General features: G+C 46.0%; 439 protein-coding genes, 7 tRNA genes, 1 other RNA gene and 11 pseudogenes (1 of these 458 only partly in view). 263 read left to right on the top strand and 195 right to left on the bottom strand.

Features of this window, described 5'->3' with window-relative positions; translation table 11 throughout:
• The 12 genes from L0665_RS02650 to L0665_RS02595 form a co-directional block, all read right to left on the bottom strand.
• A protein-coding gene (locus L0665_RS02650; protein WP_274924165.1) for a pyruvate/oxaloacetate carboxyltransferase crosses the window boundary here: on the bottom strand, positions 1-905 show its 5' portion. It extends 835 nt beyond the left edge of the window; only the first 905 of its 1,740 coding nucleotides appear in the window; the start codon lies at positions 903-905; its stop codon lies beyond the left edge, outside the window.
• A 61-nt stretch (positions 906-966) separates the two neighbouring features.
• On the bottom strand, positions 967-1,608 hold the full coding sequence (locus tag L0665_RS02645) for a hypothetical protein (RefSeq protein WP_274924164.1): 642 nt from the start codon (positions 1,606-1,608) through the stop codon (positions 967-969).
• A complete protein-coding gene (locus L0665_RS02640; protein ID WP_274924163.1) occupies positions 1,590-2,288 on the bottom strand; it encodes an ATP-binding cassette domain-containing protein in 699 nt (232 codons plus the stop codon). The genes L0665_RS02645 and L0665_RS02640 overlap by 19 nt, the downstream gene beginning before the upstream one ends.
• On the bottom strand, positions 2,279-2,956 hold the full coding sequence (locus tag L0665_RS02635) for an ATP-binding cassette domain-containing protein (RefSeq protein ID WP_274924162.1): 678 nt from the start codon (positions 2,954-2,956) through the stop codon (positions 2,279-2,281). Before L0665_RS02635 ends, L0665_RS02640 begins: the two co-directional genes overlap by 10 nt.
• Complete coding sequence (locus L0665_RS02630) at positions 2,956-3,462, bottom strand: biotin transporter BioY (protein ID WP_274924161.1); 507 nt, start codon at positions 3,460-3,462, stop codon at positions 2,956-2,958. Before L0665_RS02630 ends, L0665_RS02635 begins: the two co-directional genes overlap by 1 nt.
• A gap of 40 nt (positions 3,463-3,502) precedes the next feature.
• Entirely contained in the window at positions 3,503-4,483 is a 981-nt protein-coding gene (locus tag L0665_RS02625) for a biotin--[acetyl-CoA-carboxylase] ligase (protein ID WP_274924160.1), read from the bottom strand.
• A 7-nt stretch (positions 4,484-4,490) separates the two neighbouring features.
• Positions 4,491-4,913 carry a DUF2111 domain-containing protein gene (locus L0665_RS02620; protein ID WP_274924159.1) on the bottom strand — a complete coding sequence of 141 codons (423 nt, stop codon included), beginning with the start codon at positions 4,911-4,913 and terminating at the stop codon, positions 4,491-4,493.
• Between the two features lie 47 nt (positions 4,914-4,960).
• A complete protein-coding gene (locus L0665_RS02615; protein WP_274924158.1) occupies positions 4,961-5,539 on the bottom strand; it encodes a hypothetical protein in 579 nt (192 codons plus the stop codon).
• A complete protein-coding gene (locus L0665_RS02610) occupies positions 5,536-6,969 on the bottom strand; it encodes an RtcB family protein (RefSeq protein ID WP_274924157.1) in 1,434 nt (477 codons plus the stop codon). The genes L0665_RS02615 and L0665_RS02610 overlap by 4 nt, the downstream gene beginning before the upstream one ends.
• A gap of 18 nt (positions 6,970-6,987) precedes the next feature.
• Complete coding sequence (locus L0665_RS02605; protein ID WP_274924156.1) at positions 6,988-7,395, bottom strand: archease; 408 nt, start codon at positions 7,393-7,395, stop codon at positions 6,988-6,990.
• A gap of 21 nt (positions 7,396-7,416) precedes the next feature.
• On the bottom strand, positions 7,417-7,686 hold the full coding sequence (locus tag L0665_RS02600) for a hypothetical protein (protein WP_274924155.1): 270 nt from the start codon (positions 7,684-7,686) through the stop codon (positions 7,417-7,419).
• A gap of 55 nt (positions 7,687-7,741) precedes the next feature.
• Complete coding sequence (locus L0665_RS02595) at positions 7,742-8,056, bottom strand: DUF2551 domain-containing protein (RefSeq protein WP_274924154.1); 315 nt, start codon at positions 8,054-8,056, stop codon at positions 7,742-7,744.
• Between the two features lie 210 nt (positions 8,057-8,266).
• On the opposite strand from L0665_RS02595, the gene L0665_RS02590 reads away from it, so the two are divergent.
• The 5 genes from L0665_RS02590 to L0665_RS02570 all read left to right on the top strand — a co-directional run bounded on the left by L0665_RS02590 (position 8,267) and on the right by L0665_RS02570 (position 12,081).
• Complete coding sequence (locus L0665_RS02590; protein WP_274924153.1) at positions 8,267-9,121, top strand: protein translocase subunit SecF; 855 nt, start codon at positions 8,267-8,269, stop codon at positions 9,119-9,121.
• Entirely contained in the window at positions 9,118-10,602 is a 1,485-nt protein-coding gene (locus tag L0665_RS02585; RefSeq protein ID WP_274924152.1) for a preprotein translocase subunit SecD, read from the top strand. The genes L0665_RS02590 and L0665_RS02585 overlap by 4 nt, the downstream gene beginning before the upstream one ends.
• A 67-nt stretch (positions 10,603-10,669) precedes the next feature.
• Positions 10,670-10,942 (top strand): thioredoxin family protein, encoded by a 273-nt coding sequence (locus tag L0665_RS02580; protein WP_274924151.1) that lies wholly within the window; start codon positions 10,670-10,672, stop codon positions 10,940-10,942.
• A gap of 6 nt (positions 10,943-10,948) precedes the next feature.
• Positions 10,949-11,572 (top strand): endonuclease III domain-containing protein, encoded by a 624-nt coding sequence (locus tag L0665_RS02575; RefSeq protein WP_274924150.1) that lies wholly within the window; start codon positions 10,949-10,951, stop codon positions 11,570-11,572.
• Positions 11,551-12,081, top strand: coding sequence for a class II aldolase/adducin family protein (locus tag L0665_RS02570; RefSeq protein WP_274924149.1), 531 nt, complete (start codon positions 11,551-11,553; stop codon positions 12,079-12,081). Before L0665_RS02575 ends, L0665_RS02570 begins: the two co-directional genes overlap by 22 nt.
• Here the strand turns inward: L0665_RS02570 and aglJ are convergent.
• The 10 genes from aglJ to L0665_RS02520 all read right to left on the bottom strand — a co-directional run bounded on the left by aglJ (position 12,063) and on the right by L0665_RS02520 (position 20,477).
• Entirely contained in the window at positions 12,063-12,986 is a 924-nt protein-coding gene (gene aglJ / locus L0665_RS02565; protein WP_274924148.1) for an S-layer glycoprotein N-glycosyltransferase AglJ, read from the bottom strand. The genes L0665_RS02570 and aglJ overlap by 19 nt on opposite strands.
• A 66-nt stretch (positions 12,987-13,052) precedes the next feature.
• Positions 13,053-13,421 carry a hypothetical protein gene (locus tag L0665_RS02560; protein WP_274924147.1) on the bottom strand — a complete coding sequence of 123 codons (369 nt, stop codon included), beginning with the start codon at positions 13,419-13,421 and terminating at the stop codon, positions 13,053-13,055.
• 50 nt (positions 13,422-13,471) lie between these two features.
• A complete protein-coding gene (locus L0665_RS02555) occupies positions 13,472-13,969 on the bottom strand; it encodes a hypothetical protein (RefSeq protein ID WP_274924146.1) in 498 nt (165 codons plus the stop codon).
• Positions 13,970-14,004: 35 nt separating this feature from the next.
• Positions 14,005-14,349, bottom strand: coding sequence for a helix-turn-helix domain-containing protein (locus L0665_RS02550; protein ID WP_274924145.1), 345 nt, complete (start codon positions 14,347-14,349; stop codon positions 14,005-14,007).
• 12 nt (positions 14,350-14,361) lie between these two features.
• The gene (locus L0665_RS02545) at positions 14,362-14,598 is read right to left on the bottom strand and encodes an LSM domain-containing protein (protein WP_274924144.1); all 237 of its coding nucleotides are present in this window, start codon (positions 14,596-14,598) and stop codon (positions 14,362-14,364) included.
• Positions 14,599-14,731: 133 nt separating this feature from the next.
• Positions 14,732-15,631, bottom strand: coding sequence for a class 1 fructose-bisphosphatase (locus tag L0665_RS02540; RefSeq protein WP_274924143.1), 900 nt, complete (start codon positions 15,629-15,631; stop codon positions 14,732-14,734).
• Between the two features lie 51 nt (positions 15,632-15,682).
• Positions 15,683-16,150, bottom strand: coding sequence for an Hsp20/alpha crystallin family protein (locus L0665_RS02535; RefSeq protein ID WP_274924142.1), 468 nt, complete (start codon positions 16,148-16,150; stop codon positions 15,683-15,685).
• Between the two features lie 27 nt (positions 16,151-16,177).
• Entirely contained in the window at positions 16,178-18,649 is a 2,472-nt protein-coding gene (locus L0665_RS02530; protein WP_274924141.1) for a CDC48 family AAA ATPase, read from the bottom strand.
• Between the two features lie 523 nt (positions 18,650-19,172).
• Entirely contained in the window at positions 19,173-19,778 is a 606-nt protein-coding gene (locus L0665_RS02525; protein ID WP_274924140.1) for a 5-formyltetrahydrofolate cyclo-ligase, read from the bottom strand.
• A gap of 81 nt (positions 19,779-19,859) precedes the next feature.
• A complete protein-coding gene (locus tag L0665_RS02520) occupies positions 19,860-20,477 on the bottom strand; it encodes a type I 3-dehydroquinate dehydratase (protein WP_274924139.1) in 618 nt (205 codons plus the stop codon).
• Positions 20,478-20,616: 139 nt separating this feature from the next.
• Between L0665_RS02520 and L0665_RS02515 the strand changes: the two genes are divergently transcribed.
• From L0665_RS02515 to L0665_RS02470, 10 genes are all read left to right on the top strand, one after another.
• Entirely contained in the window at positions 20,617-21,378 is a 762-nt protein-coding gene (locus tag L0665_RS02515) for an anaerobic ribonucleoside-triphosphate reductase activating protein (protein ID WP_274924138.1), read from the top strand.
• 18 nt (positions 21,379-21,396) lie between these two features.
• Positions 21,397-21,948 carry an AAA family ATPase gene (locus L0665_RS02510; protein WP_274924137.1) on the top strand — a complete coding sequence of 184 codons (552 nt, stop codon included), beginning with the start codon at positions 21,397-21,399 and terminating at the stop codon, positions 21,946-21,948.
• Positions 21,945-22,718, top strand: a complete 774-nt coding sequence (locus L0665_RS02505; protein ID WP_274924136.1) for a sugar phosphate isomerase/epimerase family protein — start codon at positions 21,945-21,947, stop codon at positions 22,716-22,718. The genes L0665_RS02510 and L0665_RS02505 overlap by 4 nt, the downstream gene beginning before the upstream one ends.
• Entirely contained in the window at positions 22,715-23,653 is a 939-nt protein-coding gene (locus L0665_RS02500) for a ribonuclease Z (protein ID WP_420847040.1), read from the top strand. The genes L0665_RS02505 and L0665_RS02500 overlap by 4 nt, the downstream gene beginning before the upstream one ends.
• Positions 23,654-23,675: 22 nt before the next feature.
• Positions 23,676-24,878: a magnesium transporter gene (locus L0665_RS02495; protein WP_274924134.1), complete on the top strand. Its 1,203-nt coding sequence runs from the start codon at positions 23,676-23,678 to the stop codon at positions 24,876-24,878.
• A gap of 55 nt (positions 24,879-24,933) precedes the next feature.
• Positions 24,934-26,118: a potassium channel family protein gene (locus tag L0665_RS02490; protein WP_274924133.1), complete on the top strand. Its 1,185-nt coding sequence runs from the start codon at positions 24,934-24,936 to the stop codon at positions 26,116-26,118.
• Between the two features lie 43 nt (positions 26,119-26,161).
• A complete protein-coding gene (locus L0665_RS02485; RefSeq protein WP_274924132.1) occupies positions 26,162-27,997 on the top strand; it encodes a DHH family phosphoesterase in 1,836 nt (611 codons plus the stop codon).
• 204 nt (positions 27,998-28,201) lie between these two features.
• Entirely contained in the window at positions 28,202-28,453 is a 252-nt protein-coding gene (locus L0665_RS02480; protein WP_274925710.1) for a DUF7123 family protein, read from the top strand.
• Between the two features lie 120 nt (positions 28,454-28,573).
• The gene (locus tag L0665_RS02475) at positions 28,574-28,786 is read left to right on the top strand and encodes a hypothetical protein (RefSeq protein ID WP_274924131.1); all 213 of its coding nucleotides are present in this window, start codon (positions 28,574-28,576) and stop codon (positions 28,784-28,786) included.
• A gap of 83 nt (positions 28,787-28,869) precedes the next feature.
• Positions 28,870-29,472, top strand: coding sequence for a hypothetical protein (locus L0665_RS02470; RefSeq protein WP_274924130.1), 603 nt, complete (start codon positions 28,870-28,872; stop codon positions 29,470-29,472).
• A gap of 14 nt (positions 29,473-29,486) precedes the next feature.
• Here L0665_RS02470 and L0665_RS02465 read toward each other — a convergent pair whose 3' ends face one another.
• Positions 29,487-30,167: a hypothetical protein gene (locus tag L0665_RS02465; RefSeq protein WP_274924129.1), complete on the bottom strand. Its 681-nt coding sequence runs from the start codon at positions 30,165-30,167 to the stop codon at positions 29,487-29,489.
• Positions 30,168-30,380: 213 nt separating this feature from the next.
• Here L0665_RS02465 and L0665_RS02460 point away from each other — a divergent pair, with 213 nt between their 5' ends.
• Positions 30,381-30,578 carry a hypothetical protein gene (locus L0665_RS02460; protein ID WP_274924128.1) on the top strand — a complete coding sequence of 66 codons (198 nt, stop codon included), beginning with the start codon at positions 30,381-30,383 and terminating at the stop codon, positions 30,576-30,578.
• Here the strand turns inward: L0665_RS02460 and L0665_RS02455 are convergent, their stop codons facing one another.
• The 3 genes from L0665_RS02455 to L0665_RS02445 are packed head-to-tail and all read right to left on the bottom strand — an operon-like array spanning position 30,579 to position 35,532.
• A complete protein-coding gene (locus L0665_RS02455) occupies positions 30,579-31,382 on the bottom strand; it encodes a CheR family methyltransferase (protein WP_274924127.1) in 804 nt (267 codons plus the stop codon). It abuts the gene before it with no gap.
• 13 nt (positions 31,383-31,395) lie between these two features.
• A complete protein-coding gene (locus L0665_RS02450) occupies positions 31,396-34,662 on the bottom strand; it encodes a methyl-accepting chemotaxis protein (protein ID WP_274924126.1) in 3,267 nt (1,088 codons plus the stop codon).
• A gap of 24 nt (positions 34,663-34,686) precedes the next feature.
• Complete coding sequence (locus tag L0665_RS02445; RefSeq protein ID WP_274924125.1) at positions 34,687-35,532, bottom strand: ParA family protein; 846 nt, start codon at positions 35,530-35,532, stop codon at positions 34,687-34,689.
• A gap of 135 nt (positions 35,533-35,667) precedes the next feature.
• On the opposite strand from L0665_RS02445, the gene L0665_RS02440 reads away from it, so the two are divergent.
• The 3 genes from L0665_RS02440 to ade all read left to right on the top strand — a co-directional run bounded on the left by L0665_RS02440 (position 35,668) and on the right by ade (position 38,242).
• Entirely contained in the window at positions 35,668-36,150 is a 483-nt protein-coding gene (locus tag L0665_RS02440; protein ID WP_274924124.1) for a GTP-binding protein, read from the top strand.
• Between the two features lie 66 nt (positions 36,151-36,216).
• Entirely contained in the window at positions 36,217-36,570 is a 354-nt protein-coding gene (locus L0665_RS02435) for a hypothetical protein (RefSeq protein ID WP_274924123.1), read from the top strand.
• Between the two features lie 4 nt (positions 36,571-36,574).
• Positions 36,575-38,242 (top strand): adenine deaminase, encoded by a 1,668-nt coding sequence (ade, locus tag L0665_RS02430; protein WP_274924122.1) that lies wholly within the window; start codon positions 36,575-36,577, stop codon positions 38,240-38,242.
• A gap of 274 nt (positions 38,243-38,516) precedes the next feature.
• Here the strand turns inward: ade and L0665_RS02425 are convergent, their stop codons facing one another.
• A complete protein-coding gene (locus L0665_RS02425; protein ID WP_274924121.1) occupies positions 38,517-39,299 on the bottom strand; it encodes an acetyltransferase domain-containing protein in 783 nt (260 codons plus the stop codon).
• 42 nt (positions 39,300-39,341) lie between these two features.
• Here L0665_RS02425 and L0665_RS02420 point away from each other — a divergent pair, with 42 nt between their 5' ends.
• On the top strand, positions 39,342-40,199 hold the full coding sequence (locus L0665_RS02420; RefSeq protein WP_274924120.1) for a methanogenesis marker 8 protein: 858 nt from the start codon (positions 39,342-39,344) through the stop codon (positions 40,197-40,199).
• A gap of 7 nt (positions 40,200-40,206) precedes the next feature.
• Here L0665_RS02420 and L0665_RS02415 read toward each other — a convergent pair whose 3' ends face one another.
• The gene (locus tag L0665_RS02415) at positions 40,207-40,887 is read right to left on the bottom strand and encodes an HAD family hydrolase (RefSeq protein WP_274924119.1); all 681 of its coding nucleotides are present in this window, start codon (positions 40,885-40,887) and stop codon (positions 40,207-40,209) included.
• Positions 40,888-41,000: 113 nt separating this feature from the next.
• Between L0665_RS02415 and L0665_RS02410 the strand changes: the two genes are divergently transcribed.
• The 6 genes from L0665_RS02410 (at position 41,001) to L0665_RS02380 (ending at position 48,085) form a co-directional block, all read left to right on the top strand.
• Positions 41,001-41,507, top strand: coding sequence for a TspO/MBR family protein (locus tag L0665_RS02410; protein WP_274924118.1), 507 nt, complete (start codon positions 41,001-41,003; stop codon positions 41,505-41,507).
• An 86-nt stretch (positions 41,508-41,593) separates the two neighbouring features.
• Positions 41,594-43,615 carry a GAF domain-containing sensor histidine kinase gene (locus L0665_RS02405; RefSeq protein ID WP_274924117.1) on the top strand — a complete coding sequence of 674 codons (2,022 nt, stop codon included), beginning with the start codon at positions 41,594-41,596 and terminating at the stop codon, positions 43,613-43,615.
• 9 nt (positions 43,616-43,624) lie between these two features.
• A complete protein-coding gene (locus L0665_RS02400; RefSeq protein WP_274924116.1) occupies positions 43,625-44,272 on the top strand; it encodes a hypothetical protein in 648 nt (215 codons plus the stop codon).
• Between the two features lie 767 nt (positions 44,273-45,039).
• On the top strand, positions 45,040-45,690 hold the full coding sequence (locus L0665_RS02390; protein WP_274924114.1) for a 4Fe-4S binding protein: 651 nt from the start codon (positions 45,040-45,042) through the stop codon (positions 45,688-45,690).
• Between the two features lie 537 nt (positions 45,691-46,227).
• The gene (locus L0665_RS02385; protein WP_274924113.1) at positions 46,228-46,674 is read left to right on the top strand and encodes a hypothetical protein; all 447 of its coding nucleotides are present in this window, start codon (positions 46,228-46,230) and stop codon (positions 46,672-46,674) included.
• 781 nt (positions 46,675-47,455) lie between these two features.
• The gene (locus L0665_RS02380; protein WP_274924112.1) at positions 47,456-48,085 is read left to right on the top strand and encodes a hypothetical protein; all 630 of its coding nucleotides are present in this window, start codon (positions 47,456-47,458) and stop codon (positions 48,083-48,085) included.
• A gap of 100 nt (positions 48,086-48,185) precedes the next feature.
• Here L0665_RS02380 and L0665_RS02375 read toward each other — a convergent pair whose 3' ends face one another.
• Positions 48,186-48,425, bottom strand: coding sequence for a hypothetical protein (locus L0665_RS02375; RefSeq protein WP_274924111.1), 240 nt, complete (start codon positions 48,423-48,425; stop codon positions 48,186-48,188).
• 371 nt (positions 48,426-48,796) lie between these two features.
• On the opposite strand from L0665_RS02375, the gene L0665_RS02370 reads away from it, so the two are divergent.
• The 3 genes from L0665_RS02370 to L0665_RS02360 all read left to right on the top strand — a co-directional run bounded on the left by L0665_RS02370 (position 48,797) and on the right by L0665_RS02360 (position 58,298).
• Positions 48,797-56,557 (top strand): PEGA domain-containing protein, encoded by a 7,761-nt coding sequence (locus L0665_RS02370; RefSeq protein WP_274924110.1) that lies wholly within the window; start codon positions 48,797-48,799, stop codon positions 56,555-56,557.
• A 155-nt stretch (positions 56,558-56,712) separates the two neighbouring features.
• Positions 56,713-58,125, top strand: a complete 1,413-nt coding sequence (locus L0665_RS02365; protein WP_274924109.1) for a PKD domain-containing protein — start codon at positions 56,713-56,715, stop codon at positions 58,123-58,125.
• 53 nt (positions 58,126-58,178) lie between these two features.
• Complete coding sequence (locus L0665_RS02360; protein WP_274924108.1) at positions 58,179-58,298, top strand: type II toxin-antitoxin system HicB family antitoxin; 120 nt, start codon at positions 58,179-58,181, stop codon at positions 58,296-58,298.
• A 300-nt stretch (positions 58,299-58,598) separates the two neighbouring features.
• Here the strand turns inward: L0665_RS02360 and L0665_RS02355 are convergent, their stop codons facing one another.
• Both L0665_RS02355 and L0665_RS02350 read right to left on the bottom strand, forming a co-directional pair.
• On the bottom strand, positions 58,599-60,293 hold the full coding sequence (locus L0665_RS02355; protein WP_274924107.1) for a hypothetical protein: 1,695 nt from the start codon (positions 60,291-60,293) through the stop codon (positions 58,599-58,601).
• Between the two features lie 288 nt (positions 60,294-60,581).
• Positions 60,582-61,742 carry a TIGR04083 family peptide-modifying radical SAM enzyme gene (locus L0665_RS02350; protein ID WP_274924106.1) on the bottom strand — a complete coding sequence of 387 codons (1,161 nt, stop codon included), beginning with the start codon at positions 61,740-61,742 and terminating at the stop codon, positions 60,582-60,584.
• 191 nt (positions 61,743-61,933) lie between these two features.
• Here L0665_RS02350 and L0665_RS02345 point away from each other — a divergent pair, with 191 nt between their 5' ends.
• Positions 61,934-63,802, top strand: coding sequence for a sensor histidine kinase (locus L0665_RS02345; protein WP_274924105.1), 1,869 nt, complete (start codon positions 61,934-61,936; stop codon positions 63,800-63,802).
• A 781-nt stretch (positions 63,803-64,583) separates the two neighbouring features.
• Here L0665_RS02345 and L0665_RS02340 read toward each other — a convergent pair.
• A tRNA-Leu gene (locus L0665_RS02340) sits at positions 64,584-64,668 on the bottom strand.
• A gap of 231 nt (positions 64,669-64,899) precedes the next feature.
• Here L0665_RS02340 and L0665_RS02335 point away from each other — a divergent pair.
• Complete coding sequence (locus L0665_RS02335; protein WP_274924104.1) at positions 64,900-65,403, top strand: TrpY family transcription regulator; 504 nt, start codon at positions 64,900-64,902, stop codon at positions 65,401-65,403.
• 286 nt (positions 65,404-65,689) lie between these two features.
• Here L0665_RS02335 and L0665_RS02330 read toward each other — a convergent pair whose 3' ends face one another.
• From L0665_RS02330 to L0665_RS02300, 7 genes are all read right to left on the bottom strand, one after another.
• Complete coding sequence (locus L0665_RS02330; protein ID WP_274924103.1) at positions 65,690-66,700, bottom strand: ATP-grasp domain-containing protein; 1,011 nt, start codon at positions 66,698-66,700, stop codon at positions 65,690-65,692.
• Positions 66,701-66,709: 9 nt separating this feature from the next.
• The gene (locus tag L0665_RS02325) at positions 66,710-67,660 is read right to left on the bottom strand and encodes a Rossmann-fold NAD(P)-binding domain-containing protein (RefSeq protein ID WP_274924102.1); all 951 of its coding nucleotides are present in this window, start codon (positions 67,658-67,660) and stop codon (positions 66,710-66,712) included.
• A 405-nt stretch (positions 67,661-68,065) separates the two neighbouring features.
• Entirely contained in the window at positions 68,066-68,497 is a 432-nt protein-coding gene (locus L0665_RS02320) for an HDIG domain-containing metalloprotein (protein ID WP_274924101.1), read from the bottom strand.
• A 56-nt stretch (positions 68,498-68,553) separates the two neighbouring features.
• The gene (locus L0665_RS02315; protein ID WP_274924100.1) at positions 68,554-69,072 is read right to left on the bottom strand and encodes a transcription factor; all 519 of its coding nucleotides are present in this window, start codon (positions 69,070-69,072) and stop codon (positions 68,554-68,556) included.
• Positions 69,066-70,151 carry an ATP-grasp domain-containing protein gene (locus L0665_RS02310; protein WP_274924099.1) on the bottom strand — a complete coding sequence of 362 codons (1,086 nt, stop codon included), beginning with the start codon at positions 70,149-70,151 and terminating at the stop codon, positions 69,066-69,068. The genes L0665_RS02315 and L0665_RS02310 overlap by 7 nt, the downstream gene beginning before the upstream one ends.
• Positions 70,148-70,672, bottom strand: a complete 525-nt coding sequence (locus L0665_RS02305; RefSeq protein WP_274924098.1) for a tRNA (cytidine(56)-2'-O)-methyltransferase — start codon at positions 70,670-70,672, stop codon at positions 70,148-70,150. Before L0665_RS02305 ends, L0665_RS02310 begins: the two co-directional genes overlap by 4 nt.
• A gap of 1 nt (position 70,673) precedes the next feature.
• On the bottom strand, positions 70,674-70,961 hold the full coding sequence (locus L0665_RS02300; protein ID WP_274924097.1) for a hypothetical protein: 288 nt from the start codon (positions 70,959-70,961) through the stop codon (positions 70,674-70,676).
• A 98-nt stretch (positions 70,962-71,059) separates the two neighbouring features.
• Between L0665_RS02300 and L0665_RS02295 the strand changes: the two genes are divergently transcribed.
• Positions 71,060-71,449: a hypothetical protein gene (locus L0665_RS02295; RefSeq protein ID WP_274924096.1), complete on the top strand. Its 390-nt coding sequence runs from the start codon at positions 71,060-71,062 to the stop codon at positions 71,447-71,449.
• 40 nt (positions 71,450-71,489) lie between these two features.
• Here L0665_RS02295 and L0665_RS02290 read toward each other — a convergent pair whose 3' ends face one another.
• Genes L0665_RS02290 through L0665_RS02280 form a run of 3 tightly spaced genes read right to left on the bottom strand, consistent with a single transcriptional unit; the run spans position 71,490 to position 74,085 of the window.
• A complete protein-coding gene (locus L0665_RS02290) occupies positions 71,490-72,197 on the bottom strand; it encodes a UPF0280 family protein (RefSeq protein ID WP_274924095.1) in 708 nt (235 codons plus the stop codon).
• Positions 72,194-72,580 carry a 4Fe-4S binding protein gene (locus tag L0665_RS02285; protein ID WP_274924094.1) on the bottom strand — a complete coding sequence of 129 codons (387 nt, stop codon included), beginning with the start codon at positions 72,578-72,580 and terminating at the stop codon, positions 72,194-72,196. Before L0665_RS02285 ends, L0665_RS02290 begins: the two co-directional genes overlap by 4 nt.
• On the bottom strand, positions 72,577-74,085 hold the full coding sequence (locus L0665_RS02280) for a homocysteine biosynthesis protein (RefSeq protein ID WP_274924093.1): 1,509 nt from the start codon (positions 74,083-74,085) through the stop codon (positions 72,577-72,579). Before L0665_RS02280 ends, L0665_RS02285 begins: the two co-directional genes overlap by 4 nt.
• Positions 74,086-74,229: 144 nt before the next feature.
• Here L0665_RS02280 and L0665_RS02275 point away from each other — a divergent pair, with 144 nt between their 5' ends.
• From L0665_RS02275 to L0665_RS02260, 4 genes are all read left to right on the top strand, one after another.
• Positions 74,230-74,934 carry a Nif3-like dinuclear metal center hexameric protein gene (locus L0665_RS02275; RefSeq protein ID WP_274924092.1) on the top strand — a complete coding sequence of 235 codons (705 nt, stop codon included), beginning with the start codon at positions 74,230-74,232 and terminating at the stop codon, positions 74,932-74,934.
• Positions 74,934-75,218 carry an SWIM zinc finger family protein gene (locus L0665_RS02270; RefSeq protein ID WP_274924091.1) on the top strand — a complete coding sequence of 95 codons (285 nt, stop codon included), beginning with the start codon at positions 74,934-74,936 and terminating at the stop codon, positions 75,216-75,218. The genes L0665_RS02275 and L0665_RS02270 overlap by 1 nt, the downstream gene beginning before the upstream one ends.
• Positions 75,219-75,287: 69 nt before the next feature.
• Complete coding sequence (alaS, locus tag L0665_RS02265) at positions 75,288-78,029, top strand: alanine--tRNA ligase (RefSeq protein WP_274924090.1); 2,742 nt, start codon at positions 75,288-75,290, stop codon at positions 78,027-78,029.
• Complete coding sequence (locus L0665_RS02260) at positions 78,026-78,724, top strand: ArsR/SmtB family transcription factor (RefSeq protein ID WP_274924089.1); 699 nt, start codon at positions 78,026-78,028, stop codon at positions 78,722-78,724. Before alaS ends, L0665_RS02260 begins: the two co-directional genes overlap by 4 nt.
• 467 nt (positions 78,725-79,191) lie before the next feature.
• On the opposite strand, the gene hisH is transcribed toward L0665_RS02260, so the two are convergent.
• Together hisH and L0665_RS02250 are read right to left on the bottom strand one after the other, a co-directional pair.
• Complete coding sequence (hisH, locus tag L0665_RS02255; RefSeq protein ID WP_274924088.1) at positions 79,192-79,797, bottom strand: imidazole glycerol phosphate synthase subunit HisH; 606 nt, start codon at positions 79,795-79,797, stop codon at positions 79,192-79,194.
• Positions 79,772-81,184, bottom strand: a complete 1,413-nt coding sequence (locus L0665_RS02250) for a phosphoadenosine phosphosulfate reductase domain-containing protein (RefSeq protein WP_274924087.1) — start codon at positions 81,182-81,184, stop codon at positions 79,772-79,774. The genes hisH and L0665_RS02250 overlap by 26 nt, the downstream gene beginning before the upstream one ends.
• Before the next feature lie 218 nt (positions 81,185-81,402).
• On the opposite strand from L0665_RS02250, the gene L0665_RS02245 reads away from it, so the two are divergent.
• The 15 genes from L0665_RS02245 to L0665_RS02175 all read left to right on the top strand — a co-directional run bounded on the left by L0665_RS02245 (position 81,403) and on the right by L0665_RS02175 (position 90,478).
• Positions 81,403-81,930 carry a Na+/H+ antiporter subunit E gene (locus tag L0665_RS02245; protein WP_274924086.1) on the top strand — a complete coding sequence of 176 codons (528 nt, stop codon included), beginning with the start codon at positions 81,403-81,405 and terminating at the stop codon, positions 81,928-81,930.
• Positions 81,927-82,184 carry a cation:proton antiporter gene (locus L0665_RS02240; protein WP_274924085.1) on the top strand — a complete coding sequence of 86 codons (258 nt, stop codon included), beginning with the start codon at positions 81,927-81,929 and terminating at the stop codon, positions 82,182-82,184. The genes L0665_RS02245 and L0665_RS02240 overlap by 4 nt, the downstream gene beginning before the upstream one ends.
• Position 82,185: 1 nt before the next feature.
• Positions 82,186-82,548 (top strand): monovalent cation/H(+) antiporter subunit G, encoded by a 363-nt coding sequence (mnhG, locus tag L0665_RS02235; protein ID WP_274924084.1) that lies wholly within the window; start codon positions 82,186-82,188, stop codon positions 82,546-82,548.
• Positions 82,541-82,795 carry a hydrogenase subunit MbhD domain-containing protein gene (locus L0665_RS02230; RefSeq protein WP_274924083.1) on the top strand — a complete coding sequence of 85 codons (255 nt, stop codon included), beginning with the start codon at positions 82,541-82,543 and terminating at the stop codon, positions 82,793-82,795. Before mnhG ends, L0665_RS02230 begins: the two co-directional genes overlap by 8 nt.
• Positions 82,792-83,079: a hydrogen gas-evolving membrane-bound hydrogenase subunit E gene (mbhE, locus tag L0665_RS02225; RefSeq protein WP_274924082.1), complete on the top strand. Its 288-nt coding sequence runs from the start codon at positions 82,792-82,794 to the stop codon at positions 83,077-83,079. Before L0665_RS02230 ends, mbhE begins: the two co-directional genes overlap by 4 nt.
• Complete coding sequence (locus tag L0665_RS02220) at positions 83,072-83,533, top strand: MnhB domain-containing protein (RefSeq protein ID WP_274924081.1); 462 nt, start codon at positions 83,072-83,074, stop codon at positions 83,531-83,533. Before mbhE ends, L0665_RS02220 begins: the two co-directional genes overlap by 8 nt.
• Positions 83,530-83,874, top strand: a complete 345-nt coding sequence (locus L0665_RS02215) for a sodium:proton antiporter (protein ID WP_274924080.1) — start codon at positions 83,530-83,532, stop codon at positions 83,872-83,874. Before L0665_RS02220 ends, L0665_RS02215 begins: the two co-directional genes overlap by 4 nt.
• Positions 83,871-85,442 (top strand): proton-conducting transporter transmembrane domain-containing protein, encoded by a 1,572-nt coding sequence (locus L0665_RS02210; RefSeq protein ID WP_338036410.1) that lies wholly within the window; start codon positions 83,871-83,873, stop codon positions 85,440-85,442. Before L0665_RS02215 ends, L0665_RS02210 begins: the two co-directional genes overlap by 4 nt.
• A complete protein-coding gene (gene mbhI / locus L0665_RS02205) occupies positions 85,439-85,783 on the top strand; it encodes a membrane-bound hydrogenase complex subunit MbhI (RefSeq protein WP_274924079.1) in 345 nt (114 codons plus the stop codon). The genes L0665_RS02210 and mbhI overlap by 4 nt, the downstream gene beginning before the upstream one ends.
• A 1-nt stretch (position 85,784) precedes the next feature.
• Positions 85,785-86,216, top strand: coding sequence for an NADH-quinone oxidoreductase subunit B family protein (locus tag L0665_RS02200; RefSeq protein WP_274924078.1), 432 nt, complete (start codon positions 85,785-85,787; stop codon positions 86,214-86,216).
• Positions 86,213-86,947 carry an NADH-quinone oxidoreductase subunit C gene (locus L0665_RS02195; RefSeq protein WP_274924077.1) on the top strand — a complete coding sequence of 245 codons (735 nt, stop codon included), beginning with the start codon at positions 86,213-86,215 and terminating at the stop codon, positions 86,945-86,947. Before L0665_RS02200 ends, L0665_RS02195 begins: the two co-directional genes overlap by 4 nt.
• A complete protein-coding gene (locus L0665_RS02190; protein WP_274924076.1) occupies positions 86,937-88,157 on the top strand; it encodes a hydrogenase large subunit in 1,221 nt (406 codons plus the stop codon). Before L0665_RS02195 ends, L0665_RS02190 begins: the two co-directional genes overlap by 11 nt.
• Positions 88,154-89,164, top strand: a complete 1,011-nt coding sequence (locus L0665_RS02185; protein ID WP_274924075.1) for a respiratory chain complex I subunit 1 family protein — start codon at positions 88,154-88,156, stop codon at positions 89,162-89,164. Before L0665_RS02190 ends, L0665_RS02185 begins: the two co-directional genes overlap by 4 nt.
• Positions 89,161-89,565: a 4Fe-4S dicluster domain-containing protein gene (locus tag L0665_RS02180; RefSeq protein WP_274924074.1), complete on the top strand. Its 405-nt coding sequence runs from the start codon at positions 89,161-89,163 to the stop codon at positions 89,563-89,565. The genes L0665_RS02185 and L0665_RS02180 overlap by 4 nt, the downstream gene beginning before the upstream one ends.
• A gap of 100 nt (positions 89,566-89,665) precedes the next feature.
• A complete protein-coding gene (locus tag L0665_RS02175) occupies positions 89,666-90,478 on the top strand; it encodes a sulfite exporter TauE/SafE family protein (protein WP_274924073.1) in 813 nt (270 codons plus the stop codon).
• A gap of 8 nt (positions 90,479-90,486) precedes the next feature.
• Here L0665_RS02175 and L0665_RS02170 read toward each other — a convergent pair whose 3' ends face one another.
• Both L0665_RS02170 and L0665_RS02165 read right to left on the bottom strand, forming a co-directional pair.
• Entirely contained in the window at positions 90,487-90,753 is a 267-nt protein-coding gene (locus L0665_RS02170; protein WP_274924072.1) for a hypothetical protein, read from the bottom strand.
• A gap of 35 nt (positions 90,754-90,788) precedes the next feature.
• The gene (locus L0665_RS02165) at positions 90,789-91,283 is read right to left on the bottom strand and encodes a hydrogenase 3 maturation endopeptidase HyCI (protein ID WP_274924071.1); all 495 of its coding nucleotides are present in this window, start codon (positions 91,281-91,283) and stop codon (positions 90,789-90,791) included.
• 77 nt (positions 91,284-91,360) lie between these two features.
• Between L0665_RS02165 and L0665_RS02160 the strand changes: the two genes are divergently transcribed.
• Complete coding sequence (locus L0665_RS02160) at positions 91,361-92,014, top strand: tetratricopeptide repeat protein (RefSeq protein ID WP_274924070.1); 654 nt, start codon at positions 91,361-91,363, stop codon at positions 92,012-92,014.
• Between the two features lie 214 nt (positions 92,015-92,228).
• Here L0665_RS02160 and L0665_RS02155 read toward each other — a convergent pair.
• A tRNA-Gly gene (locus L0665_RS02155) sits at positions 92,229-92,300 on the bottom strand.
• A gap of 277 nt (positions 92,301-92,577) precedes the next feature.
• Between L0665_RS02155 and L0665_RS02150 the strand changes: the two genes are divergently transcribed.
• From L0665_RS02150 to cobA, 6 genes are read left to right on the top strand one after another with little or no spacing between them, the layout of a single operon-like run.
• Positions 92,578-93,198: a precorrin-2 dehydrogenase/sirohydrochlorin ferrochelatase family protein gene (locus L0665_RS02150; protein ID WP_274924069.1), complete on the top strand. Its 621-nt coding sequence runs from the start codon at positions 92,578-92,580 to the stop codon at positions 93,196-93,198.
• Positions 93,195-94,478 carry a glutamyl-tRNA reductase gene (gene hemA / locus L0665_RS02145; RefSeq protein ID WP_274924068.1) on the top strand — a complete coding sequence of 428 codons (1,284 nt, stop codon included), beginning with the start codon at positions 93,195-93,197 and terminating at the stop codon, positions 94,476-94,478. Before L0665_RS02150 ends, hemA begins: the two co-directional genes overlap by 4 nt.
• Positions 94,448-95,422 (top strand): porphobilinogen synthase, encoded by a 975-nt coding sequence (hemB, locus tag L0665_RS02140; protein WP_274924067.1) that lies wholly within the window; start codon positions 94,448-94,450, stop codon positions 95,420-95,422. Before hemA ends, hemB begins: the two co-directional genes overlap by 31 nt.
• A complete protein-coding gene (hemL, locus tag L0665_RS02135) occupies positions 95,419-96,663 on the top strand; it encodes a glutamate-1-semialdehyde 2,1-aminomutase (RefSeq protein ID WP_274924066.1) in 1,245 nt (414 codons plus the stop codon). The genes hemB and hemL overlap by 4 nt, the downstream gene beginning before the upstream one ends.
• On the top strand, positions 96,651-97,541 hold the full coding sequence (hemC, locus tag L0665_RS02130) for a hydroxymethylbilane synthase (RefSeq protein ID WP_274924065.1): 891 nt from the start codon (positions 96,651-96,653) through the stop codon (positions 97,539-97,541). Before hemL ends, hemC begins: the two co-directional genes overlap by 13 nt.
• Positions 97,542-97,587: 46 nt before the next feature.
• Complete coding sequence (gene cobA, locus L0665_RS02125; RefSeq protein ID WP_274925708.1) at positions 97,588-98,349, top strand: uroporphyrinogen-III C-methyltransferase; 762 nt, start codon at positions 97,588-97,590, stop codon at positions 98,347-98,349.
• A gap of 231 nt (positions 98,350-98,580) precedes the next feature.
• On the opposite strand, the gene L0665_RS02120 is transcribed toward cobA, so the two are convergent.
• On the bottom strand, positions 98,581-99,651 hold the full coding sequence (locus L0665_RS02120) for an NAD(P)-dependent alcohol dehydrogenase (protein WP_274924064.1): 1,071 nt from the start codon (positions 99,649-99,651) through the stop codon (positions 98,581-98,583).
• A gap of 485 nt (positions 99,652-100,136) precedes the next feature.
• Positions 100,137-100,424: a putative quinol monooxygenase gene (locus L0665_RS02115; protein WP_274924063.1), complete on the bottom strand. Its 288-nt coding sequence runs from the start codon at positions 100,422-100,424 to the stop codon at positions 100,137-100,139.
• Positions 100,425-100,560: 136 nt separating this feature from the next.
• Between L0665_RS02115 and L0665_RS02110 the strand changes: the two genes are divergently transcribed.
• Positions 100,561-101,340 (top strand): TrmB family transcriptional regulator, encoded by a 780-nt coding sequence (locus L0665_RS02110; protein ID WP_274924062.1) that lies wholly within the window; start codon positions 100,561-100,563, stop codon positions 101,338-101,340.
• A 77-nt stretch (positions 101,341-101,417) separates the two neighbouring features.
• Here L0665_RS02110 and L0665_RS02105 read toward each other — a convergent pair whose 3' ends face one another.
• Positions 101,418-101,591, bottom strand: coding sequence for a hypothetical protein (locus L0665_RS02105; RefSeq protein WP_274924061.1), 174 nt, complete (start codon positions 101,589-101,591; stop codon positions 101,418-101,420).
• Between the two features lie 78 nt (positions 101,592-101,669).
• Here L0665_RS02105 and L0665_RS02100 point away from each other — a divergent pair, with 78 nt between their 5' ends.
• Complete coding sequence (locus L0665_RS02100; RefSeq protein WP_274925707.1) at positions 101,670-102,224, top strand: nucleotidyltransferase domain-containing protein; 555 nt, start codon at positions 101,670-101,672, stop codon at positions 102,222-102,224.
• A gap of 455 nt (positions 102,225-102,679) precedes the next feature.
• On the opposite strand, the gene L0665_RS02095 is transcribed toward L0665_RS02100, so the two are convergent.
• The 4 genes from L0665_RS02095 to L0665_RS02080 form a co-directional block, all read right to left on the bottom strand.
• Positions 102,680-104,740: a S9 family peptidase gene (locus L0665_RS02095; protein ID WP_274924060.1), complete on the bottom strand. Its 2,061-nt coding sequence runs from the start codon at positions 104,738-104,740 to the stop codon at positions 102,680-102,682.
• 87 nt (positions 104,741-104,827) lie between these two features.
• Complete coding sequence (locus L0665_RS02090) at positions 104,828-105,472, bottom strand: HD domain-containing protein (protein WP_274924059.1); 645 nt, start codon at positions 105,470-105,472, stop codon at positions 104,828-104,830.
• A gap of 319 nt (positions 105,473-105,791) precedes the next feature.
• Positions 105,792-107,057: a Kelch repeat-containing protein gene (locus L0665_RS02085; RefSeq protein WP_274924058.1), complete on the bottom strand. Its 1,266-nt coding sequence runs from the start codon at positions 107,055-107,057 to the stop codon at positions 105,792-105,794.
• 414 nt (positions 107,058-107,471) lie between these two features.
• Positions 107,472-108,014 carry a cache domain-containing protein gene (locus L0665_RS02080; RefSeq protein ID WP_274924057.1) on the bottom strand — a complete coding sequence of 181 codons (543 nt, stop codon included), beginning with the start codon at positions 108,012-108,014 and terminating at the stop codon, positions 107,472-107,474.
• Positions 108,015-108,054: 40 nt separating this feature from the next.
• Here L0665_RS02080 and L0665_RS02075 point away from each other — a divergent pair, with 40 nt between their 5' ends.
• Both L0665_RS02075 and L0665_RS02070 read left to right on the top strand, forming a co-directional pair.
• Positions 108,055-108,216: a hypothetical protein gene (locus L0665_RS02075; protein WP_274924056.1), complete on the top strand. Its 162-nt coding sequence runs from the start codon at positions 108,055-108,057 to the stop codon at positions 108,214-108,216.
• Positions 108,217-108,509: 293 nt separating this feature from the next.
• Positions 108,510-109,733, top strand: a complete 1,224-nt coding sequence (locus tag L0665_RS02070; protein WP_274924055.1) for a hypothetical protein — start codon at positions 108,510-108,512, stop codon at positions 109,731-109,733.
• A 179-nt stretch (positions 109,734-109,912) separates the two neighbouring features.
• Here the strand turns inward: L0665_RS02070 and L0665_RS02065 are convergent, their stop codons facing one another.
• Positions 109,913-110,596, bottom strand: coding sequence for a flavodoxin family protein (locus L0665_RS02065; RefSeq protein WP_274924054.1), 684 nt, complete (start codon positions 110,594-110,596; stop codon positions 109,913-109,915).
• Between the two features lie 82 nt (positions 110,597-110,678).
• A complete protein-coding gene (locus tag L0665_RS02060) occupies positions 110,679-110,918 on the bottom strand; it encodes an MTH865 family protein (RefSeq protein WP_274924053.1) in 240 nt (79 codons plus the stop codon).
• A gap of 194 nt (positions 110,919-111,112) precedes the next feature.
• Between L0665_RS02060 and L0665_RS02055 the strand changes: the two genes are divergently transcribed.
• Entirely contained in the window at positions 111,113-111,865 is a 753-nt protein-coding gene (locus L0665_RS02055; protein WP_274924052.1) for a winged helix-turn-helix domain-containing protein, read from the top strand.
• A gap of 456 nt (positions 111,866-112,321) precedes the next feature.
• Entirely contained in the window at positions 112,322-112,924 is a 603-nt protein-coding gene (locus tag L0665_RS02050) for a phosphoribosylanthranilate isomerase (protein WP_274924051.1), read from the top strand.
• Between the two features lie 15 nt (positions 112,925-112,939).
• On the opposite strand, the gene glmM is transcribed toward L0665_RS02050, so the two are convergent.
• The 3 genes from glmM to L0665_RS02035 are packed head-to-tail and all read right to left on the bottom strand — an operon-like array spanning position 112,940 to position 115,978.
• Positions 112,940-114,289 (bottom strand): phosphoglucosamine mutase, encoded by a 1,350-nt coding sequence (gene glmM, locus L0665_RS02045; protein WP_274924050.1) that lies wholly within the window; start codon positions 114,287-114,289, stop codon positions 112,940-112,942.
• Positions 114,276-115,067, bottom strand: a complete 792-nt coding sequence (mobB, locus tag L0665_RS02040; RefSeq protein ID WP_274924049.1) for a molybdopterin-guanine dinucleotide biosynthesis protein B — start codon at positions 115,065-115,067, stop codon at positions 114,276-114,278. The genes glmM and mobB overlap by 14 nt, the downstream gene beginning before the upstream one ends.
• On the bottom strand, positions 115,064-115,978 hold the full coding sequence (locus L0665_RS02035; protein WP_274924048.1) for a DUF5806 family protein: 915 nt from the start codon (positions 115,976-115,978) through the stop codon (positions 115,064-115,066). Before L0665_RS02035 ends, mobB begins: the two co-directional genes overlap by 4 nt.
• A 3,455-nt stretch (positions 115,979-119,433) precedes the next feature.
• Between L0665_RS02035 and xerA the strand changes: the two genes are divergently transcribed.
• Complete coding sequence (gene xerA / locus L0665_RS02030; protein WP_274924047.1) at positions 119,434-120,351, top strand: site-specific tyrosine recombinase/integron integrase; 918 nt, start codon at positions 119,434-119,436, stop codon at positions 120,349-120,351.
• Positions 120,352-121,589: 1,238 nt separating this feature from the next.
• Here xerA and L0665_RS02025 read toward each other — a convergent pair.
• Complete coding sequence (locus L0665_RS02025) at positions 121,590-122,606, bottom strand: ROK family protein (protein ID WP_274924046.1); 1,017 nt, start codon at positions 122,604-122,606, stop codon at positions 121,590-121,592.
• 96 nt (positions 122,607-122,702) lie between these two features.
• Here L0665_RS02025 and ilvD point away from each other — a divergent pair, with 96 nt between their 5' ends.
• Complete coding sequence (gene ilvD / locus L0665_RS02020) at positions 122,703-124,352, top strand: dihydroxy-acid dehydratase (RefSeq protein ID WP_274924045.1); 1,650 nt, start codon at positions 122,703-122,705, stop codon at positions 124,350-124,352.
• Positions 124,353-124,422: 70 nt separating this feature from the next.
• Here ilvD and L0665_RS02015 read toward each other — a convergent pair whose 3' ends face one another.
• Both L0665_RS02015 and L0665_RS02010 read right to left on the bottom strand, forming a co-directional pair.
• Positions 124,423-124,743, bottom strand: a complete 321-nt coding sequence (locus tag L0665_RS02015; protein ID WP_274924044.1) for a hypothetical protein — start codon at positions 124,741-124,743, stop codon at positions 124,423-124,425.
• A gap of 277 nt (positions 124,744-125,020) precedes the next feature.
• Positions 125,021-125,365, bottom strand: coding sequence for a hypothetical protein (locus L0665_RS02010; protein WP_338036409.1), 345 nt, complete (start codon positions 125,363-125,365; stop codon positions 125,021-125,023).
• A 177-nt stretch (positions 125,366-125,542) separates the two neighbouring features.
• On the opposite strand from L0665_RS02010, the gene carA reads away from it, so the two are divergent.
• From carA to L0665_RS01990, 4 genes are all read left to right on the top strand, one after another.
• Complete coding sequence (gene carA, locus L0665_RS02005; RefSeq protein ID WP_274924043.1) at positions 125,543-126,598, top strand: glutamine-hydrolyzing carbamoyl-phosphate synthase small subunit; 1,056 nt, start codon at positions 125,543-125,545, stop codon at positions 126,596-126,598.
• Positions 126,598-129,762 carry a carbamoyl-phosphate synthase large subunit gene (carB, locus tag L0665_RS02000; RefSeq protein WP_274924042.1) on the top strand — a complete coding sequence of 1,055 codons (3,165 nt, stop codon included), beginning with the start codon at positions 126,598-126,600 and terminating at the stop codon, positions 129,760-129,762. Before carA ends, carB begins: the two co-directional genes overlap by 1 nt.
• Positions 129,755-130,651, top strand: a complete 897-nt coding sequence (locus L0665_RS01995) for an HhH-GPD family protein (protein WP_274924041.1) — start codon at positions 129,755-129,757, stop codon at positions 130,649-130,651. Before carB ends, L0665_RS01995 begins: the two co-directional genes overlap by 8 nt.
• Before the next feature lie 142 nt (positions 130,652-130,793).
• Positions 130,794-132,134: a PEGA domain-containing protein gene (locus tag L0665_RS01990; RefSeq protein ID WP_274924040.1), complete on the top strand. Its 1,341-nt coding sequence runs from the start codon at positions 130,794-130,796 to the stop codon at positions 132,132-132,134.
• Between the two features lie 281 nt (positions 132,135-132,415).
• Here the strand turns inward: L0665_RS01990 and L0665_RS01985 are convergent, their stop codons facing one another.
• The gene (locus tag L0665_RS01985) at positions 132,416-134,032 is read right to left on the bottom strand and encodes a putative manganese-dependent inorganic diphosphatase (protein ID WP_274924039.1); all 1,617 of its coding nucleotides are present in this window, start codon (positions 134,030-134,032) and stop codon (positions 132,416-132,418) included.
• A 165-nt stretch (positions 134,033-134,197) separates the two neighbouring features.
• Between L0665_RS01985 and L0665_RS01980 the strand changes: the two genes are divergently transcribed.
• From L0665_RS01980 to L0665_RS01950, 7 genes are all read left to right on the top strand, one after another.
• The gene (locus L0665_RS01980; protein WP_274925705.1) at positions 134,198-134,674 is read left to right on the top strand and encodes a pyridoxamine 5'-phosphate oxidase family protein; all 477 of its coding nucleotides are present in this window, start codon (positions 134,198-134,200) and stop codon (positions 134,672-134,674) included.
• Between the two features lie 77 nt (positions 134,675-134,751).
• Entirely contained in the window at positions 134,752-135,753 is a 1,002-nt protein-coding gene (locus L0665_RS01975; RefSeq protein ID WP_274924038.1) for an ABC transporter substrate-binding protein, read from the top strand.
• Between the two features lie 106 nt (positions 135,754-135,859).
• Positions 135,860-136,504, top strand: a complete 645-nt coding sequence (locus tag L0665_RS01970; protein WP_338036408.1) for an ABC transporter permease — start codon at positions 135,860-135,862, stop codon at positions 136,502-136,504.
• A 7-nt stretch (positions 136,505-136,511) separates the two neighbouring features.
• Positions 136,512-137,597, top strand: a complete 1,086-nt coding sequence (locus L0665_RS01965; protein WP_274924037.1) for an ABC transporter ATP-binding protein — start codon at positions 136,512-136,514, stop codon at positions 137,595-137,597.
• Between the two features lie 124 nt (positions 137,598-137,721).
• The gene (locus tag L0665_RS01960; RefSeq protein WP_274924036.1) at positions 137,722-139,446 is read left to right on the top strand and encodes an ABC-ATPase domain-containing protein; all 1,725 of its coding nucleotides are present in this window, start codon (positions 137,722-137,724) and stop codon (positions 139,444-139,446) included.
• A gap of 1 nt (position 139,447) precedes the next feature.
• Entirely contained in the window at positions 139,448-139,828 is a 381-nt protein-coding gene (locus L0665_RS01955; protein ID WP_274924035.1) for a YigZ family protein, read from the top strand.
• Between the two features lie 171 nt (positions 139,829-139,999).
• A complete protein-coding gene (locus tag L0665_RS01950) occupies positions 140,000-140,149 on the top strand; it encodes a hypothetical protein (RefSeq protein WP_274924034.1) in 150 nt (49 codons plus the stop codon).
• A gap of 194 nt (positions 140,150-140,343) precedes the next feature.
• Here L0665_RS01950 and L0665_RS01945 read toward each other — a convergent pair whose 3' ends face one another.
• On the bottom strand, positions 140,344-141,147 hold the full coding sequence (locus L0665_RS01945) for a hypothetical protein (RefSeq protein ID WP_274924033.1): 804 nt from the start codon (positions 141,145-141,147) through the stop codon (positions 140,344-140,346).
• A 344-nt stretch (positions 141,148-141,491) separates the two neighbouring features.
• On the opposite strand from L0665_RS01945, the gene L0665_RS01940 reads away from it, so the two are divergent.
• Positions 141,492-141,779, top strand: a complete 288-nt coding sequence (locus tag L0665_RS01940; RefSeq protein ID WP_274924032.1) for a hypothetical protein — start codon at positions 141,492-141,494, stop codon at positions 141,777-141,779.
• A gap of 200 nt (positions 141,780-141,979) precedes the next feature.
• Here L0665_RS01940 and L0665_RS01935 read toward each other — a convergent pair whose 3' ends face one another.
• From L0665_RS01935 to L0665_RS01925, 3 genes are all read right to left on the bottom strand, one after another.
• Positions 141,980-144,037 carry an acetate--CoA ligase family protein gene (locus L0665_RS01935; RefSeq protein WP_274924031.1) on the bottom strand — a complete coding sequence of 686 codons (2,058 nt, stop codon included), beginning with the start codon at positions 144,035-144,037 and terminating at the stop codon, positions 141,980-141,982.
• A 51-nt stretch (positions 144,038-144,088) separates the two neighbouring features.
• Positions 144,089-145,339, bottom strand: coding sequence for a metallophosphoesterase family protein (locus tag L0665_RS01930; RefSeq protein WP_274924030.1), 1,251 nt, complete (start codon positions 145,337-145,339; stop codon positions 144,089-144,091).
• A gap of 161 nt (positions 145,340-145,500) precedes the next feature.
• A complete protein-coding gene (locus L0665_RS01925; protein WP_274924029.1) occupies positions 145,501-145,683 on the bottom strand; it encodes a hypothetical protein in 183 nt (60 codons plus the stop codon).
• Between the two features lie 104 nt (positions 145,684-145,787).
• On the opposite strand from L0665_RS01925, the gene L0665_RS01920 reads away from it, so the two are divergent.
• From L0665_RS01920 to L0665_RS01900, 5 genes are all read left to right on the top strand, one after another.
• A complete protein-coding gene (locus tag L0665_RS01920) occupies positions 145,788-146,735 on the top strand; it encodes an SDR family oxidoreductase (protein ID WP_274924028.1) in 948 nt (315 codons plus the stop codon).
• Positions 146,736-146,987: 252 nt separating this feature from the next.
• The gene (locus L0665_RS01915) at positions 146,988-147,581 is read left to right on the top strand and encodes a DapH/DapD/GlmU-related protein (RefSeq protein ID WP_274925703.1); all 594 of its coding nucleotides are present in this window, start codon (positions 146,988-146,990) and stop codon (positions 147,579-147,581) included.
• Complete coding sequence (locus L0665_RS01910; RefSeq protein ID WP_274924027.1) at positions 147,578-148,666, top strand: DegT/DnrJ/EryC1/StrS family aminotransferase; 1,089 nt, start codon at positions 147,578-147,580, stop codon at positions 148,664-148,666. Before L0665_RS01915 ends, L0665_RS01910 begins: the two co-directional genes overlap by 4 nt.
• A gap of 3 nt (positions 148,667-148,669) precedes the next feature.
• On the top strand, positions 148,670-149,581 hold the full coding sequence (locus L0665_RS01905) for a Gfo/Idh/MocA family protein (RefSeq protein WP_274924026.1): 912 nt from the start codon (positions 148,670-148,672) through the stop codon (positions 149,579-149,581).
• Positions 149,578-151,026 (top strand): nucleotide sugar dehydrogenase, encoded by a 1,449-nt coding sequence (locus tag L0665_RS01900; protein WP_274924025.1) that lies wholly within the window; start codon positions 149,578-149,580, stop codon positions 151,024-151,026. The genes L0665_RS01905 and L0665_RS01900 overlap by 4 nt, the downstream gene beginning before the upstream one ends.
• Before the next feature lie 773 nt (positions 151,027-151,799).
• Here the strand turns inward: L0665_RS01900 and L0665_RS01895 are convergent.
• Positions 151,800-153,275, bottom strand: coding sequence for a flippase (locus L0665_RS01895; protein ID WP_274924024.1), 1,476 nt, complete (start codon positions 153,273-153,275; stop codon positions 151,800-151,802).
• A gap of 381 nt (positions 153,276-153,656) precedes the next feature.
• Here L0665_RS01895 and L0665_RS01890 point away from each other — a divergent pair, with 381 nt between their 5' ends.
• From L0665_RS01890 to L0665_RS01835, 12 genes are all read left to right on the top strand, one after another.
• Positions 153,657-154,898 (top strand): glycosyltransferase family 4 protein, encoded by a 1,242-nt coding sequence (locus L0665_RS01890; RefSeq protein ID WP_274924023.1) that lies wholly within the window; start codon positions 153,657-153,659, stop codon positions 154,896-154,898.
• Between the two features lie 136 nt (positions 154,899-155,034).
• Positions 155,035-155,100, top strand: coding sequence for a hypothetical protein (locus L0665_RS10830; protein WP_274925702.1), 66 nt, complete (start codon positions 155,035-155,037; stop codon positions 155,098-155,100).
• A 10-nt stretch (positions 155,101-155,110) separates the two neighbouring features.
• The gene (locus L0665_RS01880) at positions 155,111-155,602 is read left to right on the top strand and encodes an NAD-dependent epimerase/dehydratase family protein (RefSeq protein ID WP_274924022.1); all 492 of its coding nucleotides are present in this window, start codon (positions 155,111-155,113) and stop codon (positions 155,600-155,602) included.
• Positions 155,575-155,784, top strand: coding sequence for a Rossmann-fold NAD(P)-binding domain-containing protein (locus L0665_RS01875; RefSeq protein WP_274924021.1), 210 nt, complete (start codon positions 155,575-155,577; stop codon positions 155,782-155,784). The genes L0665_RS01880 and L0665_RS01875 overlap by 28 nt, the downstream gene beginning before the upstream one ends.
• Positions 155,785-155,855: 71 nt before the next feature.
• Positions 155,856-157,688 (top strand): ABC transporter ATP-binding protein, encoded by a 1,833-nt coding sequence (locus L0665_RS01870; RefSeq protein WP_274924020.1) that lies wholly within the window; start codon positions 155,856-155,858, stop codon positions 157,686-157,688.
• 116 nt (positions 157,689-157,804) lie between these two features.
• Positions 157,805-158,689, top strand: a complete 885-nt coding sequence (gene rfbA / locus L0665_RS01865; protein WP_274924019.1) for a glucose-1-phosphate thymidylyltransferase RfbA — start codon at positions 157,805-157,807, stop codon at positions 158,687-158,689.
• Entirely contained in the window at positions 158,686-159,765 is a 1,080-nt protein-coding gene (rfbB, locus tag L0665_RS01860; RefSeq protein ID WP_274924018.1) for a dTDP-glucose 4,6-dehydratase, read from the top strand. The genes rfbA and rfbB overlap by 4 nt, the downstream gene beginning before the upstream one ends.
• 1 nt (position 159,766) lies before the next feature.
• A complete protein-coding gene (locus L0665_RS01855; protein ID WP_274924017.1) occupies positions 159,767-160,921 on the top strand; it encodes a DegT/DnrJ/EryC1/StrS family aminotransferase in 1,155 nt (384 codons plus the stop codon).
• A gap of 40 nt (positions 160,922-160,961) precedes the next feature.
• Positions 160,962-162,053, top strand: coding sequence for a DegT/DnrJ/EryC1/StrS family aminotransferase (locus L0665_RS01850; RefSeq protein ID WP_274924016.1), 1,092 nt, complete (start codon positions 160,962-160,964; stop codon positions 162,051-162,053).
• Positions 162,050-162,613 carry an acyltransferase gene (locus L0665_RS01845; RefSeq protein ID WP_274924015.1) on the top strand — a complete coding sequence of 188 codons (564 nt, stop codon included), beginning with the start codon at positions 162,050-162,052 and terminating at the stop codon, positions 162,611-162,613. Before L0665_RS01850 ends, L0665_RS01845 begins: the two co-directional genes overlap by 4 nt.
• Positions 162,614-162,943: 330 nt before the next feature.
• On the top strand, positions 162,944-163,945 hold the full coding sequence (locus L0665_RS01840) for a glycosyltransferase family 2 protein (protein ID WP_274924014.1): 1,002 nt from the start codon (positions 162,944-162,946) through the stop codon (positions 163,943-163,945).
• A 204-nt stretch (positions 163,946-164,149) separates the two neighbouring features.
• Positions 164,150-165,019 (top strand): polysaccharide pyruvyl transferase family protein, encoded by an 870-nt coding sequence (locus tag L0665_RS01835; protein ID WP_274924013.1) that lies wholly within the window; start codon positions 164,150-164,152, stop codon positions 165,017-165,019.
• An 86-nt stretch (positions 165,020-165,105) separates the two neighbouring features.
• Here L0665_RS01835 and L0665_RS01830 read toward each other — a convergent pair whose 3' ends face one another.
• Positions 165,106-165,660 (bottom strand): class I SAM-dependent methyltransferase, encoded by a 555-nt coding sequence (locus tag L0665_RS01830; RefSeq protein WP_274924012.1) that lies wholly within the window; start codon positions 165,658-165,660, stop codon positions 165,106-165,108.
• A 381-nt stretch (positions 165,661-166,041) separates the two neighbouring features.
• Positions 166,042-166,275: pseudogene (locus L0665_RS01825) on the bottom strand (IS5/IS1182 family transposase); the annotation flags it as partial.
• Between the two features lie 124 nt (positions 166,276-166,399).
• Here L0665_RS01825 and L0665_RS01820 point away from each other — a divergent pair.
• The 11 genes and pseudogenes from L0665_RS01820 (at position 166,400) to L0665_RS01770 (ending at position 178,061) form a co-directional block, all read left to right on the top strand.
• The gene (locus tag L0665_RS01820; RefSeq protein WP_274924011.1) at positions 166,400-167,554 is read left to right on the top strand and encodes an ISH3 family transposase; all 1,155 of its coding nucleotides are present in this window, start codon (positions 166,400-166,402) and stop codon (positions 167,552-167,554) included.
• A 432-nt stretch (positions 167,555-167,986) separates the two neighbouring features.
• Positions 167,987-168,508, top strand: a complete 522-nt coding sequence (locus L0665_RS01815) for a transposase (RefSeq protein WP_274924010.1) — start codon at positions 167,987-167,989, stop codon at positions 168,506-168,508.
• 111 nt (positions 168,509-168,619) lie between these two features.
• Positions 168,620-169,672 (top strand): glycosyltransferase family 4 protein, encoded by a 1,053-nt coding sequence (locus L0665_RS01810; RefSeq protein ID WP_274924009.1) that lies wholly within the window; start codon positions 168,620-168,622, stop codon positions 169,670-169,672.
• 240 nt (positions 169,673-169,912) lie between these two features.
• Positions 169,913-170,806: a dTDP-4-dehydrorhamnose reductase family protein gene (locus L0665_RS01805; RefSeq protein WP_274924008.1), complete on the top strand. Its 894-nt coding sequence runs from the start codon at positions 169,913-169,915 to the stop codon at positions 170,804-170,806.
• Positions 170,793-171,851 (top strand): polysaccharide biosynthesis protein, encoded by a 1,059-nt coding sequence (locus L0665_RS01800; RefSeq protein ID WP_274924007.1) that lies wholly within the window; start codon positions 170,793-170,795, stop codon positions 171,849-171,851. Before L0665_RS01805 ends, L0665_RS01800 begins: the two co-directional genes overlap by 14 nt.
• Positions 171,848-172,951, top strand: coding sequence for a non-hydrolyzing UDP-N-acetylglucosamine 2-epimerase (wecB, locus tag L0665_RS01795; protein ID WP_274924006.1), 1,104 nt, complete (start codon positions 171,848-171,850; stop codon positions 172,949-172,951). The genes L0665_RS01800 and wecB overlap by 4 nt, the downstream gene beginning before the upstream one ends.
• Entirely contained in the window at positions 172,948-174,135 is a 1,188-nt protein-coding gene (locus L0665_RS01790) for a glycosyltransferase family 4 protein (protein WP_274924005.1), read from the top strand. Before wecB ends, L0665_RS01790 begins: the two co-directional genes overlap by 4 nt.
• A gap of 184 nt (positions 174,136-174,319) precedes the next feature.
• Positions 174,320-175,260 (top strand): annotated as a pseudogene (locus L0665_RS01785) (IS5 family transposase).
• Positions 175,261-176,015: 755 nt separating this feature from the next.
• Positions 176,016-177,368: a mannose-1-phosphate guanylyltransferase/mannose-6-phosphate isomerase gene (locus tag L0665_RS01780; RefSeq protein WP_274924004.1), complete on the top strand. Its 1,353-nt coding sequence runs from the start codon at positions 176,016-176,018 to the stop codon at positions 177,366-177,368.
• 182 nt (positions 177,369-177,550) lie between these two features.
• Positions 177,551-177,787, top strand: a complete 237-nt coding sequence (locus L0665_RS01775; protein WP_274924003.1) for a DUF7557 family protein — start codon at positions 177,551-177,553, stop codon at positions 177,785-177,787.
• A 1-nt stretch (position 177,788) separates the two neighbouring features.
• A complete protein-coding gene (locus L0665_RS01770) occupies positions 177,789-178,061 on the top strand; it encodes a type II toxin-antitoxin system RelE family toxin (RefSeq protein WP_274924002.1) in 273 nt (90 codons plus the stop codon).
• A 255-nt stretch (positions 178,062-178,316) separates the two neighbouring features.
• Here L0665_RS01770 and ruvB read toward each other — a convergent pair whose 3' ends face one another.
• The 6 genes from ruvB to L0665_RS01745 all read right to left on the bottom strand — a co-directional run bounded on the left by ruvB (position 178,317) and on the right by L0665_RS01745 (position 183,140).
• Positions 178,317-179,318, bottom strand: coding sequence for a Holliday junction branch migration DNA helicase RuvB (gene ruvB, locus L0665_RS01765; protein ID WP_274925701.1), 1,002 nt, complete (start codon positions 179,316-179,318; stop codon positions 178,317-178,319).
• Positions 179,319-179,338: 20 nt separating this feature from the next.
• Positions 179,339-179,923 (bottom strand): Holliday junction branch migration protein RuvA, encoded by a 585-nt coding sequence (gene ruvA / locus L0665_RS01760; protein ID WP_274924001.1) that lies wholly within the window; start codon positions 179,921-179,923, stop codon positions 179,339-179,341.
• Position 179,924: 1 nt separating this feature from the next.
• Positions 179,925-180,395 carry a crossover junction endodeoxyribonuclease RuvC gene (gene ruvC / locus L0665_RS01755; RefSeq protein ID WP_274924000.1) on the bottom strand — a complete coding sequence of 157 codons (471 nt, stop codon included), beginning with the start codon at positions 180,393-180,395 and terminating at the stop codon, positions 179,925-179,927.
• A gap of 184 nt (positions 180,396-180,579) precedes the next feature.
• A complete protein-coding gene (locus L0665_RS10825) occupies positions 180,580-180,711 on the bottom strand; it encodes a type II toxin-antitoxin system RelE family toxin (RefSeq protein ID WP_420847039.1) in 132 nt (43 codons plus the stop codon).
• A 131-nt stretch (positions 180,712-180,842) separates the two neighbouring features.
• A complete protein-coding gene (locus L0665_RS01750) occupies positions 180,843-181,028 on the bottom strand; it encodes a type II toxin-antitoxin system Phd/YefM family antitoxin (protein ID WP_274923999.1) in 186 nt (61 codons plus the stop codon).
• A gap of 441 nt (positions 181,029-181,469) precedes the next feature.
• A complete protein-coding gene (locus L0665_RS01745; protein WP_274923998.1) occupies positions 181,470-183,140 on the bottom strand; it encodes a DUF6398 domain-containing protein in 1,671 nt (556 codons plus the stop codon).
• Between the two features lie 828 nt (positions 183,141-183,968).
• Here L0665_RS01745 and L0665_RS01740 point away from each other — a divergent pair.
• Entirely contained in the window at positions 183,969-185,384 is a 1,416-nt protein-coding gene (locus tag L0665_RS01740) for a CDP-glycerol glycerophosphotransferase family protein (RefSeq protein ID WP_274923997.1), read from the top strand.
• Between the two features lie 20 nt (positions 185,385-185,404).
• On the opposite strand, the gene L0665_RS01735 is transcribed toward L0665_RS01740, so the two are convergent.
• The gene (locus L0665_RS01735; RefSeq protein WP_274923996.1) at positions 185,405-186,892 is read right to left on the bottom strand and encodes a lipopolysaccharide biosynthesis protein; all 1,488 of its coding nucleotides are present in this window, start codon (positions 186,890-186,892) and stop codon (positions 185,405-185,407) included.
• A 535-nt stretch (positions 186,893-187,427) separates the two neighbouring features.
• Here L0665_RS01735 and L0665_RS01730 point away from each other — a divergent pair.
• From L0665_RS01730 to L0665_RS01660, 15 genes are all read left to right on the top strand, one after another.
• Positions 187,428-188,165, top strand: a complete 738-nt coding sequence (locus L0665_RS01730; protein WP_274923995.1) for a glucose-6-phosphate isomerase family protein — start codon at positions 187,428-187,430, stop codon at positions 188,163-188,165.
• Positions 188,166-188,215: 50 nt separating this feature from the next.
• Positions 188,216-189,379, top strand: coding sequence for a dTDP-4-amino-4,6-dideoxygalactose transaminase (gene rffA, locus L0665_RS01725; protein WP_274923994.1), 1,164 nt, complete (start codon positions 188,216-188,218; stop codon positions 189,377-189,379).
• 24 nt (positions 189,380-189,403) lie between these two features.
• Positions 189,404-189,781 (top strand): holo-ACP synthase, encoded by a 378-nt coding sequence (gene acpS / locus L0665_RS01720; protein WP_274923993.1) that lies wholly within the window; start codon positions 189,404-189,406, stop codon positions 189,779-189,781.
• The gene (locus L0665_RS01715) at positions 189,771-190,013 is read left to right on the top strand and encodes an acyl carrier protein (protein WP_274923992.1); all 243 of its coding nucleotides are present in this window, start codon (positions 189,771-189,773) and stop codon (positions 190,011-190,013) included. Before acpS ends, L0665_RS01715 begins: the two co-directional genes overlap by 11 nt.
• Position 190,014: 1 nt before the next feature.
• On the top strand, positions 190,015-191,484 hold the full coding sequence (locus L0665_RS01710; protein WP_274923991.1) for an AMP-binding protein: 1,470 nt from the start codon (positions 190,015-190,017) through the stop codon (positions 191,482-191,484).
• Positions 191,477-192,592, top strand: a complete 1,116-nt coding sequence (locus L0665_RS01705; protein ID WP_274923990.1) for a LuxE/PaaK family acyltransferase — start codon at positions 191,477-191,479, stop codon at positions 192,590-192,592. The genes L0665_RS01710 and L0665_RS01705 overlap by 8 nt, the downstream gene beginning before the upstream one ends.
• Positions 192,589-193,887, top strand: a complete 1,299-nt coding sequence (locus L0665_RS01700; protein ID WP_338036407.1) for an acyl-CoA reductase — start codon at positions 192,589-192,591, stop codon at positions 193,885-193,887. The genes L0665_RS01705 and L0665_RS01700 overlap by 4 nt, the downstream gene beginning before the upstream one ends.
• Before the next feature lie 692 nt (positions 193,888-194,579).
• Positions 194,580-195,299 carry a transketolase gene (locus L0665_RS01695; RefSeq protein WP_274923988.1) on the top strand — a complete coding sequence of 240 codons (720 nt, stop codon included), beginning with the start codon at positions 194,580-194,582 and terminating at the stop codon, positions 195,297-195,299.
• A gap of 2 nt (positions 195,300-195,301) precedes the next feature.
• Positions 195,302-196,303 (top strand): transketolase family protein, encoded by a 1,002-nt coding sequence (locus L0665_RS01690; RefSeq protein WP_274923987.1) that lies wholly within the window; start codon positions 195,302-195,304, stop codon positions 196,301-196,303.
• Positions 196,304-196,427: 124 nt separating this feature from the next.
• Complete coding sequence (locus L0665_RS01685) at positions 196,428-198,113, top strand: cytidylyltransferase domain-containing protein (protein ID WP_274923986.1); 1,686 nt, start codon at positions 196,428-196,430, stop codon at positions 198,111-198,113.
• Positions 198,100-199,179: an N-acetylneuraminate synthase family protein gene (locus tag L0665_RS01680; protein ID WP_274923985.1), complete on the top strand. Its 1,080-nt coding sequence runs from the start codon at positions 198,100-198,102 to the stop codon at positions 199,177-199,179. The genes L0665_RS01685 and L0665_RS01680 overlap by 14 nt, the downstream gene beginning before the upstream one ends.
• Positions 199,180-199,648: 469 nt before the next feature.
• Positions 199,649-200,395 carry a GNAT family N-acetyltransferase gene (locus L0665_RS01675; protein WP_274923984.1) on the top strand — a complete coding sequence of 249 codons (747 nt, stop codon included), beginning with the start codon at positions 199,649-199,651 and terminating at the stop codon, positions 200,393-200,395.
• A gap of 380 nt (positions 200,396-200,775) precedes the next feature.
• Positions 200,776-201,711, top strand: coding sequence for a glycosyltransferase family 2 protein (locus tag L0665_RS01670; RefSeq protein ID WP_274923983.1), 936 nt, complete (start codon positions 200,776-200,778; stop codon positions 201,709-201,711).
• Between the two features lies 1 nt (position 201,712).
• The gene (locus L0665_RS01665; RefSeq protein ID WP_274923982.1) at positions 201,713-202,120 is read left to right on the top strand and encodes a DMT family transporter; all 408 of its coding nucleotides are present in this window, start codon (positions 201,713-201,715) and stop codon (positions 202,118-202,120) included.
• Between the two features lie 35 nt (positions 202,121-202,155).
• On the top strand, positions 202,156-202,473 hold the full coding sequence (locus L0665_RS01660; protein WP_274923981.1) for a DMT family transporter: 318 nt from the start codon (positions 202,156-202,158) through the stop codon (positions 202,471-202,473).
• A 127-nt stretch (positions 202,474-202,600) separates the two neighbouring features.
• On the opposite strand, the gene L0665_RS01655 is transcribed toward L0665_RS01660, so the two are convergent.
• On the bottom strand, positions 202,601-204,418 hold the full coding sequence (locus L0665_RS01655; protein WP_274923980.1) for a DUF6044 family protein: 1,818 nt from the start codon (positions 204,416-204,418) through the stop codon (positions 202,601-202,603).
• Positions 204,419-204,836: 418 nt separating this feature from the next.
• On the opposite strand from L0665_RS01655, the gene L0665_RS01650 reads away from it, so the two are divergent.
• The 12 genes and pseudogenes from L0665_RS01650 to L0665_RS01600 form a co-directional block, all read left to right on the top strand.
• Positions 204,837-205,604, top strand: a complete 768-nt coding sequence (locus tag L0665_RS01650; protein WP_274923979.1) for a sulfide-dependent adenosine diphosphate thiazole synthase — start codon at positions 204,837-204,839, stop codon at positions 205,602-205,604.
• Complete coding sequence (thiE, locus tag L0665_RS01645) at positions 205,601-206,254, top strand: thiamine phosphate synthase (protein ID WP_274923978.1); 654 nt, start codon at positions 205,601-205,603, stop codon at positions 206,252-206,254. The genes L0665_RS01650 and thiE overlap by 4 nt, the downstream gene beginning before the upstream one ends.
• Before the next feature lie 538 nt (positions 206,255-206,792).
• Positions 206,793-206,978, top strand: coding sequence for a hypothetical protein (locus tag L0665_RS01640; RefSeq protein WP_274923977.1), 186 nt, complete (start codon positions 206,793-206,795; stop codon positions 206,976-206,978).
• A gap of 71 nt (positions 206,979-207,049) precedes the next feature.
• Positions 207,050-207,262, top strand: a pseudogene (locus L0665_RS10820) (type II toxin-antitoxin system RelE family toxin); the annotation flags it as partial.
• Positions 207,263-207,358: 96 nt separating this feature from the next.
• Entirely contained in the window at positions 207,359-208,129 is a 771-nt protein-coding gene (locus L0665_RS01635) for a glucose-6-phosphate isomerase family protein (RefSeq protein WP_274923976.1), read from the top strand.
• Positions 208,130-208,668: 539 nt separating this feature from the next.
• Positions 208,669-208,854: a hypothetical protein gene (locus L0665_RS01630; protein ID WP_274923975.1), complete on the top strand. Its 186-nt coding sequence runs from the start codon at positions 208,669-208,671 to the stop codon at positions 208,852-208,854.
• Between the two features lie 458 nt (positions 208,855-209,312).
• Positions 209,313-209,546, top strand: coding sequence for a nucleotidyltransferase family protein (locus L0665_RS01625; RefSeq protein WP_338036406.1), 234 nt, complete (start codon positions 209,313-209,315; stop codon positions 209,544-209,546).
• Positions 209,547-209,607: 61 nt separating this feature from the next.
• Positions 209,608-209,853: pseudogene (locus tag L0665_RS01620) on the top strand (cupin domain-containing protein); the annotation flags it as partial.
• Positions 209,854-209,872: 19 nt separating this feature from the next.
• On the top strand, positions 209,873-210,832 hold the full coding sequence (gmd, locus tag L0665_RS01615) for a GDP-mannose 4,6-dehydratase (protein ID WP_274923974.1): 960 nt from the start codon (positions 209,873-209,875) through the stop codon (positions 210,830-210,832).
• A gap of 126 nt (positions 210,833-210,958) precedes the next feature.
• Positions 210,959-211,954, top strand: coding sequence for a GDP-mannose 4,6-dehydratase (gene gmd / locus L0665_RS01610; RefSeq protein WP_274923973.1), 996 nt, complete (start codon positions 210,959-210,961; stop codon positions 211,952-211,954).
• A pseudogene (locus tag L0665_RS01605) lies at positions 211,951-212,582 on the top strand (oligosaccharide flippase family protein). Before gmd (L0665_RS01610) ends, L0665_RS01605 begins: the two are co-directional and overlap by 4 nt.
• Positions 212,583-213,188: 606 nt before the next feature.
• Positions 213,189-213,911 (top strand): annotated as a pseudogene (locus tag L0665_RS01600) (transposase); the annotation flags it as partial.
• A 361-nt stretch (positions 213,912-214,272) separates the two neighbouring features.
• Here L0665_RS01600 and L0665_RS01595 read toward each other — a convergent pair.
• Positions 214,273-214,539 carry a hypothetical protein gene (locus L0665_RS01595; protein ID WP_274923970.1) on the bottom strand — a complete coding sequence of 89 codons (267 nt, stop codon included), beginning with the start codon at positions 214,537-214,539 and terminating at the stop codon, positions 214,273-214,275.
• Positions 214,540-214,877: 338 nt separating this feature from the next.
• Here L0665_RS01595 and L0665_RS01590 point away from each other — a divergent pair, with 338 nt between their 5' ends.
• The 8 genes from L0665_RS01590 to L0665_RS01555 all read left to right on the top strand — a co-directional run bounded on the left by L0665_RS01590 (position 214,878) and on the right by L0665_RS01555 (position 225,335).
• The gene (locus tag L0665_RS01590; protein WP_274923969.1) at positions 214,878-215,327 is read left to right on the top strand and encodes a hypothetical protein; all 450 of its coding nucleotides are present in this window, start codon (positions 214,878-214,880) and stop codon (positions 215,325-215,327) included.
• 955 nt (positions 215,328-216,282) lie between these two features.
• Complete coding sequence (locus L0665_RS01585) at positions 216,283-216,873, top strand: N-acetyltransferase (protein ID WP_274925699.1); 591 nt, start codon at positions 216,283-216,285, stop codon at positions 216,871-216,873.
• Positions 216,870-217,955, top strand: a complete 1,086-nt coding sequence (locus L0665_RS01580) for a DegT/DnrJ/EryC1/StrS family aminotransferase (RefSeq protein ID WP_274923968.1) — start codon at positions 216,870-216,872, stop codon at positions 217,953-217,955. Before L0665_RS01585 ends, L0665_RS01580 begins: the two co-directional genes overlap by 4 nt.
• Entirely contained in the window at positions 217,956-218,864 is a 909-nt protein-coding gene (locus L0665_RS01575; protein WP_274923967.1) for a Gfo/Idh/MocA family protein, read from the top strand.
• A gap of 137 nt (positions 218,865-219,001) precedes the next feature.
• Positions 219,002-220,486 (top strand): nucleotide sugar dehydrogenase, encoded by a 1,485-nt coding sequence (locus L0665_RS01570; RefSeq protein ID WP_274923966.1) that lies wholly within the window; start codon positions 219,002-219,004, stop codon positions 220,484-220,486.
• A gap of 572 nt (positions 220,487-221,058) precedes the next feature.
• Positions 221,059-221,472, top strand: a complete 414-nt coding sequence (locus L0665_RS01565) for a hypothetical protein (protein ID WP_274923965.1) — start codon at positions 221,059-221,061, stop codon at positions 221,470-221,472.
• Positions 221,473-221,850 (top strand): hypothetical protein, encoded by a 378-nt coding sequence (locus L0665_RS01560; RefSeq protein ID WP_274923964.1) that lies wholly within the window; start codon positions 221,473-221,475, stop codon positions 221,848-221,850.
• A complete protein-coding gene (locus L0665_RS01555) occupies positions 221,850-225,335 on the top strand; it encodes a hypothetical protein (RefSeq protein ID WP_274923963.1) in 3,486 nt (1,161 codons plus the stop codon). The genes L0665_RS01560 and L0665_RS01555 overlap by 1 nt, the downstream gene beginning before the upstream one ends.
• A 417-nt stretch (positions 225,336-225,752) precedes the next feature.
• Here the strand turns inward: L0665_RS01555 and L0665_RS01550 are convergent, their stop codons facing one another.
• Positions 225,753-226,871, bottom strand: coding sequence for an ORC1-type DNA replication protein (locus tag L0665_RS01550; RefSeq protein ID WP_274923962.1), 1,119 nt, complete (start codon positions 226,869-226,871; stop codon positions 225,753-225,755).
• Positions 226,872-227,474: 603 nt separating this feature from the next.
• Positions 227,475-227,702: a hypothetical protein gene (locus L0665_RS01545; RefSeq protein WP_274923961.1), complete on the bottom strand. Its 228-nt coding sequence runs from the start codon at positions 227,700-227,702 to the stop codon at positions 227,475-227,477.
• 49 nt (positions 227,703-227,751) lie between these two features.
• On the opposite strand from L0665_RS01545, the gene L0665_RS01540 reads away from it, so the two are divergent.
• Positions 227,752-227,925 carry a hypothetical protein gene (locus tag L0665_RS01540; RefSeq protein ID WP_274923960.1) on the top strand — a complete coding sequence of 58 codons (174 nt, stop codon included), beginning with the start codon at positions 227,752-227,754 and terminating at the stop codon, positions 227,923-227,925.
• 308 nt (positions 227,926-228,233) lie between these two features.
• On the opposite strand, the gene L0665_RS01535 is transcribed toward L0665_RS01540, so the two are convergent.
• On the bottom strand, positions 228,234-228,500 hold the full coding sequence (locus L0665_RS01535; protein ID WP_274923959.1) for a hypothetical protein: 267 nt from the start codon (positions 228,498-228,500) through the stop codon (positions 228,234-228,236).
• Between the two features lie 414 nt (positions 228,501-228,914).
• Here L0665_RS01535 and L0665_RS01530 point away from each other — a divergent pair, with 414 nt between their 5' ends.
• From L0665_RS01530 to L0665_RS01520, 3 genes and pseudogenes are all read left to right on the top strand, one after another.
• Positions 228,915-229,418, top strand: coding sequence for a hypothetical protein (locus tag L0665_RS01530; RefSeq protein WP_274923958.1), 504 nt, complete (start codon positions 228,915-228,917; stop codon positions 229,416-229,418).
• Between the two features lie 838 nt (positions 229,419-230,256).
• Positions 230,257-231,609 (top strand): mannose-1-phosphate guanylyltransferase/mannose-6-phosphate isomerase, encoded by a 1,353-nt coding sequence (locus tag L0665_RS01525; RefSeq protein WP_274923957.1) that lies wholly within the window; start codon positions 230,257-230,259, stop codon positions 231,607-231,609.
• Positions 231,610-231,965: 356 nt separating this feature from the next.
• Positions 231,966-232,283, top strand: a pseudogene (locus L0665_RS01520) (UDP binding domain-containing protein); the annotation flags it as partial.
• 225 nt (positions 232,284-232,508) lie between these two features.
• Here L0665_RS01520 and L0665_RS01515 read toward each other — a convergent pair.
• The 8 genes from L0665_RS01515 to L0665_RS01480 are packed head-to-tail and all read right to left on the bottom strand — an operon-like array spanning position 232,509 to position 239,818.
• Positions 232,509-233,540, bottom strand: a complete 1,032-nt coding sequence (locus L0665_RS01515) for a UDP-N-acetylglucosamine 4,6-dehydratase family protein (protein ID WP_274923956.1) — start codon at positions 233,538-233,540, stop codon at positions 232,509-232,511.
• Positions 233,540-234,667, bottom strand: coding sequence for a DegT/DnrJ/EryC1/StrS family aminotransferase (locus L0665_RS01510; protein ID WP_274923955.1), 1,128 nt, complete (start codon positions 234,665-234,667; stop codon positions 233,540-233,542). Before L0665_RS01510 ends, L0665_RS01515 begins: the two co-directional genes overlap by 1 nt.
• A 15-nt stretch (positions 234,668-234,682) precedes the next feature.
• Positions 234,683-235,099, bottom strand: a complete 417-nt coding sequence (locus tag L0665_RS01505; protein WP_274923954.1) for an acyltransferase — start codon at positions 235,097-235,099, stop codon at positions 234,683-234,685.
• Between the two features lie 3 nt (positions 235,100-235,102).
• Complete coding sequence (gene neuC, locus L0665_RS01500; RefSeq protein ID WP_274923953.1) at positions 235,103-236,242, bottom strand: UDP-N-acetylglucosamine 2-epimerase; 1,140 nt, start codon at positions 236,240-236,242, stop codon at positions 235,103-235,105.
• A complete protein-coding gene (gene neuB / locus L0665_RS01495) occupies positions 236,239-237,300 on the bottom strand; it encodes an N-acetylneuraminate synthase (protein WP_274923952.1) in 1,062 nt (353 codons plus the stop codon). Before neuB ends, neuC begins: the two co-directional genes overlap by 4 nt.
• Positions 237,301-237,303: 3 nt before the next feature.
• On the bottom strand, positions 237,304-238,107 hold the full coding sequence (locus L0665_RS01490) for an SDR family oxidoreductase (protein WP_274923951.1): 804 nt from the start codon (positions 238,105-238,107) through the stop codon (positions 237,304-237,306).
• Positions 238,107-238,838 carry an acylneuraminate cytidylyltransferase family protein gene (locus tag L0665_RS01485; RefSeq protein WP_274923950.1) on the bottom strand — a complete coding sequence of 244 codons (732 nt, stop codon included), beginning with the start codon at positions 238,836-238,838 and terminating at the stop codon, positions 238,107-238,109. The genes L0665_RS01490 and L0665_RS01485 overlap by 1 nt, the downstream gene beginning before the upstream one ends.
• On the bottom strand, positions 238,835-239,818 hold the full coding sequence (locus L0665_RS01480; protein ID WP_274923949.1) for a Gfo/Idh/MocA family protein: 984 nt from the start codon (positions 239,816-239,818) through the stop codon (positions 238,835-238,837). Before L0665_RS01480 ends, L0665_RS01485 begins: the two co-directional genes overlap by 4 nt.
• A 370-nt stretch (positions 239,819-240,188) precedes the next feature.
• Between L0665_RS01480 and L0665_RS01475 the strand changes: the two are divergent.
• From L0665_RS01475 to L0665_RS01460, 4 genes and pseudogenes are all read left to right on the top strand, one after another.
• Positions 240,189-241,128, top strand: a pseudogene (locus tag L0665_RS01475) (IS5 family transposase).
• Positions 241,129-241,469: 341 nt separating this feature from the next.
• Positions 241,470-242,561, top strand: coding sequence for a transposase (locus L0665_RS01470; protein ID WP_274923948.1), 1,092 nt, complete (start codon positions 241,470-241,472; stop codon positions 242,559-242,561).
• Between the two features lie 110 nt (positions 242,562-242,671).
• A complete protein-coding gene (locus tag L0665_RS01465) occupies positions 242,672-243,811 on the top strand; it encodes a GNAT family N-acetyltransferase (RefSeq protein ID WP_274923947.1) in 1,140 nt (379 codons plus the stop codon).
• A complete protein-coding gene (locus L0665_RS01460; RefSeq protein WP_274923946.1) occupies positions 243,812-244,786 on the top strand; it encodes a polysaccharide deacetylase family protein in 975 nt (324 codons plus the stop codon).
• Positions 244,787-244,824: 38 nt separating this feature from the next.
• Here the strand turns inward: L0665_RS01460 and L0665_RS10815 are convergent.
• A pseudogene (locus L0665_RS10815) lies at positions 244,825-246,436 on the bottom strand (IS1634 family transposase).
• 291 nt (positions 246,437-246,727) lie between these two features.
• On the opposite strand from L0665_RS10815, the gene L0665_RS01440 reads away from it, so the two are divergent.
• Positions 246,728-247,753 carry an acyltransferase family protein gene (locus L0665_RS01440; RefSeq protein WP_274923944.1) on the top strand — a complete coding sequence of 342 codons (1,026 nt, stop codon included), beginning with the start codon at positions 246,728-246,730 and terminating at the stop codon, positions 247,751-247,753.
• Between the two features lie 157 nt (positions 247,754-247,910).
• Here L0665_RS01440 and L0665_RS01435 read toward each other — a convergent pair whose 3' ends face one another.
• Complete coding sequence (locus L0665_RS01435; RefSeq protein ID WP_274923943.1) at positions 247,911-248,993, bottom strand: ISH3 family transposase; 1,083 nt, start codon at positions 248,991-248,993, stop codon at positions 247,911-247,913.
• Positions 248,994-249,427: 434 nt separating this feature from the next.
• On the opposite strand from L0665_RS01435, the pseudogene L0665_RS01430 reads away from it, so the two are divergent.
• Positions 249,428-250,168: pseudogene (locus tag L0665_RS01430) on the top strand (ATP-binding protein).
• Positions 250,169-250,691: 523 nt separating this feature from the next.
• On the opposite strand, the gene L0665_RS01425 reads toward L0665_RS01430, so the two are convergent.
• The 13 genes from L0665_RS01425 to L0665_RS01365 all read right to left on the bottom strand — a co-directional run bounded on the left by L0665_RS01425 (position 250,692) and on the right by L0665_RS01365 (position 265,889).
• Entirely contained in the window at positions 250,692-252,149 is a 1,458-nt protein-coding gene (locus tag L0665_RS01425) for an oligosaccharide flippase family protein (protein ID WP_274923942.1), read from the bottom strand.
• Between the two features lie 27 nt (positions 252,150-252,176).
• Positions 252,177-253,691, bottom strand: a complete 1,515-nt coding sequence (locus L0665_RS01420) for a CDP-glycerol glycerophosphotransferase family protein (RefSeq protein WP_274923941.1) — start codon at positions 253,689-253,691, stop codon at positions 252,177-252,179.
• A 214-nt stretch (positions 253,692-253,905) separates the two neighbouring features.
• The gene (locus tag L0665_RS01415; RefSeq protein ID WP_274923940.1) at positions 253,906-255,762 is read right to left on the bottom strand and encodes a hypothetical protein; all 1,857 of its coding nucleotides are present in this window, start codon (positions 255,760-255,762) and stop codon (positions 253,906-253,908) included.
• Positions 255,763-256,042: 280 nt separating this feature from the next.
• A complete protein-coding gene (locus L0665_RS01410; protein ID WP_274923939.1) occupies positions 256,043-256,843 on the bottom strand; it encodes a glycosyltransferase in 801 nt (266 codons plus the stop codon).
• A complete protein-coding gene (locus tag L0665_RS01405) occupies positions 256,833-257,804 on the bottom strand; it encodes a glycosyltransferase (RefSeq protein ID WP_274923938.1) in 972 nt (323 codons plus the stop codon). The genes L0665_RS01410 and L0665_RS01405 overlap by 11 nt, the downstream gene beginning before the upstream one ends.
• Positions 257,801-259,129 (bottom strand): nucleotide sugar dehydrogenase, encoded by a 1,329-nt coding sequence (locus L0665_RS01400; protein ID WP_274923937.1) that lies wholly within the window; start codon positions 259,127-259,129, stop codon positions 257,801-257,803. Before L0665_RS01400 ends, L0665_RS01405 begins: the two co-directional genes overlap by 4 nt.
• A gap of 273 nt (positions 259,130-259,402) precedes the next feature.
• Positions 259,403-260,332 (bottom strand): UTP--glucose-1-phosphate uridylyltransferase GalU, encoded by a 930-nt coding sequence (gene galU / locus L0665_RS01395; protein ID WP_274923936.1) that lies wholly within the window; start codon positions 260,330-260,332, stop codon positions 259,403-259,405.
• Entirely contained in the window at positions 260,329-261,603 is a 1,275-nt protein-coding gene (locus tag L0665_RS01390) for a UDP-glucose dehydrogenase family protein (RefSeq protein WP_274923935.1), read from the bottom strand. The genes galU and L0665_RS01390 overlap by 4 nt, the downstream gene beginning before the upstream one ends.
• Positions 261,600-262,538 (bottom strand): DUF354 domain-containing protein, encoded by a 939-nt coding sequence (locus tag L0665_RS01385; RefSeq protein ID WP_274925697.1) that lies wholly within the window; start codon positions 262,536-262,538, stop codon positions 261,600-261,602. The genes L0665_RS01390 and L0665_RS01385 overlap by 4 nt, the downstream gene beginning before the upstream one ends.
• Before the next feature lie 26 nt (positions 262,539-262,564).
• Positions 262,565-262,663, bottom strand: a complete 99-nt coding sequence (locus L0665_RS01380; protein ID WP_274925696.1) for a hypothetical protein — start codon at positions 262,661-262,663, stop codon at positions 262,565-262,567.
• A 48-nt stretch (positions 262,664-262,711) separates the two neighbouring features.
• Complete coding sequence (locus L0665_RS01375; protein WP_274923934.1) at positions 262,712-263,668, bottom strand: glycosyltransferase family 2 protein; 957 nt, start codon at positions 263,666-263,668, stop codon at positions 262,712-262,714.
• 808 nt (positions 263,669-264,476) lie between these two features.
• Positions 264,477-264,548: transfer RNA gene (locus tag L0665_RS01370), tRNA-Arg, on the bottom strand.
• A gap of 693 nt (positions 264,549-265,241) precedes the next feature.
• Positions 265,242-265,889 (bottom strand): hypothetical protein, encoded by a 648-nt coding sequence (locus tag L0665_RS01365; protein WP_274923933.1) that lies wholly within the window; start codon positions 265,887-265,889, stop codon positions 265,242-265,244.
• Between the two features lie 611 nt (positions 265,890-266,500).
• Between L0665_RS01365 and L0665_RS01360 the strand changes: the two genes are divergently transcribed.
• The 3 genes from L0665_RS01360 to L0665_RS01350 all read left to right on the top strand — a co-directional run bounded on the left by L0665_RS01360 (position 266,501) and on the right by L0665_RS01350 (position 267,250).
• Positions 266,501-266,674: a type II toxin-antitoxin system HicA family toxin gene (locus L0665_RS01360; RefSeq protein ID WP_274923932.1), complete on the top strand. Its 174-nt coding sequence runs from the start codon at positions 266,501-266,503 to the stop codon at positions 266,672-266,674.
• A complete protein-coding gene (locus L0665_RS01355) occupies positions 266,674-266,886 on the top strand; it encodes a type II toxin-antitoxin system HicB family antitoxin (protein WP_274923931.1) in 213 nt (70 codons plus the stop codon). The genes L0665_RS01360 and L0665_RS01355 overlap by 1 nt, the downstream gene beginning before the upstream one ends.
• A 178-nt stretch (positions 266,887-267,064) precedes the next feature.
• Entirely contained in the window at positions 267,065-267,250 is a 186-nt protein-coding gene (locus tag L0665_RS01350; protein WP_274923930.1) for a DUF7557 family protein, read from the top strand.
• A 275-nt stretch (positions 267,251-267,525) separates the two neighbouring features.
• Here L0665_RS01350 and L0665_RS01345 read toward each other — a convergent pair whose 3' ends face one another.
• From L0665_RS01345 to L0665_RS01315, 7 genes are all read right to left on the bottom strand, one after another.
• Positions 267,526-267,822, bottom strand: coding sequence for a type II toxin-antitoxin system RelE/ParE family toxin (locus L0665_RS01345; protein ID WP_274923929.1), 297 nt, complete (start codon positions 267,820-267,822; stop codon positions 267,526-267,528).
• A 301-nt stretch (positions 267,823-268,123) separates the two neighbouring features.
• On the bottom strand, positions 268,124-269,380 hold the full coding sequence (locus L0665_RS01340; RefSeq protein WP_274923928.1) for a M20 family metallopeptidase: 1,257 nt from the start codon (positions 269,378-269,380) through the stop codon (positions 268,124-268,126).
• A 552-nt stretch (positions 269,381-269,932) separates the two neighbouring features.
• Positions 269,933-270,154 (bottom strand): type II toxin-antitoxin system HicA family toxin, encoded by a 222-nt coding sequence (locus L0665_RS01335; protein WP_274923927.1) that lies wholly within the window; start codon positions 270,152-270,154, stop codon positions 269,933-269,935.
• On the bottom strand, positions 270,151-270,372 hold the full coding sequence (locus tag L0665_RS01330) for a type II toxin-antitoxin system HicB family antitoxin (RefSeq protein WP_274923926.1): 222 nt from the start codon (positions 270,370-270,372) through the stop codon (positions 270,151-270,153). Before L0665_RS01330 ends, L0665_RS01335 begins: the two co-directional genes overlap by 4 nt.
• A gap of 203 nt (positions 270,373-270,575) precedes the next feature.
• On the bottom strand, positions 270,576-271,076 hold the full coding sequence (locus tag L0665_RS01325) for a hypothetical protein (protein ID WP_274923925.1): 501 nt from the start codon (positions 271,074-271,076) through the stop codon (positions 270,576-270,578).
• 217 nt (positions 271,077-271,293) lie between these two features.
• A complete protein-coding gene (gene moaA / locus L0665_RS01320) occupies positions 271,294-272,175 on the bottom strand; it encodes a GTP 3',8-cyclase MoaA (protein ID WP_274923924.1) in 882 nt (293 codons plus the stop codon).
• A complete protein-coding gene (locus tag L0665_RS01315) occupies positions 272,159-272,848 on the bottom strand; it encodes an RlmE family RNA methyltransferase (RefSeq protein ID WP_274923923.1) in 690 nt (229 codons plus the stop codon). Before L0665_RS01315 ends, moaA begins: the two co-directional genes overlap by 17 nt.
• Before the next feature lie 101 nt (positions 272,849-272,949).
• Here L0665_RS01315 and L0665_RS01310 point away from each other — a divergent pair, with 101 nt between their 5' ends.
• On the top strand, positions 272,950-273,693 hold the full coding sequence (locus tag L0665_RS01310; protein ID WP_274923922.1) for a DNA polymerase sliding clamp: 744 nt from the start codon (positions 272,950-272,952) through the stop codon (positions 273,691-273,693).
• Positions 273,693-274,697 (top strand): DNA primase large subunit PriL, encoded by a 1,005-nt coding sequence (locus tag L0665_RS01305; protein WP_274923921.1) that lies wholly within the window; start codon positions 273,693-273,695, stop codon positions 274,695-274,697. The genes L0665_RS01310 and L0665_RS01305 overlap by 1 nt, the downstream gene beginning before the upstream one ends.
• Here the strand turns inward: L0665_RS01305 and L0665_RS01300 are convergent.
• Positions 274,694-274,870 (bottom strand): hypothetical protein, encoded by a 177-nt coding sequence (locus L0665_RS01300; RefSeq protein WP_274923920.1) that lies wholly within the window; start codon positions 274,868-274,870, stop codon positions 274,694-274,696. The genes L0665_RS01305 and L0665_RS01300 overlap by 4 nt on opposite strands.
• Before the next feature lie 265 nt (positions 274,871-275,135).
• Between L0665_RS01300 and L0665_RS01295 the strand changes: the two genes are divergently transcribed.
• The 9 genes from L0665_RS01295 (at position 275,136) to L0665_RS01255 (ending at position 280,124) form a co-directional block, all read left to right on the top strand.
• Complete coding sequence (locus L0665_RS01295) at positions 275,136-275,648, top strand: thiamine-phosphate synthase family protein (protein WP_274923919.1); 513 nt, start codon at positions 275,136-275,138, stop codon at positions 275,646-275,648.
• 12 nt (positions 275,649-275,660) lie between these two features.
• Positions 275,661-275,852, top strand: coding sequence for a 30S ribosomal protein S17e (locus L0665_RS01290; RefSeq protein WP_274923918.1), 192 nt, complete (start codon positions 275,661-275,663; stop codon positions 275,850-275,852).
• Between the two features lie 7 nt (positions 275,853-275,859).
• A complete protein-coding gene (gene dapA, locus L0665_RS01285) occupies positions 275,860-276,735 on the top strand; it encodes a 4-hydroxy-tetrahydrodipicolinate synthase (protein ID WP_274923917.1) in 876 nt (291 codons plus the stop codon).
• A complete protein-coding gene (gene dapB / locus L0665_RS01280; RefSeq protein WP_274923916.1) occupies positions 276,728-277,486 on the top strand; it encodes a 4-hydroxy-tetrahydrodipicolinate reductase in 759 nt (252 codons plus the stop codon). The genes dapA and dapB overlap by 8 nt, the downstream gene beginning before the upstream one ends.
• 65 nt (positions 277,487-277,551) lie before the next feature.
• Positions 277,552-277,725, top strand: coding sequence for an indolepyruvate ferredoxin oxidoreductase subunit alpha (locus L0665_RS01275; protein ID WP_274923915.1), 174 nt, complete (start codon positions 277,552-277,554; stop codon positions 277,723-277,725).
• A gap of 43 nt (positions 277,726-277,768) precedes the next feature.
• Entirely contained in the window at positions 277,769-278,785 is a 1,017-nt protein-coding gene (asd, locus tag L0665_RS01270) for an aspartate-semialdehyde dehydrogenase (RefSeq protein ID WP_274923914.1), read from the top strand.
• A 12-nt stretch (positions 278,786-278,797) separates the two neighbouring features.
• Positions 278,798-279,070: a DNA-binding protein Alba gene (gene albA / locus L0665_RS01265; protein WP_274923913.1), complete on the top strand. Its 273-nt coding sequence runs from the start codon at positions 278,798-278,800 to the stop codon at positions 279,068-279,070.
• Positions 279,071-279,134: 64 nt separating this feature from the next.
• Positions 279,135-279,590, top strand: a complete 456-nt coding sequence (locus L0665_RS01260) for a hypothetical protein (protein ID WP_274923912.1) — start codon at positions 279,135-279,137, stop codon at positions 279,588-279,590.
• A 330-nt stretch (positions 279,591-279,920) separates the two neighbouring features.
• The gene (locus L0665_RS01255) at positions 279,921-280,124 is read left to right on the top strand and encodes a hypothetical protein (protein WP_274923911.1); all 204 of its coding nucleotides are present in this window, start codon (positions 279,921-279,923) and stop codon (positions 280,122-280,124) included.
• A 145-nt stretch (positions 280,125-280,269) separates the two neighbouring features.
• On the opposite strand, the gene L0665_RS01250 is transcribed toward L0665_RS01255, so the two are convergent.
• The 5 genes from L0665_RS01250 to L0665_RS01230 form a co-directional block, all read right to left on the bottom strand.
• Positions 280,270-281,412, bottom strand: coding sequence for a DUF373 family protein (locus L0665_RS01250; RefSeq protein ID WP_274923910.1), 1,143 nt, complete (start codon positions 281,410-281,412; stop codon positions 280,270-280,272).
• A 60-nt stretch (positions 281,413-281,472) separates the two neighbouring features.
• The gene (locus L0665_RS01245) at positions 281,473-282,336 is read right to left on the bottom strand and encodes a coiled-coil protein (protein ID WP_274923909.1); all 864 of its coding nucleotides are present in this window, start codon (positions 282,334-282,336) and stop codon (positions 281,473-281,475) included.
• 410 nt (positions 282,337-282,746) lie between these two features.
• Positions 282,747-283,910, bottom strand: coding sequence for a cell division protein FtsZ (ftsZ, locus tag L0665_RS01240; RefSeq protein WP_274923908.1), 1,164 nt, complete (start codon positions 283,908-283,910; stop codon positions 282,747-282,749).
• Complete coding sequence (locus tag L0665_RS01235; RefSeq protein WP_274923907.1) at positions 283,894-284,070, bottom strand: hypothetical protein; 177 nt, start codon at positions 284,068-284,070, stop codon at positions 283,894-283,896. Before L0665_RS01235 ends, ftsZ begins: the two co-directional genes overlap by 17 nt.
• Before the next feature lie 17 nt (positions 284,071-284,087).
• Positions 284,088-284,267: a ribbon-helix-helix domain-containing protein gene (locus tag L0665_RS01230; RefSeq protein ID WP_268186088.1), complete on the bottom strand. Its 180-nt coding sequence runs from the start codon at positions 284,265-284,267 to the stop codon at positions 284,088-284,090.
• A gap of 198 nt (positions 284,268-284,465) precedes the next feature.
• On the opposite strand from L0665_RS01230, the gene L0665_RS01225 reads away from it, so the two are divergent.
• The 3 genes from L0665_RS01225 (at position 284,466) to L0665_RS01215 (ending at position 287,349) form a co-directional block, all read left to right on the top strand.
• Complete coding sequence (locus tag L0665_RS01225; protein ID WP_274923906.1) at positions 284,466-285,467, top strand: pyridoxal phosphate-dependent aminotransferase; 1,002 nt, start codon at positions 284,466-284,468, stop codon at positions 285,465-285,467.
• Entirely contained in the window at positions 285,452-286,045 is a 594-nt protein-coding gene (locus L0665_RS01220) for an NTP transferase domain-containing protein (protein ID WP_274923905.1), read from the top strand. Before L0665_RS01225 ends, L0665_RS01220 begins: the two co-directional genes overlap by 16 nt.
• 86 nt (positions 286,046-286,131) lie before the next feature.
• On the top strand, positions 286,132-287,349 hold the full coding sequence (locus tag L0665_RS01215) for an ornithine cyclodeaminase, nickel-pincer nucleotide-dependent (RefSeq protein WP_274923904.1): 1,218 nt from the start codon (positions 286,132-286,134) through the stop codon (positions 287,347-287,349).
• Positions 287,350-287,544: 195 nt separating this feature from the next.
• On the opposite strand, the gene L0665_RS01210 is transcribed toward L0665_RS01215, so the two are convergent.
• Positions 287,545-288,528, bottom strand: coding sequence for an archaeosine biosynthesis radical SAM protein RaSEA (locus L0665_RS01210; RefSeq protein WP_274923903.1), 984 nt, complete (start codon positions 288,526-288,528; stop codon positions 287,545-287,547).
• Between the two features lie 27 nt (positions 288,529-288,555).
• Here L0665_RS01210 and L0665_RS01205 point away from each other — a divergent pair, with 27 nt between their 5' ends.
• The 11 genes from L0665_RS01205 (at position 288,556) to L0665_RS01155 (ending at position 296,882) form a co-directional block, all read left to right on the top strand.
• Positions 288,556-289,671, top strand: coding sequence for a hypothetical protein (locus L0665_RS01205; protein ID WP_274923902.1), 1,116 nt, complete (start codon positions 288,556-288,558; stop codon positions 289,669-289,671).
• A 38-nt stretch (positions 289,672-289,709) separates the two neighbouring features.
• Positions 289,710-289,793, top strand: a tRNA-Ser gene (locus L0665_RS01200).
• A gap of 53 nt (positions 289,794-289,846) precedes the next feature.
• Positions 289,847-290,071, top strand: coding sequence for a HypC/HybG/HupF family hydrogenase formation chaperone (locus L0665_RS01195; RefSeq protein ID WP_274923901.1), 225 nt, complete (start codon positions 289,847-289,849; stop codon positions 290,069-290,071).
• Positions 290,071-290,412, top strand: a complete 342-nt coding sequence (locus L0665_RS01190) for a hydrogenase maturation nickel metallochaperone HypA/HybF (RefSeq protein WP_274923900.1) — start codon at positions 290,071-290,073, stop codon at positions 290,410-290,412. Before L0665_RS01195 ends, L0665_RS01190 begins: the two co-directional genes overlap by 1 nt.
• Complete coding sequence (gene hypE, locus L0665_RS01185) at positions 290,409-291,407, top strand: hydrogenase expression/formation protein HypE (RefSeq protein WP_274923899.1); 999 nt, start codon at positions 290,409-290,411, stop codon at positions 291,405-291,407. Before L0665_RS01190 ends, hypE begins: the two co-directional genes overlap by 4 nt.
• Positions 291,408-291,472: 65 nt before the next feature.
• Complete coding sequence (locus L0665_RS01180; protein ID WP_274923898.1) at positions 291,473-291,916, top strand: GNAT family N-acetyltransferase; 444 nt, start codon at positions 291,473-291,475, stop codon at positions 291,914-291,916.
• Positions 291,903-292,853 carry a DUF2156 domain-containing protein gene (locus tag L0665_RS01175; RefSeq protein ID WP_274923897.1) on the top strand — a complete coding sequence of 317 codons (951 nt, stop codon included), beginning with the start codon at positions 291,903-291,905 and terminating at the stop codon, positions 292,851-292,853. Before L0665_RS01180 ends, L0665_RS01175 begins: the two co-directional genes overlap by 14 nt.
• A 2-nt stretch (positions 292,854-292,855) precedes the next feature.
• The gene (locus L0665_RS01170) at positions 292,856-294,145 is read left to right on the top strand and encodes an amidohydrolase family protein (RefSeq protein ID WP_274923896.1); all 1,290 of its coding nucleotides are present in this window, start codon (positions 292,856-292,858) and stop codon (positions 294,143-294,145) included.
• Between the two features lie 193 nt (positions 294,146-294,338).
• Complete coding sequence (locus L0665_RS01165) at positions 294,339-294,653, top strand: DUF167 domain-containing protein (protein WP_274923895.1); 315 nt, start codon at positions 294,339-294,341, stop codon at positions 294,651-294,653.
• 552 nt (positions 294,654-295,205) lie between these two features.
• The gene (dnaG, locus tag L0665_RS01160) at positions 295,206-296,411 is read left to right on the top strand and encodes a DNA primase DnaG (protein ID WP_274923894.1); all 1,206 of its coding nucleotides are present in this window, start codon (positions 295,206-295,208) and stop codon (positions 296,409-296,411) included.
• Between the two features lie 186 nt (positions 296,412-296,597).
• Complete coding sequence (locus tag L0665_RS01155; RefSeq protein ID WP_274923893.1) at positions 296,598-296,882, top strand: UPF0058 family protein; 285 nt, start codon at positions 296,598-296,600, stop codon at positions 296,880-296,882.
• On the opposite strand, the gene L0665_RS01150 is transcribed toward L0665_RS01155, so the two are convergent.
• Together L0665_RS01150 and tes are read right to left on the bottom strand one after the other, a co-directional pair.
• The gene (locus tag L0665_RS01150; protein WP_274923892.1) at positions 296,879-297,676 is read right to left on the bottom strand and encodes an ATP-grasp domain-containing protein; all 798 of its coding nucleotides are present in this window, start codon (positions 297,674-297,676) and stop codon (positions 296,879-296,881) included. The genes L0665_RS01155 and L0665_RS01150 overlap by 4 nt on opposite strands.
• A gap of 73 nt (positions 297,677-297,749) precedes the next feature.
• Positions 297,750-299,252: a tetraether lipid synthase Tes gene (gene tes, locus L0665_RS01145; protein WP_420847013.1), complete on the bottom strand. Its 1,503-nt coding sequence runs from the start codon at positions 299,250-299,252 to the stop codon at positions 297,750-297,752.
• Between the two features lie 296 nt (positions 299,253-299,548).
• Between tes and L0665_RS01140 the strand changes: the two genes are divergently transcribed.
• The 4 genes from L0665_RS01140 to argF are packed head-to-tail and all read left to right on the top strand — an operon-like array spanning position 299,549 to position 302,820.
• On the top strand, positions 299,549-300,040 hold the full coding sequence (locus L0665_RS01140) for a CDP-2,3-bis-(O-geranylgeranyl)-sn-glycerol synthase (RefSeq protein ID WP_274923891.1): 492 nt from the start codon (positions 299,549-299,551) through the stop codon (positions 300,038-300,040).
• A gap of 32 nt (positions 300,041-300,072) precedes the next feature.
• Positions 300,073-300,588, top strand: a complete 516-nt coding sequence (gene pyrE / locus L0665_RS01135) for an orotate phosphoribosyltransferase (RefSeq protein ID WP_274925694.1) — start codon at positions 300,073-300,075, stop codon at positions 300,586-300,588.
• A gap of 28 nt (positions 300,589-300,616) precedes the next feature.
• Positions 300,617-301,909: a phosphoribosylamine--glycine ligase gene (gene purD / locus L0665_RS01130; RefSeq protein WP_274925693.1), complete on the top strand. Its 1,293-nt coding sequence runs from the start codon at positions 300,617-300,619 to the stop codon at positions 301,907-301,909.
• Positions 301,906-302,820, top strand: coding sequence for an ornithine carbamoyltransferase (gene argF, locus L0665_RS01125; protein WP_274923890.1), 915 nt, complete (start codon positions 301,906-301,908; stop codon positions 302,818-302,820). The genes purD and argF overlap by 4 nt, the downstream gene beginning before the upstream one ends.
• Positions 302,821-302,830: 10 nt before the next feature.
• Here the strand turns inward: argF and L0665_RS01120 are convergent, their stop codons facing one another.
• The 5 genes from L0665_RS01120 to L0665_RS01100 all read right to left on the bottom strand — a co-directional run bounded on the left by L0665_RS01120 (position 302,831) and on the right by L0665_RS01100 (position 307,172).
• Positions 302,831-303,109, bottom strand: a complete 279-nt coding sequence (locus L0665_RS01120) for a hypothetical protein (protein WP_274923889.1) — start codon at positions 303,107-303,109, stop codon at positions 302,831-302,833.
• Positions 303,110-303,189: 80 nt separating this feature from the next.
• Positions 303,190-303,429 (bottom strand): hypothetical protein, encoded by a 240-nt coding sequence (locus L0665_RS01115; RefSeq protein ID WP_274923888.1) that lies wholly within the window; start codon positions 303,427-303,429, stop codon positions 303,190-303,192.
• A gap of 14 nt (positions 303,430-303,443) precedes the next feature.
• Positions 303,444-304,937 (bottom strand): methanogenesis marker 14 protein, encoded by a 1,494-nt coding sequence (locus tag L0665_RS01110; protein ID WP_274923887.1) that lies wholly within the window; start codon positions 304,935-304,937, stop codon positions 303,444-303,446.
• An 87-nt stretch (positions 304,938-305,024) separates the two neighbouring features.
• Positions 305,025-306,209, bottom strand: coding sequence for an argininosuccinate synthase (locus tag L0665_RS01105; RefSeq protein WP_274923886.1), 1,185 nt, complete (start codon positions 306,207-306,209; stop codon positions 305,025-305,027).
• A 375-nt stretch (positions 306,210-306,584) separates the two neighbouring features.
• The gene (locus L0665_RS01100; RefSeq protein WP_274923885.1) at positions 306,585-307,172 is read right to left on the bottom strand and encodes a flavin reductase family protein; all 588 of its coding nucleotides are present in this window, start codon (positions 307,170-307,172) and stop codon (positions 306,585-306,587) included.
• A 580-nt stretch (positions 307,173-307,752) separates the two neighbouring features.
• Between L0665_RS01100 and L0665_RS01095 the strand changes: the two genes are divergently transcribed.
• A complete protein-coding gene (locus tag L0665_RS01095; RefSeq protein WP_062398771.1) occupies positions 307,753-307,938 on the top strand; it encodes a YegP family protein in 186 nt (61 codons plus the stop codon).
• 162 nt (positions 307,939-308,100) lie between these two features.
• The gene (locus L0665_RS01090; protein ID WP_274923884.1) at positions 308,101-310,083 is read left to right on the top strand and encodes a beta-propeller domain-containing protein; all 1,983 of its coding nucleotides are present in this window, start codon (positions 308,101-308,103) and stop codon (positions 310,081-310,083) included.
• 782 nt (positions 310,084-310,865) lie between these two features.
• Here L0665_RS01090 and L0665_RS01085 read toward each other — a convergent pair.
• From L0665_RS01085 to hxlB, 8 genes are all read right to left on the bottom strand, one after another.
• Positions 310,866-311,048, bottom strand: coding sequence for a hypothetical protein (locus L0665_RS01085; RefSeq protein ID WP_274923883.1), 183 nt, complete (start codon positions 311,046-311,048; stop codon positions 310,866-310,868).
• A 97-nt stretch (positions 311,049-311,145) separates the two neighbouring features.
• Positions 311,146-312,732: a restriction endonuclease subunit S gene (locus L0665_RS01080; RefSeq protein WP_274923882.1), complete on the bottom strand. Its 1,587-nt coding sequence runs from the start codon at positions 312,730-312,732 to the stop codon at positions 311,146-311,148.
• Between the two features lie 153 nt (positions 312,733-312,885).
• A complete protein-coding gene (locus L0665_RS01075; RefSeq protein ID WP_274923881.1) occupies positions 312,886-313,113 on the bottom strand; it encodes a hypothetical protein in 228 nt (75 codons plus the stop codon).
• Complete coding sequence (locus tag L0665_RS01070) at positions 313,110-314,555, bottom strand: N-6 DNA methylase (RefSeq protein WP_274923880.1); 1,446 nt, start codon at positions 314,553-314,555, stop codon at positions 313,110-313,112. Before L0665_RS01070 ends, L0665_RS01075 begins: the two co-directional genes overlap by 4 nt.
• Before the next feature lie 67 nt (positions 314,556-314,622).
• Entirely contained in the window at positions 314,623-316,926 is a 2,304-nt protein-coding gene (gene hsdR / locus L0665_RS01065; RefSeq protein ID WP_274923879.1) for an EcoAI/FtnUII family type I restriction enzme subunit R, read from the bottom strand.
• 214 nt (positions 316,927-317,140) lie between these two features.
• A complete protein-coding gene (locus L0665_RS01060; protein ID WP_274923878.1) occupies positions 317,141-318,181 on the bottom strand; it encodes a M42 family metallopeptidase in 1,041 nt (346 codons plus the stop codon).
• 7 nt (positions 318,182-318,188) lie between these two features.
• A complete protein-coding gene (locus L0665_RS01055; protein WP_274923877.1) occupies positions 318,189-319,301 on the bottom strand; it encodes a pyridoxal phosphate-dependent aminotransferase in 1,113 nt (370 codons plus the stop codon).
• A gap of 14 nt (positions 319,302-319,315) precedes the next feature.
• Entirely contained in the window at positions 319,316-319,924 is a 609-nt protein-coding gene (gene hxlB, locus L0665_RS01050; RefSeq protein WP_274923876.1) for a 6-phospho-3-hexuloisomerase, read from the bottom strand.
• Positions 319,925-320,072: 148 nt separating this feature from the next.
• Between hxlB and L0665_RS01045 the strand changes: the two genes are divergently transcribed.
• Positions 320,073-320,903 carry a DNA-methyltransferase gene (locus L0665_RS01045; RefSeq protein WP_274923875.1) on the top strand — a complete coding sequence of 277 codons (831 nt, stop codon included), beginning with the start codon at positions 320,073-320,075 and terminating at the stop codon, positions 320,901-320,903.
• A gap of 41 nt (positions 320,904-320,944) precedes the next feature.
• Here L0665_RS01045 and L0665_RS01040 read toward each other — a convergent pair whose 3' ends face one another.
• On the bottom strand, positions 320,945-321,247 hold the full coding sequence (locus L0665_RS01040) for a ferritin family protein (protein WP_274923874.1): 303 nt from the start codon (positions 321,245-321,247) through the stop codon (positions 320,945-320,947).
• Between the two features lie 129 nt (positions 321,248-321,376).
• On the opposite strand from L0665_RS01040, the gene L0665_RS01035 reads away from it, so the two are divergent.
• The 3 genes from L0665_RS01035 (at position 321,377) to L0665_RS01025 (ending at position 324,232) form a co-directional block, all read left to right on the top strand.
• Positions 321,377-321,814 (top strand): hypothetical protein, encoded by a 438-nt coding sequence (locus L0665_RS01035; protein ID WP_274923873.1) that lies wholly within the window; start codon positions 321,377-321,379, stop codon positions 321,812-321,814.
• Positions 321,815-321,914: 100 nt separating this feature from the next.
• The gene (locus L0665_RS01030; protein ID WP_274925692.1) at positions 321,915-323,339 is read left to right on the top strand and encodes an aldehyde dehydrogenase family protein; all 1,425 of its coding nucleotides are present in this window, start codon (positions 321,915-321,917) and stop codon (positions 323,337-323,339) included.
• 128 nt (positions 323,340-323,467) lie between these two features.
• Positions 323,468-324,232 (top strand): exodeoxyribonuclease III, encoded by a 765-nt coding sequence (locus tag L0665_RS01025; RefSeq protein ID WP_274923872.1) that lies wholly within the window; start codon positions 323,468-323,470, stop codon positions 324,230-324,232.
• A gap of 158 nt (positions 324,233-324,390) precedes the next feature.
• Here L0665_RS01025 and L0665_RS01020 read toward each other — a convergent pair whose 3' ends face one another.
• Entirely contained in the window at positions 324,391-325,314 is a 924-nt protein-coding gene (locus L0665_RS01020) for a beta/alpha barrel domain-containing protein (RefSeq protein ID WP_274923871.1), read from the bottom strand.
• A 91-nt stretch (positions 325,315-325,405) separates the two neighbouring features.
• Complete coding sequence (locus tag L0665_RS01015) at positions 325,406-328,243, bottom strand: M1 family metallopeptidase (RefSeq protein WP_274923870.1); 2,838 nt, start codon at positions 328,241-328,243, stop codon at positions 325,406-325,408.
• 51 nt (positions 328,244-328,294) lie between these two features.
• On the opposite strand from L0665_RS01015, the gene L0665_RS01010 reads away from it, so the two are divergent.
• Positions 328,295-328,975 carry a hypothetical protein gene (locus L0665_RS01010; protein WP_274923869.1) on the top strand — a complete coding sequence of 227 codons (681 nt, stop codon included), beginning with the start codon at positions 328,295-328,297 and terminating at the stop codon, positions 328,973-328,975.
• A gap of 341 nt (positions 328,976-329,316) precedes the next feature.
• On the opposite strand, the gene ftsA is transcribed toward L0665_RS01010, so the two are convergent.
• The gene (gene ftsA, locus L0665_RS01005) at positions 329,317-330,663 is read right to left on the bottom strand and encodes a coenzyme F390 synthetase (protein WP_274923868.1); all 1,347 of its coding nucleotides are present in this window, start codon (positions 330,661-330,663) and stop codon (positions 329,317-329,319) included.
• 117 nt (positions 330,664-330,780) lie between these two features.
• Between ftsA and L0665_RS01000 the strand changes: the two genes are divergently transcribed.
• From L0665_RS01000 to L0665_RS00975, 6 genes are all read left to right on the top strand, one after another.
• Positions 330,781-331,107: a HEAT repeat domain-containing protein gene (locus tag L0665_RS01000; RefSeq protein ID WP_274923867.1), complete on the top strand. Its 327-nt coding sequence runs from the start codon at positions 330,781-330,783 to the stop codon at positions 331,105-331,107.
• Positions 331,108-331,172: 65 nt separating this feature from the next.
• Positions 331,173-331,730 (top strand): LemA family protein, encoded by a 558-nt coding sequence (locus tag L0665_RS00995; protein ID WP_274923866.1) that lies wholly within the window; start codon positions 331,173-331,175, stop codon positions 331,728-331,730.
• A gap of 27 nt (positions 331,731-331,757) precedes the next feature.
• Complete coding sequence (locus tag L0665_RS00990; protein ID WP_274923865.1) at positions 331,758-333,545, top strand: DUF2207 family protein; 1,788 nt, start codon at positions 331,758-331,760, stop codon at positions 333,543-333,545.
• A gap of 82 nt (positions 333,546-333,627) precedes the next feature.
• Positions 333,628-333,918, top strand: coding sequence for a glutaredoxin family protein (locus tag L0665_RS00985; protein ID WP_274923864.1), 291 nt, complete (start codon positions 333,628-333,630; stop codon positions 333,916-333,918).
• On the top strand, positions 333,915-334,445 hold the full coding sequence (locus tag L0665_RS00980; protein WP_274923863.1) for a ferredoxin-thioredoxin reductase catalytic domain-containing protein: 531 nt from the start codon (positions 333,915-333,917) through the stop codon (positions 334,443-334,445). Before L0665_RS00985 ends, L0665_RS00980 begins: the two co-directional genes overlap by 4 nt.
• Before the next feature lie 20 nt (positions 334,446-334,465).
• The gene (locus L0665_RS00975) at positions 334,466-335,119 is read left to right on the top strand and encodes a hypothetical protein (protein ID WP_274923862.1); all 654 of its coding nucleotides are present in this window, start codon (positions 334,466-334,468) and stop codon (positions 335,117-335,119) included.
• On the opposite strand, the gene L0665_RS00970 is transcribed toward L0665_RS00975, so the two are convergent.
• Positions 335,078-337,153, bottom strand: coding sequence for a thioredoxin domain-containing protein (locus L0665_RS00970; protein WP_274923861.1), 2,076 nt, complete (start codon positions 337,151-337,153; stop codon positions 335,078-335,080). The two genes, L0665_RS00975 and L0665_RS00970, sit on opposite strands and share 42 nt — an antisense overlap.
• Before the next feature lie 464 nt (positions 337,154-337,617).
• Between L0665_RS00970 and L0665_RS00965 the strand changes: the two genes are divergently transcribed.
• Both L0665_RS00965 and L0665_RS00960 read left to right on the top strand, forming a co-directional pair.
• Positions 337,618-337,749 (top strand): hypothetical protein, encoded by a 132-nt coding sequence (locus L0665_RS00965; RefSeq protein ID WP_274923860.1) that lies wholly within the window; start codon positions 337,618-337,620, stop codon positions 337,747-337,749.
• Between the two features lie 67 nt (positions 337,750-337,816).
• On the top strand, positions 337,817-338,152 hold the full coding sequence (locus tag L0665_RS00960) for a carboxymuconolactone decarboxylase family protein (protein WP_274923859.1): 336 nt from the start codon (positions 337,817-337,819) through the stop codon (positions 338,150-338,152).
• 203 nt (positions 338,153-338,355) lie between these two features.
• Here L0665_RS00960 and L0665_RS00955 read toward each other — a convergent pair.
• A tRNA-Arg gene (locus L0665_RS00955) sits at positions 338,356-338,427 on the bottom strand.
• Positions 338,428-338,525: 98 nt separating this feature from the next.
• Positions 338,526-339,557 (bottom strand): hydrogenase formation protein HypD, encoded by a 1,032-nt coding sequence (hypD, locus tag L0665_RS00950; RefSeq protein WP_274923858.1) that lies wholly within the window; start codon positions 339,555-339,557, stop codon positions 338,526-338,528.
• Between the two features lie 45 nt (positions 339,558-339,602).
• Here hypD and L0665_RS00945 point away from each other — a divergent pair, with 45 nt between their 5' ends.
• Complete coding sequence (locus tag L0665_RS00945; protein ID WP_274923857.1) at positions 339,603-340,628, top strand: mechanosensitive ion channel family protein; 1,026 nt, start codon at positions 339,603-339,605, stop codon at positions 340,626-340,628.
• Positions 340,629-340,648: 20 nt separating this feature from the next.
• Here the strand turns inward: L0665_RS00945 and L0665_RS00940 are convergent, their stop codons facing one another.
• Both L0665_RS00940 and L0665_RS00935 read right to left on the bottom strand, forming a co-directional pair.
• Positions 340,649-341,191 (bottom strand): DUF7504 family protein, encoded by a 543-nt coding sequence (locus tag L0665_RS00940; protein WP_274923856.1) that lies wholly within the window; start codon positions 341,189-341,191, stop codon positions 340,649-340,651.
• A gap of 16 nt (positions 341,192-341,207) precedes the next feature.
• Positions 341,208-342,173 (bottom strand): PAS domain-containing protein, encoded by a 966-nt coding sequence (locus tag L0665_RS00935; protein ID WP_274923855.1) that lies wholly within the window; start codon positions 342,171-342,173, stop codon positions 341,208-341,210.
• A gap of 258 nt (positions 342,174-342,431) precedes the next feature.
• Here L0665_RS00935 and L0665_RS00930 point away from each other — a divergent pair, with 258 nt between their 5' ends.
• The 4 genes from L0665_RS00930 (at position 342,432) to L0665_RS00915 (ending at position 345,589) form a co-directional block, all read left to right on the top strand.
• The gene (locus L0665_RS00930; RefSeq protein ID WP_274923854.1) at positions 342,432-343,151 is read left to right on the top strand and encodes a sugar phosphate isomerase/epimerase family protein; all 720 of its coding nucleotides are present in this window, start codon (positions 342,432-342,434) and stop codon (positions 343,149-343,151) included.
• 145 nt (positions 343,152-343,296) lie between these two features.
• Positions 343,297-343,368: transfer RNA gene (locus L0665_RS00925), tRNA-Thr, on the top strand.
• Positions 343,369-343,781: 413 nt separating this feature from the next.
• Positions 343,782-344,990: an AAA family ATPase gene (locus L0665_RS00920; protein WP_274923853.1), complete on the top strand. Its 1,209-nt coding sequence runs from the start codon at positions 343,782-343,784 to the stop codon at positions 344,988-344,990.
• A 275-nt stretch (positions 344,991-345,265) separates the two neighbouring features.
• Positions 345,266-345,589: a hypothetical protein gene (locus L0665_RS00915; RefSeq protein WP_274923852.1), complete on the top strand. Its 324-nt coding sequence runs from the start codon at positions 345,266-345,268 to the stop codon at positions 345,587-345,589.
• 34 nt (positions 345,590-345,623) lie between these two features.
• Here the strand turns inward: L0665_RS00915 and L0665_RS00910 are convergent, their stop codons facing one another.
• The 5 genes from L0665_RS00910 to L0665_RS00890 form a co-directional block, all read right to left on the bottom strand.
• Positions 345,624-346,646 carry a virulence RhuM family protein gene (locus L0665_RS00910; RefSeq protein WP_274923851.1) on the bottom strand — a complete coding sequence of 341 codons (1,023 nt, stop codon included), beginning with the start codon at positions 346,644-346,646 and terminating at the stop codon, positions 345,624-345,626.
• A gap of 350 nt (positions 346,647-346,996) precedes the next feature.
• On the bottom strand, positions 346,997-347,380 hold the full coding sequence (locus L0665_RS00905) for a DUF3467 domain-containing protein (protein WP_274923850.1): 384 nt from the start codon (positions 347,378-347,380) through the stop codon (positions 346,997-346,999).
• 2 nt (positions 347,381-347,382) lie between these two features.
• Complete coding sequence (locus tag L0665_RS00900; RefSeq protein WP_274923849.1) at positions 347,383-347,871, bottom strand: hypothetical protein; 489 nt, start codon at positions 347,869-347,871, stop codon at positions 347,383-347,385.
• Between the two features lie 68 nt (positions 347,872-347,939).
• Positions 347,940-348,242 carry a hypothetical protein gene (locus L0665_RS00895; RefSeq protein WP_274923848.1) on the bottom strand — a complete coding sequence of 101 codons (303 nt, stop codon included), beginning with the start codon at positions 348,240-348,242 and terminating at the stop codon, positions 347,940-347,942.
• Between the two features lie 35 nt (positions 348,243-348,277).
• On the bottom strand, positions 348,278-349,003 hold the full coding sequence (locus L0665_RS00890) for a hypothetical protein (RefSeq protein ID WP_274923847.1): 726 nt from the start codon (positions 349,001-349,003) through the stop codon (positions 348,278-348,280).
• Between the two features lie 101 nt (positions 349,004-349,104).
• Here L0665_RS00890 and L0665_RS00885 point away from each other — a divergent pair, with 101 nt between their 5' ends.
• Complete coding sequence (locus L0665_RS00885; RefSeq protein ID WP_274923846.1) at positions 349,105-349,233, top strand: hypothetical protein; 129 nt, start codon at positions 349,105-349,107, stop codon at positions 349,231-349,233.
• A gap of 161 nt (positions 349,234-349,394) precedes the next feature.
• On the opposite strand, the gene L0665_RS00880 is transcribed toward L0665_RS00885, so the two are convergent.
• From L0665_RS00880 to L0665_RS00870, 3 genes are read right to left on the bottom strand one after another with little or no spacing between them, the layout of a single operon-like run.
• Entirely contained in the window at positions 349,395-349,784 is a 390-nt protein-coding gene (locus L0665_RS00880) for a hypothetical protein (protein ID WP_274923845.1), read from the bottom strand.
• Positions 349,785-349,810: 26 nt separating this feature from the next.
• Positions 349,811-353,275, bottom strand: coding sequence for an Eco57I restriction-modification methylase domain-containing protein (locus tag L0665_RS00875; RefSeq protein ID WP_274923844.1), 3,465 nt, complete (start codon positions 353,273-353,275; stop codon positions 349,811-349,813).
• Complete coding sequence (locus L0665_RS00870; protein ID WP_274923843.1) at positions 353,268-356,444, bottom strand: helicase-related protein; 3,177 nt, start codon at positions 356,442-356,444, stop codon at positions 353,268-353,270. The genes L0665_RS00875 and L0665_RS00870 overlap by 8 nt, the downstream gene beginning before the upstream one ends.
• 140 nt (positions 356,445-356,584) lie before the next feature.
• Here L0665_RS00870 and L0665_RS00865 point away from each other — a divergent pair, with 140 nt between their 5' ends.
• From L0665_RS00865 to L0665_RS00845, 5 genes are all read left to right on the top strand, one after another.
• Positions 356,585-356,767, top strand: coding sequence for a hypothetical protein (locus tag L0665_RS00865; RefSeq protein ID WP_274923842.1), 183 nt, complete (start codon positions 356,585-356,587; stop codon positions 356,765-356,767).
• 306 nt (positions 356,768-357,073) lie between these two features.
• Positions 357,074-357,529 carry an EVE domain-containing protein gene (locus L0665_RS00860; RefSeq protein ID WP_274923841.1) on the top strand — a complete coding sequence of 152 codons (456 nt, stop codon included), beginning with the start codon at positions 357,074-357,076 and terminating at the stop codon, positions 357,527-357,529.
• Positions 357,530-357,544: 15 nt separating this feature from the next.
• Entirely contained in the window at positions 357,545-358,582 is a 1,038-nt protein-coding gene (locus tag L0665_RS00855) for an endonuclease NucS domain-containing protein (RefSeq protein WP_274923840.1), read from the top strand.
• A gap of 1,070 nt (positions 358,583-359,652) precedes the next feature.
• Entirely contained in the window at positions 359,653-360,579 is a 927-nt protein-coding gene (locus tag L0665_RS00850; RefSeq protein WP_274923839.1) for a CPBP family intramembrane glutamic endopeptidase, read from the top strand.
• A 719-nt stretch (positions 360,580-361,298) separates the two neighbouring features.
• The gene (locus L0665_RS00845; RefSeq protein ID WP_274923838.1) at positions 361,299-361,490 is read left to right on the top strand and encodes a hypothetical protein; all 192 of its coding nucleotides are present in this window, start codon (positions 361,299-361,301) and stop codon (positions 361,488-361,490) included.
• 94 nt (positions 361,491-361,584) lie between these two features.
• Here L0665_RS00845 and L0665_RS00840 read toward each other — a convergent pair whose 3' ends face one another.
• From L0665_RS00840 to L0665_RS00825, 5 genes are all read right to left on the bottom strand, one after another.
• Entirely contained in the window at positions 361,585-362,910 is a 1,326-nt protein-coding gene (locus L0665_RS00840) for an ATP-binding protein (protein ID WP_274923837.1), read from the bottom strand.
• A gap of 275 nt (positions 362,911-363,185) precedes the next feature.
• The gene (locus L0665_RS00835; RefSeq protein WP_274923836.1) at positions 363,186-363,446 is read right to left on the bottom strand and encodes a hypothetical protein; all 261 of its coding nucleotides are present in this window, start codon (positions 363,444-363,446) and stop codon (positions 363,186-363,188) included.
• A 485-nt stretch (positions 363,447-363,931) separates the two neighbouring features.
• Positions 363,932-364,039: a type II toxin-antitoxin system HicA family toxin gene (locus tag L0665_RS10875; protein ID WP_476738646.1), complete on the bottom strand. Its 108-nt coding sequence runs from the start codon at positions 364,037-364,039 to the stop codon at positions 363,932-363,934.
• A 107-nt stretch (positions 364,040-364,146) separates the two neighbouring features.
• On the bottom strand, positions 364,147-364,368 hold the full coding sequence (locus tag L0665_RS00830) for a type II toxin-antitoxin system HicB family antitoxin (RefSeq protein WP_274923835.1): 222 nt from the start codon (positions 364,366-364,368) through the stop codon (positions 364,147-364,149).
• A gap of 284 nt (positions 364,369-364,652) precedes the next feature.
• Positions 364,653-365,474, bottom strand: a complete 822-nt coding sequence (locus L0665_RS00825) for a glycine betaine ABC transporter substrate-binding protein (RefSeq protein ID WP_274923834.1) — start codon at positions 365,472-365,474, stop codon at positions 364,653-364,655.
• Between the two features lie 288 nt (positions 365,475-365,762).
• Here L0665_RS00825 and L0665_RS00820 point away from each other — a divergent pair, with 288 nt between their 5' ends.
• The 9 genes from L0665_RS00820 (at position 365,763) to L0665_RS00780 (ending at position 373,772) form a co-directional block, all read left to right on the top strand.
• Entirely contained in the window at positions 365,763-366,563 is an 801-nt protein-coding gene (locus L0665_RS00820; RefSeq protein WP_274923833.1) for an McrC family protein, read from the top strand.
• An 86-nt stretch (positions 366,564-366,649) separates the two neighbouring features.
• Positions 366,650-367,030, top strand: coding sequence for a DUF1016 N-terminal domain-containing protein (locus L0665_RS00815; protein ID WP_274923832.1), 381 nt, complete (start codon positions 366,650-366,652; stop codon positions 367,028-367,030).
• A 503-nt stretch (positions 367,031-367,533) separates the two neighbouring features.
• A tRNA-Leu gene (locus tag L0665_RS00810) sits at positions 367,534-367,618 on the top strand.
• A 286-nt stretch (positions 367,619-367,904) separates the two neighbouring features.
• Positions 367,905-368,171: a hypothetical protein gene (locus tag L0665_RS00805; RefSeq protein ID WP_274923831.1), complete on the top strand. Its 267-nt coding sequence runs from the start codon at positions 367,905-367,907 to the stop codon at positions 368,169-368,171.
• A gap of 293 nt (positions 368,172-368,464) precedes the next feature.
• A complete protein-coding gene (locus L0665_RS00800; RefSeq protein ID WP_274923830.1) occupies positions 368,465-369,361 on the top strand; it encodes a GIY-YIG nuclease family protein in 897 nt (298 codons plus the stop codon).
• A 282-nt stretch (positions 369,362-369,643) separates the two neighbouring features.
• Complete coding sequence (locus L0665_RS00795) at positions 369,644-371,815, top strand: DEAD/DEAH box helicase (RefSeq protein WP_274923829.1); 2,172 nt, start codon at positions 369,644-369,646, stop codon at positions 371,813-371,815.
• Positions 371,812-372,543: a DUF2290 domain-containing protein gene (locus tag L0665_RS00790; RefSeq protein WP_274923828.1), complete on the top strand. Its 732-nt coding sequence runs from the start codon at positions 371,812-371,814 to the stop codon at positions 372,541-372,543. Before L0665_RS00795 ends, L0665_RS00790 begins: the two co-directional genes overlap by 4 nt.
• A gap of 364 nt (positions 372,544-372,907) precedes the next feature.
• Positions 372,908-373,501 (top strand): hypothetical protein, encoded by a 594-nt coding sequence (locus L0665_RS00785; protein ID WP_274923827.1) that lies wholly within the window; start codon positions 372,908-372,910, stop codon positions 373,499-373,501.
• On the top strand, positions 373,473-373,772 hold the full coding sequence (locus tag L0665_RS00780) for a hypothetical protein (protein ID WP_274923826.1): 300 nt from the start codon (positions 373,473-373,475) through the stop codon (positions 373,770-373,772). The genes L0665_RS00785 and L0665_RS00780 overlap by 29 nt, the downstream gene beginning before the upstream one ends.
• 105 nt (positions 373,773-373,877) lie before the next feature.
• Here L0665_RS00780 and L0665_RS00775 read toward each other — a convergent pair whose 3' ends face one another.
• Positions 373,878-374,183: a hypothetical protein gene (locus tag L0665_RS00775; RefSeq protein ID WP_274923825.1), complete on the bottom strand. Its 306-nt coding sequence runs from the start codon at positions 374,181-374,183 to the stop codon at positions 373,878-373,880.
• A 496-nt stretch (positions 374,184-374,679) separates the two neighbouring features.
• Here L0665_RS00775 and fdhD point away from each other — a divergent pair, with 496 nt between their 5' ends.
• The 5 genes from fdhD (at position 374,680) to L0665_RS00750 (ending at position 379,933) form a co-directional block, all read left to right on the top strand.
• The gene (fdhD, locus tag L0665_RS00770; RefSeq protein WP_274923824.1) at positions 374,680-375,438 is read left to right on the top strand and encodes a formate dehydrogenase accessory sulfurtransferase FdhD; all 759 of its coding nucleotides are present in this window, start codon (positions 374,680-374,682) and stop codon (positions 375,436-375,438) included.
• A gap of 193 nt (positions 375,439-375,631) precedes the next feature.
• Positions 375,632-378,271: an aminotransferase class V-fold PLP-dependent enzyme gene (locus L0665_RS00765; protein WP_274923823.1), complete on the top strand. Its 2,640-nt coding sequence runs from the start codon at positions 375,632-375,634 to the stop codon at positions 378,269-378,271.
• Between the two features lie 215 nt (positions 378,272-378,486).
• Positions 378,487-379,035: a YIP1 family protein gene (locus L0665_RS00760; protein ID WP_274923822.1), complete on the top strand. Its 549-nt coding sequence runs from the start codon at positions 378,487-378,489 to the stop codon at positions 379,033-379,035.
• A gap of 393 nt (positions 379,036-379,428) precedes the next feature.
• Positions 379,429-379,701, top strand: coding sequence for a hypothetical protein (locus L0665_RS00755; protein ID WP_274923821.1), 273 nt, complete (start codon positions 379,429-379,431; stop codon positions 379,699-379,701).
• 46 nt (positions 379,702-379,747) lie between these two features.
• Entirely contained in the window at positions 379,748-379,933 is a 186-nt protein-coding gene (locus tag L0665_RS00750; protein ID WP_274923820.1) for a hypothetical protein, read from the top strand.
• Between the two features lie 245 nt (positions 379,934-380,178).
• Here L0665_RS00750 and L0665_RS00745 read toward each other — a convergent pair whose 3' ends face one another.
• Complete coding sequence (locus L0665_RS00745) at positions 380,179-381,036, bottom strand: PAS domain-containing protein (protein ID WP_274923819.1); 858 nt, start codon at positions 381,034-381,036, stop codon at positions 380,179-380,181.
• Between the two features lie 592 nt (positions 381,037-381,628).
• Between L0665_RS00745 and L0665_RS00740 the strand changes: the two genes are divergently transcribed.
• The 3 genes from L0665_RS00740 (at position 381,629) to L0665_RS00730 (ending at position 383,341) form a co-directional block, all read left to right on the top strand.
• A complete protein-coding gene (locus L0665_RS00740; RefSeq protein ID WP_274923818.1) occupies positions 381,629-382,318 on the top strand; it encodes a diphthine--ammonia ligase in 690 nt (229 codons plus the stop codon).
• Positions 382,306-382,875: a type 1 glutamine amidotransferase gene (locus L0665_RS00735; RefSeq protein WP_274925691.1), complete on the top strand. Its 570-nt coding sequence runs from the start codon at positions 382,306-382,308 to the stop codon at positions 382,873-382,875. Before L0665_RS00740 ends, L0665_RS00735 begins: the two co-directional genes overlap by 13 nt.
• Before the next feature lie 61 nt (positions 382,876-382,936).
• Entirely contained in the window at positions 382,937-383,341 is a 405-nt protein-coding gene (locus L0665_RS00730; RefSeq protein ID WP_274923817.1) for a DUF134 domain-containing protein, read from the top strand.
• 30 nt (positions 383,342-383,371) lie between these two features.
• Here the strand turns inward: L0665_RS00730 and L0665_RS00725 are convergent, their stop codons facing one another.
• From L0665_RS00725 to L0665_RS00700, 6 genes are all read right to left on the bottom strand, one after another.
• Positions 383,372-384,517: a hypothetical protein gene (locus tag L0665_RS00725; protein WP_274923816.1), complete on the bottom strand. Its 1,146-nt coding sequence runs from the start codon at positions 384,515-384,517 to the stop codon at positions 383,372-383,374.
• A gap of 222 nt (positions 384,518-384,739) precedes the next feature.
• Positions 384,740-385,693 (bottom strand): methyltransferase domain-containing protein, encoded by a 954-nt coding sequence (locus L0665_RS00720; protein WP_274923815.1) that lies wholly within the window; start codon positions 385,691-385,693, stop codon positions 384,740-384,742.
• A 128-nt stretch (positions 385,694-385,821) separates the two neighbouring features.
• A complete protein-coding gene (gene dnaJ, locus L0665_RS00715; protein WP_274923814.1) occupies positions 385,822-386,949 on the bottom strand; it encodes a molecular chaperone DnaJ in 1,128 nt (375 codons plus the stop codon).
• A gap of 5 nt (positions 386,950-386,954) precedes the next feature.
• Positions 386,955-388,802 (bottom strand): molecular chaperone DnaK, encoded by a 1,848-nt coding sequence (gene dnaK / locus L0665_RS00710; RefSeq protein ID WP_274923813.1) that lies wholly within the window; start codon positions 388,800-388,802, stop codon positions 386,955-386,957.
• 4 nt (positions 388,803-388,806) lie between these two features.
• Positions 388,807-389,358: a nucleotide exchange factor GrpE gene (locus L0665_RS00705; RefSeq protein WP_274923812.1), complete on the bottom strand. Its 552-nt coding sequence runs from the start codon at positions 389,356-389,358 to the stop codon at positions 388,807-388,809.
• Positions 389,359-389,489: 131 nt separating this feature from the next.
• Entirely contained in the window at positions 389,490-390,920 is a 1,431-nt protein-coding gene (locus L0665_RS00700; RefSeq protein ID WP_274923811.1) for a phosphoadenosine phosphosulfate reductase domain-containing protein, read from the bottom strand.
• Between the two features lie 98 nt (positions 390,921-391,018).
• Between L0665_RS00700 and purH the strand changes: the two genes are divergently transcribed.
• The 10 genes from purH (at position 391,019) to L0665_RS00650 (ending at position 402,627) form a co-directional block, all read left to right on the top strand.
• A complete protein-coding gene (gene purH, locus L0665_RS00695; RefSeq protein WP_274923810.1) occupies positions 391,019-392,506 on the top strand; it encodes a bifunctional phosphoribosylaminoimidazolecarboxamide formyltransferase/IMP cyclohydrolase in 1,488 nt (495 codons plus the stop codon).
• Positions 392,507-392,578: 72 nt separating this feature from the next.
• On the top strand, positions 392,579-394,069 hold the full coding sequence (locus L0665_RS00690; RefSeq protein WP_274923809.1) for a 2-isopropylmalate synthase: 1,491 nt from the start codon (positions 392,579-392,581) through the stop codon (positions 394,067-394,069).
• On the top strand, positions 394,066-395,745 hold the full coding sequence (gene ilvB / locus L0665_RS00685) for a biosynthetic-type acetolactate synthase large subunit (protein WP_274923808.1): 1,680 nt from the start codon (positions 394,066-394,068) through the stop codon (positions 395,743-395,745). The genes L0665_RS00690 and ilvB overlap by 4 nt, the downstream gene beginning before the upstream one ends.
• The gene (gene ilvN, locus L0665_RS00680) at positions 395,742-396,245 is read left to right on the top strand and encodes an acetolactate synthase small subunit (protein WP_274923807.1); all 504 of its coding nucleotides are present in this window, start codon (positions 395,742-395,744) and stop codon (positions 396,243-396,245) included. The genes ilvB and ilvN overlap by 4 nt, the downstream gene beginning before the upstream one ends.
• Positions 396,246-396,443: 198 nt before the next feature.
• Complete coding sequence (locus L0665_RS00675; RefSeq protein ID WP_274923806.1) at positions 396,444-397,961, top strand: sodium:solute symporter family protein; 1,518 nt, start codon at positions 396,444-396,446, stop codon at positions 397,959-397,961.
• Positions 397,962-398,006: 45 nt separating this feature from the next.
• Positions 398,007-399,326: a protoporphyrinogen/coproporphyrinogen oxidase gene (locus L0665_RS00670; RefSeq protein WP_274923805.1), complete on the top strand. Its 1,320-nt coding sequence runs from the start codon at positions 398,007-398,009 to the stop codon at positions 399,324-399,326.
• Positions 399,327-399,499: 173 nt separating this feature from the next.
• Positions 399,500-400,423 carry an ABC transporter ATP-binding protein gene (locus tag L0665_RS00665; RefSeq protein WP_274923804.1) on the top strand — a complete coding sequence of 308 codons (924 nt, stop codon included), beginning with the start codon at positions 399,500-399,502 and terminating at the stop codon, positions 400,421-400,423.
• 2 nt (positions 400,424-400,425) lie between these two features.
• The gene (locus L0665_RS00660) at positions 400,426-401,145 is read left to right on the top strand and encodes an ABC transporter permease (protein WP_274923803.1); all 720 of its coding nucleotides are present in this window, start codon (positions 400,426-400,428) and stop codon (positions 401,143-401,145) included.
• Positions 401,146-401,251: 106 nt separating this feature from the next.
• Complete coding sequence (locus tag L0665_RS00655) at positions 401,252-402,124, top strand: alpha/beta fold hydrolase (protein ID WP_274923802.1); 873 nt, start codon at positions 401,252-401,254, stop codon at positions 402,122-402,124.
• Between the two features lie 233 nt (positions 402,125-402,357).
• Positions 402,358-402,627, top strand: coding sequence for a hypothetical protein (locus L0665_RS00650; protein WP_274923801.1), 270 nt, complete (start codon positions 402,358-402,360; stop codon positions 402,625-402,627).
• 377 nt (positions 402,628-403,004) lie between these two features.
• Here the strand turns inward: L0665_RS00650 and L0665_RS00645 are convergent, their stop codons facing one another.
• Positions 403,005-406,208 carry a DEAD/DEAH box helicase family protein gene (locus L0665_RS00645; protein ID WP_274923800.1) on the bottom strand — a complete coding sequence of 1,068 codons (3,204 nt, stop codon included), beginning with the start codon at positions 406,206-406,208 and terminating at the stop codon, positions 403,005-403,007.
• Between the two features lie 302 nt (positions 406,209-406,510).
• Between L0665_RS00645 and L0665_RS00640 the strand changes: the two genes are divergently transcribed.
• Entirely contained in the window at positions 406,511-408,505 is a 1,995-nt protein-coding gene (locus L0665_RS00640; protein ID WP_274923799.1) for a hypothetical protein, read from the top strand.
• A 15-nt stretch (positions 408,506-408,520) separates the two neighbouring features.
• Here the strand turns inward: L0665_RS00640 and L0665_RS00635 are convergent, their stop codons facing one another.
• A complete protein-coding gene (locus L0665_RS00635; RefSeq protein WP_274923798.1) occupies positions 408,521-409,711 on the bottom strand; it encodes a restriction endonuclease subunit S in 1,191 nt (396 codons plus the stop codon).
• A complete protein-coding gene (locus tag L0665_RS00630) occupies positions 409,708-411,207 on the bottom strand; it encodes a class I SAM-dependent DNA methyltransferase (RefSeq protein ID WP_274923797.1) in 1,500 nt (499 codons plus the stop codon). Before L0665_RS00630 ends, L0665_RS00635 begins: the two co-directional genes overlap by 4 nt.
• Positions 411,208-411,460: 253 nt before the next feature.
• On the opposite strand from L0665_RS00630, the gene L0665_RS00625 reads away from it, so the two are divergent.
• The 3 genes from L0665_RS00625 to L0665_RS00620 all read left to right on the top strand — a co-directional run bounded on the left by L0665_RS00625 (position 411,461) and on the right by L0665_RS00620 (position 413,541).
• Entirely contained in the window at positions 411,461-411,646 is a 186-nt protein-coding gene (locus tag L0665_RS00625) for a DUF7557 family protein (RefSeq protein WP_274923796.1), read from the top strand.
• 6 nt (positions 411,647-411,652) lie between these two features.
• On the top strand, positions 411,653-411,919 hold the full coding sequence (locus L0665_RS10810; protein ID WP_420847038.1) for a type II toxin-antitoxin system RelE family toxin: 267 nt from the start codon (positions 411,653-411,655) through the stop codon (positions 411,917-411,919).
• A 281-nt stretch (positions 411,920-412,200) separates the two neighbouring features.
• Entirely contained in the window at positions 412,201-413,541 is a 1,341-nt protein-coding gene (locus L0665_RS00620; protein WP_274923795.1) for a Fic family protein, read from the top strand.
• Positions 413,542-413,592: 51 nt separating this feature from the next.
• Here the strand turns inward: L0665_RS00620 and L0665_RS00615 are convergent, their stop codons facing one another.
• From L0665_RS00615 to L0665_RS00605, 3 genes are all read right to left on the bottom strand, one after another.
• Positions 413,593-414,384: an ABC transporter permease gene (locus tag L0665_RS00615; RefSeq protein ID WP_274923794.1), complete on the bottom strand. Its 792-nt coding sequence runs from the start codon at positions 414,382-414,384 to the stop codon at positions 413,593-413,595.
• 3 nt (positions 414,385-414,387) lie between these two features.
• Positions 414,388-415,020 (bottom strand): ABC transporter ATP-binding protein, encoded by a 633-nt coding sequence (locus tag L0665_RS00610; RefSeq protein ID WP_274923793.1) that lies wholly within the window; start codon positions 415,018-415,020, stop codon positions 414,388-414,390.
• 138 nt (positions 415,021-415,158) lie between these two features.
• Positions 415,159-415,680, bottom strand: a complete 522-nt coding sequence (locus L0665_RS00605) for a DUF6653 family protein (protein WP_274923792.1) — start codon at positions 415,678-415,680, stop codon at positions 415,159-415,161.
• A 185-nt stretch (positions 415,681-415,865) separates the two neighbouring features.
• On the opposite strand from L0665_RS00605, the gene L0665_RS00600 reads away from it, so the two are divergent.
• The 3 genes from L0665_RS00600 to L0665_RS00590 all read left to right on the top strand — a co-directional run bounded on the left by L0665_RS00600 (position 415,866) and on the right by L0665_RS00590 (position 417,496).
• Positions 415,866-416,033: a hypothetical protein gene (locus tag L0665_RS00600; protein WP_274923791.1), complete on the top strand. Its 168-nt coding sequence runs from the start codon at positions 415,866-415,868 to the stop codon at positions 416,031-416,033.
• A gap of 254 nt (positions 416,034-416,287) precedes the next feature.
• On the top strand, positions 416,288-417,235 hold the full coding sequence (locus L0665_RS00595; RefSeq protein ID WP_274923790.1) for an AEC family transporter: 948 nt from the start codon (positions 416,288-416,290) through the stop codon (positions 417,233-417,235).
• Between the two features lie 99 nt (positions 417,236-417,334).
• The gene (locus L0665_RS00590; protein WP_274923789.1) at positions 417,335-417,496 is read left to right on the top strand and encodes a hypothetical protein; all 162 of its coding nucleotides are present in this window, start codon (positions 417,335-417,337) and stop codon (positions 417,494-417,496) included.
• A 189-nt stretch (positions 417,497-417,685) separates the two neighbouring features.
• Here the strand turns inward: L0665_RS00590 and L0665_RS00585 are convergent, their stop codons facing one another.
• On the bottom strand, positions 417,686-419,614 hold the full coding sequence (locus L0665_RS00585) for a PAS domain-containing sensor histidine kinase (protein ID WP_274923788.1): 1,929 nt from the start codon (positions 419,612-419,614) through the stop codon (positions 417,686-417,688).
• Positions 419,615-420,254: 640 nt separating this feature from the next.
• Entirely contained in the window at positions 420,255-421,022 is a 768-nt protein-coding gene (locus tag L0665_RS00580) for a winged helix-turn-helix transcriptional regulator (protein ID WP_274923787.1), read from the bottom strand.
• 295 nt (positions 421,023-421,317) lie between these two features.
• On the opposite strand from L0665_RS00580, the gene L0665_RS00575 reads away from it, so the two are divergent.
• On the top strand, positions 421,318-422,430 hold the full coding sequence (locus tag L0665_RS00575; protein WP_274923786.1) for a hypothetical protein: 1,113 nt from the start codon (positions 421,318-421,320) through the stop codon (positions 422,428-422,430).
• Between the two features lie 53 nt (positions 422,431-422,483).
• Positions 422,484-423,263 carry a hypothetical protein gene (locus tag L0665_RS00570; protein WP_274923785.1) on the top strand — a complete coding sequence of 260 codons (780 nt, stop codon included), beginning with the start codon at positions 422,484-422,486 and terminating at the stop codon, positions 423,261-423,263.
• A gap of 340 nt (positions 423,264-423,603) precedes the next feature.
• On the opposite strand, the gene L0665_RS00565 is transcribed toward L0665_RS00570, so the two are convergent.
• Positions 423,604-423,789 carry a hypothetical protein gene (locus L0665_RS00565; protein WP_274923784.1) on the bottom strand — a complete coding sequence of 62 codons (186 nt, stop codon included), beginning with the start codon at positions 423,787-423,789 and terminating at the stop codon, positions 423,604-423,606.
• A 191-nt stretch (positions 423,790-423,980) separates the two neighbouring features.
• On the opposite strand from L0665_RS00565, the gene L0665_RS00560 reads away from it, so the two are divergent.
• The 5 genes from L0665_RS00560 to L0665_RS00540 all read left to right on the top strand — a co-directional run bounded on the left by L0665_RS00560 (position 423,981) and on the right by L0665_RS00540 (position 427,920).
• Positions 423,981-424,562, top strand: coding sequence for a hypothetical protein (locus L0665_RS00560; RefSeq protein ID WP_274923783.1), 582 nt, complete (start codon positions 423,981-423,983; stop codon positions 424,560-424,562).
• A 124-nt stretch (positions 424,563-424,686) separates the two neighbouring features.
• Entirely contained in the window at positions 424,687-425,391 is a 705-nt protein-coding gene (locus L0665_RS00555; RefSeq protein ID WP_274923782.1) for a glycosyltransferase family 2 protein, read from the top strand.
• 245 nt (positions 425,392-425,636) lie between these two features.
• The gene (locus tag L0665_RS00550; RefSeq protein ID WP_274923781.1) at positions 425,637-426,185 is read left to right on the top strand and encodes a ferredoxin domain-containing protein; all 549 of its coding nucleotides are present in this window, start codon (positions 425,637-425,639) and stop codon (positions 426,183-426,185) included.
• Between the two features lie 6 nt (positions 426,186-426,191).
• The gene (locus L0665_RS00545) at positions 426,192-427,259 is read left to right on the top strand and encodes a GHMP family kinase ATP-binding protein (protein WP_274923780.1); all 1,068 of its coding nucleotides are present in this window, start codon (positions 426,192-426,194) and stop codon (positions 427,257-427,259) included.
• A gap of 133 nt (positions 427,260-427,392) precedes the next feature.
• Positions 427,393-427,920 (top strand): dihydrofolate reductase family protein, encoded by a 528-nt coding sequence (locus tag L0665_RS00540; protein ID WP_274923779.1) that lies wholly within the window; start codon positions 427,393-427,395, stop codon positions 427,918-427,920.
• Between the two features lie 107 nt (positions 427,921-428,027).
• Here L0665_RS00540 and gltA read toward each other — a convergent pair whose 3' ends face one another.
• Genes gltA through L0665_RS00515 form a run of 5 tightly spaced genes read right to left on the bottom strand, consistent with a single transcriptional unit; the run spans position 428,028 to position 433,892 of the window.
• Positions 428,028-429,377 (bottom strand): NADPH-dependent glutamate synthase, encoded by a 1,350-nt coding sequence (gene gltA / locus L0665_RS00535; protein ID WP_274923778.1) that lies wholly within the window; start codon positions 429,375-429,377, stop codon positions 428,028-428,030.
• Complete coding sequence (locus tag L0665_RS00530; RefSeq protein WP_274923777.1) at positions 429,374-430,213, bottom strand: sulfide/dihydroorotate dehydrogenase-like FAD/NAD-binding protein; 840 nt, start codon at positions 430,211-430,213, stop codon at positions 429,374-429,376. Before L0665_RS00530 ends, gltA begins: the two co-directional genes overlap by 4 nt.
• A 43-nt stretch (positions 430,214-430,256) precedes the next feature.
• Positions 430,257-431,891 (bottom strand): archaeosine synthase subunit alpha, encoded by a 1,635-nt coding sequence (gene arcS / locus L0665_RS00525; RefSeq protein WP_274923776.1) that lies wholly within the window; start codon positions 431,889-431,891, stop codon positions 430,257-430,259.
• Positions 431,878-433,326: a tRNA guanosine(15) transglycosylase TgtA gene (gene tgtA, locus L0665_RS00520; protein WP_274923775.1), complete on the bottom strand. Its 1,449-nt coding sequence runs from the start codon at positions 433,324-433,326 to the stop codon at positions 431,878-431,880. Before tgtA ends, arcS begins: the two co-directional genes overlap by 14 nt.
• A complete protein-coding gene (locus tag L0665_RS00515; RefSeq protein ID WP_274923774.1) occupies positions 433,323-433,892 on the bottom strand; it encodes a TIGR00296 family protein in 570 nt (189 codons plus the stop codon). Before L0665_RS00515 ends, tgtA begins: the two co-directional genes overlap by 4 nt.
• Positions 433,893-433,925: 33 nt before the next feature.
• On the opposite strand from L0665_RS00515, the gene rnpB reads away from it, so the two are divergent.
• From rnpB to L0665_RS00500, 3 genes are all read left to right on the top strand, one after another.
• An RNA gene (gene rnpB / locus L0665_RS00510) (RNase P RNA component) lies at positions 433,926-434,278 on the top strand.
• A gap of 65 nt (positions 434,279-434,343) precedes the next feature.
• Positions 434,344-434,883 carry a hypothetical protein gene (locus tag L0665_RS00505; protein WP_274923773.1) on the top strand — a complete coding sequence of 180 codons (540 nt, stop codon included), beginning with the start codon at positions 434,344-434,346 and terminating at the stop codon, positions 434,881-434,883.
• A gap of 72 nt (positions 434,884-434,955) precedes the next feature.
• The gene (locus L0665_RS00500) at positions 434,956-435,510 is read left to right on the top strand and encodes a CBS domain-containing protein (protein WP_274923772.1); all 555 of its coding nucleotides are present in this window, start codon (positions 434,956-434,958) and stop codon (positions 435,508-435,510) included.
• On the opposite strand, the gene tpiA is transcribed toward L0665_RS00500, so the two are convergent.
• Both tpiA and L0665_RS00490 read right to left on the bottom strand, forming a co-directional pair.
• Positions 435,507-436,175, bottom strand: coding sequence for a triose-phosphate isomerase (gene tpiA / locus L0665_RS00495; protein ID WP_274923771.1), 669 nt, complete (start codon positions 436,173-436,175; stop codon positions 435,507-435,509). The genes L0665_RS00500 and tpiA overlap by 4 nt on opposite strands.
• 18 nt (positions 436,176-436,193) lie before the next feature.
• Positions 436,194-436,685, bottom strand: a complete 492-nt coding sequence (locus L0665_RS00490; RefSeq protein WP_274923770.1) for a multiprotein bridging factor aMBF1 — start codon at positions 436,683-436,685, stop codon at positions 436,194-436,196.
• 58 nt (positions 436,686-436,743) lie between these two features.
• On the opposite strand from L0665_RS00490, the gene L0665_RS00485 reads away from it, so the two are divergent.
• Entirely contained in the window at positions 436,744-437,982 is a 1,239-nt protein-coding gene (locus L0665_RS00485) for a proteasome-activating nucleotidase (protein ID WP_274923769.1), read from the top strand.
• A gap of 24 nt (positions 437,983-438,006) precedes the next feature.
• Here L0665_RS00485 and L0665_RS00480 read toward each other — a convergent pair whose 3' ends face one another.
• Entirely contained in the window at positions 438,007-438,450 is a 444-nt protein-coding gene (locus tag L0665_RS00480) for a DUF5804 family protein (protein ID WP_274923768.1), read from the bottom strand.
• Between the two features lie 3 nt (positions 438,451-438,453).
• A complete protein-coding gene (locus L0665_RS00475) occupies positions 438,454-439,632 on the bottom strand; it encodes a proteasome-activating nucleotidase (RefSeq protein ID WP_274925690.1) in 1,179 nt (392 codons plus the stop codon).
• Positions 439,633-439,669: 37 nt separating this feature from the next.
• On the opposite strand from L0665_RS00475, the gene L0665_RS00470 reads away from it, so the two are divergent.
• From L0665_RS00470 to L0665_RS00455, 4 genes are read left to right on the top strand one after another with little or no spacing between them, the layout of a single operon-like run.
• Entirely contained in the window at positions 439,670-440,077 is a 408-nt protein-coding gene (locus tag L0665_RS00470) for a DUF126 domain-containing protein (protein WP_274923767.1), read from the top strand.
• On the top strand, positions 440,074-441,213 hold the full coding sequence (locus L0665_RS00465; protein WP_338036405.1) for a TIGR04084 family radical SAM/SPASM domain-containing protein: 1,140 nt from the start codon (positions 440,074-440,076) through the stop codon (positions 441,211-441,213). Before L0665_RS00470 ends, L0665_RS00465 begins: the two co-directional genes overlap by 4 nt.
• A 13-nt stretch (positions 441,214-441,226) precedes the next feature.
• Entirely contained in the window at positions 441,227-442,348 is a 1,122-nt protein-coding gene (locus L0665_RS00460) for a TIGR04013 family B12-binding domain/radical SAM domain-containing protein (RefSeq protein WP_274923765.1), read from the top strand.
• On the top strand, positions 442,345-442,986 hold the full coding sequence (locus L0665_RS00455) for a metallophosphoesterase family protein (RefSeq protein ID WP_274923764.1): 642 nt from the start codon (positions 442,345-442,347) through the stop codon (positions 442,984-442,986). Before L0665_RS00460 ends, L0665_RS00455 begins: the two co-directional genes overlap by 4 nt.
• Here L0665_RS00455 and cyaB read toward each other — a convergent pair.
• Entirely contained in the window at positions 442,976-443,524 is a 549-nt protein-coding gene (cyaB, locus tag L0665_RS00450) for a class IV adenylate cyclase (RefSeq protein ID WP_274923763.1), read from the bottom strand. The two genes, L0665_RS00455 and cyaB, sit on opposite strands and share 11 nt — an antisense overlap.
• Before the next feature lie 44 nt (positions 443,525-443,568).
• On the opposite strand from cyaB, the gene L0665_RS00445 reads away from it, so the two are divergent.
• Positions 443,569-444,318, top strand: a complete 750-nt coding sequence (locus L0665_RS00445; RefSeq protein WP_274923762.1) for an FKBP-type peptidyl-prolyl cis-trans isomerase — start codon at positions 443,569-443,571, stop codon at positions 444,316-444,318.
• 6 nt (positions 444,319-444,324) lie between these two features.
• On the opposite strand, the gene L0665_RS00440 is transcribed toward L0665_RS00445, so the two are convergent.
• Both L0665_RS00440 and rqcH read right to left on the bottom strand, forming a co-directional pair.
• Complete coding sequence (locus L0665_RS00440) at positions 444,325-445,350, bottom strand: mRNA surveillance protein pelota (RefSeq protein WP_274923761.1); 1,026 nt, start codon at positions 445,348-445,350, stop codon at positions 444,325-444,327.
• Entirely contained in the window at positions 445,347-447,230 is a 1,884-nt protein-coding gene (gene rqcH / locus L0665_RS00435) for a ribosome rescue protein RqcH (protein WP_274923760.1), read from the bottom strand. Before rqcH ends, L0665_RS00440 begins: the two co-directional genes overlap by 4 nt.
• A gap of 54 nt (positions 447,231-447,284) precedes the next feature.
• Here rqcH and L0665_RS00430 point away from each other — a divergent pair, with 54 nt between their 5' ends.
• The 3 genes from L0665_RS00430 to L0665_RS00420 are packed head-to-tail and all read left to right on the top strand — an operon-like array spanning position 447,285 to position 450,646.
• Positions 447,285-447,620 (top strand): EMC6-like membrane protein, encoded by a 336-nt coding sequence (locus L0665_RS00430; protein ID WP_274923759.1) that lies wholly within the window; start codon positions 447,285-447,287, stop codon positions 447,618-447,620.
• Between the two features lie 14 nt (positions 447,621-447,634).
• Complete coding sequence (locus L0665_RS00425; RefSeq protein WP_274923758.1) at positions 447,635-449,410, top strand: ribosome biogenesis/translation initiation ATPase RLI; 1,776 nt, start codon at positions 447,635-447,637, stop codon at positions 449,408-449,410.
• 45 nt (positions 449,411-449,455) lie between these two features.
• The gene (locus L0665_RS00420; protein WP_274923757.1) at positions 449,456-450,646 is read left to right on the top strand and encodes a hypothetical protein; all 1,191 of its coding nucleotides are present in this window, start codon (positions 449,456-449,458) and stop codon (positions 450,644-450,646) included.
• 450 nt (positions 450,647-451,096) lie between these two features.
• Here the strand turns inward: L0665_RS00420 and L0665_RS00415 are convergent, their stop codons facing one another.
• The 10 genes and pseudogenes from L0665_RS00415 to L0665_RS00370 all read right to left on the bottom strand — a co-directional run.
• Positions 451,097-452,068, bottom strand: a complete 972-nt coding sequence (locus L0665_RS00415; RefSeq protein ID WP_274923756.1) for a ligand-binding sensor domain-containing protein — start codon at positions 452,066-452,068, stop codon at positions 451,097-451,099.
• A gap of 95 nt (positions 452,069-452,163) precedes the next feature.
• Positions 452,164-452,655 carry a chemotaxis protein CheD gene (locus L0665_RS00410; RefSeq protein WP_274923755.1) on the bottom strand — a complete coding sequence of 164 codons (492 nt, stop codon included), beginning with the start codon at positions 452,653-452,655 and terminating at the stop codon, positions 452,164-452,166.
• A 15-nt stretch (positions 452,656-452,670) separates the two neighbouring features.
• The gene (locus L0665_RS00405; protein ID WP_274923754.1) at positions 452,671-453,288 is read right to left on the bottom strand and encodes a chemotaxis protein CheC; all 618 of its coding nucleotides are present in this window, start codon (positions 453,286-453,288) and stop codon (positions 452,671-452,673) included.
• 11 nt (positions 453,289-453,299) lie between these two features.
• The gene (locus L0665_RS00400; protein WP_274923753.1) at positions 453,300-455,561 is read right to left on the bottom strand and encodes a chemotaxis protein CheA; all 2,262 of its coding nucleotides are present in this window, start codon (positions 455,559-455,561) and stop codon (positions 453,300-453,302) included.
• Between the two features lie 3 nt (positions 455,562-455,564).
• Positions 455,565-456,587: a chemotaxis-specific protein-glutamate methyltransferase CheB gene (cheB, locus tag L0665_RS00395; RefSeq protein ID WP_274923752.1), complete on the bottom strand. Its 1,023-nt coding sequence runs from the start codon at positions 456,585-456,587 to the stop codon at positions 455,565-455,567.
• A 10-nt stretch (positions 456,588-456,597) separates the two neighbouring features.
• A complete protein-coding gene (locus tag L0665_RS00390; protein WP_274923751.1) occupies positions 456,598-456,960 on the bottom strand; it encodes a response regulator in 363 nt (120 codons plus the stop codon).
• Positions 456,961-457,076: 116 nt separating this feature from the next.
• Positions 457,077-457,874: a CheF family chemotaxis protein gene (locus tag L0665_RS00385; RefSeq protein WP_274923750.1), complete on the bottom strand. Its 798-nt coding sequence runs from the start codon at positions 457,872-457,874 to the stop codon at positions 457,077-457,079.
• Entirely contained in the window at positions 457,874-459,388 is a 1,515-nt protein-coding gene (locus tag L0665_RS00380; RefSeq protein WP_274923749.1) for a hypothetical protein, read from the bottom strand. The genes L0665_RS00385 and L0665_RS00380 overlap by 1 nt, the downstream gene beginning before the upstream one ends.
• Positions 459,385-460,986: an archaellar assembly protein FlaJ gene (flaJ, locus tag L0665_RS00375; protein ID WP_274923748.1), complete on the bottom strand. Its 1,602-nt coding sequence runs from the start codon at positions 460,984-460,986 to the stop codon at positions 459,385-459,387. The genes L0665_RS00380 and flaJ overlap by 4 nt, the downstream gene beginning before the upstream one ends.
• 4 nt (positions 460,987-460,990) lie before the next feature.
• Positions 460,991-461,373: pseudogene (locus tag L0665_RS00370) on the bottom strand (type II/IV secretion system ATPase subunit); the annotation flags it as partial.

Genomic DNA, 461,373 nt, shown 5'->3' with positions numbered 1-461,373 from the left:
CCCGGCAGCTGATAGATAAGAACATCGCTGTCAACCCGTTCTGAAATTGGGTTTACCAGAGTTCCATACTTCTCCCGGATAGTAAGACAGATGTCCCGCACAGGCCGGAGCTTCATCAGGTCAATTCCGGTGTCACGCGGTGTCCCCATGAGACTTGCTACAATACTCTCGGTCGGGGGTTGCGATGTTCCCATCGAAAACGGGGACATCGCCGTATCCAGGATGTCAACCCCTGCCTCTATTGCCGCCTGGTAACTCATCGGTGAAATGCCGCTTGTTGAATGGCAGTGGAGATCTATCGGGATGTCAATCTCCCGTTTCATTCCGGTAATGAGTTGGCGTGTTTCCTCCGGCATGATGAGACCTGCCATGTCTTTGATACATATGGAGTCACATTCCTGTGCGTAGAGGTCCCGTGCCAGTTCAATGAAACCCTCGGTGGAGTGCACCGGGCTGGTGGTATATGATATTGTGCCCTGGAGGTGTGCACCGATATTTTTCACCGATTCCATTGATTTTTCCATATTGCGGACATCATTCAGGGCGTCAAATATACGGAAGATATCAACGCCGTTTTTGCTTGCAGCCTCAATGAATTTCTCCACCACATCGTCTGGGTAGTGACGGTATCCGACAAGATTCTGCCCGCGAAGGAGCATCTGTATCGGTGTGTTCGGGAGCGCTTCCTTTAAGGTGCGCAGGCGCTGCCACGGGTCATCATTGAGGAACCGTATCGCGCTATCGAATGTTGCACCCCCCCATGCTTCTACCGAGAAGAATCCGACAGAATCGATGGCATGCGCCAGTTCCGTCATGTCCTCCGTTTTGAGACGGGTTGCAATCAAAGACTGATGTGCATCCCTGAGGGTCGTGTCAGTAATTTTTACAGGATTGGCAGTACTCATTAAACACCTCTATAAGGCCTGATATTGATATTGTCGAGCCTTTACTAACTTACTTCTGACTCTATAAATACCCAGCGAAAGATACGAAAACAGCCATAATTATGAGAATAGAACTAAAAAAGGCGACATTGTCTGTTTTTGAACGGAGGAATGAAGGGGTGAAAGTTCCCCCTCCCCTGTATCCCCGTGTCGCAAGGGTGATGCCCTGTTCCCGTGCCCGGTAAATCTGCATAATGGTGAGGGTGAGGCCAAGAGGTATCAGGTCATGGACAGAACCCCTGCTCCCTTTCAGTTTCAGGGCATTTTTAATGTCGCGGATGTCTTTTTCCGTACGCCTGAGGGAAGAAACAGCCATCTCTGCGGTCAGTCCAAGGTCAAATCCGATGCGGTCACCAAAGGCCCAAACGGCGGTGTTCATCAGATCTCCTTCCCGTCCGCGTCCGAATGCCCAGAACGCAATGAGCGTGACAACGGTCATTCGGAATCCGTATGATATGCCGTCACCACCAAACATTTCTGTAAACCCTGCGACAAGAATGATGGCCCCGAAAATGACCGCAGTCGCATGTCTCCCCGGAAGGTTTCGTTCACCGCGGGCAACGATTCCCCACCAGAGTGCCACCAGAACAGCACCGAAGACGGAAGAAAAGGCGGCACATGAAAGAAGCAGCGTTGCCCCGATTCTCAGTCGTGCATCCTGCATAAGGCCTCCGTTGCATCCTGCAACCTGATATTCTCCGGGTGTGCACCCTCTTCCATGGCCCGGGTAAGATATCGTGGCGCTCCTTTCCATGCAGGAATCGCATCGGGGACACTCCCCCGGCAGACAAGCGCATTCCCCTCTATCTCCCAGATGAAATCTGCTACCGGAAGGACTGCCTGTTCGTGGGTGAAAATAATGATGAGCGGGTGGTTTCCTTCTTCAATTGCAGTGCATATTCGTTTCTTCTCCCTGCAGTCCAGCCCCGCAAAGGGTTCGTCAAGGATGACTGCATCCCAGGAGTTCCCGAGAAGGCAGGTCAGGTGCAGACGTTTGAGTTGTCCCCGTGAAAGCGTGAGTGTCTTTTCATTCTCTCTCCCTTCCAGTCCTGATTTTTTGAGTGTCTTTCCAACCGGGAGGTGCCATGACCGAATTTCGTCTTTGACCAAAAATCCAGTCACATGATACTCAGGAAACTGCATTGAGAGGGTGAAGCGCAAAACCCCTTCGCGGGAAATTTGTCCGGATGTCGGTTCAAATATTCCGGCAAGAGCGGATGCAAGCGTTGTCTTCCCGCTTCCGACAGCTCCCGTTACAAGATGCACCCCCTCTCCAAAGACGCCGTCGGCACACAGTGCCCACTCCCCGTGTGAAAGGGTGAGCCCATCTGCATTCAGATGCATTCAGCAATCCTCCATAACGGTGGGTACATCTCCGTTTCAGACAGATGAAAAAAGACCTCGTCAGGGGTGCCCGCATACCGGGGGTGACCACCATCAAAATAGATCACCTGGTCGGAACAGGCTGCGGTATCCATATCATGGGTACACTGCAGGATACAGGGTGCCGGCCGCCTGTGTATCATAGTCTCCAGAATATCTGCTGCCTTCCGGTCTAGATGGGTATCCGTCTCATCCAGAATGAGTAATTCCGGTGAGAGGGCAAGGGCTGCGGCACAGGCAACCAGTGCTTTCTCCCCCCCGGAGAGTGTATGGCTGGCGCGGGAGGAGAGGTGTAGGATTCCCATGTCAGAGAGCACATCCAAAACGGCCGGTTCAATATCATCCACGGGAGTTCTCCGGAACCGGAGACCGGAGGCCACTTCGTCATATACGGTCCGAAATACGAGATTATTGTCCGGAACTTCGCCGACCCATCCGATATCAACAGCACGTGGCTCTTTTCCGGAGATGGTGAGCGTCCCGTGCTGTGGGAGTTCAATACCGGCACAGAGCTTCAGAAATGTGGTCTTTCCACTTCCGTTATGGCCAATGATTGTGGTATGCCCTCCCCCAATATGAAGAGATTCAATATCCAGCAGCCGGTGGCGCAGATTCTGTGCATAAATCATCAGATACGTTCCCCGATAATATACACAGCAATCCCTTTAAGGACATCTCCTGCAATGAATGGTACCAGACCAAGCAGAACGGCCTGTGCCAGTGCCATCCCTGTTGAGTATGCCATCCATGAAATGCCAAAGAGGTAGATGATGAGAGTGGCCGCAGCAATTCCCGCCGCATGAACGATTCTGTTATCCTGCTCGTAGGCAAGTCCTGCCAGAAGAACTGCCGGGATAAATCCAATCAGGTACCCCCCTGTCGGGCCCATAAGAACGCCGATTCCGGCAAGACCGTTGTGAAATACCGGCATATTCAGGATTCCCAAAAGGAGGTATACCGCGACCGGCAGGACGGCATAGCGCCCCATCACAACGGCCGCTAAGAGAACAAAAAACGTCTGCAGGGTAACAGGTACCGGAGGAATGGGCAGGGACACCCACCCGCCCACGGCAATCAGGGCTACAAATGCTGCCGTCAGAGATATCCGATAACTGAGTTTTTCGTCGCCGTACATGTCAACCTCATATTACTTTGTGGTTGACATAAAAATAGATTCAGACCGGGGTGCAGTCCCCAGAGAATATACGCTCAACCTTGCCATTATCGCGCCGTACAATCAGGGCGCCATATTCATCAATGTCAATTGCAACGCCTTCAAATGATTTGCGGGGAGTTTTAATCTTTACCCGCTTGTCAAGGGTCAGAGAGAGACTCTTCCATTCGCGCACAATGGAATCATACTCTCCTGCCTCAATTAGCCGGAGCCGCCGTTCAAACTCACGCAGCAGGTATGCAAGGAATGCTGCCCGGTCAATGGGCTCGCCGTGTTCAGCCTGAAGCGATGTGATAGGTGTCTCCACATTCCCCGGAAGGGATTGTGGCGGAACATTTGCGTCAATGCCTATCCCCAGAATACAGTGTTTGACATCCTCTGCTTCTGCCGATATCTCAAGCAGTATCCCTGCTACTTTCCGATCCCCGATGTAGATGTCATTGGGCCATTTGATGAGAGCGCCTATCTGGTAGAGTTTCCGGATAGTCCGGACAAGCGCGATGGAACCGGCCATCGTCACCATAAAGACATGGTCAATGGGAATCTCCGGTTTCAGGATAATGGTTGTCCAGATACCACCAGGAGGAGAAACCCAGCGACGTCCGAGACGCCCGGTGCCGCCCGTCTGCTCCTCTGCGACGATCACAGTCCCGTTCAGTTCTCCAATGGGATATTTTGCACAGAGGTCCTTTGCAATCAGGCCGGTGGAAGGAACAGAGGCGTAATATTCAATTCTCTTTCCTATGAAATCTGTCTTCAGGTGCCGTTTTATTTCGTATGGGACAAGTTTGTCTGTGCGTTTGAGTAAGTGATACCCTGCGGGCCGGGATGCTTCTATCTCATACCCCCGTTCACGCAGATCTTTTATATTTTTCCAGACTGCGGATCGTGTCACACCGGTCTTTTTACTGATCTCTTCGCCGGAGACGGGATTGCCGGCTTCTTCAAGAATACTGAGTATCTGGTTTGCGGTCGTATTCATATTTTCATCACTTCTTTGAGGCCACGGCTTCACTAGGAAGAGGGCAGGGATCCTTGCCGCAGACCTGTTTTAAAATCGCCGACTGGTGTTCCATAAGGGTTGCAAGGTCAAAGATGCCGGTGATGTCCACCAGCCCGATGGCAGCTATTACTTCTCCCTTGCTGTTATGAACCGGGGCAACCGAAACCGGCACGTTTGCATACGCCCCGGTCTTTGGAATGGTTTTGATCAGGTGATTCTTCCTCATTGCCAGTTCAAGAATCGGTCCTGTATATGCATCATCAACGACCACACCCTCCTCAATCCTCACTCCGGGATTGTTCAGAGACCGTGCTGTCACAGGTAGGCGGTTAATAATTTCATGGATTGCAAAGGCGACCCCGGTGAGGTCACCTGAATCTGAATCTGTGGAGATGATATTGTCACTCATGGAAAACACCTGAAGGTTATGTACTAAAAAGATAGAATGAGAGAATGTTAAAATAAGGTTTCGCTTTCACAGGTGCAAAAATGGCGTAAAAACCCACGTGAAGGGTATTCATGTATGGTTGTCACGATGACCGTCCCCTCCCCTACAGGGTAGGAAACCATGATGGCCTTCCCGTCATCGGTCTGTGCCAGAACGTCGCCCTCCGGATCTTTGATATACCCGTCACAGTCGACTTCACTCGTATCAAAATCATCAAGAATGGTTGCAAGAGGGCTTGCCTCGTCAACGGTTACCGGACAGCTGAAGTATTCACTCACATAGGTGACTGGAACCGGAAGCCAGTCGTAGCGATCCGTTTCCGGCGACATTGCCCCGAAGACAATGACACGCCCGCCCTTCTTCAGGAATGTGTTGATTCTCGTGGATGAAGCCCTGAGTGCCGGGAGAAGCCCCGAATATGCCGGATTTCCAAATCCTGTTGGGATGATGAGGGATACCAGTTTTCCCCGGAAATACGGTGCCCCCATCATCTGTGGTGTTATTAATTCACATGCGATACCGGTGTCTTCGATATACCTGATAAACGGTACAGAACATTCCCATGCCAGTCCTGTTTTCTGTATCATCCTTTGATTACTCCAATGGGATTCAGGCGCGCTACCCGTGCTGATATGCCCGCTTCATGGACCACTTTTACCACTTCGCCTGATGGTTTGTAGGCATTAGGTGCTTCTTCTGCAATAGATCCGCCGGACGGTGCGAGAACCGTGATGCCGTTTCTTGCCAGCGTTTCCTGAATGCTCTCACCCGTGGCCATTTTCTTTGCCTGTGATCGTGAAAGAACCCGGCCCGCGCCATGGCAGGTGCTGCCGAATGTCTTCTCCATAGCACCCTGCGTCCCTTTCAGGAGATACGATGAACTCCCCATGCTTCCGGGGATAATCACTGGCTGGCCAATCGTATCACAGCCCGGCGGCAGGTCATGGGTGCCCGGCCCAAATGCCCGGGTCGCGCCCTTCCGGTGCACACACAGCATTGTGCGCTTCCCGTCAACCATGTGTTCCTCAATCTTTGCGACGTTGTGGGTTACGTCATAGACAAGTGGCATCTCCTCAGCACAAAGAGAGAATGCCCGGGAGAATACCTCCCGTGTCAGATGCGTGATCATCTGGCGGTTGGCCCACGCATAGTTTGCAGCGCACGCCATCGCAGAGAGATATGCCTCCCCTTCAGGGCTTTTCAGAGGCGCACATGCGAGCTGTTTATCTGCAAGAGGGATGTGGTATTTCTTTGACGCATCCTCAAGAATTTTCAGGTGGTCGGTGCATACCTGATGCCCCAGTCCCCGTGATCCACAGTGGATCATGATGCATATCTGTCCTTCCTCAATACCAAATGCCTGCGCTGCCTCCGGGTCAAAGATCTCCTCCACACACTGAATCTCAAGGAAGTGGTTGCCTGAACCGAGGGTGCCGCACTGCGGCCTGCCGCGTTTGCGCGCTTTTTGGCTGACATGGGATATGTCAGCCCCTTCCATGCAGCCCTGTTCTTCGCACCAGAGGAGGTCGCGTTCGGTGCCATAGCCTTCGTCAACCGTCCACCGGGCACCTTCGGTCATAATTCTGTTAAGGTCACGGTCAGATGCGGTGATGCAGCTTTTTGTTCCGACACCCGTTGGTACGATATCATAGAGCTGCTGCAGCACTGTTTTTACTTCTTTTAAGTCACTCCTGTGCAGCGGGGTTGCCACAAGACGCACGCCGCAGTTAATATCGAATCCGACCCCTCCGGGTGATATGACACCCTCATCCATGGTGAAGGCCCCCACACCCCCGATGGGAAACCCGTAGCCCCAGTGGATGTCCGGCATTGCAAGAGAATTTTTACATATTCCGGGCAGTGTTGCGATATTTGCAAGCTGTGTTACTGCTCCTTCCTCTAAGGTTCCCATCAGCTCTTGTGAGAGATAAAACCGGCCCGGTACCCGCATATTTGGAACAGTGCCAATGGGGAGCTCCCATTCGTATTCTCCCCTCTGAATTATTTTTTCCATCATTATCTCTTCCATCTCCTTTTACACATCAAAGAGAACCAACGTACACCACCCTTCGTCAGTCCTCGTAATCTCCATTCCTGAAAGTGATATTCCTTTCACCTCGGTTCCCCCTGCATGTTTTTCCCTGAGGAAAGGCTCCCCGAAGAGTTCTGCTGAAAGGCCAGACGCTGTGAACGTAACTTCCGCCCGCGAGAGTGCCACACATTCAACCTCAGCATAAAAAAGGATTTCTGAGAGAAATTCCTGAAGAAGCCGTTCCCCGTCCTCTTCATCAAGAGTAAAATGAATCGTGGCTTTTTCCTTTACAGAAGAAGGAAACATCACCGAAAAAAGAGCCCGTGCCGCTTCTTCATAGAGTTCTTTTTTTGTCGCACCGCAGACATGCATCAGGACGTCTGCGGTGTGTTCGCGTTCAGAAAAAGGCATTGTCGTTTCCTGTATAAAGTCTTAGAAACAATCACAGTATGAAGGGATCATATCCATATCGATTTTGTCAAGATACCTTGCCTGATATATGGAGACATAAAGTACGTTGTCTCCGATATATATCTCATAATCTGATCCTTTCGGGGGTTTCACAGTGGTGGACAGGAGAATAGGCCCTCCGCATGATGTACATACCCTGAAATCAATATTTCTCTGAAGAATATAGGATTTTACGTCATCAGAGACAACAATGTCATGCCCGGCGACACGATTGTCATCACAATTTTCCATATCTTTAACTGGTTGAATACCGGGGTAAAAATAGGTTTTGATGGAGCAGTCGGTTTCACACTGCCAGTATCAGTGTACGAACCATGTCAGTATACTTGTCCTTGAGCACATAGACACTGGTGGAATTGGCATTTTTCTTCTGGACTCTGAGTATGCCGATTCGTGACGCAACAGTTCCAATCATTGACGCAACGGACTGGAGGGTGATGGTATATTTCGTTTTTAGCTGATCAAATACTTCCGGGATGGTCACAGATTTGGTTTTTATAAATATACTCAGGAGTTCATGGCGAATGCCTGACGTGTCCCGTTTAAGGTATCCTTTTAAACGGCGCTCAATCTCATGCTTCAGATCAGCCGCGGATCGCATACACGCTCATTTGAATGAATGATATTTAATTTTATCGTATTGTGAGTTGTCAATCGTGACAAATATCCTGCGCCGGATTGTACCAAAAAAAAGGTGTCGGTGAAATCTGCGTCATCCTTCTTATCCTCCTGACAATAAGTGATGAATTTGCCTGACTTCATCTAATTAATACATCATATTTAATCTCTTTATTTCCCAATATTCCTCTGTATGAAATTTCCTACCTATGATATCAGTAAGTATACGGTACGGCAGCTGGTTGCTCTGCCGATCGCATTACTGATAGTCTCATTTCTTTTCCTGGGGTTCAATACCCTCACAACAGGTATGCCTGTTGACCCGGGTATTGATTTTGCAGGGGGTGTTGCTGTGACAATTCCGCCGACAGCAGATTCTCAGGCAGTCGTTGAGGGGTACTTCTCTGGTTATCCCCTGAAAAGTGTTGGAGAAGGGGTAAACGGAGGATACTATGTTGTCTTTGAGTATATGCCGGATGATGAGTTTCTGAAATTGTCTGAAGTGATTAATGAACATTACCCTGATGCAAAGGTTGACCAGATTGGAGAGACATTCGGAAAGACTCTGCAGGCACAGGCACTCTGGGCACTTCTCTTCTCGTTTATCGGGATGGCAATTGTTGTATTCATTGTCTTCAGAAACTTTGTTCCATCCATTGCTGTTGTGCTCTCCGCATTCTCTGACATTGTTATCACCGCAGCACTCATGGATGTAGTGGGGATTACCCTTACTCTTGGAACGACAGCTGCGCTTTTGATGCTTATCGGGTATTCGGTAGACAGTGATATTCTCTTAACAACCCGTGTTCTGAAACGGAAAGGAAAGTTTTCCGAGAAGATGCAGGGTGCATTCCGTACCGGATTTACCATGACATCCACAACCATCAGTGCCGTTGCACTCATGTTTATTGTCTCATGGATTGGGCAGATAGATGTTATCCGTGATATTTCTGCCGTTCTTTTACTTGGTTTGTTCGTTGATCTGATGAATACCTGGATGCTGAATGCAGGAATACTGACCGGGTATGCGGGAGGTGACAAAAGATGAGTGACGATACTGACAGTGGCTTAATTAATACACTGAAAGACTGGCGTGTTGCTTTGATGATCATTCTGGTGGTCTTCTCGCTGGTGAGTATCTATGTTATTCCACCGGGTATTTCTAACGGAATGACTGGTAATCTTCAGCTCGGACTTGATCTTGAGGGTGGTTCATGGATTCAGCTTTCCTTCCAGTCAGAAGTTATCCGGTTTGAAACAGATGAAGACCCGGAGGTCTTTGCTGCACGCATTGGAGATGCACTGGATGCTGAGGTCTTCCTCTTTGAAGAAGACCGTATTGAAATACGGGCGCCGTTTACCCGTGAAGAACTGGAATTGGTTTTCGAAGAGAACGGTGGGTCCCTTGTCACCTATGAAAAGGGTGTCTCAAAGGATACTGCTGACCAGATTAAGTTGATTTTAGAGAATAAGGTCAATAATCTTGGAACAAAAGATGCACGTATCAATACCATCACCGGCCTCAATGGTGTGACCCAGTACATCAGGCTTGAACTTGCTGGTGTTGATATTACCACCGCACAGGAGATCGTTGGTGCACAGGGTAAGTTTGAGATACGGATTCAGACGATTGGAAATGAGTCTGAACATGTACTCTACGGTGACTCAATCAAGAGTGTTTCAACACCGACACAGAGTCCGCCGGGCAGTGATGTCTGGGGAGTTGGTTTTACTCTCAGTGAGAGTGGCGCTGATGCGTTCCAGAATGCTGCAAATACCTATGGGGCAACGAGTAATCCGGATGCACATGAGATTATGATGCTTCTGGACGATGAGACGGTCTACAGTGCAAGCCTGAATCCACAACTGGCAGCAGAACTGAAAACCACCCCCGTCCGTGAACTTCGTGCAACAACAGGAGCTGGTGAGGAAGGGCTTGAAGATGCAAAGAAGCTTGAAATACACCTGCGTGCCGGTGCACTTCCGGTTGATGTAGAGATTGCCGGATCAGGCACCGTCTCTGCTACTCTTGGTGAACACTTCAAGGTAATGTCTGTAATCGCAGGTATTCTTGCCCTCATGGCTGTTGCTTTCACGGTATACTACTGGTATCGTGAACCGGCAATTGTGATTCCGATGATCGGAACAACCGTTGTAGAGGTTATTATTCTGCTGGGCATAGCGGTTTATATCCAGCAGCTGGATCTTGCAAGTATTGCAGGTCTTATTGCTGTGCTTGGTACCGGTATTGACCAGCTGGTGGTGATTACTGATGAAGTCATATTCGAAGGTCGTGTACCGTCACAGAACCTGTACCTGAAACGGTTTAACCGTGCATTGGGTATTATCATGGTGGCGGCATGTACGACGATCATCGCAATGTTGCCACTTGCAGTGATGGATCTTGCGAATCTTCGAGGATTTGCCATTATCACTATCCTGGGTGTGCTGATTGGTGTAATTATCACCCGGCCTGCCTATGGAAAGATCATTATGGCAATTCTTTCAAAAAAACCGGGTGACCACTGAAAAAACAGTGGCCCCCCATCACAATACTTATATTTCTCTTATCCTCACACATGCATGAGGAATTATTATGGCAAAACCAGTATTGATGGATTTTTTCGCTGTTTGGTGCGGACCCTGTAAACTTCAGACCCCGGAACTCGAAAAACTGAAAGAGATGATGGGAGATTCAGTTGAGATAAAGAAGATTGATGTAGATGACAATCTTGATCTTGCACAGAAGTACGGGATTATGGTTGTGCCTACACTGATTATCGAGAAGGACGGGGTGGTAAAGGAGCGCCTGGAAGGTGTGACTCCGGCAGATGCACTTATGCGCATGCTCGAACCCCTGACTGAATAGACAGGTATGATTCCGGAAGAACAGAAGGCAGAACAGATTATAACCCTTTTTCAGGGGTTATATGGTGCCGTCGAGTGGTGGCCGGGCGACCCTGAAGAGGTAATTATTGGTGCTGTTTTGACCCAGCAGACCCGCTGGGAGAATGTTGAGACTGCACTGATTCGTCTGCGGGAAGCAGGCATGTGTTCTCTCGCAGGAATTGTCGGCGCCTCTGACCAGGCCCTTGAGGACGCAATATACTGTACTGGTTTTTACCGGATAAAACGTGTTCGGGTAAAATGCCTGGCGTCCACTATTCTGTCCTGTGGCGGGATACCTTGTCTGAGGGAATATTCAACGCCCCGTCTGCGCGCCTTTTTTCTTGCGATAAAGGGGGTCGGACCAGAGACTGCGGATAGTATTCTTTGTTACGGATTTAACCGTCCGGTCTTTGTTATTGATGCATATACCCATCGGATTTGTGGATGTGCTAAAATTTCCCGGACCGGTTCCGATCTGCAGGCACTCTTTCAGGGTCTCCTACCTGATGAATTCCAGGCCCATCGGCAGTGCCATGCCTGGTTTGTTGAATATGCAAAAAATTACTGTGTAAAAAAGAGGTGTGAAGAATGCATGATACTGAATTTTTGAATGTTGGAACGCGGCTTCATCAGGAAGGACTGGTGGCGTCGGTATTTGGGAATCTTTCCCGGCGTGTGGCAGGCGGATTTGAAATTACCCCGACAGGTTCGTTTCTGGATGTCCCTGCAAAACCGGTCTTTGTCTCAGACGAGGGAGTTCCGGGAGCTGGTGCATCCAGTGAATATCGTGTCCACCTGCAGGCCTATGGGAGAACAGATGCAGGAGCAATTGTCCATGCGCATCCGCCATATTCGGTGGCGCTGTCACTCTCCTGTGATACCATAATTCCTGCTGATAGTGAAGGACAGATGCTTTTACCAAAGATTCCTGTTGTTGAGGGTGTTCCGGGTACGGATGAGCTTGCAGAAAATATTGCCGCCGCTCTGGTCACGTCCCCTCTCGTCATTGCGCGGGGCCATGGCACTTTTGCACGGGCAGAATCGCTTGTGGATGCATATATTCTGACAGCTGTTGCCGAACATGCCGCACGGATACTGGTTTATTCCGGCGGCCTCTGATTTTTGAGGCTTTGAATCTCCCGCCTGAGTTCCTGCTGGTTTGCAAGCATAATGTCGCTCAGGATGCCGAACATAAATACCTGCAATCCTCCCATGATGAGAAGTGTCGTGAGGATGGTTAACGGGATATGCTCAATGCCTCTCAGCCATTCATAGAGGACGTAGATGGCGGTTACTGCACCCAGAATGGAGATGACCCCACCAATCATTCCAAAATAAAACATAGGGTTGCTGCGTCGTGCGAGGCGGTAAAGGGTTGAGATTATTTTTGCCCCGTCATGGAGGGGCCGGAGTTTTGTGGCTGTTCCCGGTCGCTTCACATAATGAATCGGGACAACTTTTATTTTTTGCTGGTTGCGGACAGACTCGGATGCCATCTCTGTCTCTATTTCAAATCCGCTTTCACAGAGGTTCATGCGTCGGATGCTTTCAAGGGTGAATGCACGGTATCCGGAGAGGATGTCGGCCAGATAACGGCCATGAGCCATCCGGAACAGATCATTGATTATTTTATTGCCAAAGAGATTGAGCAGGGATAGTGCGCCTTTCTCCGGGAACTCCAGTCTGTTTCCGATGACGTGGTCGCATCCGGTAAAAAGGGGTTCCAGCATCAGTTCCGCATCTTCCGGGAGATAGGTCATATCCCCGTCCAGCATCAGGATATACGGGGCCCGGAAGTGCTCAATGCTCTCGATGATTGCATTTCCCTTTCCGCGTGAGTGCTGAAGCACCACCTCAGCACCTGCTTTTTCTGCTATTTCTGCAGTCCTGTCACTACTGTTACCGTCCATTACGAAAATGTGGGAATATCCCTTGTCCCGAAACAGGGATATGAGTTCTCCAATTGTCGGCTCTTCGTTTAGGGTCGGAATAAAGATACAGACCTGACTGCGGTCGATAACCATGGTATATAGATTGTACCTCCACTCTGTTATAGCCTTGAAGGTTTTGGTGATGCCCTGTACGAAAAATCAGTGGTTATGTCCCTGGCGTTTTAGTTCATCTGATTTCTTTATTGAACATTCTTCACACCTGAATTCCGGTTCCGGATCATCTGAGCGGTCATAGGACTCTGCCCTGACCAGTCGGTATCCCCGTGTTACTTTTCCGCAGTCAACACAGCAGATATTCTCTTTTACTTCCCACTGCGCGTCCAGTGTTTCTGATGTGAAGATAAAACGATCAACCCAGAAGAACATGAGGCCGCCAATCAGGTTCGCCACAATCGCTGCCACAAGGGCACCCGTTGAAGCCAGTATGATGCCTACTCCTGCAAGAATTGGCGTGGATAGCTGCCATCTGATAAGATACAGCCCATACCGTTTGAAATTTACCTTCATTGCGGAAATTTTGGTATTGAATGTATATGAATCTCTTTTTAGAGGAAAGATTATGCCTGCATGGAATCTCGTGATATCACGGAATTGGTCGATGTTTTGATAATGTCCACTCTGATGCTGTCCCCTGGGTGAATAAAGCCATCTGAAAGGTCTATTCGCAACAGCTGGTTATAATTCCATGTTTCACTACATCCTCCGGCTCCTTTGAGGTTTTTTACCCCGTAATGTGCAGTGGGGATGAATTCATGGGTATTGAGTGTCTGAATGGTGCAGGGGAGTAGTATATCATTGCAGTAAATCTTTGCGGCGAGTTCCTGATTTTTGTAATTCTTCTTCACTACATTTCTCAGGAACACCTGACTTTCATATGTCGGAGGTGAACTCGTGATGGAGGTGATGCTGAAGATAACCGGTGGTTCGGTATATTCCCAGTCAAAATCAGGTATATGCAAAGATAACAGGAGAAGAATTGATAAGATGACCGTAATTGCGACAATAAGGAGGGTTCCTGTTACCTGCGATGTTGCGCACTCGCGCTCATCTTTCATACGGTAGTTAAAGAAAAAAGAGGCGAAAAATGTTTCTATTTTTCTTCAAACTCCTCGATGGCAAGCTGGTACATCCAGTCGAGGAGCATAGGGCAGACAAGCACTTCGCACTCTTCTTCGCAACATATGCAGGGAATAAGTTCTCCCCCTGCAATTAGAAGCGCCGGGTCTACTGCCGGTTTTTTTGCTTTCAGGAGATAGGTCCTCTGGCCCTCTCTCCTGTATTCAATCCGTTCGATTTTACCATCGTCAAGAAGTGCTTTTACGACACGCGAGCATTTTCTGCTGTCGATTTCAAGCGTTTTCCAAAGTCCACTCTGGAGTACCCCCTCCGGATGTGACTGAATTTCTCTGAGAGCTATTTGTGCAAGATCTGTCATTGTGCCAGCCTTTCAGAGGACGGGTGCTATTGTCAGAATGTTGCTTCCCCTGATAACAACAGTCCCCAGTGTCCTTCCTCTCTGGCCGTTTGTATATTCGCCTGTCTGGTCCATCTGAATATTGAGGTGCTCGTCCACTGCGACAAGCCGCCCCTGAAGTATCCGCTGATCGTCTTTAATTTCAACAGTAATCTGAGAATCCACGAGAGCGAATACTTTCTTGATAGGGAGGACTATACTGTTTACCATCTTCATTTAAGTGGTGTTATAATATAGTTAAACTTTTCTTTGATCCATGTATGGCAGGATGAGAGAATCCTTTCTCTTTTGCCTGCCATGTGGGAACCTTCCCATTCACGATTTGATCATATCCGGATGGTATTTACTGCTTTTTCATGCATGATTCTACTGATTCAATGACATTTTTGCTGCCCACGTAAATTGGCGTGCGGTGATCCGGTTTTGTTGGTATAACAGTGAGGAGATCCTGTGTGCCGTCGCTGATTGCCCCGCCTGCCTGTTTTGCAATGAACCCGATGGGGTTTCCTTCAAAGACCAGTCTGAGTTTTCCTTCCGGTTTTCCCTGAGCTGCCGGGTAACAATAGACACCGCCATATGTCAGAATCTGGTGAAAATCAGCGACAAATGAACCGGAATATCTCAATTTTCCTCCATTTTGTTCGCAGAGTGAGATGAAATCATGGTGGCCTGAAAGCCATTCATTCCGAATGCCACCGCTTCCGAAGAGCTTTCCCTCGGGTATCTGAATATTTTCTTTCAGGAGCACAAATGTCTCTTCTGAATTTAAGGCAAAGGTGAATACACCGTTTCCTACCGTTATGGTAAGAACGGTCATTGGCCCGTAGAGCATATACATAGCAACCGCGAGATCTTCTCCCTTCTGGAGGGCATTTCCTCCCCGGTATATGCCGACAATCGTACCGACGGCGAGATTAACCTGAATCAGTGACGATCCGTCAAGTGGGTCCATTACCACTGCGTAATCACCCTCTGCATCGGGGAAACGGACGATATCTGGCTGTTCCTCTGAAGCGATCTCTTTTACAAAACCGGATTTTCCCAGGACAGAGATGATGTGGGTGTCTGCCCATTTGTCAAGGGCTGCCTGTTCTTCCCCATAGGTATTCTCTGTTCCTGCATACGACTGGTTGTCAATAAATGCATCCCGGATGGGAATGGACTGATACGCGATGAGCTCAATGAGGTCTTTAAGCTGTTTTTCACATGCAGTCCCATCGAGGTATTGCCGCAGGGTCTTCATGCATCGTGATATATCTGCAGTGGTAATTATCCGTTCCCCTATTGCCGGAGATTAAATGTCATTGCTGCTACCGCTTCCTGGGTGCACGTTTCCGATATTTTGGCCTTGTTTTTTGTAGGTGAACTCAATTACGCCGTTTTTATATGTCTGGGTGAGGGTATTTTCTGCTGCATCTTCAACCGGGTATGCCGCGCGGTAGATGATGCCATCTGCACGTGCAGCAAGGTAGATTATCCCCCTCTGAAGAGTGTACCGGATATCATCCGGGGTTGTGCCCGGAAGATCTGCGGTGATGGTCACACTGTCCTGGTGTTCCTGGCGTTCAAAGACCGGTTCGCGTACAACCGGTTTTTTCATCTCCCCCTGTTCTGCCAGATCCATGCCTTTCGGCAGACTTGCTGCAGCGATGATGATATTGATTTCTCCGGGCTGCATCTCACCTGCCTTCATCGCCTCTTCAAAGAGTCTGCGTATCAGTTCTGTGTACTGATTAATCCGCTCGTCCGGTTCTTCTGCCATACTATATTTCTCCGTCTCAGGTTTTGTTCAGGATTCCAGAAGGCCTTCAAGGGCCTCTGTCTGTTTTTTTATTGCCGGGATGTCTTTTTTTGTCTTCCCGAATGTGGCACTTCTGAGTGTTTTTCTGGCTTCCTGGACTGCTGCATTGTCCTGGTGCCCGAATCCTGCACGGGTGAGGGCAGACCCTGCCTTTTCCAGGACTGAGCGGTCTTCTTCATTGTAGATGAAGCTCCATGCAAGCCGTTCATTCTTCTCAATGGCTTCCTGGTCAAGAGTTGCCTTCACTTTCTTCATTGCATCTTCGAAGTGCTTTTTTGTTACCCGCACGTTTGCGAGAGCATCGCTGCGTTCATTGTCGTTCCTTTTTGCCATTGCCATGATGAACTCCCGCATTGCGCCGAGTTTCGCTTCCCTGATGAGTGCCTCGATATCTGCACCAACGTATCCTTCTGTTGCGTCAACCAGTGCCTCTGTGTCGACATCACCTGCAAGGACGGATTCATCCCCATCCATGTACACGGCAAAAATTTTCCTGCGTGAGTCTTTGTCGGGTGAAGGCACATAAATGATCCGGTCAAACCGGCCGGGGCGCATCATCGCATCGTCAAGCATATCCGGCCGGTTTGTCGCACCAAGGATGGTGACATTGTTCAGCTCTTCGAGCCCGTCAAGTTCGGTCAGAATCTGGCTGACCACGCCCTCGGTGACGTGGGACGAACCCTCGTAACTGCCCCGTCGCGGTAACAGTGAGTCAATCTCATCAAAAAAGATGATTGACGGTGCTGCCTGGCGTGCCTTCCGGAAGATGTCACGGATGCCCTTCTCTGATTCACCTACCCACTTTGAGAGGAGTTCCGGCCCTTTTATGGAGATGAAGTTGCATTCACTCTCATGTGCGACTGCTTTTGCAAGCAGGGTCTTACCTGTTCCCGGTGGGCCGAATAAGAGGATGCCGGACGGTGGCCGTGTGCCGAGCCGTTCGAATACCTCCGGATACTTCAGTGGCCATTCAACCGCTTCGGTGAGTTCGGCTTTGATGTCCTCAAGGCCGCCCACATCATTCCAGGTAACTTCCGGAATCTCAACGAGTACCTCACGCATGGCAGATGGCTCAACATTTTTACGGGCTTCATCAAAGTCTTCCTTTGTAACCCGGAGGGTATCGAGAATTTCAAGCGGAATCTCCTCGTCCATCTGGATGCCGACCATGCTCTTGCGCAGGGCATGCATCGCAGCCTCCTTCACGAGAAGTGCGATGTCTGCACCGACAAATCCGTGGGTAGCTGCTGCATAGGGTTTCAGGAACTTCTTTCGCTTTCGTTCCTCATCGGTGCTTCCTTCCCCCTCTGCCACATGATCTTCTTCGGTGAGGGTGACAGATTCAAGGTCAAGGGGGACACCACGGCTGTGGACCTGGAATATTTCCAGTCGTCCCTTCTTGTCCGGGATGCCAATTTCAATCTCCCGGTCAAACCGGCCTCCGCGCCTGAGTGCGGGGTCAATATTATCCGGCAGGTTTGTTGCGGCAATGACAATGACCTGGCCTCTACCCTTCAGCCCGTCCATGAGGGAAAGAAGCTGCGCTACCACCCGCTGTTCAACCTCCCCTTTTGTCTCTGCACGTTTGGGGGCGATTGAATCGATTTCATCGATGAAGATGATCGTTGGTGCATTCTCCTGTGCCTCCTCAAAGACTTCCCTGAGTTTCCCCTCGGATTCACCGTAGTACTTGCTCATTATTTCAGGGCCTGAGAGGGTGATGAAGTGCGCATCCACCTCGTTTGCAACCGCTTTTGCAATTAAAGTCTTACCTGTTCCCGGTGGGCCGTAGAGGAGCACACCCTTGGGCGGTTCAATCCCAAGGCGCTCAAATATCTCCGGGTGGCGTAACGGAAGTTCGATCATCTCACGCACCTGGTCAAGTTCACGCCCGAGTCCGCCAATGTCCTCATAGTGGATGTCAGGAATATCTGATGTCTTCTTCCCTTCCTTTGGGCTGTATGGTTCTTCTTTCAGTTCCACTTCAGTGTTCTGCGTCACAATGCCCACGCCCTTTGGAGAGAGTTTTGAGATAACAAAGGTGAGCGTAGTGCCAAGGAGGGCGACGCGGAACTGTTGGCCTTCGACGACCGGCCGTCCGGCAATTATCCGTGCAAACGACTGTTCAAATCCGCTGAGACGAACCGGGTGTGTGGGTTGGATGACCACTTTCTTCGCCTCGTGCACCTCAGCCTTCCGAATCTTTACTTTCTCGTCAATACCCACGTGAGCATTGCCCCGGACATTCCCGTCAATGCGGATGATGGCCCTTCCGCGGTCTTCCGGAAATCCCGGCCAGATGATGGCTGCGGCCTTCTCGCGGCCGCATATCTCAATCACGTCACCGCTCCGCAGTCCGAGATTGTTCATTACGTCTGTGCTGATGCGTGCAATGCCGCGTCCGGCGTCTTCATGTGCTGCTTCTTTAACGGTAACTTCTACGGGTGATGTTTGTGTCATAATGAGGTGTCTCCGGTTATATTTACCAATAGTAAAGGTTCGATAATATAAAAACTTTTGTGCTTAACGTACGAATTGACATGCTGTGGACATGTCTGTCTGGGATACAAAAAGGTATTGTGGACGGAGTAATTCCTGGCATATTTTCGTGTTTTATGCATTTTTACGGAGTAATGGGGGATATTTGTGAAAATGAACTGAGATTCAGAGAAAGGGAGAAGGTAAGGGCAAGAGTAAGGACGAAGAGTAAGGGAGGGAGGAGCCCCCATCCCTGCAGACTTTTCCCCAAGTGTGATTGGCCATATCGGGGAGTGATGGTGGGTATTGTGCCTGTTTTTATAATATTTTAATTTGTTGAGATTTCTGAGATTTTTGTGTGTTCTGCACCTTTTTCCTGCAGAGTAATATTTAGAGGGGAAGGGTTTGATAAATGGAATAAAAATGGAATAAATGGATGGGCATACCCGTCCAGTCTGGTGAAGACCTGAGGGTATTATTGGGCTGTATTTAGGAGATTATTGGGTTATTTATTGGGTAAATACTTCAAATCCAGTCGTTCTGAGAATATGAAATATTCTGCTTCAGTCACGACTGCATCAAGCGTCCGGTCAGTTGGTTCATGGGGTATCGTATCACATTCCTGCACGGCGAACGCGATACCCACGGTAGGGAAATGGGTGTGCTGTGCAAGAAACCGGTCATAATATCCCGCACCATATCCGATACGGTTGCCCCCGGTATCAAACCCGAGAAGCGGAATCAGTGCTACCTCAATCTCAGCAGGGTCCGCCGGGATTTCATTTCCGAGAGGTTCGGGCACATCAAAGGTGCTTGGTACCAGTACATCCGGAGTTCTGATATACGAAAGCCGGAGACTGCAGTCCTCACGCTGGATGATAGGGACGATGACGTTTTTTCCTTCCTCAAGCAGTGCGGAGATGAGTGGCCGGGTATCGACTTCCGGTGGTTTCGATGAATAGACAAGGATTGTCTGATAGGGGCGTAAAATATTCAGGAGACGTCTGGTTATCTCAACGCTATCTGCAGCATACTGTTCCGGTGGTATTTCTTCTCTCCGCAGATGCAGAGTCTGGCGAAGTTGCTCTTTGGTGGATACGATTGGGTTCATGGTGTGTTTGTGTCCTGTGCTGTTTTTTTTGGGAGTATTCCTGAATGATTCTGGTGAAATGGTTTTTCCCTTTATTGTCTTTTATTCAAGCAGGCGAATTATCTCCCGCATTTCTTCGATGTGATACTGACCTTCTGCTGTAGGTGTGCCGAAGTGGCAGTATACCATCTCTGATCCAAAAAGACCGGTAAGAACCCTGCCAAACCTCAGTTCCGTTCCCATCGTTCCGGTGGATACCGGGCCTTCGGTTGCGGCAGTGATGGCGAGCAGGCGCAGCAGATCTTCTTTTGAATGGGGTGTCGTGATTATTTTTGGAATGTCGCCATACGCTCTGAGGCTCTTTTCACAGGCATACAGCGTATCGGTATCGGGTGTGTCGGGCAGGTGAAGGGATGCGATGACACCAACCCCGCGCGTTTGGACCTCATGAGCATATGCAGAAAACCGCTGTTCGATGTCAATATATGCCGCATACAGACACCATGGTTCAACAATCTTCCACCACTCTGCCGGACTGCCGGTAAATTTTCCTCCTTCAGCACTGCTCCTGAGTGTTATGATAAAAGGAACGTCATCCCTTTGGCAGACCTCTTTTGGTTCTGCGTTAAAGAGATCGATGCGCAGTTCAATATAATCCGCCCCGGAATCAGCAGCTGCATCAATATCTGCTGGGCGTGTCAGGGCAACAACCGTCTTCATAATTGTCTTCCGCCTGTACCGTTTTGTGCCTGGGCAGTATTAGTATGTCTGGCGTGCATCCGGCAGGGGATGCCGGGATTGAGAGAATTGAAACCTTCAAATGAGTTTGGCCCGAACATATATACTAACTGGTGATTTTTTGAACGTAAATTATGGTGGATTTGTTCCAATTAGTACTGTTGACTGGAGAGGGCGGTCGGTCTGTACGGTATTTCTGCGTGGATGTCCGGTTCACTGCCATTACTGCCATAATCCGAATATACAGACAGGATCAGACCTCCGTCCTGTGGATGAGATTCTTGATCTGATTCGTTCATCCCGGATGCTCATCTCAGGGGTGATTTTTTCCGGCGGCGAACCAACGATGCAGAAAGATGCGCTGATTGCGCTCGCTGAAGGGTGCCGTGCAATGGGTTTAAAGGTCGGTGTCCAGACAAATGGGGTGTTTCCCGATACTCTGGAGGCACTTATTGAACGGTCACTTATTGACCTTGTTCATCTGGATATCAAAACACGATGGGAACATTATCCCAAACTTCTGAAAGTAAAACCCGAGGTAACAATAAAAGTGCAGCGTTCACTTGCCCTTTGCCGGGAGGCATATCTCGCAGGAACGCTCTCAGAGTTTCAGGCAGTGGTCACCCTCTTCCCGGGCCGTGAAGATGATGTGGCATATATCTCCCGTGAAGTGCCTGATGTTGACTTTGTATTAAATCAGGGCGTTTCCGGGGATATCACTCCCCTGTCGTTTAATGAACTGAAAGGTCTTGCAGATAAAATACAGCGTCCTGTACGCATACGCACGCGGGATGATGGTGAAGTTACCTATAAAAACGGTCAGATAATCATCGCTGATTCTTTTGTCTTGACAGATATTCTGCAGGCCCGCCGTAAATACTGAATTGAGGATATAAAATATATGAGAGTAATTGGAATTGTCGGCCTTCCCGGAAGTGGCAAAGGCGAATTTTCGCGTATTGCGGAAGATCTAGATATCCCTGTTGTGGTGATGGGGGATTCAATCCGTGAATATGTCCGTACATCGGGGCAAACCCTGTCTGATCTATCGATGGGAGAAGCTTCAGCACAGCTGCGTGCAAAGATGGGGCGTGATGCAATAGCACAACTTACCATTCCTCGTGTGGAGGCGTGCGGGACAGAGGTCGTCATTATTGACGGCATACGCAGTGAAGCTGAAGTCGTGCTCTTCAGAAGACACTTCCCTGATTTTTATCTGGTAGGGGTTGCCTGTCCCGATGCGGTGAGGCTGGAACGAATATTCTCCCGTGGCAGGGAGGACGATGTTGTCTCGGCTGCTGAACTCATTGCACGTGACAAGCGGGAACGCGGCTGGGGACTGGATGCAGCGCTTGGTATGGCAGATGTGACCGTCATGAATGATGGGACAATAGAGGAGTATGGGACTGCAGTGCGGGCACTGCTTCGTCAGTGTCTGGAGGAACGTGCATGACACTTCCGCTCTATTTCGCCTCCTCCTCCAAGGTGTGGTCATCACCGGAGTGGGTCTATGGTATTGAAGAGTGTGGGTATGATGGCTGGGAAATTTCTGCTGATGGCAATTATCGGCTGGACAACCCAAAGGCGTTTGCCAAAATTGTGGAGATTATTGAGACAACAAATCTTGCCATCAGCGTCCATGCGCCTTTTACCGATCTCAATATCGGGTCTCTGAACGATCCCATCTACTGCGAATCTATCCGGCAGATGCAGATATGTGTCACTAAGGCAGCAGAGATAACAGACGTTGTAACGATTCATCCGGGCTATGTCTCGCCTCATGGGCGTCTGGTGCCGGATAAGGTCTGGAACCTCCACAAGGAGGCACTCCGACAGATTGGAGCAACAGGTATTGATACCGGGGTCCGCGTCTGTCTCGAGAATATGCCAAAAATTCCGGATTTCCTCTGTATGGAAGCAGATGAACATTATGGGATGATTGAGGGTGTGGACGGTATCTATGCAACAGTTGACCTTGGGCATGCAAACACCACTGGTCAGGTGGAAACCTACCTGAACCGTATTAATACCGTGACACATATGCATATCCACGACAACCACGGACGTTCGGATGAACATCTTGCCTTGGGACAAGGCACCATTGACTGGGATGATGCAGGCGCCCGTATCAGTGCTGCATACCACGGTATCTGTGTCGTGGAAGGTCGCAATCTGGACGAAGCAGTTGTAAGCAGAGACGTTTTCAGGAGGTGTTTTCAATAGCAGGTGAAACGTTGCAGGTCTATTTCCTTGGAACGGCGGGGGCCCTCCCTACGCCGAACCGGAATCCGGCATGTATTATGATTCGGCGTGGGGCAGATTCCCTGCTCTTTGACTGCGGTGAGGGGGCGCAGCAGCAGATGATGCGGGCGCGGACTGGTTTTACGGTTGATGCCATCTTCATCTCGCACTGGCATGCAGACCATTATCTGGGAGTTCCCGGGCTGATTCATACGCTCTCATTTATGGGCCGGACAGAACCGCTCACCATATACGGCCCCCGCTGGGTGGACGAGTTTGTTGACGGCATCCTGAAACTTGCTAAGAAACCTCCTGGTTTCAGGCTGGAAGCCCATGCCCTGAATCATGGGGATGTGGTACCATTCAAAGGTTACAAGATCCGTGCATTCTCTGCTCAGCACGGAATTCCGGGGCTGGGGTATATCCTTGAAGAGGATGCACGCCCGGGCAGATTTAACCGTGAAGAGGCAATCCGGCTTGGTGTGCCGGAGGGGCGTCTCTTTGGGAAACTTCAGCGCGGAGAGGATATCACCATAGAAACGGATGGGGTGGAGACCGTTGTGGCCGCAGACCAGGTGGTTGGCCCCTCGCGTCCCGGACGGAAAATAATCTACACCGGTGACACGCGTCCAAATGTGCGCTCCTGGCTGGGATGGGGCATGGATGCTGATCTCCTTATTCATGATGCCACCTTTGACGAGAGTGAGAGAGACCGTGCACCCGAGGTGTTTCATTCCACTGCAGCAGATGCTGGGATGGTTGCAGCCCAGATTGACGCTGCCCGTCTCGCCCTTGTTCATACCAGTTCTCGTTATACCAATACGATAACGCATATACAGGATGCAGGGGAACACTATTCAGGGCAGGTGTTTGCGCCTGTTGATCTCGAAATAATTGAAATACCATACCGGAGCTGATAAAAAATGACAGGGGAAGGTGATGAAACTGGAGCTACAGATATCCACCCGAACCCGTCTGTTTTTAACCGGGTTCATTGCTCTGTTAATATGTGCGTTTGCCGCAAGCGCCGCCGGTATCTATCTCGGTTCAGCACGTGACGTCATCTATCTTCTTCCGGGACTGATGGTCATGGTACCCCCGTCCATAAATATGCGGGGGAGTATATCCGGCGTGCTTGCATCCCGCCTCTCCTCATCGATGCACCTGGGGGCATTTGAAGTAGAGTTTTCCCGTGATTCTGTGCTGGGATCAAATCTTCGGGCATCTTTTTTATCAACGGTAATAATTGGATTCTGGCTGGGCCTCATCGTCTCCGGCATAAGCGTTGTATTTGGCATTGAGGGTCTGAGCGCTATTGATTATGTGGTCATCTCGGTTGTGTCCGGCATTATTTCAGGGCTCATTGTAATGGGTATCACGCTCCTCGTGGTGCTTGTCAGTTACCGCTTTGGTCTTGATCTCGATATGATCGCGGCACCTACTGTGACAACAGCAGGAGATATTGTCACTCTGCCTGTTCTTGTCATAACAACCCTGTTCTTTGTTACTCTGGCACCTTTTTTGCTCAATGTCCTCTTTGTTGCTGTGCTTCTCGTGAGTGTTGCCTGTGTTGTCTATTCCGTGTACCTTGATGAACCGGTATTTGAGATAAACCGTGAAATTCTGCCGCTTCTCCTGATTCTGTCCTTTGTCGGAACACTTGCAGGGCTGACATATACGCTTGATCTGGAACAGCTCATCGAATTTGCCGTGTTTTTGATCATCATTCCGCCGTTTACCGGGCTTTGTGGTTCGATTGGAGGGATTCTCTGTTCCCGGCTCGCAACAGGTATGCATATGGGTGAAATTGATGTGAAGGTGTATCCTGAACGGACGGTGCTGGAACAGTTTGGCGGATCATATATCTATGCACTGTTTGTCTTCCCCCTGATTGGCCTGATTGCCCAGGAGGCATCTCTTATTATGGGCATATCATCCCCCGGCCTTTTTGTGCTCATGAGTATCTGTACCATATCCGGTTTTGTTGTCATAACGATGGTAAATCTGATTGCCTATGCAACTGCAGGATTGTCCTTCCGGTACGGACTTGACCCGGATAATTTCGGCATTCCGGTGATAACAAGTACAATAGATCTGGTTGGTGCGGGTATCCTTGTCGCCGTTATTAATATACTCATATAAGGATATACGATAATATCAGATACGACAAAGAGTATCATACAAGGACTATACACCCATGAGTGATTTAGAGTACCAGCCGGTCAGTTTTAAAGATGTACTTATTGAAATGAAGGATATTTCTGAACTGATGGTTGATCTTGCTTATTCTGCGATTCTTTTTGAAAGCCGGGAGATTGCCCAGGAAGTTATCACCCTTGAAGAACGGATGAACCAACTGGTCTACCAGGCACGGATACAGAGTATTCTCGGGGCCCGGAGGGTCGAGGAAGCTGAGTCGATGAGCGGGATGCTGCAGGTCAGTGAAGCGGCAGAAAAAATTTCAAATTCTGCCTCTGAGATTGCAACCATCATCCTGAAAGATGTGAAGTTTCCTGCAAAACTCCGGCTTGCGATGCCGGATGCCGAAGAGGTTACCGAACGTGTGGTTGTTGCAAAAGAGAGCATCATTGATGGTGTCACTCTGGGCCAGCAGAAACTCCAGAGTATGACCGGAATGCGTGTCATTGCAATCAGGCGAGGAGTCTCGTGGATTTATGACCCCGAGCGCGACACCCGTATTCTTGACGGTGATATCATCATTGCAAAAGGCCCTGAGAGCGGTATTATCCCGTTGTATGATCTCTGCGGGGCAGAGATCCCGGCAATCGATGAGTCTCCTGAAGGAAGTGTTGTGACAGACCTTGACCGGGCTGTCCGTCTGATTGTCAAGATGAAGGATGTTTCAGAGTTTGCAGTCGGCCTTGCATATACATCGCTGCTGTTTAACAACAGGGAGGTGGCCGATGAAGTAGTCTCCCTTGGGACCCGTATGGATGACATGCGGTATAATCTGGATCTCTGGATTCTTGAAGCCGCCAAACGCATCTCAAATGTAGAGTACCTGCGTGGTTTACTCTATATGTCATCATTTGCAGATAATATTACAAACGCCGCAGGTTCTATTATTGATGTCATATTGCGTGACATCGAGATTCCGCCCGTTTTTAAGAAGATTGTACGTGAGTCAGATGAAATCATTTCACGGATTGAAGTGCACGAAGGTTCTGAACTTGCTGGAAAAAGCCTGAAAGAAGCTTCACTGACAACGGTGGCCGGTATGGTTGTCCTTGCTGTCAGGCATCAGAATAAATGGAAATACCGTCCGAGAAAGGATGAAAAATTACGTTCCGGTGATCTTATCATAGCCAAAGGGCGACGGGATGGAGAATGCCGTCTGTATGATCTCTCCCGCGGAACGTGAATATACCGAATGTAGAAAATAATTAGCCGAGTGTGAAAATAAAATGACGAATGGAGAAATGACTGTTTACCGCCTCTCACCAGCATGTGATCTGGGTGATGTGGAAGAAGGCAAAGTATATGCCGTGCGTGTGCAGGGATTTGCTGATTTTGGCACGTTTGTGTATCTTAATGACCGAATAAAGGGTCTGATACACAAATCGAATGTGAAGACCGATCATCGTGAAGGGGAGACATTATTCGTACGTGTACGGGAAGTGCGCAAAAATGGCAACATCGATCTTGAGGAGATTGTCCCTGCCGGTTACCAGATGGAGACTGTTGCAAAGAAACTCTCAAGCATAAGGCTGGGTGACCTTTCGGAAAAAGTTGGCAGACATGTCACCGTTGAAGCAGAAGTTGCACAAATAAAGCAGACCTCAGGACCCACCATATTCACCATAGTCGATGAAACAAGTGCAGAGGATGCTGCAGCCTTCATTGAGGCAGGGGTACGTGCCTACCCGGAGGTTGAACTGGAAGATATGATCTCAGTCTCGGGTGAGGTAATGCTCAGGAACAACCGCCTTCAGATTGAAGTCTCAAACATCCGGGTTCTCTCCGGTGAAGAACGGGAAGATGTGAAACTGCGTATTGCAGAAGCCCTTGAATTGCGTGCCGAACCGGAAGACATCCCGTTCATGATCGAAAGTGAGGTATTAGAAAGCCTCAAGCCGGAGATGCAGAAGGTAGCAAAGATAATCCGGAAGGCCATATTCACTGCCCAGCCGATTGTGCTGCGCCACCATGCCGATGCAGATGGCATTACTGCTGCAGTGGCTGTTGAACGTGCCGTCACCTACCTTATCCGCGAGAACGGCGGTGACCTTGACTCAGAGGGCCATATGTTCAAGCGGGCTCCGTCAAAAGCACCATTCTATGAAATTGAGGATATAACCCGTGACCTTGACTTTGCTCTGAAAGACTTTGTCAGGTTTGGCCAGAAGCTGCCGCTCATTCTCATGATGGACAATGGCTCAACAGAAGAGGATGAAGCATCGTATCGGATGGCAAAAGTATACGACATCTCAATTGTGGTTGTTGACCATCACCACCCCGATGAAAGCACAGATGCATATCTCGATGCACATGTGAATCCATACCACGTCGGTGGAGACTTTGGTGTAACGGCAGGTATGCTCGGTGCTGAACTTGCCCGCATGATCTTCCCCGGTGTAGAGAGTGAAATCCGCCACTTCCCGGCAGTTGCGGCCGTTGGTGACCGGAGTGAAGCACCGGAACGCCAGCAGTATCTGGACCTTATCAGCAATGACTGGAGCGAGGACCAATGCAAGGATATTGCTCTTGCCCTTGATTATGAACAGTTCTGGCTCAGGTTTAATGACGGGCGGGAAATCGTAAAAGACATTCTTGATGTCAATGGAGAACACGACCGCCATGAACGTCTCATTGCCCTTCTTGTAGAAGAAGCAAATCTTGCAATCAAAGAACAGCTGAGTGCGTCAATGCCGCATGTCGTCGAAAAAGAACTTGGAAACACTGCAAAACTCTTCACGCTGGATGTAGAAATGTACGCCCACCGGTTTACCTTCCCCCCGCCCGGAAAGACCTCCGGCGAGGTGCACGATATCCTCTGCAGGCGTAATGAGGGTGCACCAGTGGTGACACTGGGTCTCGGGCCTGACTTTGTGGTCATCCGGTCACGTGGTGTTCTGATGAACATCCCGAAGATGGTACGGGAACTCAGAGAAGAGGTTATCGGCGGCGGAGTGAACGGCGGAGGCCATCTTGTCGTTGGAAGTATAAAATTCGTCGAAGGAATGCGGGAATCGGTAATTAAAAGCCTCATTGCAAAGATAGAGGAATTCCCCGTAGTATAATTTTTTTAGGGTTATTTAAAGAAATTACCCTTTGATTTCTAAAACATTTCTATAGCGGATATGATACTCAATTTTGGTCAATCTGCAAAGGTTAAACCAATAATTATCAGAAATTGTCTCTGAATTGAAAAAAAGAGAGTTCTGTCTTTAGAAAGGTATATATTATAGTAATTTCAAAATGGAAATTGTTCCCGGAGTGTTATGATGAATCGTAGTAACCGTATTTCTGACCAGTATACAGCAACACAGGGTAAAATTCTGTCATACCTGGTACAGGGTCTCAAAGCGGGAAAACATTACTTTAAGTCCAAGTACATTGCTAAAGACCTCGGTCTTTCGCCGAAAGAAGTTGGAACAAACCTGGCGATTCTCTCTGGTATCTGTGATGAGCTTGATATCTCCCGCTGGAGTTACTCGAACAGCACTACATGGCGTGTTCTCCCGAAAGCTGCGTAAATTTTAAGTACTGCTTTTCAGGCCTCATGCCTGAATCAATTGTTCATTTTATTCCTGATTTACTGCTGGTGCTGCTTACATAAACAAAAGCATTAACTTCTGAACAGGAAATTCATTTGTATGACTGATAAAATCGTTGAATTTGTATCTGATATTGAATTTATTGCAAATATTGATGAAAATAAAGACTGTCTCATGAATCAGGGCACCCAGTCTGACGAAGCCTCAGTAACACAAGGCAATCCACTTGGTCTTTGGTATAACATTGATGTGCCCAAAGGACACGGACTGAATGCCGGTGACAAAATCCGGATCATTATCGAAAAAATCTAGTCTGGTGAGAGTAAAAACAAAATGGAGTCTTCTTTCTCCGTTTGTGCCTGGAATAAATGATTACATACGATGGTATATAACTGATGAATTTATCTTGGTTTGCATATGCTGCACTGGTATTTCTCTTTGCAGGTATCTGTATCAGTGGATGTGTTACCGATGAGGATGCATATTCATCGGCCTCATCTCTGTATGATAATGCTGATACGAAAATCTGTGAAATTAACTGGGATACCAATCCACCTGAACTTACTGATGCGAAACTTCAGGGAGCAGAGGCGGAGCTGAACGAGGCATTTTTAATTGTGGATGCCATACAGCCGGAACCTGAATTCACTGAACCCAGTGCCCCGTATGCATTGCGTGAAATGATTTTTGGAAAAATGGCGTATGTCTCTGCTGCCCGGGAAGTGTCAGCCGCCCAGATTCATATCCTGAATGCAGGTGACGCAGCAGAAATCTACCAGTATGATGACTGGTATCTTGAGATGCATGCCGCTCAGGGCAATCTTGCCCTTGCCCGTACAGAACTCTCTGTCTCTGATACCCGCATGGATGGAATTAATATGACTCTGGTCCCAGCAGATATGCGTTTGGATATTACTGAGGCAAAAGCCCTGAATGTCAATTTTGCCGAGCTCATTACCTCTCTTGAACGGTCAATTGAACTCGCCCTTAATGGGTGAGATGACTGATTTTTTTATGCTGCGTTCAGGAATGCAGTGAGTCTCCGGACTGCCGGCTGTATCAGGTTGTCACCATACAGTGCTTTTGTTGTTTCCAGAGTGAATTCATACTGATTTATGTCCTGTGTACTCACGATGAAGTAAAATGCATCACCTGATGCCTGAACCGTCTTTGTCACATGCTCTCCATACCGCATCTGGTTGCCGGTGACAATGGCACCGTCCTCAGCGTCCACAAGTATCCAGGTCAGCTGAGAACTTTCCGGTTTATTGACTGCAGTCATGCTGGCATTTATCCGCCAGAATCCAAACGGAACATGAAATTTCTCTGAAAATCCATTGCCCGGGCCGGTGTATGTTGCAAACCGGACTATCTCTCCTGGCATCCATATTTCAGGATACTCAGGGTCTGATGCTCCAAAATGCGTCATGTCATCTGGAAAATCCGTGACCGGATATCCTCCGTCCCCACTTACAAAGACGGTATTAAGGTCAGTATTTTTTGGAATATTCCATACCTGTGGTTTTGCCTGTGGGGTGTGGGGGGAATATTCGCCTGTAGGATTTTCATATGGTGATTCTGGCGAAATAAATCCATTTAAACCCGGGATGCTGTCAATCCCCTGTGTGGCCACTGCGATGATGGCCACAATGATGATTGCACCAGCAAAGGTGATGATATCTGCCCGTTTCACATCATAACCTTGCACAGCTTTTCTGATAATTGTTTTTCTCTATTTTTTTGTATCAGGGGTGCAAGGATGGTATTTTCATAAAATCGGGTAAACATACACATAGATTAAATAGCATCGGGCTGCAAATTTCAATAATCTATGGATCTGCAGGAATCACGAACATGGATTATATTTTATCTGATCTCATTTGTGTTACTGCTGGTTTCTGTGTTTTTGACGTCAAAAGGAGTCCTGATGGGAGTTGGCCTTACGATGGTCATTGTGGTGATTGGTATCAATCTCATGTTTATGCTCACTCAGATAAAAGCATCCTCGAAAAAGAAAGAAATAATGGATAGGGTTTCCCATATTGAAAGAAATGCACAGGGTGATGTGGTAAGCCCTGATGATCTCCCGATAAAGAGTCGGTAATTACGCGCTTTTTTTCCGGTATATTTTCTGAATTGAATTAAATGGGTCGTACAGGTGCTCGACATCCCTTCCCATATACTCTGTCTTTCCCATAACATAGTATCCGCCTTCTGAAAGCGCTGGCGCAAACAGCCGTGCAAGTTCATCCTTCTGCTTTTCTGTGAAGTAGATGGTTACATTCCTGCAGAGGATAACGTCCAGATACTGGGTCACCGTCCGTCCGCTCATCAGGTCATGCCGGGAAAACTTCACAAGATCTTTGAGGTGTTGTTTTACCTGGTATGACCCGTCATCCTGTTCTTCAAAATGCCTGCGTATCTGGGGTTCTGAGAGGTTTTCCAGAGCTTTTTTCTGGTATATGCCCATTTCTGCCTTTTTCAAAGCTTCTCTGTCAATGTCTGAGGCAAAGATGGTAATCTGCACATCCGGGTACAGCACTTTGGCTTCATGGCACATCAGCGCAAGGGTGTATGGTTCTTCTCCGGTGGCACATCCGGCACTCCAGATTCTGATTCTCTGTTTCCTGCGTTTGATCTCCGGAATAACTTCACGTTTTATAAGATCGAATACTTCCCTGTCCCGCCAGAATTTGGTCACATTAATGGTGAGAGCATTTCGGAGTGCTTCCTGTTCATTCGTGTCTGAGATGAGTTTGGAATTGTATTCAGGATATGAATCCATTTTGTTCATACGCATTCTGGACTGTATTCTTCGCTGGAGATAGTCTGGTTTGTAGTTTGCACACTGTATCCCAATTTTTGATTCTATCGTACGCAGAACTGACTGAAATTCTCTGTTTTCCATTGATCTCTATCTCTCAAATCTCTTTTTCAAAGCTGAATCGGTCTATCTGGGAATGCAGGCGTTCTGCCATAGTATCGAGTTCATGGACAACACTTCCCACCTCTTCGGCTGAGGCACTCAGCTCTTGTGCAAGTGCTGCCATATCCTCATTGCTATGCATGGTTTCTCGTGCCATCTGTGATACACGTTCTACTTTTTCCATCAGGCGGTTGGTGGCATTTGCCTGATCTTCAGTGGCACGGGTAATCTCTTCAACTCCCTGTGCTGACAGATTAACTACATCGACTATGGTGTTAATGGCTTCAATGGATGCATTCACACTGATCATCCCGTTGTGGATCTCAGCATCTGCCGTACGCATTGAATCAGCAGTTCTTTCACTTTCATTTTTAATCATCCCAATCATTTCTTCAATGCTTGCTGACGCTTCCTTTGACTCCACTGCAAGGTTGCGGATCTCACCTGCCACAACGGAAAATCCCCTGCCGTGTTCGCCTGCCCGTGCCGCCTCGATTGCAGCATTGATGGCGAGAAGATTTGTCTGGTCTGCAATGCCTGCGATGATTCGGACAATCTTTCCAATTTTTTGCATCTGGTCATTCAGAGAGGTGATGCCCTGTAGGCTTTGCTGGGATATTTCGCCCACCAGTGCTATTTTTATTGAGGCGTCCTTACCGATTTCAGCACCTTTTGCCCCTTCTTCTGAAGAGAGTTCTGACTGCCTCATCACTTCCTGTGAAGTACTGGCGATCTCCTCTATTGAAGCTGAGAGATTTGCCACTTCATAGCTTACTGCCTCTATTTCTCCCTGCAGGGTGCCCATATTTTCGGTAATGGTCTGTGTGTCTGTTGCCATCTTTACATTGGCACTGCTTATTTCATCGCTGCTTGCGGTAAGTTCTTTTGCGGTATGGCGAATGGTTTCAATTGTTTCTGCAACATTTACTGTGATTGACCGGACTGTGCTGATTGAGATGTTGTAATGCTCTTTCAGGATTTTGAGAGGATCGGTATCTGAAACAGCAGTTTCTGCCATGAGGTTTCCTGATGCCAGTTTCTCCATCTGAGTGGTCAGTTTGTTTGCACTTTCCGTGAGGGTTTCTGTCTCTTCCCGGACGTGTGCCATGAGACCGGTTATTTCTGCTTCCTTTTCCCTGACATCGGAGATGTCATTGTACACAATGAAAATATTTTTTAATTCACCATCAGGGTTAATGACCGGGATCCCATATTGTTCCAGAATATGTGTACCTGTCGGCAGATCAACAGTGAAAATCCCGTAGGACTGTTTCTTTTGTTGGATGACATGGCCAAGCCCGTCGCCTTCATGGTTTTTGATCCTGAAATCCCGGGCATTCATCCCGATGAGTTTTTTGCGTGGAATTCCGCTCATCCTGACATATGCTTCATTCGCGAGCTGGATGGTGAAGGTACTATCTGTGTAGAGGATGGGCATTGGGTTCTCTTCGATCATCAGATCAGAGCGTTTCCGGAGAATTTCATTTTCTGCCATCCGCTTCCGGATTTCATCTGCTTCCCGGCGTTCGCGTGTCACATCATTGTAGAAGATATAAACCGATGCAATGGCACCCTCTTCTCCCAGGACGGGTATGCCATACTGTTCAAGAACATAGGTTCCTGAAGGCAGATTGATCTCAATCTCTGATGAACTCCGTGTTTTCGCTTTCACCGTTTTTCCGATGCCTTCCCCTTTCTGACTAATGAGGGTGAAGTCCCTGAGGTTCATATTTTTGAGTTTTGAGATGCGGATCCCGGATAACTGTTCATATGCATGATTTGCACCGATTATTGCAAATGAACGGTCTGTGATGAGAATCGGGATGGGATTGTTCATAACCAGAGCATTTGTCTCACGATTTTTCTGCATGAGGTCACGAACGGTTTTCTCGTCCTTCTGAATGGTTGCCTCTGTGGCCCTCTGCGCTTCCAGTTTCTCACGGAGTTTATGGTTTTCGGTCTCCAGAACTGATAATTTCATATTAAAGGAAGAAATTTCAGATTTTGTCTTTTTCTCCGCCTTTTCTGCTGAAAGAAGCTTTCCTCTGAGTCCGGTAATCTCAGACCCTGATTTCCGGTTCTGTACAGTCAGATCTGCATGGCGTTTTGTGAGATCTTCGAGCCGCTGCCGGATGTCTGCATCGCTCTCTTCTTTTGGTGTATTTGCAATCGTGTTCCTGAGTTGTGCTGTCTCCGCTCTGAGGTTGGAAATATTCTCTTTGAGCCGGATTATCTCATCATCTTTATTTTTGATTTCTGCATTCAGGCGTTCTATTTCTGTCCCGGATTCTGCAGTCAGATCTGCATGGAGGGCGGTAAAATTCTCGAACTGGTGTTGCAGTTCTGCATATGCTTCCGGTCTGATTGCCTCTGCTCCCTCTTTCCTGAGTTCTGCTACCTCCTCTCTGAAATGGGTTATAGCATCGTCTTTTTTTCTGATGTCTGCTGCAAGTTGTTCCTTTTCTGCCTCATACCGTGAGATGTGGTTTGCATTACGGGTGGAAAGTTCTTCGAACTGGTGCTGCAGTTCTGCATATGCCTCCGGCTTGACTGCCTCTTCTTTGAAATGGATAATGGCTTCGTCTTTCTTCCTGATGTCTGTTGCAAGTCGTTCCTTTTCTGCTTCATATTGTGTGGTGAGGTCTGCATGGCGTTTTGTGAGTTCATCGAATTGGTGCTGCAGCTCCGCATATGCCTCCGGTTTAACTGCCCCGGATGCCTCTTTAGCCTCTCTTCGAAGTGATGTTGCCTCCTCAGTGAGCACAACAATTTCTTTTCCGAGTCGGATTATTTCATCGTCCTTTCCTCTGATATCTGCTGCAAGCTGTGTATTATCCGATTCGTGCGTCTTTTTTTCAGCAGAGACAACCTCCCTGAGTTCTTCTGTCAGGGACTGGACAATTTTTTCCTGACTTTCAAGGTCTGCTTTCAGGGATGAAATCGTCTTTTCCCCTTCTGCTGATTGTGCAGCTAATACATCCGCTTTTTTCTGTGCTGCATGCAGTTCTTCATCTGCGGCACGACGCACAGCGCTGAGGGCTGCATTGATGGATATGACTATACTATCATGTGAGGAATCAAGAGATTCCAGAGAGATATTTCCGGTGTTTGGGTATTTAATTATATTATCAAGTGCTGCAGAAATTGTTCCCTCAATCTCTTCTGCTGTGTCAGACTCTTCTGTTTTTTCTGTATGGGTATTTTGATTCTGTACTCCGGTGAAGAGTGCTTTTCGACCCGGTCTCTTCTGTTTATCTGCCATATGAATTCAGCTCCTTATTTCCCACTAATTCCATTTTTTAATAACAGCGGCTAATTCCTCATAAACAACAGCCGCCTTACTATCTGGTGCGTATTGTGAGAGAGGCAACCCCTCTCTTTGTGCGTCGTGAACCTTGTTGTCATACGGAACGGTAAATACATGCGGAAAGGATTTTTCACAAAATTCCAGAATCTCATCAAACTGTTTCCGTGAGGACGTTTCGTCTTTTTTCAGTCCAAAAATGCGCCTGAAACCATCCGAAATTTGTTTTCCAGGTGTCATTTCTTCCTGTAACATCCTTCCACGGGTGATTACCGCAACATCTGCTGATACGGGTTTTCCCGTAATCTCAGCAATATCAGAGAAGATGGTCTGAAGTGCATCAAGTCCTGTACGTGCAAACATTCCGTTATCAAGAGTGACAATAATGTGGTCTGCTGCAACAATCCCGTTAATCACAAACTGTCCCATGCTGGGTGGGGTATCAATCAGAATGTAACTATACCGTCTGAGAATTGGCTTTATCGCTTCTTTCAGAACAAAGAGTCTGTCTTCCCGTTCATACAGGTATGGTTCAGCCCCTGCAAGGTCAAGTGATGAGGGGCAGAGATCAATGCCTGATTCAGTTGAAACGATGATGTCTTTGAGTTTTACCGGGTCAAATCCTTCCGTCCCTGACATAAAGACGTCATACATATTTGTCTGTTCTTCCTGTAGGTCATGTCCAAGCCCGGTGGTTGCATTTGCCTGAGGGTCGCAATCAATAATCAGGACTCTATTTCCCTTAGTATTGAGAGAACCTCCACTATTCAGGCATGATGTGGTTTTTCCGGTACCTCCTTTATGGTGTGTAAATGTTATTACCGGCATCAGGTTTCTCCCATCTGCAATCGTTAATTGGAATTTTGTGGTATCAGGGGAAAAACACTTTGTTTGTTCCCGGCACGAAAATGTCTATTTTTGACTAAAATCTTATATGAAGCATAAAACAAACAGATACATTGAATGGATCATTCCAGACTGAAGATTGTGATTTTTGGTGCATATAATGCCGGAAAATCATCATTTATACGAGCAATTGATCCCAAATCCCGGCATATTGAAGCGAATAAATGTGAGGTTTCAACAACAGTCGGGCTTGATTTCGGCAGAACGCTGGTAAACGGCCGAAAAATCTATCTATTTGGTACACCTGGGCAGGAACGGTTTGAATTTGTGCGTGATATTCTCTCCCGTGGAATGGATGGGGCAATCGTCGTAGCTGATACCACGCATGATCTGGATGGATTGACTGAGGGGTTATGTGCCTCACTCAGCGCTTCCGGGTGTCCGTATGCTGTTTTTCTGAACAAATGTGACCATCCTGATTCTCAACCCGGCAGGTATCATGCTATTACATGTTCTGTTTTTTCCCCCGAGATTTCAGCGGTGAATGGATGCAATACTTCAGAAGCACTGCGTGAATTTCTGGATATCCATTTCCAATAAAAATAGAGTGCGCGTCCGGTACAAAGCAAATAGTATAATTTGTTCCGGGTTTTACTTACATCAATTATGTCCAGGATTGGTGTTGTAACTGGTCTTATCCTTCTTCTGGCTGTGGTTGCCGTCTCTGCAGGGTGCCTGTCATATTCCATCGGGAGTGTTTCGTACAATGGTGATGGTGTGCACGTCTCTGTGGATAACAAAGCGGAAGCCAGAGATGTGTCAATGCAGATCACGGTCTTTGATCTCTCTGATTTCAAACAGGTAGAAGTGGATAAAATTGTCCGTTCCGTGCATCTTAATGCAGGAATAAATGATGTCACATTTGATGCAGACCTGCAGCCGGGCCCTTATCGTCTTTATGTCTATATGATGGAAGATGGTGAGCGGGTTGGTTGTGTGATTGAGGATCTTGAGGTCTGAGAAAGTGGCTTCATTTATTCAGGCTGCCGCAGGGAAAGAACCCTGCGACACGGTTTTTATCAATGCCAGAGTTTTCTGTCCGTTTACGGGGGAATGGGAGGATAATGCCTCTTTTGGTGTGAAAGATGGACGGATTGCAGGGTTTGGAAACTATTCTGCAGGAGATATCATCAATCTGCGGGGAAAACGTGTCATCCCTGGTCTGATTGATGCCCACGTGCATATTGAAAGTTCTCTTCTGACTCCCGCAGAGTATGCCCGGGCCGTGATTCCGCATGGGACAACCACCGTTTTTGCTGACCCGCATGAGATTGCGAATGTTGCGGGTACTGCAGGGTTGCGGTATATGCTGCGTCAGCGTTCAGAAGTCCCTCTGGATATCAGGCTGATGCTTCCCTCCTGTGTGCCGGCGACACCGCTTGACAGGGGAGGAGCTGTTCTCTCCTGCCACTCACTCGCAGCCTTTGTTGGTGAAGAGGGAATTGCCGGTATTGGAGAAGTTATGAATGTGCCGGGTGTGCTTGCAGAAGACGCTGATCTCTTCTGCAAAATTGGTTTGTCTCCTGTTGTGGACGGCCATGCACCGCTCCTTTCCGGGGAAGCACTCTGTGCCTATATTGCAGCAGGCATCCAGAGCGAGCATGAATGCACGGGTGCCAAAGAGGCTGCAGAAAAACTCAGGCGAGGGATGTATCTTATGCTCCGTGAGGGGTCAACAGAGAAGAACCTCGCTGCGCTGGCTGCGGTTGTGACTCCTGTGACTGCCCCCCGGTGTTCCTTTGCAACCGATGACAGACATGCAGATATGCTTGCAGAAGACGGGCATATCGATGACTGTATCCGCAGGGCCGTTGCCGCAGGTATTGAACCGGAGACGGCATTCCGGATGGCTACCCTCTCTGCTGCAGAACGTTTTGGCCTGAATGATCGTGGTGCTCTCTCACCTGGCCGGCGGGCTGACTTCTGTGTACTGGACGATGCCGGGCCGTGCACGGTAACAGACACTTACATTCTGGGTGTCAGGTGGACGGATCCCGGATACCGACTCCCTGATGTCCTGCATGTGCCCTTCTCATGTGCTCCTTTGACTGAGGAGTCCATCGCCATTCACGGGTCCGGGATGGCCCGTGTGGTGGGTCTGGTGCTGGGCCAGATTCTCACCCGCGACCTTTCTGAAGAGGTTGATGGGGCAGCCCTTCCCGACCCGTTGCGTGATCTCCTGAAGATAGTCGTCTGTGACCGCTACCGCAGTGCCGGTTGTGGTGTCGGGATTGTGAAAGGGTTTGGCATCCGGGACGGAGCTATAGCAGCGAGTGTGGCCCACGACTCCCATAATCTCATCGCCGTTGGAAGTGATGACGCCTCCATCATTCGTGCCGCAGAGATGGTCATTGCAGCCGACGGCGGCATGGCAGCAGTCTCAGGGGATACGTCTGCATTTCTGCCGCTGGAATGCGGTGGCCTGATGTCATCTCTTCCGTATGACGAAGTGGCAGAAGCCCTCCGGTCACTTGAGGCATGCATCCGGACAACCGGGTGTATCGAAAATCCGTTTATGTATCTCTCCTTTTGTGCACTCACGGTCATTCCTGAAATCCGGGTGACCGAACGCGGGGTCTTTGATGTGAATGCCTTTGCCGATGTGCCGCTCTTCTCTTCCCGTGAAAAATAATATTTTTTGGTATTCGCTGAATTATCTCAGATTCCATTCAGAGTAAGAAGGATGATCCAGAGTAAGAAGGATCATTCAAAGCAAGGAAGGGGGTGCCCCCTTCTCTGCAGCCCACCCCCATATGTGATGAATCATATTGGGGATGAGTGAGTGAGTGAGTGAGTGGTGATTTTTATCATGGTAATTTCTCCGGTTTTTTGTGTCCGGGGTTGTTTGTCGTGAGTATTCTGCAAAAAAACGGTGAAAAGAGATGTTCTGAATAATGAGGACTGTCTTAAAAAATACCAAAGGTTTCGGGAGGAATTATTCCTGCCACTACCATGAGCAGTATCAGAACTGGCTGGTGGATGATGTATATCAGAAGTGAGTGCCTGCCGGCCGTTGCGAGAAGGTTCGTAACCGGAGGGCAGGGCTGCCTGATTTGCCGCAGGGGACGCCCCTTCGGGTAGAGGTATGCACCCGCTCCCAGTCCCAAAAGGACCAGGCCGAACCAGGGAATGAGCGGTTCATAGTCAACTGAATAGAATCCTGCGGGATGAATACCCAGCCATGCAAGCCAGAGTGGCCCCACTGTCCCTGTCACCACAAGACCGAGTGCAAGAACAATCACACCTGCGATGAGGTTCTTTTTTTGCAGGGGAAAAAAGAGCGGTGCAAGGCAGATAGAGAGGCCGATGAGGTGCAGGATGCCAAAGAGAATGTATCCTCCTCCAATCACATACCAGGTTACAAGGGTGATGCCGCACCCGAGTGCGAGAATGAACGCACCCCTCATGAGGAACTTCTGCACAAGGGCTGACCCCTTCACTCCTTTTTGTATGGCACGTTCCCTGCTGATATGGAGGGACAACCCGACAAGAAAAACAAAGGTGCAGGCGCAGGTCAACGCAAATGCCCGCCAGAATCCACTTGTAATAGCAATGTCTGCCACACCGAAGTAGACCAGATCAAAGAGGAGGTGGTAGGTAACCATCATTATGATGGCAATGCCACGGGCTGCATCAATCTCCCAGAATCTCGATTTTGGTCTGGTCTGTATATTTTCTGCCTGCTCCATTCGTTCTCATTATAATATGGGGGGGTAATACGCATTAGTGTGATGACTCAGGGCGATGAGCATATTATTGAGGCAGCCGGCTGTGCCCGTGTTGTTGTACGGGACGGGCATGTGGTCTCGGTTGGGCCGGCACGTATTACCTCCTGTCCACTTGCGGCACGGTTCTGTGAGCCGGTGCGAAATTTTACCGAAGAGGAGATTCGCCGCAATATCGAAGGGCGCATTGCTGCATTTGGGATGTGCACTCCTGAACGTGTTGTGGTTTCTGATGATGATTTCGTGCTCTTTGGGGCATCTGAACTGCTCTCCTCTGCTCTCAGGTGCGGCATCATTGATGCAGCAGTGATTGCCTGTGACGGGGCAGGGACGGTAATTGCAACCTCACCCCGCCTTATCCAGGGTATAGGAGGGAAGATGTCCGGGCTGGTATCAACAACACCAATCCCTGCGGTGATTGATCGTATCCATGAAAACGGCGGTATTGTGGTGTCTCCCCGTGATGCAGCACTCAATGCAGAAAATGGGGTGCGAATGGCTCTGGAAAATGGCTATCATGCACCTGCTGTTACCACTGCCTCTGCAGATGAAGCTCTCACCCTGAGGAGGGTATGCCCTGATGCCTTTATTGTGGCAGTGCATACCACCGGCACGAATGATGAAGATGCAGTAAAATTTGCCGCATCCTGTGACCTTATATTCCCGTGTGCGTCCCGTGCACTGTATGAAATTGCCGGAAAACGGGCTCTTTTGCAGGGTGGCAAAGGTGTCCCGATATTTGCCATGACCAAGGCTGGAAAAGAAGTGATACTTGCCAAGATTGCGTCTGTACAGACACCGGTAGTGATTACCGGGCATACACTGCCCTATTCAGAAGGGAAGGGTCCCTCCCCTCTCGTATAATTATTTTTTACAGGTGCATGATTTCCTGTAAGTCACTGAAGGACTGCAGGGTGTAGTTTGGTTTTATCCGTGGGTAGGGAATGCCAATCCAGTCACCATATTTTGCATAGACAGTTGTCATTCCCAGAAGATTTCCGGGTTCAATCTCCCGTTTCGGGCTATCGCCGACGATCCATGCATCCTGTACGTCGCACTTCAGAATGGCTGCTGCCGCATGAAACATTTCAGGCTTTGGTTTTCTTACTCCTGACCGGTCGGGCGTCATTACGCCATCAAAGTAATCCCTGACGCCGGTTGCTGCCAGACGTTTTTCTGCCTGACTGCTCTCAGCATCAGTGATAATTGCCATGGATACTCCGGCATCTGCAAGAAGCAGGAGAGTTTCTTCCACTCCCGGATAGAGGGTGAGTGACCCAATCTTCACCTCTTCGTAAACCGCGCATGCTTCTTCATACAGGCGTGGTTCAAAGATACCGCGGTCTTCCAGAAAATCATGGATATTGTTGTGGTGTTCAAACCCATGTGTTCCACTCATAAAATACCGGAAAAGTTCCATACCCTCTCCGCTTCCTGCGAGATTTGTGACTGCCTCACATGACTGTGTTTTGGCAAAATGGAAGTCATAGAGGGTATTATCCATATCGAAGAGAACATATTCCGGGATTTTATCACGTGTTATTTCAGCCATCTATAATACCTGTTGTCAGTGTCTAGTGGTTTGCACCGTGTAGATAATTGGTTTGGGATTGTGGTAATGAGTTCAAAAAGGTTTATTACCATTTTGATCATATTTCATATCTTATGAATCAGGTGGTGGGTCAGGGGGGTTTTAATATCCGCAATCCGGTGCTTCTCATTGGATGTGTGATACTGACAAATCTCGCAGGATTTGTCGGATCGTTTTTTACGGCTACAGGAGCGGGATCATGGTATGCGGATGAATTGATAAAACCATGGTTTATTCCACCGAATGTGGCATTTCCGATTGCATGGACAACCATTTTTATCCTGATGGGTATCGCCCTGTATCTCATTCTGGCAGAAGGCACCGGGAGGGCTGACGTTCGAATTGCAACGGCGCTGTTCTCTTGTCAGCTGGTTCTCAATATTCTCTGGTCATATGCGTTTTTCACCCTTCAAAGTCCCCTTTATGGGCTTATTGAGATCATTATCCTCTGGATCTTCATTCTTGCCGTAACAATCAGTTTCTTTCGCATCAATAAACGGGCAGGATATCTCTTCATCCCGTATCTTGCATGGGTATCCTTTGCCACGGTATTGAATGGCTCTATATATTTGCTGAACTAAGTTCAGGAATAACTATAAATCCATACTTTCAATTGTTCTGACAGGTACATCTTATCTGTTACACCTGATCCCGGGTGCTGCCATCTATGCCGAATAATTCAGCAGAGAATGAACTCCCCCCACCATTCCAAACGGAACGTATTGAATCGGGTATTCATGAGTACTATGAATATATCCGTCATTCTGAAATCCCGATCATTTTTTTCGGGGAAAAGTGGAGTGTAACCTTTGCAAACAAGGCATTTCAAAATAGATATCAATATCCGGAAGATTTTCTGGCTGCCTCGCCTGATGTCAGGGACATTATCTGTCCCTGTGATTCACAGGGGGAAAAAAAAGATACAGCTGGGGATATTTGTGACCTTTTCAGGCCCGGAACTTTCGTCCGTGCACATGTGATTGATTCTGAGGGGGTTGGTGTCTTGTCACTGATATCGGTTTCTGAGATACCCGGTTCCTGTCTTGTTGCTGCAACAATTTATCCCGTTCCTCCTGCCTCTCCTTCATTAGGGATTCGGGATGATGGAGAGAATGTTCGCTCTGAAGAGGATTACGGAAAAATCCCGGTTGAAATATTTGAGTCATATCCTCATGCAGTCATTGTTCTTTATGATACGGCATGTCGGTATTATAACGCGGAGGCACACAAACTGCTGGGGAAAAATGCGTTTCTGAAGGACGGTATTCCGAAAATCCGTCTGGTACACAACGATTTTTCAGAAATCTTAGATACCATGAAATCTCATGCCGGTTCATCACCCTCTGACCCCCGGGTGATTGAAGATCAGCTTCGCACCAGCAGAACACGCAGTATCAATGTGGAGATTCTCCTTGTTCCCTTACGGGATAACTCCCGTAATCTTCTGGTAGTATTTCGTGATATTACCCAGCGGAAGAATGCTGAGTCAGAACTTCTGAAACGCAACAACCAGCTTTTAATGATGAATGAAGTCATGAAGGTGGCAAACTCGGTTGATACTTTAGACGATATGCTTCAGGAGATTCTTCAGACAGTTACCCGTGAGATGAATTTTGATCTTGGCTGGATATACCTGCGGGATACGGATGCAAAATGGGCAACGATTGTTGCATCATCCGGCGTTCCCGAACAATTTATTGAGACACGAATGCGGCAGAATGTTCTGGATTATCCGTTTAATCTGGTATTTTTTGCAATGCAACAACATTATGTGGATAACTTGCCGAATCATCCTCCCGGACCAATTGATTCAAAGGTGCTGGAAGAAATAGATGCAATCTCATATGCAGGTATTCCGTTGATATCTGACTCTGTTGTTGTTGGTGCACTCTATGTCGGGAGGCGGTCACGCTACTCCTTCTCCACATTTGAGAAGAAGACGCTTGAGATGATAGGTAAAGAGATTGGGAGTACGATTCTTCGTGGTATTTTGCAGGACAGACTGGAAGATGCCTATAGCGACGCAAGTCTCTACCTTGATATTATGCTCCATGACATCAAAAATGCAAATGCTGCCATTTTGGGGTATTCCCAGCGTCTGATGGATCATACAATGGAAGAGGGGAGCAGGTATGCCACAAAAGTTCAGTGGCATACCCATCATATCACGGATATTCTCAACAATGTGACCACAATCCGAAGAATCACTGATGAGTCAACGGAGATGACTCCTATCAATCTTGATGCACTTATCAGCGCTGAGATATTACAGTACCCGGATAGAGAAATTTCCTTTATGCGAACCGGATGTACGGTCTGGGCAGATGGTCTTCTCTCAGTGGTATTCATGAATTTAATCCGAAACAGCATCAAATACGGCGGGCCGGGGGTGCGCATCTGGATCAGTAGTGAAGAAACAGACCGTGAAGTGACCGTCTCTGTTGAGGATGACGGGCCGGGTCTCTCTGACGATAAGAAGATGCAGCTTTTTTCGCTCTTTCAGGAATCTACAACTGAACGGGGGGGACGCGGGCTTGGACTGCACATCACCCGCCTTTTGATTCGGAGATATGGAGGGAAAATTCGCCCGGGCGACAGGATACCAGGTTGTCATGACAAAGGACTTTCCATCCGGTTCACGCTCCGTCTGGCAGAAGAGACGGAGGATGATGGTGATATTTTATTTTAGTTTTTTCGGATGAAATTTGAGAAAACAAGCAGTGTCAATTATCTCTTCTTTTCAAAAAAGCTTCAAAAAGAGCAACTGGAATCAAGGGCCCGAAAAGTGGTGAGACAGATAAAAGAGGCAAAAGAAATTCAGGAAAGCATTGACAAGAATAAAGCCCTTCCAAAGCGTTTCCGGATAAACAACCTGTTTATTGATGTGGACCACTCTATCAAGACGAAACGTGTTGAACTCACGGAAGATGATGCGGTAAAGCTCCTCGAAGATACGTTTATCAACGGCAGAGAGGGATTTTTCTGCTTAAAATCAAGTAAGAATTTGACACTTACCGAAGTTCTTCTGACAGACCGAAAAAAGGATCCGATTGAGATAATTTTCCACTCCCTGAAGAATGAAATTGAAATTAAACCACTGAGATTATGGACAGATAACAGCATTTACGGAGCAATACTCATTAGATTTATTGTGCAACTATTCGTCTCACTGATCTGGTTTGAAATTCCTGAACTGAAGCACACATCGACAAAATTCATCAAAAAATCGTTATATGATTTGACAGTTACCGTTGATTCGTGGAAACGAAAGACGAAAACATACATCTACTCGAATTATGATGCTATAAACACGATGATTTTAAGCCATAATTGGGGGAATTTATGATTTTATTGAGTGAAATTTACGAACTGTCAAATAGATTATCCGGACAAAAAATGAAAATTTTTGATCGCTGTAGCGGATAGTTTGCTCAGGTGAATGAACTCAAACTGGCAAACTTAGGTATCAATGCACTTCAACGAGATGGCTGGGTCATCGTTCGTCAGTGGGGTAGTCATATCCGCATGCAAAAAAACATGGAGACAGAAACCCTGAAACTGTTACCATCCCTGCATATAAACTGATGAAACGTTCCACCATGTCTCATATATTAAAACAGGCTCACATGAACGGTTGAAGAATTGAACCGACTCTTGTGACCGGGGTTTTGATGCATTCCATCCGTTATGGTTCGTGTTTCCGGGGTCCGGTATTCAGACATGGTAATGTGGCTGCTGTCTTTCCATCTATCCTTTTTTTGCATACACCTTTTTGATTAGAGGACGGGGCGCTGAATACACAGATCTCCATCTATAACATGGCTGAAGGTAGGTGTGTGACACCCGCATCCTGCACCTCCGGCTGTGGCTACCGGGTCTCTGTAAAAACAGGCTGTAATATCTCTTTTACAGAGGTATGAGACTGGGGGTGGTTTCCGGGTTTCGGGGGTTTGATACGGCCTGTCCCTCCCACTTCAGTTATTTTTATTCCCTCATTTCTCGTCGTATTTCCCGTCGTAATGGTTCCCTGTCCCAGCATGGTTTGACGCCTGAATAACTGTCCGGGCATACTTTTAATACAGAATATCACTGTTTTCCGTATGAGGGAGTGAATTGTCTGAAGATGAGACTGGAATTGCGGGTTTAAAACCGGATGCCACGAATGACGAAATAAAAGAGAGGGCGTTTGAACTCATGCATGAGATACGTGATCTCTGTTTTGCGACATGTGACAACAATAAACCTGAAGTCAGGATTATTGACCTGATGGATATCAGGGGGGACGCGATTTATTTCCTGACCGCACGAGGGAAGCATTTCTATAAACAGCTCATGAAAAATCCTGAAATTGCAATTTCGGGCATGAATAAGGATTACATTTCCGTACGGGCAAAGGGCTGTGCAAAAAAGGCAGAAACGGAGGTAAGGATGTCCGTACTGGACAAAAATCCCCATATCAAAGAGATGTATGGCGATGCTGTCTCCATTCTTGAGGTATTTTATATTGATGCGGGCGCAGGAGAGATATTTGACCTCTCGACACCCAAACCAAAACGACTCAGATTTGGGTTTGGTGGGAAAGAACCGGAAAAATCTGCATATTACATATCTGACGCATGTATCGAGTGCGGACAGTGTCAGGAAATCTGCCCGGAAGATGCAATCGAGGAGGGCACTCCTTACAGAATCAATGAGTGTGTCTGTCTTGAATGCGGTATGTGCAGTGAAATCTGTCCGGAGGAAGCGGTCAAATACCGGCGATGACCTGAATTTTTAATAATTCCTCGTAAAAAACAGGAAAGGGCATGGTCTCAAATAAATATGACCCTCCTGTTCAGTTCTTATCCTCATCCTCAAACTTCTTGGAATAGTGGCTCCCGTCATGTGCAGAACGGTTTGTTCTTCAATTGGTTATACAGCGGCAGAGTATCATGGTTGATGTGGTTTTGCTATTGGCACCCCTTCGAGTTTCAGAGGCGTTTTATGTTGTGTGCAATGGAGGGACCGTTTTCCGATACCTCAATGGAGGAAACAATTTCATCCGGATTTTCATGCAGTGTGTCTCTCATTGTACCCCACTACTGACGCAACCGGTAAAAAAATGGGTATTGTCGGATGATTTTCGTCCTGGCGTCAGTGCCTGTGCCGGATAACACCGTCTGATATACCATGCAACCCTGTGGTTTATTCGTAGAATCTCCGCTATTCTTCGCATTTATCCCTCTCCCGGTGAACCGTATGAACAGAGGCCGGGACGATACATCCCCGCCTGAAATGGATATAATATAAGGAGTCCCTGTTATGGAAAAAAGCACACAAATAATGATTGCAATCGCCGGCCTTGCTGTGGTCTGCGTATGTGCAGCAGTTGTTCTTCCCTTTGTGATGGGCAACGACAATGAAATCGGGTCCGTCAGTACCGTTTCCTATGAGACGGTGCCTGCTGATGAACCCGAAGTCGTCAGTACCGTCTCCTATGAGACAGTGGCTGCTGATGAAAGCGTGAATACTATCGGGGCAGATAGTTCCGCCCCGGAGGGCATGGCGCCTGAAGGTATGCCTGAAATGGATGCTGAACAGATTCAGGAGATGCTTGATATGATGCAGGCGGATGGCATTGATACCACTGACGCCGAAGCGGCTCTTGAAGACGGCGATATGGATGCTTTCATGGCCTTCATTCAGGAGAACCAGCCCGCAAACGGTGGGGCTGGAGAACGGCAGGACGGCCTGCCTCCCCAGCAATAAATGCCATAGAAACAGGTTTGCGAATACCACATTTGATGAACACTCCCGCCATATAGTAATTGAGACGGGTGTGTTCCACCTCTCCCTTTCTATTACAATTATTAGCCACTGGATGAGGAAGACACCGGCCCTGTTCACACAACCGGGGCTGGTGCAGATATTCATCCCGTCTTCTTTTTTAGATGTGCCGAATTCTGAAAGGATGAGCTGTTTTAAGAAAAAAATTCGTCAGCACTATTGAGATAAACGGGTGATGGGTCTGCCTTTTTTGTATCGTCTTTTTCTTCTTCATGAAAGGGAATTGTGAGAATCTTTGGAATAACGTGTCATCACCTGCATGAGAGACAGAGATAAGATGCAGATTCTGAACTATTCGGGTGGTGCAGGTGATATCAGTCTTCCCGGCAGGATGGGGTATGAATGAGATTTTGGCATACCATTTTTACATTGCCATATTCTCTGTATTTGAAAACAAAGCCGCAGTGAATGTGTTGGTTCACTTTGTGATGAGTGACACTGAGAGCAAAAAAAGATGGAAAAAGATGGTTTGTCTCTCAATCTCAAGGTATCCTGTGTGAAAAAATAGTGTGTATCCGGACAGACGGTGAATGAATTTGTCTGGCTGTTAGTTATAATCAGAAAGTGCCAACGTTGAACCATTTGGTTCCATCGTTCTCACTCTTCCATTTTATGCATTTATACCCCTCTGCGTGAACCGTATGAACAGAGGCCGGGAAGGAGTTCCACCCCCTTGCCCTGACCCGAAAAACAGGTGAAAAAAATGAAGAAAAGCAGTAAATTTGTATTTGCACTGACTGGCCTTGCTGTGCTCTGTGTCTGCGCTGCGATGGCTGCACCAATGGGTGCAGGCGACGGAGCGGGACGCGGCGGCATGCAGGACGGCGAGCACATGCAGCAGATGATTGAGAAGATGCAGGCAAATGGCGTTGACACAACTGATCTTGAGACCGCAATTGAGAACGGTGACGAGGTGTCCGCCCGTGCCTTCCTGCAGGAGAACAAACCTGCAGATGCACCGGCAAAGAATGAAGACCGATCTTCAATGAACGAAGAACGCATGCAGGAAATGATCGCGAAGATGCAGGCAAACGGCGTTGACACGACCGACCTTGAAACTGCAATTGAAGATGGTGACCAGGGATCTGCCCATGCCTTCCTTCAGGAAAACAAACCTGCCGATGCACCGGCAATGAACGAAGACCGGCCTGCAATGAATGAAGAACATATGCAGGAAATGATCGTGAAGATGCAGGCAAACGGCGTTGACACGACCGCACTTGAAACTGCAATTGAAGATGGTGACCGCGAGGCTGTCCACACCTTCATGCAGGAGAACCGTCCCGCAGATGCCGGGAACGGTTCACACCGTGGCGAGCTTTCAACTGAGTAAAAACTATCCCACCATTTCGTGAAAGGCAGGATGCCATGCCCTCCCTCCTTCTGTGCCAGCACACAAAAGGATACATGGCCCCCTTTCCATACCAATCCCATCAATAATAATACTTTTTAGAATACTTTTTTGGAAGACACACGGTCCCCTTCTGACCACATACCACAGGACCGGTGTCTTTTGGATATGATTTTAAAATATGATTTTTACCGTGGCAGGGTGGGAACAATTTCCCTCTGAAAAGACCTGTTCCTGCCTTCTCCTCCCTCCTAACATGGATAGTTATGTCACTCTGTTTCTTATGGTAGGGAATATTCCGCCTTGGGTCTATTTTTGACATGCGGCTCTGGTGTGCGCTGGATTGCCATGCCGGAATGCTTTGATTGTCAATAGGTATTCATCCGGATTTCAGGAAACACAATCCATGTTTTCCCCGTATGTGCTTCGGGATTTTTTTGTCCGGGATTCGTGCAGGATGCCGTTCTTTGGTCCCATAATTATCATAATACTCTCTCCGGATGGAATGCATGATGTCTGGATCGGCAACTAAGCAAAAATATATATGTTTATACACATTTGTGAGAATATTTTTGTATGAGTACCCCCTCCACATCATCTTACTATATAGTATTGCGATCATCTGTCCTTCAGAGAAAATCGCTCGTTTGTTTTCTATTCATTGCACTGATTTTCTTTAGTAGTGCGGTTGTGATGCCGGTATCGGCAGTGCCAGGAGATGAATCTGCCCCTCTGCCCCCCATCCCAATCGTCCACCCTGTGGTCTGGAATGTTTCGCATATTGACGGGGGAGGTGGGAACTACTCCAATGTATCAGCCATTCCCGAGATTGGCACCGGTGACACCATCCAAATCTGGGGGACAGAGGGGCACACCTATGAAGGCGGGTTCACGATTGACACGGCAAATGTCACGATACAGCAGTGGGACGGATCCCCGTCCCGGCCACTTCTGACAAACACCTCACATACGGACTCTGCGATCACCATCAATGCAGATAATGTCACCCTTCAGGGCCTCAATATCTCTGAAAATACCTATGCGGGCAATGGTGCCGGTGTTTATGCCTGGAGCGCTGACAGTAATGCACATCTTCAGGGCCTGAATATCACCAATTGTGTCTTTTCCGGGAATGTTGTATCCACTTCCGACAGCGATGATAGCGGCGGTGCGGTGAGTATCAAATATGTCGATGACCTCGAGGTGAAAGACACAACCTTTGTGAACAATAGTGCGGGGGAACATGGCGGCGCGATGTTTGTCTCCTATTCCGCAAGTCCTGACCTGACAGACGTGGTCTTTACGAATAACTCAGCTTTGTACCGGGGTGGGGGAGTATATATTCGGGATTCTGTGACTTCTGTCCTGACCCGTACGACCTTTCTGAATAACTGTGCAACAAATTCCAGTACATATGCAAAAGGCGGCGCTGTGTCATACTATAATGCCGACAATGCTGTTGTGACAGATGCGACCTTCACGAACAATTCCGCGAATTATGGAGGTGGGTGTTACTTTGCAAAATCTGTCAATCCATCTATTACTGATACATCGTACACCGATAACACTGCCTCAGTCTGGGGAGGTGGGTGTTATTTTGAGGAATCAGGTAATGGTGCAATCATTGGTTCATCCTACACTGAGAACACTGCCCAGTACGGCGGTGGATGTTATTTCTCATCTTCACCATCTGCAGCGATTAGCAAGACCACATACACCGATAACACTGCTGACCAGAGGGGTGGTGGATGTTATTTAAGCGGGTCAACGAATGCAGAAGTCACCGATTCATCCTACACTGAGAACACTGCCCAGTACGGCGGTGGATGTTATTTCTCATCTTCACCATCTGCAGCGATTAGCAAGACTACATACACCGATAACACTGCTGACCAGAACGGTGGCGGATGTTACTGGTACAATTCCGCTTACGCCCGTATCACTGATTCCACCTACACCGGGAATGCCGCAACGAAAGTGGGAGGCGGCACCTACTTCTACAGTTCCGGGGACGCCGAAATCTCCAATGTCACCTATACAGACAATACCGCTGATGCTTATGCCGGCGGGTGTTATCTTACCTCCTCCGATGATGTGGCATTTCTGGATATCAGTGCGAATACCAGTGCCGGGGACGACTTCTTCGTGAGTGGTGAGTGCTCCGGCGTCAGCTTCACGAATCTCACGTTCAGGGATGTGGTGAATACATCTGTTTCATTCACCTTCGGTGGCGGGATGAAGATCTCCGGTGCCACCGGCACTCAGACGGCAGACCCAGCGGGATACAGAAACATCAGCCACTTTGTGAATGTCACTGCACCGGACTGGATGCTTTTGAATGTCAACTATATCGATGCCGATGTTGCCGGGCTCAATGAATCGTCGTTTACCATGTGGAACACCACTGATGATACGTGGGGAGAAGTTTCCGGCACAAACGGCGTGAACACGGTGGAGAAGTACGTCTATGCACGGCTTGAGGAGCTCTCGGACTGGCACACCATTGCCCCGTTTGCGGATGTGATGGGAGAAATCCGGATCAATTCCACCCCATACGGCGGATGGATCTGGATCGACGGGGTGAACTGTTCGGTGCAGACGAATGCGACGGTGGTAGATATTCTCCCCGATATCGATCACAATGTGACGGTGATGTTGGACGACTACTACACGGCGACCAATGAATATGTGAACGTATCGCAGTGCGGGACAACGGATGTGTTCTTTGACCTTGTTCATGAGATGGGAGGTTTGCAGATCAACTCGACGCCTGATGGTGCGAGCATCTCCCTGAACGGGACTGTGCGGGGTTTCACGAACACAACCCTGAACGATCTTGATACCGGGACCTACAATGTTACCGTTGTCCTGGATGACTACGAAACTGTGGTAAATGAGACTGTCATCGTCACAAACAATGTGACGACTCCAGTCTCCTTCGGACTCGTTCACCAGACTGGTGGTCTTCAGATTAACTCTACTCCTGAAGGTGCCGAGATCTACCTGAACGGCACTTCGAGTGGTTTCACGAATACAACCCTGAATAATCTTGATACCGGAACCTACAATGTTACCGTTGTCCTGGATGACTACGAAACTGTGGTAAATGAGACTGTCATCGTCACAAACAATGTGACGACTCCTGTCTCCTTCGGCCTCGTTCACCAGACTGGTGGTCTTCAGATTAACTCTACTCCTGAAGGTGCCGAGCTCTACCTGAACGGCACTTCGAGTGGTTTCACGAATACAACCCTGAATAATCTTGATACCGGAACCTACAATGTTACCGTTGTCCTGGATGACTACGTGACTGCAATAAATGAGACTGTCATCGTCACAAACAATGCGACGACTCCTGTCTCCTTCGGCCTCGTTCACCAGACTGGAGACCTTCAGATCAACTCTACCCCTGAAGGTGCCGAGATCTTCCTTAACGGCACTTCGAGTGGTTCCACGAATACAACCCTGAACGATCTTGCCACTGGGACTTACAATGTTACGGTGGTGTTGGATGATTACGAAACCGCGATGAATGAGACTGTCATCGTCACAAACAATGCGACGACTCCTGTCTCCTTCGGCCTCGTTCACCAGACTGGAGATCTTCAGATCAACTCTACCCCTGGAGGTGCCGAGATCTTCCTGAATAGCACTTCGAGTGGTTTCACGAATACAACTCTGAACGATCTTGATACCGGAACCTACAATGTTACCGTTGTCCTGGATGACTACGAAACTGTGGTAAATGAGACTGTCATCGTCACAAACAATGTGACGACTCCTGTCTCCTTCGGCCTCGTTCACCAGACTGGAGACCTTCAGATCAACTCTACCCCTGAAGGTGCCGAGATCTTCCTTAACAGCACTTCGAGTGGTTCCACGAACACAACACTGAATAATCTTGATACCGGGACCTACAATGTTACCGTTGTCCTGGATGATTACGAAACCGCGATGAATGAGACTGTCATTGTCACAAACAATGCGCCGACTCCTGTCTCCTTCGACCTCGTTCACCAGACTGGAGACCTTCAGATCAACTCTACCCCTGAAGTTGCCGACATCTATCTGGATGGTATTCTGAATGCTTCAGTCACGAATACAATGCTGAACGGTCTTGATACCGGTACTTACAATGTGACGGTTGTGCTCGATGACTACGAGACTGGAATAAATGATACCATAACAGTTACAGATGACGCAACGACTCCGGTCTTCTTCGATCTTGTTCATCAGACAGGAGGCTTGCAGATCAACTCAACTCCTTCCGGTGCTCAGATCTACCTTGACGGTATTTTGAATGGTTCAGTTACGAATATGACGCTGAGCGGTCTTGATACCGGCACCTATAATGTGACGGTGGTGCTCGAGGATTATGAGACTGCAATAAATGATATGGTAACAGTCACAGATGACGCAACGAATCCGGTCTTCTTTGACCTGGTTCATCAGATGGGAGGTTTGCAGATAAACTCGACTCCTTCCGGTGCCATGGTGTATCTGAACGGCACTGATACCAGTAAACTCACGAATGTCACCCTCACGGGCAAACCTGTTGGAACCTACAACGTCACCGTTGCACTGGCTGGCTATGACACTTCAAGCCGGACAGTTACCTTGTCCAAAGACGAAACCAAATATGTGAGTTTCACTCTGGTTCAGCAGCTTGGAACACTCAATGTGAATTCAGTTCCAGCAGGAGCAAGTGTCTACCTGAACGGCACCGATACCGATGAACTCACGAATGTCACCCTCACGGGCAAACCTGTTGGAACCTACAACGTTACCGTTGCACTGGCTGGCTACGACACTTCAAGCCGGACAGTGACACTTTCCAAAGACGAAACCAAATATGTGAGTTTCACTCTGGTTCAGCAGCTTGGAACACTCAATGTGAATTCAGTTCCGGCAGGAGCAAGTGTCTACCTGAATGGCACTGATACCGATGAACTCACGAATGTCACATTCGATGGCAAACCTGTTGGAACCTACAACGTTACCGTTGCACTGGCTGGCTACGACACTTCAAGCCGGACAGTGACACTTTCCAAAGATGAAACAGAAGATGTGAGTTTCACTCTGGCACAGCAGCTTGGAACACTCAATGTGAATTCAGTTCCGGCAGGAGCAAGTGTCTACCTGAATGGCACTGACACCAGTAAACTCACGAATATCACCCTCACGGGCAAACCTGTTGGAACCTACAATGTCACCGTTGCACTGGCTGGCTACGACACTTCAAGCCGGACAGTGACACTTTCCAAAGATGAAACAAAAGATGTGAGTTTCACTCTGGCACAGCAGCTTGGAACACTCAATGTGAATTCAGTTCCAGCAGGAGCAAGTGTCTACCTGAATGGCACTGACACCAGTAAACTCACGAATGTCACATTCGATGGCAAACCTGTTGGAACCTACAATGTGACAGTTGCACTGGACGGGTATGATTCTGCCAGCCGGACAGTTACCTTGTCCAAAGACGAAACCGAAGATGTGAGTTTCCTCCTTGAACACCAGGTCGGAACGCTCAATGTGAATTCTGTTCCTGAAGGAGCAAGCGTTTACCTGAACGGCACTGATACCGATGAAATCACGAATGTCACATTCGATGGCAAACCTGTTGGAACCTACAATGTGACAGTTGCACTGGCTGGTTACGATTCTGCCAGCCGGACAGTTACCTTGTCCAAAGACGAAACCGAAGATGTGAGTTTCCTCCTTGAACACCAGGTCGGGACTTTACAGGTTAATTCCATTCCATCTGGTGCAAGTGTCTACCTGAACGGCACTGATACTGTTTTCCTCACGAACGTCACCCTCGATGACAAACCGATTGGCACCTACAATGTCACAGTTGCACTGGCTGGTTATGATTCTGCCAGCCGGACTGTCACCTTGTCCAAAGACGAAACCGAAGATGTGAGTTTCACTCTTGCCCAGCAGCTTGGAACACTCAATGTGAATTCAGTTCCTGAAGGAGCAAGCGTTTACCTGAACGGAACCGCTACCGGTTCCCTCACGAATGTCATCCTCGATGGCAAACCTGTTGGAACCTACAATGTGACAGTTGCACTGGCTGGTTACGATTCTGCCAGCCGGACAGTTACCTTGTCCAAAGACGAAACCGAAGATGTGAGTTTCCTCCTTGAACACCAGGTCGGGACTTTACAGGTCAATTCCATTCCATCTGGTGCAAGTGTCTACCTGAACGGCACTGATACTGTTTTCCTCACGAACGTCACCCTCGATGACAAACCGATTGGCACCTACAATGTCACAGTTGCACTGGCTGGTTATGATTCTGCCAGCCGGACTGTCACCTTGTCCAAAGACGAAACCGAAGATGTGAGTTTCACTCTTGCCCAGCAGCTTGGAACACTCAATGTGAATTCAGTTCCTGAAGGAGCAAGCGTTTACCTGAACGGAACCGCTACCGGTTCCCTCACGAATGTCATCCTCGATGACAAACCGATTGGCACCTACAACGTCACTGTTGCACTGGCTGGTTACGATTCTGCCAGCCGGACTGTCACCCTCGCCAAAGATGAAACCGAAGATGTGAGTTTCCTCCTTCTCCAGCAGGTCGGAACGCTCCGTGTCAGTTCAACACCGGCAAACGCCACAATCCTCCTTGATGGCGAAGATACCAGTGAAGTCACCAATACTACTCTCACAGATGTATCCACCGGGCAGTACACAATCACGGTGGAAAAATCCGGGTACATCATACCTACCGTCAGAAGTGTGAACGTGGAAAAAGACGACGTCACCGATGTCTTCTTCGAACTGACCCATGACACCGGAAATATTTTTGTCACCTCAACACCCGATGAAGCCTGGATCTGGCTGGATGGCTGCAACACCACTGTTCTTACCAACACCACCCTCCCCGACATCCCGGTCGGCACCCATGACATCCGGCTGGTAAAACCGCTGTACTATAATACTACCATTCAGAGTGCCATTGTGTCAGAAAACCAGACCGAAAATGTCTTCTTCACTCTCACTCCGACCGGTTCAAAACCCGTCCCCTCCTTCACCGCCACTCCGGTGTCTGGTGACGCACCACTTCCGGTCACCTTCACTGACACCTCCACTGGTGATCCCGGACTCTGGAACTGGTCGTTTGGCGATGGAAATCACTCTGCAAATCAGAACCCGGTGCACATCTACACCCGCGAAGGTGCATATGATGTCAGCCTGACTGTTGCGAACTCATATGGCGATGCCACAGTTACCATAACAGATTGCGTCGTTGTCAGTGGCACACCAGCGGTAGAGCTCATCGCCCCGACGGGCAGAATCCCCGCCAATGAAACTGCCGAATTCTCTGTTACTGCAGATAACCTCGATACTATTACCGAACTCAGCTTTGCCACCACCTATGATCCGGCACTGGTTACGGTAGAGGATATTGCCCCGGCATCCCTTGTTCAGGAGGCAGATTTTGAGATAACAATTGACAACATACAGGGTCTTGTTACGGTTGAATTATCTGATGGAGAAGGCATCACCTCAGACACAGCTGCTCCGGTGGCTGACATCACCTTCCGGGCAACAGAAACGATTGCCGGACTCAGAGAGACTGCGGCACTGACCATCACGGATGCAAAATCCCAAAAATCCGGACAGGACTTCCCCGTCGTCCGGGAAGACGGTGCAATAAACGTTGAAGCCCGGACCACTATTGGAGCACCCAACGGCACCCTGCCTGTTGAATCCTCAAAATACCTGACTGTCAGTGCATCCGCCCTCAATGACGTGAAAAACCTCTCCTTCATCATGGAGTTCAACCGGACCGTTATGTCAGTGACTGATGTCCGGGCAAATGGCACCATCTCCGGATTATTGGTTGACTCCGTTATCAAAAATGAAAATGGCTGGCTCAAAGTCAGTGCAACATCTCCGGACACGATCACCGGAATTGAATCCATCCCGCTCATTGACATCAGTGTGCACTCAAACGGACTGCCCGGTGAATATGAGATCCGGCTGATAAACCCCTGCTGGACACGGGACAACGCCACCTATCGTTTCGATGATCTGAAACCCGGTTATATTTCCATCACGCCGGTTCATGCTTCACTCATGGATGATCAGCCGGTCACCGTTGCGAACATGACATTCGACGATGACACGCAGGAAGTGTCCATCAATCTTGCAGAAAATCAGAATGCGATCAGTCACAGACTGACAACACAACCATTCTCGTACGTAACCCCGGCATTGATATCACCATCCGGACAGACGGACTGGAGAATGTCTCCTCTGAATGGACCGGATGAATGCACCGGGGGCAGAGATTGGAAACATATCCGGTCGCTGCTGACCTCGGTGGTGATGTGGGCAATGTTTACCACCGGTATCAGTGCTGATATATCCGGTTCCCTCTCTGCTCTGACAAGACCCGGACACCGGGCTCAATGTCACCATCACCCGTGGTGCGGTGAATGAAACAATGGGCCGGCTCTTCCAGCTTGGCTGTTCTGGATCAGAAGGTGAGCAGAACTCGAAGAGGTGGCCTACACATGGATATCAGATAAATCCGCTTTAGGCGAATTACGGTCACCGATGCGTACATTGTGATGAGTGCTTCCAGGAACGTGTATGTGAATGCCTGGGGAGGTGCGGACAATTTCACCATTCTCAGTATGACGGATGATGGCACCATCTCCTTCCTTGAAACGACCTACACCTACGCAGACGGCATCTACACCTTCACCGGCCTTTCACCGGACGGATTCTCATTCAAGTCGCTCGTGTCATTCACCCTGAATGACGATCCCTGGGCTGTATTCTCTGCCATTCCGACAGAGGGCACTGCCCCGCTCCCGGTGCAGTTCTATGATTATTCAGGTGGTCATCCTGCATCATGGTTCTGGGATTTCGGTGACGGAAATACATATGTGGAGCAGAATCCGGTGCACACCTACACCGCCGTTGGGGAGTATGACGTCTCTCTCACCATCACGAATGTCGTGGATGAGGATACCACAGAAGAGGTGGGATACATCACCGTCACCAACCCGATGACCGTCGATTTCACGGCAACACCGGTCACCGGATACGCTCCGCTCACGGTCACGTTCACTGACGAGACCACCGAGAGTCCGTCCGCATGGCTCTGGGAATTCGGTGACGGAGATACCTCTGTCGAGCAGAACCCGGTGCACACCTACGAGTGTGCGGGTGTATACTCAGTATCGCTGACCGCCACGAATGTCTATGGCAGCAAAACTGCGGAGAAAGAGCGCTTTGTCACTGTTTCTTATCCGAATGATGGCGGAAACAGTGATGATTCGACACCGTTTGTGAAACAAACGCCAACACCAACGCCAACACCAACACCGGTTCTGACGACGGCCATACCTACCCCGGAGTCGACGGTGACAACACCATCCACACCGGCAGTGGCAAACCCCAATGAGTTTACCGGGACAGCCAGGCTTCCGGTGGGTCCAGACGGTGCAACACAAAGGCCAGTGACAATCTGGGCGGATGACACCTCCGGATACCTTACCATCGATGCCGGTGTCACCGCACGGGATGCCTCAGGCATTCTGCAGGAAAACATCAGCATCGTTGCAGTGCCGGTCACAACCATTCCATCGCCCGGAACCATCGGACTAATTGAACACTCACGGGCATTGTATGCTTACGCCTGCACGCCTGAGGGAGTGTCCTTCACCCCGGCAATTACCCTGACATTCAGCCTTTCCGAGGAGGAATGGGATGCCTATGGAGACGAAGCACAGGCTGCATGGTTCAACAGCACGTCCGGTGAATGGGAGGTTCTTGCAGGAGTGGCTGATGCCGGCAACCGAACAATTACGATTCAGATTGATCATTTCAGCACCTATGCACTCTTTGCAGAAGTGGTGCCGGAAGTGGCTCTGCCGACGGATACCGCCGGAATACCTGCCGGGTCATCAGGCAGTTCCTCCCTCTGGCTCTGGGGTCTCCTTATTGTCGCACTTGTTGCGGTGGGCGGTCTCCTCATCAGCAGGAGACAGAACAAATAGGGATGAATAAACTCCCGATGTGATCCCATCGGGTTCATTCCCTCTTTTTTTTAATGTGTGCTTTTTTTGAAGGGGGGTATACCGTTGTTGTACCAGCACTTCCTGGCTGCATCAGTGAGGGGGATACGCGTGAAGAGGCTTTAGAGAATATCAGGGAAGCTATTGCTCTCTAACTGGAACCAGATTGTTGATGATGGGTTTTCAGTGACTCAGCCGAGCAGGTTGAGAAATTGTGGTATGACAAAAATTCCCTGCATCAATTATGATGCGGTTATCATTGCAGCAATAAGTATCAAAAAATTCGCACTTGATAAACAAAATATAATTGGCATTTAATAGAATATTCACACCTTCGGAACGAGGGGTTGGGCCTGTGGAGTCACGAACAATGGTTTGGAGAAGCCGGAGATGGTCTGAATTGTCTTTGTCAATTGTCTTTGTATATGATTTAAAAAAAGGGGGGTTCTGGTATTTTACTCTCTTTTGTGCCTGATGAATTCCGCGAGGGATGCCCCTGCCAGTGCAGCAAATAATGGGAAGGGTGTGGGGATTGCACTGGATTCTGTATTGCCTGATGAACTGTCTCCGTAGTCAAGGGTGATTGTCGTTATGCCATTGATTTCTTTCTCTGCCGGGACCGACTCCCCCCGTAGTGCCAGAGGCCAGATGTCGCCTTCCGTACTGAAAGTGTGACCGTCTGCCTGATTTACGACGATGTAGTCCATGCTCTTCATTATTTCACGTGAGGTGAAGGATACCGTCTTTCCGTCACTGTTCCCGAGAATAACGGTATAGGCATTATTTTCAGCAAGGGTCATGTTGTATGCCTTGTTGTTAACAAGGTTCTCATCATGCTGGCATGCATCATCCACCCATCCAACAAGCCGGTAGAGTGGCATACCACTCCAGACATGCCCGTCATTGTCGGTGTATGTTGCAAGATGCCCCTGTGCACGAGTGCCGCAGGCAAGTCCCTGTTCGAATCCCTTCTTTGAGATGGGTGAGGTAAGATATCCACTGAGGTTCAGCTCCCAGTCTGCTTCAGGGCGGGGGTATATCTCCATTTTCTCAACATTGCGAACAGCAAGTCCTGCTGCAGATGGGTATTCAGTCCCTGAACACCAGTAGAACCGCCAGTATCCGGGGTCTGTGCATTCTTTCATGTCCTGGTTGCCGAATACATGGTCATCTGCGAGGAAAAAGAGAGCAGGGCCGCCGGTATATTCCGGAACAAATCCCTCTTTTTTGGTATGCCATGCCAAAATTGCGGTGCCCTGCTTTTCGTTTGGTATGTAGATGTTTTCATACATCAGTTCAACGACATACCCGTCTGTGGCAGTCATTCGGAGTTCGTCCCCTTCCTGCATGCCGCCTACCAGATTACAGAGGTCACTGATGGCAGTGCCCATTGGCTCATCTTTCACCTTTTCAAGGTTTTTATCTTCAGTAGGATTCCAGAGATCGGCGGTATCAAAGGTAGGTCCCTGGTAGCGGTAGGTGGTTGTTCCATCTCCATAAACCGGGAGATTTTCTTCCATCCATCGGCAGTCTTTGGTGGTGGCGTTGAGGATGGTCCCGCCTTCTTTGTCATACCGGAGAATGGTTATTGTCACTGTCTCTTCTTTTTCACCGGAAATTGAAGCACCGGCGAGGGTAATGTCCATGATATTTCCAATACTCATACCCTGCAAAACGTCTTTTCCTACAAGAATGAGCGGTGCAATCTTAATGTCCCCGTCCTGCTCCGGCAGCGGTCCGTCGTTCACCGTATCTGCCACACAGAAGCCTGTCTCTGTCAGGTCTTCTGCTGCAAATATCCGGTCATGCCAGTCAGATGCCCGGATGATGATACTGTAGCCGGCTCCTGCGCGAGTTGTGTTGAAGGTCTCCGTTTCAGCGTCGTCCACGATACCGATGAGAGTTGTGAGAGGTACACCGGAGTACACATTCCCATCCGTGTCGGTGAATGTGGTACCGCAGTCAGCCTTCATCGCTGAAAATTCATCTGCGGTGATGGTCTGTGTCCCGTACCCGGTGAGGGTAAGCGTCCATGGTTCTGTCGTGGTCTGAGCAGCAGCGATGCCAGTCGCGCAGCAAAGGAGGAATAATATCGTCAATAGTGTGATGAATGATACCCTCCGGGTTATTGGCCGGTTCCCTGTTGTCATGGTGTTTCAACCATACAATCAGATTTTCCATGTTAAAGGTTCATCGAAACTTCTGTGATATGTTAATTGATTATAGTGAACTATTGCTGGTTTTTGAAGGGTTTGGTAGTGAATTTCCATGTTCTGTACGAATCAGATATGCCTGACATTTCAGGGGCTTTTGGTTTTCCCTGTATCTCACTTAAAAACAGGTGCTGTTCAGGTTATGAAGGGAAATTCCCCATCACAGGAAGCGTAGCTCATACGAATGATCATTCCATTGAAGAGCTAAAAAAAAGGAAAAACGGGTTATTCTGAGACAATTTTCTGCATTAAATCCATGATGCCTGCTTTTTTATTCTGCTGTCGGCGTCGTGATCCGCCCATTCCCATCTCCATTGCTCCTGACCCGAAGAGTTCTTTGTTTAACCGCTCATTGAGTTCATCAAAGATCATTTTGTATGCAGGACAGTGGGGATCGACTGCCTCTACCCGTCCTCCGGTTGGGGTGATGGCATTGTAGGGACATCCGCCACGGCAATATTTGATATGTGGGCATTCTTTGCAGTTTTCATCTACAAAGTCTTTGAATGCATGCATCACTTTCCATGCACGGGACTCTGCAAGATCTGCTTTTGTCGGGTGGTCAGAGACATTGCCCATCACCCATTCTGGCATACCCACAAACCGGTAACAGGGGTAGATGTTGCCCTCGGGGCCGACAGCAAAGGTGTTTCCCATGCAGTCATTGAAGGTGCAGACGGTTCCTACACGTGTGAAGACACACTTGAAAAGATCGTTTATGTTCATTATTTCTGCAGTGTTCAGATTTTCCAGATATTTGTCGAGGAGGAAAATAAGGAGGTCCCCGTATTTCTCAGGTGCCAGTGCCCATTTTTCCGGTTCATCGCCTCTGAGTGACGGGAGTGCCGGATGTAGTTTAAGGACTAAACCGTTTTCCATGAAGAAATTGAAGATCTCTTCGCGGTGTTCAACAGATTGTGAGGTGAAGGTGCAGATGAACCGAACATTAAGGCCGTTTTCCCGTGCAACCCGGTAACCGTGCATGGTTTTGTCAAAATATCCGTCTCCTCTCTGCACATCGTTGACCTCTTTTGGCCCGTCAATGGAGGAGCCGATTGGGACGTGGTATGTGGCAAATATCTGTGCCAGTTCAGGTGTCATCCGCCAGAGGTTGGTCTGAATTGCAAACGCCGGTTTCAGATGTGATAGTTCTTCTGAGAGGAGGGGGAATGCTTCACGATAGAAGTCTGCCCCTGCAAGCAGGGGTTCTCCTCCATGGAATGTAATTGTCACCTGGCGGTCATCAAAATTTTTGAGCCAGATGGCTACATCCCGCATGGTATCCCTGCTCATCACTGGCGAGTCCTCTTCGGAACTCCAGCAGTAATGGCAGTTTGAGGGACAGCCAAGGGTTGGTATCAGCATCACATGGAAGGGACTTTTCATACTCTGATTTTTTGCCCTTCTTAACAATGAATGTTCGGATTGTTATGCCGCAGGCAAAGAATGTGGAACTGTGAAAACCGTATTTTGGGATATTTTTTGGTGATAAACGGAATGATTTGCGTTTTCTTCTTCTGAGATGCGCTAATCTGTGAAAACAAATATTAAAGATATACTATCACCCAAAAATGGTAATGAAAAAAGATGAGAGAAAGCAACTGTCCCTCCAGTCAAGCTTTGCTTTTGCCATCTTTCTTGTATTTATCGTCCTGACAGTCTCTGTTTCAATAATCCTCTATACCTCGGTTGAAGAGAGTATCACCAGCCAGTTTGAGGAAAAGATGGATCAGACTGCAATATCAGTTACTCATTCTGCTATTCTTGCTGACAAGGGGCTATCTCTCTATGAAAAAGCATATGACCAGCAGCTGGAGGATGCATTCGCCCCGTTTCTGGAGGCATATAATGAGGCAGGTGGAGATCCGTCCTTAATAGATCTTGATGCCCTGAAAAAAAGGATGCAGCAATATTCTGACTGGGATGTAGAACTCTATGTCATCAATGAAAAAGGTGTGATTGAATATACCACATTTGAGCTTGAAAAAGGATTTGATTTCAGCACAATTCCTGAGTTTTATGCATCAATCACAGCTATCAGAGAGGGAAATGAGTTTTCTGCAGACCGTGTCTGCTCTAGTTATTCTGGTCCCGGGGAGAAAAAATATGCATATTTTCCCACACCGGATCACCGGTATCTCTTAGAACTGAGCTTTTGGTCTGACTCTTTCATGGAGGGACGCAAGAACTTCCCATACACTGCCATTTCAGATATGCTGATGGGAGATGACTCTTCTCTTCTTGAGGTTTCCATATTTGATATCACCTATCGCAGGGTGGCAGGCCATGGTGTATCTGCAGAAGGGGAGACTCTCGCACATGTGAAACAGGTGTCTGCTGACCGGTCGGGTTTTGATGTCATCGATAAAACGAATGAAACAATCACCCGGTATATCTTTATTGACCTTAAAAACGAGCAATACCCATCGTCTTCTGAGATGGATCTTATTGGTGAAATTGTCTTTTCAACACAACCCCTTCATGATTCTCTTAATATGTTGCTGTTCAATGTGGTTTCCCTTAGTCTGTTGGGGATTGGTATCGGGGTATTTTTTGCATATTATATCGCTTATTTCCTGACACGGCCATTAAAAGCGATTATATCAGATATCGACTATATCGCAGAAGGGCATCTGGATCACCCGATACAGGAGGCGGGGTCAGTGGAGACCGAAAAACTCCGGCGGAGTGTGAATCTGCTTGTGGAGCGCCTGAAGTCTGAAATTTGTATGCTGAAAAAGACATCCGGTGACCTTGATTCTGAACTGAAACGGACACAGGAAGCAGAAAAATCACTGATGAGTGCAAACACGAAACTGGGGCTGCTCTCGAGTATTACCCGCCATGATCTTCTCAACCAGATTCGGGCCCTTTCGATGATTTCTGCTCTCCTCAAAGAAAATCTAAAAGAGGATGGGGAAGCAGAGCAGCCTCTGAGAATCATGGACAACGTGGTTGCGACGATGGAGGATCAGATCACCTTCACCCGAGAGTATGAACTCTTAGGATCAAAGACCGCAGAGTGGCTGAATTTTGGGTCATTGGTAACGGAAGTTTCAGAAGGCACTGCATTCCGTCAGATTACAACAGAGATTTCCACCAGTAACCTTGAGGTGTATGCGGACCCGCTTTTGAAGCGTGTCATCTTCAATCTGTTTGACAACGCGGTGCGCCACGGGGAAACAGTGACCCGGATAACGGTATCATTCCGTGAGGAGAATGGGGCGGGTCTGCTTAGTATTGAAGATGACGGATGCGGTGTCCCGGAGAATATGAAGGAGAAAATATTCTGGAAAAAGATTGGCAAAAACACCGGATACGGGCTCTTTTTGGCTCAGGAAATCCTTTCAATCACCGGCATGACTATTCGTGAGACGGGAACCAAAGGGATGGGTGCCCGCTTTGAGATACGGATTCCTGAAGAATGTTATCGGTTTAAGGAATAGATAGGGGGGATTATCTGGCTTTTCATACGAGCCATTGCCCTTTCAGTGACTTTTTTATTCGTAGATTCTGTTTTTGATGAAGGGCAGAGGAGGGATGCTCACCTCCCTGTTTTTGTTTTTTTGTGTATCGTCTTTCTGAGGAAGAGCAAGGGAGGGGGTGCCATCTCCCTGCCGACCCACCCCACAAATGTGATGAGACATACAGGAGGGATGGGGGGCATACCTTCTGTTCCACTTATTTTTGTGAGTGTGTGTCTGTCATGGCATTGTATATCCCCCTCAGAGAAATGGAGTGATCCTGAAATTTCTCCTCATGCAATTTGGAAGAGAAACCCCGAATTTGCCAATTATCACAGATGTGCGTCAAAAGGGATCTCATTCTGCCTGATGGGGAGTGCATTGTGTAGATTCCAGACATTGTTGGAAAAAGCGGAACGTTTTCACTTTTTCACCAAACGAAAGCGGATGGCCGGAATCATATGAAATTGAAAAATATCTCTCTCAAATGAAATGCGATTCTGAATTTCAGTCAAAATAGAATGACATTCAATTTGACCCGGAATTTTATCTGAATTCAGGAGATGAAGAACGTGATATCGAAAGAGTTGAGTCTCACCTGGTCTGTGAAAAAATCTCCACCAAATTTAATTTGAATTATCGGGCATCCATCCAGAGTGATACCGAAGATACTCACAATGATAATTGGTTATCATACTGTTTACAAAATACAAAACATTCCAAATGAAAGCTGCTTTCAGCTCTTTGGTATAAAATGGTAAAATGCGGGAGGAGCGATTCGAACGCTCGGACTCCTACGAGACTAGGCCCTCAACCTAGCGCCTTTGACCTGGCTCGGCAACCCCCGCACAGGAATGTGAGAAATAGCCAGGACCGGTTCCATGGTATCGACACCGACTGAAACAACCGAAATTCGGGAGTTCAGGCGACTGCGCCATGTTACTCTATACAGAATGACGTACTGGGAAATATATGTTTTGATTTGATTTTTTGCCCACTTTCAGGCTTTATATCCATAATCTGATTCCTGCCGGTGAAGATAAGTGGTGTTTTTAAGAATCAGGTTAAACTCTACCATAATGTGGGCAAAGATACTGAATGCATTCAGTGATTCACCTTCTCAGGCGCAGGTTGTACGTTTTCTTCTTGAAAATGGTCTTGGAATCAATGAAAAGGGTCGTGTCACAGTTAATGGCATAGAAATTCCTGCAACCCATCTCTCAAAGGAGATAGGGACTGACCGCCGGGTCGTTGATGCCACGGTGAAGCGGATATTATCCCTTCCTGACATAACAGACATCTTCCTCAAGCTTCGGGCCACGCCGGACGTCAGCCGTATTGCAGAGTCACTTGGTCTTACGGTGATCACTGTGATGCCGGATGATGCAGCAGAGAAGGGTGTGGTGGGTGAGGCCGTGAAGGTCATTGCTGACAATGGCATTGCTATCCGTCAGATCTTTGTCACGGACTCTCATCTCTCAGAAGACCCGAAGCTGGTCATTGTGGTAGATGAAGCACTTCCGTCGTCCGTCTATGAGGCCCTGCGTGCTCTCCCGCAGGTTAGAAAACTCATTATTGAATAAAATATTCACGACTAAAGTCGTGGGTTTTCTGTTTTTTTTCGTAAGTGGTCGTCGTATGAATCATCTCAGTTCATCCAGAGGGAGTTCCCCGTATATTTCGGAAACTCTCTCTACACATCGTAGCAGTCTTCAGTGTGTGGGTCTGTCAGCAAGGATAATCAAAAAAAATGCATCAATAAATATATCATTTAGGATCGATGTCAACCAGCCTGTTGTACTCCGCTCCTCCGGCAAAATGGAGGAAAAACGGAAGGATAGTCTGAATCTCTCTTTCTCAGGTCAGTGACTATAGGTTCGCTTCCTCTGCCAGGGGCCCCTCAAGCTGCTCTATAAAATCCAGAACTCTCAGATTACAACAAGCATTCCTGCAAAAGTATCCTTCTTCAAAAACCCAGTTACCGTTTTTCGACAGATATCTTCCCGGTTTTCCATCTATGTACATCTGTGAATCGTTATAAGCACCAAAAAAGGGCTGCAACTCATTGACATAATAATCTCCATGGAAATCCTCAAAAATATCAATATTCATGGAACTGAAATTACCCTGACTGCATATGTGCTGAGTCATCTGCAGAAGCTGTTCCGGAGGTGCAACCCATCCTACCTTACCACTTCCACTGTGAAATTTACCTTTTTTCATCTTCTGGTGTCCAAAGTAGGACTTTCCGATCTTAATCATCCTCCATTCATGTTTTACATCAATCATTTCCTGAAAAGTAATATAATTGAACTGTCTGTCATCCATTAATGGAACAGAAAGTCCGAATTTTGTCTTCTGCCATTTTGCATAACCACTGTTATAAAAACCATACTTTGTAAAAACGTTATTAATCAGTCTTTTTGCCTGATGCTTTCTGCTGATGTATTTGACCCCCATCGAGTAACTTCCGATGTTCGGTTTAAATACCAGTGGGAAACAAGCCTTGTTTTCTATAAAATCCAGTGCTTCCTCTTTATTATAAAAAACCCATGTTTTTGGATGAGGCAGGTCGTGCACCTGTAGCCAGTATGCCATGTTTTTTTTGCTTTCATGTAAAAAAATATCGTTGTACACGGGATAAACCGGCTTATCGGATATATATTTAATATAATACATTCTTTCGTCATACATCCGTTTCCATGCATCTTTTTTATATGACGGTCTGACCAGATATCCATCACAATCGGATGACTTTATATTTTCAATCCAGTTACATGAGATGATATCAATCACTTCATACTCAATGTCCAGTTCTTTACATGCATCGATATAATTTTTTTCCAGTCCCATAAACTCATTAAAAATGCCTAGTTTCATAAACAACCCCTATTTTATTTTTTTATATTCTTCAATCAGATCAAAGTAAACCTGCACATCCCTGTGATAAATATGCCTGCTAAAAGAGCTGCTTATTATCCTGCTGGAATCCCTGTAGAAGATAGACGGAGCATTATTTACCACATAATAATGGACGTTATCTTTTGTGTATATCGGATTATCTATAGATGTGTAGTGACTGCCTTCTATAGCCTTCCCTGCATCAGCTGCGGCATCTATGACAAGACAATTTTTCTTCAGCCTTTTCTGATCCTCAAGCGTTAAAATATGCAGGCCCGGCTTGTCAACTTCAATTCCACTGATAATGATGTCAAAACTCTCCAGGTCTGCTTTAAACTCATCCATTGTCTTTCTGTAAAACAACCTGATATCAGCTCCCCATTTTGATATTGCTGAAAATGCTCCCTGGGAAACATTGCCCGGGGCAAGTATTGCAACCCTCGTGGATGAGGTAGGAATCATTCCGAATGATAAAATAGCATGATATGTGGAGGATAATCCCGCAATAAAACTGTTCCGGTAAATAAAATTCGGTTTTAGCCAGTCTATGGGCATCACATGATCGTTATAATAAATACAGGGCTGAATATTATCCAGATCTACAATTATAAGTCCTTTCGGTTTTGCCTGAGACTGCATAAATTCTTTGCCGGAACCAGACGGATGGGTCCACCCTATGATAATCTGACCTTTTTTAATATACGGGTAATCCGAAGGCTGTAGCAATTTTAGTGAAAACACGGCTTCACATGTTGAAAAAATGGTTTCCCTGTCAGAAATAACACATCCGGCCTTTAGATATTCTTTATCATCGATCCCCAGATTCCGGCCAAATCCATTTTCTACTACGATTTCATTATTGAAGTTTCCAATATGTTCGGGCAGCAGAGCAACCCTTTTTTCATACGGAAATTCTGGTATTATAAATCCAAGTTTCAAAATTAATTATCCTCAGGTTCTTGAGTAAATATAGACATCACTGTCCGGATTTATCGACGAAAATTATCATTAAGGCATAAACATAAAATTGTTCATTTTTATGCATGGCCAAGTTAACACTATTGTAACATAGACCTGTCAGACAGATCTGATCGTTTAGAGGATTATATTGATTTTAATCCCTGCGGACATATGTTTTTATCCACTTAAGTAACTGAAAATTTTAATAAATATACATGTATACTTTGTTTGACAATCGAGATATATTTTTCCTGATATTTTTCATGCAAAGAGCGGATAATATCAGCAATATCTGGCTGGAGGCCAGAGCATTTCTCTTTTTTTGCTCAACGGTCTCCATTAATTGCCTTTTTTGGAAAAGAGAGGCAGCACGGGACTTTTTTTTCAGAGACTTTCCACATCTGCTGCGAGGGCAGCGATGCGCCGTACAATAATGTCCGGGAGTGTGGCGGTGGCCGTCTCCAGACGTTCTTCGATGGAAATAATAGTGGTCCCTCTCACCAGATTGTCCACATGTGCCACAATCTTTTCTTCCGGTGTATGGGGGACACAGTCAATCGGCTTCAGGCCCTCTGCCCTGCACTCCTCTGCGGTCAGACCAGCGCCGATGTGGCACTCAACAATGCGTGCGACCTCTTCGGGGAGACCATATTCACGGCAGATGTCTGCGCCTATCTGGGCATGGGCAAGTGAATGTGTCTGTGATCTGCCGATGTCATGAAGGGCTGCACCCCAGGAAACGAGTTCCCTGTCCACCGGTCGCAACGCTGCGTACTGGCAGGCAAGGTCATGCACCACATGTGAGTGTGCAATCACATTGTCCGGGCACCCCGCCCGGTGAAGAAATAAAAATGGGTCTTCTGATGGGAGCATCAGACTTTGCCGAGTGTTGTTCTCATTGCGGCAACGCGCGCTTTGAGTGCATTGAGAAGAAGTTCGTTATCAAAATGTTCCATGTGGGTTCCACAATTACAGGTGAATTCGACTGCAAGAGCATCAGTGAACGTATAAACGATACCGCAGGTATTGCAGATGAAGAAGTCATTTTCATCTTCATACTTTTCCCGTTCATCCAGTTTATCAAATGCATTCTCCATGTCCTCGGTGAGGGCATCGTTCAGGTTATCCAGCCTGAGTCTCCATTTGTAGGTGAGCCACCCGGTCTCCTGATTTTTTTCCCGTCGATATTGGGCAAGACGCTTCCCATAGAGTGTGTACAGTGTATTTCTGACTGAATTGAGGTTTATTTCAGTTTCTTCTGCCAGTTCCTCATCGGTCTTCTCAATTGTACGGTCAAAATTTTCCAGAAGGGTTAGTCCTTCTTCTCCTACCATCCGAATCAAATATGCCCGGACTGCAGGATTATCCAGCACGTCTATCTCCTCTACCATCTGCTCATATATCTGTGTACTCTGGTAATAGTCTTATCCAAGATCGCGAGTGCTTCGTCCTCATTTTGCCCACGGCCATAGACGCTGAGGACTGCACCTCCCTCTTCAATCTCTGTTCCTGGCCATGGGATGTCTGCAATGTCGGGATGAAGTGATTTCAGGTCATCTTTTACCACACAGTCATGATCTGCAAAGATGATGGAGCGGACGGCGGTCTTTTTTGGGGTTGGCCGGGATGCGGGAAGAATGCCTTTGGTCGCATTGCGGTGCATCTCAAAGATATTTACCCCTGTACTCATCTCTACGATGTCAAGCGTTGCCTGGAACCGTGGATTGATTTCAATGGTGCGGATGCCGTCATCGGTCAGCATGAAGTCAATACCCAGTGAGCCAACGCACCCGCTTTTCGCTGCAATATCCTCTGCAAGTGTGAGGATACTCTCACGTTCTTTCGGCTGGAAAGGGGTAATTGCCCCGGCAAATCCAAATCTGCGTTCTCCTTCCCCGCCACGGTTGAGCTGGCAGTTCAGGCTGAGGGCCCGCGCAGATGTGCCGTCCGCGATACAGGAGACACTGCAGGGAATGCCTTCCACTGGCGTCTGCCGGACGTAGGGGGTGTCCGGCCAGCAGTCAGTCCATGTCGCCTCGTCGTCCGGTGTGGCGGCAAGGGTATTGCGCCAACCGCCCGCGCCGGTGTCAGGCTTAATAAACGCGGGATATTCTCCCTCGGCAAGAAGGGGCGGCACCGGAAATTCATGCTCCTCAAAGAACTGCTGAATGCTCTTCTTTGTGCAGAATCGGGCGGCCACATCCCGTGGTGTCCCGCAGATGTCTCGCCCGAGGTCCATGTCCTCTGCACCGGAGGAGGTGACAATGGCATCAAACGTATGTCGTGAGCAGATATCTGCAACGATGTCCGGTAATTCGGTCAGTTCCTCAAAAGTCTGGTGTTCTTTTGTGCACCAGGCGAGGTCCTGATCACAGAAATGGTCAATGGCACAGACCTCAAAGCCGGCATTATACGCAGACCTGACCACATGGCGGGTTGCAAACCCTGCAACAAGGACCCGGCCCTTCAATCCTCAAACCTCTTGCCATGTTCGGTTGGGATTATTTTCATCTCTGCATCCGGGTATTCGCGGTTCAGTTCACCTCCGTCAAAGAGCCTGTCGAGGATGAGGGCCAGGCTTGAGATCTCTGAGTGGGGCTGTGTGGTGACTGAAATATTGTAATCTGCAAGGTCGTAGATGTCTGACGGCACTTTCTCAGCGCCAACAACCACAAGCACTTTTTCGTGTTCTTTAATTTCACCGATGGCGTCTGTCATTCGTAGGCCGTACATCGTCAGGTGGACAACGACGCCCCCTGCATCTTTCCATTCGCGGATGACCTTCTTCCATGACACATTATTCTCAACAAAGAAGGTGCCGCCCCAGCGATTGGCGACATCAGTTGCTGACTGGCGCACGCCCTTGTCATCTGCTGCAAGGTACATACCTTTTGCCCCCAGCGCCCGGGCAGTGAGTGCCACATGAGTTGTCACGCGCTGGTCACGTTCCGGTCGGTGGCCCAGCCGCAGGACCCGTACATCTGATACCATTTTATTCGTCCCCCCCTTCCTTTCTGACTTTAATGACACCGTCTTCCATGTAGATGGGTGAGTCTTTCATTGCCTGCTTCATTTCTGCAGTGATAAGAATCTCCTGAATGGATTTTGATGAGCAGGTCTCTCCTTTTCGTGAAATAAGGTGGTATTTCTCCAGCCGGTCCAGTGATTCTTTAGCAATGTGTTCTTCTCTGCCGCTCATTTTGCAGATTTCATCCACGTTTATTTCGGATTTATCTGCGATAATATGGTATATCTGCCAATCTCTGTCTTCTGCTCGCACATTGAAAGGTTACCCGGATGCGGGCATATAGTTTTTTACCGTTTCATGGTGCAACAACAACAGAAGAGAGATTTTTATGTGCAAAAGGCAGGTGAGATATGACCGATTATTTTGAACTGGCAGAACTTGCCGACAAGATACTTGAAATCAGTGACGAGGATATGACAAAACTGGTATCTGTCCTTGATGATCTGGATGAAGGTGTGAAAAACGAACTATTAGTCTCTGATTTTCTGAATGCTTATCAGGTGTTCTGGTATTTCTTCCGCTATGAACCTGAAATTCTTCCTGGAGAACGTCTCATGCTCTTGTCGGCATCCTCACTTACGGAAGGTGTGCTGATTGAGGAGCGTGATATATATGAAATTCGGTTCCGTGTCGTGGATGCTCTTCCCGAGATACTTGTCACCGACGGGGAAGCGGTGCTCGAAACGTTTAGCGGGAAAGGCGCATACCGGGACGCAGCAGAATGGGTGGACAACAACTGATTTTTTGGTTCTGACAGCAGCCCTTCTGCTGATCTCGATGTTATCTTCCTGCGGTTATAAGGGCGGGATCAACAGATGCTTTTACGATCTCCGGAAGGGTGCCCCACCGGCAGAGGGTGTCCCCTGCGATGGCACAGATGCCGCAGACTCCCCTGAGGTCTCTTGACTGAAAAAATTCATCCGAACATTCGGTAAAGTCATTGCACAGTGATGTCGCCCAGGCGTCTGCAAGGGACACATTCCGGGAGAATACTGTCACTGCATCGGCTGTTCCAAATGAGACTGACGGTCCGACTGTGGCAGAAGAGGTGCATATGCCGAGGATCGTCTCCTGAGGTGGGATCCGAAATGCCAGTTTCCCGGAAAATGAGGAGGTTCCTGCATGAATCCCGATGGTGACTTCATGGTCTGCAATGAGGGCAATATCACCGCCATTATCGATCACCGCGAAGGTAGCTCCTGCATCCTGCATTGCTTCAACACCATACCATGCAATTGTCCCTGCGACAGCGGCCATCGGGCCGACTCCTGCTGGTTTTGATGCCGCAGACATCCGCTGTGCCACTGCTGAGGATACCTCTGTTGTGTATGGGTCATAGGTTGATCCAAAAAAAGGGTCCCGGAGAATTTCGTGTTCCAGTTCACTCCGGGCGTCCACCATTGCTATTTTGGCTGCGTTGATATATTTCTCCTCTTCAGCGAGGATGGTGGTGATGGTTGTCCGGTACTGGAAATGTTCCCGGATCATGGGAGCAGTGAAAGCGCCTGGTGGGGGCAGGCATCCACACATTTGCCGCAGAGGACACACTTCGAACCGTCTACACAGAGGGTCCATGTCTCATCAAAGGAGAGCACGTCCTGTGGGCAGACACTGATGCATGCACCGCAGTTTACGCACTCAGACTCATCTCTGATGACGGAGTCTTCCATCTGTTTCACGCGTGCGCCTGCCTTCTCCATTGCATCACAGATGACCTTCGTATCTTTGTCAGGGATGTCGATTAAGACCTCACCTTCGTTTGAATCAATAAATGCCCGCTCTACATTGATTAGAACGCCAGTATCTTTCACAGTCTGCGCAATGAGGGGCTGTTTGCCGCCTTTTTTGGAAAATGTGACTAAGAGTTTCATTGCTTCCACCCCCGTTCAAAGAGTTTGCTCAGATCAATTGCTGACAGTATTCCTACCAGTTTGCCGCTTTCGTCTACAACCGGAAGGGCACTGATATTGTTTCTCTCCAGTTTATGGGTGGCCACATCCACTGCCTCAGCAGGTGACGTATATACCACCCGTTTTGTCATGATGTCTTTCACCGTCTCTCCCTTCCCGTTGGATGCCACAGCCTTAGAGATGTCAAAGGTGGTGACAATACCAACCAACCGGTTTGCGCCGTCAAGCACCGGGAGATGATTGGTTCCCCCTCTGAGCAGTCGTTTTGCTGCCGTCCGGATGTCCTCATCTTCGCTGATGGTAACAAGGCTCGTGTTCATGATGTCACGGACCTGGGGTGCACGTGCCCGGTCGCGCATCGGGCGTGACGTTTTTTCCGTGTTTATTCTGCGTGTGGGGAGGGCGAGCTCCATTTTTCCACTCTCGACCCATGATTTCAGTTCATCTGCGACTTCAAGCGCTTTCTTGTAGGACGAAAGAGACGATGTCTTCACTTCCTCGCCGTCCATCTCTACATGACCGCACTTGAGTTCGGCATAGGTGACTTCACGCAGGGTGGGACGGTCGCGGCTGGGGACGCCGTAATCTGCAATTGTGGTCTTCAGGTCTTCGTCACGGACAGCAGTCCGGCGCACCACATCTTCATCGAGAACGGGAATGGGGACTCCGAGGCCGACATAGAGCGTGCTGTTATACCCCTTGAAAGTGGCAGCCCGGAGGAAATCGGTGGACATATCGTTCATATTTCCGGTCGTCATCAGGGTGGCAAAACCGTTGCCGGGCGATGCCTGGGTACCTTCCCCGATGATCATACCCTCTGCGCCGCAGAGGAATATCGGGACGCCGCTGCCGATGATGCGCAGGCCGGGGTCATTGGGAATGGGAGAAAGACATCCTGCACCAGAGTATGACACATTTCCTGCGTTCGGGAGCAATGTGCCCATATAGGTATAGAGTGTCCGGTCAGTGGTGTTGGCTGCTGCCACATATGACTGATAGGAGTTGCGCGGATTGACCATGGTGGCCTGGTTCATATCTTCAAGGGTCAGATCAATCTCCAGCGTTTTCCGTGGGTAGCAGTCTGTCCCTTTTGACTGTGCACGCAGTCGGACAGAATTTCCTGCAACAAGGTCCTCGAGCACATGGGCGCCACCATAAGAGATGCCCTGTGTCTCTGATTTTTGGGTGGCACCAAGGTAGGCGTCTACTGCTGCAATGCCGGCATATGCCTCAACGTCGTTCATCCATACCTTCTCCATTCGTATGGGGGGGTCAGAATGGCCGAAGTTGAAGAATGCACCGGAGGAGCACATGGCACCGAATGTGCCGGTCGTTACCACGTCGACTTCTCTGAGTGCGCCTGCCACGCCCAGTTCATCAACAATGTCCGGCATCTGATCTGCCCTGACGGCCCGTGCATTTCCATCACGAATGCGGGTGTTGATGAGTTCAATGGTCTTTTCCATAATCAATGATATGCTATAGTGCATAATTAATGCTTGCTTTAATTACTGGGGGTGATATTGTAGTTATTTTGGCGACTTTATCTCCCTGTTCCCTCCCTTCCTAATCCATACCTTTATTCCCGGTTGTTTCTCTACGTATTCGCTATGCAGATCGCTGATTTTATTGCAATGCTTGAAGAGATTGCGCCGCCGGAGCTTGCAGAAGAGTTTGATTGTGGCAGAATCGGCCTTATTATTGAAGGGAATGAAGAGGTGAATTTGGTGTGCTGCGCTCTTGATGCGACACTTTCTGTGGTCCGTGCAGCGGTTGCAAAGGGAGCTGATATGCTTGTTGTGCATCACACACCCCTGTGGGATCCACTCACCAGAATTGGGGGAGAATCCGGGCGGGTTATTGGTACAGCACTTGCCGCAGGGCTGAACATCTACGTGATGCACACCAATTTTGACCATGCAGAGGGTGGCATCAATGATGCGCTGGCAGAGACACTCCATCTCACCGATATAATCCCCCTTTCCCTGGGTGTCATTGGCACACTCACCCTTTCCCTGGATAAAGTGGCAGACCTTTTGGGTGCGCCCCTCCGTGTGTACGGGGATGTGCGTGTGCCCTGCCGCCTTGCCGTTGCCGGAGGTTCATGCTTTTCCTATGGCCATATATGTGAGGCTGAGGCGCAGGGTGCAGAGGCATTTCTCTCGGCTGAACTGAAACATAGTGTCATCCGTTCTTCAGGAATTCCTCTCATTGAATCCACCCATTATGCAACTGAAGCGCCGGGAATGCGGATGCTTGCCATGCGAATGGGGTGGACTTTTTTTGAAGACATCCCTGCAATGGTGCAGCACTGATGGGCGGTAGTGACGCAGATGAGGTGACATCAGAGGTATGTCGCCTCTATGGCGCCAAAGGAGAGAAGGCTGTTTTTGCTGCAGAAAACGGGCAGGTTATTCAGTACCGTGACTTTTGTGTTGTCATTGGTACCACTGATACATATGTTGTGGATGAGGAATTCTGCACCTGTGGTGACTTCACGTACCGGGGGCTGCAGTGCTGGCATATTCTTGCGTACAGGACGGCAAAAGCGCTTGGAACGATTGTACCGCGTGATGAGTGGTACCATGATCTGATCTGAAAAACGTGAGAAACAAACACTATATGAAATCCCGTGGCGACTATTATAATCAGGATATTGTGATTACCCATGCTCGAGGAAGAATACCAGCTTGAATATTTCAAAGAGAACGGTCTGGTCAGGAAGATATGTAAGGCCTGTGGTTCAGCGTTCTGGACACGGGACCCTGAGCGTGAATACTGTGGCGATGCACCGTGTGAACCTTATTCATTCATCGGCAACCCCATTTTCTCTCCTCATACCATTGATGAGATGCGTGAAGCATTTCTCCGGTTTTTTGAACAGAATGGCCATACACGAATCGGGCGCTATCCGGTTGCTGCCCGCTGGCGTGATGATATTTATCTTACAATCGCGTCCATTGCTGATTTCCAGCCGTATGTGACCAATGGTGAGGTGCCACCACCCGCAAATCCACTGACCATATCCCAGCCCTGTATCCGGTTAAATGATCTCGATTCGGTGGGGCGCTCAGGCCGTCATCTGACCACGTTTGAGATGATGGCGCATCATGCGTTCAACACGGATGAGAATAATATATACTGGAAGGATGATACTGTCCGCCTCTGTGACGGGTTTCTCGCGTCTGTCGGGGCTGACCTGAACCGGGTGACATACAAAGAACATCCATGGATTGGCGGCGGCAATGCCGGTCCCAGTGTGGAGGTGCTCATTGGTGGGCTCGAAGTGGCAACCCTTGTCTTTATGAGCATGACAAAACGTGACAACGGCAGGAAACCGGTTGATATGGATGGTGTGCCCTATTACCCGATGGATCTGCGGATTGTTGATACCGGATATGGTCTGGAACGTATGGTGTGGGCGTCGCAGGGCAGTCCTACGGTCTATGATGCAGTTTTCCCTGAACTCATTAGCCGTCTGATTGAGTCTGCAAACCTCACTACTCTCCTCAATAACGCCGAATTTACCCGTATTCTCGCGCTGAATGCAAAGTATGCAGGGCTCATGGATATCACCGGTTCCAATCTCTATGAGATGCGAAAGACGGTGGCAGAGAATATCGGTGTGCCGTATCAGAAACTGCAGGACATGATTGCTCCTATTGAGCGTATCTATGCGATTGCTGACCATACCCGGTGCCTTGCTTTCATGCTCGGGGACTGTATTGTGCCGTCCAATGCACAGGAAGGGTATCTGGCCCGTCTGGTGCTCAGGCGGACGCTGCGGATGATGAATGAGATCGATATGGACGAAAATCTTGCTGACCTCATTGAATTCCAGATGCAGAAAATTGGTATGTCCTCTTTTGAACAGGAAATAAATGTTGTTCGGGAAATAATCAAAAATGAGGAGGAGAAGTATGCTCTTACGATGGAACGTGGGGGCAGAATTGTTCAGAAGGCTGCGCGGGCCTATAAACAGAAGAATCTGCCCATCCCTCTTGATGAACTGATTAAGCTGTATGATTCCCACGGCATTCCGCCTGAGATCGTGCGTGACATCGCTGAAAAAGAGGGTGCAGGCGTGGAACTGCCGGATAATTTCTATTCCCTAATTGCAGATGTGCATTCAGAATCTGAGGAATCCGGGGATGCAGAGGACCCGTACGCTGCAATCCGTGAGAGGATTGAGGCTCTGCCTGCCACAAAGATGCTGTATTACGACCTCCCGCAGGCGACCGATTTTGATGCCATGGTGCTCGACCAGTTTGATGAATATCTGGTGCTTGATCAGACGCTCTTTTACCCGGAGGGCGGTGGACAACCGGCAGATGTTGGTAAAATTGTCTCTGAAGAGGGGATCAACAAGGTTGACCATGTTGTGAAGATTGGTAATGTGATTGTGCATCATATCACCGGTGAATCACTCAAACGTGGCGAAAATATCAAAGGAATGGTTGATGAAGATCGCCGGAAAACGATGATGCGTCATCACACCGGAACTCATGTCCTGCTGCATGCAGCAAAAGAGGTGCTTGGCCCGCATATCCATCAGGCAGGCGCCCAGAAAGGAGTTGATAGTTCACGCCTTGATATTCGGCATTTCCGTCACATATCAGAGAACGAACTGAAGCTGATTGAGAATGCTGCAAACCGAATGGTGCTAAACGACATCCCGGTGCGTATCAATTGGGAAAACCGAACCACAGCAGAGCAAAAATATGGATTTGACCTGTATCAGGGTGGTGTACCCCCGGGTTCCCGCATTCGTATCGTCCGGGTGGCAGGCGATGTGCAGGCCTGTGCAGGTACACACTGCAGCAGTACCGGCCAGATTGGTTCGGTGCGGATTATGCGGCTGGAGCATGTGCAGGATGGTATTGAACGCCTTGAATTCTCTGCTGGTATGGCAGCTGTTGCATACAACCAGTGGCTGGAAGGGCTGGTTGATGCATCGGTTGCGACTCTGAGTGTTCAGCGTGATAATCTCCCAACATCCGTTGACCGGTTCTTCACTGAGTGGAAGGAGCAGAGAAAGGATATCGAGCGCCTGCAGAAGAAGATCGCCGAACTGGAGATCGCGAGCATTCCGGTAGAAGATATTGCAGGTGTGAGTGTTACGGTACATGCCGTAACCGCCTCTCCCAAAGAGGTAGTTTCGATGGCAACCGCATATGCAAACGAAGGTGGCGTTGCCCTTCTCGCAGGCATTGGAGATCGCGTACACGTTGTGGTTGCATCCGGTGTGGAGCAGGTAAACGCTGGTGAGATTGTGCGCCGGGTATGTGGTATACTTGGTGGAAAAGGGGGCGGAAAACCCTCTCTTGCACAGGGCAGCGGTGCCTCGGCAGATTCTCTTGATGAGGCACTTGCCGTCGGCCGCCAGATGATTATTGAGCAACTGAAATGACCGAAGAGGGAGTGCTTGTCCTTGAGCCCGGTGACGAACGGGCAAAGAAGATTGGAAAGGCGATGGCCAGCAATACAGCGAGTGATGTCCTTTCCACTCTTTCTGAGGATGAACTTACCCTCTCCGAGTTATCTGAACGTCTCGGCCAGCCGATTACGACCCTGAAATATCAGATTGAAAATCTGCTGGATGCAGGGCTGGTTGATATTGTGCGCACCCGCTATAGTGAAAAAGGCCGGGTGGTCAAGGTCTACGGTGTGCGCCAGCAGGTTGTCATCATGTCTCCCGGAAAGGGAAACCTCCGGGATCTGCTCCTGAAATATACGTCCCTGTTTGCGCTGATAATATGTGCAACGCTGGTGCTTCTTGCAATGGCGCCAATGTTCTCGTTTGCGTCTGATGGAGGGCCGGCATATGAAATGGCCACAGGCTCTGATGATGCACGGGCGCAGATGACGGCATTCTCTGCTGAAGAAGCAGAAGATGGGACAAATGCCGAAAAAGGAGGCATGGTATCTGTGCCTGCCCCGGTTCCTGCGGCAACACCGCATGATGCACCGCCTGCAGTGGAGTCTGCACCTGAACCCCCGGAGATTGGCCCGAACATCCTTGCGGTAACGTTCTTCAGCGGCGGGTTTGTGGTCATCTTCCTCATGCTTCTCATAGAACTGTTTGCGATGTATCGCAGACAGTAACAATTATGTTTATTCTCATTTTTTTCTGAATTTTATAATCGTCCATAATGGACTGGTCTCTGCTGGTCATTGGTGATGTTTTCTCTCAAACGTTGTGCAGAGGAGGGTGGTTTACTGTTTTGAGGATGGACTGTACGGATTCCCCACCGTCAGGGGGTTCCCCTGACAGCCCCCCATAGAAATGCGCCTTGTACCGGAGGGGGCGGTGAATTGTTTAGATGGCTATAATCCGAATCGGCGTTGGGCCCGTTCTGTTCTCAAATGGTAGTCCTGGTGTCATTCTTACACTGCTCCATATTCATGACTCCTCCGGAAGGCGGAAGAGGAGTGCGGTTGTGGTCGTGCTGGGGAGAGAGGTTTACTGTCTATGGTATGTGTCGCAGGGAAATCGTTTTGAATGTGCCACCATACGATGCAATGCAGGAAAGGCTAAAATCCGAAACAAATCGAAAAAAGATGCCCTGCGTTTAAAGCAGGGAAATAAAGTTCTTCAGTATTGCAAGGCCGGTGTCGCCACTTTTCTCCGGGTGAAACTGGACGCCGTATACATTCCCGTTCCCTATTGAGGATGCAAATCTGCAGATATAGTCTGTGGAGGTAAGGGTGTGCTCAGGGCTGGTCTTTGCATAGAACGAATGGACAAAGTAGACATAGCTCTCCTGGGGGATGCCTTCAAAGAGAGGGGAGGGCTGTTCGGTGTGGATGGTATTCCATCCCATGTGAGGGATTTTCATTCCCGGTGTCTTTTCAAAGGGGAGAACTTCTCCGGGGACAAGTCCCAGCCCTTTGTGCAGACCGAATTCTGTACTTCTTTCAAGAAGCATCTGCATCCCAAGGCAGATACCTAAGACGGGCCGGTCTTCTGCGTACTCGCAGAGTGCCTCGCGGAGAATACCCAGCTTATCCATCCCTTCTGAAAAAGCGCCGACACCCGGGAGCACAACCCCGTCGCACTCCATCATAATCGCAGTGTCCTTTGTTATTACCGGTGTGACGCCTGCTTTCTCCATCCCACGGCTTACACTCCGGAGATTTCCGATTCCGTAATCAAGTATAGCTACTTTCGTCGTCATAGTCTTTGTCTCCCCGTTTGCGCCAGAGCGCTTTCTCCACCCAGATATCCGGGAGGTCATGCGCTTCTTTGTATTGATTCAGTGCATCTTCCCACCGTTTCCACTCATCCGGGTAGTCCTTCATGATCATCCGAAACGTTGCCCAGTCTGACGATGGGCACATGAAACACCCTATTCGGTCAATCCGGCGTGAATATAAGACATTATACGGCGCATTCTCGCGGAAGATATAGAGCCAGACATGCAGTGCTGTCCAGTGCTGAATGGGTGCTGCCGAAAGCTGGCAGGGTATGAAATTGCTCCTCCAGACACGGGGGCTCTTCATCCGTTTAAATGATTCATACTTTCGCTGGCCGATAAATGAGAGGCACTCTCCCCATGTATCTTCAATCAGTTTTTTAATTGGCTGGAGTTTGCATACCTTGCAGCACCAGCGTGCATCGACTGCGGGCGGGCCCTGCCGCTCCATCTCGTCCCAGAACTCCGATGTCATATCCGTCCGGAGCACCTCGAGGCCGTAGTGGTCTGCTACATCCTGGACATTCTTGTAGGTTTCTTTGAACTCAAGGCCGGTATCGGCAAAGAGGAGGGGGAGTTTCCCTGCCGCCTTCATGACCACCAGAAGAGTTGCAAGGCTGTCTTTTCCGCCGGAGAAGGATACATTTGCCGGCAGTGGGTTTGACTCCATCGTGCGCTGGACAAAGAGGACTGCCTCGTCCTCGATTCTGGTGAGAATCTCTTCATTCGCCGTGAGCACATCTTCCCATGTTCTCTCTCTCGGGACACAGATGACGGGTTTACCCTTCCGTGTCCGTGCGATGGTGCCGCGTTCCATCGTCTCTGCCTCGGCAGCAGATACCTTTGCCCTGCCGACACCGATACAGCGCCCATCCGGCAACATGATGAATACTTCATCACCCGTTTCGATATGTTCTTCAATTGAAATAAGGCCGGGTGCAAGAACGGATGCCCCCTTGGTTTTGATGGAGGTTTCTGCACCCGGATCCACCACCATATACCGTTTCGACGGAGTCATATAGAGGGCAGCAGCAGGCCGTGGCATGGCTTCCCATCGTTCTTCATCCGGGTAGAACCGGATGGCACCAACAACAGCGCCGCCCATGACGATCTCTTCCATCCGGTCATTATCCGGGACTTTGTTGAGGATGGCAACATGCCCTTCAGGAATAAGGTCTGCACCGAAATGATCGTGGTATACCTGATTGATGTGTTTGATGTCGTCATCAAATGCCGGCCTGATGTCGCCGGGAGGGGTGATAGCAACCTCCCGCGTTTGTGTGCCGCAACTGCATTTTTTCCCCAGTACTGGTGTTCCACAGGTGTCACACCAGTGCAGGTGATTTTTTCCGAGATATGAAAGGCGCATTCATCAAATATTTCATCTGTATGATAAAGAAATGAGAGGTTTTTGCAACGCGCGCCACATATGTTTCAAAAGTCTTATTCTTACCGGATAGCAGAAAGTACTGCGAATCCGTGTGGTTATGTGGAAAATTTTAATGAATAATTATTTTTCCGGGAATTTGGTGGCGATAAATTCCCCATTTAATACTGGGTAATGATACCCGGGAGTATTGGTTCTGAATGATTCGGTATATTCTGACGTTTATCTGTGCATTTTGCACGTATCTTGTGCTGACAGCCGGGTCTGGTGATATCTGGCTCTGGTCAGCATTTGAGATAGTCACCGGCTTAATTATTGCATTTGTCGTCTCTCTGGCATCTGCGAAATGGTTCTGTCGGGGTGCTGACTATCGTATGGCGAATCCACTCCGGTGGGCGCTCTTAGGTCTGTATATCTGTATTCCCTTCTTCCTGGAACTCATCCGGGCAAACATCGATGTGGCAATACGGATCATCACCGGGAATATTAATCCCGGCATTGTAAAGGTCAATCCCGGTCTTACGACCGGTTTCGGTCAGCTTCTTTTTGCAAACTCCATTACCCTGACACCGGGTACCCTGACACTGGAAGCGGACGAGAAAACCGGTGACTTCTACATTCACATGCTCTCTGTCCCCAGAGAAATGGTGAAGCAGAAGACTGCTGATGCGGCTGATCTCTTCTCGTTCTTTAAGATTCATGAATGGGTCCGGAGGATTGCAGAATGACTGAAATCTGGGTTGTGGCACTGGGCCTCCTCCTTCTCTTCGTCATTCTCGCTATGGTGCGTCTCTGGCTGGGGCCGACCGCACCGGACCGTGTGGTCGCACTGGATGCGGTGAACACCATCACGGTCTGTGGTATCATCGTCTTCGGTGTTGCGTTCAACGAGACGGTCTATGTGGATGTGGCCATTGTGTATGCCCTTCTTTCTTTTGTAGGGACACTCTGGCTTGCGAAGTACATCGGAGGTGACCTCTGAGATGGTTGCTGAATTTATTGTGACCATCTTCCTTGGTCTGGGGCTTCTCGCTGTTGGTCTTGGAGTTGTGGGTATTCTGCGGTTCCCTGACGTGTATACCCGCCTGCATGCAGAGACAAAGATGACGACCTGTGGTGCGATATTCATCTGTATTGCTGTCGTTATCACTGAAATTGGTGCATATCTCGCGTCCGGTGAGATGCAGTATGCGGTGCTTGGACTGCACACGGTGCTCGCCCTTGCAGCGCTGGTCTTTACCAATGCAATCGGTGCCCATGCCATCGGGCGTGCGGCATACCGGGCTGGTGTCCGTCCTGACCCTGCGGTCGTGGACCGTATGAAAGGGGTGAACACCGATGATTGAACTCCTCGTGCACATCCTGCTTCTGGCAGGACTTGTTATTTCGGCATTCATGGTCTGGCACATGGACGATTTGATCTCTGCTGCTATCGCGTTTGGTGCCTTTAGTTTCCTGCTCTCGCTCGAGTTTCTGATGTTGCAGGCGCCGGATGTGGCAATAGCTGAGGCCGGCATCGGTGCCGGGCTTACCACCGCAATCTTTGTGATTGCCATTCGTGGCACTGAAAAAGACGGGGGTGCGTCTGAATGAAGAGCGCTCTCCGGATTGGTATTCTCGTTGTCTGTGCAGCAGCATTTCTCATGGCGGGCCTTGATCTTTCCTTCGGGACACCTGCCTACACCGACATGGATGACTACATGCTTGCCCACGGGCAGGAAGAGACCGGCAGCAACAATATTGTAACCGGGGTTGTCTTCGACTACCGTGGGTTTGATACCCTTGGTGAAGCGACGGTGCTTTTCACCGTTGTCTTAGGCGCGGGACTTGTCTTCCGCCGCCTTGGCAAAAAGGAGGATGAATATGAATATGAGTAATCTCGTCCGGTCAGGGGCGAATATCATGATGCCGTTTATTCTTGTATATGGCTTCTATATCGTCGTTCACGGGCACCTGACCCCCGGCGGCGGATTTCAGGGCGGTGCGGTCATCGCAACCGCAGTGGTTCTTCTGATGGTTGCCTACTCACGTGCTGACGTGTTTGCCTCCATACCAAAGAATGTCCTGAAGAACAGCGAGACGGCGGGGCTGCTCCTCTTTATTGGAACTGCCCTTCTGGCACTCACCGCAGGAATTGCCTTCTTTGGGAACTGGCTCCTTGGTGCAGGTTCCCTTTTCGGGACGCCTGTCGCATTTGGCATCAATCCCGGTGACATCAACACAGGCGGAATCATTCCGATCCTGAATATTGCTGTGGGAATTGAAGTCCTCGGTGCGATGGGTATTCTCCTCCTTGTGATGCTTGGTGGCATGAAAGGTGATGCAGAATGATTGAGAATGTTCCGTACTTCTGTGCCGGAATTCTGGTGATAATCGGCCTCGTGGTCATTGTCACCAAAAAAGACATGATCAAGATGGTGATGGGTCTTGCCCTTGTTGAGGCGGGAGTAAACCTGCTCCTCGTCGCAACCGGATTCATCTCCGGCGGTGTGGCACCGATATTTACAAACGCACCATCGACTGCAATGGTGATGCCGACCGTTCAGGCAATGACTCTGACGAATATCGTCATCGGCATTGCAACGACTGCACTCCTGCTCTCGTTTGTGATGGTCATCTCCAAAAAATACGGCACGCGTGATGTGACTGAAATGCGGAGGCTCAAAGAATGATGGACTTCATCATGGCGAATGCCCCGGCACTCCTGATCGCTGTTCCGATGCTCGGTGCCTTTGCTCTGCCGCTTGTGGGGAGACTGGGAGATACTCCCCGCAATGGCTGGATACTTGCGGTAACACTCATCACCGCAATCATCGCTGCCCTCCTTGCATGGACCGTTCTCACGGGCGGGCCGGTGCTCTACACCTTTGGTGCTGCGTCTTCTTCGGATGCAATACCGGCCGATTCTGGTGGCATACCCATCCGCATCATCTTCACGGTTGATGCGATGAGTGCATTTATGGCACTCTTTGCTGCCTTTGTGGGCTTTATCACCTGCCTGTATTCGGTTGCAAGCGAGCGTCTCTCATCCGGAAAAGACGGATATTATGCACTGATGCTCCTCCTCCTGGTCGGAATCCTTGGCATGGTCACCACCGGAGATCTCTTCAACTTCTTTGTATTTTTGGAAATAAACTCCCTTGCGGGTGCGGCGCTTGTCGCATACCGCATTGACAAAGGTGTCTCTGTTGAGGCAGCTCTGAAATACGGCTTCCTTTCAACCCTTGCGGGCCTGATGGTCCTCTATGCGATTGGTCTTCTCTACGGGCAGTATGACTCTCTGAATATGGCGGTCATCGCCTCCCGGATGAGTTACACCATGCTTGACAAGGTGGCCCTTGCTCTTCTTATTGCAGGTCTTGCACTGAAGGCGGGCGCAGTGCCTTTGCACTTCTGGACGCCGGATGCTTACTCAATGGCCCCCGCTGCCGTGACCGCATTTTTAGTGGTTGCAAGTCAGGCAGGTCTCTACGGTCTCTTCCGTGTCCTCTTCAGCGTCTATGGACTCACGCTTAATTATGTCACCGTGGGATGGGCGGTTATCATCCTCGGAGTGCTCTCTATGGTTGTCGGTGTTACGATGGCCATCCCGCAGAAAGATGTGAAACGGCTGATGGCGTATCACGCGGTATCACAGTCCGGCTACATGCTCCTTGGTGTGGGCGTGGGTCTCGTCGTCCTCGGGGATGCGGCTGCAATGGATGCATTCGGCCGGACAGCAATGGAAGGCGGTATCTTCCACATCGTCAACCATGCGATGTATAAGGGCCTCCTCTTCCTCACGGCAGGGGCGATATTCCTGCAGACAGGCACCCGCAATCTCAATAAAATGGGTGGGCTCGGGCATTCTATGAAGTGGACGATGCTCTTTTTCATCATCGGTGCTCTCGCCATCGCAGGCATTCCGCCGTTCAACGGATTCGCCTCCAAACTAATGATCTATGAGTCCGTTTTTGCGTTCAGCCCGGTGATTGCAGTCATCGCGATGGTTGTCTCCATCCTGACGCTTGCCTCGTTTGTGAAGGTCTTCCATGCAATATTCATGGGGCCACAGCAGCCGAAGTATGCAGATGTCATAGAGGTGCCCCGTCCGATGCTCGTTGCAATGGGTGCGCTTGCACTCCTCACGATTCTCATGGGTATCTTCCCGGAACAGATTGTGTCGACGGTGATTGCGCCAGCCGCAAACGCACTCATTGATCAAAGTGCGTATGTGGCCACTGTATTCGGAGGTGTATGATGATAGCAGAAACATTATACACCGGATTTGGTGCCTGGAACCCGATTGTCTGGCTCGTTGCGTTTGCGGTTGCCATACTCCTTGCCTGGTTTATACAGCGGCTCGGTGAACCGGACATTCCCGGCGATGGTGAGTCCGGCAAGTCGTATATCTCCGGAAACGACGAACCGTCACCGGAAGATGGCCATATTGGTGGTTCAAACCTCTACTGGGGTTTCACTGATGCCATGAAAGGCTATTATGCACGAGTTGTTCCCCTGCATACCGGATGCCTCACGGACTATGTGCTCTGGTTTTTGGGCACATTTGCTCTCCTTTTCATCTTTATCGGGGTGCTTTAAGATGCGTCTGTCACCATCATTCAACCGGTCGCTCTGGGTATTCCATTTCAACTCAGGGTCATGTAACGGATGTGATATCGAGATTGTGGCGGCGTTAACGCCACGGTATGATCCCGAACGATTCGGGATAAAACTCGTCGGTTCGCCCCGGCATGCAGATGTACTGCTTGTGACTGGCCCTGTCGTCCATGATATGGCAGACCGCCTGCGCAGAGTCTACGCCCAGATGCCGAATCCGAAAGTCGTGATGTGCATTGGTTCCTGTGGTCAGTCCGGTGGGGTCTTTTATGACTCCTATAATCTGGACGGCCCGGTGGGCGATGTCATCCCGGTGGATATCTATGTGCCGGGCTGTGCCCCACGCCCGGAGGCAATCATCGACGGTGTTGTGAAGGCGATTGTATTACTTGAAAGCCTGGAGGAAAAACAATGACACGACAGGCACTTACAGCGCAACAGATAGCTGTTATTCTACAGAAAAAAGGTCCAAAGAGTATTCATGACGTCCGGACGGAAGGTTGGACTGAGGGCCTGAAGAAGACCACGGCATACAGTGTATGGCTGCGGACGACACCTGCGGACCTCATCAAAACACTGGAAGCGATCATCGCGATCGACTATCCCCACCTTGCGGTGGTCTCAGGAGTCGATGTCGGTGACGCCGTTGAACTGCTTTACCACATGCAGGTTTTCCATGGCATTCCGAAGGGAGAGGTCAATATCACGATCACCGTTCCTGTCCCGAAGAAGAACCTCGTGATACCAACCATATCTCACCTGATTCCGGGTGCGGTATACACCGAGCGTGAGAAACAGGAGATGCTCGGCGTGACGGTTGCAGGAATTCCTGACCCCCGTGGTCTCTTCCTGCCGGCTGATTTCCCTAAGGGTGTCTACCCGTGGAGAAAGGATGAGACGGGTATCACCGAAGATATGGTGAACTCTCTCTGGGCCTCGGGGAGACCTGCAGACCGTCCCGCACCTCCGGTGAAACCGAAGGAAAAGAAGGTGCGCAAACCAAAGACCCCTGATACAGAAAATACCGCACCGAAGGCAGATACTTCTGCGGATTCAAAGCTATCCGAATCTGCACCGGCACCTGCTGAGGGTGATACGGATACTGCTGATGCCCCCAAACCGGAGGTGAACACGAATGGCGAGTAAACCGACATACAATATCCCCATCGGGCCAATCCACCCCGCCCTTAAAGAGCCGATTCTCTTCACCTTTGATATTCAGGGTGAAGTCATAAAAGGCGTTGACTTTGCCCCCGGAAAGACCCACCGTGGGATTGAGTGGATGGGTATGCGCAGAAACCCTGTGCAGATTGCGCATCTCTGTGACCGCATCTGCGGTATCTGTGGTGTTTCCCATACGCTTGCCTTTTCGCGTGCGATAGAGCAGATTGCTGAAATTGAAGTGCCCGAACGGGCGCATTACGTACGAAGCATCATCGCTGAATTCGAGCGTATCCAGTCTCACCTGCTCTGGGCGGGTGTCGCTGCCCACGAACTGGGATTTGACACCCTCTTCCATCTCGCATGGCGGGTGAGAGAAGAGGCAATGGATGTCATCGAGTACCTCACCGGAAACCGGGTGAATTACGGCATCGTTCAGGTGGGCGGTGTCCGGCGTGACTTTACGGACGATCAGTTCCCCCGCATCTATCAGGCTCTGGAAACCTATGAAGGGCTTGTCGGGAAACTCGTGACCCTCTTTTTAGAGGACACCACAATCAAACTGCGGTGCATGAACTGCGGTGTTCTTTCCGAACGCGATGCCCTTGAACTCTGCACCGTGGGCCCGACTGCCCGTGCATCCGGTCTCGCAATTGATGTGCGTGCTGACGCCCCCTATGCGGCATACGGCGACATCGATGTGAAACCCATTCTTCCGGACGTCTACGCGGATGCCATCAAAGGCGATGTGTATGACCGGATTGTGGTCCGTCTCTTTGAGGTGGTGGACTCGGTCCGCATCATCCGGGACCTCATGGACCAGATGCCCACAGGGCCGGTTCTCTGGGAAACGAAATACGCGAAAATTCTCGCCACCTGCAAAAAGGCAGAGGGTGAGGCCATCGGACGGGTGGAGGCACCCCGTGGTGAGTGCTTCCATTATGTCAGAATGAACCGTTCCGAGACGCCGGAAGCATGGAAAGTGAAGGCGTCCACGTATTCGAATCAGATGTCGTGGCTGAAGATTCTTATGGGCGAACAGATAGCAGACATTCCTATCATTGTGGCATCCATTGACCCGTGCATGTCGTGCACCGACCGTGTATCGGTCATTCGTGACGGCCGGCAGGGTGTCATGACAGGAGATGACCTGCACCACCTCTCGGTGGAGAAGACGCGGAGGATGCAGGAATGATTGGCATGATCACTGCAGCTGTTGTCGGGTGTATCGGTATCACCGTCTACGGTCTCCTTTTCGGTCTCGTCCTGCAGGGTGTTGACCGGAAGTGTGCGGCACGGATGCAGGCACGCTACGGTCCGCCCCTTCACCAGCCGTTCATTGATATTGCAAAACTCCTCTGCAAGGACAATATCATCCCAAAAAATGCGGTGACGTCGGTCTTCAACGCGGCTCCCGTCATTGCGCTTGCGGCATCAATTACGATTCTCCTCTACCTTCCCATCGGCAGTATTGCGCCGGTTCTCGGTGGGTGGGGAGACATCATCCTTGTGCTCTATCTCCTGACCGTGCCTGGTCTTGCGATGGTCGCAGGTGGTCTTGCATCCGGGTCTCCGTATGCAACCGTCGGCTCCCAGCGTGAGATGGTGACGATGATCGCATACGAACTGCCGCTTGCAATTGCCATCATCGCGATTGCATGGCGCCTCAATGCAGCGGGCGTGGTAGATCCATTCTCCCTTGCAACCATTGCACAGACACCGGTCTGGAGTGTCGTGGGCATCCCCGGTATAATTGGCATGCTCCTTCTGATGGTTGCCATGGCATGGGTCACCCCTGCTGAACTTTCACGGGTTCCCTGTGATACCCCGGAGGCTGAAACAGAACTTTGTGGCGGTATCCTTGTGGAGTACTCCGGGAAAAATCTCGCTCTCTTCACGCTCTCCGGAGCTGTCAAGACGGTTGCGATGGCAACGCTTGCTGTCGTGCTCTTTCTGCCGTGGAATCTCACCTGGTTTGTCCCCCTCACGGGTGCCGCAGGAATTATCGCGGATCTGGTATTCTTTGTGGTGAAGGTGCTTTTAGTGGTCTTCTTCTCAGTGAGTCTGATACGGGTGGGCATGGCCCGATTCCGTATCAACCATCTGGTGACTTTCTACTGGGGGTATATCACCCTCATTGGGTTTGCCGGCCTGCTTCTCCTGGTTCTTGATGCTGTCTTAGGCATGGGGGTCGTTGCATGAGCCGCCTCCCTATGTTCCCTGAAGCGCTGCGCCAGTTCCTGAAGAAACCGGCAACCAATCTCTTCCCGGCCCGGTATCTCCCAAAGAGCATCACCGGTTTTCTGGGGAAAGTCGCTGCGGGTGAGGCTACGATTAATCCGCCGGTTGCCGTTCCAAAGAACTTCCGGGGGAAGATCGCCTATGACCGCGACGCCTGTATTGGGTGCAAACTCTGCATCCGGGTATGCCCGGCACACGCGATTGAATTCATCCCGGAGACAAAGACGGTGCGCATCTTTGTCACCCAGTGCATCTTCTGTTCCCAGTGCAATGATGCATGCCCGGTATCGTGCCTGCACATGAGCGACGAGTTCATGGTGGCAGACGCGGACCGTTACTCGGAAAATCTGATTGTAGAGTAACTCTGTGGTTACTTTCATCGGTTATTTTTTATGCGTTCAACTCATTTCTGGAGAGTAATCATCGTACCGGTGACTCATACCGGTGGCATCGGGAGAGATTATGGATATTTTTCTTCAGACAGTGCTGATTCTCGGGCTGACAGGAACCCTTGCCGGGCTTGGGGCAGGTATCCTTGGCGTCGGCGGGGGCTTTGTGATGGTCCCGGTGCAGTACTGGGTTTTAGTCGATCTCCTCGGGACTGACTCCACGCTTGCAACCAGGGTGGCCTTTGCAACGAGTCTTGCGGTTGTCCTTCCGACAGCGATTGCCACCTCATCCGGGCATTCAAAAAAGGGGGCGGTGGCGTGGGATGCGGTGAAACAGATGTGTGTTCCCGGCTTTTTTGCGGCTATCGCAGGGGCATATGTGGCTACATCGGTGCACGGCGACTGGCTGCGGTATATTTTTGCTGCCCTTCTCCTCGGAGCGGCAGTCAAGATGGCACTGAAACCAACCTATACAGCAGATGATGAGCGTGACACTGCTGTCTGGCTGTTTATCTTTGCAGGGGCCCTCTTCGGGTTTCTTTCCGGTCTCCTCGGTATTGGCGGTGGCTACCTGATCGTGCTCTTTTTAACTCTTGTCTCAGGCTATGAAATTCACCGTGCGGTCGGGACTTCAACAGCGTTTCTCATTTTCGCCTCCGCAGGAGGGGTGCTCGCCTATATTATATTTGGATGGGGGGTAACAGGCATTCCCTCTCCCTCTCTGGGGTATGTCGACCTCCACCAGTGGGTGATACTTGTCGTGACCTCCATTCCTGCGTCCTTTGTCGGCGTCAGCCTCTCGCACAGCATCTCCGCACGCCATCTTGAGTGGCTTTTTGTCGGTCTGTTGCTTTTAAGTGCGGCGAAGATGTTTGGTGTCTTTTAGTCCCGGCGTCAGCGGAACCGGATGTAATAAATAATGGCAAAAATGATGAGGGCGATGAGAATCCATACGAGGGGTTGGCGTCTCTTTTCATACTCACGCATTTCCTCATGATACTCCGCCTGCAGTTCATGCTCCTCTTCGGGTGCTATATCATCGTCATATTCTACGACAAGCGCTCCCGAATAGCCGCACTTCTTGCAGCGGTAGTAGTTGCCGCCATATCCGCCGGCAACAGAGTAAATTTCTTTGCTGTTGCATCGTGGGCATCGTATCATCTGATTCTTCACCTGTCTCCTTTTTATTTGGTATTTTATTTGGTGTTGGCGGGGATATATTCAGGAATCTGCTCCTCTTCACCGTTGCAGAGCATCTTTGCCATCTCTTCTCCTCCGTGGATGACGGGTGCGGATATTCCTTCGTGGAATTCAACAGGTCCTGGCTGGATACCGATGAGAATAATCCGGGGCATTTCAGGCATACTTTCCCTCAGGTATCCGATGATGTGGGTGAGGGGGAGGGAGTGGGTATCAAACCCTGCCTGGCCTACAGCTTCGGCGGGAATTCTTCGGAACTCTCCGGGAGTAAGGCTCATATCTGCGGCATCGACGATGACGAGGAGGTGGGGCTGCATCTTACGGACGACGCCGGTAAAGTTTTCCGGCGCTGTCCCGCAGTCCTCCGCGTGCCAGTCGGGGCAGTCTTTCATACGCTCTGCCACCCACGGGCCGATGCCGTCATCACCCAGCATGGTATTTCCGACTCCAAAGAGCATTTTCACAGCAGTATGTGGGAGGCGAAACGGCATAATGGGATCAATTCAACGGGGAGTCAGATAGGGTTGACCGCAACTGATTATAGACTCTGAAAGAAACCTCTGAGGCGATGACAGGAAGAAGCACTATAGGTATCCTTATAGCAGTAGCACTTCTCATCACAGCAGGTATCCCGGCTGTGTCTGCAGAAGATGTCGCACTGGATACGGTTGCTGTTGAGAAGATTGATCTCTACAACCTGGCTGTGGACGAAGCAGGTGCCGGAAATTATACGGCAGCAATGACTTATATCGATGAGGCACTCGCAATTGATGGCAACTTCACCCTTGCCTGGATAACAAAGGCAGGTATCAGTTCAGCACAGCGTGACTATGCAGGAGCACTCGTGGCAGGTGAAGCAGCAATTGCACTGAACGAGAACCAGACTGAAGCATGGGTCGTCAGTGCTGACGCCCTCGTGAACCTCGGGCGCTATGAAGAGGCGGTTGCCGCAGCAGAGAAGGCGATTGCACTTGACCCGGAGATGATTGAATCCTACATCATTCAGGGGACTGCCTACGGACAGATGGGTGAGTATGAAAAGGAGATTGCTGTTTCAGAAAGAGCGCTTGAAATAAATCCCTCGGATATCCGGGCACAGGGGAACCTTCACTTTGCACAGGCAAATGCGGGAACCGGTTCAGAACCGACCCAGACACCGTTTCCGGTGGCAGGCGCCGTTCTTGGTGCGGGTGTGCTTTTCCTGATGTCCCGGTGTGGATGAGCGGGCCGTTGGAAACTGGCCAAATATTTTTTGGCAATCAAAGCTTTATGAGGCTGGAAAAGTATACTGAATCAATTTTGATATTATTTTGTCCGGAATAACCAGACAGAGAATTTGTTCTCACGGATGTGAAGGGGAGATGCCTCTCTCCTGTGTGAAACAACTTCTGAAAAACAAACGCTTCACTCTGATGAATGAATGCTGTAAAAACGAGTGCGCCGACCGGGACTCGAACCCGGGTTTAGGCGTTGGCAACGCCTAGTGATAACCACTACACTATCGGCACAATTTACCCTGTGATGCTAGCGCGTCTCAGTGCTCTACAATATACTCTTCCGGAGAATATAATGGTATCGATTTGCGTTTTTTGCACTCTCTGTTTACCAATTCCTGCCTGTTTTCGAGGAATTTTATAGCATTTTCTATTTGGTTTCAATTATTTCCATGTATTTTCCTGTGAAATAGTATGTGGAGCTAAATCCCGGTGATTTCTCCGGTTTACTCCATGCTAAAAAATGAAAGGTGATACCGTTAAATGCGTGCAGCATCAATCTTTATCCGGCATGATTCCACTGATGATGGACCTCAGGGGTGCGAAGGTTGTGATTGCGGGTGGCGGTGCAGTCGGCGCCCGCAAAGCACGTTTTTTTGCTCATGAGGCGCACGTAGTGGTCCTCAGTCGATCATTTCATCCGGATTTTGCAGAGATACCTGCTGAGACGGTGGAGTGTGATCTGGCTGAGATGCATGACGATGAAATAATTTCCCTCCTTTCTGGCAGTTTTCTGGTGATAACTGCCCTTGAACGCGCAGACATAAACCAGCGAATCGGTTTGCTGGCCCGCCGGTGCGGTGCGCATCTGAATGATGCCAGAGGAGAGGAGGGTGATGTCATCATCCCGTCTGTGGTGCGGGGAGATACCTACTGTATCGGGATATCCACCTTTGGGCGCAGTCCTGCCATGGCACGCCATCTCCGCCTCTGCATTGAAGAGCACGGTGGAGACATCGACGGCATGGTCCGTCTGCAGGAAGCGCTGCGGGAAGACCTGAAACAGTTGGTTAATGATCAGCCGTCACGGTCGCGGATTCTCAATGCCGTACTGGATAACCCCGCAATGTGGGATGCCCTCCCGGACGGTACAGAGCAGGCAAAAGAAGAGGCTCTCAGGAAATATTTATGAAAAACGGACTTATCCCATCAGTTGCCATTGCAGGCATCAGCCATCACGGGAGCGATATTGCAGAAATGGAGTCATTTCGATTTCCCGATGAGGCGGCACTTCTAACAGAAGCACAAGGATGGTTTAAAGGGGCACTTTTGCTCCAGACATGCAACAGGATTGAGTTTCTGGTGGAAGGGGATGCCGCGATGGCGGAAGCATTTCTACATGAACAGGGGCGGGATGGATTCCGGACGCTCGAAGGAGAGGATGCACTGCGCCATCTCCTTCGTCTCTCTGCAGGGATGGACTCCATGGTTGTCGGGGAAGATCAGATATTAGGACAGCTGAAAACAGCCCTTGCTCTTTCCCGCGAGAATGATGCATGTAGTCCGCTTATTGAGCGTTGTATCACCAAGGCAGCACACGTTGGCGTAGAGGTACGCCAGCGCACGAACATTAACAAGGGGGCAGTTTCCATCGGTTCTGCAGCCGTTGAACTGGCAGAGGACCTTCTGGGGAGTCTTAACGGACGTCATATCCTTGTGGTGGGCGGCGGTGAGATGGGAACACTTGTCACTCAGGCGCTCGCGGAAAAAGATCTGACCGCCATCTATGTGACCAACCGGACGTTTGCCCGTGCAGAAGAACTGGCGAATCTCGTTGGAGGGAAGGCAGTGCGTCTGGATGAACTCTTCCGGTATGCGTCTCTTGCCGATGTCATCATATCCTGTACGGCAGCACCGCATCCCATCATCCGGTATGATGCGGTGTGTGATGCCATGCGGGACCGTGTCTGGCCGCTTGATGAAGAAAAATCCCCGCTGGTAATAATTGACATAGCCCAACCGCGGGATGTGGAGGAATCAGTCGGTGACATCGATGGTGTCTATCTCTTCACTATTGATGATCTCCGAACGGTGAGTGAGAAGAATATGAATAACCGGAAAGAGGAGGCAAAAGAGGCGCATGCGTTTCTGGATGCTGAACTGACACAGTTTGTGACCCTCCTCAACCGGGCCGGCGCGAGTGATCTCCTTGCCCACCTTCACTCATGGGCAGAGATGATCCGGTGCCGTGAACGCGATAAAGCAGCTGTACGCCTCCGGTCATCGGGTGCATCTGCTGAAGAGATACTTGATGATCTGTCACGGGTGCTTGTGAAGAAACTCCTGAATGATGTAACCTTCTCCGTGAGAAGGTGCGCAGAGAGTGGTGAGATTGAAACGGCACAGGCACTGGTGCATGCAGTAACTGCAGGAGATAACGAATGTTTCCGGAAAGACGATTGCGAAGACTGAGAAAACGGACGATGCAGCCCCTGTTTCAGGAGACTGTGTTGAGTACAGATGATCTGGTGGCCCCGCTTTTTGTTGACGAGGCTGCGTTAACACCGACTGAGATTTCCTCAATGCCGGGGCAGTATCGCTATCCTCTTCCGATGATAGCAGAGGTGGCAAGAGGAATTGCTGCAGCGGGTATCCGTGCGGTCATACTCTTCGGTATCCCTGCACGAAAGGATGCCGGAGGAACAGAGGCATACAACCCTGAGGGTGTCATTCAGGAGGCGGTTCGGGCAATAAAATCGACAGTGCCTGATCTGGTTGTCATCACCGATGTCTGTGCCTGTGAATATACGGATCACGGGCACTGTGGTATCGTCGGGGAAACCCCATGCGGGCCTGACCTCCTGAATGATCCGTCCCTTGAACTGATGGCGCAGATTGCGGTATCCCACGCAAAAGCCGGTGCTGATATTGTTGCCCCGTCCTGTATGCTTGATGGGATGGTAATGGCAATCCGTGAAGAGCTTGACTGTGAGGGATATGAGGATACGGCAATCATGTCGTATTCCACGAAATTTTCGAGTGCCCTCTACGGACCGTTCCGTGATGCGGCAGACTCCGGATTCTCCTTTGGCGATCGGACGACCTACCAGATGAGCCCGGCAAACCCACGTGAAGCATTTCTCGAGTCAGAGATGGACCTGAAAGAGGGTGCTGATATCCTGATGGTTAAACCGGCGTCATTCTATCTTGATATCCTCCAGTCGGTTGCCTCCCTTGGTCTGCCGGTTGCCGCCTATCAGGTGAGCGGTGAGTACTCGATGATCAAGGCGGCAGCAGAAAATGGCTGGATTGATGAGAAAGCGGTTGCACTGGAGAGCCTTCTTGCGATAAAACGTGCCGGTGCTGATCTCATCATCACCTACTATGCGATGGATGCAGCGAGGTGGCTCAAATGAGAAGTGAAGAGCTTTTTGCTGAGGCCCAGACCCTGATGCCCGGCGGTGTTTCAAGTCCGGTGCGTGCGATAAAGCCGTATCCGTTCTATACCCGCAGTGCCTCCGGTTCGCACCTCTTAACTGAAGATGGAGAGAATTTAGTCGACTGCTGTCTTGGCTATGGGCCCCTGATTCTTGGGCATGCCCACCCGGCGGTGCGTGAAGCCATCTGCTCCTGCACCGAAGGCGGCTGGCTCTATGGCACTCCTGCAGAAAAGGAACTGATTCTTGCACGGATGATTGTTGCCGATCACCCGTCGGTTGATATGGTGCGTTTTGTTTCCAGTGGTTCGGAGGCAACGATGGCAGCGATTCGTCTTGCACGCGGGTTTACCAATCGTGAGGATATCATCAAAATAGAGGGCGGGTTCCACGGCGCCCATGATGGTGTGCTCATCAAGGCAGGATCCGGTGCGACCACAATGGGCGTGCCTGATTCTGCAGGAGTCATCCCGGATGTGGTGCGCCACACGTTGCAGGTGCCCTACAATGACACCGAAGCGCTCTCTTCCCTTCTGGAAAATAACGACAATGTGGCGGCATTCATCCTCGAACCGGTGCTCGGCAACGTTGGGCCGGTACTCCCGGATGAAAACTACCTTTCAGAGGTGCGCAAAATAACCGAGGAACATGATGTCCTCTTAATCCTCGATGAGGTCATCACCGGCTACCGGCTGGGCATTGGTGGTGCACAGGTAAAGTACGGCATTACTCCTGACCTGACAACCTTCGGCAAAATCATCGGCGGGGGTCTTCCCATCGGCTGTTTCTCCGGCCGGCGTGATATCATGGCGATGACGGCACCGGCAGGCCCGGTCTATCAGGCAGGGACATTTTCCGGCAATCCGCTCTCGCTTTCGGCAGGTATTGCCTGCCTGCAGCAGCTGCGTGATAACCCCGGCGTGTATTCCACGCTCGCAGAGAACGCACGGGCTATTGGTGAGTCCATTCCATCCGCAAAGTCTGACGGGTTTGTGAATCTGGGTTCGATGTTTAAACTCTTCTTCCGTAAGACGCCGCCCCGTGATTACCGCGAGGCAAAGGAGAGCGACACGGAGGCATTCTCAGTCTTCTGGAATAAGATGATAAAGAAGGGCATCTTCCTGCCTCCGTCACAGTTTGAGACCAATTTCCTCTCGATTGCGCACACGGAGGAAGATGTGGCAACAATTGCCGGGGCGTATTCTGAATGTCTCTCATAGTAGGGACACGTGGTTCCCGCCTTGCGATGGCACAGACGGATCGTGTCTGCGGGATGCTTGCAGAACGGGGCATTGAGACTACGGTCACCGAGATAAAGACGGTCGGCGACGCCCGCACCCAGGTGCCGATGCATCAGGTGGGGGGACAGGGCATCTTTGTCCGGGCCCTGGACGATGCCATCCTTGCAGGCGAGATTGACTTTGCGGTTCACAGTATGAAGGATATACCGGCATACCGGCCGGAAGGGCTCTGTACTGCGGCAATTCTTAAACGTGACTCCCCGGCAGACTTCCTCGTTCATGAGTGTGACATCGAAGACATCCGTGTGGTGGGAACATCATCCACCCGCAGGCGTGCACAGATCATGAGGAGTAGTCTGGATGTCGAAGTCCGTGAACTCCGCGGCAATGTTGATACCCGCCTGCGGAAATTGCATGAGGGCCAGTATGACGCGATTGTCCTTGCGGAAGCAGGGATGCAACGCCTCGATATGGATCTTCCTGGCACACGGCTTCTGCCGCAGTGGTTTGTGCCGTCACCCAATCAGGGGACGATTGCGGTGGTATGCCGGGATGACCCGGCGCTGACTGAACAGCTCTCTGTCATCGATCACCCGCAGACACGGCTGGATACTGAGGTTGAACGAGCCGTGATGGAGGAAATAGGCGGCGGTTGTTTCACGCCGCAGGGTGTCTTTTGTGAGGACGGTTTCCTTCTCGCGGAAGTTCTTTCTCTTGACGGCAGCCGCTACGAACGGGTGGAGGACAACGGCGATTCGGTTGCAGAAGGCCGTCTCATCGGCAAAAAACTCAAAAATATTAGCTGGGACCTGATTGAAGAGGCCCGGCAGACGCTGGGACTCCAGGAAACAGAATGATATGGGTGGAACAGTCAGGAACACAACAATCATGAGTGGAACAATGATGAACGGAACAGTATATCTTATCGGGTCCGGCCCCGGAGGGCTGGGCATGATGACGGTGCGGGCACGTGAGGTGCTCGATGCAGCAGATGTCATTCTCTATGATCAGCTCCCCGGCGCTGAGGTGCTTGCCTCCCTGCCTGAATCTGCTGAGTGTGTTGATGTCGGGAAATACGGCTCATCACACACCCTCGAACAGGATGATATTGAAGCCCTGATGGTGGAGTATGCCAAAAAGGGTCGGAGTGTTGTCCGCCTGAAGGGAGGCGACCCCTTCCTCTTCGGCCGTGGTGGTGAGGAGATGGAGACGATGCGTGAACATGGCATCCCGGTTGAGGTGGTGCCCGGTGTTACGAGTGCCATCGCCGTCCCTGAATGTGTGGGAATTCCTGTTACCCACCGGAAGTGGGCAAGTCAGGTCACGATTCTCACCGGGCATGAAGACCCCACAAAAGGGGAGTCTGCTCTCAACTGGCACTGGCTGGCACAGACAACCGGGACGATTGTTGTCTTAATGGGCGTGAAAAATCTCCCGAAGATTGCCGAGGCCCTTGTGGCAGGTGGCATGAACCCGGAAAAGCCGGTGGCCATTATTGAGCGTGGACTCCGGCCCGACCAGCGGGTGACCTGTGCTCCTCTTGAGGAGATCGCTAAGGTTGCAATAGAGGCCGGAGTGAAGGCCCCTGCGGTTGTTGTTATCGGAGAAGTGGCGACGTTGTATCGGGACGGGTCTGAAGGGCGGATGCATATTACCGGTGTGTGACACACCGAAAAGCAAAAACAGTTAATCCATATTGTCTGGAAGAATGTGGTATTGTTCTTCCGGGCCTGATTATCCAATGAAATGAGTAATATGTGTGGGGTTGTCCCCTCCGGTACGTGCTGAATCTTTTTTATACCACGCTCATTGAGTGCATCCATGACTTCCCAGAAGGGACCTCCGCTTTTGCAGGGTCGCGGGTATGCATCCCAAAAAAAACAGTTTGTGTGAGATTTACTCGCACACAACGACAGGTTTGATCAGGTCGGGCGGCTTTTCCTTCATCAGGAGCAGTGCTTCCTCAATTTTCTCGAATCCGGTGAATCTGTGGGTCATCAGTGGATTGAGGTCGAGCTTGCCGACTTCTACGAGGCTTGCGAGTTTCTCCATTCTCAGTCTGCCGCCGGGCATTAACCCGCAGTGGATGAACTTGTGGCTCATTCCGAAGCCCCATTCAACACGCGGGATGGTGACGAATTCGCCTGAGCCGAGGTAGTTGACGTTGCCAATCTTTCCGCCGGCTTTTACCATGGTGACTGCCTCTTCCATGGTCCTGACCGTACCACCTGCAATGCAGACCTTGTCAACACCCTTGCCGTCGGTTAATTCCATGACCTGTTCGACGGTGTCACCTTTCTTGTAGTTGATGATATCAGTCGCACCATATCCTTTGGCGGCATTGATACAGTCTGGTCTGCTTCCGACGGCAAGGATGTGTGAGGCACCCATGTGGTTTGCACCGGCGACCGCCATCAGTCCGACAGGGCCGATCCCGATACAGCAGACGGTGTCGCCAAGTCTGATGTCAGCAAGTTCGGCTGCGTGGAAACCGGTTGGGACCATATCAGAGATCATGGCCGCCTGGGCAACATCAATGGAGTCCGGGAGATGTGCCAGGTTGGCGTCCGCCTCGTTAACGTGGAACAATTCTCCAAACATACCGTCTTTGAAGTTAGAGAATTTCCAGCCTGCGAGCATGCCGCCGGAGTGCATGGCGAACCCTGCCTGTGCTTCAACGCTACCCCAGTCAGGAGTGATTGCCGGGATAAGGACACGGTCTCCGGGCTTGAAGTCCCTGACGTGGGAACCCACTTCAACGATTTCCCCGGTACCCTCGTGTCCGAGAATCATGTCTGTACGCTCGCCGATTGCACCCTCCCAGACAGTGTGAATATCAGAGGTACATGGTGCAAGTGCCAGTGGTTTTACCAGTGCGTCCAACGGGCCGCACTTTGGTGCATCCTTTTCTATCCAGCCGATCTCTCCGATCCGCTTCATTGCGAGTCCTTTAATCTGCTTCGCCATATTTTTCAGTCCTTTTGTTTCCGACTGCAAAAACAGCAGCCGATATTGGATGAAATGATATGGTCTCTCAAATATATTCTGCTCCTCAAAATATGGACATCTTCTGAAAGATAGGTGAATCTGTTGAAAAATGAATGAAATTCGTTGTAACAGTATATATGTGCAAAATGAGATGGATGCATTTTGAGGATATAAATCCTGATATTATGTTCTTTATTATTTACGGCATGAATTCCAAATAATTTGGTGAAAACGATGGTTTGCTGTGTTTCCCAAACCTCCTGAATGTGATTCAACGGACCCGCGCATGAAGATGAACGACTGGCAGAAGGTCTGGTCAGCCTAAAAAGAAAGATGCCAATCTCCATCTTTCCTGATACGGGGGATTGCAGTGGCAAAGAGTCCTGTCATATCTAAACGAAGAATAGTAACATACCTGAGGAGTGATTCTCCAAAAATGGCGGAAAATCGTGATTTATTCAGTTTTATGAGAGTTTATTATAGAGAGCGATATCAAGCGGTCCTGCAAACAGCGGCCCTGCTTTTGCGCCGAAATCCTGGAAATGTGCAGTCTTCATGTGAATATCAATTGCTTCCTGGTCTTTCCATTCCTCAATGAAGGTGAATCTGCTCGAATCAGAGATTTCTGCGTAGAAATTATAGGAGATATTCCCTTCCTCCTTTCTGCTTACTGCGACCAGATCAAGCGCAAGTTTTTTGAGTTCATTTACCGTTTCCGGTTTTACCTGACATTTGGCGATTATCGAGATCATATTTTTTCCTCCGTGTGTTATGTAGCAGTTCCTGATATTTCTTTCAGGAATTGGTTATTTACCACCAAGCATGCTTAAAATTCATGTTCCCCAAATGAGGAGCAAAATATCTATTATATGATGTAGATTACGTTGTATGGAATTTCGTATTCAGGCCGATGAAGATCTGTACAATCGACTTATTGAATGCGGGCTTCGTGAATATAGCGCAAAAATATATGTTGCCTTGTTTGGCATGGGGGTGGCAAGTGCAACAGAACTGCATGAATTCACCAAAATTCCCCGGGGACGTGTGTATGAGACTCTGACATATCTCGAGGAGAAACAATTTGTCTGTTCTTCAGGGTCAAATCCAACGATGTATAGGGTGGAGGATATTCACCGGACATTTTCTGTGTTCCAGAATGACCAGACTTCTAAAAGTGAAATACTCTATTCGTCCCTCCTCGAACTGGATGCCTTACACCACCCGGTGAGATTCCCCCTGAATATGGTACCCATTCTGACTGAGGAAGGTATTGAAGAACAATTTCGTATGATGTACAGGCGGGCGAAGTCAGAAATTGTGATTCTCTGTAATGATGCTGAACTGTTAAAGCGGTTTTCAGGTGATCTGCACAGGGTTCGAAAAAAAGTGGATGTGGAGGTGATTGTGTCAAAACCGGAGATGGCAAAAAAACTATCTTTGCCCTGTTATATGGTGAAGGATACCGTGGATAAGAGTCTGTTTTATTCGATGGGGTCAGATAATCAAAATTCAATCCTTTTGCAGATTTTTATCGATAGGCGCAATATGTTCATTATCTGTAATAATGACGAGCGGATGAATGGTTTTTATTCGCAGGATATTCTGCATAAAGAATTTATGATTACAACGCTCCTTCAGAATGTTACAAGAATAAAATATGTGATATAGCCCTTTTCCCTTTGCAGATTAATCAGAGAAATAGCAGACACCTCTGAGAAATATCAATGAGAATGCTGGTATGAATGTTAGTATAAATCAACTTCAGATATGATGGGTATCTGCTTTGAAGCTTCTACCGTACCGTCTTTGTTTACTCTATTCATCATTTGTCCGCAGCAGTAGAGAGGTAAGCCTGGTTCAATAACCAAAACAACACCACCGCAGTTTTCACATAGGTATTTTTCGCCGACATTTGTCATATCCGGACATTCGGCAAGTAACAATATATGTCTGATCGTCCGGGACATGCACTACCTTTTCCATCAATTTGTTCAAATATGTTCCATGTGGAACAAAATGTGTCCATTCAGATCATTGCTCTCCTGCTCAGAGGTGATTCACATCCCCGCAAACTCGCAAAAGATCTGGGCATCTCGCACACTACGGTGCTGCGGAAACTCAGGGTTCTTTTAGACGGGAATGTCGTTGACTTCAGGACAGAGGGGAAAAACAGGGTATATTTCCTGAAAAAAACCCTTGAAGCACGGGTGCATATTTTCATGATGGAGTGGAACGCACTCGGAAATCTGATCAAAGAGGCCCCCCATCTGAGATCTGTTATCAGGACAATTGAGGAGAGACAGGACATTCCGCTTGCCATACTCTTTGGCAGTTATGCGAAGGGGACTGCGGACCGGAAGAGGGATATCGATGTGTATATCGAGACGGACGATAGAGAGGTCAAAAAGGAGTTGGAATGGAGCAACTCGCGGCTCAGTATAAAATACGGACCCTGGGACCCGGATAATCTGCTGATCCAGGAGATCGCAAAAAACCACGTAATCCTAAAGGAATCAGAACGATATTATGAAAAAACAAAATTTTTTGAATAAACTTTCCCGGGAAGGAAAATCCGGATTGTTGAACCCATTGTTCAGGTCGAGAAGGCGTAACGCAAAAAATCGGAAATTTATCTTATTTCGGCGAAGATCCAGAACACTGCAAGTGTCATATCATCCCCTTTCTTGTAGCTCTTTGTCTACACTATTTTTGTAACCCTTGTACCCCTTTTCTGACCCCCGATTTAGATAATTGAGGGCCGAAACGGACGTATTTTTCATACTTTTTTCGCCACCATAAAATACGACCTTAATGCCTTTTATTTGCTGAAAATACCAATTATTATGGGCTAATGTGGGGTGGCAGTTCACGAATATTTTGAGAGGGTGTATGGGCTGTCTCCAGTTAAGATCGGCCCGCTCTGCCCGTCTGTGTGGATGGATATTTTTGGTGGACAGGTCGGATTTGGCGGATATTTATATAGTCCTTCATTTTTGATCAGGGTATTTCAGGTCCACTGGTCCAGCCAGTCGAGAACCGTGTCATGCCACAGGATACTGTTCTGCGGTTGTAACACAAAGTGGTTTTCATCGGGGAAGTACAGAAGTTTGCTCGGGATGTTTTTTCGCTGAAGGGCGGTGAACGCCCCGAATCCCTGCGTCTCGGGTATGCGGTAATCACACCCGCCCTGGACCACCAGCATGGGAGTCTTCCAGTCAGCCACATGCTCAGCCGGATTGAACCGTGAATACGCCTCCGGGTTCTGCCAGGGAGTGCCGTTGTTTTCCCATTCTTCGAACCAGAGTTCATCGGTGCTGAAATACATGGACCGGGTGTCGAATACGCCGTCATGCATCACCAGGCACCGGAACCGGTCGGGCCAGGCTCCTTCTATCCAGTCAACCATGAACCCTCCATACGAGCCGCCGAGCGCTGAGACCCGCTCCCCGTCCATCCAGGGATATTTCTCAAGCGTTGCATTCAGTCCTTTTTGGAGATCCACCAGCGGTTTTCCACCCCAGTCTTCCTGTATCGAATCGGTGAATGCCTGTCCGTATCCGACTGACCCGTGGAAATCGATCATCACTGCGGCGTAGCCTCTTCCGGCATAGACCTGGGGATTCCAGCGGTAATGGAAGGTGTCCGCAAATGAACTCTCGGGACCGCCATGAATAAGCAGAGCAACCGGGTATTTCTTTGCCGGATCGAAATCCACAGGTTTTACCACGTAGCCGTATACGGTCTCATTGTTCCAGCCGGAAAAGGAGAACTGCTCGGACTCCCCCATCCGCACCTCTACCAGCTGGTCCCGGTTGACCTGTGTTATCTGCTTTGCATGACTTCCGTCAGAGTTGATTGTCCAGATGTCGGCCGGAGAGGTATGGTTTGCCAGATTGTAAACGAGGCTGTTACCGATAGTGCTGACCGAAGAGACATACCCGTTCCCGACCAGTGTCTCAACATCCCCTGTTGCCGGGTCAATTGCAAACAATGCGCTGTTCCCCAAATCCATGGCGGTCACATAGAGTGTTTCCCCGTCCGGTGACCAGATGAGGGAGGTGGGAGAACGATTCCATGATGAGGCAACTTCCCGTTCCTCTCCGTCAGGCCATGAGCGGAGCATGATCCGGTACCGGTCGGACTCATATCCGGGACGGCTCATGGCAAGATATGCAAGCGTGCTGCCATCCGGCGAGAAGACTGGCTGCGTTACCCACGCCTTGTTAGCAGGAGTGAGATTGACGGGCAGATTCGTGCCGGAGATGGAGGCCCGATAGAGATTGTGTTCGGTACTCCACATCTCTTCCCTGCCGGTATCGGCTGTACTAAAGACAATACCCGAGTTATCCGGCGTGAACGTGTACTCCTCTGCACCGCCAAAGGGTACTGAGGGGCTGTCGGCCTCCATTGCCTTCATGATATCGACCGGTATGCCGGTGGAGAAGGGCATCACGAAGATATGGTTCCGCCGCCCGTCTTCAAAGGTATCCCAGTGACGGACCGGAAGGGTATCATACACGTTCCCGGATGAATTTAGTTCTTCTATTGCTTTCAGGTGTCGAGCTGTTTCTTCATCGCTGGTATTGGGAAAAACCTCCATGGAAAATGCAAGAGACTTCCCATCAGGAGAGCACTTCAGGTTCGCAAGATCCAGCGGGAGATCTGTTATCTGAACGGCATCTCCTATGGAAAGTGATGTCTTCCAGACCTGCGAACTCCCTGAGCACGTCGAGAGATAATACACTGCCGAGCCGTCCGGCGCCCAGCAGGGTTCCGCATCATTTCCCGGGGGGAATGTCAGCTGGTGTTGATCAGTTCCGTCGGGCCGTACCATCCAGAGGCTGCTAAGCCCTCTGTTCCCGGCAAAATCGGTGCTGCGCAGGGGGAAAACGATCCAAGTACCATCCGGTGACGGGGCCGGTGCACCGGTTCTCTGGAGCGTAACCAGATCACTCGCCGTGAAGGGATGTGATGCAGCTGCTGCAACAACCGGGGCCGCGATTGTTGCAAAAAGGGCGGCAATCACCAGACAGAGAAGTGTGGCCCTTTCGAGCCTATTGATATCCATGCATTATACTCGCCCGGATGACACGATATGTATTGTGAGATGAGACCATTTTGCCCGCTCCTGAGGCGGAGGTCTCCCGGAATATTGTCAGGTTCTATGAGAGGATGTATTGCCCGATTGCACGGGAGGTTCTGCCGGAGAGGTGAGGTCGCCGGATCCAATTTCGTCCTCCAGACTCTCAACAAACCGCTGCAAAAGGTCATGCCTCCCTTCAGCAATCTCCCGTGCACCGTCCGTATACATCAGCCCCTGAAGCTTCAGCAGTTTTTCATGGATGTGACCGACGGCACCCTCAATGCTGTCCCCGTGTTCGCCTGCCCGCATAAACGTCCGAGCAATCCCAACCGCTCCCATGGCATCGAGTTTGTCAGCGTCAGAGAGAATTTTTGCCTCCAGCGTCTCAGGTTCGGGGCCGGTGCTGAATCGGTGGGTGCGTATCGCATGGACAATTGCCGGGATGCGTTCCGCGTCGTAACCAACCTCCCGGAGGTATTTTTCTGCGATACGTGCCCCTTCTTCCTGGTGGGGGATGCCTGTTTCATCCTCGATGGGGCGGGCAACATCGTGGAAGAGGGCGGCCGGGATAAGAACCCGCATATCCGCACCTTCGTCCTCCCCTATCTCCCGAGAGAGGCGGGTGACGCGGAGGACGTGGTCAAGATCGTGGACTCCCGACTGCCTGAAGAATGTCTCGACATAGGCCCGTATTGTCTCAAACTCTCTCTTCTCCATAGTGAGAGAAAGATTGGCGGGGGATGGAGATAAGGAGTCGGGCCCTGTGCAGGGCACCACATCACAGGAAAATAATCAATCCGGGCCTGAAATGAGCGGAAAATCTGATTCATAAAAATAGAACCCATTTAATCAATCTGCAGAGAGTCTCTCCCCCCCAAAAATAGTTGAGTTGTCTGTTGTCTTTTTCAATCAGAATTCCTGAACAGCGGCGTTACCGCTGAATCCACCAACGCCTGACCAGATACCCGACGCCGATCAGCGACAGTATGACCACACCACCAATAGCGATTGTCGCAGGCGGGAGGCTGGGTGCCGGTTAAGTGATGGTAATGTTCCTGTTTGTCCGTGTATACCCATCGGCATTGAACGCCTGCAATGTTACCGGATAGGTGCCCGCAGCCGTATACGTGTGTGTGGGGTTTTGATCGGTTGATCCTGCGGGCTGGAGCCGCCAGGTGTCGCTATATATTATGTCGTCATTCCAGCCACCCATCAGCACAATGGAGCCGTCCGACATCGCGACGCCGGAGGGATGAACTCGTGCCGTCCACCCGGGATCTGCGTTCACCAGTGTCCATGTTGTGCCGGAATCTGTCGACCGCCACATGTCGTTCAGATAATGATCGTCGTCAATGATTCCACCCATTAAGAGGATACTGCCATCCGGCATCATGACTGACACCGGGGCCTGCCGTGCCGGCCATCCGGAGCTTGCATTCACCAGTGTCCAGGTTGCGCCATTATCATCTGACTGCCAGATGTCGTTCAGTGCAGAGGTGTCATCCCAGCCACCCATGAGTATGATACTCTCATCCGGCATTGCAACCGCTGTATGGGCAGAACGCTCTGACCACCCGGGATTTGCGTTCACCAGAGTCCATGTTTTGCCGTTATCAACTGACTGCCACACGTCATTTTTTAGCGTGCCGGAGTCATCCCGGCCGCCCATGAGGACAATAGTGCCATCCGGCATTGCCACGCTGGCAGAAAAGTATCGTTCTGACCACCCGGCATCTGTATTCACCTGTGTCCATGTTTCCCCGTAATCGGCCGATTGCCACGTGTCGTTGAACATGGTGACATTCTCATAACCGGCCAGTCCGCCCATGAGCAGGATACTGCCGTCCGGAGTCACAACACTGTTGTGGCCGTATCGTGCGGCCCACCCGGAATATGCGTTCTGAAGTGTCCATGTGTTCCCGTAATCAGTCGACCGCCACGTATCGTTCTTAAGGGATGCCTCTTTCGTGTAGTCGAGATCGTTAATCCCTCCCATGAGGATGATGCTGCCGTCCGGCATTGCTACCATGCCGGGCCCGCCTCTTCCCGACCATTGGGAATCCCCGGTCTCTTTTGTCCACGGCTGCGAATACGATTCATCGCCGAAGAACCATACCCAGCCGGTTGGGCTGCCGGTCGATTCGTCAGTGAAGTCTACGGTCAGGGGTGCTGTGCCTGATATTGGGGTGCCGCTGAACGCCGCTTGTGGGACTGCCTGCTGTGTACTGGTCGTACACCCGGCAATGCACATCGCTGCTACAAGAATTGCGAGAATGGCAAGAGTGACGTGAAAGGATCTCATCCAGAATTATCCGTTGTTTTCTTTGAAAGATGTTGGTATCCATTGGATTCAGAGAACAGATTTTTCACATCCCTGCGGGCTCTCCTTCTGTATTAATTGTGTGAGCTTTCCCCTATCATGTGGTCTTTGTCGGTTCAGTCCCCGTGACCCGCGATCACATATAACACAGTGCTGGAGTCGGGTATGTGTGTACCGATTGGGTAACCTGCTGTGCTGAATAGTGCGACTCCCGCAGTGCTTCTGCTGAAAATCACAATGATTGCCGGCCGGGGATGCTGCATGAGAATATTCGGTGTTATTATCCGGAAGCAGAGGCCGTAATCAAAGTTAAAAATAGATATCCCGGTTGTAATACTGTCCCGGACACAGACAATCTGTCCGGGGCAATGTCGGTATTATTTGCGGGAAGAAGAATTACTGCTCTGGTGAAGGGTATGCCGGGCCGGTGTATATCCCGGAGCCCAGCCACCAGTCATCATCGATTTTCACACCATACACCAGTTTTGATTCGAGCGTCTTGTCGTGTGTGGGATTGACATAATTGAGCTGGTAAAAACCGCTTCCGTTTTTCACCGATTCGATGTATCCCCTGAGGAAAATTCCCGTGTCTCCCTCATCCAGACGGTATAATCCGACCTTCTCCGGACTGACCGGATGGGCAAGGGTTGTACCGTTGAAGGTATAGGCGTAGATATAGAGTTCGCCATCGATAAACGAACCATTTGGGTTGTTAAATTCTGCAAGGGCTTTCTCTTTGCCGTTTGTTTTTGCATAGGCGGCTGCACTGTCAACGAAGGCGATGAGCGTTTCATTGGAGGTGTAGGTATCCTGTGGGAGGGTATCGGTATTTTCCTGCGGTGGAGTCGCGATAATAGGCTGTTCCTGTGTGCAACCGGCTGTTAAAAGAAACAGGCCAAGAACAAGCATGAAGAGGAATGAAATTGACGTTTTGTGCATATTTTTTGTTGCGTTTTTCCCCCGATAAAGATGTGTATTCATGAATAAATCGGAGGTTTTTTGTGACAGTTTCACTCTCTCAGGGACCATTCCTTTCCGTATCGGCCATTCCCGCGCCATCATTGTGATGGTTCACAACGATATCGGGTTCATCGATTCAGTCTCAAATCTTCTTACAGGATGTGTAATATTACTAAAGTAAAAACCACCAGCAAAGATCTGGTAATCATGTTCTTTTTTGCGTTGATTGGATTTCTGCATCAGAACTGCTGGATTGTAATCCAATGGATACGTTTTAGGAAATTGCACTACGATCCAAATAGGAATCGAATTAGATATATTCCAGTTGGATCACTTTGCTGCCATAATTCTCTCAGAAGCAAAGAGTACATTTTCGATTCGAACGATTGAGGAGTACGAGATGATTGGTTCGTCAGATTGCAGCGTAATGTCTTATGTTGTAAATTTATACATCCGAAGATTCCACGTTTGAGCATGTACACCCGTGAGGCCTCGTCCCTCGACCTTTTCACCGATTCTATCCGGCTTATGGGAGATGCCACCCTGTGTGCGATTATGGAATTTGACAGAACCCTTGACCCTGTCCGTCTTCAGGAAGCTGCCCAGGAGTGTCTCATGGCCCATCCCGTTCTTCACAGCCGGCTTGTCCGGGGAGATGGCCCGGCAGTCTGGGAGATGGTGGATGGTGTGCGTATTCCTCCTGTGCAGGTGGAAGAATGTGATGGGGATTATCATTCCCGTGTCGCGGGCCCGGTTGATCCCTACGAACCGCTGCAGTTTCGCGTACGGCTGCTGCGAAGACCAACGGGGGATTTGGTCGTGACGAACCTCGCTCATGCTGCCGCAGATGCGTTTGGTCTTGCTACACTCATGTCACAGTTGCTGCAGGAATACCAGACACCCGGCAGCATCCGTCCCGCAGAAGGGGAGATCCCGGAACGTGACACGCTCTGGACCCAGAGTGTCGAACTGCAGGGAATGCTGGAATCACCGGATATGAAAGTGATTAACCCGTTGTGGCCCGATCCGTTCGGCACATCCTCTGAGCCTTCAGCATTTCACCGGGAATGTATCAGTGCCCCGGAACTGGAGGCAATTCGCACCCGTGCAAAGGCGCTCGGGGGCAGCATCAATGATCTAATAATTGCAGCCTACTTCCTCTCCATGAGTGACCTCACGGGCCATATGGGTCCGGTTGATATTTTTTTCCCCGTCAACCTGCGCCAACACCAAAATGACGGGTCACGGGTGATGAGCAACCAGGCCGCCAATGTCTGTGTTGCTCTTCATCGAAAAGAGGGAGAGGGGATGGAAGAGATTCTTCCCCGTGTAACGAGGGAGACGAAACTCCTGAAGGGAAATACCATCGGCATCCGTGAACAGATCCTGATGGACATGGCCTGCGACCTGGAAGGCAGACAGATTCACAGAATGGTGGAGGAGATGGTGGCCCTCCAGGAATCCGGTCACGCGGATATCTTCGTCTCGAATCCGGGGCCATTAACCCTCCCGGATGTGGAAGGGCTCACCGATGCCTATGTCTGTTATCCCGGATGCTACATGCCCACCACCTGTTTTATTACCAGCACGTTTAAGGGGCAGATGACTGTTACTATGGGGTATCAGGATAGCGAACGGGCGAGGGAGGGGACACGAAAGGCGATGACGCTCTTCGTGGAATATTTGCTGGCAGTGTGAAGAAAAGAAAACACACGTAATTGCTCTCTCTTTCGGAGTGTGTTAATCTATTGAATTATAAAAATCGATTTATCCCTTCATTCCTTTGATTTCTGAGGAAATATATACAAAATCTGCAAAAAGAAAAGCCGGGAAATAATAATTATGCAGCCCGGAATCCCGAACTCATGGGTTTGTTTTCAGGTAAATGAATATGACTTGCTTTCAAAATTACTCTTTCCTGAGAGTTCCTGTGCAATCCTTTTCCCCAGCTCCTCTGCTGCCTTCACTGCTTCCGGCTGCGTTTCAAAACCGTGGAATCCAACAGTCTCAACGGTAGCATCAGGGCCAAACATGACTTTAACGCCGCTGAATTCACACGTATCGCCGTTACCACATTTCATACAGGGTACACTGCCGACTATCTTCACATCACCGACAACATTCATTCCTGCTTCTTGCATGAAGTTTTTCACCGACATAACTCCCATCTCTGCAACCGGAGGATATGGTTCGTGCTGCGGGACTGCGGATGTTATTACGATACCTGCGGGCTTGCCTCTCTGAAGGCCTTTTTGGTGGTGCAGGCAATAGAGGCGTTCAAGGAAGGACTTTGTCCGTCCGTCAAGTGAACTATACGGAGTATATCCTCCGACTACGAGGGCATCGGCGTCTTTAACCCGTTGTGCCAGTTCGGTTATATCATCATTGAGGACACAAACATTGGTGGAAACGCATTTCAAACAGCCACGGCATCCTTCGAATTTATGATTGCTGAGTTTTACGAACTCTGTTTCCATGCCTGTGGCATCAAGTACTGCTTTTATGGCTCTGTCAGTATTACTGTTCGGTATTGGTGACCCGGAAACTCCTATAACTTTCATAATAATTCTCCAAATTGGTACATTCCATTTTACTTACTTTTCAATTTGTCTCATCTTTAAAAAGGGAATTGATTATAATTGATTATAATCCTGCCTTTCCAACGAGGATGTCTGCGACCTGCTTTGCACTGGTAAAGGGGAAGTCCTCTGCGGTGAGAAGTGATCCTGCCTCTCCTGCGGTTACTTTAAAATCTCCTGACTTACAGGTGGTGTCTGCACCGGCAGGCATTGCTGCAAGAAGTTCTTCTGGTGTGTTAATTGGGAAGGCTGCGTTTGCAAGTGCACCTTCAATCTGGGAATGGATATCTTCTTTTATGCTCATTTTGTCTCTCTCCTTTGTTTGTGTTGCATGAATGGTTGAATGACTTTCGAAAACATTGAACCACAATACTAGATGGGTTGGTCATTTTAATATACTTAATCTGCACTGGAATGCACCTAGTGCATTTGGGTAACTCCAGAGACTTTTAAGGTCTTGCCAGATACTTTTATTGGGATGTGCATACATTTTCTACTATGAGTGAAGATTGTGATTCTGATATTGGCGATATCAGAGTCAAGCTCGATGAAATTCACCGGGATGTCAGGACTTTTATCGAAGATTCCAACAGGCAGCACCTGGAATCTGTTCTGGCATTTGTCAGAAGTGATTATTCCGATGTCCTGGAAAAACATCTTGTTGCCGATGCAGAGGCCGGACTTTCAAAAAATATGGTGGGAAAATGTGACAACCTTGAACAGTGCAGAGCTGTTTTCACTGATCTGTTACAGAAAAATGCATTACTCATCAGGCAACCCTCAGTAGCTGGTGAATATATTGATGCCAAACGTGCCGAGATCAAAAATTTACGGAACGATATGCCCTACGATAAATGTGAAATTTGCTTCTCTGAGGTCTTAGACCAGTTTGAAAAACAGGTCCACCTCATGCAGTCGTTGAGGATATACGAAACAAAGAAGGACACAAAACAGGTCATATCACATATCCCTACACAGTCTGTGATTGATGGCATACTCGAACCTCTCTGTCATCCCAAACGGTTAGAGATACTAAAAGCGGTCTCCGGCCAGTCAATGAGTTTTTCTCTCCTTTCCAAACTGACCGGCCTTCGCGGAGGCAACCTGTTGTTTCATCTCCAGAAACTCTCAGATGGCGGGATGATAATCCAGCAGCATGAGAGGGGGGATTATATGATCACAGCCAAAGGGTTCAGGGTGATGGAAGGAATCACTGAGATGTATTCCTCTCTCATCCCTGAAGATAACTAAACTTTTCAGAGCAGCAGGAGATGGGCACGGTCAGAGAAAGTATTCAGGTTTTAATGCCTTAAAATCGCCCCGGAAACGATAACCGATTGGTATCAGAACTTCTTCAGGCAACATTTGCTGTCACTGGCGGACGGATGTTGAGATTGGGTACTTCAGGAGTAATCTGTGGGTAAAACCCCCTCATTGCAATCCTACGTCCGACCCTCCTTATGTCTTCCCGTCCTTGTTGGATGGTTTCTTTCTTCCCTGACATTCAGTGACCGGTTTCCGGCTGAGAAGAGAACGGAACCTGTCTCTCTGGTGAAATAGTCACCAGCCATACGAAAAAAATAGACACAGAGGCTGACAGTGAAGTGAGTCTTCTTCTGGTTCCGGAGTGTTCGTGATTATTTTTTTGTTGAAGAAAGAAGGATTATTCATCTCCCGGATGGGAAGTACAGCAGAGGTCACACATTTATGCGGATAAAAATCTGTGGTATCACTACGAAAGAAGATGCAAAGGTGGCTGTAGCTGCCGGTGCGGATGCTGTGGGGGTGATCTCCCATTCCCCTGAATCACGGCGCAACCTTTCGGATACAGGAGTGAAAGAAATATTTTCAGCAGTGGGCACAGATTGCATCTGTGCCATTGTCACGCATACGGCTGACCTGGATGAACTCCGGGCTGTCTGTGCACTCCACCCGAATGAGATTCAGATAACCCATCCGTTTCCCCGTTCATTGGTACCCCGTTCGATTCGTGTTGTCCGGGTCATATCGCCCGGTATGCCTGTTCCGGATGATTGTGATGCAGTGATTGTCGATGCAAGTATGGGGAAGGGAAAGCGGTATAATTCAGAATATTCAGTTTTAGTGAGAAAACAGGCTAAGGTTCCGGTCTATCTCGCAGGAGGCCTGACACCGGAAAATGTCGGTGAGGCAGTGAGGTCTGTCCGTCCTGATGGTGTGGATGTGGCGACCGGTATTGAAATATCACCCGGCATTAAAGACCATACAAAAATTCATGCTTTTATCCGTGCGGTTAAGGCAGCAGAAGGATTTCAGAAAAAATATGAATGAAAGTTCGGGCAGAATTCAGGGTGAGATGATTTTCGTAATCTCATCCCTGAATGCCTCAGCTTCCTTCTCTGTTTCGGCCTCAACATAGAGGCGCATAAAGGGTTCTGTGCCTGAAGGCCGGAGAAGGGCCCACATTCCCTTCCGGTTGATTCTGACACCATCTGTTAAATCAAGATTATCATCTGAAAAAGCACTTTCAGCTTTTTTCAGAAGTTCTTTTGGTGACTCTGTGTGAATCTTGTCTTTCAGCATTGCATGGGGAGGAAGGGATGCCTTGAGTTCACTGAGTTTTTTCCCGCTCGATTTCAGGAGTGCCACCATCGTTGCAGCAGTCATAGCACCGTCACGGCAGTGCTGATTGCCCGGAAGAATAAGGCCACCGTTTCCTTCCCCGCCAAAGACAACCGTTTTTCCCTCTGCTGACAGGGCAAGCATCCGCCGTGCAACAGAGATGCTTCCAACCCGTGTGTACTCAACGACTGATCCGGTCTCTTCTGCGATACGTTCTGCAAGGAATGATGTACTGACCGGTGTTACGACAATGCCGGGTCTGTCTGAACAGATGAACCGTTCAACAAGGGCGAACTGTTCATTTTCTTCCAGGAATTCTCCGGTTTCATCGACAAAGACTGCACGGTCTGCATCACCATCATGGGCGACACCAAAGGCAGCACCTGTTTCCCGAACCAGTTCTGAAAGAGGCTGCAGACCTTCCGGTGATGGTTCCGGCATTCTTCCCGGAAATGTTCCGTCCATCATGCCGTTTATGGTGACTACACGACATCCCATCTTTGTGAGAACACGGGGGGTGCTCTCACAGGCAGGGCCTGAGCCAGGGTCGGCAACGACAGTCATCCCGTCGGCATTGATATCTTTCCAGTATCCTGCAATGGCATCGATATACTCGTTTACCATTTCCGGTGAGGAAGTGAGAATGCCCATGTTATCCCATCCTGCGAGGGTGAATTTTTCAGCAAAGAGATGCCCTTCGAGACAGATGGTCTGGGTATCATCCATCTCTGTACCGTCACCTTCGATTATTTTCACGCCGTTATATTCAGGTGGATTGTGGGATGCAGTGATGACAGCGCCGGCATCAAAGTGTTCACGCACAAGATACTGAACCGCAGGGGTAGGGAGTACCCCAAGGTCAACCACATCATGCCCGGTTGCAAGGAGTCCTGCTATCATTGCACGGGATAGTGCAGGGCCTGATGTGCGTGTGTCGCGTCCCACGCCGATACGCCCTTTTCTCATCGTCCCAAGTGCCATTCCAATCTTCATCACCAGTTCAGGGTTCATCTCTTCACCGATGATACCCCGGACTCCGTTTGTTCCGAACAGTTGTTTTTCAGGCGTTTCCATGGTATTCTCCAATAAGTGTTTTTCCTGCATCATGTAATTCATGTTTCATTCGGTCGATTCCATGCATCAGTGCGGCAAAGGCTTCCGGGCGGTGACGGGCGATAACGGCAATATAGGTGAGGTCATCACCTGCAGGAATGATGCCTGTCTGGTGGTGGAAGCGCACACCAAGGACACCGGGAATCTGTTCCATATCGTTTCGTATATCTTCTGATAGTGTATGGATGGTTTTTTTGTCTGAAAAGTCCAGAGATTCTGTTATTTCAGTGCCGGTAACTCTTCGCACAATTCCATTAAATGCAGCAATACATCCGGTGTCATCAGACATGCAGTCACGTTTCAGCTCTTCCACCAGTCCCTGAAGGGTAAAAACTTCAGAAAACTCGTCGATATGGGTGAGGACATCTTCTGGTTTTGGATTTCTGAGTATGCAGTTATCGATTTTTAGATCGCCTATGACCACCTTTTGAAATGATTCTGCTTTATGCCCTTCAATGATGGTGAACGCCACTCCCTGATCGGAAAGAAGGTTCAGCATATCATAAAGTGACCCGTTCCGTATCGCAGCGATTGCTTTTTCCGGATCTGTCCCTATGACAATGTCTGCCCCGTGTTCATAGTGGGTTGTTGTGTCTTTGCCGGGAGGCTGTTCAAAATAGTGCGAATGAAGGTGTTTTATCACTGCTGTTTTCCCGTGCTTTTTAAGCAGGGGAATGAGTGTATGAATAAAGGTGGTCTTCCCGCTGTTTGATCTGCCAACCACATGTATGATTCTCATATGTCTTCTCCGTCTGTCTGTGTTTCTTTTTTCTGTTCTTTCTCTTCATCAGGAATGGGAGGTTCACGATTTCTGATCATGGATGCTGCTTCTGCAACCTCCCGCATAACGTCGGTGATGCGATCTTCAATATCGATTTCATCATCGATGTCGATGGATGTGCCTTCGACTTCCAGGAGGAAGCGGGCCACTTCTGAGGATTCAAAGAGAATATCGTCGAGTTCATCTGCGGTAAAGAAGCCACAGAGCGCTCCATAAAAAAATGTGGCGCCTGATTTCCTGACTTTTCGTTTGAATGAACTACGTGCCTGATTGACTGCCTGTGGTGAATATGTGTCTGTCATAAAGGGGACAAGGTCTGGAAGATTCTCCCCGATAAACGTCATCTCTGCACCGCCCCGTGTGGAAAAGTCAGCACAAAGACGGGCAATTGCCCATTCACGTGCAGTCACATAGGTGTGTTTCCGGAGAAACTGGTTTACCCTTCGATATGCTGCACCGTCTACCTTCTGAAACTTGCGGTATTTGTTAATCCGCTCTTCATCTTCAGGAGAAAGGGGTGGTCGTCCCGGCATCAGGGCAGGCATATCAGCGTTAAAGCCGAGGATGGCCTGCACTTTTTCCTGTATATCCAGGTAAGACTGGTCCGACATTACAGAGGTGGGATCATCCACTATTTCTTCAGGGGTGGGTGTGGCTTCGGGAGGGATTGTTTCAGTTGGTTCTTCCGGAGTGTCCCTTATATTTTCATTGCCCGTAATTCGTTCATCTGAGTTTTCTGTGGACTTTACACTGTTTGTATTGGTTAATGCGACTGGTTCGTGCTGTTCTTCCCGGGGAGTCACTTCTTCTGGTTCGGAAGAATCATTCTGCCCGTCTCCATTTTCCGGCAAATTCCCTTCAACAACCATCAATTAATATGGGATTGTTCCATTCATCAACCTTATGGGATCATTCCTGTTTATTTGGTAAATATATTGCATCATATGGGTCTTTTGGGATTGTGTACTAACCATTGTGGCTCTTACGGTTTCTCTGAATATTTTTTGGTTTGCTCATTTTTTATCGAAGATACTGTTTGTTTTGAATATTTTCTGGTGTATGTCTGATCTAAATTGCTCTGGTTTGGCTGGAAATTGCATGTGTTGAATTGCTTCACATAGCAATTCCTACGATTTGGAGATGAAAGAATGGTTTTGGTATTTTCAAAATTGGGTAGGGATTGTACCTTCCTTTGATCTTTTTGTGAGAGAGATTTGTCCTGCACCTGGATGTGAGATGTGGAACAGAAGCAAATTCAGTACATTGTTTTCCATTGGTGCGGCTGAGGGGTGAAATTGCATCCCTGGTCCAGGGTTCTGATGTCTGCGTGGCTGGCATTATTTCATGGTCGTATCTGTTTTTTGGTGCTGGAATCCGTATTGAGTGGTCAGGAGGAGTTACGTATATTTTTTATTATTCCATTTGCAGGGATGGATGTCTGAATGAAATGAAATTGGGCATCGCTTATGTATAGCATCATACGGTTTATTGACGTGATCTGCCAATGATGTGTGATTCAAAATAACTCGACAATTTGTCAATATTATGCAAATTGGGATCTTATTGTGGCATAATTAGGTATTTTATCTGTGCCGTTTGTATTGGATGAACGGTGCTCCGTTCAGAAACTGTGGTTGGGGTGGGAGAATGAAAAAAAGAGACAATTGAAAAAAAATCCCCGGCATTATAAACGAAATGGGAATGAAATCTCTCCAATATATTCATCATGTACGGATGTGGGGACGAATCAATCCTTTCTGTTGGTCATTATGACATTGTGGTGAGTGCCTTGTTTTCGTGGGATATATATCGGGGTGAATAGGGCAGGCCAAAAAAATATGTCTTCACAATTTCATCCATTTTGGGGGTATAAAAGCAATGGAAATCAATGGTTTTGGTTTTCCTGAGTGATGTTTTCTCCCTTCTTTTCTGTTTTTTTATTTGGAGTATATCACGGTTGAACTACCTCATTGTGTGGATATCCCGGGAACTGATAAACACTGATGAATTATTCAGCAAAACAGGGGAATGAAAGTGCAGATTCTGATTCTATGCAGCACTTAAACGAGATTGTAGGAGAATGATATTTCTGCCAGACGCTCATGCAGTATATCTCCATGGAGGTGCTCTCCTTCAATCGTAAATAAGGGGGGTATAGGATTGCCCGATTTCACCTTAAAAGAAGGTCTGTATGTCACCTATGTTCATCCAGGGGGTGGCGGATATCAAATGGTATTTCCGGGTGATGGTATCAAATCAACATGGGGTGCCGCTCTTTTTTCCATCGTTTTCCAGGAATGAAATCCAGATAAAGGGATGGGCAAAGGTATCGTTGAAACATTACAGAAGAACTTGAACTTAGGTGAGATAATCTCTATAGCTGGTGTGATTATTAACAAAAAATTTTGCATGGTTCAGGGCACCGCAGATTCCGGATCAGTGGAGTGCCAGTTACAAATACAGGCGTAACAGAACTGCAAAATTAAGATATTACGTTCTCGTCTTTTATGGAAGACCAATATTATGGTGGTGAATTTTTTGGGAATCTGCTCGTATCATCCAGAAATCGAATTGGTCTCGTTCGGAATCGGATACCCGAATTGCAGGAGAGAAGTGGCTGGGAACGGAACGTCTGGAGTATCAATTCAGGGAACCTGAATCCTGTGCCATTTTCAGAACGGCTGATAGGTAAAGGCGTAGACATAAGGCTGGAGAATTGGTGTTTCTCTGTTGTAATGGTTGTTACAAAATGAAACACACGGCCCGCTTTGTGAAACATAAACGCCAAAAATCCAGATGGTTTGTCCTGGTAACGAACAGATGTCGGGGGAATGTCTACTGATAAAACAAAAATTTCTCTGAAATTATGTGTGTGGGATAGGAGGTCGCTGATGTGTTTTTTTTGTTTCATTGCTGTTTATGTGGGTTCTTAAAAATGAGTTGAATCCATTCATCACCTGAATCAGAGTCTTGTCGATGACATCTGATTTTTGTTATTTCCTGTTTCTGAAGAAGAATGGAGTGGGTGGGTTCATCCCTCCTGTTCCGGGTTTTACCTGAGGTATTTTATGTGTGCTGCATTTGTGTTCTCACCTACGAAAAGAAGTATTATTGAGATGTCTACCCTCACAATTCACTGAAAAGCTGTTTTTGGATCCTGAAGGATGTGGTGTTTTTGGGGATTCATTGAAGTAATTTTAAAGAAGATTTCATGCCTCGCAGCACTGGCAATGAACACATAGTGGTCTGCCTATTTTCGACTCAATGTCAGAACTCTTAGGCTGGGGGAAATTGGAATGTTCTGGAGAGGTGGGTGTGCCTGGCCAGATTGAAAACATGGCCCGGTTACGACTCATCAAAACAACAGGTCTTCTTTTGTCAGGGGGTGGAGTTCGCCATGGTAGGTGGTGGACAAAAAAGTCAACGAAAAACTGGTTTGGATGTGATGGTGAAGAATCTCGTGGTATTGCCGTTTCGTGTTGGGGGTATAATTTCGATAGTGGAAATAAGGGCTTAGAATTGGTGTGTTTTTGGGGGTGCGTCAATGGTATGTTCTATGGTGAAGTGGCAACACAGGGGCCTATATGTGGCCATTTCCTGGCCCGTCAGATGGCAAATGTTGTGTGCTCCATGTTTTGGGAGGTATCAGATTATTCTGCACAGATTGCGGCAAATTAAAATATTCACGTTCCTACCTGTTTTCCTCCCTTTTTCAATTCAATTTTTTAACGTGGATTGTGTGATATTTTGTTTGCTCATTATTCCTGTGGTACTCCGGATTGTCTGGTTTTTTGTATGGGTGTTATTCAAATATGGGTGATTGAAATAAGCTTTCAATTTTCGTGGATGGGGGTCGTGTTACATTTTGTTACAGGGGTGGGGCCAAGATGTTTTTGTAATATTTCTGGTCTTTTTAGCTTGCTCCGAGGATTTAATCAAAATATGAGTGTCTGAAATGAATGCAATTATCGAAAAAATTTCAATTAGGACTGCTATTCTGTTGTTTGGGATTTACTTTTCTGTCTGTCTGAATGAATGTAATTGGAATTTTTATGACTAAAATGGACTTTCAATTCCATTAAAAAAATGATATGTTACATATTGTTACTGGGATGAGAGTCGTGATTTTATGTATATTTCATCGATTTTGAAGACTTTCAATTCAGAAAAATTGAATCAAAATATGAATCAAAAATCTGCTGATTTGTGTATTCTTGATATCTGTTTTTTGTGCAATTTTTGACGGTATTTTTGGGTGTATTTTTTGCGCGAAATGACTATTCTGCGCAAAAAGCATATAAATGGTTAAAATAAAGAAATATCCATGCAGGAAGATTGTTTTTCAGAGTGGCTTCCGCGGTTCTTACACCACCTCAGAATGAGGAATTATTCACCTGGTACGATAGCAAGTTATGGGCAGGTTATACGAAAATTTGGATATTATCTCTGGATCTCTCGAACCAAAGGTGCAGAAAAACTTGTGGAATACTGGCAGGATCTTGTCCATGGGCGCCTTGATACAACGGTGAATACCACTCCAATAATTATTGATGACTATCTGGCTTTTTTAACATCACTGCGTGATTATAAGGCCAAAACCCTGCACCGGATTCTTTCGTCACTTTCGTCGTTTTACCGTTATCTGTATGCTCAGAGTGTCGTCGAATCAAACCCTCTGCCCGCAGTGGACCGTCCCCGGATTAAGGAAAGAGAACTCAAATATCTCAAGCATAATCAGGTGATGCGATTGTTGGAGTCAATTCCTGATACTGATCCCCGTGATAAACTCATAATTCGGCTGATATATGCTACCGGAGTCCGTGTTTCTGAACTGTGTGGGATGACGCTCTCTGATATCGATTTCGATGATTTTACTATCCGTGTTATGGGAAAAGGTGGTAAAATACGGACGGTATTTGTCGATGATGATACCATGGAAGAAATTCTGAAATTTATTGGAGGTCGGATAGATGGCCCTCTGTTTGTGGGGCAGATGGGACATGCGATTTCTCCCCGCACTGTCCAGTATATATTCAATAAATGGGCCCCCAAAGGGATCACTCCTCATAAAATTCGTCACTCATATGCTTCTGAATTATATCGGAGATCCAAAAATCTGAGGGTTGTACAGGAGAACCTTGGTCATTCATCTATTCAGACTACAGAAATCTATCTGCACACTGATGTTGATGAAAGAAGGGCTGTCTATCGGGAGTATTTCCCACTCTCAAGACAGGATTAATATTTATTTTTTTGAGTGTGGTTTTGTTGTTTTGTAAACTGGCACACGTGTGGATTTTAAATTTGGCGTTGACAGGTGACGATATTTAGCGAAAAAAATGACGTGTTTGTCGCTGTTTTATTTGATTACATAAATAGGGGGCTGAAACATTATCTCGCGGAAGGTATTGTCCTGGAACGATCCTTTGGTTTTACTATTGTTTCATTTGATTAAGAACATCGGATCTTTCTCTTTGTAATCCTCTTCTATATGCGAGATGTTGCAGGAGATGCATATAGACGCCTCTTCTGTTCTGCGAATGGTTTTTTTCTATCTCATGGGTGACTGAGGGGGCAATCCTGCAATGGTGTTGGGTGAAATTGATTGTGGATGAAGGTGAGAAATAATAAAATTGTGTGAAACGATCAAATACGATTCTCATTTTTGATATGTTCCTGCCCGATATTGGGGTGTGAGATGCCTGATTGAAGTGCTATGAATATTGTTTGTATGCTTGTTCTAAGAAGAGGGTGTAGGCGACACTGTATCCTGATTCGACAAAGACAAAAGATGTGTTAAATATTTGTGCGTTTTCTAATCAGGGGATTTTTATCCGCTGATTTCTGTCTTTTGCTCATTGCCTGATAGATTCGATTTTTCATTGTCTGGTTGTTGTTACCGGTGTTTAATAGAAGAAGGGGTTTGTCCTGCAATGTTGTTGGATGTGCCTATTTCATACTGATTTAGATGAATTGGGTGGAAGAAATGGGACTTTTGAAGTGCCTTCGGGGGTTGTGAATACCCTGATATGATGAATTATTTGTCCTGTCTTCATCTCTTTGCCTGGTTTGATTGTTTTTTGCATGGCTATAACGAAATTCTGGTTCTGTTTTTCTCTGGGGTATGTCTGTTTGATTATTGTGGCTAAAAATCAGGTATTTTTTCAATTTTTTTCGTTCCAGGCAAATTAAATATGTCCACCATAATTCATCAATAAACCGTATGATGCTATATGGGAGGGCGGAGCCATCTGATCATCAATGGTTGTGTGATCTACTGATATCGTCGTATGAATTTTTGATCAAAGGCCAGGATACCATACTATCATCTTATCTAAGGCCATCTGGACGGAATGTGCCAAAATATTAGGTCCTTTAGAAAAATTCAGTTTCAAAAAACAATATGAAGGCTCTGTAAAAATGTAGCCGGAATAAATAAACAGAGAATGGATTATGGCCACCAGGGCTAATCCGAATTTGTCACAACGTGGACAGGTTACGATATACTACATCCTGGAACAGATGTCCTTTCGCTGTTCGTACGCTCCCGGCGAAAAGCGCTGCCCCTCTTAAGGGGGCCATCCCATCCGCTCTGCCGAGTGTAATCTCGGGACGGGGGAGATATGAATCGATATGCCGAAGTGCCGGTGCAAAAATGATGTCCGGGTTCTCAGTCGCAACCGGCCCTCCCACAATAATCTTCTCCGGGGCGTAGGCGGCGATGATGGTGGAGAGACCGCGTCCGTTGATCACAGCCAACTCCCGGAAGAATGCCATTGCCTCCCGATCACCGGCACGGGCAGCTGCACAGAGTGCTTCGGCTGTTACGTCTGGCTCCTCAGACAGATTGGGAGCTTGCCGCCCGCACCATGCCCGGAAGAACTGCGGCATCCCGCTCCCCGAGGCATACGCCTCCCAGTGGCCCTGCCCTCCACATCCGCAGGGCAGATTGTAAACCGTGTCCACACAGATGTGGCCGATTTCTCCGGCATTGCCGCCTGCCCCTTCCAGAAGGTGACCGTCGGAGATGATGCCACAGCCGATGCCGGTGGAAATGGTCAGATACACCAGATTATTGCATCCCTGTCCGGCACTGATCCTGTATTCATGGTATGCACCGGCAGATCCATCATTGAGAATGGTAACCGGGCAGGAGAAGGCTGCCTCAAGAGGTGCCCTGAGTGGAATATCTGCATACGGCATATTCGGGCTTGACTGAATGCTCTCTTTCCCCGCTGAAAGAGGCCCGGCGGTGCTGATGCCAACCGCATCCGGCAGAGAGCCTGCCTCTGCGCAGACATCTTCTATCATACGAATAACCTGCTTCGTTACGGCTATGCCATCCGCCCCGTCTCGGCAGAGCGGTTCCTTCCGATGGGCGATGCATCTTCCCTCATCGAGAAAGACCGTACTCCTGACATGCGTCGCACCGATGTCTGCTGCTGCGATACATACTCTCGTTTCGTGTTTCATCGTCTCATTCCATGATGTGTGCACCTGTCTGGTGCCCGACAGGTGCACCAGATATATGAACCTGATTGTCCTGCACATCTCATTTTTATTCCTACAGGTTCATCAATTGTATGAGTATCCATGCGCAGCGATGAAGTGAAACAAGGGTATGTCCGTGCGCCGAACAGATCTCTTCTGCGGGCTCTCGGTATTACAGACGACGAGATGACGAAGCCGTTCATAGGTATTGCCAACTCCTGGAATACCATCGTGCCGGGCCATCTCAACCTCAGGCAGGTGGCAGAACGGGTACGGGAGGGTGTTGCTGCAGGCGGCGGTGTGCCCTTTGAGTTCAATACTATTGGCATCTGTGACGGCATTGCAATGGGGCATGAGGGGATGCGGTATTCCCTGCCATCACGAGAGACAATAGCAGACTCTGTTGAACTCGTCATTCAGGCCCACCGCTTTGACGGGCTTGTCTGTATATGTACCTGCGATAAAATCGTCCCCGGCATGCTGATGGCTGCCGCCCGGTGCAATATCCCGGCGATTGTCGTCACCGGTGGGCCAATGCTGAGCGGGAAATGTGGCGGGAAGGAACTCTCCCTCATCGATGTCTTTGAAGGTGTCGGCAAAGTGGCAGCAGGCACTATGGATGAAGACGAACTTATCGCCCTTGAAAAGTGTGCGATGCCCGGCTGCGGCAGTTGCCAGGGTCTCTACACCGCAAATACGATGGCCTGCATGACAGAAGCCCTTGGGATGTCTCTTCCGCGGTGTGCCGCAACACCCGCGGTGCATGCAGAGAAACTTGCCATTGCCCGGATGAGCGGTGAGCGGGTGGTCGGCCTGGTCCGGGAAGGCACAAAACCCTGCGATATCATCACCCGCGAGAGCATGCGCAATGCAATCCGGGTGGACATGGCATTGGGCGGCTCCACAAATACTGTCCTCCATTTGATGGCAGTCGCAGAGGAGGCAGGTGTACCCCTCACGCTGGATGACTTCAATGAAATTAGTGCCGCAGTGCCGCATATCTGCTATATGCAGCCATCAGGGCCCCACTCGATGGAGACACTCTATTATGCAGGCGGCATTCCCGCAGTCCTGCACGAACTTGCACCCCTCCTTGAAGACGCACTGACCGTCACTGGTACCCGTGTCGCAGAGCTTGCGGCAAACGCCCCGGCGGGCGACCCTGCAATCATCCGTCCGCTTTCCGACCCGATTCATGCCTTCGGTGGTCTGAAAATAGTCAAAGGAACCCTTGCGCCCAACGGTGCGGTGATAAAAGCAGCAGGCGTCAGTGACGAGATGTGGCAGCACACCGGTCCTGCCCGTGTCTTTGACTCAGAAGATGCGTCAATGGAAGCCATTCTCGCAGGAATTATTGTAGAAGACGATGTGGTCGTCATACGCTACGAAGGCCCTGCGGGTGCACCCGGCATGCCAGAGATGCTCTCCCCCACCTCAGCGATTATGGGCCGTGGGCTCACGCGTGTTGTCCTCATCACCGACGGACGGTTCTCCGGCGGGACACGAGGCCCATGTTTTGGCCATGTCGCCCCGGAAGCTGCGGCAGGCGGTCCGATTGGGCTTGTTGAGGAGGGTGACAATATCACAATTAACCTCTTCCAAAACCGGATTGACCTGGACGTTTCTCCTGATGTGCTGGACGAACGCAGGAAACATCTGATAATTCCGGTAAAACCACTGTCTGGTGTTCTCAGCAGGTATGCAGAGGCGGTCTGCCAGGCAGACCGTGGTGCAGTCCTGAAAAAATACTAATTAATTTTTACCCTCATTTTTTATGTGACCGCTCTCTGGTGAAGGATTGGGCTTCCCTTTCATCTCTGCTTTACCGTCTCTCGACAGGTTTGTGCTCTTTTGAGATCAGTGCTTTACGACCTGTCTGTGTTAATTTTTGGGAAAACCGGATCGGGCCGGGCTGATTGGTATGGGGGCCAAGATCTTCCTCGTGTGGATGGGTATGTGTATCGTGGTCAGGTGCGAAGGGGGGGCGTTCCCATGCATGGTGCGGTGGGTGGGGGTGCTGGTGGTCATACGGGTGGTGGCGGTTAAATTTGCGTTTTCTTTCCATGTCCTGGCTGATGTTGTAAACCGATCTGTCGGCAAGGGAGATTGCATCCGGGCTTCGGTATTTCTTCCTCGGTGGCATGGACTATACTCCGGCTCTTCGGTAATAAATAGTTCGGCGGAATTGGAGGGTAATAGCCGGTGGCAGATTTCTCTCTCTGGTGTCTGGAGTCTATGCCCGTGAGTACTGCTAACAGATCTGGTGGAGTATTTCCTGCACACAGTCACTCCCGATCTCGTAATGACGCAAAAGAGTATGGCCGAATCTCTTCAGGATTTTTTCGTTGTGCGAGATGCGGTATTCCGGTTTTCCCTGTCTGAAGGCAAAAAAAAGATATGTCCCACTTCCGCAGTTGAATTTAGCGGGTGAGGCGTTCTAACTGCTCTGTAATAAGAGGCAGTGAAATCCGGCCGACCGGTGTAACGGTGCCGTTAATAAGAACGATTGGAAGAAGAGGATGGTGCTCTTCAATAATTTTCACCACATATTCCGGAACTCCATCATCAAGGAGTGTCAGTTTTAGGGTGATGCCCGGGTAGCGTGATTCAAGCTCTGTTTTCAGTGCTTCAAATGCCTTCACCAGATTTTCTGAGGGGGCACATGCAAAAAGCTCGCAGGTGCGTGTATCATCACAGGGAAACGGCCCGCATGAACCTTCTGAAAACCCGATGACCTCAATTTCACTCGTCTCTGCCATTGCCATAACGTATCTTCCTTCGTCCTTTTATTTTCTGCGGAAATGAACGGGTTTGGCATGGTTCATCAATATCCATTTTCCAAATAATGTCAGTCATATTTTCTTCACAGAATATCTCACATGGCTCCATAGACCCTTACGAGTTTTTAATAAGGAATCCCACTCAATACGTATGGTTATTCAATGAAGGCGGTTCTGGGTCTTGAAAACGGGAAATATTATGTCGGGGAGGGCTTCGGTGTCGAAGGATCCTCTACCGGTGAATTAGTATTTACTACTCAAATGGGCGGTTATATGGAAGCACTGTCCGACCCGAGTTATAAGGGTCAGATTTTGATGTTCACATATCCCCTCATAGGAAATTACGGGGTGCACCCCAATAATTTCCAGAGCAGTAATGTTCATGCCCTCGGGTGTGTGGTGCGGGAGCTGTGTAAGGCCCCTGCTGCCATGCCATCCCTGGGTGACTATTTTGCAGACAATGGTCTGTTGGGAATTTCCGGTGTTGATACACGGAAACTGACCATTGAAACACGGGTGAACGGCACACTGGGTGCGGCACTGATTGTTGGAGACGACAATGGTGAATATGCAGTCGAATGTGCGCAAAATCAGCGTCCGATTACAGACATTGAACTCATACCGCAGGTATCCTGCAAAAAGGCATACCGCCTCGAAGGGAAAGGGAAGCGTATTGCTGTCCTTGACCTCGGTGTGAAGAACAATATGCTTGCAAGTCTGAAGAGGCGTGGTGCTGATCTTTATGTATTCCCCCATAACACACGCCCTGATGTCATTGAGGCAATAAACCCCCAGGCCCTTTTTATCACAAACGGCCCCGGCGATCCGATGCGTGCAACGGACGCCATAAAAACAATCCAGTATTTTATCGGTAAGATCCCCATTTTCGGGATCTGCATGGGCAACCAGGTGACAGCCCTTGCACTTGGAGGGAAGACCTACAAGATGAAGTTCGGGCACCGGGGGTCAAATCAGCCGGTTCGTTACCGTGACGGCAGAATTTTCATCACCACGCAGAACCATGGGTTTGCGGTGGATGGAGATTCCCTTCCGGAAGGTTGTGAGAGGCTCTTTACTAATGTCAATGACGGGAGTGTAGAGGGATTCTGTTCTGAAGACCTGAATATATTCACAGTCCAGTTCCATCCGGAGGCCCATGCGGGCCCCTATGATACTGAGGAACTCATATTTGATATGATGTACCGGAGGATTCCCTGATGCCGCTGAAACCTGAAATTAAAAAAGTGCTCCTTATAGGCTCGGGTCCGATTCAGATTGGACAGGCCGCAGAGTTTGATTTCTCCGGGACGCAGGCATGCCGTGCACTCCGTGAGGAAGGGGTGGAGGTTGTGCTCGTCAACTCCAACCCGGCAACGATTCAGACCGACCCGGAAACGGCAGATATTATCTACATTGAGCCAATCCGGGCTGATATAATTGCAAAAATAATTGCAAAAGAGAAGCCGGACGGCATTCTTTCCGGGATGGGCGGTCAGACCGGCCTCAATATGACGGCAGAACTGGCCGAGATGGGCGCTCTGGAAGGTGTACAGATACTTGGCACACCTCTTGAAGCCATCTATCGCGGTGAAGACCGGGAACAGTTCCGTGACCTGATGGATGAGATTGGTGAACCAGTGCCCCGGAGTATGATCCTCACCGATATGGGCCAGCTTGATGAGGCGCTGGAAATTGTTGGTCTTCCTGCTATTATCCGCCCTGCCTACACCCTTGGTGGTGCCGGCGGCGGTGTTGCATACTCCGCAGACGATTTGAAGAGAATCGTGGAACTGGGCCTGCAGCGCTCCCGTATCCATCAGGTGCTCATTGAAGAGAGTGTCATTGGCTGGAAGGAAATTGAGTTTGAGGTTATGCGTGACGCTGCTGATACCTGTATCATCATCTGTGGAATGGAGAATGTCGATGCGATGGGTATCCACACTGGTGAAAGTGTGGTCGTTGCACCGATTCTGACCCTCAGGGACGATGAGTTCCAGAAACTACGGACAGCATCCATAAAAATTATCCGGGCACTCGACATCCAGGGCGGCTGTAATGTTCAGCTCGCATATCAGGACGGCGACTACCGTGTAATTGAGGTAAACCCGCGGGTATCCCGTTCTTCAGCACTGGCATCCAAAGCCACCGGATACCCGATTGCCCGTGTGGCGTCAAAAATCGCAATCGGTCTGAACTTAGACGAGATCACAAACACCGTCACCGGATGCACCCCGGCATCGTTTGAGCCGGCAATAGACTACGTGGTTGTGAAGGTGCCACGGTGGCCGTTTGATAAATTCCCGAACGCAGACCGTACCCTCACCACCGCGATGAAGTCCACCGGTGAAGTGATGGCCATCGGACGCACGCTTGAAGAGGCCTTTAAAAAGGCAATGCGGTCCCTTGACACAGACGTGTACTCGCATACATCAGAGTCTGAAATTCGTATGCTCCTTGCAAACCCGACAGATGAACGGTTCGGGTGTATCTTTGATGCGTTCCGGGCTGGTTTTTCTGTTGATGAAGTCGCAGAACTGACCTATATTGCACCCTTCTTCCTTGAGAAGATGCGCAATATCATTTTGATGGAAGAGACACTCGCGGCAGGCAATCCAACACCTGAAACTATCCGGGCGGCACGGCGGTCCGGTTTTTCCTCAGAAGAAATCTCCACCCTCTCAGGTATCTCCGAAGAGATGGTGGGGGATGTGGGTGGTATGCCCACCTATAAGATGGTTGATACCTGTGCTGCAGAGTTCCCTGCGACGACACCCTACTTCTACTCAACCTGGGAGGATGAGACCGAGATTGTCCCCGATGAAAAGGAGAAAGTCCTCATCCTTGGTTCCGGTCCCATCCGTATCGGGCAGGGTATTGAGTTTGACTACTGCACGGTGCATGCGGTGAAGGCTCTCCGGGAAGAAGGGGTTGAGGTGCATATCGTCAACAACAATCCTGAGACTGTCTCCACTGACTACGACACCTCAGACCGGCTCTTCTTTGAGCCGATGACACTTGAGGATGTGACAAACATCCTGAAATCGGACAATTATGCCGGTGTAATGGTGCAGTTCGGCGGCCAGAACTCTGTTAACCTTGCTCTGCCGCTGGAGCGGGCTGTCGCGTCCGGAAACCTGAAGACCAAAATCTTTGGCACCTCTCCTGATGCGATGGACATGGCAGAGGACCGGGAGCGGTTCAGCAAACTTCTGGAAGAGCTTAATGTACCATCGCCTGCGAATGGTTCCGCCTACTCTGAAGAGGAGGCATTCACCATCGCAGAGACAATTGGGTTCCCGCTTTTGGTGCGGCCGTCCTATGTCCTTGGCGGGCGGGCAATGGAGCTCGTGCATGACGAGATTGAACTGCAGACCTATATCCGTGAGGCAGTGCGGGTCAGCCGGCAGCACCCGGTTCTCCTCGACTCATTCCTGCAGAACGCAATCGAAATCGATGTGGATGCTGTCTGTGACGGAACGGATGTCCTGATAGGCGGTATTATGGAACACATCGAAGAAGCCGGTGTCCACTCCGGTGATTCTGCATGTGTTATTCCACCCCAGTCTCTCACAGCTGATGTGATTGAGACGGTGCGGAAGTATACCAAAAGCATTGCTATCGGCATTGGCGTGGTTGGACTCATCAACATCCAGTTTGCTGTCAAAGACACGGTTGTGTATATCCTTGAGGCTAATCCCCGGGCCAGCCGGACAGTTCCCTTTGTCTCAAAGGCGACCGGCATGCCGCTTGCAAAGATTGCTGCAAAGGTGATGTATGGTCAGAAACTGGCAGATTTAGGTGTTTCTGAACCGGTGATGTCGCATGTTGCAGTAAAAGAGGTCCTTTTACCCTTCAACAAACTCCCCGGTGTGGACACGGTCCTTGGCCCGGAGATGAAGTCCACCGGTGAAGTGATGGGCATCGATTACGACTTCGGTCGTGCCTACTACAAGGCCTGTCTTTCAGCAGACAATGAACTGCCGCTGGAAGGCAACGTATTCATCTCAGTCGGCACAGAGGACAAGGAAGGCATCCTTCCCGCAGCAAAGAATATGCATGAACTGGGTCTGAAGATATTTGGCACTGCAGGAACGGTTGCATTCCTTGAATCCCATGGCATACCGGCAAACCTTGTGAGAAAAGTGCAGGAAGGTTCCCCGAATGTCATCGATGTGATGCGCAGAGGAGACCTGCGGCTGATTATTAATACCCCCTCCGGAAAATATTCCCGTCAGGATCATGTCCGTATCATGCGGGCGGCGCTTGACTACAATATTCCATATATTACGACCATTCAGGCGGCCAATGCTGCAGCACAGGCAATCCGCAGTTTGAAGAAGGATTCAATTACGATTGAGCCACTCTCCCACTATCATGGTTGATCCGGATAATCAACTAAATTCTCCTTTTTTTTCCCGCAATTCCACACCGTTTTCCGCTGAATCAGATTATACCCTTCTCTCTCCGGAGGCCGTATCGGCGTTTCGAAAGATTATCTGGCAGTATTATGAGGCAAACCGGCGTGAAATGGCATGGAGAGACACAACAGACCCGTATGCCATCTTTGTCTCAGAGGTGATGCTCCAGCAGACACAGGTGGCACGGGTACGGGCAAAATATCCTGAATTCATGGCAGCATTCCCTGATTTTGCCTCTCTTGCGGCAGCACCGCTTGAAAAGGTGCTGCGTGTCTGGCAGGGAATGGGGTATAACAGGCGTGCGAAGATGCTGCGGGATGCAGCTGTGATGGTGATGGAGGAGTTCGGCGGCTGCCTTCCAAAGACGCCTGAAGAATTGGTCACGCTCCCGGGTATTGGTCCTGCGACTGCCGCATCCATCGCTGCGTTTGCCTATAACGCACCGGTCGTCTTTATCGAGACCAATATCAGGCGGGTCTTTATCCACTTCTTCTTCCCGACAGAGGATAAGGTCCATGACGACAGAATCCGGCCGCTTGTGAGGCAGACCCTTGACTGGATAAATCCCCGGGAATGGTATTATGCACTGATGGATTATGGTGCAATGGCAAAACAGGCGGTGGAAAATCCGAACCGAAGGAGTCATGGATATACCGTGCAGGCAGCTTTTGACGGTTCCGATCGGCAGATCCGGGGGCGGGTTCTGCGGTATCTCCTGGATGAAGGGCCGTCATCCCGTGATGCTGTGGTTGCCGCCTGTGGCGATGATGCCGAACGGACGCATAAAATTATTTTGAAAATGGTGGGTGAATGCCTTCTTTCTGAAGAATCGGGGCTTTTGAGGATTGCATAGGGTGCGTCCTGCGTCAAACACCCTTAAATAGTCGTATCACGAAGCCTCAGGTATATGATACGTTGTGTTGTATCACATTGGTAAATGATACACTACAACGTATCGTTGAAAATGATACGCTCTTGTATCAATGGTGAATGATATGAAACTGTTTGATGCGTGGATGTCTTCCTTCAGGTATGCACCAATATATATGATCCTGCTCATTGCCATCGCAGGGTGTGTGGCAATGACCGGGAGTGCAGCGGCAGCGTCGCCTGCTGCAACAGAAATCTGGGCCTATTCCCAGCCGACGAACATGTATGACTGTGACATCTCCCCGGATGTCATGTATGTGGCAGGCGGGACTTATAACAATAAAGTGCTGCTCCTTACGATTGAAGGAGAGCACCTCTGGACGGTTGACACAGCCTCTCCGGTCTGGGGTGTGGCGGTTTCCCGTGGTGCTGAATATGTTGTGGCAGGCACCGATATCGGGGACCTTCTGGTCTATGACAATGAAGGAACTCTGCTCTGGTCCAAACGGTTCAAGGGAATTGTGAACGATGTCGACATCTCTGCGGATGGTTCGGTGATCGCTGTTGCCTGTGCTGATGCAAAGGTTTACCGCTACACAAATATGGGAACAGAAGTCTGGGCACACAAAATGGACTCGGCTGTTCTTTCAGTTTCTGTGACGGAGGATGGCAGCCTTATCGGAGCGGGGAGTAAGGGGTTCCAGATACGGGTTCTGGATGCTGAGGGACAGAATGTCTGGAGTTACCAGATAAACGGGCAGGTATTTGGACTCGATATCTCCCCTGACGGCAAATACCTCGTTGCAGGAGGGAATGATGCCTATGCCTATGTCTTCGATAATACCGGTAAAATCGTGTCACAGGAGCGGCCGATATCCCAGGTCAATGATGTCTCTGCCACCCTGCAGGGAGCATACTTTGCACTGGCACGTGGGGATAGTATCACGACTATTTATAATATCGAGGGAAAGATGGTCACTCAGTTGTCTGCATCTGCCAGTGTAAACGGAGTCTCACTCTCGCCTCTGGGCGGTGCATGTGCGGTTGCCTCATCAGATGGCAAACTGTATCTCTACTCTCTTCCGATGCCGGACATTCCCGTCACTCCGGTGGAGACTGCCACTCCCTCTGTGACCCCGACTCCGGTGATTGACCCTGATGCAGAGGGTATTTTCTCATTCTCGTCAGCACCATCGGGTGCAACGGTCTACATCGATAATGTCGTAAAAGGGATTACACCGGCGACCCTGTCCATGAAGGCGGGCCAGTATCCGATTCTGATACGTCTTGATGGCTATGAAGACTGGACAACGACGATAAATCTCCTTCCGGGGGACACCGTCAATGTGGTTGCACAGTTGACCGCCACAACGCCCCCTTCCACACCTGTCCCTGCAGGATTTCTGCCGGTTTTTGCAGGGCTGGTTTTTGCTGCGGTTCTTCTCCTGCGTCGTTCAGACGAATAATCATTTTTTGAGGGGTTCCTGAACCAGGATGATGGGGTTAGGTCCCCTCCTGGAATCCATTTGTGACAGGTGGAAATCTATCGTTCAGTCATCCTGTTCAGTAGTATCTCATTCAGCCATTCTGTTTTGTAATTTTGTTCTGTAATCCTGTTTTGTTATCCCCGAATCAGAATATGAACCCTTCCAGAAAACAAAAAAAAGTGTCAAAATGTTTGGATCTGTTTTTTTTTCTCTCCATCCTTTCTGGATGGTGTCCGTTTACTGTAATTGGAAAAAAACATTCAGATATTTTTCAGCAACGTTCCGAGATACGGGATGAAGTCATTCTTGCGTGACATCACTCCTTTCATCGTTACTGGACTGTGTGCAAGCTCCAGAGTTTCGAGAACAGCAGCAGGTGCCGATGCAAAGACCATACTTCCGTCTTCAAAGACACTGGTAAAGAGTGCCAGAAACATGTCGAGATTCTGTGCTGAGCGGATGGAATCCGCCTCTTTCATAATTTCTTCAGCGTTTATTACCGGAAATTCATAGGTTGGCACCATCACCTGTGAGATGGCAATGGACTTCCCGAAGAGTTCATAGGCTTTCATGTCGGCTGTCAGAAGGTCCCGCACGGGAGCATCGCCAAAGTCCATCGCTTTCCTTATAAGTTCAGTACCGTATTCCTCCGGGTCAGTTGCGGTCAGATCTGCAAGATATCGTACCGCTGCATGGTCCTGTTCGGTTGTTGTGGAGAGGCGCAGGACGAGAGTGTCAGAGAGAATGCCGGAGAGGAGAATCCCTGCAGTCGCGGTGTCGGGTTCCGTTCCTGACTCCATGTATTTTCCCGCAATGATTGTGCAGGTTGAGCCAACCGGGTCGTTAAAGAATCGTATTGGTCTGAGGGTGGTGATGGCGCCAATCCGGTGGTGGTCGATTATCTCCAGAATCTCTGCCGACTCAATGCCGTCCACTGCCTGGGCATATTCATTATGGTCAAGAAGAATGACCTGTTTAGCCGCTTCCTGCAGGAAGGTGTTTCGCGAGAGCATACCGAGATACCGGTTGTCTTCACCCACAATGCAGGCCGTCCGGTAGCGTGATTCCGAAACCAGATGTTTGGCATACTCAACTGTTGTGTCCTGGGTAATAACGGGACAGTCGGTTGCCATGACATTGCGTGCAGGAAGGGAGAGGTTGATCATCTTTCCGACACCAAATGCGTCGAGGGAGGTTGAGAGGACTGCAACCCCCCGTTCGCTGGCGTCCCGGATGGCCCGTTCTCCTACCGGTGCACTATCCGCAACGATGAGGGCAGCGATGCCTGCTCCAATCAGGGCAAGCTGGACGGGTTCGTTGTCACCAACAATTGCAATGTCATTTTTCCGGAGCCGTGAGAGGGTGACGTGCAGGGCATCGATTGCGGTGTATACCTTCCCCTCGAGGAGGTCCTCAGAAGGAACTACAATGGTGCCGTTTAATATTTTGCTGAGATTTTCCAGAGTGATTGGGGCAAACGAGAGTTGTTCAATTTTCTGGCGGGTGACATAAGTGCGTGCCAGACCATACTCACTGAGAATGCCCAAAAATCGTCCTTCCCCATCCGTGAGCGGATAATTACGCACATCGTGCGTGGTCATCAGATCTGCGATGTCGATTGTAGGGAGATCCGCCGGTGCACTCATGGTATAGGTGAATGGCATATCCGATACAATCGGGACGACGCTTTCCATGTATTCCGGTGATTTAAAACCGAATTTTTTCAGTGCAAAGGCAGTCTCCGGATTTATCGGCCCGCAACGTGCCGCAATGTATTTGCCTGGCTCTTTTCTGTTCAGGTATGCTGCATATGCAAGAGCGCTGCAGATACTGTCTGTGTCTGGTTTTTTGTGTCCAATGATGTAAACCTGGTTCATGCCCGTCTCCCCGGAGAGGTTCGTTGAATGTAATTTAACCGGCACACAGATATGTATTATGTGGATGGGTTCATGAGAGGACCATAATTCCGGGGTTTTGAATTTAAATGCAACTCTTTATTGCTATGGATGCATAATTTCGAAGTATAAGTCGTGAGGTGTATGATGGAAATCATCAAAATTCCGCAGATGAAAAAAGAGGAATATGACGAAATAATCCGTGATGGATGCGTTTCAAGAATTGCTTTTCAGGGAGAGAAATATCCCTACATTGCACCATTTATGTACGTGTTTGATGGACGTTTCCTCTATTTCCTTTCAACGAAGTACGGGAGAAAGAACGATCTCTTCAAAAAGAGTCCGTATGTCTCTGTTGAGGTGGAGCGTTACTCTGAGGATATGTCCTGTTACACCTTTGTGACCATGCAGGGAAGGTTGGTGCAGGAAGAGGATGCAATCGCAAAGAAGAAAGTCCGGAAAATGTTTTTAGACCTGATTCGTGATCACCATCTCTCGCATAATATCCTTGCGGCGTTCGGTCATGATCCGTCAGAACCGGTTGAGTCTATTCTCGATGAGGAGCGCTCAAACATCTGGAAACTCACGGGAGTGGCAGATATTGTTGCATTAAAAAATCTTTAGTACTCATATGTTCTATATAATCCTTTCTTTTTGACAATCTTTATATGGTAAATTAGTTAATCTAAATTTGGATTAACATGGACGTTAAAAAAACCTTTATTGTTTTACTTGTTCTCTTCAGTGCAATCTTCATCTGTGGATGCACAGGGACGGACTCAGATACTGCGACTCCGGCAGCAACGGCAACTGAAACCACAGCAGCAACCGCTGCAGGCACAGCTGCGCCGGAAGGGACAACAACGGCAGCAAATCCTGAACTCTTAAAGATTGCAACCACAACAAGTCTGGATAACACCGGCCTTCTTGAGGCACTCCAGGAGCGGTTTGAAGAAAACCACGATGTAACTCTGCAAATAATTGCAGCAGGTACCGGCAAGGCACTTGAGTACGGACAGCGCGGAGACGTTGATGTCCTGATGGTTCATGACCGCGCACGTGAAGACACCTTCATCGATGAGGGATATGGCATCAACCGCCGCGGCATTGCATACAATTACTTCATGATTGTAGGCCCCGAGTCAGACCCCGCAGGTATTGCCGGCATGACACCGGAAGATGCACTGACAACAATCTATGAAACTGCACCGACAAACGCTGATGTGGTCTTCATCTCACGTGGTGACAACTCCGGAACGCATTCCAAGGAGAAGTCCATCTGGACCAGTGCAGGATACAATTATACTGCAGACGTTGAAGGCGTCGGTGACTGGTATGTTGAAGGTGGCCAGGGAATGGGTGCAACACTGACTCATGCAAATGAGAAACTGGCATACACACTCTCTGACTCCGGAACATACCTCTCCTACAAGACGGACCTTGATCTGGTGCCCCTTGTTGACGAGGGAGATTCTCTTCTGAATGTCTACAGTGCAATGATGATCAACCCTGAGATGTACGACTACGTGAACAGCGACATGGCACGTGAATGGATCAATTTCCTTATTACTCCGGAGACACAGGAGTTCATCGGCGAATTTGGTGTTGACACCTATGGTCAGCCGCTCTTCTTTGAGTCACTCGGAAACTATGAAGTAATGGGTATCAGCCAGGCTGAAGCAGAGGATCCAATCCCTGCATAACCCTTTTTTTACGAATTCTTTAACTTCTTTTACGCATGAATGAGACTAGAGGTGGATATTTCTGAGTGAGATTATTGACGGATTTATAACGGCAGTCACCCTCGTTGTGACGCTCAATCCGGAAGTATATGAAATCGCATTCAGAAGCATCTATATCACGTTTACCGCTACGCTCATCGCATCTGTCATCTCAATTCCTCTTGCGCTGTATCTGGCATTTCATGATTTCCGGGGAAAAACAAGTATTGTTAATCTCATCCATACGCTCTATGCCCTGCCGACGGTGCTCATTGGTCTTCTGGTATTTCTCATGCTCTCCCGTCAGGGGCCGTTAGGGTTTCTGGGTCTCTTATTTACTCCTGCGGGCATGATCATCGGGCAGGTCATTCTTGTAATACCAATTCTTGTGGGACTCACCTACTCTGCTGTCACATCCCTTGATCCGATTGTAAAAGACACCATCATCTCGCTGGGTGCTGATTATATGCAGTTTCTGGTCTCGATTCTCCGGGAAGTCCGGTTTGTGATATACGCTGCGATTGCAATGGCGTTCGGGCGGGCCATCTCAGAAGTGGGGGCAGCAATCATAATCGGTGGAAATATTAAGGGATTTACCCGGATTCTCACAACGGCCATCTCACTCGAGACATCGATGGGAAATATTGAACTCTCCATGGCACTGGGAATCATTCTCTTATTTATCGCTCTTATCGTGAACTTTGTCATGACATCAATCCGGAGGGGGGACTAATATACCCATGATCACTGTCGATAACCTGAAGAAGGATTTTGGAAGCACCCAGGTACTGCGTGGGGTAAACCTCAATGTGTCTGAAGGTGAAATATTTGTCATCATTGGTCCCTCAGGGCAGGGAAAATCCACGCTGCTCAGAACGATTGACACTCTTGAAATTCCTACATCCGGGGATATAAAAATCAGAGATGAGTCGCTTTACAGCAATGGAGACTCCCGCCACCACGATATCCGAAAAAAGATAGGGATGGTCTTTCAGAATCCTGCAATATTTCAGGGGACGGTCTTTGAGAATGTGGCATACGGCCTGCGGTTTCGAAAAATATCTTCCAGAGATATGCACGAACGGGTTTCACAGACACTCCGTGAGGTTGGGCTTGAAGGATATGAGAAGAGGGTTGCCCGCAGTCTTTCCGGCGGGGAAAAACAGCGTGTTGCCTTTGCCCGCACCATGGTTACCCGGCCTGAGATTATTCTCCTTGATGAACCGACGTCAAATGTTGATCCAATCACCACCGAAAAGATTGAGGAAATCATCCATTATACCCGTGATACCTACAATACCACCATCATTATGAACACCCATGATATGCTGCAGGGCCAGCGGATGGGGGACCGTATCGGGGTGATGATGAATGGGAGAATCATGCAGGCGGGGACCCCGAAAGAGATCTTTACCCTGCCTGCAAACGGGGATATCGCCCGGTTTGTCGGGTTTGAGAATGTATTTGATGGTGAAATCAGGAAGAATGATGCCGGGACGGCGGTAATCCGGTCCGGTACTACAGAAATATACGGAGAAACACTGTTTTCAGTTGGTGACACCGTCACCTGGTGCATCCGTACGGAAGATATGCACCTCCATATGAAAGTAGCGTATGAGGGGCATACGGACAACATAAGAAACCACCTCAGGGGAACGGTCACCGGAATTGCTCTCGTTGGGCCGCGGCATCATGTGATGGTTGACTGTGGAATTTTGCTGGAGCTGGTCGTCAGCTGGCGGTTTGCTGACCGGGTGAAAGTAAAGCCGGGAGACCATGTCCGTGTCTCTTTCAATCCTGAAGCAGTCCACGTGATGCCCCGGTGAAAGAGATATATACTGTTTCTCTCTCTTCTTGTCTGCATTCTGCATGCTCCACTCAGACTGCTCATGACAGGGATGCCTGAAGACGAAAGTCCTTATTGTTCCTCCTGACAACTATTTTTTGTATATGACAGTGATTCAGCCTGCAGAAACGCTTCGCTCCCTTCTTCGCCGGATTGATGGAAAGGGCTACGGGTATTATGGTGACATCAGGGGCCAATACCGGTTTGATACTTTTGTGCTCTGTATTGATCATGTGCAGAAAGATCCGTTCGCGTCACCATCCCGTGTGCGGGTTCTGGTTGATTCTGCAACGGCAGGGTTTGCCTCCGATATGTGGGATACGGCCCCACGCCGCCGGGGACTCTGTGATTATCTCACCCGGGCCTTCTGTCAGGCTGCAGGGAAAAGCAGTGGCCGGTCCGGCAGCGGGAAGAGCGGCCTTATCGCAATGGATGAACCCGGGCAGGAGATTCTGGAGCGTACATCGGTTCATATCAGTGATGCCGGCGTTGAAGGGCGCTGTGTTGTGGGACTGCCCGCTTTTGGGCGCAGGATTGCCGGGCGGGAGGCTGAAAAAGTATTTTTTGAGCGTTTGCCGGCGATTGTTGCGGCGTCTCTGGTTGCACATGCTCATGACATGTCTCACCTGTATCATCATATTGGGGTGGCAGAGGATGCGGATGTCCTTCGTGGTGAGCTGAAGGGGATGAATCTTGTCGCCTTTGTTGCAGACGGTGCTGTGCTGCCGCGGGAGAGCGGGGCCTCTGACCGGCCCATGAATTCGGGTGATGTGGTGCCGTTTGCCACCCCACCCCTCCTGCGGGTAACAATCAATGTCCCGAATGCAGGCCCCCTCATCGGAATGGGAATCCCTGCAGGTGTGACCCTTATTGTGGGCGGTGGATACCACGGCAAATCCACACTCCTTGATGCCCTCACGGCGGGAGTGTATACCCACATCCCCGGCGACGGGCGTGAGTATGTGGTGAGTGACCCAGCATCAGTGAAGATTCGTGCCGAAGACGGGCGGCGGGTGGAGGCAGTGGATATCTCCCCCTTTATCACCGGCATTCCCGGCGGAAAAGATACCCGTTCCTTCTCTTCAGAGGATGCGAGCGGCAGCACGTCGCAGGCGGCCAATATCATGGAGGCTCTCGAAGCCGGCGCCCGCCTCTTCTGTATTGATGAGGACACGAGTGCCACAAACTTCATGATCCGTGACCGCCGGATGCAGGCCCTTGTCGTAAAGGAGCATGAGCCGATTACCCCGTATATCGACCGGGTGCGTGAGCTTTCGACGGAATTTGGTGTTTCCTCGGTGATTGTCATCGGTGGTTCGGGTGACTATCTGGATGTAGCAGACACGGTCATCTGCATGGATGCCTACCGGCCGTATCTGATCACTGAGGAGGCCCGGGAGGTGGCAACAGAAAATCCGACTGGACGTATTTCTGAGACCGATCAGCCCTTTCCCCACTTTCATGAACGAATATATGATGCCCGTTCCTTCTCCCCTGCCAAAGGAAAGAGGGATGTGCGGATTCAGGCCCGAGGCATTGGAACGATTGTCTTCGGGACGACTGATATCGACTGCTCGGCAGTGGAACAGATAGTATCTGAGAGCCAGACCCGTGCGATTGCGGATGCCATATGGTATGCTGTCCGCTACATGAACGGGTCTGCCACCGCTGCAGAGGTGGCTGAACGGGTGATGAAGGATATTGAAACAGAGGGGCTTGATGTGCTGTCTTCACGTAAACGGGGGGATTATGCGGCGTTTCGCTCCCATGAACTCCTGATGGCAATCAACCGCATGAGAACGCTTTCAGCGAGACAGTTGGAGCATTAGGATGTGGGAAGAAGAGGGTGCGGTGCTCCTCGTGGTAAAAAAGTCCCGGTTTTATGCTCACCTCTACCGGATAACGTCAGTTGAGGATATTGCTGACGTCCGGGAGATGCACCGAAAGAAGTACCGCAAGGCCGCACACCACTGTTATGCCGCCCGGCTGAATCTGCCGGAAGGTCTCCTCGAACCATTTGGGAGTGACGGTGAGGTGGGACGGCCGGGGATGGTGCTTCTTTATCTCCTGCAGCGGGAAGAGCTCGCGTCACATATGATTGTTGTCTCACGCATTTTTGGCGGGATTAAACTCGGGCCGGGGAATGTTTCGCGGGCATTCCGGGATGCCGCAGCAGAGGCGGTGGCGGTGGCCGCGGCCGGTAGGGAATAGGTTGCTCCCGATCTCCTGTGGTGAATATATCCGGGAATTTTGAAAGGAAATATGGTCATTGGCCTGACGTTCTGCTTTTTGCATCGGAGAGAACACACCACTGCTGAAGAATATTTGTCTTCACCATCACCATTTCTGGAGATTTTTCCTCAGTACAAATGATCTATTTTTATGATTACCCGATTACCTGACTATCTGCCCGGATATCTGGTAATATTTGAGGATGTCTTCCATATGCACCATATTGAGAAGGTGGATGAATACCTCTCTCTTGTACGGGATTTACTGAGGCGCTCAGAAGGCAATCTTAACAATCAATGAAATATATGCCCTAAAATGAATTTGGATTTGCTGACATATTTTCACAAATAAAATCGTGTGGATATGTCCGGAAAAAAGGTGCATGAAACCGGAACCACTCTCCCGTTGTCGGGATAAGGGTTGTTTGGCCGCTCTATCCTGAGGGATATGGGCCAAACACAATTTTGGTCACATTGCACACAAAAAAGAGAGGATTACTCCTCGCTGAGCATCGTCTGCGCACTCTCGATCATCGAGACGGTGGCCTTCAGTTTTGTCCGGGATTTTGAATATTCCCTGGCATCACATGCCTCTTCTGCCTCATGATAGAGTTTTTCCGCACGTTCTGCACGGCTCTTTGCCTTCCCGACATTCTGCCCCTCTTCTTCGAGGATGTCGACCTCTTCCCGGAGGGCGAGGAGATCCCCGCAGGTATCCTCGAGGGACGTTCTCATCTCCTCTTCTTTCTCCTGCTCTTCGGTCTTTCTCTCACGGCTGTGCTCATGGAGTGCCTCTTTTTCCTTTTCGTGTCCCTCTATGGTATACTGGAGCTCATCTTCCACTTCTTTGACTTTCTCTGCAAGAAGAGCGGCAAAGGCGGTTCTCTCTTGATGGGAGTCCTCAGACACATGGTATGCCTCATATGCCCCGCCAGCGGCCGCCCCCCCCAGGGCACCGCTGGCGGCATCGTCGATGCCTTTCCTGTCGCGGTTGAGGACACCGCCGAGGATGCTTCCAAGCCCTGCCCCGGCAATGGCCCCCATCAGCCCGCGTTTTACCTCCCGTTTTCCCCCCTGTTTTTCCTGGGTGACGGTATATATGATTTTGACATTCTCCCCGTCTGCTCTGATTTCAAGCTCACCTTCCTCCCCGGTCCGGCGGACACTCATCCGTGCGGATTCTTCCCGGCGTGACTCTCCGATAATTTCAGTTCCCTCAAGAGCGAGATGAGACATCAGGCGCTCAAGAAAGTCCCCATAATATCCGGACACACCCTGACCATAGTAAATGAACGGCATATTCCCTCATATCTGCCTTTGTCCAGTCAATTAATAACCCTACCGGTGACAATTGCATATTCCTGTGTTTTAGTGGATTAATGTGGATTTAAGGGATAATTTGGCCGTATTTTTTGTGATTGTAAGAAATCTCCGTTCGTCTTGTCTCTGGTAAGATGGTATAGCATGGGGTCTTCACGAATGTGTGAATGATTACGTATCAATAATTATTCCTCCCCTCTCATCCATGGCATATGTTTTTTGGCATTCTGTCCACATCCTGTTTCCCGGGACAGATACAGAATGCCCGGGAACACTGCATATGCGAGAGGAACAATGCCTGAACCCAATCCTGTGGGTGGTTTATGTCTCTGGGAAGGAGGTCCGAGAGCATTGATGAGCGGTGCATGATGGGTATCATGGGTATCCTTGTTTCCCAACCAGACAATCCCCTCATGCGGGGTTTTGCGGAACTCTGGAGCGGATCCATTGTCTATGTTGCATGCGAGGAGGCGGGGCGTATTGAAGAGGTTGAAGAACAGTCCTTAATAGTTGAGGAAATCTGTGATTTCTTCAGTCCCCCTCCCTCGTCCCTGCAGTCACGGGTGGTGGAGGTAAAATCGTATTTCGCAGGCCCAGCTTTAAAGGAGTAATTGCGAGGGGACTGGTGAAGGGTTGACTGTTTTTTTGGGGCAAGGAATGGTTTTTCCCCTTCCCTCCTTATTTCATCAGCAATTGGGCCACCCGGATTCTAAAGGCATTCTTTCTGTGTTCCTCCCTGGTATTGTCCCCGGTATCAAAATGGATATACCATATTCCGGCTGGTCTGATCCGCCTCGCAATCACGCCGCTATTACAGGTGTTTTTTCAGCTCTTCTTCCCGTCTCACAGCGGCACCCGCAGCACGAAATGCATCTTCCAGTTCGTCAAAGTTCGGGATGCCCGCCTCCCGCAGGAGCCGCACACCTGCTGCCATGCTCTCTCCTCCTAAGAGGCATCCGACGACCATCTTGTCGGTGTGCCGGGAGAAACGTGCCATTTCGGTTGCAAGGTGGGCGGGATCGATGATTGCGGTGGGCACTGATACCACAAAGGCAATGTCCCACTCATCCTGGTGGTGAATGAGGGTGTCAAATGCCCGTGCAAACCGGTGGACACCGGCGTCTCCGACCATATCAACCGGATTCTGATGGCTCCAGCCCTCGGGCATGAAGGCGTTCATCTCAGAAAGGAGAGTTTCAGAGAGAGGCACCATCCGGATGTTGTGCTGTTCAGCATAATCGGATGCAAGGACACAAAACCCGCCTGCGCTGGATATTACAACGGCACGGTTCCCCTGCGGATAGCCTTCGGAACCAAGCAGCATCGCGAGGCTGAAGGCGTCCGAGAGGTTCTCTGCTGAGATGATGCCTGCCTGTCGGAAGGCGGCTTCGTAGACTTCGTAACTGCCGGCAAGCGATCCGGTGTGGGAAGCTGCGGCCTTCTGTCCCACGGCAGAACGGCCTGCCTTGATTGCGATGATTGGTTTTTTCCGGGTGACCTTCGCTGCTTCTTCAAAGAAGCGTCTGCCGTCGCGGATCTCTTCTATGTAGAGGACGACGGTGCGGGTGTAGTCATCTTCTGCGGCAAGACGGATGTAGTCGACAAAGTCAATATTGGTCTGGTTGCCGACCGAAAATACTGCAGAAAAGCCGATGTCACGTGACAGGCTCCAGTCAACGAGCGTGGTGATGATGGCGCCGCTCTGCGATATAAAGGCGGTATGTCCGGTTTTGGGCGATTTCGGGTCAAATGTTGCGTTCAGGGAGAGGCGGGGTACCTGCATGCCAAGGCAGTTCGGGCCGGTGTAACGAATGCCGTATTCCTGTGCAATGGATTCTATCTCCTGTTCCAGGAGGGCGCCATCTTTGCCTGTCTCCCGGAAACCTGAGGTGATGATGACAGCGAGTGGTATACCGCGAATGCCAGCATCTCTCATTACCTGTGGGACGATGGTGTTTGGGACGGTGATTATTACCGCGTCCGGCCGTTCAGGGACATCTGCAAGTGAATGATAAACAGTCTTTCCGAGAATTTCCCCTCCTTTCGGGTTCACCGGATAGACCGTGCCGGTAAAGGTCAGGAGGTTCCTGAGGACCGCATAGCCAATCTTCTCCGGGTTTGCCGAGGCACCGACAAGGGCGATGCGTGAGACGACAAAGAGGTCTTTCGGGAGTGGTGGATGAGATGGTCCCGGTGCGGGTCGCGGCGGGCTGACAAGGACTCTGGCATCCACTGCACATATGCGGTCTTTATAGAGAATGATGGGGTTGATATCGAGTTCTGCCACCTCCGCACGGCTGGTGAAGAGGGTGGATATTTTTTGGATGGTGTCGGTGAGTGTCGCCTCATCGAGGGGTGCGGTGCCACGGTAGCCTGCAATCTGTGGGTAATGGCGTATTGAGCGGATCATTCCTGCTGCCTCTTCCCCTGAGACAGGTGCGACCCGCATCGTGATGTCGTGCTCCAGTTCGACGAGAGTTCCCCCGGTGCCGAAGGTGATAACCGGCCCGAATGCCGGGTCACGTTTCCCGCCGATATAGAGTTCGAGGCCTGAAGGCGCCTGCTCTTCGATGACAAAACCGGTGATTACTGCATCCGGTGCCCGTTCGCTGATATTGTGTCTGATGGTCCCGATTGCTGCCCTCAGTTCTTCCGGGGTGTGTATGTCTGTCTGCACACCGCCGGCGTCCGACTTGTGTGTGATATCAGGGGAGAGAACCTTTGCCACACAGGGATACCCGATGCTCTCTGCTGCGGTTACCGCAGCATCAGCGGTGTGAACCACTGCATGGCGGGGGACAGTGATGCCATACTCTTTCAGGAGTGCATAGCTCTCAGGTTCGCTCAGAATCCGGGAGGTGTCAGTCATTATATGAGGATGGAGCAAGAGTCGTATTATCTGTTGTGGATGGAGTCACATTCACAGATCCTGTGCACGAGGCATTTCCCGGATGAGAATTGGTTCAGATCTGCCTGATTTTTCCCCCTCCCGGATGAGGGTGAGAATCTCCATTAAGGGAACCGGCCGGTAACCGGTGACGTCTGTTGAGATGTTGACCGTTTTATTTGTGAAACTGATGAAGGGGTATTTTCCGAGGCGGGCGTTGTGCGTATGGCCGTGTATGACCCAGCCCCGGTATGTGGCGGGGACGTGTTTTGGGTTGTGGATGACAAGGAAGGTGCGTCCGTCGGCCTTGATGGTGTGGGACGGGCAGGTATCTTCGAGGTCTGTGTCGTGGTTTCCTTTTATCCACGTGACGGTGCCGTTGAGGTGCGAGCGGTAGTATTCTGTCGTTGCTGTTTCTGCTTTGTAGGTAAAGTCGCCGGCGAATATGACGGAATCATCCGGACGGACGGTGTGGTTCCAGTTTTCGGTGAGAACACGGTCCATCGTGTCGGGGTCATCCGGGAGAAACGGCCGGCAGTAGTAATGGATGGCATTGCGGTGGCCAAGGTGGAGGTCTGCTGTCAGATATATCTCCGGCTCCGCTGTGGGGGATGGTATTGGTGCAGTGCATTCATAGCCACGGGTTCTCCGGTATATAGCGTATGACTCCCTGAGGATCTGTTCAGATGCTGCTTCTTCCGGCGTGAGACAACGGCTGAGCGGGAGGTCGTAGATGCCCCCATCCGGGAGGATGATACGGGTTGCGTCGGTGGCGAGGAGGAGTGGGCGGCAGCGGTGGTATTTCTGTGGCCGTCTGTCGAACACGGTTGTGAGAATTCCTGCGATGAAAGATTCAGAACTCTTCAGGGAAAGGCCGTGACGGTGCATTCTCTTGAGGGTGGAGAGGTATCCGGCCGGCGGAGTGACGGGGACTGGGGCAGGTGTTTGTGGGGTGTTTGTAGGAGGTGAGGTTTTGCCGGTGAATTCATCTGTTGTGGTGACTTCCAGCCCGAAGAAGAAGCGGCCGCCCTTTCGGGTGCGCTGCCAGCCGGTGATGATGAGGGGAATGTGTTGGGGGCCTGTTGTATGTGCAGCGGTCGCGTTGGTGGTGGTTGTGATAGTGGCCGTAACGTCACCTATGAAAGAGTTCGGCATGGGTATTCGTATGGCAGGAGCTGTGCCCGAGATATCCATGGTCTCTCTGAATTCACGGACTGCATCCGTGAGTTTCCACTCGGCAAAGAGCGGGCAGACGATTGTGTGTTCCGGGGGTGTCTGTTTCATGGGAATGTGCTGTTTTTTTGTTGAATATGGAGGACGGAATTGAATGGTACAATCAATTTTTCCGGGCTATTTTCTGGCAATCCAGAGTATTTTTGAATATTTTTGGAGTATAGCTATTTTTGGTGTGTGGTTTTTACACTGCAACAGGCCTTTTCTCCTCTCTAGTATCTGCCAAACGATTCCAGTTCTTCACGGATGGCCGCACGGACTGTCTCAATGTCAAGCTGGTTTCGTTCGGCCCGTTTCAGCCGTGTCTCCATTGCACGGATGCCCTCTGATATGCTGGGGCCGTAGGAGAGGGCGATATCAATAGCGTCCTCCTGGATACGGACTACTTTGGACATAGTAAAAATATATTGGATGCCTTTTGGATTAAAAGGGGTGTATCTCTGTCGGGCAGGAGATGTTCCGGCATATATTCTTAGGATGAATGACATAGGACAGTTATATGCGGTATGTTGTCACCGGCGGGGCCGGGTTTATCGGATCCCACCTTGCAGAGGCACTGGCAGATGAAGGCCATTCGGTCGTGATTGTGGACGATTTTTCCACCGGAAAAACAGAGAATCTCCGGTGGGCAGAGGGCCTTGACCGGGTGACGGTCTGTGAAGGAAGCATCACTGATCTCCCTCTTTTGCGTGAGGCATGCGCCGGTGCGGATGGTGTCTTCCATGAGGCGGCCATTGCCTCGGTGCCAAAGTCAGTGGCAGACCCGGTGGGGTCGAATGCGGTCAATGTGGACGGCACCCTCAATGTGCTTGTTGCCGCACGGGACGCAGGTGTCCGGAAAGTCGTACTTGCGTCGTCTGCTGCAAATTACGGTGACAATCCGAACCTTCCCCTGAAAGAAACAGAAGAGCCACGGCCGCAGTCCCCGTATGCGGCGCAGAAGATGATGGGTGAATTCTATGCACGCCTCTTTTCTGATCTCTACGGGCTTGAAACGACCTGCCTGCGTTACTTCAATGTTTACGGCCCGCGGCAGGACCCGTCATCACCGTATTCAGGGGTGATATCAATATTCATCAACCGCATCGCTGCAGGAGTTCCCATCACGGTCTACGGCGACGGGACGCAGACGCGGGACTTTATCTATGTGGGTGATGTCGTCCGGGCAAATATCCGGGCGATGGCATCACATTATTGTGGTGTACTGAATGTTGCCGGGGGAGAGGAAACATCCCTGAACAAACTTGCCAAAGTGATTATGGAGTGCACCGGAAATGTCTGTGATATCCGGTATGATGCACCGCGGGAGGGAGACATCCATCGGTCACTCGCGGATACCGGGAAGCTTGAAGTGACCATTGGGAGGGTCGCAGAATGCAGTCTTGCTGATGGTCTTTCACAGACGATTGAATGGTCTCTTACATCGCAGAAAGAGCCATCTGCCTGAAAGCGTGTTGAGATAATTTTCCGCCCCTATTTATCCCGTCTTTTTTATTGGACGTTATTTCTTTTTTCGTTTCAGCAATTTTTGACAGACTAAATCGCAATCAAATATTCAGCGGCAAATATTCTTTTATTCAGGCCGAAATGTTTGATCCGGTCTTTATTGCCTGACAAAAGGTTGGGAAATCAGTGGTTATTTATATATGTATACGATGCATTTACACGACTTGTTGGGTGTTTTTGACATGATGGGGGTATCATGATCTACGGAATAAATATTGTTGGGGAAAATGTCGTAATTGCAGACGGAGTTGAGCTTGGATTTCCGTCACGTGAGTATATGGGTAAAGAGAAATTCCCGGGAACGACCATCGGTGCAGATGGGGTCATCAGGTCAGGGACAATTATCTATTCTGATGTGGTGGTTGGGAATCATTTCTCAACCGGACACAATGTGATGATCCGGGAAAAGACAACTATTGGTGACGGTGTTTCCGTTGGGACGAATACCATCATCGAGGGGAATACTACAATCGGGAACAATGTAAGTCTTCAGAGTCTGGTATACATCCCGACCGGGGTCGTGATAGAAGATAATGTCTTCATCGGCCCGAATGCGGTTTTGACGAATGATCCGTATCCGCCGCATGGGGGGGATAACCTGAAGGGGCCGGTGATACGGAAAGGAGCATCCATCGGTGCCAACGCAACTCTTCTTCCCGGGGTTGTTGTCGGGGAAGGGGCGCTTGTTGCGGCGGGTGCGGTTGTAACACATGACGTGCCGCCCCGCATGCTTGCGGTGGGGGCGCCTGCCCGGCTCCGTGAACTACCAGCGGGGGCCCGGCAGTGATTCCTGTTGCAAAACCCGCGGTTGGGGATGATGAGATTGCTGCCGTTGCAGCGGTGATGAAGACCGGCATGCTGGCAACAGGGCCTGAAGTAACGCAGTTTGAAGAGGAGTTTGCCGGCTACTGTGATGTGGAACATGCAGTTGGTGTGAATACCGGGACGGCGGCACTTCATGTGGCCCTGAAGGCTCTTGGTGTCGGGCACGGTGATGAAGTGATTGTGCCTGCATTTACTTTCATTGCCACGGCGACAAGCGTGAGTATGTGCGGGGCAAAACCGGTGATGGTGGATGTGGACGAGCATTGCTACACCATTGACCCTGACGAAGTCTCTGAGCACCTGAACGCAAAGACAAAGGCGGTTATTGGTGTTCATCTCTTTGGTCAGTCATTTGCTGTGGAACCGGTCGCTGAAATATGTGCGGATGCGGATGTGCTTTTAGTGGAGGATTGCGCTCAGGCACACGGGGCATTGTGCAAGGGAAAGAAGGTCGGCGGATTCGGTGCTGCCGGGTGCTTCTCGTTCTATCCGACCAAAAATATGACCACCGGGGAAGGTGGGATGGTGACAACAAATGATGCAGCGCTTGCAGACCGGTGCCGGAGGATTGCAAACCACGGCCAGAGTGACAAGTACCTCCACACCGAACTCGGCTATAACTACCGGATGACGAGCATTGGTGCGGCGATTGGCCGTGTTCAGCTCAGAAAGCTGGATGAAATGAACCGTAAACGGCAGGCCAATGCCGCGTATTACACAAAATATCTGGATGCTCCCGGGCTGAAGACGCCTGCAATCCGGGCGGGATGCGCCCATGTATTTCACCAGTATGTGACTGAGTTAAAGGATGCATTTCCGGCAGACCGTGAGACGGTGATGGCGTATCTGCGGGAGAAGGGGATTGGATCTGCGGTTCATTATCCGATGCCGGTGCACCGTCAGCCACTTTATGCAGGTGACCCCGGTGTTCGGTGCCCTGTTTCAGAGGATCTATCCGGACGGGTGCTGAGTCTGCCGGTGCATCCGGGTGTAACAGAAGAGAACTGTGCCTATATTGTTGCAACCATCAACGGGGCGGAGTGGTAATCCATGGATGTTGGTGTAATTGGAACCGGTGTCATGGGCAGAAATCATGTCCGTGTTTATTCTGAACTGAAGGCTGCAGACTCGGTCTGGGTGTATGATCTGAACACTGCTGTGGCACGGGATGTGGCAGAGCAGAACAATGTGAATTATGCGACATCAATGGCAGAACTCCTCCGCTCGGTGGACGCGGTGAGTCTCTGTGTGCCGACGCCGTATCACTGCAATACAGCAAAAGAGGTGCTTGCAGCGGGTGTCAATATGCTGGTTGAAAAACCGATATGCCTGACTGCAGCAGAGGGTGCTGAACTTCTGGGGAGCATTCCGGACGGCTGTGTGGTAGGTGTCGGGCATATCGAGCGGTTCAATCCAATCATTCCTGAAATAAAACGCATCATCAAAGATCCTCTCTATGTGGAAATTAACCGGCACAACCCGGCATCTGCCCGCGTGACAGGGTCGTCTGTGGTGGAGGATTTGATGATCCACGACGTTGATATTGTTTTCAATGCCCTCTTTGGCAGTGAATACACGATGAATGCCTCCGGATCGTTTGATGTTTGTGCAGCCCTGTTTGATTTTGGGCAGACACCGGTATATCTCTCCGCTTCACGCAAGGCCTCAAAGAAGATCCGGCTTATCCGGATAGAGGAGGAGGACTTTACGATTGAAGGCGACTTCATGAGTCAGGAGGTCTATGTCTACCGGAAGCCTGAGCATTATCACCAGGAAGCCGAACGCTATGTGCAGGAGAATATCACGGAGAAGGTGATGGTGGGTAAGGTTGAACCTCTGAGAACAGAACTTCTGACCTTTATTGAGTGTGCCCGGATGGGAACGCCGTTTCCCGTGTCACCGGAGCAGGGTGTGGAGAATGTCCGGGTCTGTGAGGAGATCACTGGGACGATGGGAATATGAACGGGAAACTTCAGCAGGTATTCAACGAGCGTGGACCCATCAAAACAATCGGCGTCATCGGCATGGGCTATGTGGGAATTCCTGCGGCAGTGCTCTTTGCGGACGCATCGGAATTTGATTTTGTGTATGGGTTCCAGCGGGACTCGAAGAGTTCCGGGTATAAGATTGCGATGCTCAACGCAGGTGTTAGTCCCCTGAAAGGGGAGGAACCGGGCCTTGAGGAATTGATTGCGAAGGTTGTGGGTAAAGTTGGCGGTACACGGAAGTTTGAATGCACCGCAGATTTTTCGAAGATTGCAGCGTGTGATGCAGTGACGCTTGCCATCCAGACGCCGTTTGCAAATCCAAAGGACCTCATCCCAAACTTCACCCCCCTGATTGAAGGTATACGGAATGTGGGACGATATCTTACACCGGGCACCCTTGTTGTCCTCGAGTCAACGATCACGCCGGGGACGACGATGGGGATGGCCCGTGAGATTCTCGAGGAGGAGTCAGGACTTGTCGCAGGCGAGGACTTTGGCCTGGCCCATGCCCCGGAGCGGGTGATGGTGGGCCGGTTGCTCAAAAACATCCGTGAGCATGACCGGATTGTCGGCGGGATTGATGACGTGTGCACCCGGCGTGCCGGTGAACTCTATGGCCCGGTCTTAACGAAAGGCAGCCTGATTCCGATGAGTGCGACTGCAGCAGAGGTGACAAAGACTGCGGAGAACACTTTCCGCGATTTGCAGATTGCTGCAGCGAATCAGTTAGCTCTCTACTGTGAGGTGATGGGCATCAATTTCTATGATGTCCGGACGGGTGTTGACTCTCTCAAGGGCGAGGGCATTACCCGTGCCATCCTCTGGCCCGGTGCTGGGGTCGGCGGGCACTGTCTGACGAAGGACACGTATCATCTTGAACGGGGTGTTTCTGTCGTTGCAGCAGAGCCGCTGGACTACCCGGAGGGGCGGGAGTCGCTCTTTGTGCTTGCCCGCGGGATTAATGACTTTATGCCTGCGCATATGTTGACCCTGACAAAGGATGCACTGGCCCGCGTGGGAAAGGATATCCGTGGTGCAAAGATTGCGATGTTAGGCTGGGCGTTTCTGAACAATTCAGATGATGCGAGGAATACGCCGTCTGAGGTGTATCGGGATCTCTGCCTCGGTGAAGGCGCTGAGGTTGCTGTCCATGATCCTTATGTACTCACGTATCGGGGTGTTCCCATCTCACAGGATGTGGATGCGGTGCTCGAGGGTGCTGATGTGGTTGCGATTCTCACCGGACATTCGCAGTATCGGGGGCTTGATCCGGTGCGGTGCTGTGTGCTTTCGGGGCAGGTGCATCCGGTGGTTGTTGACGGGCGGAATATTGTTGATCCGGATGCATGGATTGCGGAAGGTTTTGTGTATAAGGGGATTGGGAGAGGAGATAAGAACGGGCATCCCTTTGGGGTTTGAAAATGTCTGGTGGTTTTCGGTTGACGGTGAGAAGAGATTAGAAAATATTCCTGATGTTCCCGAACTATTTCGGATTTTTTCCGGGAATATTCCCAAGTATTTTTGGCGTGCTCCTGTTTTTCCCCGGCCATCTGTGCATAATTCTGAGATCCATTTTACTCATCAGAATCCTGTTTTTTGAAAATGTATGAGCAAATTATCCAGTATGTTCGACGATTTCTGGCAATATCATAGACTATAATCGATGATTCTGCAACGAATCGTCGATTATAATCTACGAAAGGAAGATCCGCGTCCCTCACCAAGGCGAAGGATGTATACCGCCCTGAGAAAGGTTTCATTGTTGTGCAGAGTGAATTGATGTTTTTCTCAATTGATGACCGGGCACTTCACATCATGTCTGCCAATGACTGGTTTTTCATTACGCATGAAGACCATTTTGGCGCCCCGTGGCATCCTGAAATTGGGTGATATCAGATCAACACGGTGATGTGAGTATATTACGATCAGGATTTTTTTCCTGCACTATTTTGAAGATTGGACAAACGTGTGGATTCAATTAATGCATGAGATCATTAACAGGGGAGGGGGAAAATCCCCCTCCCCTGACCCCTCCTCCTGAAATGTGATGAGTCGCAGGGGGGTGGGCAAGCACCCCCCTTGCTCCAGTTGTAGTTTAGAACGCAACATAATCTGGTGAAATTCAGACTTCAGAAATATGGAAAAGAGTCTTATTGAAAATGTATCCGGCATTCGTGTCAATGAAATGGGCCTCAAAGCCATTTCGGCCAGGGTACCCCGAGCTGTACCACGAGTTCCTGAATTTCGTCGTGGAGGCCCGGGTCGGCTTTGAGGAGCACAAGTCCATAAACGAGACCGCCGAGGACGACGGCTCCGAGGACGATGAAAGCATTGGAGAGGGGGATGAGTATTCTGTACATAAGGATAACAAGGCCCATCACGCCTGCTGCAAGGAGAATGTGGAGGGTGGGGCCACGCTCGATGCGCACTGATACCTGTTGTGAGAGGTAGTGGTGGGCGATGATTGCATTGACGATCATCGTTGCGAGGGTGGCGATTGCTGCCCCTTTGATCCCAAAGATGGGGATGAGGGCGAGATTCAGGAGGATGTTCACGACCGCTGCGGTTCCGGTGGCGTAGAAGGATTCCTTTGGGCGGTCAATGGCATTGAGGGTCATTGTCAGAAGGAACATGAAGGCGTTGACTATTTGCACGAGGAGAAGGATGCCGAGGACATCTGCTCCCTCGGCGAAGCCTGCGCCATAGAAGAAGTAGAGGAGACGGTCGCCGAGGATCCAGCCGCCGACCGCGACCGGAACCGCGAGGAGGAGGGAATACGTAATGGCCCGCTCAAGAGAGTGGCTGATGCAGCTGAGGGAGCCTTCCGCGTGCCATCGGCTGATCTTTGGATATAGGGTTGTCCTGAGGGCCATCGTTGTGAAGGTTGCAGCGGCAGTCAACTGGAAGGCAATCTGATAGATACCGACGTCGGCGGTGGACAGGAAGTAGCCGATAAGAATCGTGTCGGCATATGAGAAGACAATAGCACCGCTTCCGGAGAGAAATATCCAGAAGGAGAAGGTGAAGAGATTTTTTATGTGTCTGCTGTTGAATCGGGTGAGATGGAGTTTCAAAAATGGCAGAGAGACAAGCCCGCCCACAAGCATTCCGGCGACAAAGCCACCGGCAAGTCCTGCTGCAGTGAAGCCGAGAAAAACAGCAAGGATCTGAAACAGCACTTTAGCGATATTGTTAATGAGGCCAGCTGTCTGCTGCACGCCAACCATACCGGTGCCGTATATGCCGGTTGATATGATGCCCGGAAACACGCCGGCAACAAGGGCAATGAACAGCCAGAAGACCATCCCTGATGCGTCAAGGTCAATTAAGAGCGGGCGTACTGCAATGACGGCGGTAATGGATACCGTCAGGAGTGCAATTCTCAGGGCACAAAATGCAGAATAGTATTCATTTGGTTCATGTCCCTCAGAGATACGCTTTACTGCCGCGCCGCCAAAGCCCCCGTCGCCTATGAGATTGAAAATGCCATAGTATGCAAGGAAGAGTGCATATGCCCCGTATGCTGCCTTCCCGAGTGCGTGGGCGAAATACATTGTGGCGATGAATCCGGCGATGGTCAGGCCAAGTGTGGAGGCGAGGCTGATGAGGCTCTGGCGGCGGATGGGGTCGATGTTCATCAGGCGGGTGAAACTGCGGGACGGTAACACAATGTATTGTCGTCGCCGGAAATCATTAAATCGTATTATATTGGTGAGGTGTGGTTTGATGTGATGTACCTATCAGAAGATGAACTGAATCCTCTGGGGATATAAGGGGGTGTTGTAATACCCGGGGCGTGGTCTGTCTGATGGGTATGTAAGAATCTGCTTCTGCACAAAGATTCAACGAATGTAAGACTGTGGCGGGGGATTTTACTGTGTATGGATTAGATCCACCGGCAGAGCAACAGGTCTGTGAGTGGGATGATTTACGATAGTTCAAGGGAAGATCTCTTGTTATATTGATGAAATATAATCTATATATTGATATTTTCGGATGGGTGAGTGTCGTATGGATAAGAGATTCAGGTTTTTTTGGCTGGAACAATAATGGATGGAATGTCAGAACCTAATGATACCACATGTGATAGTGATTTCACCGACAAATGCCTTCTTGTCATCACTCCGAATTATCCAAATGAAGATGGATCCTACTTCGGCAGCGTTTTTGTTAAAAATCAGGTTGATGCACTGAAACATAATTTTAAAGAAGTGATTGTCATCGCCCCTGTTCTTTTCTCTGCGGGGCGTTTATTGGATGACAGACTCTGTCATAATTACGCCTATGACAATGTCCGCGTTTATTATCCCCGTTCCCTCTACATTCCGTGGCCCGTATACCGGAAATTAAATGTCAGTCGTATGTATTTTGATACCCGTGCATCTGCCGTTGAGGCTCTGATACAAAAAGAGAAGATAGTGTTTGACCTTGTTCATGCCCATTTTGTGTGGCCTTCTGCCAAAATTGCACAGGAACTGAAGAAGAAATATAATGTTCCTTGTGTTGTGACAGCACATGGATACGATGTCTACGAACTTCCCTTCCGTGACCAGATTTGGCAAAAACGGGTGGAATCTGTTCTCAATAGTATGGACCGGATAATTACGGTAAGCAAAAAGAATCAGGGATGTCTGGAGAAACTTCACATCACAACCCCGATCACGGTGATCCCGAACGGGTTCTCAGAAGATCTTTTTTACCCACGTGACAGGGATGCATGCAGGAAAAAACTGGATCTGCCCTTGGATAAAATAATAATCCTGACCGTTGGAAATCTCTTTGACGTGAAGGGGCACAAGTATCTCATCGAAGCGATGGAGCGCCTCGCAAAACAGCGGAAAGATATACTCTGTGTCATTGTTGGTTCTGGTTTTTTGCAGTCAGCACTGGAGGAACAGATAAAAGGGGCCCAGCTGGAGGAGTATGTCTTTCTCGCCGGGGGTAAGCCACATGAAGAGATTCCTGTGTGGATGAATGCCTGTGATGTGTTTGTGCTGCCGAGTCTGAATGAGAGTTTTGGAATTGTGCAGATAGAGGCGATGGCCTGTGGTAAACCTGTTGTTGGGACATATAACGGAGGAAGTGAGGAACTGATTCTGCTCGACAAAAATGGAATATTATGTTTCCCACGTGATCCGGAGTGCCTTGCTGCAGCAATTACTGACGCGTTTGGAAGGGGATGGGACGTTTCTGAAATTACTGAGTTTTCATCACAGTATTCATGGGGAAATGTTGTAGGGGAGATTCTGGAAATTTACCGTAGGATGGATGATCAAAAAGTAATTTATTGAGTATTCATCTGAAGAAACGCACAATATCAATATATTTAAAGTGAATATAACTATCATATATGGGTGATGTTTTATCGAAAAGAAAACATTAATCACAGGAATCACCGGCTAGGATGGTTCATATCTTGCAGAACTCCTGCTCCATAAGGGGTATGAAGTACATGGTCTAATCAGACGATCATCCACCTTCGCTCTTTTATGACAATGCGATCATGGGAATTCAGCTGATGGAGGCGGCCCGGCATGCAGGCGTGGAGAAGTTTGTTGCCATCGGGACGATCTGTGCCTATCCAAAGTTTACTCCCGTTCCCTTTAAAGAAGAGGACCTATGGACGGGCTATCCCGAGGAGACGAACGCCCCTTACGGACTTGCAAAAAAGATGCTCCTTGTGCAGGCACGGGCCTACTGCCAGCAGTATGGGTTTGATGCAATATATCTCCTACCGGTGAATCTGTATGGTCCCGGAGACAACTTCAACCCCGATAGTTCGCATGTGATTCCGGCCCTGATTAAGAAATTCACTGACGCAATATGGAACGGTTCTGACACGGTTGAAGTCTGGGGGACAGGCGAGGCATCCCCGGGGAGTTTCTGTATATGGATGATGCTGCCCGCGGTATTGTGCGTGCAGCAGAACGGTTTGATAACTCAGATCCGGTTATCCTTGGTTCCGGTATGGAAATTACTATCCGTGATCTTGTAGATACTATATCAGAGATAACCGGTTTCAAAGGAAAAATAGTCTGGGACACGACAAAGCCTGACGGGCAGCCAAAGAGATGCCTTGATGTGAGCCGGGTCCGTAATGAATTTGGCTTTGAAGCTCAGATGGGTTTTTCTGAAGGGTTAAAACGGACTGTTGAGTGGTATCAGGCACATTATTGATTGCTGGAATTTTTTGGTAACAGTTGTTTAAAATATCAGGATTGCTATATTTTTTACAGGTATTTCATATAATGTCAATAATAAGTGATTCTGTTAAGATAATGCATTATCTTTTCAGTCCTTTTAAGAAAATAATAACTCTCTACCTGATAGCTGTTATTGTTCTAAGTTTTCTTGAAGTATTCAGAATCTCATTGGTTTACCCAATAATTAATTATGGGCTTGGTGTTGAAAATCAACCAAAATTTCTGGATGCATTTTACGATTATCTTTTGCCTTCTTCTGTAGATCCTTTTTTTGCATCGGCGTTTATGCTTCTAATAACAACATTTGTGATTGTAGGTTTTTATTCGGTTGTTGCATATGGGGGAGCATATCTTTTTGCAACAGTTCGTGATTCCCTGGACAGACGGGTTTTTGATACAATACAAAGTAAACCATATAACTATTTTGCTTCAAAAAAGCAGGGTGATCTTCTCTATTTAGGTCAGGGTGCTGTCAACGAGTCTGGAAGGGCTGTCAGTCAGTTTGTTGAACTGATGAGAAATTCATTGTTATCTTTATTATATCTGTTATTCCTCTTTTATCTCTCATTCTGGCTGACATTAGGTGTCATGGTGCTTGGTGCTGTATATGCATTTGTTATAAAAAAACAGTTATTTTCACGTGTTTACAGGAACAGTGGAGTACTGACCTGTTCTTCAATGGAAAAATCTGTGGTGTATCAGGAGTTTATTTCCGGAATCAAAACGATATTCATTACGGGTTCCGTTGGAGTCTGGAAACATAAGTATGAATCTGCTGTAAACAAGCTCTTAAAGGCATATATTAATGTAAATGCATTGGCCAAGATTCCATCCATTGCTAATGATTGTATCATGTTTTCAATCATTGCACTGGGTGGAATTCTTCTTTATTTTTTCACCGGTGGTAATTTCATTCCGTATATCGGGATATTTGGAACGTTCATGCTTGCATTATACCGTCTTGTGCCGACTTTGACTGCTACACAAAGTAATTTGTCTAGTTTGGTGCAGTATCTTCCAGCACTTGAACTGGTCTATACTATTCTTTCTGAGGATGAAATGAATGAATCCCCGTGGTCTAAGACATCAGAAAAATCAGAACAAAAAAAATTATCATTTGATCAAAAAATCGAATTCCGGGATGTCTCATTTAGATATGATACCAGTTCGGAAGATACCATTCACAATCTGTCGCTGGAGATCAAGAAGAATACAAAGGTGGCAATTGTCGGAAGTTCAGGTTCGGGAAAGACTACAACTGCAAATCTTTTGGCACTTCTCTACAGGCCTTGTTCAGGTGGGATATTTGTGGATGGTGTAGATTTAAATGATATTGATCCCGCTGACTATCTGAATTCTCTTGGATATATTGGTCAGGAGACTTTTGTTTATCATGACACAATAAAGGAGAATATCAGATTTGGTCTGGATTGCACTGATGAGGAAATAATTGAGGCGGCAACACTTGCCGATGCTCATAATTTCATTATGGATACGAACGATGGCTATAATACTATAATTGGTGATCAGGGAATCAAACTGTCCGGAGGTCAGAGACAAAGAATTGCCATTGCACGTATTATTTTAAGAAAGCCTGATATTTTGCTTCTTGATGAGGCAACCAGTTCTCTTGATAATATATCCGAGCAGAGGATTATGAAATCTGTTGAGAAACTCTCTGAAAATATGACGGTGATTACTATCGCTCATCGTTTGTCAACTATTCTGGGTGCTGATCAAATCTGTGTGCTAAAAAATGGAATACTTGTTGAAATTGGTTCTCATGAGACTTTAATGGATTTAAAAGGAGAATACTGCAATTTGTATCTGGGTCAGAGAGATGAAATATTCTCTCAGGAGAGTTCCAATATTAATTGATGCTTCATTATGTTCTGGCATATATTCTGTATTTGTATCATTGATCAGGCTCTAAGTCGTATTGAAAGAAAGCTATTAATTGATCAGATATAATTAATGTCAGGCTGAAAATAAATATGAAAGGAATAATTCTCGCAGGAGGTAGTGGTTCAAGACTGAACCCTACAACACGTGTTGTATCAAAACATCTTCTGCCACTGTTTGACAAACCAATGCTGTACTATCCTCTTTCCTCACTGATGCTGGCAGGAATTCGTGACATTTTAATTATTTCAACACCTGAAGATACGCCGAATATGGAGAAACTGCTGGGTGATGGGTCTTTTATTGGACTGAATATTACCTATGCTGTGCAGGAAGCGCCACGGGGTCTTGCGGATGCGTTTATCCTTGGGCGTGAGTTTATAGGAGATGATTCAGTCTGTCTTATTCTCGGGGATAATGTGTTTTATGGTGCCGGGCTCAGACCAATGCTTCAGAAGGCAGCACAAATGGAAAGTGGTGCGATTGTGTTTGGATATCCGGTACATGACCCGCATCGATTTGGTGTTGTTGAGTTCGATGAGAATATGAATGCGATCTCAATTGAAGAGAAACCTGAACATCCCAAATCTAATTGTGCAGTAGTAGGACTATATTTTTATGATAATCAGGTAGTGGATATCGCTGCCAATCTCAAACCTTCTGCAAGAGGTGAGATTGAAATAACCGATATCAACAGGATATATCTAGAACGGGGCGAACTTTCCGTAAAAATGATGGGACGAGGATTTGCCTGGCTTGATACCGGAACGCCAGAAAGTATGCTTGAAGCAGGCATGTTTGTAAAGACCATTCAGGAACGACAGGGGTTAATGATCAGTTCAATCGAAGAGATTGCCTTCAGAATGGGTTACATCAATTTTGATGCATTCCGTACATTAGGGGAGCAGCAGAGAAAGTCTTCATATGGTGAGTATCTTCTTGAGATTGTTGATGATTATAAAAGGACGTGTAAATGAATTCACCGAGAAAACTTCAGTCGATTCTGGTGACGGGTGGATGTGGGTTCATTGGCTCCAACCTGATCCGTTCCTTTTTTTCTAAGAATAATTTCACGGGAACAATTGTCAATCTGGATGCACTGACGTATGCAGGAAACCAGGAAAGTCTTCTTGATATTGAAGAAAAATATGGCAACGATCGATATACGTTTGTGCATGGTGATATCAATGATTCTGAACTGTTAGCAGTGACTCTGAATGAATATGATATTGATACGGTCATTCATCTTGCAGCAGAGAGTCATGTGGACCGTTCGATAGAAGGTCCTGCAGAGTTTATCAAAACAAATATTCTGGGAACATTCACTCTTCTTGAGGCAGTCCGTGCATACTGGAAAAATCGGAAGGATGTGTTGTTTCATCATGTATCAACAGATGAGGTCTACGGTTCCCTGGGAGAAACTGGACTGTTTTCTGAAGATTCCCCCTACGATCCAAGAAGTCCGTACAGTGCCAGTAAAGCAGGGAGTGATCATTTGGTTTCAGCATATTTTCACACATATGGAATACCAGTTACGATTTCCAACTGTTCCAACAATTATGGACCATTTCAGTTTCCGGAAAAACTGCTTCCATTGATGATTCTAAATATGAGTGAGGGGAATTCTTTACCCGTGTATGGTGACGGCCAGAATGTGCGTGACTGGGTTCATGTGCGGGACCATAATGAAGGTGTTTGGAAAATTATCACATCCGGTCTGGCTGGAAGTACCTATAATATTGGTGGTGGCAATGAACAGACCAATATTGACGTGGTTCAGACGTTGTGTAAGGTATACGCCGAGATCACAGGGAAAGAAGAGAGTGATGTTCTTTCCTTAATCACCTATGTGAAAGACCGGCCTGGCCATGATCGGCGATATGCTATCGACAGCACGAAAATACAGGAAGAACTTGGATGGAGCCATTCAGTTTCTTTTGAACTGGGGCTTCGGGAAACGGTTTCCTGGTATCTGAATAATATGGAATGGATCAATCGCATTCGGACTGGAGAATACCGGGATTGGATCGATAAAAATTATAGTGAACGATAACATGAATTCTAAAAATATCAATGTCACAAAGACGCATTTGCCTGATCGGGAGAAGTTTGATGCATATATTGACCGATTGTACGAAACTGCCTGGGTTACGAATAATGGAGAATTTGTAAGGGAGTTAACTGCACGGCTTGAAGAGTACCTGGGCGTTGAAAACCTTCTTTTGGTATCAAATGGTACTATGGCGTTGCAGATTGCATACAAAACACTTGGTATTACCGGTCAGGCAATTACTACACCATTTAGTTTTGTAGCAACGACAAGTTCACTGGTATGGGGTGGTATTGAACCTGTTTTTGCTGATATTAATCCAAAAACGTTCTGCATAGATCCGGTAAATATTGAGAAGGCAATCACTCCGGAAACGACCGCAATTGTTCCGGTTCATGTGTTTGGCAACGCATGTGAAGTTGAAGCTATTGATGCCATTGCAAAAAAATATGGGCTGAAAACAGTATATGACGGCGCACATGCCTTTGGAGTGAAATACAAAGGGGAAAGTCTGTTAAAACACGGGGACGCAACAATTATGAGTTTTCATGCAACGAAACTTTTCCATACCATTGAAGGTGGGGCAATTGTTTTTAAGAGAAAAGAAGATCTTGAAAAAGCAAAATTGCTTATCAATTTTGGTATAAACGGTCCTGATTCAATTGTATGCGAAGGTATCAATGCCAAAATGAATGAATTCCAGGCGGCAATGGGTCTGTGTGTTTTGGATGAAATTGGTGCAATTATTAACCATCGTGCTGAAGTCTGGTATCATTATGCGAGCCTTCTGAAAGACGTTGTAGAAATGCAGGAGCGTAATCCACATATCAATAACAATTATATTTATTACCCTGTTCTCTTCAAAACAGAAGATGAACTGTTACAAATCAAAGAAGAATTAAACAACAATAATGTCTTCCCAAGACGGTATTTCTATCCATCCCTTGATACTCTTGATTACCTTCAGCCACAAAATGCTCAGGTGATTTCCAGAGATATTGCAAGCAGAATATTGTGTTTACCAATAGATGCATGGTTGAATCCAAATGATATAGAAATGATTTGTAATACTATACTGGCTGAATATCAATTTGAGGGTGAACTTCAGGCTGATGAGAGTTCTGAAAGGACCTTTGTGAGACGATCTTTATTTACATGAAGAAGCAGACACAGAGACCGACAATGAAGTGAACGATAGTATGAATTCTGAAATTATCAATGTCACAAAGACGCATCTGCCTGACCGGGGGAAGTTAGATGCACGTATTGATAGATTATTCGAAACTGCCTGGGTTACGAATAATGGAGAATTTGTAAAGGAGTTGACTGCACGACTTGAAGAGTACCTCGGCGTTGAAAATCTCCTTTTGGTAACAAATGGTACGATGGCGTTGCAGGTTGCATACAAAACACTGGGTATTACCGGTCAGGCGATTACCTCCCCCTTTAGTTTTGTAGCAACAACAAGTTCACTGGTTTGGGAAGGTATTGAATCTGTTTTTGCTGATATTAATCCAAAAACGTTCTGCATAGATCCCGTAAATATCGAGAAGGCAATAACTCCGGAAACGACCGCTATTGTTCCAGTTCATGTGTTTGGCAACGCATGTGAAGTTGAAGCTATTGATGGTATTGCAAAAAAATATAACCTGAAAACAATATATGATGGTGCACATGCCTTTGGAGTGAATTACAAAGGGGAAAGCCTCCTGAAACACGGGGATGCAACAATCCTGAGTTTTCATGCAACAAAATTGTTCCATACCTGTGAAGGCGGGGCAATTGTTTTTAAGAGAAAAGAAGATCTCGAAAAAGCAAAATTGCTGATCAATTTTGGCATAAATGGTCCCGATTCTGTCATCAGTGAAGGTATTAATGCTAAAATGAATGAATTTCAGGCTGCAATGGGTTTGTGTGTTTTAGATGAGATTGATTCAATTATCGAACATCGTGCCGAAGTATGGGATCACTATGTAAGCAGACTGAAAGACGTTGTTGAAATGCAGGAGCGTAATCCAAATAGCAATAACAATTATAGTTACTTTCCTGTTCTTTTCAAGACAGAAGACGAACTGTTAAAGGTAAAAGAAGAGTTAAATAATAATAATAATATCTTCCCAAGACGGTATTTCTATCCATCCCTTGATACTCTTGATTACCTTCAGCCGCAAAAGGCTCAAATGATTTCCAGAGATATTGCAAGCAGAATATTATGTTTACCAATATATGTGGAATTAGAGGAGATTAATCAAAATAAAATCATTTCAATTATGAAAGAGGTTATAATATGAATCTAGTAAATAATCCATATGTAAAAACATTTGAAAATACAAAAATCATTGGTATTGAAAATATTGTTTTTGGAAAGTACGTTATTATTGATGATTTTGTACTAATCTATGCAAAAGAAACAATGAAATTTGGAAATTATGTTCATATTGCAAATTTTACCTCTATAACTGGAGGTAGTAAATTAACCGTGGGTAATTACTCTGCTATTTCCCAAGGATGTAGAATATTAACCGCAACAGATGATTTTAAAAATTGGGGATTTGGTAATTCAACGGTAGCGAATAAATTTAGGAATATTGAAAGTGCACCAATATCCATTGGAGATTACTGTATTGTTGGAGCAAATTCCGTTGTGCTTCCTGGAGTAAATATTGGTGAAGGTGCAACAATTGGAGCAAATTCTGTTGTAACTAAGGATTTAGCTCCTTGGGGCATCTATATCGGAAATAATCGAATTGGTGAGAGGGATAAAAATGAGGTTTTGAATACTTATGAAAAATTTTTGTTAACTCCCGAAAATGAACGATATGGAAGTTTATTTGATGACTCTAATATATGAATCCCGTTAATCTCCGCCATAAAACAAGCATCGGGATCATCTGGAATTTCATGGAGCAGCTCTTTCGCTGAGGGATTCAGATAGGTATCGCGCTAACATTAGTGTTGTTCCTATGACTGGATATTTTGATCCAACTATATTTTTGGTCATTTTGATAGGCATTTTGATTTACATAACTGGTTTGGTTTTACCTTTTGAAGTATTATTATCTTTTTGTGATTGCTTTTTTGGGAACATTATTCTATTTGGTAATTAACTATTTATTATAAAAATAGGCACAGTTTCTGCTATTTAAGACATTAAATAAAAAATTAAAAGGACTCAAAAATCATGAATGAAACTCAAGACCCACTAGTTAGTATTTGTTGTATTACTTATAATCATGAAAAATACATTCGAGATTCCATTGAAGGTTTTCTCATGCAGAAAACCGATTTTTCCTTTGAAATTATTATACATGATGATGCTTCCACAGATAAAACGGCAGATATTGTCAGGGAGTATGAAATGAAATATCCTAATTTAATTAAACCAATTTATCAGACTGAAAATCAGTATTCAAAAGGTGAACAGATTTTCCCAAATGCATATATGGAAGCAAAAGGCAAATATTTTGCTCTTTGCGAAGGGGATGATTACTGGATCGACCCTTGCAAACTCCAAAAGCAGATAGATGCGATGGAAAAACACCCCGAATGTAATATTTGTTTTCATCCAGTTTATATAAAGAATGAATATGGTATTATTGAACAAAAATTAAATTACAAATACCCAAATAATATTAAAATCATTTCAACAAGTGAAGTAATAATTATAGGTGCTGGGTTTATTCCAACAGTCTCAACGGTCCTTCGTGCATGTGGAATTGAAAATATAATCCATCCTCCGAAATGGACTTTAAAGCTTAAAGGAGAGCACACGAATAACACTGTATTTGGTTCATTGGGTGGCGGTGCATTATTTGTCCCTGATGTTATGGCCATCTATAGACAAAACACAGAGTTTTCTTTTTCTAAGAAATTAAGTAATGATGAAAAATATGCTCTGGATTGGGCTAATTCTAGGTATTATGGGTTAGATAAATTGAACGAAACAACCAACTATATATATAATAAAGAATTTGAGAATGTTAAATGGGATCATTGTTATAATTATCTCAAATCCATATCAACACCATATGAATGCAAAAAGAATTTTTTTGAAACAAATAGAGCCAGTATGCCGATTTTTTTAAAATTGATTTGCATGCTATTGTTGCATAGATCTTTTGCCATATTATGGTTAATAATCCGTTCTCCTTTTGCAAAAATGAAACGAATTTTTGCAATATGAAAAATATATTTTAATTCGAACTGCAAATACCATAGTTATGAATATTTGCGCAATAATTGATGGCTCTCTCTTGCGATATATTATAGGGATAAACTTAAAATGAAAATAATTGATACAATTGTAAAAATAATTTATCCATTGGTTTTGTTACCTGTGCCGGGATTTGTCTTATAGGATATATGAAAAATTTTCAGAGATAAAATTATGATGAAATCTATTAAAAAAAACGTTAGTAGTTATCTGCTAGATGCTAAAAATGAAATTTTTAATGCTGATGCAATATTGGCATATTGGAGTGATGGTGACTTAAATAATTGGGGTGACGCACTTAACCCTATATTAATACATAATATCTCTGGGAAATGGCCTACTTTAGCAAGACCTCACATAAATATCAAAAATAAACCTGTATTCCGAGTTGTTGGAAGTATTCTGGATGGATGCTCTGATAGAAATGCAGTAATTTGGGGATCTGGGTTTATTTCAGCATCAGGAAAATTTATGACCGAACCAAGATCTATTTGTGCTGTGAGGGGTCCTCTGACAAGGGATCTAATTATTAAGCAAGGTATTGAATGTCCAGAGGTATACGGTGACCCTGCATTACTGTATCCTATTTTTTATTGTCCCAATATTAATAAAAAATATGAGTTGGGGATAGTTCCTCATTATATTGATAAAAACAGTCCTTTGTTAAAACAATTTGAAGGTCGATCGGATGTCAAAATAATTAACATACAGGGAGGTATCAATGATTTTGTTGATGATATTTGTGGTTGTAAGCGTATTGCATCAAGTTCCTTACATGGCATAATTGCTTCTGATGCGTATGGTATTCCATCAACATGGGTGAAATTATCAGAGAATGTTGTGGGCAATGGCTTTAAATTTTTAGATTATTTTCTGTCTGTTGGTAGATTAGAGAGGGAACCTCTCACCATCTCCAAAAAAACAACGATTTCAGATATTTATGATTCTTTTAACCCATATACAATTAATATTGATCTTAATCATCTGCTTGAGGTTTGCCCGTTTAATAAGTGTTCTTCTCAAAAAAACGAAAGAAAATATTAGTTTAAGAAGAGATTGGAGTTTCACTACTTGAATGGAAATTATCACTTTAAATATTGGTCTAGAGGGTGGGATTTATCGTTTAATTATTATTTCTTTGCCTCAATGTAGATTGAATATATTTTCCTTTCTTTCCTGTCTATAGATGGATCATAAGACATAAGGTTAATATTATCCTCCTGGAATCCTGAATAAATCAGCATTTTTTTTGTTTTTTTGTAGTCAAGGAATATCTTATGGGTGCCGAACTCGTGCAGTGCACGATCCAGATATTCTGCATGAGAAAGAAGATAAGCGGGAGCAAATAAATAATCAAAGCCCCAGTCTCTTTTAGCACTTTCTAACCACTCATTATCCATTGTAATGTAAGCTTTAATCGCACTTACAAAATCTGGTATGCATATTCTATAAATCCCATCTGTTTGGAGAACTCTGAAAGATTCTTTGAAATGTCTCATGAGCTCCTCATTATTCAGATGTTCAACAAAATGGGAGCTATAAATATATTCGATAGTACCATCTCTAAATGGAAGCTTATTTCGTGCATCGAAATAGTAATCTGCTGATTTAACCATATCAAGATTAATGAATCCTTCTTTATAATCGAAGCCACAACCAAAATGAAGTTTCCTTTCTGTGGGCATTTTTCGGAACAAAAGATAATAATTTTTCATATGACTAATTGATGACTTGATATTGAAAGAAAGCGAAAAAAATCTCTTAAAATAGCAGCAATGCTACCATTAAGTATTGAATTCTCGTAAATTACTCTAGCTTTGTATTTCATACGTTTCCTTGTATATGAATTATTTTTCAGATTATTGAAAGTTTTTGCAAGCCTCGTCCTTATGGTTGTTGTTACCTCGTGAATAGCAAATTAATTTTGTGGACTTTAGATCCTTGATATATACTAGAGGATTACTATTTTCCAATTTTTTGAAGACCAAAAATATGGATACAAATTCTAACTTTGCCTAATCACTCATTTCAGACAATATTTCAATCCTTTTCAGATAGTTATCGCTCTAAACTCCCTGTTTTTGAATCGTTCTCATTTGGTAGAGGTTATAACAAAATGCAGAGAATGTATTCTTCACCCTTGCTCTGCCAAGTTCAGTTACTTTCATCGTTCCTGACTTAAATACCGTTTTCAGAACAGCAAATGGCCTTTCTCCTTTGGACCTCTTCCGAGTAATTCTTTCATTACGAAGTTTATCCCTGATACCAATCGGGTGATCTCTGGCACCGCGTTTCATAGTTCAGTACTTAGCTAAAAATTGAAGCCAAAAAGACCATTGTGAACGAGATAAATTCTTGCAAATCTGAATATTAGGTAATAACAACAGCAAAAGAAAAGATCTATATGCCCTGCGGGCGCCCAATATGACCAAATATCAAAACGCCCGCACTATTGTACATACTTTTAAATCAAAAGAATGTTCTGATCTTGCTGTAAACGCATTGAATCGTAATCTCAATATTCCCATAAACGGCCAATTGAGCCAAAATACTCTTTTTCAGATTATCACCGGAATGTCAGTGAATCGTCTCTCAATCCATTCAATCGGGAATGTTGTTCAGAAAGTACCGTGTGAAACATCTATCAGACACCACCTGTCCAAATTTGATCTGTCAACTCTGGAAAGTGCTAATTCTCGAATACTTACATATGCTGCAGATTCCCTTCAAAAAAAGGGTAAAAAATACCAGTTTGCAATCGATTTGACAAACGATCTATATTATGGAAAAATCGTCGATACAAACGCAGATTACGTTATTCGCAGCAGACCAAAGAAATCCACAACGTATTTCTATTCGTATGTATCCATCTACATCATCCGGAAAAGAGAACGGCTGACGCTTGCCGTGTTTCCGGTGAAAAAAGGTGTTAAGATGGTCGAATATGTCAGGAAATGTATGGAGACCATCCAACAACTTGACATTAATGTTGAAGTCCTCTGCCTGGACAGAGGATTCTACTCGAAGGAAGTATTTAGATTTCTTCATGATGAGGGAATTCCTCACATTGTGCCGGTGAAGAAACATAGTGTAGAAACGAAGACACTCCTTAATGGCAAAAAGGCCAGATTTGCCCAATATACAATGAAAGGGGAGGGTAAACCTCTTAAAATGGATGTTGCCATTGATGTTCATTACCAACAGGGAAAGATGGGAAAGTACGGGAATGTCAATCTGGGATATGTTGTTCATGGGCTGGACTGGACACCGAGAAGGATCTACAACACATATAAAACACGGTTTGCCATTGAAGCATCCTATCGCATTAGAAACAGCGTAAAATGTAAAACATCGTCCAGAAATGTGACTGTTCGATATCTACATGCGATAATATCTCTGCTGCTCAAGAACATCTGGGTCGTGTTGCAGCGGATCTATTTTTCTCCCATAAAGAGGGGGCCAAGGACAGTTGAAGAGAATCTGTTCCGGTTTGATCAGTTCCGGATGCTGGTCTGGGAAGGTATAAGAAAAGTGTTGAGGCCAGTCACAGAAATTCCTGTGTTAAGATCATCTGTTTGAAATTTAGAGGGTGTTGAAGCGAGTTCTGATTTTTCTATTGGAGGGAATTTAGTGAAGTACTGCACCCGGTATCGTGAACTGCTTGTTCAGCAGCGAACTGTCGCCTAAAACAAGATCCACCACATCCTTGATGCATCACAGATCCGTTTGTCCCATGTAATGACCGACATATTCGGAAAGACCGGCACCCGCATCATGAACGGTCTTGTTGAGGGGATGGATATTGATGAAATCCTCAGGCACATCCCGAAGAATATCTAAAAGAAATAAGAAGAAATACGTGAGGCAATTTCATATTCGTTGTCCCAACGGGAACGATTTATGTTATAATGTGCCCTGAATCTCCTTCGTCTGATTACGTCTGAGATTGAAGATGCCGAGAGCAGGATCAACTATTATATCACCTGGAATCATCAGGATGAACTGAAGATCTTGCGCTCGGTTCCTGGGGTGGGGCATATTGCCGCATCTGTTTTAATCTCTGAGATCGGGGATGTCAGTGATTTTTCTTCCGGCAAGAAACTTGCAGCATGGACGGGAATTGTACCCAGCATCTACCAGTCAGCGGGGACACTCAGAACCGGGTCGATCACCAAACGAGGGAATCGTCATCTGTGGTGGATTCTCGTTGAAATTGCACATTCCTGTGCCAGAATGAAAGGGACAAAACTGTGGACGTTCTTTGAACGGATAAAGAAGCGATCCGGATACAAGAAAGCAATTGTAGCACTCGCACGAAAAAATCTGACGATCATCTGGCATTTGCTGACATACAAAGAGCTCTTTGTTGATGAAAGCTATATACCAAAAAAGCAGTCCGTGGTTCCGGCATTCCTCACTATGGTACGGAAGATAGGGATTGATGAAGCACTTTCCCTCATACAGAATGCAAAGAAAGAGGTTGGCATACAACGAACACGGGGCATTCTGCTTGAATCAGGACAGGGAGTCTGAAGATCCCCCTGACTTGAATTTTATAACAAATGCAAGGAGTGCACAAATTGATACGATATTTTGAAACTGAAATTATATCATTTATAACTGTAATAAAAGAAAGGAATAGGTATGCGTATTTTGTTCATCGCGATGTCAGATAGTATCCACACAGCACGATGGATATCTCAATTGGATAAACAAGGATGGGATATCCATTTATTTCCAAGCAGGGATTATGGCTCCTCGCATAAAGACTTGAAAAATCTAACCTTATATCACTCCTTTTATGGATATCTCAGGAACCTGAATAAAAACGTACAATACAAAGGAATTCCAGTATTCTCACATTATCTATCCTGGATGGCAAAAACGGCAAAAAAATTTATTAACCCAAATTACCGCGTTGATCAGCTTGAAAACGTCATAAAAAAAATAAAACCAGATATCATTCATTCAATGGAATTCCAATCTGCAGGTTATTTAACTCTTGAAGCGAAAAAACGATTTGATTCTGACTTTCCTATTTGGATTGCAACAAATTGGGGCAGTGATATATATTATTTTAGAAATGTTTCTGGACATGAATCCAAAATAAAAGAGATATTAGAGAAATGCGATTATTATTCCTGTGAATGTAAAAGAGATGGATTATTAGCTATGGAAATGGGGTTAAAAGGTAAATTACTTCCAATATTACCTAACACCGGTGGATTTGAAGTCAATAAATATTCAAAAATACGACAAAATAACCCAACGTCATCGCGACGTTTAATTCTATTAAAAGGCAATCAGGGGTGGGCAGGAAGAGCTCTTCTGGGTCTGCAAGCAATTGAATTATGCAAAGAAGAGTTAAGTGGCTATATAATCGCAATATATAGTGCTGGAGATGAAGTTAAAAGAGAAGCAAATAATTTATCTGAGCGTATAAATGTCCCGATAAAAATCATCCCCCCATGTTCACACGAGGAAATTATGGGAATTTTTGGAAAATCCAGGGTATATATCGGATTGAGTATTACCGATGCTATAAGCACATCTTTACTTGAAGCAATAATGATGGGGACATTTCCAATTCAAACCAACACGTCATGTGCGAGTGAATGGATAATTGACGGTGAAACAGGATTCATTGTACCACCAGATAATCCACAAATTATCGCAAAAAGATCTCTAAAGCAATAAGTGACGATGAACTTGTTGACAAGGCATCTGAAATAAATTTTCAGACAGCAACAAAACGACTTGATATTTCAGTAATTAAACCTAATGTAATTGAAACATATAATAATATTTTGTCTGGAACATATACTGGTATCCGGATGGATTGAGCTGTCTTTATGTTTGAGGCATCTTAATTAATCTCATTCAAAAAAAAAGATGTTGATTGAAATCTTGTCAGTAAATTTAATGGATGTAAGTCGCATGAAAATACTTGTTTTAGGCGCTAGCGGAATGTTAGGGCATAAGTTATTGCAGAAACTGGGCAGCAAATATGATGTTTCGGGAACCGTTCGTGGCAACGAAAAAGCATATCAAAATCATCCAATTCTAAGCAATATTCAGTTAATAGGAAATGTCGAGGCAAAGCAATTTGGTAGCGTTATTGATGCAAGTAAAATGATTAATCCTGACGTAATTATCAACTGTATTGGTATTGTAAAACAATTGCCTGCCGCACAGGATCCAATCCAGAGCATTACAATCAACGCCCTCTTTCCTCATCAACTTGCCAATTTTTGCATCAACAATGATATTCGCCTCATCCATATGAGCACCGATTGTGTCTTTTCTGGCTCAAAGGGTAACTACACCGAAAACGAGCCCTCGGATGCAGAAGACCTGTACGGCAGGACAAAATTTCTGGGAGAGGTGGATTACCCGGGATGCCTTACTCTCCGGACCTCTATTATCGGGCGTGAATTGAGAACATCACATGGTTTATTGGAATGGTTCCTCGATCAAAGTGGAAATACAGTCAAAGGATATAAAAAAGCAATATTCAGTGGTTTGACGACAAATGCTTTGGCTGAAATAATTTCTATAATTATATCAGATTTTCCAGAAATACATGGCGTATGGCACGTTGCATCCGAACCTATTAGTAAATACGATCTTCTAGCATTAATCAATGGAAAATTAGAATTGGATGTTACTATGTTGCCTGATGAAACGGTAATATCTGACCGAAGTCTTATGGGTGAAAAATTCAGACAATATACAAATATTAACATCCCATCATGGTCAAAAATGATTGAACAGATACATGACGATCCAACTCCATATCATCTTATGAGGAAGAACCATGCTGACAGATAAAACAATACTTATTACTGGCGGAACAGGATCCCTCGGAAAGATATTGATCCGAAGATTGCTCTCAGGAGAAATTGGAAATATCAAAAAAATCATCGTATTTTCAAGAGATGAGGCAAAACAGCATGCATTGCGGGTAGAATATATGAACCGCAACGCTGTCACCGACGAAGTTATCTACAACAACTTTAGGCGGTGTCTGGAGTTCCGCATTGGAGATGTCCGTGATTTTCACAGTGTATGTTCTGCATTGAAGAATGTAGATGTAGTTTTTAATACAGCCGCTTTAAAGCAGGTGCCTTCATGTGAATACTTCCCTTACGAAGCGGTAAAAACCAATATTACGGGCCCTGAAAATATCATCCGTGCAATCAGGGAACATAATCTGCCTATTGAGACTGTTGTGGGCATCTCAACAGACAAAGCATGCAAACCCGTGAATGTCATGGGAATGACCAAGGCGATTCAGGAGCGTATTTTTATCCATGGCAACCTCGACTGTCCGGATACTCGTTTTATCTGTGTCCGATATGGCAATGTCCTCGCATCACGAGGATCAGTCGTCCCCTTGTTTCATGAACAGATTCGCAACGGCGGACCGGTGACCATCACAACAAGTGACATGACAAGGTTTCTTCTTAGTCTCGATCAGGCTGTTGATACAATCTTCGAGGCTGTACGCTATGGAAGAAAAGGTGAAACCTATATCCCACGGATTCCCTCCTGCAAAGTTACGGATCTCGCCGATGCTCTTATAGGAGATCGTCCGATCAAAACGGTCATAACAGGCATACGGCCCGGAGAAAAAATTCATGAGTCCCTTGTCTCAGAAGAAGAAGCACACAGAACCATAGAGAGAGGAAATTATTACGTAATCTGTTCTATCCTTCCTGAAATCAATGATGATATGGAATCGACTCCATCTATCTCACATGAGTATGGCTCTGCCGACAACCTCATGTCAAAGGAAGAAACCAGAGAATTATTGAAAAAATATGGCCTATTGCTCGAAGACCAGAACTCTTCTGAAGGGGAATTGCTTCGATGAAAGTGCTGACAATCCTCGGCACGAGACCTGAAATAATACGCCTGAGCAGAATTATTCCAAAACTCGATAAACTCTGTGACCACATCGTCATTCATACCGGACAGAATTACGACCCAAATTTGAATGACATATTTTTTGAAGACCTAAATCTCAGACAACCAGATTATTTTCTCGGCGTACAGGGGAAAAGCTTTGGAGATCAGGTCGGCAAAATCTTAACCGGATGTGAAGAGATCATGCTTTCCGAGAAACCTGATCGTGTGCTCATCCTCGGAGATACAAACAGCAGTTTATGTTCAATTGTTGCCAAACGACTCGGGATCCCGGTTTTTCACATGGAAGCAGGAAACCGGTGCTACGACGACCGCGTCCCCGAAGAAGTCAATCGGCGGATTATTGACCATTCCAGTGATATACTCCTTCCCTATACCGAACGAAGCCGTGCCAACCTGATTCAGGAAGGAATTGTCAGTAAACGGATCTTTGCAATAGGAAATCCCATCAATGAAGTGATCGCTTACTATAACGATACCATTGAACAGTCAGATATTGTTCAACGCCTTGGACTGAAAAAAAGGGAGTACTTCCTTGTAACCCTGCACCGGGCAGAAAATGTAGATGTCGAAGAACGACTCCGTGCGTTGATGCAAGGATTACAATCAATATATGAAGAATATCAGATGCCAATTATCTGTAGTCTTCATCCCAGAACAAAAGATAAGATGCACCGTTTCGGGCTTGAAAACGATCATCCCGGCATCCAATTCCATGCCCCTTTCGGTTTCTTTGACTTTATTAATCTCGAACAAAACGCAAGATGTGTCCTTAGTGACAGTGGGACAGTACAGGAGGAATGTTGCATTTTTAATGTCCCTAATGTAACCATGCGGGACGTAACTGAGAGGCCAGAGACCCTTGAATGCGGTAGCAATATTCTGAGTGGAGCAGAGCCAGAAGATATTATGAGATGCATTGCATGTGTTCTTGAAAACAGGGGCCAATGGGCAGTGCCACCAGAATATCTCGTTGATAACGTAAGTGATACCGTTGTTAAGATCGTGCTTGGCTATCATAATATGTTGAAGTGTCCTGAAATATGAAGAAATTTGCTTTGGTTTCAGCAGCCCTTCCTCCAGCGCATTCAGGACAGTCAATGGTACTTGACCTTTTCCTGCGTGATTTAGATCCTCAGGAATACTGCCTGATTACTCAGAGCAATTATCATAAATATAAATTGCAGGGGAACTACTCTTCTCCTCTCCTGGCCCGATATTATCGTCTCCAACCTGATTTCCAGATCATGAGATGTTTAATAAAGAGTGCCTCTGTTTTAAAATCAGAGGCTATCTTAAAAAATATGTTAAGGTTCCGCACCAATCAGATTATCAAAATTGTCCAACGCGAAAAATGTCTGTCAATTGTTGCGTGTACAGGCAATCTGTTTGATTTACCTGCAGTTTATTTAGCCAGCAAAAAACTTGGTGTCCCATTCTGCATATACGCATTTGATTATTATTCCAAATGTATGTGCCCCATACAACAGGCCTTTGCAGAGAAATATGAAAGACTTATGTTTAACGAGGCGGATGGAATTATTGTTCCGAATGAATGCATGCAGAAGGAATATCATAAACGTTATGGGGCAAAATCGATTGTTATCCATAATCCCTGTGATCTATCTAAATACAATGCAGGCAATAATGAGGCTTTTTCAGAAAAACAGGGATCAGAAGCCCGGATTGTTTATACAGGGGCCATATATGAGGCACATTATGATGCCTTCCGGAATTTAATCAAGGCAATTGAACTTTTAAGTATACCTGGACTGAACTTGCATATCTACACAACTCAGTCTCCAATAAAATTAAAAGCCAATAGTATCTGTGGGCCGGTAATCAACCATGGACACCAACCGGTCAGTACGATGCCCTCACTACAACAAAGTGCGGATATTCTCTTTCTCCCACTGGCATTTTTATCGCCCTATCCGGATGTAATTAGGACCTCTGCACCAGGGAAAATTGGTGAATATTTAGCGACGGGCAGGCCAATACTTGTACATGCTCCCAAGGATTCATTTGTTTCATGGTATTTCAATAAATATGAATGTGGATTCGTAGTTGATGAAAATGATCCAGAATGTCTGGCAGAAGGTATCAAAAAAATCCTTGAGGATCGTGATCTTCAGCATAGGCTTGGAAGGAATGCCCGAATTCGGGCTGAAATAGATTTCAGTGTTGAAGTCGCAAAAAAACAGTTTAAATCTCTCTTGGAAACAATTTGATTCATATATGTTGGATGTGTGGGCCAATCATTATATAAATATATTATTCGTAAAATCTGTAACATGTGGGCATATGTCTGAATTAAATTCTCTTCAAAGAACATCAGAAAAATATTTTGAAGAGAATTTCTATAAACCCTTTTTTACCGGAAGTACTTTATTGAACCAGATCGATCCCTAATTCATGAGCACTTTCATTAATTTTGCAATTAAGTCTGAATACGGACGTATTGCTGAGTTGGGCGATAAATTAGGTGAAGTTGAGAAACTGATAGACTGGGAACAATTTCGCCCAATTCTCGGAGACCTGTATTCAAATAAAACTGACAAAGGTGGCCGTCCGAATCTGGATGAAATCCTTATGATCAAGATGCTTATTCTGCAGCAATGGCATGGCCTCTCTGATCCTGAACTTGAAAGACAGGCAAATAACTGGATTTCATTCAGGCAGTTTCTTGGATTACCCGATAAAATACCCGACCGATCCACGATCTGGCTCTTTTAGTGAAAGGATATCTAAATCCGGAAAAGATAGTGCGATTTGGGATGAACTACAGTGCCAGTTGGATACAAAAGGCCTTACGATCAAGAAAGGCATGATCCAGGATGCAACATTCATCCATTCCGATTCGGGTCATGCCTCTTCTGATACCCCTCAGGGAGGTGAGGCAAAGACAAGAAGAAGCAAAGATGGCACATGGACAAAGAAAGGTGGAAAATCCCATTTTGGATACAAACTCCATGCAATTATGGATCAGGACTATGATCTGATACGAAGAATTTCTACAACAACTGCATCTGTTCATGACAGCCAGGTAGATCTCTCCGAAATGGGAGAGGTTGTTTATCGTGACAGAGGATACCAGGGAGCGAAATGCAAAGGGTACAATGCCACTATGAAAAGAGGAGCAAGAAACCATCCAATTGGAATCCGGGATAAACTCAGTAATGAAAGAATCACCCGGAAGAGGTCCAAAGGAGAAAGACCATTTGTTGTTCTAAAAACGGTATTTAAGTCAGGAACGATGAAAGTGACTGAACTTGGCAGAGCAAGAGTGAAGAATACATTCTCTGCATTTTTATAATCTGTATCAGATGATGACGATTCAAAAACAGGGAGCTTAGAGCGATAGCTATATGAAAAATAGTGAAATATTGTCTGAAATGAGTGATTAGGCAAAGTTAGAATTTGTATCCATATTTTTGGTCTTCAAAAAATTGGAAAATTGTAATCCTCTCCATTTTATTCTTAGGTCGTCGTCTACAAATGAGAACACTATGACTTGCCTGAATAAGAAGAAATTCCACTTCATCGTTAGTCGCTGTGTTTGCCTTTTGTCTAACTGGTGACCATCTCAATGGATCTACTGTTTCAGCTTTCAATCTGCTGTCTAATGGCTGACAACGACCTCGCCATTGGATGAAAACAGTTTCGCAAATCTGCAAAAGGCCTTAGTTCTCACAAAATAAAATGTTATAATGCCATGAAATATACTATATCTCCATCTCTCGCAACAAGATCCGCATTTCATCACATGCGGATGATGCCATCCGGGCCACGTTTGAGACATGGGCTGACGGAAAATCTGAACTGTCGTAATCAATCATGGGACCGATAGGGATCTCTGAAATGGCAGAAAAACACCAGAAAAGGGTTTCGTCCATCCCTTTTCTTTACCACTGTTTGATCAAAATTATGATTTAAAACATTCATTATTGTTTATTGTATATTTAATTCTATCTGAGTTTTGTGAGAGAAGTCTCTCAGTAAATCTCCTTTCATAAGAATCAGAATATTTTTTTGTTGATTGTCAGGTTGACTGATACCGATCCATCCATCATTTAAAAAGGAATATCCCTCAATATGGGTTCGATGTGTAATGAAAACCCTCATCCTCGCAGGCGGTTCCGGCACCCGGCTCTTCCCCCTAAGCCGGACCCACTACCCAAAACAGTTCATCCCTCTCATCGATTCAGAATCCCTCTTCCAAAAATCGGTGAAGCGGTCTCTTATCTTTTCAGAACCGGATGAAATTACCGTCGTAACCAATGAGGTGCACCGGTTTCTCGTAGCAGATCAACTCGAAGAGATGCATGTAACCTGCCATATCCTCTCTGAACCGCAGGGAAAAAACACCCTGCCTGCCATCACCTATGGCATAACGAACATTATCAGGAAAGATCCGGACGCAAAGGTTGCAATAATATCATCCGATCAGCTTATCACCCCAGATGAGTCCTATAAATCATCATTCGGGGCAGCAGAAAAACTCGCAGAGAAGTATCTGGTCACCTTTGGCATCACACCTGACTCCCCCCACACCGGCTATGGATATATCCGTCCCGGTGCAGCCATTGACGGAGGATTCGCTGTGGATGCCTTTGTTGAAAAGCCGGACTGCGAGACTGCAGAGTCCTATCTGCGTGATGGCTACCTGTGGAATGCCGGGATGTTTCTGTTTTCTGCACCCCATTTTATGGACGAATGCAGAAAACATGCCCCAGAGGTTGCACAGGCGTTCACCCTTCCCAGAGATGAGGCGTTTCAGGAGACTCCGAAGATCTCAGTAGATTACGGCATCATGGAAAAGACAGACATTGCCGCAGTGGTCCCCCTCTCCGTTCCCTGGAGTGATGTCGGAAGTTTTGAAGCATTGTACTCTGTTCATTCCAAAGGTGAGGACGGGAATGCCATTCGTGGCGAACACCTTTGCATCGAGAGCAGGGACAATCTGATCATCTCAGACAGGCTTGTTGCAACCATTGGAATCAATGATCTCGCAATCATCGACTCTCCGGACGCCCTTCTCGTCTGCCCCCGGTCGGAGTCACAGAGAGTCGGGGAAATAGCGGGCCTCCTAAAGGAACAAGGGGACGAACGCTGCGAACTCCACACAACCGTTCACCGCCCCTGGGGAACATACACCATCCTTCAGCGGGGGGATACCTTCCAAATAAAACGGATAACCGTCATGCCAGGACGCCGCATCAGTCTCCAGCTCCACCACCACCGGAGCGAACACTGGGTTGTTGTCAAAGGAACAGCTCTCGTCGCAAACAACGGCAATGAATTCTTTGTCCGGCCAGGCGAGAGCACCTTTGTCCCCTCGGGCACCAAACACCGACTGGAGAACCCCGGCCTCATCCCGCTTGATGTGATTGAAGTGCAGAACGGGGAATATGTGGGTGAGGATGATATTGTGCGGTTTGATGATGATTTTGAGCGGGAGTGAATTATCGTTTTACTGTATTTTCCTTTTTTTTGAGAATACCGTTGATTAAAATCAGAAATAGAAATCAACGTGGATTTTTGACTTTATTAGCAATTCAGAGTTCAGAAATCTGGAGATGAGCCCAAATTCTAAAATGAGATTGTCCATTAGGTATATCTATGTATATGCACATATATTCGCATATGTCTGCCATTACATCAATCAGGATAAGCACGGACATGAGGGATAAACTCTCGGAGTTAAAGGTGCATCCGAAGGAGTCTTATGAAGATGTAATTAAGCGCCTTGTTGAAGATTGCGTTGACGATGAACCATTAAGCGATGCAACGATACAGGCAATAGAAGAATCACTGGCCGATATAAAAGCAGGAAGAGTTTATTCCTTAGAAGACGTTGCAGAAGAACTGGGTCTTAATTGATATGAGTTATTCTGTTCTGGTGACAAAGCGTGCAAAAAAGAGTCTTCGCGAGCTTCCGAAAAATATCGCCAAAGAAATTTATCTGGAATTAAAATCCCTTTCTCGTGAAGATAATCCCACAAAATACGTCAAAAAATTAAAAGGCAACAAAAATCCTCCGTTTTATTCTCTTCGTGTGGGAAGGTACCGCGTGATTCTTAATATTGAGGACAATGTGATGGTGATTCATGTGATTGAGGCAGGTCACCGGAAGAAAATATACCGGAAATATTAATCCCGGCGGATTTTTGTAATATCTATGCCTTTTTTGCGGTATTTGAGTTTATTCCGACCCTTCAACTCCTTTTTCCTGGCCTTCTCCTCTATAGCCCGCTGCTCTTTTTCAGTCCTTATCCTCTCTGGAAGAACAGATGCCGGTTTATCATCAGGATTCCGGGGAACTAGTCGCTCCTCAAATGCCTTTTTCAGAACGTTCAGTCAGAGTTGTCAATGGAATGTTCACATTCAAAGCAGACGTAGGCACACACCATTATCCTGGGGCCGGTGATGCCGACTCAATATGTCTGCGTGCAGCCTCAGTAATATCCCGCCCCTGCGGCGTCCGCTTAATAAACCCTATCTGAATCAGATATGGCTCATAGACCTCTTCAACCGTCCGTACCTCCTCTCCAATCGCTATTGCAATCGTCTTGACACCCACCGGGCTGCCGCCGAAGTCATGGGCAATCACCGAGATAATCTTCCGGTCGATATTGTCAAGGCCCAGAGAATCAATCCCGAGCATGGTCAGTGCACGGTCTGCTGTTTCCGTGTCAATGGTGCCGTCCTCCCGGACCAGTGCGAAATCACGCACCCGCCGTAAGAGACGGTTGGCTATCCGGGGTGTTCCTCTACTTCGCTGTGCAATCTCTCGTGCACCGTCCTGGGTGATTGGTGTCTGCATGATTGCAGCGCTGCGGAGCACAATTTTCACGAGATCGGCTACCTCGTAGAGGGTGAGGCGGAATATAAATCCGAACCGGTCACGCAAAGGAGAGCCCAAAAGGCCGACCTTCGTTGTCGCACCAATGAGGGTGAACTCCTCTAAGGGGAGCTGCACCGACCGTGCACCCGGGCCTTCACCGATCATCACGTCAATACAGGAGTCCTCCATTGCAGGATACAAAATTTCCTCGACAACAGGGTTTAACCGGTGAATTTCATCAATGAAGAGGACGTCACCGTGTGAGAGCGCCGTTAACTGGGCGGCAAGATCGCCGGGCTTGTCCAGCACAGGACCCGTGGTGCTCCGGATAGCCACTCCCATCTCCCGGGCGACAATCTGTGCGAGTGTTGTCTTCCCGAGACCGGGCGGGCCGGAGAAGAGGATGTGGTCAATGGTCTCGCCCCGTGTCTTTGCTGCTGCGATGGCTATCGCAAGTGTCTCTTTTATTTGTGCCTGACCCACAAACTCATCGAAATGTGCCGGCCGGATGGTGGCATCGTCTGCTTCTTCTGATAACAGTGCGGGGGAAGGGAGTCTCTCCTGCATGGAATCGTCTTTCATAGGTATCAGTGCTCCCGGAGACGGGCCAGAGCCGCACGAATAATATTCTGCACGGTCGGGTCAGGGATAGGCAGGGAAGCGTCGACTGCTTCCTGTGCCTCCCGTGGTGAAAACCCGAGTGAGATGAGGGCGCTCACCGCGTCGCCTTCTTCTGCTGTTCGTTTGCCACCGGTGGTAGTCCCGGGGTGTTTCTTCATCTTGTCTTTGAGTTCCAGAATCAAACGTTTTGCACTCTTCTGCCCGATTCCCGGTATACGGGTAAGGACTTTCTCGTCGTCACTGAGAATTGCAATGGCAAAATCTGCAAAGGAGATCTGGGAGAGGATGTTCATTGCTATCTGGGGACCTATTCCGGAGACCCCAATTAAAATTCGGAAGAGTTCCAGTTCACTCGGGTGGAGGAATCCATAGAGCTGAATGTCATCGTCACGAACAGCCATATGGGTGTGCACCCGGACAAGACCTTCCGTTTGTTGGAGACTCTGCAGTGCGGGCTGAGTGACCTGCACCCGGTAGCCGATTCCGCCAACGTCAATCACCACCCACCGGTCTCCGGTGGATGCCAGAATTCCTGAGAGGTGTGCTATCATATTATCGCATCATATTTATGTGGCAGAGAGCGACCGCAAGGCCGTCTGCAGCATCGTCCGGGCGGGGAATCTCCTGTAGCCGGAGGAGCCGGCGCATCATCTCCTGCACCTGGTGTTTGTCGGCACGTCCTGATCCGGTGACCGCCTGCTTGATCTGGTTGGGCGTGTACTCTGCAATCGGAATATCCCGCTGCTCGACGGCGAGAAGGAGGACGCCCCGTGCCTCACTGACCTGCATGCCAGATGTGGTGTTCCGGGAGAAGAAGAGTTGTTCAATGGCGACGCATTCCGGGTTGTACTCATCAAGAACCTGCGAGATTCTCTCGTATACCTCCCGCAGGCGTTTTGACTGTGCGAGGCTGCTTTTCGTCTCAATGCAGCCATAGGTGAGTGGAGTCGGATACCGGCCGGTTTTGTCAAGAACGCCATACCCGACCCGTGCTATCCCCGGATCAATCCCAACAACAATCATGAAATTATTTATCTCTCCCTATTGGAAAGGGCTCTCTCCTTCGCCCCTGCCTTTCTGAATGAGTATTCCGTTCTTATGGTAGATACCTATTGTCAACTACTTGCGCCTTCACACATAGTCAATGGGCTTCTTGCCTGTTTTTTCGTACTATTGTGTTGCTGTAATGGGTATAACAAATATCATCTTAAAAATGTCTGTATGCAACTTTCCTGTGACGTATATAATATATGGTGACCATGGCATCATCATTACTGACCAGATAAATAATTCGATAATTGCCGGAACGAATTCTGTAAAAATTATCAGAACCGGATATCCTTTAAGATTCGTGAGGAATAGGTTCAGAAGATAATTGTTCAATTCTGGTAAAAATTGATTCGATATGTATTGTATCAATCTTCCTCAAATCCTTTTCAACATCGGATTTGAATTCAACAGAATATACTGTCATAAACTATTTCCGAGCCGTTTTTTCATCTCAACTAAGGTATGGGTATTTTCATTATTTCTCTCTGCAATAACAGCAAGGTCATGTAAATCTTTCTGCATTTGCTGATATTCTGAAAATGGCAGAATCACGGATATTTTGTTTCCTTTTTCATCGACGATATACTGCTGTGGTGAAGACTGCATGAATCAGTATCATGTTCAGGGCAATATATATATTTCTGAAGTTGCTGTTATTACCAAAGAAGGCGGTTCCCTTCTGGTGAAGAACACTTTTTGCATGAAGACAGGCACCACCATAATAAGTGAGTTACTAACAAATGGGTCACTAACAAATGAGTTAGGCCGCATTCTGGTGTTCACATTAAAGTCCGTAAAAGGAAGGGAATGTATTTAATAGTCCAAAATGCTGGAAGAAAAATGGTTGCAGAACGAATTGACAACCCGTCAGCCCCCTCAAAAACAGGAGGGCACATCTATTTTTCCCTCAATTTATTTCGCTGTTAGCTGTTCGGTAATTATCTGCATATGCAAAAAAAGGGGTATCCGGCCGAAAAAAGTAGGTAAAAGAAGACCCTGTCTCCCTGCCTGTTCCCTGGTGGATGATATCCGATCTTATTCTTATTCTTATTCCGTGCATTCTGCGAGACGTTTATTCAGCACGCTTACCTTTGACCGGACGGACGTGAGTTTGAGATCATAATATTCACAGATATCCTGTGCAAGAGGACACCCTCCCGTTGCCCGCCCGATAAGGCCTTCATCCTTACATACCATGTAGACAATGGCTGCACTCCAGAGGGTGCTGCCTCCCCGTGATAGTGGATCTTCCGGATGAGTGGTCATGTTGGTGACAATTTCCCTGCAGCGTTTTGTTATACCCTCATTTTCAAGGCGGTTGCAGAAATCCACACATTGGTCGAAAATCATCTGGTGCCGGCTGGCCTCCTCTCCTGATGCATTCTGGCTGTTTCCGGACAGACTCTCAGAAATGATATTCTCCTCTTCTGAATCCGGGGTTGTCTGAGCCATCGGGATTGATTCCTGTGCGGTGTGGGTGCCCTTTGCAGCAAATTCATCACCTTCTGTCTCGTTTGTCCTCTCCTGCTCCATAATGGAGCCGGACTGGTTCCCGGCACCCCTGTAACCTATTACGGTTTCCCGGAAGAGGGGCTCTGTCTCCTGTAATTCGGTGATCAGTGCTGCAGCATTCTGCAGTCTGCCGTATTTCTCCATGTACGCGAGGAACCGACAGAGAATGGGAACAGTATTATCCAGCCAGTCATCCGGAAGACTCGGGTTTTGTGCCACATCATTTAGGAGAGTGGTGTGTATGAGTGGTGCATCCCACTCCCCGATCTTCTTTTTGTGATAGCCATACAGCATGGTGGAAAATGTTGTAACAATCTCTTCTGCAAGAGCAATCGCTTCACCGTCGTGTGATGCCTGTTCTTCTTTGATGAACGCTGTTATTTCGTCCCCGATATCTGCAGATACCGCGGATACCATGTCGTCCACCATTTCATCATCACATTGGCAATTGTCCGGGGTTGTGCCATCTGTCTCCTGGTTTTTCCGGAGATATTCCATAAACTTCTGAATCTCTTTGGACTGGAAGTCATCTACGGTCCATCCTGGGGGATACCAGTTGATTGCAACATCCGGATTCTCACTGTAGCAACATATACCGGTTCTGGGGGAGTTCTCGATGAGTTGTACATACACACCATCAAGATGGAGGGTACAATCCAGGCAGCAGTATTGCCCTGCCTCCTCCTCTTCAGAATTGCTCACATAGAAATCCGCTTTCTTCCCACAGATACTGCATGGATACGACGGGTGATTATTTCTTGCAGTCAGGCAGATTCTCCCCTCTGGTGGCATCACCGGTGTTACGCCCACCACCTTGAGTCTGAGTTCTGTTGTGGATTCAAAATCGTATTCGTAGTAGAACAGACTACCCTTCTTAATGAGGTCGGCAAGCGGTATGTTCATCTCTTCATCGGTGTGCATGTAGGTCTCTTTCCCGATGGTAAAGGCGCTGAGATGGTTGCAGCATTCTACCCAGACATCCCGTATCAGGGAGTCAATATCGTTGAGTCGTGCGTCATGCTGCGCGAGAATCATCAGCCAGTAAGTAGGGTCATGCCGGTCCTCGATTTTGATGATAAATGACGGGGATGATCCTATTGGCCATCCAGATGACTGAATACATTTTTCACCGTGTTGCAGGCCCAATTTTTTACTTATCACTGCCCTGCATATCAGGCAGGTTCCGGGTCTGTTTCGTGGTGTCATTCCTTAATACGTTTCTCTGGAATTGGTATAATAGCTGTGTTCCTGCTCTCTTTCAAAGATTCAATGCAGGGGATTTGCTGTATCTTCCGGGAGGTGTGGGATATGCTTACCCAGGACCACGTGTCCTCATAAAATGGTCTTTTGATCGTTTCTCATTGGTGGTATGAAGCCTGTTCTTGTATGGCGATTGGGTTTTGAGTCCGTTTTACTTTTCGTTATCGTTTTCAGATTTTTGTAGTGAATATTAAACATTCTCATTTCAAAAAATTATGTATAATAGCTCTTCTTACATGGTCTTTAATGGCAAACATTTAAATATAATAAAAATGGCTGTTATGTATTACTCATCATTATGCCTTGAGAAATGGCTGTTCCCGGAAAGAATTCCGTGGAATCTGATGAGTGGATTGCGGGGTGATTAAAATGAGAATACTGAAAATTTTTCCGGGGATTCAGCCAATAATCCAGCAAATCTCTATGTGCAGAAACAGTTTGCATTTACATAGGGAGTGTGATGAATGTGAATAGAGATGATGGTAGTGTAAAAAAAATAGCAAATGAAGATGAGTTAAAAAATTATCTGAGCACTATTCCAAAATCGAAGATAATTGGGGGAAATCCCTGATTGAATTATCAACATATGATGATATCGCACTTTGGTGGTTTATTAATTTCAATTTTAAAAATTATATCAATACCTTTTCCTGTAGACCAGATGCCATTCGGCAGGCAACGTGGATCGGGCGAAATATTGCTATCCTAAAACGAAATTATTGTTACCGTTTTATTTATTATCTATATGAATCCATTTTTACGGAATTGTGTAGAATGAATGTACGATTATATAATACCAACAACGTCTCGAAAAAAACAAAAATACTGGTTGTTGCTCAAAATATTGAATGGAGAACAATAACAGATGTATCAAATAAATCTTTTAAAAAAGCGGACGCCTTTTTTGATTCAACAGTATCAATGCTAAAAAATGATCCCGATTACGAAATAGTAACTACATATCCTGTGGACAATTCTCTTTCAGGTTTAAAAATTATTGTCGATAAAAGAAAAAGTCAGAAAAATATCATACACAAACCGTTTGAAATCTATCTCTCCTTTGATGCATGGAAAAAAAGTCAAAAAGCAAATAATTATTTTAATGAATTATGGGGTAAAATTAATAATAGTTCTTCTTTTAATGCTTTGATAGAAAACACCGGAATTAATTATTCCCCCTTAAGAGAAAAATTATCAGACTATTTTCTTGGGATTTTTGGTCCAATAGTCCAACAGATAGAAATGGCAAAAAAATTGACAGAATCCGAAAATCCTGATTTAATTTTAATGCAATACGAATATGGAATATTCGAATTATCACTTATTGTAGCAGGAAAAAAACAAAATATTCCTGTTTTAGCAGTACAGCATGGAATTATCACTCCTTCACATGACGGATACATGCATTCTAAAGATGAACTGTCTACAAATGGATCTATTAAATCCCCATATTATCCAATACCAGATATAACTGCAGTATTTGGCCCATATTATAATGATATTTTAACAAATCTAAGCACGTATCCTGAAAATAGTGTCGTTGTCACCGGCCAGCCCCGATATGATATACTATATCATGCACATGAAATGTACAACAAAGAGCAATTTCTCGAAAGATACAATATACCCAAAAATCACAAGATAGTCTTATGGACAACGCAGTGCCACGCATTCTCTGATGAGGAAAATAATGCAAATTCCAGAGCCATTTTTGGAGCATTGGAAAATCTGGCGGATGTAACACTAATTCTGAAACAGCACCCCGGAGAGGGTGAAAAATATACAGATATGATTATGGATGCCCTGAAGGATTATCATATAAATGTAATCATCCTTCCCAGGGATTCAGATACATATGAACAACTCACTGTCTGTGATCTTCTGATAGTGAAAAAATCAACAACTGCGATGGAAGCAGTAGCCCTGAATAAACCCGTCATTGTTCTCAATCTCAGCGGAAAGCCGGATGTGATAGATTATGTGGAAGAAGGTGTGGCTCTGGGAGTCTACAAGGAAAATGATCTTTCTATTGCAATTGAAAAATTACTGAAAGATGACTCTGAACTTGCTGATAACAGAGAATCTTACGTTGGGAAATATCTGTATAAAATTGATGGCAAATCAACGGAACGGGTGGTACAGCTCATTAAAAAGATGGTGGATGGGAAAAAAGACCGAAATAATACCTAAATCAGAACACCATTCACCTTTCAGGAATCTGTTTTTTTGATGATCCGATTCAATGTTTTTGTCGCGTACTCTTTTCCCTGTTTAATTTCTTCATCCGTAAAGACACGAATAATAAACAGTCCCACAGGATACAGAAGTATAAGCAGAGATTTTAGTATGATATCGCCCGGAATATCATATTCCGGAAGAACGAGTGAAATACCATACACCACAATTCCAATAACGATTATTTTACCAATCCTTGCGTATTCATATTTTATGGGGAACAATCTGTTTGAAGCGATAAATACTCCGATAAATGTGAAAAGGAACGTGATTGCTGTTGCAACAGCGGCTCCAATCATCCCATATCGGGGAATCAGAAGGATATTCAATATGACATTAAAAATAGCTCCTGAGAAGGTAATGGTGGCTAATAATTTTGTTTTCTTTAAAAGAAATATCTGGTTTACGACCATGTAATACATGCCATTCAGAATAAATGCAAGAACAATGAACGGAACTACCTGATATGAGTCATAATAAGCAGGAACGGTCATGATATGGATCACATCTTTTGAAAAAAATACCATTCCCAGTCCAACAAATATAATTAGTGCCATATAATATGTTGTTATTTTCGAAAAGGAAGGTTTTGCCTTTTCCCCCTCAGTGGTTGCTTTTGACATAAAAAACGGAGCCCAGGCAAAGTTGATAGAAGTTGTAATAATGTTCATTATCGATCCAAACTTATACCCAAGGGAATAGAGGCCAACTATTGAGAGATCACAGTAAAGGTTTAAAAATAACCTGTCTGTAAGAGTGGTGATCCAACCAGCAAGCATATGGGGAATCAGTGGAATACCAAATCGAAACGATTCTTTGAATTTATTGAGATCAAATGTTATTGCAATATCCTTTTTCAGGTAGAAAAGTGCTACGAATAAGAAGATTATGCTGCAAAAGAACTGACCCTTTAGGCTCCCCAGTGCCCCTTCTTCCAATACAACAACAAAAAATATTATCAGGACTGTTACAACCAGGACCTGAGCCACATTTATTGCACTGTATGTAAAGGACCGCTCTCTCACCTGGAGAAGAATAAATGCAAAATTAAGGGGTATGCCAAGTAATGCAGTCCATATAGCCAAAATAAGGTATGGATTAAATGGGACATCAGGGATTATTGTTGAAAAAATAGATTCTCCAAGTAAACTGATAATAATGCATGCTGTTAATGATATCAAACCCACTGCCAGACAAATTGTGCTGAGATAATCCTTTAACTGGTCAGGATCATGGTGATAATCATAATAAAAACGACCAATTGCACCTCTTTGTCCAAATAGTAAAAATATCATCAAAATGCTGGTAACAACCCCGGCCATTGAAAGAATTCCATAATCTGCCGGAGTAAGATATCGTGTGTATATCGGAAGAAGGAAAAATCCAATTGCCTGGGATAGCAATGTTCCTATGGAAAACCCGAGAGAATTTTTAGCAAGACGCTTTAAATCATCAATAATCATAATAGGTCCGGACTGGCTGAAATTGCATATATTTACGGTTCAATCATTTTAGGTAAAATAATTAAATTGTTGGTTTATTGATGTGCACATATATATCATTCTTTATGCCACGTTTGAAGTGCATGCGAAATTGATGAGCTTAAATTCAACGAGGTTGTATTTATAGTTTGGCTCTGTGAAAATCATACTGCTGAGTATAGGAGGGAGATACAATTCCTCTGTTACCGGAACATTTCACAGAAGCCAAAAGGTAAATTCGGTTCTGCTTTAATTTCTGAGACATAGTATGACAAAAAACGAAGAGAAGAGCCATAGATATTTTGGTGGATTATTGTTTTAGGGGTTGATTTTTACTGCGGATGGTCGGTTTCAGACTCCGTTCTTTTTTTTCAGACATTTTTCCGGAGAGATCAAAAACTCCCAATTTAGCCATATTTTAGATAAAGTAATTTGTTTTGACCTTAAGTGTAGTATAATATTAAATAATGACCCGCATGGGGAGTATATATATATTGCGTGTAACAATATGCAGGGCATGGACCGTTATTGGAAAGGGTTCCTTCCTGAACCATCTGTTCGAACTGTTGGTGACATGGAATGTGTACTTGCAGACCGGGATGGCGTTGAATTGGATTCGACCACCCCCCTCTACTACATGTACCGCGATCTTGCGATGAATGAAACTGATCGTGAGGTTCTTTCCCGTCAGAACATACGGTATGACATCACGGTCATTCCCCCGGTAGTCCTCGGAAGGGAATACGTCAAGACGAAAGGACACTATCATCCTGATACCTCTTCTGGCATTGGCTACCCTGAACTCTACCAGGTGCTTGCAGGGGAGGCCCACTTTCTTCTTCAGCGAAAGGATCTTTCAGACGTGGTGACAGTCGCTGCATCTGCTGGTGAATACGTTCTTGTCCCGCCGGGGTATGGGCATGTGAGTATCAACCAGGGGAAAGAGGCGCTCGTCATGGCGAACCTGGTTTCGAATCAGTTTGAAAGTGAGTATGCAGTGTATGAGGAGATGCATGGTGGGGCATACTATGCTCAGAAAAAGAAGGAAAACGGGAGTGGAAACGTATGGACTCAAAATCCCGTTTATCTTTCGGCCTCTCCAATCAGAGCACTCTCAGCACGAGATACGCCAGAACTGGACGTTATGCATGGGATGACGATTAAACATGGAATGGGGATCTATAACCTGGTTTCTGAATCAGCAGACCTGTCATTCCTGAATGAGCCGGAAAAAATAATGGGTGTTTTTGCATGAAGTCTGTAATCAAGGGCATATCGCCATATAAAATGAAATCCGTGGGAAAAATGGAAATTCCATTTAACCGCCCCTATCTGACAGGGAATGAGCTTTCCTATATTGAAGATGCTATTTGGTTGTCTCAGTCGGGTGGTCATATAAGCGGTGATGGCAAATATACAAAGCTTGTGCAGCAATTTTTTGAAAGATGCTTTGGTGCACGAATGGCTCTTTTAACAACTTCAGGTACGAGTGCCCTTGAGCTTGCGTTCTATTTACTTAATCTCAAATCCGGGGATGAAGTAATACTTCCATCATATACATTCCCGTCGACTGCGAATGCTATTATCCTGGCTGGTGGAACACCTGTTTTTGCAGATATTTCCCCTGATACCATGAATATTGACCCCGGGGAGATCAGACGTAAGATCACGAAAAAGACCCGTGCAATATGTCCGGTTCATTATGGCGGAGTTTCATGTGACATGGATGAAATTATGGATATAGCAGACGCCCATAATCTGTCAGTGGTTGAGGATGCTGCACAGGGAGTGAATGCCCGGTATAAACGAAAATATCTTGGGACAATTGGTGATTTTGGTTGTTACAGTTTCCATGAGACAAAGAATTATGTCTGTGGAGAAGGGGGTGCTCTTTTAATAAATACAGACGACCCCAAAATCAATGAACGTGCAGAGATTTTAAGAGAGAAGGGTACGAATCGCAGTCAGTTTTACCGTGGAGAAGTGGACAAATATACCTGGGTGGATATTGGTTCAAGTTATCTGCCAAGTGATATTCTGGCAGCCTTATTATATTCACAGCTTGAACACCTTGATGAGATCCAGGAAAAGCGACTCGCGGTCTGGCATGCCTACTATGATGCGTTAAAACCCCTTGAAGAGGAAGGACGTATTCGACTTCCTGTTGTACCTGAATATGCTGAACACAATGCCCATTTATTCTATGTGCTTTTTGAAACCGAAACGGTTCGCAACGAAATGATGGCGAAACTTAAAAACCAGGGCATTCATGCTGTTTTTCATTATATCCCACTGCATTCTTCTCCGATGGGGCGGCAGTATGGGTGTGTGAAAGGTGATCTCCCCATTACCGAAGATGTAAGCGGACGGTTACTGAGATTGCCCGTTTTTGCAGGAATTGGATTAAAAGAAGAAGATTACATTAATGAAAAATTATTACATTTTATGAAACCCTGTATTGTCGTTTGAATTCGGAGAAGAGGACAAAATAATATGCAGATCTCTGTTGGAACAGATATTGTGAACATTCATCGCTTTACTACTATTGTAAAGAATGAGGAATATTCATTCTTACAAAAGAATTATTCCGGCGATGAACTCGATTACTGCTTTTCAAAGGAAGATGCGTCCTCTCATTTAGCAGGGAGATTTGCGGGGAAAGAAGCGGTAATGAAAGCCCTTTATGCATATGGATTAAAGCCGGTGCCATACAAAAAAATTGAAATTCTGAATGACAGAAATGGCGTTCCTCACATATGGATAAAGGTTAAAGGATATGAAAAGCTAAAGACGGAAATCAGTCTTTCACATTGTGAAGACAAAGCAATCGCATTTGCAATAATGTATGGGGATTATGAAAATGACGAATGAATCAGAAAGAACGATTAAAGAAATATTCTGTACAGTAATGGGTGCTGAAGAATTTGAAGTGAATGATGAGACTGCATATAATTCCTTTGATAAATGGGATTCCTTAAAACACCTTCAGTTAGTCTCTGAATATGAAGATCATTTTGATCTGGAATTTCAGATGGACGACATCATTGCGATGGAAAATTTCGGATTAATTAAAGAGATTATTCATAAATACATGGCAGAATAACATGAATTTTGCAGATTATTTATTTGAAGGCAAAAAATGTTCATCCAGTCCGTTCCTCGTCGGTGACACAGAGATTTGTTATCATGAAATGTATGATAAAATAAATAATCTGGCACATTTCATTCAGCAGAAATACTCCCATGGGAAAAATATGCTCCTTCTTTCTGAAAATAATGATTTTTTTATCATCTGCTATCTCGCTATAATCAAAAGTGGGAATACTGCTGTTCTTATTGAAACCCAGATTGGAGACAAAGATTTTGAGGATGTTATCACAAAATCTTCGTTAGATGCCTATTTCATTCAGGAAAAATACCGCAGTAAATTTCCATGGATTTGTGATGACATATACTCAGAATCTTTAGAAAAGGAACTGCAGAATCAGACTGAAACTGAATTGTATCCGGAACAGTCCGGCGATGAAGTAGCGGTAATAATCTACACGTCCGGAAGCACAGGGACCAAAAAAGGAGTGATGCTGACCCATAATAATCTCTGTGAGAATACCCATTCAATAATTGAATATCTGCGGTTAACAGAAGATGATCGGATTTATGTTGTTCTGCCATTTTTTTACTGTTTTGGTGCTTCATTACTCCATACCCATATCCGGGCTGGCGGCAGTATTTACCTGCATAATAAGCCATTTCTGGGTTCTGTTATTAAGGATATAAATACGCACAAGTGTACAGGATTTGCCGGCGTTCCCAGCACGTATCAGATTTTGATCAATAAATCACCATTGCTGGAAAGAGAGTATCCGTCTTTACGCTATTTTGCACAGTCCGGAGGGCAACTCCCGAATAAATATATCACGAAAATGGTAGACTCGTTCCCTGACAAGGATTTTTTTTTAATGTACGGAGCTACCGAGGGAACTTCACGTCTCTCCTATCTGCCTCCTCATTTGATTAAAGAAAAAATGGGGTCGATTGGCAAAGGGATTCCCGGAGTAACACTTGAAGTTCTTGATACAGATGGAAATAGGGTCCAGCCGGGTGATATTGGAGAGATCACGGCATGGGGCAATAATATCATGAAGGGATATTATGGAGACTCTGTTGAAACATCCAATGTTTTAAAGAACGGGAGATTATACACCGGAGATCTTGCAACAGTAGATTCTGATGGGTATATATTCATCGTTGGCCGTTCAAAAAACATCCTGAAATCCGGGGGATACAGAATATCCCCGTATGAAATTGAGGATGTCATCCTCAGTCTCAATAGCATACTGGAATGTGTGGTAGTCGGGATGCCGGATGAGATAATGGGCGAGGGCGTTGTTGCCGTGGTTCAGACTGATAGTGATGACAAAAAATTGATTGATGACAGCATTTTTTCTTTGTGCAACAAAAAACTGCCTTCGTATAAAGTTCCAAAGAACGTATTTGTTTTCAAAGAATTTCCGTTGAATTCGTCAGGGAAAGTAGATCGGAATAAGATAAAGGAGATGATTTTACATGACTGATTCTGAGAAAATACTGGATTCAGATATTAATGAGTTATTGATTCAACCACCATATCTATTGGAAGATCAAACAAAAAATCAGACTTTAACCGATATACTCAAAATTCAGCTGAAAAATGCTGTTCAAAACAATACTCACATCAAAAATCTGGTTTCAAAACAGGGCACTGACATTGACGCAATTACAAAAATTGAGGAAATCCCATTCATTCCTGTTCAGATGTTCAAATATTTTGATCTATCAACGTGTGAAAAGGAAGCGATTGTGAAAATGCTGCGTTCCAGTGGCACGACAAGTGATACTGCAAGCAGAGTTCCATTAAATAAAAAAACTGTTTTAAACCAGATGAAATCATTAAAACAGATTCTGTCGGATTATCTTGGAAATAAACGGAAAGTATTCCTGGTTATCGATCATGAAGGTGTCAATAGTTCTGTTTCTGAATTTACCGCACGGACTGCGGGTGTGAGGGGGCTTAGCATCTATGCAAAAAAGACGTATTATCTTCTTAAAGAAGAGAACGGCAAACTGGTATTAAATGAACCGGTGATACAGGACGTTATTGAAAGATATTCCGGGAAAGATGTGTACGCATTTGGTTTTACCTATATCATCTGGTCTGTCTTTTACCAACAGATAATTGAGAAAGACATTCATTTCAATTTCAGTGACATTACGCTGTTCCATAGCGGGGGCTGGAAAAAGCTGAAAGATGAACAGGTTTCAAAAGAATACTTTTCTGAATCCATGTCTTCCGTATTTAATACCGATAAACGTAATATCCTGGATTTTTATGGTATGGCAGAACAGACGGGCATTATTTTCGTAGACTGTGAATGCGGAAATAAACATGTGCCGAATATTTCTCAGGTAATAATCAGGAACCCGTATACCCTTCAGCCATGCTCTGTTGGTGAAACCGGAATGATTGAAATTCTGAGTGTATTATCAGACAGCTATTATTCTCAGGCAGTCCTGACGGAAGATCTGGGGTATGTGGTTGGTATTGATGACTGCCCCTGCGGGCGGAAAGGCACCTATTTCAGATTTGCATCACGCATCGAAAAAGCAGAGATCCGTGGGTGCGGAGATACGTTTAAGGAGTGAATTCAGTGGTAAAATGCTATTTACTTGATGGGGAGTTTTCTGAGCAGAATCAGGATAATTTCGCAGATATATCGCAGGTTGTCAACACCAATCGCCGGGCCCTTCATGCATTGCCATTGCCGGTAATAATTGAGATATTATCAGCACTGGGAAAGAAGATCATACAAAATCCACACCTTACCAAAATTCAGGGCATAACCTACCTGTCTTTGTGGCTGAGAAAGAGAAATCTCGAACAAATCTGCCGGATAAATTATGGAAATCTCTCCTATCCTGATTCTTTTGTTGACGTGGAAAATCGGTTTAAAATGACTGCCCAGCCAAGGGGAGTTGTCGCCCTATGGGTTGCAGCGAATATTCCTACTTTGGCAATTATTTCCATTGTTCAGACAATTCTTTCAAAGAACGGGAGTATTGTTAAAGTTCCCGAAGAGAATAAAGACATTCTTCTGCAGTTTTTACAGGAACTTGCAAGCGTTGAAGTTACCTATGATAATTCTCATTATTCCGGGCTTGATATCGTAAAAGCAATCTCTGTCGTCTCTTTTGAAGGAAGGAATCATACAATAAGTAGTGATTTCTCTCTCAACGCTGATTGCAGACTGGTGTACGGCGGTTCAAAAGCGATACAGTCAATATTGGCATTGCCGCAAAAAGACCACTGTGAAACAATTGTTTATGGCCCAAAATATTCGTTCGGTGTGTTTGACAGGGAATTTATTGAGAGTGACCTGTTTGAAAAATCGTTAGATAAAATGGCAAAAGATATTGCATATTTCAATCAGATGGCCTGTTCTTCGCCTCAGGTGTTATTCTTTGAAAAAAGTTCATTTCAGCTGCAAACAATTGGGGAACAGCTGGCCAGGTGTTTTGAGAATCTTCCGGGAGATTTGAGGATACAGCCCACGGATGCAGGAATACTTGCGAATATCATAAACATTCGTGCAAAATATTTGCTGTCCGATGATAAATCAGTCATTGCTTCTGATGATTTAAGCTGGACAATTTTAATTGATAACGATTTCCGGTTAGAAGATCCTGTTCATGGGAAATGTATTTTCCTTAAAGAAGTTGAGTCGCTGGATACTGTTCCCGAATTGATTACCCGAAAAATTCAGGCGTTGTCTGTTTCCATATTCAATCCACAAAAAAGAGAGAGTTTTGCACGTGAAGCGACATATCTGGGTGTGGACAGGATTGTCATTCCCGGAACAATTCATGATTATGATCTCCCCTGGGATGGAATTCTGCCGTTGTCCAGATTGGTGCGTTGGGTGATACTTAAATATCAGTGATTATATTGGTAGTGCGATTGAATATTTAATGATATCTTTGCTCAAATGAATCGTTATTCCGGTGGATAATGGCTAAAAATTCTTGATTTGTCTTTTAATCGTCATTAAACCAAATATTCATGATTTAATGGGTTTAGGGGAATGCCTGAATTTTCCAATTCACGGAATTTTATTTTCTTTATTCAGGCCACAGGACAGTCGGTTTGTCGATAGTATTATATATCTGTCGCCTATAGCAGGTATTGATGGTGAACCCGGACAACCAGCATATATCTCTTGTCAGGCGGTCCTTGTGGGGCTACAAAAAACAATCACGGGAAAACTATTCCATCAACATCTATCACGGGGTAATGCAATAGCGCCGGGTATGACCGAAACTGGCATGATAAAACATGGGGGAGACGTCAAAAATGATTATTTGACGATGTGTGTGACCGAAAAGGCAGAATATCCAAACGGGATACCTTGTGTTGCATTCGTTTTTGACATCCGATTTTATTATTTGTCATATGTTCTGAGTCAGGTAATCCGGGTCGGTGGGGGTACACGTACATGGAGAATACTGTTGAAAGTGATAAACTCGATAATTCCATTTGTTCTATTGAAAAAATGGCTGGACGGATGCGAGAGCAAGCGATAAAAATGGCTCATTCCGCCGGAACAAATGGATCACACTTAGGCGGGGGCTGTCTATGATTGAGATTATGGCAACCCTGTATGGGGGTATACTGCGTTTTGATCCAAAGAATCCTGAATGGGATGGGCGGGACCGTTTCATTCTGAGTAAAGGACATGGGGTTCTTGCCTATTATACTGCCCTTGCGGAAGCAGGTTTTTTCCCGAAAGATGAACTGCTGAAATTTGAAGTCAATGGGGAATGTTTGCCCGGTCATCCGATACTCAATATGGAGAAAGGTATTGAATGTTCAACCGGCAGCCTTGGGATGGGGTTGCCGTTTGGAGCCGGACTGGCTCTTGCAGGAAAAATGCAGAAAAAGTCCTATCGTACATATGTTCTTGTTGGAGACGGAGAATGTGATGAAGGTTCGATATGGGAATGTGCTATGTTTGCATCACATTACCATCTGTCCAATCTGATTGCAATAGTTGATAGTAACAAATTGCAGTACGATGGCCCGTGCTGTGAAATTATGAATCTGGATAATTTTAAAGCCAAATGGGAAAGTTTTGGTTGGGACGTAACCGAGGTTGATGGGCATAATGTAAAGGAATTGTATGATGCTTTTTCTGTATGTAGCCATTCGTCAAACGGAAAACCACAGGTTATCATTGCTGATACGGTAAAAGGGAAGGGGGTCTCATTCATGGAGAACAACAAGGAGTGGCACCATTCCACTCTGTCTCAGAAACAGTATGATCTGGCCATGCAGGAGATACGGAGTGGGGAATAACCATGGTTAATCCTAATCCATTCAATGTACGTTTCTATTCAAAACTTGGCCAGCGTGGGTCGTTTGCAGCGATTATGGGAGAGATTGCTGCTCAGGATGATGATTTGGTAGTGATGACTGCGGATTTAACAACGCTTACCGGCCTTACGCAATTCAGGGAAAAATTCCCCGATCAGTTTATCAATGCCGGAATTGCAGAGCAGAATATGGTGGGTGTTGCTGCAGGGATGGCAAAGGAAGGAAAGAATGTCTTTGTGACAACGTATTCCAATTTCCTCGCCATGCGTTCTTATGAACAGATTCGCATCCAGCTTGGATATATGAAATCCAATGTCAAGGTTATCGGAACAGGAAGTGGCCTTGCCATGGGGATGTCCGGAAATACTCATTATGGTATGGAGGATCTTTCGCTCATGAGAGCCATCCCGAATCTGATGGTCGTTTCACCTGCTGATGGACTGGAGACGGTGAAGGCCATAAAAAAAGCAGCACATCACAAAGGGCCAATGTATATTCGTCTGAGTGGTGCACTGAGAAATCCGATTGTCTATGATGAAGATTACGAATTTGAATTTGGGAAAGGAATTCTTCTCAGAAAAGGGACCGATATTTCGATTATTGCAACCGGCACCATGGTGCATGAATCTCTTGTTGCTGCTGAAATACTGAGTGATAACGGGATCTCAGCCTCCGTTATCGACATGCACACGATAAAACCGCTTGATACTGCGATGATAAAAGACGTGTGTTGTCAAACAGATCTCGTTGTGACTGTTGAAGAACATTCGGTGATTGGTGGCCTTGGCGGCGCAGTAGCAGAATACCTGAGCGAAATTTCATATAGGCCCCGACAGGTGAAAATTGGCATTCCTGATGCCTTTCAACGCGTTGGAGATTATCAGTATCTTCTGAAGGAAAACAATCTCACAGGACCTCAGATTGCGGACCGGATTCATGAAGAATATGGGGATGATGGGGAAAGCGAGCCGAACATGATTCGTTGAGGCACTGTTTGATGAACATTTTATTTGATATGAATCAGGCAGAATACAAAATCCCTGTTCAAATGATACGTATCCTCCCCTTGTTCGAATTTCATTCACACATATCTTCACCGGAGTGAGTCAGATGAAACAGAAGCACAAAAAAATGGTTGCCATTATCCCTGCGAGAGGCGGTAGTAAAGGGATTCCAAGAAAAAATATTCGGTTGCTTGCGAATAAACCTCTTATTGGTTATGCTATAGAAACAGCACTGAGATCAAAATATATTGATGATGTTGTTGTAACAACAGACGATGATGAAATCGCCGAAATTTCCCGCCTTTTTGGTGCACAGGTAATTATAAGACCAAAAGAACTTGCTGAAGATGAGGTTCCTCTCGATCCTGTTATTTATCATGCTCTGACATCCATCGAAGATGAGAATAATCAGCAATTTGAATTCGTTGCTACGATTCAGCCAACATCACCTCTGCTCTCAACGTTAACTCTTGACACAATGATTGATCTGATGTATCGTGAACAGTATGATACCATACTGAGTGTAAAAGCGGAACCTCATCTGTTTTGGATAAAAAGTGGAGAACAGTTTGTACCACTCTACAAAGAACGAAAAAACCGGCAATATCTTGATCCCATATACCAGGAAACCGGTGCTGTGGTCATTTCCAGAAGGGGTGTTGTTTCTGAAAAGAGCAGAATCGGCAGTTCGTTCACCATATTTGAAGTATCACGGAATGAAGGAATTGATATCGATACGTATCAGGACTGGGAATCGGCTGAAAATATACTCCACCGAAAAAATATTGTGTACATCGTTGATGGTGACTATGATACTGGGTTGGGCCATATTTACCGGGCACTTACCCTGGCAAACAGGCTTGTTTTTCGCCATAATATCATATTTTTGATGAATCGGACAAAGGAGTTGGGGATACAGAAAGTTCATGAATTTTTGTATCCTGTCAAAACATATTCAGATGATGATGAGATGTTCTCGATTCTGGATGAAACAAAGCCGGATATCATCATTAATGATATCCTTGACACGGAGCCAGCGTATATCCAGAACCTCCGGAACAAAGGGTATTTTGTGGTGAATTTTGAAGATCTTGGAGAGGGGGCCGAATACGCCAATATTGTGATCAATGCTCTCTATGAGAATAGTTATCCACCGGATAATCATTATTATGGCTACAAATATGAATGCCTGAGGGATGAATTCTATATTTTCCCCACAAAAAAACCTGTTCCTGACGTAAACAACATCCTGATAACATTTGGGGGAACCGACCCCAATGATCTGACGTCACGAACACTCCATGCCCTCGAAAATCTGGATTTAACGGCGATTGCAATCAATGTCATCCTTGGGAAAGGGTATCAGCCCAAAGAGAAGCTCTATGCATATGTGTCAGAGCTCCGGAAGAAAGGATTCCGGGTTGATGTGAAGGAAAACGTTCGTCTCATGGCAAAAGAGATGGGGGAAGCAGATATTGTGCTCACCTCCAACGGCAGAACTATTTATGAAGTTGCGAGTGTTGGGACACCATGTATCTCAATATCACAGAACGAGCGGGAAGTTCGGCATCTCTTTGTTCATAACTCTCATGGGCCTCTCTCTCTGGGCCTTGCGTATACGGTATCGGTTGATGATATTGCAACTGCGATAAAGAGATTAATTGATGACTATCCGTTGAGACAGGAAATGAATAAAAAACTGTTAAAGTTTGATTTAAAAGGGAATCTTGGAAGGGTGCTCAGTTTAATACTGAATAGCCATGAGGAGTGGAAAAGACATGATGCCAGTTGAATTTGAAACGTATGCCATCGGCAGAGATGCCAAACCATTTGTTATCGCCGAAATAGGAGTAAATTACTACGATATTGCAGGAAAAGAACAGATTGAGCCGATAGACGCAGCAAAGAAGATGATCACTGCAGCAGCACAGGCAGGTGCTGACGCAGTAAAATTTCAGACCTATAAAGCGGAAAAACTGGCATCAAAATATTCTCCTGCATACTGGGACACTGCTCAGGAACCCACTTCCTCTCAATATGAATTGTTCAAAAAATTTGATTCCTTTGAGAAGGAGGATTATCAGGAACTGGCCCATTTCTCACAAGAGAATAATATCGTATTTTTATCGACACCATTCGATTTCGAGGCGGTGGATGTGCTGGACGAACTCATGCCGGTTTTTAAAATATCGTCCTCTGATATCACGAATATCCCGTTCATCCGGTATATTGCCCAAAAGAAGAAACCGGTCTTTCTCTCAACCGGTGCATCGACCATTGATGAGATTGACGAGGCTGTGGAGGCAATCAGGGAGGAAGGAAATGAGGAGATTGTTCTTATGCATTGTATCCTGAATTATCCGACAGCATATCGAGATGCGAATCTCGGGATGCTCTCCCATCTCAGGAAGAGATACCCGGATTATCCCATCGGGTATTCAGACCATACCCTTCCTGATTCTACGATGTCAGTTCTTACAACGGCTTTCATTCTGGGGGCAATGGTGATTGAAAAACATTTCACTCTCGATAAATCCCTTCCGGGAAATGATCACTACCATGCAATGGACCCTGATGATCTGAGAATGTTTGTTCAGCGGGTTTCATTTGTACAGGATATTATAGGAATTTCTGAGAAACGGCCTCTCGAAAGTGAGATGCCGGCACGGATGTTTGCACGCCGGAGCATCGTTGCGAAGAGAGAAATTTTGAAGGGAACGATAATCACAGAGGGGATGGTCACGTTTAAAAGGCCCGGGACGGGTATCAGTCCCCGTTCAATAAAAACGGTTATAGGAAAAAGAGCAAAAAAAACCATATCTGAGGATGAGATAGTGGAGGCAGAATTTGTGGCATAATACAGAGGATTGCAATGATTAAAAAAAATCCATATCAGAAAGGGGATAAATGTCTATAAATAGTGCAGCCAGCACCATTTGATTGTGCGATAATCAGGGGCAGATGCATTCAATCAAATCTTATTGTGACCGTTGAAAGAATATTTGGTGAGCGAGGGACCTGACGTTGCAGGAGCAGAATGTCTGAGCAAAATTACCCATCTGTCACAACAGGCAAGAATGGCATTACTGATGTTTTTTCAATGGATTGGTTATTAGCCGGATCTTCTGAAAATGAACATTTCTACCGGCCCTCTAATTTCCAATAATATTCATGGACAATGCATTATATAATTGGAATTTCTGCCTGGAATGGATGGTTCAGGCACTGTCTGGCGGCAATACTATTTTGATTTTTTAATAATAAAAATTGTGTGTGGCCAATGATTTGTGCAAATGTTTATTATGTGGTGTAGCTTAGGAGTATAAAATGATGCGTATGCAAAAAATTCTGGTTGAATGGGATACCAAATTATTTAGTAAAAATGTGTTCGAGATTCAAAACACCGATTATTTCAATAAAAATGAATTAAAGGAGGTAGATGAGAGCTGTTATACTGATAATGCATTTATGAGTTTTATCAAATTAAATAACAACGATTTTAAAAAAATCCACTACTTAGAAGAATGCGGCTTTAATTATATGGAATCTCAGTATGAATTAAAGAAAGTACTTACTCAAACATCTCCGGTTCTTCTTTATTCCAGGCATTGTGTATTGCAGAAACTGGATTATTCCGATCTAAAAGCAGTGGATGAAGTAATAAAAATTATTACCACAACATTTGATACCGACCGCTATTTCTTAGATCCAAAATTCGATAAAAAGTATTCCGGGCTGCGTTATAAGAATTGGTTCTTAAATTCGTTTCACGATGAAAAATATGAAACATATGTTTATATTTCGAAAACAAAGGGGGACATCATTGGATTTTCAATGATAAAAAACGAATCTTATGATACGTATATGATGTTAGGAGGTGTTTCAGAGGAATACAAAGGATATGGATTCATGGTTAGTATGGTAAATGATTATCTGAATTATGCTTTTTCAAAGGGAATGAAAACAGCTTATACTTCGATATCCAGTCATAATCTGGATGTATTTAACATCTATATTCATTTGGGTTTTCGTTTAACGGATGAAAAAATAGTTATGAGGAAAATGTATGAATGAAATCTATGTGTCCTCAAAATAGGGGGGATAATTTTGAAGTGCATATGCTTTGCTGAAGGTGAACGCCCATATGAATCGGATGCGAATGGAATAGATTTTCTCCGTTCAATGTGCCCGCCCGTAACCAGGCAAATGATTACTCCCATCCGGAAAGCACCGGATGTTTGTTTAAAGCAATGGAATAATTATTTTGTCGTCTCAACGTCACGATTTCCCACAAAAAACCCATTTGATTCGTATTACCATTCGGTTTATCACTCAAACAATGATAAAATTACCATTGATGAACCAGGTACATTCGGGAGCCATTTATGGAATCAGACAGGTGACCATCTGACCATTTTAAAAACGCCTGCCGGAAATCCTGAAGGGAGTGTATAATGGAAAATCAAAAAATTTCAGTTGTTATTCCTGTGTACAACAGTGAGAATACGTTGACTGAACTAACTGACAGACTTTCTGCTGTATTCTCAAAAATAACCATAGATTATGAAATCATTCTTGTCGACGACTGCAGTTCAGATAATAGCTGGCAGATGTTGCAAAAAATACATCAGGGAAATAAAAATACACGAATTATTCATTTGCTGAGAAATTTTGGACAACATAATGCAACACTATGTGGGTTTCATTATGCTACCGGAGATTATGTCGTCATCATGGATGATGATCTTCAGCACCCTCCTGAAGAGATTCCCGTATTGATTAATAAGATTAAAGAGGGATATGATGTCGTTTATGGAAAATATATTCTGAAACAACACAGCAGGGTGGAAAATTTTTTCAGTTCTCTATTTGAAAAATTAATGCATACATTCTTAGATATCCCTGATTCAGTGTATCTGTCAAGTTTTGCCATTTTTTCAAAAGATGTAATAAAAAATGCCTGTTATTTTAAAGGTTCATTTATCTTTTTGCCTGCAGTGATACGTGAAAGTACATCGATGAAAAATGCTGCTGACGTTTACGTTCAGCATAATCCCCGAAAAAACGGACAGTCAAATTATTCATTTATAAGGTATCTAAAACTCTCATTAAACCTCATCATTAACCACTCCGTTCTTCCATTGACACTCATTAGTGCATTAGGATTTTGTACCAGTATGCTCAGCATATTTTATGGAATTTATGTATTCATACGAAGTATAATCGATCCATCCTTTGGTCTTATGGGATGGAGTTCTCTCATGGTTGCTCTGGCATTTCTATCGGGGATGATATTACTGTCTCTTGGTATTATCGGAGAATATTTACGAAGAGTTCTTGTTGAAGTAACCTATGGACAACAGTACGTGATAGGGGAGAAATATTGTTAAAATGATTTTCTCTTCAAATTATCTCTTCATTTTTCTTGCGATTATGTTCCAGGCAATGGCCGGTATCTTAGGAAAATATGCAGCAATGAGTATATCAGTTGCATCTTCCTTTCCGTTCAGTCTTATAACAAATGTATTCTACCTCTTCTCTCTCGTATGCATGTTTTTTCAGGCAATTGTCTGGCAACAGGCACTGAAACATTACCCGCTTTCATTAGCCTATCCCTTTATGAGTCTTGTTAATTTTGTTGTCCTCATAGCCTCGGCGGTGCTCTTTGGTGAAGGAATTACGGTAGGAAATATTGCCGGTCTTTTGTTGATATCTCTTGGTATTGCAGTATTATCACGGGAATTCAGAACCGATCAGTCTTCTGGTAATGATTCAGACCGGGAAAGTGATGTTCAGTGATACCAACCGGAGGTCTCGTTTTTGCAATGGTATCAGTGCTTCTGACTGGTATCTCGCAGACGATTTTAAAGTGGGCAGCAGGGCGTGATGGGAAATATGGAGGATTTATCGGTGATTATGTGAAATTGCCGATTATGTGTGCATATGGAATTTTTGTCCTTGTTACCATTTCAACCGTGCTGGCGCTCCGGGAGATGGACCTCAAAGTATTTTATGCACTTACAGGGTTGAATTTTGTTGTAGTGGTTATCTTTTCAGCGATTTTTCTGAAAGAGAACGTGAATTCAAGGGTGATTGGATCAGTACTATTAATTATTTTGGGAGTGGTGGTGTTTAATTTAGATCTTATGTGACTTCGAACACGTTTTTTGTATGGGTTCAATCGGATGCAGGGAAAATATGTTTTGGAGTGGACTGAATGGAGAAACGATTGGTATATACTGTGCAGAGTGACAATGACGAAACACATTCCTAATATCTTCATGATGGGTGTTCAACAGGGTGTGAGGGTTGCTGTTTGTTTTGAAGATTTTCATCATCAGCAGAAGAAATGATACTATTTGAAGTATTATCTGCTGGTTTTTTAACAGAATATACTCGTATTTTCCACGGCGAATCATCTCTTTCAAATGTACCGATGAAATCAAGATTATTTTCCTGATAATTCTGAATATCCACTGCGGAAAATATATACCGTCCTCCCATGTCATAGAGAACCTGAGAGTTTATCTCTAAATTCTGAACGGAACCATTTATATCTCGTGTATACATGGAATTACCGTCAAGTTCACTGACAAATATATAGCAACGACCGCCCCAGGTATCAAAGCATTCCTGATGGTTTTCGTTTTTCCCGAGTTCTTTCTCTATAATTAACCTGAATGAATGCTTATATGACAGTGGATAGTTTACGTGATACATGTCAAGGGTATAAAACCCATTATATTGTGAGATGGCAGGGTGCATTCCGATACTAACAATTCTATACGACTCCCTGGGAAGCTGAATTGAGTCATTAATCTCTGCAAATAATTCCGGGGAATAAAATTCATCAAAACTTAATTGTTCTGTTTGTAAAAGACCAAGGCCCCCACATTGATATGATTCTGTGTTGATATTCCCCACGCTTCCCAACGAGAAGAGGAATCCAATCTGCAAAATAAGGAAGATTACTGCAATTTGCCTGCCATACTGAATATTTGAGTAAATTATCTTCAGAGCGAGCGCAAAAATGATGAACCAGAGTAATGGATGCAGGAAATGGAATCTTATTATCGAGAATGAATTATAGAGAGGGATATTCTGGAGAATTGATAATAGGTCCGAATATGCAAATCCATAAAAAAGAGAGATTACAGCGCATAAACCAACCAATAGTATCAGGAGATCGCATCTCTTTCTTTTGAACAGGAGTACAAGAAAGGCACAGGCAACAGAGAGGCCAATAACGTACTTGTGCAGGCTTACGGCATGGTATTGACCATAAATAAAGTTGGCTTTGCTATGTGCGATTGCGCTCCAAAAATCTGTTGAACCGGCCCCCCGGATCATCTCTGTCCTCATCGAGACATATCCGGTGTCGAAGAACATGCTATACAGTAACCGATATTCTACGAGGCAGTACATAAGGCAAACGAGACAGATGGCAAGGAAAAATGCGTAATTTGGTTTTCGTGTATGGAACAGATCATACAACCAGAAAAGCACTAATGCAGCCAGAACAAAAAAACCGGTGAGTGCAAAGCTTGAATAGAAGGGCATGAGTCCGATAATTGCCCAATCTGTTATTTTCCATTGGTTATTTCGGATATTCAGGAATGCATAGAGGAGGAGGGGCATACCTGCAATACTCAGCCCCCCGGATGGCCAGAAGGGGAGCAGAGCAAATGCAAGTGAAACGCCTACGGTGATAAAAATTGAGTCTTTATGGGACAGGAGATGTCGTGAGAGGAGGAGATACATCCCGATAAACGCAAAGAGATGCATTAGTGTAAGATTTATGATATATGCGGTGTAGGGTTCAAAAAACTGAAAGAGACACTGAATCACACTATACTCTGACCCAAAGGAATTACGGGGTATTCCATTCATGAGTTGTGGAATGGTTGCATCCATCAGCCCAAAGGACTGACCGCTATCAGCGAGGATTGTATACCAGACAATATTAGAATCAAGATTGTCGTGGATTAATGTGGGTGCGGTATCGCCAAGGATATAGAACGGTGCTAAATAGAGTGATAAGATGAAAAAGGCACATATGAAATATTTGTGTTCGCTACAAAATTTTATATATTCCATCGTGTTAGCATTCTCTCTTTTTAATACAATAAATTATCGGCACTTCGCTAAATTGTGGAAATATGGTAATATGTATTCTCATGTACGGTTGTAATCAGATATTTAATCATACTGATGGCTTGTCTCTATTTTTTACATATGGGTTATTTCGTATAGTCAACTACCCCGGCCTAAAGACCGGGGACTCCTTGCGGGGATGCTAGACATATGAATTCTTCTCTCTTTCAGAAATTATTTATTCCCTGAAATCGGTTGGTATAATGGGGTGCTGCGGCAGCCAGAAGAGACAATTCTCATCTGACTGTTACGGCTGAGATTATACCCATTTTACCTGATCCGGATAATGCCGGCGTAGGGAGCTCCTTTTAGTGGTCGCAGCTTCTCGCATTATCCGCCTTGATTCAGGGAGGATACGATAATGGATTTGGAAGTAACGAAAGCAATTACTGATACCTGGTTTCAAAGACTTCAGGAAAATCTGGACATGGATGTGGCTATCACGGGAACTGGGCCTTCAGGACTCATTGCCGCATTAAGAATTGCAGAAGCGGGCTATACGGTTTCTATGTTTGAGAGCAAACTTGCCCCCGGCGGAGGCATGTGGGGCGGTGCCATGTTGTTTACCTCGATTGCTCTTCAGAATGAAGCAGTTTACCTTCTTGATGAACTTGGCATTCCTTATCAGAGATACAATGACAACCTTGTCATATGTGACAGTGTTCTTGCGACATCTGCACTGATATACCGGGCATCCCGGGCGGGAGTTCTGATTCACAACGGCATGCGTGTTGAGGATGTTGTGTTTAAGGACAACAGAGTATCGGGAGTTGTTGTCAACTGGGAGCCCGTAGTAAGAGAAGGCCTGCATGTCGACCCACTGTCTTTCCGGGCAAAAATGGTGGTTGATGCAACTGGTCACCCGTGCGAAGTTTCAGAGAAGGTTGCAAAAAAGAATAATATCACGCTCAACACGCCGTCAGGAACAGTCTCAGGGGAGCGTTCTATGAATGTAACTGAGGGTGAGGCAGAGACGGTTGAGAATACCAAACAGATCTATCCCGGACTGTATGTATGCGGTATGGCGGCAAACGGAGTATTTGGTTCTCCACGGATGGGGCCCATATTCGGAGGGATGCTGCTTTCCGGAGAAAAGGCCGCAAAGCTTATCATTGAGGATTTAAAGTGAGTAAACGGGATTTTGGGCTGTATCTGATAATAACAAATCCATCTGTCTCATATGCTAAAATTGCCCGGGTTGCTGTTGATAATAATATCAGGTATCTTCAGCTGAGGGAAAAAGAGCTCAGTGACAGAGAGATTCTTCTCGCTGCAGATGAGATTATGGCGGTAACGGATGGCACAGATACGCGGTTTGTCATGAATGACCGGGCAGATCTTGCTTTTCTTTGTGGTGCAGACTGCCTTCATCTTGGTCAGGATGATATTGGCCTTTTGGATGCAAAAAAGATCTGCGGGGGAAAGGTGGGCGAATTTGGACTATCAACCCATAATCTGGCCCAGGTAGAAGATGCTGTCAGGCTAAATCCGGACTATATCGGATTTGGTCCGATATTTAAGACGCCGACAAAGAAAAAACCCGACCCTGTAACAGGAACTGTCCTCTTACAAGAGGCAATAGAGATGGCAGGCGATATTCCGGTTGTTGCAATCGGGGGTATCAATGCAGAAAATCTGAGAGATGTCCTCCGTGCCGGTGCAAAAAATCTGTGCATGGTCCGGTATATGATGGACAGTACGTATCTGGAAGAGAGAGTGGCTGAAACGACTGAAAGAATGAATGGTTATTTTCTTTTCTGTGAGGGCGCTCAAAAATGAGCATAATTATTTTTTCACGTGTATCATAAATTGTCATGGCCATTATTTACTATAAAATTATCGATGAAATGACAAATTTATTTGAGGAATATTTTGATAAAAGTAAAAAAATTGCAGATAAAATAAATATAAATCCATGAATGAAGGTATCGTTACTATTTTATGCTATTTCCCACGCATATGGTAATTTCCATTTAGTATTCCCTCGGTATCATATAGATAATCGCTGTTTCATGGATGATAAATAAGTGAACTCAATAGTCCCATGAACCAAAGTTTAGGAAATATATTCGATCAGTATTTTCCTCTGATTTTGGAAAAGAATAACAAGGGATTTGTTCCTCCTCAATGTGTGATGGGTCATGCGGGCGGGTGAGATGGGTTGTTGATACCTATAGTCTTCTTTTTTACAGAGCTGTGGTCGCACTATTCAGAATATCATGAATGATTTTTTAGTTTCAGATGGGGAAATGATGCATATATTTAATAGGGGATAACTTAGAATTGAATTTGCAAAGGTGCTAAAGGGAGTGAAAATATGGTTTCAATTACGGTAAAACCAGAGACAAGGGATTCTCTGAAGGCAATAGGCAACAAAGGGGACACGTATAACGATATTGTAGATATGCTGTTACGGTATTATTGCATTCAGAAATTAAATAAAAAAGTTGAGGACATCCTGGAGAATGAAGAGTTTGTGCCGCTGGACTGGGAAAAAGTATGACCTTTGATATCCTGGTCAGTAAGCGATTCTTAAAATAACTTAATAAATATGATTCTTATGTTAAGAATAAACTTCGTGTCGCTACAGAAGAACTGAAAGAAGATCCTTATACGGCCCGACCTAATCTTGATATTCTTCAGGTAAAAGGCACAACCCCACAATTATATCGGCTGAGAGTTGGGGAAGTAAGAATATTATATACAATCCATGAGAAAAAAATTATATTGCTTTTGCGTATTTTTGACAGGGAAGTCGGCTATAAAAAATTTTTAAAGGACTATTAAGACCAGACAATCTCATTTCAATCTAATACTATGAGGGTAACATAAGTGAGGGTCTTATGCGGCTGTTAATGAAATACCATTAAATACCAATTCAAAATGGGTAGTATAAATATTATTCCTGCCCAACTATTGGGTATGGACCGCTACTGGAAAGGATTCCTTCCTGAACCATCTGTCCGAACAGTTGGTGATATGGAATGTGTACTGGCAGACCCGGATAGTGTCGAACTCGATTCGGCCACCCCTCTCTACTATATGTACCGCGATCTTGCGATGAATGAAACGGATCGTGAGATTCTTTCCCGACAAAATATACGGTACGATATCACGGTCATCCCACCGATGGTTCTCAGCGGTGAATATGTCAAGACAAAGGGTCACTACCATCCGGAAGACCCGGCAGGTCTCGGCTACCCCGAACTGTACCAGGTGCTCGCGGGGGAGGCACACTTTCTTCTCCAGCAAAAAGGTCTCCTGGATGTGGTTGCTGTTGCCGCATCTGCCGGAGAATGTGTTCTGATTCCCCCCGGGTATGGGCATGTAAGTATCAATTCGGGTGAAGAGGTGCTCGTCATGGCGAATCTTGTTTCGACCCTGTTTGATAGTGAGTATGCGGTGTATGAGGAGATGCAGGGCGGGGCGTACTATGCTCAGGAAAAGGAAGGGGATGAGAACCCGAATGGGATCAACTGGAATCAGAATCCCCGGTACGTGTCGGCCGCCCCAATCAGGGAAATAGCCGCACGGGATATACCGGAACAGGGGATTTTGCATGGGACGGTGTTTCGGCACGGTATGGAAATCTATGATCTGGTCTCCGGTTCTGCCGATTTGTCATTCCTGAATGAGCCGAAAAGGTTTGTATGAATAGGTGTCTGTCTCATTTATCCACGACTCAGGTCACAGGTTTCCTGCCTGTTTGTTCGTGATTCTCTGAATCTGTATCCATCCTGACGATGGGTTGTTCATCTTTTATCAGATGCCAAATATCGGAACAATCTCACTGGTACTATTTCCCCTTCATCTGTATGCTCGTTTTTTTCCTTTTTCTTTTCTGTGTGCACCTTTTTGCCGTGCACAGGTGGACGAGACATCATGAGAAAAATCAATCCGAATACCCCGGAAACCGGATGGGGCAGTTCTGCAGATTTCCGGAGAAGTGTTTGCCGGAAAAGAAGAACACGGTAAAATAGAACAGAAGGACATAGGTTTCCAAATCAGGAGATCGAGGGATTGAACCGGGAGACGGCAGTCCCGTACCAAAACGATGTACCTCCATTGCTCTGTTTTGAATTTCCAATGAAGTGTCAGCCATAAAGATGAGGAATACCACAGATAGTGGTGAAAAGAAGATCACTCTCCGGCCGGTTCTGATATATTTTATTCTCCCGACATCCTCCCGGAAAATGCACATTTTTGTATACAAATATCGAATCACCACATTTTTGGGCGATGTCTCTCTTGCGGTTGAATCCATCGCTGCCTTCAACACCGCTGCCGCCCACTTCATGGACGACAACACGCTCGCCACTGTGATCGACGAAACGCGCAGTTCCGTGACACAGAGAAGGACACCAACTCCCGCAAGCTGAAGTGCCACGACGCCACCCGGCGAGACGTACTATGTGATGCTCTCCCGCACCAAAGTCCGCATCTCATCCTATGCGGACGATGCTATTTTCGGGAAGCGGTTGAGATATGGGCTGACGAGAAGCCTGAGCCGGGTTGAGTTGAGTTGAGCTAAAACGACCTGAAGTGAACTGCCTGACGAATGACAGAAATGGGGGTTATCCCCCCTGTTTTTTTAGGTGTTTTTTGTTTTTTTGGCCTTTTAGAAATAGTATGGTGAGCCTATTGACAAAATCACGGGAGAGGTACGAATGGAATACCAAACGGGAACGTTTCGCGATATACTGTGCAGACATGTATTTATGTCTTTATATCCTAGATTCTATTGATCTACGTGACCACCATCCTCCATAAAAAAAAGAGATCAGACGATTTTAGGCGACTTAAGGAGAGATTCGCTTTTATTTGGGGTTCATTTGGCGTGAAGCAAATCGGCATATTCGGCTCTGTTGCCAGGGGTGAGGAGACAGATGCAAGTGATATCGATATTCTTGTCGAATTTGCACGGGGACACGCTACATTCCAAAATTTCATGGATCTTATCCAGTACCTGGAAGATCTCTTTGGCAGGAAAGTGGATCTGGTGACCACTGGTGGTATAAATCCCTATCTTCGCCCGTACATAGAGAGTGAGGTGATCTGGTGTGAAGCGTGAAGGAATCTTTCTCCACCATATCATGGATGAAATGGAATTTCTTGAGGAACAATGCAGCTCACTCTCCCTTCAGATGCACAACCATCGGAGTGAGCACTGGGTGGTGGTCCACGGGACGGCACTGGTGACAGTCGGCGACAAGGAATACCTACTCAGAAATGGTGAAAGTACATTTGTTCCCTCAGGAACAATCCATCGTCTGGAAAATCCTGGTTTATTGCCTCTTGAGTTGATCGAGGTTCAGATCGGGGAGTATACAGGAGAGGACGATATTGTACGCTTTGAGGATGACTATAACAGATTATGATTAATTATCGAGGACAACTATGACAAAAACAGCATTGATTACCGGCATCACCGGACAGGATGGATCGTACCTTGCAGAACTGCTTCTCGAAAAGGGCTACGATGTATATGGGCTTGTCAGAAGACTGAGTACGCCGAACGTCGGAAGGATAGAGCACATACTTCGTGACATTAACCTCATCGAAGGAGATCTCACAGATCAGTGTTCTCTCAACAACGCAGTCGACATCTGCAAACCTGAAGAGGTCTACAACCTTGCGGCTCAGTCCTTTGTCGGGACCTCCTGGACTCAGCCAATTGCGACCGGAGAGGTAACCGGGCTTGGGGCACTTCGTGTGCTGGAGGCGGTGCGGCAGCGTTGCCCTGATGCGAAAGTGTATCAGGCATCATCGAGCGAGATGTTTGGGAAAGTGCAGGAAACACCGCAGCGTGAGTTAACTCCCTTTTATCCCCGTTCTCCGTATGGTATTGCCAAGGTGTATGCCTACTGGGCAACGGTGAATTACCGTGAAAGCTACGATATGTTCGCGAGCAACGGCATACTCTTCAACCACGAATCTCCCAGGCGTGGGATCGAGTTTGTTACCCGGAAGATCACAGACGGAGTCGCACGCATAGCCTGTGGTCTGGACACGGAACTCAGGCTTGGCAATCTGGACGCGATGAGGGACTGGGGTTTTGCCGGGGACTATGTGAAAGCAATGTGGATGATGCTCCAGCAGGAATCTGCAGATGATTATGTCGTCGCCACTGGTGAGGCACATTCAGTACGAGAATTTGTTCAAATTGCATTCTCTGAAGTTGGTCTGAATTATGAGGACTATGTCGTTGTGGACCCGAAGTTCTTCCGGCCTGCAGAAGTTACCTTCCTGCTCGGCGATCCAACAAAGGCGCAGGAATCATTCGGATGGAAGCAGGAAGTATCCTTTGAAGAACTGGTGAAGATGATGATTCGTTCCGATATGGAACTCTATAAGTGACTCCAATAAATTAGATATGATTAATCGAATTTATAACTGAAATCTGTTTAAAGAAGGGAAAAATATGTTAAATCCCTTTTTAATGGTTTGTGAACAAATAGTATGAAAGACAGGTAGGCAATCGTAGTGTCAAAAACCGCATTAATCACTGGTATCAATGGTCAGGATGGCTCATATCTGGCTGAACTTCTTCTCGATAAGCAGTATGATGTGTATGGTCTTGTGAGGGAAATCTCTAATCTTACACTCCTTGAGCCAATTCTTAGTGATATTGCTCTCCTGCATGGAGATGTCACTAACCAGACTTCGCTGGACACTGCGGTAAATGAGATACAGCCCGATGAAGTCTATAATCTTGCTGCGCAATCCTCTGTCGCTGCGTCCTGGGGTGACCCTGTGGCGACCGGAGAGGTGACCGCACTTGGAGTCCTTCGCGTACTCGAAGCAGTGCGGCAGCATTGTCCCGATGCACGGCTGTTCCAGGCATCGAGTGCTGAAGTTTTCGGCAATGTGGAGGAGATGCCGCAACGTGAAACCACTCCTTTCTGTCCTCGTTCTCCATACGGCGTTGCGAAGGTCTATGCACACTGGGCGACGGTGAATTACCGCGAGACATATGGTATGTTCTGCTGTAATGGTATTCTTTTCAACCATGAATCGCCCCGGCGGGGTATTGAATTTGTCACCCGGAAGATCACGAATGGCGTCGCCCGGATTCATAATGGGCTGGACACGGAACTTCGACTGGGAAATCTTGATGCCATGAGGGACTGGGGTTTTGCCGGGGACTATGTGAAGGCGATGTGGATGATGCTCCAGCAGGATGAACCGGATGATTATGTAGTTGCAACAGGGGAAGCGCACTCGGTGCGTGATTTTGTTGATATTGCCTTTAGTGAAGTCGGGCTGAACTACGAGGATTATGTTGTTGTAGACCCGAAGTTTTTCAGGCCGGCTGAAGTTAATTTCATGCTTGGGGATGTGTCAAAGACAAAGAAGATCCTTGGGTGGGAGCCTGATGTGGCCTTTAATGAATTAGTACGCATGATGGTGTTAGTCGATTTGGAAATATTCAACAGTGTAAAATCTGACAATAGATCTATTTTTGGTGACCTGGATTGACTGCAGTTAGGGGTTTCATTAAAAATACGGTTTCACTAGCATCCGCAGAACTTGTAACAAAAATTTTGGCATTTCTCCTTTTCGTCTATATTGCACGGGAACTGGGGGACGTTGAATTTGGAAAATATTCTTTTGCTTTGGCATTTGCACTGTTGTTTGCCTTTCTTTCCGACATAGGGTTAACCCAACTGACCATACGTGAGGTTGCAAAACGGAAAGAAGATGTAAATAGGTATTTTGGGACAGTATCAGCAATTAAAGTGGTTCTTTCCATTTTAACCATTGCCATAATTGTGGTAGTGATTAATTTCTTGGGATATCCCCAGGAGACAATTATTGCGGTATACATTGCCGGCGCGTACTCTGTAACCAACTCTTTTTCAATCAGTTTCTTTGCTCATTCTACAGGGCCTTTGAGCAGATGGAATATGAACTGATATCCCGTGTGATTGAAAAAATAATTATTTTTTATTTAGCAATTACTTCCCTCCTGCTTGGCTATGGCCTCATAGCAGTTGTATCCGCTTTTTTTATCGGCAGTCTGATCCGCCTGGGGATAAGTTTATTTTTCGTCATTACAAGATATACGAAATCCCAATTTAACTTTGACCGTTCCTCAGTACTTTAAAATCACCACATTTTTTCCCATCAGTTCTGGGAATAGTATCTGAAAGTTAACTACTTCCCATTTTTCCCATCATCTTCAAGACTCAATTCCGAGACATATCTCATACCCAAAGGAAAATTAGCAAGATTGACGTACCGGAAGGTTTGCATGTGAACATAATTCTCAAAATATGGCAGTTTTCTCAAAAAATAAGCCCAAATTTGGGGCTAAACAAACAGACGACAGTCCTCATCTGACCTGTGTCGCACGTATAATCAACAACCATATTTTGTTTCCCAGAATTGGTCGAACTGATTCAGATGCCATACTTGAAGGCTGCGTGGCACTTTCCAGTTGCAATAATTCTATTTCAGGTTTTGGCAAGATGCACGGGGGATTACCCTCCCACGTAACATGCCTGAATACACTTCATCAGCTTAATCTGGAAGAGCTAATGAGGCAGAGTTCTGCAATCTTTGCTGAACCTGCAATGAAAATACTTCAAAACGGACGTTCCTACAGTTTTGCCATTGACAAGACAGACGATCCATACTCTGGAGAGAGAGAAGGTACATATGCTTTCGTATGTTGTCGGTGTAAAAAGGAAAGGCCTCAACGAACTACTTTTACGCATATATGACCCTCAGCGTTGTCGATAAGGATAAACATTTCACTCTTGCAGTAATTCCCTGGACAAAAGAGATGAAAAACCTGGATGGAATTCAACAGTGCATTGATATCATTCACAATTTTGGGCTTAAGATTAAATGTCTGTGTCTGGACCGGCAATTTTATGCGGCAAATATACTTCGATATCTGCAGAATCAGAGGATACCCCATATCGTTCCTGCGAAAGTCAACTGTGATGAACTCAGAAACAAGTTGAAGGAAAGAAAATCAAAAACCTTCCAGTATGTCATAAATTCCGGAAAAAAGAACGCTCTGGAGATTACGATCTGCGACTGTGTTCTCTATCTGATGGGGAAAAAGGAGAAACACGGAACTGCACATCATCCATTTGTGGTTTACGGCATCTCCACTTCTCCGCGAAAGGTCCGGGAAATATACTCTCATCGATTCAGTATTGAATCTTCTTACAGGATGCGTAATATCACCAAAGCAAAGACCACCAGCAAGGATCCGGCAATCCGGTTCTTTTATCCATTGATTGCATTTCTGTATCAGAACTGCTGGATTGCAATCCAATGGAAGCGTTTTAGGAAATTACAACGCGGTCCAATGGTAATCGAATCAGATATCTTCCAGCTGGATCACTTTGCTGCCATAATTTTCTCAGAAGCAATGAGTAAGTTTTCGATTCGAACAATTGAGGATATTGCAATATCCTGAAGGGTAACCTGTCACTCTCTCTGTGTGCCGGTTTGATGAGCGTATGCTATTGTTTGGTTGATTATTTTGCAATGGGTGTGGTGGTGCTGGACCTATAATTTTTGGGTTCTGTGCAGAAGGATCAGAGTTTTGATCTTTGTGGGTCGTTGGGGGAGTCTTATCACTGGATGTAGACAAAATGGATCAACTTTAGATGGCTTGACAAATCCAACATGAATTTGGACAAATAACCTGAAAATATTAGCAAAATGGACTCTTTTTGTTGTTAATTTTGGGTAAACCTGAGAGGAGTGTTTCGTCAAATTTTAAAGTACTGGTGGTTGTGTGCTTTGTTTGTGTGTTTTGTGTATGAGGGTTGTTGTTATCCCATCAGCTGTATCAGCCACGCCACAACGCCGCCCACAATCCCGCTGAGGCCGGCACAGATGCCACCCATCTGTCTCTCAGCACCGGTCTTTTCGGCCCGCCACCCTTCCAGGTTCCGGATGCGGTTTTCGAAGTTTTCATCTGTTTCTTTCATCTTTTTGAGCGTCCGGCAGATCCACCTGACATCGCGGTGCGTCTCGATGATTTTTTCGTTCATCCCGATGATTTTCATGTCCATATCGTCCTTCATTTTTTCTGTCATTTTTTGGTCACTTCCTGGTATATTCGTTGCATAGTTTCTGACGGCAAGGGGGATAAATATTACCTATGGTAATTATCGGGTGTGACATTTTCAATCCGGGAAATAGCAGGGTGGACTTCTTGTAGTGTTCACTTGTTTATTGTTCAGATGGTCATTTTCAAAAAGCAGTGGCTGGATGGTTATACCATCTTTGAGGTCTTTTATTTCCTGATGCAGCGGTTTATGGGTATATTTTATTTTATGCTTCTGGTGATGCGTTCGCATATTTTTTACGCTTAATTCATCCATTTTTTCCATTCCTATCACCGAATATTTTTCGTTTTTTTCAAATGATTAGATTGATTAATATTACCTCGGGTAATAGTTTAATATGTCAGTCGAACCCCGGGAAACGGCTGGCCCAGGAGTGCCAAAAATGGCTGACTTTATCAGAGATCACCAACACCAAGAGTGCGGTGCGGGACCTCACCATCCCCATCGCCAATATCACCATCTTCGATGCCCTCGTGCAGGATATCATCGACACCAACCCGTTCGGCTGTACTGCATACGTCGAACAGGGTGTACCAATCGACCCGGTCGTTCGTTCCAAAGAAGTGTATGATGCAAAGGTCATATACGAAAATCTCGAAGCCGACACCATAGGCGATGTCTCCGTTCAGGTCGCAACGGTCGCGGCATTCGGGACCGCTGCCACCCATGTGGTGGAAGACAACGACCTCGCCATCGCGATCGGCGGAACGCACAGTCCCGTGACAACGAAAAGGATACCAACTCCCGCAAGCTGAAGTGCCACGACGCGAACAGCGAGACCTACTATGTGACGGTCTCCCGCAGCAAGGTCCGGATCTCTTCCTATGCGGACGATGCTATTTTCGGGAAGCGGTTGAGGCATGGGCCGACGGGAAGCCGGAACTGGGTTGAGGAACGTTGAGGAAATTTGAAGAGAGTTGAGAAGAGCTGAAGAGAGCTGAGTTGAGGAGAGTTCTTACAGGCTGTTCTTCGATTTCGAATTCGATTTCGAATTTGAATTTGTTCATGAAATTCATCTCCGTAACCACCGAACGAATACCAGAAGCAGGGGGTGGGGCTCCCTGTTTTTTGGTGTCCTGTTTTTGAGATTTTTATTTTCAGTTCTGAGCTGATCTTATATTTGATCATGTTTTGCCTTGTTTTTACCCTTTTTTTACCCTTTTTTTGACTCTGGGTGTAGGTAAATAACAGGTGAAACGGGCGTATTTCCTGTTTTTACTGGTGCTCTTTTGGCTTGGAAAAATTTACGGCATATCTGATCTTTATATGTGATATTTACGATTATTGGAGGGCTTTATGGGGGCACTGTTGGGGGGCATTTTGCAGAGGATGTATTGTGTGGCCCGTGGTGAGAAAGGCCCGTACAGGGCGTCTGTGTGGATTCGTTTTTTGAGGATTATTTTGGGATATTGTGGGGTTTTGAGAGCATTTTGGGTTATTTTTGGCATTTTGACCCAACCGTGAGTCTTTGTTGACACTATCGGAACGTATGCTGGTATTTTCCTTTGCTAAAATGAGTGTGTTTCTGGGTCATTTCCTTTAATTGCGTGGCATGTCCCGTTATGCTCAATTTTGTTATGCATTATATATGCCATAATTCTCCCTTATATCAATATGTTGAAAATCCAAAAATTAAAACGCCTGTCTTTTATAGTTAATATTTCAAAAATTACGTTAGGATTTATGTAATTGTGGTCTGAGGTGCTTACCATCAATTTTGGAAAAAATACCATCGGCAAAAATACGATATTATCAGATTCTGTAACGCTTGGCTTTCCTTCACGTGAACACATGGGTAAAGAGGAGTTTCCAGGCACAACCATCGGTGCAGATGGGATGCTCCGCTCCGGTACAATAATCTATTCTGACGTGGTGATTGGCAACCATTTCTCAACCGGACACAACGTGATGATCCGGGAGAAGACAACCATTGGTGACGGTGTCTCAGTCGGGACGAATACTATTATTGAGGGAAATACTATCATCGGGAACAATGTGTCACTTCAGAGTCTGGTCTATATTCCAACCGGTGTTGTGATTGAAGATAATGTCTTCATCGGCCCGAATGCGGTTCTGACGAATGACCCCTATCCTCCGCATGGTGGAGATAACCTGAAGGGGCCTGTCATACGGAAAGGTGCCTCTATCGGTGCGAATGCAACGATTCTTCCGGGTGTTGTGGTAGGTGAGGGTGCCCTTGTTGCTGCCGGTGCGGTTGTTACCAAAGATGTGCCGGCCCGTATGCTTGCCATCGGTACTCCTGCCCGGTTCCGCGAACTTCCTGAAGGTGCGAGACAATGATCCCTGTTGGAAAACCGTTTGTCGGGGATGAAGAGATTGCTGCCGTTGCAGAGGTGATCCGGTCCGGGATGCTCGCCCAGGGTGCGGTTGTCACTGCATTTGAAGATGAGTTTGCGGCGTACTGTGGGGTAAAAGAAGCGGTGGGCACCAATTCAGGGACTGCCGCCTTGCATGCTGCTCTTCTTGCACTTGGTATCAAAGCAGGGGATGAGGTGATTGTTCCTTCATTCACCTTTATTGCGACAGCAACTGCGGTGAGCATGTGCGGTGCAACACCGGTCATGGTTGATGTGGACCGCGAGACGTATACCATCAGCCCGGATGAGATTGCTGAGCACATCACATCTCGGACGAAGGCGGTCATCGGTGTGCATCTCTTTGGCCAGCCGTTTGATGTTGCGCCTGTTCGTAAGATTTGTGATGATAATGATCTTTTCCTGGTTGAAGACTGTGCCCAGGCGCATGGTGCGATGTATAAGGGAGAGAAGGTCGGCGGGTTTGGCGCTGCCGGTTGTTTCTCGTTTTATCCAACCAAGAACATGACCACCGGAGAAGGGGGTATGGTGACAACCGATGACCCGGAGCTTGCAGCACGGGTGAGACGGGTTATTAATCACGGCCAGAGTGACAAGTATCTCCACACCGAACTTGGTTTTAATCTGCGGATGAGCAATCTGAATGCTGCTATCGGTCGGGTGCAGCTTGCTAAACTTGACGGGTTTAATGCGAAGAGGCAGGAGAATGCTGCCTATTATAATGAGAATCTGAAGTGTGCAGGTCTTACCACGCCCTACTGCCGGGATGATTCAGTCCATGTCTACCACCAGTATGTGGTGGAAGTCGGAGACGATTTTGCGATGGGCCGGGAGGCCTTTATGGCTTTTTTGCGGGAGAAAAATATTGGATCAGCGGTGCACTACCCGATGCCGGTGCATATGCAGCCGTTATACCGCGATTCCGGGAATGCAGTGTGTCCTGTTTCAGATGTTTTATCTTCCCGTGTGCTGAGCCTGCCGGTGCATCCCGGTGTGACGGCTGAAAATTGTGCATATATTTGTGATACCATAAACGAGGTGAACTAAATGGATGTTGGTGTAATTGGTGTGGGTGTCATGGGGCAGAACCATGCCCGTGTCTACTCAGAGCTGAAATCGGTTGATTCGGTCCAGGTCTTTGATCTGAATGAGACTGCAGCACAGAATGTTGCAGCGAAGAACGGGATTGAGTGTGCCGGGTCGATGGAAGAACTGTTGCGTTCGGTGGATGCAGTGAGTCTGTGTGTACCGACTCCCTATCACTATGCAACGGCAAAAGAGGTTCTTGATGCAGGAGTCAATATGCTGATTGAAAAGCCCATCTGCCTGACATCACAGGAAGCAGAAGACCTCATAAAGCTGATTCCGGATGATCTGGTGGTGGGTGTTGGTCATATCGAGCGGTTCAACCCAATCATTGCTGAAATTAAGCGGATTGTGAAAAATCCACTCTATGTTGAAATAAAACGCCACAACCCTGCTTCAGCACGGGTGACCGGAAGTTCGGTTGTTGAAGACCTGATGATTCACGATATTGATATTATCTTTAACGCACTCTTTGATGGCGAGTATTCCATGCAGTCAGTCTGCACCTTTGATATATGCGGAGCGATGTTTAAATTCGGGAAGACGCCGGTCTATCTTTCGGCAAGCAGGAAGTCTTCCAAAAAGTTGCGCATGATCTACATCGAAGAGGAGGAATTCACGATTCAGGGCGACTTTATGACGCAGGAAGTCTATGTGTACAGGAAGCCTGAACACTACCATGTGGAAGAGCAGCGGTATGTGCAGGATAATATCATCGAGAAAGTTATGGTCGGAAAGGTCGAGCCTTTGAAGACTGAACTGAATACATTCATTGACTGTGTGAAGAAAGGGATTCCGTTCACCGTTACGCCGGAACAGGGCCTCGCGAATGTGCGGGTCTGTGAAGCGATAAAAAACCAGATGATCTGAATGCAACCAAGGTGAGGGGGCGGGGAATTATTCAATGAAATTATTTTCCATCCATTTATCTGAATACATCCACGGACAGATTCAATGGATCCAATAGAGAATATTTCATCAAACAAATCATATGAGGGTCACAATATATGAACACAAACGCAAGCACAAAACTTCAGCAGCTCTTTGAAACACGTGGAGCAATCAAAACAATCGGTGTCATCGGCATGGGCTATGTGGGGATTCCCGCAGCTGTTCTCTTTGCGGATGCACCGGAATTTGATCAGGTCTATGGGTTCCAGCGTGACTCAAAGAGTTCAGGCTACAAGATTGGGATGCTCAACGCAGGCGTCAGCCCCCTGAAAGGTGAGGAACCGGGCCTTGAGGATCTGATTGCAAAGGTGACAGGAATTGACGGTGGTGAAAACAGCGGCAAACCAAAATTCACCTGCACGTCAGACTTTGCAAAGATTGCTGAGTGTGACGCTGTCACGCTTGCCATCCAGACACCGTTTGCAAATCCAAAGGACCTCATTCCAAACTTCACCCCCCTGATTGAAGGCATACGGAATGTTGGTCGGTATCTCACGCCCGGCACGCTTGTAGTACTTGAGTCAACGATCACCCCCGGAACGACCGCCGGCATGGCCCGTGAAATTCTCGAAGAGGAGTCCGGGCTTGTTGCAGGCGAGGACTTCGGCCTTGCTCATGCCCCGGAGCGGGTGATGGTAGGCCGCCTCCTGAAAAACATACGGGAGCATGACCGGATTGTCGGCGGTATAGACGCCGTCTGCACCGGGCGTGCGTGTGAACTCTACGGCCCTGTCCTCACGAAAGGCGCATTAATCCCGATGAGTGCGACCGCAGCAGAAGTAACAAAAACGGCAGAGAACACCTTCCGTGACCTGCAGATTGCAGCAGCAAACCAGCTCGCCCTCTACTGCGAAGCGATGGGAATTAACTTCTACGATGTTCGTACCGGTGTTGACTCACTGAAGGGAGAAGGAATAACGAGAGCCATCCTCTGGCCCGGTGCCGGTGTCGGTGGGCACTGTCTCACAAAGGATACGTATCACCTGGAACGGGGTGTGCAGCAGCTCGGGCCCGATGCCCTTGACTGGCCGGATGATATTGCTTCTTTGTATGTTTCATCACGGCAGATTAATGACTTCATGCCGAGTCATATGCTTCACCTGACGGAGTCTGCTCTTCAGCAGATCGGCAAGACGATGACGGGTGCAAAGATTGCCCTCCTTGGCTGGGCCTTCCTGAATGATTCAGACGACGCCCGGAACACGCCGGCTGAACCGTTCTACCAGGCGGCAATTGCAGCAGGTGCTGAGGTTCGTGTCCACGATCCGTGGGTTGACCCGGAGACGGCACCGGATGTGCCGGACGGTGCAGATATTACCCGTGACCTTGAAGCGGTCCTCAGGGGTGCCGATGCGGTTGTTATCTTCGCTGGTCATAAGGAATACCGGAATTTTGTTCCGGCTGAGGTGAAGACTCTCTGCGGATGTAGTCACCCGGTGATTGTTGACGGAAGGAATGTCGCTGATCCTGATGAGTGGATTTCAGGTGGGTTTGTCTACCGTGGTATTGGCCGTGGGGATAAGAACGGGCATGCCGTGTGAGGTGAACTGCCTCTGGGTCGGCTCTTCTCTCTTTCATATGGGTAATTTCGTATATTGAACTGAAAGGCGATGGAGAATGTGTTACTCCCTTCCCCTCGCTATTAGACTCCTTCTCTCTCCTGCCGGTGGCTTCGTGGAGAAGGTTGACCAGTTGATGCTCTAAATCAGGAGATCGTTGCATCTGAAAGTGATCCCGGTTTCATTGCTGTTTCATGGGGGTTCTTAATATGAGTGAATCTGTTTATTTTCTCTGAACGATAACGTCCTCTCAATATATCCGGACTCCTTTTTTCTTCCGGTTCTGATGAAGAGCAAGGGAGGAGGCCTCCCCCGGGTGTGATGGATTGTCAGGGGCGGCTATCCCTCCTGTTCTGTCAGTTTTTCCGGGAATTTTTGTGTGTTGCAGTTTTTTTTTATACCGCCAGAACCCGGTTTAGGTCATGGATAATTTATAAGATTCCAATTATTCTATGAAACTTACTGGTATACTGCTTTATTCTTCTTTATGGGTGTTTTCGTTAATTCTCTTTTATATGTGCGTATTTCTGTCGTGCACAGGTGGACAAGAAACCATGAGAAAAACAAATCCGAGAACATCGGTTCGGGATAGTGTGGCAGGGCCTTTTTCTGAAGAGCGGTTTGCAGGAATTAAAAATTACCCAGGCATAAATGAAGAACAAAGGTTTTTCAAATCCGGAGAACAGGGGACGCACCCAAAAGATGGCAGCCCCACACCAAAACGATGTGACACCATTGCTTTGTTCGGAACCGCCAATCGAAGGTCGATGCCTGAACCGATAAACGCAACGGTCGGCGCCGGGAACAACATCACTCTCCGGCTGATTCTGCTCTCTCTTATTCCGCAGACACTCTCCCGGAAAATACACACTTATAATAGGGCTCTCTCAGAAATTGTCATCCGGTGTAATGGGCATCACGGTTATGGGCTCACGCGTATGGCACTGTCTCTTCCCGGGGTGAGTTGAATGCAGACTGAATCCGGCATCCTTTCCCCGGGTGAATGTGGGGGACTTTCCTTCGCCAGGGGCGGGCGGCTGACCCTCACCATTGCAGAGGGGAATTATCAGCTCACCCGGAATGATATTCACACGCTGCTTTTTTACGGGCATAGCGTGCCTTTGACCCGGACAGAAGAAATCGTTCATCCGGACGGAGCCATTGTGGTCGAAACGTTCATCGATGGCTATATCGCTGTCCATGCATCCGGGCGGGCCGTCATCGCCGAAACACGCGCTGGTTTCTATAGTATCCCGTTTGCCTGTTTCCAGCAGGTCGCCCGCGGTGAGGCGGTCTCTGCACCGCTTTTCCCTGTGATACCGAACCATACAGGAGGATGCCGGTAATGTCTGAGGAAGAGGAGATCCGGGACACCCTCTCCCTTCTGTTTTCTGATGGTGATGTGGTTGAACTTCGTGGCCTCGGTGATGGCGGGGTCCACAGTGGTTACTTCAGTGACTTCGATGTTCTCTCTCTGCGGGCAAAAGCGATGGATGCATTCCGTGATGTCAGCGGCGTGTATGTCACCTTAAATGAGGTGAACCCGGCCCTTCTCTCCCGGCGTGCGAACCGGATGAAACAACGCCTCTCCCGGCAGGATGCAACGACTGCCGATGCGGATATTGTCCGCCGCCGGTGGCTCCCGATTGATTTTGATCCGGTCCGGCCGAGCGGGGTATCATCGAATGCAGAGGAACATGCTGCTGCGCTTGTACGGGCTGAAGATGTTGCAGCATGGCTCACAAAAAGAGGATTCCCTGTGCCTGTACTCGCTGACTCCGGGAATGGAGCACATCTCTTATACCGCATCGATCTTCCGAATGATGGTGATTCTGTCCGGCTGGTAAAAGCCTGTCTTACGGTGCTTGATACGTTCTTTTCCGATGACGTTGTCCACTGTGATACGGCGAATTTCAATGCGGGCCGTATCTGGAAACTCTATGGGACGACGGCCTGCAAGGGTGACAGTACCGATGCCCGTCCGCATCGGAAGGCCCGTATTGTTTCTGCACCGGACTCCCCTGGTGTCGTGTCTGATGCGATTCTCCGGGACCTTGCCGGACTCGTTCCCCGGTCTCTCCCTGATACTGAGCCGGGCAGACGTCGCGGGTCGTTTGATCTGGGGCGGTGGCTCCGTTCGCACGGGCTGAATGTGTTGAGAGAACGGCCCTGGCAGGGGGGGACGCTCTATTCCCTTGCAACCTGTCCGTTCTCCTCTGCACATACCGACGGGGCGTTTGCCATCCAGTTTTCAAACGGTGCCATCTTTGCCGGGTGTCATCACGATTCCTGTGGCGGCGGGTCGCAGCGGTGGCAGGAACTCCGGGCACAATATGAACCGGAATGGGCTGCTGCACGGAAGAAGAACGGGGATACGAAGGGACAAAAGGAAGAGAAGGCTCCAGACGGGCAAGCAGAGACGATGAAAACAAATGGGGAGACAGCGGTTTCTTCACCGGCGCCGTGTGCTCCTCTTCCGGAAGCACCGGAGATGCAGGAGTGCCGCAGACGTGCTCTGGAGATTCTCGAGCATGGTGACCCGCTCGGTTTTATCCTGGATGTCTTCCACCGGGATCATGTTGGTGACCGGACGGTCGCAGAGTGTCTTCTCATGTCTGTTGCCTCCCAGTCGGTGGAGAATACGTCCGGGCTGCACGTCTCCATATCGGGGAACTCCGGGAAGGGTAAGACGCATGCCTGCAATGCGATGGTCCGGCTGCTGCCTGAGGAGTACCGGCTGACGGGGACGGTATCGGATAAGGCTCTCTTTTACTATGATGATCTCCGCCCGGGGACGGTGCTCCTCTTTGATGATGTCACTCTTTCAGATGATATGCAGGAACTTCTTAAGTCGGCGACTGCCAATTTCAGGGAGCCTATTAAACACCGAACCCTGACCCGCGAACGGCAGCTGAAGGTCTGCACGATTCCCGAGCGGTGTGTCTGGTGGCTGGCAAAAGTTGAGGCAATTGGTGACGATCAGGTGATGAACCGGATGCTCACGGTCTGGATTGATGATTCATCCGCCCAGGATAAGGCGGTTCTTCTGCATCTGAAGAATGTTGAAGCGGGGGTGGTCTCTTCTGTCGCAGAAGACCCTGATGTCCCTGTCTGTCAGGCGATGTGGGAGATTTTGAAGGGGGTGGTCCGGCGGGTGCACATTCCGTTTGCCCGGCGTATTTATTTTTCCGCGATTCATAACCGGCGCAATCCGGCAATGCTTTTTGATTTAATAAAATGCCACGCACTGCTGCATGGTCTCCAGCGGGAGACGGGTACAGACGGGTCTCTTATCGCCACCTGTGAGGATTTTGAGTATGCAAGGCGCCTCTATGGTGAGATTAATAGTGACGTCGGCGGGCAGGAGACGAAGCTGACCCGAAACGAGGCGGCAGCACTGAAGTCTATCCTGCGGATGGGTCTGGAGATTTTTACTATCCGGCAGCTCCAGGTCACTCTTGGTTTATCGTTTCACCAGACCCGCCGGCTGCTGTTTGGTTATTCCAACGGGCGGGCGACCTACACGGGTATTCTTGATAAGTGTCCGGCGATAGGTCTCATCGATGCGATGGTGGCGGAGGATCTCTGCGGGATGGAGATAAAGAAACGGGAGAAGTACTTCTCCTTTGATGTCGGCATGTACCGGGACTGGACGACTCAGTCGGATGTCTGGCTGGAATCGGATGACGACAGCAGTGATTCCGGTGACGGTGGATCCGGTGATGATGGGCCGGATGATGATACCGGGCAAACCGTGGATGGTGGATCAGGTGACGGTGGATCAGGTGACGGTGGATCTGGTGACGGTGGATCCGGTGACGGTAGATCGGATGATAATACCGGGCAAACCGTGGATGATGGATCTGGTGACGATGGGCTGGATGATGATACCGGGCAAATCGGGGATGATGGATTGGGTGACGATGGATCGGATGATGATACCCGCCATACCGTGGATGAAGAATCCGGTGATGGTAGATCAGATGATGATATCAGTCATACCGGAGATGATGGATCCGGTGACGATGGGTCGGATGATGATACCGGGCACACCGGGGATGATGGATCCGGTGACGATGGGTCGGATGATGATACCGGGCAAACCGGTGATGACGGACCCGGTGACGATGGCCCGGATGATGACACCGGGCAAATCGGGGATGATGGAGGAGAAGATCCGTGCACTATTGCACCATCCGTGCACCAAAAAACGGGCAAAAGTGCACGGATAAAAGACGGGCAAAATGCTGTTTGTTTACCTAATAGAGATAATATTATAGATAGATGTACAGAGAATACAGGAAGTGTGCACCACAATCCAATATCATTCAGCAATCCCGTTTCTTCGTTATGTGAGTGTGTTGGTATGGGGGGACGTGTTTGTCTGTCTGATATTGGTGGTGGTGCACGGTTACCTGAAAAAACGCAGGAATGTGGTTCTATCGCAAATCAGGTGGATAATGTGCCGTTACAAACGTGCACCAGCCGGTGCACGGATGGTGAACGTGGTGTATTGGTGCACGCCAGGTGTGATACGGTGGACCTGAAACGTGAAACGAGTGGGTCGAAACGTGATCTGGTAAATCTGAAGCGTGAAACGAGTGGGCCGAAACGTGAAACGGTGCTCCCCAGGAAGACAGGAATTACCTTTCCGCTCCCGGGTATCCTGGACCACCGGTCGTTTCGGCGGTCAGCAGTCTCTCTGGGCTCGTGTGATCTCTGTGGAGAGAAAGCGGCGGTGTATCATTCAGGTGAAGAGCGGGCAAGTGTTTGTGAAGGGTGTTATGCCCGGCTGATCCGGGAGTGGAACAAAGGTGAAGGGGTGAAGTGAAGACGGCTGGCTGTTGAGTGGAACCGGGAGAAGAGGTGATGTGAAGTCAGCTGTTTCGGTTGAGTGGAACCGGGGAGAAGGGGCGAAGTGATGGCGGTTGACAGTTGACGGTTGACGGTTGACTGTTGAGTGGGGCCGTGGCGAAGAGGTGATGTGAAGTCAGCTGTTTCGGTTGAGTGGACCCGGGGAGAGAAGGAGTGAAGTGATGGCGGCTGTTTCGGGTTGAGTGGAACCGGGGAGAAGAAGTGATGTGAAGACAGCTGTTTCGGTTGAGTGGAACGGGGAGAAGGGGTGAAGTGATGATATGGCTGTTTTGATTGAATGGAACGGGGAGAAGAGAAGATAACGGTACGGCAGTTTGATGATGGCTGGTGGGGAAAAAGAAGGTATTGTATGTGATTATTTCTGGCGAATGAATCACTTTTTGATGGTATGGGTATCATACCGCAGCAGAATCTCACGGGTATTTCCCCAGATATTGGGCCGGTTTATCTTAATAAGTCCCAGATATGAATATTTATTGATGCGTCTTCTGAAGCTTGAATAACACATCGGCACCAGTTTCTCCATTTCCTGATAGAGTTCACCGGAGTTCATTCTATTTCCGTTTTGCCGGATCAGTTTGATAGTCATATCCAGCATCTGCTGTTCTTCCTCTTTAAGCACTTTGTCGGCTGTCTGAAGGTGTATTTCCCGGACTGTCTGGAGGGATGCCCCCACATCTGTCTGGGTAATGGATGTGCGGTTGTCTGATTCGGCCAGATCCGCTGAGGACTTCAGCAGGCAGATGCCCAATCGCAGGTCGCATTCTTTCATTGTCTTCTCCACGATGGTGTCCTGAATATCCGGGGAAATGATGCCCGGGCAGAGCCCGACCCTGACCCTGTCCTGCATAATGGCCCGTACCTCTTCCTCTTCGTAGGGTGGGAATAATATTAGATTTGGCCGGAATATCGAATTTACTGATTTACTGAGGTGGTTTGTGATGGGGGCATCTATTGTATTTACGGTGATGATGACACCTATTTTGATACCGGGGTATTCCTCATGCAGCCGGAGAAGGGTGCAGAGCACTTTCTCCATGGTGTTTTCATGTAAGAGGAAGTTGACATCATCGAGGCAGATGAGGATGACGTCACCTGTCCGGGAGAATTTTGTGGCCACGGCGTCAATGAGTTGCATGATGGAGACACCGTGAAGGGGCGGCTCCTGGTGGAAAAGGGTTGAATATATTTTGTGAAATACCCTGAATTCGGTCTGCATGATCTGGCAGTTGACGAGCACCGGGAGGATGTGTATGTTTGTCTCCTTAATCTCTTTGAAAATGTGTTTTACAATGGTGGTCTTCCCGGTGCCAGGCAGGCCCTGGAGGATCATATTGGTTGGACAGGCTCCGCGGATGGCGGGGCGGATGTTTTGATACATCGTATTTATTTGTGTCTCCCGGAACCGGATGGTTTCAGGGATGTGGTCTAATTCAAGGACCGTGTGATCCATGAAGAGCGTTCTGTTTGCGGTAGAAACATTCTGTTTCATAAAAGTGGATCGGCGCAGGGGTTTTATTTAAAACGGGATGGAGTGTATCAGTGAATTATCCGAATTTGTGGTTTATTTTGCCTGAAATCTCAATAAATTCAATATTTTGTTTTTAAAGGTTTTTTTGAACTTTATATGGGGTCTTTTGGTGCTGAAAATCGGTATTTTTTGTGCGCTCTTTTTTTTGTATGAGTGAGGGGGTATTTTTGAGGGTGTGAATGGGTGAATGGGTGAATGGGTGAATGGGTGAGTGGGCGAATGGGCGAATGGGCGAATGGGCGAATGGGCGAATGGGTGAGTGGGTGAATGGGCGAGTGGGTGAGTGGGTGAGTGGGCGAATGGGTAAGTAAGTAGGCGGGGGTGTATGTTTGTGTGTTTGTGGGCGAGGGTGTGTCTGAGTGGTTGTGAATGAATGGGTGTATGTTTTCGTGTTTGTGAGTGGGTTGCGTTTGAGTGATTGTGAATGAATGGGTGTATGTTTGCGTGTTTGTGGGCGAGGTGTGTTTGAGTGGTTGTGAATGGATGGGTGTATGTTTGCGTGTTTGTGGGTGAGGTGTGTCTGAGTGTGTGAACGGGTGTATGCTTGTGTATCCGGTTACCTCATCAACTGTATATCAGCCACGCTACAACACCGCCCACAATCCCTCTGAGGTCGGCACAGATGTCACCCATCTGTCTCTCAGCACCGGTTTTTTCGGCCTGCCACCCTTCCAGGTTCCGGATGCGGTTTTCGAAGTCATCATCTGTTTCTTTCATCTCTGTGAGTGTCCGGCAGATCCACTTGACATCGCGGTGTGTCTCGATGATTTTCGCGTTCAGGTCATCCATCATTTTGATCAAGTGGGAAATGATTAAATTTTATTGATGGTGATGTATGACTATGGCTGAAGCAATAAGGGAAATGAACGATATTCTCTTTCTCCTTCAGAAGATTGAAAGTATCATCGATACACGGCTCACGGGAGTTGTCGAGCCGGATGAAGATGAAATCAACCTGATTGCGGAGTATCGGGATAGAAAGAAGGAAGGAAATCTGAAACTCCATGAAATATAGGATTTTTCTTGAGAAGCGGGCAAAACGGGACCTTGAATCAATTGAGGAGCCCGATCATACGCACATTTACACCAGACTTCAGCAATGAAAGGAAGGATTCTCTCCTGATCTCGATATTCGCAAATTAAATGGGATATACAAAATACCTATCGGCTGAGAGTGGGAACCTGGCGAATTATTTTCGAACTCTGTGTCCTGATTATCAGATTGTTATCATTGGAATCCGACCAAGAAATACTGCGTATAGGGACTATTGACATAAAGTAGCGATTTAAGCATATCTGAGGTTAATCCGGTATTGGGATCTGTTACCCCATCAACTGTATCAGCCACGCTACAACACCACCCACAATCCCGCTGAGGCCGGCACATACACCGCCCATCCGTCTCTCAGCACCGGTCTTTTCGGCCCGCCACCCTTCCAGGTTCCTGATGCGGTTTTCGAAGTTTTCATCTGTTTCTTTCATCTCTGTGAGTGTCCGGCAGATCCACTTGACATCGCGGTGCGTCTCGATGATTTTTTCGTTCATCCCGATGATTTTCGCGTCCATATCGTCCTTCATTTTGTCTGTCATTTTTTTTGGTCACTTTCCGGTATATTCGTTGCATAGTTTCTGATGGCAAGGGGGATGAATATTACCTTTGGTAATTATTGGGTGTGACATTTTCAATCCGGGAAATAGCAGGGTGGACTTCGTGTAGTGTTCACTTGTTTATTGTTCAGATGGTCATTTTCAGAAAGCAGTGGCTGGATGGTTATACCATCTTTGCGGTCTGATATTTCCTTATGCGGCGGGTTATGAGTATATTTGATTTTATGGTTCTGATGATGTATTCGCATATTTTTTACGCTTAATTCATCCGTTTTTTCCATTCATATCACTGAATATTTTTCAATTTTTTAAATGATTAGATAGATTAATATTACCTGAAGTAATAGTATTATATGTCAGTCGAACCCCGGGAAACGGCTGGCAGGAGTGCCAAAAATGGCTGACTTTATCCAGACCACCAACACCAAGACTGCGGTGCGGGACCTTCTCGTCCCCATCGCAAATATCACCATCTTCGATGCCCTTGTGCAGGACATCATCGACACCAACCCCTTCGGCTGTACCTCGTACGTCGAGAGTGGGGTGACCATCGACCCGGTCGTACGTTCCAAAGAAGCGTATGATGCAAAGGTCATATACGAAAATCTCGAAGCCGACACCATAGGCGATGTCTCCGTCCAGGTCGCAACGGTCACGGCATTCGGGACCGCTGCCAGCCATGTGATGGCAGACGACGATCTTGCCACCGCTATTGGCGGAACCCAGTCCCGTGACAACGCAAAGGACACCTTCTCCTGCAAGCTGAAGTGCCACGACGCGAACAGCGAGACCTACTATGTGACGCTCTCCCGCACCAAGGTCCGCATCTCTTCCTATACGGACGATGCTATCCGGGAAGCGGTTGAGGCATGGGCCGACGGGAAGCCGGAACTCGGCTGAGGAACGTTGAGGAAATTTGAAGAAATTTGAAGAAATTTGAGGAAAACTTAGTTGAGGAAATTTGAGGAAATTTGAAGAAATTTGAAGAGTGCTGAAAAGAGCTGAGTTGAGGACAGTTCTTACATGCTGTTCTTCGATTTCGATTCTGAATCCGATTCCGATTTCGATTTTGAATTTGTTCATGAAATTCATCTCCATAACCACCGAACGAATACCAGGGACAGGGGGTGGGGCTCCCTGTTTTTGGTGTCCTGTTTTTGAACATTGTTTTTTGCCCTTGTTTTAGCCCTTGTTTTAGAATATCTGGCTGACCTGATTTAGACTGAATTTTGGCTGGATACATATCGGATTTTGACACTCTTTGTAGGAGAAAAAAGAGTGAATTGGGCGTATTTTGGCCTGTTTTCGGTGTTCTTTTGGGTCCGGGTAATCTATGGCATATTTGTGCTTTATTTGTTGTATTGGTGGATATTTGAGGGTTTTATAGGGGTGTTACTGGTGGGTGATTTGCAGAGGATGTATTGGTAAGCCTGGGGTGAGATGTGTGTCCTCCGGGCGTCTGTGTGGATTGGATTATTGAGGATTTATGGGGTTTTTTGAGGGATTTAGGGGATTTTTGGGGATTTTTTGACTTTAGATGACTGAATATGTGTCTTCCCCCCACGTTTTTCACTGTAATCTGATTTTTTATTGCCTTTCATTGCTGTTATGAAAATTGTCCTATCAGGGAATATCCTTTCAATGAAGATCATAAAATATATGTTGATGGTTAATTTTACTGATAAATACCTATCAATCATTTGAAATGTAATCTCATTCAATATAATTAAGATACGCAATGAAAACCCTCATCCTCGCAGGCGGTTCTGGCACCCGGCTCTTCCCCTTAAGCCGGACCTGCTACCCAAAACAATTCATTCCACTGATTGATTCAAAATCCCTTTTTCAGAAATCGGTGCGGCGGGCCCTTCTGTTTTCAAAACCAGATGAGATAACAATTGTAACAAATGAGGCACACCGGTTTCTCGTGGCAGATCAACTGGAGGAGATGCATGTCACCTGTCATATCCTCTCTGAACCGCAGGGAAAAAACACCCTGCCTGCCATTACCTATGGCATCACTTCCATTCTGAAGGATGACCCGGATGCACGGGTGGCAATCCTCTCTTCAGACCAGCTCATCACACCGGATGAGTCATACAAAGCCGCATTTCTTGCAGCAGAAAAACTCGCAGAGAAGTATCTGGTCACCTTCGGCATTACACCAGACTCCCCCCACACCGGCTACGGATATATCCGTCCGGGTGCAACCCTTGACGGGGGATTTCAGGTAGATGCATTTGTAGAAAAACCAGACAAGGAAACAGCAGAGTCCTATCTCCGGGATGGCTACCTGTGGAATGCCGGGATGTTTCTGTTTTCCGCATCCCTTTTCATGGATGAGTGCAGGAAACATGCTCCTGAGGTTGCAGAGGCATTTTCCCTTACGAGAGATGAGGCATTTAGAGAGACCCCGAAAATTTCTGTTGACTATGGCGTCATGGAGAAGACAGATATTGCTGCGGTAGTCCCTCTGTCTGTTCCCTGGAGTGATGTCGGAAATTTTGATGCACTCTACACCGCTCAGCCTAGGAGTGAGGATGGGAATGCTGTTCGTGGTGAACATCTTGGCATCGAGAGCCACGACAATCTTATCATATCTGATAGGCTTGTTGCAACAATAGGTATCAATGACCTCGCTATTATTGACTCCCCTGATGCTCTTCTTATCTGCCCCCGGTCCGAGTCGCAGAGAGTAGGGGAAATTGCTGCTCTCCTAAAGGAACGGGGAGATGAACGCTGTGATCTCCACACAACCGTCCACCGTCCCTGGGGGACATATACTGTTCTCCAATGTGGGGATACCTTCCAAATAAAACGCATCACCGTCATGCCGGGCCGCCGCATCAGTCTGCAGCTGCATCACCACCGGAGTGAGCACTGGGTCGTTGTCAAGGGAACGGCTATGGTCGCAAATAACGGTAATGAATTCTTTGTCCGGACCGGTGAGAGCACCTTTGTTCCTGCAGGTACCAAGCACCGGCTGGAGAATCCAGGTCTCATTCCGCTTGAGGTGATTGAGGTGCAGAATGGTGAATATGTGGGTGAGGATGATATTGTGCGGTTCGAGGATGATTTTGAGAGAGAGTGAATAGGAGGCGATGGGGATTAACTCCTATGATGTCCGCACCGGTGTTGACTCCCCTAAGGGCGAAGGAATAACGAGAGTCATCCTCTGGCCCGGTGCAGGTGTTGTTGGCACTGTCTCACCCAAGGACACACCTATCACTTGGAATGGGGTGTGCAGCAGCTCGGGTCCGATGACATCGCATCTATGTATGTTGCATCTTGCCAAATCAATGACTTCATGCCAGCTCAGATGTTGCACCTGACGGATTCAGCCCTCCAAAAAGTTGGAACGATCATGAATGGCGCAAAGATTGCCCCCTTGGCTGCGCCTTCCTCAATGATTCCGACGATGCCCGGGAAACACCGGTCGAACCATTCTATCAGGCGGCAGGTGCCGAGGTCCGTGTCCACGACCCGTGGGTTGACCCGGAGACGGCACCGGATGTGCCGGAAGGTGCGGATATTACACGTGATATCGAAGCGGTCCTGAGGGGTGCCGATGCTGTTTACATCTTCGCTGGCCATAAGGAGTACAGGAATTTTGTCCCAGCTGAGGTGAAGGTGCTTTGTGGATGTGGTCACCCGGTGATCGTTGACGGAAGGAATGTTGCTGATCCTGATGAGTGGATTGCTGGTGGGTTTGTCTATCGGGGCATTGGGAGAGGCGACAAGAATAATCACGGATTAGAAAAATAAAATAAAGACTCTTCTCCATATTTCTGATCCCAAAACGTCCCCCCATTTTGTTGTATAAACTACAGCCGGAGCAAGGGGGAATGCTTGCCTATTCCCTCCAATTGTTTTTATTATTGAGCATATTATTACAATTTGAGGTTATTTTCTTTGTTTTTCGTCTCAATTAATTTCAAAAAAGATGAGGATAACTGAAATTTTTATCAGAATCAGACAGATAAATTAAATTCACTCAACCACTTTAAACAACTCAAAGATTCCTTTTTCATCCAAAAATCCTGTGTTGTTCGAAGAATAAACCTTATCTTCAACCTTGGAAAAAGAACCATTATCAACAACACCATTTCCGTAATTTTTAGAATAACTGAACTGGGGCAGAACGACATATATTTCATTATTTTCGTATACATATTTTAATTCATCAGTAGAAAATAATTCTTCATCCATTTTTTCTCTACCCCTGTCTCCAACTACCTTAATTTTTATTTCATCAGGGTTGTAACCATATTTTGGAGCAAAATGTTCAATCATTGACTCAGCCAGATCACAGATTTTAACTGACTTCATTTTTTTTACAAAAATTTCTCTACCCATACATATTTTAGCTGAATCAAGAATAAAATCCACCGCTTCCGGAATTGTCATCATAAAACGGGTCATGTTCGGATTTGTAATAGTTAGAGGTCCACCTCTTTTTATCTGTTCATGAAAGATGGGAACAACAGAACCACGTGAATTCATTACATTTCCAAACCTGACACAGGATAATTTTGTGCGTTTCGATCCACGGTAGTGATTGGATGATATGGTAAGCTTTTCTGCAAGTTGTTTGGTAGTCCCCATTACGTTTAAAGGATTGACCGCCTTGTCTGTGCTAATCAGAATAAACTTATCGACATTCTGGTTTAATGCAGCCCTAATTACATTTTGAGTACCGATAACATTTGTTTTAACAGCTTCAAATGGATTGTACTCGCAAATTGGCACATGCTTCATTGCTGCTGCATGGAATACAATATCCACACCTTCCATTGCCATTTCAAGTCTGTTTTCATCACCGATATCGCCATAGAGTGGCCGGACGATCTGCTGCTGAGAATCCATTTGTGATGTAAGATTGAACAAGGCAGTTTCATCATTATCAAGAGCACGTATTACAGAAGGACCTAATAAAGAAAGTTTCCTCACAATCTCACTCCCTATACTTCCAGCCCCTCCGGTGACCAGAATTATTTTATCTCTATAGTAATCTGAAACCATTACATTGCCTCATAAAATTCTTTAATATTGTCAATTACAAAATCAATATCGTCCCGTGAAATTCCTGGATAGAAAGGCAAACTTATGATATCATCAGATATCTCTTGTGTCACAGGCAATGTACATGAATTTTTCAGTTTTTTCTGATAAAAGTCTGTCTGATGAACCGGTGAAAAGTATATTTTTGACATGATGCCTTTTTTCTCAAGATGTTTTATCAGGGAGTCTCTGTTTTGTACCCGGATTGAGAATAATTGATATACATGGTAATAATTATCAGGAAGCTCTGGAATGACACATTCAGGCACTTCAGCCTTTAAGCGCTGAATGTAGTAAGCGGCATCAGCACGCCTCATCCCGATAATATCCTCGACCTTTCTTAATTGAGATATACCTAATGCAGCGGTAATATTTGACATCCTGAAGTTATATCCAAGGGAGATGTAGTCCATTACCGCGGTGGTTGCGAAATAATCAGTTGTTTCCAAGCGACCATGCGAATGAATGAGTTTCATTTTTTCGTATAAATCACGTGAATCGGTTACGATCGCACCTCCTTCTCCGGTTGTGATGACTTTATTCTGGCAAAAACTCATCATCGCTGAGTCACCGAAAGATCCAACTTTCTTGCCACCGACAGAAGCTCCAAAGGCTTCTGCAGCGTCTTCGATGAGAATCAGATTGTGGTCATCAGCGATTTCGCGCAGCTCCTGAATCCTACAGGGGCATCCCCCATAATGAACCGGCATAATAGCTTTTGTTCTGGGTGTGATACGTTCGACCACATCTTCAGGGTCTAACCCACACGTGGTTTCTTCAATGTCTGCAAAGACAGGTTTTGCTCCGACGAATTGAGGTGAGTTTGCCGTTGCGATGAAGGTAAAGGAGGGTACAATTACCTCATCACCTGTGGATATGCCATGAGCAATGAGGGCAGCGTGGAGTGCCGAGGTTCCGGAATTGAACGTGAGACAGTATTTTGTTCCGATATAATTCGCGAGATCTTCTTCGAATTTAGAAACATTTGCTCCAACTGCCCAGTTCATTCCTGAGCGAATTGTTTCACTAACCGCACTGACGTCGTCTTCGTCCCAGTACATTTTAAAGAGAGGTATTTTCCATGTCATATATCAATCACCAAATTAATAGTCAAGATTTTTGTTATCCGGGTCAATCATTTTAATTATTCGGGCAGGTACGCCATATGCAATTACATTATCAGGAATATCTTGATTTACAAAACTAAAAGCCCCAATGATTGAATTTTCTCCAATGGTGACACCAGGCATCACTACAGAGTGTGTCCCAATTTTGCAATTTTTCTTCAAAACAACCCGACCTTCTTTATTGTCAATAGTGGAAACAGAATATATTGAGCAATGTGAACCTATCTGGACATAATCTTCAATTTCTATACCATATTGTGCATTAACATATGTAAATGCTCCAATGTCAGTCATCTGGCCGAGTTTCAAGTTTTCTGTGTGTTGAACTATCCAATTGTACTTAGTAGGTTTTCCATCTTCAATTATTGGATATTCCCAATTTTTAAATCTCATTCTTTATTTCCGTTTCTGCAATAATTGATTGTTTATCGTTACTGAATTCAGGATGTTCGTAATTTTTTTACCAGAGCAACCATCACCATAGGGATTTATTTTCAAATCGACCTTGTATATAAATGATTGATCATTTAATACATATTTTATTGCCGATACTATTGAATTCCGGTTGTATTCAGCCTCTACAATATTATCCCCTCTCTCTCTTCCCTCTTGTCGAGACCCAATATTAATTACAGGAAGTCCAAACGAAGGGGCTTCGATGATGCCACTGCTTGAATTTCCAATTAAAACAGATGTATTTTGCATTAAACTGAGATAATCCTTGTGTGGGATGCTTTTGTATGTCCGGATAAAGGGAAGATCCTCATATTCTTTGATCACATCGATCATCCCTCTCCCTCCTGCATCAGCATTTGGATATATGATGACCGTCTGGTATTGAAATAATGATACCGCCTCCAATGTCTCTCTCATTTGTTCTGGGGCTTGATCGGTTTCAAGCGTTACAGAATGCTGAACGACAAGTAATACCTTATCTGAAAAATTCAGATGGTATTTTTTCTCAAGTTCTTCAGGCAGCAGTAGTGGTTCATGGAGAATTTGATCCAGACCCGGGGCACCGACAACAAATATTTGTGACGGGTCCTCTCCCATATGGTGAATTCGCTGTGCACTTTCTTCAGTGGCAGGGAAATGAATCTGAGATAATTTCGTTATTGCATGTCGTGCAAGGTCATCAACAGTGGACGTGACCTCTCCCCCATGTATATGGGCAACGGGAATGCTCAGGTATGCTCCGACAATAGCTCCACCAAGCATCTCTCCTCTATCCCCGAGAACAAGAATAATATCCGGGTTAATTGTTCGAACAAGTGGTGTGAGATGTTGAATAAATTTACCAATAAATTTGACCATAGATTCTTTCGTATCGTCATCATAACAAACATCGACAATATGATAATTGAATCCATCTTTTTTTATTTCATCAACTGTCGTCCCGAATTCATCCATCAGATGCATGCCGGTGACAGCAATATCAAGGGAAAGAGACTCATGATTATGAATTTGATGTAAAACCGACCGCATCAGACCATAATCCGCCCGAGTACCGCTAATATATAGTATTTTACGTTTCATTCAATCATATCCCATGTAATCACTTGATCTTTCCGAATCAAAATTCTTGTCTTCTTTTGCACGATTGAATCAACATACCTTGGTTCAATTCCGGTTCCAGGTCTTTTTACTGCCAGATCCTCCTCGGTCAGAATATCTCCTTCTTTTAGATCCCGTTTTGCGACGATACTTCTCCGGGCAACCGTTTTTATTGATTTTTCCTCATCATTTGGACCCTTTATCCCGTTACCAAGGGCACATTCCACATCCCGTATCGCCTTCACCATCATGGTAAGTTCCCGAGGCTCAAGAGAGGCTTTATGATCTGGACCGGGGAGAGTCCTGTCAAGAGTAAAATGTTTCTCAATGATACATGCACCCATGGCAACAGCTGCAATAGGAACTGTGATCCCCTCAGTGTGATCGGAGTACCCGACCGGGAACTGAAATGCACAGCGCAATGTTTCCATTGCACGCAGATTCACAGATTTCACTGGGGCAGGATAACTGGTGGTGCAGTGAAGAAGAATGATTTCTTCTGCACCATATTTCTTAAGATAGTTTACCGATTCCTCAACTTCACCAAGTGTGGCCATTCCTGTTGACAAAATAATGGGTTTGGACTTTTTTGCTATTTTTTTTAGGAGTGGGAAGTTTGTAATCTCTCCAGAAGGTATCTTGAATGCAGGCACACCTATCTCATCTAGGAGATCCACACTATCTTCGTCAAATGGAGTGGATAAAAAGAGTATTCCTGTATTCTTTGCATATTCCGAGAGATCCCAGAAATCAGCTTTAGAAAGCTCGAGTTTTTTTATCATCTCATACTGAGATTCGCCAGTATCTGTCGTATTTTTCTGGTATTCTGCCTTCTCAGCAGTGGGGGTGACAATGTTTTCGGCTTTAAATGTTTGGAATTTAACTGCATCAGCGCCTGCTTCAAATGCGGCATCGATGAGTTTTTTTGCTAAGGCGATATCTCCGTTATGGTTGACACCTGCCTCAGCAATGATTATACATTTTTGAGGATTATCAAAAAAAATTTTGTAGAATAGAGAATGAAACATGGCAAACCTCATTTATTACCAAACTGACCATCCACCGTCAACATGTAAATTATGTCCTGTTACATATGCTGAAAGGTCGCTCGCAAAAAATATCATTGCACCTTTGATATCCTGTTCTGAAGCCATTCTCTTTAATGGGGTTCTTGCAATATATTGAGATACAAAGTCTTGGGGCTGATTCCGGTAAACTCCCCCCAATGTTATCGAATTCACCCGTACTGATGGTGCCATGACTGTTGCCAACCATCTTGTTAGTTGTAATAATCCTCCTTTACTCGCAGCATATGCAGCGGGGTTTCCCATGTTTGTATTGGCGTAAAGTGTCATATCAGGTCCAAGTACACCATATATTGATCCAATGTTGATGATAGATCCATTCCCTGAAGTAGTTAGCGCCTGAGAACATGCCTGACTTAATATGAATGGAACTGTGAGGTTGATCTCCAATGCAGATCGCCATGTATCAGTATTTTGATCCGAAAATGGTGTAGTCCATCCTTTCATTTCAGACGTTCCTACCAAGGCAGCACAATTTACTAAAATATCAATCTGGCCAAACTTGTCTAAAACAGTTTCAGGTATTTTTTTCACTTCAATTTCATTGCTGAGGTCAGTTGTTAATGCAATGGTCTCAACATCATATTTAGACTCAAGCATTTCAGATGTCTGAATGCATCCACTTTTATTTGCATCAATTATTACAACATTTGAACCATTTTCTGCAAGGGTTTCACAAATAACTGAGCCAATATGTCCTGCCCCTCCTGTAACAAGTGCGACACGATCTTTTAAACACATCAATTCATGAGTTGATTTCATTATTTATCTCCAACAGAACTCTTGTACGATTGTTCATCTTTAATCATATACTCCGCAATTCTAAAATCTAATTCGGTATCAATATCTAATGCTCTTTCTGGAGGAATTTCGATTAATTTCACTTTTCCCTCGAAAATTGAGTTTGCCTGAAGGATATACTCCGGTCTTGCAGCATATGCAACTGTTGCTACATCGTAAATTATCGGGGCATCTTGTCTTCGATTTATTGATCCATGATTTGAATTCATCACAATTTTAGCATAACCATTTTCATCGAGTGTAACCATGTTGAAATATGGATTCCGGTCAGCTTTCTTAACTGATATAACAATATCTGCATCGCTATTCAGTAAAAGATTTATGCAATTATCAATGTCTTCTACGTGTCTTAATGGAGCAGTTGATGGAATACTTACAAAAACATCGATTTTTTTATCTGTTTCAATATTGATCATATTAATGGCGTGTTTCCACGCTAATAACTCAGGAGAGTTATCTTTTGCCAATTCAAGTGGCCTTATAAATGGGGTTTCAGCACCGTATTGATTTGAGATTTGTAAAATTTCTTTGTCATCAGTAGAAACTATTACTCTCTCAATCAAATTGCTTGATTGGGCTGCCTGAATAGCATAAGCAATTAAGGGTTTGCCTGACAACAATCTAATATTTTTTCTTGGAACACCCTTTGATCCACCTCTTGCAAAAATAAATCCTACAATATATGGGGTCATAATATCACACTCCTTTGTTCAAGAGACGATTTCTTTGCTGCGAGAACTATTTCTAAATCTTTTCGAGCATCTTCAATCGTTATCTTAGGTTGTTTGCCTGTTTTTACACAGTCAAAAAAATGCTGAATTTCCATGAGATATGTATCATTTCGATCAGAAGATTCACACAAATTTGAACACTTGCCTGTTTTTGATGAATATATTTTGGAAATGTTCTTAACCCCATCCCAAAATAATGTACCTTCGGTTCCGATTATCTTACAATTACGTATATTAGACCGGCTTATCATGTCAAGATGGATATTTCCCAACGCACCGGTTTTAAATTTTAAATTTATTTCCGCAATATCTTCAACATCCATTTCCAGGTCGCTGATATGGTCTACGACTGCGTCTACTATACCCACTTCCCCCATTAACCATCGTGCATAATCAATTTCATGACTCAATTCTAATAATGCCCCTCCCCCAGTCTCTTTATGGGAGCTAACACACTTGCGATAGTCTGATCTAGGGCGCCAATCTGGTAAATATTGACCTACTTCGGCTCGAAAAGATAGGGATTTTCCAATTAAATTATTGTCCAATGCCTTTTTTACTGCACACAGAGCTGGATTAAAACGTAGATTATAACCAATCATTACAACAATTCTATTTTTGGCACATAATTCGATAAATTGACTGATGTCATTGAGGTTATCTGAAATAGGTTTTTCTATGAATAAATTAACACCATTTTTTGCCAACTCTTTGGCAATTGGTATATGTAGTGGAGCTGGGCAAGTAAGAAATGCAATATCCGGTTTACTCTCAATAGCCAAGTTCAGATCAAAAAAAATATTATTAATCCCTGTTACTGATTGATTATTTATTTTATTTTTCAAATGTAATATATTTATTTCAGCATTGGGGCATAAACATTTTATATTTTTTAAGTGCTTTGATCCAATGCTACCCAATCCAATAATCAATATTTTCATATGATAATTATTTGATTAGTCTCAATATATATTACGTCCTAAACAGCGCAGAAAATGACCACTAGGTTCATAGATCCCTATCTCAGGTTATAGATCACACGCCAGAGTCTACAGACCACTGCATAAAGGATGGAACACGGTTTGACAAGTTATATTTCGCGGGTTATAGTGAATGGGAGACATCATTTTTCACAGGTCTTGCTGGATATGTAGTGAAAGAATATATCGAAATCATAAAAAATTATGGTATGAAGAGCGTTAATAAAGATAGATGCTGAAGGTTAAGGGGTTATATATATCTATATTTGATAATTTCGAAACCCCCCGCTTTAACCAATATTAGCTTATATTGCCAGATCCCTCAACTGTCATGAGTAACTTTGCCAATTTTGTTTTTAGGGATGAATATTCACGAATTATTTTAAAAGAAGATAAATTAAGCAAAGTCAACAAACTGATCAACTGGGAATGTTTCAGACCAATTCTCTCTCCTCTATTTTCAAACAAAACAGGGCTTGGCGGAAGACCCAATGTCGATGAAATAGTGATGCTTAAATTGCTTCTTTTAGGACAGTGGTACAGTCTTTCAGATTCCGAATTAGCAAGGCAAGCTAACGATAGAATTTCATTCAGAAACTTTTTGGGTTATCCTAAGTTTGTCCCCGATCATTCAACAATTTGGTTTTTTAGAGAGAGACTGATTAATGAACAAGTCTTAGACCAAATCTGGGACGAATTACAAAGACAAATTGAAGAGAAAGGGATTATAATTACTCGTGGGGTTCTTCAGGATGCATCATTTATCACATCAAATCCAGGACACGATAAGAAAGATAAACCTCGCGGAGATGAAGCAAAAACAAGACGATCAAAAGACGGGGGGTGGATTAAAAAGGGAAATAAGTCATATTTTGGGTATAAAGTTCACAATCTGATTGATAAAGAGAACCTGATTGTTTGGCGGCTTCACACCACTATTGCCAATGTTCATGATAGCAGAATTGATCTTTCAATGAAGGGAGAAACTGTTTGCCGCGACAAGGGGTATTTTGGAGTTAAACCAAATGCTTCGATGGACAAAACGATGAAAAGAGCAACAAGGGGGACATTCATTGAGTGAAAAGGATAAACGTAGGAACAGAGCAATATCCCGAACCAGATCATTGGTTGAATTGCCATACGCTGTGATTAAGTGTACCTTTCATGGAGGCCACGTTTTGCAGACAACTGTTGAGAGAGTTCATGCTAAAAATGTGATGTCGTTCTTTGCTTACAATCTTTATCGCCTGAATGGGTTGATACAACAGTAATATGATAGCGATAGCTATTGAGAAGAATTATGATTTAGAGTTTTGATAACAATATATTAAGCAAAAGTGCGTAATTTTCAGAAATTTTCAAATTCGAGTTGGAAAAAAATTGGTTTTTAGATATCCTCTTCAGAAGTTCCAAAGAGGGTAAGAGTGCTTGAGAAGAAGTTAGATTTAGAAATATTCCCTAACTGAAAATCATAGTTTGCGTTAGAGAAGTAATGTGCCCTGAAATTCTGCATAAGTGCGCGTTTTCGTAGGATGAAATAAATGTGGAGTATAGTGAAAAACTCCCTTAGATTCAGGAGTATTTCCCGAACTATTGGCATGAGATTGTTGCAATGGTATTCACCAGAATCGACGGCTACACTCCTCTTAAACGAATTAAAGATAAATGGGATAAGCTTTATTCTCCGAAAGAGATCGCACCAAATTGTGATCCTAAGGTTCTCAGTGAAGCTCTGAAATCAATTGGTTCTGACCTTGCTGCCCAGCATGAGTTCTTCTCTCATCTCGCAAAGAGTGAGCATCAATTAATCTATGATCTATCCTATGTCTTCTCCGAGTTTCAAAATCTACACATTGGTGGATATGGTTTCAACAGAAAGAAATCTGACCTCCCTCAGGTGAACATTGCTCTCTTTAGCAGCGTAGAATCAGGATTGCCGGTGATGATTCGCGGGATGCCTGGAACTATTAAAGATGTCAGTACGCTTGAAACCTCACTTGATGAGATTGATCTCAGAGACAAACTTCTGATAATGGACCGGGGATTCATTTCTGAAGCTCTGCTTCCGGTCTTTGATGAACGGAAGATTGAGTATATTCAACCGTTACGAAGAAACAGCACATATTATTCGGAAAGGATTCATCTGACGAAGCATCTGCATTATCACGGCAGTCTGATTCATTGTGGCCGACAAAGTGTTGATGGCACATGGGTATATGCATTTAAGGACACCGATCTTGCTCTGGAAGAAGAAAAGTCGCTGTACAGTCAGCTGGATAAAGGAACGATTAAACGGGAAGAACTTAGGGAAAGACTGAAAAAGGCCGGAATGATGCTGATTCTGTCAAACCATGACACTGAACCTGAAAAGATCTATGAGTTGTATAAATCAAGGGAAGGTGTCGAGAAGCATTTTGAGACATTCAAATCGGAGTTGGGTGCTGATAAAATGTATCTAAGGGATGTGGATTCAGTGTTTGGTCATTTCTTTGTTGCATTTATCTCATTGTATCTCTACTGCCGGTTGATTCAGCGACTTAAGAAAGCAGAACTAAACAGGAAATATTCACCAAAGGATGTGCTGTTGAAACTGAGCAAAGTGTTCATGATCAATTATGAAACCCGTTCGATCATGACTGAGGTGCCGAAGCAGGTGAGGGATCTGGCAGAGAAACTGGGGCTCGACATAATCCCTAAAAAATAACCGGTGTTTGGGCTATAATTATATTCATTAGTTGAAGCAAACGATTAATAGAAACATTACTTATTTTAATAGTTTCCAGAGAATACTAGTAAAAGAGATGAATTGATGCTATGAATTATACTATTCGTACTTTAAAACCAACGGATATTAGAGAATTGCAATTTTTTTATATTCAAGCATACGGTAAAGATACAATTTTCCAAGATTTAAACTTTTTAGAGTGGTTTTTTGGAGGACCTTCATTTAGGCAAGGATCAGAACTGAATTGTGTTGTTGCAGTAAATGATCGTGATGAGATTGTAGGTCATCTTGGGGGAATATTATGCAAATTATTATTAAACAATCAACCAGTTCAACTTTTATGGGCTGTAAATGCATATACACTTCCAGAATATCGAAACTTGGGGATAGGAAAACAACTTGTGACTCTATTTATGAATAAATTTGATGTTTTTGGTGTTATTGGATTTACTTATAAAACAGCAGAATTTTATAAAAGTCAAAAAGTGAATATTTTTGGTTTTCAAAGATTTAATCGGTATATTCTAAATTTAGATGAAAAATCTTTTGAAGTTGTAAAAATAATTGGGAATGATCTAGATAAATCTCGAAAATTATTAAATATTTTTGAATCAAGAAACATTCAGCCTATTGCATCAGAAGATAAGAAGGTAGTTCGTATCAATAGTTGTAACATTGATAATTTTACAATTGGTTATACTTTCAAAGAAAATGCTATTGTTTTTCGAGATATAGAATATATAAGATGGCGTTTCATAAATAATCCCTATATCAACTATAGCGTCATTGCATATGTCATTGATAAAAAAATCTTTGCTTATGCAATAGCACGAAGAGAGCGCCTTGTTCCTACGGATTTATATGTAACTAGGATCGTTGATATTTATGGGGAGGATTCTTTTATTGATACTGTTGTGTCGAAAATCATTACTGATGCTAATGAACGCAGGGATGTTTATATAGATTTTTCGGCATTCGGGGAAAGATATGGTAATATTTTGAAAAAAATTGGTTTCATTTGTGTCAAAGATGATGATGTATGTCTATTTCCACAAGTTACCTCACCTATAGAAAATCGTCCAAACTTGGAATACTTTGGTTTATATAGTAAACCATATCAAGAAAGGATCTCACTTATGACAGAAGAGGACGTTTATTTTACTAGAGCCGATTCTGATAGAGATAGAATTGCAAAAATAGCACAAGCGATATCCAAAGGAGCTGAATGAATGAGTAACCAAGTCACTGTGATTATGTATCACTTTGTAAGGGAACTTCCCTATACGCGGTTTCCTGCTATTAAAGGATTATTGGTAAGCCAATTTAAAAACCAACTTGATTATTTAAGTAAATATTATCAATTTGTAACTATAAATGACTGTCTTGAGGGTATCTACCATAATCGTAGTTTACCAAAAAATTCAGCCCTTTTAACCTTTGATGATGCTTATATTGACCATTATACAGAAGTATTTCCTATTCTAGATGAAAGGAATATTCAAGGTGTATTTTTTCCTCCTGCTAAAGCAATCGAAGAAAAAAAGGTTCTTGGAGTTAATAAAATTCATTTTCTTTTAGCATCAATGGACATAAACTGTCTTATCCAAGAATTATATTTGTGTATTGATAAATATCGTGATCAATTTAGTTTAAACACCAATGAATACTATTATAACAAATTGGCTTGTGAAAGTAGATATGACACAAAAGAAGTGATTTTTGTAAAAAGGCTATTACAAAATGAACTAGATGAACAAGCACGAAATTTAATAATTGGTGAATTATTTGCAAAGCATGTTTCGGCGGACGAGGTTGCTTTTTCGCGAGAGTTGTATATGAATATTGATCAACTACGTTGCATGGTAAGGAATGGCATGTATATCGGTAGTCATGGATATGATCACTATTGGCTGGATAAACTTCCTCGAGAGAAACAAGAAAGTGAGATTGATTTATCATTAAAATTTTTAACAAAAATTGGAGTCAACATTGATGAATGGATTATGTGTTATCCATATGGTTCTTATAATGACTCTTTAATTGATATATTAAAGGAAAAAAATTGTAAAATTGCATTTACAACAAGAGTAGATATTGCTATGCTGAATAGATCAAATGCTCTTTCTTTAGAAAGATTAGACACTAACGACTTTCCAAAAGAATCAAATATATCACCTAATATATGGACTCGAAAAGTAATCTGAGATTCCGCAGTAATTTCCCACTTTCCGCACCAATTTTTTCAAGTGTAATATTTTTCATAATCCGCACCCAAAAGCCGCAATATCCTCCAAAATTCCTCATTTAGATTCGGAATTCTTTTTATTTTCCTCCCAACTTCTACAAATCAAAACTCACGAACCCTTCTGAAACGGAAAAATATCCACTTCATTGTTGGCCTTTGTGTATGTCTCTTTGTCTGGCTGGTCACTGTTTTACCTGATTTTTCCAGCTCTTTTCTCAGACGGAACTCAGTCATTGAGTATATGAACAAACACAGAACCATGATCATCGATAACGCCTGGATACGGGATGGTTTCTTTAGATATACCTCTGCAACCAGGAATGATTTGTCTTTCAGGAATTGGAATCCTCTCTCAACTGTTCCCTGTTCTTTGTAGTTGTAAAGCAGTTCGTCTGCAGATATTGCAGTATCATACGTTGCCAGGATAAACCGGCTGAGTTTTTGCCGTTCCTTTTCAACTGCTTCTTCATTAAATTCAATATCCGCTTCGAACCTGAATATTGGAACCATTAGTTCACCAGTCTTTGGCCGACCACGTTTCTTTTCTGCCCTCCCCTGAATCGTAATAATTTTGTATTCACTGAACCAGAACAGCGGATGATCGCTCAACCATCTTTGCGCGACATTGTGCGCATCTGGCTCACACTTGGATTCAATTGCACCTATTTTTCGGAGCGATTTCTTTGCAGAAAGCATTTTTTTGTCAAGTTTCTCTTTAAACCTCTTTTTTTTCTATTCATACGTGGGCTCGGAATAATATTGGACCCATTTCTGCGTGATGCCAGCATATTCGCTCACCTGTTCAAAATAGGAATATCGATCATCTTTGCATGGTTTGAACTGGCACTCTGATGCGAGCAGATCCTTTGCCTCTTTGATGGAAGATGGTACCCGGGTAATCCAGAACGTGTGCTACCCAACAATCTGAAGATTTTTCCGGGTATAAAAGGCAGAATCCGCTACATGGTATACTTTTTCGTCTGATATCAGATTGTTTTTGAGATTTTCAATAATGGTTCTGAGCGTTTCTTTATCGGATTCATTCCAGGAAAATGTCTGAAGGAAAAGAGGTATGCCATGCTGGTTTGATGCCATACTCAGGACGAATCTCTTGAGATCCCAGCGACCATCCTTTGGATGACCATAGGTTATTTTGATTTTTTCTGTGCCAAAGTCTGATTCATATTCACCTGTGACACTGAAGTTGGTTGTATCCACATGAATGCAGTGCGAACCGAATTCTGTTGAAATGAGGCAGTTTGACACGATTTCGTTGAAAAGCTCGGTGGGATCATACTCTGCGATGGCGTCCAGGGTTCTGCCGAGTAAATCATCATTGATCTGTGGTTATTCCTTCGCCAAGGAGGCGTTCAACTGCGATATCGTCAAAAAATTCAGGAAAGATATACAGACGGCGTTCGATGAATCCCAGACCGTTGAGCGCCATTGTTTTGACTACCTGAAAATGGTTGAGATTATGGTGGCGCGTTTTTGGGATAGTGGCATCGATTATATTTGCGATTCAAAGGGAGTCATAGGCATCGGAAACTATATCATGGTGGTCGATGGAAAGGATTGATTCGTCATCGAATCCATCAATGAGGGGCATATTGTAGATATTTGCTTAAACGTACATGGATCTTTTGGTGGATTATTGTTTCAGGGGTGAGTTCTTTTCTGTGGATACTGTGATGCCGATCGGAAAGGATATATTTTGATTAGATTCAATCTTATTAGATCTTAGTGTTTTCTGCATTTTAGTCGATTCAAACATCACTAAGAACACACTTGTTTATTTTCAACTGGAAAAGACGGGTTAATGGATTTTCGACAACAATATTATGGGATGTAATAAATTTTGAAATTTAATTATAATTTACCACATAATTGTTCTTTGTTTTTGGATATATTACGAATAATAGCAGTCCAGTTGGTCTTAATTGGACATGGAATCGCTCTCTGTGGAATATTTGAATTTTTACAACCACCCAATTTTCCATATATTCAAAATATAGGAGTGGTAATATTTTTTATCCTTTCTGGTTTTTTGATTACATATAGCACTGTTAGAAAAATAAATAATAAAGGATATTCATTTAAAGAATATTTTATTGATAGATTTTCTAGGATATATGCAGGTTTAATACCTGCATTACTATTCATATTATTATTAGATTACATATTTCAGATAATGTTCCCAGAAAATTATATTTATTACTCATCATATAATGTATTTACTCTGATTTCAAATTTATTTATGCTACAAAATTATCCACTCCTACCTTTTGTGGCAACATTCGGGACAGGCCGTCCTTTGTGGACACTTGCAATTGAATGGTGGATATATATGTTTTTTGGATGGATTATTTTTAGAACTGTGTCGAAACACATAAATTATAAATATTTATTTGTATTATTTATATTTTCAATAGTTCCAATTTACAATTTGTTTGGATGTATTGGGGGTGGTTTATTTTTAACTTGGATATTTGGGATGGGAATATTTGTTTTATTAAACGAATCGTATTTGAATATAAATAAATTGCAGACATGTTTAGGTCTCATAATCTGTCTTATAGGATCAACTACTTCAATAGTTATATGTAAATTAAATGTATATAATCCATATTTCGGTTTCTTTATTAGTATTTCTATCTTGTTGATTCTATATTTATTTAGTAAGAAAAAAAATCAAAAGAATAAAAAGAATGCAATAGTCCATTTGTTTGCGGGTTATTCTTATACTTTGTATTTAATACATTACAGTATTTTTTCTTTCCTTGTAAATTTTCAAGAATCAATATCAACAACATTAATATTCATTTTAGGTTTCTTATTGTCCAATATATGTGCCTTATTTTTAGCAATACCTGGTGAAATGAAATATCGAAAATTAAGTGCATATCTCAAAAGGATTTATTTATAGAGGATTGCTATTATCCATTTTTTTTGAAACACCAGTACTTCTCTAATTTACCTCCATAAGAAAATTCACCCCTCGCTTCACCATTCTCAAATTTCTAAACCGGCAGCCTTATAACAGGGATTTCTGTAACTGGCCTCAACACTCTTTTAATACCTTCCTAGGTCATCATCTGGAACTGATCAAACCGGAACAGATCTTCATCAATCGTTCTCGGCCCTCTCCTCACCGGAGAAAAGTAGGTTCGCTGCAACACGACCCAGATGTTCTTGAGCAGCAGAGAGATTATTGCATATAGATATCGAACTACCACGTTTTTGGATGATGTTTTACATTTTACGATGTTCCTGATTCGATATGATGCTTCAATGGCAAACCTCGTTTTGTACGTGCTGTAGATCTTTCTCGTTGTCCAATCAATCCCATGAACAACATATCCCAAGTTGACATTCCCATGCTTTCCCTGCTGGTAATGAACGTCAATGGCAATATCTATTTCAAGAGGTTTCCCCTTGCTTTTCATCGTATATTTGCCAAATCTGCTCTTATTGCCCTTTAGGAGTGCCTTTATTTCTACGCTATGCTTTTTCACCGGCACAATGTGAGGAATCACTTCATCCTGAAGGAATGTGAACATATTCTTCGAATAAAATCCCCTGTCCAGGCAGAGGACTTCAACATTCACGTTCAAATTATGGATTGTCTCTACACATTTTCTGACATATTCGACCATCTTGACACCTTTTCTCACCAGAAAAACGGCAAGTGTCAGCCGTTCTCCTTTCTGGATGACGTACAGAGACACATATGAATAGAATGAGGTTGTTGATTTCTTCGGTCTGCTGCGGATAATGTAATCTGCGTTTGTATCGTCGATTTTTCCATAATATGGATCGTTTGTCAAATCGATTGCAAACGGGTATTTTTTGTCTTCCCTGAATGATGAGGCTGCAGCATCTGTGAGAATTCTGGGATTCATATCCTCCAGAGTTGGTAGATCAAGTTTTGATAGGTGATATCTGATTGATGTCTCACACGGTACCTTCTGAGCGATATTTCCAATAGAGTGAATGGACAGACGGTTCACTGACATTCCAATAAGGGTCTGAAAATGAGTTTTTTGGCCTAATTGGCCGTCAATAGGGATTTTAAGATTATGGTTCAATGCGTTTACGGCAAGATCAGAACATTCTTTTGATTTTAGGGCGTGTACTGTAATACGGGCGTTTTGATATTTGGTCATATTGCGGCGCCCACAGGGTACATAGATCTTTTCTTTTTGTTGACGTTACTTTGCCCGATTCATATTTACAAAAACATTACCCATCGTTGACAAGAACTACTGGGCTTGGAAAATTTAGAGAAGTAATGAGGACAGTGACTTTGATCATTCAGGATGATTCATTCACTGACTGTCCTCTGCAATGGAACTGAAATCTGCACGCATGAGATCCTCGCGGGTAGCGGTAGAACAAGAAGAGTTAAAGAGCATTTCAAAGGTCTTTTCTCCGAAACAATGAAGCAAAATAATACCAGAATTGCGCAGAAAGGCTCCGTTTTATATTTTGGAGAACCCGAAGTCCAGCAGCGCTCCATTGACTTTTATGAGCAGTTTTCCGGAGGTGAAACGATCTGGGCGTCCTGATTTACGAACGACTTCACCAGAATTTAGTTGACTTGGGCCTGACTACCATTGACGATATTCTGGATAATTTCCTGGAATATGCCGGAAATGAAGAGAAATCAGTTCTTGAAATTCTGGATTATCTCATGGATGAAGAAAGAAAATCAAGGACGAAAAAGAGAACAGAAAGGAATCTCAGACTTTCAGGTCTCCCATTTCGAAAGACGTTTGATGACTTAATTCGAATTTCAGCCATAAATTGATGTTTTTACGGTAAAGGATCTTCTCACACTCAAATTCGTTCACAATGCAGAAAATGTGGTGTTCCTTGGCCTTCCAGGGTGGGAAAGACACATCTTGCTGTTGCCCTGGGAATGGCATCCATTCACGCAGGAATGCAGGTTTATTTCATCAATGCATCCAATCTGATTGAAAAACTGCTCAACGCATACAATCAGGGCAAATTGCAGAGGTATCTGAATTATCTCTCGAAATATCAACTGCTGATCATAGATGAGATTGGCTATCTTCCATTTGATTCCGATGCTGCGTACTGTTTCTTTCAGCTGATTTGCACCCGGTATGAAAAGCGGTCCATTGTCTTCACCTCAAACAAGTCATACAGCCAGTGGGGCGAGATATTCCTGGATACAGTCATTGCTTCAACAATTCTTGACAGGATTCTGCACCACTCGACGGTAAATATCTGGGGTGACAGCCACCGTATGAAAGAACGTCAGAAGACCGAGAGGGTTCCACCGGTTAGTGGTGAACTCATAGGAAAGTTGAAGTAAAATTGTGGAAATACATTCCGGCATACTTGGGGAAAATTAACCCGGTGTTGATAGTTGTGATACGATCCAGAAGTCACAACCAGATTTCATTGCCATTTTGGCTCATGCGTAACCAACCTAACCTTTTCGCATCTCAGAACTACGACCCCTAAACGAAGCTTCACCTTTTGATTCTCCATGTGCCCATTTCCCTGGCGAATTTGTAGCGTTAGGTTCGATACTATTTCGCTTTTTCCTATAAGCTTTGCACAAATCCGTTACCAGAAATGCACATCAGAGTAGGGACACTCTGAATGGAGATATTGGCGGATTTTAACTGCAATCCATTGATATAGCTTTTCCCGTCGCACTGGATCAATTTTTAGTGAGCGTTTCCGGCGGATACTGGGATTATGAACTTATTTTCTATAAACAGAGTTCAAGAATATGAGCAAAGTTAAAATATTTGTTATAGAGGACCTGACCAGTTACAGAAAATTATGCGTTTAAAGTAATCCTCTGGAATATATTTAGAAATATATCCTTATCTAATGATCATACTCCTGAAAAAGATTATTTCTTCTTTTGTTATTCCTTTGAGAACAAATATTAGAATGAAATATATGATCGCACAAAGTGTTACCGTTAGCATTATCGACACAATTCCAACAGGTTGTAGGAAAAGTAATACTGGAATCATCAAGATTGATGCAAATAGAATTGGAAAAAATGTTCCAATATTAATATTATATGATAAGGTCAACTGAGATTTTGTATTTAAAATGTATGCAATAATCACAAGAACAAATACAAATGAAATAAGTGTCGTAACAGCGGCACCAATAATCCCCAAATATGGTATTAAAACAAGGTTTAATCCAAAATTAATCACTGCAGCGATTATCCATACCGTTGCTGTTATCTTGGTTTTTTTCTCTAAAATTAGAATTTGAAAAATAATTGCATAAACTCCAAAAAATATCGCGCATAACGCAGTAAATGGAGTGATCAGATACCCATTTTGTGCAATTTCAGGTGTTGAGATAATGGTTAATATCGGTTTGGATAGAATTGACAATCCGACAAATGATGGAACTGCTAACATAAGAAAATACTTTAGAGAATACTGGAGGACTGTTTGAACTCCCTGATAATTCTTTTCATCATAATACTTTGAAAGGACTGCAGGCAGCATGAATGAAAGTGGTGCAACGAACATATGGATAATATTTCCAAGAGTATATCCCGGTGCATAGTACCCGACATATGCAGTTCCCAGAAAAAGTCCAATCATATACCGATCACTCGAGTTCACCACCCAACTGGAAACGTTCCCAGGCACAGTCGGAAGACCAAAGGAGAGGTATTCCCGGAGGTGCGTGAACTTTGGGATGGTGAATCCGATGCCGGAAACGATGAGGACACCCATGATGAGCAGCAACGTGAGGTCGGTGATGAACAGTCCCATCACTGCGCCGAAGATCCCATAGCCTGCAAAGACAAGTCCTCCGACCATGATCAACTGTAGGCAGGTTTTAAAGAAGAGAAGTGAAGAATACCGCTTTATCTGTTGAAATGTCCTGAAGTAATTGAACTGGAGGAGATTTATGCACTCCAAAAAGACGACTAGTGCAAGGATCCGGGTAATAATCGTCTGTCCATCGAAGAGTGCAGCAGATATTGGTTCGGCCAGAATGAAGAGAGCGACTGAGGCGAGGCCGGCTGTCACAATTGTGATGACTGCAATTGAGTAGTAGCCTTCCTGTATCTCTTCCCGTGTTTTTGCTCCTGCGAGGAACCGGACCATTGTATAAGGGAGGCCGAGCATTACAATCCCGGGGACGAGGTTGATGGTTACAAGGATCTGAACATATATACCATATTCCTCAATAGAGAGGGTCTTGGTGAGGATGGGGATGAGTATGAGGCCGCTCAGACCAATGATGAGATTGGTTATGCCGATCAGACCTATTTGTCTGGCAAATCTATGGAATTCAGCCACTGTATTTAAGTTTGTTATAGAGCTATATCAGGATTTAGATTCATCGAGCAGGGATATGATTAAATTGACAACTCTCTCTGTTGCTTTCCCATCTATTTTGTATAGATATTTTTTGATATACTCTTCCCGTTTTTCATGTAATATGGAATTGTCGTCCAGAATTTTTTTTGTTGCAGAAAATAGATCCACTTGATCATAGACCCCAAGTGCCACCCCCTCAGAAACAAAATTGACCTGATCAGGATCCCCACTTAAATTTAGAACAATTACGGGTTTATTGAGAATAACTGCTTCCATAGCAGTTGTCGAGTTTTTGGTTATCATCATCTCGCATGAATAGAGAAGGGCATTGGTATCCACATCCTTCTTCAAGATCACTGGCTTGTAAGAAGTATTGTCATAATAGAGGGGGGCATCCTGATCCTCGCTAGGATGCAGTTTGATTACCAACTGTACTTCATCCTTTAAAGAGGTCATTGTATTATACACTGCATTTATGCTGGATATATTCTCCTCGGAGGACATGCCGTGCGTTTGGGTACACCAGAGAATTATTTTTTTATTTGGATCCAAGCCGAGATCCATTACTATTTTTGATTTGTCATAGATTTCACTGGCATGAGCTAGGATGTCATACCGGGGTTGACCCATGACGACAACTTTCTTGGACGTATTTGAATAATCCTTTAATTTTTTAAAGTATTCTCCCTGACAAATAAAATAATCTGATCTTATTGATTCTGATCCAAATTCATGTATAAATTTTCTTTGATATGTTTCATTGCTTGGTGAAATAGTTGAAGATTGGAGTGTGATGAATTTCAGGTAATTATTTTTGGATCTAGGTTTAAACTGCAGGACATCATCGTTAGAGATCACAACCCTTGGATTCAATTTTTTAAGGGCGTTGTAATAACAATAATCAACTATGGAATAGTAACCTAAATTTACCAAGCTAAAAAAAGAATCTAAACTGTATAAGATATGGGAATCTATAGATTTATCTGGATTCATTCTATTGGCCAAATAGTATTTGTTAATCCGCCACTGGATTATTTTTTTAACGGAAAAAAATGCTGAGTTTAAGAGATCTGAAAATTTAGTGTAAGAATCCACATTGACTGCTTTGATATTTAGATTCTTGGGTGGGGATGCTTTACATAATAGATTCAGATTGATATCTGGGTGTTGAGTCGATAATTCGGAAATAATGCTAAAAAACAGAGAATCTGATACTAAATTGTCAGAAACACTCTCTATTTTTACAAACCGATCTCTAGAAATGAAAAGAACATCGGTATTGTCTTGATATTTTTTTGAAAAAATATGTGTTATCCATCTACCTGCTCGCTTTGATGTGTATTTAATATCATTACGGTTAAAATAACTCCCTCCCATCATATTTGCTGATTCCTTTATTCTTATCATATCCTTCATACAATAATACCATAATGGAAAAGCATTAAGCTCATCAATTAGGATATTGCGAACACAGCTATTGGCAAATGCTGATTCTAATTTTTTATTTATTTTTGATTTCAATATGGGGAGTCCCTCCTTCTTTCTGTAATTATATTACTATACCGTACTCTATTTTATGTAGGATAAACCCTGTTTTTTGACTATGAATAATTGGTCAAATAGGACAGCAAGGAATAATGATTTCTCATCAGCCTGAATTACACTAACTTCAATTTTTGTTTTTACTAATTATCTTTATTACAAATTATCATATGAGTGATAAGTAATAATAAATTTATGAATATATATGTGTAGAGCCAGATGAGTATATATTATTAAATTGTATCTTTACAAAATATAGTGTATCTGAATAATTTGTTATAACTGATTTCCCAAAAGTTCCTGTAATTACAATGTGATTACTATTCTCTTCAAAATATTTTCTAATAATTATGATGGAGCTTTCCAATTCGTGATTTGGTTGAGGAGAAAAGTAATGAATTTTAACTGTAGAGAGATCGTATGCCTCCACAGTAGACAATGTTCTGGAAGAAATATATGGGTCAACAGTGAGTGTTTCTATTGGGGAATTGTTATTTGCCCATGCAATAGGGGCTAGTTCGGATAAATATATGCCTGTCCTCTGCTCACGATCTACACAATAGATAGGATCATTTCGGTTTATAAATGGTGTTGTGATTAGCAGGAATATCATAATGAATATAAATGCATAATAAATACACCTTTTTGTAGAAATTGTGTCTGTGCAATAATACAATAACTGTGCTGCATAGGCTGCAAAAATAACTAGCAATATTTCTAAAAAAGATATAAATCTGTGAGGTATGAATATCTGACCCAGTCCCAAAAATGTACCTGGATATATCACACAAAACAAAACAATAGCAGCAGAAATAAAGGCCCATCGGGAAAGCGAACGATTCTGTTTATAGCAACAAATAACAATTCCAATTATCGCAAGGGATAAAAGAAAGTTATATCCCAAATTATATAAGACATTTGACAATACATCGTAATTGCCAAACATATTCTCGTATACAGTTGAGGAATATGCACTTGAAGAAAAGTAATCTTGAATCATTCTTGAGATTGTCTTTTCAAGCCGTACAATCATTTTGCCAAAAAAACTGCTCTTATCCCATTCTCCTCCTATGTTTGCCCAGTAATATATTAAAATAATTGTAGAAATAAATAAAGGTAATATTTTAATCTGTAATGATTTTAATTTATTATAATTAATTTGAGCTGTATTGTTTAAAATTAATGTGGTATATATATGTTTTGAAGCAAAAATCACCCACATAATTAAAAATACACAAAACGTCGATAATTGATGCGTCAATATCGTTTCGATTATAAGAAATACTATGAGTATTTGGAATAATGTTCTGTTCTTGTTAGAAATTAGAAAATAAAGAATTAATATAAAAAAACAATGAACAAGTGAACTTGTATAAATGGCTGTCACTCCACGAACAAATATCATATCAGCAATATTGACAAAAATAACTGCAATTAATCCAGCTTGTGAATTGAACAGATTTCTTACAATGAGGAAAACGAATAAACTTAATATTATAACAAATGCAATTCCTACGGAGAGGAATAGCACCTTAGAAGGAGTTATTTCAAATAGAATTTCAGATATGGATACATAAGTGTGCCATAGGGGTGAATAAATATATTTTGTTGGGTTTATTTCAGGACTTGGAATGTGATGAAGATTTATTATTTGTGTAACCAGATTTAGGTGGAATTGTGTGTCATTTCCTGGGATAATTGGAAAACTAAAAAATCTCTCTGCACGGAAACTTATGGAGATAATTAGGGTCTTAAATATATAATAATTGGATTGGAATCCATCTGTAGATATTAAAAATAATTCAATAAACAATGAAAAAAATGCAAGAGCAATGAGTCCGAAGTATATCGGTGGTCGGATGTAACCACAAGTGTAATATACTAAAACTGAGAGTGTAAAACTTACAAAAAATATGATATTTGTAATAAGTTTGATTTTAAGTGCTAATTGATTAATAATGGGAACTTTATGAAAAATATCTTTTTTTTTAGCAAGACATTTATTTAGGTATAAACAGACTAATGAAGCAAAAATAAATGCGAGACCCATACCATATTGATCGATATTTTTGACATAAGAAATGACAAATAAAGTCAAACCAGCTATAAAAGACAGCACAGGAAGTAAAGTAGGAAAAATATTGCTAACTGAATTAAATAATTTATAAATCTTTAATGTTCTTATCATTATACACTCGCCTATGTTATTTGTTGTTTTTTGATTTTGGACGACATATAATTTGAATAAATACTAATACTTGTTTTACTCTCTCTCTCGAATGAAATCATAATAATATTAGTTGAATTCATAATTGATTGACTGGGGATATTTAACTTTTTATGTACAATAAACGATCATATAGATTTAAGACTGCCTTGGAAATATTCTCCCATGTAAACTGCTCCGCATACGTAAGGATGGCCCCCCTGTCCCATTCCCGCTCAAGTGCTTTCAGTATATTTTCTGCCAAGTCATATGAGTTAGTGGGTTCAACGGTGAGGCCGTAATCATCCGATTTAATGATTTCAGCCACCCCCCCAACCTTTGTTCCCACAAAGGCTTTACCACATCCAAGTGCCTCGAACATGACAGTAGGGTTCCCTTCGTTAAGACTTGCTAGAACAAAGAAATCGCAGGCGTTCATCCAAAAAGTCAGTTGATCACCAGGCAGCGACCCAAGCAACTTTACTTTATCTCCGAGGTGTAACTGGTCAATCTGCTTCTGCAGGTTATCTCTCTCTGGGCCCCTCTTCCCGATAAAACAGATAACATCATCCCGCTGACAGCAGACCTGTCCCATTGCATCGATCAGGTAGTTGAAACCTTTTCTTTTGATAAGATTACCCAGCGTGAATATGATTTTTCCATCCTTCGGCAGGCCAAGTTGTTCCCTTGCAATGTTGGTATCAATGGGGTGGAATGCTGGAGAAAATCCGTTAGGAATTGCATAGACCTGATCTTTGTAACGCTGCAGGACAGGTACATCCTTTTTATTCACTATGATGAGAGCATCGACCTCCGACCAGGCTGCATTATTAATGAGGGTGTGATTCATCCCGACCTCCTGGTAGAACCAGTCGATGTTCTCGTGAATAGAGATTATAATATACCGAAATACTTTATTGCTCATCGATTAATTTTACCCATTGATTTTTAAAAAAATCTAATGTGAAACACTCTTGAGTAGCAAATTCATACCCTATTTCCCCGAGTTTTGAGTTATCCATGGCATACTCCACACACTCCCTCAGCTTAGAGAAATCATGACAAATAATCTGTTTTCCCCCGGTTAATAGTTCCTCCATACCTCCCTTACCTGAACCAACAACCGGAGTTTTACATATCATAGCTTCATGGGCAGTTCTGCACCACCCTTCATTGAATTTTGACATAGTGACTGCTACTGAAGATGATCGCAATAATTTCAAATATTCATTATAATCTACATTGAGATGAATAACAGGAAGATTAACATCTTTTGCTCCACTTGTAACGAAGTATGCATCAAATTCTTTTAAGGCATCATATGCTTCAATCACACCTTTTGCTTTTTGGCAATTCCCGAGGTATATAATTGGTTTTTCCGACAAATGATATTTTTCTTTGAATGCATCAATACTGTTATCGCTGAACTTGAATTCCTCAAGAATAAATGGGTTGTAGATGACTTTTATTGACTTAAAACCAAGTCTTTCAAAATACTGTTTCCAATATTGTGAAACAACAACTATTGTATCAACCGAACTTAAATTATGAATCAGGACTTTATCTATAACATCACTTAGTATCTTTGTAGGTACCGGTTTTAATGAATTATCGATGTGATGAATTATTGCAATATTTTTTCCGTGGGTATTATCAAAAGGGAGAGTAAGTACTGAATTTAAGGTTCTAATCCATACAAATTTCTCTCCTTTAATTTTTGAAAGATTGTAATATAACTTGCTGAAATTGTAAAACTTATTTTTTTGCGGCCGAATTATTTCATGCATTTCGACATTAAAGCAATCTTCAATTCCATCAAATACCGATTGGTTGTAAATACCTCCTCCTTTCCCACTCTTGTCAAAAATAACTCCAACTTCCTTCATGGGATTACCATACCTTTCCCAATCCCCAGATATATGATCCCTTCACCACCGTCAAACATATTTTTCCCATCCACGACAACCGGCGCTGCCATCACTTCCTTCATGGTTTCCAGTGAGATTTCTCTGAACACATCATGGTCCGTGAGGAACAGAGCACATTCTGCACCATCAAGTGCCTCATTGATGCTTGTGGCGGATGTAAACACCCCTGCACAGGTCCGGAGTGAGGGGACATAGGGGTCATACACCTGCACCTTTGCTCCGAGCCGGACGAGTTCCTCAATAATCTTGATGGACGGTGACTCTCGTGGGTCGTTGATGTTCTTCTTGTAGGCAAGGCCCATCACAGTGACCTTTGCTCCATAGATTCTCTTTCCCACCTGTTTGAGGCCTTTCTCCACGAGGTTGACCGCATGCATTTTCATGAACTCGTTGATCTCACCTGAGGTCTCGATGAACCGGGGAATGAAACCGTACTTTTTCGCCTTGTAGGACATGTAAAAGGGATCCAACGGGATGCAGTGTCCGCCGATTCCCGGGCCGGGATAGAAAGGCATGAACCCGTAGGGTTTGGTGGCTGCGGCATCAACCACTTCCCAGGTATCGATGCCCATCCGCTCGAAGATGAGGGCCATCTCGTTGACGAGGGCGATATTAACATTCCGGAAGATGTTCTCCATCATTTTGACAGATTCTGCGGTATGCATGTCCCTGACGGGGATTATTTCCTCAATGATACTGCCGTAGAGGGCGGCGGCAATCTCGGTGCATGCGATGTTCATCCCACCGACTACCTTTGGGACCTCATCGACAGTGAACTGCTTGTTGCCTGGATCAATTCGTTCTGGTGAGTAGGCGACACCAAAATCGATACCGGCTTTTAAACCGCTCTCTTCAAGGATGGGGATGACAACTTCTTCGGTGGTTCCCGGATAGGTGGTGCTCTCCAGGATCACAAACTGGCCTTCTCTTAGCACACCGGCGATTGTTCCGCAGGCAGATTTGATATACGTAAGGTCGGGTAAACGCTCCTCAGTCAGGGGTGTTGGGACACATATGATGAGGAAGTCACAATTTTTCAGCTCAGCTGGATCGTCAGTTGGAAAAAAAGATTTGTTGACGTTCGTTGCGATTATCTGATCGGGAACATCCTGAATGTGTGATCTTCCCGACTGAAGGCTTTTAACTGCTTCACTGTTGACATCGAATCCGATCACAGAGAACTTCTTTGAATATTCAATTGCAAGAGGGAGCCCGACATAGCCGAGTCCGATGACTCCAATATTTGCATCATGATCTTTGATCTTTGTTAGTAAATTTTGCATAGCTTCTCCAATTTTTTAGGGAAATAAGTTTTGATTTTGGACATGTGAACATTCCTCTCTTCGTCCGGATCGAGGGGACGAATGGGTTATACCCAGCACCTCTGCGCTGAGGTTCGCAAGTATTTCGATTATATTAATGGACGGTGACTCCTGTGGGGTCGTTATTGTTTTTTTTGCAGGTGGGGCCCATAACGGTGTCCCTGGGTATGATGATCTACCTGTCAATTTGTTTCGGGGCACAAAAATTGGAGGCGACAAATTTTGCTTCATTTATTATGACCTCAAAATTGGTTTATTATTATCATCATAAACTGGATTAGATGTTTGCACATTCTTCTGATTCAGAACGATCTGAAGATATTCCATCACCTGCTCACCGATTTCTTCATGGGACAGAGCAAAGTCAATAATCGCCTCTACATAACCAAGTCGGTCACCTGTATCATATCGCTTTCCACTGAACTGGAATGCATAGACTGACTGGCGTTGACAGAGAATTTTGATGGCATCGGTGAGCTGAATTTCTCCCCCTACACCTGGTTGGACACTTTTAAGGCATTCAAATATCTCTGGAGTAAAAATATACCGACCCATTGCTCCTATCCGGGAGGGAGCATCCTCAAGCCTTGGTTTTTCTACAAGATCTTCTATCTGGTACAGTGAGGGCCCAATTGGATGACCCTTGATAATTCCATAACTGCTGACTTTTTCGGGAGGGACCTCATTTACCGCGATGACCGATCCATGGGTGTGATTAAACGTATCAATCAACTGTCTGGTGCAGGGCACTCCATTAACGATTATGTCGTCACCGAGAAGGACTGCAAATGGTTCATCACCGATATGCTTCTCCGCCCGTAATACTGCATCACCAAGACCCCTTGGTTCCTTCTGCCTGATGTAGTGAATATCTACGAGAGATGAAACATCCTGAACTACCTTGAGCATTTCATTTTTATGATGATCCCGCAGGTGCATTTCAAGTTCCGGTGAATCATCAAAATAATCTTCAATAGCTCTCTTACTCCTACCTGTGATGAAGATCAAATCGTCAATCCCGGAAGCTATTGCCTCTTCAACAACATACTGGATCACTGGCCTGTCAATAATGGGGAGCATTTCCTTAGGCATAGCTTTGGTGGCAGGGAGAAAGCGTGTCCCGAGACCCGCAACAGGGATAACAGCTTTATGGACCTTTGTCACCAGCACACCCCTTCATAGATAGTAGCATGATTCCGTGCAGCTTCGATCCTGCGTCCATCGATAACGATTTTGCCCGAATAATCAAGATATTCAAATTCTTTCCACTCAGTGAGGATAAGAACTGCATCGGCTTCAAGTACCGAGGAAGCAGAAGAGGTATACGTGATATGCGGAAATATGTGCCTGAAATTATCCATTGCTGCGGGATCATAGGCAATAACCTCGGCCCCTTCGGAACAAAGACTGGAAACAACTGGTATGGCCCTGCTTTCCCTGATGTCATCGGTATCAGGTTTGAATGCAAGGCCGAGAATTCCGATCGTTTTTCCCTTGAGATTTGGGAGGTGTCGCTTGAGGAGACCAAGAAGTCTCAGTGGTTGTGCCTCATTAGTCGCGATTACTGCATTAAGGACATTCAGTTTCTCTCCACAGTCCCTTGCCCCCGATAGGAGAGCGCAAACGTCCTTCGGGAAGCACGATCCACCAAAGCCTATGCCGGTCCTGAAAAATGCCGGGCTGATACGACTATCCATGCCCACTCCATCAAATACATCTTTTGAATCAACTCCCAGCGTTTTGCACAGATTCCCGATCTCGTTTGCAAAGCTGATTTTTGTGGCAAGAAATGCATTACTGGTGTATTTAATTATTTCAGCTGTACGAATTGAAGTTGTAAAAATCTGAGGATTTAGAGGGGCATATATGTCCCTGATGACGTTAGCAGTCCGTGGGTCATCTGCGCCGATTACGACCCGATCCGGAGAGAGGAAATCCTGTACTGCATTCCCTTCCCGGAGAAACTCAGGATTTGCACCGAGCCCGAAATCAATCCCTGCCTTCTTTCCCGAATGTTCTTCCAGGATTTGGCGAACCTGAGTATCCGTTGTTCCTGGGAATACCGTGCTTTTTACAATTATGACGTGGAAACTGTCTTTTTCCCGGAGTATTTCACCAATTTCCTTGCATGCATTGAATACATATGTTAGATTGATAGAACCATCAACATTTGAAGGAGTACCCACGGCGATAAAGGTAATATCCGTATTATTTACTGCAGTCCGGAGATCTGTTGTTGCACAGATTCGTTTTCGGTTCTCCTTTATGAGATCTTCGAGACCAGATTCATAAATGGGAGAATGTCCTTCATTGATAGAATAGACTCTACTGGGGTCAATATCAACGAGAGTCACTTCATGACCCATATCGGCAAAACATGTGCCGGTTACGCATCCAACATATCCACAACCGATTATTGAGAGAGATTTGCTCATTTAAAACTCCTGGAGATGTCATTTTTTTCCATCTTGGCAACACTGTCTGGATAATTTTCAATAAACCAAACCATAAATGCGGTAGCATCGATTTTGTCGCTTAGCAAATGTTCTTGCTTCTCTCGCCCTGTTTTCTTGAGATCTGGGTCCTGCAACAACTCAACTGCTTTCTTTATTGATTCTTCCTGACCTAATTCATCCAGTTTGAAATTATAGATAAGATCATAGATTTTCTCTTCCTCGTCTGTGTAACCACGACCGGCAAAATCGCAGAAGATTGCATGTGTTCCCAAAACAGCACACTCTGATGCCATGGTCGAGCTTTCACCATACAGGAGGGTGGCATAGTAAAGCAAATCATGCATTTTTTCGGGAGCAACTGAGATTCGATATTTTTCGAACTCCTGCGGCAGAGGTTTTTCTGAAGTGATAAAAACACGGCCGTATTTTTCGAATTCATGAATCGCTTTTCGCTTATTGTCTAGCGTAATGCCGCTCTGTCCTACGTCGTGGTTTGCTTGCCAAGAAACGAAGCGTATGACAATGAAGGGGTCACCCTCTTTGAGGTTGAGTTCGGTGAGGACAGTGGGGTTTGGTGTGAAGTTATTCGGATGGAGGTACGCGAGCTCATGGTAACTGTTATACCGGACCTGCTTCTTACCAAGGTCACCCACATAACAAGATGGGGTGCATACTGCATCACAGAACGGAACAGATAGTGAGTTTTGAAGTTTGGCATGTTCTGTGTCAGTGAAGATTATTGCATATTTCCCTAAAAGTTTTGCAGCGTGGCAAACACAAGGATTTCCCATTCCCATTAATAGATCCGGGTCAAATTGCTTTGCCAGAGAGTATATTGACAAATCTCTCTGGATCCATTCTATAATAAGTCCAGAAGTCCCTTTTTTTAAGGATCCTACAGGTACATATTCAATTTGATAATTTTTAAGAAGTGTGTGGGTTACATCCTTTTTCTTGCAGTAACCAGAAATTCATGGCCTCTGTTCTGCATTTCTGAGATAAAATTTCTGAACAAATGTACATGGGCGGGATGCCCCATATCGATGAGAATTTTCATTAATATTACCTCTGGTTCTGAATACTTGTCTCAATACCAACCATTTGTATTCCTCTCCTGTTCCATGTCATAGAGCATTGCAAATAGTAAAAACATCATTCCCAGCATAAATGTGATAAATGAAAGGACTCCATGCACGAAAAGTACATTATAACCTGCAATAAATTTCTCCCAGATTGTAATTAATGCCATTAAAATCCCTAGTGCTGAGAGCATTGTTCCAAAAAAATAGAAAAATACTAACGGGTGGAAACTCTGAATGATATATTTAGTTCTTAATCTGAAAAGGAAATCTTTCAATAGTAACCACGATACTTTGGTAATATAGGATCGATATCTTATTCCGGATGTCTCATTATTATATCTTGATGGATGAGGTACATTGCGCACTTTAAATCCTGAAATATTTAATTTTACCAGTCTGTCATTCAGATAACCGTACCTGGGATATATACTGTCAACATCGATCGTTCTTAAAGCGCGAGCAGAAATGACAGTATATCCATTTTGGGGGTCCATCATCTGCCAGTATCCTGATGCAATTTTCGTAAGAAATGTGAGAATTGAATTTCCAAACAATCTCCATTTGCTCATTCCTTTTCGGGATTTTGCATTTATTAATCGATTTCCCATTGTTAAGTCGCATTTACCATCGATGATAGGATCCAATAATTCGGGAAGAAATGCCGGATCCATTTGATTGTCACCATCCATGGTAGCGACAAGATCGATGTTTTCAATTATTGCCCTATTATATCCTGTAACAATGGCTGCACCGGGACCTTTGTTCACTTCATGCGTCAGGGGGACAACTCTGTCATCATGCTTTGCAAACTCTGCGATTATTTCTCCGGTGCGGTCCGGAGAACAATCATTTACCACATAGACGCGGTCCACATAATCAGGTATGGACTTTAGCGTCTCTTTGATGAGGAGTTCTTCCTTATATGCAGGTACGACAACGCTTATTTTTTTATCTCGATACAAATCGGGGGGACCTCCTTTGGGATTTTCGGATGGATTTATGTATGGGAATTTGGTTGAATGCTATCTATTTTTCCTATAGAATGTAACAGGTGGCTACAACCACCACTGATATTAAAATGTATTTTTGTTTTCACTAATAATTCCTCGTATTAAAATTTCCGGAATCGTCTGTTTTCTGTATTATTTCCTATGATTTAACTCAAAATATGGTCGGATGCGCATAGATTGTTCATTCTGGCTAAAAATGACATGTGGTATATCTGTGTATCTGTGGTGTCATTTCTCCGTCACGCATGGATGCCACTTATAAGAATCATTTGACGACTCTTGGCTCGCCTGTTGGATATGTCTCCCTGCAGGGTAATATTCCTGGTTGGGTAATTTATCCTTGATGAATTATTCCCCCTTATTTATTCCAACTGGTGACCTTATGTTTACCTCCTTCTGTTTGTCTATTGTAATGAAGATCCCTTCATGATCAAAGAAGCAGGAATCCCATAGCTTTGGTGGGCAGTTGACGTCATTGACATGGGCGGTGCTATTTCTTTTGGGACTGTGATTTCAGTAGGATTGGGGATTGGGATGAAAGTTGGATTTAGGTATTACCGGGACTGTGGTTGGGACTGTTATTTCAGTAGGATTGGGGATTGAGATGGAAGTTGGATTTAGGTATTACCGAGACTTTGGTTAGGACTTTGGTTAGAGATGGGGTTTGGACTGAAAGGAAATAACTCTGAAAAACAAATGGTCAGATAATTGTCAAAACAATCAGAAAAAAATAAAACGGGGAAAAATCCCCGAAAAACGACGCCCCGGCCGGGACTTGAACCCGGGTCAAAAGCTCCGCAAGCTTCTAGGATATCCACTACCCTACCGGGACCGGTATCGCACTTCCGTCTTAGCGAGGTGCTTACTAAGATACGTAGTTCTGAGTATAAAGGCTTTCGATTTGGTCCTGCGGTTGGATGAGGTGAGGGGGGATTTTATGGAATTTGTGTGGAATTTTGCAGGATTTTGTGCATTTTTCTGAAATTATAGGGGATATTTGCAGATTGGATTGGTTTTTGGTGTAGTGAATTGCACAAGGGCGCAGAATTGTTGGGATTCAGGGAGGTGAAGCAGAAGAGAAAGGAGTGGGGCGTAGTATTTACTCGTGTATTCACCTGCGTGTCTGTGAATTTGTTCATGGTTTCGAATTCTTTCAAGAAGTTGAAATCAGCATTTTTGATGTGGATCAGAATTTTTGATGTGAATCTGAATGTGGGATACTGATCTAAAGTTACAGCAGTGTTCAGAAATTATGACATCGATCAGAAATTGTCATCAATCTTAAAAATAAGATGCAAATCGAAAACGATACGAAAACGATACGAAAACGATGTGAATCAAAAAAAATACAAACAAAAAAAGAAGAGACAAAAAATAACCGGAAGATTTCCCCCATTTTCAACCCCGGTTATCTGGATTATCCTATCCTCTTTCCACGTCTCGTTTTTTCATTATTCCTCTCTCTTACTTTCTAGTAATTTGTAACTATTTTCCCTTTTTTCTTTCCTCTTCTCTCTCTCTCAGCTCATGAGAATGGATTATCATTGTCCACGAGGTTTGCTTCGGGGACTGATATGGTGATGCCCACTTCTACATTGTTTCCTGTGATCTCCAGCTGGTAGTTCCCGGGGTATCGCAGGGTTATGGTGTGCCTTTCATTCTCCTTTGTGAACTGTGCAAAGTCATTTTCCTCAACCACGTCGCCGGTATCACGGTCGATGATGGTGATGATGAGGTCAGCGTGCGGATCAGGATAGAACTCTTTGATGGTGATCAGATCTTTGGTTCCAAAATCGCTGTATATCCGCTTAGTATTGGTGTACATATCCGGATGAATGTCAAGATCGATTATCATCGCAGGAACTTTCAGATCGTAGTTGAGCGCCATTACGTCATAGAGCAAATATACCTTGTTTGAATATATCTCGGCATACCCCGGCACTTCAATTTGTGATGGTGTTTCGGTCGGCGACGCAGTCACCGTTGGTTCCTGGGTTCTGATGGGTGTGGCCACCTGCACCCAGTTCGGCGTTGCTGTCGGGGTCGCCGCTGCCCCATCCCCCCCTTCTGAACCAATCACGCGTCCATCCACCGGAAGTTCTGAACACCCTGCACATGCAAGAACGAGGATGATAGAAAGAACGGCCGCTAAGAGTAGCACCTGTCTGTTCATTATTAGCCTTATTGCGATAAAAATTATTTAATGTATGGGTGTTCTCTCCTATCGGTTTCATCCGGGAAAATGATTGAACATCAGAATCGGGATGTAATTACCCGGAATGGAAGATTTGGCTGTTTTGATACGCTTGGATACTCTTCCCACTTTTTATCTCCCTTTTTTCTGTTCTTATTTTATTCTTCTCTTTTTCTCAAACACGTCCTGTTTGATGAACAGCAAGGGGAGGTGCCCCCCTCCCTGCCGCTCTTCTCTCAGGTGCGATATGCCAAACATATAGGGGGTGAATGTGTTTGGATTCTTCCTGTTCTGCTTTTAGCTAATATTGTAACAAAAAAATATAAATTAAAGGACGGAATCCGGACAACGAAATAGGGAGAAAAAAATGAGGGAGAAATATTTTTTTTAGTACATGACGCATTCGTCTTACTGAATAATTCACTACATGCGATCAATAAATATGGATCGGTATTCAAAGTGACATATGTGGAGTGAATATCTCTGTAAGATGATACCCGTGTCATCGGATTTCTGATGATTTAATTATCCAATTATAATAATCCGGAAGTGTCAGGAAAGAGAAGAATGAACGTGAAAGACTGCGTAAGATGATCGAAGCAGATGGGTGGTACCTCGTGGTTACCCGGGGCAGTCACCGGCAGTATAAACATCTGGCAAAGCCGGGCAGAATAACCATTTCCGGACATCCGGCGGATGTTCTGGCTCCGGGAACGTTGAACAGTATCCTGAAGCAGGCTAGACTTAAAGGAAGGGATGAGTGATGAATCGATTTTTAGTAATTGTAGAGAAGACTGACGGCAACTATTCTGCGTACTCCCCGGATCTTCCGGGATGTGTGGCTACCGGAGCAACCCGTGAGGAGGCGGAAGAGCGAATGCATGAAGCTATTGAACTCCATATCGAGGGTCTTAGAGAGGATGGATGTCCTGTTCCGTTATCCCGTTCTTCAGCCATCTATGTTGCGGTCCGGTAGAGAGGAGTGAATGGGCGATTCTTGCCCTGGTAGTCACATACGTTGTGTAGGATATTCATAAGGACTCATCGAGGCTGTTGATGATCACCATTGCATGATTTGGTCCTTCTTTTCTCAGGATTGAGATGCTGGATGGGAGATATGTTTAATGCAATAAATTATTTCATAGAAATTATTTATGGCAACCATAACCGTTCATGATGATATTAAACAGGATCTTAAAAAAATCGGTAGGAAAGGAGAATCGTATAGCGATATCGTAAATCGGCTCATAATCTATTACTGCACAAAGATGCTGGATGCTGAACTGAATGATATTTTGGAGAATGAAGAATTCATTCCTTTAGATCTGGAAAAGGTTTGAAAAAGCATTCACTATTTTTTTATGGCTATAAATCGATTTTTGGGTCATAAGAGGGGTAGGTGAGCGTGTCTCCTGTTAAATATATAGCGTATATTCTCCATACAGACCGATTTTCTCTAATCCGTCCCACATAGGATGAACAGCAAATGAGGGAGTCCCCCCTCCCTGATTTGTCATATACAGGAGGGATGGGCAGGCGTCCCCCCTTGTTCCTTTGGTTATGGTGAAAGGAACAGAAGATAGAATGTGCCGGGGTCAGAAATGTGGAGAATTGTCTAGCTTAGATAATTATCTATCCCCATTGCATCATGGAAAATTCCTAATATATCAATCGAGCCATTATTTTTGATTAAATAGCCTATTCTGTAATGGCCATATAGTAATATGCGAATCTCCCCTGTTGATATGATTCTGTAACAATAACCCAGCTTTGGATATTCTTCGAGCATCTGAACCTTGTTATAGAGATCATTTATTATATTGTTTGCAGCTACCGGATTGTTCTCTGCAATATAATCATGGATATCCTGAAGCCATTCTATGGCCTCTTCTGTCCAATTTATTTCTGCCATGAATGGATCCGGGTTTTCATATCCTCGTTGGAGATTACCCTTCCAGCCTGTGAATCATTGAGTCCTCTTTCAATCATGCGTTCGAATAATAACTCACGCAGAATCTCTTCAAACGATGAATCATCAGGCTGTGAATGAATTATCTCTGTCATTTTTTCTTTAACTGACGGCATAAGTCATACCTGTATGTAGCAGAATATATCCAATCAATATGAATAAATGTATCTCTCTATTGAGGGCTCGTTTTATCCATTCTATTGTGAGATGCTCTGGGCGGACTGAACCGATTATCCCGATTTCGTCACACATATGCACGAATGAGGGACTCATACACCTCAACCGCGTGTTCCAGCTGGCTGACTCTCACCCGTTCGTTCTGGGCGTGCAGCAGATGAATCTCACCCGGGCCGTACTCGGCTGCCCGGAACCCGGCTGCCCGCAGGAACCGGGCGTCACTTGCTGCCCACTGGAGAATCGGGCGGGCGGGTTTCCTGTACACACCCTCAATTGCTGCCGAGAGCCGCTGCACCAGTGCCGTATCCGGTGACGTGCAGGTCGGTGCAGCGCAACTTTCTATACAGATTTCCGGGGAGAAGATGTCATTTGCTACTGCCGCAAGCACTGCATCAGGTGAGCATCCCCACGGCAGGCGCATATCCAGAGCGACCATGCACTCCTCGGCAACGATATTTGTCCCCTCGCCGCCGGTGATAACTCCCGGATTGCAGGTGATACGGGTGAGAAGACGGGCCACATCGGCGTCCGGGAATATCTGTGCAATTGCATCCTCGGAATTTCCTATCAGTTCGCTCATCATCTCTTCCGGGGCATACTCCTTTTCGGTAACCTTCATTATTCGCTGAATAAATGAGGAAGCTTTCACAATTGCGTTGACACCGGCAAACGGATAGAGGGAGCCATGTCCCGGTGTCCCCTGGAAGGTCGCCTGGAACCGGCAGAGCCCTTTCTGGCCCACCGATGGGTTTAGGCAGGGCGTTGGCTCTGCCACGAGACAATCGCACGGAATGATTGCTTTTTCCTGCAGCAGATACTGGACCCCGTCCACCCGGCCGTTCTCCTCGTCACAGACGAAGGCAACAGATATTGGCAGTTCATCACACCTGCTCCGTTTATCAGACCGGCTGCGTTCATCCGGCATACTCAGCCCACCTGGCCCAGTCTCTTTACCAGACCCGGACTGTTCATCCGGCTCATCCAGCACTCTCTCCAGCGCTGCAAGAACTGCTGCACACCCGCCCTTCATATCCGTTGAACCACGGCCCCAGACAAAACCGTCCTCAATCACGCCGGAGAAGGGGTCATGTGTCCACCCGTCAACCCCTGCCGGCACCACATCCAGGTGGCCGCAGAAAAGAAGTTCAGAATCACGTGGGCCTGCACAGACATTCCAGTGGCCCCCCGGATTCCGGGAGATGCGGGGGAGATATCCCAGACTCTCAAGAATGTCTGCGACATACTCCACCGCCACATCCGTTCGCCCCGGTGGGTTTTCCGTATTTATCCGGACAAGATCAGAACAGACCCGTGCGACATCCATCTTCTATACTCCTTAATACATTACTATCCCGTACTCCGGGATAAATTACACCTCTGTACGAATGATCATTAAAGAATTTTGGGTTCAAAGGTTTGTGATGCATATTTTGACTCTTCTTTGCATTTCAGCACTTTGAATCTCAGATCTGAACTCTGGATATCCCTCTGTTTTGTAGTATGAACAGCAAGGGAGGGGTGTCCCCTCCCTGCCGACCCACTCCCATGTGTGATGAGTCATACGGGAGAGGACTTGGGAAGTACTTCTCCTGTTCTGTTTTTATTCAGTTTTTGTTTTGCTTTAACACCGCAATTCACGAAAAATTGTAAATGAATAATTGTTTTTGGAAGAATTGGTGTGAGAATAATTTCTGTTGGGAATATTGCATGAACAGTAAGGGAGGGGTGCCCCCTCCCTGCCGAACCTCCCCCATGTGTGATGAGTCATACCGGAGAGGGGTTGGTGAGCAGCTCTCCTGTTCCGTCGGTGTTTTTGGGCAGTGATTCCAGAGAAAATTGCACCTTATTTCATCTCTTCTATTGGAGATGGTCGGAATTACAGCAACTCCATAAATTCATCTGTAGTCAATCCGGCTTCCCGGAGTATTGCCCGAAGTGTTCCTCGTGATATTTCATGATGATCCGGAACGGTAAGCGGCCTTTTTGCTGGATGACGAAGATGTATATGGCTTCCCTTCTGGTCATGTATGAAGTATCCATCTTTTGAAAATGCCTTAATCAATTGTTGTCCGGATATGACCGGAAGCTTCGCGCTCATACATTCACTGCAACAAAGGTTTCTGTCATTCCGTTTTCAGGCCTTAATGGGATTCCTTCTTCTGCAAGAGACTTTAAGTGCAGTTCGATTGCTTCTGCGATGTTTTTCTTTGCCTCTTCTTCTGTTCTCCCCTGGGAGATACATCCCGGAAGGGAAGGGACAGTTGCAGTAAACCATCCATCCTCATCTTTTTCAAGCAATATTCTAAACTGAATCATGGTTTATCCGGTCCTTTGTCTCTTGATTGAATACTACAGTCTTGCGATTTATTGTATATAAATGAATGGAGGATAATGTTCCGGGAAAAAAAGATGATTCATTATTTGTATGGGGATTGTTGCAGCATCCGATCCGACAATTCCCTGATGGGTTAACCCTCGTGATGAGATTCATCTCACAACGAAGGGCCGGAAGGCCCCTTTTACTCCCCGATAAACTCCTGATACAGGCGGCTAAGGGATGCCTCAGTATACAGACTCTTTAAAAATCCCTTGTCAAAGAACTCATCAACACAATTTGTGAAGAAACTGGCGGGCAGTGGTTTCAGTGCCGCAGGGTCCATCGCAATCCGGAACGAGCGGTAGGAAGCCTGATTCTCGGTGTCATAAATAGCCCTCCAGAGAGTGGGGAGAGTGTCAAACGTCTCGCGGTGGTTTGCCTTCAGCCAGTTGATAAAGGCAGGGAATTTCTCATTCTCTTCTTTTCTCTCCTCACCGATGCGCCACCTCATGTACTCCATACTCATGATATTTCTCATGGACTGGATGTTGTATCCCTGGATACAGAGCGTAAAGTCAAGATGGGCGATTGCGTCCTTAAAATAAAACCAGAACACCGGTTCAAAATCATTCGGTGACTGCAGAATCAGTGATTTGTCGTAGAGTTTCTGAAGAACAGGGATATATTCGTTTTTTTCAATCATAGTATCAGGTGGTGTTACACCTGAAATAAGCATTTGGAAGAGACTAACCTTCCATAGTAATCTGATTTTACCGTCCGTATTACTGTAATTCTCATGATAACAGTATTGCAGTTCTCATGTTGGCAGTATATTACCATTCTCACGTCAGCAGTATTGCAGTTCTCATGTTGGCAGTACTACTGTTCTTACACGCCAGCAGTACTGCAGTATTCTCCCGTCAGTGGTAATATGGCTCGCGAATCGAAACCGCCTCTCTAAACGCATCTTCAAGCTCTGCACCCCGCAGTCCTCTGATATCGACATGGTTATCGTTACGCATCAGACAGGGCTTCAAAGCTCCGTCTGAAGTCACCCGCAGGCGGTTGCAGAAGGCACAGAACTCCGTATTGTGCATCGGCCGGACAATCTCAATCTCCGCCCCTTCGAGACAGTACTTCTTCCGGTGGTGCATCCGCCGGGTGACAACCGTCTTTGCGGTACGCTGCAGTTCATCCTCAAGCCCGGTCAGTTCCATATGATATGGGCAGCTCCTGAACTCGTCCATCAGTTCAATAAACTGCAAAATAATGTGCTCACGTTTCGCGGCAAACTCAATGAAATCGGGAATTTCATCGTTATTGATGCCCTCCATCAGGACCACATTCAGCTTCACCGGTGTCAGCCCTGCTGCAATTGCCGCGTCAATCCCTGCCAGAACATCAGACAGACAATCCTTCCCGGCAACCTCCTTGTAGCGGTCATGCTGAAGTGAATCCAGACTGATATTTACCCGGGAGAGCCCGGCATCTTTCAAATCCTGCGCCACCCGCTCAAGAATCGTGCCGTTTGTGGTCATGGATACCTCCATCCCTTCCGGCACCAGGGAGACAATATCAACAAGATCCGTTCTCATCAGCGGTTCCCCGCCGGTGAGTTTGATACTGCGCATCTCAAAAAGCTTTGCAACACGCATAATCTCCCCGATATCTTCAACCGACATCAGCGATTTGGGTGCAACTTCGCCTTCTGCGTGGCAATAGATGCAGTTCAGATTACATTTCGGTGTAAGTGAAATGCGCAGGTTGGTGACCTGTCTCCCGTAGTTATCCTTCAGAATCATGCAATTTCCTTTTGAATCCTATTACTTTTATTGGGGTCAGACTATTGTCCTCTGGATTCTTATCCCCTGAATTCCGGCGTCCCTTGAATTTCTTTCCGATTATGTATACTTCAGTGCTTCCTTTTCGTGCTGCCTTCGATCGATACACCTTCACGCCAAAGAAATTCTCGCGCATTCTTTCCAGAATTTCGGGAAACATGTCCCCATGGAAGGTTTTTACCACAAAATTGCCACCGGGTTTTAAAAATTCATATACAAAATCACAAGCCTCCTCAGAGAGCCCGATTGAACGGGACTGATCGTAACTCTTGTTCCCGGAAAGATTTGGTGATGCATCACAGACGATGACATTGGCCTCACTTATATCGGCTCCACTCATAATCGACCGCACCTTCTCGTGCATAACCTTCGTGGTGAAATCCCCTGCTAATGAGATGACGCCATGAAGTGATGGCACCGGGTTCAAATCGATTCCAATGACCTGCCCTTCAGTGAGCTCATGGAGCACCTGGAGCCAGCTCCCTGGGGCGCACCCAAGATCAATCACATTGTCATTATCACGGATGACGTGGAACCGTTCCTGTATGTCGAGTAACTTGTAGGCCGCACGGGATCGGTATCCTTCAGCACGCGCCTTTCGGTAATAACTGTCTCTTCCCCACTGTGAACCCATAATCTAAAATCCTCTGCATGACGTTTTTATCATGCAAAAACCTACATATTAATAAAAATTATGCCGGTATAACTTATAATAGACTTTGTAAAGGGATAATAATGTTAAAAGCAGCAATTGATACAGATACCTTCAGGGAGACAATAGATGTCATCGCAGCACTCGTGACCGAGTGCCGAATGCATATCGGGGAAGACGGACTGAAGACGCGCGCAGTTGACACTGCGAATGTTGCCATGATCTCACTCGACCTCAGCAAAGAGGCGTTTTCGTCCTTTGTTGCGACAGAGTGTGACTTGGGAATTGATATAGCAAAGATGAAAAGCATCATCGGGATGATGGGAAAAGGAGACGAATTAACCCTTGAACTCCCCGAAGGTGGGAATAAAATGGAGATGGTCTTCTCCGGGTACCAGTATTCGGTCACCCTCCTCGATGGCAACACCATCCGAAAAGATCCCCAGTTGCCGAACATCGATTTGCCGGCAAAAATACGGATCTCCGGTGCGGCAATTAACGACGGCATCAAGGCAGCCTCTGTCATCTCAGACAAGATTGCACTGGGTGTGGACGCAGCATCAGGCATCTTCTACATGGAAGCAGAAGGCGACTCAGATCACATCCGTCTTGAGCGCGGTTCCGATATTCTCATATCACTCGAACCCTCAGACGTGCGGTCACTCTTCTCACTTGACTACCTCCGTGACATGGGCAAAGTGATGGCCCGTGCAGATGTTGTTGAAGTGCAGATTGGAAACGACCACCCAGTCAGGGTGTCCTTTGACTTCGCAGATGGTCATGGGCATGTTGATTTCCTCCTTGCTCCCCGCATTGAGGCAGATTGATGCGAAGGCTCGAGATACGAGACCTAGCAAAATATCCATTTTTAGCAGGAGCGAAGGCATACGTCCAGAGCTCCGGCATCTCAATTGATTCTCTTATTCGCAGTCATTCCGGGAAAGGGGAAGACCTGATGAAACTGGCAGGTGATCGTGTGAAGGCATCACTGCGCCCGGTTACCTTTGATGAAACCAATACTGAAATCACCCGTCCGGATGACGAGATCTATGCCTACGGCATCGCACGCATGCTTGCCTCATGCATGGACGACTCATCGGTGCTGGACAAACTCGCCCGGTATGAAGCAGGGCGTTCTGCCTATTATCTGAAAGCAGAAGACCCGGAGGTCGTTCTCTATGTCGCACGGGCAGTGGACCTTGACACCTCGTCGCCTGATATGACCGTGAAGCAGTATGTGGACCTTGTCTCACGCATGCGTGAACCCCGGTGGCGCCTTGTCAACCGCGATGTCAAAAACGGCCGGGTATTATGCCCGCAGGACGATTACGCTGTCCTCCTCAGGGAAAAAATTCGCCAGGTAATACGCCTGCAGCTCCCGCTTTCCGTCCCCGGCCCCATTGCGGTCCGTCTCAGGACGTACGCAGAAGATGTCTCCCACTCTTATCAGGAGATGATCCTTGAGCAGTATGGAGAAGTGAGTGAAGACTGCTTCCCGCCCTGCATCCGGGCCATCATTGCCGCTGTTACTGACGGAACCAATATCCCGCATACCGCACGGTTTACCCTGACCGCATTCATGCATACGATAGGTCTTGATGAGACTGCCATCGTCGAAGTGTTTTCCCGCGCGCCAGACTTTGACGTCTCACGCACCATGTATCAGGTAGAACACATATCCGGGTCTGGTGGGACGGAGTACACCCCTCCCGGGTGCGCCACGCTGAAGACCTATGGTCTCTGTGTCAACCCGGATAAATTCTGCAAAAATACGGCGCATCCGCTGAGTTACTACAAGTATCGGAAAAAAGTTGCAGGCAAAAAGACCTAGATGGTCTGTTTGCCGATGTAAAAGCCGCCGGCGCTCATGCTGGCGACAAAAAGGATGATTGCCGCGATATATGCGTATGATGTCGGAAGCACAGCGGGCAGAATAACAACTGCTGCAATCAGCACAATGAGGCTGGCGATGGCTGTAGCACTGTCAAGGACGACGCGATTCATTCAGATATATTCCCTGTTGTGACGTAAATGTCTATCCCTTCCCGTGATGCTTCACAGACTTTCAGTATTTCCGAATCGTCTGCGCCTGCCAACCCGGAGCAAGGGGGAAGGCTTGCCCCTCCCCCCTGCGACTCATCCAGTTTTGGGAGGGTCTGGCAGGGAGGAGCACCCTCCCTTGCCTTTGGGTTAGGCCTGTGAATTTCCAATATAAGGGGATCACAAAGACCCGACCATTTTTACCCCGTGCGCCGTAGACATATATCTCATGCAGACCCGGGAAGATGTGGCGCAAGCCCTGCAGGAGGCAGCAGCTATCATTGCAGCAGAGGCAGACCCGCGGTTAGTCCCGGAAGGAGGCATCCGGATGGGCTATGCCCTTCACGGGGCCACCACCCCAAACGACGTCTGTGCTGTGGACAATACCTCCGCTCATGTCCGCTTTGGCACAGACGCCGGTGTGGCGCGGCTCCTCCTCACCATTATCCGGCACGAAGGCTGCCTCCGGTCAGCAGCGGCCGTACGATGCACAACAGAAATCCTCCGGTGCATAACAGATGACCTTGCTCTGGATGGAGCTCCCTACCCCGATGCTCCGCCCGGTACCGGCACCATGGACTGGGGAGTGGAGTCATGCTGCAGGGACGGTGTGCCGGATGCCATCTATGGGCAGAAAACGGACAAAAAAGATCTCATCCTCTGGATTATCGCTGAAAATCCTGCAAATATAGCACGCAATATTATTATGCTCTCGGGTTGCATTAGTTATACCAGTTTATAGAGGAGTATCTGAATGGGAGTTAAACCATCTTACATTAAATCATTGGCACAGGAATTGATCGTAAAGCACGGCAAAAAATTCACCGGGAACTTTGATGAAAACAAGCTTGCTGTTTCTGAAGTTGCAATTATCGACAGCAAACGCATCAGGAACCGTGTAGCAGGCTACATCACGAGAAAGGTAAATAGAAGGACAGAAATATAATCCTTCTATGTTTGAGGGTGTTTATCCTGCACTTATCACTCCGTTTGAAGATACTCCCGATGCGGGCCTTGACCTATCCGGTCTTCGCGCGAACGTTGAGTATCTGATTGAAAACGGAGTACATGGGGTTGTGCCCTGTGGTTCAACCGGTGAGTCAGCAACCCTGACATTTGAAGAGCATGAGATTGTCATTGGAGAGACAATTGATGCTGTAAATGGCAGGGTGCCGGTTATTGCCGGTACTGGTTCGAATAATACCGCAGAAGCTCTGCGTTTTACCAAATCTGCATATGATCAGGGCGCAGATGCGGTTCTTGTTCTCTCTCCGTATTACAACAAACCAAACCGTTCCGGTCTTATTAAGCATTATACAAAGATTGCAGACGTAGGCGTCCCGGTCATCATCTATAATGTTCCTTCTCGTACGGGCCAGAACCTTGCACCTGACTTAATCACTGAACTGGCCGCACATCCCGACATTGTCGGTGTCAAAGAGGCAAGTGGTGACATTACTCAGATCTCACAGATTATCGAAGATACCCGTGATAAAGACTTCTCGGTTTTCTCCGGCGATGATGCAATGACGCTCCCTGTTCTTGCACTCGGCGGTGCCGGCGTGATTACCGTCACGGCAAACATTGAACCTGCGCGGTTTGTAGCCCTCTATGACCGCTTCCGTGCAGGGGACTATGCCGGCGCACAGGATATGCATTACGAACTATCTCCTCTGATACGTGCTCTTTTCATTGACACAAACCCAATCCCCGTCAAGCGGGCGGTTGGCATGCGTGGCATGGCAGCAGGTCCTCTGCGTCTGCCTCTGGACTGCATGACAGAGACTGCAGAAGCATACCTGAAGGAGGTGCTGTCCCGCTATGACTAGGATAGCTATCTGTGGTGCACTCGGACGCATGGGCACCACCATTGCAAATCTCATCAATGATGCAGATGATCTCACGTTTGCGGGCGGTGTTGACATCAGGGAAGGCACCCTTCTGGGGCAGCCGGTGTATCCGTCAACAGAAATAAACACATTTTTGCAGGAAATAAAACCTGACGTCCTCATTGACTTCACGATTGCCCATGCGGCAGTCGAAAATATCGTTGCAGGCGCTGCGGCAGGTGTCGCACTTGTCGTCGGCACAACCGGTTTTTCCCCGGAACAACGCTCACGCATCGACGAAGCAATCGAAGGCTCAGTCCCTGCGGTCATCTCCAGCAATTACAGTGTCGGCATGAACATCTTCTGGAGACTCGTCCGGGAGGCCGCGCAGCGTCTGGGGGACTATGACATCGAGGTGACAGAGGCTCACCACCGCTACAAGAAAGATGCGCCATCAGGTACTGCACGGACCATCCTTGAGATCATCGGGGAGGAGACGGGCAAGACAGAATGCATGTATGGAAGAGAGGGAATGACCGAGCGAAAAGATGAAATTGGGGTGCACGTCATTCGTGGCGGTGACATTGTCGGTGACCATACGGTTCTTTTTGCAGCAAACAACGAGACAATAGAGCTTTCCCACCGTGCTTATGATCGTGCGGTCTTTGCCCATGGTGTCATCCGGGCGGCCCGTTTTGTCACCGGAAAGGCTCCGGGTATCTACACAATGGACGATGTCCTTGGTCTCTGATATACCCAAAACCAATCGAACTCTTTTTATGGCTTTTCAGATAATGAGGATAGAGAGGATTATCAATGGTAGCAGTAGTAGATAAAGACAAATGTACAGGGTGTGAAACATGTGTTGACATCTGTCCCGCAGCAGCAATTGAAATGAAAGACGGAATTGCGTCCGTTGACGCAGATCTCTGTATTGACTGTGAATCCTGTGTGGATGAGTGCCCGGCTGAAGCCATCCGCATGGAGTAAACCAAACCTTTTATACTTCATTCAGCAATATTATAAAATATCTATGATTAATGTAGGTGTTCTCGGAGCTACGGGTGCCGTTGGCCAGAGGTTTGTACAGCTTCTTGCCAACCACCCGTGGTTCAGACTCACAACTCTTACTGCGTCGGATCGCAGTGCAGGAAAGCGGTATCAGGACGTTGTTAACTGGCGCCTTGATGTCCCGTTCCCGGAAGATGTTGGGAGTCTTGTTGTGGAACCGACGAATGTGTCGGCAGTGTCAGATCTGGATATTGTATTCTCTGCACTTCCTGCAGATATTGCAACCACTCTTGAGACAGATATTGCTGCTGCGGGTGTTGGTGTCTGCAGTAATGCATCTTCTCACCGGATGGACTGTAATGTGCCTCTTGTCGTCCCTGAGGTGAATCCTGATCATCTTGGACTCATCGACGTGCAGCGTGACAAAGGAACAGACGGCTTCATTGTTGCCAATCCGAATTGTTCAACAATTGTGCTCTGTCTCTCCCTTGCACCGCTCATGCCGTTTGGGTTTTCAAATCTCACGGTAGCAACGATGCAGGCAATTTCCGGCGCCGGGTTCCAGGGGATTCCCGCAATGGAAATTTATGACAATGTTGTTCCGTACATCGGGTCAGAAGAAGAGAAGATGGAGAATGAGCCACTGAAGATCATGGGGTCATTCGATGGGGCAGAAGTCAGGAATGCACCATTCCAGGTATCAGCAAGTTGTCACCGTGTGCCGGTCATTGACGGGCATACGATGGCTGTCTGGGCAGATACCAAGGCGCCGGTAGCAGATGTCATTGAAGCTTACCGGACGTACACTCCGCCTATATCGGGGCTTCCTCACCTTCCGTCCGAATCCGTCCATTATACCGACGAACCCAACCGGCCGCAACCGCGGTTGGACAGGAATCGTGGTGGGGGGATGACGGTATCTGTCGGAAGAATGCGTGAGGGCCTGCGGTATGTTGCAATGGGACATAACACCATACGGGGTGCTGCGGGTGCCTCTGTCTTAAATGCAGAGCTCATCGTCTCAAAGAAGTACGTATGAGGTGAACAGCAAATGAATAAGGATAACACAGTATTCGTCGGAAACAAACCAGTGATGAACTATGTACTGGCAGTCATTACTCAGTTCAACAATGGTGCGGAAGAGGTCTCGATAAAGGCACGGGGGAAGGCCATATCGCGGGCCGTTGATACTGCAGAAATTTCACTGAACAAGTTTCTGGATAATGTCACAAAACAGGAGATTATTACATCCACTGAAGTCATCGACACCGAAAGCGGGCAGACGAATGTCTCGAGTATTGAGATTCTTCTCAGACAGGGATAGATATTCTTCTCTTTTTTTCCGTGACCATAAAGGCTATTACTTTCTCTGACAGATTATAGGTAATATGAAACTGGTGCCGGTGATGCTCTGTTGTTGTATGCTCCTTATGGTGATCATACCGGCAGGTGCTGCGGAATCGAATCAGTACAGTTACATTACGGTCGAGGACTGTGTTATTCATCTGAATGATGAAGATGCGGTTATTGATCTCAATTATTCCATTGATGAGGGCATTGTGCTCCTGGTTCATCTTCTCGGAAAGTCTGATCTGAAACATAAACTGGGTGTTATAACCGGGTATCCGGATGCCCGGTATCAGACAATTGAAATGGATCACGCAACGATTCTTGTCAGTGATGTTTCTCAGGACTATGGCGAGGGTTCATACTGGTTCCCTGCCCATATGTTCGGGATTGAAATGCCTGGAGTGGCGCTCGTCTCTCCCCAGGTGGACCGTACCTATAATGCGACACAGTCCGTCCAGGGGATGGGCTACTTCGGCACAAAGGGCAACCAATAAATCTGTTTTTTTCTCTGTTAAAAAATTGCAGTGAAGGTATTTTTTTCCGACTGCAGAATGTCAATCGAAGTGTGCACGGTATCGGTAAAAAAAAATAGACAAAACGTTCGCAGAAACAACACATGCGTCGCTTTTTTTGTATGTTTATCTCTTCCCGTAATCAGAGTGAATGGGCAGGCATTCCTCATGTTCCTTTTATGATGGTTTTTCGTGTATTCCATGAGAAAAAAACAGGCGGACGAAAGGGAAAATGTGGAGAATAACCGGTATGAGAATAATGAGTTTTTATGCCTGAACTATTTTTTTTTTCAGCGAATGGCTAAAACGTGAATGCGTATCGGGCGGGCAGAATATGTTAAAAAAGGTAGATCTTCGCTAATCAGTGAGGGTGAATATCCGGGAAATTCTCCTTTGGTTAAGAACGGAAACAGAACTTTAGTATTCACAACAGTTACCAAAAACACAGAAAAAACAAGGGGAGGAAAATTCTTTTTGACAGGCACATACCCCTTTAAGTCCCGGTATGGTTTCTGATCCGGATGAAATATCCCATTAATGTCATATTCTCTGAACAAAAACGGGAGCAGGTGGGATACTTGCAGGGAGGGGGCACCCCTCCCTTGCTTTTCGATTTGGTTAAATGGATACCCACAGAAAACAGCGAAGAGCCAAAAAGGTATTAATGCCGGCTAAAGCGTTTTCCGTTTTTTTCTTTGATTTCCGGTGCGTACTTATCCATCTTCTGCAGCACCTTCTGGATGTAGACACCCACAAACGCCAGTATCAGGCCGCCGATGGTGGTAAACATCATGGTGCGTATCCCGTCCACACCATCAATCGGGAAGTCAATGGTAGTGGAGAGGGAGATGACATAGACTGATGCCCCGTAGGCAATGAGTCCGAGACCCATTACAAAGAACGGCAGCGTGATCGTACGCCCCAGTATTCGTGGTTCATTCTGAATCACATCCAGTATTTTACCAAGAAGGGCAATCAGGAAGGCAGCGGTGATGTAACCGACAGCACCGTAGACAAAGGTGAGGATATAAAAGAGCACTCCCGCATCTGCGGTATACCACGTGAGGAAACTTGAAAGTCCCATGACAATCCCCAGGATACTGATGAATATTGAGGTGATGTAACACACAAATGATATCCTGCCGCCAATAAATGATTCCTGTAATCCATGCAGGGCTAAACTGAAGTACTCGTCAATTCCCAGTCCCTTAAAGAGGAGATAGATACCCAGCACACCGACCACAATAAATACTGCGACCTCAGTACTCCCCAAAAGACTCCCGATGGCAAAGATGAGCATTACAAGTCCGATGGGCAACAGAATTGACTGAGCATGTTTTGGATCGTCAAGGAGCTTTTTGATGATATAATAGGTGCCCTCAAGGTTTGGCATCTGGTTGACAATCACCCGCTGGACGCTGGAGACTGACACCCGGGACTGAATAACCGGGAGGATATACTCATCCTCTGCACCGTCGGTGACGAGAATACATTCGGTGACTTCCATCTCCCAGACTATTTTTCTCAGGTCTTCGGCAATCTTGCGGTCACCGTCAATCAAGTTGTAGTGGTTGCCGGCAATCACTGCGATGCGGACGTCTTCGCCTTTCCGGCAACGCTCATCGTAGATTTTAACTCCCTGAAAAATGGCATTAACATCAGAATCCTCCGGGTCTTCCAACCCCAGGCGGGTGGCGGTGTTGAGACACTCGTCCCTCCCTGTAACCGGGCTCTGGATCCCAGCCTTAAAGCCGATATCATCATCTCTGTCAACACAGAGAATGAGCGTCCGGTTACCTGACATATATACTTAGAAGTCTATCCGTATCTATAAAAGTCTGATGACAGGACCCGAAAAAAAAGATTATATGAGTCGGGCACGCTGCAGAAGCAGAATGTCGTCTGTGGTAAGTTTTTCGCCGGCCCGGAACTGTGAGAAGACCAGTTCTGCTTCCTGACGAACAGCTTTCTGTTCTTTGTTGACCTTTGATTTCTTACCTTTCTTGCGGATTCCGCCTATCACTTTATCGTAGTCACGGAGTTCCTTCTGGCATGCAATAAACTGGTTGTGCTCAGCATCTGCAGCCTCCTGTGCCTCGACAAACTTCCGGTGACTTTCGTCTGCGGCTTCGCGTGACTTGTCAGCATTCCGGTAGCATTCGACCATCTGGTCGTGGTGCTGCTGGGCGAGTTCAGCCTTCTCGGTTACTGTTGCATGAAGTTCTGATGCTGCGCGGCGAAATTCACGTGCTTCCTGGAGCTTGGTGTGGATTTCCTTGTTCTGCTCAATCTCGACTTCCTGATCCTTGATCTGGGTCCTGAGCTGTTTGATCTGATCAATGAGTTCTCGCTCCTTGTCAGTGTTCATGACGCGAGTCTGCTGGTCCATCTCGAGCTTTTCGATTCTCTTCTGAACTTCCTTTATTTCACGGGAGTTGCTGATGGCGCCATGCTCTTTTTTGTACTCATCAATATCCTCGAAGAGCGCATTTGCTTTCTCATTGAGCTTGTTGCGTTCTACTTTGATTGTCTGAACTGCTTTGTTGTTCTCATCACGAAGCTCTTTGTGGTTCTGTGCTTCGTCAACATACTCGCGCGTTTGCCCGTTAAGTTGGTTTCTTTCACGTGCAAAGGTGCTTGCAGTAGCATTCAGTTCATTTCTGTTGTCTTTGTGCTGGTCAGAATCTGTCAGCATAGTCTTTCTTTTATCAATTAGTTCAGTCAACATGCTCTACCTTACCTTTTGTATTTAGGGCACAACAATTCATCTTCAACTGATCCGTGGGAAACATATGTACAGGATAATCTCCTGATGATAACCATTTCAAAAGAGTTCTTACGAAACCGATTTTGTTCATATGGCTGTTCATGATGTTCAACTCCTGTACCGCCTGCCCTGAAGACATGCATTCCCGGAACCAGTGATGGATTCACTGTAGTTCTTTAATATTGCATGGTTTCCTCATATTAATGTTCCGCAATATGATTCAGAATTGTATCGGAAAAAAAGCAGATTGGTTGCCTTCCCTGCATGGGGAAGGCAAATGTACCCCAATTGTATTGTGCGGGGATGTTTTTTTTGGGGATGATTTTTGTGGTTAGTTTGGCGAATGACTGGTAATGATAAATTGGATTTGATCAGCGGATGAAGTCAATCAGTCCGCCGCTGGTCTGTTCGCGGGCAACCTGGCGCCCGGAAGACCGTGTCAGGCCGGCGACATCTCCTCGTCCGACTGCCCGGGTCATGGGTGCTGCAGATGAGTTTGATATGTCATAGCTCTGGCCAAGAATTTGTGCGCTCTTCACGCCGGTCATGATTGCCATGACACGTACTTTACCCTCGAATTCTTTCCTGACGCGTGCTCCCCAGATTACATCCGCATGTGGGTCAAGTTCGTAGGTGAGTGAACTTGCAATCTCTTCTGCATCTGCAAGCGTCAGGTCACTGCCGCCGGTGATGTGAATGAGACTGCCGGTTGCGCCGCGGTAGTCAATGTCAAGGAGTGGGTGGTTCAGGCACTCATGAACGACATTCTCTGCTTTGTTCTGCTGTTTGCTCTCTCCGACAAGCATGACTGCAACACCGCCTTTTCCCATAATTGCGCGGACATCGGCGTAATCGATGTTGATGAGGGATGGTTCGGTGATGGTTTCAGAGATGCCTTTGACCGTCTCTGCGATGAGCTGGTCCATGACGGAAAACGCCTGTCCGAGGGGCAGGTTTGGCACAAAGTTCATGAGCCGGTTGTTGTCAAGGACAATGACAGAATCAGCTGCATTTGAAAGTGCTTCGAGTCCTTCCTCTGCTCTGAGGAGGCGGGCCTTCTCAACCTGGAAAGGGTAACTTACCATTGCAACGACAATGGCTCCCTGTTCTTTTGCAATCTGTGCGACAACTGGTGCGACGCCGGTTCCGGTTCCGCCCCCCATGCCTGCAGTAACAAAGCAAAGGTCTGCATCAGCGAGAAGTCCCTCAAGGGTGGTGCGGGCCATCTCTGCTGCACGCTTGCCGATATCCGGGAATCCACCGGCGCCAAGACCCTTGGTGAGTGACTTTCCGATAAGGACGCGCTTATCGGCCTGAATCATCTCAAGGTGCTGTTTATCTGTGTTAACAGCAATGGTCTCTGCACCACTGACTTTCATGTGATAGAGTCGGTTGATGGTGTTGTTTCCGGCACCGCCGCATCCGACGATGACAATACGTGGCTGTCCGATTAAGTCATCATCACCGATGACTTCACGGGCAATTTGCTTTTCCTGCTCGGCATTCTTCAATGCTTCCTTAATAATATTCTGCATCCAAAACCTCCTGGGTCTGATAAAATTTCTCGTACGTGCGAGGGACAGAATAGGAATGATTTACAATGGACTGCATCAGGCTCTCAACTTCCTGAAGGCCGTTCGCGATAACTCTCTCCGGATAAAAATCATTATACCGGTCATACAGTTTTTGTTCCATTGTATTTCCCCCCCTTCCTAGACCTCAAACGAGATCTGTTCACTGTCTCTCAGAACACGGTTCGCTTTCTTTTCAATGAGTTCCCGCACCGCATATCTCACCGCTTCAGATACTGTCGGAAACTCCCCTGCTTCAACAAGCTTCTCCAGCATGGCGACCTGTTGGGGGGGTAAACGAATTGTGATGCGTTCCATCATTTGAATCTCCAGTGTCTGACATTTGACAGCTTCATGTCATCCATGCGTCTGACACAAAGGTGCTCTATGACAGACTTTTTTCAGACAATACAAACATGGATAATTGCAGTATATATGATTTGTGAATTGATGTGGCTCATCCTACGATTTCCAACAGGTGTCCAAATGTTCAATTATTTGTAAAATAGAGGAATATGTGTGAGATTTCGATGGATTCGAAAAACAGAGCATGGTGGCAGGACCCATCTGGTACCAGGCAGCACAGATACAGTTCTCATTGATTTTAGTGAAAATTTAAACCCTTTTCCACCGTCCTTTTCGTGGAAACCGGGCGAAATATCGGTATCTTCGTATCCTGACAACCGGTATGCCACCCTGAAGGAACATATTGCGCGTATCGAAGGGCGCAAGGCGGATGAAATCTGTGTTGGAAATGGTTCCGTGGAAATAATCCGGTCCTTCTGTATTGCGGCCCTGAAATATGGTGATTCGGTTCTGGTTCCCCCTCATACCTTTGGGGAATACGCTGTTTCGGTGGAGTGTGCAGGGGGAATTCCTGTAACCCGGCAGGATGGATGTGCCGCTGAATTTTTCTGCAATCCCAATAATCCAACCGGATCTCTTGTACCAAAGAATATGGTTCTGGAAAAGATTCGGGAGCATGAAGATGCAGGGACAGAGCTCTTTATTGATGAGGCGTTTATCGACCTTGCAGACCCGGCTGAAAGTGTCACCGGCGTTCGGTCTGAACATACCTTTGTCCTCCGTTCTCTCACAAAGGCCTTTTCCGTTCCCGGCATCCGGTTTGGCTGGGGGGTGGGGTGTCCGGAACTTGTAGCGGCAATCGAGGCCATTCGCCCGCCATGGAGTGTGAATGCATATGCGGAGAGCTATGCACATGCTGCATTTGACAATGTGCACCAGATGGATACATCCAGAAAGAAGATTGCTGAAGAGCGGTCGTTTCTTGCCGGTGAATTAACGATGCGTGGTCTGTCTGTCTGTCCGTCGGTGGTGAACTTTCTTCTCGTCCGGTCTCCTGTCCGTGCGTCAGGTATGAAAGAGAAGCTCCTCTCCTGCGGTATCCTGGTCCGTGACTGTGCCTCATTTGGCCTCCCGGACCATTTCCGCATTGCGGTGCGGACGCATGATGAGAACCAAACATTTCTGGAGGCACTGGATACATGCTTGCCCTTATAGTTGCAGGGGGCCGGGGCACGCGGCTGAACAGGGGAGAAAAACCACTGGTGCGTATCTGTGATCGTCCTATGATTGCATGTGTCACCGAAGCCTTTTGTGCGGCAGGAATTGAGCCTGTTGCGGTTCTCTCCCCCTCAGTACCGCAGACGGGAAACTGGTGCCGGGCACATGGCATCACCACGTTTCGGGCAGAAGGGGCCGGATATGTGGAGGACATTACGGAATGCATAGAGATGCTTGATATAGCTGAACCGGTCTTTATCTCGGTGAGTGATATCCCCTGCCTGACGCCGGATATCATAACAACCGTGCTGGAAGCGTATCAGGCGGCAGGGACGGATGCCTGTTCTGTCTGGGTGCCTGCCGCACTCTGTCGGGATGTGGGGATTACTCCGGCGTATGTTCAGAATATTGACGGAATCGATGCGGTGCCGTGCGGAATCAATATCCTGAACGGTGCAAAAAACGGGGAAGAGCAGGAGGAGACAGCAATACTCATAGACTCCCTTCGTCTCGCGGTGAATGTCAATACTCCGGCAGATATTGCAGCAGCACAACGGATTCTTCTTTCCCGCTAACCGGCAGGCACCTGGGTCAATGGGATTTCCATCAAGCCATTTTTAAGATGAGAATTTTTAAGATGGGGATTACTAATAGATACTGTATGGAATATTCTCGGGAGATAGAACTGAAAGGCCATATCATTGACTCCGGAATTATGACCCAGGTCTTTGACGCTATCATGGAAATGGGTGGCAATTTCGAGATCACTGTCTTTGAAATCGGGAAAAAGAAGCAGGATGAGAGTTATGCACGCATTCTGGTCAGTACGGAAGATGAGACCCTGCTGACAGAAATCCTGAGTGTTCTTCACCGTCTCGGCGCCCGTCCTCCGGTCATTGAGGATGTAACCCTTGCCAAAGCAGAGGCAGACCGCGTTGTTCCCAAGGGATTCTATTCCACAACCAATCACCCGACACTGGTGAAATACGGGGATGAGTGGGTGCGTGTGGAGGCAATTGAGATGGACTGTCTGATTGTCGTTCTTCCTGCAGAGAACCGGGCACTCTGTACTCCAATGTCCAAACTGAAGACCGGCGACTGGGTTGTGATGGGTGATACCGGTGTTCGTGTTGAGCCTCCGCAAAGGCCACGGGAGGTTGGTACGTTTGAGTTTATGCATGGCACTGTCTCCTCTGAACGGCCCAGTGAGACTGTCATCCGGCAAATTGCGCAGGAGATGCGTGACCTGAAAGCCCGGGGCGGGAAGATTGGCATCGTCGGCGGGCCTGCAATCATCCATACCCGTGCTGCTCCTGCCCTGGCAGAAATAATACGGGAAGGGTTTGTAGATGTCCTCTTTGCGGGAAACGCCCTTGCTACCCACGATATTGAATACAATCTCTTCGGCACTTCTCTCGGGATGAACCTTGATACCGGCACTCTGGCACGCGGTGGTCATAAAAACCATATCTATGCCATCAGTGAGGTGATTCGGGCAGGTTCAATCCGCGATGCGGTGGACCAGGGCGTGATTAAAAAGGGTATCATGTACGAGTGCATCAAAAACGATGTGCCGTTTGTCCTCGCAGGTTCAATCCGCGATGATGGTCCCCTTCCGGATGTAATAACGGACGTAATGGTGGCGCAGGATAAGATGCGTGAATATCTCCAGGATATTGACATGGTCATCATGATAGGCACGCTCCTTCATTCCGTTGCTGTTGGAAACTGTCTGCCGTCGTATGTCAAGACCATCTGCGTTGACATCAATCCTGCGTCGGTCACAAAACTGATGGACCGCGGAACCATGCAGGCCATCGGTGTTGTCAGTGACGCAGGCACATTCCTGCCGATGCTTGCAAAATATCTCCACGATTAAATACAATTCCATTTTTGGGATTATCCTCTCGTTTGAAGGATTCCCTCCTTTTTTGGTAAAAACGTCGTTTCCTGTGTTTTATACACAAAAAAAACGTACAAAAAATCCACAAAAAAACGCCGGAACGGGTTCCTGAAATACGGTACAAAAAATGATATTCCGGGGGTGAATCGGAATTGATGTGTTCTTCTTTCTTTATTTCGTCAGTGGCATGCACCAGGGTTCTTCATTTTCCAGTACATGGTTCCATTCTTCCACACACTCACACCCGGCAGACACACACCGTTTCAGGTGAATCTGGTTTCCCGTACGGGTATACTCATTTATTGCGTCCACAATTTCATAATCGCATTTGCCACAGTTGTGCGGGCCACGGCGTTTCCCTCCGCCGACCGGGTCACACTGCACATACTGGTCTGTGGAGAGCAGGGCATCAAGGGCACTCCAGAGATACGGTGGACGGTATGATCCCTGTTTCCAGTACTGCTCCACTTCTGTGCGAGTCTGAATGGTGCAGAGATTCATGGAGATGATATCAGAGTAGGGGATGACGTCACGGATGGACGTTTTCATATCGGCCAGAGCCTCACGCTCGGTGAGATACGGCGGTTTCATCATCAGATAGGTTTTGATACCCACATCTGCCTGTCGGGCAATCTCAACTGCATCCTTGAAATCGTCAAAAGTGAGTCCTTTGTGAATGCACTTGTCCCTGATGTAGTCATTGGTAGTCTCAAGCCCCATTGCTACAAGGAGTGCGGCGTCCCCCTCTGTTTCCAGTGCTTCCCGGAACGAGGTGAGCGCGCCCTCCTCCACATATTCCGTCCGTGTCTCTGCGATGACAACTTTGCCCGCAAAGAGCGCTGCCACATCATCGCGAAATGCAGGAGGGACTTCCCGTGGGTCAAAAAAGGAGCCTGAGGTGAATATTTTCACGATTGCATATGAATCCCGATGATAGTTTTCTGCCACCCAGCGGAGTTGTCCCCGCATATCTGCGAGGAGTTCTTCCTGATTTTTGGTGTTGGCACGTTCAAACCGGTAGCCGCACATCAGGCACTGGTTCCAGCTGCACCCGCCACTCTTGAATATAACTGTCAGGCAGGGCAGTTCCTCGTCCTGATACCGGTCTATACTGGTCCAGGATGCGAGAGGTTTTAGTATTGCGTCTGATATCATTAGTGTACAATGATTAGGCATCTGAATATGAAAAAGGTGGCATGCCTGTTGGGTTTGTTTATGCTCTGTTCCGGGGCAGTGTCTGCCTATGAAATAAAGTGTTCCTGTCCAAACGAAGTCTACCGCGGCGATATCGTCACCATTGGGGGTACGAGCACCCTTCCTCCCGGGTACAGTACATCTATTACCCTGTATGAAGTTCAGCCCATGGCACGGGAACTTACATCGCAGGACCTCGTGATACAGCAGGGCGGTAACTGGTCTATTCAGCTGCAGACTCTTGCCCTTGAGGGGGGGACCTACAAATTAGAGATTGCTGAGGATATCATGGACTATCCTCTCAGTTCGGGATCAGACCGGGCCATTATTTTTAAGGTCGTTGACCGTTCCGGTGAGATTACCATACTATCTCCCACAACCCAGATATCGGGGAACACACTGTCTCTCTCTGGCAGGGCCCCTGAAGTCGGGTCCGCCGGTCTCCAGATTGAAGTGACAGACAGTCGCGGCACTGTCATATATGGCCCGACCTATGTCCGGACCGACGCCGATGGTTCCTTCTCTGAGGCAGTCCCTGTTCCTGGTCCCGGGCGGTATTACGCTGAATTCTCTGACTTCCGGAATAATGAGGCGCAGTTTATTTCGCGTATGAGTTTCACGCTGGAAGAGCCGGGTACGTCTGTTGGTTCATCCACTGCCACACCGACCGCCGCCACCACTTCCGGAAAGATGATTTCCGGGTCTGCTGTTGCATCCCATGATGCACCTGTCTACTTTATTGTCGACACTCTGCCGGGTACCGTGGGAATCACCACATCCACCGGCACTGACTGGCGCATATACTACACGGACGGGACGGGTGTGCCTGTGCGTGTCGATGAGAGTGGCAGCAGTGCGCCGGAGGACTTTACGGTCACCTCATCCGGGGGAATGCTCTACCTGAAGGTAATGCCTGTGCGTGTCGGGGACGAAGGAACGGTTACCATCACGGCAACCAATGCGGAATCGGTAATCGTCAACACAGCAGCGGCATCCTATTTTGGTGACGTCATTCCTGTTTCTGAGCCCACAGAGTCGCCATTTCCACTTGTAATGCTAATTTTTGCACTGTTTGTCATCGGATGTGCAGGAATACGCAAATAACACTATTTTTTAAGTTGGAAGCACCGACTACTATATGGGCCGGGATAGTCTAGCCCGGAAAGGCGGTGGCCTTGAAAGCCACTGGTGTTCGCACCTCAGGAGTTCAAATCTCCTTCCCGGCGCTTTTGAATCATTTTTTAATTCACACTCCCGGTGTGTTCAAAGAGGAGAACATATGTGTATAGCAATACCGGCTGAAGTGCTCGAAATCAAAGACGGCAACATTGCAGTTGTTGACTACGGCGACCTGAAACAGGAAGTCCGTATTGACCTTGTGGATGTTGAAGTTGGCGAGTATGTCCTTGTTCATGTTGGATTTGCAATCCAGAAGCTGAGCAGGGAAGAGGCACTAAAAACGCTCAAAGTTTTCGAAGAAGTGTATGCAGCAATGGAGGAATAATGCACGAGTACACGGTTGCATATGATATTTATGCAACGGCACGTCGTGCAGCTCTTGAAAATGCTGCAACCCGGGTAAAGAAGATCTCAGCTGATTTTGGTGAGATGAGTATGATCAACCCTGAACAGGTTGAATTTCTGTTTTCTGCCCTCTCTGAAGAGGATGAACTGTTTCAGGGTGCTGTTCTTGAATATCGGAATATTCCGGTGAAGACAGAATGTCCATGTGGATACAAAGGCGATGAAAAGTATGTCTGTCCGAACTGTGGAAAGCTTCCGAAAATTGTTGAAGGACGCGAAATATCCGTAACAAATATCGAGATAGAAGTTGATGATGAATGAAAGTCAATTTGATGCATGGCGCCGGTGGCGCAGTCTTTTCTGAACTTCTTGGTGAGACTTTAACCAAGTATACCCACAATAACGCAGGCGGTATCGGACTGGAAGCACTCGATGATGGTGCGGTGATTCCTTTTGGTGGTCAGAATCTGGTCTTTACCACCGATAGTCATGTCGTAAAACCCCTCTTCTTTCCCGGTGGCGACATAGGGAGAATTGCCGTATCCGGCACCGTAAATGATCTTGCAATGATGGGTGCACGGCCAATAGCCCTTTCCTGTGCGATGATAATAGAAGAGGGATTTGATATTGATGTCCTCAAAAAAATTGTCGCCTCGATGGATGAAGCCCTTGGTGAGTGCGGCGCTGCGATTGTAACAGGCGACACCAAAGTCCTTGAGCGGGGTGCAATTGACGGTATTGCAATCAACACCGCAGGTGTTGGTGTGGCAGAGAAACCGGTGCGTGACTGTAGCCTTGTGCCCGGTGACGTGATCATTGTCAGTGGCACCATTGGCGACCATGGGATGGCAATTATGACTCACCGCGAGGGTTTTGATCTCGGTGAGCAGATACGGTCAGATGTTGCCCCCCTCTGGCCACTGGTCGAAGCAGCTCTCGCTGCAGGTGACATTCACGCAATGAAAGATCCGACCCGCGGCGGGTTCTCCAATGCCATCAATGAGATGGCAGAGAAGTCCGGTGTGCAGGTGCGTATTAAAGAAGAGTCCCTCCCCATCCGGCGCAGTGTGAAAAGTGCCTCTGACCTTTTGGGAATAAATCCTCTTGATGTGGCAAATGAAGGCAAGGTTGTCATGGGTGTCGCACCAGAGGATGCAGACGCCATCCTTGCTGCCATCCGGTCACACCCGCTGGGCAAAGATGCAGCCATTATCGGTGTTGTGAAAGAAGGCACATCGGTGATTCTTGAGACCTCTATTGGCGGAGAACGCTTTATCGAGGCACCCATCGGCGATCCCGTTCCACGGGTATGCTGATACATCCTTTTTTTTACCCCTCTGTCAAAATGTGTACCCGATAGCAGAGGAGAGATAATATTAACGTGAATACTGAAGAGATAACGGTCGTCGTCGTGGATGAATGGGATGCAGAAGATATCGTCGCTTTATACTGCAGTGCAGGATGGTGGGATGGGGATGCGGATGCCGCAAGCGTCATACTCCCCCTTTTCAAGGGCAGTTATGCTGTCGTCGTTGCGCACGACAAAGATAACAAAGCTGTCGGTATGGGGCGCCTCATCTCTGATGGTGTCGCTGATGCCTATATTCAGGATGTTGTTGTGAATCCTCGCTGCCGGGGACAGGGCATCGGCAAACGTATTGTTCAACTCCTCGTTGATACCTGCCATGAGGCGGGCATTACCTGGATTGCCCTCATTGCAGAACCCGGCACTCATACCTTTTATACCCCTCTCGGGTTTATGCCAATGGACAATCATCTGCCCATGAAATACGAAGGAGTGAAGGAAAACAATGATCACCCCTGATGATTTTTGCCCGGTCGAAATGAAAGACGGGGCATTTTTTCACGAAATATTCTCCAAATTTCCCCAAATACATAGTGAGAACAATTTTTCCACGATGATCGCATGGCAGGGCTACTCGGACTATTCCTATGCATATCTGGAGAATACGCTCCTGATATCAGCTGTCATCAATGAAAAACGCCTTTATCACGCACCCATTGGGCCCCGGAATCCTGCCCTCTTACGTGACCTCCTGCGCCTGTCGGCAGAGACCGGGGGAGACCGGCCGTTCTACGTATTTGACCGCCCCACCCGTGACTGGATTTTGCATGAACTTCCCGGACTTGCCCTGCACACCGACCGGGATTTCTTTGATTATATCTACCTGACCGGTGATCTCGCCCATCTTCCCGGCAAACGATACCTCGGGATGAGAAAGCATATCAACAAATTTAACCGGAATTGTTCGTATGAGGTAGAGACAATCACGAGTGAAAATGTTCCGGAAATTAAAGAATTTCTCCGGAAGTGGTGTGAATGGAAACATTGTGAGGAGAATGAAGTCCTCGCCCACGAGAAGACGGCTGTTCTCTTTTGCGTAGATCATTTTGCAGAACTGGGTCTGGAAGGACTGCTGATATGGGTAGACGGAAAAATATCTGCGCTCTCCATCTATGAGGGAATGAATGATGATATGGCACTTATTCACTTTGAAAAAGGGCTTCCTGACTGTGAAGGCAATTATAAGGTGATTAACCAGGAGACTGCCCGGTACCTTGAAGAGTATAAGGGGTATGCCTTCATCAACCGTGAATCCGACCTTGGGGTGCCTGGCCTCCGGGAGGCGAAACTCCGGTACTATCCGAACCATTTCGCAGAGGTATGGTATGCAGAAAAAAAGGATATCCTGCGTGCTCTTGGTGAGGAGAAGGAACATTTGGGAATTAAGGGGTTATAACGATGTCTTCTGATGCTGAAATTGCACTGGAAAATGTTCTTCTGCCGGGCGGGAGAGTGGCAGATATCTCTCTTGCGGGTGGCAAAATTATCCACGTCGGAGCCGGCAGACGTGCTGACCGGACGATTGACTGTTCCGGTCTTCTCTGTCTTCCCGGTGCTGTTGATATGCATGTACATATGCGGGGCGGTGAAACACAGGGATACAAGGAGGACTGGGTCACCGGATCACAGAGTGCGCTTGCCGGAGGGGTGACGACGGTTGTCGACCAGCCGAATACCGTACCGTCTCTGACCACTGCTGCTGCCTTCAGGGGGCGTGTGGCAGAGGCCACGCGGGATGCATACTGCCGGTTTGGTATCAATGGGTATGTCTCCGGGGAATCGGACATCACCGGCCTTTGGGAGGCAGGTGCCCTTGCCTTTGGGGAGACCTTCGCTGCTGCTTCCAGTTATGGAAGTGCGGTCACTCCCGATGAACTTGCAAAAGCATTCTCTGTTATTGCTAATCTGGATGCGCTTGTCACCCTTCACTGTGAGGATGTCATCCCCGGCGATGATACCTCGCTTACGGCACATGAATTTCTCCGCCCGGATGCAGGTGAAAAAACGTGTATGGAGATGCTCGCAGCACGATTTTCCCCGGGGTTGTCAGCCCATTTCTGTCATCTCTCATCTCCTCTGAGTGCAGAGGCGGCCATGATGGCTCCGCCGGCAACCTTTGAGGTGATGCCCCACCACCTCTTCCTCTCTATTGAAGAACATGGCACGGTTCCGGAGGGCTACTGCAAGGTGAATCCTCCTGTCCGCCATGAGGCAACACGAAAGGCACTTTGGGAGATGTGGGATGCAATACCTGTTATTGCATCAGACCACGCACCCCATACCGTAGGGGAAAAGTCGCAGTCATTCTCTGCGGTTCCCTCAGGTATTCCGGGTGTGGAGACGATGGTGCCACTCCTCTTAGCACAGGTATACCGGGGCAGAATTGCGCTCACCTCACTCCTTGAGAAGGTGGTGTATACACCGGCACATCTCTTAGGCATCCATGCATCAACATTGTTGCCCGGTTCGCCCGCGGATCTCGCCCTCTATCCGCAGCAGGAGACAGAGACTATCACCGCAGACACGCTCCATTCCCGTGCAGGATGGACTCCCTATGAAGGCATGCAGGGGGTATTTCCTCAAATCACCTGTGTAGGTGGCCACATCTCATATATGCGCAATGAATTCAGCCAGGCGGACGGACTGTGGATACCGGGCAGAGGATATAAAGCCTCAGAAACTGAATAGTATATGCTGACACTGCACATCAATAGGTCCCCGGGTGATCGATTGGCAAAGTTCTGGATATGATCCATGGGACAACCCAGGTGTGCGACAGGCGGCCTGACAATGGGTTTAGAACAGGTGATGAACGGCGCATGCCACATATGATCCATGTTTGTTAGTGTCAGGCCACATTTATACTAAATATTAGATTATTATGACATCAGCAGCATGTGCTATAGAGAGTGGGGATGGCTGTGTCTATTGCATGCTTGATGTGCACGCCGGTTCCAAACGGGAAACATTTCCTGCGGGAGTAAATGAGTGGCGATCTGCTGTCGGGTGCAGTATTCGTGCACCGCCTGTTGAAGGAAAGGCGAATAAAGCAATCGTTGCACTTGTTTCATCTGTTCTTGGTGTTTCGAAGTCGTCTGTCACCATTGTAAGTGGCCAGACATCATCGGTCAAACGGGTCTGTATTTATGGATTTGACAAAGATACGCTCGTAAAGACTCTGGACAGCCTTCTTTAGCTGATATACCCGATGGGGTATTTTGGTTGTATATTGTTTATCCGGTGAATTATTTGGGTAGTAAATTGTGTTTATCCAGTGGATTATTTTGGTTGTATATTGTTTATCCGGTGAATTATGCGGGTAGTAAATAATGTTTATCCAGCGGATTATTTTGGTTGTATATTGTTTATCCGGTGAATTATCCGGGTAGTGGATTGTTTATCCAGCGGGTTCTTTCTTTGGTCTTTTGTCTGAACGTTTTCTCCCATTCTATCGAAACGATCATCGGTTGGTTTTCTCTTCTTTTTCGATGTGTATGTGTGCGTAATATGGGGGTATGTGCGTTTTTTCATGCCTTCTGAAAGGTACTCTGTTGTACAGATAGTCCGTTTGTACAGGAAGATAAAACACGATTCCGAAAGACAAAACATGATTCCGAAAGACAAAACACAATTTCCGATTTCAATTCATTTAAATAGCGGCGGGCAGTAATTTAAAATATGCTCGCGCAGTCGGTATCACAGAATTACAGGGGCACGGCATTTTCATTATTATTTGGAGGATTATTCAATGCATTCACAGGATACCACAAAGTATCTCATACACATGAAAATAGAAGCAGAGGGGGTGGTACAGAAGTCTGATGTCGTTGGTGCCATTTTTGGCCAGACAGAAGGACTTCTGGGAGAGGAACTCGATCTTCGTGAGCTTCAGCGCACCGGCAGGATGGGACGGATAGATGCCCAGATTGCGAGCGTAAAGGGTGAGACAAAAGGTTTTATCCATATGGCTTCATCCCTTGACAAGGCAGAAACGGCTATTCTTGCCGCATCTCTGGAGACCATTGACCGGGTCGGGCCCTGTATTGCGCGGGTAACTGTTGACCGTATCGAAGATATCAGGGTCACCAAACGTCAGCAGATAATTACTCGTGCCAAAGAACTCTTAATCGAATCATTCGATGAAGGCTCGATTGACACAAATGACATCATGGACTCTGTTCGCGTGTCGTCACGGATAGAGAAGATTATCGAACTGGGTGAGGAAAAACTGCCTGCCGGTCCCAATGCACCGGATGCTGATGCCATTATTGTGGTTGAGGGGCGCGCTGATGTCATCAATCTTCTGAAATACGGGATAAAAAATACCGTAGCCGTCGAAGGGACCAATATTCCGGAAACAATTGTCAGTCTCTGCAACCGGAAGACGGCAACAGCATTTGTCGATGGTGACAGAGGGGGAGACCTGATTCTCAGTGAACTGGTACAGGTTGCTGAAATCGATTTTGTCGCCATCAGTCCGCGGGGCAGATCGGTGGAGGATATGACCCGAAAAGAGATCATCAAACCACTCAGAAATAAGATCCCGGTTGAATATATCATCAATAAAGACGGGGAAGTGGACATCCCTGAACTGCATCACAGAATGGAGATGATTGATTCGAGCACGCGCGAACGGGCTCGCAGGCATCAGGAAGAGGTGCGAATCCAGAAACAGCCCGGGTCAATGGAGTGGCACATGTCAGAGGTAAAAGAGAAACATATGGCACGGGTTCTTTCGGATAAATGGGATATTCTGAAAGAGTCTGATGCAGATCTCACAGATGACCTTCTCACAAACATGCCTCCCGGCGGGAATGGCCTTGTTATTGACCGTATGGTGGACCAGAAAATAATTGATTATGCGTATTCAGCTGATCTGAAATATATCGCAGCACCGGAATTTTCCGGGATTGTTAAAAAGCCTGTGTCCATAAAACTGATAAGAATCACCTGATTGCAGAAGATCTGACGTTGAATTGACTTATAAATCTTGTTTCACTCTTTTTTTACCTGCTCCAATACCTTAAATGCATAAAACGGAGATATATAATGCGATAAGATTGGTGGTGGAAACCATCTCTTTATACAGATGGTTTCTTTGTGATTTATCCAGTAAAAGCGGACGGGTGAGTGAGAGACAGTGCACAAAGAAGAGTTAATCAGGCTCCACAAGATAATGGCAGAGATCAAGGACAGTTTTGAGGAAGAAACTCCTGAAAATGATTTTTCAGAATATTACGCCCTGAAAATTGATCCCAGTCAGGTTCACAAAAGTAAGATGGAGCATAAACATGCAATCTTTATTCTTGGTCAGGAGATTGCAGAAATTATGAAAGACAACGAACATTCAGCTCCGACCCGTATCGCTGCACGCATGCGTGAACTGGCACAGCGGACGGAAAAAGATATTGATTATCTTCCCTAACCGTTATTTTTTTTGTCTTCTTTCATGAGGTAGTCTGCGAGAAGTTCAGGGATGGGTGCTTCCATACAGTGCCAGTTTGGTGTGCCATTGACTTCGAGAACGGTATAGCTATCGCCACGTTCCAGCAGGTCAACACCACAGTAGTCAATCCCGATTGCCCGTGCAGCAGCTCCAGCAACCTCTTTCATTGCATCTGGTAATTCTGTGAGAGCACTACCAAATCCTCCCTGATGGATATTGTGTGCAAAGGTGTCAGATACCCGGACGATGGCCCCCACCGCAACCCCGCCAATAACAAAGACCCGGTAGTCGCGATCATTTTCTACAAATTCCTGGAGATAATAGGGACCTTCGGGAAGTTCACCAATATCCGTGAACGGGAAGATGCCGTTCCCGTCATATCCGTAGAGGGGTTTGTAGACTGCTTTCTCGTGGCGGGACAGAAACCGTTCTGCCTCGATGAGTGAACCGGTGAATATGGTATCCGGTGTCGGGACACCTGCCTTCAGCAGACGTGCGGTGGTCTGCGCTTTGCTTGCACAGACAGCAATCGTGTGAGGGTCATTTACCATTCTGTTTGCAAGTGCCAGGGCGCTGATGACTTCAAACTGGACTCCGTCCTGTTTAATACCGCAAACCCAAATTGTCTCTCCTGAAATATCAGGGGAGAAAGGGTCTATTGTGTCTATGTCAAGCAGTTCATAGGGGTAATCACGGTCTTTTAATGCGCGAATGACCATCCCCGTGGAGTTGTCATCAGGGGTGTCAGTTGGTTTTGGAACAATGTAGATCATCTGTGTAACTCCAATGTAATGGAAAAAAGAGGGTTATTGTTTTCGATTTTGTTCTGGTGTGATATCTGTTTTTTCAGAAGATGGTATCAGGATCAACAATTTTATCCTTTGTGACGATTGGCTGTGCATATTTCTGCCAGATTTCTTCTCTGTATACGGGGCCGCTGTTGTAGGTGCAGAAAGGAATCAGTGTCCCGTCCGGGGTTGCATAATGGATACAACAGCGCTGCACGCGTGCCGTGTCGTAATTGTAGTTGTCCATGAAATGCATGGTGCCGATAAAAAGCGCATTCCAGTGGAACTTTCGCAGTGCTGCAAAATCATGCTTGACAAGCGTCTGCGCGATAATCTTCCAGAAAGCCGTGTTGGTGCTGATTTTGTTATCTTTGAGTGCGACTCTCATGTCATTGATTCCTTCGACGAGAGTCTTGTACTTGTTCAGTGAGCCATCACCGTGGTTCAGTTTATTTCCCATCTGTTTGACAGCGGCAAAGAACTCGTCCACATCAATCATCTCATTAATGGGAATGAGACCGTCTTCAGTGACAAACCCATAGGTTGCTGCCCCACAGTGCTGGTGGGTGGTGAAGCGCACCTGTGGTTCTCCGGTATAGGTCTCAACTAAATCGGAAAATGGGAGTACACAGGGCACAGGGTAGAAGTAATCTTTTTTAATTCTTCCTCCCGTCTGTTCCTCGATTCTCTGAACAAGGTCAGGAATAGTCACCCGTTCTTTTGCCACATTCTCTGCTGATGCAGCACCGGTGAATGCAACCGGCTGGTAATTGACCCCGCGGACAACATCGACATTGTCTGCTGCAAACCGGATGATGTCTCCGACTTCATGGTCATTTCTGCCGTTTATGATGGTCGGCACCAGTACAACCCCCAGTTTTGCTATTCTGCAACTTTCAATGACCTTTTTACTAATTTTAATGAGGGGATTCGTCTGCCGGGTAACGCCATCAAAATGAAGGTAGAGAGTGGAAACCCCTGCATCTTTCAGGGCTGCTGCATACTGTGTATTCTGTGCTATTTTAATACCGTTTGTGGCAATCTGTATCTGGCTGAATCCCATCTCTTTTGCCTTTTTAACAATGGCACAGAGATCGTCTCTCATGGTGGGTTCTCCCCCTGAGAACTGCACCGCCGGAGTCGGAACCGGTTTCTGGTCGCGCAGAAGCTGCATCATGGCAACGATTTCATCAAAGGATGGTTCATAGATGTAGCCACATGCATGCGCGTTTGCAAAACAGAAATCACAGGCAAGATTGCAGCGGTTTGTCAGGTCGATATTTGCAAGCAGTGTTCCTGATTTATGATTGCTGCAGAGCCCGCAGTCCAGCGGACATCCGTTTACCACTTCTTTCTGGGGATTGTCGATACCTGGTCCAATTCCTTCGAAAACATCGAATTTTTTATACATCTCTGCATCGGACCAATAGAGATCTTTACTCACCCCATGCTCAGGGCATTCCCGCACGATGAAAATCTTTCCGTCCTCTTCAATTATTTCTGCCGGCAGAATTGCCCCACATTTTGGGCACAGGCTTGTTGTTTGTTTTAATGTCACCATTGAACATCACGCGGAGTTATCATGTATCTAAAATCAACGACTGTTCTCTATTATTCATCCCGTCTGTATTAAGGATTGTTTTTCCGACAATTTTTTCTGGTAAAATTTGTCCGCGAAACAATGCTGAAATTGTTTGGTTGCGCATATTTAGCGAATAATCCTGAAATGATTTAGCAGTAAATAGTAATCCGATACCTTAATGATTTCTTTCAGTCTTATACTTCCTGTACTTCCGGGGAGGAATTTGTATCAGTATATATGACATCCTGTTTTCTTTACTCCTCGCTTTCTGGATTATGATTCCTGCGTATCTTCCAAATTCAGCGGCTGCTGTTTTTGGCGGCGGAAGACCAATCGATGGCGGGAGAAACTGGCGTGACGGAAGACGAATGCTGGGGAATGGCAAGACCTGGCGCGGTTTTTTTGGTGGTGTACTGTCGGGAATTGTCATAGGGATGATTCAGATGGCATTAGAGCCGTACCTTGGCATCTCACTACTGACACCTTCCGTTGTGGTCTGCCTTGCATTTGGTGCCCTTCTGGGAGATATGGTGAAGAGTTTTGCCAAACGGCGCCTCAACAAAGTCCGTGGGGAAGAATGGCTGATAGCAGACCAGTATGATCTCGTATTTGGAGCGTTTGCCCTGCTTCTTATCTTTAATTATGCGTGGGTAATTGCCACCATCACTCCCCTTATACTGGTCTGGATTATCATTCTGACCCCCCTTCTCCATCGCGGAGCAAATATTATTGGCTATCTCATAGGAGTGAAAGACGTACCATGGTAGATAATTCAGTGAATACAACAGCGAATGAAACAATGAATACAACAGTGAAAGAGTCCCTCGTTACATACGGGGCAATACAGTTCGGTGATTTCACCCTTGCGTCCGGACAGAAGAGCACGTATTATATTAATATCAAAGATGCAGCGACCCAGCCTGCCCTGCTTGCGGCAATCGGCCACGCCATCTCTGACGAAATGGGGGCATATGACTGTGTCGCCGGTGTTGCAGTTGGTGCGGTGCCCATCGCTGTTGCCGCATCCTTAGCGTCTGACAAGCCCTATGCCATCATCCGAAAAGGAGAGAAGGCGTATGGTGTGGGCGGCACTATCATCGGTGATGTGAAAGGGAAGCATGTGCTTCTGGTTGAAGATGTGACAACATCCGGGGGAAGTGTCATGTATGGCATCAATGCGCTCCGGGATGCCGGTGCTGTGGTGGAGACTGTCGTGACCGTTGTGGACCGTGAACAGGGGGCATCCCGCCTCCTGAATGATGCCGGTGTGACTCTGGTTCCGCTCGTCCGTGTCTCTGACCTTCTCCGTCAATAATAACCTTTTAACTGTCTGCTACGCAATAATAAATATGAAAATTCTTGTTGTGGGTGGAGGGGGCAGAGAGCATGCAATAGCCGATGCCCTTTCACGTAGCAGCAACGTTGAAATCTATTCTGTGATGGGGAAGGAAAACCCCGGTATCGCTGCACTTTCTGCAGATGTGTGTATCTGTAAAGAAACAGAAACAGGTCGGGTTGCTGATTATGCAGAGTCACATGGGATTCTTTATGCAGTCATTGGCCCTGAGGCACCACTGCAGGCAGGCCTCGCTGATGAACTCGCTGCCCGTGGCATTTCCTGCATTGGTCCACAAAAAGAAGCCGCACGGCTTGAGACTGACAAGGAATTCTGCCGGAACCTGATGCGTGATCATGGGATTGAGGGATGCCCGGGATATGCGGCGTTCCACGATCCGGAGGATGCATGCAGGTATATCGATGCACATGATGCAGACCTTGCCATAAAGCCTATTGGACTGACCGGCGGCAAAGGGGTGAAGATAATGGGTGAGCACCTCGACCGTGAAGGTGCAAAAGACTACATCCGAGAGATAGGTGGCGAGGTAGTTCTCGAAGAACGGCTCATTGGTGAAGAGTTCACCCTGATGGCATTCGTTGATGGCTCACATCTTGTGCCAATGCCTCTTGTCCAGGACCACAAACGGGCATATGAAGGAGATGTCGGGCCAAACACCGGGGGTATGGGGTCATATTCCATGGAAGATCACTCCTTCCCGTTTGTCACCGATGCAGACAAATCCCGGGCATTTGCCATTATGGAAAAGGTCATTTCTGCGCTGAACACAGAAGGCCTCCCCTATGTAGGGTTCCTCTATGGCCAGTTCATGAATACGGCAGACGGGCCAAAAGTGATTGAATTCAATGCGCGGTTTGGGGATCCCGAGGCGATGAACCTTCTTACGCTTCTCACATCTGACTTTGCAGCGACTCTGGTCAAAATGGCAGCAGGTACGCTCACACCGGCTGATGTATCCTTTGCACCGCAGGCATCGGTCTGTAAATATCTGGTGCCGGAAGGATATCCTGATGCGCCGCAGAAGGGAAAGCCCCTCACTGTTGGTGATTATGGGGATGCGAAACTCTACTTTGCCAATATCACCCTTGAAGACGGTGCGTATTTTACCCAGACGTCCCGCACTCTTGCCTTTGTCGGCCTTGGGGACACGCTTGCAGAGGCTGAGATGCAGGCACAGAAGGCTGTTGAATCGGTGACAGGTGCTGTCCGGTACCGCCGTGATATCGGCACGGAGGAAGTCCTTGAGAGGCGGATGGCCCATATGAGGGAAATAAGATGAAACGTGATCTCCTCTCCATCCTGGATCTTTCCACCGCTGAACTGCATGGTATTGTTGACTCTGCGATTCATCTCAAAGCACTGCGCATCGCAGGTACAGACCATTCTCTGCCGCGAAAGTGCGCACTGGGGATGATCTTTGAGAAAGCGTCTACCCGGACGCGTACTTCCTTTGAAGTGGGGATGTTTGAACTGGGTGGACACGCCCTTTTTATGAATCCGGATGACATGCAGCTGGGCCGTGGAGAAGAGGTCCGGGACACCGCCCGTGTCCTCTCGCGGTATCTCTCCCTCATCATGATCCGTTCCTATCGGCATGAGACGGCAGTTGAACTTGCAAAATATGCAGACATTCCGGTCATAAATGGTCTTTCCGATAAAGAACACCCCTGTCAGATCCTTGCAGACATCATGACGATGAAAGAGACGTTTGGAACAACGGAAGGCCTCAGGGTGGCATACGTCGGTGACAGCAATAATGTCTGCAATTCACTCCTCCTTGCAGCACCGATGGCAGGCTATAGTATGGCTGTTGCGTCCCCTGACGGGTTCCAGCCAAAAGAGGAGATTCTAAACGAGGCTGACTGTGTAAATGCACGGTATGAAATATGCACATCCCCGGAAAAGGCCGTTTCAGGTGCGGATGTCATCTATACTGACACATGGACCTCAATGGGGAGTGAAAACGAACATGATGCCCGGCTCCGTTCCTTTGCAGGGTTTACGGTGGACGACGCTCTGATGCAGAACGCTGCTGATGGAGTAAAGGTGATGCACTGTCTTCCTGCTCATCGTGGTGAGGAAATTTCCGCTGCGGTGATGGACGGCCCTGCCTCCATTGTATGGGACCAGGCTGAAAATCGTTTGCATGCCCAGAAAGCTCTCTTAACGATGCTTCTGGGAATAAAATGATTTTTTGGTATTAATTCATTAACTTCATAAAATCAATAATCGGCAATTCGCCGCTTTTTTTTGCATCTTCAATAATCAGGATCATATCTTCCAGAATTTCGTCATCTCCCTTTGGTGATGTCCCCTGCAGAATGCTTTCCAGTGTTTTATGCTGGTATATTTTGTGCTGAAGTCTGATGTCACGGTGGCCGACTACTGCTACAAATGCATTGCACTTGGTGTCAAAGGTAATTGAGATGATGCTGTCAACATTGACATAATTATTTTCGATGGACTTTATCCAGACCATTATAATGAGAGTATTCGCGATTCAGAATAATAGGGTTTTGGAATTGGTTTGTTAAAAAAGGTATTTTTTTGGTCTTTATCTCATTTATCTTCTGAGATAAAGGCATCCAGCCGGTTGTACAGGTCTTCCTGCACCTTCTCAATACGTTCCCGTGTGCCACGGAAAGCGAGCAGTTCCCGGGAATCTCCCTCCATGTTTGCAAAGTAGAGTTGCCGTTTTCTCATGACCACTTCAACGTCGTCATATTCTTTATCGATCGCAAAGATTATACTGCGGGGAACGCCTGGCGGTATTATTAAGTCAAATTTACCTTCTGTCATGTGTGTTGTTCCATTTATTTTCCAATCTTCATACGCCTGTTCATAATACACGGTCCGCCGCGTACGCCTCCAATGGGTTCTTTTGGTTTCCCGAGGGAGAGCATGCAGCGTCCCATGAGTGACGCACCGCGTGCCAGTCCGTCATCAACGAAGACGACATGGTCATTTGGATTATCAAAGAGGCCACGTTCTGTGATCCCTTCCATGATTATCTCCGGTTTTCTGCCGGATATTGCTGCCCGACCGGTGAATCCGATGGATGCGTTCGGGGGAATCAGATTCTCCTCTGCTGCGACATCCAGGAGGCGCAGGGCCATTCGTGCACAGACATGGTCAATGACCTGTGTAAGGACATCTTTCCCATGATTTCTATATATATCTGCCCCAATTTCCTTGAGTATCTCTTCTCCGCTGTAATCTGTCCCGCTATCGCAGCCAATCAGGGCAATACCTGATTCCATGGCAATATCAGCACAGAGTGGCACCTTACCGAAGTGTTTGCGGTCAGGGGGGACAATCCGGATGTCAATATTTTCATGGGCCTGCTCTTCATATTCAAGGACGATTGCATTCTTTCTCCGGGAAAGACCACCGACAATGCTTTTCTCTCCAAAGAGGTCAAGTGCCGTTCCCTTTCCTTCCTGCACCAGCCCCGTGCCGCGGACGATGGCATCAGGAATGGCGCCTGCAAGACCACAGAAATTGCCGATGGTTCGTGCAAAGGGATATTCAGCCTTTGGATCGACGTAACTCGTGATTCTGCCGTCCAGGGTGGTGCCGAAATCAATTGAGAGGCAGGGATTTCTGAAATCAACCGTGGTCCATTTCGCACCTTCCTTCATTCCTGCCATTGCGAGTTCTCCCTCCATCTCGTTTGCCACCAGTTCAACCCCTGATGAACCGATAGGGGGGGTGACTCCTGCAACAGTGCCGCAGAAGGTTACTTTGTCTGCAAAACTAAAGGGCTGGAGTTTTTTGGGGAGATTATCTTTTGACATGGGGGGTGTCATCTTCTTTGGCGGCACCCCGGCCATCAGACACCCGTTTGCAAGTGACTTCACGAAATCGCCTACCTGGTCCGGGGAATCCATTGCAGCAACGACACCGGTTGAGCGCACCACAAAGTCCAGGTCATCCTTAATGGAAAGCCCTGCATCCTTATGGCATTTTATCAGGGTATCTCTGACGAGTTCTGCAACAGACTCCTTTGTAATAGGAGTGCCCACAAGGGTTGTTCCAAAAATTTCTTCACCGGGTTTGGGCAGTCGGACGTCACGGCTCATTGAAACCGTTTTGTGAATAATATAGGAACGTCCGGTCTCCATGTTTGTGCCGGTAAGGATACATTTGGTGGTGGTATTGCCCATCTCAACAGATGCAACGATGAAATAGGGCTTCACCCGGTACTCCGGTTTCTGAAGCCCTGCACCCTGTCCTGATATTGGCGGGGGGGGACTTTCTACGATATTTGGTGTTGGTTTTTTAAACCGATCGAAAAAGGCACACATAATAGACCGTTATCGACTATCTGATGTTATATTTATCGATACCTCCGGACAGCAAATAAATCGTTGCGAAAAAAATGAAAATTTGGGTTATTTTTTGATTTGTGAGACTAATCGTGCCTGGAATCCATAGTAGGCAGAGAAGCCGACTGCATCATTCTGATCGATTGTTGTACTTTCAAAGGATACAAGATCATCGGAATAGATAGCTTCCTTTGCGCTCCTTCCGGCAACGGTCACGCTGCCTTTAAAGAGTATAAGATCAACGGTGCCGGTGACCCGTTCCTGTGTTTTGTCAATAAAGGCAGAGAGTGCCTGGAAGAGTGGTTCATCGATAAGGCCCATGTATCCCAGTTCCGACCATTTATCATCCACAATTGCTTTGAATGCCAGTTCGTGCCGGGTGAGGACGAGGCGTTCAAGGTCAGCATGTGCCTTCAGAAGAACGGTTGCTGCCGGGTGTTCATAGATCTCACGGGCCTTAAGGCCTAAAATCCGGTCTTCGATCATATCATTTCTGCCGACACCGCAGGCACCTGCAATCTCGTTGAGTTTCCGGATGAGTGCATAGCCACCGAGGCGTTCGCCGTCCAGAGAGACAGGCACACCGTTCTCAAACCCTAAAACCAGTTCGCGTGGTTCATCGGGTGCTGCAGAGGCTGATACGGTCCATGCATAGATGTCCTCAGGGGGGTGGAATGCGGGGTCTTCCAGCTGTCCGCCCTCAATGGATCTGCTCCAGCAGTTTTCATCAACGGAGTAGGGTTTGTCCTTTGCGACGGGTACCGGAATGCCGTGTTTTTCGGCGTAATCCATTTCCCACTCACGTGTCAGGTTCATCTCACGCATCGGTGCGATGATGTCAAGACCTTCCTTGCGGAAGACAAAGTCGAACCGCAGCTGGTCATTGCCTTTCCCTGTACAGCCGTGGGAGACGGTGGTCGCTCCTTCTGCCCGGGCGATTTTTGCAATCTCTTCAGCAATAAGAGGGCGGGCAAGGGCTGTTCCCATAGGATAGCCTTCGTATGAACCGTTTGCCTTGATTGACGGGAAGAGCTGTTCTGTGACAAACCGCTCTTTGATGTCAATGGTGTAGTGCTTGTCTGCAATCAGCTCACCTTTTTCGGTGGCCATCTGCATGTCTTTTTCCGGCTGACCGACATCGACTGCAACGGTAATGACGGTGTCAAATCCATACTGTTCTTTGAGGAGGGGTACACAGATTGATGTGTCAAGGCCTCCGGAAAATGCAAGAATTACTGTTCCCTTTCCCATGATGGTATTCTCCTGTATATTCAGAATAAAGATTCTGCTTCTATATTATGCGTTAGAATAGGTATAAAGTCATATCATTACGCTGGATTATCTCATCGCGTCCTGTTTTGTAGAAAAATATGCAAATATACAGCAGTATTGGTATATATACAGGAGATATTCTGTGTGGGAAGATACTGCATTTATCCTGTTTTTCCTCTTTATTTTATTATCCGGGTTTTTCCTCTGAATTTCATTATCTGGGTTTTATCCTGTTTCTCTCCCGGATGCTGCTGTATGTGTTTGCCTGTTTTTTCGGTTTATGTGGGAAAAAAAGGGGTGGGAGATAAAGAGTGATACCGGACGTTAGCAGACATAATCCACTGTTGTGAACGGTCAGGGTTCTTGTACGGTGCGCCGGAATTTCATCCCGGACGAAAATGCCTTGCCTGACGGTTCCCCGATGGTGTAATAGGTCTTTTTTAGTGAATCATACAGAAGTGGCCTGATTAAACTCATATCCGGTATTCCATCTTCCCCGCAGGCATCTTCATCTGCGAGTATCGAGAGAATTTCACCGATAATGAGTATATGCGAACCGATGGGCATCAGGTTTCGTGCCCTGCAGGCAATTGCAATGGGGCATTCTTCAATGTATGGTGCTTCAATGACATCGCTTGTTACCGGTGTCAGACCGGTCTCGGTAAACTTGTTCAGGTTTTTTCCTGAAGCGATACCAAAGTAATCTGTCTCTTTGACGAGGGATTCTGGTGGAATACAGACCATAAATTCACCCCGGTCTTTGATGTTTTCCCAGGTCTGCCGTGACTTTTGGATACCCACTGAGATGCAGGGTGGTTTTGAACAGCATATGCCGGCCCATGCTGCGGTCATTGCATCCGGCCTTCCGTCACTGCTGTATGTACAGATGAGGAGCACCGGGTTGGGGTAGAGAAGCGGCACCGGTGTGATGGATTTTTTCATGCGTCACATAATTCACGGCATCCAGATAATTGTTACGGTCTCTTTGGGGTGCCGGATGAGGAACTGGGCAGGATATCATAGTGGACATATGAGCAGCTGAAGTCCCGGGGCTGTCGTGGTGGTGTCCCGTCAGATTATCGTGAAAAATAATTATGAATCTGCCGTCAGGTTCATGTAAATATGCCGTCCGGGAATGAATGATTTCATCGTGCGGCAGGTCAAAAATAAAAACCTTTAAATATTATGATTCTTTGGGCAACTATAATGTGGCGAGAGCATGTGGATACCCGTTTTATCTTTCAGTTTTCCGTAATATTCCCGAATTTCTGTGGTAATTTAGCTGTTGTTGTGATAAATTTATTCGATATATTGGGGTTTTCTGGAAATAATTGACGTTTTCGGCTGTTATTTGAGTGTTGGTCGAATAAAAAATTACAGGGTTTAGCCTTCCGCGCTTTTGGTCGCTCCTGACGTATTATCCGGATGAAAATGTGCCGGAAAAATGATGGTCACTACTGCAGCAGGGATAATTTCGGCGAACCTTTTTATAGTGTCATTCCATATGTGGGGTAGTGGTTACATGCCTCATGGGAAATTTGAGATTTATAAGGATCGCTCTGGGGAATACCGATTCCGTCTAAAAGCAGCGAATGGTCAGACCATTGCAATCGGCCAGGGTTATTCCTCCAAAGCTTCATGTATGAAAGGTATTGCAAGTATACGAAAAAACGCTCCTGATGCGGAGATTATTGAACTGGAACTGTAGCATCTGAACAAAATTCGGACATTTATTTGTAACCCCCCCATGAGTTTGCGACATCTCTTTTTTTTTTGATAGGTTCGAAAATATTCGTAGTCAAAGATACTTAATTATCCCCCATTCTCCAATAGAAGCACATTACAGGATAATGGGTGTGTGGGGATAACAATGAATCAAAATGTAATCAGAGGGCTTTTGGGTGCCGGCATTGTCGTCATCTGTCTTATTGTCGGTGCGGGTATTCTTGCAGAACAACCTTCCGGAACGGAGAATATATCCGGGATACAGGTATTTACGTCGGCTTCATCGCTGTCTGCATATCTGGACAGTATGCCGCAGGCGGACAATGGGTATACGACCAGTTCTATGGGCATGGGTGGCATTGTCCGTGTTGCTACAGAGGAATCAATAACTGACAGTGCAATGCCACCGGCACCGGTTCCGGCGGCTACGCTACCGCAGGCATGGAAAGGAGAGAATTCAGATGAGGCAGAGACGTATTCGTCCACGAATGTCCAGGTGGCAGGAGTCGATGAAGCTGATTTCATTAAAAATGACGGGAAATACATCTATCTGGTAAGTGGTGGCCGGTTGGTCGTTGTGGATGCCTATCCCCCTCTTGGTGCGGGGATTGTTTCTGACACACCGCTCACCGGCACTCCTTCAAATCTGTTTCTTTCGGGCGACCGGCTTGCGGTTTTTTCCTCGCTTCGTGAAACGTCCTTTATTCATCCAGAGGGGAGTGCGGCACCTGTTCCGTACACCCGGGATGTGACACATGTCTATGTGTATGATGTCAGTGACCGGACAGCACCCAAAATCGTTCGTGACCTGATGGTGAGCGGCACGTATTCTGACGGCCGCATGAAGGGAACAGATGTCTTCCTCTTTACCCGTGAATCGGTGTCGCGCTACGGGGATATGCTGCAGATGCCGGAGGTGCGTGACGGTGACACACTCATCGCACAGCCACCCGTTTCTGTGCCGGATATGCCGGGGTATTCATGGCAGTTTACCACTGCCACATCCTTTGATATCCGTGACGGGACGGTCACCGATGCAGAATCTTTTTTGCTGGGATACGGGACCACGCTCTATGTGTCTGATGAGAATATTTACATCGCCTACGAGTGGCAGCAGCCATATTACCGGGGAGGATGGGACGGGTTTAACGAGGCATCAGGAGAGCCCCGTGAACAGTCTGTGGTTCACCGTTTCTCTGTTGCAAAGGGTGAAATAGCATATGCGGCCACCGGAACATTCCCTGGCCACCTTCTGAATCAGTTTTCTCTTGATGAATACAAGGGCAATCTCAGAGTTGCCACAACGGTTAACGAGTGGACACGGGATGCACGGGTGCAGTACAACAATGTCTATGTTCTTGGTCCCGACCTTGCCATAATAGGAAAACTGGAATACATCGCTCCGGACGAGAGAATATATGCCGCCCGGTTTGTCGGTGACCGGTTGTATCTGGTGACGTTCAAACAGATGGACCCGTTCTTTGTCATCGACCTTTCAGACCCGGAAAATCCTGCTGTCCTCGGCGAACTGAAGCTGCCCGGCTACTCTGATTACCTGCATCCGTATGATGATACTCACATCATCGGTATCGGTAAGGAGACGGTGGCAAATGAGTGGGGCGGGTTCACCACCGGCGGGCTGAAGATGACACTCTTCGATGTTGCTGATGTGAATAACCCGACTGAGGTTGATACGGTGGAGATAGGTCTTCCGGGCACTGACTCTGAGGCACTGAATGATCACAAGGCGTTTCTCTTTGATGCATCACGGGGAATTCTTGTCCTTCCGGTGCATGAAATCGTGAAGGTGCCAGTGACAGGGAAGTCATATGATGCCTACTCGACAAAATACTGGCAGGGAGCCTATGTCTATGGCCTGACACCAGAGACCGGGTTTGTTCTGAAGGGGACGGTGACGCACAACGCAGACCCACAGTCCGGATATTACTGGGGATCCCCTGACTCTGTGCTGCGATCGCTTTACATGGATGATGTGCTCTATACCGTTTCACGCACAAAGATGGTTATTAGTGGTCTGGAACATCCGGAGATGGTGTATGGGACAGTTACCCTTCCCATCTCCGGCGGGTATGGCGGGAATGTCGGCTATGATGGCATACAGGTATGATGACGGCCCCTGGCCGGTTCCGGATGTGATGATTGAATAATCGGTTCTGCAGAAATGCTTCCTGAATGAATTCTCCGGGGATGAATTCCCTGGAGGATGAAAGAGGCAATAATCAGGGCCGATTTGGTTTGGTCCCGGTTTTTTTGTGTGTCCTTTTTCCACCCTTTTTTAAGTCCTGTGTTTGGGGATTGGAGGGTAAAATGGGCGTATTTTTGGATGTCTTTTTCTTTCAAAAAAATACGGGTATAATGCCTTTTGTTTGCTATAAATACGGTTTATTGTGGATTATTGGGCGGCCTCTATTGGTGGGTATTTTGGGAGGATGTATTGGCTGCCCTGGCTGAGAACCGGTCACTCCGGGCTTCTGTGTGTATGTGTTTTCTCCCCCATATTTCGACAATTTCTCCACTTTGTTCCCCCTCATTTTATGTCCCTTCTACCACCCTTTTTGATTTCCTGCGTTGGGAAATTTAAGGGTAAAATGGGCGTATATTTGGATCTCTTTTTCAGCTGGAAAAAGATGGCTGTAATGCCTTTTATTTGCTGAAAAAACGGCATAATGTTGATTATTTGGCGGTCTCTATTGTCAGATATTTAGGGAGGATGTATTGGCCGTCTCGACTGAGAACCGGCCGCTCCGGGCTTATGTGTGGGTGCGTTTTTTGTCTCCGTCTTCGCCATTTTCCCACTCTTTTCAGGTATGTTACCTCCCTTTTTCTGTCCATATTCGTGCCGCTTGGTTTCACGCAATTTTACGTTTAGGGAGAAAAAAATAGGATGCCTCACAGGTCTGCAAGAGGCGTGAATTCCTCATCTTCAAGAATTATGTTCCAGCGTGCATCCGCCTTTCTCCAGCAGGCATCCTCCATCAGCCGCCTGATGATCTGGTCAAAGGTCTCTCCCTTTTCGCCGAACTTCCTCAGGTTCTCTTTGGTGTCAGAGGAGACCACTATCGTTGGAGCCATTATAATTGTCATATTGAATATAACGGTAATAAAAATTGTGGAGTGGGGGTATATGCCAGTTAATCTGCTGGGGTATCTGCCAGGGGGTGGGTATCCTTCACCCGCAGATACCGTCACAGACAGACAACAGAAGCCTCTCTGCCGCATCTTCTTTTGCCGACACCCGCTCTTCGAGTTCGTCGCAGAGTTTCATCAGGGTGTCCACCCGTTCGACGATGCGGTGCTGTTCGGTGAGGGGGGGGAGTGGAAGAATAATAAAAGTAACGTCATCACGGCAAATACCAGGTATAGCAATCCCTACACCTTTTTTTTGGAAATAATTATATTTCGATTTGATTAAAATAAATATGTATTTATAATCTACTTTAATACAATTTAAAGCCATTAATTGACGACTAATAGCTAATTCTTGAAGATTGACTAAATTATTTTTTCCTAATCCTGCACCTTTAACCGTAACCAGAATATTGTTCTTCTTCGATATTGTTTTTGGTTTATCAGTCCATTTTGAAATAATAGGATATTTCTCTCCAAAATCTATTGGTCCAGTAATATATGGGATACCTTGTGGGAAATCATAATAATCCGATTTTTGAATATGTTGTCCTGAGATTAATTCAATTAATTCACCTAACCTCGTCCAAACCCATCCCTCCGGCAGATCATACGGCACTTCATCCAAATCAACAGGCGGCAGAGCCTTCTGCTTCTTTATCTTCCCTTCCTTCACCAGCCTCGCCTTCTCTACCTGAATCTTCTCCAAAAGAACGGATGCCAGTTCGTCCTCTGGATTCTGCTCCACAAGGCGGCCCTGCACCGCAAGCTGCAATATGGTCTTTCTGAGTTCCGCAATGCTCTTTTTGTCGTCAAAGAGCAGGTCGAATTTATCGTGCAGAATCTCCCGTGCCGTCGCAGCCCCGTCAGGTTCTTTTGTATCAAAGATGGCGTTTAACGAGGATAAGAGAAGCATCCGCCGCCTTTCTGACTCGGTGTTCTGCCGGACTTCGAGTTCGTCACAGAGTTTCATCAGGGTGTCCACCCGTTCGACGATGCGGTGCTGTTCGGCGAGAGGGGGGATGGGGAAAGGATTACCTGCAAAATAATCTTTAGGAATTCTTTTTTGACCTGCTGATCCGGTCATTTTTGGAATGCCCCCTAAAATAAAATTTGGTGATTTGAGATATAATAGAACATATTTTGGATTTAATTGATTCCAAAAACCCCTGAAAACATGTAATTCTGTCGTACCTGCTCCAATACCATTTTTCAGATTAATTATGTGGGCAGATTTCCCATTTTGAAAACATGGTGTAATTTTTGCCAAAACTACATCATTTTCTCCAAAATGAGTGTAACCGCTTTTTATTTCACTCCAATTTTTTACGTCAGATATGGGTGGAATTCCATATTTTTCTGAGATGTAGGGCATTGGAATAAATGAAGTTTCTAAATCATCAGAAATATCCTGATTTCTTGGATTTATAGTTCCAATGTTTTGCAATTTCGTCCAAACCCACTTCTCCGGCAGTTCATACGGCACATCGCTCTCATCAACCGGTGGGAGAGCCTTCTGCTTTTTTATCTTCCCCTCTTTAACAAGCCTCGCCTTCTCCGCCTGAATCCTCTCCAGAAGAACGGATGCCGGTTCATCCTCCGGATTCTGGGGGACGAGTCTGCCCTGCACGGCCAGCTGAAGGATGGTCTCCCGGAGTTTCGGGATGCCGCCCTTTGCCTTTGCCAAGGTCTCAAAATTGTTTTTGAGGATTTCTACGGATGTTGATTGATTATCACAGCACTTTCTGGATGCTGATGCTTCCGGTACACCTGATGTCATACCTTACCTCACCCTCAGTTCTGGCATTGCATGATACCGTTCAAAAAGCTCTGTATCATATATCCAGCCAATTGTTCCGGTACTGTCTAATGCGATTTTATTATCCCGCAGGAGATGTGCGATTTCTCTATTTATCTCACCGGATGACATCCCGAAACCGGGCATTGATGCAAGATCATCAGCCCTGAAATGACCGGAATATCCCATTAAAAATTTAGAGAGGGCCGTCATCTCTCCAGTGCCCCACGAATCTCAGACAACAGCTCTGCCCGGATATCATCCGCCGCCGCCCGTGCCGACTCGTACTGTGCGAGGATCTCCTCCGGGTTGCCGAGGTCAATCTCTTCCACATTCGGGTTTTTGATATCCAGGTTGTAGTTGTTTTTGATGATATCTGCAACCGGCACACGCCATGCCTGTTCGGTTTCTGTCCGGTTGTCCCACCATTCTCTCTCCGGTTCAAACTCAGCAATGCGGATGGGTTTCGTCTTGTTATACGATTTTGCGCCAACAGGATACGGGTGTTCGTAATACCAGACATCGGTTGTCTTCCCCTCCTTTTCAAAGAACAAAAGATTCGTTTTGATGCTGGTATAGGGACTGAAGACGCCGTTGGGGAGCCGCACAATCGTATGCAGATTAAATTCAGAGAGAAGCCTCTCTTTTATCTTCGTCTTCACCCCTTCCCCGAACAAAAACCCGTCCGGAAGAACGATTGCACACCGCCCGCCTGCCTTCAGGCGGTGCATAATCATCACGAGAAAGAGATCCGCCGTCTCCCTTGTTTGGTATGTGGCCGGGAAATTCTTCTCAATCCCGTCCTCCTCCTGACCCCCGAACGGGGGATTCGTTACAACAACCTCAACCCGGTCACTTTCAGTGTAATCACGGAGAGGGCGTGCAAGAGAGTTGCCGTGCACAATATTCACCGGCACATCAATCCCGTGCAGAATCATGTTGGTGGTACACAGGAGATGCGGGAGAGACTTCTTCTCCGTCCCGGAGACAGAGCGCTTCAGAATCTTTTCATCCTCAACTGATTTGACATCCGCTTTTCTCACCAGATCAATAACCGATGCCAAGAATCCGCCTGTCCCGCAGGCCGGGTCCATCACCCGCTCGCCAAGCCGGGGATTGGTCTGCTCCACCATAAACTGCGTAACGGCTCTCGGGGTATAGAACTCTCCCGCATTTCCGGCACTCTGGAGGTCCTTTAAAATCTTCTCGTAAATATCCCCGAAGGTATGGCGGTCATTTGTGTTGTTGAAATCAATTCCGTCCTCTATCTTGTTGATGACCTGCCGAATAAGGGTCCCGTTCTTCATGTAGTTGTAGGAATCCTCAAAGATGGCGCGTATCACAAACACCATCGAATTTGCACCGTCTGGTGTGGGCAAATCCTTCAGTTGTAGGAAGAGAACGTTGTTCACAAAATCAAGGAGTTTGTCTCCGGTAATCCCCTCAGAGTCAGACGCCCAGCTTCTCCACCGGAGATTTTCCGGAATTGGTGAGGCGTACGTATCGTATAAGACCTCACACTCTTTCTCGCGGTCATCAAGTATCTTTAAAAACAGCATCCAGCCAAGCTGACTCAGCCTCTGCGCATCGCCGTCCACCCCGGCGTCCTTTCGCATGATATCCTGTATTGATTTTATTGTTGCACTGACGGACATAAAAAAACCTGATTATATTCATTCACTCCCAAAAAAGAAAAGAACGCCCATATTGTTATCTGAAAATTCAGCACTCAGCACTATAAAGACATGTCTCAAGGCCACGGATTGCTTTCATATAATTATTTCTGCCGCCGAAGATGTCGTTTATTATTTCAACCGGCGTTCCGAAACTGCTGATCGGATCAACCCGTAAGACCTCCATTGACTCCATATCCAAAAGACCTTCATCAGAATATTTGTCTAAAATCGCGTCTAAAACCTCGCGGGCCTCTTTGCCGAACCGGTCAAAATATGACTGTTTTCTCACTTTTTTTGCCCGATCTTTTCGTGATAGCGGAGGTCGGTCAAATACCACATGACAGATGAGATCAAACGGATCATACTCCGCTCCCACCTGCTCTTTGAGTGCATCAATTAAAACCCCTTTTTCCTCAAGTTCGCGGACAACAGCCGACTTTCTCTTTGCATCCGTCCAGTGGTTCAGGAATTCATCAAGCGTGGGGTAATCCTTTGCTACCGCATTTTTGGTGAAGTCCTTCAGAGATTCGGTAACAAGTCTGCCATTAGCGCTGTAATACTGCACACGCTCGGCAACAACAGAGACCTCCACATCATTCACATAATACCGAATTCTCCCATCGCCCTGATCGGGATCGGTATCCTTTTGTTTATGCTCAAAGTCCGGATCAAAATCATCGTCAGGTAATGCAGGTCCATCCCAGTCAGGATCTGAAAAAAGCTCTGTTGCCTTTCTGAAATCCATAATGGTAAAGAATTTCTTTCCAAATTCCTCATTGATACGGGTGCCCCGACCGATAATCTGCTTAAACTCGGTCAGAGATGAGATTTGCTTATCAATAACAATCAGTTTGCACGTCTGAACATCGACACCGGTTGTCAGAAGTTTGGAGGTCGTTGCAATTACCGGATACCTCTCCTCGGGCATCATAAAATGGTCAAGTTCGGCTTTTCCGTCCTTGGAATCACCTGTGATTCTCATCACATACCGCTTGCTCTTCTGCGCATATTCGGGTAGTGCATTTACCAGATACTGGCGCATCCGCTCGGCATGATCGATATCCTCACAGAACACAATCGTCTTTCCGTACGGATCAGTCTTTCTCATAAAGTCTGCGATTCTGCCTGCAACAAGCTCTGTTCTCTTCTCAAGAATGAGTTCCCGATCAAAATCCTTCTGATTATAAATACGGTACTCAATCTCGTTGCCGTATTTATCGGTCTTGCCTGCCTCAGGTATCCAGCCGGAAAGATCCCTGTCGATATCAATACGAAATACCCTGAAAGGAGCTAAAAAGCCGTCCTCAATGCCCTGTTTCAGTGAATATGAGTAAACCGGCTCCCCAAAATAATTGATATTCGATACATACTTTGTCTCCTTCGGAGTTGCTGTCATACCAATGTGTGTTGCTGAGGTAAAATAATCCAGAATCTCACGCCATGCTGAATCATCCGCGGCACTTCCCCTGTGGCATTCATCGACAACAATCAGATCAAAAAAATCCGGTGAAAATTTCTTAAATATCTTCTTTGATTCATCTTCCCCCGTAAGTGCCTGATACAGACCAAGATAAACCTCAAAACTCTTATCCACTGTTCTGTTTTTAATCTTGGTCATGGCATTGCCGAAAGGCCTGAAGTCATTGTTTTTGGTCTGATCAACCAGAACATTTCTGTCCGCGAGAAAGAGAATCCTTTTCTTGGCGCCTGATTTCCACAGCCTCCATATAACCTGGAACGCCGTGTATGTCTTCCCTGTCCCGGTTGCCATCACCAGAAGAATTCTCTTCTGCCCTTTTGTTATGGCTTCAACCGTTCTGTTTATTGCATTAACCTGATAATAGCGCGGCGATTTCCCGGAAGCATCTGAATAATAATCCTTTGTGTAAAGTGATACAGCCTCATCGGAAAATCCCTTCCATGCACGGTATTTCTCCCAGAGCACAGAGGGGCCAGGAAATGTATCAAGGGACAATTCAAGCTCAATCCCTGAAGATACGGTCTTGTCGTGCATTAAAAAAGCATCGCCGTTTGAGCTGAAGACAAAGGGAACATCAATCATATCTGCATATTCAATTGCCTGCTGCATCCCGTGACCGACAGAATGGGTATTGTCTTTTGCCTCGACAATTGCAAGAGGCATATTGGATTGGTAATAGAGGACGTAATCAGCAAATTTCCGTGTCCCTCTTTTCGGAACGCCCCCTCTCACAAGGAACTGTCCTTTGGTAAGATTTACCTCCTCTCGTATCTGTGAGTGTAAATCCCATCCGGCATCAATAATTGCAGGAGTGATGTATTTCGTGCGAATTTCACATTCACTCATCGACCGTTTATCAAAACCCTGCACAATTTTTGCTCCTTTAATAACAATATGAGGATTGCATACTTATATGTTATTTATATAATTGAAAAAATCTTCAGCCAGTAGGGATTTATTCCGAAAACAACGGTATTTTTTTTCTTGTATCATCTCTTGCAAGCGGTCCCGTGATCGTCAAAGATTGGAATTAAATGAATATGAAGAGGACACGGAAAAAAAGAGTATTTTGAATGGAAATATTTCAGGCAAACGGGCTGTCCTGTTTGAGGGCTGCAAGGAGAAGGCTGACCCCTGCCTCAACGTCACCGATATCAACGATTTCCACCGGAGAGTGAATATATCGTGCGGGAATCGAGAGGGGGATGCTCGGGATACCGCCTCTCACAAGGTGAATGATGGTTGCATCCGTATTGCCGCCGGTGCCGACTTCCAGCTGGTAGGGAATATCTGCCTCATCTGCTGCCTCACGGAGCCAGTCGGCAAGTTTCCAGTCGGCCATCAGACCACGGCCCTGTGCACTGACAAGAACTAAGACCGGGCCTTTTCCCATCACCGGTGTTGCTTCTTTCTTGGTGACGCCGGGGTGGTCACCGGGGATGGTCACATCGGTTGCAATCGCACAGTCCGGGTCAAGGGTGAATGCACTGACTTTTGCTCCTTTCAGGCCGAGTTCTTCCTGCACCGTGAAGACACCGTAGATGGTATGCGGGGTGGTGGTCTCTTTGAGTGCCTTGATGAGGAGTGCAACACCGACACGGTTGTCCATCGCCTTGCCGGTAACCCGGTTGTTTGCAAGTTCGGTAAACTCCCGGTCAATGGTGACTGGTGTACCTATTTCAATACCAAGACCTGCGACGTCTTCAGCGGATGTGGCCCCGATGTCGATGAAGAAGTCTTCGATTTTGACTACTTTCTTGCGTTCTTCAGGGGAGAGAAGGTGTGGTGGTTTTGCGCCGATGACACCAGGTACATCCCCGTTCTTTCCGTGGAGGATGACCCGCTGTGTGTAGAGTACCGGGGCAAACCATCCGCCGATGGGAACAAACCGGATGAATCCGTCATCATCGATGTACTGGACCATCAGGCCGATCTCGTCCATGTGGGACGCAATCATTATTTTAAAGTCACCGCCACGTCGGATGGCAACGAGGTTGCCCATCGCGTCTTCCGTAAATTCGTCCACATGGCCTTCGAGTTCGGTCCGGACAATTTCACGGATGGAACCTTCGTAACTGGAAAGTCCGTGTGCATCTGAGAGTTTTTTGAGAAGTTCTTTTACCATAGTATTTTCACTGTCCTATTGTCTGAATGCGTTCGAGTGCTAATTGGATGTCGCTTCGTGAGGCCGCATAACTGAACCTCGCGAATCCTGCAGACCGTTCGCCGAATGCGTCACCCGGGATGATGACGACGCCTGCATCGATGATGGCACGGAATGTCTCCGGTTCCATCGGGACGAACATATAGAATGCGCCGTCCGGTTTCGGGAAGGAAAATCCACATTCTAAGAGGCCATTGTAGAGCATCTCTCTCCGGATACGGTATTCATCCCGCATCGCGGTGACACAGGCATCGCCGCCGGTGTATGCCGCAAGTGCTGCATACTGGGAGATGGACGTAGCACAGGTCTGGCAGTTCTGGTGCACCTTGATGGCTTCTTCTATTACCTCATTGGGGCCTGCCATAAACCCGAGGCGCCATCCGGTCATGGAGTAGGTCTTACTGGTGGCATTGATGGTGATGACGTCATCTCCATACCGGGCGGCGCTGTAATGCGTTTTGTCGTAGATGAAGTGTTCGTATACTTCATCTGAGATGATGGTGACGCCGTGGTCGTTGCCATACTCAACGATGGCACGGATGGTCTCTTCATCCTCAACAGTCCCGGTTGGATTGCCCGGTGAGTTCAGGACAAAGACACGGGCCCCGTCCATCTGTTCCTTGCATGCCTCCACATCAATCCGGAGGTCCGGTGTAAGGGGCACCCCTTCCGGCCTGCCGCCGGCAAGCACGGTGCATGCCTCATATGAGACAAAACCCGGGTCCTGGAAGAGCACGCGTTCCCCTTCCCGTACCAGTGTGGTGATAGCCACATACAGCGCCTCTCCTGCACCGGCGGTGACAATAATATCACCGGGCGTCTGGGAGATGCCGTTCTCCCGTGCGAGTTTGCCGCATATTGCCTCGCGCAGTTCCGGGAGACCGTAGTTGAAGGTGTAGCCGGTGTAGTTGTTTCGTATTGCCTCAATCCCTGCCTCTTTGACGTGCTCCGGGGTGGGGAAATCCGGCTGGCCGATGCCGAGATTGATTGCATCAGGTGATGCTGCCTGGAAAAATTTTCGGATGCCGGACATCTCGACATCGCGTACACGCTGTGATATTCGTCCTGTATAGGTGGTCATCCTGTTTCTGTCACCTACTCAATATTTGCATGTCTGCCTTTGAGGTCTTTCTCCTCGCACTGCGTAATTTCCATAATTGATGACACGATGGCATCGGAAAATACCATGGCCGTTGTCTCAAAGATGGTGCCCAGAGGTGCAAAGGAACGGTGTTCCCCACGCATCTGTCTCACTTCATATTCGGCTGATTCATCCTTGACATCATCACGGTGGCTCTCAATTACCGCAACACAGTCTGCAATCCGCCCGATGCGTGAGTCTTTCTTTGATGTAACGAGACAGAGCCGTCCGCCGATGGATTTCGCCGTCTCACAGAGTTCGGCGATGGACTTTGTCTCTCCTGACCCTGAAAAGGCCACAATCGTGTCCCCTTCTTTCATGGCAGGAGTAATCGTTTCACCGACGACATAGGAATGCATCCCGAGATGCATCAGCCGCATGGCAAATGCTTTTGCGACGAGACCTGACCTGCCGGCCCCCATCACATAAATCCGTTTGGCACTGAGCAGTTCATCGATGAACTGCCCGACTCCCTCATTTGAGAGTGATTCGGCAGTCGATGAGATGGTGGACGCCATCAGTTTCATCATGTCCTGGACATTGCCTGCATAGCAGTCATTCATTGCACCGTACCTATTTCTGATAAACTACATGAGTGTTGCGAATAACCGGCGGGAAGGGAGAGGGGAGGAACGATTCTGATGACGGTATTTTTTCTCAATTACCACCTTCTTGTTGACATCTCCGTATTGTGTACCCTTTTAAGGCAGTATGGTAAAGATGAATATAGATATGGACATTACTCCGCTCTCCCCGTATTACCAGCGGGAGGGGGCTGCACTGTACTGCGCTGACTGCAGAATTCTTCTGAGGAGTATGCCTGAATCATCGGTGGATATGATCTTTGCCGACCCGCCATACAATCTCTCCAACGGCGGATTTACCTGTCAGGGCGGTAAGCGTGTGCCGGTGGATAAGGGTGAGTGGGACGCTTCAGACGGGTTCGCAGATGATCTCTCCTTTCATCAGGACTGGATTGCTGCCTGCCGGCGTGTCCTGAAAGATGAAGGGACGTTGTGGGTGTCAGGGACCTATCATTCCATCTATGCGTGCGGGTATGCCCTGCAGAGTGCAGGATTTCATATCCTAAACGATATCTGCTGGTTCAAGCCGAATGCACCGCCGAATCTCTCTGCGAGGTTTTTTACGGCAAGCCATGAGACGATAATCTGGGCACGGAAATCGCCTGATGCCCGCCATACATTCAATTATGAGGATATGAAAGGGGGTGACTGGCATGAGGGAGATATGCTCAAAAACGACGGAAAACAGATGCGCTCCGTCTGGTCCGTGCCGGCACCGCGTAAGGCAGAGAAGGCGCACGGAAAACATCCGACACAAAAACCGCTTGCGCTCCTGAACCGGATTATCCTTGCTGCAACAAATCCCGGTGATCTGGTGGTGGACCCCTTTACCGGCAGTTCTACCACAGGCATTGCCGCAGTTTCCCACGGACGAAGGTTCATTGGCTCTGATGTCAGCCCGGAATATCTGGATATGTCTGTCGGGCGGTTTGAAGACCTTTTAAATCAGGAAAAATAAATATGCGCAAACCGGGAAAACAGAAAAAAGGAAATAATTGATTATTTCTGTTTTTCAATCTCTTCTTCAACTTCTTTGTATCCTTCTTTGTAGAAGGATTCCTCATCGGGAGCCAGCTGATGGAGCAGGCGGAGGAATTCCCCGGCATGCACTTTCTCTTCGTCTGCGATGTCGCGGAGCACTTCCTGTGCAAGTTTGTTGTCTGTCGACTCTGCAAGCTGGACATAGAGCTGGATAGCCTCATACTCCGCAGAAACCATGAAGCGTATTGCACGGATGAGTTCTTCTTCAGTTAGTTTTCTGTCAGCTTTCATTCCTGAGAATGGTGATCCAAATTCCGGCATTTCTTATATCACTCCTATATTCTTTCCAATATGTGTTGAGACTCTTAAGTCTTTTTGAATTGAAAAATACCGAAGAGGTATCTTCATGTATGCATCCCGTTCAACCTCTTTATACGGAGACGATATACGATGAAGAAGAAGCAGTCGTGGAATGATATTGCCGGGGACAGTGTCGCAGAGAAGATGAAGACCCTTGGGATAACTGTCGGAAAAAAGATCGATGTGAGAAAACTGGGAGAGATTGCGGATACCTTTGGGATTGAAGCGGTGCTCTATTTCGAGAAGGAACTCGCAAAAACCTCTACCTATGAAGCTGATCTGAAAGATTTTGCCGGGGATGATGAATTTAACCGGCCGTTTATCCTCGCAAATTCCTTTATAAAATTTGGATCGAAGGAAGACCCGACATTTCCTTCCCGTCTCATAGAGTTCCCTATGATGATCTCCATTACTGAGGTATCTGAACGTCATGACGGGTCCCGTGTTATCCCGTATATCAAAGGGCTGATGCCGTTTCTGGATGAGTTTGACGTTGATGCCGAACCGGAAGGGACGTTTATTAAATAACTGAATTTTCCCCTGTTTTTAGGGTATTTTTTATTGCAGAGCAGGCAGTAATAGCAGGCTGTATATATCCATACTATTTGGAGAGGACTGTGTGATTTCAATGAGAGAGGGTGATATTCATGGAGGCACTGTTTCAGGTGAGACTATCCGGGTGGTAAATCCTGCCACCGGGGGTCTGGTTGGTGAGGTGTCTGCGGGGGGAAAAGATGCAGTGGCAGCTGCTGTTGAAACAGCAGAAGCAGCACAGGCTGGTTGGGCGAAGCGGGACCCCCGGGAACGAGGGAAGATTCTGGGTGCTGGTGCCCAGGCCATCCGGGCACATCTGGATGCACTTTCTGCCCTTTTGACAGCAGAACAGGGCAAACCGCTGCATGAGGCCCGAAACGAGATACAGGGGTGTGCAAATGTCCTTGAATATTACCATTCAGTCTCCGGGTCTATCAGGGGAGAGTGCATGCCGCTCTCGTCATACGGCCTTGCTTATGTCCTTAAAGAACCGGTCGGTGTCTGCGGTGCGATCATCCCATGGAATATGCCAGTGTTAATTTATGCATGGAAAGTGTGCCCGGCCCTTGTCGCGGGTAATTCAGTGGTGGTCAAACCAGCGAGTTCGACCCCCCTTACCACTATCCGTATTGCAGAGATTATGGAGGCAGCAGGCCTTCCTCATGGAGTGCTTCAGGTGGTGACAGGGTACGGAGATGCCGCCGGTGCTGCGCTTGCCGCCACCCCGTCTCTCGGTCATCTCTCATTTACGGGCGACACAAAGACCGGAGGCGGGATATCCCAGGCGGCGGGGAGAAACAGTGTGCCGGTTACCCTGGAACTGGGTGGCAGTGATGCGATGATCGTCTGCCGCGATGCTGATCTCCATGCGGCAGCGGCCGGTGCTGTTGCCGGCCGGTTTTATAACTGCGGCCAGACCTGCACGGCGGTCAAACGGGTGATTGTTGATGCATCTGTGAAAGAACAGTTTACCCGTATCCTCTGTGAAAAGGCGGCAGGTATTACGGTGGGAGATGGCAGTCGTCCGGGTGTGGGTATGGGCCCCATGAATAATGCGCAGGCACGTGACGGTATCTGCGGGATGATGGACACATGCCTCTCTGCCGGTGAGGGCACCCTGCTTTGTGGCGGTGGTATCCCGGATGGTGCACATTATGAAAAGGGACTCTTCTATGCACCGACCGTTGTGGCGGATCTGCCGGATGACTCTCTTCTCCTGAACTCCGAAGTATTCGGGCCGGTGTTGCCAGTAATCTCCTCTGATAGTCTGGACGATGCCATCAGAATCGCAAACAGTACACGCTATGGTCTGGGTGCTTCGGTCTGGACCAATGACATCAAAACCGCTATGATTTCCTCATCACAGATTGATGCAGGTGTTGTATGGGTGAACCAGCATCTGAAACTTCCCCCGGATGTGCCGTTCGGGGGCATGAAAGCGAGCGGGACGGGGAGAGAAAATGGATCGGGTGCGTTTGAACCGTATCTGCGTTCAAAGACCGTGCTTGTCAAATCGTAACAGGTGGTATCGGGGCTGACTCTCTGTCTCTCTCTTGCTCACAGGTATTGTGCGATGGAGATACATGGGGTCCCCCCGTTCCGGTAAGAGATACATTTTTTCAAATTATGCAAAAGGAAAAACAGAATATGAAGATACTATCGTGGAATGTGAACGGTATTCGTGCAGTGGCACGGAAAGGAAACCTGCAGGAGGTATTTGCAAATGTTCAGCCGGATGTGCTCTGTCTGCAGGAGACGAAAGCGCACCCGGATCAGCTTACCGGAACGATACGTCATCCAAAAGGATATTTCTCGTATTTCTCCTGGGCAGAGAAGAAGGGATACAGTGGTGTGGCCACGTTCTCACGTGATGAAGTGCCTTCGGTGAGAAAAGACTTCACAGAACCTCATTTTGGAGATGAAGGAAGAATTCTCATCACCGAACATCCGGAATTTCTGTTGTACAATATTTATTTCCCGAACGGCAAGGCATCCAAAGAGCGTCTCGGATACAAGATGGCATTCTATGAAGCCTGCCTGACAGATGCGGTGGGACAGGTGGACAGCGGCAAAAATGTCATCATATGTGGTGATGTGAATACGGCCCATACTGAGCTTGATCTCTCCCGTCCAAAGGAGAATGCAAAGGTTTCGGGTTTTTTGCCGGAGGAACGTGCATGGATTGACCAGCTTATTGATGCCGGGTTTGCTGATACCTTCCGCATTTTTGAGAAGAATGGTGGGCATTATTCGTGGTGGGACCTGAAATCACGGGCACGGGACCGAAATGTCGGATGGCGGATTGACTATTTCTTTGTTAATGAGGCACTGGTGGACAGGGTTACTGCTGCACCCATTCTGACAGATATTTATGGTTCTGATCACTGTCCTGTCTGCCTGGAATTACGGTAACGGAGGAAAATAGTGAAACATGTTCCCGGATGACAGAAGACACCGTCCGGTAATTTTCTCTCTTTCTTTTTTCATTATCATAATAAACCTGATAACGGTCAGCAGGTGCAGGCGTCAGAATGGTGTCTTCACCGCTGAAGACGCTAAAAAAAGGGGAATTATTCCTCAGTTCCGAGGTAAATTGCCAGTGCGTCCTCTACTGAGGCACCATCAATGGTGAGCGCAGAGATGGCATTGCACATCCGCATTGCTTCGCCCAGAGGTTTCTGGTGGATATTACGCCCGGTTGCATTTCCTGCGCATCCGCCGGTGTGGAGCTGGTCATACAGCTGTGTTAAGAATGCTTCTGCAGAGACACTGGAACCGCCTGCACAGACAACCTTTGTTCTGCCGGCAGCCAGTGTTACCTCTTTGAGTATTTCTGCAGAGGACTCGCCATCCTTTTTCGGTGCATTGACCTTCACAAAGTCACTACCCAGCGTTGCGGCGACACCGGTTGCTCCTGCAATGAGGTGTGGGTCTTTTTCGTCACCGACAGCAGTGCCCCGTGGATATATCCAGAGGACGGTCAACAGACCATTTGCGTGTGCTTCAGAAATAAGCTGTGCAGCTTCACGCAGCATTCGTGACTCTTTCTCACTGCCAAGATAGATGGTATACCCGATGCCGGCGATATCAAGGCCGGTGCTGTTCCGCAGGTCGACAACCTGCCGGACGGTGAACAACTGCGGGCTGTACGGGTCTTTCTGGGCGGTCTTGACAAGGTGGGTTTTGGAGTTCATCTTGACAAGATACGGGACATCCGGATAGTCCATTGCATACCGGGTAATGAGACCAAGCTGGGTTGCAAAGACACCGATTCGGCTTTCCTGTGCAATCCTGAAGAGGTGCTCAGGGTCTGCGTCATCCTCTGCAATGCCTTCCCCATAAAAGTCATTGTTCATGTGCTCGACCTTCTGATCTCCGGCAAAAAGCATCAGATTGCCCGAGCCCTGCGTAACGAGGAGATAGTTATCGATATAGGTGGCTTTTGCTGATTCCGGCACATCAAGCGGAACCAGTACATTACAGTCATCAGTCATACCTCATCCTATTATTTGGGAGATACTTATTGTTTGCCAGATGTGCCGGAGATCCGGTGCCTGAAAAAGGTGTTTTTGCCTGATCATGTGATCATGTGTACGTATTGGGGAATATTTTCCCGTTTTCCCTTTCCCACACGGCCGTGGCCACAGGTGATGCGGCACGGATTCTTCGGGCAGTGTTATAGACACTGGGTGTCTTCTGTGGGTCCGCTCTGTCAAGGACATGCAGTAATATTTCAATGAGCGGTGCCTGATGTTCTTCTTTCATCAGGTCAAGATTGCCAAATACGGAAAGCATGTTCCCGGTGCTGTACTCATTGACCGGCGCAAGTGTGAGGAGAACCTCTTCGAGAAGGGATCTTCCTTCCTCTGTTTCCAGTGATATCTTTTTGTTCTGGGCAAATCTGCCGAAGAGTGCCCGCTGGTCATTGGCCATTTCAAGGCTGAAACTGTCTGATTGTGCTGCATCACGGATGAATCCGATATCTTTTACTGATGCAATGCCGGCAAGAGAACTCAGATATGTCTCCCAGGCTACAGGATTGTTCCGTGATTTTTCGTAGCAGTCACGGATAATGTCTGAGCGCTCTGGACAGCTGCTGTTCACAATGTGCCCAAATGCGATTACCCTGTCTGTTGCGGTTGTTCCTTCCCAGTACTGGCGGATGAGTATGTCGTGCACGTCCGGTGTGTCCATGGCTGCAAGGAAGAGGAGTGCGGTGTTTTTCACCTGCCGCCGCTTCAGGCGGGCGACATCGCCTGCAATACCATCCGGGCAGGGAACGTCTGTTGCATATGCGGTGTAGACATCCGAGATGATGGTGAAATGCTCTTCTGCCGTAGCTTGTATCAGCCGTCTGCGTGCCTGATAGAGGTCAGCATACCGGTGTGCGTAGCGTTCATCTCCCACGGCGTCAAAGATGGTCAGAAAGAGTCCGCCTGCCTCAGAAAGAAGTTTTTCGTCAGAGAAGAGGTCTGCAATAAGGTGGGTGAGAGCACTTTCTACCGGTGCCCCCGTGTCTTCCATCAGGCGGATTATTTCTGTCTCACAGAGCCGGGTGAATGCCAGAAACCGGCTGGTGATGTCATCATCGTATTTTGCCTGGAGAGAGAGGGCTTCTGTGCCGGGATCATACACAAGCCTTCCATAGAAAGCAGCCCCGCGGTTCAGGGAGACGAAGGCAGGTTCATCCTGTTCTGCAATGACAATGGTGTGGTCCGGCGTATTCATCCGGAAACAGCCGGATGCCGTCTTCTCTCCGGAGTGGCTGAATACCGCGTAGGTGACCGGCATCTCCCATTGTTTTTTGTCTGGCCGCTGCTGTTGGGAAAATGAGAGGGTCAGTTCCTGTTTTGCAGCATCATATGCGTGCGTTGCTGTTATGACCGGGTATCCGGTCTGTGTCAGCCATGTGTCGGCAAAATCGGTGAAATTCTGGCCGGATGCTTCTTCGATTGCGTGTATCCAGTCGTTCCGTGATGCGTTTTTGTGCTGGTAGCGGGCATGGTACCGGGCAAGCCCTTCTGCAAATGCCTCTTTGCCTGTCAGGGTCTCGATCATCCGGACAAACTCCGGCGACTTGACATAGGTGACGCCGGTAATAAGTTCATTCGGGTCATTGAATCCTTCGGGCTCAATAGGGAGGGCACTTGCCCCGCTGTCAAAAAAGAGCGTGCCGCCCGCAGGTGAGAGCAGGGTGAGGACAGTTTCCAGACGGGTATAGTCTTCACCAAAATGGAAGGCATGGTAGGCATTTTCGATATGCACGGTCACTGCCTCATTCAGCCAAATTTCAAAGGGGCTTATGCCGGTCACTTCTGATCCATTCAGGTTATGGTAGAACTCATGCACCTTTACCCGCATCAGATACTCAAATGCTCCATCGGTGGCATCCGGAAACGCGAGGAGGCGGTTGGTGGTGATGGTGGTATTGCCCACATTCTCCATGCCGCCAAAATCTGAGTTCTGCATCCCGATTTCACGGTAGACAGTGCCGGTATATTTGTATCCGGGCGTGATTGTCCCGTTCATCTCCAGAAGAAGGGAACGGATGGCCCATATCTCATCCTCAGGTGCTCCGCTCTGTATCAGGCGGTCCCGTTCCCCGGACAGGCGATACATCTCCTGCCGTGTAACAGGTGTTCTATACCACTCCCGGCCGGTGAAAAGATAGATCCACTGAATGCTGTCTGCGAGTATTTCCAGTGCGTTTTCTGCGAGGGCAGCATCTGTTCCCGGTGGTCCTAAGAGTTCGAGAGTGAATGCGGTGCCGTCCGGATATTCAAACGGGCGGGTGAATGTCTCATATGTCCCGACACCGAGGAAGAAGAGATAGGGGGCCATCGGGGTGACACTGTTGTCATAGGTGATGCTGTCCCGCCCGTCTGCAACCGGATGGCGGGAAATCGTAATATCACCGTTACTGATGAGATTGGTGTAGCGGTTGTCAGCGATGATGGTGGTGGTGTAGGTGCATTTTGCGGTCATATCATCGATGCAGGGCACAAGGCGCTGGAATCCCCACTGCTGGCACTGGGTTATCTGCTGGGGCGGGGCACCTTTTGGAGTGACATCATAGTAGAGGCCTTCGAGGATATTCGAGGTTGGATGACAGATGGTTTCGGTGTGGATAGCAAATTCTTCATTCGGCATAACGGGCTGTCTGAACTGAATGTGCAGCAGACTTTTTTCGGTGTCACAGGTGTATGATATTTCGTGTCCCGGGGCTGAAACGCTTGTAATTTCAAGATTTTTTGCATTCAGGGAAAGGGTTTCAATGGGTGTATCATGTGCCCTGAGTTTCATCTGTGACTGCACTATGGTCCGGGTATTGTAGATATCAAACGTCAGGTCCATATGGCAGACATCAACAGGAATAACCCCGAAATCAGATGGATAATAGGTAAATTGGCGCTGACCGGTCATGGGTTCTGATTTGTGGGGGAACTACAAAAATGATGTGTGATATTCAGGAGGGTGGTAGATAGTCTCATTAATGAGTATCGCATATTTTCGGTTGTTTCGTTAGGAGGTGTGAATATTCTTGTGAATGATATTCGTATTGGATGGAAACTGATAGTGTGTATGGTGGTACTTCTGTCGGTATGTTGTGTGTGTGGATGTACGGATGAGTCTTCAGCAGGTGATGAAACAGCAACGCCTGCACAGACGGCAGCGGCAACGGTGCAGTCTACCCCTCAGGCATCCGCGACGGGTGACGTGGTTCATTATACGGCCATGATGGAATATCTTCCGACCATGACCAGTAACTGGATTGTCGGAGAGAAAGATGGAGCAACGATGGATTTTCATGGAGAGTCATGGAGCATGGCGACTGCTGAGTATACCCTGAAGTCTGATGACAGCGTTACGGCCCAGGTCATAATTCAGGACACGAAGGGTATCGAGGGTGCAGGGTATTCTCAGATGTGGACTTCTCAGATGACCCTCGAAACCCCTGAGATGAAGATGTATACCGGAACCGCTGGTGGGTATCCTGCCTATTTTATTGAGGATCTTGAGGAGAATGGATATACGGAGTTTGTCTATATTGATGAACGGTTCTTTGTCTATGTCATGGTAGAAAATGGCAAGCCTGAATACCTGACGGTATTCAACAACCAGATCGATTTTGATGGTATTGCAGGCCTTGCCTGAAATCTGTCATTCTTTTTTTTCATTATTTTCGCTTTTTTCTGTGGGTGCATACATATGCACGTAATCAATGATCACGTATTTCACACACACATACAGTCCTGTCCATTTTTTTTGTTTTTATTTCTCTTATGTTTCCAACAAAGAGCAAGGGAGGGGGTGCCCCCCTCCCTGCAGCCTACCCCCTGGGTATGATAGTCCATATCGGAGGGGTGGGAAATTAATTCCCCTGTTTTCAGCTCATTTTGGGAGGATTTTGTGTGCTGCAGTTGTGTTCATACCAATGCAAAAAAGAGAATTCCAGAAAATTGATCCATACGATTCACCGAAGACCTTTTTTTCTGTTATCTTCTGTCAACAAGACGCTTTGGGCGCCCTTTCAGGCGATAGAGCTCAAGATCGCCGTTTGGTAAATAGCTGAAGAGTATTTCCAGTGTCCCGTCACGGTAGATGTGGCTGAGTGATGGATTTTTCCTGAAGAGCGCTGAAAGAAAATTCTCCTCGACCATCTTTCTGTCACAGGTGTCAGGGTCATGGCATTCCAGACTGACCCGCATTGTAACGGAACCCCTGTCTTCATCGCTGTAGACAAATGCCTCATATTCACCGGAGAGATACTCCATATTCTCACGCTGGAACACGCCTTCTTCAATATCCACCCGGTTTATGGGGACGTCTTTAATATGAATGGTCTCTGCTTCACGTACCGGGTTTTTTACCCGCATATGGGTCCGTCCACAGGGACAGGGGTCACGGGTGATGACCTCTGTTACATCCTCTGTGTCATAATTGATGAGCAGATTCCCGGTTTTAGCCCCTTCGGGAAGGAGGGTTGTCATTACAATTCTTCCGCTCTCTCCATCGGGCACAAATGAGCGGAGTTTTGGGTCATAGATATCCATATGCACAAGGTCTTCGGGCACGTGCAGACCGTTTCTCACGGTGCATTCCCCGCACATCGTCCCTTCCGTGCTCCCATAGGTATTGTATGAGGGAATGCCCCACACTTCATCCAGATATGTCCGTGATTCCTCTGCAAAACTTTCTCCTCCCACAATGAGTTTCGTGATGCCTGAATCTTTTGGGTCCATGCCCTCTGATTCCATGCGGTGTGCGAGGCGGAGAAGTTTGAAGACACTTCCAACGATTGCGGTTGGATGGTAACTCTGTATGACCCGGATGGGGAACGTGCATTTTCCTTCCGGAATGACGGTAAAACCGACCTTATGGGCCGCAAGGGTCATCGTATTTGCGCCGACGTTCATCCCGTAACTGGCACAGACGGCCACCCGGTCACCGGGACCGAACCCCTGCGATACAAATGATCGGGCATATTTTTCTGCATACCGCTGCCAGTCGTCCCACATCAAAAAGAAGGCTTTGGGCGTCCCTGATGTGCCGCTGGTCTCGTGAATGGTATAGATATCATCCCAGGGGGCGCTTTTAAAGCAGAACTCATCTTGTATTGGGGGCTGGTGGTTACGGATAGTCTCGCCGTTTATGACCGGAAGCTCCAGCAGGTCCTCGTGTTCTCGGATTGATTGTGGGTCAATGTGGTTGTTTTTGAACCATTTCCGGTAAAAGGGTGAATATTCTGCTGCATACCGGATAGTATACCTGACCCGTTCATCGATGAGGGTGTTCAGTCCGTCCCTCTTCATTGTCTCGGTCTCAGGATTGTAATAATTCATCTGATTCCCTTGTGTCTCCCTATCGGCTGACCCTCTTTATATGATTTTGTCTCATGATTTTCACCGGAGGTTTGAAGAAAGAAAGCATCCATTCAGGGAGAATATGGAGGACACGGTATGCATACGACAGATGGGAAAAAAGAAGAGATGTTTGCCTATTTCATCCGCAACCTGACTTCGGATAATCCGTCACTGCGATGGGGTGCTGCCCATTCTCTCGGACGGATGAATGACTCACGGGCAATTGTTCCCCTTATTGTGCTCTTGAAAGATCCTGACTGGCGGGTCAGGTTCAAGGCAGTCTGGGCTCTGGGGCAGCTGGGTGATGCGAGTGTGCTTCCATTTCTGCTTCGACTCTCCAATGATGAATCAGATACGGTAAGAGACAGTGTTATAGAGGCAAAAAATGATATTCTCCGCAGGTCATCCCTGAAAAAGCGGTGAGATGTCTCTTCCGGAGGCAGATTTTAAATTGTCCGACCACCCATTTCACAACAACGCGTGATACTATGATTGAATGGATAATTGGCGGAATTCTGGTAATAGTGCTTATTGCACTTGTCCTCTGGCTTGTAGGTATTTATAACCGGTTCCAGAGTCTGAAAAATTCATCTGAGGCAACACTGGGGCAGATTCGTGTTGCAATGAAGAAACGGCTGGATATGATAAACCAGCTCCTTGGTGCTGTGCAGAGTTATGCATCGTTTGAGAAAGATACGCTTGAAAAAGTGACAAAGATGCGCTCCGGTGTCGGTTCTGCAGGCCCTGGTGACCTCAATGAAATTGAAGCGCAGTCCCGCTCAATACTTGGCCGCCTCTTTGCAGTTGTTGAGAACTATCCCGACCTGAAGACTGCATCGGTGGTATCTGAACTGACTGCATCAATCCGCAGTATTGAAGATGAGATTGGCCGCCAGCGCTACACCTTTAATAACATCTCCCAGCAGTACAACACGATGTGTGATACGATTCCATCGAATATCATTGCGTCTGCTGTTCATTTCACCAAACTGGAATATCTTGAGTTTGAAGAAGAAATAAATGAGGCCCCGAAGATTGCCTTCTAAAAAGGACATAAAAAGGACTGAAGTGTTGTGAAAGAGACAAATCAGCTTGCAGTTATCGTTTGTATCTGCCTGCTTCTGGCAGGTGTCTCCATCTTTTTTTCATTTGGAACAGGCATCTCATTTGAACCAGACCTTGTGGCAGATACCTACACGGCTGTGCTTGAAAATGACGGTACCCTGACTGAGACCTATGTCTATGACGTAGCGTATGCGGGTACCTACCGGATGCTCTTCCGGACGTGGGACGATACCCTTGCATTTGAAGAGCAGCAGTCCCCGTATGTTGAATATGTCAATGTGGTAGCGCCTCCCGGTATGGTTGGCTATGCCATTGACCGCATGGGGAATTCTGTTGTAACGGGAGAGGGAGCAGAGGCAGAGCGCTCCCTGATTGAAAGTCTTGGTGAATACAATGAGATGGGTATTTTCCGGGAAACACGGCTGGATGCAGGTCAGTATACTGCCCAGTACACCGTCCGTGTTCATCCCCCGCTCCAGTATGATGAGGAGGATGCCCACCTCAACCTGAAACTTGCGGCAACGCATATTCCCTACCGTTCGGTGGATATCACGATTCCGGGAGAGTATGTCAACGATATCTGGGTTCGTCCGACTTCATTTAAAACAGTTCAGATAGACGGGAATTATCATATTACCGGTACTTCAGGTGAAAATGAACTGATTGAAGTTGAGATGCTCCTTGATCCGGCCTATCTGGAAGTAATAGACGGGTTCCCGGTGGAGACTGAAGGCGTTCGGGAGAAGACGGAGTCCGCTGCACTTTTCTACAGCATTCCGGCACTTCTCTCCTCACTGATGCTCCTTCTGGGAAGAATTGGTGTCATCGCAGCACCGGTATTTCTCATTGTCATCTTTCTGCGGCACGGGCAGGAGAAGCAGGCAGTCATCCCCGAACACATCAGTTTTGTGCCTGACCCATCTCTTTTACCCTGGCAGGTAAATCTGCTCTTCAAAGGGGATGCAGTGGACTATGATGAGAACGGGTTCTATGCGACGATTCTTGACCTGCACCGCCGGGGCATTCTCCATGTAACAGAGCATGACGATGGTGAAGGGGTGGACATCCGGGTTGTAAAGGCGGTATCAGACGATGCTTACGAGCAACGGGTCATAAACTTTGTATCAAACGCAGGGACTGATGGAGTGCTTGACACCCGTTCCTTTGCTGCGGCAGCAACGTCCGGAAGTGGAAATATTGCCAGCCTTAATACCTCTCTTTCGGCACTGACAACCGAAGTGGACAGTTCCATTGCCGGGCGATATATTGAGGAGGGACGTGGGCGGATTCTGCCCCTTATTGGTGTTGGACTGGGTATTGCCCTCTTCTCATTCTTCCTCTACTTTATAGCCCCTATAACTGCCTCTCTCTCTGTTCCGGCAGGGATTCTGGGTATTGTGATGGTTATTGAGGGAGGGATTGCAGCAGTATTCCCCACGACACTCTTCGGCCGGTGGAAAGGGGACTATTATGCCGAGAAACTGAAGTGGGACGGGTTTACAGCATTCCTTTCAGACTCTGCCATGATAGAGCGATACTCCCCTGCAGATTTATCGATGTGGGGGGTATGGCTTGTCTATGGCACCGCCCTCGGGGTTGGTGACAAGGTTGAAGAAGCGATGCAAAATCTCTCAATTGATATCCGGGAGACACACATGCCGCACAGTTACCTGATGTATGCTGCGTTTATTCCGGTTGCCCGATACACTCCTCCGTCGTCATCCGGCGGTTTTGGCGGTGGCGGCGGATTTGGTGGCGGTGGAGGATTTGGCGGTGGCGGTGCCGGCGGCAGATAATTTTATTCCTTTTTCCCCCTCTTTTCAGGATGAGGGTATTTATATATAGCATCAGTCTCAAGTGAGGATTTGGTGCCTTTCAATGGAATTTACTCATGTGGATGGTGATGATACTATTGCTGTCACAATTTTTTCTCTCAGTACGTGCGGACACTGCAGGAGAACAAAGACCTTTCTTCAGGAGAAGGGTATTGCGTATGACTATATTGATGTAGACCTTCTCAGCGGGGAGACGTTTACCGAGGTGTATGATCTGGTGAAGAGCTATAATCCACGGGGTTCGTTCCCGACGATTGTTATCGGAGAGAAGAAACAGGTCATTGTCGGGGACCGTCTTGATGAGATTGCCGCTGCAGTGGGGATTGCCATATGATCAACCAGTCTGATATTGAACGGCGTTATCTTGCCATAAAAGAGCAGGCTGAAAAGTCGGGGTATCACCTGAACCCGGATGAGGATTTTGCAAAGGAACTGGTACATGGCATCTTAACAAATGAAGAACGCTATGGGTTTGCGGCATGTCCCTGCCGCCTTTGTGTTGGTCCGCGTGAGGAGAATCTTGATATTATCTGTCCGTGTGATTACCGGGACCAGGATATCACCGAATTTGGGGTCTGTTACTGTGCCCTGTATGTATCAAAGGATGTGGCAGCAGGAATTACGCCTGTCTCATATATTCCGGACAGGAGAGCACCTCCGGGTAAATGTGATTCCGGAGATCCAAAACAAACGGAAGTGCCTGAAGATGAGAAATCATCTCTTCTGCAGGAAGGTCGTCCACTTTTGTATCCGGTATTCCGGTGTCGGGTATGCGGCTACCTCTGTGCACGCACAAGTCCTCCTGAAACCTGCCCTATTTGTGGTGCTGCATCAGATCGCTTTGAGAAGTATCTTCAATAATACAATACATATATGTTAGTATGGATGCAGGCGGACTGTTTCGAAATTATGCGGTTGATATTGTATTGCTCCCTCCTCCAGAGGTGATGGATGTTGCCATACAGATTAACCAAATGCTCATTGAAATGACCGGTGATGACACAATTCAGCTGGATATGGTCCAGCAGATTCCCCATATTTCCCTTGCTATGGGGTGCATCCCCGGACGTGCCCTGTCTGAATTAAATGTTCCTCTGGAACAAATGGCAAAAAGGCTTTTGCCGATGGAAATTAGCGTTGAGGGGGCAGTAACGGTTGTTACTGAATCCGGGGACAAGATATCCGGTATTAATTTTGCAAAAGATGATTCCGTTTTTGTCATGCACCGCAGTGTTATGGCACAACTTGCGGGCATTACAAAGGAAAAATGCACACCCGCATCGTTTGTCCGCGATGAGGATGAAGAACTGACTCCCTTTACAACCAGCTATGTCTCGGAGTATAAGGAAAAAGCAGGATTTGAACGTTATTCTCCACATATTACTCTGGGAAATGGTGATGTCACAGAGATAGAAAATCTGCCTGTGCTGCCGGAAAAGGTCACCTTTCCAACCCTTGCGGTATGCCATCTTGGAAATAACTGTACCTGCCGTTCAGTTCTCTGGAGGAGTGGTGCAGAAGGAAAACGAATCTGAGGGTGGGTAGTCTTCAATATCGTCCAGATTGGTGAATGGCACTGAACAGGTTCCGTTTCTGCAGATGTAGAGCGTTGTTTTACCATCTTTCTGCTTCATCTCCCGGGTAAAAGGCGCAGCCGTTGTAATAGCAAGGCTCCCGTCTGCCACGGTGATTGTTCTGAACGGGTGATATCCATGGGATACGATATTCAGGAGGGATGCTGTCCCTTCCTGTCCCGGGACAATCACAAATTCTTCACCTGATTTTATATGCAGATATGCTGAGAGGAGATGGCAGTATCCCGATGGCGCATGCAGGACTTCTGGTGCAAAAGCGCCAAAAATCTGTATTGCATCGTCTTCGTATGCGATCACTGCTGTTATCCGGGCAAAAAGGATGAGAGAGACAGCCATCATGGAATTTCCGGATGGAATCGCACCGTCATATACATTTATCTGTCTCATGAGCGGTGTCTCTGCCCCGTCTGCCGTCAGGTAATATCCTCCCTGGGGAGCATGGTAGTGTTTTGAGAGAATGGTAGTCAAATTCTCTGCCTTTTCAAGCCAGACAGCATCAAAGGTTGCTTCATAGAGCATGAGATATCCCCAGAGTACGAAGGCATAGTCATCCAGCGGTGCTGCACCGGAGGAGACTCCGGCAAATCTGCTGTGGAGCAGTTCTCCGGTATCGGAGTAGGGGAGGGTGTCTGCAGCCATCTCTGCTGCACTGATATACTCCGGATGGCGCAGTGATGATCCGGCATAGGCAAGTGCACCGATACACAGACCATTCCAGTCGGTGAGTATCTTCTCGTCGCGGAATGGTGACGGGCGCAGGTTCCGTATTTCCCTGATTTTTTTCCTGATAGCCGTGCGTTTCTCTGAGGTATACCAGAGTTTCGCTGCATTCCAGGATGCAAATGCCAGTGTCTGTTTTCCGGGTGGAAGACCGTGTGTCTCTTCTGCAGGAATTTCGTTCTCCCGGATATCAAATGAGGCGAGGACTTCTTCTGCATATTCACCCGCTGCTTCCCTGAGTTCTTCATATGTCCAGAGATACGCCGCTCCCTCTGTGTTGTCACTGTCTGCATCTTCAGCAGAGAAGAACCCCCCTTTTTTAGCCTGCATGTTTGTTATAAGATAGTCGGCGATATCTTCTGCAACCGTTTTGTAGACCTCATTTCCCGTGGCACGCCAGCCTTCCGTATAGGCATAGAGGATCATTGCCTGGTCATAGAGCATCTTTTCAAAGTGGGGTATACGCCAGTCGCGGGTGACAGAATACCGGTGGAATCCCCCGCCGATATGATCACAGATACCTCCTGTTATCATGGCATCCAGGGTTTTCTCTGCCATTCTCCGTGCATCGTTATTCCCGGTGGATTTGCTGTATTTCAGAAGGAAGATTATCGTGTGGGGTGACGGGAATTTCGGTGCGATTCCAAAACCGCCGTATTTTTCATCAAATGTGGTTGAGAGTTCTTTGAATGCGGTGTGCACTTCATCCCCGCTGAATGTTCCCTCGGGTGCATGGGTTACCTGATTTTCCATTGCAGTTCTAAGTTTTCCTGCTGAATTGCGCACTCCTGTATTGTTATTTTCCCAGAGGGTAACAATTTCTTCAAGGATTTCGGTGAGGCCCCTGCGTCCGAATTGTCTGGTTTTTGGGATATATGTTGCGGCAAAAAATGGTTCTTTATCAGGGGTCATGACAATGGTAAGTGGCCATCCCCCTGTCCCGGTCATTGCCTGGGCAAATGACATGTATGTTGCATCGATATCCGGCCGTTCTTCCCGGTCAACTTTGATGCAGATAAATGAACGGTTTAGAATTTCTGCAACTTCACGGTCTTCAAAGGATTCGTGGGCCATGACATGGCACCAGTGGCAGGATGAATAGCCGATGGAGAGAAATATCGGTTTATTCTCTGAGTGAGCACGGGAAAATGCTTCTTCACCCCAGGGATACCACGCTACCGGGTTTGTGGCATGCTGGAGGAGATAGGGGCTGTGGGTATCTTTGAGGTGATTGTGTACAGGTGGTTTGAACATGGGGATTCAGGGCGGTATTTCGGTATGGGGGGATATATTTTTTGGGGTGGAAGTTATTTGTTTGAGATTTCGCAAATATATCCGGAATTATTATGGATGCATTTTGCAAAAATCATAAATGGTATTATAAATTCTCCTGAAATTTCACGGTTCTGCAATCTATTGTTTCTGCCCCGGTAATTTCAATATTTGTACCTATGATCAGTTTTATGGGGGGCAAAATATAATGTTCAGATATCAGTGCGAAGGGGATGTCCCACTGGATTTACAAAGATGCCAATAATGACAGATTGAGATAGCACATTAATCCCATTTTTTCTTATAATGGTATCATTTGGGAAGAGACCAGTCTTCTTCTGCTGATATGAAGCGAAATTGATGAAATATCCGTGGATATCAACTATGCTAAGGCCTCTCTTATCCTGCAGGTCTACCCGGGACTGTCTCAAAGGGTGTCGTCCTGTATGGTAGTAAAAAAAACTGCAAAGACTCCTGAAGAACTGACTGAGAGTTTCAGGTGCGGTGAGTTCTCCTACAAAGCAGGGATATTTGTACGTTGTGCTTCCCTGCAGGGATGCTGGCTGAAAAAAAAATAGTTGATACTTTCCAGATCGTCACTGGTGTGCCACGTTCGGTCTGATATGTTACAAGTGAGGTGAAAATATGGGAAAAATTACTGATTTAACACTGGAACAGCAGGAAAGTCTTGGAAAACTCAGAGAGCAGGTGCCTGCCGCAATGGAGGGATTCGGTGCATTCATGGGTGGCGTGGAGAAACCCGGTGCCCTTGACGGCAAGACAAAGGAGCTGATTGCCCTTGCGCTCGCCGTGAAGGCGCAGTGCACCTGGTGCATTGCTATCCATGGCAAAAAGTGCCTTGCTCTTGGTGCAACCGGCGATGAGATGGTGGAGGCTGCGATGGTCGCTGCGCTGATGGGTGGTGGCCCCGCACTCATGTATGTTAAACTCGTCCAGGACACAATTGAGGAGTTCAGCTGATTACTCTGAGCGTGATCACCAAAACACCATTTTTTTAAATCTGTATGGAGAGAGAAGACTCTGCTCTTCAGTCTCTGAGGTAATTCTCTTAGCTTTCCATTAGATTGCCTTTCTGACATGTGGAGAATAATTGAAAATAGACCACACTAAGCATTACATTATATTCCACAAAACGTGGGAATATATAGAATTCCCTAAAAATACGCCCCGGCCGGGACTTGAACCCGGGTCGGAAGCTTCGGAGGCTCCCAGGATATCCACTACCCTACCGGGACCTGCCTCATACTGTTCGTCTCTATGATATTAAGGGATATCCCTCTGATAGAGATATATGAGGTAAAATGGAGATAAATTTTTGAAATAAATTGGTGTATCAGTATTTTTTCTGGTTATAGAGCGCCCATATCTTACAGGCACCTTCATGGCTGACCATGCATGGTCCTACCGGATTTCTTGGAGTGCAGGCCTTTCCGAAGAGTTTGCAGTCGGTGGGGTCTGCCACACCACGAAGCACCTGATCGCAGATGCATGCGGAGTTTTTCTCAACATGTTTTATTTCGATGCCAAATTTCTTCTGCGCATCATATGCTGCATACTTATCTTTTAGTCTGAGCCCGGAATCCGGGATGACCGGGAAGCCACGCCATTCCACATCACATGTCTCAAAGACTTCGTAAATCATCTTCATCGCTTTCGGGTTGCCTTCGCGGGAGACAGCACGAGGATATGCATTCTCAACTTCAGCCCGTCCTTCATTGACCTGTTTGACGAGCATCAGGAGGCCGAGGAGAATATCTTCCGGTTCAAACCCACCGACAACCTGGGGCACGGGGAACTGTTCATACTCCTCGTATCCGGCGACCACACAGACATGGCCGGGTAAAAGGAACCCGTCCAGATTTGCCTCACCCTGTTCCAGGAGGTATTTCATTGCAGGTGGCACGAACCGGTGGCAACTGAGAATACTGAAATTTTCCGGCGGTTTCTGCAGAATGGTGGCAGCGACTGTGGGTGCTGTCGTCTCGAATCCGACAGAGATAAACACAACCTCCCTGTCGGTCTTCTCTGCTATCTCTACTGCCTTGTGGACACCCTGGACAACCCTGACATCGTTCTTGCTGAATTCTTCAAGGGCACCCTGTGTGCCGGGCACACGGACGAGGTCTCCATAGGTTGCAATGATACACCCTTTCTTTGCAAGTTCAATGGCCGCATCAATTTCACCCTGGGGGGTGATGCACACCGGGCATCCGGGCCCCATGACAATTTTCAGTCCGTCCGGCAGAATACTTCGCAGTCCTGCATGGGCGATTGCGGCCTCATGCGTACCGCAGATATGCATGAATGTGTACGGTCTGTCCATCTCTTCGTTGAGTGCTTTGAGAATGTCTGTTCCATCTGCCATATTAATCATTATTTTTATAGTTGCCTGCAAAAAAGATTATCTCATATGTCTGATATCTTGATTGCTGCTGGAATAATCCTCGTTGGGATAATTGCAGCCTATATAATAGGGCGGGTGTTCAAATGGTTGAAGAAAAGGGCCGATTTGACCGAATCCCAGTTTGATGATATCCTGGTAATTTCGATTGGAAAACCCATTATTGCAGGAATACTGTTTTTTTCATTTTTCTTTGCGATGCGGTATGTTGCTATCCCTGAAGGATATGCATGGATTGTAGATGGCAAATATCTGAATGCGGCGTACATTCTTCTGGGTGCCTGGGTTGTCTCAATATTTGTTGAAAATTTCATTAAACTGTATGGACAGTGGCTTTCTGCCAAAACAGAGAGTGACCTTGACGACAAAATCATTGATATTCTTGAGGTTACGGTCCGGTATATCATCTGGTTTATTGCGATTCTCATTGTCCTGTCATACCTGGGTATTGATATCACTCCCCTCATTGCCGCAGGGGGTGTCTTTGGACTGGCCGTTGCCCTTGCAGGACAGGACCTGATCTCTAATTTCTTTGGCGGCGCCATCATTGTGATTGACAAACCCTTTGCCATCGGTGACCGGATTAAAATAGACGGATTTCTCGGTGATGTGGAGAGTGTCGGCCCACGAAGTACGAGAATCAAGACCCTTGATTATCAGTTGCTGACAATTCCGAATTCAAAAATGGCAAACAGTGTTATCACCAATTATGCCATGCCGGATGTCAAACTGAAGGTAAAAATTCCTGTTTCCGTTGCGTATGGAAGTGATGTCCACCGGGTAAAAGAGATTCTTCTGGAAATCTGCCGCGATGCAGCAACGAATTCTTCGTATATTCTGACGGATCCTGTTCCCAGTGTGTATTTCCTGGAATTTGGTGCATCAAGTCTTGATTATATGATGGTTATCTGGGCAAAACGGTTCAATATGTCATGGGAGATAAAAGATCATATCAATTTTGAGATTGAACGCCGGTTTGCTGAGGAAGGAATTGAAATACCGTTCCCCCAGATGGATGTGCATATGAGGGAATAATTTCATAGTATTTTTGTATTTTATTCCTCTTTTATTTCATCTACAAATGTGGTCAGTTGAATCATAAATCCGGGGTCAAGTCCGTTTTTGGCTGCAAAGAGTACGCCATTTATATCAGACAGCCTGATTTTGTTTGTAAGGTAATGAATAAATTTTGTGATTCTCGCCGATGATGTATAGATAAGCATGGTACTGATTGAATCAAGCACGATGCATATATTTTCATTCTCAAATTTTGTCATCGCTTTGGTAATTGCAATTCCAATCTCAGTAAGATCTCCGGGGTTATTGATAAACAGGGTATTTTCGTTGTCCTCTTCATCTTTCCCCAGGGCATAATTTGTGATGGCGTCGATAAAAAAGACAAGACTGGTATCGATATTGGCACGGGCATACATCTTTGAAAGAATTATGGATGGCTGATTTATGGTGATCATAATTACATGATACCCTTCGGCGGTAATATTTTGTACAACCTCTGTATTCACTGTTTTAAGTAAATGGGCCTCTGACTGGACAAGTATAATCTGCTCTGATATCAGATCCCCGGGTTTTATTACCAAATGTTTGCTCCTTTCCTTACATGGTATCCGGGATAATTTCCTCTTCACTATCTTTGAAGTTCCCAATTATCGCCTGTGAGAGTTCCCTGAGATTATGATTTATTTGTGAAAGTGCTTTCTGCTGCACCTGGAGTTCCATCAGGAGATCTTCATCTTCAAAATCTCCTTCTCTGATCCGTTCAATCAGGGAGATGAGGTTCCCTTCCACCAGTGCCGTCGGGTGGTTCAGGCGCATTGTTGCCTCAGAGATATAGCCTTTCATTGTCTGTTGAATAGCAACTTCCCTGGTCATATCTCTCATAATGGCAGAGATGCCTTCAATTGTTCCTTCCTCGCCGGAAATAGGAGAAAATGCAATGCTTGCGGTGATCTGTTTTCCTGTTTTTGTGAGGCATACCATAGTTCCGATGAAATTATTTCCTTCTGAAATATTTTTGAGGATGGCGGCAAATGTATTTTTCTTCTCATCCGGAATGTGGCGGGAGAACGGTTTGCCGATACTATCGGTTTCTCCATACCCAAATATATCCTCTGCAGCATTGTTCCATGTAAGAATTGAGCCGTCCGGGCTCATACCAACGATTGCATCATGTGATGATTTGACGATTTCACTGAGGAGGAGTGCATCATTTTCACATTGCTGTGTGTGGGTTACGTCTGTTCCGGTTGTTACGTACACCTGTGGGGTCGTATCAGTCTCAGGAATTCGTTCAATTATCCATGAAATATAGCGGATTTGTCCTTTTTTTGTTTTTATCTTTGTTTCATAATGAACGGATTTATTTTCGTTTTTTCTGAAAATGTCCCTGACGGTGGCAATTATTTCACGGTAGTTGCTTTCAGGATATGCTACCCTGAGCGCTGTTTTCACATCAGGCACTTCAGCATGGGAATACCCGGTAATAATCTCTGCCGCCCGGTTCCACATGAGTATTTTTTCGGAATCATCTGTACAGAAAACGATCAGATCATCCGAATTCATTATGACCTGTGGGATAATGGTCTGTAGAATTTTGGTATTGGTGATATGGGGTGTTTTTTCCTTGTCCGGCATTGTACCTCTTCGGAATCAGTGGTGTCTATATATTATTATTTATATGCATAAATGCATTTTCACTCATGCATCTCTCAAATCGTTTTTACTATATAGTGGTGGTTCATTCCATTTAAAAAAATTTTGTTTATTTGTTATTCGTAAGGGGAATCAGTTTAGTATGTATGGTTTACCATACTCTGTTGTATGACGGGTATCTCGACTTCATGTCTGGGCGACAGGCCACTTGAAGATGCACTTGAAATTCTTTCGGGGATGACTGATTTTGTAGAGATTATGGATGACGGCCCCCATTATTGCCAGTCTGCTGAAATTCCTGCTCGTTTTTCCTTTCGGTATTCTCTGCATGCACCTTCCCGTGGTGTCAATATTGCCAGTAATCTTGAACCAATTCGCCGCGCAAGTGTAGAGGTAATATCAGTTGCTCTTGGAATAGCTGGTGAACTGAATGCGAATGTTGTCATCCATCCGGGGTATTGTGCATGGGCCGGTGGCAGGGCTTTATCTCTTCAGGCCCTTCATCATTCACTTGATGAGATTCGGGGTGTGGCTGCTGATTCCGGCGTCACATTCTATGTTGAAAATATGCCCAAATGGCCGTATTTCTTTTTCTGCACTCCTGATGACTACCAGTATTTTAACGATGGTGCCATATGTCTGGATGTTGGGCATGCATTCCTGTCAGGAAAACTTGATTCATTTCTGCGTCTCCCGTTTGCACATTGCCATATCCATGATAACTGCGGAACGAAGGATAGCCATTCTCCTTTGGGAAGTGGGAATATTGACTGGAAGAATGTGCTGGGTACTCTGAAGGAGAAAAACGTGGAACCTATTCTGGAAGTGCGGTCGCTGGATGCTGTCGGCACGAGTTTTGCGTTACTTAAATCTTACGGTTTTGAATGAATATTTTGCAGTGAAATGGGTGTATCTCTGCGCACGGGGGTATTTCTGACGGTAAAAAGGGGTGGGGAATGTCAATTTCTCAGAACAATTTCAATACTGTTTTATACGTATGAAATCGACCTTGTAATACACTCTGATGATGAGTGCCTCAGTGGCTTAGTGGTATAGCGCGTCCTTGGTAAGGACGAGGTCGCGAGTTCAACTCTCGCCTGAGGCTTTCTGTTTCGTGGCTTATGCCACGTTTGTTCTTTTTTTGAGAGTTTTTGTTGTACGATTGCGTATCCTTTTTCCAGAAACTTTTGGATGGGATTTAGTCTTTTTCAGACAGAATATATCACGGGACCCGACAACCGGATTTATTCCACACTATACTGATGCTCAGTCAAAGGACCAATCTGTGTGGCGGGAACAACTCTTTGCCACCAATGCTATCCCCCGGTGGACTTTTCAGCGTATCAGGGGTTACAATTCGGATCATATCTCCTCGAATTTCGGGTATACCTGAACAAATACTCAAAATAACTTATAGTATACCATATGTTTATGCAGACCGTCCAGAGGATCTCAGGCAGGTAAGAGATATAAATGCATGAAGATAAAATACTGATCAGGATGGCCAGAATCAATTTATTGCAGAGAGAAAATTCATCGGCAATAGGTAAATCCGGAAAAAAGGCCCGTCATATTACTACATTACATATCGAAAATTTCCGGGCAATTGGTGAACTGGAGTATCATCCGCACCAGATCAATATTATCACCGGGCAGAATAATACCGGAAAATCTGCACTCCTGGATGCCGTGTTTATCAATGCCACCGGCGGTGAAGAAATACATTCATTCAATTCTCCTTCTGAAATCTATAATATTCACATTCAGGCGAATCAGGCTGTACTTACCTCAGACATCACAGAGGTAACAATATATCGCAGTTTGGAAGACTGCAGAAAAGCAGACCCGGAAATATATGGGAAAATCCGGAATGATATTATTGAACACATATCGGATGTGTTCATTCACGGCGAGGAGTATGGGGATGATCTGGACCAGTATTTGACCACCATCTTTGCGTATACTGACTTTTGTATCACTGTTTCTGATTTCAGTTTTCATGTCTTTCCCTATTACCCAAAAGGGAAGGACATTCTGAGAAAAGAACTGGATGCCATTGGCGGGATGCAGGTCAGACAAACACCTGCCGCCAAAAAGGGGAAAACAATCAATTTCAGGGATGTGAAGATATTCCAATTGTTCCCCGGGCGGTGGGCTACGTATAGAGATCCATCATTCGTGGAAGAGACCCTTTCTGTGAATAAATTATCCCATTCCGATAAATTTCAAATTGATACAATAGGGGATACAGAAATTCATCTGCTGGAGCAATTCATTAAAGAACACGATTTAGTAAAAAATATGGAGCGTCTGACCCAGAAGAATGTGCTCTACCGGAAAAATGGTGAAATTGAAGAGATACCGATCTCTGCCCATGGCGATGGATTCATCGTTCTTCTCACAATCCTGCACAGTCTTCTGCAATCCGAGAATGGCATCCTTATTATTGAAGAGCCGGAAAACCATCTCCATCCCCGCTATCTGGGCGTTCTTATTGAGACCCTTTTCACCTACTGCAGGCAGCTTAATGTGCAGGTCTTCATGGCAACCCATAGCTATGATCTTATCCAGGGGGCGCTGGAATTCCCGGAGACAGAAGCCGAAAAGGAGATGCTCCTTATCTCAAAAATGACGTCTGACGGCGAAACTATTGAAAAATTTGATTATACTACAGATGCCGGACTGAAGGTCATCAATGAACTTTATCTTGATCTTCGGGGCATCTGAATATGCCTGAAAAGAAGGTAATTCTTTGTGAAGGAGTCCATGACCTCTATTTTTTTTCTATCCTTCTGACAGAACGGAAGATAAAACACCGCATCATAAAAAAATAAGAGATCATCGCAAGACCAAATTCCGAGGCACTTGCGATACGTCAGTTTATTAACCGGAGAAAGGGGAAGGGACTTCGGTATCTCATCAAGGATGAGGGTGGGAATATTCAGTGTATCGATAATTTTACCATACTGTACGAAGATGCAGGTGGTTCCGATTCCTTTACCATGTTCCTCTGTCTGGATGGTGATGCGGGAAATCTCAAAAAATTGCGACGTGAGACCTGTGATCGGTTCAAAGGGGATATTTTTGTTCAGCAGTCAGAGAATTTTTATCTGACAAAAAGCAGAACAAAACACGCTGTATTCTTCATTCCCGACTCTTTGGAGTCTCAGGTACGTGCCATTACCGGGAGAAATATTGATAGCACAAACCATGACTATGTACAAGAGGCGCTTCAGGAATTTGTCATCGAATGCAGAGAGCGTAACATTGAATGGTTCATGGAACTCGAAGCGGTGCTCTTCCAGAATGATTATTTGAGCCATTGATTTTTTGCATATCTATAGGGTGATGGAGAGGGTTTCAGAATTCTTTGTCTGGTGGTTCGGTCTCACTGAGCATCCGGTCAAAATCACTTTCAAAAAGGTGGTCCTGTACAATTCGATATTTTTCAAATTCCGACTCTGCAAATTCTTTTGCTGTTTCTGCAGTGACTGTCCCGTTATTGTCGAGTAATTTCCGGTCATCGAATTCTAAAAACCGATCCAGGCGTTTTGCCCAGTCCTCCATGGTCATTGGAATTTTTCTTCGGGCACGTTCTTCTGCAAGGTCCAGCCAGGCACTGACAATACGGCCCATTGATTCAAGCTCTTCAGATGTCAGATAATTTTTGGCAACCGAAACATCGGTCTTCAGGATTTTCCCGTCAGGGCTTTTTTCCCAGGTGGTAAGGCCCATATGTTTTGTATCACTGTCTGCACGCTCCACAATCAGTTCGGCCGCGGTGTGTCCATGTATTGCGAAATGTAATTTGTTCTGGACTTTCGCATAGAAGTCACGGGTTGTAGGTGCACCTGAGTTGTAATCAAGACTGGTGGCATAGATGTCGGTTATTTTCTGGTAAAAACGTCTTTCACTCAGGCGTATTTCCCTGATTTCTGCAAGAAGGTGTTCGAAGTAGTCCTCACCAAGGAATGTGCCGTTCTCCATCCTTTTTTTGTCGAGAACATATCCTTTGATGGCAAATTCGCGTAATACCTGTGTTGCCCACTGACGGAATTGTGTTGCCCGGACCGAGTTCACCCGGTATCCTACGGAGATTATTGCATCGAGATTGTAGAATTTTGTGTTGTATTGTTTGCCGTCACTGGCAGTATTCCGGAATTTCCGGATAACTGAATCCTGCTGTAACTCTTCTGTTTCAAAGATGTTTTTGAGATGCTCACTGATTGTCCGTACATCGACACCAAAGAGTGCGGCCATCATCTTCTGGCTTGCCCAGATGGTTTCATCCTCATACCTGACCTCAATAGACTCTTCACCGCCCGTTGCGGTAAATATCAGGAATTCAGCGGTACTGCTTCGGATATATTTTGTCGGTTTCATCTTCAGATTCTGCCCGTATGTTTTATTCTTCGTAGCCTGTTTTTGGTGTGATCTTTGGTGTCCGGGGAGGGTTTTTCGTCAATTTTTCCGGTAATATATTTTATATTATCTTCCATCTCGATAAAATGTAGTTCGCCCTCTGTTGGTTCCGGTAATTTCCTCATACAGCAGGTTTCATACTCGGCGTGGGCTTTTTGTATTTTGCAGTTTTGTGACTGATGTTTCCGGCGTTTGTCAGCAGTTCACGTCCTGTCAGTGTCAAAAACTGGTGCAGGTGTTCTCTCCAGTCCTCCAATGGTCATTGGTATCTGATTTAGAGTATGGAAGTCTCTCAAAAAAAGAATTAATATTTAAGGTTCATTTCTGGTAGTTGCTTGCTGCACCTTTGTTGATATCTTTGGTTCTGTTTCATCCTCAGGTGTATAAAACTCCATTCCCCCATCCGAATGGACTGTCTTTAATATTCCGTCAAGGGCTTTAGAGAGTTTTTGGGCTGCAGAGTGGGACATGTAAATTCTTGTGCCTTTTATGTGCATCTTTCCGTCATCCTTTTTTATTCCGGGCATTTCAAGAAAATCAATATACAGATCCCTGTGAGTTGCCTGTACATATGCAAGATTAGAATACGCACTGGAAGAAATATCCGTCATGAGATCTTCCTTTTTGTATTTGTACATTTCACCAACGTCTATTGTCATTGATTCGGTATCTGCGGTTTTCGTAATTTTTGTCATATTTATGCACTCCCTGAAACTGTCTTGTATTGATTATTATTGTCACTCACAATTCCTGGATTGGATTTCCAGTTGTCAACATTTGCGATTGCCTTTGGTTCGTATTTTTCTCTGAGCACTGAATTGTAATACCCACTGACTGCCACATTCATGCAGTGTGTTTCGTCACGATCATCCAGCATTGCATATGCCAGAAATGAGAGTGCTGCAAATTTTTTGGACTCGACTCGGACTCTGTACACGGGGTGTTTTTCATTCCCTTTTTTCTCTATAAGGCCAAGGAGTAATAATTTTTTAAGAGCATTATATATTGATCTTTCAGATTTTCCCGTGATGTCCTCCAGATATTTTGGGCGATAATCCATCGTAGGATCTGCAATAAGTTCTTCAACAACGTTTGCAATGACGGTATTGCCGAACAAACCGCCATATGGCTCATCGAGGTACATCTCTTCTTCTGAAGATAGTATTGGCATGTCCTCTTTTGTCATCTTCCATCTCCTGCATTTATTGTATAGTGTAGGTATATGATAAATAATTGCTGATATCCCGGATTATTTTACAGGGGTTTCCAATGTCTGTGGTGAGGCACTTCAACATCATAATATGTCATCCATTGGTCAGCCCAGACTGTATCAACAAGTTTTATTACTTTATTTCCATTCCCTGTTTGTCCAAGGCGAACATATTCCACTCCAACTTGCTTTATGAAATCTTTTGCAGTGAACCCGTTTTCCTGACATTTTCGTTCACAGTCTTTTGCCTTTCTCACTGCTCCTCTTTTTTTTAACCATCCGAGAAAAACGGCCCCTTCAAAAAATGGATCAGGTCCCGCCGGGCAGTTATCATATTGATCTAACATATTATTCTTTAATTTTAATCTGTTGTAGCTGATAATTACCTTTTCCTGAAAATTGGAAGATTGGAATGAGCCTGTTCTGCCAGTGACAATGCGGTTATGTTTGATTCTTTCACGACTTGTGATGCATAGCTGAAAAGAGCTGTTTCAACGTCTGCAGGAAGCCATTTTCCCTCTTCTCTGCGCCCGGATTGCAGATATTGTGGGGGATGGGGACATGATATTCCATCGCCGTTCAGGGTTCCCGCGATATCGTTGAGAATCTGAATCCATGTACCGTATTCTCCGGGCCATTTTTCCTGAGATGGGGAAATCTGCCACCGTTTTCCCGAGAGAGAAACAGATAATTCCAGGAGTTGATAGTGACCCCCACATTGACTATCTCCCTTTCCGAAGACCCGGACAAGGCGAGTATCAATGGCCCCAAATATCTCGGGGACGGCGAAATGGAGTATTTTACTGCAATACGTGGGTCCAAATCCACGGACCTGACATCCAAGGATACACACAGCGTTTTCCGGCTCTTTTTTTAACCAAACGGCAGGCATGTGATTGTTATACAGTGTTATCCCGATAGGGTCCGGGCAGGAGATCTGTTTGGTATTGGGAAGGGATCCCCATAGTGCAATTTCAATCAGGTGAGTTTTATTGAGTGAATATTCCATCGCTGCCTGCGAGCACATCTCTTCCAGACGAAAGAGATCCGGGAATCCGTTTTCCCAGGTGTCCCCTTTCCACGTATATGACCGATAGAGATCAGGCATGTCGTGTTCCTGAAGAAATCTGCTTATAGTGGTGTGTTGGGATTGAGAGAGAGTCATGGGAGTGTCCTGATGGAACGTCGGGGAGTGGAGGGATAAAGGTGTTGGAGGATAAGAAGGAACTCGCTGTCCGTGAAGATGTTCGGTTTATTCTCACTCTCGGAAAAGATGTGGAACGATGGTTTGAGAGGATGGGGAATGATCTTCTTGCGGGTCAAAGCATTCACCTGTAATACCTCCCTCATCCGTCCCGTGCCAATATGGCATCCTGGCATCCGAAAGATGAGCGGGCACAGAAAGCTTTGGAAGAGAAGATATTTCCCCTCGTTTTGGAGTGTCAGGGTATTTTGTGATGGGATTATTTCATCGGTCTCCTTTTCGCTAAGATACAATGTTAAAATAAATTGCTAAAAAGTGTAATAATGAACCCAAATAAGAATCCCACGATGAATAGCATTATTCCAAATAACCAATTTTCAGCAAGGTTGAATACCTCAAATAATCCAACAATGCCAACAATAAAAGCAGTCAGTCCGAAAAAAGAACGAAATTTTGAGCCATTAAATCCGGGATCTAATTTTTCAACAGTATCAATTATGATATCCAGCACATTCCCCATTTGTGCAACCGGATCGGGATTTATTCCTGTTTTTATGGTGAATGCAGCGAAAAGGCCCGAAACCAATCCTTCCATAAAAATCCTGACCGGGGGTGATAAGGGTGTTAAGGACGATGAGGAAGGAGAAAATGGATTTTTGTATCTTCCTTTACCTTTCCGTGCCATGCGCAGTACAATACCCGAAAAATAATTTAGTTACGTTCAACAATCGCAATCTCCTCCTTAGTCAGCCCGTACAACTCATACACAAGCCTATTGATTTCAGCCTCATCAGCGGTCGTATCCTCTCCTAACTTTTTCTTTTCCAAAATGGTATCGACAAGTTCTATGAATGGGAGCTGATCTCTTTCCGATATTTTTGGAACAGGAAGCTCAAGAATGTAAACTTTTTTCCATCTGTTCGTTCCCATGCCTGATGTTGGGCATATCATACTGAAATAAAAATTAATCACTTTTGAATTCAACAAAGCGACGAGATATTTTATGCTCTCACCAGTCATCATAAAAGTAGTAGCTTCACAGTACATTCCACCATCATCATAAGTAAAACGACCATTATCAGCCAGTTCAATCCAAACAATCTTCTCTTTTTCAAATTCTTCTAAATATGAACAACTTCTTAAGTTTGTCCAGTGCACCCCCTGATCGTATCTATTTTCCACTCTACCACATGTATCAACATTGGTTTGATTAAGGTATGTCCAGATTACTGGATAATCTGTTTTTACATCTATATAGGGAATATCGTTAAATCCATTATGAGTATTTATTAAGTAGTTGCCAGCCCATTCTGTTTTATATTTATTAATATCTCGTCCCGTTATTATTGGTATGATTATTTCAGCACAATTTGGGTCTTTCTTAATTAATTCTGCTCGGCAATTATGATCAATAATGAATGCCTCATTAAAACCCGTTTTAATTCCATAATTTATCTTGATATTCCAATCTTTTAGGAACGTCCCACTACTATCAATCTTGTTTTTAAACCATTGTATCTCTTTATCTACAAGTGCCCATCCAGATTCCTTTAAGTCATCAAGTTTTATTTTATTCATATTTCTGCATAAGTAGTCTGAGAAATTATCTCCATTCAAAACACCCTTTACATTAGTATAGGGCATTTCATAATTTCCATCCTGTGCTATCCGGCTAAACATAAGAATATTTGTACTAACTGTTGCAGTCTCAAACATCTGATTGTTTTGAAAATCAACAAGAACAGTTGGTTTATTTTTTAATTTTATCAGATTACGTAAATTTTTACCATATGTGGTTCTCATCCAGCTATTGGACGTAATTAATGCGGTTTGTCCTCCCTCTCTTGATATCTCATATCCCCTCTCATAGAAGAGACAATAGAGATCACCTCTTCTTTTAAAGGTCTCATATCCCTCTTTTTCCAAGGCAACTTTATATTCCTCCTCCATACTTTGAATTTGAACATAAGGAGGATTTCCGATAACAATATCAAAACCACCCTTCTCAGAGAATACGTCACTGAAATACAGTCTCCACAGGAAAAATGGCTTGCTTCTCTTTTTTCGAAGTAGTTTTACCTCTTCTACTGCAGCTTCACCATGTCCCTCAGCCTTCAGGGAATCTTCAATAAACTTCCATTCAAGATTGTCTATCTGCTTTCGAAGTTTTTCCTTTCTCGATTTTATCGTCTCATTGAAGAATTCATCCTGAAGCTGCTTTAATTCACGAAGACGCTTTTTGTCCTCTGAAACGCCAAAATTGCCGCCATGAAGAACAGTTGCCTGATCTCCTGATGCTTTTTGTTCACGTTGTAATTTCTGCCGTTCTTTCTTCAGGGTGTTGATCTCAGTTTGATATTCGCTGGTATCTGTTCCAAAATCAGCCGCACTCATTTTTTCATACAGATCAGAAATTTGAGAATTTATTTCATCAATCTGCGTCCTGACAGCCTCGTTCTTTTCAATCAGCGAATCATCGAAGAGCTTTCTTCCATGAAAACTCTCAAGAAGTGAATCTCCGCACATAATCTTCTGTTCAAGATTTGGAAGAGGATCGATGTGGTCCTCATTCTCCTCATCTATTACCAGTGAGAGCCAGAACCTCAGTTTGGCAATATCAACTGCACCAGCATCAATATCAACTCCATAAAGGGAATTCTCAATAGCATCACGTTTGAGCTGGTATGGATTTGGATGCTCGCCTTTTATCAGTTCACCTAAGACAAGGCGGGCATTTACAATCTCAGAAAGCATCCCTACCGGAAATGCACCACTACCTACCGCTGGATCTACGACCCGGATATCTGACAGAAGTTTGTCCAGTTCTTCTGCGTGTTTAATGAGAGGAATTCTAAAACCAGGGATATCAATAATTACATTTCCCTGACGGACAAGAGCATCAAGAACATTCCGCTCAACAGTTGAATTATCATTAAGATAATTCACCAGGGATTCCTGACACATGTAATGTACAATCTCACGTGGGGTATAGAATGCACCATATCCCTTCCGGAGATTATCATCAAGGAGGTTTTCAAAGATCTTTCCCAGCATCTCAGGATCGACTGCAACCTCTTTTTCAAGTGGCTCATCCTCTTTTATCGTGAAGTTAAACTCATCGAATGTATCAAAGATGTTTCCAAAAATGGTATTATCAATGGTAATATCCGTTTTAACCCAGTCATAGCCACCGATCGGTTCAAAAAGACCACCATTTAAAAACGGAATGCGGCAGCCAAATTTTTCATAATAGTCATTATCCCGCTCGCTGACTGCAAATGCATTATAAAAAAGCGGCTCTAATGCATCATTGAAGAAATTGCCATAACTCCCAAACTCTCCATCAAAGACTGCACGAAGGAAATCTTTTCGTCCCGCTCCCCATTTTTCGTTTCGTGAAACACCAAGCCACCCCTTCTTTTGTAAAAAATAAATAAAAACAATCTGACCAAGTAGCTTCTTTGCAAATTCACCGGGGGTGATGCACTTTTCTTTAAATTCAGATTGTATCAGTTCATCTTGTGATTTTATTTCTTCTAGGGAAGCGAGAAGTTTCTCGAAAAGACCTCTGTACTCATCAAAGAATTCTTTGCTGACGTTCTCAATAGCAAAGGCATCTCGTATTGAATCCAGACTATAAACCATTGAATCTTCGACGACGAAATCAAGCAGATACTTTTTGCACGTGTGATTTGGTTCATTTTTGCCAACAAGGAATGATAATCTCTTAGCAGGAGTCAGTTCTTCAATATCACGGATTCTGCCATCACCCTTTCGAATTGTCTTGTATTCAAGTTCGACAAAAGAAAAACGCCAATCATCGCTATTGTCATAGAAGGCAATTAACGCACAGTTACTCCCTGATTTTTTTAGCCATTTTGCAATAATATCCCTTTGTTTCACCCGTGCTCGGATTTTGGAACTATCTCGTGCCAGTTTTACACTTAAAATATCAGCTTTTTTCCCGGAATTATCTGTATATCTTCCAAAATAGTCAACACTTTCAACAAAATCTTTTAATGAATTGTCAAGACCGATTCTTGCATTTTGGTTTAGTATTTTGATACTTCCACTTTTCATATTGAGAAGGTGAATAATAAATTCCTCATAATTTTCATGGGAATATGGTGCATTGAAAACCTTATCCAGCAGTTTTACAGCTCGGTCTTTATCCATTGTTGATCAACTCCATTGAAAGAATTACTTCCTTTTTGCCTCGTTTTGAAATTTTATCTGCCGAATATGTTTCTTTAAAAATTGCATCAGAGAGATTCATTTTTAGTGCCCCAATTATTCGATTTGAATTATCTTCATTCTGAATCTTTTGCCAGATGCGTTTCATCGTATTTTTGGGTATGGCCCCTCTCTCGATCAATTCATACACCTGCTGAAGATACTCCTCGTCCTCTTCCACAAGTGGGCCTTTATTCATCGCCCGCAAACGTCTCTCAAGTTTTGCTTCTGCCGTATTGCCTCCTGGGCGTCCTGAAGGAATAAAATCAATTTCAAAAACGGATTCAAAAGCTCGTTTATTCTCATCCAGTCTTTTGAAAAAAGACTCAGAGAGGGGATAGCGTTTTGTATTCTTCGGTGAACGTAAACGCCCTGCAACTTCAACAAAATCAACCTCTTCAGACAGTCCCTCTTTATTTAAATAGAATTTCCTCAAATCACTGCGCCTGAAAAAGGTGATAACACTATGTTCCTCCGTTTTTTTACAGGAACGTGCTTTTTTGGGAAGTCTCTTAATTTTTACAAAAAGCTCATTTTCCTCATCCCTGATTCTTCGAATCTCTTGGAGGTATTCAAGCTCTTTGTCATCCTCTTCTTCACCCACTATTGTTTTCTTTGAATTTAACTTCCTAAACAAAGATTCATGAGATTTGACCTCTTCATCCAAAAGCAGTGGGGCATCATCACCCAGCATCTCAATAAATGCCTCGATTTTTGCCTCAGCTGCAGATTCAAGACCTATTTCTTCTTCGATATTTCCCGTTGGGAAGAAATTATAGGTATAAATTGTATTGAATGGAAGGTCATTTGCAACACGGTTTATTCGACCTACTCTCTGCATCATGCGAACAGGATTCCAAGGGATATCATAATTTATTACCACATTTGAGCGGTTAAGATTCATACCCTCTGAAAGAACATCTGTTGTAACGAGAATCCGGAAATCATCTTTTTGATTTCGAACAGATGCATCAAAATTATTGATAATCTCATTTCTTGTAGTTGTTCCCCCGGAACCTGAGAAGTATCGGATTCCATCTTTGGAAAATGACTCCTCCTTAAGCTTCGACTCAAGGTATTTAGCAGTTTCCTTTGATTCAGTAAAAACCAGTATTTTGCTTCGTTTCAGATTTTTATCTGAATTAAGTAATTGTTTAAATCTTTCAAGTTTGGGATCAATCGTTATCTGATCCCATAATTCCTTAATTTCCTTGAGAACAGAGAGATCACTTTTCAAATCAACAATAAGAGAATCATCAAATTCGTCAGCGGCATATTTTTTAGCCCGGTCTTCTTCGATAAACCGGTCAATTATCTCAAAATTCCCTTTTTCAAGTAACTCGAAAATCTTCTGTGAATAATCGCGACTGACATAGACATATCCCTTCTCATATTCTTCGATAAATCGTTCATATGACTTAATAAACCGACCAAGAGACATTGTAAATGCATACTGGCTGCTCTCAAGGCGTTTTAAGAGGAGAACTTTCATGAATCTCCCCATATTTATCTGCCCCATACGCTCTCTTTGATCGATTTTCTTGAGATACAAAAGAGGGGTGTATCTGGTATAATTGAGTGATTCAGTGATAATCTTCAATGAATCATCAAATGCATTTTCCACATCATCATCAAAGGCATAATAAATTGGGCTAGGATCTCCGATTTTTGGGAATTTTAGGCCCTGAACTTTTAGATCATTCTTGTAATACTTCTCAATTACCGTGCGGGTTCTTCGAACCATCAGATAATCGAGAACATTTTTCCTGATATCCTCAGAATTTTCCTGTATTATTTTGATATATTCTGTCGAATTCTTTTTCCGATCAACCTTATCTAGGCGTCTTTGAAGTGTTCCGAAATAGGCATCAAGATCTCGTACTGCTGGATTGGGAAGAGTTGATTTGTGGCCATCCTGAAAGAGCTTTATCTGTGCTAAAATATCTTTTGGAGTGTTATTAAGAGGTGTAGCAGAAACAAGGATGACTCTTTTTCCTTTACATATTTGTGCTAGTTTTTCGTATCTCTGTGTTTCTTCATTTCTGAATGCATGTGACTCATCAATAATGACGTTTTTATAACGATCAATACCATTGGAAAGTATTGAATCAAGTTTTCCTATTGATTCAAAGTCACCCTGACGAACACCAAACTCGCCAAAGGCATTATTCCAAGAACCTGGATTATTTCTTTCAATCAGTCCCGGAGGTGCAACGACCAAAGTCCTTCCATCAAGTTCCCGTGCAAGTAGGGTTGCTGTATAGGTTTTTCCAAGACCAACAACATCGGCAATAAAAACGCCACCATATTCTTCTAATATCTGTTTTGAATCCTGGACAGCATCTTTCTGATATTTTAAGTCCATGAAATTATCTGGAGTATAGCCTTCTTCTAGTTCCATACCATCTAGTGATAGTCTTTCTTTGAAGTATTCATAGAGGAATTTTAAGTACAATTCATAGGGCTTAATCTCGTCATTTAACCACGTTTTTGAGTTAATTGTCTCAACATATTTCTCTGATACATCAACAGAATCTTCCCAAAGCCTGTTGAACATTGACAGAGCATATTTATGATCCCGGCTATCCTTGAGTTCCACATTAAACTCAAGATTCTTTTCTAAACCAGCCTCAGTAAAATTGCTTGAACCAGTAATTACACGACCTTTATCAACAGCCCCTTCTTTAAAGGTCATTATGTAAAGTTTTGCATGAATTTTCTCTGATGGATAAGCACGAACTTCCAGTTTTCCTGAACGTATCCATTCAATGAACTTTTTTGTGCCGGTTTCAACATTCTGATTATCAGGAGATTCATCAAATTCTTCCACAATTCTCTCTGAAAATTTTTCTTTTAATTCACCATCAGGTATATGGAAAATCTGCCGTTGTGATTCTTCTATTAATTTATATGTATGGGAATTTGTGCTGATTCCTATAAGTATGCGGATTTTTTCTGTATTTTCAAGAGATTTATACACCTTGTAAAAACCACTTGTGTAAAAATATCCTACAAGGCAATCAAAAAATGTAGAATTATTTATAAGCGTATTAAATCTATTATATAAACTTTGATCATTTTCATTAGTAATAAATGTAAGATCAGAAAACATTAGAACACTCCTAAATAAAATGTAATTTATTTTATAATATAGCTTATGTATTGATCCTTATTCTGTAAACATGGTTTGCTTAATCTCACTGCAAAAGCTAAGCAGAAAAATTCATGTGTTCAAAAGTATAAAATAAAAATATGAAAAATGTGGATATGAACCTTGAAGGTACCATTCTGACAATAAAAGTTGATATATCCAAAGATTTTGGGCCGTCAAAATCAGGAAAATCTATTTCAATTGCTTCAACAGAGGGAAACATCTCTATCCCGGATGCAGAGGAGATCAAGATTGGACTGAATGTGTATAAAATCAATAAATAATTTCAAAAAATTGGGAGGAACAGATAAATTCATATTTTCAAACCTTCTTTTTTCTCTGATTTTCACTGGTTCCTTACCATATTTATGTTGCATTTTTTGAATAATCTGTATTATTTTTGTTCTAAAGTCCAGTATCTCAGTAATATTACTCTAATAAATGCATCTTGAATTTGGGTTCACAATATTCTAATTGAGAAGGATCTGTTCATGATGGTGCTTGGTAAAGTATAGGTATCAACAGTATTTCTGGATGTGTGAGGCAGGTGTATCACCCCTTTATCTTGAACCGGAATAAATCAGAATACTATGAACCACTGGCTCGCCATCTCCAACCGTGATAACTCAGATGTCACCATCAGACAGCATATCTGGGGTGTAGCAGAGAGACACGTCAACCAGATTCACAAAGCAAAAATAGGTGACACTCTCCTCGTCTATGTCGGCCAGCAGGTAATCGACAAGGAGACAACACTTCCTCCTGCGATCACAGGATGCTTTGCAATAACATCTGAGGTCTATGAGGATACAAAGCGGGTCTTCACCGCACCACCCAAACTCGGCGATGAAGTATTCCCCCTACGAATAAAACTGAAGACAATTGAGATATTTGACCCGCCGGTTTCGTTCAAACCGCTGATACCGAAGTTGGCATTTATTAAGAACAAAACGCAGTGGTCCGGGCACATCAGAGGGCAGGCGATGCGGACGATACCGGAAGAAGATTTCAATTTAATTATGAGCACATTCGAAATGAGAAAATAAGTAGGAGACATTCCAATGCCACATAATATTAAATTATGGAATATTGCTCAAAACGGTGATCTTTCCGAAATAAATCAGTCAACGCTTGATTATGAGGAACGACTTGAAGATTGGATTGAGAAAGACATCTCTATTCTCTCTGATGAGTATTTGATCATTGGCCGGCAGGTTCCTACAGAGTTCAACACTTTCATAGATCTCCTATGCTTAGATCGGAATGGTGACATTGTTATAATCGAATTAAAACGCAATAAAACTCCGCGGGACACTGTAGCGCAAGTGCTTGATTATGCCTCATGGGTACAGGATCTTTCGAGGGATGCTATCATATCGATGGCAAATGATTACATGAATGAGAAAGATTCCCTGGAATCAGCATTCAGAAAAAAGTTTGAAGAAGAACTGCCTGATGCACTGAATATGTCACATACTATGCTTGTTGTCGCATCCAAAATTGATGAGAGCACAGAACGTATTGTAAAATACCTTTCTGACACACATGGCATTGGTATAAATGTTGTAGAATTTCAGTATTTTCAGTTAAATAATTCAAATGAATACGTTTCACGGGTTTTTCTCATTGATCCAGAGACGGCATCATCAAATATGGAACGGAATAAAACTTTAAAGCGAAAACGAAAACTGAGCATGGATGAGCTTGAGGAAATGGCAGATCAAAAGGGGCTGCGGGAGATTTACGATTCTCTTATTGAAGGTCTTTTACCATTTTTCGATAAGTCACGCACAACTCGATCCTCTATTGCTTTCGTTGGAAAGAAAGTCATTGGGGATGGAAAAAATGTGATTTTCAGTCTAATTCCTTCTTCCAGTACTGAAATGAGTGGTTTGGTTTTTCAGGTTTATCTTAAAAGACTAGCTATACTTTGCAACTGCGATAAAGAACATATTGAACAAATTCTTCCTGAAAACCGTAAAGATTGGGCATATAATAACTCAGTTGATGAAATGTGGACCGGATTTGAAGGTGCTTTCCAATCAAAAGAGGAAGTAAACAGGTTTGTTGATGGTCTACAAAGATTAAAAAATCTGTAACCTCTCTTGACTCTGTTTTTCATTAATAAAATTTATCCGCGGGTGAGGCAGGATATTACCGTATCATTCTCGCCTATGATTCCAATGAAGGTGGGCATGCCTATACCAAATTGAAGGTAGCTTCGAGCAAACAGGGTATACAGAATGTTGCGAATTATATTTGCAAGCGATATCATTGCAGCTCAATAGCGTACCACACAGATCACACCAGTGATGGTAAGCCTCTCTACTGGTTGAATTTAGATTGGCAGTCGCAGCACCCTGGCGGTAAATTCTGGGAAAATGATGGAGAAACATTGATTGTTTATCCAAATGGATATGTAAAAAAATATAATTAGTTTCGGTTTGGATAGGAAGCAGGTAAAGGCATAAGTAATGCATAAATAGCTTCAAAAAACGGCCCGCCACCCGGAAATAACCATCCCCACAGACGCCCACAGCGGCACTATCTCACCCGGAGACATGCTGCACATCCTCTCAAAACATCTGTTCATCAGGCCTGGTTAATACTCTGCAATGAATCGTCATTCCCGTAAATAAACGATATTATAATCGCCTTTTCTCCCGTTCAAAACGGTGCACAAAAAACGCCCGTTTTCCCCTCCATTTTCTCAATTATGGCGCTCGTGATGGCAAACATGAATAATTATGAGTTTTTATTATGAATACCGCAGGGCGTGTGAAACCCCCGTACGATATTTCGGGAACTCGCTGTGTTCACCCAGGTTGTGAATTATTTTCATCCACTCCGAAAAACAGCGGAGACCCATATCCTTTCACATTCCCCACGTAGGTCTCCGGGTTTCGCAATCTGATCATACATGAACGGTCAATAAATTACCACACCATACTATCAGAAAAATGGGGGGTGGAAACAAATCTCTTGGTTTTTTATTGGTGAAGTGCATAATTCCATTATTAATTGTGCCAATTTTCGCATTATTATTGTTATTATTAAAATGGTGATTTAATTGATTCCTGTCTCTGAATATATCAAAAAACATCAGTTAGTGTCTTATTTCTTTCTGGCGTTTCTCATTACTTGGGCAATATTTTTCATACCGCTCTTCATGCCCATAGATGACCCGGTGAATTGCATACTGTTGATGGGCATAGGCGGTTCAGGCCCTGCATTCGCCGCGATAATCCTGTCCAGAGTATTAAATCCCACAATAGTGAAAACCGACACCCGAAAATATTTGGCGGTCTTCCTGAGTGCAGCAGTGGTAACCGCAGCTCTGATCATCATGTACCTTGGAATACACCCCGCCTCGTTCTCTCTCACCTTGCTCCTTCTGGTTGTCATCAACGCCGCTATTGCAGCCTACATAATAAGTGGAGGCCTTTGTGGACGTGAAGAGATCCGAAATATGTTGGGCAGACTGTATATCTGGAAAACCGGCTGGAGATGGTATGCAATGGCCGTTGTTTTCATTCCGGCCGTAATGATATTCTCCTTAGTGGCCTGCACACTATATGCCGGACTATCCCTCAATGAAATCATTCCCCAATTGTCCCTGGGTGTTGCATCCTCGGTCATCATCACCTTAGGGTATGTAACCCTGCTTCGCGGGCCGTTGCGGGAAGAGATTGGGTGGAGAGGTTTTGCACTCCCGCGTCTGCAGTATCTCTATTCACCTCTGGTCGGGACACTTATCCTGGGAATACTATGGACAGTCTGGCACCTGCCGCTTCACCTCAATGGAATATACCCCGGAGGAATGGACGGGTTCGTAGAGAGATTTTACTTCAATATCGGAGTTACATTCCTTTTTACATGGATCTACAATCATTCCAGAGGCAGTCTCCTGATGACCACCCTATTCCACACATCCATAAATACCACCTCCACAGTGCTTTTTATCCCCGGTGTAATAGGAGTACCATACTCCATCCTGTTCTATATTCTGATAAACATTTCAGCCATTGCCGTAATTGTAAAAGACAGGATGTGGCGAAAGCTCCCCGAAGACCATGAAGGAGTGTATGCATACTAAAACCCGGTCGTTTGCAAAAAAATTGACGTTTTTTGTTGATGTTCCTGGAAATTCAGGTGGTATCAGTGGGTATGGTGACACCTGTTGATGCCACGGTTGAATGAATCAGTATTGTGATTCCGGAGTATTACTATTTCCCATCTGAAGACGGTGAGATGGTATATTCCTTAACCGCAGTACTTCGCTCAGTTTCCTCCAAAAAGAGAAAAATCAAAACCCGCTGCACCACCCTCTAAATTTCAAACAGATAACTTTAACACAGGAATTTCTGTGACGGCCCTCAACACTTTTCTGATACCTTCCCGGACCCGCATCCGGAACGGATCAAATCTGGACAAATCCTCTTCGACAGTTCTTGGCCCTCGCTTCACCGGAGAAAAACAGATTCACTGCAACACGACCCGGATATTCATGAGTCTCCATCTGCATAACCGGGTACGGGAACTCTTGTGAGGAGGTTTTGCATTGCCTGATCATTGCGATTGGAGTCATTTTGCAATACCTTCGTATGGTATCATTCCCCGGTATCTCCTTGTCCAAATCTAAGTTGGATACAGGTTGTCTTCTATTTTACAGAACGTTTGCAACACTACCCTCCGTTTCCAAAAGAACAATGAAATTCATCCCATGAAAGCTCTCCCTCACTGATTACCACCAGAGAGAACGTTTTAATCCCCGGTGTCTTACTCATAGATACGGAAAAAAGGAGGACGAAGACCGTGCTCGATATAAAACCTCAGTATATTGTCTCAGATGATAATGAACCGGTGAGTGTAATCCTTGATATCCAGACATTTCATAAAATTGAGGCTTTTATCGAAGACTATGGCCTTGACAGGTTCATGGATGAAGCCGATGACGATGAACCCCTTTCCCTGTCAGAGGCTCGTAACTACTACGCAACCCTTTAAAAAAATAAAAAACAGGGACAAACCCCTGTATCCCCGACATCGGCCGGCAACAGACTCTGCCCGTGTGGACACATCTTCCATGGTTGAAAAATCATCAGAAATATGCCTTCATTTTCCAGATAAGATAGAGCGGAATCTCCAGAACCTCACCATATTCATCCGAATGTCTGGCAATAGTATTGCGACTGGTCCGGACAGCAATACGCGGGCGGAATTTTTTCCTGTACTCGGTAAAACTTCTTGAACGAGTCCTTTTTGCTGATTTAACTTCGATTGGAACAACATCGACACCTTCCTGTATGATATAATCAACTTCGGCAATCCCGCCGGATTTCCAGAAAAAGGGTCTTTGGAAATCACGTGCAACGAGTTCTGTCAACACGAAATTTTCCGTTAGAATCCCCCGCATGTCGGCGGTCAGTGAAGAGGTGTCAAAAACGACATCTGCCGGGAATTTGCTCATCCTGCGTAACAGTCCCACATCTGAGAAATAGATCTTGAAGAATGTAATGTCCGCATATGTTGTAACCGGAATAGAGGGCCGCTCGATTTTTTCGACCTTATAGATGAGCCCTGCTGATATCAGCCATTGCAGAGAGTCTTCCAGATCGCGGGCACGCAAACCCTTTTTTACATGGGAGAATATGAATTTATGATTGTCCTTTGCAAGCTGTGCAGGGATTGCATTCCAAATAAGGGTAAGTTTTGGAAATTCGGATCTGGATGCATATTTCACGAAATCTTTTTCATAACTACCCAGAATCTCGCTTTGTATTGTTTCTACAAGTCCGATGTCGTGGTTATGTACCCATGAGCTGACAACCTCGGGCAGACCTCCCGTGATCAGGTATTCACGATATGCTTCTTCCAGTTTGCCGGTAAATGCAGCAGATACCGCTTCATCCCGGGATAAATTATTCAGGTACTCGTAAAGGAGTTCTTCATCCTTTGCCAGGAGAAATTCCGGGAAATTAAGTGGATACATCTTTTGCATCTGCACCTTGCCAACCGGAAATGAGACATTTTTCCCCATCTGTGCAATAGCTACTCCCAACAGGGAACCGGCGGCAGCAACGTGGAGTTCGGGCAGGTTTTCGCAGAAATATTTGAGAGAGGTTATCGCACGGGGGCAAATCTGAATTTCGTCTAATATGAGGATGGTTGTTCCGGGCTGGATGGATTTATTCCTCAGAATGCCAAGGTCTTTGATAATTCTTGAAGCATTCAGGTCGCCTTCGAATATATTTTGCAGCCGGTCATCATATTCGAAGTTGAAATAAGCGACATCTTTGAATTCCGCCTCGCCAAAATGCTTTAATATCCATGTTTTCCCGCACTGGCGAATTCCTTCAATAATCATCGGTTTACGATTCCCACGGTCTTTCCATTTGAGTAAAGTATCGTACATGAACCGTTTCATAAAATGACCTTTGCACAATTAAGTATATATTATGTGTGTCTGGTACACATTTTTACAATGTATTTTGTGCGTTTTGTACACATTTCTCTAACTTAAGACATGATGGCCGTGACGAACTCCATCCGGACAAGAGGGTAACACTCGCCTCCCTTTCGATTATGGGAATTCTCTTTTATAAAGGATGATGAAAAACAAGACGGAAAAAGATACCTACACTTCCCTATATCCTATCCATACAGGTTATAATTGTGCCAAAGTGGATTAGATACAACGTATCATACGTTGGTGCATGGTCTTGTTGTGGGGTTGCTATTCTTTATTCTGTTTTTGGTATCTGTAGGTTGCATGCACTCACCTCTTTTGTTGACTGAATCTGCCGGGTTTTGACCAGTTGGTTTTTGTTCTGTTCTTTTGTTCTGTTCTTCTGCACTGTTTTTGCACTTTTCTTTTGCACTGCAGTTCTCCCGGACAGGTGTGGATGGCTGGCCCGGGCTGGTATTCAGATACCGGTTTTTTGGTTCTTCGATTTCGTTCATGGAGATCATTTCCTGTGCATGGAACGCACTGTGCACAAGAAAAAAAGGGTGGGGAAATGGCATAAAGAAGAAGTCTGCGTGGTGAAAGGGAAAGGATGAATTGTACTGGAAAATGGTGGGGATTCGTTTTTTTCGGGATGATTGATTGATTAATTGATTGCTCTTCGGTGTTTTATGTGGGTAGAAAAATGAACTGAATTTATTTGTGTGTGGAGTTACGGCCAGGCAGTGACATTCTACAGACTGAAGCTGCCAAATTGAATCAACCCTTTTTTATTCTGTTTTTTTGGGGTATGGAAGATCTGGGCCGTATTGTGAAACTGAAAAATTTTGGAATCGTGATGTGAAGAACGATTGAGATATTTGACCCACTGATGGCATTCAAACCGCTGATACCAAATTTGGCATTTATCAAAAACGAAATGCAGTGGTCCGGCCACATCAGGTGATAATGGGCTATCAAATAGGTGCAAGAGCAAAAAAAGTCACTTCAGTCGTTTCAGAAACTCTTCACGGGTAAGACCTGCCTGCCGAATGATTGCACGCAGTATAATTCCCCTGCCCAGATCTTCTCCAGGATTAACAGGTATCACAACGCTTCTTCCGTCCTGATTTTAAGGATGATATGTCTGCTTTTCTGCCGGGAAATCGAAAAAACGAAAATCCGGTTTTTTCGAGTATTTTTATGACCTCTTTAGCCTTAACTGAACCCAATTTCAATTATCTGTACCCCCATAAACTCCCTCTCTTTATCAGGTTCAGGGGGTTCGTTTGCTTCAAGGTAGAACGTTATTGCCTCAGTAAGGCGTTTTATGAGTTCATCATATGATTTTGCCTGTGTGAAACATCCCGGCAGGGAAGGGACAGAAGCATAGTAATAGCCGTCCTCATCTTTTTCAATCAGGCAATTATAGTCAAACACCAAACATCTAAGGAAAAAACAGGTCCTGATTATGTAATTACGGACGTAATTTGGAAATAACTAATTCAAATCGCGTTTTGCGCGTTCTCTTACTTCATACAGGTGCCGTTCGTAAGGCACTGTCGGATTTTTCAGTGAGACAGGAGAGTACGAAATAGATTATCCCGGTTCAAATCAGCTGAAAAAATAATTGCTGCTTAAGGATGATCAATGATAACTGGATTTTCCGACAGTGCCCACAGCACACCCGGCGGGAGGCATCTTAAAAAAAAGGTTTGGGGTAATTAACCGTTGATCCAGTAGTTTACAGTTTCCGGGTTTGCATCTATCCATGCCTGTGCGGCATCCTCTGGGGTTGCGCCGTCCTCAACTGCAAATAACACAGATTCCATATCATCAATAGTCCAGTGGAAACGCTCAAGAATGGCGTATGCCTCAGGATCATCTTCCTTAAAGCCCAGACGGGCAAGACTTTCGAGATGCTCCTCACCACCATAGAGACCCCAGGGGTCTTCAAGGAACTTCAGGTCATAGCGGACAAACATCCAGTGGGGTGTCCAGCCGATGATAACGATCCACTCTTCTTTTGCGTATGCATCAGTGAGTTCTGCTTCCATGCCATAGCACGATGATGCAAGAAGTGTGTAGTCAAGATTATAGTCCTCAATTGCCTTCTCGGTCAGTCCCATCATGCCTGCACCCGGCTCGACGCCAGTGATCTCGTTATCAAACTTGTCTGCAACACTGTTCAACTCGTCTATCGAGTCAATGGTCACATACGACGGAACCACAAGACCAATCTTTACTCCATCAAGGTTCGTACCAACATCATCAATCGAGTCACCGTAGGTATCCCAGTAGCTTGCTTGCGCAGTAGGCATCCATGACGAGATGGTCATGTCAACCTTCCCATCAGAAAGTGCCTGGTACAGAGGACCAACATCAACGGCATCGAGTTCGACATCGTAGCCCGCCTGCTCATATACGTTCTTTAATACATTGACACTTGCAATCTCCGTATCCCAGAGAATATAGCCAATGGACACCTCTTTTGTGGGTTCAGCGGCATTATTTGTGCAACCAACAACCAGAATTGCACTGAGCAAAACTAACAAAACAAGAAAAATTTCTTTCAATTTTAAATTTAGCAAATATACACATCCATTTCGTCAAAAAACCGTCGGATAACGATTCTGGATTGATTAAAAAAGTATGATTGGAGTCTATATACGTATATGTTTCATCACTGTTTCAGGGCGCATGTATAAAGAGAGCTAAATCAGTCCCTCACACAAGGCCATTGCCATGAAAGACCCCTTATTACACGAGTATCTCATCTGATTACGAGCAAGGTGGTGTGGAGTCCATCCCACCATGGAGCACTCACCTCGCACGTGACAGGCCATACAGGGAGGAGGGGCATATCGGGATGGCGATGGGATGTACTGGCTAACACCTGCCATAATTGTGGGCAATGCAGCCAGCAGCAGAATTTTGAGACAATCCGTCTTCTTCGTTCGGTAGTAAACTCTCTTGACGAGGTTGAATCAGAGCCGGTAAGAGTCGTTGACATAGATCGTATCGTCTTCAATCGTCTCAACCGTATGTATGAACCTTTCATCAGATTCTGCCGGATATTTCTCTCTCATTCAACACTTACCCTGCAGGCATCCGAAGTGGAATCATTCTCACTCATGATACCGATGGATACGCTCTTTGAGGAGTTTATCGCCGTTGTGCTGCAGAGTGACCCCCGATATTTCTTTCACTGCAATCCTGAAATTCAACCACAGAAATATATTGGAAACCTTGCCACAAAGGAACATTCCGGTGGTGTTTTTCGGCTGATTCCTGATATGGTAATCAGGCAGAATAAAACCGTTTTCGTGATCGATACAAAGTACAAGATTCTTGATGAAGAGGACCGTAAATTTGGTGTCTCGCAGGCGGATATGTATCAGATGTATGCGTATGTGACAAAACTCCGGGCAAAGGCAGGGGTGCTTCTTTATCCGGATATTGATGACAGGGAGTACGGGACGTTTTTCTTTGAATGTGTTGGTCCTGCCGGTGAGGAACTGAAGATTCCGTTGTATATTGAATCAGTAATTTTATCATCGGATCTGAATACACCGGAGGGGTGGGCAGTATTCAGAGAAAGTCTTTCAGCGTCTCTTCATGCAGCTTTTAATTGAGTTGGAAACTGGTGTCAAAATTTATTGAAATTGGGTCTCTGTTGAAATCTGCCAAAATCCATCCGGTTTGATGAGGACTATACGCTATGACTTGTGGATTTAAAGTCAGGACTGCGTCAGGCACAGCTAAAGGCGCTGTATCGGTGAACACCGCATTACCGGAGTTCTACTGGCAGCCTGGTGCAGATAGTGTTGAGAAGCAGAAGTCCGCAGCATGGGGAAGCGGTTTTCTGGCCCGTCCGAGTCATAATTTAATGGCGGAATTTCCTGAGATGAAAGGCTTTTCTGGGGGGAACCTTAAGCATATCCGCCGCTGGTATCACTTTTACAGCAGGGAACTTGCAAATTTGGGTACAGGCTGTACCCGAATTGAGTCGGAGGGTATGCCTCCTGCTAATGGAGATAAAAATGGTGCACAGGCTGTGCACCTTTTGACACAGATCCCGTGGGGACACACAATCAGGTGATTATTTCAAAGTGCAATACGGTTGATGAAGCTCTCTTCGATGTCAGAAAAACCATTGAGCACAACTGGAGCAGGAATGTTTTAACCCATCAGGTTCAGAGCCATTTCTATAACCGCAAAGGAAAAGCGATTACCAGCTTCTCTTTGCCCTGCCTGCTCCGCAATTTGTCTTGGTACAATAGTAAATCAAAGATTCATACACGTTTGATTTCCTTTTACGCATGTCTAAATTTTTAGACATATGTCTAATAAATTGTGGAATTGGGTTTAGCTGTTATGGTGGGTATGAGAGAAAGGGTATTTGGTTCATCCCTACGGGGTTTGGGGGGTCCGAAGCACTATCACGGGGAGAATTATGTTTCGCATCCCGGTTCTTATGTGCGAGGATAGTCTGGCCAGGCCCGGTCAAAGGCGCTGGAATTAAGATTTACTTATACCTGTTGACAGTAGATTACTTTAAAATCTATAACAAAAGAGCGACCAATAGAATATGCACATTTTTGTGCGAGCGTTTCCGAGCTTGGCCAAAGGAGTCGGACTTAAGATCCGATCTCGCAGGAGTCCGCAGGTTCGAATCCTGCCGCTCGCATTTTTCATATTTTCTATTCTGTCCATTACTATAATATTCAAGCCAAGGGATCTTCGGATACCCTGTCCTGATTTTTATAGTAAAAATGTTTGAATTTTTCTGGAATATTGTATTCGCCCATCGTAATATTAATTATATAATGTCTAATAGTAAAAAAAAGAGATTCCATAACTGCCGAACAGGACACTGGAGCAATGCTAATTCTTAATTCTATGCGCTTTAAAGAAATTCTATAGAATATAGATTCGGCACATTTATCGTTGGACCTAATGAATATTCAATAATTATGGATTTCCTTACATTAATTTTATTAAATAATATATTTGTTCTCATAATAGGTTTCATATTACTTGTTATTGCAAAGATAACTGGACTATTGAGTTTTATTGGAGGCCTCTTTGTATTATATGGTCTAATTATTCTATTCATCATGGTTCCATGCGACATTTTCGGCTTTGGGAGTGGTTGCTGGGAATTTCTGGGTGGTGATTTTATCAGTGGAATAATATATTTAGCATTTGGAGCAGGACTTGGGTTGGTTAGTGACTTATAATAATGAAGAAAATTGCAACAATTTACCAAACACAGAACTCAAATTATCTCATTATGTGAACAAATCTAAATCAATCACCCTCTTTCTCAATCCAAACGGCCGTTCACCCTTCGGGGCAACGGCCTCCCTTCCCTACCTGCCTCCTTGTACGGATACACCAAACGCTCACGGCCGCTGCGGCGTCTGTCAGCTCCCTGAGGTACCGCTTCCACGTCACTGCTGCGGCAGTCACGTTCCAGCGGCGGGCCATTCTTAACCTATCACATTCAACTCTTCATTACCTGAAACCACCCATGACAACTGCAAACCCCTCCGAAGACCAGATCCCCCCGTCATACCTCACGCCATCCTGGGGCGGTCTCTCCTGGACCAGATGGGTCCCCCTGGAAAACAAACACCGCGACCTCTCCCGCATCCCAACAGAGCCGGGGCTCTACCGGGCCCGACCAGTAGACGGGAAGATCCTTGCATACATCGGTCAGACGGGCCGATCACTCCGTCAGAGGATGCGGGAACTCCGGGTTTTCTACAATTCTCCCGATGAAATGCCGTGGAACGATCCTCACACTGCCGCTCAGTCCCTCTGGGCATGGCGGGATACAGAGGGCTGTGATTTCGAAGTTTCAGTTGCCCCGTTGCCGAACCACGGTGGCAGTGACGGACGACGACACCGGATGGGGCAAGAGGCATACCTCCTCTGGAAATACCGGTGTGAACACGGCTCATCCACCCTCTGCAATCATGGACGATTTCATCCGCATTATTCCCGGTCAACAAATCGTTCAGCGGGTAGGCGAGGAGGACGGCTGCCAGCAGGAGAGATCAACTCAGCAGCGGGCCCATCGTCCTCTCCTCTGCACAACACCGGCAGCCCGGAGGAAGGAAACTGGATGGGTCTTGCCTGGGAGCCACCACTGCCCTTGCAGAAAGAATCCCTGACAAAATTTTCTGAATGGCCCGCCCTCTACATGATGATGAACCCATCTGGAGAAGTGATCTACATCGGCGAGACGAAGAGTCTGCGTTCCCGCCTGACCTCTCATGTGAAGACATTCCGGGACGAAGAAGTCCGGGTATCACATGTGCTCTGTCCAGATATGACGGAACATTACCAGCGGTTCGAATGGGAGAATGATTGTATTGGTGCCTGGGTGGAGCGGACAGGCGGACCACCGAAACGGCAGTTTTGAATAAGAGAAATAACGGCTCTGAAGAAAACCTTCTTCCCCATTTTCGAAGTCCTATTATGCAGAATCATTCTGATCTTGATTTCTTTAATCTGGTTGTATTACTATCTCGATCGAATGGTTTCTCCAGATCTTCTCTCAAGAATTGAAAAGACCCTTCAAGAAAAATGCATATAATAAAGGATATTTGTTATGTATTGATACTAACTAATATCCAATAAATTCAGAAGATAAAATCTCCTCGATTATTATCATCTTGATTTAAGGAATAAAATGGTTAGACGTATGATAGATCTTAATGTTACTCTCCCAACGTATGCTACGGATGAACCAGCAAAAAGGATTTGGTCTTGGATTGAGGAGAAATTCCCAGACACAGAAGGCGTTTGTTACTACAAACACCCTGTCTTTACGACTGAGTCCATAATATCACCTGAATTTACACTTATTACAAAAAAACATAATCCAATAATAATTTGCTGCTTCTCTTGGCAACTGGAAGATATCGAATCAATTGATGAAAATTTTTGGAAAATAAATGGAAATGAGATTGATTCACCATTTTATGAGGCAGAAGACTTCGCAGTAACTCTTCAATCAAAATTTGATAAACACCGTATTTTAAGATATAGACTCGGAACAATCCATGCAATTGCTTTCCCACTCATTAATAAAGCTCAATTTGAAGATAAGTTTCCAGATAAATTAAATGATGAAATAATTATCTGGAAAGATGGAAATATAAATCCCATAATAAGCCCATTAGACTTAGAATTAAAAGAAGAAGAATGGCGAACCTTAAAATCCATAGCACAGGGTATCCATCCATTAACGAAAGGATCAGGGTTAATCCATAAAGATGCGGATAAACTTGGTGATGCTATCAAATATATTGATAGATATATTGCATTACTCGATGAAGAACAGGCCAAGGCTGCCCTGCAAATAGCACCAGGCCCTCAAAGAATACGTGGTCTAGCCGGAACTGGAAAAACCGTATTACTGGCAATGAAGGCAGCCAATATACATCTTAGATATCCTGAGAAAAAAATATTATTTACATTCAATACTCAAAGCCTTTATAACCAAGTCCGTACGCTTATTACAAAATTTTACAGGTTCTACAGCGAGATTGATCCGGATTGGGACAATCTGCATATCCGCCATGCATGGGGTGGCTATTCACGTCAAGGAGTGTATTTTGATACCTGCATGCGACATGGGCTAACTCCAATTCAGCTCCAAGAAGCTCGAATATTAGACCGAGACCATCCATTCACCGCCTGCTGTAAACAACTTTTGAATAAGAATATTGAACCATACTATGATTTTATCATGGTAGACGAAGCGCAGGATTTTCAATCCGAATACTTTCAACTTCTCTACAAACTATCAAAATCTGACCATTGCATATATTGGGTTTATGACGAACTTCAGAGTTTATCTGGAGAGCAAATTCCATCTCCCAAAAAACTTTTCGGCATAGATGATGATGGGAATGATCTAGTCTCACTTGAAGGAGAGCCGTACCCAGGGGGTATCGAAAAAGATTTTGTACTGCATCGTTCCTACCGATGTCCTCATAAAATATTAATGCTGGCGCATGCCATTGGACTTGGATTATACAGTTCAGATGGACCAATTCAAATCCTAAGCACAAAAGAGTCTTGGGATTCATTTGGATATATTGTTAAAGAAGGAGAATTGGTCGAAGGTAATGAAATTACCATTTATCGACCTCCCGAGAATAGTCCAACTCCAATTACCGAGATCTACAATGGATCTAATCCAGAAATACTGACAATGACCTTTAAAGGTAAAGATGAAGAATTGGATTGGATCGCTTCTTCTATAAAACACGATATAGAGGTTGAAAATGTATTACCAGAACATATAGTGGCCATTTGTTTGGATGGAATCCATATGAAGCATTATTTACCCCCTCTTCAGAAGAAACTAATTGACCTGAATATTCGTTCGAAAATTCCAGGTTTGGGATCTGACGTAAGTGCTTTTGGAGAAGTTGACAATGTAACATTATCAACTGTTTTTCGTGCAAAAGGGAATGAATCATACATTGTTTATATATTCTGTTTCGAGGCCCTCTATGATTATGTTGAGGAGTTACAAAACCGCAATCGTGCTTTTACCGCAATTTCACGTTCAAAAGCTTGGGTCAGAATAACCGGCGTCGGCCAAGGTATGTTAGATGCTGAAATTGAAATTAATAAAATCCTAAATGATCAGCCAGAATTTAAATTTAAATTTCCTGATTTGAGTTCAATTCGAAATTTGGACGCTGAAACTACGAGGAGACGTCGGGAAATCTTAAAAGGGACCGAATCACTGTCAGATCTAGTAAATCTTAATCCAAAAGTATTTGGAGAACTAATTAAAAAACAGCCAAAATTAGCTGAAAAGCTATTATCACAGATTTCAGAGGCTAGGAAAGAATGAATGTCAGTGAAGTAATGAGTTCCTTAGTTGCCACATACAATGAATGGTCAAATATTCTCGTAAATACTCAATATATACGCGAGAATAATAGTATAACATGGCGTAATCACACTCCATTAATGTTGCCTTATATTATGCACAAAAATGATTTAGACTTATTAGAAGTGAAAAAGCAATATACTTTTCAAATAATTGAAGACGGTTCGTTCATACAGATATTCTATAAGTTTGAAAAAGATAATTCGACACTCATAGAAGCTAGGCTTGCATATTATGGTAATACTCCAATCCCAAGAAGTGGAGATGAATGGGACCAAGATGGAGAAGATCTGGAACTCACGTTCACTCATGACACCATAATGGATGAGTTAATAGATTCTGATACTTTTTCCCAAAACTCATTTTATCACGATGATTTCATTGTTCCTTGGCTTAGAATTGATTTCTCAAATGAAGAAACAGAATGCCCTCTCCATCACTCATGCCACATGCATATTGGATTATTTGGCGATGCACGAATTCCATTGACGGTGGTCCCATCTCCGCGTCAATTTATTGAATTTATAATCGCTCATTTTTATCCAAGAGAATATCACTTAATGAGACTTGATCAAGATGGAAAACCAAAAAACAAGGGACAATTACGAAAAATCAATAATCCCAGCTTTCAAAAAATCATAAGCGATAATTATGACTATTTGCCTCATTTAAATATCCCAATTTATTAATTTTGAGCAAACCGCCGGAGCGTGACTGCCGCAGCAGTGACGCGGAGGCGGTTCCCCAGGGAGCTGACGGACGCCGCAGCGGCCGTGAGCGTTTGGTGCATCCGTACAAGTGAGCAGGTCAGGAAGGGAGGCCGTTGCCCCGAAGGGTGAACGGCCGTTCGGATGATAAAGGAAAAACCAAATGGGATCATCCAAATATAAAGGCAACAACAGTTGGATACCCTATTTAGGCTTTTTATTGACTGTTTTAATTATTTTTCCTTTTCATCCAAAATTTAAATGGATAATACCGTAAAAGAGATAAATATGAACAATACTTGGAGCGGAATGCTACGGGTATCAGCATATTCATCGGGGGAAGTTTATGGATTATGATACTGTGATTGAACTGATAATCTCGTTTAAAGAAAATATTGAACGGTCAGATATCGAATCCGGAAAAAAGGAAAAAATTCCAAAGAAATTAGTCGCGGATTTGGGGGAATTTTACTGTTTAAAGGAATTGTCAAATCGATTCAAAGAGGTTCAGCCAAAGGGAGGCCAGGGAAGTTATGATATCTGCGTTGGGGAGCACAACAAGAGAATTGAAGTCAAAACCTCCACTCTTAAAAATGATGGATTCTATGACAAAAACGTGGATTTCTGGGGATGGACCGTCTCGCGACAGGGTCAGAAAAAAGAGCATAAATTTGACATTTTAATTGGTGTTGCACTGGATGACTCATGGAGAAGACCAGAATATTACATCTTCAATTACGAAGAGGCGTTTATAAATAATTCAAATGTGGAGTTAAAACGCTTCAAAAGTATTCAAAAGAAAATTCACATCTTCCAAGACGAAAATGACCTGACGGTTGCACAATCGGTTTCACCGGATGGAATCACGGAAAATGAAGGGTATTTCAATCGTCATAAATCAGAGTTCCTTAATGGATGGGACAAAATATGCAGGGATTGATCACTCATCCCCAACCTTTACCATCTATGCCATAAATGAGAAGATTATGACCAACACCTGGCGTGAACTCCTTTACCCGGCAGAATGGGGATTCCGGTTCTTCTTTGTTGCCGCATTGGTTGCCCTCGTCTTCCGTTTCTCAACAACAGAATCCGTATTTGCCTTCTGGGCGATGGTCGCCGGTTGTGCTGTTTGTTTCCTCGTGCAGGTGCGGATTACGATACTCTTCATCCGGGGCAAAATTCCCGCTCCGGGGTTAAGTAAAGCTTAAATAGACCCAAAAACATGCCTGCATCCCCAAAAAAACGTCCACACAGACGGCCGGAGCGGGCCGTTCTCAGCCGGAGACATCAGAGCCATGGTAAGAAAATAAACACTAAAGATGGCGACCAATATGTCCCATTAATACTTTACCCTCACAAAATTCGGGAATCCCTTGATGAAAATAGAGACGGTTAAAGTAGTAATGACCATCCCCATCATGATCGCTTTTTGACATCTTTATATGTGGCTCACAACAAACGGTTCGACTCTCACCACCATTCTCAAAAAGAAATGTGAAATTCCTCTCATTTCTATCATTCCCCTCCAATGAACACTCTTCACTAATGATCAAGCCAAATTCGCGAAGTGCAACATTAAGTTGTTTTCCTTCAGCGATTGATTGGAATTCGTCATTCAATTTTGTGGGGAATAGGATAATATTTTTTGAAAATTTCTCCAATCCACCTTCAAGTGAATTTAATGATTGTTGTATTCGAGGATGGAAAAAAAGGTCAAAAAAAATATTTTTTTATTTCCTCGAAAAAATTGTTTCCATCTTTCGGGAAATGAGCTAATTGACATCTATGAAATGCAAACCAATCATGTATTGAATGAATGAGACATTTTTCATGTATTCCAAGAATGACAATCGGATTTAGGCATACTATGCCTGAATCAGTTAAATGTATGCTTTTTTTGATTTATATGGAAATTCCCGGCAGGAGAGTGTATTTTTGAAAATAACGAATTCTGGCTTTTAAATGTGGAAACGATTCAAAAACAGACTGGTAATCAGTTGATACCCCTGTTCGCAATATACACAAAATAATCCGGTCATTTAAACCATTTTGCAGAAAGTAATTCGGTACCTGATACCAATACCATAGGTAATACCAGTTTCCGGAGAAGCCCTGATGTATACAAAACGCCGCTTTAAAAAAATCATTCCCGGGAAGTTGGATTCCTTTGAAAAGGAAGTCGTATCAGAAGCAGCGGTCACGATATTTGTCAACGGAAGACAGGCCGTAACGGCAATGGCAAGTCCTGATATGCTAAAAGAATATGCAACCGGTTTCCTTCTGACTGAAAGCGTTGTCAGTAATGCGGATGAGATTGAATCCATACAGGTCGAAGGAAACAAAGTGAGTATACTCACCTTAAACCCAAGAAAGATACTGTTCTCCAAAAAAACCGTTCTCTCAGGCTGTGGCGGTACTGCATCCGTAATTGACTATTCCACTCTTCCCTCTGCATCGGATGGAGGTATATTTACCCCTGAGAGGATACAGGATGCGGTATCTCTGGTTAAATCCTGTGTAGAGGATGATAAAACCGGAGAAATTCATTTTGCCGGGCTCTTCACAGCAACAGATGATATTGTAATTGCCGGGGATATCGGGCGGGATAATGCACTTGACAAGGCTATCGGAGCAGCAGTTTTAAAAAATATTTCCCTGACTGAATGCTTTGTGGCAGTGAGCGGGAGGATTTCGTCTGAAATGATTAGGAAATGTCTTTTTACCCGGATTTCTATTATTGTTTCCGGCGGGGAGACAACTTCACTTGCCTGTGATATAGCAGTTGAAAGTAATATGACCCTGATAGGTTCTGTGAGTCCTCAGAAGATGATTATTTATTCCGGCGATCACAGAATCGAAGGAAAACAGAATTGATATCAGATGAAAATACCGAAAATCCCTGTTTTATCAGACAGTGCATAAAATATCTGTTTCATAAACGTTTTTTGCAATAATAAAGAGAAATCTGCTTTCATTTTGCGTTTGGATTCATTTTTAGGGAGATACTCTCCACTCAGAAAAATGTGTGAGCGTTACTCTTATACCCCCCAAAACCCCTTTTGTTACTGTGATAAACGAGCCCCCTTTCAAAAAAATTCTATACTGGTGCCCGAAGTGCAATGTTCCTCTGATTGACAAAAGATGTTCCTGCGGAAGTGAGGCAAAAAAGCTCAATCTGCTCATTCCTTATGAACTCAGACCTGCCCTTTCAGCGGATGTAGCACTCATTAAAAGTCTTATAGAAGAGAAGTTCGGGCCTGTTTTTTTATCTAAAGTCCTTCTGCTTAATAAAACCGGAGGCGCGGACCGTGCCGACCTTGTTATCATGAACGGGGAGCGACTGGGCTGGCTTATATTTGATCCGATTGAGCGAAAGTACGTATTTGATATAGCGGTGGAGGGACTCCCGTTTATTATCAATACTGTGACAAAAGGTATCATCGATATTTATACCCATACAGACTATGCCAAAGCGAAAGGGAGAATTGGCGGGAAAAGACTGGACCTTTTATCCCCTGTGCCGCCCGGAACATATATGGTAAAATATAAACACAGATTTGGCACAGGGATTGTAAAAGAAGACAATAAAATAAAGGTTAAGGAACTGGTAGAGGTTGTTCCACAAAAATTACCGAATCCTGACTGGGATCAGGTTATTCAGAAGAACAGAAATCATCTTAAAAAGCTTGAGCATGCGGCAATCAGGGAAATAAAGCAGCATATGAATGACCGGCCCACCGCGAATGTATCTTTTTCCGGAGGCAAAGACAGCACTGCAATCCTGCAGCTGGCAAAAAAAGCCGGTGTCAAAAAAGCATTTTTCATTGATACCGGTATTGAATTTCCTGAAACTGTCGACTTTATCCGCTCAAAAGATGTGGAGATTATTCAGAAGGGAGGAGACTTCTGGCAGGCTGTTGAAAGGGCAGGCCCTCCTGCAAAGGACAATCGCTGGTGCTGTAAGCTTTTAAAACTGCACCCTCTTAAGATATATCTCTCTGACGTCGGCTCCTGTGTAACGGTGCAGGGCAACCGCTGGTATGAATCATGGAATCGTGCCAGTCTTGAAGAGACCAGTCAGAATCCGGCAAATCCGCTTCAGCTTAATATATCACCAATACGCAGCTGGAGAGCTTTAGAGGTCTATCTCTATTTATGGTGGCAGAAACTGGAGATAAATCCGTTATATGAGAAAGGTCTTGAGAGGATTGGCTGCTATCTCTGCCCGGCGATGCTTGAGAGTGAGTATGAAACTCTCCGCCAGCTTCACCCTGATTATGCAGAACGCTGGGATGAATTCATCGACATGTGGGCTGATAAGAAAGGTCTCCCTGATGAGTTTTTGAACTGGGGACTCTGGAGATGGAGGGGTCTGCCCCCTAAAATGAGGGTAATCTGTAAGGAAAGAGGAGTTTTAGTCAATTATGACTACTCATTAAAGGCAGGGCCTCAGATAAAGAGAACAAAAAAACAGCCTGTCGTAAAAGAAATTCTGCCTGAGCCGTCCGGTGATAAAAAAACGGACCTGGGTTATGACGTATCAGCGATACGAAAGGACTTTCCAATCCTGGGGGATGTCGTTTACCTTGATAATGCAGCGACCAGTTTTTCGCCGGAACCTGTTATTGACGCGATAATTGACTTTGAACACAATTACCGCGCAAATATCGGCCGCGGAGTGCACCGGCTGACACAAATTTCATCGCAGAAATACTGGCATGCACATGAAAAGGTTGCAACGTTTATCGGTGGTGAATCAGGCATCACTGTTTTTACAAAGAATACAACCGAGGGCATCAATATGGTTGCCGGTGGCATTTCCTGGAATCAGGGTGACAGGATTGTTACAACCATTCTCGAACACCATTCCAACCTTCTGCCGTGGAGAGCTTTGTCAAAAAAGGGTGTTTTTGTTGATGTCATAGGACTGAATTCTTCGTATTCTCCTGATCTTTCAGAACTGAAAAAAGTAATCTGCCCGCAGACAAAGCTTGTGGCGGTAACCTATGCATCAAATGTTTTGGGTGTTGTAACACCCGTTAAGGAGATTGCAGAAATATGTCATGAAAACGGCGTCATGCTCCTTGTTGATGGTGCCCAGGCTGTTCCTCATATGCCGGTAAATGTTACTGATATCAGCTGCGACTTTTTTGTGTTTTCCGGTCATAAGATGCTCGGCCCGACAGGAACAGGTGTTTTATGGATGAAAGAAGCATCGATTGAACCACTATTCCTCGGCGGGGGTATGGTTGAATCCGTAACCGGTGAGGGCTTTACACCAGAGAGCGGTTATAAAAAGTACGAGGCAGGAACTCCGAATATTTCAGGCGGAATTGCTCTGGGAGTTGCGGCTGACTACCTTTCAGGGATAGGAATGGATGCTGTGCGGGAGTATGAGGAGACTCTCACAAACAGGCTTATTGAGAGACTGAAGAAGATACCGGGAGTTACTGTTTATTCACCCGGGCGTCCTGAAGATCGTATCGGTGTGGTATCGTTTAATGTTGAAGGATTCCGGCCGCATGGAATAGCACAGGAGCTTGATGAGAACGCAGATATTATGGTGCGTTCAGGATATCACTGCTGTCAGCCTTTAATGGAATATCTTGGATTAAAGGAAGGAACCGTCCGGGCAAGTATAGGACTTTACAACACAATGCATGAGATTGACCTTTTAATAGCGTCAATTGAAGAGATTGTCGGGTGATAATCAGAAATGGTATTTATTCAACAGCAATTAATTCCATTATAATTCACTACCATACCCTTAGAAAATCGTATCAGGTCAGGGAGAGCAAAGTCAAACTGATAATATATAATCTCTGAGACAGGTGACAAAAAAAATATTTTTTGCTGCTGGTCGTTGAGGAATTCTCTACAGAGCCCAAAAAGTATACATGCCGGCTTTCCAAACGTCTTCATATGGCGCTGACCATTATAGAACGTATCTGTGGCTTTCTCGGACACCCCACTGAAACATTTCGGAATACAAAAACAGATACGGTGAAAGCCGCGTTTCTCTACTATACACTGATTCTTCTCCTCAATGCGGTGCTCTCGGTAATCATAGCGATTTTGATTATAAGAGGTATACATCTGGGGAGTTCGGCGATCGGCGGATCGGTGTGGATGGGTCTTCCGGGGGCGTTCTTTAGCACCCTTGTTGAGGGGTTCATTCTCCTGTTTGTCGGTGGTCTCTGGCTTCATCTCCTGGTGTACATCGTCGGTGGGAGAAAGCAAATCGACCAGACGTTCAAGGCGTTCATGTATGGGGCAACACCATACCTGCTCCTCGGGTGGATGCCCATTGTGAACCTCATCGCCGGTATCTGGGCTATCAGCATCGGGATTATCGGGATCAGGGAACTACATGAAATATCCACCCGGCGGGCGGTCTTCGCAGGACTAATCTGGGCCATCAGCTTTGGAATTATTTTTATTGCGTTAATCTATGGCTTCGTCTCATTTTAGGGTTAATCGAGGATGTGCTCGCAGACATAGTTAATCCGGGGTCCCACAATAATTATTCAATACCCTAAGGAGACTATTTTTGGTGTGGATACCATAAATCACTCCGATTATTTGTCTGTACAGGTAATCTGCCCATCTGGGATTATTCCCAAAATATAAGCACACCGTTTTCAAATTTAGTATAATACCATTTTTTTTATCAAAATCGTGTGGATATGGATTATAGTTATTCCCGTATTCAACAATGGAAACATCGGTTTCCTGTCCTGGTATAAGCTCATATCTGAATCATAAAAAAACAGTTATATTCTATAAATAGATACCTTGAAACCATAGAATGAAAGTGAGGATATGCAAAATAAGATATATTTTCAATTTTTTTTGATCTTATGTATGGTGTTTCTGATTATACCGGCAGTTCAGGCAGATGAACTCTTCAATATTTCAAAAATAGATTCCCCTGATACAGTCTCGATGGACTATTCAAAAACACCTCTCGGTACCACCGATGCACTTCTGGGTTATATACAATATCTTAGTGATCTGACTGAGGAACTGGTTGATTTCATCGCAAGCATATTTGATATGCTCGGAATGGAAGATGACCCACAGGTGAATGATCTCATGACTGAACTGAACCAGAGCAGGGATATGATCAAACCATAATCATTTTGGATTATTGATTTGGGAGAATCAGCCATGGATAATAGATATGGCTGAGGAATACAGGATGGGCCATTTTCAGGATAATTCTTCGTTTTTCCAGCGCAGGAAACAGACGTCACCTCCTAAAAGAGGATTGAACGGATCAGATGGTGTGGGTATCACATCCTCTCTTCAGGGCGGTAGTTCCTTCCCCCCGGAGACTGTTAAGTGCCATTGTTTTGACTACCTGTGAGAATGACAGAGAATATAGGAGCGTGTTTTTGGGATGGCGGTATCGATTCTATTCGTTATTCCAGGAGAGGCATAGGCACCGGCACCTATGTCAAGGTGATCGGTGGAATGGACTGATACGTTATTTAATTCAGGCGATATCTGGTTATTATACCTGCCAGAGGCGTAACAATGATGTTCCCTGAAACTGATGGCGGGAAAAAATAATAAAAAAAGTATAGAATCCTGAAGGTATGTTATCGTTTTTCAGACAGCATCTGAATTGTTCTCACTTTCTTTTGCTGCATCAGCATATTTCTTAAAAAAAGCCCTGATATTCTCCGCTTCGATATTTCCAATATTGAGCTGACGGATGATTGAATCAATCTCATTTGCCTGTTCTTTTATCTGATCAGCAATTTCAAGATTTTCGAGGTCAGAAATGCCGATGATGACCTGCAACGGGTTTCGTATTTGGTCATTCAGTTCCGCAATATGTTCGACCTTCACCAGAAGTTCACTGATATTTTTCAACAGTTCCCTGAATTTTTGCTCACTTTCCTGAAGCGCTTTTATTGACCTTTGATATTCAGTGATGTCTTCAAGAATAATGGTAATTCCAGGTGAACCATCTGCAAAAACGGTAGGAATTACTTTCATTTTAAAGAAGAGCTCTTCTGTATCTTTCAGTATTTTTATCTCTTCAGTTACTTCTTCCCCTCCCAGAGCCTGATTGACTTTTGCCTGAAGATCTACTCCGGTATTGTAGGGGAGCAAAATATCCTGGATATTTTCATCGATAATATCGTCTTTACTGCGCTGAAGAAGTGATATAATATTGTTATTTACCTGTACGATTTTAAGGGTATTATTCAGGACAATGACGTAATCAGATGATAGATTCATCATCGCAGATATCGGCACCCGATGTGAGATGAAATATACCTTGGACTGACCATAGGTTTCCATATCGACTTCGCCGGACGTCCGCAGAACATCCAGGTAATGTCCTATGGTAATCCTGTTCATCCCAACAATTTCTGTAATCTGCGTAACTGACATGCCTCGTGGATTCTGTTTCAAAATCTCAAGAATCTTTGTCAGTCCTTTATGATTTTCTTTCATAAGCATGTGATATACGGTTACCATCATATATAATAGTTATTTTCTCTGCCTATCAATACCAATATACACACCAATGTAATCATATTGGCATGCAATTTCACCCTCTTTTTTCGTTCGCCCAAAGAACAATTCAGTATAACGTGCGGTGGATTCAAAAATTGTCATCTGACCTTCAATACCCTAAGGAGACTTTTTTTGTGGATACCATAAATCACTCCAATTATTTGTCTGTACAATCAATTCACCCATCAGGAATTATTCCCAAAAAATAAACAGAACGTTTTCAAATTTAGTATAATATCATTTTGGTTTTCAATCAAAATCGTGTGGATATGCCATATAGTTATTCCCTTATTCACTACTTGGTACCTGACTGGATGAGACACATAGTATTCAGGAAAACGGATGAACACATTCCTGATGGTTTACCCGGAGTGAATTCAGGTTTCTGGTGAGAGACAGGAGGATACATTTTCCCTTTCTGCCTGTTGCAGTGCCTTTTATCTTTATATCCATTCAATGAGAGAGACTATTCATACAAATGTCAGGCCTGCCTGACACATATGAAAAACAAAGGATGTCTTACAATACAATGAAACTTGGTGTGCTTTTTTCCGGCGGCAAAGACTCAGTATATGCCACATATCAGGCAATGCAGAAAGAAGAGGTTTCCTGTCTTATCGCTCTTGTATCTGAAAATAGTGAGAGTTACATGTTCCATACGCCAAATATTCATCTCACGTCATTACAGGCAGAGGCGATGGGCATTCCCATACTGGAGTATATCACAAAAGGGGTTGAAGAAGAGGAACTTGAAGACTTAAAAAAAGCGATAACCCTTGCGGTGGAGCAATATGGTATTGAGGGCATTGTAACGGGGGCCGTTCTCTCTGTGTACCAGGCCACCCGGATTCAGAAAATTTGTGATGCCCTTAGTCTCTGGTGTTATAATCCGCTCTGGCACATTGACCAGGACTGGTATATGCAGACGCTGATTGATGAGGGATTTGTTGTCATTGTCTCCGGGGTATTCTCTGCTCCATTTGATGAAACCTGGCTGGGAAGACGTATTGACAATGAAGCACTCCGCCTCTTGCGAATATATGCAGCAAAATATGGTATCACCCTCACCGGCGAAGGGGGAGAACTTGAGACTCTGGTGACTGACGCACCGTTTTTCACCAAAAAACTTGTTATCCTCCGGTCAGAGTCAGTATATGCGAATTACAACGGCCGGTTTAGCATTCAACACGCTGAGGTGAGAGATAAATTATCCTTCTGATAGACCTCTGTTACCGTCCGGGTTCTCTTGGCGAAGATGAATTCGTCCGCCCAATTGCAGATATTGTGAAGGGGTGTGGATATCAATATGAAATCTGTCATTTTACCGAATGGGAGCACCTGAAAAAAGATACCATAGATGCCGTGATTCTCTGCGGGACGCCGCTGAAAGACAATCTGTTTTCTGAAATGAAAGATTGTTTCACATGGATTCCGGAACAATCAATCCCGGTTCTGGGAATATGTGCCGGTATGCAGGCGGTAATTCTTGCATATGGCGGCAGTATCGAAGCGAATCCGGAAATTGGTATGACTTCTGTCCGGTGCAGAGTATCAGATGATCCGATATTTTGTGAGGATGCGTGGATAGCGTATGAACTGCACCGGTTTGCCACCGTCCCCGGGAATGAATTTACCGTTATCGCAGAATCAGATACCTGCATTCAGGCAGTGCGGCATCAGGCAAACCCGGTGTATGGAGTCATGTTTCACCCGGAGGTGCGTAACACATGGGTGGTGGAACGGTTTCTCACAACGTTTGTCAGTCATGAGACATAATCCGGTAAAAGAAACCAAATTACGTATGCATAAATAATCTGTAATAGAAAAACCTGTACAGATGAGAGGGTGTAATACCGGGGAAAATAAACCTGCCCGACGGGGAAGGCCCCGAAAAAGACGATTTTTGAATAAGGATTCACAATACCGCTGTTTTCAGCCATGCTGCAATCCTGATACTGAGGGGCGGGTGAATGTACTTGAACCGGAAGAGCTTGAAGCCCTCAGACTGGTCGATTTACTGGATTATGACCAGGAAACTGCAGCGGAACATATGGGTGTCTCAAGAAAAACCCTGTGGCGTGATCTTCATGAAGGTCGCAGAAAAGTTGTGGAAGTCCTTGTTGAAGGCAAACGGCTTGAAATGTCAGGCTGTGCAGATTCAGAAACTGAAAAATGCTGCTGCAGAAACCGGGGATGCAGGTATACAGAAGATACGTCCGGTGAAAAACAGGCCAAGCAGTAAATTCAGATCTTTCTGCGTCTGAATTCGTGGTCAGGCCCGTGTCAGGAATAAATCTGCATATTCCCGGCAGACCTCTCCACCGAGTGTTGGCTTAAGGGATTCCAGCCAGAGGAAAAATCCTGTCATCTGGGGAGTTCGTTTACTTTCAACACGGAACCCGCCTGATTTTCTGACAACGACTTTCAGATATTCTTTCTTGTTTCGTGACCGAAGGTATATGACCGGCTCAAATTCCGGGATATCCAGTGCAATGATTATTTTTGAGAATTCTTTGCTGATTTTTTCCTGATCATATGGCGTGCCTTTTATGAGCAGTTTTTTTCCTTTCCATATTTCCTTCGATCCTGATTCATAAAGGGCACCTAATAGCAGTTTTTTTGCCAGAGGCGGGAGTTCATCCTTCTCACTAAACTCTTCTTTTGGTCTGCCGGCAGTTATTTCTGCAAGAACTCTGTCCCTTCGGTAATCATGAATGAGTTTGTAGTCAAAGGGTCGCCGTGGCTGAAGGGCCGAAACGTCGATAAGTTTTGCGTTTTTGAGTGGTTTGCGTGGAATGCCTCTGGTTGAATTACTATTCAGAAGATGTTTCAGTGTCTCACATGACTTTGTTACGATAAGGACACTCTCTGTTTCATGCATCAGTTTTTTGACCACTGATGATCGTGAGATGTCAACAGACGAAAAAAGAACAAATGGCACCGTTATCTGGCCATAGAGGTATCCAAAAAGTTTCTTTTTATAGTGGACCTCTTCTCTGAGTTCTTTTAATTCTGTCCCGGATGTGACGACCTCTGCAAATCCTACCTTTCCGTCTCCTCCGACAAAGAGCATATCCACTTCAGCAATATCCTGCCCATTGCCGCGAACATTGATATCTCCCCGATTCGAAAAATACAGGCCATTCTGCCCAAATTTTGCGGGGATTGAGGGGAAGGGTGCATCTGCTCCTTTCCGGACGATATATGTGATGTTGTTTGACCTGCGTGAAAATTCCAGCAGCATTTCATACATCAGAGATTCAAACCATCGTCCTTCCGCTGCACGCATGGTTGAAATGTCCTCTGAAAAAAGCTGCTTTTTTTCAATTTTTTTCAGGTGCCGGATTGCCCGTACTGAAATTGCTTTGTTTGGATTACAGGATCTAAAAGATTCCTTTATCCACCTAAGAGTATTCATGTCTAAACCTGTTTTTTATTCAGGCAATGCGGAATAGAGTATAATGATATTGATATAATAATCCGTGTTGCCTGCACTTACTTTCAACCGGATACTATATTAGAGTGGCGAACGTTTCTTTTGACTGACGCCGAACTGAAGGTACCTGATCAGGGCATTTTTAAAAAAAAATATTTTTCGATTATATGTTTTCAGGATACTGCACTTTGTTGTGCTCCTGAATTATTGTAAGATTAATATTTGCCGTGTCAGACTTTTGTGTATTCGCTGGTAAAATTTCCTGACTACGGTAAATTCCTTTTCTGCAAGTGGCTGGATATCCACATGAGTCACAATGACACATCGTCCGCCTGGTTTGACAATTCTCCGAATTTCACGCAGTGAATCCGAGTACAGCTGGTCCATTGACTCTGCCATGATGCACACAGAATGACCATAGGGCAGGTCAGTTACCACAGCATCAATGGAATTGTCCCCAAGGGGAAGAGTCGTTGCATCCGCAAGGAAGAGATCGGTTTCCGGCAGATTTTTGCTGCAGCCTTCAATCATCATCGGGTCCATATCACTTCCGATTATTTTCATTCCGCAGAGTTTTGCCTCCAGAAGCACGCCACCTGTTCCGCAGAATGGGTCACAGATGAGATCTCCTGGTTTTGCCTGCGAAAGGTTCACCAGGGTGCGGGCAGTGAGTGGCATCATCACACCAGGGTGAAAGAACGGCCTGCGCATTGGATTTCTGTACTGGTAACTCCCTCTGTCGATATGCAGAATAACCCGCCCGAAATAACATATGGTGCCGGCGATAAGGGCACGATATTCAGTCACGGGTGCATCCAGTGAGACAGGGCCATCTATATTCGAGCCTATCAGCTTCTCAAGTGAGAGCTGTGACATTGTTGTAGGGGCATCCACCATCTTCCGTACGCGTGCGGCAAATGTCTCTTCAGTTGTAATAGAGAGTGCCTGAAGCATGGTGGTGATACTGGCTTTATTGGCATCGCATCTGCCCAGAAATTCCATGACGGTATGTGCCATAGCGAGTTTGCCACAGGCAACAGGGTCCGGGCATTCAACTACAGCTACCTGTGTTGCTTTTTCTTCTATGCAGGCGAATGCTTCAGCTTCTGCAAACGGAAGTTCAGGATGCTCTCCGGAGAGCTCAAGGATACATTTCATATGCGGGTATAATTCTACTCCATCCGGAGGGATAACTTCTTTGGAATTGGTATGAATACGTCCTGACAACTCATTTTTGGCAATACTGCCGTGAATTGTTCGGAAAAAAAGAAGAAGGTATTTTCAGATTATTTTATTTTGTCTTTTAGGTCCTTAAAAAATCCTTTTGACCCATGGCCGGATTCTTTATTCCCTTCCAGTTCAAGGATTTTTTCATATAATTCCTTCTCCTCTGAACCAGGGTGCTTTGGAACGACAATTTTCATTCTGACGAGCAGGTCTCCCGGCCTTCCACGCCGGCGAACGCCTTCTCCTGAGATCTTGAGCGCCATATTATACTGCACACCCGCCGGCACTTTCAGATCAATTTTCCTGCCATCAATTGTCTTAATCGTAATCGATGAACCCACCACTGCCTGGGCAGGAGTTATATCAGCTTTGGTCTCAAGATTGTCGCCAATACGGGTGAATACCGAATTCGGGGCGATATGCATCTCAATAAAGAGGTCACCATTTGGAGCACCTGCATCACCGGCTTCTCCGTATCCTTCCATCCTCAGGCGCATACCACTCTCAACCCCCGCAGGGATATTGACGGTAATTGTCCTCTTTACCCGTGAATGGCCGCTGCCATTGCAGGTTTTGCAGCGTTCTTCAGGGATCCGACCAGATCCCCCACACTGGGAACAGGTTGCCATACTGACAAACTGGCCAAATGGAGTATTATTTGCACGACGTTCCTGTCCGCTTCCACCACAACGGGGGCAGACATTCGTCTTTTTAGTTGCACTCCCTGTCCCGTCACAGGCAGAACAGGGTTCATTGTGCATCACATCAATGTCCCTGTCTACGCCAAAGACTGCATCCTGCAGGGTGATTTGTATGCGCATTAAGAGGTCAGACCCGCTCTGTGGCCCCTGTGAACCGCGTCCGCCGCCGAAGAATGAATCAAAGATATCTCCGAATCCCCCAAAGTCTGCGTTAAATCCGCCAGACCCGTGTCCACCGCCCTGGTATGAACCTTTTGAAGCGTTGGTATAGGAATCATGGCCCAGTTGATCATACTGGGACCGTTTCTGGGAGTCAGAGAGGACACTGTAAGCCTCATTTATCTCTTTGAATTTCTCCTCTGCGTTCTCCTCCTTGTTAATGTCCGGGTGATATTTCTTTGTCAGACTCCGGTATGCACGTTTCAGCTCCTTTTCATCGGCATTACGCGGAACATTAAGGATATCGTAGTAATTTTTCCCGGACATCCTGCTCACTCTTTCTTTTCGTCCTGAACTTCATAGTCTGCATCGACAACGGAATCGTCATCCTCTGCAGATGCCTGAGGTTCACCGGTTTCACCCGCAGCCTGTGCTTCAGCAGCAGCTTCCTGATACAGACGGATGGTTACTGCATAAACTGCTTCTGTGAGTGCCTCGGTTTCGGTCTTGATGGTCTCTGTTACGTCACCTTCAAGAGCGGTTTTTACCTTCTCTGCGGCATCCTCAATGGACTTCTTCTCATCTTCCGTGATTTTGTCAGCAGAGTCCTTCAGAAGTTTTTCAGAGGTGAAAACAGCAGTATCTGCGTTATTGCGGATTTCGATATCTTCGCGCTTCTGCTTGTCCTCTTCCTCATAATCTTTGGCTTTATTGACCATCTCATCAATTTCATCATCAGAGAGATGTTTGTCACCGGAGATTGTGATGTTCTGTTCGTTTCCGCTTCCAAGGTCTTTTGCCGAGACATTGATGATACCGTTTGCATCGATATCGAATGTCACTTCAATCTGCGGAATGCCACGGGGTGCAGGTGGAATACCGGTCAGCTGGAATTTACCGAGGGTAAAGTTGTCTTTGGCAAGAGCACGTTCACCCTGCACAACATGAATTTCAACACTTGTCTGCTTGTCTGCTGCAGTGGTAAAGATCTGGCTTTTTCGTGTCGGGATGGTGGTGTTTCGTTCAATGAGTTTTGTAGCAATTCCACCCATTGTTTCAATGGAGAGGGTGAGCGGTGTGACATCCAGAAGGACAACATCTTTTGTTTCACCGGTCAGAACTCCACCCTGAATTGCAGCACCAAGTGCAACACATTCGTCTGGATTGAGACCTTTGTCTGCGTCCTTTTTCAGGATATCTTTGACTTTCTCCTGAACCATCGGTACGCGTGTTGAACCGCCAACGAGGAGGACGTGGTCGATTCCACCTGCGGTGAGACCAGCATCGTCAAGAGCCTGTCTGACCGGGCCCAGGGTTTTGTCGACCAGTTTCCCAATCAGCTGCTCAAACTTTGCACGGGTAAGGTCGATATCGAGGAATTTGGGGCCTGCTGCGTCTGTTGTGATATACGGCAGGTTGATATTTGTCTTCTGGAGCGTTGAAAGCTCTTTTTTTGCATTTTCTGCTGCATCACGGAGACGCTGCATGGCCATTGGATCTTTGGTAAGGTCAATACCTTCCTGCTTTTTGAATTCATCAACAAGGTATGTCATGACACACTGGTCAAAGTCATCTCCACCAAGATGGTTGTCTCCGGCTGTTGCCTGCACTTCAAAGACACCGTCACCCAGTGTCATCACAGAGACATCGAATGTACCGCCACCGAGATCATAGACAAGGACTGTTGATTCTTCTTCTTTGTCAATGCCGTATGCAAGAGCACTTGCGGTCGGTTCATTGATGATACGCATGACTTCAAGGCCTGCAATTTTACCTGCGTCTTTGGTTGCCTGACGCTGGGAATCATTGAAGTATGCAGGGACGGTGATGACCGCTTTGGTAATCTTTTCACCGAGGTATCCTTCAGCATCTGTCTTCATCTTCTGAAGAATCATTGCTGATATTTCCTGCGGGGTGTACTCCTTATCATCAATCTTGACTTTCCGGGTCGATCCCATATCACGTTTAATTGAGATGATTGTACGTCCGGGGTTGGTGACTGCCTGCCTCTTTGCGACATTTCCAACCAGACGTTCTCCTTCTTTAGAGAATGCAACAACGGATGGTGTTGTCCGTCCGCCTTCTGCATTTGGAATGACGATGGATTTTCCGCCTTCCATAATTGACATACATGAGTTTGTTGTACCAAGGTCAATTCCGAGAATCTTTTCTGATGCCATAATTTTATGCCTCTGTTGTTTTTCCCTGTGACACTGCGACTCGTGCGCAGCGAATTACTTTCCCTTTTCTGCTGTATCCCGGTTCGATTTCATCAATGACTGTTCCTTCATTACAGTCTGAAGGTACATATGCCACTGCTTCCTGTGTCTCCGGGTCAAATGGAAGATTCAGACATTCGATCTTAGTGATATCATGATGGTCCATGACTGATTCAAGAAGTTTATGAATCTGTTCGACTCCTTCACGAAGGGTGCTTTCATCTGATGCCAGTGCCCGTTCGATGTTGTCAGCAATAACCAGCACTTCACGTGCAAATTGTTCCACAGCACGGTTCGAGCGATCTTCTGTTTCACGTGAGACCCGTCTTTTATAGTTCTCAAAATCAGCAGCAAGCCTCAGGTACCGTTTGTTTTGATCATCGCACTCTCTGTAGAGTTCAACCAGACGTTCAGCGTCTGTCAGTTCGGTCTGATCATTTTCTGCCATATCAACGGACGGGGTGCCATCCAAAGGAGCAGATGTTTCATCTTTTTTCATGTCTGGATTATCTGTCATGATTTCACCTGCCGGGTGGCATATCGTGATCGATATACATAATTTATGGTCAGGAGTTCTATATAACCTTTTTGCAATAGCTAAAAAATATTCCCCGTTAATGTGGTCCTGATTAAAAAAAAAATGAGAATTTATCGCTTGTTTTTAATTATTAATGATCGTTGTGTGTTTATCTGAATGCCACTATCTTTCATGAGTTCAATCATTTTTGGAGGAGGGCTCTTCCACCGCCACCACCCACATTTCATTGCTGCATCAGAAATATGCTCTTTTTTAGCATGTCTGGCAATTATTTCATCCCATTCTGCAACTTTATCCGGGTGAAGGGATCGGGTTATCTCATATTCTGATTCCAGCATGGCAGGACACATCCAGCACCCAACGCGCTCAAAACCCTGTTCATATAACGGATTTAGCGGGAGCTCCCTCCACCATATATAGAGGAATACTTCAAGTGCTCTCCAACCCCGGATTGGGGATAAGTTCAGCTGTCCGGAATAATAGGGATTCACTGCTACTCCGGGAAGTCCTGATCGTGCAAACGATTCGTACCAGCGGTTCCCCTGAATAGTGGTGCACTCTCCCTTTGTTTCTCTCCACTTCCGTACGGGCTCAAGTTTCAGATATTCGCAGCACCAACGGTCATCTTTTGCAGGAATTCCATTTTTCCGGATACCTTCCTGGAAATCGGGGCCATGAAGAATCACCGGGATATCAAGTGAATTGACAAATTCTGTTGTCTCCGGGAATTCCTGTCCGGTATCGACATAATAACAATCAGTGACACCAGCCTTTCTGGCAAGTTCCCTAACAACCGTGCTGTCCTTCCCCCCGGAGAATGCAACGTTGCACTCCGGACGCAGGTCCTTCTCTGCTTTGATGAACCGTATGGCATGCCGTTCGAGGTTTTTCAGATGCGGTTTGTTGCAGCGAATAACCTGCTCTCTGTCCGGATCCGGCATTTCTATGGGGCGGGGCCTCCCCATACTTTTTACTTTCACCACATTGTTTCGCAACCATCCGGTTCCGTATCGTCCGTTCGCATGAACGATGACCGGCCCGTCAGAAAGGTCGGATTTGCAGTGGATATTTTTCCCGCCCATATGACGGTTCCCTGTTTCTGCGACCTCATCGGTGATGTCTACAATTCCTTTGGAGACTTCATTAATGACAAACGGGAGTGCATCAGGGGTGAGTTCGATGGTATATTCCCGCAAAATGGGATCAAATGTAAGGCGGCTGAATATGACACCGTTTGCGATGATGGTATCGGTGCGGTCAATACCTCCTGATTTATTGAGCAGAATGATTTTGGGGATGGTAACAATTCCAAATCGGTTATTCAGGTATTCTAAAATGACATTTCTGTCGTGCTCCAGAGCAGGACGCACATCATAAGGCTTGGTGAGGGGTATCTCATATCCCGGTGTTTTGCACCCACAGGTCGATGCAACAAGCGGGACATTACATTCCGGACACCAGTAGATACTGTTTCGAAACGGTGGTTCCCGCACTGTTTCTTTGGAAGTCTTTCTGGCGGGTTCTCTGATATTTATTCTCATACAGTGGTATAGTGTGTGTTGTCCTAACGCAAAAATACGTGTTACCGCTGCATGGTCTGTTCACTAGTTTCTTAATATCTCACGCCGACATTATGCGCATGAAAACTGCACTTCTCTCTGTGTGGGACAAGACAGGAATTGTTGAGCTGGCCCGTTTCCTGTCCGAATCCAACATTGCAATTCTCAGTTCCGGAGGGACCGGTAAGGCCCTTGCAAAAGCAGGCATTCCGTTTACGGAAGTATCCGTTTACACAGGATCTCCTGAAATGATGGACGGGAGAGTAAAGACTCTTCATCCAAAGATTCATGGCGGACTTCTTGGTCGAAGGGGAAAGGACGATCAGATAATGGCCGAACAGGGCATAGGGCCTATTGACCTCCTTGTTGTCAACCTGTATCCCTTTGAAGAGATGGCAAAAAAAGACCTTTCTCTCCCTGAACTCATTGAATTTATCGATATTGGCGGCCCGGCAATGATCCGTTCCGCTGCCAAGAATTACCGGGATGTGGCAGTCATTATTGACCCGTCAGATTACCCTGCAATAATGGAAGGGATAAAAGACGGCGGTCTTTCAGAAGACGATCGTCTGCATCTTGCGCGCAAAGTCTTTGCACGGACAGCATCCTATGATGCGGCAATCTCAAATTATCTCTATAGTATTGACAATGAGTTCCCGGAAATCTATTCGTTCCAGCTGAAAAACGGCCGTGAACTCCGGTATGGAGAAAACCCCCACCAGAAGGCAGCAGTATACGGGGAGAGTGGCATTGCAGGACAGACACCGCTTCAGGGTAAACAGATGTCCTATAATAATTACCTTGATGCAGATGCTGCAACCGCCCTCCTGAATGAATTTGATAAACCGACCGCAGTGATTGTCAAACATACCAACCCCTGTGGTGTTGCAACAGGAGATGCTCTTCTTCCTGCATATCTCAGCGCCCGTGATGTGGACCCCCTCTCAGCATACGGATCGGTTGTTGCATTAAACCGTATTGTTGAAGATGATGTCGCAGAACAACTCGCGTCAACATTTGTCGAAGTTGTACTTGCACCAGGATATACTGATTCCGCCCGGAAAATTATGGCACGAAAAGAGAACATGCGTGTTCTGGTTATTCCGGAAAGAGAGAATACACCTGCTATACGAACAATTAACGGAGGAGCCCTCATTCAGGTGACACCGGAATCAATACCTGACAACTGGCGTGTGGTGAGCGAGCGTGAACCAACCGCAACAGAATATGATTCAATGAGGATGGCACTCAAAGTATGTCAGCACACCAAAAGCAACACGATTATCTTTGCAAATCCCACTGCAACAGTTGGTATCGGAGCAGGCCAGATGAGCCGTGTTGATTCAGCAAAGATTGCGGTTGATAAGGCATTAACTTCTCTTGCAGGCACATCTGTTGCATCTGATGCATTCCTGCCATTCGCTGATACTCTCGAAGAAGCAGCGAAGGCCGGTGCAACAGCACTGATTCAGCCGGGTGGTTCTATCCGTGATCAGGAAGTGATTGATGCTGCAAACCGTCTGAATATAGCGATGGTTTTCACCGGAATCCGTCATTTCAGACACTAATCTTCTTTTTTTCCTGCAGGCAAATTATTATATCATTTCCTGTCTTCATTAGTTCATGGTGAAAACCTATGAGTGAGTGCTTTATTTGTCGATAAGCCATATTTTTTTGACACCACCCTGAGGGATGGTGAACAGACACCCGGTGTTACGCTAACTCCTGAACAGAAGCTGGAGATTGCCTGTGCCCTGTCTGATATTGGAGTTCATGTTATAGAAGCGGGATCTGCTGCAGCCTCCGTTGGAGAGCTTGCCGCAATTGGATTAATTTCTGATGCCGGCCTTGCCACTGAATGCTGCACCTATGTGCGGGCACTGCCCTATGATATTGATCTTGCCGCAGACGCAGGAGCTGATTCTGTACACCTTGTTGTTCCGGTAAGTGATCTGCATATTGTCGAGAAGATGCAGAAAACCCGTGATGAGGTTTATGCAATGGCCATGTCGGCGGTTGATTATGCAAAGGAACGGGGTCTCATCGTTGAACTTTCCGGTGAGGACGCATCCCGTGCAGACCAGGCGTTCCTTTCTCATATCTTCACAGATGGCGTTGCCCATGGAGCTGACCGGCTCTGTTTCTGCGATACGGTGGGATTATTAACCCCGGAGAAAACGGCTGAGTTCATTCCTCCCCTTACCCGGATTGCTCCGGTCAGTATTCACTGCCATAACGATCTCGGATTCGCACTCCCGAATACCATCACTGCACTGAAATCGGGGGCTTCATGTGCCCATGTTACGGTGAACGGACTGGGTGAACGTGCAGGCAATACGCCCTTTGAAGAGGTAGTAATGTCGCTTGAAGTCCTCTATGGAAGAGATACCGGGATTCAGACGGAGAAGATATATCCGCTTTCAACACTGGTGGCACGCCTGACAGGAATTGATCTTCCGGCGAACAAGGCTATCGTAGGGTCCATGGCATTTACCCATGAAAGTGGCATTCATGCACATGGTGTCCTGAAAAATGCACGGACGTATGAACCGGTGCCACCCGAGATGGTCGGGAGAACCAGACGGATTGTCTTAGGGAAGCATTCGGGGAAGGCATCTGTTGAGGCATCCCTGAATGAACTGGGATATACGGTCACATCTGAACAGCTTTTAGCCATTCTTACAAGAGTAAAGAAGCTGGGAGATGAAGGGAAACGGGTCACTGATGCTGACCTGATGACGATCGCAGATACAGTCCTGCAGCTGGTATACACCCCTGTAATCAGTCTGCGTCAGTTTACGGTTGTTTCCGGGAATAAGTCCATTCCGACAGCATCGGTAACGATGGCGGTGAACGGAAATGAAACGACCGCTGCTGCTACCGGAAACGGGCCCGTTGATGCGGCAATCAGGGCATTGCAGGACTCCGTTTCGGATGTTGCTGATATCACCCTTGAGGACTATCATGTGGATGCAATAACCGGCGGTGCAGATGCACTGGTAGATGTAACAGTTAAATTAAGGAAAGACGGAAAAGTAATTACTTCCCGTGGGGCACGAACGGACATTATCACCGCGAGTGTTGAAGCAGTCATTGCCGGGATGAACAGACTACTGAGGGAAGAAAAATGAAAACCGGGGCGAAAATACTTGTAGAGAGCCTGGTGCACGAAGGGGTGGATACCATTTTTGGCTACCCCGGCGGCACCGTTCTGCCGATATATGATGAATTATATGACTCTTCACTCCGGCACATCCTTGTTCGCCATGAACAGGCAGCGGTTCACGCCGCAGACGGATATGCACGGGCGAGCGGCAGAGTAGGCGTTTGCCTCGCAACTTCAGGGCCTGGCGCCTGCAATCTTGTAACAGGGATTGCGAATGCCTACATGGATTCGGTACCGATTGTTGCCATTACCGGTCAGGTTCCCACTACCCTTCTGGGAAATGATGCATTTCAGGAATCAGATATAACCGGAATTACCCTTCCTATCACCAAACACAGTTATCTCGTGAATAATGTGGCTGAACTCGGGAATGTTGTTCATGAAGCTTTCTACATCGCGGGTACCGGACGCATGGGACCGGTTTTAATTGATATTCCCAAAGATGTGCAGACCGATGTTGTCACCGAACCGGTGGCTGTGCCGGAGAAGGTTTCAATACGGGGGTATCAGCCGACGGTCCGTGGCCATCCAAGGCAGATTGAAAAGGCTGCGAGTATGATTGCAGAGGCACAACGTCCGGTCATCTACGCAGGTGGCGGGGTGATTGCATCCGGGAGTGATGCAGAACTGATGCGTCTTGCTGAAACCCTGATGATTCCTGTCACCACCACGCTGATGGGGCTTGGTGCTATCCCGTCTCATCATCCCCTGAACCTGGGGATGCTGGGGATGCATGGAACACAGAGTGCCAACTACGCAATCACAGAGTGTGACCTTCTCATTGCTATCGGTGCACGGTTTGATGACCGGGTAACCGGCAAACTCGAGTCGTTTGCCCCCAATGCACAGGTTATTCATATTGATATTGACCCTGCTGAAATCGGGAAAAATAAGGCCGTGGATCTCCCGATAGTAGGGGATGTCGGGCATGTGTTAAAAGAGATTAACAAAAAACTGACGGAACAAAAGGTTCAGGGCCCCTGGAATGGGCGACTGTCTGAATGGAAAAGACAGTCAGCAGAGTCTGAGGTTTTTGATACCAGTCTTTTAACCCCCCAGTATATCGTCCGGACACTCTCTGACATTCTCAAAGGTGCCGGAATTATTGTGACTGAAGTGGGCCAGAATCAGATGTGGGCTGCTCAGTATTTCTCGTTTACCCGTCCACGCCAGTGGATCACGTCCGGTGGCCTGGGCACAATGGGATACGGTTTTCCGGCAGCAATTGGTGCCAGTATTGCCTGTCCTGATGAAACGGTTATTGATATTGCAGGGGATGGCAGTTTCCAGATGAATATTCAGGAACTTGCAACGGTTGTCCAGTATGATATCCCGGTAAAGGTCATGATCCTGAATAATCAGTATCTTGGTATGGTTCGCCAGTGGCAGGAACTGTTCTATGAGAAACGGTATTCCTACACGGAAATGCCATCTGTTGATTTTGTCGGTATCGCAAAGGCATACGGCGTGCCGGGGATATGTGTGACAGATCCGGCTGATGTATCTGATGCGATACAGGAGTCACTATCCCATGACGGGCCGTTTGTGCTGGACTTCAGAATTGAGCGTGAGGAGAATGTCATGCCGATGGTTCCTGCCGGTGCTGCAATCAATGAGATGATACTGGGGGATAAAAGATGAGACCACATACCATTTCAGTCCTGGTTGAAAACCGTCCGGGTGTTCTTTCACGGGTGGCAGGACTTTTTACCCGCCGCGGGTTTAATATTGAAAGTCTTGCCGTTGGTACCTGTGAAGAACCGGGGATGAGCAGAATTACTGCGGTTGTCATTGCCGATGATGATATTATTGAGCAGGTGAAAAAGCAGCTGAATAAACTCATTAATGTCATCAAAGTAAGCGACATCACCTACACCGATCATGTGGCGCGGGAGATTGCGCTCGTTAAAGTTGCTGCTGAAGCAGGGCAGACGCGTGCTGAGGTGATGCAGCTTGCAGACAATTTCCGGGCCCGGATTATTGATGTCGGAACACGCTCGGTTGTTCTCGAGGTAACAGGCGACACCGGGAAGATTGACGCACTGGTGAGTCTTCTCCAGCAGTATGGTATCAAAGAACTGGTGCGAACCGGAAAGATCGCGATGACGCGCGGTTCAAAGACTGTTTCTTCCAAAAAATAACTATTTTTTGTTCTTTTTCAGGGATCATCATGAAATTTGGGAAAAATGTCGGCCATGTTATATGTTAGCATGCCACACACTAACCTAGTTACATGTTTGGATTACCCGTAATAACATTAGTGTCTGTGGCCTGTGGGCTTGCAGTCTCTTTTGCCCTCCTCATCTGGTGGGGCCTGCATTTCAGAGGTGACGAGCCCGATGTCTGATCTCGTCACGATTGGCATCATTGCACTCTACGGTATCATGCTCATTGGTATCGGGGGCTGGGCCTCAAAGAAAATTCACAATACTGAAGACTATATTCTTGCAGGCCGTTCTCTTGGATTCTGGGTATTTACTATCCTGATGGTAGCCTCGGTCTGTTCCGGAATGACACTCGTTGGTGTCAGCGGATTTGGATATGCATCCGGATGGCCGGGTATATGGGAACAGATTTTCGTTCCCTTAGCAGCGTCCTTTGCCATCATTGTCTTTGGTGCAAAGCTCCATGCGGTCTCGAAGAAAACCGGATATATGACCGTCGAGGATTACCTCGCACACCGGTATGAAAGCCCGAAGACGGTACGGGGACTTGCTGCGGTGTCAGGAATTGTGGTCTCCCTGATTTATCTGGTGGGGCAGTATACTGCAATCAGCCTCGTTTTGGTCTGGCTCTTTAATATTCCGCATACGACAGCACTCGTTATATCAGCCGTAGTTATTACCGTCTACACGGTTATCGGCGGAATGTACGCAGTCTCATGGACCACGCTTATTCAGGGAATTATTCTCATTATGGGGGTAATCATCATGGCACCTCTGGTCATCATCTCCGCGGGTGGCATGACCCATATCAACGAAGTGCTGGCATCGATTGATCCGAATATGGTGCAGCCGTTCTACCCCTCCCCCGCCTACGCGTCATATGCCTTCTGTACACCTGAGTTTCTGTTCTCGTTTGGCATTCTCCTGATAGTAGGTCTTGCCTGTGCCCCGCATGTGGTAAATAACATTCTCGCTGCAAAAGATACAAAATTCTTTAAGTGGTCTCCACTGCTGGCGTTTAGCATTTATTTGGTTGTGATGTTTCTGGTGAAGTTCACCGGGTTTGCCGTGCGGGTGCTGGTTGAGGAAGGAAAACTGGTATTGCCTGCGACCGTGAATACCCAGGATTTTGCGTTCATGTATGGGATTGAGTATGCCATGCCCAACATGATGATCTGGGCAATCTTTGCCGTGATTGTTCTGGCAGCTGTGATGTCGACAACAGACCGGCTGATGCTCACCATAGGGACACTCTTCTCCTGGGATGTCTACCGGAATCTGCTGAAACCAAAGGCTCCTGACAGAGAGGTACTGTTAGTGAGTCAGGTCTGTGTTGTCATTGCAGCGGCAGTGTCGCTCTTTCTTGCAATCAATCCGCCTGACATGCTTGCATGGCTTATATGGATGGGAATCGGTGTCATGCTTGCAACCTTTGCTGTGCCACTCCTGGCAGCACTCTACTGGCGGCGGGCGAATGGCGCCGGTGCAATTGCAAGTATGATTGCAGGTCTCATTGGTTCCGGTATCTTTGGATATTACCACAAGTTTGTTGCACCGCTGCCGGTGCATTTCAGTCTTATTGCACTGACTCTCGCAGCCATTGCAATGATTGTGTTCAGTCTCATGACACCGAAGAACAGTGAAGAAGTGCTGGATGCCACCATGACCGGGCCATACATCCAGCCAAAATAATTTCTCCCTTTCTTTTTTATTCCCCTACGGCAAACTATTGAGACTGTGACGACAGCAATAATCGGTGGCGGACTGACAGGTGTCACACTTGGAAGACTCTTAGCCGCACAGGGTGAGGACGTAATCATTCTTGAGCGTGATGCGACATACGGGGGGTTGTGCCGTTCCCATACCGAGAATGGATTTACCTTTGATGACGGGGGTTCTCATATCATATTTTCGCGTGATGCTGAGGTCCAGTCATTTATGCGTGATGTGCTGCAGGATAACAAAGCGGAACGGAACCGGAATACCAAGATATTTTTTAAGGGAGCATATGTCAAGTATCCATTTGAAAACGGTCTTGCCGAACTTCCTGCAGAAGACCGGTTTTACTGTATCAATGAATATATCAAAACGCTCATTGCGCTTGAAAAAGGCGAACTGAAGCCTCCGGAAAACTTCCGTGAATGGATTCTCTATACGTTTGGCACCGGGATTGCCGACTTGTATATGATTCCGTATAATGAGAAGATATGGAATTATCCTGCAGATAAGATGTCACTGCACTGGGTGGATGGCCGTATCCCCCGTCCTCCGGTGGAAGATATCATTAAATCCGCGATTGGTATTGAGACGGAAGGCTATACGCACCAGTCGGTCTTTACGTATCCCGTTGAAGGCGGTATTGAGGCTCTGGTGCGTGCGATTGCAGCACCCATTGAAGAATTCATTCGATGCGGTTTTGCTGTTTCTTCCATTCAGAAGACAGCGGATGGTTTTGTCATATCAAACGGCACTGAGACGATTACCGCTGACCGGTGCATATCAACGATTCCTCCGCAGGAATTGTTGCCATGTCTGTCGGATGTGCCTCCTGAAGTTCGTGAGGCGGTTTCTGCCCTCTGTTACAATTCCCTGTATTCCGTCTGCATTGGGGTATCTCATCCGGTGAATGATTATTCCTGGCTCTATGTTCCCCAGAAAGAACTGGGTATGTTTAACCGGATTTCATTCCCGTCCAATTATTCGGATGCGGTTGCTCCTGCCGGGCAGTCGTCGGTTTTGGCAGAGATCACCTTTAATGACGGTGATGACGTCTCCCGGATGACAGATGATGCAATTATTTCACATACGGTGAAAGGACTCGCTGAAATGAATATCCTGGATTCGCCTGAAGATGTGGTGTATGCTGCTGTCCGGCGGCAGGATTATGCATATGTCGTCTATGACCTTGCCTACCAGGAGAATATCGGGATTGTTCTGTCCTATCTGAAAGATGTCGGGATTGAACCTCTTGGACGGTTTGGTGAATTTGAATATCTGAATATGGACGGGTGTATCCGTCGTGTGCTTGATTATCTGGGCCTGAATAATCCGGTGTGAGGTAATTAACCCCACCCGTTTTCATTTTCTAAAAAAGAGACCCGAGCAGGACTTTTACGGTAAATTATGTTGTAGTATCCGGGTAAATGGAATGCACTGGAATGAATTACCACCGGACAAAAATATGAATCAAAATTATGTTTTGGGTACCAACAATTGTTAGGGAGCTATATATGGAAAACGTTGTTTCGGTATTGAATCTGAAAAAAACATTTGATAAAAAACCGGTTCTTTCCGGCATCTCATTTGATGTACCCAGAGGAGAGATTTTCGGATTTCTGGGTCCCAACGGTTCCGGGAAAACCACCACAATAAGAATCCTCTTAGGACTGTTACGGCCGGACTCAGGGAGTGCCCTTGTTTTTGAACAGCCCCTTGAAACCAGTGATAAAACCCGTGCACGTGTCGGTGTGTTACTGGAGAATAACGGTCTGTTTGACAAACTCACTGCATATGAGAACCTGAAATACTATGCAGAACTGTATGGCATACCGGATGTTGAAGAGCGAATTCGCGAACTGTTGGCATTTACCGATTTAACATCGAGAAAAGACACGCTTGTCGGGACGTTTTCCACCGGAATGAAGAGGAAGCTTGGGATTGCACGGGCTATTCTGCACCGGCCGGAGGTGCTGTTTCTGGATGAACCTACTTCTACTCTTGACCCGGAAGCACAGAAGATGGTCCGCGATCTGATTGTTCATCTGTCGGGAGATGAATCGATGACGGTATTTTTGAGTTCCCATAACCTTGATGAAGTGCAGAAGATATGCAGTCGTGTTGCCATTCTTCACGGAGGCACAATAAAGGCTCTGGACTCTGTTGAAAATCTCAGGAAAAACAGCGGTGTTACGAATGTGAGAATTACACTTTCGGATTCTTCTCAGGTTAACGAGGCACGTTCTGTTGTCTCAAAAATTCCTACCGTAACTGATTTTAAAGAGATAGAAGAAGGCTTTTCAGTAACACTGTCTGATTCATCGGCATCACCGGTCATATCCGGCCTCTGCAGTGCCGGAATTGCGATTGAAGAGGTTGTAAAGGACAAACGCTCTCTTGAAGATATCTATATTGACGTGATGCGGGAGGAGGCATGAATATGAATCCAATACTTGTGGTCGCAAAAAAAGAGATGAAACAGATCGCAAAGAACCGGTCAATGCTAATTGGCATTGTGCTTTTCATGGGTGTTTTTGGCGGGATGACTTCCATTGGTGCAATACTGTCGGTCATCGAGGGAGACGCGGAAAGTATTGTTGCGTTGCTTGATTCTCTTATGATGTACCTTGTTCTGGTCTTAGGGGTGTTTAGCGGATATTTCCTCTCTTCACAGGCATTTTTAGGGGAAAAGACCGGAGGGACAATTGAAACACTGCTCTGTTCCCCCCTGCCGCTGCGGGACATCTGGCTGGGAAAAGTGATCGGCGTTATGATCCCTTCCTATGCAATTGCACTATTGATTGCCGGGATACTGGTGGCCCTTTCAAACACGGCAGCGGACTTTCTGGTTTTGCCTTCTGTTGTCATGATTCTCTTTATACTCGCGGTTGTCCCGGTCTACATCGCATGTGCTGTTGGCATTTTAGGGTTCGTCCAGTTGCTTTTGGGGATGAAAGAGAATCAGATAATAAATATCGTGCTGATAATAGGATTTATTGCAGCGATTTCCGTTTTTGACAGTTTTGTGACGGAGGGACTGATTGTGATGTCTGCTGCGGTTGTGGGAGCGATGTTTATTCTGGGTATTCTTCTGTTGGGCATTATTGGATATATGACCCGGATCTTAAACCGGGAGAAGATTGTAACGACCCTTCCGTGAGGGTTGAGATACTTTTTTTATTTTTTTGGGGCTTTGGTGGAAAAACATTCCGAAGCCAAAATTATATATCCTGCCACATGACATCTTCCAGAAATCTGAAAGTGTTATGATGTCCAGCCAATTAGCCTCTTTTAAAAGCTCAAAAGGTGAAGCCGAGTATCTATTAACCTATGATGCTGTTCTGAAACTGTGGCCAGTACCGTATGAAGAACGTGATATAATGACCAGCTTCGGAACGACCCATGTCATCACGAGCGGAATGAAAGGGTCGCCACCACTGCTTGTGCTGCATGCCTGTGGGGTAAGCTCCACGATGTGGCTTCCAAACATCGGCGCCTTAAGCAGTGCCTATCGTGTTTATGCTGTCGATATCATTGGTGAACCGGGAAAAAGCCGCCAGTCCCGGTTACTCAGAGACAGGGAGGATTGCGCTAACTGGCTGGGCGAGGTAATGCAGGGTTTGGGTTTAAAGAAAACGAATATCGCCGGGTTATCATATGGGGGGTGGCATACGCTCAATTTTTCTTTATTTTTCCCGGATAACGTTACCAAAATTGTCGCTCTTGCACCCGGAGCTTCCATTCTGCCGTTCAGCTGGCCGGTGCTCTTATTGCTCCGTCTGCTCCCTTATTTACCCATCAAACCGAACCCGTTTCAGAGTTTTTTTACCAAGGGTTTTCACCCAAACGAATTGTTTGCCAGGCAATTTGCAAGTGGGGTAAAACATTTTCGCTACGCTGACCCTAAGGAAAGCATTTTTACCAACGTCTTCAGTGAGGCTGAGCTCAGCAGAATCAATGTTCCAACACTGTTTATTGTCGGTGAAAATGAGATTATTTATGATCCCGTCGCTGCCATAGAAAAAGTCAATCAACTGATACCGAACGTAGAAACAAAACTGGTCCCGAATGCAGGCCATCTGGTCTCAATGGAACAGCCTTCACTGGTAAACACGCATATTTTACCATTTCTGGAATAACTATCGTTCTCTGATTATCGGGTTTATTGCGGTGATCTCCGTTTTTGACGGTCTGGTGACGGAAGGAGTGTTTGTCATGTCTGCTTGCTGTCGTGGGAGCTATGTTTATTCTGGGCATTCTTCTGTTGGGAGGAATAGGGTTTATGACCCGGATATTAAACCGGGAAAATATTGTGACAACTCTTCCGTGAGAGTTGAGAACTGAATATACTTTTTTTATTCTTTTTGGATCGGTGGAAAAACAGTATGGAGACAGGAGAGAAACAGCACCTGCAACAGGTGCCTTCTATGTGACTGTTTCTTTCCGGTGTTTCCCGGTCGTTCCACAGATTGTGCCGACAGTGTCGGCACAATTTCCGCCCTTTATGGACAGGGCAGTTGGGAGTGATGAATCAACAATGCTTCATACCGGGACAAAACCTCCCGGACCGTTTGAAGAGTCAGACATCCGGCTGGTTGTTTTCACAATTACACACGTATTTCTTGCCTTTATTCCCTGTTGATAGGGTAAATGATGCTCAGCGTGGTCGTTATTTGACAATTCCTGTGTGTATGTATAACTCACGTTTTCATTTTCACCACATCCGGATTCACAGAGACACAGACCCGAAACACTGCAAGTATCGGGTATGCTGTGTGTTCCCGCTGAGTCATGAAAACTTCCCTTACTATCTGTACATTTCTCTATATACTGTACTTATTTAAAGAATAAGCATCAATACGGGCTTTGTTTTGAGCCTCTTTGTTTTCACTTTGGTGGTGAATTTTTGGTAAAATAGTGAAAGTATCGGTATCGGAAAAATAGTGCAAAGACCCCTTCACCGTGAGCATCCCGCGGGAGCCAGACAAACGGGATGTTGTATAATGTGACTATTTTCAATTATGCCACGGCGTTTTTGTTGATACCGTCGATGATGTTTCTGATGGTAATAATGTCCGTCATATCAAAGATTTCAGAGATACTTCCGGCATCGGTGAAGGGTGATTCCATCAATACTCCTTTATCCTTCATGAGTCCGTTTATGGCGATATAATCGATGATTTTTTTGACGAAATCTATCTGCCGGAAGTCAAGGTTTGCACTGCTGATGTATTCGGAGAATGCGGTATTTACTGCATCTTTTTCGATTCCGGCTATGCTTCTGATGAACTCTCCAAGGGCAAGGTCGCCTGCCTCATTTGCATATTCGTCTTTTGATCCGAGTTCTTCCCAGAGAATATGTGCAAGTTCGTCCAGGTCTGTTTGTATTATGGCGTTATTGGTTTTGAGTTTCCGGATTGTGGGAGTGTCCTGATGGCGAATGAGGTATTCTTCAACCCGTTCCCGGTAGTTTCTGAGTTCGTTGCCCGTGAGGTAGGGAGTTGTTTTTTCATGGACGAGAATTTCATCATCAAGATCTATGGTATAGATGATTTTCTTGTCGCCCTTCAGGTATTTCATCAGGTCCCGAAGTTCTGTTCTGATCTGTTCAAAGTCATGTATGTCTGCATCATCAAGGTATGAACCGTCACGGATTTTTCTGATTAACAGGCTTTTTTCTTTGATTTCAGGGATATTTGCGAAGTTTGAAAGCCGGTCTGCTTTTTTCATTAGTTCCCGCTTTGCTTTTCTCCAGGGTTTATTGGTAAGGGTGGCACATTCGATGTGGTATATGAGTTCATCAAAGGTGACTGCGGTTATTTCGTCGGCCTCAGGCGTTATCAGGGGGACGATATGCTCGGTTATTTCGTACATGTCCAGTTCATTCAGGGAAGTGAAGGCATCCGGTGTTTTGAATTTATCAACGGATGCAAGGTGCTGTTTTACGGCGAAGTTGTCGCGGTTGAGCTGGTTTACTTTTTCGGTGAGTTCTGTTACCAGCTGTTGTCTGAATGTCGTCAGTTCTGGTGTCTGGTAGTCAATGTTCTGGAGTGCCCGTATGATTTCGAGCCGTATTGCAAAGAGCCGTGACTGAACCGGGAGCGTGAATTTTCCACTGACGCCGTTTGCATTGACATTGAAGAATGCAAAGTTTGAACAGAAGTCGAATATGGAAAAACAGGTCTTATCGTTTCCATCAATGAGTCCTTTGCAGGTGCGTGTCCCGCGTCCGATCATCTGCCAGAATTTCCCTTTGCTCAGGACTTTTTTGAAGAATACAAGATTAAGGATTTCCGGGATGTCAATACCGGTGTCGAGCATGTCAACCGAGACTGCTATCTGCGGGAATTTATCCGGTGTTGAGAGGTCGTCAATCAGGCTCTGTGCGTAGTTGGTGTAGTTATCAATGATTCTGCAATAGTGTGAGGGGTAGTGCGGGTACTGTTCGTTCCAGACTTCAAGAATTTTTTCAGCGTGGGCGTGGCTTTTGGCAAAGATAATTGTTTTTCCGATTTTGCTCTCGGATTCGATTTTTATTCCTTCGTTCATCAGAATGTGCAGGGCCTTTCGTATGGTGTCTTTGTTAAAGACCCAGGTGTTTATGGCACTGCTTTGTATGGTTTCGGGGAGGTTTCCGTCGGTGTCAGTGAAGGTATCTTCGTATTGTGCCTGTTCCTCATCGCTGAGATCGGCGTAGGTGATGCCATTCTGGAGGTATTTGAGGTTGGTAATGACGGTTTGGTAGGGGACGAGGTAGCCATCCGCTACTGCCTGACTGAGTTCGTAACCGAAGGTTGGGATGCCGGACGGGAGGTTGAAGAGCTGGTAGGTGTTTCGGTCAATTTCATCTTTTGGTGTTGCGGTGAGGCCGATTAAGAGTGCATCGAAGTATGAGAAGATGTCCCGGTATTTGTTGTAGATACTCCGGTGGGCTTCGTCTATGATGATAAGGTCAAAGTGTCCGGGGGTGTAGAGGCGTTTTCCTTCGTCGGTCTTTGCATCATCGATTGCGTTTGCGATTGTCTGGTAGGTTGAGAATATGATTCGTGCGTTTGCCTGAGTTTTGTCTTCTACCAGGTTGCAGAGGGAGAGGTCAGGGAGGTTTGCACTGAAGCTTCGTTTTGCCTGTATGATAAGGGCCGTTCTGTCTGTTAAGAAGAGGACGTTTTTTGCCCAGTTGTTTTGGGTGAGGACATCAACAATGGAGATGACAGTTCGTGTCTTCCCGCTGCCGGTTGCCATGACAAGGAGGGCTTTTCTCTGGTTTTTCTCATCGATTGTTTCACAGACGGACTGTACTGCCTGTATCTGGTAGTAGCGGTCGGTAATTTTCGGGTCAGGGATGATGCCTTTGAGAGGGTGTTTTATTCTGTTTTTGTTGAACTCTTTCTGGAGGTCACGGAGTGAGTATATGCCTGATACCAGGCGTTCCGGGTAGTGAAGGTCGTCCCATATTTTTGTCTCGTAGCCGTTTGAAAGAAATAGTATCGGCCGTTGTCCAAAGCGTTCTTCCAGGTTGTCGGCATAGAGAACTGCCTGCTGCCGTCCTTTGGAGATGTCAATGCTGGTCTTCTTGGCTTCGATGACGGCAAGCGGTTTCCCATCGGTGTCAAAGAGGACGTAGTCGGCAAACCCGCAGTTGCTTTTGTTGGGCATCGCGGTGATTTCGTATTCGTTGATCCAGTTTTTGCCGGGCTCCCAGCCTGCGTCAAGGAGCATGGTGTCAATATATGCACGGCGGGTTTCGTATTCAGTGTAGGTTTCGGGGTTCTTGTTTCCGGGGATTAACGCGGGTGAGAAGGACGGAACGTGCGTTTTGTTTCCGCTTCGTTCAGCAAGAAACACAAAAAAGGCATGAAGGTTTGCAAGGGCGGTTATTGCCTGTGCGGGTGTTATTGCGTCCCCTGTGTGTGCAGCGTTATTTGCCGTCTTTCTGATATAGTTTATTTTGGTGAAGAGTGCATTTCCGGTAAGAGAACGAAAGTCCCGGTTGTGGATGCAGTCGGACAGGGTATCGTATTCAGAAGAAGGTATATTTTCGGTAGCAAATATGTGCCTGACTCCAATTTCAAGGGCACGACGGGAGGCAAGTGTGCAGATGGCAGGCCCGACAGGAAACGAATTCTCGGCGGCATTAGCTGCTTCTGTCAGTGACAGAGGGATTGTTTTTGTTTTTGCTGTTGTTGCAGTTGTTGCAGTAAGAAATGAGAAGTTTGCGGTCATTTTTGTGGGGGGTATATAAGTATAAAGTATATTCTGAATTTAAATGATTTAAAAGATGGGTTATTGGGCCAGTGTTAAAGAGATGCATTAAACCCGTCGAATTCGACGGGTTTAGTGAGACTTGTTAACAGGTTAACGAATCTGGTGGAACTCATTCTTTTGGATGTGGTATCGCATTTTGCGATAGCATGGTATTTTTATCTGGGTTAATTTTTCTTTATCTTTGAACGAATAGGGATTATTATCTAGTCACATGATTTATGTAAATATATATATTGTTTTAAAAATGGGGTTGGTTGTCTGTGGAGGATAAAAATACGAATGGATTTGGGGTTGATATCAAAGGAATTGTTAGGAATCTTAAATTATCTGAAGGAGAAGCTCTTCTTCCCTTGTTTGAAGCTGTTGTAAATTCTATTCAGTCAATTGAGGAATCTGGGAATCTTACTGAAGGGGAGATAACAATAACCATCCTTAGAGATATTGAACAAAAGCGCTTAGAGGCAGATCGTTCTGAATTTCCTATTGTTGGATTTGAGATAGAAGACAATGGAGTTGGTTTTAATTATAAGAATTTTGAGTCATTTACAACCGCATATACCTCATACAAATATGATAAAGGATGTAAAGGTGTCGGGCGTTTCCTATGGCTGAAGACTTTTGATCATATTAATATTGACAGTACATATGTTCAAAAAGATACTGTTTATAGTAGACAATTTAACTTTAATATTACTGGAATTGACAATGAAGAGGAACTCATATCTGAAAATGGTGAATTACGCACAATTATTACATTAAATAATTTCAATGAGGAATATCGCCTAAAAGACAGTGCCTACAAAAAAACTAAGACAATTGCCCGGAGGATATTGGAATACTGTTTGTCTTATTATATCAACAATTCTGCTCCTAAAATAATAGTTCAGGATATGAAAGGTGTTGAAGGACGTGAAAAATATGATCTCAATTCAGAATATCAAATAATTAAAGATCATATTGAGTATGAGGATCTAAACTGGAAGGAACACTCTTTTAAATTAACCCATGTCCGACTTTATGATTCTACTCGTCAAATGCACAAAATTGTATATTGTGCCGATAACAGGGATGTTCTCGAAGAAAATTTGAATAAATTACTTGGAACGGACTTGTCTGATTCTGATAATAAAAAATACATATATGCGGCATATGTTAGTGGTCAATATTTGAATGATCACGTTAGTCTGACGAGAATAAACTTTGATATTCCCGACCAAAGAAGGCTTGATACTCCATTAGACGAACCATCACTGGAAGAGCTCAAAAATACAATAACGGATGCTGTCAAAGCACATTTGAAGGATATTGTTGATGAAGTTATTATCAGAAAAAAGGATTTGATTGAAAAATATGTTGCAGAAGAAAATCCAACTCTTCGAACTGTGGTCAAATACTGTTCTGATAATATTATTGAAGATATTTCTATTGATATAAACAAAGAGAAACTGAATCAGGTTCTATATAGCTACAAGGCTTCAATTGAACAAAAATTACATGATGATAATCAAAGAATATTAGGAAAAAGAGCCGAAGGGCTAAAAAATTTAGATGATGATATTCCTGAACTTCTTGAATCTGTCAATAAAGACGATCTTGCAGGTTATATTATTCACCGGAAAATGCTTTTGGATTACATCGAAAAATCATTGTATTCCGATGAGAATGGAAAATTCTGTCGTGAAGATATTCTGCATGATGCAATATTTCCAAGAAATGCTACCTCTGATGATATTCCCGAGGACACACAAAATCTCTGGGTCATTGATGATCGTTTGGCATTTCATGCTTATGCCTCTTCAGATATGATTGTTGATACAATAGATACAAAATCCTCAAATGAACGTCCTGATGTTCTTGTTTGTTCAAATCTGGATGATAACAGAATTGCAAGAACTGTGACTATTTTAGAGTTCAAACGACCTCAACGTAAAAATTTAGATGAGTCCCCGACTAAGCAAATATATAGATATATTAGACGTATTAATGACAAGACTTTCCCAAATAAACCTAATTCAAGACCTATTAGTACAGATGAGAAAACTCAGTATTATTGTTATGTAATCTGTGATATCACGAAAAAAATTATTGAAGATGTAACAGAAAGTAGTTTCACTCAGCTTTCAGGAGAACTTGGATATTATACCTATAACAAAAATTACAATGCCCATGTGGAAATATTATCTTACGATAAACTGATTGCAGATGCAAGAAAGCGCAATAAAATGTTCTTTATAAAATTGGGAATTGAACAATAGTTTTGAGATTATTGTTTACAAAAAATATTTCTGCATTAGGGCGTTGTAATTCATCTCCAGCTTTTCCAGACCATTTTGGAGGAGGAATTTTTGGTTTTCTAATGATTTCACAAATTCAGCAAATTTAGTTTGGAGCGATATAGGAGGCAGAGGAATAATTATCTCTTTCAATTTTTTCATTGATACGTTATACATTGATCCACTTGATCCAGTTGATTGATTTGAAAGTTGATTTCTTATGGATTGGTGGCTTAGAACATATTTCATATAGACCATATTTGCTGATGAAACAAACCGAATTTTCCATAATTTATCTGGTAAAATCAAGTCTGGATAGTCCTTAAATATCAGACAGGTTGCACCAACCATTTCACGTGTATTAGCACGACTAAATAGTAAATCACCTTTTTGAGGATAGATATATTTTTTTATTTTTTGTTTTTGATCGATCACCTTATACTCATTTTCATTGAAATAGCCTTGTGTAACAGCGCTCACTTTTAAAACGGCTTTTTCTCCTTCTTTGAGTTTTCTTTGTTCACCATTTATACTCCAACCTGCAATTAAGGAATCAATGACAGTGTTTATCGTACAAATATCCCACCCCATCGGATTCGTCACCGGATCGCCAAACATCTCAATAAAAAGGCTCTTTGCAAGGGTATCCAGAAGTTCAATCTGTTTTTTCCTCTTCTCAATCAGTGACGAGGCCAAGTCAAGTGCATCTGCAATCCGGCGCTGTTCTTCAAGTGGGGGGAGGGGAATTGTGAGATTGCCGTATTGTTTTGCATTAATATTTGGTTGTGCAACCACTCTCATATTATTCTCAACAAATAATTTATAGTCCGATGATTTTGTAAAATAATAGAGATATTTTGGAAAAATTACTTTTTGGTTTGGGACTAATCGGATTAAGTAACCAGCATATATGCAACAGCCATCTGTTTGGTTGTATAAATATGTTTTACCAACTGTTGCGCCACTTCTCGCAAATAAAAGGTCACCTTCTTTTAATTCATATTTATTCTCAATAATACTCGGAGAAACTGCTTTATCATTGAGTTTCCCTGATTCAGCAATATCAGTTATGCGGACATAACGAGTTTTATTGTCATATTCTATCGCAGATGCTCCTGAACCATATTCCAAGTTACCAATGGCAATATCCTTCATAGATACTACTTTGCAACCTGTTTCATTACTCACTCAAGCATCCCCTCAAGCTCATCAATCCCTTTGGTGATCTCCGTTTCCAGTGCCCGTATCTCTGCAAGAATCTCGCGGGGTGCCGGGTACTCGATCACCTCGTAGATTATCTTCTTGTACTTATTTATCGAGAGATCATAGCCGTTCTCTATGATCTCATCCTTTGGCACACAGAAACTCTTCTCTGTTCTCTCACGGGTATCCTCACCTTCGCTTTCGTTTTTGCCTTCGTTTTCGATTTCACTTTCACGTTCCAGTGAATGGAAACGCGTTATAATATCAGGAATATCATTTTTGGATGTGGGTGCACGCTTGTCGTCGAGCGTATATCCGTCGGCCTGCATATCATAGAACCAGACCTTGTCTGTTCCGCCTGCATTCGTCTTGGTAAAGATTAAAACGGCCGTTGATACTCCGGCATACGGCTTGAACACACCGGACGGCATCGAGATTACCGCCTCAAGCCTCTGCTCTTCAATCAGCATCTTTCGGACTGCCTTGTGTGCCTTGGATGAGCCGAACAGAACACCGTCGGGAACGATAACAGCACAGCGTCCTCCGACTTTTAACATTCTGACAAAGAGGGAAAGAAACAGAAGCTCCGTCTTCTTCGTTTTTGCCACTTTCAGAAGATCTGCTGAGACAATATCGTAGTCCAACGATCCCTTAAACGGTGGATTGGTGAGAATGACGGAGTACGTGTCAGCATCAGGATTCTGCTCTGATAAACTATCGCGGTATGCAATATTCGGATTCGTGATCCCGTGCGACATCAGGTTCATTGCACCGATACGAAGCATCGTCCTGTCCATATCGTAGCCGAAAAACATCTTATTATGATAGTGTTCCTTCACCTTTGGATTGTACCATATATCATCGCGGTGGTTTTCCAGAATATATTCCCCGGCGCAGACAAGAAAACCGGATGTACCGCACGCCGGATCACAGATGATATCCTCAGGCCCAGGAGCAAGCAGTTCAACCATCATCCTGATGATGTGACGCGGTGTCCTGAACTGACCGTTCGTCCCTGCTGTTGCAATCTTTGAGAGCAGATACTCATACAGATCGCCTCTGACATCACGATCGGAGAGATCCATCTCGTCAAGTGCTGTTACAATCTTTTCCAGAAGCAGGGGTGTCGGAATCTTAAAGATCGCATCTCCCATGTATTTTGCATAGGCACTCTTCGTATCCGAATGCAGATTTTTAATAAACGGAAATACCTCGGCCTGCATCACATCATACATCTTCGGTGCAGACAGATCCCGAAACACCGACCATCGCAGAATCTCCTTATCTTCCGGAAATAAACTCTCAAACGGCGCATCAAGCATCAGGCATTCCTTCCCCCGAACCCTGTCCGCCTCATCAATATCACGGATAAACATCAGATAGGTAATCTGCTCAATAACGTCCAGAGGGTTGGTCAGACCTCCCGTCCAGAACATCTCCCACAGACTATCGACCTTATTCCTCAGTTCACCAGTAATCATTGTATGAATGGTGTGCCGTCAGACTGAATAATCATGACGAACCATGTCGGAACATCTGCACCTCAAAAATTGGAATCCGCATTAGGATTTGAAATAATGATACCATGAATGCGAGAGTGCCACTGGATGTAATGTCTGTTCCCTCCCGTAGCTGAAAAAAAGGATTTGGTCTATTATTTTTGAGACTGTTGACTGGACAGGCTCGATTTGCACGTTCAGAAATACTATAATTACGGGTGTCACAATATTGGTTATGCCAACCATCACCGTGAATAATGAGACCAAACAGGAACTCAAAAAAATTGGCCGTAAAGGTGAGTCTTACAGTGATATCGTAGACCGGTTGTTACATTATTATTGCACGAAAAGGCTTGATACTGAACTGAATGATATTTTGGAGAATGAAGAATTCACACCCTTAGACCTGGAAGATATTTGAAATGGAATATACTCTTTTCTGGCTACCAAACGATTCAGGAAACAACGTTCTGACCTTGACAATGCAACGAAACAGAAAGTCAAAGATGCCCTTAAAGAGTTGAAAACGGACCCGCTCACTCCCCGGCCCAACGCAGATGTAAAACACCTGCAGAATATGATTCCAAAAAAATACCGGCTCAGAGTAGGGAGTTACCGGATATTTTACCATGTAGATGGTGCTGATATTAAATTGCTGAAGATAGCGGATCGTAAAACCGCATATAAAAGATAAGGAGATTATTTTCATCTTCCTTTTTTGTCTGTTCTTTGAGTGCCAGTGACACCTCAAAAACAACGTAATAATATACACAAAATGAGTATCTGATATGCCCTTCTCATCCAAAATACTAACAAAATACTAAAATACACTAAATTAGTATCTGAGATACCCTTCTCATCCGAAATACTAACAAAATACTAAAATACACTAAATTAGTATTTGAGATACCCTTCTCACCCGAAATACTAATTAAATACTAAAATATACTAAATTAGTATTTGGGTGAGACTGTCATGAAAAAACTTCCTGAAAAACCGCCTGCGGAATGGGACAATAAACGTATCCGGAATATAACCCAGATACCACAGGATCCGGATTTCATAAAAGAGGTGACGGAATATAACAACCGCTACCTCGCCTGGGACGACCTAAAATATCGGATCACCGATCCCGAGAAGAGAAAGGCGGCATGGGCTTTGATGAAGATACTCAGGGAGATGCACTATGAAAATATATCCTTCTCTTCCCTTATCCTCAGATACTCAACCACCCCGGAGATCTCACGAAGCCTGCACATCTTTGACCAGTACCTCTCAGGAAACATACGGATACAGGATAAAACAATCAGACTGGAAGAGTCGTACATCATCAATTCCCTGAGAGAAGAAGCCATTGCCTCCTCCATGCTTGAAGGTGCGGTGACAACCCACAAAGCTGCGAAAGAAATGCTCAGAAAAGGCACAAAACCAGAGAATAAATCAGAGCAGATGGTGGTCAACAATTACCGGGCTATGCAGTATATCAGAGAGCAGAAAGATTCGCCTCTTACCCCGGAGTTTATTCTTACCATACACCGGACAGTTACGGAGAAGACCCTTGAAGATGCCTCAGTCGGCCGATTCAGAAGAAACGATGAGATTGTCGTCGCCGATCCGGTAACAGGAACAGTTCACCACACCCCTCCCAAACACACAGAAATTCCTCTCATGATAGAAGAACTGTGCCGGTTTGCAAACGCCGATGAAGAGGATTCCCGCACATTCATTCACCCCATAATCAAAGGGATCATTCTTCACTTCCTCATTGGCTATATTCACCCGTTTGAAGACGGCAACGGCAGGACAGCAAGAAGCATATTTTACTGGTTCGTGCTCTCACGTGGATACTGGCTCTTTGAATATATGCCTATATCAAGAACAATTCTCAAATCTAAGAAAAATTACGCCCTGGCCTATCTCCATACCGAATATGATGAGATGGATCTTACCTACTTCATCCTCTACAATATCAGGTGCATCGGGAACGCCCGTGAAGATTTACTCTTGTACATAACAGATAAACAGAGCGATCAGAAAACGACAACAGCAATAATAAAAGCGATCAGAGATATCAACCAGAGACAGGCGGAAATCCTCAGGGAGATGATGGAGAGGAGTGAAGAATTCTTTACTATCAGAGAGATCGTTGAGACATACGGCGTAGTCTACCAGACAGCCAGAAATGACCTTTTGCATCTCGCAGATCTTGGTTATATAACAAAAGAGAAACGAGGCAGGGAATTTATGTTCATATTCAATGAAGGATGTGCCCTGTGGAAAAATAATGAAAAAAATAGTCAGAAGATGAAATCGTAGAGGGTTTTGATAAATACTGTTGGCTGAGGGTAGTTTATAGAAATTATTCCCTCATTTCTTCAGAAAGATATCTTTTTTCAGCATCCCAAATCCATCAAAACTGATGTAGGACGTGAGAATAATCGCAAGCGTGACGCAGACGGTTGTGGTCGAATAAATCGTGACCATCAGCACAATCTGGTATGATATGGCAGTCATCGGGGAGAGCCCTGCTAAGAGCTGTCCGGTCATCATGCCAGGGAGAAATACAATTCCCATGACGGCGACATTCCCGAGAGATGGTTTGAGGGCAGACTTCAGTGCGGTCCTGAAATGCGGGAGGAGTGCTTCTGTTCGCTGGGCACCAAATGAAAGCGCTGAGATGTAGCGGTTTTCATTTCTGCGAATGTCATTATAGAAGAGGGATACTGCGATGATTGTCCCTCCGAGAGAGTTGCCTAAGAGCATACCGGCGATGGGTATCAGATATCTTGCTTCAGATAGGCCTCCGTCCTGGAGGACAAGTATCTCAAAATAGATGAGAGAGAGGGTGACGGCGATGACGAAGGCAGCAAAGGTCGGCAGATAGAGTTTTTTGATATTTAACTCCTGTTTGCGCACCGACTCATACGCTGCAACGGTGATCATGACACACAGCCAGAGGACATTTAAGAAGGGGTTGTTATACTCAAAAAGCACCGTCAGGAATAGTCCCGCAAGTGCAAGCTGGACGGACATACGAAGGAATGACCAGACCGTCTCCCGCACCATGGGAAGATGGGTTTTATGCATAATAAATACAGGAATTGCAAGCAGGAGAAACGCAAAGAAAATTCCTGATAGGTGTATGACAGGAGTGGTCATTTTTTAGTTCCCTCCTACAGGGATAATGCGGGACCCTTCCCGGTACCAGGCTTCGTCGTGCGATATGGCAATCACGGTCCAGTCCTTATGGGAGAGAAAGTAGTCTGCAACCTGCTGTTTCATCCGACCGTCCAGTGCTGCGGTGATTTCATCAAGGAAAAATATTGTTCGTTCCAGCAGGAGTGATATTATTATCACGATTCTCTGTTTTTCCCCGCCGGAAAGTGTGCGGAAATCTTTGTCAAGGGTTGCTTCATCGAGTGAGAAGAGAGCGAGATATTTATTCAGAGAAGTCTCGTAAGGAAGGGATTTGTTTGATGCATAGGTAAAGACACCTGCAATCAGGTCCCTGACAATTCCTTCGCCAATGTCGGTATCCTGTGAGATATATGCTGTCTCCTGCCGGATTTTCCATGCTGTTTCAGCATCAATTGCGTGCTTTCGGTACGAAACCGTGCCGGTATCAGGTCTGGCATATCCCTGTGCCATCTTCAGAAGAGTCGATTTTCCTGACCCCGATGGCCCCCGAAGTATGACCTTCTCGCCTTTGTTGACGGGAAGGGAAAAATGTTCTATTATGGTTGTTTCATCAAATACGATGGATACATTATCATATCTGATTATTTCTTCGTCCATGGTGGCTGCTCCCTTGTTTGTCAGGTTGAATCATTTCACGGATGAGGGGTTATGTGTTTCACTTCCTGTCATATGCATCAATCTGCACTTCAGGTAATGATCTTCAATAGGGATCAGTGTCACGTTTTTTGCTATCCATCATTCTCTATCTGTATCATACAGCCAGCTATTGTATTCAGGTGTTGCGTCCTTCATATCCTGATACAGCCATACCATCCGGTCCAAAAACCACAGTTTGCTCAGATAAACGACAACCGCACCAAACAGGGTGGGCCAGATTTCGAGGCTAAATACGCCCCAGATAACACATAATGCCCCGATGCCGGAGAGAGACGAGAGAATATTCGGCACAAGCCTATGATGCTTCGGTATAGGTATTTCAGTTCTGTTCAGCCAGACACGCTCACCAAGCACACCCATGGACGCCCAGTTGTCCGTTGATTTTGGTTTTTTAAAGAGCCGTGGGTTTATCCACGTCCAGATTATGGCAATGGCAATTGGAACCAGCGACCACATACCCAGCCAGACACGGCTCCAGAACGCGAAGATGAGAAGAAGCAATGTTGTGGTTCTGGTCCACACACTCAACGGATTTGCATGCCTTGCCCACGTCTCATCATCCATCTGAAAAAACGAGGCAATTTTTTGCTCTATTGTCACGTGAGCTCAGTTCTGATGGGTGTAACAATATGTCTTGCGGTTACATCACCGTGCTTTTTCCTATGAGCAAAACGCCGTTTCTGTGTGTGAATTCTCGATTACGGCTCCCGTCCGCTTTTATAAAAGTCTGGGTTCATACAATTTTTAACGGCATCCATAAATAAAAACGGCATGAATTAGCTTATATGACCTATACTCCAAGAGAACTCGTAATTTACGCAGGAAGTATTGTTGCCATTCTTGCAAGTATCTATAATATCGCAACAGGTGCAGCAGGAACCGGATTTTATATCTCCTGTTTTGTCATCCTGATGTTTTCCATCGTTATTGTCTGGACGCTGAAGAAGGAATAAAATAGGGTAAATGAACGGGTTTGTGTTTTTTTTGAATCATTAATCACAGATGTCTGGTAAAATACAAAAATGCGTCTTTTATCGTGTGTCTGTTTTAAACGATACTATCCCGTGGGGGGAGATATTTCAAAAGGAATGATTATTTCATTAAAAAAATAATCCGCGAAAGAAGCATGCAGGCCAGTCCGTGAACATAAATAAATAGATTATTTAATCCTCCACACGAACCGGAAAAAGCAGGACCGGCTTCTCTCATGAATGGACTAATATATTCGACAATGCAGGCAGTCTTAGTCATGATCGGCCTGATAGGCATATGTCTTTGGTTAAAACACAAGGGTATCATAGCCGAACAACACAGACCTCTTTTTGGGAAACTGGTAACTGATTTCGCACTCCCCGCTATGATTTTTTACACGTTGGCTGCCCAGACTCCGAGTATAGAAATTCTGGTTGCAGTCCTTGTCATGATGGCTGCCGTTATCTGCCATCTTGGGCTTGCCTATCTTATTGGTCGTTTTTTCCACCTAAAACGTCCCCAAATGGGTGCTTTTATGCTTGTCGCAGCATTTGGCAGTTCTGCGACACTTGGATATGCACTTATAACCCAGATATTCTCCGGCAATGCCGGCGCTGTCTCGGATGCTGTCATGATCAGTGAACTGGGCGTTGGCGTCCCGCTTTTTTTAATTGGGGTAATGATTGCAATGTACTTCGGTGGTAGTGAAGAAGGTTCGGCATGGTCCAGTCTCCGTTCATATCTGCTATCTCCAATATTTATTGCCGTGATAGCAGGTTGTGTGGCCTCCTATTTCCTTGCAGGAGTGAAAAATCCTGTGTGGGACGGAATTCTTTCTATCCTCCATATGGTCTCACTGTCCCTCGTCGTCTTTGTTGCTCTCGGGATTGCACTGATGCTCAAGTGGATACCTCTTAAAAAAATTGCTGTTCTCGCAAGTGTTACCGTTGTCCTGACTCTTATCCTGCAACCACTGATAGCCCTGTATATATCAGGATTTTTGAATCTCTCAATTGTTGATACTGATATCCTTGTCCTTGAGACTGCAATGCCGTCCGGAATGATAGCAGCTGTCCTTTCTGATCGGTATGGATGTGACGGGGAGCTCGCTTCCGTTCTGGTCATTGCAACATATATCTTCAGTATTTTCACTCTTCCTTTCATCATGATGTTTTCTCCCTAAACATGATTTTTTTCACTCTCCTCCTGAGTTCCGGTAATATTCATGGAAAAACCAGGAAACCAGTCGATTAAAACCAGTTTATTGGTACCATATAGAAAAATGGGTTTGAAAATATTCGGGGCATATATACCGTTCTGTGCATTATTGGCGGCAGGTGGTGTGGCAGGTATCTTAGATATGGGAATAAATAGTGCCATCCTGATATCAATTAAACCACAATGTCTTCTCAAAGGCGACACCCCTGAGAGTATCACCGGATGAGTATTTCAATGTCAAAGGAAGAAAACTGTCCGGAACAAATTATTTTCTCAGCCAGTGTTCCGGGAATGAAATTCTCTGTGCCGGATAATACGTAATTCATCGTGCCGAATCCCCCCAGGGTGTGTATCAATAAAATATCCGATTGGACGCCTTCTGAATGGAGAAGGGAATCCGGATATAAATATCAGGTTAATCGTTATCCTCAATAAACCGGTAATTGCCTTTCGGGAAGGTAATTTCGAATCTGACACCTTCTCCCGGCTTTCCGTTCTCCTGAATGGTGCTGTCGGTTATTGAGAGGATTTCACGTGACAAAAACAACCCGAGCCCGGTATTTTTACCATACCCTTTCTTAAAAAGTTTATTCCGGGCAATGTCTTTAATTCCAACACCGTTGTCGCGGTAGGTAATGATGATTCCTGTCTCTGTCTCCGTGTAAGATACCGATATGGAGGTTACGTGCCCCCCGTGGCGGATGGTGTTTTCAACCAGATTATAAAATACCTTTTCGATTAAGGGATCAGCGAATATCTCAATTCCTTTCAGTGAATTATCCAGTTGAATACCTTCAGTATTCAGTGATCCTGAAATCTCATCGACAATTTTGGAGGGATTATGCCATTTTGGCTCCATCATTCCGATATCCTGATAAAATCCGGTAAACTCAATCTGATGCTGAATCGCATCAACCGCTTCTTTCTCTTTTAAAATATATTCTTTCAGAACGGTTTTGTCCTCGATATCCTCTGACAATTCAAGATAACCACGGACAACCATAATCAGATTCAGGATGTCGTGCCGTGTTATGGATGAGAGCATATTGAGTTTTTTATTTGCGATAAACAGGGCTTCCTGCGCTTTTTTGCGTATGGTGAGGTCCTGGGTTGCACCATGAATTTTGATGGTCCTGCCCGTTTTGTCTTGTATGATTCCCAAACGTACAACAACATATCGTATTTCACCGTCCCTGCGAATGATCCGGTGATCCAACTTTGATATGTACCCGGGGCTAGTGGCCCCTATGGCTCTTTTCACATCTTCAGCCACTAAGTGCTGGTCATCCGGGTGAACAAATTTTTGGGCATATTCCTCTACGGACATATGGTTGCCGCCTTCGCGTTCCACGCTCGTGCCGTAAAGAGCGTAGAACCAGTCGTCAAAGGTAAACATACCCGTTGCAGCATCGAATTCCCAGTTCGCCATGTTTGCCAGGTCCATTGCTCCTGTAAGCTTCATCTGGATTGTTTTCAGCTTATCCTCCGCTCTTTTGCGTTCGGTCACATCCCATACTGTTGAAATAACAAGGTGTTTTCCGGGGATCGGTATATTCCTCGCACTGATGAAGGTTGTCTCTTCTCCAAAACGGGTTATAGGAATGTCTTTCCAGTGCATTTTATCGGGATCACCGCTGGCAGAATCCCCAAGTACCCTTTGCCTGAGCTCCTCTCTAAAGACCGGATCTTCATACACTTCATTCCAGAAACCATCCACTGTTAGAAGAGCCTCTTTCGTTGTCCGGTAATATTTGAGGAAATTTTCATTGAAATATTCAAATGAAACATTCGGGTCGACAGAATTTACCGCAACACCGATTGGGAGATTATCAAGGATTGTCCGGATATATGCCTCGTTTTCCCTGAGTTTTTCCTCTGTCTTTTTAAGTTCGGTGATATCTTCGAGCGTTTCTACGGCACCGATTGTCCTGCCCAAATCATCTCTTATGGCAGCAACGGTGAGATGGAGCCATACTCCGGATTTTCCCATGCCCGGAAAAAACCGGGTTCTGTCATACGTGCCTTCGATAAACGGTATTTCCCGCTCTTTTTCGGTATACAATTCAGAAATTTTGTCTTCCTGCCCGTCAACCAGTAAATCTGCCATAGATGGTCTTTTATCCGGATAAAATGCATTCAGGTGCCGGTTTGTTCCAAGAACGTCTTCTGCTTTTATGCCGCTGTATATTTCAAGGGCTTTGTTCCAGTAGATAATCAGGTGGTCACTGTCTATCGCAAACTGGGGGATAGGGGATCCGTGGGTGATAGCGTCCATCCAGATTTCACGTTTCTGCGAAATCTCCCCCTGATCTTTTGTATCATCTTTCTGGTTTTGTCGGCCCATTCCCTGTTTTCCTGTGTCTGTTAATTAAAATGGGTTATATTTAAATGGCACAGGTGCTCCAGGATATATTTGCTCTATCATTTTTACGCTGCTGAAGAAGGAATAAAATGCGTTGAATTAACGGTGAAATAACAGGATAATCCTCACCACTGTTTTGCAACCATATTCCCCCTCTTTGATACCCCGTTTTTGGAAATTCGGGGGGCAGAACGGACATATTTTCTGTTCATATTTACTGCTGAAAAAATACGGATGAAATACCTTTCATTTGCCAAAAATACAGTAAATTGCGAACTACTGGGCGGTCGCGATTGACAGGTTTTTTGGGAGGATCTACCGGTTGTCTTCGGTTGAGAAAGGCCCGCTCCGTCCTTCTGTGTGGACGCATTTTTCCAGGGTACAGGGCCTTTTTGGGGTTATTTATGCGTTGCTTAACCTGATACATGAATTTTGTCCAAAATGAAAGGTATTGCAATCCGCAGCTACTAAAGAGAAAGAGCAAACAGCATGTCCGGTGCCCATCGCCCGGAATATGAACCCGGATTTTTTAGGAGGAATATCAGCTACATGAAACTGTCACGTATGACTTCTGGTGGTGATTTCATCAGATTTGTACATCTGTTTTTAGACATAAATGGAATCACAGAATGGGAAGATGTTCGCCCGCCTCTCCGACGGATTTCGCAGGTACAAAAAATTCCGTCGTCTCTTCGGGATAATAATGATGGTAACTCTTTTCTTTCTTTATTGTTACCAGATTGCCGGAACGCAGTTTATCAATCTGCCATGATATTGTGGGAACGGATACCTTTGCATATGCCGAGAGATCCTTTTGTGTGCAGCCGGGATGTGCGGTTATATAGCTGTAAATATTACGGGTGGTCTCACCGTCCAGAATGGACATGGCGAGCTGGTATTCCTGGCTGTATTTGTGGTGATTTTCAAAGTAATGCCGTTGTTTCGTTATTTTTTGGGAAATGATTAAGCCTTCCCGTTCCAGGATTTCCAGATGGTGCCGCAGGGAACTGCGGTTAATTCCGGTTACCGTCTCCATTTCGGTTGCTATTATGCCGGGATTTTTCTGTATTTCCTCATATATTTTTGTTCTCCGTTCATTCTCCAGAATATTTTTCTTTTCAATCTGACGAACACCGAGAAAAGCACCCGATAGTATTGCGAGGAGACTTCCGAACGGTATCAGAATCGGGATATTTATTGCAATAAATGAGGTGATATGAGATTTTAACGGAAGTTCCCACCATTCGAGAACATGCACCACATCTTCTCTCATGAGATCCGGGGGGTCTGCACTTGGTGTTACAATAATGTGTGAATTCACTGAGGCCTGATTGGCATAGGCAATGATTACAATACATACGATTGCAATGATTGTCCCTTTCAGATCCATAATATACTGTATAAAAAACGAGGTAATTAGTTTGTCGGTATTACCGCAATGAGTAACTGACATATGATCCAAAAACCTCTCTCCCATATACCCTGAGTTCCCAGTCGCCCATGGGAAGAAAGCCTGAGGACGGTTTTATGTCAATGTCAATCACGCCGTCCTTTACCGAACTATCGTAGAGGTCGTGCTACTTAGACGATGTGGTCTGAAGAGATATTTATGAAGAAGTAAAATGGTTATTCAAATGAGGAACACGATGTTTGACAACCGCCAAAGAATAAGGAGTATGGTCCCTATGCTCATCATCTTTCTTTTCTTGCTAACCCTGCTATTCACCGCCGGATGCTCCGATGCGGCGTATAAACAGCCAACTTTTGACATCTGGGTCCTCAAGATCAATGCAGACGGGAACGAACAGTGGAACACCATCATTGACGACGACCCGGACGGCGTCGGGATAGAGATGATCCAGACCCGTGATGGCGGGTACGCAATTGCAGGCACGGGCACAAGGAATGGCTCAATCATCCGCATTTTTACGCTTGGCGCGAAGGGAGAGGACAGAGTGGATTTGACCTTCGATACACCCATGGACTCCGGCCGTTCACTTGCAGAGGCTCCGGGCGGAGGGTATGCCGTCACCACACGGTGGGAATGTCTGAAACGTATAGATGAAAGCGGGACCGTCCTCTGGAGCACGAAACTCAGCGAAGAAAGCGACCCGTTGCTGTGGGAAGTGGACAAGGGGTGGCGAGTGGTCAGGGCACCGGATGGTGGGTATGCTACAGCGGGGAACAATCAGTCCGTCAGACTTGATGAGGATGGAACAATCCTATGGGAGACTACATTTGCTCCGGACAAGAGCGCCAGAACGATAATCGCAGCACCTACGGGAGGTTTTGTCACCGGAGGGATCTGCGATGCCGGTGTGTGGGTCACCATGCTTGATGCCGAAGGAAACAGCGTATGGAACAGGACGTTTCCAACCGAATCAACCGCAAACCTCTATAACGTCCGTCTCTCCCCCGATGGCACATATGATCTGATCTATGGAACCACACAACAGGTTTCCGAGGACAAACAGGAAGACAAGTGGATCACAGAGACAACGGAAGTCTCCCTCTCTCTCCATGGCGAACTGATCGGGGAAAAGACGGTGCAGGTCTCCCAGGTCATCGTTGCGACAGAGGACGGCGGATATGCATATGCCGGTTATTCTCACCCACAACATAACGATCTCCGTTCATCAGACTATTCCGGCTCTCCACTTCAGGTTGTCAGGCTCGACACTGCCGGTGAGGTTGTTTGGGATGCATCATTTGATATCGGCGATGATCGACCCGTCACATCGATTATTCAGACCGCAGACGGTGGATTTGCTCTCTTTGGAAGGTACCTTGATTTCTGAGCGCTTTGTTCAGACGTGCGAAATTGTTCAGTAATATAGTAAAGGTAACCGTCATGGAAAAAAAAGAACCGATAACCAACACCGATGCTGTTGAAATCTCTCGAATCGATATGTTATCACTGGTAAAAATGTTCACCGGAATCATATCCGGTATTGCTGGGTGGATTTTATCCAAGACCCGACGCAGGTTCGGCTCAATACCTACAATTGACGGAGGTATGATGAAAACAAGAATCCCCATTTTTTGTGTTCTATCTCTCTTGGTGATCGGATCTGGGTGCACGGATTTCAAAGATTCTCCCGTGAACATTTCGGCGAACGAAACACCTGACATTATCCTGCACTACGAAAATGGAAACATTTCAGTTCCCGTCAATGTCTCGCAGATCGAGGTTATGGACCCATATTACTTCACGAAAAATGTCACATCGGTCATCGCCATTCTTTTCAATGATCCGCGGACAGGGATCCTGCTTGCGAACGGTTGGAACATCAGCTCGGTTGCCGGGGCAACGGACGAACACGACCCGAACAGAACATACACTAAGGTGGAATTCAAAAAAGAGGGTTTGTCATTCTTTATCGGGGTAGATGAAACGATGAATAGGACGCTTGAAGGACGCTGTGGTGCAAAACAGTGGGTTACAGAGCCAATTTCCGGACCACTTCCCGAGGATTACCACCAGTGGAAATACTATGACGAGGACTCCTCAATGATCTATTATGTGATTGATCAGAAAAATGAGAGAACAGTTATGCTCTATAACGAAACGACGATCTTCTACCTTTACCCTTCGTATGCAACCATAAACGTCGAAGGGCTGAATGATTGAATTCTACCCACACATATGAGAGGGCACAATATAATACCTCAAATATACTACCATAAGTTGGAACTTTGGTCACAATCACCTAAGAAGACTGTCCGCTACGGCGATCATATTTTTCCATATTTTTGTTGGGACAATGAATTTGATAATTGAAGATTTCCCCTCAAAATCTCCCGAACATGCCGTCCTTTACCGAACTATCGTACAGGTCGGTGTAGTGTCCGACAAAGTTCCCATCCGGTGTATAAACAGACAATTCAAGATCCCCAAAGTGTTCATTCCAGGTTAATGTAACGTCAATTTTTGATGTAAAGGGCCATACACATCTCGAATGGACGATCATCTATCCCTGGGTGATCTGATTTATTGCTCCTGAACCTGAAAAATTGGGATTGTACTCGTCAACCGAAGGTATGACGATAATTTCACCCGTTTCAACCTTTTCCATTACATCGCCCGCCGCCGCAGGCATAACGTTCAGTGCCGCAAGGAGATGGACTGCCAGTAAAAATGAACTGTTTCGCGTCATCACGATGCGATTATAAATGTATGGTATATTGTTGTTCTGACCACATCATCAAAACCGGTCAATCCATTTAGACGATTTGGTCTGAAGAGGTATTTATGATGAAGCGAAAACGGATAATCCGGTGAACGAATTATTCCAGAACATTGGGTGGGATTGGTCTGCCTGGTTGCAGGAGTTGTAGAGGTGAAAGTATGAACATGGAAAGAGGCATGCGGGTTTTGGGCCTTCTTATAGTAATGGTGCTTGTCGGGGGGATTTTTTTACTGGTGGCAAGTGCAAATGAGAAGATGCTGGGTACGGATACTCAAGAGAATTCCGGAATGATTTTTGAAATTTCCGGGTTTACGCATGCGTTGAAAACCGATGTATCATCATCAGATAGCACGGAGGAATCATTGTCAGACGAATATGGAGAATTAAACATCCCGTTAACGGTGGAACGATATGACATTGTGCAGTTCAGCGAAATACATCTGAATACGATCAAAAACAATTCGCTGAAGGTGACGATATATGGCGAGGTATATGATATGCATCTTGAAAGGATGAATTTCGAAGCAATCGACGACGGGATTGATTCATATTCAGGAAGTATTGACGGACTTGATGATTCTGTAGCAATATTCACATTCGACAGAAATCTTGTTCAGGGGTCAGTTCAGCTTCGGGATGAAATGGTATTCATAACACCTGTTCAAAACAGAGAAAATTCCCTGAAAACCACAATGCCTCTGCACATCGTCTATTCGTCAAAAGATATGAAGCAGTCATAATAATTGTTTACCACTATCCATAAGGTGCTACCTCACAACCCCTCTTCCACACGTTCAAGTATCTGCACCGGCAATATATTACAACGATATTTCAGCATTTTGCGGGTATCACCGGTGGCTTACCATGAAAGTTTCAGTAGTTATTCCGACATACAACGAAGAGAAAAATATCGGCAGGTGCCTTGAATCACTCTGTAACCAGACGATGAACCGAACAGAGTATGAACTCATTGTTGTGGACGGAAATTCAAAGGATACCACGCGTGATATTGCACAGAAATATGCAGACAAGGTAATAATTCAGACCCGTGCAAAGGTGGGCGGTGCCCGTAATGATGGTGCAGATCTTGCAACGGCAGATATTATTGCCACAACAGACGGTGACTGTGTTCTCCCTCCGGAATGGATCGAGACCGTATACCAGGAATTTGCTGCACATCCTGAAGCGGCAGCCATTTATGGGACGGTCTACCCACTTGAGGATGGTATAAAAAACCGCGTCAATCTCGGAATGGCAAATACCTTCTCCCGGCTGGGATATTACACAAAAACACTTTATTACACACTGGGGTGTAATACCGCATTTCGGAGAGATGCCTTCATGAAAATTGGTGGATACAAGGTCTGTGACGCAGGAGACGACCTGGAGATTGCACGACGGGTTGTCCATGAGGGCACGGTCCGGTTCTGTCCAAAGATGAGAGTTGCGTTCTCCATGCGCCGGTATGATCAGTTCGGGACGATAAAATCCCTGCGCGAATGGATACATATTGTACGAAAAGGCGGGGACTCTGATGAATGCCAGTATTCAAAGCGTGAATACCAGTAACGACCCTGCTTTTTACCTATACAAAAATACGGATTGATACATTCAGAAAATGTATCTATCCCTACCATCACCGTCTATTTTTCCAAAATATGAATCATAATTCCTGTTTTGATCGTTCATCGTGCTTTTTTAAGATGGTATTTCTGCAATTTACCTGTCTCAATCGACCCGTTTTTTTCTTATTTTCCATTCTCTACAGAATTCGGATAGAAGGTTTTTTATTACGGCTTCTGCTCATATCTGTTATGAATCCTGAAACCCGTGCAGCAGGAATGGTCGCAGACCTGATGGTCCTTTCTGCACGGACCGCCCCGAAAGGGAAGGCAACTGATTCTATCTCAGCCGTAGTAAAAACAGGGGACGAACTCAAACCCCTCGCTGAGGAGATGAAACGGATTGGGGAACGCGATAAAATAGGATTTTTCATCCGTGATGCAGGAAATATTGCGTCAGCTGATGCCTGCGTGATTATTGGGTGCGAAGGAGGTACAATCCTCGGCCTCAACTGCGGGGGATGCGGCTATGCCACCTGCAAAGAGATGGCCGATGCATGGTCAGAAAGGGACCAAAACCAGCCGTTCTCAGGCCCGAACTGTGTCATCAAGATGGCAGACCTGGGCATTGCCCTCGGCTCTGCGGTAAAGACGGCATCCATCCACAACCTCGATAACCGGATCATGTACTCAGCAGGTGTTGCAGCACTGAGCCTTGGCTGGCTGCCGGGATGCTCGGTTGCCTATGCCATACCTGTGCGTGCGGGTGGAAAGAATATTTTCTTTGATCGGAAGGTGTGAATCACCATGGCTAAAATGATAATACGGGGTGGAGACCTCGACTTGGTTGAGTATGATTTTGCTCCGTTCTCACCGGGAGAGAGCATCAACACTCTTGGATATGAAAAGGACTACGCACTTGAAATTTCAGATAAACCTGTCACCGTCCGTGTACCTGCCCGTATTCATTTAACGGTACTTGACATGAACCGCTTTGCACCCAACCGACCGGGTGGCGGTGGATTTGGATTTGCCCTTCAGCTCTATTCCACCGCAACGGTCGAGTGCATCCCGTCCGGTGTTGAAATAAATTATACCCGTGTTCCCATGCTGCGTCACCTCGTCGCGGTACTGCAGAAGGTCACCGGCTATACCGGTGGTTTCAGAATCACCGTTGTTGACCATGAACGAAAACATGTCGGCCTCGGCTCAACAGGGACGGTGCTGACGGCAGTTGCCCATGCTATAAATGTCGCCATCGGCTCACCTCTGACAACCAAAGAACTGCGTCTTCTGGTTGGATTTAACTATGTTGAAGAGACAGAAACAGGAGAAGTGGTACAGGGATTTGAAACCGGTGTCGGGCCTGCTGCTGTTGCATACGGTGGGATGGCAGTCATGGGAGATGAACTGACTCTGGTTTCCTGTCATACCTTTGCCAAAGACAAAAATGTGTTCATCATCATTCCTCCGGTGGAAGCAGATGCAGCAGGAGAGGGTGAATTTAATGTCCTGATGAACCGGGCACGAGTTCTTGATTACCGTGACCGTGAACTGAAGGCCTATATGGTCTTAATGGACCTCATTCCCGCCCTCGTTCATGACGACCTGCGCCGTGCAGGAGATGTTGTCTGGGAGATTGAGTTCAGAGGTTCAAAACGTGCGGAAGTGGAACATAACAGTTTCATAATCTATCAGTACATGAGCCGGCTCAGGGAGGCAGGATTTGAATTTGTGGCGATGAGTTCTGTCGGCCCCACCATCGCTGTAGTCACCGAATCATCCCGGGAAGAGGTGGAAGCAGTCCTGAAACCACTGGGAATCGAGATTGCCCTTGAAACAAAAGTGGACAATGAAGGAATCAAAATTATCTGAAATAAATCCAATATCCGGTGATTTTCCGGATTCTTTCATTATTAGTAACTATTTTTTTCAGCCATACTTTATTGAATCCAGAATGGTTTCTTCGGACAATTTCTTATAATTATACCATTCAAATGAGAATTGAATGAATCAGCAAAGGGCAACAATACTCTATATCGCAATGAGCCTGGACGGCTATATTGCAGACATTGACGGAGGCATTGACTGGTTATCGGAGGTTGAAGGGGAGGGGGACATTGGATATTCCGCATTTTATGAAACAGTCGATACAATAATCATGGGCAGAACAACCTATGACCAGATCCTGACCTTTGACTGTGAATGGCCCTATTCCGGAAAGAAGTGTTATGTGTTTACCAACCGGGAGCATGCACCTGATGACAATGCTGAATTTGTAACGGGCGATCTTTCCACATTCATGAGCAATCTGTTGTCACAGCCCGGAACAAACATCTGGTTGCTCGGCGGGGGACAATTAATTGATGGCTTCATGAAGAAGGGACTGATAGATGAGTTTGCGATTTCGGTAATTCCGATAATTCTCGGCAAGGGGATTCCACTCTTTAAAAGTGGCAACCAAAAAGCCTCATTAACACTCACAAAAGTGACAACGTTCAAAGATATCGTTCTGCTTCAGTATAAGCCGGCGTAGATAATCATTTAACCAAAACACCCCTGATTCAACCAAAATTCTGCTGAAATATACCAGATGAGCCAGTAAATTGTCCTGCACAAAAAAAATGAAAAAATATTCTGAAATCAGTTTTCGGCAAGCATCTTATTGATTGCAGCCGCTGCCTTCTTTGCAGATCCCATTGCCCAGATAACGGTTGCCGCACCGGTTGCGATATCGCCGCCTGCAAAGACATGCGGAATGGACGTCCGACCATCTTCATCAACCTCAATCGTGCCGCGCTTCCCCCGTTTCAGGTCAGGAATAAGTCCTGCGAGAAGTGGATTTGGCCCCTGGCCGATGGCCTCAATGACGACATCCACATCAAGGGTGAATGTGCTGCCAGCTTCCGTGCAGGCACGGGGGACGGGCCGTCCGCTCTCATCACATTCACACATCTCCATCCGTATGCACTTAATTCCCTGCACTTGTGGGCCGCCCAAAATCCGTGTCGGATTTGCACAGCAGACAAACTCCACGCCTTCCTGAATAGCGTTTGCCACTTCTTCCTCCCGGGCAGGCAGGTCCTCTTCACGCCGCCGGTAAATGAGGTATACCTTTGCCCCAAGCCTGCGGGCGACACGGGCAGAATCCATTGCCACATTGCCACCGCCGACCACAGCAACCCTGCTTCCGCGGATGAGAGGTGTATCAAACTCCGGGAACTTATTGGCATGCATCAGGTTTACACGGGTCAGGAATTCATTTGCGGTATACACACCGCTGAATCTCTCTCCTTTAATTCCCATGAAATACGGAAGACCAGCACCGGTGCCGATGAATACAGCGTCATATGCGAGCAGTTCATCGACCGGGACACTTCTTCCGACGATATGGTTGAGTTTCAGTTCAGCACCCAGTGCAAGGACCTGATCAATTTCAAACTGAACAATGTCCTTTGGCATCCGGAATGCAGGGATACCGTATGTCAGTACCCCACCTGCAGCATGCAGGGATTCAAAGATGGTGACTTCATGACCGGCACGGAGGCATTCTGTTGCTGCTGTGATACCTGCCGGGCCTGACCCGACAACGGCAATCCGCTTCCCTGTTGCCGGTGCAGTCTCCGGTGTTTCAACACCATTCTCTCTCTCCCAGTCTGCAACAAACCGTTCAAGTGCTCCAATGCGAACCGGTTTGTCTTTCTTTCCCAGAATACAGGTGCTCTGACACTGTGCTTCCTGAGGACAGACACGTCCGCATATGGCAGGAAGCATATTGTCCTGCTTTATTATGTGGGCAGCCTTCCTGAAATCCTCGTTTGCGATTGCATTGATGAAACCCGGAATATCAATTGATACCGGGCAGCCATTTACACAGAGAGGCCGGGGGCATTCCATGCACCGCAGTGCCTCAAGTACTGCATTCTGTTCGGAAAGGCCTGTAGCGACCTCATCAAAATCCTGAAGACGTTCTTCGACAGGTCGACGATTCATTGATGATCACCACAATGGCATTTGTGTTCATGGTAGTGCTCCAAAGATTCCTTCTCCTGTCCGGTATAGGTGCGCTGACGGTTCATTAGTTCGTCCCAGTCAACCTCATGTGCATCGAACTCAGGACCATCAACACAGGCAAATTTCATTTCGCCTGCAATGGTCACCCGGCATGAACCACACATACCCGTTCCATCAACCATAATGGGATTCAGACTGACAAAGGTCTTAATGCCGGAATCAAATGTGGCTAATGAGGTAATCTTCATCATAATGGCGGGACCTATAATCCAGACTGCATCAAGAATCTGGTCAGAGACCATCTCTTTCAGGACATCTGCAGGATATCCGTGGTGTCCTTTCGAGCCATCATCCGTACAGATAACGAGTTCGTCACAGGCATCACGGAGTTCGTCTTCAAGCAACAGGAGTCCTTCATTTCGTGCACCGATAATCCCGGTGACATCATTTCCTGCTTCTCTGAGTTCACGTGCGAGAATCGGGAGACAGGCGATACCTACGCCTCCTCCAATTACCGCACAGCGACCCCATTTTTTTACATCGGACGGCTTGCCAAGAGGGCCCGCGACATCGCGGATACTCTCTCCTACCTGCATGGCAGCCAGTTGCTGGGTCGTCTTTCCGGTTGCCATGAAGACGATTCGTACGTCATCACCCTTGGTAGCGGAAATGGTCAGGGGAATTCGTTCCCCGTTTTCATCGATACGAAGTACAACAAACTGTCCTGCACGCCCTGTTTTGGTAACATGAGGTGCATTGATCCAAAATTCAAAGATATTATCAGCAATCTGATCTCGTTTTACTATTTTATACACGTCGCCATCTCCGGAAGAACAAATAATGTTTTATTATTGGGGGTTACCCCTTCTTTACTTTACGCAACTTTACCGCAACACCGCGGGATGATGAGAGCATCTCTTTTGCACCCATGAACGCCTTGCCTGTTCCCTGAGCACGCGGCCCGGTCACAAACACTTCATCACCTTCACGGATGGCAGGGTCAGCATCGACAATACCCGGTGCCAGCACATCGCCCTGTGGGATGAAGTCGTCAATGGTGACATGATACCTGTCTCCAAGAAGCTTCCAGCCATCCATGGTGGGGCGCAGGAGTCCGGTTGTTTCATCAACACTGAACAACTGGTTGTTCCCTTTCATTACCTTACGACGGCCTCTGCGTCCTTTCAGCGTGAGCCTGCTGGTATCCAGATCCACATCAAACTGCCATGACAGTGTGCCCCTGACCATATCCGGCCATATTTTTCGCACACCTTTCAGACTTCCTTCAAGGTATCGAAGAGATTCAGGCGATGTCGGGCGACCATTTGTGCAGGTGGATTCAACCTCAACCCCTGCACGGCGTGCCGCATCTTCAACGATGGCATGCGTTTTTTCATCCAGATGGGAGATGATTCGTCCAAACTGATGTTTTTCAAAGTATCGTGCAAGAGATGACGCGATAAATTCCCGTTCCTCCCGGTCCCAGTAGCCGGTAACCGGAATGTCATAATGGCCTGCCGGGTAGATGGCTTCCAGTTCCCGTGGGACAATTCCCATGGGAGACGTCAGAATCAGTTCATGTGCCCGGTTCTGAATGGCATAGGCAAATTTCCGGTGGCTCTGTGAGAGAGAGTAGGGTTTACGCGCTGAGCAGGGAAGAAGAACCAGCGTATCAGTGCGGGTAGGGATAAACCGGTCAATCACCCGGTCAACAAATCGCGTGACTTCGGCTCGTTTCAGGGAGTCCGCGGTATTGGCAGAGAATGGTGTGCTCCGCGCGATGGGTACCATCGGTTCACAGTATGCAGGTGCAGCGTCAAGGAGGCGCATAACAGCCACCTGCCATGCAGCATTCCGGACCCGTTTTTCAATAAATTCACGGAACACATGTGAACGGATGAACCAACGGGCCGTTGCCATTTCAGTATCCAGTGCATTCCGGTTATGAAGCTTAAGGTCACCATTTTTGCAGCCTTCACAATTACAGAGTCCGGATTCACGCACATCATCATAAGAATACTCGCCATCAGGTGTGCAGAACATTCCGCGCACGGTCATCAGGTCCACTGCCCGGTAATCAAAGAGATCAAATCCGCAGTAGATGAGAATGGCCGCGTTTGACGGGAGGGCACTCGCCGGTGCATACCATGCCGTGTCCATGGGGAAGCGTTCTTTGAGTGCAATCAGAAGTTCAGTGAACCGCCGGGGATTGTCAAAGAGTGTATGGCATCCCGGAACGATTACCGCAGACTCCGGAGAACCGTCCGGTTTCTCTCCCACATATGCATTCAGAATTCCGGTATACTGAATGGGCTTTGGCCATCTGATTTTTTCCGGAAATTCAGGGGGGGTATTGGAAAATGGATGACTGAATAAATCAGGAAACATCTCTTTGGGACTGACAATTCCCGGTGTTTCCACCACATCTTCTCCGGACGTATATTTTCCTGTCCGTCCGGGACCATCGCGAATAATACGTTCAAATAAACTCATATAATTTCTCCACATCTTTCAGCGCATCTTTAACTACGGCATTCCATCTCTCACCAGTATGGATGGTAACAGGAATGCCGGGATTTGCATTTATAAGCTGGATAATCCCATTACATCCGCTTTTGATCATATCTTCATCCCATTCCGGAATCTCACTCTGGCCGATTGGAAATGTCTCTTTTAGTCCGTGGGGATACGGGCCAAATGGTGGTTTAAACCGGAACGTTGTTGCATCAACGGGACCTGCTTCATCACTCATGGTGATATGGATACTACCCTCAACTGAGAAACGCGGGATCATTTCATGATACCGGATTACTTCAGTTCTTTTACAGGATTCACTGCCCCGGTAGAAGAATCTCCGTTTTGCGACTGAATCACGGGTCATAAGAAGATCATTATATTTCAGCAGTTCGCGGTAGCCGTCAAGCAGACGGGGGTGATTTCTGCAGCGTTCGTCCACCAGTTCCCAGAGAGTGCCGTCCTGAATAGACTGCCTGATGCGTGCAATCTCTGCCAGGCTAACGAGGAGGTTATGTTTGGCAAGCAGTTTCTCTTTATCCGGTGATGCCTGAAGTTCGCGTGCCGAGTGGGTTCGGCAGACTTCACAGGCACAGGGAAGTTCACTGAGTTCAGCCAGTTTGAAGCTTCCGGACGGTGTCATGTATCGACCTTCACGGGCGTAGAGTGCATAGGCGGCAGAATCAAAGACATCGCACCCCATTGCTGCAGCAAGGGCAAACATCGATGGGTGCCCTGCCCCGAAGAGGTGAATACACGCGCCGGGGGAGAGTGTCTGTTTGGCTGCCATCACAACGGTGACGAGATCACGGTAGCGATATGATTCCATGAGTGGAACAACAGCACCAATAGGACAGAACACTGCCCCTGTCTCGCGGACTTCTTCTCCTGCCTTCTTTCGGAGGTCCGTGTGGATACCACCCTGTACCGGGGCTGCCAGGTGTCCGTCATCAATGATTTCCATCGCTTCACGAATCCGCTGCATCGTAACGGATAGTTCCTCTTCTGCCCCTTCATGATCCCTGTCCGGCGGGGTAGCGACATCCATTGGAACGATTATTTCACTTCCGATCTGGCGCTGAAACCGGACTGTATCTTTATTTGAAAATGCTACATCCCCATACACTGACTGCTGAAATGCACCTGAGTCAGTCATAATAATGCCATCGAATCCGAGAACGGCATGCAGACCCTCATTCATTGCGCGTTCGCGAAATTCCTCACTTTTACTGAATATATATGCATTGGTTATCAGTGCTTCAACACCCATCTTCTGCATCTCTTCGGGGGGTATCAATTGGATGTGAGGATTTATTACCGGAAGAAGCAGGGGTGTCTTTGCGATTTTATCTCCGACTCTGAGTTTCCCTGTTCTTGCCCAGATGTCTTTATGCTGGCTCTCAAAGGTGATCATGTGTGTTCCTCCTCATAAAATATCTGTCCTTCAAATGTGTATAGTTCGGTATCATCTCTTCTCCATGTTCCGGGAGGAAGGCCTGCTTTTATGCAGACCTGATCTAAAAATGTCCTCGCATCCCAGTGGTATTCAACCGGCACCTGCGGGAGAAGAAGCCCGGTTCTTTTGTAGCCTGAAATAATCAGCCCGTGTTTTCCGACGATTACTGCCTCAGTACGCTCTGCCGGGGGTAATGAAACAAGAACGGGGGGCGTCAGTACAGTGACCTCGATTGAAATCTCGGGTAGTTCTTCAGCGCGTACGGGTGGAAAACGTGGATCTTCAAGTGCGGCAGATAGTGCAGCACCGGGAATTGCTTCCGATAGGGAGAGCACTGGTGTTGGATATCCAATGCAGCCTCTAAGCTCGCCGTTACGGTTCAATGTGACAAATACACCCCGTTTTTCACTGAATGAATCCGGCATTAATACTGCCGGGAGGTTATCGTTGCCAATGGTTTCCTGAAGAACCGTTCGTGCAAGTTTCACCGCCGTCGCACCCTCTTCCCTGCTGATCCCTTCCATGCCCATAAATATTGCGAGATACGATATTAATAGGAGAGGGAGTGAGTGGCTGACGGTGGCATGAAATGCTGCTGAGGAAAGTCCCCACACCAACCGGACGCGTAGCCGCATGCAAGTGCGGGTGGCGAGAGTCACGGCTCTGACACAGAAACGACACGCCCTGCCGTTAGCGATGATGCGACTGAGCCATTTGTTTAGGCTAATGGCGAGAAGGCACCTCTGGTGCTGAGTTAACTCGCTGATGCTCTGAGCGGCAGGATTCGATTGAACGGTGAAACCCTATGGGTGCAAGTCAGAACAGGGCGAAAGGGCTGTCCGGGCCTGCCCGGGTATGGCGCGTAGCTGAATGCCACAGAGAAACAGAATGGGGCTTACTACTCCCACTCATCTTAATCAATTTTGAAAAGCTATATACCGGTTTACCGTAAGGTATCATTACCGGAGTATTTTGATGAACGATACTGATTTATTTTCTGCATATATCAAAAAAATCGAGACCGAATGCCCCCTTCCTGACGAGTCGGCCGGGCATACAGTTGCTTCAATGCTTATTGCCCACAGGATGGGACTGTTTGACCGTGCGGTAACCCAGGGTGACAAGGCAGTGCGTCTCCTGAAAGAAGAGGAAACAAGTCCTGAAGTACTCGTTCGTGCGGTTATGATTGTTAAGACTGATGCACAACGAAAGATTGCCCGACAGGTGACCATAAAGTCAAGCTTTGACTGGGAGGGAAAGGACCCTTCCCATGATGGTAGCCGGGTTATTTCCGGTGATGACAGTGAGTACGAATTTGATGAGGATAATTTCGGATGGCTCATCGTTTCCCTTCCGAAAGAAAAAGAGGATATCCGGGATTCATACATGCTGGATACCGCGCTGATGTTGTTATATGGTGTGGCAATATGTTCTTCACCAATGGATGAGCAGGCGATGGCAGAACATCTCAATGATTTCCTCATTCAGCGTCTCGGGCTATACCACGAAGATTAAACGTGATTATCTGAGCCAATAATATGTCCCACGGGCATATTATTATCTGCTATTATCACCTCAAATAATAAGATGAATATTCCAACATCTGGTGAGATTCGGGAAAAACGTCTCAAAGCAGGTATGACACAGTCAGATGTTGCATCCCAGGCAGGTTTTTCACAATCAATGATTGCGCGGATAGAGGCAGGGACTGTTGATCCCCGCGCAAGCACACTCCGTCGGATTGTTGCCGTTCTGAATGAATCAGAGACATCACGGCCGTCTGCCGGCGATATTATGACAAGTCCTGTTATCAGCATCTCTTCTGAAGAAACCATTGAAAATACCGTGGATATGATGGAAAAATATGGCATATCACAGGTCCCGGTCATAAAAAACGGTGTTCCTATCGGATGTGTATCAGAATCGGCAATAATCGGAGCCATGGAAAACGGAACGATTCAGCATTCGATGAAAAACACGATAATTGACATCATGGAAGAAGGATTTCCTACCGTTCCACCGTCTGAAAAAATAGAACCGATTGTCCACAGTCTCCAGAACCATCATGCCGTACTGGTGATGAATAAGGGAAAAGTGGTTGGTGTTATAACCAAACACGACTGCATACGACACTTCTCCTAAATTTTTGATATAAGATCGCGAAGAACTGCCTCAGGATCCGCTGCTTTTACAACACCTGATGCAAGGAGCACACCATCGGTGCCAAGGTCCAGCGCTGTTCTGACACATTCTCCGGTACTGATTCCGGCACCTGTCAGCACTTTTACCCCCGCATTCACAGAATGAACTGCCTCGACAGATTTTTCAATAATTCCCGGATCTGCTTTTGATACAGAAATTCCGCTCCCAATAAGTTCAGGGGGTTCAATGGCAATATAATCCGGTTCAAAAAATGTTGCCGCACCACTTGTGGCAACATTGTTCGTACAGATAACCGTTTCAAGACCCGCATTGCGCGCCGAGCGGTGTGCGGCCTCAATATCTGCAAGGGTAAGGCGGCGTTCAGAATGGTTTATCAGCGTCCCTGTGGCACCTGCTGCTTTCAATGCATCTGCAACAATATGTCCGGTGTGCGCCCCCGGCGTTACACCGTCAACATGCTGGGCAAAAACGGGCAGGGAATAATGAACATGGAATGGATGAATGTCCATATACCCGGGCGCAATACCGATTCTGACATCATTCTCATGCGCTATTTTTTCTGCAACCTGTGCAATTTTCTGTGCATTATACCCAAATCCTTCTGCATAGGATTTCAGATTTATGAGAATGAATGGAGCAGCCATATTTTTTTACCCTGAGTATTATCTTCCCTGTTTTTTAATCCGTATAACATCTCCAAGCGTTGTTGTCATTGCAGATGATCCGGATATTTTCACACTACTATCAACAGATTCAATCAGTTGAATCTCCAGGACTTTCTCTATTTTCTTCAGAACCTGGTCTTCCGCTATAAATCCGGTTTCTATTTTTTTGATGAGATTTTCCTTTTCCTTAATATCCTGCGCGAGATCTTTCTGTGTCCACCCTTTCGCCATTCTGGCTTCACGGATGAGAACATTGAAATCATCGACAATATCTCCTCCCATCAGATCAAAAACATCGCGGGGTCTCTTGGTCTGTGGTTTTCTGGAACCAACCTTCGGTTTTGCTCCCGGAACTCTGGCACCGGGTGGTTTCTTAATTTCTGTACCAAGTTTAGCACATTTCGGGCACACCCACATCTTAGCACCACCAATCTGAACGAGAATTGGTTCGCCACTGATAGAGGTACCGCAAACTTCACAGTCGGACATTTCAAATCGTAAAGAAATTTATAGTCATATGAACAGATATACCTAATTGAGGTTTCTAATGGGGGATTACTCTACGTCAAATTCGGAAATCGGTGATGAAGACCTGAAAGAGTATCTTCTGAACCGAATTGCAGCACTTGAATCGAAAAATATGCAGTTCAAAGAGCAGGTACGGCAGCTCGATATTGAAAAGAAGAATGTAGAGAACCAAAAAATCCGTTACGAACGTGAAATCAGAAAACTGAAAAGTGAAGTTGAGAAACTAAGAAGCCCCCCTCTTGTTATCGGCACCATTTCTGATATCATTGACGACCAGCGCGTAATAGTGCAGAGTAGTGCCGGTCCGCGTTTTATGGTGCGGGTATCTAATTTTGTCAGACCTGAAGATCTGAAGCCCGGACTGAGATGCACGATGAATCAGCAGTCACTCACAGTTGTTGAAATTATGCCGGAAGCATTTGACAGCCAGATTTATGGTATGGAAATCGTTGATTCTCCGGAAGAAACATATGATGATATTGGTGGTCTTGAAGAACAGATCCGTGAGATAAAAGAAGCCGTAGAACTGCCGCTGATACGGCCGGACCTGTTCGCGGCTGTTGGAATTCTTCCTCCGAAAGGAGTGCTTCTGTATGGCCCGCCGGGAACAGGAAAAACCCTTCTCGCCCGTGCGGTGGCCCATGAAACCCAGGCACATTTTCTCCGGGTTGTAGGATCAGAGCTGGTGCAGAAGTATATCGGGGAGGGCGCACGTCTTGTCCGGGAAATGTTTGAACTGGCAAAGAAGAACACCCCGTCAATAATTTTTATTGATGAAATTGATGCGATTGGTGCGATGCGCAGCGAAAGCACCACGTCCGGTGATCGGGAAGTGCAGCGGACGTTAATGCAGCTTCTTGCTGATATGGACGGGTTTGAGAACAGAGGGGATGTGAAAATCGTAGCTGCCACAAACCGTATTGATATTCTGGACCATGCACTTCTGCGGCCCGGGCGTTTTGACCGTATCATTGAGATACCATTACCCAACTGCGAAGGACGCCGGTCGATTATGGAGATACATTCTGCAAATATGGCTCTCGACATTACCGTTGACCTTCAGGAAGTTGCTGAACTGACAGAAGGAAAGAATGGTTCTGAACTTCGCGCAATCTGCACAGAGGCAGGAATGTTTGCCATTCGTACGGAGCGAACAATGATATGCCAGACAGATTTTATCAAGGCAATTGACAAAGTGACCCTTGACCTGACCCATCACCCCAAGTGCAACCCATATGACAGTGCAATGTTTGCCTGAGTATAAAAATAAAATAAAAATAAATTACATTTTTTTCAGTTCTTCTTCCAGACAGCGTGCACGAAACGTTGTATCCATTCCTGATGCAAATTCAGTGACTTCATTTATTGGCGATTCAGGTGTTACCGCCATCCGGTCAAGAACGGTATGATATTTGATACCATAGAGTATTTCCCAGTCCCAGATGTCGTGAACAGACTCTTCACGTTCATAAATAATGCCTGCATAGGCAGGAGTGCAGATTATTCTGTTTGAGAGAAGACAGAGTGGTTGTGACACATACCGCTGGATATACCACTTTATTTCTGAAATGATGGAGAGTGCACTTCCCAGTGTTGACACTTCCATACATACTCCCCAGTCAGTTTTTTTTGGGTGATAAAAACGGAGTACTTCACGACTGGTCTCAGACGCCAAAAGAATGGAATGAAGGTCGGTTCCTTCCTTTTGTATGAGTAAAACCTTCATAACCTAAAGGAACATGATGTCCGGTTTCTGGGTTTTGTCCTTGACCTTACGCATGGCTGCTTCAAAATCAGACCACGTGATTGCATCTGCATCACGCCTGACTGCCATCATTCCGGCTTCACGGCATATTGCTTCAAGTTCTGCACCAGTACTGTTGTCTGTTTCTGCTGCAATTTTATCAAGGGGAACACCCCGAAGCTGCATCTTTGACGAATGAATCTTCAGAATCTGGAGGCGGGCAGCAGTGTCTGGAAGAGGAACCATCACTACCCGGTCAAACCGTCCCGGGCGTAAGAGTGCAGGGTCCAGCATATCTACCCGGTTTGTTGCTCCCATTATTCTGACATCACCCCTGTTGTCAAATCCGTCCATCTCTGCCAGGAGCTGCATCAGGGTCCGCTGCACTTCTGCACTTCCGGACGTCCCGTCATGCATCCGCATGGTCCCGATTGCATCAATTTCATCAATAAAGACGATAGACGGGGCTCGTTCCCGTGCCATAGTAAAGAGCTCACGCACCATCTGGGCACCTTCTCCGATAAATTTGTGCACCAGTTCACTGCCTGACATCCGGATGAAAGTAGCATTTGCCTGATGGGCAACCGCTTTTGCAATCAGGGTCTTTCCGGTACCTGGTGGCCCGTAAAGGAGGATTCCTTTAGGTGGTTCCACACCAATTTTGCGGAATACCTCTGGCTTTGTCAAAGGATATTCAACGGCTTCCCTGACTTCCTCAATCTCTTCTCTGAGTCCACCGATTCTTTCGAATGTTGTATCCGGAGACTCTATGAGTTCCATAACACGCACGCGCGAATCAACGGAATTCGCAACAATACGCACAATTGAAAGAGCATTGTTAACGGCAACTTTCATGCCGGGTTTCAGTTCTGTTTCCAGATTTCCGGAGCTTCCGGTAATATATTCCTGGTTATTTCCCTGCTGACGAAGATACACTTCCCCCGAATCCAGAATATCAATGACGGATGCTACAAAGAGCGGCGTCCGTTTCAGCTGATTATTTTCCTTTTTTAACTGTTCATTTTCTTTTTTATAATTTGCAATTTCTTTTGAATGTATTTCGATATTCTCCTGGAGACTCTCAATGATCTCCTCATATTCCTGACTGGTCAGGCTGGTCAGATTTCGTTCGGTATTGGTATTGTCGATGATGCTCTCATCCATGTCATATTTATCTTTGTTCTCACCACATTTATGTAGTATGTCCATTACAATTCAGGCACGTGGTATTTCAGCAGGTATAGGAACCGGTGCCGTTCTTGTCAGCAGTGAACCGATATCTTTTCTTTCAGGAGTCAACCCGGACACTGGTGTTGTAATTGAATCCGGCCACCCCCTGGAAGGGCAGTCAATAGCAGGAAAAGTGCTTGCCTTCCCCTATGGGAAAGGATCTACCGTTGGTTCCTATGTCATTTATGCACTGATGCGAAACAACATGGCACCTTCTGCAATAATCAATACTGAAGCCGAACCCATCATCGCTGTCGGGGCAATACTCGCAGAAATCCCGATGGTTGACCGTCCTGATACACCGATAGGAGATCTTATAGATGGTGTATCAGCATCCATTGACGGAAGTTTGGGTACGATAATAATCAATGATGAGTGATCCCAGGTATCAGCGTGTATTACCATATCTTGTTAAATGACGTCTGCAATCTGAATTGCAGATACTGTAAAGGACGGATATTTCCTGAAATCGATACAGACTGCTGGGACCCAAACCCCCGACAGGTTCAGTCAGATATTACCTACAGTCATATGAATTTATGCAGGTTCATACGCCAGGATTCAGATCCGGGACTCATATTTTATGGGGGTGAACCGCTTCTTTCCATCGAGACCATTCAGTCAATTATGCAGGCGCTATCCGGAGAATGCCGTTTTTTGATCCATACAAACGGCACTCTGCTTGACCGGGTGCCGAAAGATGTTCTGATGCATCTTGAGACAATTATCGTTTCAATAGATGGCCGAAGGGAAACGCATGACAATAACCGGGGAAGAGGTACATATCAGACGATTGTTGACAACTGTGAAAAAATTCGGAATATGAATATACCCGCTGATTTCATCGGCAGAATGACAGTGACAGAAGATACTGATATTTACCGGGATGTCACGCATCTTGCGTTTGAAACCAATGGACTGTTTCCATCTGTTCACTGGCAACTGGATGCGAATTTCTCTGCAGACTACTGTCATGATTCCTATAGCGCATGGGTGAAAAATTCATACATTCCCGGACTCTTCAGGCTGATGGACAGGTGGGTAACCCATATGGAAGAGACAGGTGAGGTGTTGAGATGGTATCCGTTCGTCGATACCATGCAGGATGCACTCAATGGCATCCGCCCATCTGTTCTCAGGTGTGGTTCAGGGTTTGCCAATTATTCCATTACGCCGGATGGTATGGTTGCTCCCTGTCCATGCATGATAGGTATGAAAGAGTATTACTGCGGCGACATCAGGAAAGATCGTCCTCAGACAGTGCGAAAAGTAGTATACAGTGGAAAATGCTCTGATTGTGATCTCTTTGATTTCTGTGGGGGAAGATGCCTGTATTCCCAGGTGATGGGTCTCTGGCCGGATGATGGATGTGCTGATATTTACCATACGGTAAAAGCACTCTCTGAAGCTGTGTGCGAGGCGTTGCCACGCGTAAAAGAATGTATCCGGAACAATACGGTATCTCTGGATCAGTTTAATCATCCCAAATTTAATGGCTGTGAAATAATTCCCTGAGGAAATCTGTCTGATGAACGTAAACTGGCGGTCCATATCATGGGCAAAGAACTCATTTGCTGCACTCAGCGCAGCATGTGAATGTTCCGGCATTACCCTGAACGAAGTCGATGAACCAAAAGATGATATCACCTGTTATAGCCTTAATTCAGTAAATGAATCTCATTTTAGAGATGAGATTGCAGAGGCTGAATGTATTACCATCGTGGGCGGCCCGCACCCTACTGCCTGCTATAACGATGTCAGCAAATATGCAGATTACGTGGTGATTGGGGAAGGAGAATATACTCTTCCTGCCCTCATCAGGATGATTGAATCCGGTAGCCACACCCTCCCCGCCGGGGTGGCTACAAAGGACCAGGTCGTGATGCCAAATCATTGCGTGCTTCTTTCCTCCTATCCACCATTTACGTCGGTAAAAGGATATGTTGAAATCACCCGTGGATGTCCGTTCGGGTGTGGATACTGTCAGACACCACGCCTATTTGGCAGGCATATGCGCCACCGCAGAATCGATGATATTGAACGTGCCACCCGGATTTTCCGCGATGTACGATTTGTCACACCGAATGCTCTAGCCTATGGATCGGATGGCATTCATCTGCGCCTTGACAAAGTTGAAAAATTGTTTCAGTCACTCACCGGAAGGAGAATTTTTTTCGGAACTTTTCCCAGTGAAGTGAGGCCGGAGTGCATATCTGACGCATCACTGAATCTGATTGAAAACTATTGTGCAAACAGAAAAGTCCATTTTGGTGCGCAGTCCGGCAGTAATCATGTATTACAGATCCTGAGACGCGGCCATACTGCAGAGGATGTGATGAAGGCATATGACCTCTGCAGAGACCATGGTATTACGCCGATTGTTGATTATATTGTGGGCCTTCCCGATGAATCAGATGAGGAACAGCGGCTTTCGGTGAAACAGATGAAAGAGATAACCCGCGGCGGTATTGTGCATGTCCATCATTTCACCCCGCTTCCGGGAACTCCCCTTGCAGGTAGGGCAGCCCGGTCCGTTCTTCCTGATGTGCAGCGTGAACTGGGAAGAATGGCCCAAAGTGGAAAGGCAACGGGTTCATGGATTGATGCTGAGGTAAGGTTTTTTAAGGAAGATGAAGACCAGTTACCATGACAAAAATACTTCTTCTGACCGATATCCACGGAAAGTATGACACCATTTCCGATTTCATGGAATGTGATCCGGATATTGTTATCATTGCCGGAGATATTACTGACTGTGGCGATCCACAGGAAGCGAATGAGGTACTCAGACAGATTGATGTGCCGTGTTTTGCCATTCCCGGCAATTGTGATCTGCCGGAGATTCTGAATGTTATTGAATATTCTGATGCCGTAAACCTTCACGGGACCTCTCTTGAGATAGGGAACACAACCTTTACCGGTGTTGGCGGTTCAAATCCCACACCCTTTAACACACCATTTGAACTCTCTGAAGAAGAACTGTGTGAACTCTTAGAGAAGGCAAAAAAGAGGGGCCGGCAAAACGTTCATAATGTCCTTATCTGTCATGCACCGCCATACTGCACACTGGATGATATTGGCGGAACACATGTCGGGTGTAAGTGTTTCCGGGATAATCTGTCCGACTTTGATCTCGTCTGCTGTGGCCATATTCATGACCATACCGGGGCTGTTGACATCGAAGGTACGCTGGTTGTAAACCCCGGCCCTGCCTCAGAAGGGAAATACGCTGTAATTACCCTGGGGGATGAACCAAAAGAGATTGAAGTGGAATTACTCACTCTTTAGACACGTTTTGTGATAATAACAGTTCAAGATACGATACCGGGATGTGTTCCCCGGAAATATTCAGCTCTTTTTTAACGAATTCAATGTGTTTTTGTGCTGCGGAGATATCATCGTCAGTCAGGACTTCAATTTCAACGTACGTGCCCAGCCCTTCAACCTGGTCCAAAGCAATGGTTGTATCACCGTATCGGTATTCATTTCGGTCTTTTGTGACGTGTGCACTAACAAAAAAGCCGATTGCGGTAAACAGTGAAAGGGCATCCTGTGCGGATTCTACAGAAAGGGTGATCTCTCTTCGTGCCTTTGACCCACTCGCCTCTGTTTTGGGGCCTTTATACGTAATCTCAATGCCGGATTTTGTCTCACGCATACGAAGTGCTTCATCTGTGTGGGCATAATCACAGTGTGGTGCATTCAGGTAGGTATCCTGCTGAGATGAACCGCCGAGATATTCTGCTCCCAGAGAGCGCAGTCGTTCTGCGATTTCGGGGAGATTGGATACCGCAATTTTGGTTTCAACTTCAATTACAGAGCTCATTATTTTAAGTAGGCACGCCGTATAAATATAGACAGGTGAAAGTAATGGCAGTTACTGAAGGAAGTTTTATTAAACTCAGATTTACCGGCTTATCAGATGGTATCGTATTCGACACTACCGAAGAAGCCAAAGCAAGAGAAGCAGATATTTTCAATGAGAAGAAAGAATACGAACCAATTATTGTGCGCCTTGGCGGTATGCACATCATTCCCGGCCTCGATGAGGCATTAGTCGGGAAAGAAGTTGGCGAAAAAGGCACCGTTGAAATTCCTCCGGAGAAGGCATATGGCCCCCGTGATGATTCACTGATGAAGTCTGCCCCCATCAAAAATTTTGGTGAAAAACCTCAGGTTGGTATGAGAATATCATCCGACGGTCAGGAAGGTGTCGTTGCCAGTGTTGTTGGAAAGCGTGCTGTCGTCGATTTTAACCACGTACTTGCCGGAAAAACACTTACCTACGAATATGAGATCGAAGCAATTGTAGAAGATCCCAAAGATCAGGTACAGGGTCTGATTAATCTCTATTCAGGGAAAGACATGGATCTTGAACTCACCGACGGCGTTCTCACCATCCTTCTCCCTCCGGGAATCAATTATGACAAGAGATGGGGAATGGCTCGCGGCATCCTTATCCACCAGGTCTTTGAATTCATCGAGGGTATTGATGAGGTCGTTTTGAAAGAATCATACAAACGCCCTGTTGCACCTGCAGAAATTGAAGAAATTGAAGCAGCAGATGAATCTTCAGAATCAGATGTTATTTCTGAACCTGAAGAATCATCCGAAGAATAATTTTTTTTATTGTATGGGAAAACGCAGGATTGCGGCTATTCCCCCAATTGCATCCAGTTGTTTTCCGGGTTCAAAATCTGAAGAGAATACGGTTATTTTTGCACGCATTGTGTCAGCAGTTTCAAGAAGACAGTTGATGGATTCATCACTCATTTTCGTGTCAACAACAAGAATGTCTGATACTGCACCATACGCGACTGCTGTGGTAACTTCATCAAAACCATATGCAGCAGGACCTGTTCCTGACATCCTCTTCAACAGTTCTTCCATCAGGTTTACTTCTCTTCCCAGCTGAAGGTCCTGTGTTATCCGTTCCAGTACCCCCTGTCCAATCACTTCCTGCACAGCGCCCTGTCCCGATCTGCGTGTATCGGCAGTCATCATGCGGCCAGCCAGATCAGCATCCGTTCTCCGGAGAAAACTGAGAAAATCATCTTTTACAAAACCGGGCCCTGCAATAACAATCGATCCGGTGACCGTGGTGAGTGAATGATAAATTTCTTCAAAAAACGCATGTCTCGCATCCACACCTTCGCGTTTTCCACTTCCGGCGGTCATTTTCATAACATATTCCGGCCCGTACTGGCGGATGCGAAAAATCTGCGCTTCCCCTTCTTCGATGGCAATAATATGTACGATTCCGGAGGTGGATGCAGTAACTGCCCTTTCAATTCGTTCCTGTTCAACCGATGTCCATCGTTTTATGATAGAGACTTCCCTTCCTGGTTCAAGGTTGATGGTATGGTAAAAACCTACGTCAGGGCCCTGTTCAATCACTCCGGACAGTCTCAGCCTGACCGTATCCGGGTGGAATTCCGTCTTCTCCACCCGGAGTCCCAGCCGTACCGGTTTTTTTTCGGTTTTCTCCGGCCGTGTTTTGTCAGTCTGTGAATCAAGGCTCCTGAATGTATCCGCAAAAATAAGATCGCCGGATCTTATAAGGTGTTTGATATGCCAGATATCATCAATTGATTCAGGAAACAACCGTATTTCACCGCTTGAATCCTTCAGGCCATCACATTCTGCTTTCATAACTCTTCAGTAATATCAGATCCACCCGGCGGAACAAATGCAGCAATACTCTCAGAATTCAGGACATTTTTCATTGATTTCCATTCATCTCCATATTTATCCCGGAGAATTCTGAGTATTTTTTTGGCAACATCATTTGGCTCATACTGCCCCGGACGAAGAATGACGTAATGTTCGGCTCTGCTTTTCACCGCATCAATAGGTCCGCCTATTACACCCAGTTCAGGTGTTACTTGCAGTCCGATGGCAACACCAAGGCCCACATGTCGTGTGTATGTCCGTTCGCCTCTGACAATAAACGAACCGCGTGATACATATTCTCCGGTTTCCGGCGTCTTACTTACCTGATTGGGTGACGCTGCGTATACATCAGCTGTCAGATTGCCATTTTTCCAGGCATTTGAATATGATACCGCAAACTGGGCAACTTCGTCATTCTTCTCGGTATTTCCTTTGACGATGATGACACTGCCACCATGCACATCAGCATGGACAAAGGTGTCGCCTCCCTGAAGATACTTTTTTACGACTTCTTCGTTTGTACCGGCATCTTTCCCGCCCACCATCAGTACTCCGTCAGATGTATAGCACCAGCGGAACCGGTGATACCATTTCTTCTTTCGCAGAGATATCACGGTTTTTTGCTTTTTGGGCGTGATTACCATGCGTTCCATCGCTGCAAATGCGCCGGTTCTCTTCCTCTTGAATTTTTTAGCCAGTTCGTAATACCGTTCGGCGTTGGCTTCAAGACTATCCTGTACAAAGAGTTTAACAACGGTTCCTTCAATATCAAGGTCAATTGCACTTTCAGCTGGGAATATACTCTTTATGGCAGACGCTGACTCACTCTTGCTCTCTTTCAGGATTTTAGTAATATCCTGCCAGGATGTAGTAGCACTGGCAGTCTTTAGCGTTGAAAGAATTTCCTGCACAAATGTATAATGCGAATAGATAGCATCGACAATGACTCCATATCGCTCAATCTTCTTTTCAAACGAAGTAATAGCATCCAGCTGCCGTTTCCGGATATTCTCTTCCCGGGTAAGTTTTGGTTTTGGCGGCGTAACCAGTTCTTTCCCGCGGGGATAATACTGGTCAAGCGCCTCATAAAATGTTGTGAATGACTCAACCGCTGTTTCATTTCCCAGAAGGAAGGGCCAACATCCTGATTTTGTGATACAGGGGCTGCGTTCTTCTTCTGTTTTCTTCAGAATTGACACATATGCTGCAAACAGTTTGTCTGCAGGTGCACTAACAGCCGGTTCAGACCTGCTGACACCAGCAATTCTGCATGCCTCTTCTGCAAATTTTCCCCCCATGAGAAACTGCGTGGCAAGCGTCCTGACGGTATCAGCATCTGATGCCTGAAGAATGGTGGTAAATTCTTCAACAGATGCCGTTGCAGTATGTGTTGCAAGGGTGTATGCCTCATCTGCAAAAATACTGCGATCTTTGAACCGGTGTTTTCTCAGCGGCTGAATGATGGTATACTCCCCGTCTGTCAGGATGATATTACCTTCATCAAAGAGTTCAACAAGCAGGTGAAACCGTTTTTCACTCTTTCCGATTTCAATATCAATTACCCGCTCTATTCCTGGCTGAGAGATAGCAAGCACTCTGCCGCCATTGCAGTATTTTCGCAGAAACATTGAATATCCGGATGGATTTGGTGTTGCTGCAGGGAGGGTTGAGGTAAAATGTACTCGTTTTCCTGTTTCAATAATAAGGGAAAATTTTTGCTTATTTTCTCCATTCAGACGGATTCCAAACATTCCCGTATCATATTGGTAGGTTTTTCCGACCCACAAAGGGAGAAAACCCTGGGCTTCCGACACCATGGCATGAATATCAAGCCCACTCATTCCCTTTAAATTCGCCATAATATACCAAATTACATATTGTCCTAAGACAAAATTATAATGACTGGTGTCTGGATGACTGAAGAAAATGTTTCCAACGGAACTGAGGCAAGAATTGTCAAGTCCGGAGAACAAAAGAGAAAAGAGCATAATGAGCGGATTATCCGTACGGGTATTGCGAGCATTATGGGTATTATCGCTGGAATTCTCTCATATACCCTTGTTCAGAGTGATAATCAGGGTGTCATAGGACTTCTTATTCTCCTTGGTGCAATGGTATTTCAGAAACATATCTTCATGCTCATGAAGATGGATGTGTCCGGATTAGGCGGAAAAGACTGGTTTTACCAGAGTTTCATGGCATTTGCGTTCTGGTTTATTACCTGGACAATTCTCCTTACAATACAATAATTTTGTGATATACTATGCGAATTGCTGTTGTTCATCGTGATCGGTGCCACCCGATAAAGTGTGGCAAAGAATGTATTTTGTACTGTCCGCGTGTCCGTACCGGTGATGAAACGATTATTATCGGAGAGGAAGGAAAAGCGGTTATCTCAGAAGAGCTCTGTGTAGGATGCGGTATCTGCATTAAAAAATGCCCGTTCGGTGCACTTGATATTGTTACCCTGCCCGAAGAACTGGATAACCCGACACATCGCTATGGGACAAACGGGTTTGCACTCTATGGACTTCCCAGCCCGGTTGAAGGGAAAGTAACCGGAATTCTTGGAGCCAATGGTATCGGGAAAAGTACGGCGGTTAAAATTCTCTGCGGGCAGATTGTCCCAAATCTGGGGAAGCCGGGAGACGACGCCAACTGGGAAGGGATATTAAAACAATATACCGGAACAGAACTCTATGAATACCTTCAGCAGGTCTCAAAATCATTGATAAAGCCGTCGCTGAAACCGCAGTATATTGATTATATTCCGAAGGTTTTTCAGGGAACGGTGTCTGAACTTCTGAAATCAACAGATGAACGGGGAGTGCTGGATTATTATATCAGTGAACTTTGCCTTGAATCCATTCTTGACCGTCCGATTGGAAAGGTGAGTGGTGGTGAACTGCAGCGTATTGCCATTGCCGCCTGTCTCTCACGTGATGCAGACTTTTATTTCCTTGATGAAATCACACCATTTCTTGATATCTACCAGCGGATGGTCGCTGCAAAACTTATCCGGGAACTGGCAGAGACACGCCCGGTGGTCATTGTAGAGCATGACCTCGCCATTCTTGATATGCTTGCAGATACCGTGCATGTAGCATACGGAAAACCAAGTGTTTTTGGTATCATCACCCGGCCAAAAGGGGTGAGGATTGGTATCAATCAGTATCTGGAAGGATTTTTACCGGAAGAAAATGTACGTTTCAGGGATTATGCTGTCACCTTTGAAAAGCGGTTCCACAAGCGGGATGTCGTCCGCCCGACACTCATTGAATTTCCGGTGATGGAGAAGAAGTATGGTGATTCATTTTCCCTCACCATCTCTGCCGGGAAAATTCAGGCAGGAGAGGTGCTGGGTCTTGTCGGTGCAAATGGTATAGGTAAAAGTACATTTGCAAAGATTCTTGCAGGTGTTGAAAAACCTGACAGTGGCGAGATGGATAAAAAAATTAAAATTGCATACAAACCGCAGTATGTAAAAGCCGATTCATCGGTCTCAGTGGAATTCCTTCTGAGGCAGGCGTCCCGTTCATTTGATTCCTCATATTACCAGCATGAAATCATTGAACCTCTGTCAATTACCCCCCTTCTCCAGTCATCTGTGGACCAGTTGAGTGGTGGTGAACTGCAGCGTGTTTCGATAGCAATTTGTCTTTCACAGGATGCTGACCTCTATATTCTTGATGAGCCAAGTGCTCACCTGGATGTTGAACAGAGGGTGAAACTGGCACGGGTTCTTCGCCGGCATGCAGAAGGGAATGAAGCAGGAATCATTGTAATCGACCATGATATTTATCTTATTGATATGATCAGTGAGCGAATGCTTGTCTTTGACGGAACTCCCGGTGTCACAGGTTCTGCATATGGCCCCTATGATATGAAAGATGGTATGAATCATTTCCTGAAAGGACTGGGAATAACGTTCAGGAGAGATCAGTCCGGACGTCCACGAATAAATAAACCTGAATCATACCTTGACAGAGAACAGCGGGCGAAGGGCGAATACTATTATGCGGACGTTTCAAATTCGTAGGGATTTATCGTTTTTAATGTGAATAGTATAATTAAAAGGTGATTTATGGCACAGGATGAAAAACTCGGAGATGCAATCCGGTATGAAAAAATTGAAAACCTGCGGCAGGATCTCTATTCATATATTGATAATAATTCCGAAAAAATCACCATAAATCTCCCTGTTTTTTTTGCTCATATCGTATCCGCACTGGACAATGGATTTCCGGATATTGATAGTTCAAAGTATGATGAATTTATTGACAGTATTGCATACCGGGTAATGACAAAGGGCAGTCAGAAAGATTCAAAGCAAAATATTGAGCGAATAATGAAGACTGCCATTCGTTCAAAACGTTCTTCCGGAAAGGCTTCTCTCAGAATTCTCGGTGGCTTGCAGCTTCTCTCATCAGGGTATTTCCAGGACGCAATTACCTATTTTGCCGATTATTGGAAGCATGATGCAAGAATTGGATTTTATATTGCATATTGTTACTATTCCATATCTAAATCCAAAAAAGGAGATGAAAAATCAGAATTATCTCGGCAGAATAAGGAGACTGAACTTGCAGCACGGGAACAGTTACTGGAAATGGTGCGGGTTACTCCTCCTCTCTATCGCCTGAAACCACTGGACATATGCGATGATGAAAATGTTGATAATGCATTTTGGTTTATGATAAAAATGACTCACTGGTGGTTCCCAAATGAAAGATGGTTCATCCAAGTCGGGTTAGAAAAGGCAAAAAAGGATAAAAATGAGGCAAAACGGGTTGAACTTCTCAATATTGCAACCGTTAAATTCTATAATGATCTTGATTTTCTCCGGGAATCGTTTAATTTCAGGCTTGAACAGGGTGACGGAGTTGGGGCAAACGGGATTGTAAAACAGATGATGCAGCAATATCCTGACAGTATTGAACCAATATACTATGGCCTGAAACTTTCTCTTATTGCAACAGGGAAGACATCATATACTCAATATCGTTCAATGGCAGCAGGGAAAGGAATGCCTGTTTACCTGATACAGATACTGGACTGGGCATTTTATGTTCTAAAAGAACAGGAAAAGGAATCAGTTGCACAGTTTCGGGAATTATCACGCAGATTTAACTCATTGTCCTATTTTTTCATCCCGTTAGACTATATCGTTCAGGATATATTTTCAGATGATAAAGAAAAATCAAAACGAGCCCATATGATATTCATGGACTCTATTGATCTGTATGCAAAAAAAGTCATGAAGATTCACACCTAGATTATCATATCTTTTGGCTCTTCGCTAATTGGTGTGGGTGAATATCCGGGAAATTCTCTTTGGTCATGAACGGTAACACACCTTTCGTATTCACACCATTTACCAAAAAACACAGAAATACGGGGGGAGTAAAATTCTTTTTGACAGGCACATACTCCTTAATAGTCCCTGTATGATTTCAGATTTGGATGAAACACATCCCATTAATGTCATATTATCTGAACAAAAACAACAAGCAGGTGGGATACTTGCCTATCCCACCTGCAACCTATCTCATCTGGTGGGGTGGGTCATGCAGGGAGGGGGCACCCCTCCCTTGCTTTTCGATTTGGTTAATTGAATACCCACAGAAAACGACGAAGAGCCTACCTTTTTTTTGTGTGAAAAAAAAGTCCCAAACCGGTGTGAAACAGGATGCCTGTGCATCTCATATCAGACATCTTTCCTGAATCATTCAGTATAATGAACCGGTACCTGGATGGGTTCTGACGATTCTGACGAATATGAATTGTCCGAAATATATTCATCCACTATTGAAACCGGTATTTTTTCGGGTATATCATCCATCTGATAGTATCCTGCTTCTCCTTTGGTAATAAACCACCATCGTCCTTTTGAGTCAGAGAAGACTTTCGTTACTTCATCATTGGAAATACCATCGATATTTCGGGTGATATGGACGATAACTTCACCATTATAATATCCATAAAGACCGTTATTTGTACCAATAACAAATATCCCGTTCTCTGTTACAGCAACATCATTGATCCGGGAAACGCCATACCCAAGGGCTGCATAGTTCGCAATGGGAACAATACCACCTGATTCTGAATAATACTGAATCGTATTTTCGTTGAAAATAATTACCCCACCAAATGGATAATCTACAACGTTAGTCATTTTTCCTGACTCTTCCTCATTGATGGAAATTTGGACAAATCGTAGTCCCTCTTCATCAGATATCCCTTTCCAGATACCATTGAGACGAGTTGTTATTATACAATTTCCTGTAGCATGGTCCTTTGCCATAGAGGTGATATAATAGGCACCAGGGCCATTTTCCGTAAATGGACGGATCCATTCCCATTTCCCATCAGAATAAACATTTAACCCGGAATTACCGTTTGCAATCCAGATATTATCGTTATCACGGAGAATATCATGTATAGGCATTGTGGAAAAAATTTCGTTTGTGCCAACTTTGGTAAATGTTATTCCATCATATTGTTGCACTCCTGCGGAAAAACCAAGCCAGAGTACATTATTTTCATCATACTCTATTGTCTGAATATAATTGTCCTGTAGTCCGGTTTCATATTCCCATGGTTCTGCCTGAATTGTTGCCCATCCTGAATCAAAAAGAGAGAGACCATTTGTGGTTGCAAAGGTAATCATGCCATCATGGCTCTCACTGATATCCATAACATCAAGCGAAGAAATTGATCCATTATCCGGTATATAGGTAACGATAGTTCCGGATACCGGAACAATGATGAAAAAGAAAATTATAAAAAAAATTAAAGCTCGTAACATTTTCCATCTGCTCTTCGAACGGTAATTTTTCCTCCGTCTTCCGGAAAAAAATTCACCGATCTCCCGGATGTTCCACCGATATCTTCGGATTCAATAGGAATACGCAATTCAATAAGATGCTCCCTTAATGCACATACATTTCGTTTCCCAATATCGAGATTTCCTTTAAATTGCTGAAACATACTTGCTCCCCCAACCAGATACGCAGATAAACTCCTGCGTGATGAACCACGTTTTTCCATTTCCAAAACAAGAAGAGGCACTGCAGTATCAGCAAATTTTCCCGGCCGTTCGCTTTTGCCATTACTGTCAGGCAACATCACATGCACCAGTCCGCCTGTTTTTAGTTTTCTGTCATACAAAATGAATGCGACACAAGATCCAAGTCCAATCGATGAAATTTTTGTAATTCCGGTTTTATACTCTCCAATTCCAACGTTTTCCCCCCTTGAACCAGTTTCATTTTTTTTATCCATTGAGAAGTTCCGCCCCTATATCTCTGGGTTTATAAGATTATTAAGAAGTCTCAGAATCTGTACGAGAGTCTGTTCTTCAGGAAGCATAATAATTGTACTTTTGATATCATTATTTACGGATTTAAGTTCAGTTGAGAAGAGAATAAACTCGTTTATATCTCCTGACGTCACCTGCGCAAGAATATTTTCAAAGGCAGCAAGGGCCATATCAATTGTTACCATAGGTGGTGATGGCAACATGACAACGCCAAGAAGTTCTGCTGTTGCATCAAGGAAATGGGAGATCATAATATTGCCAATTTCTGTGATTGCACTCTCATCCATTTCATTGAATTCCCTGTCTTCATCGGTTGAACCAAGCATTGTGTTGGTAAGCCTGATAGCCGACATTCTTGGGACATGACAGACAATATAACCGGCAGGCTGTATTTCTCCCTGTATTTCAAAGACAACCATGGCTGATATTTCTTCACCGAAGTATTCACTGACCTGAGAAATATCGATAACAGAAACCTCTGGCACGGTCATTTCAATTTCACACATTAACATCTGGGAAAGAGATGTCGCTGCATGTGAGGCACCAATATTTCCCATTTCTTTTAGCATATCCAGTTGTTGTTCATTTAAATCCATTTTCAGCCTCCTTATATCATTGAATTCACATCGAGAATGGGAACTACGTCACCATCGCCGGGAATCGTGACACCACTAACTCCCTTACATTTTCCAATTACGTTACTTAATGGTTTGACAACAACTTCCTGTTGGCCATCCACCACATCAACCGGGATACAACATTTTGTGCCTTTATACTGTATGACAACAACAATATCCCCGTTGCTTTCTCCACGAAACATTTCATTTAAATGATGAATCTGGAGGACTTCACCCCTGAACGGAATGGCTTCACTCTTTCCAATCCGGGTAATTGCAGTACGGTCAATTCTTGCAACTTCAACAACTGCAGCAATGGGAATTGCACACCGAAGACCATTAATCCGAACCATCATCACTTCAATAATTGCCATTGTAGGCGGAAGAATCAGCTTAAATGTTGATCCTTTGCCTTCTTCACTTTCTACGTTAATTGTTCCTTTTAACGATTCAATGGCACCTTTCACTACATCCAGTCCAACACCTCTCCCACTGATGTCAGTAATTTCGTCTGCGGTGGAGAAACCTGCCATAAAAAGAAGATCTACTATTTCATCTCTGGTCAGATTGTTTGACTGTTCAACGGTAATAAGACCCTTTTCGATAGCTTTTGTAAGAATTACCTGTGATGAAATACCGCCGCCATCATCTTTCAGCTGAATAACAACATTTCCCTGCTCTCTCCATGCAGAAAGGACAACAGTCCCTTTGGGATTTTTCCCTGCCATTATTCGTTTTTCAGGTCTCTCGATACCATGGTTTACGGCATTTCGAATCAGATGGAGCAGAGGATCTCCCAGCCCGTCTATAACGCTTCTGTCCAGTTCGGTTTCCGCTCCCGTCATGATGAATTCAACTTCTTTTCCATCATGCATTGCAACATCTCTTACAACACGGGGAAACCGGTTAAATATCTGGCTGAGGGGAATCATCCGAATATTCATCATGAGGTTTTGCAAATCAGAGACAGAGCGACTGACCATATTAAGCGCTTCATCCATCTCCTTGCTACTGTATTGGTGGGCAATCTGACGGAGTCTTCCTCCGGTAATAACAAGGTCTTCTACAAGATTCATCATCTGGTCAAGGCGGTGAATCTCTACTCTGATATTTTGCACTTCTTTCTTTTTGGATTTTTTGGGTGTTTTTTCCGGACTTTTTATTGCATCATCTTCTGATTCTGTTATATTTGAAACAGGTTTTGTTTCAACTTTTACGTCATTTTCTTCAGTAAAAGGTTCAACCAGAACATGTTGAATGTCAACACCTGACGCTGCATCATGTAAAGCTTCTGATCCGGCATCAGAGTGAAGGATGACTGTCAATAATCCGGAAAATTTCCCCTCATCAAGGTCCTGAAAAGATGGTTTAGATGAAATAATCTGTCCGATATCAGCCAGATTCTGATATGCAATCAGTGCCCGTACATCTCCCAGATCACTCCCTTCTGAAACAGTAATAATTACTTTAAAGAGATTATTGGTAGTATTCAGAGTACCATCTGTGGATGCCTGTTCCTCAAATTCCTCTTCCTGTAGCAGTGAAAATGGTCGAATTGTGATATCAGTTACTTCCGAGACGCTTGCTGCATTCCGAATGGTGTCTTCATCTGAATCGGTAAGAATATACAGACTCATCGTGCCGCTGAAACCTGAGTTTGATGATTCCAGTTTCTCAGGGGTAGGATTGCAACTGACAATATCTCCAATTTCTTTTAGATTTGCAAGAGCAAGCAGTGCACGGATATCCTTCATCTGACTGGTTTCATCAATGGAGAGGGAAATATGGTGTGAATATTTTTCCTGTTGTTCCGGACACTCCATATTGATTTGAGCAACCGGCCCTGGTTTATTTCCGGACACTGCATTTTCTTCTGATATGAGTGATTTTAGTTTACCTTCCAATTCCCGTGAATTGAAAGTTGAACTGTCCCCACCCAATTCAATATCGTCAAGCATCTCTTCAATTCTGTCCGTACAGGCAAGGAGTATATCAATAAGGTCTTTATCGACACTGCGTTCACCACTTCGAATCAGATGAAGAACATCTTCCATGGAATGGCAAAGAGTCTCCATCTCATCAAATCCCATGGATGCTGACATCCCTTTCAGAGTATGGGCAGCCCGGAATATCTCATCAATTGCTGTATCATCCGATCCATTTTCAAGAATTAAGAGGTTATTTACAATATTCTCGTGGTTTTCGATGGATTCAGCAACAAAAAGCTTCCGGTATGTGTCATCTTCAGGCATAATTTATTCCTTATTTGCGATATATTTCATTATTTCACGGGCTATTCTGTTAAGTGGAACAACCTTATCAATACAATCTCGCTTTAATGCAGACCTGACCATACCATAGACAAGACAGTCTTCTTCCCGAACTGCAATGTTAGTGCCTCCTGCATTTTTTATTGCCAGTGCTCCCTCTCCTGCATCATTTCCCATTCCACTGACGATAACAGAAAAACAGTTCTTTCCAAACACCTTTGCAGCAGAAGAAAAGGTAATATCAACAGCAGGACGGACAGCATGCACAGGAGCTGATTTCGTCAGTGTTATATGCCCACCCTGGCGGCCCGTTTTATCTATAGATCGTGAAATTACCGTGTGATACCCTCCTTTTGAGAGATATACGTGGCCATTGTTGAGGATATCGCCACTTTCTGTTTCTTTAACCGGCATGGGACATATTCTGTTTAGCCGTTCTGCAAGGGCCGCCGTGAATCCTTCCGGCATATGCTGGGTAATTACAAATGCAGCATTTTGATCCCCTAAGAGATTCGAAAAAATCAGATCCAGCATTGGGGGCCCTCCTGCAGACGAACCAATAACAATTATTTTTTTAGCAGGAGTATTTGTTTTAGGGGCACATTTTTGTGGTTCTGATATACTTAAAAGCTGTTTTAACTTTGTCGTTAATTCATTTTCAATACCCCGCATCTTTGAGATATTACGGGGTTTCAGCATGAAATCGTCAGCACCCAGACGCAAAGCCTTGTATGTCAGTTCAGCATCACGTGACGTCAGTGTACTTAATACCAGAATTTTCGGTCTGTATGATAGATGTTTTATTTGCTCAAGTGTTTCAATTCCATCCATCTGAGGCATCTGGATATCAAGCGTTATTACATCTGGCTTAAGCTCTTCAATCATCGGGAGCGCTTCGACACCATTGCATGCGGTTCCGATAACGTCTATTTCCGGAGCACGGTTAAGTAAATCTGATAAAACAGTCCGGATAAATACTGAGTCATCGACAATGAGAACCCTAAGCATAATGACAGTTTTACGATTTTAATACGTTATTTATCTCTTCTATAACCTTAGGTGCCTGGAATGGTTTTACAATATATCCTTTGGCACCCGTTTTGATAGCAAGCTTTACCATCTGTTCCTGTCCGACAGCAGTGCACATAATCACTCTTGCTTTCGGGTTAATTGCCATAATTTCTTTTAATGCCTCAATCCCATTTTTTTTCGGCATTACAATATCCATTGTAACAAGATCGGGCTGAAGTGACGAATATTTCTCAACTGCATCCTCTCCATCCTCAGCTTCACCCACAATATCATGATTTCCTGAGAACAGGATATTTTTTAGAAGTGTTCTCATAAAGAGAGTATCATCAACGACCAGAATCCTTCCCATATGTAATCAAATACGTTTTTGTTACATATGTAATAAATGTACTGAATTATGTATTTAGACAGAATCTCTGCCAATAAAAAAAAATGAGGAAAATAATATTTAAACCAGGACAATAATTATAATGTTGGTGGTTTGACTGCTTCTGTCACAAACCTGACGCCTTTTGTTGTCAGTTTTACTTCACGGCGTGTCTGGACTACTTCTACCAGTCCAAGTCCCAGCATTCTGTCATATATTGCTTCTATATCACGCGGGGATTTTTCAAGCATTCCTTCAATAGAATGCGTATCCATTCCACTGTAAACCAACATGGCCACCTGACTGGAAAGAGGGTCCAGTTCTCCTTCCAACGAAATTCCTTTGGTGGCATCAGTTAGATAATTATAGAGAACCTTAAGGGTTGTTGGAGGACAAAGGACAAAGCTTGTGGAAACATCTCCTGTTTCAACATGATCAATCTTTACCACTTCTTTTTCCGTTCCCTGCACCTCTCTTTGTGTCTGTTCAATTGCTGCAACATCAGCTACGGGGATGCAAATCTGATGATTTTGGCTTACAAACCAAATGCCGGTTTTAAGAACGGTAATAGCCCCTTTTTCCCATTCTGCATCATTTACCATAACTCCGCCCCTGATAGCAGGAGACATAAAATATGCCCTGAGGCGATATCCGGAACACCCCATCAGAATTACGCGTTTTAATATGACCAGTGCTTTGGGAACAGTCGCAATTCGATAAATATTTTCTTCAACAGAAATGGTGATAATATTTTTTTTCTGCTGGACATCATCGATTGATTTGATAAGGATTGTTGTATTTATTGGTTCAGGCAGATTGATGGTAGTTTCATCCACTCCAATTTTGGCTGATATCCATTTTCCTTCTGCTTCAAATTTAACTGGAATTGTCTTCATTATTCAGATTCCTCATCCTGACCGTTTGTTTTTCCGGATTTTCCTCCCATTGCATGAAGAACGAGTTCAAGTTCTTCAACCAGATCCTTTGATTCGACATGAACATCTTTCAGTTCACGGACGAGACTTGTCTGAGGTGCCTTTTTTGTTGTTTTAATATCTGATTTCAGAACACTCAAAATGTCATCATATTCATTTTTTCCTGAAAATGACATTGATTCATTCATTTCAGAATTACTGAAACCCGAACCATCAGACAGATTATCATTTCCAGTGTTTTGATCGATTTCATTTTTTGTGCTATCGATATCTGGTGAAGGGATGAAGTCATCCGGAAGAATATCGGCATCATTTATTTCTTCTTCTTCAATGATAATCTCATCTGTTTCAAGAGAGAAATCATCTGTTTCTAGTTCTTCCAGATTGATGGCATCAAAACCCGAAAACTCATCCTCATCCTGATTCAGTTTTTCAAACTCAGTGATGTTACTGAGTTCGTCCAGTGAATCATTCAGAGTAGCTTTAGAAGTTTTCTGATTCTCATTGGGGGTTTCTGGCAGATGAATAAATGATTCTTCATCAAGTCCGTCTTCAATACCCTGTACGAAAAATTCATCTGAGTTAAATAACCCTTCTTCTTCAGGGTTTTCTTTATTATCAGTATCTTTTGATTGAGATGCAGAGGAACCAGTACCATCAGGATATACGGGTGAAAAATCCTCATCTTCATCGAATGCATTTTCAGAAAGAAGGATAGAATTTATTTCATCATCCATATTCAGGGTGCCAGAATCATCTTTCTCTTCTGATTGGGATTCAATGGAATTACCTCCATCAAAATCGAACAAAGTCTCCTCACCTTCAATATCAAGAGAATCCAGACTCGCAAAATCCTCATCATCAAAGAGATCCATATCATCTGACAATTCATCCGGATCATCAGGTAAAGCTAATTCCGGCTGATTGTCTGCACTATCCTGAGGAGATAAAACCGGTTCGTCGATTGTTGTTTTCAGGAGGGAATCTATTTTATCTGAATGGTTTTTGTCACGTGATTTATGTATTGATGTTTTGAATGAACCAATGGCTGCGCTCAGACCTGCCGAAAATCCATTTTTCTCGCTTTTTTTAGATTTTTCTGTTTTTGATTTTTCTGTTTTTGATTTTTCTGTTTTATCGGTATTTTGTTCATTCTTATGAAATCGAGATAATATATTTCCGGTCTTATGTGTTTTTTTATCTTTTTTTGAATCTGGTTTTTTAGATTTTTGTTTTTTATCTTCTGATTTTGTGCTGTCCTTCTTATGCCTGATATTTTTTATTGAAGGTATCTTCAGATTGCTCAATCGCTTAAAATCTTCTTTTTTGAGCAACCCGATACCCATTGCCATAATGACACCAAAGGCAAGCGTTGCAGACAGGGTGATTATAATTGAGGCATTAAAAAATATTAGAATTGTTCCAATAGTAACAATGCCAATTACCATTACAACACGACGGATAAATTCATTCATGGTACTCCTCCAAATGTCGGAATCTGAAATAGCATATCAACAATAAACGGCGTCACAATAAAGACAAGCCCCGTAAGGGTGAACATTATACTTCCAAATGCGTAATACAGATAATTTGCTCCACCTTTTACAATTTTTCCTGCAATAATATTTGAGAGAGTAATTATTAATAAAACAATTGCTATATATGTCCCCATTTGATCTTCAGGAAAATTAACAAAGATATTCACCATACCAGTCATTGTCCCTCCAACTGATGTAACAGAATCACTCATAGCTGCACTTGCTGCATCAAATGAAGCCATCACATCAGTTACTGCATGTGACATGGAAATCAGGATACGGAAGAGGAACATAAATATTCCAATCATTGCTACATGCATTGGTATAAGAAGAACAATAAATCCTGTCGACAACATCTCCCTTTTTTCACGCAGCAATGTCTGTTCAAGCATGGATGAACTGACAATCCGTGCAATCTCTGAAGGACTGCCACCGAGTTTAATTGAATCACGGAAAATATTCAGGTATTTGGAAATGAGATTACTACCACATTCATCGACAAACCGGTTCCATACAAGATTTTCATCCAGACCAAGATTCAACTTTGAATAAGCAGCTTTTATAGGCTCTGATAGATTTACCAGCGTTTTCGTGTCTATCTCAGCAAGGGCGTAGCCAACAGTGAGCCCTTTGCCACCCATAATCGTTCCAAGACTTCTGATAAATACAGAGAAGTCATTATCACGCTCGATGATATTTGTGTCATCAATAAATCCAAATATTCCCAAGGGAACAAGGAGGATTCCAATTACCAGAAAAATCAGGCCAGCGTTAAACCCTCCGATGAAAAGAAGAATCGTTGTGATGATTACCGTAGGAACAATAAAACGTTCCATTTTCTGTATCATCCTCTGCTCATAACTTCCCTGCCCAGGAAGTTCATGGCATTTTTGGTCACCAGGAATTGCATGGTACATTGTTCCGATACCAAATATGGAGATACCAATGGTCAGAAGATATGAGGTATTTAGTGTGGAACTTAAATCATCAGGCGCATAAATCGCAATTGAGACCATGATAATGATACTAACAATCGTTGCTGAAAGCATCAGAGCGATGTACGCATCACCCCATTTCTTCACCATCTCAATGCCCTGTTCGAAATGGCTCCGGTAAACACTTCTCACGGTAGAGAGTTCAAGCAGGAGAAATTCATCATCAGGTACCCCTGAACTGATTGAGTTTCCGTACCGCGTAAACATACTGGAGAGCATGGGATTACTTATTCGCTCAGCCACCATCGTAAGAGCTTTGGCATAATTATAGTTCCATCGCTTTACGAATGTTTCGACTTTCCCAATATACTTTGATGTTATGTATTCTTTTCGTGTTGCTGTGAATGCGAAAATTTCCGGCCGTGATACATCAGCAGTGATGATTGAGGCCATATAGGTGACCATAAAAAGAATGTCTGAACCCATTCGTTTGTTTTCAGAAATCCTGGTGAAAAAAGCCCTAAATTTAATCCCGGTATCTTCAAAAGGTAATTTGCCTCCGGATTTATCACGGATGTTTTCCGCCAGTGACTCAAACATGGTGTCAGATCTCAATTTTCAAAAGACCCTGCTTTTTGATCTTCGTCATCATATGATAAAGATCCCAGAATCCTGTATATCCTGCTTTATGAAGCCGTTCTAATATGCGAGCCCTTTTATCTATTTCCAGATATATCTCCCCTCTTCGTTCTTCAGGGAGACCAAGAAGCGTGGCAACTTTATTTTCCAGAAGAAAACTGCTTCCTTTTCCCGGGAAATCAAACGTATCGGTAACAGGATTCCAGATAAACATTGCAACAAACGAAAAACCACCTGTTTCAGGGTCATACCCAACAAGTTCATTGACAGAGATCATTCTGCGCACCATGTCACCATTTGGTCTCCGTACTGCACTCTGAATTATTACGATATTCAGGTTATCAACGT

This window comes from Methanogenium marinum, assembly GCF_028912405.1.
GTDB lineage: Archaea > Halobacteriota > Methanomicrobia > Methanomicrobiales > Methanomicrobiaceae > Methanogenium > Methanogenium marinum.
This window is presented reverse-complemented; position numbering and strand designations above follow the sequence as displayed.

Bases quoted from the DNA above. Each gene is read 5' to 3' on its own strand.
- L0665_RS00890 (WP_274923847.1), bottom strand. From the start codon at position 349,003: ATGCCTGATCTCTATCGGTCATATACGTGGAAAGGGGACACCTGGGAA.
- L0665_RS01350 (WP_274923930.1), top strand. From the start codon at position 267,065: ATGGCAACCATAACCGTTCATGATGATATTAAACAGGATCTTAAAAAA.
- L0665_RS00645 (WP_274923800.1), bottom strand. From the start codon at position 406,208: ATGACCGCAAACTTCTCATTTCTTACTGCAACAACTGCAACAACAGCA.
- L0665_RS01990 (WP_274924040.1), top strand. From the start codon at position 130,794: ATGAAACTGTTTGATGCGTGGATGTCTTCCTTCAGGTATGCACCAATA.
- L0665_RS01115 (WP_274923888.1), bottom strand. From the start codon at position 303,429: ATGACAGAAGGTAAATTTGACTTAATAATACCGCCAGGCGTTCCCCGC.
- L0665_RS01165 (WP_274923895.1), top strand. From the start codon at position 294,339: ATGACATCAGCAGCATGTGCTATAGAGAGTGGGGATGGCTGTGTCTAT.
- L0665_RS01925 (WP_274924029.1), bottom strand. From the start codon at position 145,683: ATGTCCAAAGTAGTCCGTATCCAGGAGGACGCTATTGATATCGCCCTC.
- tgtA (WP_274923775.1), bottom strand. From the start codon at position 433,326: ATGATCACCTTTGAGAGCCAGCATAAAGACATCTGGGCAAGAACAGGG.
- L0665_RS00740 (WP_274923818.1), top strand. From the start codon at position 381,629: ATGAAACTTGGTGTGCTTTTTTCCGGCGGCAAAGACTCAGTATATGCC.
- L0665_RS02400 (WP_274924116.1), top strand. From the start codon at position 43,625: ATGAAATTTGAGAAAACAAGCAGTGTCAATTATCTCTTCTTTTCAAAA.
- L0665_RS01525 (WP_274923957.1), top strand. From the start codon at position 230,257: ATGAAAACCCTCATCCTCGCAGGCGGTTCTGGCACCCGGCTCTTCCCC.
- L0665_RS01090 (WP_274923884.1), top strand. From the start codon at position 308,101: ATGAATCAAAATGTAATCAGAGGGCTTTTGGGTGCCGGCATTGTCGTC.
- L0665_RS02330 (WP_274924103.1), bottom strand. From the start codon at position 66,700: ATGAAACTAGGCATTTTTAATGAGTTTATGGGACTGGAAAAAAATTAT.
- L0665_RS00790 (WP_274923828.1), top strand. From the start codon at position 371,812: ATGAATGTCAGTGAAGTAATGAGTTCCTTAGTTGCCACATACAATGAA.
- L0665_RS01390 (WP_274923935.1), bottom strand. From the start codon at position 261,603: ATGAGCAAATCTCTCTCAATAATCGGTTGTGGATATGTTGGATGCGTA.
- L0665_RS00385 (WP_274923750.1), bottom strand. From the start codon at position 457,874: ATGAAGACAATTCCAGTTAAATTTGAAGCAGAAGGAAAATGGATATCA.
- L0665_RS01770 (WP_274924002.1), top strand. From the start codon at position 177,789: ATGAGTTATTCTGTTCTGGTGACAAAGCGTGCAAAAAAGAGTCTTCGC.
- L0665_RS00595 (WP_274923790.1), top strand. From the start codon at position 416,288: ATGAATGGACTAATATATTCGACAATGCAGGCAGTCTTAGTCATGATC.
- L0665_RS02625 (WP_274924160.1), bottom strand. From the start codon at position 4,483: ATGAATACGACCGCAAACCAGATACTCAGTATTCTTGAAGAAGCCGGC.
- L0665_RS02110 (WP_274924062.1), top strand. From the start codon at position 100,561: ATGGAATTTCGTATTCAGGCCGATGAAGATCTGTACAATCGACTTATT.
- L0665_RS01540 (WP_274923960.1), top strand. From the start codon at position 227,752: ATGGCTGAAGCAATAAGGGAAATGAACGATATTCTCTTTCTCCTTCAG.
- L0665_RS00870 (WP_274923843.1), bottom strand. From the start codon at position 356,444: ATGTTTTCTGATCTTACATTTATTACTAATGAAAATGATCAAAGTTTA.
- L0665_RS02120 (WP_274924064.1), bottom strand. From the start codon at position 99,651: ATGGCGAAGCAGATTAAAGGACTCGCAATGAAGCGGATCGGAGAGATC.
- L0665_RS01235 (WP_274923907.1), bottom strand. From the start codon at position 284,070: ATGGAACAAAAACTGTATGACCGGTATAATGATTTTTATCCGGAGAGA.
- L0665_RS00780 (WP_274923826.1), top strand. From the start codon at position 373,473: ATGGATGGGACAAAATATGCAGGGATTGATCACTCATCCCCAACCTTT.
- L0665_RS02590 (WP_274924153.1), top strand. From the start codon at position 8,267: ATGAAATTTCCTACCTATGATATCAGTAAGTATACGGTACGGCAGCTG.
- L0665_RS02165 (WP_274924071.1), bottom strand. From the start codon at position 91,283: ATGCCGTTTCGCCTCCCACATACTGCTGTGAAAATGCTCTTTGGAGTC.
- ruvA (WP_274924001.1), bottom strand. From the start codon at position 179,923: ATGATAGCACACCTCTCAGGAATTCTGGCATCCACCGGAGACCGGTGG.
- L0665_RS02095 (WP_274924060.1), bottom strand. From the start codon at position 104,740: ATGGATATCAATAGGCTCGAAAGGGCCACACTTCTCTGTCTGGTGATT.
- L0665_RS00480 (WP_274923768.1), bottom strand. From the start codon at position 438,450: ATGAAGGTTTTACTCATACAAAAGGAAGGAACCGACCTTCATTCCATT.
- L0665_RS01250 (WP_274923910.1), bottom strand. From the start codon at position 281,412: ATGTCAGGTAACCGGACGCTCATTCTCTGTGTTGACAGAGATGATGAT.
- L0665_RS02175 (WP_274924073.1), top strand. From the start codon at position 89,666: ATGGATATTTTTCTTCAGACAGTGCTGATTCTCGGGCTGACAGGAACC.
- L0665_RS01875 (WP_274924021.1), top strand. From the start codon at position 155,575: ATGGAAATTACTATCCGTGATCTTGTAGATACTATATCAGAGATAACC.
- hypE (WP_274923899.1), top strand. From the start codon at position 290,409: ATGAAAGTCAATTTGATGCATGGCGCCGGTGGCGCAGTCTTTTCTGAA.
- L0665_RS02610 (WP_274924157.1), bottom strand. From the start codon at position 6,969: ATGATGGAAAAAATAATTCAGAGGGGAGAATACGAATGGGAGCTCCCC.
- L0665_RS02250 (WP_274924087.1), bottom strand. From the start codon at position 81,184: ATGCGCCTTTCATATCTCGGAAAAAATCACCTGCACTGGTGTGACACC.
- L0665_RS01140 (WP_274923891.1), top strand. From the start codon at position 299,549: ATGATTCCTGCGTATCTTCCAAATTCAGCGGCTGCTGTTTTTGGCGGC.
- L0665_RS01245 (WP_274923909.1), bottom strand. From the start codon at position 282,336: ATGTTGACTGAACTAATTGATAAAAGAAAGACTATGCTGACAGATTCT.
- L0665_RS01710 (WP_274923991.1), top strand. From the start codon at position 190,015: ATGAATTTTGCAGATTATTTATTTGAAGGCAAAAAATGTTCATCCAGT.
- L0665_RS02525 (WP_274924140.1), bottom strand. From the start codon at position 19,778: ATGAACCCAATCGTATCCACCAAAGAGCAACTTCGCCAGACTCTGCAT.
- L0665_RS02575 (WP_274924150.1), top strand. From the start codon at position 10,949: ATGATTCCGGAAGAACAGAAGGCAGAACAGATTATAACCCTTTTTCAG.
- dnaK (WP_274923813.1), bottom strand. From the start codon at position 388,802: ATGGCATCAGAAAAGATTCTCGGAATTGACCTTGGTACAACAAACTCA.
- L0665_RS01345 (WP_274923929.1), bottom strand. From the start codon at position 267,822: ATGGCAGAAATAAATTGGACAGAAGAGGCCATAGAATGGCTTCAGGAT.
- moaA (WP_274923924.1), bottom strand. From the start codon at position 272,175: ATGATTCTGAAGGATAACTACGGGAGACAGGTCACCAACCTGCGCATT.
- L0665_RS01315 (WP_274923923.1), bottom strand. From the start codon at position 272,848: ATGGGTTCACAGTGGGGAAGAGACAGTTATTACCGAAAGGCGCGTGCT.
- cheB (WP_274923752.1), bottom strand. From the start codon at position 456,587: ATGCTTAGGGTTCTCATTGTCGATGACTCAGTATTTATCCGGACTGTT.
- acpS (WP_274923993.1), top strand. From the start codon at position 189,404: ATGCAGATCTCTGTTGGAACAGATATTGTGAACATTCATCGCTTTACT.
- L0665_RS02530 (WP_274924141.1), bottom strand. From the start codon at position 18,649: ATGACACAAACATCACCCGTAGAAGTTACCGTTAAAGAAGCAGCACAT.
- L0665_RS01330 (WP_274923926.1), bottom strand. From the start codon at position 270,372: ATGATTCAGTTTAGAATATTGCTTGAAAAAGATGAGGATGGATGGTTT.
- L0665_RS00965 (WP_274923860.1), top strand. From the start codon at position 337,618: ATGGTAGTAAAAAAAACTGCAAAGACTCCTGAAGAACTGACTGAGAGT.
- L0665_RS00515 (WP_274923774.1), bottom strand. From the start codon at position 433,892: ATGGAAGGGATCAGCAGGGAAGAGGGTGCGACGGCGGTGAAACTTGCA.
- ilvN (WP_274923807.1), top strand. From the start codon at position 395,742: ATGAGACCACATACCATTTCAGTCCTGGTTGAAAACCGTCCGGGTGTT.
- L0665_RS01675 (WP_274923984.1), top strand. From the start codon at position 199,649: ATGATGCGTATGCAAAAAATTCTGGTTGAATGGGATACCAAATTATTT.
- L0665_RS01060 (WP_274923878.1), bottom strand. From the start codon at position 318,181: ATGGTAAAAGAACTTCTCAAAAAACTCTCAGATGCACACGGACTTTCC.
- L0665_RS01535 (WP_274923959.1), bottom strand. From the start codon at position 228,500: ATGACAGACAAAATGAAGGACGATATGGACGCGAAAATCATCGGGATG.
- xerA (WP_274924047.1), top strand. From the start codon at position 119,434: ATGCAGGAAGATTGTTTTTCAGAGTGGCTTCCGCGGTTCTTACACCAC.
- L0665_RS01435 (WP_274923943.1), bottom strand. From the start codon at position 248,993: ATGACCAAATATCAAAACGCCCGTATTACAGTACACGCCCTAAAATCA.
- L0665_RS01075 (WP_274923881.1), bottom strand. From the start codon at position 313,113: ATGACGGCCCTCTCTAAATTTTTAATGGGATATTCCGGTCATTTCAGG.
- L0665_RS01870 (WP_274924020.1), top strand. From the start codon at position 155,856: ATGTCAATAATAAGTGATTCTGTTAAGATAATGCATTATCTTTTCAGT.
- L0665_RS01465 (WP_274923947.1), top strand. From the start codon at position 242,672: ATGAATTATACTATTCGTACTTTAAAACCAACGGATATTAGAGAATTG.
- L0665_RS01190 (WP_274923900.1), top strand. From the start codon at position 290,071: ATGCACGAGTACACGGTTGCATATGATATTTATGCAACGGCACGTCGT.
- L0665_RS01850 (WP_274924016.1), top strand. From the start codon at position 160,962: ATGAATTCTGAAATTATCAATGTCACAAAGACGCATCTGCCTGACCGG.
- carB (WP_274924042.1), top strand. From the start codon at position 126,598: ATGCCGCTGAAACCTGAAATTAAAAAAGTGCTCCTTATAGGCTCGGGT.
- L0665_RS00470 (WP_274923767.1), top strand. From the start codon at position 439,670: ATGTCCATTACAATTCAGGCACGTGGTATTTCAGCAGGTATAGGAACC.
- L0665_RS01515 (WP_274923956.1), bottom strand. From the start codon at position 233,540: ATGGTTTCAGATTACTATAGAGATAAAATAATTCTGGTCACCGGAGGG.
- alaS (WP_274924090.1), top strand. From the start codon at position 75,288: ATGCTCGAGGAAGAATACCAGCTTGAATATTTCAAAGAGAACGGTCTG.
- L0665_RS00455 (WP_274923764.1), top strand. From the start codon at position 442,345: ATGACAAAAATACTTCTTCTGACCGATATCCACGGAAAGTATGACACC.
- L0665_RS00895 (WP_274923848.1), bottom strand. From the start codon at position 348,242: ATGTTAGATCAATATGATAACTGCCCGGCGGGACCTGATCCATTTTTT.
- L0665_RS02535 (WP_274924142.1), bottom strand. From the start codon at position 16,150: ATGGCAGAAGAACCGGACGAGCGGATTAATCAGTACACAGAACTGATA.
- L0665_RS02410 (WP_274924118.1), top strand. From the start codon at position 41,001: ATGAATCAGGTGGTGGGTCAGGGGGGTTTTAATATCCGCAATCCGGTG.
- L0665_RS01975 (WP_274924038.1), top strand. From the start codon at position 134,752: ATGGACGTTAAAAAAACCTTTATTGTTTTACTTGTTCTCTTCAGTGCA.
- L0665_RS00425 (WP_274923758.1), top strand. From the start codon at position 447,635: ATGCGAATTGCTGTTGTTCATCGTGATCGGTGCCACCCGATAAAGTGT.
- L0665_RS01595 (WP_274923970.1), bottom strand. From the start codon at position 214,539: ATGACAGAAAAAATGAAGGACGATATGGACATGAAAATCATCGGGATG.
- L0665_RS00400 (WP_274923753.1), bottom strand. From the start codon at position 455,561: ATGCCTGAAGATGACACATACCGGAAGCTTTTTGTTGCTGAATCCATC.
- carA (WP_274924043.1), top strand. From the start codon at position 125,543: ATGAAGGCGGTTCTGGGTCTTGAAAACGGGAAATATTATGTCGGGGAG.
- L0665_RS01920 (WP_274924028.1), top strand. From the start codon at position 145,788: ATGCGGTATGTTGTCACCGGCGGGGCCGGGTTTATCGGATCCCACCTT.
- L0665_RS02605 (WP_274924156.1), bottom strand. From the start codon at position 7,395: ATGCCTTTTTCTGAACGCGAACACACCGCAGACGTCCTGATGCATGTC.
- L0665_RS00630 (WP_274923797.1), bottom strand. From the start codon at position 411,207: ATGATTACTGGTGAACTGAGGAATAAGGTCGATAGTCTGTGGGAGATG.
- L0665_RS01995 (WP_274924041.1), top strand. From the start codon at position 129,755: ATGGTTGATCCGGATAATCAACTAAATTCTCCTTTTTTTTCCCGCAAT.
- L0665_RS01845 (WP_274924015.1), top strand. From the start codon at position 162,050: ATGAATCTAGTAAATAATCCATATGTAAAAACATTTGAAAATACAAAA.
- L0665_RS02335 (WP_274924104.1), top strand. From the start codon at position 64,900: ATGTGGGCAAAGATACTGAATGCATTCAGTGATTCACCTTCTCAGGCG.
- L0665_RS01030 (WP_274925692.1), top strand. From the start codon at position 321,915: ATGAGAGAGGGTGATATTCATGGAGGCACTGTTTCAGGTGAGACTATC.
- L0665_RS02520 (WP_274924139.1), bottom strand. From the start codon at position 20,477: ATGAAGACGGTTGTTGCCCTGACACGCCCAGCAGATATTGATGCAGCT.
- L0665_RS01840 (WP_274924014.1), top strand. From the start codon at position 162,944: ATGAATGAAACTCAAGACCCACTAGTTAGTATTTGTTGTATTACTTAT.
- L0665_RS01570 (WP_274923966.1), top strand. From the start codon at position 219,002: ATGAACACAAACGCAAGCACAAAACTTCAGCAGCTCTTTGAAACACGT.
- L0665_RS00600 (WP_274923791.1), top strand. From the start codon at position 415,866: ATGACCTATACTCCAAGAGAACTCGTAATTTACGCAGGAAGTATTGTT.
- L0665_RS01575 (WP_274923967.1), top strand. From the start codon at position 217,956: ATGGATGTTGGTGTAATTGGTGTGGGTGTCATGGGGCAGAACCATGCC.
- L0665_RS01210 (WP_274923903.1), bottom strand. From the start codon at position 288,528: ATGATATCAGACGCAATACTAAAACCTCTCGCATCCTGGACCAGTATA.
- L0665_RS01690 (WP_274923987.1), top strand. From the start codon at position 195,302: ATGGTTAATCCTAATCCATTCAATGTACGTTTCTATTCAAAACTTGGC.
- L0665_RS01735 (WP_274923996.1), bottom strand. From the start codon at position 186,892: ATGATTATTGATGATTTAAAGCGTCTTGCTAAAAATTCTCTCGGGTTT.
- L0665_RS02510 (WP_274924137.1), top strand. From the start codon at position 21,397: ATGAGAGTAATTGGAATTGTCGGCCTTCCCGGAAGTGGCAAAGGCGAA.
- L0665_RS00935 (WP_274923855.1), bottom strand. From the start codon at position 342,173: ATGAATTCGGATGATCTGATCGTTTTCTGTACAGATGATTCCGAAAAA.
- L0665_RS01905 (WP_274924026.1), top strand. From the start codon at position 148,670: ATGGATGTTGGTGTAATTGGAACCGGTGTCATGGGCAGAAATCATGTC.
- L0665_RS00585 (WP_274923788.1), bottom strand. From the start codon at position 419,614: ATGGGCCGACAAAACCAGAAAGATGATACAAAAGATCAGGGGGAGATT.
- L0665_RS01740 (WP_274923997.1), top strand. From the start codon at position 183,969: ATGAATGTACGATTATATAATACCAACAACGTCTCGAAAAAAACAAAA.
- L0665_RS01335 (WP_274923927.1), bottom strand. From the start codon at position 270,154: ATGAGCGCGAAGCTTCCGGTCATATCCGGACAACAATTGATTAAGGCA.
- L0665_RS00930 (WP_274923854.1), top strand. From the start codon at position 342,432: ATGACGGGTATCTCGACTTCATGTCTGGGCGACAGGCCACTTGAAGAT.
- L0665_RS00575 (WP_274923786.1), top strand. From the start codon at position 421,318: ATGCTCATCATCTTTCTTTTCTTGCTAACCCTGCTATTCACCGCCGGA.
- L0665_RS00380 (WP_274923749.1), bottom strand. From the start codon at position 459,388: ATGAATGAATTTATCCGTCGTGTTGTAATGGTAATTGGCATTGTTACT.
- L0665_RS02070 (WP_274924055.1), top strand. From the start codon at position 108,510: ATGTACACCCGTGAGGCCTCGTCCCTCGACCTTTTCACCGATTCTATC.
- L0665_RS02090 (WP_274924059.1), bottom strand. From the start codon at position 105,472: ATGGAGAAGAGAGAGTTTGAGACAATACGGGCCTATGTCGAGACATTC.
- L0665_RS02405 (WP_274924117.1), top strand. From the start codon at position 41,594: ATGCCGAATAATTCAGCAGAGAATGAACTCCCCCCACCATTCCAAACG.
- L0665_RS01550 (WP_274923962.1), bottom strand. From the start codon at position 226,871: ATGAAACAGAATGTTTCTACCGCAAACAGAACGCTCTTCATGGATCAC.
- L0665_RS00995 (WP_274923866.1), top strand. From the start codon at position 331,173: ATGATTGAATGGATAATTGGCGGAATTCTGGTAATAGTGCTTATTGCA.
- L0665_RS01950 (WP_274924034.1), top strand. From the start codon at position 140,000: ATGATTACCCGATTACCTGACTATCTGCCCGGATATCTGGTAATATTT.
- L0665_RS01655 (WP_274923980.1), bottom strand. From the start codon at position 204,418: ATGGAATATATAAAATTTTGTAGCGAACACAAATATTTCATATGTGCC.
- L0665_RS00970 (WP_274923861.1), bottom strand. From the start codon at position 337,153: ATGTTCAAACCACCTGTACACAATCACCTCAAAGATACCCACAGCCCC.
- L0665_RS01820 (WP_274924011.1), top strand. From the start codon at position 166,400: ATGACCAAATATCAAAACGCCCGCACTATTGTACATACTTTTAAATCA.
- hemC (WP_274924065.1), top strand. From the start codon at position 96,651: ATGTCTCTCATAGTAGGGACACGTGGTTCCCGCCTTGCGATGGCACAG.
- L0665_RS02445 (WP_274924125.1), bottom strand. From the start codon at position 35,532: ATGCCGGTAATAACATTTACACACCATAAAGGAGGTACCGGAAAAACC.
- L0665_RS02170 (WP_274924072.1), bottom strand. From the start codon at position 90,753: ATGATACGATGCCCACGATGCAACAGCAAAGAAATTTACTCTGTTGCC.
- L0665_RS02305 (WP_274924098.1), bottom strand. From the start codon at position 70,672: ATGGTATCAGATGTACGGGTCCTGCGGCTGGGCCACCGACCGGAACGT.
- L0665_RS00960 (WP_274923859.1), top strand. From the start codon at position 337,817: ATGGGAAAAATTACTGATTTAACACTGGAACAGCAGGAAAGTCTTGGA.
- L0665_RS01205 (WP_274923902.1), top strand. From the start codon at position 288,556: ATGAAAAAGGTGGCATGCCTGTTGGGTTTGTTTATGCTCTGTTCCGGG.
- L0665_RS01220 (WP_274923905.1), top strand. From the start codon at position 285,452: ATGCTTGCCCTTATAGTTGCAGGGGGCCGGGGCACGCGGCTGAACAGG.
- L0665_RS01800 (WP_274924007.1), top strand. From the start codon at position 170,793: ATGCTGACAGATAAAACAATACTTATTACTGGCGGAACAGGATCCCTC.
- L0665_RS01110 (WP_274923887.1), bottom strand. From the start codon at position 304,937: ATGTGTGCCTTTTTCGATCGGTTTAAAAAACCAACACCAAATATCGTA.
- aglJ (WP_274924148.1), bottom strand. From the start codon at position 12,986: ATGGTTATCGACCGCAGTCAGGTCTGTATCTTTATTCCGACCCTAAAC.
- L0665_RS02545 (WP_274924144.1), bottom strand. From the start codon at position 14,598: ATGGTAAACAGTATAGTCCTCCCTATCAAGAAAGTATTCGCTCTCGTG.
- L0665_RS01175 (WP_274923897.1), top strand. From the start codon at position 291,903: ATGATCACCCCTGATGATTTTTGCCCGGTCGAAATGAAAGACGGGGCA.
- L0665_RS02105 (WP_274924061.1), bottom strand. From the start codon at position 101,591: ATGACAAATGTCGGCGAAAAATACCTATGTGAAAACTGCGGTGGTGTT.
- L0665_RS00475 (WP_274925690.1), bottom strand. From the start codon at position 439,632: ATGGATGAGAGCATCATCGACAATACCAATACCGAACGAAATCTGACC.
- L0665_RS01095 (WP_062398771.1), top strand. From the start codon at position 307,753: ATGCCTCATGGGAAATTTGAGATTTATAAGGATCGCTCTGGGGAATAC.
- L0665_RS01480 (WP_274923949.1), bottom strand. From the start codon at position 239,818: ATGAAAATATTGATTATTGGATTGGGTAGCATTGGATCAAAGCACTTA.
- L0665_RS00875 (WP_274923844.1), bottom strand. From the start codon at position 353,275: ATGGATAAAGACCGAGCTGTAAAACTGCTGGATAAGGTTTTCAATGCA.
- L0665_RS00430 (WP_274923759.1), top strand. From the start codon at position 447,285: ATGACTGAAGAAAATGTTTCCAACGGAACTGAGGCAAGAATTGTCAAG.
- L0665_RS02200 (WP_274924078.1), top strand. From the start codon at position 85,785: ATGCGTCTGTCACCATCATTCAACCGGTCGCTCTGGGTATTCCATTTC.
- L0665_RS00800 (WP_274923830.1), top strand. From the start codon at position 368,465: ATGACAACTGCAAACCCCTCCGAAGACCAGATCCCCCCGTCATACCTC.
- L0665_RS02295 (WP_274924096.1), top strand. From the start codon at position 71,060: ATGACCGATTATTTTGAACTGGCAGAACTTGCCGACAAGATACTTGAA.
- L0665_RS00625 (WP_274923796.1), top strand. From the start codon at position 411,461: ATGCCAACCATCACCGTGAATAATGAGACCAAACAGGAACTCAAAAAA.
- L0665_RS00980 (WP_274923863.1), top strand. From the start codon at position 333,915: ATGATCAACCAGTCTGATATTGAACGGCGTTATCTTGCCATAAAAGAG.
- L0665_RS01505 (WP_274923954.1), bottom strand. From the start codon at position 235,099: ATGAGATTTAAAAATTGGGAATATCCAATAATTGAAGATGGAAAACCT.
- L0665_RS01085 (WP_274923883.1), bottom strand. From the start codon at position 311,048: ATGGCTCCAACGATAGTGGTCTCCTCTGACACCAAAGAGAACCTGAGG.
- L0665_RS00910 (WP_274923851.1), bottom strand. From the start codon at position 346,646: ATGAAACCGACAAAATATATCCGAAGCAGTACCGCTGAATTCCTGATA.
- L0665_RS02375 (WP_274924111.1), bottom strand. From the start codon at position 48,425: ATGTCAAAAATAGACCCAAGGCGGAATATTCCCTACCATAAGAAACAG.
- L0665_RS00485 (WP_274923769.1), top strand. From the start codon at position 436,744: ATGGGGGATTACTCTACGTCAAATTCGGAAATCGGTGATGAAGACCTG.
- L0665_RS02615 (WP_274924158.1), bottom strand. From the start codon at position 5,539: ATGATACAGAAAACAGGACTGGCATGGGAATGTTCTGTACCGTTTATC.
- mnhG (WP_274924084.1), top strand. From the start codon at position 82,186: ATGGTTGCTGAATTTATTGTGACCATCTTCCTTGGTCTGGGGCTTCTC.
- ruvC (WP_274924000.1), bottom strand. From the start codon at position 180,395: ATGATTGTTGTTGGGATTGATCCGGGGATAGCACGGGTCGGGTATGGC.
- L0665_RS01900 (WP_274924025.1), top strand. From the start codon at position 149,578: ATGAACGGGAAACTTCAGCAGGTATTCAACGAGCGTGGACCCATCAAA.
- L0665_RS02245 (WP_274924086.1), top strand. From the start codon at position 81,403: ATGATTCGGTATATTCTGACGTTTATCTGTGCATTTTGCACGTATCTT.
- L0665_RS01290 (WP_274923918.1), top strand. From the start codon at position 275,661: ATGGGAGTTAAACCATCTTACATTAAATCATTGGCACAGGAATTGATC.
- L0665_RS02475 (WP_274924131.1), top strand. From the start codon at position 28,574: ATGACTGATAAAATCGTTGAATTTGTATCTGATATTGAATTTATTGCA.
- L0665_RS01780 (WP_274924004.1), top strand. From the start codon at position 176,016: ATGAAAACCCTCATCCTCGCAGGCGGTTCCGGCACCCGGCTCTTCCCC.
- L0665_RS01705 (WP_274923990.1), top strand. From the start codon at position 191,477: ATGACTGATTCTGAGAAAATACTGGATTCAGATATTAATGAGTTATTG.
- L0665_RS02185 (WP_274924075.1), top strand. From the start codon at position 88,154: ATGATTGGCATGATCACTGCAGCTGTTGTCGGGTGTATCGGTATCACC.
- tes (WP_420847013.1), bottom strand. From the start codon at position 299,252: ATGGTGACATTAAAACAAACAACAAGCCTGTGCCCAAAATGTGGGGCA.
- L0665_RS01555 (WP_274923963.1), top strand. From the start codon at position 221,850: ATGTCTGAGGAAGAGGAGATCCGGGACACCCTCTCCCTTCTGTTTTCT.
- L0665_RS02435 (WP_274924123.1), top strand. From the start codon at position 36,217: ATGTCCAGGATTGGTGTTGTAACTGGTCTTATCCTTCTTCTGGCTGTG.
- L0665_RS01945 (WP_274924033.1), bottom strand. From the start codon at position 141,147: ATGCCGTTCATTTACTATGGTCAGGGTGTGTCCGGATATTATGGGGAC.
- L0665_RS02275 (WP_274924092.1), top strand. From the start codon at position 74,230: ATGCAGATCGCTGATTTTATTGCAATGCTTGAAGAGATTGCGCCGCCG.
- L0665_RS02505 (WP_274924136.1), top strand. From the start codon at position 21,945: ATGACACTTCCGCTCTATTTCGCCTCCTCCTCCAAGGTGTGGTCATCA.
- L0665_RS02220 (WP_274924081.1), top strand. From the start codon at position 83,072: ATGAGTAATCTCGTCCGGTCAGGGGCGAATATCATGATGCCGTTTATT.
- L0665_RS01510 (WP_274923955.1), bottom strand. From the start codon at position 234,667: ATGACATGGAAAATACCTCTCTTTAAAATGTACTGGGACGAAGACGAC.
- L0665_RS01715 (WP_274923992.1), top strand. From the start codon at position 189,771: ATGACGAATGAATCAGAAAGAACGATTAAAGAAATATTCTGTACAGTA.
- L0665_RS02080 (WP_274924057.1), bottom strand. From the start codon at position 108,014: ATGCACAAAACGTCAATTTCATTCCTCTTCATGCTTGTTCTTGGCCTG.
- L0665_RS02490 (WP_274924133.1), top strand. From the start codon at position 24,934: ATGAGTGATTTAGAGTACCAGCCGGTCAGTTTTAAAGATGTACTTATT.
- L0665_RS01775 (WP_274924003.1), top strand. From the start codon at position 177,551: ATGTCTGCCATTACATCAATCAGGATAAGCACGGACATGAGGGATAAA.
- wecB (WP_274924006.1), top strand. From the start codon at position 171,848: ATGAAAGTGCTGACAATCCTCGGCACGAGACCTGAAATAATACGCCTG.
- L0665_RS00500 (WP_274923772.1), top strand. From the start codon at position 434,956: ATGAATATTCCAACATCTGGTGAGATTCGGGAAAAACGTCTCAAAGCA.
- L0665_RS00815 (WP_274923832.1), top strand. From the start codon at position 366,650: ATGACTTGTGGATTTAAAGTCAGGACTGCGTCAGGCACAGCTAAAGGC.
- L0665_RS00700 (WP_274923811.1), bottom strand. From the start codon at position 390,920: ATGAGAATAAATATCAGAGAACCCGCCAGAAAGACTTCCAAAGAAACA.
- L0665_RS02240 (WP_274924085.1), top strand. From the start codon at position 81,927: ATGACTGAAATCTGGGTTGTGGCACTGGGCCTCCTCCTTCTCTTCGTC.
- L0665_RS01415 (WP_274923940.1), bottom strand. From the start codon at position 255,762: ATGGGTCTCGCATTTATTTTTGCTTCATTAGTCTGTTTATACCTAAAT.
- L0665_RS02285 (WP_274924094.1), bottom strand. From the start codon at position 72,580: ATGAAACTCTTAGTCACATTTTCCAAAAAAGGCGGCAAACAGCCCCTC.
- cyaB (WP_274923763.1), bottom strand. From the start codon at position 443,524: ATGAGCTCTGTAATTGAAGTTGAAACCAAAATTGCGGTATCCAATCTC.
- L0665_RS02420 (WP_274924120.1), top strand. From the start codon at position 39,342: ATGACTCAGGGCGATGAGCATATTATTGAGGCAGCCGGCTGTGCCCGT.
- hemA (WP_274924068.1), top strand. From the start codon at position 93,195: ATGAAAAACGGACTTATCCCATCAGTTGCCATTGCAGGCATCAGCCAT.
- L0665_RS01260 (WP_274923912.1), top strand. From the start codon at position 279,135: ATGAAACTGGTGCCGGTGATGCTCTGTTGTTGTATGCTCCTTATGGTG.
- rfbB (WP_274924018.1), top strand. From the start codon at position 158,686: ATGAATTCACCGAGAAAACTTCAGTCGATTCTGGTGACGGGTGGATGT.
- L0665_RS00865 (WP_274923842.1), top strand. From the start codon at position 356,585: ATGAAAAATGTGGATATGAACCTTGAAGGTACCATTCTGACAATAAAA.
- dapA (WP_274923917.1), top strand. From the start codon at position 275,860: ATGTTTGAGGGTGTTTATCCTGCACTTATCACTCCGTTTGAAGATACT.
- L0665_RS01105 (WP_274923886.1), bottom strand. From the start codon at position 306,209: ATGGGAAAGGGAACAGTAATTCTTGCATTTTCCGGAGGCCTTGACACA.
- L0665_RS00560 (WP_274923783.1), top strand. From the start codon at position 423,981: ATGAACATGGAAAGAGGCATGCGGGTTTTGGGCCTTCTTATAGTAATG.
- mbhE (WP_274924082.1), top strand. From the start codon at position 82,792: ATGAAGAGCGCTCTCCGGATTGGTATTCTCGTTGTCTGTGCAGCAGCA.
- ruvB (WP_274925701.1), bottom strand. From the start codon at position 179,318: ATGCAGGAGAGACTCCCTTCCCCCGCACTGTTATCAGAAGAAGCAGAC.
- L0665_RS02210 (WP_338036410.1), top strand. From the start codon at position 83,871: ATGATGGACTTCATCATGGCGAATGCCCCGGCACTCCTGATCGCTGTT.
- L0665_RS02570 (WP_274924149.1), top strand. From the start codon at position 11,551: ATGCATGATACTGAATTTTTGAATGTTGGAACGCGGCTTCATCAGGAA.
- L0665_RS00590 (WP_274923789.1), top strand. From the start codon at position 417,335: ATGGGTTTGAAAATATTCGGGGCATATATACCGTTCTGTGCATTATTG.
- L0665_RS01400 (WP_274923937.1), bottom strand. From the start codon at position 259,129: ATGCAAAATTTACTAACAAAGATCAAAGATCATGATGCAAATATTGGA.
- L0665_RS01070 (WP_274923880.1), bottom strand. From the start codon at position 314,555: ATGTCCGTCAGTGCAACAATAAAATCAATACAGGATATCATGCGAAAG.
- mobB (WP_274924049.1), bottom strand. From the start codon at position 115,067: ATGAGAATCATACATGTGGTTGGCAGATCAAACAGCGGGAAGACCACC.
- hxlB (WP_274923876.1), bottom strand. From the start codon at position 319,924: ATGAATGACTGCTATGCAGGCAATGTCCAGGACATGATGAAACTGATG.
- L0665_RS02290 (WP_274924095.1), bottom strand. From the start codon at position 72,197: ATGATCCGGGAACATTTCCAGTACCGGACAACCATCACCACCATCCTC.
- L0665_RS02640 (WP_274924163.1), bottom strand. From the start codon at position 2,288: ATGCATCTGAATGCAGATGGGCTCACCCTTTCACACGGGGAGTGGGCA.
- hisH (WP_274924088.1), bottom strand. From the start codon at position 79,797: ATGACGACGAAAGTAGCTATACTTGATTACGGAATCGGAAATCTCCGG.
- purH (WP_274923810.1), top strand. From the start codon at position 391,019: ATGAAAACTGCACTTCTCTCTGTGTGGGACAAGACAGGAATTGTTGAG.
- fdhD (WP_274923824.1), top strand. From the start codon at position 374,680: ATGTATACAAAACGCCGCTTTAAAAAAATCATTCCCGGGAAGTTGGAT.
- L0665_RS02355 (WP_274924107.1), bottom strand. From the start codon at position 60,293: ATGACAACAGGGAACCGGCCAATAACCCGGAGGGTATCATTCATCACA.
- L0665_RS01545 (WP_274923961.1), bottom strand. From the start codon at position 227,702: ATGATGGATGACCTGAACGCGAAAATCATCGAGACACACCGCGATGTC.
- L0665_RS01255 (WP_274923911.1), top strand. From the start codon at position 279,921: ATGCGTATCGGGCGGGCAGAATATGTTAAAAAAGGTAGATCTTCGCTA.
- L0665_RS02015 (WP_274924044.1), bottom strand. From the start codon at position 124,743: ATGCCACCGAGGAAGAAATACCGAAGCCCGGATGCAATCTCCCTTGCC.
- L0665_RS01045 (WP_274923875.1), top strand. From the start codon at position 320,073: ATGGTAAAGATGAATATAGATATGGACATTACTCCGCTCTCCCCGTAT.
- L0665_RS01745 (WP_274923998.1), bottom strand. From the start codon at position 183,140: ATGACACCACGAAACAGACCCGGAACCTGCCTGATATGCAGGGCAGTG.
- L0665_RS00945 (WP_274923857.1), top strand. From the start codon at position 339,603: ATGTCTGATATCTTGATTGCTGCTGGAATAATCCTCGTTGGGATAATT.
- L0665_RS00415 (WP_274923756.1), bottom strand. From the start codon at position 452,068: ATGGATATCAGTGAGAGCCATGATGGCATGATTACCTTTGCAACCACA.
- L0665_RS00985 (WP_274923864.1), top strand. From the start codon at position 333,628: ATGGAATTTACTCATGTGGATGGTGATGATACTATTGCTGTCACAATT.
- L0665_RS01035 (WP_274923873.1), top strand. From the start codon at position 321,377: ATGAAGAAGAAGCAGTCGTGGAATGATATTGCCGGGGACAGTGTCGCA.
- L0665_RS01485 (WP_274923950.1), bottom strand. From the start codon at position 238,838: ATGACCCCATATATTGTAGGATTTATTTTTGCAAGAGGTGGATCAAAG.
- L0665_RS01565 (WP_274923965.1), top strand. From the start codon at position 221,059: ATGAGAAAAACAAATCCGAGAACATCGGTTCGGGATAGTGTGGCAGGG.
- L0665_RS02055 (WP_274924052.1), top strand. From the start codon at position 111,113: ATGAGTGAAGATTGTGATTCTGATATTGGCGATATCAGAGTCAAGCTC.
- L0665_RS02555 (WP_274924146.1), bottom strand. From the start codon at position 13,969: ATGAAAGATGAGCGCGAGTGCGCAACATCGCAGGTAACAGGAACCCTC.
- L0665_RS02485 (WP_274924132.1), top strand. From the start codon at position 26,162: ATGACGAATGGAGAAATGACTGTTTACCGCCTCTCACCAGCATGTGAT.
- L0665_RS02385 (WP_274924113.1), top strand. From the start codon at position 46,228: ATGGAAAAAAGCACACAAATAATGATTGCAATCGCCGGCCTTGCTGTG.
- L0665_RS00460 (WP_274923765.1), top strand. From the start codon at position 441,227: ATGAACGTAAACTGGCGGTCCATATCATGGGCAAAGAACTCATTTGCT.
- L0665_RS00975 (WP_274923862.1), top strand. From the start codon at position 334,466: ATGGATGCAGGCGGACTGTTTCGAAATTATGCGGTTGATATTGTATTG.
- L0665_RS00730 (WP_274923817.1), top strand. From the start codon at position 382,937: ATGAGAGGGTGTAATACCGGGGAAAATAAACCTGCCCGACGGGGAAGG.
- L0665_RS00785 (WP_274923827.1), top strand. From the start codon at position 372,908: ATGGATTATGATACTGTGATTGAACTGATAATCTCGTTTAAAGAAAAT.
- L0665_RS01015 (WP_274923870.1), bottom strand. From the start codon at position 328,243: ATGACCGGTCAGCGCCAATTTACCTATTATCCATCTGATTTCGGGGTT.
- L0665_RS01635 (WP_274923976.1), top strand. From the start codon at position 207,359: ATGGGTAGTATAAATATTATTCCTGCCCAACTATTGGGTATGGACCGC.
- albA (WP_274923913.1), top strand. From the start codon at position 278,798: ATGAATAAGGATAACACAGTATTCGTCGGAAACAAACCAGTGATGAAC.
- rfbA (WP_274924019.1), top strand. From the start codon at position 157,805: ATGAAAGGAATAATTCTCGCAGGAGGTAGTGGTTCAAGACTGAACCCT.
- L0665_RS00505 (WP_274923773.1), top strand. From the start codon at position 434,344: ATGAACGATACTGATTTATTTTCTGCATATATCAAAAAAATCGAGACC.
- L0665_RS00440 (WP_274923761.1), bottom strand. From the start codon at position 445,350: ATGAAAGCAGAATGTGATGGCCTGAAGGATTCAAGCGGTGAAATACGG.
- L0665_RS02635 (WP_274924162.1), bottom strand. From the start codon at position 2,956: ATGATTTATGCACAGAATCTGCGCCACCGGCTGCTGGATATTGAATCT.
- L0665_RS02260 (WP_274924089.1), top strand. From the start codon at position 78,026: ATGACCGAAGAGGGAGTGCTTGTCCTTGAGCCCGGTGACGAACGGGCA.
- L0665_RS00720 (WP_274923815.1), bottom strand. From the start codon at position 385,693: ATGAAATGTATCCTTGAGCTCTCCGGAGAGCATCCTGAACTTCCGTTT.
- L0665_RS00555 (WP_274923782.1), top strand. From the start codon at position 424,687: ATGAAAGTTTCAGTAGTTATTCCGACATACAACGAAGAGAAAAATATC.
- L0665_RS02645 (WP_274924164.1), bottom strand. From the start codon at position 1,608: ATGCAGGATGCACGACTGAGAATCGGGGCAACGCTGCTTCTTTCATGT.
- L0665_RS02270 (WP_274924091.1), top strand. From the start codon at position 74,934: ATGGGCGGTAGTGACGCAGATGAGGTGACATCAGAGGTATGTCGCCTC.
- L0665_RS01830 (WP_274924012.1), bottom strand. From the start codon at position 165,660: ATGCCCACAGAAAGGAAACTTCATTTTGGTTGTGGCTTCGATTATAAA.
- L0665_RS01980 (WP_274925705.1), top strand. From the start codon at position 134,198: ATGGAAATCATCAAAATTCCGCAGATGAAAAAAGAGGAATATGACGAA.
- L0665_RS00915 (WP_274923852.1), top strand. From the start codon at position 345,266: ATGTTCCTCTGTCTGGATGGTGATGCGGGAAATCTCAAAAAATTGCGA.
- L0665_RS00900 (WP_274923849.1), bottom strand. From the start codon at position 347,871: ATGACAAAAGAGGACATGCCAATACTATCTTCAGAAGAAGAGATGTAC.
- L0665_RS02450 (WP_274924126.1), bottom strand. From the start codon at position 34,662: ATGGCAGATAAACAGAAGAGACCGGGTCGAAAAGCACTCTTCACCGGA.
- L0665_RS00660 (WP_274923803.1), top strand. From the start codon at position 400,426: ATGAATCCAATACTTGTGGTCGCAAAAAAAGAGATGAAACAGATCGCA.
- L0665_RS01380 (WP_274925696.1), bottom strand. From the start codon at position 262,663: ATGGGGCATCCCGCCCATGTACATTTGTTCAGAAATTTTATCTCAGAA.
- L0665_RS00550 (WP_274923781.1), top strand. From the start codon at position 425,637: ATGAATCCTGAAACCCGTGCAGCAGGAATGGTCGCAGACCTGATGGTC.
- L0665_RS01215 (WP_274923904.1), top strand. From the start codon at position 286,132: ATGGAATATTCTCGGGAGATAGAACTGAAAGGCCATATCATTGACTCC.
- L0665_RS00405 (WP_274923754.1), bottom strand. From the start codon at position 453,288: ATGGATTTAAATGAACAACAACTGGATATGCTAAAAGAAATGGGAAAT.
- L0665_RS01940 (WP_274924032.1), top strand. From the start codon at position 141,492: ATGTCTCTGGGAAGGAGGTCCGAGAGCATTGATGAGCGGTGCATGATG.
- L0665_RS01120 (WP_274923889.1), bottom strand. From the start codon at position 303,109: ATGGTCTGGATAAAGTCCATCGAAAATAATTATGTCAATGTTGACAGC.
- L0665_RS00655 (WP_274923802.1), top strand. From the start codon at position 401,252: ATGATGTCCAGCCAATTAGCCTCTTTTAAAAGCTCAAAAGGTGAAGCC.
- L0665_RS01935 (WP_274924031.1), bottom strand. From the start codon at position 144,037: ATGACTGACACCTCCCGGATTCTGAGCGAACCTGAGAGCTATGCACTC.
- ftsA (WP_274923868.1), bottom strand. From the start codon at position 330,663: ATGAATTATTACAATCCTGAGACCGAGACAATGAAGAGGGACGGACTG.
- L0665_RS02370 (WP_274924110.1), top strand. From the start codon at position 48,797: ATGCCGGTATCGGCAGTGCCAGGAGATGAATCTGCCCCTCTGCCCCCC.
- L0665_RS02540 (WP_274924143.1), bottom strand. From the start codon at position 15,631: ATGAAGACCCTGCGGCAATACCTCGATGGGACTGCATGTGAAAAACAG.
- gmd (WP_274923974.1), top strand. From the start codon at position 209,873: ATGACAAAAACAGCATTGATTACCGGCATCACCGGACAGGATGGATCG.
- L0665_RS01295 (WP_274923919.1), top strand. From the start codon at position 275,136: ATGCAGACCCGGGAAGATGTGGCGCAAGCCCTGCAGGAGGCAGCAGCT.
- L0665_RS01460 (WP_274923946.1), top strand. From the start codon at position 243,812: ATGAGTAACCAAGTCACTGTGATTATGTATCACTTTGTAAGGGAACTT.
- L0665_RS02100 (WP_274925707.1), top strand. From the start codon at position 101,670: ATGTTCCATGTGGAACAAAATGTGTCCATTCAGATCATTGCTCTCCTG.
- L0665_RS00855 (WP_274923840.1), top strand. From the start codon at position 357,545: ATGCCACATAATATTAAATTATGGAATATTGCTCAAAACGGTGATCTT.
- L0665_RS01365 (WP_274923933.1), bottom strand. From the start codon at position 265,889: ATGAACAGACAGGTGCTACTCTTAGCGGCCGTTCTTTCTATCATCCTC.
- L0665_RS01730 (WP_274923995.1), top strand. From the start codon at position 187,428: ATGGACCGTTATTGGAAAGGGTTCCTTCCTGAACCATCTGTTCGAACT.
- L0665_RS01405 (WP_274923938.1), bottom strand. From the start codon at position 257,804: ATGAAGGAAGTTGGAGTTATTTTTGACAAGAGTGGGAAAGGAGGAGGT.
- L0665_RS02160 (WP_274924070.1), top strand. From the start codon at position 91,361: ATGACAGGAAGAAGCACTATAGGTATCCTTATAGCAGTAGCACTTCTC.
- L0665_RS00610 (WP_274923793.1), bottom strand. From the start codon at position 415,020: ATGGACGAAGAAATAATCAGATATGATAATGTATCCATCGTATTTGAT.
- L0665_RS02035 (WP_274924048.1), bottom strand. From the start codon at position 115,978: ATGGTTGTTGAAGGGAATTTGCCGGAAAATGGAGACGGGCAGAATGAT.
- ilvD (WP_274924045.1), top strand. From the start codon at position 122,703: ATGCGCAGCGATGAAGTGAAACAAGGGTATGTCCGTGCGCCGAACAGA.
- ilvB (WP_274923808.1), top strand. From the start codon at position 394,066: ATGAAAACCGGGGCGAAAATACTTGTAGAGAGCCTGGTGCACGAAGGG.
- L0665_RS01955 (WP_274924035.1), top strand. From the start codon at position 139,448: ATGTGGGAAGAAGAGGGTGCGGTGCTCCTCGTGGTAAAAAAGTCCCGG.
- L0665_RS02150 (WP_274924069.1), top strand. From the start codon at position 92,578: ATGATTCCACTGATGATGGACCTCAGGGGTGCGAAGGTTGTGATTGCG.
- L0665_RS02480 (WP_274925710.1), top strand. From the start codon at position 28,202: ATGAATCGTAGTAACCGTATTTCTGACCAGTATACAGCAACACAGGGT.
- L0665_RS01325 (WP_274923925.1), bottom strand. From the start codon at position 271,076: ATGATTGAAAAAAACGAATATATCCCTGTTCTTCAGAAACTCTACGAC.
- arcS (WP_274923776.1), bottom strand. From the start codon at position 431,891: ATGAGTTTATTTGAACGTATTATTCGCGATGGTCCCGGACGGACAGGA.
- L0665_RS00675 (WP_274923806.1), top strand. From the start codon at position 396,444: ATGTCTGATCTCGTCACGATTGGCATCATTGCACTCTACGGTATCATG.
- L0665_RS00725 (WP_274923816.1), bottom strand. From the start codon at position 384,517: ATGAATACTCTTAGGTGGATAAAGGAATCTTTTAGATCCTGTAATCCA.
- L0665_RS01275 (WP_274923915.1), top strand. From the start codon at position 277,552: ATGGTAGCAGTAGTAGATAAAGACAAATGTACAGGGTGTGAAACATGT.
- L0665_RS00490 (WP_274923770.1), bottom strand. From the start codon at position 436,685: ATGTCCGACTGTGAAGTTTGCGGTACCTCTATCAGTGGCGAACCAATT.
- L0665_RS01960 (WP_274924036.1), top strand. From the start codon at position 137,722: ATGACAGTGATTCAGCCTGCAGAAACGCTTCGCTCCCTTCTTCGCCGG.
- neuB (WP_274923952.1), bottom strand. From the start codon at position 237,300: ATGAGGTTTGCCATGTTTCATTCTCTATTCTACAAAATTTTTTTTGAT.
- hemL (WP_274924066.1), top strand. From the start codon at position 95,419: ATGAGAAGTGAAGAGCTTTTTGCTGAGGCCCAGACCCTGATGCCCGGC.
- L0665_RS01100 (WP_274923885.1), bottom strand. From the start codon at position 307,172: ATGAAAAAATCCATCACACCGGTGCCGCTTCTCTACCCCAACCCGGTG.
- L0665_RS02380 (WP_274924112.1), top strand. From the start codon at position 47,456: ATGAAGAAAAGCAGTAAATTTGTATTTGCACTGACTGGCCTTGCTGTG.
- L0665_RS01930 (WP_274924030.1), bottom strand. From the start codon at position 145,339: ATGAAACAGACACCCCCGGAACACACAATCGTCTGCCCGCTCTTTGCC.
- L0665_RS02495 (WP_274924134.1), top strand. From the start codon at position 23,676: ATGAAACTGGAGCTACAGATATCCACCCGAACCCGTCTGTTTTTAACC.
- L0665_RS02560 (WP_274924147.1), bottom strand. From the start codon at position 13,421: ATGAAGGTAAATTTCAAACGGTATGGGCTGTATCTTATCAGATGGCAG.
- gltA (WP_274923778.1), bottom strand. From the start codon at position 429,377: ATGAATCGTCGACCTGTCGAAGAACGTCTTCAGGATTTTGATGAGGTC.
- L0665_RS01020 (WP_274923871.1), bottom strand. From the start codon at position 325,314: ATGACTGATGACTGTAATGTACTGGTTCCGCTTGATGTGCCGGAATCA.
- L0665_RS00805 (WP_274923831.1), top strand. From the start codon at position 367,905: ATGGATTTCCTTACATTAATTTTATTAAATAATATATTTGTTCTCATA.
- L0665_RS02595 (WP_274924154.1), bottom strand. From the start codon at position 8,056: ATGCGATCCGCGGCTGATCTGAAGCATGAGATTGAGCGCCGTTTAAAA.
- L0665_RS00745 (WP_274923819.1), bottom strand. From the start codon at position 381,036: ATGAAAGAAAATCATAAAGGACTGACAAAGATTCTTGAGATTTTGAAA.
- rqcH (WP_274923760.1), bottom strand. From the start codon at position 447,230: ATGGCGAATTTAAAGGGAATGAGTGGGCTTGATATTCATGCCATGGTG.
- L0665_RS01750 (WP_274923999.1), bottom strand. From the start codon at position 181,028: ATGCAGTCTTCACCACAGCAGTATATCGTCGATGAAAAAGGAAACAAA.
- L0665_RS00565 (WP_274923784.1), bottom strand. From the start codon at position 423,789: ATGACGCGAAACAGTTCATTTTTACTGGCAGTCCATCTCCTTGCGGCA.
- asd (WP_274923914.1), top strand. From the start codon at position 277,769: ATGATTAATGTAGGTGTTCTCGGAGCTACGGGTGCCGTTGGCCAGAGG.
- L0665_RS01360 (WP_274923932.1), top strand. From the start codon at position 266,501: ATGATCGAAGCAGATGGGTGGTACCTCGTGGTTACCCGGGGCAGTCAC.
- L0665_RS02455 (WP_274924127.1), bottom strand. From the start codon at position 31,382: ATGGAAAACAGAGAATTTCAGTCAGTTCTGCGTACGATAGAATCAAAA.
- L0665_RS00390 (WP_274923751.1), bottom strand. From the start codon at position 456,960: ATGGGAAGGATTCTGGTCGTTGATGATACTCTCTTTATGAGAACACTT.
- ftsZ (WP_274923908.1), bottom strand. From the start codon at position 283,910: ATGCAGAATATTATTAAGGAAGCATTGAAGAATGCCGAGCAGGAAAAG.
- L0665_RS02115 (WP_274924063.1), bottom strand. From the start codon at position 100,424: ATGATCTCGATAATCGCCAAATGTCAGGTAAAACCGGAAACGGTAAAT.
- L0665_RS02280 (WP_274924093.1), bottom strand. From the start codon at position 74,085: ATGGAAAAGACCATTGAACTCATCAACACCCGCATTCGTGATGGAAAT.
- L0665_RS01025 (WP_274923872.1), top strand. From the start codon at position 323,468: ATGAAGATACTATCGTGGAATGTGAACGGTATTCGTGCAGTGGCACGG.
- L0665_RS02075 (WP_274924056.1), top strand. From the start codon at position 108,055: ATGAATAAATCGGAGGTTTTTTGTGACAGTTTCACTCTCTCAGGGACC.
- L0665_RS01490 (WP_274923951.1), bottom strand. From the start codon at position 238,107: ATGAAATCAACTCATGAATTGATGTGTTTAAAAGATCGTGTCGCACTT.
- L0665_RS00835 (WP_274923836.1), bottom strand. From the start codon at position 363,446: ATGAACGAAATCGAAGAACCAAAAAACCGGTATCTGAATACCAGCCCG.
- pyrE (WP_274925694.1), top strand. From the start codon at position 300,073: ATGAATACAACAGTGAAAGAGTCCCTCGTTACATACGGGGCAATACAG.
- cobA (WP_274925708.1), top strand. From the start codon at position 97,588: ATGAACGGAACAGTATATCTTATCGGGTCCGGCCCCGGAGGGCTGGGC.
- L0665_RS00570 (WP_274923785.1), top strand. From the start codon at position 422,484: ATGGAAAAAAAAGAACCGATAACCAACACCGATGCTGTTGAAATCTCT.
- L0665_RS01630 (WP_274923975.1), top strand. From the start codon at position 208,669: ATGCACATTTTTGTATACAAATATCGAATCACCACATTTTTGGGCGAT.
- L0665_RS01805 (WP_274924008.1), top strand. From the start codon at position 169,913: ATGAAAATACTTGTTTTAGGCGCTAGCGGAATGTTAGGGCATAAGTTA.
- hemB (WP_274924067.1), top strand. From the start codon at position 94,448: ATGTTTCCGGAAAGACGATTGCGAAGACTGAGAAAACGGACGATGCAG.
- L0665_RS00540 (WP_274923779.1), top strand. From the start codon at position 427,393: ATGAATCAGCAAAGGGCAACAATACTCTATATCGCAATGAGCCTGGAC.
- L0665_RS01640 (WP_274923977.1), top strand. From the start codon at position 206,793: ATGGTTTCAATTACGGTAAAACCAGAGACAAGGGATTCTCTGAAGGCA.
- L0665_RS01880 (WP_274924022.1), top strand. From the start codon at position 155,111: ATGGGAATTCAGCTGATGGAGGCGGCCCGGCATGCAGGCGTGGAGAAG.
- L0665_RS02350 (WP_274924106.1), bottom strand. From the start codon at position 61,742: ATGAAAAGTCCCTTCCATGTGATGCTGATACCAACCCTTGGCTGTCCC.
- L0665_RS01560 (WP_274923964.1), top strand. From the start codon at position 221,473: ATGCAGACTGAATCCGGCATCCTTTCCCCGGGTGAATGTGGGGGACTT.
- L0665_RS00410 (WP_274923755.1), bottom strand. From the start codon at position 452,655: ATGGATAAAAAAAATGAAACTGGTTCAAGGGGGGAAAACGTTGGAATT.
- L0665_RS01965 (WP_274924037.1), top strand. From the start codon at position 136,512: ATGATCACTGTCGATAACCTGAAGAAGGATTTTGGAAGCACCCAGGTA.
- L0665_RS02195 (WP_274924077.1), top strand. From the start codon at position 86,213: ATGACACGACAGGCACTTACAGCGCAACAGATAGCTGTTATTCTACAG.
- L0665_RS00545 (WP_274923780.1), top strand. From the start codon at position 426,192: ATGGCTAAAATGATAATACGGGGTGGAGACCTCGACTTGGTTGAGTAT.
- L0665_RS01340 (WP_274923928.1), bottom strand. From the start codon at position 269,380: ATGGATGTCGCACGGGTCTGTTCTGATCTTGTCCGGATAAATACGGAA.
- L0665_RS01855 (WP_274924017.1), top strand. From the start codon at position 159,767: ATGAATTCTAAAAATATCAATGTCACAAAGACGCATTTGCCTGATCGG.
- L0665_RS01835 (WP_274924013.1), top strand. From the start codon at position 164,150: ATGATGAAATCTATTAAAAAAAACGTTAGTAGTTATCTGCTAGATGCT.
- L0665_RS01470 (WP_274923948.1), top strand. From the start codon at position 241,470: ATGGTATTCACCAGAATCGACGGCTACACTCCTCTTAAACGAATTAAA.
- L0665_RS00420 (WP_274923757.1), top strand. From the start codon at position 449,456: ATGGCACAGGATGAAAAACTCGGAGATGCAATCCGGTATGAAAAAATT.
- L0665_RS02065 (WP_274924054.1), bottom strand. From the start codon at position 110,596: ATGAAAGTTATAGGAGTTTCCGGGTCACCAATACCGAACAGTAATACT.
- L0665_RS02585 (WP_274924152.1), top strand. From the start codon at position 9,118: ATGAGTGACGATACTGACAGTGGCTTAATTAATACACTGAAAGACTGG.
- L0665_RS00705 (WP_274923812.1), bottom strand. From the start codon at position 389,358: ATGACAGATAATCCAGACATGAAAAAAGATGAAACATCTGCTCCTTTG.
- L0665_RS01170 (WP_274923896.1), top strand. From the start codon at position 292,856: ATGTCTTCTGATGCTGAAATTGCACTGGAAAATGTTCTTCTGCCGGGC.
- L0665_RS00905 (WP_274923850.1), bottom strand. From the start codon at position 347,380: ATGACAAAAATTACGAAAACCGCAGATACCGAATCAATGACAATAGAC.
- L0665_RS00620 (WP_274923795.1), top strand. From the start codon at position 412,201: ATGAAAAAACTTCCTGAAAAACCGCCTGCGGAATGGGACAATAAACGT.
- L0665_RS00580 (WP_274923787.1), bottom strand. From the start codon at position 421,022: ATGGATCTGAAAGGGACAATCATTGCAATCGTATGTATTGTAATCATT.
- L0665_RS00755 (WP_274923821.1), top strand. From the start codon at position 379,429: ATGGTGTTTCTGATTATACCGGCAGTTCAGGCAGATGAACTCTTCAAT.
- L0665_RS02600 (WP_274924155.1), bottom strand. From the start codon at position 7,686: ATGGAAAATTGTGATGACAATCGTGTCGCCGGGCATGACATTGTTGTC.
- flaJ (WP_274923748.1), bottom strand. From the start codon at position 460,986: ATGTTTGAGTCACTGGCGGAAAACATCCGTGATAAATCCGGAGGCAAA.
- L0665_RS01000 (WP_274923867.1), top strand. From the start codon at position 330,781: ATGCATACGACAGATGGGAAAAAAGAAGAGATGTTTGCCTATTTCATC.
- L0665_RS02060 (WP_274924053.1), bottom strand. From the start codon at position 110,918: ATGAGCATAAAAGAAGATATCCATTCCCAGATTGAAGGTGCACTTGCA.
- L0665_RS02415 (WP_274924119.1), bottom strand. From the start codon at position 40,887: ATGGCTGAAATAACACGTGATAAAATCCCGGAATATGTTCTCTTCGAT.
- L0665_RS02010 (WP_338036409.1), bottom strand. From the start codon at position 125,365: ATGGCAATGGCAGAGACGAGTGAAATTGAGGTCATCGGGTTTTCAGAA.
- L0665_RS01310 (WP_274923922.1), top strand. From the start codon at position 272,950: ATGTTAAAAGCAGCAATTGATACAGATACCTTCAGGGAGACAATAGAT.
- L0665_RS01195 (WP_274923901.1), top strand. From the start codon at position 289,847: ATGTGTATAGCAATACCGGCTGAAGTGCTCGAAATCAAAGACGGCAAC.
- L0665_RS01890 (WP_274924023.1), top strand. From the start codon at position 153,657: ATGGATGGAATGTCAGAACCTAATGATACCACATGTGATAGTGATTTC.
- L0665_RS02620 (WP_274924159.1), bottom strand. From the start codon at position 4,913: ATGAGTGACAATATCATCTCCACAGATTCAGATTCAGGTGACCTCACC.
- argF (WP_274923890.1), top strand. From the start codon at position 301,906: ATGAAACGTGATCTCCTCTCCATCCTGGATCTTTCCACCGCTGAACTG.
- L0665_RS01230 (WP_268186088.1), bottom strand. From the start codon at position 284,267: ATGATGGAACGCATCACAATTCGTTTACCCCCCCAACAGGTCGCCATG.
- L0665_RS02230 (WP_274924083.1), top strand. From the start codon at position 82,541: ATGATTGAACTCCTCGTGCACATCCTGCTTCTGGCAGGACTTGTTATT.
- L0665_RS01530 (WP_274923958.1), top strand. From the start codon at position 228,915: ATGGCTGACTTTATCCAGACCACCAACACCAAGACTGCGGTGCGGGAC.
- L0665_RS01305 (WP_274923921.1), top strand. From the start codon at position 273,693: ATGCGAAGGCTCGAGATACGAGACCTAGCAAAATATCCATTTTTAGCA.
- L0665_RS01680 (WP_274923985.1), top strand. From the start codon at position 198,100: ATGATGCCAGTTGAATTTGAAACGTATGCCATCGGCAGAGATGCCAAA.
- L0665_RS01580 (WP_274923968.1), top strand. From the start codon at position 216,870: ATGATCCCTGTTGGAAAACCGTTTGTCGGGGATGAAGAGATTGCTGCC.
- L0665_RS01685 (WP_274923986.1), top strand. From the start codon at position 196,428: ATGAAACAGAAGCACAAAAAAATGGTTGCCATTATCCCTGCGAGAGGC.
- L0665_RS01355 (WP_274923931.1), top strand. From the start codon at position 266,674: ATGAATCGATTTTTAGTAATTGTAGAGAAGACTGACGGCAACTATTCT.
- L0665_RS02470 (WP_274924130.1), top strand. From the start codon at position 28,870: ATGAATTTATCTTGGTTTGCATATGCTGCACTGGTATTTCTCTTTGCA.
- L0665_RS00445 (WP_274923762.1), top strand. From the start codon at position 443,569: ATGGCAGTTACTGAAGGAAGTTTTATTAAACTCAGATTTACCGGCTTA.
- L0665_RS01300 (WP_274923920.1), bottom strand. From the start codon at position 274,870: ATGAATCGCGTCGTCCTTGACAGTGCTACAGCCATCGCCAGCCTCATT.
- L0665_RS01410 (WP_274923939.1), bottom strand. From the start codon at position 256,843: ATGAGCAATAAAGTATTTCGGTATATTATAATCTCTATTCACGAGAAC.
- hypD (WP_274923858.1), bottom strand. From the start codon at position 339,557: ATGGCAGATGGAACAGACATTCTCAAAGCACTCAACGAAGAGATGGAC.
- L0665_RS00760 (WP_274923822.1), top strand. From the start codon at position 378,487: ATGGCGCTGACCATTATAGAACGTATCTGTGGCTTTCTCGGACACCCC.
- L0665_RS00795 (WP_274923829.1), top strand. From the start codon at position 369,644: ATGATAGATCTTAATGTTACTCTCCCAACGTATGCTACGGATGAACCA.
- L0665_RS01695 (WP_274923988.1), top strand. From the start codon at position 194,580: ATGATTGAGATTATGGCAACCCTGTATGGGGGTATACTGCGTTTTGAT.
- mbhI (WP_274924079.1), top strand. From the start codon at position 85,439: ATGATGATAGCAGAAACATTATACACCGGATTTGGTGCCTGGAACCCG.
- glmM (WP_274924050.1), bottom strand. From the start codon at position 114,289: ATGGAAACGCCTGAAAAACAACTGTTCGGAACAAACGGAGTCCGGGGT.
- dapB (WP_274923916.1), top strand. From the start codon at position 276,728: ATGACTAGGATAGCTATCTGTGGTGCACTCGGACGCATGGGCACCACC.
- L0665_RS00665 (WP_274923804.1), top strand. From the start codon at position 399,500: ATGGAAAACGTTGTTTCGGTATTGAATCTGAAAAAAACATTTGATAAA.
- L0665_RS00750 (WP_274923820.1), top strand. From the start codon at position 379,748: ATGGCTGAGGAATACAGGATGGGCCATTTTCAGGATAATTCTTCGTTT.
- dnaG (WP_274923894.1), top strand. From the start codon at position 295,206: ATGCATTCACAGGATACCACAAAGTATCTCATACACATGAAAATAGAA.
- L0665_RS02190 (WP_274924076.1), top strand. From the start codon at position 86,937: ATGGCGAGTAAACCGACATACAATATCCCCATCGGGCCAATCCACCCC.
- L0665_RS00615 (WP_274923794.1), bottom strand. From the start codon at position 414,384: ATGACCACTCCTGTCATACACCTATCAGGAATTTTCTTTGCGTTTCTC.
- L0665_RS00840 (WP_274923837.1), bottom strand. From the start codon at position 362,910: ATGAAACGGTTCATGTACGATACTTTACTCAAATGGAAAGACCGTGGG.
- L0665_RS02630 (WP_274924161.1), bottom strand. From the start codon at position 3,462: ATGTACGGCGACGAAAAACTCAGTTATCGGATATCTCTGACGGCAGCA.
- L0665_RS01650 (WP_274923979.1), top strand. From the start codon at position 204,837: ATGGATTTGGAAGTAACGAAAGCAATTACTGATACCTGGTTTCAAAGA.
- L0665_RS01055 (WP_274923877.1), bottom strand. From the start codon at position 319,301: ATGACCACCTATACAGGACGAATATCACAGCGTGTACGCGATGTCGAG.
- rffA (WP_274923994.1), top strand. From the start codon at position 188,216: ATGGAAATTCCATTTAACCGCCCCTATCTGACAGGGAATGAGCTTTCC.
- L0665_RS02550 (WP_274924145.1), bottom strand. From the start codon at position 14,349: ATGACAGATCTTGCACAAATAGCTCTCAGAGAAATTCAGTCACATCCG.
- L0665_RS01150 (WP_274923892.1), bottom strand. From the start codon at position 297,676: ATGATCTACATTGTTCCAAAACCAACTGACACCCCTGATGACAACTCC.
- L0665_RS02180 (WP_274924074.1), top strand. From the start codon at position 89,161: ATGAGCCGCCTCCCTATGTTCCCTGAAGCGCTGCGCCAGTTCCTGAAG.
- L0665_RS01790 (WP_274924005.1), top strand. From the start codon at position 172,948: ATGAAGAAATTTGCTTTGGTTTCAGCAGCCCTTCCTCCAGCGCATTCA.
- L0665_RS01665 (WP_274923982.1), top strand. From the start codon at position 201,713: ATGATTTTCTCTTCAAATTATCTCTTCATTTTTCTTGCGATTATGTTC.
- dnaJ (WP_274923814.1), bottom strand. From the start codon at position 386,949: ATGTCCGGGAAAAATTACTACGATATCCTTAATGTTCCGCGTAATGCC.
- L0665_RS02580 (WP_274924151.1), top strand. From the start codon at position 10,670: ATGGCAAAACCAGTATTGATGGATTTTTTCGCTGTTTGGTGCGGACCC.
- L0665_RS00880 (WP_274923845.1), bottom strand. From the start codon at position 349,784: ATGGCACGGAAAGGTAAAGGAAGATACAAAAATCCATTTTCTCCTTCC.
- L0665_RS01810 (WP_274924009.1), top strand. From the start codon at position 168,620: ATGCGTATTTTGTTCATCGCGATGTCAGATAGTATCCACACAGCACGA.
- L0665_RS02315 (WP_274924100.1), bottom strand. From the start codon at position 69,072: ATGGTAGAGGAGATAGACGTGCTGGATAATCCTGCAGTCCGGGCATAT.
- L0665_RS02360 (WP_274924108.1), top strand. From the start codon at position 58,179: ATGTGTGCTTTTTTTGAAGGGGGGTATACCGTTGTTGTACCAGCACTT.
- L0665_RS01670 (WP_274923983.1), top strand. From the start codon at position 200,776: ATGGAAAATCAAAAAATTTCAGTTGTTATTCCTGTGTACAACAGTGAG.
- L0665_RS02215 (WP_274924080.1), top strand. From the start codon at position 83,530: ATGATTGAGAATGTTCCGTACTTCTGTGCCGGAATTCTGGTGATAATC.
- tpiA (WP_274923771.1), bottom strand. From the start codon at position 436,175: ATGGCTGCTCCATTCATTCTCATAAATCTGAAATCCTATGCAGAAGGA.
- L0665_RS02085 (WP_274924058.1), bottom strand. From the start codon at position 107,057: ATGAGATCCTTTCACGTCACTCTTGCCATTCTCGCAATTCTTGTAGCA.
- L0665_RS02345 (WP_274924105.1), top strand. From the start codon at position 61,934: ATGAAAAAAGATGAGAGAAAGCAACTGTCCCTCCAGTCAAGCTTTGCT.
- L0665_RS01985 (WP_274924039.1), bottom strand. From the start codon at position 134,032: ATGAACCAGGTTTACATCATTGGACACAAAAAACCAGACACAGACAGT.
- L0665_RS01040 (WP_274923874.1), bottom strand. From the start codon at position 321,247: ATGCCGGAATTTGGATCACCATTCTCAGGAATGAAAGCTGACAGAAAA.
- neuC (WP_274923953.1), bottom strand. From the start codon at position 236,242: ATGAAACGTAAAATACTATATATTAGCGGTACTCGGGCGGATTATGGT.
- L0665_RS02440 (WP_274924124.1), top strand. From the start codon at position 35,668: ATGGATCATTCCAGACTGAAGATTGTGATTTTTGGTGCATATAATGCC.
- L0665_RS02425 (WP_274924121.1), bottom strand. From the start codon at position 39,299: ATGGAGCAGGCAGAAAATATACAGACCAGACCAAAATCGAGATTCTGG.
- L0665_RS00850 (WP_274923839.1), top strand. From the start codon at position 359,653: ATGCCCATAGATGACCCGGTGAATTGCATACTGTTGATGGGCATAGGC.
- L0665_RS02050 (WP_274924051.1), top strand. From the start codon at position 112,322: ATGCGGATAAAAATCTGTGGTATCACTACGAAAGAAGATGCAAAGGTG.
- L0665_RS00860 (WP_274923841.1), top strand. From the start codon at position 357,074: ATGAACCACTGGCTCGCCATCTCCAACCGTGATAACTCAGATGTCACC.